We start from the raw sequence: 451,173 nt of genomic DNA on the forward strand, positions 1-451,173 counted from the left end.
CCCGAGTGGCAAAGGGGGGGGACTGTAAATCCCCTGGCGCAAGCCTTCGTAGGTTCGAGTCCTACTTCCCCCACCACGCACCGGTACCGAACCTTAGTCCCGGAGGCTCGCAGGAGCGCCGCCCAATGCGGGTATAGCACAATGGTAGTGCAGCAGCCTTCCAAGCTGAGGATGCGGGTTCGATTCCCGCTACCCGCTCCAACCCTCTAGCCCAGCCGGCAGGACCCCATGGCCAAAGAGAAATTCGAACGCACTAAGCCGCACTGCAACATTGGCACGATTGGTCACGTTGACCACGGCAAGACGACGCTGACGGCTGCGATCACGATGACGCTTGCGAAGACGGGCGGCGCGACGGCGAAGAAGTATGACGAGATTGACGCGGCTCCTGAGGAGAAGGCGCGCGGGATCACGATCAACACGGCGCACGTCGAGTATGAGACGCAGAACCGTCACTATGCGCACGTGGACTGCCCCGGGCATGCCGACTACGTGAAGAACATGATCACGGGTGCGGCGCAGATGGACGGCGCGATCCTGGTGGTGAGCGCTGCGGACGGCCCGATGCCGCAGACGCGGGAGCACATTCTTCTGGCTCGCCAGGTGGGTGTTCCGGCCCTGGTGGTCTACATGAACAAGGTGGACCTGGTGGATGACGCCGAGCTTCTCGACCTGGTCGAGATGGAGGTGCGCGAGCTCCTGTCGTCCTACAACTTCCCGGGCGACGACATTCCGATCGTGAAGGGCTCGGCGAAGGTGGCCATCGACGGTGGCGACCCGATCCTGGGCGAGAACTCGATCCTGGAGCTGATGACGCAGGTTGACGCCTACATCCCGCAGCCTGAGCGTCCTGTAGACCTTCCGTTCCTGATGCCTGTGGAAGACGTGTTCTCGATCTCGGGCCGCGGCACGGTTGTGACGGGCCGGATCGAGAAGGGCATCGTGAAGGTGGGCGAGGAAGTCGAGATCGTCGGCATCCGTCCTGTCCAGAAGACGGTGTGCACGGGCGTTGAGATGTTCCGCAAGCTGCTGGACCAGGGCCAGGCGGGCGACAACGTGGGCGTGCTGCTTCGCGGTACGAAGCGCGAGGACGTGGAGCGTGGCCAGGTTCTCTGCAAGCCGGGCTCGATCACGCCGCACACGAAGTTCGTGGCTGAGGCCTACATCCTGACGAAGGAAGAGGGCGGCCGTCACACGCCGTTCTTCACGAACTACCGTCCGCAGTTTTACTTCCGGACGACGGACGTGACGGGGATCATCCGCCTGAGGGAAGGCGTTGAGATGATCATGCCGGGCGACAACGCCGAGCTGGACGTTGAGCTGATCACGCCGATTGCGATGGACCAGGGCCTTCGGTTCGCCATCCGCGAGGGTGGCCGGACGGTGGGCGCCGGGGTGGTGTCGAAGATCATCGAGTAGGTCTTCGTCCACCCCCGGCCCAGCCGGGAAACAACAGGGGCCGCGGAGGAAACTCCGCGGCCCTTTTTGCTGGATGCGCCGCCCGGTCAGCGGACCTGGCGCACCGAGGTGATGGCCTCGGCCAGGCCGAAGCGGTGCAGGTCCGGGGCGTCGCGGTCGAAGACCTGGCAGCGACCCCGGAAGTTGGCGTCGACGCAGACTTCCCAGGCGCCACCCCCGACGATGCGCAGGCTGTGGGCCTTGTCGTTGAACTGCCGGGGCAGGTTCGAGTACTCGGACCGCGTCTCGAAGGCCGGGCCCTGGAAGTCGACGCTCGGATACATGAGCAGTGTCGACGGGCGGAACCCACCGCCGCCGCCGCCGCCGCCACCCCACGGTGGGGGCGGGGGAGGCGCCGGCGGATAGGGCGGATAGGTCGGGTAACCGCCGCCTTGGCCATCCATCGGCCGCAGGGAGCTGATGGCGAAGCCCAGTCCGAAACGGCGCAGGTCCGGCACGTCCCGGTCAATGACCTGGCAGTTGCCCCGGAAGTTCGCATCGGAACAGACCTCCCAGGCCATGCCCCGGGCGACACGCAGGCTCAGGGCCCGGTCGTTGAAGTACGATGGCAGGTTCGAGTACTCCCGGGTGGTCTCGAAGTTCTGGCCGGTGAAATTCAGCCCCGAGAACAGGGTGGCCTGGGGCTGGGCGTAGGGCGGACGCCCGCCGCCCTGGTTCCCGCCGTTCCAGGACCCGCCTCCGCCACCGCCTGAGCGGCACTGGAGCTGGCCATCGATGTTGCTGATGTAGGTGCAGTTGCCGACGCGAAGGCTGGTGTTGGTCCAGCGACCATAGCGGTCCTGGCACTGGGCGGTCATGACCGCGTTCGGGCCATAGCCCACGGTCGAGACGTTCCGGCAGGTGTTCCAGTAGTCTCCTTGGGGCGGCGGTGCGCCGCGTTCCTGGGCGACTGCGGGTCCGGCGGCGACGCCGAGCGCCAGGGCGGCGGCGGCGAAGAGGCCCGGAAGGCGCATCATGGTGTCTTCTCCCTCATTGGCGCGTCGGCGACCGACGCACTCGCCATATCCTTGAACGAGCGTGCGAAGGACGCAAGACCGCGCGCCCCTTGCTCCGCACGGGTGGCGCTGCTAAACGAGCCGGCTCCGGAGAACCGGGCCTGCGAGGGCCCGCCTCCGGCGCGTCCGCGCCCTTCGGGGTCGGGGCACAGGAGTGTAGCTCAGCTGGTAGAGCATCGGTCTCCAAAACCGAGGGCCGGGGGTTCGAGTCCCTCCACTCCTGCCACGGGCTGACTATGTAGGTGTTCGGGGATCCGGCGGTTCGGGTCCCGGAAGAGAGAGTTTCAGGAACGGCCATGGCCAGGAACAAGGGCTCAAAGCCTCAGGCGATGAAGGAACGGGCGGCGCGGACCGCGGCCGCCGTCTCGCCCTCGTCCGCCCTGGCCGCGGGGGCGGCGCCGAAAAAGCGTGTCGGTCTGCTCCAGTTCCTCCGCGAGGTCCGCGCCGAGGCCCGCAAGATCACCTGGACCACGCCGCGCGAGACCTGGATCACCTCTGTCTTCGTGGGGATCATGGTCGTGCTGGCCGCCGTCTTCCTCCAGCTCGTGGACCTGATCCTGGGCTGGAGCCTGTCCTTCATCCTGAACTTCGCCAACGGGGGTTGATTCTGCCATGAACGCCGAAGCACCCGTCGCGGCCAACCCGCGCCACAAGTGGTACATCGTCCACGCCTATTCCAACTTCGAGAAGAAGGTGGCCGAGGCCATCCGCGAGCAGGCCCGCGCCCAGGGCCTTGAGGAAAGGTTCTCGGACATTCTCGTGCCCACCGAGGACGTCGTCGAGGTTCGTCGCGGTCGCAAGGTGAACGCCGAGCGCAAGTTCTTCCCGGGCTACGTCCTGGTGAAGATGGAGCTCACCGACGAGGCGTACCACCTGATCAAGAACACCCCCAAGGTCACGGGTTTCCTGGGCAGCCAGAACAAGCCCCAGCCGGTTTCCGAGCGCGAGGTCGCCCGGATCATCGGCGCCATTGAGGAGGGCGTGGAGCGGCCGAAGCCGACCATCACCTTCGAGATCGGCGAGACTGTCCGGGTCACCGATGGCCCCTTCGCCAGCTTCAACGGCTCGGTGGAGCAGGTCGACGAGGATCGCGCCCGCCTGCGCGTGACCGTGTCCATCTTCGGACGCGCCACGCCGGTCGAGCTCGAATACGGCCAGGTCGAGAAAGTCGCCTGACCGACAACCGTCCCCGGGCTTCGGGCCGGGGACTTCAAATCCGTGGGAGGGGAGGCCAGTCTGACCCCGCACCACGGCTCAACAGACCGGGCGTCCGGTCAAAGAGGAGAAGATGGCCAAGAAGATTCTGGGCTACATCAAGCTGCAGGTGCCCGCCGGCTCCGCCACCCCTTCGCCGCCCATCGGGCCGGCCCTGGGCCAGCGCGGCGTCAACATCATGGGCTTCTGCAAGGAATTCAACGCCCGCACCGAGAAGGAAGTCAAAGGTACGCCCCTGCCGACGGTGATCACCGTCTACCAGGATAAGTCCTTCACCTTCATCACGAAGACCCCGCCCGCGACCCACTTCATCAAGGAAGCCCTGGGCCTGAAGTCCGGCTCCAAGGCGCCGGGCCGTGACGTGGCCGGCAGCATTTCCCGCGCCCAGCTGCGGGATATCGCCGAGAAGAAGATGAAGGACCTGAACGCCGTCGACATCGAGGCGGCCGCACGCATCATCGAGGGCTCCGCCCGCTCGATGGGCCTCACCATCGTGGAGGGCTGACGCATGACCCGGCAAACCAAGCGCACCAAGGCCTGGACCGGCGACCGCCTGGCCGCCCATCCCGTCGGCGACGCCATCCGCCTCGTCAAGGAAAACGCCAAGGCCAAGTTCGACGAGTCCATCGAGATCGCCGTGAACCTGGGCGTTGATCCCCGCCACGCCGACCAGCAGGTCCGCGGCGTGGTCAACCTGCCCTCGGGCACCGGCCGCGACGTCCGCGTCGCCGTCATCGCCCGCGACGCCAAGGCCGACGAGGCCAAGGCCGCCGGCGCCGAGATCGTGGGGGCCGAGGAACTGGTCGAGCGGATCCAGGGCGGCTTCATGGAGTTCGACCGGGTGATCGCCACTCCGGACATGATGGCCCTGGTCGGCCGTCTGGGTAAGGTGCTGGGCCCGCGCGGCCTGATGCCGAACCCCCGCGTCGGCACCGTGACGCCCAATGTCGGCCAGGCCGTCAAGGACGCCAAGGGCGGGGCCATCGAGTTCCGCACCGAGAAGACAGGCATCATCCACGCCGGCATCGGCAAGGCCAGCTTCACCGACGAGCAGATCGCCGCCAACGTGCGCGCCCTGGTCGACGCCCTGAACAGGGCCAAGCCCTCCGGCGCCAAGGGCACCTACATCAAGAAGATCAGCCTTTCCTCCACCATGGGGCCAGGCTTCCGGATCGACACCGGCTCGGTCAGCGCCTGAGGCGTCGGACCCGGTTTCATCGGGACTTCAGGGGGGGTGGCGCCGCAGGGCGCCGCCCCCTTTTCACGTCAGGGCGCTGTCCGAGGCTTGACCGCCGGGCCCGTCCGGGGTTCCTCGGCCCTCGCACCTTTCGCCCAGGGAGATCCCCATGAGACGCGCCGCCATCGTCAGCCCGATCCGCACTGCCGTGGGCAAGTTCCAGGGGAGCCTGGCCAGCCTGACCGCCGGTGAGCTGGGCGCCGTGATCCTGCGCGCCCTGATGGAGCGCACCGGAGTCGATCCGGGCCGGGTGGACGACGTGATCTTCGCCCAGGGCTATGGGAACGGGGAGGCGCCCTGCATCGCCCGCTGGTCGGCCCTGGCGGCCGACTTTCCGATCTCCGTGCCCGGCTACCAGCTGGACCGCCGCTGCGGTTCGGGCCTCCAGGCGGTGATCGATGCCGCCATGATGGTGCAGACAGGCGTCGCCGACGTCGTCATCGCCGGCGGCGTCGAGAGCATGAGCAATGTCGAGTACTACTCCCTCGACATGCGCAGCGGGGCCCGCGCCGGCTCGGTGACGATGCATGACCGCCTGGCCCGCGGCCGGGTGATGAGCCAGCCCATCGAGCGCTTCGGGGTCATCTCCGGCATGATCGAGACGGCCGACAACCTGGCGCGCGACTACCAGATCAGCCGCGAGGAATGCGACGAGTACGCCGCCATGAGCCACCAGCGCGCCGCCGCCGCCTGGGCCGCCGGCAAGTTCGACGACGAGCTGGTGCCCGTGCCGGTCAAGCAGAAGAAGGGCGACCCCATCCTGTTCGCCAAGGACGAGGGCGTCCGGCCGGACGCGACTCCGGAATCCCTTGGGCAGCTTCGGGCCATCGAGAAGGGCGGGGTGGTCACCGCGGGCAACGCCAGCCAGCAGAATGACGCCGCCGCCGCCTGCCTGGTGGTGGCCGAGGACAAGCTGGCCGAGCTGAACCTCGATCCCATGGGCTGGTTCGTCAGCTGGGCGGCGGCGGGATGCGATCCCTCGCGCATGGGCATCGGCCCCGTGCCGGCCGTCGAGCGCCTGTTCGCCCGCACCGGCATGTCCTGGGACGACATCGACCTGGTCGAGCTGAACGAGGCCTTCGCGCCCCAGGTCCTGGCCGTCCTTCGTGGGTGGGGCTGGGATGACCGCGACCGCTTGAACGTCAACGGCTCCGGCATCTCGCTTGGCCATCCCATCGGCGCCACCGGGGGCCGGATCCTGGCCAACCTCCTGCGCGAGCTGGACCGCCGGAAGGGGCGTTACGGCCTCGAGACCATGTGCATCGGCGGCGGCCAGGGCATTGCGGCCATCTTCGAGCGCCGCTGAGGCCCGGCCAAGTCTTGCCTTGCGGCGGCGCTTCGTGTAGCGACCGCGCCTTCAAGAGTTTCGCCCCTCCTTCTGGAGGCGGCGGGTTCGGGGGTTCGCCCCCGATCCTGTCCAAGAACTGCGGGGTCCCGGGGTCACCGGGGCCGTAATCGCCGGGGGAGCCCCTCCGGTATCGCGGGGAGACGGGAAGATGAGGTTGAACGGCCGGCGGCTTGCCGCGGACCGTCGCCGCGGCTTCTCACACGGACAGGTCGTCCCAGGCCCCCTCGGGGGCTGACGGGCGTGTGTACGGCTCCGGGAATGGTCCCGAAGCCGGTTCCGAGTATGGAGACCGCAATGGACCGCGCACAAAAGCAGGTGACCATCGAAGCGCTCAAGGGCGATTTCGCGGGCGCCGGCGCCGTGGTCGTGACCCACAACCTGGGTCTGACCGTTGCGGAAATGACGGAACTTCGCGGACGCCTCCGCAAGGAAGGCGCCCACTTCAAGGTGGTCAAGAACACCCTGGCCCAGAAGGCCCTGGCTGGATCCCTCGGCGAGGCGGGCGACGCCCTCTTCACCGGACCCGTCGCCATCGCCTTTGCGCCGGATCCCGTGACCGCCGCCAAGGTGGCCAGCCAGTTCGCGAAGGAAAACGACAAGCTCGCCATTCGTGGCGGCTTCATGGGCGAGACCGTTCTGGACGCCGCCGGCGTGGGGGCCCTGGCCACCCTGCCGTCGCTGGACCAGCTCCGGAGCAAGCTCATCGGCCTCCTGCAGGCGCCCGCGACCAAGGTCGCCGGCGTGCTCCAGGCTCCGGCCGGCCAGCTGGCCCGCGTCATGGGCGCCTATGCCGCCAAAGACGCCGCCTGACCGTCACTTTCCGAAAACCCCTCATCCCCTGATCCCAAGGAAACCAAACCATGTCCAAGCTCGAAAAGCTGGTTGAAGACCTCTCCGCCCTGACCGTCCTGGAAGCCGCTGAGCTGTCCAAGCTGCTCGAAGACAAGTGGGGCGTCTCCGCCGCCGCTCCGGTGGCCGTCGCCGCCGTGGCCGCTCCGGGCGCCGCTCCGGCCGAAGCCGCCGAGGAGCAGACCGAGTTCACCGTCGTCCTGACCGCCGGCGGCGACAAGAAGATCAACGTGATCAAGGAAGTCCGCGGCGTCCGTCCGGACCTGGGCCTGAAGGAAGCCAAGGACCTGGTGGAAGGCGCGCCCCAGAACGTGGTCGAGAACGTCTCCAAGCAGCAGGCCGAAGAGGTCAAGAAGAAGCTCGAGGAAGCCGGCGCCTCCGTCCAGATCAAGTAATCTGGCGGCGCGGTTTCGCGTCCCTTCAGGCGGGCCCGGGGATCACCCCGGGCCCGTTTTGCGTCCGAGGGCACTCAGTCCGGCGGCGATCAGGTCTTCCTCAGGGGCGGTGAGGGCGGTGCGCCGTCCCGATGGCCGGTCGGTCTCCCGCATGCCGTTCAGGGCCCAGCAGAGGCTCTCGCCGGTGCGCCGGTTCCAGAAGAGTCCGGTCATCCAGCCGTAGGCGTCGCCCAGGTGTCCCCGCCAGTCCGCGGAATCGGCCCCGAAGAAGGCGTCGCCGGCGACGCCGGGGCGACCGGTCAGCACCTGCACGCCGAGACCATAGGCCAGCATCACACCCCCCTCATTGTCCGCACCCTCCGGACCCATCCGCCAGACCGGGACCTCCATCTCCACCAGACGATCCTTGTCCGCGAGGAAGGTCCGGGCGAGGCGGTCCATGTCCGCAAGACTGAGTCTCAGACCTCCCTGCGGGGAGAAGGCGAAGCCGTTCTCGCCAGGACGTACATCTTCGGCCCTCAGGTTCGGGGTCTCCGGCGAGGCCAGGACAGCGGCCTCCGGCGCCGGCGGGGGATTGGAGTCGACCTGGGCCGCCCAGGTTCCGCCCTGAAGCCGCAGGCCCGGAGCCGCCCTCCGCCGGGCCGCCTCGGACACGCCGCTCCAGTTGTAGCCGGCGTCCGTTCCCGCGGGCGCCAGCAGCCGATCGTGCATCAGCCGGTCAAACCTCTGACCCGTCACGCGCTCGGCCCATTGGGCGAGGACGGCGAAGTTCGCGTCAGCGTAGGAAAACCTCGCCCCCGGGGGCCAGTCCGCCGGCCCGAACCATCCGGCGCGGACCGCAGGGGGCGCATCAGGACCGAGCACGGAGGCCAGGGTTCGCCCCGCCGGTACGGGATAATCCGGTCCGTTTCGCAGGCCGCTGGTGTGGGAAAGGAGGCTCCGAAGGGGAATCGGACGGTCCGGCCAGGCGGGGTGCCTGAGCCGGAAGCCAAGGCGGTCCGAGACATCGGCGTCGAGGCCGGCGGGAAGGGACTTGGCGATGGGCACGATCACCGTGGCCGCCACCATCTTGGAGACCGAGGCGACCCTGAAGGGACTGTCCTCACGGAACGGCCGGCCGACCGGCGCATCGCCCCGTATCCAGGCGCGCCGCCGACCGGGCGCCGAGGCGATGAAGCCGCTGCAGGGTCCAAAGTCAGGGGTGCGGTCCCGGGCGCTCATGGGTGCGGGGAGGGCGGTCGCCGCTCCCGCTGCCGCCAGGGACAGGAGGTCGCGCCGGCGCGGGGGCTTCATGTTGCGGTTTTTTGACATCAGGCCCTTCCCTTGAGGGGGATAATCGCATAGTTCCCGCCTTTCGCGATTCCACTGGCCCCGGCCAGCCGTTTCGTGCGCCTCTGTTCCGAGGCGCGGCCCTTAGCCCTGAGGCCGCGCGAGGGAACGCCCCCGGCGAGTAGGGGGCCTGCAGCGTCCAGCCTCCGGCTCCCCGGAGGTTCAAGGGTGGACGACAGCATGCACATTCCGCGCCCGGGGTCCGCCCCGCGCGCTGTTCAAGGGAAGACAATGGCTCAGTCCTTCACCGGCAAGAAGCGGATCCGCAAGTCCTTCGGCCGCATCCCCGAAGCCGTGCAGATGCCGAACCTGATCGAGGTCCAGCGCTCATCCTACGAGCAGTTCCTGCAGCGCGACGGGCGCTCGGGTCCGCGCCGGGACGAGGGCATAGAGGCGGTCTTCCGGTCGGTCTTCCCGATCAAGGACTTCAACGAGCGCGCCGTGCTTGAGTACGTCTCCTACGAGTTCGAGGAGCCGAAATACGACGTCGAGGAGTGCGTCCAGCGCGACATGACCTTCGCCGCGCCGCTGAAGGTCAAGCTTCGCCTCATCGTGTTCGAGACCGACGAGGAGACCGGCGCCCGCTCCGTCAAGGACATCAAGGAGCAGGACGTCTACATGGGCGATATCCCGCTCATGACCGAGAAGGGCACCTTCATCGTCAACGGCACCCAGCGGGTGATCGTCTCGCAGATGCACCGCTCGCCCGGCGTTTTCTTCGACCATGACAAGGGCAAGACCCACGCCTCTGGCAAGCTGCTGTTCGCCGCCCGTGTAATCCCTTACCGCGGTTCCTGGCTGGACTTCGAGTTCGACGCCAAGGACGTGGTCTACGTCCGCATCGACCGTCGCCGGAAGCTGCCCGCCACGACCTTCCTGATGGCCCTGGGCATGGATGGTGAGGAGATCCTTGGCACCTTCTACGACAGCGTCCGCTGCGAGAGGCGCGAGGGGGGCTGGACAACGCCCTACCGGCCCGAGCGCTGGCGCGGCGTGAAGCCGGCCTTCGCCCTGGTCAACGCCGACACCGGCGAGGAGATCGCCCCCGCCGGCCAGAAGATCTCGGCTCGGAACGCCAAGCGCTTCGCCGACGGCGGGCTGACCAGCCTGCTCCTGCCGCCCGAGGCCCTGACCGGCCGCTACATGGCCCGCGACCTGGTCAACATGGAGACCGGAGAGATCTACGCCGAGGCGGGCGACGAGCTGGATCCGGGCGTGATCGCCGAGCTTGAGGCCCAGGGCTTCACCGGCTTCGACCTCCTCGACGTCGACGAGGTCAACATGGGCGCCTACATCCGCAATACCCTGCGGATCGACAAGAACACCGCCCGCGAGGACGCCCTCTTCGACATCTACCGGGTAATGCGTCCCGGCGAGCCGCCGACGGTCGAGGCCGCCGAGGCCATGTTCAAGTCTCTGTTCTTCGACTCCGAGCGCTACGACCTGTCGTCGGTGGGCCGCGTGAAGATGAACATGCGCCTGGAGCTCGATTGCCCGGATGACGTGCGCGTCCTGCGCAAGGACGACATCCTGGCGGTGCTGAAGACCCTGGTGGGCCTGCGCGATGGCCGCGGCGAGATCGACGACATCGATAACCTGGGCAATCGCCGGGTCCGTTCGGTCGGGGAACTGCTCGAGAACCAGTACCGCGTCGGACTGCTGCGCATGGAGCGGGCGATCAAGGAGCGCATGAGCTCGGTCGACATCGACACGGTCATGCCGCACGACCTGATCAACGCCAAGCCGGCGGCCGCGGCGGTTCGCGAGTTCTTCGGTTCGTCCCAGCTCTCGCAGTTCATGGACCAGACCAACCCGCTGTCGGAGATCACCCACAAGCGCCGCCTGTCGGCCCTTGGCCCGGGCGGCCTGACGCGCGAGCGGGCCGGCTTCGAGGTGCGCGACGTGCACCCGACGCATTACGGCCGGATCTGCCCCATCGAGACGCCGGAAGGCCCGAACATCGGCCTGATCAACTCGCTGGCCACCCACGCGGTGGTCAACAAGTACGGCTTCATCGAAAGCCCCTACCGCCGCATCAAGGACGGCCGGATCACCGACGAGGTGGTCTACATGTCCGCGATGGAAGAGGCCAAGCACGTCATCGCCCAGGCCAACATCAAGCTGGAAAAGGGCGAGATCGCCGAGGACCTCGTCCCGGGCCGGATCAATGGCGAACCCTCGCTCCTGCCCAAGGCCGACGTCGACCTGATGGACGTTTCGCCCAAGCAGGTGGTCTCGGTCGCCGCCTCGCTGATCCCCTTCCTTGAGAACGACGACGCCAACCGGGCCCTGATGGGCTCGAACATGCAGAAGCAGGCCGTGCCGCTGATCCAGTCGGACGCCCCCCTGGTCGGCACCGGCATGGAAAGCGTCGTGGCCGTGGACTCCGGCGCCGTGGTCGTCGCCCGCCGCACCGGCGTGGTCGAGCAGATCGACGGCACCCGTATCGTCATCCGGGCCACCGAGGAGAGCGATCCCTCAAAGTCCGGCGTCGATATCTACCGCCTGCAGAAGTTCCAGCGCTCCAACACCTCGACCTGCATCAACCAGCGTCCGCTGGTCCAGGTGGGCGACAAGGTCGCGACGGGCGACGTCATCGCCGACGGCCCGTCCACGGAGCTCGGCGAACTGGCCCTGGGACGGAACGTCCTCGTCGCCTTCATGCCCTGGAACGGCTACAACTTCGAGGACTCGATCCTGATCTCCGAGCGCATCGTTCGCGATGACGTCTTCACCTCGATCCACATCGAGGAATTCGAGGTCATGGCCCGCGACACGAAGCTCGGGCCCGAGGAAATCACCCGCGACATCCCGAACGTCGGCGAGGAGGCCCTGCGCAACCTCGACGAGGCCGGGATCGTGGCTATCGGCGCCGAGGTCCTGCCTGGCGACATCCTGGTCGGCAAGGTCACGCCCAAGGGCGAGAGCCCGATGACCCCCGAGGAAAAGCTTCTCCGGGCGATCTTCGGGGAAAAGGCCTCTGACGTGCGGGATACCTCGCTTCGCCTGCCCCCCGGCGTCGCCGGCACGGTGGTCGAGGTCCGGGTGTTCAACCGCCATGGCGTCGACAAGGATGAGCGCGCCCAGGCCATCGAGCGCGACGAGATCGAGCGTCTCGGTAAGGACCGTGACGACGAGTTCGCCATCCTGAACCGCAACATGACCACCCGCCTTCGCACCCTGCTGACCGGCAAGGTCGCTATCTCCGGGCCCAAGGGCGTCGGGCGCGGGGAGATCACGGCGGCGAAGCTCGAGGAGGTCGCCCCCGGCCTGTGGTGGCAGATCGCCCTCGAGGACGAGAAGGCCATGGGCGAGCTGGAGGCCATGCGCCGCCAGTTCGACGAGGCCCGCAAGCGCCTCGACCGCCGCTTCGACGACAAGGTCGAGAAGCTGAAGCGCGGCGACGAACTGCCCCCCGGCGTCATGAAGATGGTCAAGGTCTTCGTGGCCGTGAAGCGCAAGCTGCAGCCGGGCGACAAGATGGCCGGCCGTCACGGCAACAAGGGCGTCATTTCCAAGATCCTGCCGATCGAGGACATGCCCTACCTGGAGGATGGCCGGAACGTCGACATCGTGCTCAACCCGCTGGGCGTGCCCAGCCGGATGAACGTGGGCCAGATCTTCGAGACCCATCTTGGCTGGGCCGCCGCCGGCCTTGGCCGCCAGATCGCCGAGGTCCTTGAGGCCTGGCGGAACGGCGGCCAGCGCAAGGCGCTGGTTGACCATCTGCGCGGCATCTATGGTCCCGACCAGGAGCTGCCGGACACGGACGAGGAACTGGTCGAACTGGCCCGGAACCTGTCCAAGGGCGTGCCCTTCGCCACGCCGGTCTTCGACGGCGCGCACATCGAGGACATCGAGAACCTGCTGGAGCAGGCGGGCCTTGCCCGTTCGGGCCAGTCGATCCTTTACGACGGCCAGACGGGAGAGCAGTTCAAGCGTCCCGTCACGGTGGGCTACATCTACATGCTGAAGCTGCACCACCTGGTCGACGACAAGATCCACGCCCGGTCGATCGGTCCTTACTCCCTGGTCACCCAGCAGCCGCTGGGCGGCAAGGCCCAGTTTGGCGGCCAGCGCTTCGGGGAGATGGAGGTCTGGGCCCTGGAGGCCTACGGCGCCGCCTACACCCTGCAGGAAATGCTGACGGTGAAGTCCGACGACGTGGCCGGCCGGACCAAGGTCTACGAGTCCATCGTCCGCGGCGACGACACCTTCGAGGCGGGCATCCCCGAGAGCTTCAACGTGCTGGTCAAGGAAATGCGTTCCCTTGGCCTCAACGTGGAGCTCGAGAACACCTGAGGCCCGCCCGCCTCCCGTCCCAGCGCGGGGGGAGGGGCCGTCAGCCCCTCCCGACCCGCTTCCGGAATCTCTGACGAACTGGAAGACCCATGAACCAGGAAGTCCTGAATATCTTCAACCCGGTCCAGGCCGCCCCGACCTTCGACCGTATCCGCATCGCCCTCGCCAGCCCGGAAAAGATCCGGTCCTGGTCCTTCGGCGAGATCAAGAAGCCCGAGACGATCAACTACCGGACCTTCAAGCCGGAGCGCGACGGCCTGTTCTGCGCCCGCATCTTTGGTCCGACCAAGGACTACGAGTGCCTCTGCGGCAAGTACAAGCGGATGAAGTACAAGGGCATCATCTGCGAGAAGTGCGGCGTCGAGGTCACCCTGGCGCGCGTCCGGCGCGAGCGCATGGGCCACATCGAGCTGGCCAGCCCGGTCGCCCACATCTGGTTCCTGAAGTCCCTGCCCAGCCGCATCGCCATGATGCTGGACATGCCGCTTAAGGACATCGAGCGCGTCCTGTACTTCGAGTACTACATCGTCACCGAGCCGGGCCTGACGGCCCTGAAGATGCACCAGCTGCTCTCCGAGGACGATTACCTCCGCTACCAGGAGGAGTTCGGCGACGACAGCTTCACCGCCGAGATCGGCGCCGAGGCGATCCAGGGCCTGCTCAAGGGCATCGACCTGCCCAAGGAGGCTGACAAGCTGCGTGAGGACCTCCTCACCACGACCTCCGAGATGAAGCTGAAGAAGACGTCCAAGCGTCTCAAGCTCATCGAGAGCTTCATCGAGAGCAAGAACCGGCCCGAGTGGATGATCCTTTCGGTCATCCCGGTGATCCCGCCGGAACTGCGCCCCCTGGTGCCCCTGGACGGCGGCCGCTTCGCCACCTCGGACCTGAACGACCTCTATCGCCGGGTGATCAACCGGAACAACCGCCTGAAGCGCCTGATGGAGCTGCGGGCCCCGGACATCATCATCCGCAACGAAAAGCGGATGCTGCAGGAGGCGGTCGACGCCCTGTTCGACAACGGCCGCCGCGGCCGGGTCATCACCGGCGCCAACAAGCGCCCGCTGAAGTCCCTCGCCGACATGCTGAAGGGCAAGCAGGGCCGGTTCCGCCAGAACCTGCTGGGCAAGCGGGTCGACTATTCGGGCCGTTCGGTCATCGTGGTCGGTCCCGAGCTCAAGCTGCATGAGTGCGGCCTTCCCAAGAAGATGGCGCTCGAGCTCTTCAAGCCCTTCATCTACGCCCGCCTTGACGCCAAGGGCCTGTCGGGCACCGTCAAGCAGTCCAAGCGCATGGTGGAGCGCGAGCAGCCGGCCGTCTGGGACATCCTGGATGAGGTGATCCGCGAGCATCCGGTCCTGCTGAACCGGGCGCCGACCCTGCACCGCCTGGGCATCCAGGCCTTCGAGCCCAAGCTGATCGAGGGCAAGGCCATCCAGCTGCACCCGCTGGTCTGCGCCGCCTTCAACGCCGACTTCGACGGCGACCAGATGGCCGTCCACGTCCCGCTGAGCCTCGAGGCCCAGCTGGAAGCGCGCGTCCTGATGATGTCGACGAACAACATCCTGTCGCCTGCCAATGGTCGCCCGATCATCGTGCCGTCGCAGGACATCGTCCTAGGTCTCTACTACCTGTCCCTGGCCAAGGACGGCGAGCCCGGCGAGGGCAAGCTGTTCGCGGACCTGGGTGAGATCGATGCGGCCCTGGACGCGGGCGTGGTGACCCTGCACTCCAAGATCAAGGCCCGCCATGAGGAGATGAACGCCGAGGGCGAACTGGTCCGCAGGGTGATCGACACCACGCCGGGCCGGATGAAGATCGTCGCCCTGTTCCCGAAGCATCCCGCCGTCGGTCACCGGCTGCTGGAGAAGAACCTCACCAAGAAGGAAATCGGGAACCTCATCGAGACCGTCTATCGGCACTGCGGCCAGAAGGCGACGGTGATCTTCGCCGACCAGATGATGGGCCTGGGCTTCCGTGAGGCGGCCAAGGCCGGCATCTCCTTCGGCAAGGATGACATCATCATCCCGCAGCGGAAGAAGCCGATCGTCGAGGAAACCCGCAAGCTCGTCGAAGAGTACGAGCAGCAGTACGCGGACGGCCTCATCACCAAGGGGGAGAAGTACAACAAGGTCGTCGACGCCTGGGCCAAGGCCACAGACCGCGTCGCCGACGAGATGATGGCGGAGATCTCCACCGCCGCGAAGGACGCCACAGGCCGGGAAGGGGAGATCAACTCCATCTTCATGATGGCCAACTCGGGCGCCCGGGGCTCGCAGGCCCAGATGAAGCAGCTTGGCGGCATGCGCGGCCTGATGGCCAAGCCCTCCGGCGAGATCATCGAGACGCCGATCATCTCGAACTTCAAGGAAGGCCTTACCGTCCAGGAGTACTTCAACTCCACCCACGGCGCCCGCAAGGGCCTGGCGGACACCGCCCTCAAGACGGCGAACTCGGGTTACCTGACCCGCCGTCTCGTGGACGTGGCCCAGGACTGCATCATTAACGAGGAAGACTGCGGCACCAGCCGGGGCATCACCCTCAGCGCCGTGGTCGAGGGCGGCGACGTGCTCGTCTCGCTCGGCGCCCGCATCCTGGGCCGCCATGCGGCCGAGGATGTCCGGCACCCCGACACGGGCGAGGTCATTGTCCCCGCCGACGCCTACTTCGACGAGGATGAGATCGAGAAGGTCGAGGCCGCCGGGGTCCAGTCCGTGCGCGTGCGCTCGGTCCTGACCTGCGAGGCCAAGCTTGGCGTCTGCGGCACCTGCTATGGCCGTGACCTGGCCCGCGGGACCCCGGTGAACATCGGCGAGGCGGTCGGCGTCATCGCCGCCCAGTCCATCGGCGAACCCGGCACCCAGCTGACCATGCGGACCTTCCACATCGGCGGCACGGCCCAGGTGGCCGAGCAGTCGTTCTTTGAGGCCGGCAACGCCGGCGTCGTGCGGATCGTCGGCGGCTCCACCGTGGTGGCTCCCGACGGCGCGCTGATCTGCATGAGCCGCAACCTCGTGCTCAGCGTCCAGGTCGATGGCAAGGACCGCGAGACCTACAAGCCGCCCTACGGCGCCCGCCTGAAGTTCAAGGATGGCGAGAAGGTCAAGCGGGGCGAGCGCCTGGCCGAGTGGGACCCCTACTCGACCCCGATCATCACCGAAGTGGGCGGTCGCGTCCGCTTCGAGGACCTAGTCGAGAATGTCTCCTTCCGCGAGGAAGCTGACGAGGCCACCGGCATCTCCAACCGGGTCGTGGTCGACTGGCGGGCCTCCGCCAAGGGCGGCGACCTGCGTCCGGCCATGGCCGTGCTCGACGAGACCGGCGCCTATCGCCGCCTCGCCAACGGGTCCGAGGCCCGCTACCTGCTGCCTGTGGGGGCCATTCTCTCCATGGGCGATGGCGACGAGATCCGCCCCGGCGAGGTCCTGGCCCGGATGTCCACCGAAAGCGCCAAGACCCGCGACATCACCGGCGGTCTGCCGCGGGTCGCCGAGCTGTTCGAGGCCCGCCGGCCGAAGGACTGCGCGGTCATCGCGGAGATGGACGGCCGCGTCGAGTTTGGCCGTGACTACAAGAACAAGCGCCGGATCAAGATCACCCCCGAGGATGGCGGCGAGGCCGTCGAGTTCCTGATCCCGAAGGGCAAGCACATTGCGGTCCATGACGGCGACGTCATCCGCAAGGGCGAGTACCTGATCGACGGGAACCCCGATCCGCACGATATCCTGCGCATCCAGGGGATCGAGGCCCTGGCCGAGTTCCTGGTGGACGAGATCCAGGAGGTCTATCGCCTCCAGGGCGTGCCGATCAACGACAAGCACATCGAGACCATCGTCCGGCAGATGCTGCAGAAGGGCGAGATCCTGGAGCCCGGCGACACCGGCCTGCTCAAGGGCGATCACCTCGACATGACGGAGATCATGGAGGAGAACGCCAAGGCCGAGGCCCGCGGCGGCCGTCCCGCCGTGACCCAGCCGGTCCTGCTGGGCATCACCAAGGCTTCGCTCCAGACCCGCAGCTTCATCAGCGCGGCCTCCTTCCAGGAGACCACCCGCGTGCTGACCGAGGCTTCCGTCCAGGGCAAGACCGATACCCTGGAAGGCCTGAAGGAAAACGTCATTGTCGGCCGGCTCATCCCGGCGGGCACAGGCTCGTTCCTGCGTGGCCTGCAGCGGGTCGCCGCCCGTCGCGACGCCGCCCTCAGCGCCAGCCGGGAAGAGGCCATGGAGCCGCTTCCCGAGGTCATCGCGGTCGAAGCGGAAGAGGAGGGCCTGGGCCTCTAGGCCCCAGGATCATCCCAGGCAGATCGAGGGGCGGTTCCGCGGGTCGGGGCCGCCCCTTCTTCATGCGTGGTTGTGATCCGGCGGGAGCTTCCCACATGGGGTGGGGGAATAACGGAGACACCCATGCCGCTGCTGCTTTGCCCAAACTGCAACACCTCCATGCAGACCGTGTCACGGTCGGGCGTCGAACTGGACATGTGCCCGTCCTGCCGGGGGATCTGGATGGATCGGGGCGAACTCGAGAAGGTCCTGGGCGCCGTCCGTGACGAATCCGATGACCAGGGCCGGGCCCGACAGTCCCTGGAGCGCGAGGCGGACGCCTTCCGGCGGGATCCGCAGGAATGGGTCCGGCGCCACCCGTACGATGAGGGCCGGCGCAGCTACAAGTGGGACGACGACGACCACTGGAAGAAGAAAAAGAAGCGTTTCGACATCTTCGACATCTTCGACTGACGGGGATGATCCCGCAGGCCCCCGCCAGCGTTGACGGCGGCGGGCCTTGCGAGTATGAACCGCGCTCTTTCGAGGCCGGGGGGAGTCGCCCCGGTTACCGATGAACGCCGCTGTTCCCGTGAACCTCGGCAAGCCCGTCGGAGCGATGATCATCGCGCCGGCGAGTTTTTGCGTTCAGAGGTCCCGGCGCCGGAAGAGAGAATGTAACTGGAACCCCCAAGAGGCGCCCCGGCCCAACGGCACACGCCTCCAGAGCAGAGAATAGATGCCCACAGTCAACCAGCTCATCCGCAAGCCCAGGCAAGACAAGCCTTCGCGGAACAAGGTCCCGGCCCTCAAGGGGTGCCCCCAGCGTCGCGGCGTTTGCACGCGCGTCTACACCACGACACCGAAGAAGCCGAACTCGGCCCTCCGGAAGGTGGCCAAGGTCCGTCTGACGACGGGCATCGAGGCGGTGTGCTACATCCCCGGCGAAGGCCACAACCTGCAGGAGCACTCGGTTGTGCTCATCCGCGGCGGCCGGGTGAAGGACCTTCCGGGTGTCCGCTACCACATCCTGCGCGGCGTTCTCGACACCCAGGGGGTGAAGGACCGCAAGCAGCGCCGTTCGCTCTATGGCGCCAAGCGTCCGAAGTAAGGAGACGAGTCCATGTCCCGCCGCCGTCGCGCCGAGAAACGTGAAGTCCTGCCGGATCCGAAGTTTGGCGACCTCACTGTCACGAAATTCATGAATTACGTCATGTACGAGGGGAAGAAGGCGGTCGCCGAGAACATCCTCTATGGCGCCTTCGACATCCTTGAGGCCAAGCGCAAGGACCAGGGTCCCCTGGAAACCTTCCACGCCGCCCTCGACAACGTCGCCCCCGGCATCGAGGTCCGCTCCCGCCGGGTTGGCGGCGCGACCTATCAGGTGCCGGTGGAGGTCCGTCCGGACCGCCGCAAGGCCCTGGCCATCCGTTGGCTTGTGACCGCCGCCCGCAAGCGCGGCGAGAACACCATGACGGAGAAGCTTGCCGGCGAACTTCTCGACGCCGCCTCCAACCGGGGCACCGCCGTGAAGAAGCGCGAAGACACCCACAAGATGGCGGAAGCCAACCGGGCCTTCTCGCACTACCGCTGGTAAGTTCCGCACAAGCCTGAGTTCACCGGCGCGGGTGGTTCCCCAAAGACCGCCCGCGCCGTTCTTGCAAGACACCGACGCCCCTCAAACCGAGCGCCCGCGATGCCCCGCACCCACAAGATCGAAGACTACCGCAACTTCGGAATCATGGCCCACATCGATGCGGGCAAGACGACGACGACCGAGCGGATCCTGTTCTACACCGGCAAGAGCCACAAGATCGGCGAGGTCCATGATGGCGCGGCCACCATGGACTGGATGGAGCAGGAGCAGGAGCGCGGCATCACCATCACGTCGGCCGCGACCACGGCTTTCTGGAAGGGAAGCCGGCTGAACATCATCGACACCCCTGGCCACGTGGACTTCACCATCGAGGTGGAGCGGTCGCTGCGCGTGCTCGACGGCGCCGTGGCGGTGCTGGACGGCAACCAGGGCGTCGAGCCCCAGACCGAGACCGTCTGGCGTCAGGCTGACAGGTACAACGTTCCGCGGATCGTCTTCGTCAACAAGATGGACAAGATCGGCGCCGACTTCGACATGTGCCTGCGGACCATCCGCGAGCGCCTGGGCGTCAAGGCTGTCCCGATCCAGCTGCCTATCGGTTCCGAATCCAGCCTCCGCGGAATCGTCGACCTGGTCCGCATGAAGGCGGTGGTCTGGGAGTCCGAGGGCCTGGGCGCCAAGTACAACGATGAGGACATCCCGGCCGACATGCTCGCCAAGGCCGAGGAAGCCCGGAACTACATGATCGAGAACGCCGTCGAAATGGACGACGAGGCCATGGAGGCCTATCTCGGCGGTGAGGAGCCCTCGGAAGAGGTCATCAAGAAGTGCCTCCGCAAGGCGGTGCTCTCGGGCGCCTTCTACCCGATCCTCGCGGGCTCGGCCTTCAAGAACAAGGGCGTCCAGCCCCTGCTCGACGCCGTGGTCGACTACCTGCCTTCGCCGGTGGACATCCCCCCGACCCAGGGCCTGGACTTCAAGACCGAGGAGCCTGTCGAGCGCAAGGCGTCCGACGATGAGCCGCTGTCCGTCCTGGCCTTCAAGATCATGGATGACCCCTTCGTCGGCTCCCTCACCTTCTGCCGGATCTACTCGGGCAAGCTCGAGGCCGGCTTGGGCCTGCTGAACTCCACCCGCGACAAGCGTGAGCGGGTCGGCCGCATGCTGCTGATGCACTCGAACAACCGCGAGGACATCAAGGAAGCCTACGCTGGCGACATCGTTGCCCTGGCCGGCCTGAAGGACACCCGCACCGGGGATACCCTGTGCGATCCGCTGAAGTCGCCGGTCATCCTTGAAAAGATGAACTTCCCCGAGCCGGTCATCGAGATCGCCATCGAGCCGAAGTCCAAGGCCGACCAGGAAAAGCTGGGCGTCGCCCTGGCCAAGATGGTCGCCGAGGACCCGTCCTTCACCGTCTTCACCGACCAGGAGTCGGGCCAGACCATCATGAAGGGCATGGGCGAGCTTCACCTCGACATCAAGGTCGACATCCTGAAGCGCACCTACAAGGTCGAGGCCAACATCGGCGCCCCGCAGGTGGCCTACCGCGAGAGCCTCGGCCGTGCGGCGGACATCGACTACACCCACAAGAAGCAGACCGGCGGTACGGGCCAGTTCGCCCGGGTGAAGATCAAGTTCGAGCCGGGCGAGCCGGGGTCGGGGTTTGTCTTCGAGAACACCGTGGTCGGCGGCTCCGTGCCGAAGGAGTACATCCCCGGCGTGCAGAAGGGGATCGAGTCCGCCAAGGAAAACGGCCTTCTGGCCGGGTTCCCGGTGATCGACTTCAAGGCGACCCTGTACGACGGCGGCTACCACGACGTGGACTCCTCGGTCCTGGCCTTCGAAATCGCCTCCCGCGCCGCCTTCCGTGAACTTCGCGAGAAGGGCGGAGCGCGCCTGCTCGAGCCGGTGATGAAGGTCGAGGTCCTGACGCCCGATGAGTACATGGGCGACGTGATCGGTGACCTGAACAGCCGTCGCGGCCAGATCCAGGGCACCGAGACCCGCGGTAACGCGCAGGTGGTCACCGCCTTCGTTCCGCTCGCCAACATGTTCGGCTACATCAATGCGCTGCGCTCGTTCTCGCAGGGCCGCGCAAACTTCACGATGCAGTACGACCATTACGAGACGGTGCCGCAAGCGGTCGCCGACGAAGTGATCAAGAAGTACGCCTAACCCCGAACCAACCCCAATCTAGAGGACAGGCCCGGAGAGGGCTGGAGCTTGAAATGGCCAAAGAGAAATTCGAACGCACTAAGCCGCACTGCAACATTGGCACGATTGGTCACGTTGACCACGGCAAGACGACGCTGACGGCTGCGATCACGATGACGCTTGCGAAGACGGGCGGCGCGACGGCGAAGAAGTATGACGAGATTGACGCGGCTCCTGAGGAGAAGGCGCGCGGGATCACGATCAACACGGCGCACGTCGAGTATGAGACGCAGAACCGTCACTATGCGCACGTGGACTGCCCCGGGCATGCCGACTACGTGAAGAACATGATCACGGGTGCGGCGCAGATGGACGGCGCGATCCTGGTGGTGAGCGCTGCGGACGGCCCGATGCCGCAGACGCGGGAGCACATTCTTCTGGCTCGCCAGGTGGGTGTTCCGGCCCTGGTGGTCTACATGAACAAGGTGGACCTGGTGGATGACGCCGAGCTTCTCGACCTGGTCGAGATGGAGGTGCGCGAGCTCCTGTCGTCCTACAACTTCCCGGGCGACGACATTCCGATCGTGAAGGGCTCGGCGAAGGTGGCCATCGACGGTGGCGACCCGATCCTGGGCGAGAACTCGATCCTGGAGCTGATGACGCAGGTTGACGCCTACATCCCGCAGCCTGAGCGTCCTGTGGACCTTCCGTTCCTGATGCCTGTGGAAGACGTGTTCTCGATCTCGGGCCGCGGCACGGTTGTGACGGGCCGGATCGAGAAGGGCATCGTGAAGGTGGGCGAGGAAGTCGAGATCGTCGGCATCCGTCCTGTCCAGAAGACGGTGTGCACGGGCGTTGAGATGTTCCGCAAGCTGCTGGACCAGGGCCAGGCGGGCGACAACGTGGGCGTGCTGCTTCGCGGTACGAAGCGCGAGGACGTGGAGCGTGGCCAGGTTCTCTGCAAGCCGGGCTCGATCACGCCGCACACGAAGTTCGTGGCTGAGGCCTACATCCTGACGAAGGAAGAGGGCGGCCGTCACACGCCGTTCTTCACGAACTACCGTCCGCAGTTTTACTTCCGGACGACGGACGTGACGGGGATCATCCGCCTGAGGGAAGGCGTTGAGATGATCATGCCGGGCGACAACGCCGAGCTGGACGTTGAGCTGATCACGCCGATTGCGATGGACCAGGGCCTTCGGTTCGCCATCCGCGAGGGTGGCCGGACGGTGGGCGCCGGGGTGGTGTCGAAGATCATCGAGTAGGTCTTCGTCCACCCCCGGCCCAGCCGGGAAACAACAGGGGCCGCGGAGGAAACTCCGCGGCCCTTTTTGCTGGATGCGCCGCCTCTTGGAAGAAGCTTCGGGAATGGGGGAGGGCGCGCTTGACGGAGGCGAGTCGGGCACGTATACCCGCGCCTCCTGTTGGACCGGCTGTGCCTGTCGACCTTGTGTCGGAAGGCAGACGCGGTTCGCGGAGCGGCCCTTTTCCGGGACTTAGGTCCAGGGGAGGGGCGGGAGCCGGCGCGGTCCTTCGCGCAGGCTTCGTTTCGTTTTGCGGACTTTCGTGTGCGGATGCCTCGCAAGAGGGGTCCGGAGTTGGTCTTTGAAATGGTCAATTGCACGCGGACGGACCGCCGTCTGTAGGGGAAACTGAAGAGCGATATGGATCGTCAGAACATCCGCATCCGGCTCAAGGCCTTCGATCACCGCGTGCTGGACCATTCCACACGCGAGATCGTCAACACGGCCAAGCGCACCGGCGCGACCGTCCGGGGGCCCATCCCCCTGCCGACTCAAATTGAAAAATTCACCGTCAACCGCTCGCCGCACATCGACAAGAAGTCGCGCGAGCAGTTCGAGATCCGCACGCACAAGCGCGTGCTCGATATCGTCGATCCCACGCCCCAGACCGTCGACGCGCTGATGAAGCTCGACCTGTCCGCCGGCGTGGACGTCGAGATCAAGCTCTAGGGGGATCGGTCGATGCGTACCGGCGTGATCGCCAAGAAACTCGGCATGGCCCGCTTCTTTGATGAGGATGGGGTCCACGTGCCCGTGACCGTCCTCAGCCTGGACGGCTGCGCCGTGACGGGCCACCGCACGGCTGAGCGCGACGGTTATGTCGCCCTCCAGCTGGGCGCGGGCCTCCGCAAGCCCAAGAACGTGACCAAGCCCCTCCGCGGACACTTCGCGAAGGCAGAGGTCGAGCCCCGCCAGAAGGTGGTGGAGTTCCGGGTGTCCCCCGAGAACCTCATCGAGGTCGGCGCTGAGCTGACGGCGGACCACTTCCTGGTCGGCCAGAAGGTGGACGTCACCGGAACCACCATCGGCAAGGGCTTCGCCGGCGCCATGAAGCGGTGGAACTTCGGGGGCATGCGCGCCACGCACGGCGTGTCCGTGTCGCACCGCGCCCACGGCTCCACCGGCCAGCGCCAGGATCCGGGCAAGACCTTCCGGGGCAAGAAGATGGCCGGCCATCTTGGCCAGGAAACCGTGACCACCCTGGGTCTCACCGTGTGGCGCATCGACGCCGAACGCGGCCTGATCATGGTCAAGGGTTCGGTTCCCGGTTCGGAAGGCTCGTGGGTTCGCATCCGCGACGCCGTGAAGGCCCCGCCGGCTGGCGTTCCCACGCCGGGCGCCTTCCGCAAGGCTGGACAGGCTGCGGCTCCCGCCGCTGAAGCCGCGCCCGCCGAAGAGGCTCCGCAAGCCGAGGGTCAGGAATAATGAAACTCGACGTCATCAAGCTCGACGGCGGGAAGGGCGGTTCGATCGAACTGTCCGACGCCATCTTCGGGATCGAAGAGATCCGCGGGGATATCCTTCAGCGGGTCGTGACCTGGCAGCTGGCCAAGCGCCGCGCCGGGACGCACAAGATCCAGGTCCGGAATGAAGTCTCCCGGACCAGCAAGAAGATGTACAAGCAGAAGGGCACCGGCGGCGCCCGTCACGGTTCGCGCCGTGCGGCCCAGTTCGTCGGCGGCGCCAAGGCCCACGGGCCCGTGGTCCGCAGCCACGCCTTTGACCTGCCCAAGAAGGTCCGGGCCCTGGCCCTGCGCCACGCCCTGTCTTCCAAGGCGCGCTCTGGCGACCTCATGGTGGTCGACAGCCTGGCCCTGTCGGAAGCCAAGACTGCGGCTCTCCGTACGACCCTGGGCAAGATCGGCCTGGTCAACGCCCTGGTGATCGCCGGCCCCGAGGTCGACGGCAACTTCCGCCTGGCGGCCCGGAATATCCCGAATGTGGACGTGCTGCCGAACGCCGGCCTCAATGTCTACGACGTGCTGCGTCGCCGGACCCTCGTCCTGACCAAGGATGCGGTCGAGGCGATCAACGCCCGCTTCGCCGAGAAGGAGGCCGCCTGATGGCCACGCCCTCCGCCCGCCACTACGACACCATCCTGTCCCCGGTGATCACCGAGAAGGCGACCCTGCTCTCGGAGCAGAACAAGGTGGTCTTCCGCGTCGCCGGCGACGCCACGAAGGACGAGATCGCGGCCGCCGTCGAGGCGCTGTTCAAGGTCTCGGTTACCAAGGTCAACACCCTCAACGTGAAGGGCAAGACCAAGCGTTTCCGCGGCCGCGAAGGCCGTCGTTCCGACGTCAAGAAGGCTGTCGTGACCCTGGCCGAAGGCCAGTCCATCGACATCACCACGGGGCTCTGAACCGATGGCTCTGAAGCAGTACAATCCGACTTCGCCCGGTCGCCGCAGCCTTGTGCTGATCGACCGGTCCGAGCTCCACAAGGGGCGTCCCGAGAAGTCCCTCGTCGAAGGTCTGACCAAGACCGGCGGTCGGGGCGGCGGCGGCCGCATTGCTGTGCGTTTCCGCGGCGGCGGCGCCAAGCGCCTCTACCGCAAGGTGGACTTCAAGCGTCGCAAGTTCGACGTGGCCGGTACGGTCGAGCGGATCGAGTACGATCCGAACCGGACCGCCTTCATCGCCCTGATCCGCTACGCGGACGGTGAGATGGCCTACATCCTGGCCCCGCAGCGCCTGAAGGCCGGCGACCAGGTGATCGCCTCGGACCGCGCCGACGTGAAGCCGGGCAACGCCATGCCGCTGCGCTCCATGCCGATCGGCTCGATCATCCATAACATCGAGCTGAAGCCCCTGAAGGGGGGCCAGATCGCCCGTTCGGCCGGCGCCTACGCCCAGCTGGTCGGCCGCGACGCCGGTTACGCCCAGATCCGCCTGAACTCGGGCGAGCTGCGGATGGTTCCGGACGGCTGTATGGCCACCGTCGGCGCCGTGTCCAACCCGGACCACATGAACGAGGTCCTGGGCAAGGCCGGCCGCTCGCGCCACAAGGGTCGTCGCCCGCACGTCCGCGGCGTCGCCATGAACCCGGTCGACCACCCGCACGGCGGCGGTGAAGGCCGCACCTCGGGCGGCCGTCACCCGGTCACGCCCTGGGGCAAGCCGACCAAGGGGTCGCGCACCCGCACCAACAAGGCGACGGACAAGTTCATTATCCGCTCGCGTCACGCCCGGAAGGCTCGCTGATCCATGACCCGTTCCGTCTGGAAAGGACCGTTTGTCGACGGTTACCTGCTCAAGAAGGCGGAGGCCGCGCAGGTCTCCGGCCGCAAGGACGTCATCAAGACCTGGTCGCGCCGCTCGACCATCATGCCGCAGTTCGTCGGCCTGACCTTCGGCGTGCACAACGGCCAGAAGCACGTGCCCGTCCTCGTTTCCGAGGACATGGTCGGCATGAAGCTCGGTGAGTTCGCCCCGACCCGGTATTTCCCGGGTCACGCCGCGGACAAGAAGGCAAAGAGGAAGTAGGCATGTCCAAGCCAGCCAATCCCCGCCGCCTGAAGCCCGCCGAGGCCATGGCCAAGGCCACGACCCTGCGGGTCAGCCCCCGCAAGCTCAACCTGGTCGCCCAGTCGATCCGGGGCCTCAAGGTCCAGCGCGCGCTCAACGAGCTCGAGTTCAGCCACAAGCGGATCGCCCGCGACGTGCGCAAGGCGCTCTACTCCGCGATCTCGAACGCCGAGAACAACCACAACCTCGACATCGACTCCCTGGTCGTGGCCGAGGCCTATGTGGGCAAGAACCTGGTGATGAAGCGTTTCGCGGCCCGCGCCCGCGGCCGTGCATCCCGCATCCAGAAGCCTTTCAGCGAGATCACCATCGTGGTCCGCGAACTCGGTGAGGCCGCCTGATGGGTCAGAAAGTCAATCCTGTCGGGCTCCGCCTCGGCGTCAACCGCACCTGGGACAGCCGCTGGTTCGCCGACGGCGCCGACTATGGGAAGCTTCTCCACGAAGACCTGCGGGTCCGCGCCGAGCTGAAGAAGCGCCTCTACCAGGCGGGTGTCAGCCGGATCATCATCGAGCGTCCGCACAAGAAGTGCCGCATCACCATCTATGCCGCGCGCCCTGGCGTGATCATCGGCAAGAAGGGCGCGGACATCGAGAAGCTGCGCAAGGACGTCGCGGCCATCACCGGTGGCGAAGTTCACCTCAACATCGTTGAGATCCGCAAGCCTGAGGCCGACGCCCAGCTGATCGCCGAGAACATCACGGCCCAGCTCGAGCGCCGGATCGCCTTCCGTCGCGCCATGAAGCGGGCCATGCAGTCCGCCATGCGCCTGGGCGCCAAGGGTATCCGGATCAACGTTTCGGGCCGCCTCGGCGGCGCGGAGATCGCCCGGATGGAGTGGTACAAGGAAGGCCGCGTGCCGCTCCACACCCTCCGTGCGGACATGGACTTCGGCTTCGCCGAGGCCAAGACGACCTACGGCATCATCGGCGTGAAGGTCTGGGTCTTCAAGGGCGAGGTCCTCGAGCACGATCCCATGGCCATGGACAAGCGCCTGGCCTCCGAGTCCGGCCCGGCCGGCGAGGGCGGTGGACGTGAACGCTCCGGCGACCGGCCGGACCGCGGTCCGCGTCGCGACCGCCGCGAGAGCGCGGGAGCCTAAGAGACAGCCATGCTTTCCCCGAAGAAGACCAAGTACCGCAAGCAGTTCAAGGGCAAGATCCATGGGACTGCCAAGGGCGGCTTCACGCTGAACTTCGGCTCCTATGGACTGAAGTCGGTTGAACCCGAGCGGATCACCGCCCGCCAGATCGAAGCCGCCCGTCGGGCCATCACCCGCCAGATGAAGCGTCAGGGCCGGGTCTGGATCCGGATCTTCCCGGACGTTCCGGTCACGGACAAGCCGGCCGAAGTGCGGATGGGCAAGGGCAAGGGTTCGGTCGAGTACTGGGCCGCCCGGGTGCATCCTGGCCGGATCATGTTCGAGATCGACGGCGTGCCGGACGACATCGCCCGTGAGGCCCTGCGTCTCGGCGCCGCCAAGCTGCCGGTGAAGACCCGTATCGTCACCCGCATCGACGCTGTCGCGGAGCACGCGTGATGAAGACCGAAGACCTTAGGGCCATGACCCCTGACCAGCTGGCCGAGAGCCTGCTCAGCCTGAAGAAGGAGCAGTTCAACCTGCGCTTCCAGGCGGCCACGGGCCAGGTCGACAAGACCCATCGCGCCGGGGAGATCCGCAAGGACATCGCCCGGATCAAGACCGTCCTGCGCAGCCGCCAGGCCACGGCCTAGGGAGTACGAACATGCCGAAACGCATCCTTGAAGGCGTTGTCGTCTCCGACAAGGGCGACAAGACCGTCGTTGTGAAGGTGGAGCGCACCTTCCTGCATCCGGTGCTGAAGAAGCCGGTCCGCCGGTCCAAGAAGTACCATGCCCATGACGAGGGCAACGTCTACCAGGCGGGCGATCTCGCCCGCATCATCGAGTGCGCTCCGCGCTCCAAGACCAAGACCTGGGAAGTCCTGCCTAAGGCAGGCGCTTCGCAGGCGTCCTGAGGGAGGCTGATCCATGATCCAGATGCAGACCAACCTCGAAGTCGCTGACAACTCCGGCGCCCGCCGTGTCATGTGCATCAAGGTCCTTGGCGGCGCGGGTCGCCGCTACGCCGGCGTTGGCGACAAGATTGTCGTCTCGGTTAAGGAAGCCATTCCGCGTGGCCGCGTGAAGAAGGGCGACGTGCTGCAGGCAATCGTCGTCAGGACCTCGCAGGCGATCAAGCGCAAGGACGGGTCGCTGATCCGGTTCGACCGCAACGCCGCCGTGATCGTCAACAAGCAGAGCGAGCCGATCGGCACCCGCATCTTCGGACCGGTTCCGCGTGAACTTCGCGCCAAGAACCACATGAAGATCATCTCGCTCGCCCCCGAGGTGCTGTAATGGCCGCGAAGATCAAGAAGGGGGACCGCGTCGTGGTCCTGACCGGCAAGGACAAGGGCCGCCAGGGCGCTGTCCTGAAGGTCCTGCCCAAGGAAGACCGGGTGGTCGTGCAGGGGATCAACATGATCCAGCGCCACACCCGGCCCACCCAGGCTGATCCCCAGGGAGGCATCCGCACCCGCGAGGCCGCCCTCCATGTCTCCAACGTCGCCATCGTCGACTCCAAGGGCAAGCCGACTCGCGTCGGTTTCCGGGTCGAGGACGGCAAGAAGGTCCGCGTGGCCAAGACCACCGGCGAGGTCATCAATGGCTGAGCAAGCTTATGAGCCGCGGCTGAAGACCGAGTATCGCCAGCGCATCCGCGGGGCGATGAAGGAAAAGTTCGGCTATTCCAACGAGATGCAGATCCCGCGCCTGGACAAGATTGTCCTGAACATGGGCATCGGCGAGGCCGTGGCTGACTCCAAGAAGGTCCAGGCCGCGATCGCCGACCTGACCCGGATCGCGGGCCAGAAGCCGGTCACGACCAAGGCCCGCAACTCCATCGCCGGCTTCAAGCTGCGCGAGGGAATGGTGATCGGCGCCAAGGTCACCCTGCGCAAGGATCGCATGTATGAGTTCCTGGACCGTCTCATCACCATCGCGCTGCCGCGGGTGAAGGACTTCCGGGGCCTCAAGCCCACCTCTTTCGATGGTCGCGGCAACTACGCCATGGGTCTGAAGGAGCACATCGTGTTCCCGGAGATCAACTACGACCAGATCGATCAACTGTGGGGCATGGACATCATCGTCGCCACGACTGCGAAGACCGATGAGGAGGCTCGCCAGCTTCTTCGGGAATTCCAGTTCCCGTTCAACGCTTAAGGGACGGGAAGGAAAGGTAACATGGCCAAGAAGAGCGCCGTCAACCGCAACGAGAAGGTCAAGCTGCTCGTCCAGCGCTACGCCGCGCGCCGTGAGGCGCTGAAGGCGATCGCCAATGACGAGAGCCTGCCTCTCGAGGATCGTTTTGAGGCTCGCCTCAAGCTCGCCGAGCTGCCCCGCAGTTCGTCGAAGGTCCGGATCCGTAACCGCTGCGAGGTCACGGGCCGTCCGCGCGCCTACTACCGCAAGCTGAAGATGAGCCGGATCGCCCTGCGCGAACTGGGTTCCCAGGGCCAGATTCCTGGCCTCGTGAAGTCGAGCTGGTGAGGAGGGTCCCATGGTGAACGACCCCGTCGGCGACATGATCGCCCGTATCAAGAACGCCGCCACCCGCGGACGTTCCAAGGTTGCCTGCCCGGCTTCGAAGATGCGCGCGCGCGTGCTCGACGTGCTGGCCGAGGAGGGCTACATCCGCGGCTACCAGCTGGTGGAAAAGCCCGGCGCCTTCCCCGAGTTCGAGATCGAGCTGAAGTATTTCGACGGCCGTCCGGTGATCGTCGAGATCCGGCGTGTCTCGAAGCCCGGCCGTCGCGTCTACTCGTCCATCAAGGACCTGAAGCCGATCAAGAACGGCCTGGGCATCTCTGTCCTGTCGACGCCCAAGGGCGTCATGTCCGACTCGGCGGCGCGTGACGCCAACGTGGGCGGCGAAGTCCTGCTGCGGGTGTACTGACATGTCCCGGATCGGAAAGAAGGCGGTTCCTACGCCCGCTGGCGTGACGGTTACCATCGATGGCCAGGCCCTCGCGGTGAAGGGGCCCAAGGGGCAACTGTCCTGGACCCTGCCGGAAGAGATCGAGCTTCGCCAGGAAGGCGCCGAGCTGGTCCTGGCAAAGCGTGTGGACACCACCCGCGCCCAGGCCATGTGGGGCCTGTCTCGCACCCTGGTGAGCAATATGGTGGTCGGCGTTTCCGCCGGCTACGAGGAAGTTCTGGAACTGGTCGGCGTCGGCTACCGTGCGCAGATGAAGGGCGACGCCCTGAACATGCAGCTCGGGTTCAGCCACGAGGTCGACCTGCCTCCGCCTGAAGGCATCGCCTTCGCGGTTCCCAAGCAGACCGAAATCAGGATCAGCGGGATCGACAAGCAGGCGGTCGGCGAGATCGCCGCCCGCATCCGCCGGATTCGTCCCCCCGAGCCCTACAAGGGCAAGGGCGTTCGCTATCTCGGCGAGAAGGTCCGTCGCAAGGAAGGCAAGAAGAAGTAAGCCATGGCTGTCTCCACCCGTGACTCCGCCAAGCGGCGCGCCGAGCGCACCCGCATCCGGCTCCGCAAGCTGGCCAACGGCCGGCCGCGCCTGTCCGTGTTCCGCTCGTCCAAGAACATCTACGCCCAGGTCATCGATGACGAGAACGGCGTGACGCTCGCCTCGGCCTCGACCCTCGAGGGTGATGCGCCCCAGAAGGGCTCCGACAAGGCCGCTGCGGCCCGGATCGGCGCCCTCGTGGCCCAGCGCGCCCTGGAAAAGGGCGTCAAGGAAGTCGTCTTCGACCGGGGCGGCTACATCTATCACGGCCGGGTCAAGGCCCTTGCCGACGCCGCGCGTGAAGCCGGCCTGAACTTCTAGGGGTAACTGATGGCTCGTGGAAACGAACAGCGTGGCGAAGGCGGTCAACGCCGCGGCCGGGACCGGGGCGCCCCCGTCGAGGAGCGCGCCGAATCCGACATCGTCGAGAAGCTGGTTCACATCAACCGCGTCGCGGCGACCGTGAAGGGTGGCCGTAGGTTCTCCTTCGCCGCCCTCATGGTGGTTGGAGACCAGAAGGGCCGGGTGGGCTTCGGTCACGGCAAGGCCCGCGAGGTCCCCGAGGCCATCCGCAAGGCCACGGAAGAGGCCAAGAAGACCATGATCCGCGTGCCGCTCCGCGAGAGCCGCACCCTGCACCACGACGGCGCTGGCCGTTGGGGCGCGGGCAAGGTGATGGTCCGTTCCGCCCCTCCCGGCACCGGCGTCATCGCTGGGGGCCCGATGCGCGCGGTCCTTGAAACCCTGGGCGTCCAGGACGTCGTGGGCAAGTCGGTGGGCTCTTCCAACCCCTACAACATGGTCCGTGCGACCTTCGAGGCGCTGAAGGCCCAGTCTTCTCCGCGCCAGATCGCCTCCAAGCGGGGCAAGAAGGTCGCCGATGTCATCGGTCGTCGCGCCGACGGCGCCTCGGCCGCTGCTGACGGAGAATGAAAATGGCTACGGTCACCGTTCGCCAGATCGCCAGCCCGATCCGCCGTAAGAAGGACCAGCGCGCGACCCTCGTCGGCCTGGGCCTGAACCGTATTGGTCGTGTCTCGACCCTTGAAGACACGCCCTCGGTGCGCGGCATGATCGCCAAGGTCCACCACCTGGTCGAGGTGGTGCCCGCCTGACTTCCGGCGGGCCTTCGGGCCTGCCGTCGACCCCGTCAAAGCCGAGTCGGGCCTGCGCCCGGCGACAGATCTCAGGAGAGAGGCGCCCCATGACCAAGCTCAACGAACTCGCCCCCCGTCCCGGTTCCGTAAAGGGCCGCATGCGTGTCGGCCGTGGCCCCGGATCGGGCAAGGGCAAGACCGCCGGTCGCGGCGTCAAGGGCCAGAAGTCCCGCACCGGCGTTTCCATCGCTGGCTTCGAGGGCGGCCAGATGCCGCTTCACATGCGGATGCCCAAGCGCGGCTTCAACAATCCCTTCGCCCTGGAGTTCGCGGAAGTGAACCTGTGGCGCCTGGAGCAGGCCGTGGCCGCGGGCAAGCTGGACGCCAAGGCTCCCGTCGACGCCGCCGCCCTCGTGGCCGCCGGCGTGATCCGCCGCGAGCTCGATGGCGTGAAGCTGCTGGGCAAGGGCGAACTGAAGGCCAAGCTCAACCTCACCGTGTACGCCGCCTCTGCGGCGGCCAAGGCCGCGGTCGAGAAGGCGGGCGGTTCGGTCATCACCACCGCCCCCGTCGACACGGGTGAGCCCAAGGGCAAGCTCCAGAAGAAGGTCCGCGCCTGATCCCGCGGTCGGCGACCGGCAAGGGCTGACAGTCCGCCGGCCGCACCCTATCTTGGACTGGTCACCAGTGAGGGCGTCCCATGGCTTCGGCCGCTGAGCAGCTTGCCGCGAACATGAACTTCGGCGCCTTCCAGAAGGCGACCGAACTTCACAAGCGGATCTACTTCACGCTGATCGTGCTGGTGGTCTACCGGCTCGGGACCTACCTGCCGATCCCCGGGATCGATGCTGCAGCCTTCGCGGCGGCCTTCAAGGGTCAGTCGCAGGGCATCCTCGGGATGTTCAACCTCTTCTCCGGCGGCGCCGTCGAGCGGATGGCCGTCTTCGCCCTGAACGTCGGTCCCTACATCTCCGCCTCCATCATCGTACAGCTTCTGGGGGCCATCTATCCGCCCTGGGAGAAGCTTCGGAAGGAAGGCGGGGAGGCGGGTCGCAAGACCCTGAACCAGTATACGCGCTACCTGACCGTGGTCCTGGCCGTCGTCCAGGCGGCGGCCATCGCGGCAAGCCTCCAGGCCAGCCCTGGCCTGGTCGTGAACCCGGGGCCGTTCTTCACCCTCTCGACCGTGGTCACCCTGACCGGCGGCACCATGCTCCTCATGTGGCTGGGCGAGCAGATCACCAGCCGCGGCGTCGGCAACGGCGTCTCCCTCATCATCTTCGCCGGCATCGTCGCCGGTCTCCCGACCGGCGTGATGCAGCTGCTGACCGTGATGCGGACGGGCCAGGTCTCCAGCTTCGGCGGGGTGATGATCTTCCTCCTCGCCATCGCGGTGATCTTCGCCATCGTCTTCATGGAGCGTTCGCAGCGCCGGATCCTGGTCCAGTATCCCAAGCGCCAGCAGGGCAACCGCATGTTCGGCGGCGAGAGCTCCTTCCTGCCCCTGAAGGTGAACACCGCCGGGGTGATCCCGCCGATCTTCGCTTCGTCGCTCCTGCTCCTGCCGGCCACGGCCATGGGCTTCCTCGCCACGGCGAACCTGCCCCAGTGGCTGCAGTGGCTGCCCGGTGCGGTCGCCCAGCTGCAGCACGGGCAGCCGGTCTTCATGATCTTCTACGGCGCCCTGATCGTCTTCTTCTGCTTCTTCTACACGTCGATCGTGTTCAATCCGGAGGAGACCGCGGAGAACCTGCGCAAGTACGGCGGCTTCCTGCCGGGCATTTCCCCGGGCAAGCGCACGGCCGCTTACCTTGACCATGTCCTGACCCGCCTCACCGTGATCGGCGCCGCCTACATCACAGCAGTCTGCCTGCTGCCCGAGGCCCTGATCGCTTTCTACAAGGCGCCCTTCTACCTGGGCGGCACGTCCATCCTCATCGTGGTCAGCGTGACGATGGACACGGTGACGCAGATCCAGTCACATCTCCTTTCGCACCAGTACGAGGGGCTGATCCGCAAGTCGCGCCTTCGTGGCGGTCGGGAACGCTAGGCCTTCAGGCGAAAACACGGGCCGGGGACAGGGCCTGAGGACGGGGAGCGGCGCATCATGAACCTAATCCTTTTCGGCCCGCCTGCGGCGGGGAAGGGCACCCAGGCCAAGCGGCTCGTCGAGACCCGCAACATGGTTCAGCTCTCCACCGGTGACATGCTCCGTGCGGCGATCGCGTCGGGCTCCGAACTCGGCAAGCGGGTCGAAGGCGTCATGCAGCGGGGTGAACTCGTCACAGACGAGATCGTGATCGCCCTGATCGAGGACCGTCTTCCTGAGGCCGAGGCCGCGGGCGGCGCCATCTTTGACGGTTTTCCCCGGACCCTGGCCCAGGCCGAGGCGCTGGACGCCATGCTGAAGGGCAGGGGGGCGGCCATCGACCTGGTGATCCGGCTGAAGGTGGATGATGCCGCGCTGACGCAGCGCATCGCCGGCCGTTTCGCGGAATCCGGACGCCCCGACGACAATCCCGACAGCTTCAAGGTCCGGCTGGACGCCTACAACGCCCAGACTGCACCCTTGATTCCCTACTACGCGGACGCCGGGAAGCTTTTGGAGATCGACGGCATGGGGTCGATCGACTCCGTGGCCGCCGGCATCGACGACGCCCTCGGGCGTCTCTGAGGAGAGGTAAGGGGACCGGGGCCAGGGTGGCCCCCGGCCCGTCGGAGGCGTTCCTCAAGGATAGAGCCTGCTGCTGAAAAATGGCGCCCATGCCATTGACGCGGAGGGAACTATTCCATACACGAGGCGCTTCCGCGAAACGCGCGAGGGACGTTCTGGCCTATTGACCCGGTCAGGGCGACGCTCGCGCATCTTTGCGTGACCAGGAGAGCATCAGACGTGGCCCGTATCGCCGGCGTAAACATCCCTACGAACAAGCGCGTCGTCATCGCGCTTCAGTACATCCACGGCATCGGCCAGGCCAAGGCCTCCGAGATCGTGCGCAAGGTCGGAATCGAGGATTCCCGCCGCGTCAACCAGCTGAGCGACGCGGAGGTCCTGCAAATCCGTGAGACCATCGACCGTGACTACACGGTCGAGGGCGACCTGCGCCGGGACACCGCGGTCAACATCAAGCGGCTGATGGATCTGGCCTGCTACCGCGGCCTGCGTCACCGCAAGGGCCTGCCGGTCCGCGGCCAGCGCACCCACACAAACGCCCGCACCCGCAAGGGTCCGGCCAAGCCGATCGCCGGCAAGAAGAAGTAAGAGAAACAAGCGATGGCCAAGGAACCGGCTCGCGTCAAAAGGCGCGAACGCAAGAACATCACCTCCGGCGTGGCGCACGTGAACGCCTCGTTCAACAACACCATGATCACCATCACGGACGCTCAGGGGAACGCCATCTCCTGGTCGTCCGCTGGCATGATGGGGTTCAAGGGCTCCCGTAAGTCCACGCCCTACGCCGCCCAGATGGCGGCCGAGGATGCGGGTCGCAAGGCGGCCGAGCATGGCGTGAAGACCCTGGAGGTCAACGTCTCCGGTCCGGGTTCGGGGCGCGAGTCCGCCCTGCGGGCCCTGCAGTCGGTGGGCATGACCATCACCACCATCCGCGACGTCACTCCGATTCCGCACAACGGCTGCCGTCCGCCGAAGCGGCGTCGGGTCTGAGTAGCATACCACCGCATTTCTCCTTCGCCGGACCGCGCCATTCGCGTCCGGCGATCCTGCGTTCGAGGGACATTCATCCGTGATCGAAAGAAACTGGAACGAACTCACCCGTCCCGAGAAGCCGGCTATCGAGCTTGGCGCCGACCCCGCCCGCAAGGCGCGGCTGGTGGCCGAACCCCTCGAGCGCGGCTTCGGCGTGACCCTGGGCAACAGCCTGCGTCGGGTCCTCCTGTCATCGCTCCAGGGCGCGGCCGTCACCGCCGTCCAGATCGACGGCGTGGTGCATGAGTTCTCCTCGCTCGAGGGCGTCCGCGAGGACGTCGTCGACATCGTCCTGAACATCAAGCAACTGGCTCTCCGCATGCACGCGGAAGGTGTCCGTCGCATGACGCTTCGCGCCCAGGGCCCTGGCCCCGTGACCGCCAGCCAGATCGAGACGGGCTCGGACATCGAGATCCTGAACCCGGACCACGTGCTCTGCACCCTCGACGAGGGCGCGAGCGTGCGGATGGAGTTCACGGTCCAGAACGGCAAGGGCTATGTCCCCGCCGAGATGAACCGTCCCGAGGACGCACCTATCGGCCTGATCGCCGTGGACAGCCTCTATTCCCCGGTCAAGCGCGTCGCCTACCGCGTCGAGCCGACCCGCCAGGGCCAGAGCCTGGACTACGACAAGCTCATCATCGAGGTGGAGACCAACGGCGCCGTTTCGCCGGTGGACGCCGTCGCCTACGCGGCGCGGATCCTGCAGGACCAACTGCAGATCTTCATCACCTTCGAGGAGCCCAAGAAGAAGTCCGATGCGGACTCCAAGCCGGAGCTGCCCTTCAATCCGGCCCTGCTCAAGAAGGTGGACGAGCTGGAGCTTTCCGTCCGCTCCGCCAACTGCCTGAAGAACGACAATATCGTCTACATCGGCGACCTGATCCAGAAGACCGAGGCGGAGATGCTCCGCACGCCGAACTTCGGTCGGAAGTCGCTGAACGAGATCAAGGAAGTGCTGGCCGGCATGAACCTGCATCTCGGCATGGACGTTCCCAACTGGCCCCCCGAGAACATCGAGGAACTGGCCAAGAAGTTCGAAGACCAGATGTAATCCGCGGCGCGTCGAGAGACGCCCCGCTCCCGAGGAGAGACCGCCATGCGCCACGGAAATGCGCACCGCAAGCTGGGACGGACCAGTGCCCACAGGACGGCCATGTTCGCCAACATGGCCGCGAGCCTGATCAAGCACGAGCAGATCGTCACCACCCTGCCCAAGGCCAAGGAGCTTCGGCCCGTGGTCGAAAAGCTGGTGACCCTGGCCAAGCGCGGCGACCTGCACGCCCGTCGCCAGGCCATCAGCCAGATCCGCGACGTGGAACAGGTGGGCAAGCTGTTCGCCACCCTGGGTCCGCGCTACGCCGAGCGCCGCGGCGGCTACACCCGGGTGCTGAAGGCGGGTTTCCGCTATGGCGACAATGCGGCCATGGCCGTCATCGAGTTCGTCGATCGCGATCCGGCTGAAAAGGGCAAGGACTCTGGTCCGGTCCAGGCTCCGGCCTTCGCCGACGCCTGACGGCGATCTCCTGCGAATTCGGGGACCCCGGCGCTTGCGCCGGGGTCTTCTTTTTTGGCGTTGACCCGGGCAGTGTCAGGCATGATTTCCATCCTGCCCCTCCGCGCCATCAGGGCCGTTTTCGCCCTGGCCCTGGCCTTCATGCTCCCCGCCGCCGCCCTGGCCCGGGAGCCGGTCATACTGGTGTCCATAGACGGCTTCAGGGCGGACTACCTGGGGAAGGGATCCACTCCGGTCCTGGACAGCCTCGCTGAACGGGGCGTCCGGGCGGAGGGACTGCGTCCCTCTTTTCCCAGCCTGACCTTTCCGAACCACTACACCCTGGTCACCGGTCTCCGCCCGGATCACCACGGCATGGTCGACAACGTGATGCGGGATGCCCGCCGGCCGGGCGTCACCTACACCATGTCCAACCGCAGCGAGACCAATGACCGCTTCTGGTGGGATGGGGCGGAACCCGTCTGGGTGACCGCGGAGAAGGCTGGCCTGCAGACCGCCACCCTTTTCTGGCCGGGCTCGGAATCCGACATCCGTGGTGTCCGGCCAGGGACCTGGCTGACCTATGACAAATCCATGCCGGCGGAGGCGAGGGTCGACCGGTTGCTGGAATGGATGGGCCGCCCCGCTGGCGAGCGGCCGGACTTCGCCACCCTCTACTTCGACGACGTCGACACGGTCGGGCACCAATACGGCCCGGAGTCCGAGGTCACCCGTGCCTCGATCGCCCGGATTGACCGGGCCATCGGGATCCTGGTCGCCGGGCTGGAGCGCCTGGGCCTGAAGGTCAATCTCGTCGTGACGGCGGATCATGGCATGAGGGCGACCTCCCCGGACCGCGTGATTGAACTCGAAGCCCTGGTCCCGGCGGGATCCTTCGAGCTCGTCACCCAGGGCTCGTCCGCCGGCTTCGCGGCCCTGCCCGGTCGGGAGGCCGAGATCCGCAGGGCCTTGCGCCACCCCCACCCCCAGGCCGACTGCTGGGCCAAGGCGGATATCCCGGAGCCCCTGCACTATGGAAGCCACCCTCGGGTTCCCCCCTTCGTCTGCCTGGCGAGGCCTGGCTGGCTGATCCTGACCCGGGCGGCCCTTGCCCGTCGTCCTGTCCAGGCCGGCGGCGCCCATGGCTACGATCCACGCGATCCCGAGATGGCGGGCCTCTTCATCGCCAATGGTCCCGGCTTCCGTTCAGGCGTCGTCGTGCCCGCCTTCGACAACATTCATGTCCACCCGCTTCTCATCCGCCTGCTCGACCTTCCGCCAATGCGTGTCGACGGGAATGACAGCGTCACGCGCCGCGCCCTCGCTCCGGGCGCCTTGCGGGACGCACCGTAAGGGGCCAAGGTCAGGGCAGGGGACCCCAAGGCATGAACACCTCCGACACCGCGCCCGCCGGCCGTAAGGCCGCGTTCGGCTTCATCTTCGCGTCCGCGCTCCTGAATGCAGTCTCGTTCGGCGTGACGATCCCCGTCCTGCCGGCGCTCATCAAGGAGTTCGCAGGCGGGGACACCGCTTCTGCGGCCGAGTGGCAAATGATGTTCGGGGCCGTCTGGGGCCTGATGCAGTTCGTCTTCGGTCCCATACTTGGAGTGCTGTCGGACCGGATCGGACGCCGTCCGGTGCTCCTGATCTCCTTCCTGGGCCTCGCCTTCGACTTCCTCTTCCTGGTCTTTGCGCCCAGCCTGATGTGGCTCTTCGTGGCGAGGATCGTGAATGGCATGACGGCGGCCAGCTTCTCGACCGCCAACGCCTATGTCGCAGATGTCACCCCGCCGGAGCAAAGGGCGCGGTACTTCGGGTTCATGGGCGCGTCCTTCGGCTTCGGCTTCCTGATCGGCCCGGTCCTGGGCGGGTTGCTGGCGGGACCCTTCATGGAGTCCCTCGTCGGGGACTTCGCCATCCGGCTGCCCTTCGCCGTAGCTGGCGCACTGGCCCTACTGAACTTCCTCTACGGCCTGTTCGTCCTCCCCGAGTCCCTTCCGCCGGAGAAGCGCAGCGCGCGGTTCGACTGGCGTCGCGCCAATCCGGTGGGATCGCTCCAATTCCTGCGGGAACAGGGCCGGCTGGTCGGCCTGGCCACGGTGGGCTTCCTGTTTCAGATCGCCCACAACGTCCTGCCGGCGATCTTCGTCCTCTACACAGGTCACCGCTACGGCTGGGACATCCAGACCATCAGCCTGACCATGTTCCTGACCGGCGGCCTGGGAATCCTCATGCAGACCCTCGCCGTGGGCCCCATCGTTCGCCGGTTGGGCGAGCGGGGCGCCCTGTTGATCGGTTGCGCGGGCGCAGCCCTGGGCTTCCTCGCCTACGGGCTGGCCCCGACCGGCATCGCCTACCTTGCAGCGGCGCCGGTCTTCGCCCTCAGCAACCTCCTGGCTCCCGGCCTCCAGGGCCTGATGTCGCGAAGGGTGGGTCCCGAGGTCCAGGGGCGCCTGCAGGGCGCCAACCAGAGCCTGTCGGGCATCGCCACCATCATCGGCCCCTTCCTGTTCGGCGGAAGCTTCGCCTACGCCCTGCGGCACCCGGCGCTGTCGGCCTGGCCAGGCCTTCCCATCCTTATCGCCTCGGCCCTCATGTTCATCGCCCTGGGCGTCGCCTGGCGCTATGGCCGCAACGATGCGCCGTCTCCCGCCGCCGGCCCGCCGCCATGATTGCGCCGGAAAGCTGGGGGATCAGGAAGGACGTCTCGTGAGGAGTCCCATGCGTCTTCACCGCCTTCTTGTCCCGGCCATCGTCCTCCTGGCCGCCTGTTCGGGACCCACCAGCCGCTCGGAAGCCCAGCCGCCGCCCCTGGCCCAGCCCACCCGGGCGGCCCCCTCCGACGCCCTGAACATGAAGGCGTCGTTCGCGCCGGTGGTTCGGCGCGCGGCGCCGGCCGTGGTCAATATCTCGGCCAAGCGGGTGGTCCGTCAGCAGGTCGACCCCTTCTGGCAGATGTTCGGCATGGGGGTGCCGCCCAGCCGGGTGGAAGGCTCCCTCGGGTCCGGGGTCATCGTCCGGGCGGACGGGATCATCATCACCAACAACCACGTCATCCAGGGCGGGCAGGAGATCACGGTCGCTCTTTCTGACCGCCGGGAGTTCCCGGCCAAGGTCCTTCTTGTCGATCCTCGGGGCGACCTGGCGGTCCTCAAGATCGATGTCGGATCCGAGCGCCTGCCGGTCATGCCCATCGACGACTCCGACGAGGCCCAGGTCGGGGACCTGGTGCTGGCCATCGGCGATCCCTTCGGCGTTGGGCAGACCGTCACCAACGGGATCATCTCGGCCCTGAACCGGGCGGCCGATCCCCAGGGCGGCCCCATGACCTACATCCAGACTGACGCCGCCATCAATCCGGGCAATTCGGGCGGGGCCCTGGTCGACATGGACGGGGACCTGATCGGCGTAAACAGCTTCATCGTCTCCCGGTCCGGTGGTTCCGCCGGGGTCGGCTTCGCCATCCCCGCGGCAATGGTGCGCCGTGTGGTCGAGGCCGCCGCCGGGGGCGGCCATGTCCTCGTCCGCTCCTGGCTGGGCGCCCGCACCCAGCCGGTGACGCCGGACATCGCCCGCAGCCTGGGTCTGGACACGCCCCAGGGCGCCCTGGTGGCCGACATCTGGCCGGGCGGTCCTGCCGAACGCGCCGGATTGAAGTCAGGCGACATCATCCTCTCCGTCAATGGCCGTCCCGCAGCGGACCCCGCCGCCGTGTCCTTCGCCGTGGGCGCCGCCCGTCCCGGCGAGGTGCTCAAGCTTGGTGTCCGCCGGGGCGCCGGGCTCATGACCGCCAGCCTCCGCGCCGAGACCCCGCCCAACCGCCCCGCGCGGGACGACTGGCAGGTCGAGGGTCGCAATCCCTTCCAGGGGGCTACCGTGGTCAACGTCTCGCCTGCCGTGGCGGACGAGATCGGCGTGGATCCCTTCTTGGCGCGCGGCGTCCTCGTCCTCAACATCTCCCGCGGGTTCGCCATGAACGCCGGCCTGCGTCCCGGGGATGTTGTCCGGCGGGTCAATGGCCGCGAGATCGGGACGGTCGCAGACCTGCGCGCGGCCCTGTCGGCGCCGGCGCCGGCCTGGCAGGTCACGATTCTGCGCGGCGACCGCGAGATCACAGCCAATTTCCGGACCTGACCCGGCCCTGCGAAGCCGCTAGTCTGCCGTCATGGCCGACCTGTTCGAAGCTGCGGGACTGACGCCGCCCAACCCTGCGCCGCTGGCAGAGCGCCTGCGGCCGCGGACCCTGGGCGAGGTGGCGGGCCAGGATCACCTCCTGTCGCCTGAAGGCCCCATTGGGCGCATGGCGGCCAGCCGCCGTCTGGCCTCCATGGTGCTCTGGGGCCCTCCGGGGGTCGGCAAGACCACCATCGCCCGCCTGCTGGCCCAGGCGGCGGGCTATGAGTTCCAGCAGATCTCCGCCGTCTTCTCCGGGGTGGCGGACCTCAAGAAGGCGTTCGAGCAGGCCCGCCTCCGGCGTCAGGCCGGGCAGGCCACCCTCCTGTTCGTGGACGAGATCCACCGGTTCAACCGGGCCCAGCAGGACGGCTTCCTGCCCTGGGTGGAGGAGGGTGTCATCACCCTGGTCGGGGCCACCACCGAGAATCCGTCCTTCGAGCTGAACGGCGCCCTCCTGTCCCGCTGCCAGGTCTTCGTCCTGAGGCGGCTGGACGAGCCCGCCCAGGAAGCCCTCCTGGCGCGCGCCGAGGCCGCCGAGGGGCGGGCGCTTCCCCTCACCGACGCCGCCCGTTCGGCCCTGGTCGCCCTGGCGGATGGCGATGGACGCTACCTGCTGACCCTGGCTGAGACGCTTTTCGGCATCGACTCGGCGACACCCCTGGATCCGGCCGCTCTAGGGCGCCTCCTCCAGAAACGCAGCCCGGCCTACGACAAGGACCGCGAAGGGCACTACAACCTCATCTCCGCCCTGCACAAGTCGATCCGGGGCTCTGACCCCGACGCCGCCCTCTACTGGCTCGCCCGCATGCTCGAGGGGGGTGAGGAGCCGCTCTTCATCGCCCGCCGGCTGGTCCGGGCGGCGCTGGAGGACATCGGCTCGGCGGACCCCATGTCCCTCGTCCTGGCCAACGCCGCACGGGAAGCCTACGAGCACCTGGGCTCGCCCGAGGGCGAACTCGCCCTCGCCCAGTTGACCCTTCATCTGGCCTGTGCGCCCAAGTCGAACGCCGTCTACTCGGCCTTCAGCCGCGCCCGTAAGGCTGCGCGGGAGACCGGGTCGCTGCCGCCGCCCGCCCACATCCTGAACGCCCCGACCCGCCTGATGAAGTCGCTCGGCTACGGCGAGGGCTATGTCTACGACCACGACGCCGAGGGGGGCTTCTCCGGGCAGGACTACTTCCCCGAAGGGATGAGCCGCCGGACCTTCTATGAGCCGCGGGGCGAGGGCTCTGAGGCCCGGGTGCGCGAGCGGCTGGAGCGCTGGTCCGGCATGCGCGCGAAGCGGCAGGGTGGGGAGCGATCGTGAGCGGGCCGGAACCGAAGCGCATACTTCTCCGCCCCATTGGGCAGTGCACCGCCTCTCAGACCGAGGCGCTGAGGGGCCTGCGCAACCATCCCGCGATCCGCGGGGCGATGTACACAGACCACATCATCTCCGAGGACGAGCACGCGCGATGGCTGTCCGGGCTCGTTGGGGACGAAAGCCGGCGCATCTTCGTCGTCCTTGCACCGGAGATGGAGGTTGCCGGCCTGGTCAGCGTTACGGCCATCGACCGCATCCACCTCAGGGCCGACTGGGCCTTCTACCTGGCCCCGGAGGCGCGAGGCGGGCTCGGCGCAGCCCTTGAATACCACCTGCTGGAATTCGTCTTCGGGGACCTGGGTCTGGAAAAGCTGAACTGCGAGGTCCTGGAGACCAATCCTGCCGTGGTGCGCATGCATGGAAAATTCCTCTTCCAGGAGGAAGGCTTCCGCCGATCCAACCTGGTGAAGGCGGGCGTGCGGGTGGGTGTGCATTTCCTGGGGCTCACCCGGGAGCACTGGCTGGCTGGCCGGGACTCCGTGCGCGCCAGGATCCAGGAGATCCTGGACCGGTTCGATATCGTTCTTGAGGCGACGGACTGAGATCCGACGTAGCCCACGGTTGGACCCGCGCGTGACGGAGGGCCATCAACTCCGCTAAATGGCGCGGTGAAACCCCTTCGACCCGTCCCCCTCAGCCCTGAACAGGTCGACCTTGTCCGGTCCCTGGTCTTCCACGAGGACGCCCACATCCTGGCTCTCAACAAGCCTGCGGGCCTGTCGAGCCAGGGCGGGCGAGGGCAGGTCGTGACACTGGACGAGATGCTGTGGGCCTTCGCCCGGCCCGGCAAGGCGCGCCCACGGCTGATCCACCGCCTGGATCGCGACACTTCAGGGGTGATCCTGGCGGCCCGCACCCAGCCGGCGGCGAGCTTCCTGGGCAAGGCCATGATGGCGCGGAAGATCCGCAAGGCCTACCTGGCCCTGGTCACGCCGGGGGCTCCTGTCCCTCCGTCGGGCCGGATCACGGCGGCCCTGCGGCGGGTGGAAACCGGGCGCGAGGCCCGGATGCAGGTCTGCGCACCCGACGCCCCCGACGCAGAGGCCTCAGAGACCCGTTACCGGACCCTCGGGGAGACTGAGGGCGCCGCCCTCCTGGAGGCCTCGCCGGTCACCGGGCGCATGCACCAGATCCGGGTCCATCTCGCCTCGATCCAGCGTCCCATCGCCGGCGATGCATGGTATGGAGGCGCCCTGATGGTCGGGGGCCTGCCGGCGCCGAGGCTCATGCTTCACGCCTGGGCCCTGACGTTCCCGCACCCGGAAGGGGGACAGATGACGCTCCGCGCACCGCCGCCGGAAGACCTCGCCGGGCTCCTGTCCGGACTTGGCCTTCAGGCGCCCCCGGAACCGACCGTCCCATGAGCGGCAACCTCATGCTCGTCGCGGCCGGCGGCGGCGCGGGCGCGGTCCTGCGCTACCTCCTGTCCCAGGCCCTGTCCCGGCCGGGCGTCGGCTGGCCCTGGGCCACCTTCACCGCCAACCTGGCGGGAGGTCTCCTCATGGGCCTGCTGGCCGGATGGCTGGCCCTTCGCGCCGGGGCTGAGGGCGAGCGGGTCCGTCTCCTCCTCGGGGTTGGCGTCCTGGGCGGCTTCACGACCTTCTCGGCCTTCTCCATTGAGACCCTCATGATGATCGAGCGGCGGGCCTGGGCCCAGGCTGGGCTCTACGCCCTCCTGTCCGTCCTCCTGTCCACGGCGGCGGTCTTCCTCGGGCTTCTGATCATGCGCCGGTGGGCGGCATGAGGGAGGTCCGCACCCTGACCGTGGACCCGGGGGAGGGCGGGGTCCGGCTGGACCGCTGGTTCCGCCGGCGTTGGCCGCACCTGACCCAGGTCCAGATCCAGAAGCTCACCCGTTCGGGCCAGATCCGCGTGGGCGGGGCCAGGGTGCGTCCGGACACCCGGCTCGAGGCCGGCGACGAGGTCCGGGTTCCGCCCCTGCCGGATGCGCCGGCCGCCGATGCGCCCCGGCCCGCTCTGCCGTCCCGCGACGCCGCCTATGCCCGGAGCCTGGTGCTGCACGAGGACGAGGTGGTGCTGGCCCTCAACAAGCCCGCCGGCCTCGCCGTGCAGGGGGGAACCAAGACCCGCAACCACGTGGACCGCCTCCTGTCCGCCTGGGGGGAGGGGCTCGATCGACCCCGCCTGGTGCATCGCCTGGACCGCGACACTTCCGGCGTGCTGGTGGCCGGAAAGACCCCCGCCGCCGCAGCGCGCCTTGCCGGCGCCTTTGCCCGTCGCAAGGCCGAGAAGACCTACTGGGCCCTGGTCCTCGGTCACCCCCGACCGCAGGACGGGATCCTCAGCCTGCCCCTCGTGAAGAAGGGCGTGGGCGACCGCGAACTGGTTGTGCCCGCCGAGCTCAAGGATCCCCGCGCCGAACCGGCTGAGACCGAGTTCACCCTGATTTCGCGCGCAGGAGACCGGGTCTCCTGGATGGCCCTGCGGCCCCACACGGGCCGGACCCACCAGCTGCGCGCCCACATGCTGGCTATGGGACATCCGATCCTGGGGGACCCCAAGTACAATACCCCGGAGTCGATGGCCCTTTCGGCGGGGCTGGGCCTGCAACTTCATGCCCGGCGCCTGAGCCTGCCCCATCCCACCGGCGGCCTCCTGGTCCTGGAGGCCCCCCTGAGCCCTGAGATGAAGGCGGGCTTCACCCGCTTTGGATTCGAGGCCTCGGAGGCCGATCCCGATCCGTTCCGGCGTTCGGGGCGCGGCGGGCGCCGAGGCGGCTGACGGCGGGCTTGCCTCGCCTCGGCTCCAGCGGCATTCAGCACGGACTCCGGGAGATCTGAGCATGGTCCAGAAGGGCTTCATCGAGCCGGGCGAGAAGCCCCGCCGCTTCTACGAGACGGTGGCCGTCGAGGCCGGGGAGGGGGGCTGGCGCGTCCTGCTCGACGGTCGCCCGCCTCGCTCGTCCCGAGGCGCCGCCCTCTTGGCCCCCACCCGGGCCCTTGCAGAACTGGTGGCGGCGGAGTGGGAGGCCCAGGCCCGGCATGTGGACCTGGCCGTCATGCACGCCACCCGCCTGGCCTTCACCGCCCTCGAGGCGGTGCCCACGGCCCGCGAGGCGGTCGCCGACCAGATCGTCCGCTACGCCGGCAATGACCTGCTCTGCTATCCCGCCGAGGCCCCCGAGGGGCTTCGCGCCCGCCAGGCGGCCGAGTGGGGCCCCGTCCTCGAGCGCGCCCGGGCCGAGCTTGGGGTGGCCCTTGAGCCCTCCCAGGGCATCCTGCACCGGGAGCAGCCGGCTCACGCCCTGGAGGCCGTCCGGCGGCACGCCCTGTCTGCAGACGACTTCACCCTTTCCGGTCTGGCCTTTGGCGTCCCCCTGTTCGGGTCAGCGGTCCTGGCCCTTGGGCTCTGGCGCGGCTGGTTCAGCGGCGAGGACGCCTTCGCCCTCTCCCGCGTCGATGAGGCCTGGCAGGAATCCCAGTGGGGGATCGATGAGGAGGCTGCAGAGCGGACGGCCCGCCTTCTGTCGGAGGCCCGGATGCTGGAGGCCTGGTTCCGGGGACTGGAGGCAGGTCCGGTTTCCCCGGCGTGACCTTGCGCCCCGGCTCTGCTCCGACTAGGGCTTTGCGCCTGTCGTCAATGCGTCACGGGGTTCTGCGGTGAAGGAAATCCTTGAAGAGCTCGAGCGGCGGCGTTCGGAAGCGCGAGCCGGCGGCGGCGGGCGCCGCATCGACGCCCAGCACGCCAAGGGCAAGCTGACCGCGCGGGAGCGTCTCGACCTGCTTCTGGACGAAGGCTCCTTCGAGGAGTTCGACATGTTCGTCGAACACCGCGCCGTGGACTTCGGCATGGCCGAGCAGAAGGTCGCCGGCGATGGCGTCGTCACCGGCTGGGGGACCATCAACGGCCGGGTGGTCTTTGTCTTCTCCAAGGACTTCACGGTCTTCGGCGGGTCGCTGTCGAACGCGCACGCCCGCAAGATCGTCAAGGTCCAGGAGCAGGCGCTGAAGGTCGGCGCCCCGATCATCGGCCTCTTTGACGCCGGCGGCGCCCGCATCCAGGAAGGCGTCGACGGCCTGGCCGGATATGCCGACATCTTCCTCCAGAACACCCTGGCCTCCGGCGTGATCCCGCAGATCAGCGTCATCATGGGCCCCTGCGCCGGCGGCGACGTCTATTCGCCGGCCATCACCGACTTCATCTTCATGGTGAAGGACACCAGCTACATGTACGTCACCGGTCCGGACGTCGTCCGCACCGTGACCCATGAAGAGGTCACCCACGAGGAACTGGGCGGCTACCGGGTCCACGCCCTGAAGTCCGGCGTCGCGGACGGCGCCTTCGAGAACGACCTCGAGGCCCTGACCCAGGTGCGCCGTCTCGTCGACTTCCTGCCGCTTTCCAACCGCGAAGCGGCGCCGATGCGGGAATGCTACGACGACGCCGAGCGCGCCGAGCCTTCGCTCGACACCCTGGTGCCGGCCAACCCGAACAAGCCCTACGACATGAAGGAGCTGATCCTCAAGATTGTCGACGAGGCGGATTTCTTCGAGATTTCTCCAGATTACGCCAAGAACATCATCTGCGGTTTCGCCCGGATGGAAGGGGCGACGGTCGGCATCGTCGCCAACCAGCCCCAGGTCCTGGCCGGGGTGCTCGATATCGACTCCTCGCGCAAGGCCGCCCGCTTCGTGCGGTTCTGCGACGCCTTTGACATTCCCCTGGTGACCCTGGTGGACGTGCCCGGCTTCATGCCCGGCACCAAGCAGGAGCAGGGGGGGCTGATCCGGCACGGGGCCAAGCTGCTCTTCGCCTACGCCGAGGCCACAGTGCCCAAGGTCACCCTGATCACCCGCAAGGCTTACGGCGGCGCCTACGACGTGATGAGTTCCAAGCACATCCGGGGCGACATCAACTACGCCTGGCCTTCGGCGGAGATCGCCGTCATGGGCTCAAAAGGCGCGGTGGAGATCATCTTCCGTTCCGAGATCGGCGATCCGGAGGCCATCGCCGCCCGGGAGGCCGAGTACAAGGCGCGCTTCGCCAATCCGTTCGTGGCGGCCTCCAGGGGCTACATCGACGATGTGATCTCGCCGCACTCCACGCGTCGCAGGATCGCCCGGGCCCTGCGCAACCTCCGGGGCAAGGAGCTTTCCAACCCCTGGAAGAAGCACGACAACATTCCGCTTTGACGGGGCTGCGGCCCGGGAGGTCCTGAGTGCACAACCTCGCCGCCCAGCTCGCCCTCTCGACCCTCTTGGTCTCGGTCACGGTGGTCATGCACCTGGTCGGGCTCGGGGTGCTGCGCCGGCTCGTGCGCCTGCATCTCGAGCGCTTCCTGCTCCTGGTGCACCTGGACCGCGTCATCGTGCCCCTGGGCGTGGTGCTCGGCCTGTTCGTCGTGCACGGGGCGGAGATCTGGATGTACGCCCTGACCTATGAGCTCATGGGCCTGACCGACACCCTCGAGGACGCCCTGTTCATTTCCACCAGTTCCTACTCGACCATCGGCGAGGCGGCCGGCCTCATGCCGGCGGACTGGAGGCTCGTCGGGGTCCTGGAGGGCGTGAACGGCATGCTGCTGATCGGCTGGTCCACGGCCTTCCTCTTCCAGTTGCTCGACCACCTCATGAACGACGAGGAGGAGGTCGAGGCCCAGAGGGGCGCCATTTCCCGCCGTCGCCGGGCGCGGAAACCCGACTGATCAGCTGGCCAGCGCGGAAAGGCTGTCGCCACGTCCCAGGGGATCGCGAAGGGCCCCGTCCGCCGGCGTGAACTCCAGCGACACCGAGTTGATGCAGTATCTCAGCCGGGTCGGCGGCGGCCCGTCAGGGAAGACGTGCCCCTGGTGGCTGTCGCACCGGGCGCAACGGGTCTCGATCCGGAGCATGCCGTAGCTGGTGTCGCGAACCCCGATCACGTGGGCCGGGTGGATCGGCGCCCAGAAGCTGGGCCAGCCCGTCCCGCTCTCGAACTTGGTCCCCGCCCGGAACAGGGGCAGGGCGCAGAGGCGGCAGCAATAGACCCCGTCGGCCTTGTTGTTTAGAAGGCCTCCGCAGAACGGCGCTTCGGTGCCGTGTCGGAGCAGGACCTCTGCCTCCTCGGTCGTGAGACCGGACTCAAGACGCTTGCGTTCCGCAGCGTCCGGTGGGGTGAGGTCGAAGGAAGTCTGAGAGGTTGCGGGCGTGTTCATGCCTGTAATCTAGGGGCCGGACGTCGCGGGTGGAAGCACCTGATGCGGCCGCCTGCTGGGAACTGATCAAGGGGCGCTTGATGTTCAGGAAAATCCTCATTGCCAACCGCGGCGAGATCGCCGTGCGGATCATCAAGACCTGCCGCCGCCTGGGGATCGCCACCGTGGTCGTCTATTCCGAGGCTGACGCCGACTCCATGGCCGTGGAGATGGCGGACGAGAGCGTCTTCATCGGACCGGCCCCGGCCTCGGCCAGCTACCTGGTGGCCGACAAGATCGTCGAGGCCTGCCGCGCCACGGGCGCCGAGGCCGTCCATCCCGGCTTCGGCTTCCTCTCCGAGAACGCCGGCTTCGCCAAGCGTCTTGCGGACGAAGGCATCGTCTTCATCGGTCCCAATCCCCACGCCATCGAGGCCATGGGTGACAAGATCGAGTCCAAGAAGTTCGCGGCGCGCGCCAACGTTTCGGTCGTTCCCGGCCATGTCGGCGAGATCGACGACACTGCCCACGCCATCCGCATCTCCGAGGACATCGGCTATCCGGTGATGATCAAGGCCTCCGCCGGCGGCGGCGGCAAGGGCATCCGGGTGGCCTGGAACCGCCAGGACGTCGAGGAGGGCTTCCCCGCCGTCCGCGCTGAGGCCAAGGCCAGCTTTGGCGACGACCGCATCTTCATTGAGAAGTTCATCGAGAGCCCCCGGCACATCGAGATCCAGGTGCTGGGCGACAAGCATGGCAATGTCATTCACCTCTTCGAGCGCGAGTGCTCCATCCAGCGCCGGAACCAGAAGGTGATCGAGGAGGCCCCTTCTCCCCTGCTTGACGAGGCGACCCGCGCCGCCATGGGCGCCCAGGCCGTCGCCCTGGCCAAGGCCGTCAACTACGACAGCGCCGGGACGGTGGAGTTCGTCGCGGGCCAGGACCGCAGCTTCTACTTCCTGGAGATGAACACCCGACTTCAGGTCGAGCATCCCGTCACCGAGCTGATCACAGGCGTAGACCTGGTCGAGCAGATGATCCGGTCGGCGGCCGGAGAACCCCTGGCCTTCAGCCAGGCCGACCTGGCCATCAATGGCTGGGCCATGGAGAGCCGCATCTACGCAGAGGATCCCTACAGGGGCTTCCTGCCCTCGATCGGGCGGCTGGTCCGCTACAGCCCTCCTGAGGAGGGCGAGTCCGCCGACGGGACCCTCGTCCGGAACGACGCCGGGGTTCGCGAGGGCGACGAAATCTCGATGTACTACGACCCGATGATCTCCAAGCTCTCCACCTGGGGGCCTGACCGGATCGCCGCCATCGACGCCATGGGCGAGGCCCTCGAGAATTTCCACATTGAGGGGCTGGGCCAGAACATCCCCTTCCTGGCCGCCGTCATGGACCAGGACCGTTTCCGCTCGGGCCGGATCTCCACAGCCTACATCAAGGACGAGTTCCCCGACGGCTTCCAGGGGACAGTCCCGGACGCCTTCCAGAAAGACCTGATGACCGCGGTGGCCTGCGCCATGCACCGGGTCGTCGCCGGACGCGCCGCCGGCGGCCGCCTGCGCGACGACTGGATTGTGATCGGCGCCGGTGAACACCGGCCGGTCCTGGTCGAGACCGCGGACGGAGGGCTCAAGATCGACCTCCTCGAAGAGGGGCGGGCCCTCAGCCTGTCGGGCATTGACTGGCGGCCCGGGCTGCCGGTCTTCCGGGCCGTTCTCGATGGCCGGGCCTTCGCCTGCGCCGTCCAGCCGGCGGCCGAGGGCTATGTTATCCGGCATCGCGCCGCGACCAGCCGGATCCTCGTCCTGTCGCCACGTTCGGCCCAGCTGCACGACATGCTGCCGCCCAAGAAGGCGGCGGACACGGCCAAGCTGGTCATCTCCCCCATGCCGGGCCTTGTGGTCACCCTCGATGTCGAGGCGGGCCAGTCGGTGCGGTCGGGCGAGCAGGTGGCCATCATCGAGGCGATGAAGATGCAGAACATCATCCGGGCGGAGCGCGACGGGGTGGTGAAGGCCGTCCTCGTGGCCGCCGGCGCCTCGGTGGCCGCCGACGAAGTGCTGATAGAGTTCGGGTGACAGGGCTCGGTCGTCCGGAAGCCGTCCAGGCGTGAGCCTCTCCGCTGCACTTGTCCTCCTGGCGGCGGCCTTCGGGACGGCCCTCCTGTCGAGCGTCTTCGGCATGGCCGGAGGCCTCGTCCTCATGGGGGTGCTGGCGGTCCTTCTCCCGGTCCAGGCGGCCTTTGTGACGCACGGCGTCCTGCAGCTGGCCGCCAATGGCTCCCGCGCTATTCTTCAGCGCCAACATGTCCGCTGGCGCATCCTTCTCGCCTACGCCCTGGGGAGTCTGGCGGCGTGCGGGCTGGTCCTGCTCCTGGCCTTCACGCCGTCGCGACCGTTCCTCTATCTCTGCCTTGGGCTGACGCCGCTCCTGACCTGGCTTCCGGGGGACCGCCTGCGCCTGGATGCAGAGCGGCCGGGCCACGCCATCCTGGCGGGAGTGTCGGTGACGGGGCTCAACCTGACCGCCGGGGTGGCGGGACCCCTGCTCGACATCTTCTTTGTCCGCACGTCGTTGAGCCGCCACGCCGTGGTCGCGACCAAGGCTGCGACCCAGGTCCTGGCCCACCTCGCCAAGATCGTCGTCTATGGAGCGGCCCTGCTGGCGCCGGGCGGGGAGGGCATGCCTGCGCCCTGGATCCTGCTCCTGGCCCTTCCCCTGTCCTTGGTGGGGACCTATGCGGGCGGGCGGCTACTGGACCGCATGAGTGATGCAGGCTTCCGGCGTTGGACGCGCTGGATCGTTACCGGGATCGGCGTCGTCTACCTGGCCCAGGCGGCGAGGCTCCTCCTCGCCGCCTGACGCCCCTGGGGTTCAGCCCAGGGCCGCCCGGATCGCCTGGTCGAGGTCGGCGATGATGTCGTCCACGTGTTCGATGCCGATGGAAAGGCGCACATAGCCCGCCGACACGCCGGTGGTCTCCTGCTCCTCCGGCGAGAGCTGGGAGTGGGTGGTGGAGGCCGGATGGATGGCCAAGCTTCGGGCATCCCCGATGTTGGCCACGTGGTACAGCAGCTTCAGGTTGTCGATGAACTTGCGGCCAGCCTCGACGCCGCCTTCGAGCTCAAACCCGACCAGGCCGCCATAGCCGCCCTTCATGATGCGATCCGCCCGGGCCCGGGCCTCGCCGGTCTGCTGCGAGGGGTGGATCACCCGCGAGACGCCTTTGCGGGCCTTCAGCCAGGCCGCCACGGCCGTGGCGTTGGCGCAGTGCCGCTCCATGCGCAGGGCCAGGGTCTCGACCCCCTGCAGGATCTGGAAGGCGTTGAAGGGCGACAGGGCCGCGCCCAGGTCGCGCAGCAGGATGACCCGCGCCCGCAGGATGTACGCAATGGGTCCCAGCGGCTTCACGGCCTGGGTCCAGACCGCGCCGTGGTAGGAGGCGTCGGGCGTGTTGAGCAGGGGCTGGCGCTCGGGCCGGCTCTCCCAGTCGAACTTTCCGGAATCGACGATCAGGCCGCCGATCGAAGTGCCGTGTCCGCCCAGGTACTTGGTGGCGGAATAGACGACGATGGCCGCCCCATGGTCGAAGGGGCGGACCAGCAGGGGCGCGGCGGTGTTGTCCATGATCAGCGGGATGCCGAATTCCCGCCCGATCGCCGCCACCTCTGCAATGGGGAAGGCCTCAAGCTTCGGGTTGGGCAGGGTCTCGGCATAGTAGGCGCGGGTCCGGTCGTCCGTCGCCCGGCGGAAGTTCTCAGGATCGGCCGGGTCCACGAAGCGGACTTCGATACCCTGGTCTTTCAGGGTGTTGGCGAACAGGTTCCAGGTGCCCCCGTAGAGGGCGGTTGAGGACACGACATTGTCCCCCGCCCGGGCCAGGTTCTGAAGGGCGAAGGCCGAGGCGGCCTGTCCCGACGCCACCGCCAGGGCGCCCACGCCGCCTTCAAGGGCCGCGATGCGCTGCTCCAGCACATCCGTCGTGGGGTTCATGATGCGCGTGTAGATGTTGCCCAGCTCCTGCAGGGCGAACAGGGACGATGCATGGCCGGTGTCGCGGAACTGGTAGGAGGTGGTCTGGTGGATGGGCACGGCCACCGACCCGGTGGTGGGATCAGCCCGCCAGCCGGCGTGCAGGACCAGGGTTTCGGGATGCTGGGGGGCGTCGGACATCGCGGGCTCCTTGCGCGCAGGACGGGGGCGTCCGTCCTAACAGTCGCCGGAAGGCGGTCAAGCAAGCGGGCCGCGCGGGCGTTTCAGAAAATCCGGCTGCGACCGGGGCGACCCTGGGGTGGAGGGATGGTCTCCGACCATTCTACCCGGGGTTGTCCACCCTTCCTCTGCCGGGCTTCCGGCGGGAAGATGGTGGGTGCACAAGGATTCGAACCTTGGACCCGCTGATTAAGAGTCAGCTGCTCTACCAACTGAGCTATGCACCCACGCCGAACGGCGCCTTGCGGCCCCGGGGCGAGGGCGCGGAAAATACTGGAAACCGCGTCGAACGCAAGGGCGTGGAAGGGGAGTGTTGAAGATGAGTTCGCCAGGCGATGCAGGCCGCGTGGATTTCGGGTTCCTGGACAGGCTGGCCGCAGGCGACAGGGGCCTGATGCGCGAGGTCCTGGAGATCTTCCTGGAAGAGGCCGAAGGCTGGAAGGCGCGCCTGGGTGATGGCCGCGGGCCGGAGGCGGCCGACGTCATCCATACCCTGAAGGGCTCCGGTCGCGCGGTCGGCGCCCATGCCCTGGGCGACCTGTGCGAGGACTGGGAGATGGGCGAGTTCGAGGAGGTCGACGGGATCCTCTTGGAACTGGCGCAAGCGGAGGCTGAAATCCGCGACTGGCTGGCCGGCTAGATTCCGGCGCCGTTATCCAGGGTGCGCAGGGCCGCCTCATGGGCCTCGGCCTCTGCGGTGATCCAGCTGATGAAGGCCTTCACCTGGGGCAGTCGACCCTTGGCCTTGGGGTGGACAAGGTAATAGGCGAAGTCCACCGCCGTGGCGATCTGGAGCGGAGCCACCAGGCGACCGGCGTCCAGGTCGTCCTGGGCCAGGGTGCGCTTGGCCAGGGCCACCCCGCGACCGTTGACCGCCGCCTCGATCACCAGGCTGGACTGGTTGAAGCGCGGACCGCGCGCACCCTCCACGTCGCGGACGCCCCGGGCCGCCAGCCACATGGTCCAGTCCGGGCAGGAATCGTCCGGGTCCGGCGAGCCGTCGTGCAGGAGCAGGTGGCGCGTCAGGTCCTCGGGCCGATCCAGGGGGTTGGCGGCGTGAAGCTCGGGACTGAGCACCGGGATCACGGTCTCGCCGATCAGCCGGCGCACCTCCATGCCCGGATAGCGACCGGCGCCGTAACGCAGGGCGATGTCGACCTCGCCCGCCGTCAGGTCCACCAGGTCCAGTCCCGCGGAAAGCCAGACATCGACCTGGGGGTGGGCGGCCTCGAAACGCCCCAGGCGCGGCACCAGCCACTTGGCGGCGAAGGAGGGCGCGGCGGTCAGGGTCAGGCGCCGGCCGTCGACGGCGGCGGTCAAGAGGGAGGCGGCCTCGGCGAGTCCATCGAAGGCCTCGCGCAGGGCGGGCAGGGCGGTCTGGGCGGCGTCGGTCAGCAGGAGGCCCTTGGGGGTCCGACGAAAAAGGGGCGCGCCGACATAGTCCTCGAGGTTCTGTATCTGCTGGGAGACAGCGCCGGGCGTCACGGAAAGCTCATCGGCCGCCCGGGAGAAGTTCAGGTGCCGCGCGGCGGCCTCAAAGGCGCGCAGGGCGTTGAGGGGCGGCAGACGGCGACGGTCCTGGGAACGCTTCACGAGATTTCCTGAAGGCTGGGGGAGAAGTCTTCGGGTTGCGAATTGAGCCCTGGGCGTTCAGTTTGCAAGCCTTCCGCCCTCCGTCCCGCGCTTTGTCTGGGGCGGCGGCCATAGTCTTTCGGGGCCCTGGGCCCGTTTCCAGGGGTGAGTTTCCAGCATGTCAGGCCGTTCAGCCGCCCCCAGGCGCCGGAACCTGGTTGTCGTCGAAGGCGGCGTCGCCGGTCGCCCGCGTGTGCTGGGCGGGACCGGCAAGGTCTGGCTCACGGGGGCCGGGCCCGGAGACCCGGACCTCATGACCGTCCGCGCCGTACGGGTGCTGTCCGAGGCCGAGGTCGTTGTGCACGACGGCCTGGTTCCCGCCGCCATACTGGACCTGGCCCCGCCCTCGGCGCGGCGCATCTCCGTGGCCAAGCGCAAGTCCCGCCACACCTACGCCCAGGACGAGATCAACCGGCTGCTGGTCGGCCTGGCCCTGGAGGGCCTGAGGGTTGTCCGTCTGAAGGGCGGCGATCCCTTTATCTTCGGTCGCGGGGGCGAGGAGCTTGAGGCCTGCCGCGCCGCCGGCGTGCCCTGCGAGGTGGTGCCGGGCGTGACCGCAGCCCTCGCGGCCTCCGCGTCGGCCGGTGCGCCCCTGACCCACCGGGACTCGGCCCAGGCGGTCACCTTCGTTACCGGACACGCCGCAGGGGAGGGAGAGCCCGACCTTGACTGGGACGCCCTGGCGCGCGCCAACCACACCGTGGCGGTCTACATGGGCGCCAGCACCGCAGGACGCATAGCCGGGCGCCTGATCGCCGCGGGTCGCTCGGCCTCGACGCCGGCCCTGGTCGTGTTTCGCGCCAGCCAGCCGGACGAGCGGCGCGTAAGCGTCCGCCTGGGCGACCTGGCGGACGCAGCCGCCTCCGACACCGGTCCGGCCCTGCTGCTTATCGGAGAGGCCATGGCCGGCGCCGTCGCCAGCCTGCCTGACCTTCCCGCGGTGCGGGAGGAGCGCGCATGAAGGCCCTGACTGCAAACCGGCTCAGCGATGGCGAGGTCGTCTTCTGGCGATCGGGCGCCTGGGTTGAGCGCCTGTCCGACGCCCAGATCTTCGCGGAGGACGATCCCGCCGCGGAGGCCGAGGGCGCCGCCCGATCCCAGCCGACGATCGTTATCGATCCCTACCTGATCGACCTGATCGACAGTGGTGGCTTCTGGGCGCCGGTCAGCTACCGCGAACGCATCCGCGCCCTGGGGCCGACCAATCATGAAAGCCACGGCAAGCAGGCAGAGGGGGGAGGCGCCGTCGAGGCCCTTCGCCAGGCCCACGGCGCCGCCCGGTCCTCGGGTCGCGTCAACCTGATCCGCCGCAAGTAGGAGGGCGAATGTACCGCTACGACGCCGTCGACCGCGCGGTCCTGGCCGACCGCACCGCCGAGTTCCGCGACCAGGTGCAGCGCCGCCTTTCCGGCGAACTCACCGAGGACCAGTTCAAGCCCCTGAGGCTGATGAACGGACTCTACCTGCAGTTACACGCCTACATGCTGCGGGTGGCTGTGCCCTACGGGTCGCTCAACCCGGTCCAGATGCGGGCCCTGGCCGACATCGCCCGGCGGTTTGACCGCGGCTACGGCCACTTCACGACCCGGACCAACATCCAGTTCAACTGGGTTAAGCTGGCGGATGCGCCCGATATCCTGGACGCCCTGGCGGCGGTGGACCTCCACGCCATCCAGACCAGCGGCAACTGCATCCGCAACGTCACCGCCGACCCCTATGCCGGTGCGGCGGCCGATGAACTGGAAGACCCCCGCGTCTGGTGCGAGGCCATCCGCCAGTGGTCGAGCCTGCACCCCGAGTTCTCCTTCCTGCCCCGGAAGTTCAAGATCGCCGTGACCGCCTCGCCCCATGACCGGACGGCGGCCAGGGTGCATGACATCGGCCTGCTGCTGAGGCGCGGCCGCGACGGCGGGACCGGGTTCGAGGTGATCGTGGGCGGCGGCATGGGCCGGACGCCGCATGTCGGCCCGACCATCCGTTCGTACCTGCCGGCGGAGCGGCTGTTCTCCTACTTGGAAGCCATTCTCCGCGTCTACAATCGCCACGGTCGACGGGACAACATCTACAAGGCCCGCATCAAGATTCTGGTCTCGGCCCTGGGGGCGGAGGCCTTCGCCCGCGAGGTGGAGGCCGAGTGGGAAAAGATCGGGACGGAGGGCGACGTGCCGGCCGGCGAGATCGACCGCATCCGCGCAGCTTTCACCCGGCCAGGCTTCGAGCCTCCGGCCTCAACTGGAGACTTCGAGGCCCGCCGCGCCGCCGAGCCGGCCTTCGCCCGCTTCGTTCGCAACAACCTCAAGGCCCATGTCCGCCCCGGCTACGGAATTGTCGACATCTCGCTGAAGGGGATCGGCGAGACCCCGGGCGACATCTCCGCCGAACAGATGGAAGTGGTCGCCGACCTTGCCGAGCGCTTTGGCCAGGGCGACATCCGCGCCACCCACGAGCAGAACCTGGTCCTGCCCCACATCCGGCTGGAGCACGTCCACGCGGTCTGGAAGGCGCTGGAGGCCGTGGGACTCGCCACCCCCAACATCAACCTGATCAGCGATATCATCGCCTGCCCGGGCCTGGACTACTGCGCCCTCGCCAACGCCCGGGCCATCTGCGTGGCCCAGGACATCGCCAGGCGCTTCGAGGCGCCGGACCGCGCCGAGACCATCGGCGAGCTGAAGATCAAGATCTCCGGCTGCATCAACGCCTGCGGTCACCACCATGTGGGCCACATCGGGATCCTGGGCGTCGACAAGAAGGGCGAGGAATTCTACCAACTCACCCTCGGCGGCTCGGGAGCGGAAGACGCCGCGGTCGGCAAGATCCTGGGTCCGGCCCTTCCCATCGACAAGGTGACGGACGCCGTGGAGGCCATCGTCGGGGCCTACCTGCGCGAGCGGCAGGAGGGTGAGCGCTTCCTCGACACCCTTCGCCGGACCGGGGACGCCCCCTTCAAGGAGGCCGTCTATGCCGATGCTCATTAAAGCAGCCGGGGCCGACTTCGTCGCCGCAGACGACTCCTTCGTCTTCCTTGAGGACGGCGCGCTGGACCCCGGCGGCGACATCCTCGTGAGCCTGGCCCGGTTCCTGGAGGCCGGGAACGCCCTGGCGTCCGGGCGGGCCGGCCGCCTTGGAGTTCGCCTGTCGCCTGACGACGCCGTGGAGTCGCTGGAGGGGCGCCTGGGCGGGGTTTCCGTTGTCGCCCTGGACTTTCCCAAGTTCCGCGATGGCCGGGCCTTCACCTCGGCGCACCTGCTCCGGACCCGCCTGGGCTTCCAGGGCGAGGTCCGGGCCGTAGGCGACGTGCTGCGGGACCAGGCGGGGTTCATGGTTCGCTGCGGCTTCGACGCCTTCGTTCCCTCGGACGGGTCGGACCCGGAAACCTGGGCTGCGGCCGTCGCGCGCCACCGGCACGTCTACCAGAGGGCCGCCGATGGCCGCCCGCCGGCCTTTGATGAAAGACGCGGAGCCTGAGAATGGCCTACGATCCCGCTCAACTTCCCGGCCTTGAGGCCAGGCTGGACGCCGAACTGCGCAGGGCCGATCCCGAGGCGATCCTGGCGCGGGCGGTCGAGGTGTTTCCCCAGGGCCTGGCCCTGGTCTCGTCCTTCGGCGCGGAGTCCGCCGTCCTCCTGCACATGGCGGCGCAGGTCCGGCCTGACCTGCCCATCCTGTTCCTCGACACTGGCATGCTGTTCGCCCAGACCCTGGACTATCGCCGCGCCCTGACAGCCCGGCTGGGCCTTACGGACGTGCGCGACCTGCGCCCGGCCTTTGCCGACCTGGCCACCGCCGACCCCCGGAGCGACCTGTGGCGGACGAGTACGGACGCCTGCTGCGAGGTCCGCAAGGTCCTGCCCCTCGAGCGCGGGCTGGAGGGCTTCGGGGCCTGGATCACCGGGCGCAAGCGGTTCCACGGCGGCGACCGCCTGTCCCTGCCGGTGGTCGAGAGCGCCGAAGGACGGATCAAGTTCAATCCCCTGGCGAACTGGGACAAGTCCGACCTCGACGCCTACATGGAGCGCCATGCCCTGCCGCCCCATCCCCTGGTCGAGCACGGCTATCCGTCGCTGGGCTGCTGGCCCTGCACCCAGCCCGTGGAAGCCGGCCAGGACGTCCGCGCCGGCCGCTGGGCGGGTTCCGAAAAGACCGAATGCGGGATACACGTCGCCCGCACGCCCGGGGCGGTGAACGACCTTGGCGGCGACATCTGACCTCGCTCTCCCCAGTCCTGGATCCTTCAAGTGACCGAAGCCGCCGCCGCGCCCGCCAAGAAGTCGGGCGCTTTCGCCGAAGAGACCGTGACCTGGGTCCGGCACTGGACTGACAAGCTCTTTTCCTTCCGTACGACGCGGGATCCGGGCTTCCGGTTCCAGAGCGGACAGTTCGTGATGGTGGGCCTGATGGTCGAGGGCAAGCCGCTGGTGCGGGCCTATTCCATCGCCAGCCCGTCCTGGCACGACGAGCTTGAGTTTTATTCCATCAAGGCGCCCAACGGGCCGCTGACCTCGCGCCTGTGCGACATCGAGGTCGGCCAGACCGTGCTGATCGGGCGCAAGCCAACCGGGACCCTGGTGCTCGACGGCCTGAAGCCGGGGCGCAGGCTCTACATGCTGGGTACGGGAACGGGCCTTGCGCCCTGGCTGTCCCTGGCCCGCGACCCCGAGGTCTACGACCGGTTCGAGACCATTGTGGTCACCCACACGGTGCGCGAGGTCGCCGATCTGAACTACCGCGACCTCTTCGAACAGGAGCTGCCGAACGACGAGATCCTCGGCGAGATCGTCGCGCCCAAGCTTCGGTACTATCCCACGGTGACACGCGAGCCCTTCCCGACCCAGGGCCGGATCACCGACCTGATCGCCTCGGGCCAGATGTGCCGCGACCTCGGCCTGCCGGACCTCGACCCTGCACAGGACAGGCTGATGCTGTGTGGCGGCCCATCGGTTCTCGGCGACCTGAAGCCGCTTCTCGAGGCGAAGGGCTTTGTCGAGGGCTCGCTCTCGCAGCCGGGCGACTATGTGCTTGAGCGGGCTTTCGTGGAGAGCTGAGGCCGGCCTCAGGCGGGCGGGCAGCCCTTGAAGTCGCCGATCTTGCTGACCGTCAGGTGGGACATGTTGAGCCCCATGATCGGCTTCATCGAGGCCGCGCCCGAACCCGTGAAGAGGTCGATCCGGTTGCCCTTGATCGCCCCGCCCGTGTCGGAGGCGTACCAGTAGCCATCGTGCAGCCGGCCGTCGGGCATCTTCAGTCCCACGGTTTCCTGGATGAACAGGACGGTGCGGCGGGGAATGACACGGGGGTCGATCGCCGCGGTGCGCATGGCGACGACCCGGCAGCCCAGGGAATCGAGTACGCCGACGCCGCGGGCGCCGACATGGTAGAGCGAGGCCTTCAACCGGAACTGGGGAGATCCGGGCACTGCGCCGGTCAGGGCGCCGACGAGCAGGTCGCCGATCGGGTCCGAAGGGGTGTTCTGGCTGGCGTAGGCGGGGGCTGCGGCGAGGCCGGCGAGGATGGCGGCCAGGGCGGCGAGGCGGCGTCGCATGACGTCTCCTCCTTCGTCGTTGATCTGTCGTCGCTCGCCTTTTAACGATTGCGCCCGCCCCGGGCAACCTTGGCCGGGCTGAGGAGTGGGCGCTATGAAGATCTTCGGGGACTCGATATCCGGCAATTGCCTGAAGGTTCTGTGGACGGCGAAGCTTCTCGGGCTGCCCCACGAGTGGATCGAGACCGGGGTCCTGACGGGCGAAACCCGCACGCCGGCATTCCTGGCCATGAACCCCGCCGGACAGGTTCCCCTTGTCCTCCTGGATGACGGTCGGCCGCTGGCCCAGTCCAACGCCATCATCCTGCACCTGTCCCGGGGGTCCGACCTGATCCCCAGGGATGCCTACCTCGAGGCCCGCATGCTCGAGTGGATGTTCTGGGAGCAGTACAGCCACGAGCCCTACGTGGCGGTCGCCCGGTTCCAGGTCCGATACCTGGGCAAGTCGCCGGACTCCCTGGGTCCGGATCTCTTCCGCCGGGCCGAGGCGGCCCTGGATCGCCTGGACTCGGCCCTCGACGGCGTCGACTGGCTGGTGGGCGACCGGTTCACCCTCGCCGACATGGCCCTGGCGCCCTACACACGGTTCGCGCCGGAGGCCGGGCTGGCGCTTGAGGCCTGGCCCCGCATCCGGGAATGGATCGACCGCTTCGAGACCTTCCTGGGTCTCCCTCGCCTTGGAGACGACAGATGACCCGCCGGTTTCCTTCCCTCGTCGTCGCCCTGGCTCTGGTCTGCGGCATGCCCGCCACCGCCCTGGCCTGGGGGTCTTCTGGCCACAGGATGGTGGGCGTCGCCGCAGTGGAGGCCCTGCCGTCCGACCTGCCCGCCTTCCTGCGGACCCGCTCGGCCGCCGCCGACGTCGGTGAGTTCTCGCGGGAGCTGGATCGCTCCAAGGGCTCGGGCCGTGCACACGGGGTGTCGCTGGATTCCGGCCACTTCATCGACCTGTACGACGATGGCACGGTGATGGGCGGGCCCCGGCTTGAGGCCATGCCGGCCGACCGCGAGGCCTTCGAGACCGCCCTCAGAGCCGCCGGGACCAACGCCTGGAAGGCGGGATGGCTCTACTATTCCATCCTGGAGACCCAGCAGCAGCTGACCCGTGACCTCGCCATGTGGCGGGTCCTCGACTACGCCGTGCGGACTGAGAAGAACCCCGAGCGCCGGGCCTGGTTCCGGGCGGACCTGCGTCGGCGCGAGGCGGTGGTCCTTCAGACCATGGGCCGGCTCTCGCACTACGTCTCTGACGGCTCCCAGCCCCTGCACGTGACCATCCACTACAATGGCTGGTCGGGAGAGGCCAATCCTGAGGGCTTCACCCGCAGCCGGATCCACGGCCCCTTCGAAGGCGAGCTCGTGGCGGCGGGCGTCCGGCTGGACGACATCCGCAAGGCCATGCCCCCGCGCGCGCCGAACGCAGTCGGCCTTGAGGTGCGGATCGCCGACTACCTCACCGTCGCCTGGAAGGAGGTCCCCACCCTCTACCGTCTGGAGAAGGCCGGCGCCCTGATCCCCGGCCACCCGCAGGGGACCGCCTTTGCCCGCGACCGCCTGGCCGCAGGGGCCGGCGCCCTGCGCGACCTTGTCGACCTCGCCTGGAAGACGTCGGCCGGGGCCAAGCTCGGCTGGCCCGAGATGACGGTCCAGGACGCCCTGGCCGGGCGCGCCGACATCTGGACCTCGCTCTACGGCAAGGACTGATGGCGCCGCCGCAGTTCGGCCTTCCGGAAGACGGGAGGGCGTGGCCCGAGCGGCCCTCCGCCTTCGGGCTCGCCCGGAGGGGACAGAGACTCGCCCTGGTCGAGATCGGCGATCCTGCCGAGCAGGTCTGGCTGGCGCTGCCGGGCGGCGGCCTGGAGCCCGGGGAATCGGCCGAAGTCGCCCTGGTCAGGGAATTCGCCGAGGAGACAGGGCTGGTGGTCAGGCCCACGGGCCTTGTCGGGGACTCCTCGGACCGGGTGATCATCAATGCGGGCCGGGCCTTCAATGTCCGCGGCCGCTTCTTCGCGGTCGACATCCTGGGCCCCGCGCCGGGAGGGGCGACCGAGCCGGATCACCGGCTGGTCTGGAAGACGCCCCTTGAGGCGATCCGGGGGCTGCACCGGCCTTCCCACGCCTGGGCGGTCGTCGAGTGGCTCCGCGGTTTGCAAGGCGCCGGCGGGCATAGTAGGCCGGCCCGGGGACAGGGACGGAGGACGTCATGAGCGAGGCCACACTGATCGATGGAAGGGCGGAGGCCGAGGCCCTTCGGGCGCGGGTCGCCGCGGACGTCGCTGAGCTCAAGGCCCGCCATGGGCTGGTCCCGGGACTGGCTGTGGTGCTGGTGGGCGAGGACCCGGCCTCCGAGGTCTATGTGCGCTCCAAGGGCGAGCAGTCGAGGGCCGCCGGCATGCACTCGGTGACCCACAAGCTTCCCGCGGACACGTCGCAGGCCGACCTCGTAAACCTGGTGCGCCAGCTCAACGCAGATCCTTCGATCCATGGCATCCTGGTGCAGATGCCCCTCCCGCCGGGCCTGGACGAGAAGGCGGTGATCGAGGCCATCGACCCGGACAAGGACGTGGATGGCCTGCATGTCGTCAACGCCGGCCGGCTGTCGCAGGGTCTTCCATCCCTCGCCCCCTGCACGCCGGTGGGCTGCATGATCCTCCTGCGACAGACCCTGGGCGACAACCTGTCTGGTCTTCGCGCCGTGGTGCTCGGGCGCTCCATCCTGGTTGGCCGGCCGGTGGCCCAACTTCTGCTTCAGGCGGACTGCACGGTGACCATCGCCCATTCCCGGACTCGCGACCTGGCGTCCGTCTGCCGCGAGGCCGACATCCTCGTCGCGGCGGTCGGTAGACCGCGGATGATCCCGGGGGACTGGATCCGTCCAGGAGCCACCGTGATCGACGTGGGCATCAACCGGGTGCCCTTCGACGACCCTGCCAAGGCGGCGGAGGGACGGACCAAGCTGGTCGGCGACGTCGACTTCAAGAGCGCGCGGCGCGTCGCGGGCGCGATCACGCCGGTGCCGAACGGCGTCGGCCCGATGACCGTGGCCTGCCTCCTCGCCAACACCGTGACGGCGGCGCGGCGGATCCGCGGGGTCTAGCCGCCGACCGGCGCGACGCTGGTCGCCACGCCTTCGTCCGCCGTCCTGATGATGGCGGCGAGGGCTTCACGGGTCGCCTCCTGGAAGGCCTCCGCGATGGCGCCGCCCCGGTTCTCGTCCGCCCGGCGCGTGAAGGACAGGGACTCCTCGCGAACAACCTTCTGGTCCCGGAGACGGGTGACCACGACATGCAGGTCGATCCGGACCTCCGGTGCGGCGCGTGGGCCCTGGTCATAGTCGGCCTCGAACCGGGAGACATCGACCCTGAGCCCGAAGGCCGGCCGGCCGAGTTCGCCGGGCGTGATGAGCCGCGCAGGACCCCGGCTGGAGGCGAAGGCGGCGACGAGGGCCTGGTCGAAGAGTACGGAGGCCGACTGCGTCCAGCGGGCGTTGGCCAGGTAGGCCGCCTCGGCTCCATCGGCCGTGAGGATCCGGTCCCCCGCCGCGGCGGGGTGGAAGCTTCCGCCGCCCCGGATCATCGGGATGCGGCCCTCGGTAGGCGTCGAGGCGGCCAGGGGCGCGGTTTCCGGGGTGAACCGGTAGAGCTGCGCCGGCTTGGCGTCGGGCAGGAGGGTGATGCACCCCGCCAGGGTCAGCGCCGCCCCAGCGGCGGACAGTCGGAGGAGGTTCCGGGTCAGGGTCACGGGCGGACTTCCTTTTCCTTGCCGGGGCTCTTTGTGATCAGGCCGCGGGGGTTGGCTTCCAGTTCGCGGGACAGTCGGGTCAGCGAGTCTGCGGCCCCCTGCAGGGCGCCGATGGCGGCGGTGAACTGGGACAGGCTGCTGGCGGTGTAGTCGCCGCCGGGCCCGTCGACCCGGGCGATGACCCCCCTCAGCTCCTTCACGGCGACCTGGGTCTCGGCGGCGGCCTCGCCCAGGCTCTTGAGCGTCCGCGCCCCATCGCCTTCCACCAGGGTCCGGCTCGAGGCCGAAAGGGCCGCGATCTCCGTGGCGGCGTTGTCGAGGCTCTTCAGGGCCGCCTCGGTCTCGCTGATCACCTGCTTGCGCTTGGCCAGCTCGCTGGAGAACTGCTCCACGTTCTTGAGTGACGACTGGAAGGCGGCGATGTTCTCGGGCGTCAGCATGGCGTTGACGCCCTGCAGGGCCTTCACCGTCTCGGTCAGGACCGACTCCCCCCCGGTCAGGAAGCCCGAGAGGGCAGAGGGCCGGGAGGCGATCATCGGCGTCTTGCCAAACGGGGTCTGCTGCCGGACGAGGGGATTGGCCCGGGTCCCGGAACTGACCTGGATGAAGTTCACCCCGGTGATGCCCAGGGGCTCGATGGTGGCGACAGAGTCGGTGCGGACCGGCACGCCAGCGCTCATGCGGACATGGGCGATGACCTTCTCGGTGTTCTGCGACCAGAGCTCAATCTGGGTGATTTCACCCACCTTGATGCCGTTGAACCGTACCTCGCCGCCCTTGCTGAGGCCGTTCACCGGTCCCTGGAAGACGATGTCGTAGTTCTGGAAATCGCGCTTGAGGTTGAACTGGGCGAGCCAGATCCCGAAGGCCAGCAGCCCCACGAGGAGGAGGAGGGAGAACAGGCCCACGAGGGCGTAGTTGGCGTCTTTTTCCATCAGGCCTGGGTCCGGGTTTGCTGGGCGGCGGCGCGTCCCCGGGGTCCGAGGAAGTACTCCCGGATCCAGGGATGGGTGGAGGTTTCGAGGGTCCGCACGGGTTCTGCGGCGACCACGTGCTTGTCGGCCAGCACCGCCACCCGGGTGGTGATCGCATAGAGGCTGTCGAGGTCGTGGGTGATCATGAAGACGGTCAGGCCCAGGCTGCGCGACAGTTCCAGGATGAGGTCATCGAAGGCGGCGGCGCCAATGGGGTCCAGGCCTGCGGTGGGCTCGTCCAGGAAGAGGAGTTCCGGGTCGAGGGCCAGGGCGCGCGCCAGACCCGCCCGCTTTCGCATTCCGCCGGACAGCTCCGAAGGCTTGAGGTCGCAGGCCTCGGGCGGCAGGCCGACCAGGCCGATGCGGATCTCCGCGAGTTCGCGGATCGTTTTGCGGGACAGCCGGGTATGCTCGGCCAGGGGCGCCTCGACATTCTCGGCTACCGTCAGGTTGGAGAACAAGGCGCCCTGCTGGAAGAGCACGCCCCACCGCCGCTCAATCGCGCCCCAGTTACGGCCCGGGTCGGCGTGGATGTCGTGGCCGAAGACCCGCACCGAGCCGCCTTCCGGGCGCTTGAGGCCAATGATGGTGTTGAGCATGACCGACTTGCCCGAGCCGGACCCGCCCACGACGCCCAGGATCTCGCCCCGTTCGACGGTCAGGTCGAGGTTCTCGTGGATCACCCTGGACCCGAACTGAGAGCGAAGGCCGCGGATCTCGATGGCCGGCGGCTCATCCCCGGCGTCCTGGAGCCCGGCGCCGGTCACAGGTCAAGCTCCATGTAGATCATGGCGAAGATGGCATCGATCAGGATGATGGCGAAGATCGCCTGCACGACCGCGGCGGTGACCCGCTGGCCCAGGGACAGGACATCACCCTCCACCAGCATGCCCTGCCGGCAGCCGATCCCGGCGATCGCGATGGCCATGACGGGCGCCTTGGACAGGGCGATCCAGAAATGCGTGGCGCCGACGCTCTCCACGAGGCGGGTCATGAAGAAGCTGGGGCCCAGTCCCAGCATCGACCAGGTCACCATGGCCCCGCCCATGAGGCCGGCGACCGTCGCCACGAAGGTGAGCAGCGGAATGGTGAGCAGAAGGGCGGCGACGCGGGGGAAGACGAGGGCCTCGAAGGGATCGACCCCCATTACCTTCATGGCGTCGACCTCCTGGGTCATCTTCATCGAACCGATCTCCGCCGCGAAGGCCGACGCCGAGCGTCCAGCGAGCAGGACGGCGGTGATCACGATGCCGAACTCCCGGGTGACGGCGATGCCAATCAGCTCGACGGCGAAGACCTCGGCCCCGAACTGACGCAGGGTGTTCACGCCGAGGAGGCCGACCACCGCGCCGATGAAGAAGGTGGTGACCGTTATGATGGGCAGGGCGTCCAGGCCGGCGCGCTCGGCCATCGAGATGCAGGGCGCCCAACGGATGCGCCGGGGGTTCATCAGCGTCCGGGCGGTCACCACCATGAGCTGGCCCGCAAAGGCGAGGGTGCCGTAGGTCTCCTGCGCGACCGAGGCGACGCCGCGGCCAAGCCGTTCCAGGAAGGCGCGGAAGGGCCCGGGACCGGTCTTCCTCTTGGGCCGTGAAGCGTCGGCCCTGGCGACCATGTCGAGCAGGCGCAGATGGTCATCACGCCCGCTCACCCGGGCCAGGTCAGGCTCTGCGCCGAGGGCGCGCAGGATCGCCAGCGCGCCCGCGATGTCCATGCGGCGAACCCCGTTCAGGTCGAGCCGGGCTGCCGGCTCCGGACGCACCGTGGCGATGAGGGTCTCCCCGATCGCCTGGACGGGGGCGCCGCACCAGTCGCCGGTGAGCCTGAATGCCTCGGGATCTTGGGGGTCAGGCGGTGTGAAGGCGGGGGTCAGGCTCATGGATCATTCCGCACGGCGGTCCGGGACGTGCGGCCCCGCGCGCACCGGCACACTAGTCCAGGCCCATGGCGCCAAGCAAACCCTTGTTCGGCCGCAGGTTTCACCCAAGTCCAATCTCCCTGAGTCGCTCGGCGAGGAAGTCCCCCGCCGTGACCGGGGGCAGTGGGGGCCGGGCGCTGCGGCAGGAGGGGAGGGCGTCCAGCGACAGGTCCGAGTGCGGGTGAAGGAAGAAGGGCATCGAGTAGCGACTGACATTGGGGCCGTCAGGGTTCACCACCCGATGGGTTGTCGCCGGGATCACCCCATTGGTCAGGCGGGCCAGCATGTCGCCGGAGTCCACGATCAGCTTGCCCGGCTCTGTCTCCACGGCCAGCCAGCCGCCATCGCGGTCGAGGAGTTGCAGGCCTGCGCCGCGCGCCGCCACCAGGATGGTCAGGAAGTTGATGTCCTCGTGGGCTGCAGACCTGACGGCGCCGGCCGGCGCGTCCGCGGGGACAGGCGGGTAATGGAGCAGCCGCAGGATCGAGGGGCCGTGGCGGACCCGGTCCTCGAACCAGTCCTCCGGCAGGTCCAGGGACGGCGCGAGGGCCGCGAGCAGGAGGCGGCCGGTCTGGTCCAGGCCCTGGTAGAGGGCCTCGAAGGTCACGCGGAATCCCTCGGGCGACTCCGGCCAGACATTCGGCGGCAGCGGCTCGACCGCCAGCGCCTCCGGCGAGGGTTCGCGGCCGATTTGCCAGAATTCCTTTAGGTCCGGTGCGCGGCTGTCCCGGGCGTGCTCGGCGCCGAAGGGCGTGTAGCCCCTCAGGCCCCCGGCGAGCGCGCCCTTGACGGCCAGGGGCTGCCTGAAGAGGGCTGCGGACTGGGCGTAGGCTTGGTCCAGGAGGTCGGTGGGAACATTGTGGTCGGCCAGGACGACGAAGCCCCAGCGGCGGAGGCTGGCGAACAGGTCCGACCGGAACCGTGCGCGGGCGCCGGGGTCTCCGCCGGTGAAATCCGAGAGGCGCAGTTCGGGCACCGTCCGGCTCATGATCCTTCTCCTGAAAGCAGCGCCTCGACGTCCTGGCGGCGCGGGCAGGCAGGCTGTGCGCCTGGCCGGGTCGTGGACAAGGCTGCAGCGACGCAGGCGAACCGCAGGGCCTCGGAGTCGCTGCGCCCTTCCAGGAGGGCGACCACCAGGGCCGCCGTGAACACATCACCCGCCCCCGTCGCGTCCACGGGTTCGACACGGGGCGGTTGGGCCTGTGCAGTCAGACTTCCCCTCCGGAAAAGCTGTGCGCCCGCGGCCCCGAGGGTGACGGCGAGAGCGCCGCCGATCCTGGCCGCCGCAGCGCCCAGGGCCTCGGCTTCGATCTGGTTCACCACCACCAGGTCCGCCCGCTCCAGGCAGTCCTGTGGAAGCGCGGCGAAGGGCGCCAGGTTCAGCGCCACGAATCCCTCCGCCCGGCGCACCGCCGCGGCTACGACGTCGAGCGGACATTCCAGCTGGCAGAGCAGGGCGCGGTCGATACCCGCGGGAAGGTCCCCCGGTGTCGGAAGGGCGTTGGCGCCGGAGGCGACGAGAATCTGGTTCTCCCCCGCTCCGTCGACGCCGATCAGGGCCACGCCGGTAGTCGCGCCGGGCAGGCGGGTCACCCCCGTCAAGTCCACGCCCTCGGCCTCCAGGAGCGCCAGGGCCTCGTCGGCGAAGGCGTCGTCCCCCACGCGCGCCCAGAGCCGGACCTCCGCGCCCAGGCGGGCGAGGGCCAGGGCCTGGTTGGCCCCCTTGCCGCCGGGATGGCGTTGCAGGGTGGCGCCGATCACGGTTTCTCCCGGGCGCGGCAGGGTGGGCGCCGTCGCCACGATGTCGAGATTCACCGACCCGACCACCAGGACGCTTGCGGCCTTCACGCGCCGCGTCCGAGAAGGTCGCAGATCAGGTCAAAGGCCCCGTCCGAATCCGCTCCCGTCGCCCAGCGGGCGTTGGCGGCTCGCTGTTCGCCCAGGCGGAACTCCACGGCGGTGTGGCCAAGGGTCAGGGGGGACTCCGTCTCTATGGCGAGGTGGCAGTCCCGAAGGGTGAAGAGATGGGGGGCCAGCAGCCACAGGATCACGCACGGGTCATGCAGGGGCGGAGGTCCGCCGGTTCCCAGCTCAACCTCGGTCCGGGCGCTGAAGGCCATCAGCTGGCTGGCGACCTTGGCCGGCGTGTTGGTGATGCCGGCGATGCGCGCCCTGCGGGCCTCTGTGGCCGTGACCTGGTGGGTGACGTCCAGCCCCATCAGGACCAGGTCCACGCCGGACCGGGCCACGATGTCTGCGGCATGGGGGTCGGCGTGGATGTTGTACTCGGCGGAGGCGGTGATGTTGCCGCCTTCGCGCCGCGCCCCGCCCATGGCGACCACGCGGCCGATCCGGGGACCGATGTCGGGAGCCGTTTGGAGGGCCCTGGCCAGGTTGGTCATGGGTCCCGTCACCGCCAGGGTGACCTCGCCCGCGGGGCGAGCCCGAAGGGTGCGGACCAGGAAATCGACGGCGCCTTCCTCTTCCGGCCCCCGCAAGGGCTGGCCCACCGGCAGGTCGCCGAGGCCCGTGGGGCCGTGGAAATGATCGGCCGCAACGGGCGCGCGGACCAGGGGGCGAGCCTCGCCGGCATGGACCGGAATGTCCGGCCGGCCGGCGATCTCCCGGACCAGGCAGGCGTTCCGCGCCGTCAGGTCGCCGCCGACATTGCCGGCGACCGTGGTGATGGCCAAGACGTCCAGACGCTCCGGCGCCGCGAGGGCCAGAAGCAGGGCGACCGTGTCGTCGACCCCGGGGTCGCAGTCGATGATGAGGGGGAGGCCGGGCATGGCCCAGCTTCCCCCGCTTCGCCCCTCAACGGCAAGTCACCGCCAGGCCCAGCCTCAGTTATCCCAGAGGATATACTCCTGACCCGCCTTCTGCGGCCGTCCGGAGGGCTGGTCGATGAAGACCGGCCCCTGCAGCAGCGAGGGCCAGAGCGGCTTCACGCTGCGGGCGTCCTGCTGGGCCAGGAGGGCGAGCATGGCCTTGACCCGCTCGGGTTCCTTGGTCGACAGGTCGGTCTGCTCGGTGGGGTCAACGGCGAGGTTATGCAGCCAGACCTTCGAGCGGGCCTCGTTGCTCTGCAGCTTCCAGTCCCCGTCGCGCACGGCCTTGTACTGGCCGGATCGCCAGAAGAGTGTCTGGTGCGGACGTTCCGTCTTCTCGCCCTTGACGTAGGGCAGCAGGTTCACGCCGTCGATCTCGCGGTCTGTGGGAAGGGCGGCTCCGGCCGCTCCGGCGACGGTCGAGAAGACGTCGATATGCCCCACAGGGTAGGGGTAGCGCTGGCCAGAGGGCATCCCCTTGGGCCACTTCATCAGGAAGGGCGTTTGGATCCCGCCCTCGAAGAAGGTCGACTTCCAGCCCCGGTAGGGCTTGTTGATGTCGTCAAGCCCGATGTAGCCGGCGCCGCCGTTATCGCTGGTGAAGATGATGAGGGTGTCCTTCTCGAGGCCCTCGTCACGCAGGGTTTGGAGGAGCTTGCCGACATTCCTGTCCAGGTTTCGGACCATGGCGGCGTAGACCCTCAAGCGATGGTCCTTGATCTGCGGCAGGGCGTCGTAGTCCTCCCGCGTCGCCTGCAGGGGCGTGTGGATAGCGTTCGGCGCGAAGTACATGAAGAACGGACGGTTGCGGTTGGCCTTCACCGCCCGGACCGCCTCATCGGTGAGGTAGTCGGTCATGTAGCCCTTCGGGGCGAACATCTCCGAGCCGTTGTACTGGACCATGTAGGGCAGGTTCGGCCACAGGAAGCGGTCGATGGGGTCCCAGTCCTGCTTGGAGTTGACGACGCCCTTGTCCTTCACGGGAAGGAAGAGCGAGCCGCCGGCCATGAAGCCGAGGCTTTCGTCGAACCCCCGGTCCTCGGGCCGGGAGCCCGGTTTCGCGCCCAGGTGCCACTTGCCAAAATGCAGGGTGTGGTAGCCCTGCTGTTTCAGCACGTTGGCGATGGTGATCTCGTTGGCGGGAACCGCCATCGAGTCCATCGGGGGCACATCCTTGACCCGATCCTTGAAGAACCGGGGACTGACGATGGAGCCGCCCTCGGCCTCGGTGCCGACCATCCGCTGGAAGGCGACCGGCGCCGGCGTGAACTCGAAGCCGAAGCGGGTCGCATACCGCCCCGTCATAAGTGAGGCGCGGGACGGCGCGCAGGTCGCGTTACCAGCGTACCCATTCTCGAAAATCACCCCATCCTTTCCGAGCGAGTCCATGTTCGGGGTCGGCACCGCACCGCCGGCGACGCCGCCGTTCAGGGTCAGGTCGTTGAAGCCCATGTCGTCGACCAGGATGAGGATGACGTTGGGCTGACGACGGACCGGAGGGGGATCTGCGGGTCCCTCCAGCCAGGTCACCGGCCGGTTGGGGGCCACGTCGGGCAGGCGCGCCTGGGCAATGAGGCCAAGGACGGTCGAGCGGTTGCTCCAGGCGAGGGCGCCTATGCCCACGAGGAGCAGCAGGACGAGAGCAAGGACTTTCAGGATCTTCATCGGTGCGGTTCCTCAGGTGGTCTTGCGGGGGGCGAGGCCCTGCTGTTCCAGGCGCCAGCGGAGCGTATCCACCCTGTCCTGGCCAAAGAAGGGCTCGTTATTGAAAACCATCATGGGGACCCCGTAGTGGCCCCCGGCGCGCTGGGCGTCCTGGTTGTCCTCGATGACGGCGTGGAGGCGATCAGCCTCTGTCTCGACGCGGGCGAAGAGATCGTCCGGATCCAGCCCCGCCCGGCGGGTCGCCTCGGCCAGGTGATCGCCCTCGTGCCAGTTGTCGACCTGGCCGCTCCAGATCATCGCGCTGACCTCCTTGAGGAAGGGCAGTCCCCGGCCGGCCTCGGCCGCAAGCACTCCCAGGCGAGTCAGGCGATGGATGTGGGGTTGCTCGGCGGGATAGGTCCCGGTCGCCATGTCCATGTAGACGGGATCGGGGCGGGGCCAGCGGTAGGGCATGCCGAGGATCTCGGCCTCCCTGCGGGTATCAAGCATGAGGTACGAGAACCAGAGCGGGTCCCGACCCTCAAAGAAGACCGGGGTGCGCACTGCGAGGGGATAGACCGGGCGCACCCGGCAACGGACGTCGAACCCGGCTTCCAACTCGAGGAGGCGGGGCGTGATGAGGTACGAGTAAGGGGACCTGAAGGACCAGTAGAGGTCGTATTCCAGCGTCATGCGCGAACTCCGGGGGTGGGCGGTGGCGAGTCGGTTCTGCCTGGCCTAGGCTGGCGCAAGGGAACCAGGGAAAGGGAGGACCCAATGCTGGCCTTGAGGATCGTTCTGGGAGCGCTTGGGCTCCTGTCACTGCTGCTGGCGGCGCGTATCTGGGCGGACCCCACCGCTGTCGCCGTCCAGCTTGGCCTGCTCGTGAATGGACCACTGGGCCAGGCGACGCTGCGGGCCGACGTCGCGGGGCTCTTTGCAGCGACAGGCGGGCTCTCGGTCTTCGCCGCGCTGAAAGGTGACGGGCGGTTGCTGTTGGGGCCCCTGTGCCTGATCGGTGCGGCCCTGGCCGGACGGCTCCTGAACCTCGGGGTGGCGGGCTTCACCGTCAACCAGGTGGCTCCAATCCTCATCGAGGTGGTGACCCTGGCCGTTCTCGCGGCGGGCTTCAGAGGGCTGCGGCGGCCCGTTCCGCCGGTCGAGCCGGTCTGACCCCGGACGCAAGCCTGGCTTCCCGGCGCCATCCGGCGTCGGGCGCAGGCGGCGGCGCGCAGGCGTTTCCTTTCCCTCATCCGGGGAGATTGAGATATCGGCACGCCAAGTGCAACTATTTTGGCGCCGGGCCTACTGCTGCTGTTGCTGCTGCTGTTGGCGCTCCAGCAGTGAGGCTCCCCCGCCGGGCCGTCTCCGCCCCCCGCCACGGGCGAAGCTCGGGCTGGCCAGGCGCATGAACTCTGGTTCCCCCGCCGTCGGGCGGGCCCGGCGGACGTTCACCCCCACAGCCAACTGGCTCTCGGCCTCGCCCTTGTAGACCCCCCTGGATGGCGGAACGTCGGCATAGTCCCGGCCGATCGCCGCGGAGATGTGCCGCTCGCCGGCCAGGGTGTTGTTGGTGGGGTCGAATCCGATCCAGCGGGTCGAGGGCAGGAAGACTTCCAGCCAGGCGTGGGAGGCGTCGGGGTCCGAGCGGTCTCCGCCCTCCCGGTCGGTAAACAGGTAGCCGGACACGTAGCGCGCCGGGATTCCCCAGCTTCGGCAGAGCGTGATCATGATGTGGGCGAAGTCCTGGCAGACGCCACGTCGGGCGGAGAGGGCCAGGTCGATGGGGCTCTCGGCGTCGGTGACCCCCGGCTCATAGTCAAAGGCGTCGTAGAGGGTCTCCGCCAGTCTCCGCACGGCCGTCAGTGGATCGCGATCGCGCAGCCGGTCCAGGCCGTGCTCGGCGGCGAAGGTGCGCAGGGCGTCTGTCTCCACGCAGAACCCCTGGTGGCGGAGAAAATCGAAGTTCTCGACGAGGACCCGGTCACTCTTCAGGCGGTCCCATTCGCCGAGGTCCAGGGCCTCGGGCAAGGGGTCAGGAGCCGACGTCTCGACCACGGACCGGGCGGTGATGGTCAGCTGGTCGTGGGGATGGGGCACGTCGAAGTGGTAGACCGCATTGCCGAAGGGGTCGGCGTAGGAAAAGACCTGGGCCGCCGGATCCAGCTCGAGGTCGAAGCTGGCCAGCCTCTGCCGGGGTGTCTTCTGGGGCTGCATCCAGACTTCCATCACGCTCTCCCGCACCGGGGCGGCGTAGTGGTAGCGGGTGACGTGTCTGACCTCGAGGAGCATGTCGTGACCTAGGCGGGCAGCCGCATTTCAAGGGAATAGGCGACGAAGGTGTCGTAGATGCCGGCGTGCAGGCGGGCGCACTCCTCCAGCACAGTCGCCACCAGTAGGTCGGAGTCCTCGGGGGTCAGGGTCTCGGCCTCGGCGTAGAGCAGCCGGGCCTTCAGGCGGCCGGCGAGGCGCTCGGGGCCCGCCGCACCGCCAAGGTCGACATTGCGGCCGACCCCGGAAAGGTGCTCCTCGATGCGCGCTGTCGCAAAACGGAGCGAACGGGGGAAGTCCTCGTCGAACATCAGGAACTGCCGGATGAGGCGCGGCTGGATGTCGGCGGTGTGCTTGCGCAGGTAGGGCTCCAGCGCGCAGCTCATGCGCAGCAGGGCGGTCATGGCCGCATGCTCGGTGACCGGCCTTCCGAGGCTTCGGCCAAAGCCGGCCTGCAGGAGGCGTCCGGTCAGCTGGGCCCGCTCGATGAAGACGCCCAGCTGCAGGAAGCCCCAACCCTCGCCATGGCTCATCGTGGCGTCCGCGGCGCCCTTGAAGAGGTGGAGGTCGGCGATGATGTCGTGCAGGAACTGGGAGGGGGCGTCGGTGAATTCGCGGCTCGCCTTGGGCCCGGTCACCCGCAGGTAGATCAGGTTCAGGCGCTCCCAGGTCTCGGTGGTCAGCTGGTCGCGGACCTGGCGGGCGTTCTCCCGGGCCCGGGCCAGGGCGGCGGTCACGGAGTCGCCGTCCTCGCTGTCCATCGTCATGGCCAGGGCCGCATCCCAGGGGGTCAGCTCTCCCTCCGGTTCGCCGTCCGTGACGGCCGAGATCACCATGCGGGCGACCTGCCCAGAGCTCTCGGTGCGGTCGAGGGTGGCGTTCAGCAGCACGTCCGCCAACCGGCACATGTGCTCGGCCCGTTCGACGTAGCGGCCGATCCAGTAGAGGCTGTCGGCGACGCGGGCGAGCATCATGGCGAACCCTCCTGTCCCTCAGCCTCGCCCAGGACCCAGGTGTCCTTGGACCCTCCGCCCTGGCTGGAATTGACCACCAGCGAGCCCTTGCGCAGGGCCACTCGGGTGAGCGCGCCCGGGGTCACGCGGATCTTGTCGCCCGACAGGATGAAGGGCCGCAGGTCCACGTGTCGGGGATCGATCGCCCCGTCTATCAGGCACGGAGCGGTCGACAGCTGGATGGTCGGCTGGGCGATGTAGTTGCCGGGGTCGGCCCGGAGCGCCTCGGCGAAGCTCTCGCGCTCGGCCCGGCTGGCGTGGGGCCCGACCAACATGCCGTAGCCGCCCGAGGCCCCCACCGCCTTGACGACCAGCTTGTCGAGGTTGGCCAGGACATGGGAAAGCTGGGCGGGTTCGCGGCAGAGATAGGTCTCGATGTTCGGCAGGATGGCGTCCTCGCCGAGGTAGTAGCTGATGATCTCGGGAACATAGGCGTAGACGGCCTTGTCGTCCGCCACGCCGGTGCCCGGGGCGTTGCAGATCACCACATTGCCGCCGCGATAGGCGTTGAACAGCCCCGCCACGCCGAGACTGGAGTCCCGCCGGAAGGTGAGAGGGTCGATAAAGTCGTCGTCGACCCGGCGATAGATCACGTCTACCCGGCGCAGGCCCGTCGTCGTGCGCATGTAGACCATGTTGTCGTGGGTCACGAGGTCGCGCCCCTCGACCAGGGGAACGCCCATCAGGCGGGCCAGGTAGGCGTGCTCGAAGTAGGCCGAGTTGTAGACGCCGGGCGTCAGGACGACGACCTGCGGGTTGGGGCGCCAGTCAGCGGCCATGCTTCTCAGGGTGGAGAGCAGGAGATCGGGATACTGCTCGATCCGCCGGACGCCGGCCATGCGGAACGACCCGGGGAAGGTCCGCTTGGCCGCCTCGCGGTTCGCCAGCATGTAGGAGACGCCTGACGGGACTCGCAGGTTGTCTTCCAGCACCGCAAATCCCCCGTCGGGCTTGCGGATCAGGTCGCTGCCGCAGACGTTCGCGTAGGCCCCGTGGGGCACATAGAGGTTCTGCATCTCCCGGCGGTAGGAGGGCGCGCCCAGCACCAGTTCCCGCGGGACCACGCCGTCCATCAGGATCTTCTGGTCGCTGTAGATGTCGGCCAGGAACATGTTCAGCGCCCTGAGCCGCTGGACCAGGCCGGCCTCTATGGTGGACCACTCCGCCGCCGGGATGATCCGGGGCAGGAGGTCGGTTGGGATGATCCGCTCGGTGGAGCTCTCGGCCCCATAGACCGTGAAGGTGATCCCCTGGAGCAGGAAGAAGCGCTCAAGCAGCCTCTGCCTTTCGGCGAGGTCCTCGTCGGACAGGCTCGCCACGCGCCGGGCAAGCGCCGCGTAGTGGGGCCGCACCTCTCCCGAGGGGCCCGTCATCTCGTCGTAGGGCGCAGCTGCAGGAGCAGCGGCGCCGGGACTCCGCATCGCATCGGCCAAAGCGTATCTCACCCGGTGCTCCCTCCGTTCGGATACCGAACCAGAGAGCCCTGAAACCCGATCTCATGAATAGAGAGGGAATCCCTGCTTGGCGACCGCAAGGCGGGCAGGCGCCGCTTTTCGAGGCGCCTGCCCGGAATTCGGGCGCCCGTGTCGCGCCTCCGCGGGTGACATGGCGCGCGCAGGCAGGGTAATTCAGGGACTCCTGCGGAGACAAAGCGTGAGCGGATCGCGACTGTTCCTGGCGACCTTGGCCGGCCTCGCCCTTCTGGCGTCGTCGCCCGCCCTTGCGGCTCCACAGCTCCGGGCCCAGGTGCGCGGCGAGCTGCCGGCCGAGCTGCGCACTCGCATCGAGACGGCGATCGGGGCGTCGGATCGGCCGGTGAAGAACCGCTTTGACGCCCGTCAGAGGGCCAATGCGGCGGCCGAAGAGGCCTCCGCGGTGTTGAGGTCGGAAGGCTATTACGGGTCCCGGGTGACCCCTGGCGTCTCTGACGAGGGCGACGGCGGGGCCTACATCACCATTGTGGCCGGCCCGCTGTTCCGGATCGCCGAGCCTCGCATCGAGTGGATCGAGCCCGAACCCGCTGCGGAACTCCAGGCCCTCGGCCGCGGCGAGCTTCGGCTGGAGCCGGGGCAGGCTGGCCGGGCCATTGACGTGGTCTCGGCCGAAGCGCGCATCCTGTCTGCGATCCAGAAGGAGGGGTACGCCGACGCCTTCATCGGTCCTCGCGAGGTCATCGTCGACCATGCCGACCAGACCTTGAGACCGACCTACCGGATCAGCGCCGGAAGCCTGGTCAAGCTCGCCGCCCTGAAGGTGGAGACGACGGGGGGGACCCGCCCGGACTGGCTGGCGGCCCTTGCCCCCTGGGGGAGTGGAGACCTCTACACCCCCGGGGCGGTCCTGGATCTCGAGAAACGGCTGGTGGAGACCGGGGTCTACGACCAGGTGTCGGTCTCGCTCGCGCCGCCGGAAGAAGGTGACTCAGACGGGCTTCGTCCGGTGGTGGTGACCCTAACGGACCGAAAGCCTCACAGGCTGGAGGCCGGCGCCAGCTACGCCTCAAGCGAGGGCCTCGGCGCCGACATGCGGTGGAGCCACTTCAACCGGTTCGGTTACGCAGACACCAGCGCGGTCTTTGGCCGGGCGTCGACCATCGACAGTCGTCTCGGAGTGGAGATCACCCTGCCGCACTGGCGTCGCCTGCGTCAGTCCCTGACGGGATACGCAGCGGTCTTCAACCGGGAGACGTCCGCCTACGATGAGACCGGCCTTGAACTTCGCGCCGACGTGGAGCGCAAGCGCTCGGACGTGGCCTTCCTGACTGCGGGCGCCGCACTCGAGTACACCCGGACCCGTGAGCGCGCGGCCCAGCCCCTGGTGTCCGTCATCGAGCGGGACCAGTTGATCGGATCCCTCCTTGGCGCCCTGGCGCTGGACTACACGGACGATGTCCTGAACCCCCGGACAGGCTGGCGCGTCGATGTCAGGGGCGAGCCGACCGTCCTGACCGGGGGTGTAACCCTGAGCTACTTCAAGGCGAGCGCCCAGGGGTCGGCCTACCTGCCCTTGGATGCGGACCGTCGCACCGTGATCGCCGGGCGGGTAAAGGCCGGTTCCATACTGGGCGGGACGATCTCCGGCGTTCCGGCCTCACGCCGGTTCTATGCTGGAGGCGGGGGGTCCGTGCGCGGCTACGTCTACCAGGGGATTGGGCCCCACCTGCAGGACAACACCCCGCGGGGCGGCCTCTCCCTGGTGGAGGTTTCGGGCGAGGTCCGGCGCAACCTGACTCCCCAGTGGGGGATCGTCGCCTTCGTGGACGCCGGAGCCGTGGGCCTCTCCGCCGAGCCGGACTTTGTCGACCTCGCCGTCGGCGTGGGCCTGGGGGTTCGATACGACCTCGGCTTTGGGCCAATCCGCTTCGACCTGGCCTTCCCGCTCGACCGTCGGTCGGATGACCCCAGCTACCAGATCTATGTCAGCATCGGGCAAAGCTTTTGACCGGTTCGGAAAAGCCTCCGGAGCCCCGGCGTCGTCAGCGCGGAGGATGGCTGCGCGGCCTTCTGCTGGCCGTCGGCGGCATCATTCTGGTGCTCGCGGGTCTTGTGGTGGTCTCACCCATGGCCCTGCGATCGCCGCGGGGACTGGCCCTCGTGGAGTCCATCGCCGACGGTCTGCCCGCCGGACGCCTCGGCCACCTCGAGGTGAAGGGCTTGTCCGGGGACCCGCTGGGCGAGCTGTCCGTCCGGCGCCTGGCCATCCGTGACGAGAAGGGGGTTTGGCTCGACGCTTCCAACCTGAAGGTCCGCTGGAGCCCCCTGGCCCTCACCGGCCGCGAAGTGAAGATTGATAACGCATCTGCCGAGCGGGTCCGGATTGTCCGGCGACCTGTCCTCGGCCCGCCCCAGCCGCCGAAGCCGCTTCCGGTGACCGTGACCCTCGCCCGACTTTCGGCGGTCATCGAGATGGAGCCAGAGTTCAGCGTCCGCCGGGGCCTGTTCCGGATCGGTGGGAACCTCCAGGCCCGGCGGGGCGAAGGCGGCTACTCCGCACGCCTGGACGCCGACAGCCTGCTTCGCCAGGGCGACCACCTCGATGTTGAACTCGACCTGGGCGATGACCGTCCGCTCAAGGTCCGGGCCGAGGCCTTGGAGGTCGGAGGCGGCGCCCTGGCGGGCGCTCTGGGCCTGGCGGCCGACAGGCCGTTCCGGCTTTCCCTCTCGGCCGACGGAAAGGTGGATGCCGGGCGGGTCCGCGCCGACCTCCGTTCCGGCGCCCTGCAACCCGTAAAGCTTGATGGCGGTTGGCGGCCTGACGGGGGGGAGGCGGCCGGTGTTGTCGACCTTTCCGCCTCCACCCTGACCCGCCCCGTCGCGGATCGTATTGGTCCGCTGGCGAAGATCTCCGGAACAGCCATCGGACAGGCGGGTCAGCGGGGTCGATATGTCATCGACCTGGGGGTCGTCACCGACGCCGCCCGGGTGTCCCTGCAGGGGCCCGTGGAGCTGGATGACCGTCGCACCGGGGAGGGGGGCGTCGTCCTCCGCGCAGAGGCGCCCTCGCTGGGCCGGATCCTCGGCGGCTTCGACGCCGGGCCTGCGCGGGTGAACGGTCGCCTTTCCGGAGACCTCGACGCCTGGACGCTGAAGGGGGACGCCCGGGTGGAGCGCGCGGGCCTGTCCGGCTACGTCCTGGGATCCGCGGCCGGGCCCTTCGAGGTGAAGAGCGCCCGCGGCCGGTTCGACCTCGACGCCGATATCAAGGGCGGCGGCGGGAAGGGGCAGGGGCTGGTCTACGCGCTCCTGGGCGCTGCGCCCAGCCTGGAACTCAAGGCCGCCCGGCTGGCGGAAGGCGAACTCCTGATCGAGGACCTCCAGGCCCGGGGCGCGGGCTTCAAGGCTTCCGGCTCCGGTTCCCGCGGCCTGCTGGGCGGCCTCGCCTTTTCCGGGCGCGCCGATGTCAGCCGGCTGGATGCGGGGCTGCCAGGCGCCTCGGGCAGCCTGACCGCGAAATGGAGCGCCCGGATGGCGAAGCCCCAGGCTCCCTGGGAAGTATCGCTCAGCGCCAGCGGCGACCGCTTCGCCAGCGGCGTCGCCGAGCTTGATCGCCTCCTGGGAGGACGGCCACAGCTGGACGCCCGCCTGACCCTCCGCGACCGGAACCTGCGCTTCGACCGGCTGGACCTGAAAGGGGCGGCCATTGAGGTCCGGGCGCCGGGCGCCCGCCTCACGGGAGAGGCCCTGGAGGCGCCCTTCACCTGGTCGGCGAACGGGCCGTTCGCCGCGGGCCCTGTCGAGGTCTCCGGAAAGGCCTCCGGGAAAGGGCGACTGGGTGGGACCCTGGCCGCCCCAGACCTTGGCATGTCGGCCGACTTCGACGCCATCAGCCTGCCCGGACTTCTGCTCAGGACCGCGCGCCTGGACCTGAACTGGACCCGCCAGGGGGGCTCGGCGCAGGTCAAGGCCGCCAGTCCCTATGGGCCAGCTTCGGCCAGCACCCGCTTCGCCTTCCCGGTGGGTGGAGTGCGCCTGACGGACATCCAGGTGGATGCCGGCGGGTTACGCGCCGGGGGCGAGGCGACCCTGGGCGCCCGCGGCGCCTCCCAGGCCGACCTGGCGGTTGATCTTGGCCCGGGCGCCTTTCTTGCCGAGGGGCGCGTGACAGGCTCCGTGCGCCTGCAGGACCGCAAGGGGCAGGAGCCCTGGGTGGAGGCCGATCTCACCGCGAAGAACGCCCTCCTGCCCGGCGAGAGCCTGTCCGTTACTGAGGGACGACTCTCGGCGGAGGGGCCCCTCTCGCGCCTGCCGTTCCGGCTCGACGCGCGAGGTCAGACCCCGGCCGGGGACTGGAGCCTCGATGGGCGCGGCTTCGCCGCCCAGCAGGCTGGAGGATTCCGGATCGACTTCGATGGCGGCGGCGAAGCGGCCGGCCGCCAGGTGAGGACGATCGAGACCGCCATCCTGGAACTGGACGGCGCTGAGCAAAGGGCGAGGCTGCGGCTGTCTGTCGGCAAGGGTGGGACGGCCGCCCTGGACCTTCTTCTGGCCCCCCGCCAAGCCCGGATTGCGGGGCGCCTGGATGACGTTCCGGCCAGCTTCCTCAATCCTGACCTCGCCGGCCGACTGGACGCGAACTTCCAGGTGCAGGGCGACGGCGCCCGGCTGGTGGGACAGGCGGACGGCCGCCTCCAGGACGTCCGGGCGAGCGACAGCGATGCCTCCCTCGGGATCAGCGGCGGGTTCCACGCCACCCTTGGCGGGGAGCGGCTCACGGTCAAGGCGGACCTATCCAACCCCCAGGGCATGCGGGCCGAAGGGGATGTGGGCATTCCGGTCACGACCCGGTTGGAGGGTTTCCGGATCGCGCCGGACCGGCAGGGACCGCTCAGCGGGCGTGTCGCCGCGACCGGAGAAATCCGTCCTCTCTGGGACCTTTTCGTCGGGGGCGAGCAGAGCCTCAGCGGGCGCGTCGACCTGCGCGGCGACCTCTCTGGCTCCCTTGCGGCGCCCCGGGCGGCCGGGACTGCGGACATCGAGAACGGCGCCTTTGCCGACGGGGCCACCGGCCTGGTCCTCAAGAACGTGATTGTCCGCTCGCGCCTGTCCGAGACAGCCATCCAGATCGACCGGGCGACAGGTGCGGACGGGCAGGGCGGGACCCTGTCGGGGGCAGGCGTAATCTCCCTCCGGGAAGGGGCCGCGAGTTCCTTCCGCCTCGATCTCCTGAACTTCCGGGTGATCGACAACGAACTGGCGACGGCGACGGCGTCGGGCCAGGCCTCGATGACCCGCGCCGTCGACGGTCGGATCACCCTGACCGGCGGCCTGACCATCAACCGGGCGGACGTGACGGCGGCGGCGCCGACCCCGACAGGGGTGACCCCCCTGGCGGTGACCGAGATCAACCGTCCGGTCGAGGTTGGCCGCAAGGCGGGCCGCAAGGGTTCGGGCCCGGCGGTGGCGCTGGACGTGACCCTCAAGGCGCCCCAGCAGGTCTACATCCGGGGCCAGGGACTGGACCTTGAGATGTCGGTGGACGCCCGGGTCTCCGGCACCTCGGCGCGTCCGCGTCTCACCGGCCTGGCCCGGGTGGTTCGGGGGTCCTACGCCTTTGCCGACAAGCGGTTCGAGATTGACCCCTCCGGCGTCGTCTACCTTTCCGAGGACCCGGCGCGGATCCGCCTGGACCTGGCGGCGGTCCGCAGCGATCCGGACCTCACCGCCACGGTGAGGATCCGCGGCACCGCGGCGCGCCCGGAGATCAGCCTCACCTCGTCTCCGCCCCTGCCGACCGATGAGATCTTCTCGCGAATCCTCTTCGGGCGTTCAGCCTCCCAGCTGTCGCCGCTGGAAACGGCCCAGCTGGCCTCAGCCGTGGCGTCCATGGCTGGCGGCGGCGGCCTGGATGTCATCGGCAACCTGCGCGGACTTGCCGGGCTGGACCGTCTGACCTTCGCTGGCGGCGGGGATGGCGACGGCGTTGAGGTTTCAGGCGGCAAGTACCTGACCGACAACGTTCTTCTGATCGTCACGGGCGGGGGCCGCGACGGTGGCTCGGCACAGGTGGAATGGAATGTCAGCCGTTCGCTCAGCCTGATCTCCAAGCTGTCGGGGCAGGGGGGAAACACCCTGTCGGTCCGCTGGCGGCGCGACTACTGAGCGCGGGCCGAAGCGGTGGAGGCGTCAGTTGCTGACGTTCGGCCGAAGCCGGTAGCGGCCGGGTTCGAAGGCCTCGAAGATCTCCGGCGCCTGGGGATGCCCGACCGGCTCTCCGGTCTCGTCGGCAAGGAGGTTCTGCTCGGAGACGTAGGCGACGTAGGCGCTTTCCTCGTTCTCGGCCAGCAGGTGGTAGAAGGGCTGGTCCTTCCTCGGACGGACGTGCTCGGGGATCGAAAGCCACCACTCCTCGGTATTGTTGAAGGTGGGATCGACGTCGAAGATCACGCCCCGGAAGGGGAAGATCCGGTGTTTGACCACGTCCCCGATCGCGAACTTCGCCTCGCGGACAATGGCGATCGGGTTCAGATCTTCGCTGGATCGGCCTTGCTGGACGTTCATTACGTTCGACTCCGGCCCCCCGGGGGCCACCCCCTATACCTAATTCAATCCCGCGGGGCCGCAAGACGCCTTCCGGCCTGCCGACCGGTCGGATAGGCTGTCGGTGAAATGGCGCGGCGGTCTGTCGCGCCTGTCTGGAAGCAGGGTCGATGTCAGACTCGCCGAGCGCCCCGGGCGCCGCGCAGAACGATCGCGAACGCGGCGCGGGGTCCGCCGGGAAGGTGCTTTACGGGGCGCTGGACCTGGGCACCAACAACTGCCGCCTGCTGATCGCCACCCCCAACGGGCGGGGTTTCCGCGTCGTGGACGCCTATTCGCGCATCGTCCGCCTGGGCGAAGGACTTTCGCAGACCGGCCGCCTGTCCGACGCCGCCATGGACCGGGCTCTCGCGGCCCTCAGGGTGAGCGCCGAGAAGGTGCGTCGCCGTGGCGTCTCCCGCTTCAAGGCCATCGCCACCCAGGCCTGCCGCTCAGCCCTGAACGGGGCGGAGTTCATCGAACGGGTCGCGGCCGAAACCGGTCTTCGGCTGGAGGTCATCTCTCCCAAGGAAGAGGCCCGCCTGTCCGTGGCCGGCTGCGCCAACCTCATCGACCGCCAGGCGGACGCCGCCCTGGTGGTGGATGTCGGCGGGGGTTCCACCGAACTGTCGTGGATCGATCTTCGCACTTCCCGGACCCGCCCGGGTCGGCCGCCCATCCAGGCCTGGCGTTCGATCCCGCTGGGCGTTGTCACCCTGGCTGAACAGTTTCCCGAGGGGTCCGTCCCGCCCCAGGCCTGGTTCCGGTCCATGGTCGACTGCTTCCGGGACCGGCTGGCGGAGTTCCACGGCGCCGATGATCTTCGGCCCCTGTTTGAGGCCGGACAGGCGCACATCATCGGCACTTCGGGGGCCATCACCAGCCTCGCCGGACTGCACCTGGACCTTCCCAGGTACGACCGAAGCCGCGTGGACGGGATCTGGATGACGCGCGCCGAGTGCGAGGCCTCGGCCGACCGGCTGATCGCCATGAGCATCGCCGAACGCGGCGCCCAGCCCTGCATCGGCCCCGAGCGCGCCGACCTTGTCCTGGCGGGCGCCGCCATCCTCCAGGCCGTCCAGGAGCTCTGGCCTTGCGACCGGGTGCGGGTGGCAGACCGCGGGCTTCGCGAGGGGCTCCTCCTGTCCATGATGTCCAGCCGCGGGCGGCGTCGCTCGAGGGGTGGGCGCAAGACCTCCGGGGCGCCGACATGACCGAGCCCCCCCGCCGCCGAATGGTCAAGCCGCCCACGGGCGGCACGGAGGAGGGCCGTGGCAAGCCGGCTCGCCTGAAGACCGCCAAGATGCGCACGCCGTCATCCCAGGCCTGGCTGTCCCGGCAGATCAATGATCCCTGGTCGGCCAAGGCCCGGGCACATGGCTATCGCAGCCGGGCCGCCTACAAGCTGACGGACATCGCCGACCGCTTTGGCCTCCTGAAGCCGGGCCAGAGGGTCATTGACCTGGGCGCCGCCCCGGGCGGTTGGACCCAGGTGGCCCTGGAGCGCGGTGTGACGCGGATCGCAGGGGTCGACCTCCTGCCCGTGGAGCCCCTGCCGCCGGCCATTCTGATCCAGGCGGACTTCACCGATCCCGATGTCGGAGACCAGCTGGTCGAGGCCCTGGGCGGTCCCCCGGACCTGGTGATGTCGGACATGGCGCCCAATACGGTCGGGCATCGCCGGACCGATCACCTGCGCATCGTCGGACTTATCGACGCGGCGGTCGATTTCGCCGAGGCCGTCCTGCCCCCGGGCGGAGCCTTCGTGGCCAAGGCCTTCCAGGGCGGGGAGATCAGCGAGGTCATCACCCGCCTGAAGCGCAGCTTCGCCCATGTCCGCAACGTCAAGCCCCCGGCCAGCCGTGCGGACTCCTCGGAGACCTACCTCGTCGCCACGGGATTCCGCGGCCATCCCGCCGCCGGCCTTGCGCCAGTGGGCCGCTAGCCCTTATACGCGGCTCGCAAAATGGAGAGTCTCATGGAGATTCGCGAAGGCCTTACCTTCGACGACGTTTTGCTCGAACCCGGCGCTTCTGAAGTGATGCCCGGACAGGTGGACACGACCACCCGGTTCACCCGCGCGATCCGCCTCAACATCCCCATCGTTTCGTCCGCCATGGACACGGTGACGGAAAGCCGCCTCGCCATCGCGATGGCCCAGGCGGGGGGCATGGGCATCCTGCACAGGAACCTGACTGTCGACGAGCAGGCCGACCAGGTCCGTGAGGTGAAGCGCTACGAGAGCGGCATGGTCATCAATCCGATGACCATCCATCCCGATACCTCCCTGCGCGAGATCCGGGAGATCAAGGCGCGGCGCCGGATCTCCGGTTTCCCGGTGGTGGAGCCCGGCACTGGACGGCTGGTGGGCATGCTCACCAACCGGGACATGCGTTTCGAGAACGGCGACGACGTCCCGGCCCGGGCCCTGATGACCTCCGAGAACCTGATCACCGTGCGCGAGGGCTGCACGCAGGAAGAGGCCCGCGACCTTCTCCGGCGGCACAAGATCGAGCGGCTGATCGTGGTCGACGACGCCTACCGCGCGGTCGGCCTGATCACGGTCAAGGACATGGAGAAGGCGCAGGCCCATCCCCTGGCGGCCAAGGACGCCCAGGGGCGGCTGCTGGTCGGTGCGGCCTCGACCGTCGGCGACGGCGGCTTCGAGCGGTCCATGGCCCTGGTGGAAGCCGGAGTCGACGTGGTGGTCATCGACACCGCCCATGGCCACAACGCCGATGTCCTGAAGGCCGTGGCCCGGCTGCGGCGTGAGGCCAACCGGGTCCAGATCGTGGCGGGCAATGTGGCCACCTACGACGGAACCCGCGCCCTGATCGACGCCGGTGCAGACGCGGTGAAGGTCGGGATTGGACCCGGCTCGATCTGCACCACCCGCATCGTGGCCGGCGTGGGCGTGCCCCAGCTGACGGCCATCGCCGACGCCGCCCGCGCCGCCCGCGACACCGACGTCCCGGTGATCGCCGACGGCGGGATCAAGTACTCCGGCGACTTCGCCAAGGCCCTGGCCATGGGCGCCCATGCGGCCATGATGGGCTCGGCCTTCGCCGGTACGGACGAGGCCCCGGGTGAGGTCTTCCTGTACCAGGGCCGGTCCTACAAGGCCTACCGCGGCATGGGCTCCCTGGGCGCCATGGCCAATGGTTCCGCCGACCGCTACTTCCAGAAGGAGGTCTCGGCCCTGAAGCTGGTGCCCGAGGGCATCGAGGGCCAGGTGGCCTACAAGGGCCCGATCGGCGCCGTGCTCCACCAGATGGTGGGCGGCCTGAGGGCGGCCATGGGCTATGTCGGGGCGGGCGACATTCCCGCCTTCCAGTCCAAGGCGCGGTTCGTGCGCATCACCGGGGCGGGCCTGCGCGAGAGCCATGTCCACGACGTGATGATGACCCGTGAAGCCCCCAACTATACGAGCCCGGTGTAACGTCCATGGTCGCTGAGCCTGAACTGCTTCTTCTCGGGGCCGCCATCGCGGTTGGTCTTGTCCAGCTGATGTGGGCCGCCGCCGCAGCGCGACGCCAGCAGGACCTGAAGTGGGCGGCCGGGGCGCGGGACGAGGCCATGCCGATCTCGGGCGTCGCCGCCCGCCTCGACAGGGCCTTCCGCAACTTCATGGAGACCTTTCCCCTGTTCGCCGCCGCCGTGCTGGCTGTGGTGATCGCGGGCAAGGCCGGGGACCTCAGCCTCTGGGGCTCGGCCCTCTACGTTGTCTGCCGGGCCCTCTACGCGCCGATCTACGCGGCGGGGACCTACATGATCCGGAGCCTGGTCTGGACCCTCTCCCTGGCGGGCATCGTCATGGTGGTCGCGGCGCTCTTCCTTGCGTGACGCAGGGCGGATTGAAGCGGCGATCCGGGTCCTCAACGAGATTGAGTCCGCCCGGCGACCCTCACGCCTTGCCCTGAAGGCCTGGAGCGACTCCGCGCGCTACGCCGGCTCCGGCGACCGGGCCTTCGTTGCCGGACTGGTCCTCGACGCCCTGCGCCGCCGCCGCTCCGCCGCCTGGTGCATGGGCTCCGACACGCCGCGGGGCGCTGTCCTGGGCGTCCTGGCCCTGCACTGGGGCTGGCCGGCCGACCGCATCGCCGCCGCCTTCGCCGAAGCTCCGCATGGCCCCGGCGCCCTGGACGCCGACGAGCAGGCCCATCTCGCCAGGCCCATCGATATCTCCGGCGCCACGGACGCCGTGGCCGCTGACCTTCCCGACTGGCTGGCGCCGGCCTTCGCCCGCGTCTTTGGCGACAGGGTCCGCACCGAGGGCGAGGCCCTGGCCCGCCGTGCGCCCGTGGACCTGCGCGTCAACACCCTGAAGAGCGATCCGGCGCGGGCCCTGAGGGCGGCCGGGCCCCTCGGCGCCCACCCGGTGCCGGACCTTCCCCTGACCCTTCGGATCGATCCGCCGCAGGCCGCCCAGCGGACCCCCTCGGTGGAAAGCCTGCCGGCCTTCCTGAAGGGCGGCATCGAGATCCAGGACGCCGGTTCCCAGATCGCCGCGGACTGTGCGGGCGATATCAAGGGCGCCCAGGTGCTGGACCTGTGCGCCGGCGGTGGCGGCAAGACCCTGGCCCTGGCCGCCGCCATGGCCTCGACCGGACAGGTCTACGCCTACGATTCCGACGCCCGGCGGCTGGCCGACACGGTGCGGCGCGGGGAGAGGGCGGGGGTGCGCAACCTCCAGGTCCGCACGCCCCTGCGGCCGGATCCCCTGAAGGACCTCGAGGGCAGGATGGACCTGGTCTTCATCGATGCGCCCTGCTCAGGCTCAGGCGCCTGGCGCCGGCACCCCGACACCAAGTGGCGCCTGACTCCCGAGGCCCTGACCCGGCGCCAGGCCGACCAGGACGCCGTCCTCGACGCCGGGGTGCTCTACGTCCGCCCCGGCGGGCGGATGATCTACGTCACCTGCTCGGTTTTGGCCGAGGAGAACGAGGACCGCGTTGCAGCCTTCCTGGCCAGGCGCCCGGATTTCCACATCCTTCCCGCCACGGACGCCCCGCACCTGCTTCCGCGCCTGACGGCGGAAGGCTATCTCCGGCTGACACCCGCGACCTCAGACACCGACGGATTCTTCGTCGCCGTCCTGGCCCGGGCCGATGGAAGGACCCCCGCATGACCGCCGCTCCCGTCCACGAACGTGTCCTGATCGTCGATTTCGGCAGCCAGGTGACCCAACTGATCGCCCGGCGGCTGCGTGAAAGTGGGGTGTATTGCGAGATCCACCCCTACGACCGCATCGAGGCCATGCTGGACGCCTTTGCGCCCAAGGCCGTGATCCTGTCGGGCGGGCCCGCCAGCGTGCACGAGGACGACAGTCCTTCCGTCACCGACCGGGTTTTCCGCCTCGGCGTGCCGGTCCTGGGCATCTGCTACGGCGAGATGACCCTCTGCGCCCAGTTGGGCGGCCGGGTCGAAGGCGGTCACGACCGGGAGTTCGGCCGCGCCGAGATCCGCATCGAGCGGGAGTCGCCCCTGCTGCATGGCCTGGGCGAGGTCGGGGACCGCGAGACCGTCTGGATGAGCCATGGCGACAAGGTCACGGCCATCCCGCCGGGCTTTGAGGTGGTCGCCTCGTCCGAGGGCAGCCCCTTCGCCGTGATCGCCGACGAGGGCCGGCGGTTCTATGGCGTCCAGTTCCACCCCGAGGTGGCCCACACGCCCCGCGGGGCCCTGATCCTGCGCAACTTCACCCACCGCATCGCCGGCCTGTCCGGCGACTGGACCATGGCCTCCTTCCGGCAGGAGTCCGTCGCGCGCATCCGCGAGCAGGTGGGGCAGGGCCGGGTGATCTGCGGCCTGTCCGGCGGCGTGGACTCGTCTGTCGCCGCCGTCCTGATCCACGAGGCCATTGGCGACCAGCTGACCTGCGTCTTCGTCGACACGGGCCTCCTGCGCCAGAACGAGGCCGAGCAGGTCGTGACCATGTTCCGCGATCACTACAACATCCCGCTCGTACACGTTGATGCAGGTGATCTTTTCCTGGGCGAGCTGAAAGGCGTGACCGACCCGGAAACCAAGCGCAAGACGATTGGCCGCCTCTTCGTGGAGGTCTTCGACCGCGAGGCCGCCAAGATCGAGGGCGCGGCCTTCCTGGCCCAGGGCACCCTCTACCCGGACGTGATCGAGAGCGTTTCGGCCCGGGGCGGCCCCTCGGCGGTGATCAAGAGCCACCACAATGTCGGCGGCCTGCCCGAGTATATGAAGCTCAAGCTGGTCGAACCCCTGCGCGAGCTCTTCAAGGACGAGGTCCGCGCCCTGGGAGTGGAGCTGGGCCTTCCGCCCCCGTTCGTGGGCCGCCACCCCTTCCCGGGTCCGGGCCTGGCCATCCGCATCCCGGGCGAGATCACGCCGGAGAAGGTGGCCGTCCTCCAGAAGGCCGACGCCATCTACCTCGAGGAGATCCGCAAGGCGGGGCTCTACGACAGCATCTGGCAGGCCTTCGCCGTCCTCCTGCCGGTCAAGACCGTCGGCGTGATGGGCGACGCCCGCACCTACGAAGACGTCCTGGCCCTGCGCGCTGTGACCTCCACCGACGGCATGACCGCCGACTTCTTCGAGTTCCCCTGGGAGGTCCTCGGCCGCTGCGCCACCCGGATCATCAACGAGGTGAGAGGCGTCAACCGCGTCGTCTACGACGTGACGTCGAAGCCGCCAGGGACGATCGAGTGGGAATAGGGCGCAGGCCATGCCTGCGCCTTCCGCCGTGCCTAGAGGCCTCCGCCTGAGGGCCGGGGATGCTGCTCTATGCAGCCTCCGGCTCCGCCGCAACCGTCACCGTAGTCGAGCTCGTTTCTCTTCGTACGCGACTTGGACTTCGCGGCCCATTCGCTCCGCTTGAGGCAGACCTTCTGGGTCCTCAGCCGCGTTCCGGTCTGCTTTGAGGCCTTGCAGATCACAGGATCGTCCGTGGCCGCGGTGGCATCGGCCGTGGCCGCCGCTGGAGCCGCCGCCGGGGCGGGTTGGCCAAGGGCGGAGGATCCACTGGCCAGGATCAGTCCCACCCCCAACACGATGATCGCGCTCTTCATCTCAATCCTTTCAATCGTGACCGGCGGACCACAAGTTTCGCCCTGTCCTTGCGCCCTTCGCCAGCGGCCTCGTCGCCGAGGACTGACGGAGCCGCCTTCAATGATTACCAGCGTTTGCGGGTTCCGATGTTGATCAGTCGGAGCACGTCCCGGGCGAGGCGTCAATCGGTGGCGCCTCACCACCGGGGTGGCGGAACCGCCGGGCTTCGTTTGTAAGCGATCCACGCCACTACGTTAGGGTTCAGCGACAAGCGGATACCTCTCCTGGCTTGCTCAGGAGGACCTACCCATTGGGACGGCTTGCGCGGTCTGGAGTGGGGTCGGTGGGGTCGGCGCCTTCATTGTCGGAGCCATCTTCTTCGCAGATTCGATGCCCCAAATGCTTAGGCTTGGGGTCCTGCCGATCGCTTGCGGGGTTGCAGCCCCAAGGGTTTCAAGCTGAACTCGACCTCAAGCTGGCGTCGACGCCCGCCATGCTCAGCGCCCGTAGCGCATGAGAATTCGCCTGCGGAGATGCCAATGATCCGACCTGCCGCCCGTGTGTTCTGCTCCGCCGGAGCCGCTGCAGGCATCGTGTTTGCGGGCACACTCGCCCTCGCCCAGTCGGGCCCCGGTTTCAGGCCCGGTCTTTGGGAGGAAAGCGTCGAACGGGTATTTGAAGGGGGCGGGGCGTCGGGGTTTGACTCCAAGTCGGCTTTGGCCGCCCTGGCGAACATGCCGCCCGAGCAGCGAAAGATGGTGGAAAAGATGTTGGCCGGGCAGGGCCTCACGATCCAGGCCGAGGCGGGCGGAGTGAAGGTCAAGCAGCAGTATTGCATAGCGCCGGGGAGGCCCCGGCTCAGCTGGACTTCCGCCCTTCCGGAGGGCTGCACCCAGACGCTTACGCCCAACGGAGCCAACTGGGTGGTGACTGGCCGGTGCGAAGACCGGGATGACCACCCTGGCGGGGAAATGCGCGGTGTCCTCACCCTTCAGGGCTCGACCGGCTATCGTGGCGACTTCGAGGGAAGCAGCGCTCAGCAGGGGGCGTATAGGATAAAGACCGAGGGCCGCTGGCTCTCGGCGGACTGCGGGTCGGTGAAGCCGGACTGACTCGCGCGCGGACCCTTTCATTGGGAGCTGGATTGAGTGGAGCGTTATCACGGGTCGCCAGGGTGGGTTCGGTATCGCCGCCTTTTGGCGTCTGAGTTCGGGATCGAGGTTCCCGAGGCGCCGGAAGAGATCCGTCTGCACCTCCGCGGCCACGACCTGCATATCGATCATTGGATGCCGGAAGGTCCTGAAAGGGGCGTGCTCATCCTGGTCCATGGCGCGGGCGGAAACGGACGGATCCTGGCGCCCCTCGCGCACGCGGCCTCCAGCCAGGGTTGGAAGGTGTTGGCGCCGGATCTTCCGGGCTATGGCCTGACCCGGCCGGCAGAAACATTCTCGTGGGATTATGCGGAATGGCCGCGGGTGGTCGCGGCGCTTGCAGACCTTCAAGTCGGCCCGGTGGTGCTGTTGGGCGCATCGGTCGGCGGCCTGACGGCGGTCCAGGCCGCAGCTCTTTCACCTGCCGTTAGGGGCGTGATCGCGACGACCCTGATCGACATGGGCGATCCCGGCGCCTTCATTCGGGCCGCCAGGTGGCCCTGGCTTGCGGCGATTTCGCTGGCGGGCTTTGCGCTTGCCCCCTGGCTTCTCGACCCGCTGGCCCTGCCGCTGAAGTGGTTGGCGCCGATGAAGGCCATGACTTCGAGCCCGCCCCTGCAGGCTTATTTCGAGGAAGACCCGGGCCTGGGGCGGGCAAGGATTCCCGCGCGTTTCTTCCGAACCCTCCACGCCCTGAAGTTCAGGCGCATGACCCTTGGGTGTCCACTTCTCCTGGTTCATCCTGGTGCGGACACCTGGACCCCGACCTCACTCAGCCTTGAGGTCTACGACCGGATCGAAGGCGAAAAGACCTTCTTGGAACTGACGAACGGATCCCACCTGCCCCTGGAGGCGCCCGCCGCGGACCAGCTCCAGTCGGCGGTGCAGGCCTTCCTCGGCCGGGTGGCGCAAGCGGGCGCAGGTGAGCGCCCATGCGCGTGATGGTGATTGTGAAGGCCACCGGGGAGAGCGAGGCGGGCGGAACGCCGGACCCCGCCATGATGGACGCCATGGGCCGGTTCAATGACCAGCTCCGGGCTGCTGGCTTACTGGTCCTGGCGGACGGGCTCCAGCCCTCCGCGGCTGGGGTCCGGGTGGGCTTTAATGGCGCAGACCGAACTGTCACCCCAGGGCCCTTCACCCCGGCGGAGGACCTCGTCGCCGGCTTCTGGATCTGGGAGGTCAGGGACCTGGAGGAGGCCATCGCCTGGGTGCGCCGGTGTCCCAACCCCATGCCCGGGCCCAGCGTGATCGAGATCCGGCCCTTCAATGACCGGGCTTGACGCCGTCCGCGAAGGGTAGGCGGGGGGCGAATGTCGTTGAACCCTTGCGTGACAGCTGGTCCATCCTGGCGTTTCGCGGAAAATCGAATGGGAGTAACGCCGGGAGACGTGGCCAGGAGAAGCCGGAGAGGACGACGCCTTTCTTCGCATGACGGGCATCCCCCACGCCTCAGTGACGGCGTCGACGCCGTTTGGCGGCCCAAAGCGGAAGGCGCCGTGGATCGAGCACGACGGCCGGATCCTCGGCGATTCCACCTTCATCATCGCCTATCTCGTCGATCGCTTCGGCGTTGATCCGGATGCCGGGCTCAGCGCCGACCAGCGGGGGCGCGCCGTGGCGATCCAGAGGCTGGTGGAGGAGAACCTCTATTGGGTGATGGTGTTCGACCGGCGGGTCCGGGACGAGAACGGGCCCGTCCTCAAGCAGTCTGTCCTGGGCCAGGTTCCGTCGGCGGTGCGGGGGGTTGTGGCCCCGATCGCCCGCCGGGACCTGGAGGCGCTTGCCGGCATGCTCGGCGACCGGGACTGGTTCCAGGGCGACTCCCCCACTCCTGTGGATGCGACGGTGTTCAGCCTCCTGGCGAACATCCGGTATGTGGCCTTCGCAAGTCCGATGAAGGCGATGATCGATAACCATCCCAACCTTGCAGGGCCTGTGGATCGGTTCCGGGCGAGGTTCTATCCCTGATGGGCCCGGAGGCTCGGAAGAGCCTTGATTTCGAGCGTGAAGCCCGCCCCAGACCGCCCTTGAGGCCAGGCCTCGGATGTGGTCCCTGAGCCGTCTCCAGGGAGACGTTCCTCATGCTCGCGCACTTCGTCCGCTTCTTTTTCCTGTCCTGCGCCCTCGTGGCCCCCGCCCTTGCGCAGGCCGCACCTGCCGCCGCGCCTTCGCCGCCCGCCCAGGGGAGGGTGATCGCGTCAGCTGACGGGCTGGACATCCTGTCCGGTCCCCGCCGCGTGGAGGTGGAGAACCGGATCCTGAAGGATCGGCTCGAGGGACTTCTGCCGAAGCTGATGGCCGAGACCGGCCTGGACATGTGGCTGGTGATCAACCGGGAGTATGCCGAGGATCCGGTCTATTTCACCCTGGTTCCGCAGCCGTCCTTCGCCGCGCGCCGGACGACCATGCTGGTTTTCTTCCGCAAGGCCGACGGGACGGTCGAGCGGCTGTCGGTCAACCGGTATCCGCTGGGCGGGCCCTATACCTCGGCCTGGGCCGGAGGCGACCTCGACGCCCAATGGAAGGCCCTGGGCGAGGTCATCGCAAGCCGTGACCCCAAGCGGATCGGTGTCAATGTCTCGCGCGACTGGCCGGTGGCCGACGGCCTGACCTCGGCCCTGCATGAGCGGCTGCGCTCGGTGCTGCCCGCCGGATATGCCCAGCGCCTGACCCCGGCCGAGCCCCTGGTCATCCGCTGGCTTGAGACCCGAACGCCCGCCGAGGCCGACGTCTGGCCGCAGGTGGTCGCCCTGGCGCGCGGGGTGATCGGCGAGGCCTTCAGCGAGCGGGTCATCACGCCGGGCGTCACCACGACGGAGGAGGTCGCCTGGTACATCCGGAGCCGGTACGAGGCCCTGGGCCTTCCGGTCTGGTTCTTCCCGGACGTGAACCTCCAGCGCCAGGGTGCGCCCTGTGCAGCGGATAGCCCGTTCTGCGGGGTGTCGGGCGTAATCCAGCGCGGCGACGTTCTGCATACCGACGTGGGGATCTGCTACCTCAAGCTCTGCACGGACACCCAGGAGATGGGCTATGTCCTGAGGCCCGGAGAGACATCCCCGCCGGCTGGGCTGCAGGCTGCGCTGGCCGACGGCAACCGCTGGCAGGACCTCTTGACCGCCGAGTTCGTCACAGGCCGCACGGGCAATGAGATCCTGGCGCGCACCCTGGAGGCCTCCCGCAAGGCTGGACTGCGCGCCAGCGTCTACAGCCATCCCCTGGGCTTCTTCGGCCATGCCCCCGGACCGACCATCGGCATGTGGGACAACCAGGGACCGACGCTGGTGCAGGGCGACTGGGCCCTGCGGCCGGACACGGGTTACGCCATCGAGGGCAATGTCCGGCGACAGGTCCCGGAATGGGGTGGGCAGTATGTCCTGATGAAGCTGGAGCAGAGCGCCCTCTTCGACGGACAGCGGGTGACCTATCTCGCCGGGCGGCAGACGCAATGGCATCTCGTGCGCTGATCCCGGCCTTCGCCTAACGGTTTGTTTGCCGCATCCTGTTTTCTTCCTTCTGGAGACATCGGGCTTGGAGGAAGGGCATGTCAGGTCGGGGCGTGTGGCGGTCTGGCCGCCATCTTGTGATTGCGGCGACCGGGCTGGTGGCGGCAAGTTGCGGGAAGGCGGAGAAGGCCGCGGCGCCAGCGGCGGGTCCGCTTGTGGCGGCCTCGGCGCCGGCCAAACCCGCTCTCGATCTCGGGCAGTGGTCCAACATCACCGAAGGCATAGGCTACAGCCTGAAGTTCCAGGGGGACCGCGCGGTCCTGGTGGAGTGCGAGACCGGCGGTTATTGCAGCGCGTACCGGGTCGAGAACGTGAAGTGGGACGGCCCGGCCGTGGAGATGGATATCCGCTTTCCCAACGGCGACCAGCGGTGGTCGGCCCGCGTCCAGGACGATGGCGGCCTCAAGATCTGGGGCGGGATCTGGCGGCCCCAGGACCTCCTCAGGTGTGACGCCCCTACCGGGCGGGATGATTTCCCACCCTACCAGTGCCCGGCCGACGTCCCTCCGCCCGCCGAGCGGGGGACCGAGCTGAAGGGCCGGTTTCCGGCGGGGCCCGGAGCGCCCGGTTGGACGGGGATCACGGAATGGCCCGTGGGCGTGGCCAAGGTCCTGTGGGGCAGCGAGAGCAACGGGGCTGATCCCTGCCGTCCGGTGCTGGAGCCGCCCGCCGATGCGCCGGACGGCTGGACCCGCTTCTGGACCTGGCGCGTCTACAACCCCGAAGAGCTGACAGAAACGGCGATCCTGTATCGCGTCGTCAAGCTGGGCGGCCGGACGAATACCGACCTCTCCGTCGTCCGGCGCCGGCAGCTCAGCGCCTGGGCCGCGGGCTCGCCTGGGCTGAAGGGAGTCTTCATGGCCTTCTATCCCACCGCGCCGGGCGGGATTCAGTCCTACTTCCGGATACATGGCCTGGAGCCGGGTGCAGCCGGGAAGCGCCCGGTCCTTCGCTCCTATTCCCAGGTCGGCCGCGGAGGCGAGGCGATAGACCCCGGCGAGTCGCTGAGGCGATACCAGAGCGGTTCTCCCATGGAGGTGGGAGAGCACCGGGACATCGGCGCGCGGCGCACCGATGACGTCGAGGTCGCATGTGAGCCCATCGACCTTGGGGTGTTCGTCAACCAGACCTACCGCTTGAGGGACGTGGCGGACGGCCGGGTGGAGCGTGGGTTGCTGACCTACCTGGTGGCTGACCTGACGGACTCCCACCCCAACTAGGTCCCGGGGCGGCTACCGTCGGAACCGGGTCGACAGGATGATGGCGGAGTTGGTCCGCTCGACCCCCGGCATCAGGCCGATCCGGTCGATGGCGGCGTCCAGTTCCGACACGTTGGCGGCCGAGGCGATGGCGATCATGTCGTACTCTCCGCTGACGGAATGAAGTTCGCGCACCTGGGGCAGGGCGCGGGCCGCGGCCTCAACCGCCCTGGACTCACGGGGGGCGACCTTGATCAGGACATGGGCGCGAACGGCGCCGTCCTCGAGGGCGTCGGCCAGACGCAGGGAGTAGCCCCGGATCACGCCCGTGCGTTCAAGGCGCTCCAGACGGCCCTGCACCGTGGTGCGCGAGCGCCCGACCCGCCGGGCGAGGTCCGCCGTGCTCGCCCGGGCGTTCTCGCGCAGGGCGGCCAGAAGGGCCTGGTCGACTTCATCCAATTCCATTTCGTCGGCCTTCTACGGCGGAACGCCGGAATGCGTCCTGCGAATGAACGGATCGTACCTGTACACCGTCAGGTCCATCCGGCCCACTGCCCAGGCTCACGGAATCCCAGGGAGTCGGATCATGAAGCGGGTGGCGATTGTCGGCGCGGGCAAGATCGGCGGCGTGATCGCCGACCTTCTGGCGGGGTCCGGAGACTATGAGGTCGAGGTCTTCGACGCCTCGGCCGACAACCTTGAGCGCCTTGTCACACGCCGCCCGGTGGCCCGGCGGCGGATGGACGTGCGCAGCGAAGCCTTTCCTGAGGCCCTGGCGGGCGCCTTCGCCGTCCTCAACGCTGCGCCCTACCACGCCACCACGGCCGTGGCCCGCGCCGCCCGGCGGGCGGGTGTGCATTACCTGGACCTCACCGAGGACGTGGCCAGCACCCGGGAGGTCAAGGCCCTGGCGGAGGGCGCCCCCTGCGCCTTCATTCCTCAGTCCGGCCTCGCGCCCGGCTTCATCAGCATCGTGGCCAACGACCTGGCCGCCCAGTTCGACACGCTGGAGGACGTTCGCCTTCGTGTTGGGGCCCTGCCTCAGTTTCCCAGCAACACCCTGAACTACAACATCACCTGGAGCACGGACGGGGTCATCAACGAGTACTGCGAGCCCTGCGAGGCCATCGTGGATGGGCGCCTCCGCGAGACCCAGGCGCTGGAGGAGCGCGAGGAGTTTTCGCTGGATGGCGTGACCTATGAGGCCTTCAACACCTCGGGTGGGCTGGGAACCCTTTGCGAGACCCTCGCCGGGCGGGTGCGGAACCTGAACTACAGGACCATCCGCTATCCGGGGCATGCGGCGATCATGAAGACCCTGCTGCACGACCTGGGCCTGCGGGACCGGCGCGAGCTCCTTAAGGAGATCCTTGAGAACGCCGTGCCCTCGACCCTCCAGGATGTGGTGGTGATCTTCGTCACGGTCAGTGGCCGGCGGCACGACGCCCTGGTGCAGGTCAGCTACGCAAACAAGGTCTACTCCGGCCCGGTCGAGGGGGTGATGCGCAGCGGCATCCAGATCACCACGGCCTCCGCCATCTGCGCCGTGCTGGACATGCTGGCGGCCGGCGACCTTCCCCAGTCGGGTTTTGTCCGGCAGGAACAGATTTCACTCGCGGCCTTTCTCGCCAACCGTTTTGGTCGCAATTACGCCGCCGCCGACACCGGCCTGCAGCCGGGTGCGCGGGTCGCCTGAGAGGCCAAATGACCGAAGTCTTCGAGAACCCCGTCCAGGACGCCCTCGCCCTCCTTGCCCGCCTGGGGGTTTCCCGCCTGGCCCTCGAGGGCGGCGACCTGCCTGCCCACACGCCGATTACGGGCGAGGAGATCTGCCGGGTCGCCTCGGTCTCGCCCGCGGAGGCGTCGGTCCGGATCGGCGGAGCGCACGCGGCCTTCCTGGCTTGGCGACGCCTGCCGGCCCCGCGTCGCGGGGAGCTTGTCCGGCTTTTTGGAGAGGAGCTCAGGACCGCCAAGGCCGACCTCGGGCGCCTGGTGACCCTGGAGGCGGGGAAGGTGCTCTCCGAAGGCCTGGGTGAGGTCCAGGAGATGATCGACATCTGCGATTTCGCCGTCGGCCTCTCGCGCCAGCTCTACGGCCTGACCCTGGCGACCGAGCGCCCGGACCACCGGATGATGGAGACCTGGCATCCCCTCGGCGTGGTCGGGGTGATCTCGGCCTTCAACTTCCCTGTGGCGGTCTGGTCCTGGAATGCGGCCTTGGCCCTAGTCTGCGGCAACGCCGTGGCCTGGAAGCCCTCGGAGAAGACCCCCCTGACCGCGCTGGCGGTCCAGGCCCTCTTCGAGCGCGCCGCCGCACGGTTCGGACCGGAAGCGCCGGAGGGGCTCTGCGTCCTGCTCCAGGGCGGCGCGGATATTGGCGCGCTCCTTGTGGACGATCCGCGCGTACCGCTGGTCTCCGCCACGGGCTCCACCGCCATGGGGCGTAAGGTCGCGCCGCGCCTCGCCGCCCGCTTCGCCCGGGCCCTGCTGGAACTCGGCGGCAACAACGCCGCCATTGTCGCGCCCAGCGCGGACCTGGAGCTGGCGGTGCGGGCGGTGGCCTTTTCCGCCATGGGCACGGCCGGCCAGAGGTGCACCACCCTGCGCCGCCTGTTCGTCCATGAGACCCGTTACGATGAGGTTCTCTCCCGATTGAAGGCGGTCTACGCCCGGGTCCGGGTTGGTGACCCGCGGGAGGAGGGGGTCCTGGTCGGGCCCCTGATCGACCCTGCGGCCGGGGAGGCCATGGCGGCGGCCCTGGCCGAGGCCGAGCGAGCCGGCGGGCGGATCCACGGAGGCGGGCCCCTGGACCGGCCAGGGGTGTTTGTCCGTCCCGCCCTTGTGGAGATGCCCGGGCAGGCCGAGGTGGTCCTGCGCGAGACCTTCGCCCCGATCCTCTACGTCATGCGCTACCGTGACCTCGCAGGGGCGATAGCCGCGCAGAACGCCGCACCGCAGGGCCTTTCGTCCTCGATCTTCACGCGGGACCTGCAGGAGGCCGAGCGCTTCCTGTCCGCGGAGGGATCGGACTGCGGCATCGCCAACGTAAACATCGGGCCGTCCGGCGCCGAGATCGGCGGGGCCTTTGGCGGCGAGAAGGAAACCGGCGGGGGCAGGGAGTCCGGCTCGGACAGCTGGAAGGCCTACATGCGTCGGGCGACCAACACGATCAACTATGGCTCGGCCCTTCCGCTCGCCCAGGGCGTGAGCTTCGAGGTCTGAGGCGCGGGGGCTCGCGCGCTGCTTTCGGCCCGTCTAGGGTCTGGAGGTTGTTGACAGGCGGATGCATGGCGATTGCCCAGGAAGCCCCAGTCTTGGACGCTCTGGTGTTCGGGACGCCCGCGCCGCCGGATCCGTCCGGGTGGCGAATCCGGTTTGAGCGCGCGGTCAGGGCCCGCCGGCGGGTTCGCCTTTGCTACGAGGACGCCGGAGCCAAGATCACGGAACGCCGGGTGCGCCCACTGGAAGTGAACCATGTGGGCCAGGAATGGCGCCTGATCGCCTGGTGTGAGTTGCGCAGAGATTTCCGGGTTTTCCGTCTCGACCGGATGACTTCGGTCACCGTCCTACGGGGCGTCTTCCCGGAAGAGCCGGGCCGGACCCTGGTCGATTACCGGGAGGTGGTCTGATCAGGCCGCGCCCTCCAGGGCCAGGACGGCCTTGGCGAGCAACTGGAAGACGGCCGACCGGCGGTCCACCTGGTTCACCGTACCGGCGAGGAAGAGCCCGCTCCCAGGACTATGGAAGATCACGGCGCCGGACAGGCCGGAATGGCCGATCAGGGGCGGCAGCTTGCGGAACCCGGTCATGGCGGCCGGCAGCTGGAAGCGCATCATCCCGGTCCCGTACTCCAGCGGGAAGAACATGGGCCGGAAGTCCTGCAGGGCGGAGAGCCGGCTGAGGTCAAAGAGCCGCCCCTCGAAGAAGGCTCGGACGAAGGCCAGGGCTTCACGCGGCGTGGTCACCACCCCGCCGTCGGCCTGGGTGAAGGCCATGTAGCGCGGGATGCGCATCTCGGCCTCGCGGTAGCGCAGGGGGCGGGGGTGAGTGTCCTCGGGGTCTGAGTAGATCCAGGTCGACCGCAGCGACAGGGGCTCGACGATCCGCCGCCGGAAGACCTCTGCAAAGGCCGCCCCCTCGACGGCTTCGATCACCTTGCCGAGCACCTGGTAGTTGGCGTCGGAATAGATCGCCTTGTCCTGGACGCCGGGAGGCGCGTGCGCGCCCAGGCGGCGGGTGATGTCCATGGCTTCAGGGAAGGTGAGCCCCCGGTCACGCCCCTGGGTCAGGTCGGTGAACAGGCCCTTCCGGCCACTGTCGGGCTCGAAGAAGTCGGGAAGACCGCTGGTATGCGCCATCAGGTGGCGAAGGGTGATCGCCTCTGTCCGGTCCTGTCCGCCGAAGGTGTTGAGGCCCTGGGTCTCCGGCCCGGAGATGTGGCGTCGGAAGGGTGAGTCGAGGTCGATCCGGCCCTCCTGGACCATCTGCAGGAGAAGGGCGGTGACATAGAGCTTGGTGGTCGATGCGGCGAAGTAGGGGGTGTCGAGGCCAATGTCGCCCTGCGCAGCCTCGAAGGTCCGCCGGTCCCGGGCGCGGTAGGCGATCAGCGCTGCGCCCGGGTGGTAGGGGCCGTCGGGAAGCAGGCCCTCAAGGCCCGGCGAAGGTCCGGCGCAGGCCGCAGGCGCCAGCAGGAGGGCCGGGGCCGCCAGGAGGTGGCGGCGCGTTATGACGATCGAGGTGGGGAGCATGGATCTGCAGCGGCGTCAGGGCGGTGAGTGTACGAAGTAAAATCAAATTGAGCTGGCATGCCCCTGTCAAGCGAACGCGCATGGCCCCTGGTCTCAAGTTTGGGCATGACGCCGGCCGTGGGCCTCGACGGCGTCAAGCCGCCCTGACTGGAAAGGTTGACCCCTGCGGATTCCCCCCTTTAACGTGCATATGCACTTAATGGAGCCCTGTCGTGGAAGACCCGGGTGACCTGCTCGACCCTGTCCACTGCGTGAGCCACGCCCTCCAGCGAACGGCGCGCAGGGTGGCTGCGGTCTATGCCGATGAACTGAGGGCCTGCGGCCTGAGCCCGGGCCAGTTTCCACTCCTGCAGACCCTCGCGGCGGCCGGGGGAGGGGCGGCGATGTCCGTACTGGCCGACCGTCTGGGCATGGACCGGACGACCCTGACCCGGAACCTCGGGCCGCTGGAGAAGGCCGGGCTGGTGACACGAGGTCGCGACGCCGGAGATGGCCGGGTTCGCCGGGTCCGGATTACCGACCAGGGGCGCAGCCGCCTTGCCGAAGGGCGTATCGCCTGGCGACGGGCCCAGGCCCTGACCCTCAGGCGCTTCGGCGATGACGCCTGGCGAAATCTTGAGACCGACCTGCGACGCCTGAGGAGGGCCCTGTCATGACCGCAGCCACAACGACGGCGTCACCGCTTCTGACGGAAGCGCCGTTGCGCCTCCTTGTGCGGATGGCCGGTCCGAGCGCGCTCGCCTTCCTTGTGCAGGCCTTCGTTTCCATGGCCGAGACGGGCTTCATCGCCCGACTGGGCCTGGCGCACCTCGCCGCCATGGCGATCATGCTGCCGGCGGTGATGTTGATGCAGATGCTGGCCAACGGCGCCATCGGGGGCGCTGTCTCCAGCGCCGTGGCGCGGGCCCTCGGTCGGGGCGACCGGGCCGCGGCGGGGGCCCTCATCTGGCACGCCCTGGCCATCGGGCTCCTGGCGGCGGCGGCCTTCGCCGCGATCTATGCCGTTTTCGGTCGCACCCTGCTTTCCGCCACCGGTGCGCCTTCCGCCGTGGTCGAGCTTGCGCATGGCTATGGCCATGTCCTCTTCCTGGGCCTGGCCCCGATCTGGGTCTCGGCCCTCCTCACCTCAGTGGTCCGGGGAACCGGCGACATGCAGTTCCCGGCCCGGCTCATGATCGTGGGCTCGGTGATCCAGATTCCGCTCTCTGGTCTTCTGATGCTGGGCGCCTTCGGGTTTCCGGGCCTGGGGCTGCAAGGGTCCGCCTTCGCCCTGATCGCAGTGTCCTCCGTCAGTTGCCTGCTGCTCTTCTGGAAGCTCCGTCAGCGGGACCGGCCCGTCCGACTCTCGATGGAGGGACGACGCCTCAAGCTCGCCTACTTTGCAGACATCCTCAGGGTCGGTGCGCTCGCCGCCCTGTCGCCCGTTGCGACTGTCCTGACCGTCGCCCTCCTCAACACCCTGATCGGCCGCTTTGGGGTGGAAACCCTGGCGGGCTATGGGATCGTGGCGCGCGTCGAGTTCCTGCTCGTACCCCTGGTCTTCGGAATCGGCGCCGCCCTGACGGCCCTGGTCGGGGTCAACATGGGCGCTGGACAGGTCGCCCGGGCCGAGCGGATCGGCTGGATCGGCGGCGCGAGCGCGGCGGCCCTGGCGGGCGTTGTCGGACTGGTCCTGGCCATTGCGCCGGGGCTCTGGACAGACCTGTTCACCCACGAGCCGACGAGCGCATCGGCGGGTGCGCTCTACCTTCACATCGTCGGCCCCTTCTTTGCCTTCCAGGGCCTGGGCCTCGCCCTCTACTTCGCTTCCCAGGGGGCCGGGGCGGTCCAGTGGCCAATCATCGCCACCCTGATGCGCTTTGGCATCTGTGTCGGCGGGGCCTGGCTGGTCATGCGCCAGCCGGAACCCTCCCTTGCTGGCGTCTATGCCTGTATCGCCCTGGGCATGCTGACCTATGGGGTCGTCACCGGACTGGCCCTCTGGCGTGGGGCCTGGCGCAGGCGTCCGGCCTGAGTACTGGGCTTCGTCGCTGGATCAGAAGGCCCAGGACAGGGCGGCGCTGAGCGATCGGCCCGGCGCCGGGGCGATGTCCTTCAGGAACGAGGCGTGCTCGCGGATTTCCGCGTCCGTGAGGTTGCGTCCCCGGAGGCTGAGCGTGACGGGTGCGTCGGGAACGGGGCGCCAGGCCAGGCTGGCGTTCAGGGCGGTGTAGCCGTCCGTCGCCAGCTCGAACGGGGCGGTGCGGGTCTGGTCGCCCACATGGCGCACTTCGATCGCCGCAACGAAGGCCTCGGAGGTCCAGGCGAGCTCGCCCGTCACGCCATAGGCCGGGATGCGGGGAGGGGCGCCGAAGCCCGTGTCGCCCCGGACGACGTCTCCGGAGAGGCGGGCGCTCAGACGACCCGTCTCGTTGTCGAAGAGGGTCTGCTCCGCCTCAAGCTCAAGCCCGACGAAGTCGGCCTCGGACTGGCGGAAGCGGAAGACCGGCAGGCCTTCCCAGGTCTCGCCGGTGGGGCGTTCCTCGATGAAGCCGTCGTATCGGGCGGCCCAGACGTGGGCCTCGATCCGGGTGTCGTCGGTGGTCCACCGCAGGGTGCCTTCGAGGGACACGGCCTTTTCCGAGTCCAGGTTCGGGTCGCCCAGTTCCCATGTGGAGGTGCCCCCGTGGGGCCCGTCGGCGAAGAGTTCGAATTCTGTGGGCGCACGCCCGCTGAGCGACAGGGTGAGGGCAAGGAAGAAGGGATCTGACGGCTTCCAGAACAGCCCGGCGGAGGCCGAGACATTGGTGAAGGTCCGTGTGTCGGCGGTGTCGGCCCAGTCCAGGCCCGCCTCCACGCCCGGGGGGGTCGTGTCGCGACCCTCGAGGTTGGCGCGCAATTGGCGGGTGTCGATCCTGAGGCCTGCATCCAGCCCAGCCTTGCCGAACTCGAGCCTCTGCAGGGTGAAGGCCCCGACCTCGTTGATCTCCACGCCCGGGATGAAGGCTTCGTCGCCGAGGGCCTCGAAGCTCCGGGTCAGCCCCTGCAGGCCAAAAGCCCCCTGGCGTCCGTCGGATCCGCGCATGACGAACTCCAGGCGTCCTTCGGTCCCCTTGGAGAGGAACCGCGTTCCGACTGCTCCGGCGTTCACCTCGATCTCCGCATGCTCGTAGTCAGCATGGCCGACGGAGAGGCGGATCTTCTCCAGCCAGCCCTCCTCGAAGGGGGCTTCCCCCCGCAGGTCCCAGCGGGTCTGCTTCATGTGCAGGCGCAGGATCTCCGGAGGGTCGTCTTCCTGGACCTGGGCATAAGGCACGCCATAGCCGGTATCGGTGCGCTTGACCGAAAGGCCAAGGAAGCCGCCGGATTCACCGACCAGGGAGCCGCCGACTCCCCAGGAATCGGCCTCGACGGACACATTCCGCTGCTTGGTGTCGGACGTTGGCTCGAGGCCCGTCGCCGCCGCGAGGCGATCGGAGACCGGGGTTCCCGGGGTGGAATAGTCCCCGGACCGGCGGGTCGCGCCGTCCACAGCCAGGACAAGGGCGCCGAATCCGATGTTGGCCGCAAGGGAGCCGGAACGGCCATTGTCGACGCTGGACCAGGCCAGGGCGCCTCGGCCCTCGATCCGGTCCCCGGGCCGCCTCGAAGGCACCCGCTCATCCATCACGTTGACCACGCCGCCGATACCTGACCCGCCGTAGGCGAGGGTGGACGGGCCTCTCAGCACCTCGATGCGGCTGGCCTGGCCGGCTTCGCTCGGCACCGCATGGTCGGGGGACAGGGAACTGGCGTCCACCATCCCGACGCCGTTCTGCAGCAGGAGCACGCGCGGACCCGCCAGGCCGCGGATCACAGGGCGACTCGCGCCTGGCCCGTAGGCGGTGGAGCGAAGCCCGGGCATCCCCGCCAGGAGGTCGCCGATACCCGCCGGGGGCGCAAGGCTCAGTTCCCGCGCCGTGAGGATGTCGACGCTTGTCGTGATGGTGTCGAGCGAGATCGTGTACGGCGCCGCGGTGACCACCAGTTCGGAGACAGTCCGCTCCGGTTCCCCCGCGGCGTGGGCCGGGCCGGCGAGGGCCAGGGCGATCAGGCTTGCAGACGACAGCCAGGGGAGGGAATTCGACATCATACGCTCCAAATGATGACCTTTCTTTATGTTATAATATAACCATCATCAAGTCGCCGTCGGTTTGGGATTGCACTCACTCTCCATCTGGGCATGAGATGCCGGCCTGTTCCCTGGTCGTCCGCCAGGAACCATTTCAGGAGAAACGCATGGGCATCTTCAGCGCCATCATGGGGAAGATCTTCCCCCCCAAGAACAAGCCGGCTCCCGCCGCGGCGGCTCCGTCCGCCGCCGCCCCCGCCGCCCCGCCGCCGCCGCCCGCGCCGGTGGACGTCGAGGCCGTCCTGACCGCACTGGCCGCCTCCAAGGGCGGCGGAGGAAACTGGCGAACCTCCATCGTCGACCTGCTCAAGATGCTGGACCTCGACTCCAGCCTGAACGCCCGCAAGGAGCTGGCGGGGGAACTCGGCGTGAACGCCGGTCCGCATGGCAGCGCCGAGCAGAACCTCGCCCTGATCAAGGCGGTCTGGAAGGCGCTGGCGGAAAATGGCGGGGTCGTCCCGGCCAGCCTGCGCGACTGATTGGCGCCTGCGTCCGGGGTGATCACGAAAGCGTGATCCCCCGGATTGCATCCGGATCGGCCTCTGGAAGCTCTTTCCTTTGCCGGGTCATTCGGGACCCATCACGGAAGGAGACCGGACATGGTCATCACAGAATTTCTCCAGCCTCTTATCTTCTTCGGCTTCATCGCCGCCCTCGTGCTCGGCAGCCAGTACTTCAAGGGCCGTCAGCGCGCACGGATCCACGAGTCCATCGACCTTGCCATCCGCCAGGGCCAGCCTGTCCCTTCTGAGCTTCTCGAGATGGTCGCCCGGCGTGAGGCGTCCAACCCTCCCACGCCGCTCCAGATGGGGCTGGTGCTTTTGGGTGCAGGAATTGGACTGGGTGTCTTCGGCCAGGTGATGGGTGCGATCGACCTTGAAGCCCGTACCGCCATCACTGGAACCGCAGCCATTCCTTTCTGCATCGGGGTCGCCTTCCTGATCCTTGACTTCATCGGGCGCAGGCGCACCTGAGCCGGGACTCCTGCCGTGCAACCCAGTCCGGACGGCGTTTCTGACCCGGTCCTCGCCAGCCGCGCCGCGGCTGGCGACACGGGGGCCTTTGCAATCCTCGTCCAGAGGAACCTTGCCGGGTTGAGAAGCTTCCTGCGCCGCATGGGCGCCGCTCCGGATGTCGCTGACGACCTGGCGCAGGACGCCCTGGTCACCGCTTTCGAGCGCATAGGCGACTACAGGGGAGAGGGCGCCTTCGGCGGTTGGGTGCGGAAGATCGCGGCCCGGCTCTACCTCCGCGCCCTCCGGGCGGCGGGGCGGCTTGAGCCCCTCGAGACGGCGCCGGAGGCTTACGCGTCAGGGCATGATGCTGGACAACGGCTGGACCTCGACGCCGCGCTGGAACGCCTTCCCGGAATGCAGAGGCTGTGCGTGAGCCTGCAGCATGGAGCCGGGTACACCTCTGCGGAGATCGCCTTGTCCCTGGGCTTGCCCGAAGGCACCGTAAAGTCACATATCTCCCGCGGACTGGCGCGGCTGCGGAAGGACCTTGGAACCCCGTGATGACCGACAAGCCTGAAACCGATGCGCCGCCAGGACTGGCGGACTTCTTCGCGGCGCCTGCGGCGGGCATGCAGTCCCCCGGGATGGAGGCGCAAATCCTTCGGCGCGTTGTCCGCCGCCAAAGGCTCCGGGCCATCGTACCCGGAGTGGGAGCCCTTGTCGGGGTTGCGATCGCTGTTCCGGGTCTGCTCGCCGCCCCCCTCCCCAGGCTGGGGACCGGCGACCTCTTGGCCAAGGCGCCTTGGAAATCGGTTCTGGACTTCATATTTGTTTCCCTAGGGGAAGGCGGGTTGGCGGCCATCGCCGTTGCGGGCGGCCTCACGGCCCTGGGCCTGGCGTTCGCGAGGTATCTCGAGGAGGTCTGAGATCATGTCGGCTCACGGTTCCGCGGCGGAGGGCCGCATCACCGTCAGGGATATCCGGCAGAGGAAGGGCGGCGCCCCGCTCGTCTGCCTCACGGCCTACACCGCGCCGATGGCCGAACTCCTCGATCCCTTCTGCGATATCCTGCTCGTGGGGGATTCCGTCGGCATGGTGGTCCACGGCCTCCCCAGTACGGTGGGTGTCACGCTCGACATGATGATCCTGCACGGGCGTGCCGTCATGCGCGGCTCCCGCCGGGCCATGGTCGTCGTGGACCTGCCCTTCGGGTCCTGCGAGGGCGCGCCCGAAGCCGCCTTCGCCAACGCCGTCCGTGTGCTCCAGGAAACCGGCGCCCATGCGGTGAAGATCGAGTGCGCGCCGGCCGTCCTCGGCAATGTCCGTTACCTCGTCGAACGGGGTGTCCCCGTCATGGGGCATGTGGGCCTGAGGCCCCAGGCTGTCCTGGCGGAGGGCGGGTTCCGGGCCCGCGGGCGCGAGGCTGAAGAGAGGCTGCAGGTCCTCTCCGAGATGCGCGGCGCGATCGAGGCGGGCGTCTTCGCCCTGGTCGTCGAGGGCGTGGCCGAGGCCCTGGCCTCCGAGATCACCACCCAGTGCCCTGTGCCGACCATCGGCATTGGCGCTTCCGCGGCCTGCGACGGGCAGATCCTGGTCACCGAGGACATGCTTGGCCTCTTCGAGCGCTCCCCCCGCTTTGTCCGGCGATATGGAGACCTGCGGGGCCTCGTCTCCAGCGCCGTCGAGCGCTATGCGGCGGACGTCGCGGCCCGCCGTTTCCCCGGCTCTGGAGAGACCTACTTCTCGGCCCGCCGCAAGCTTGGCGTCCCTCCGGTCGATATTCCGGCAGGCTGAATCCTCCGCCATGCTTCCGCCATGCGCCGGCGGCAGTCTCCGCCCGTTGCGGCGGACCGGCCGGCGCTATAGTTTCCGGCGCGCCGGGTTGCGGCGCCCAATGCGGAGTCTCCAGAGTGGTCGACGTTTTCGAGGAGGTCGAGGAGCAGATCCGCTCCGACCGATATCGCGCCCTGGCGCTGAAGGTCCTTCCCTGGTTCATCGGGGCGGTCGTGCTGATCCTCGCCGCCGTCGGCGGTTGGCAGGGCTATCGGGCCTGGATCAGCAACCAGTCGGCCAAGGCGTCCGAGACCTACGCCAAGGGTCTTGAGGCCCAGCAGGCCGGTCGCGCCGGCGAAGCCAAGGCGGCCTGGGAAGCCCTCTCCAAGTCCGGCAGCCCGGCCTACAAGTCCCTCGCGCTACAGCACCTCGGCGCCATCAAGCTCGGGGACCGGGACGTTCCCGGCGCCGTCGCGCTGTTTGACCAGGCCGCCAAGGCCGCGCCCGACCCGCTGGTCGGCGACGCCGCCCGCCTGAAATCGGTCTACGCCCTTCTCGATACGGCGCCCCGTGCGGACATCGAGGCCCGTCTTGAGCCCCTCCTGAAGGAAGGACGTCCCTTCCGGATGCAGGCCCGCGAGGCGGCCGCCTTCACCAAGCTCCTGGCCGGGGACTCCGCAGGCGCCCGCGGCGATTTTGTCGTCGTCTCCCTGGCGCCGGACGCCGCAGAGGGCGCCCGCAGCCGGGCGACTGCAGCCATCGCCCTGATCGACAGCGGTTCGGCCCAGCGCACCCGCGAGCTCGTCAAGGCCGCCATCGCCCTGCCGCCGCCGCGGCCGCTGCCGCCGGGCGCCCTGCCGGGCGCCGGTGCGCTTCCCATGCAGGCTCCCGCTCAATGACCCTGACGCGTCTCTCCATCGTAGGGGTGCTGGCTGGCGCCCTGGTCGCCTCGGGTTGCGCCCAGACGCGGGACTTCCTGCGGCTGAACAACAGTACGCCGCAGGAGACGGCGCAGGCCGAGAACCGGATCGCGCTGGTCGGGTTCGACCAGGAGGTGGTCCCGGAGGAAGGCCTGAAGGGCGCGACCTTCTTCCTTCCGGATCCGGTCACGATTGACCAATGGGCCCTGCCGGGCGGGAACCCCGAGCAGTCGCCGCCCCACGCCGACGCCGCCAAGGCCCTGAGCGTGGCCTGGAAGCGCGACTTCGGCGCGGCGCGGGGGCGAAACGCCCACGTGATGGCGCCGCCTGTAGCCGTGAATGGCAAGATCTACGTCATGGATGGGCACGCCACCGTCAGCGCCCTGGATGCCCGGACCGGCGCCCAGGTCTGGAAGGCGGACCTGAGGGGCAAGCTCAAGCGCGACACCGTCGCCTATGGCGGCGGCCTCGCCATCGCCGAGGGCAAGCTCGTCGTCACCTCCGGCTATCGGTTCGTCACCCAGCTAGACGCCGAGACCGGCGCGGTCCTGTGGAGGACCCAGACCGAGCAGCCGATCCATGCGGCGCCGACCGTCTCGGGCGGGCGAATCTTCGCGGTCGCCATCGACAACACCCTGCTGACCTATGACTTCGCCACCGGCAAGGAGGGCTGGACCTACCAAGCCCTGACCGAGCCAGCCCGGCTGCTCGCGGCTTCCAGCCCGGCCGTCTCCGGCGACACGGTGGTGGCGGCCTTTGGCTCTGGCGAGTTGATCGCCCTGCGGGCGGCGAATGGGAACGACCTCTGGAGCGAGGCCCTGTCCAGGGCGAGCCGCACCAACGCCCTTTCCGAGATCCGCGATATCGCCGGCCGCCCCGTGATCTACCAGGGCGACGTGGTGGCGGTCAGCCATTCCGGCATCCTGTCGTCCACCGACCTGCGCACCGGCGTGACCCGCTGGTCCCTGCCGGTCACCGGCATCACCACACCCTGGGTCGCGGGTGATGTCGTCTATGTGGTTGACCGCGCCGGCAAGCTCTACTGCCTCGCCCGTGAGACTGGTCTTGCCTACTGGGTCACTGACCTGGGCCTGGGCCGCGAGGAGAAGGGCTTCCTGCCAAGCTTTGGGGAAGGCTCCAAGTCCAAGAAGAAGGCCAAGGCGCGTCCGGTCTGGTCGTCGCCCATCCTCGCTTCAGGCCGCCTGCTCCTGGCGTCCAACAAGGGAGAGATGGTGGCCGTTAACGCCCGTACCGGCGAGGTCGAGCGCTCCGTCAATCTCGGCGCCCCCGTCACCGTCGGCCCGATCGCCCTGGGTGAAACCGTCTACTTCGTGACCGATGAGGCCCGGCTCATCGCGGTTCGTTAGCCGCAGTCCGTGACCCTTCGCCTCGCCATCGTCGGACGGCCCAATGTCGGCAAGTCGACCCTTTTCAACCGGCTCGCAGGCAAGCGGCTTGCGATTGTCGACGACCGCCCGGGCGTCACCCGGGATCGGCGCTTCGGCACGGGCCGGATCGGCGACCTGGACCTCGAACTGATCGACACCGCCGGCTTCGAGGACGTTACGGACGAAAGCCTTGAGGCCCGGATGCGGGCCCAGACCGAGGCCGCTATCCGCGAATGCGACGTGGCCCTGTTCGTGATCGACTCCCGCGTCGGGATCACCCAGCTCGACGAGATTTTCGCCGACGTCCTGCGTCGCCATGACCGGCCGGTCATCCTGGTGGCGAACAAGGCCGAGGGCCGCCGCGGCGATGACGGCGTCAACGAGGCCTTCCGGCTGGGCCTCGGGGAGCCGATCGCCATCTCGGCCGAGCATGGCGAGGGCCTTGCCGACCTCTACGCGGCCCTGCGTGAGTACGCCGCCGAGGAAGACGATGCCGCGGACGCCGACCCCGCCGAGTATGAGTCGGCGCTTGCAGCGGAGGCGGAGGCTGCCAGCGAGGACGGGGAAGGGGAGGCGGACGAAGGCCCCGTCGACGACCGACCCCTGCGCATCGCGATCGTCGGCCGTCCCAACGCCGGTAAGTCAACCCTGGTCAACCGCCTGATCGGCGAGGACCGCTTGCTGACGGGACCCGAGGCCGGGATCACCCGCGACGCCATCCCCGTCGACTGGTCCTGGGGAGGACGCACCGTCCGCCTGGTCGACACGGCGGGGCTTCGGCGCAAGGCCAGGGTCCAGGAGGGGCTGGAAAAGCTTTCCACCGCCGATACCATCCGGGCCATCACCTTTGCCGAAGTGGTCCTGGTGGTCATGGACGCCACACACCCGCTGGAGATCCAGGACCTCCAGATCGCCGACCTCGTGGAGCGTGAGGGACGGGCCATCGTCTTCGTCCTCGCCAAATGGGACCTGATCGAGGAGCCCCAGGCGCGCCTCGCAGAGATCCGCGAATCCCTCGACCGCCAGTTGCCCCAGGTGCGGGGCGCCCCTCTGGTGGCCCTCTCGGCGGAGACGGGCCGGAATGTCGACCGGCTGATGCCGGCTGTCTTCAAGGTCCACGAGAACTGGTCGACCAAGGTCAAGACCCGGGACCTGAACGACTGGCTGGCCATGGCCATCCAGCGCCATCCGCCGCCGGCCGTGAACGGGCGCCGGGTGCGGCCCAAGTACATGGCCCAGACCAAGGCCCGCCCGCCGACCTTCGTGATGTTCGCCACCCGTGCGGACCAGTTGCCTGACCACTATCGCCGCTACCTGGTCCACGCCCTGCGGGAGAGCTTCGACCTTCCCGGCGTGCCCATCCGGCTGAGCGTGCGGTCGAGCCGTAATCCCTTTGTCGACGGGCCGTCGCCGCAGTCGGGTTCCTCAGGCGGAAAGCCCCGCACTGCGGCCCGCAAGGCGGCTTCGTCTAGCCGCCCAGCCGCTTCGGGCAAGACGCCGTCCAAGCCTTCCGCCAAGACATCCGCGAAGTCACCCGCGAAGGGCGGTTCCAAAGGGGTTGTGGGCCGAAAGGTCGCCGGTCCCAGGTCGCCCGCCAAGGGCGCCGCCGGCCGGTCGGTCAGGCCGAAGTCGCCGGGGCCTCGCGGTCGGCCTTCCAGGCCCGGAAAGACCTGACTCCGGTGGGCTGTCCCGGATCGGACAGCGCCAGTTCCACGACCATCGGCCCGATCTCGGCGGGATCGGGAAGGGTGGAGGGATCCTCTCCGGGATAGGCCTCAGCCCGCATCCGCGTGCGCATGGCGCCGGGATCGAGGATCGCCGCGCGCACGGGTGTGTTCTCCAGTTCGTCGGCCCAGGCCCGGACGATGGCCTCCATGGCCGCCTTTGAGGCGCTGTAGGGCCCCCAGAAGGCCCTGGGCGCACCTGCCCGGCTGGAGGTGACAAAGACAGCCCTGCCGGCCTCCGAGGCCTTCAGCAGGGCTTCCATGGACCGGATGAGGCGCCAGGAGGCGGTGGCGTTGACCAGCATGACCCGGTCCCACAATCCCGGCTCCACATGGCTGACCGGGGTCATGGCCCCAAGGACGCCGCCGGCGTGCAGCAGGATGTCCAGGCGACCGAACCTCTGGTGCAGGGCGTAGCCGAGGGTATCCAGCCCGGCCGGCTCGGCCAGGTCGAGGGGGACAAGGGTCGCGCGCCGACCTGTCCGGGCGAAGATCTCGTCGTCGAGGGACTCCAGCGCGCCCTGGGTCCGGGCGGTGGCGACGACGTGGGCGCCGGCGTCAGCGAGGGCGAGGGCCGAGGCCCGGCCTATGCCCCGCGAGGCGCCGGTCACAAGGGCAATCTTGTCATTCAGGGGAAGTGCGGCGGTCATGCGCCCCCTTAGCCCGTTGCGGGCGAGGCGTCACCCTCCGCGCCGGGCCGCTCGCCGTATCTCTGGGCGATGACGGCGACCACCATCAGCTGGATCTGGTGGAAGACCATCACGGGCAGCAGGACAAGGCCGAGTGCGTCTCCGGGGAACAGCACCCCGGCCATGGGCACCCCGCTGGCGAGGCTCTTCTTGGACCCACAGAAGACGAGGGTGATCTCGTCCGGGGTCGACAGGCGCGCGGCCCGTGCGGCGGCGAGGGTGAGGCCCAGGACCAGGGCGAGGAGCACGCTGCAGACGAGGATGAGCCGTGCGATGTCCAGGGCGCCCAGGCGGCTCCAGAGCCCCCCAGTGACGGCATCGGAGAAGGCGGCGTAGACCACCAGGAGGATGGAGCCCCGGTCCAGCCGCGACAGGCTTTTGGCGTGGCGGGCGACGAACCTCCCGATCCAGGGCCGAAGGAGGTGCCCAGCGAGGAAGGGCGCCAGGAGTTGGAGCAGTATGGCCTGCAGGCCCTCGAGAGGGATCCCGCCGCTACCGCTCCTGTGCAGGAAGAGGCCCGCCAGCACCGGCGTCAGGAAGATGCCGATCAGGTTCGAGGCCGTGGCTGCGGCCACAGTCGCCGCCACATTGCCCCGGGCGATGGCCGTGAAGCCGATGGACGACTGGATGGTCGAGGGAAGGCACCCCAGGAAGATCACGCCAGGCGCGAGGCTGGCGGGCAGGATCCAGGCGGGTAGACCTGCGGCGGAGAGGGCCAGGACAGGAAAGAGAAGGAAGGTCGAGGCCAGGACAAGGGCGTGGAGCCGCCACTGGGTCGCTCCGGCGATCACCGCCTCACGCGACAGCCGCGCGCCATGCAGGAAGAAGACCAGCCCGATGCCGACCTTGACCGCGACGTCCAGGATGGGCCGGACCTCCCCCCGGGCGGGCACGAACGAGGCCAGGATCACCATGCCAAAGATCAGCATGAGGTAGCCGTCCGGCCGCAGCCGGGCGAGCCACCCCGCGCCGGCCGGCGAGGTCACGCGTCAACCAGGAAGGACAACTGGCGCTCGGCGACGGCGTTACGACCCTCGGCAATCTCACGGTCGAGAAGGCGGGTCGGATAGTCGCCGGTGAAATAGTGGTCGGTGAACTGGGGGTTCGCCGGGTCCCGGGCCCCCGCCTCCATGGCCCAGTAGAGCCCGTCGACGGACAGGAAGCCCATCGAGTCCACGTTCAGGATTCGGGCGATGTCCTCGACGCTGTGCTGGGCGGCGAGGAGGTTTTCCCGGTCAGGCATGTCGATGCCGTAGAAATCCGGCCACTGGATCGGCGGCGAGGCCGACCGGAGGTGGACCTCGGCGGCGCCCGCCTCGCGGACCATCCGGACCACACGGATGGAATTGGTGCCGCGGACGATGGAGTCGTCGATCAGCATCACCTTCTTGCCGGCCAGGACGGCGCGGTTCGGGGACAGCTTCATCCGCACCCCGGTCTCGCGCGCCCCCTGGGTGGGTTGGATGAAGGTCCGCCCCACATAGTGGTTGCGGATGATGCCCATCTCGAAGGGCAGGCCGGCCTCCTGGGCAAACCCCAGGGCGGCGGGGACGCCGGAATCCGGCACGGGCACCACCACGTCTACGTTCGCGGGCGTCTCCATGGCCAGTCGACGGCCCATCCGCTTGCGGACTTCATAGATCGACTTGCCGTTCACGACGCTGTCAGGACGGGCGAAATAGACGTACTCGAAGATGCAGGGTCGGGCCCGGGCGGCGGGGAAGGGGCGCAGGCTCTGGATGCCGTCGTGGTCGATGATCACCATTTCGCCGTGTTCGATATCCCGAACGAACCGGGCGCCGATCATGTCGAGGGCGCAGGTCTCGGAAGCCAGCACTGGGTGTCCGTCGAGGTCGCCCAGGACCAGCGGGCGGATACCCAGCGGATCGCGGACGCCGATCAGCTTCTTGTTGGTGATGGCCACCAGGGCGTATCCGCCCTCGATCTCGCGCAGGGCGTCGATGAAGCGGTCGACGAGGCGCGGTCGGCGCGAGCGGGCGATCAGGTGCAGGATGACTTCGGAGTCCGAGGTGGACTGGAAGATCCGACCCTCGGCCACCAGTTGCTGGCGAAGGGTCAGGAAGTTGGTCAGGTTGCCGTTGTGCGCCAGGGCGATGCCGCCGGTGTCCAGGTCGGCGAACATGGGCTGGACGTTGCGGATGACGCTGCCGCCCGCCGTGGAATAGCGGGTATGGCCAATGGCGAAGGCGCCGGGCAGGCGGGTCGTCAGGTCGCCGCCGGCGAAGGCGTCGCCGACATAGCCCATGTGCCTCTCGGTGTGGAAACCGTTCCCGTCAAAGCTTGCGATGCCGCAGGCTTCCTGACCGCGGTGCTGCAGGGCGTGCAGTCCCAGGGCGGTCACCGCCGAGGCGTCCTCGACATCAAAGACCCCGAAGACACCGCATTCAAGCCGCGGGGCGTCGTCGTCAGGATCCCGGGGTGACCATCGATCGGCGGGGGTCTTCACCAGGGCGTCTCCGCTGCCTTGTCGCGATCAGGGGGCGTGGCGTTCTCATATCCCCGGGCCGGGCCCGTGTCACCCTCGGCGCTTCCGCCAAGGGCGTCCCCGACGGCATCCCCCACCCGGGGGGCCCATCGGCCCGCAAGATCCAATCCCTTGGGGGCCAGGGTGCGGATCAGGCCGGCGGACCGTTCCGTCAGGGGGAAGAATACCGAGCCCTTAAGCCACTCCGGCCTCTGGCTATCGGGTGTCGCGGCGGTGAAGATCAGGTTGCACACCCCCAGGAACAGGACGGCGCGGACAAGCCCGAACCCGAATCCCAGCGCGCGGTCCAGGGCGTTGAGGAGCCGGGCCTGGCGGACGCCGCCTGAGAGCCCGTTCCCGAGCATCCGGAGGATGAGGTAGGCCCCGGCGAAGATGATGAGGAAGGCGAGGGGCGCCGCAGCCCAGTCCGGGTCCAGGCGGGCCTCGATGAGCGGCTCCAGGTGCCGGAGGCCGAGGATGGCGGCTACGACCGCGAGGATCAGGGAGACAAGGGACACCAGCTCCCGCACTGCGCCCTGCAGGTAACCCAGGCCGGCGGAAGCCAGCAGGATCGCCAGGACGATGAGGTCGAAGGGGATCATCCGAGGCTCGTCCAGCCGCCTTCGCCGATCCGCGCCACGGCGTCAGCGAGGCGCGCGGCCCCGGACAGCCTGAGGGCGCCGGCGTCGATGTCCCTGGGCCCCAGGGCCTGGCGGAAGCCCAGCTTGGCCGCTTCGCGCACCCGGGCCTCCGTCCGGCTGACCGCCCGGATCTCCCCGGACAGGCTGATCTCGCCAAAGACCACGCAGTCCTGGGGCAGGGCGACATCCAGGGCCGAGGAGGCCAGCGCCGCCGCCGCGGCGAGGTCAGCCGCAGGTTCGCTGATCCTCAGGCCCCCGGCGACGTTGAGGTAGACGTCCCGCGCGCCCAGCGAGAGACCGCAGCGGGCCTCCAGGACGGCGAGGACCATGGCCAGCCGCCCGGAGTCCCAGCCCACGACCGCCCGCCGGGGCGTGCCGTAGGCGGACGGGGCGACGAGGGCCTGGAACTCGACAAGAACCGGGCGCGAGCCCTCGATGCCGGCGAACACCGCCGCCCCCGCTGAGCGCTCGCCAGAGGTATCCAGGAAGAGGGCGGAGGGGTTGGCGACCTCACGCAGGCCGGCGTCTCCCATCTCGAAGACGCCGATCTCGTCCGTGGCCCCGAACCGGTTCTTGACGCCCCGGAGGACCCGGAAGGGATAGCCCCGTTCGCCCTCGAAGGTCAGGACGGCGTCGACAAGGTGTTCAATGACCCGTGGGCCTGCGATGGCGCCTTCCTTGGTCACATGGCCCACCAGGATGACGGCGACGCCCTCCTTCTTGGCCAGGCGGACCAGTTCGGCCGAAGCTGCCCGCACCTGGGTCACCGAGCCTGGGGCGGCGTCATGCGCGTCGCTCCAGAGGGTCTGGATGGAATCGATCACCACCAGGTCGAATTTCGAGCGCTTGAGTCCATCGAGGACGTTGCGCAGGCTGGTCTCGGCGGCCAGCTGGACCGGCGCAGCGCCCAGCCCCATCCGCTGGGCCCGGCTTCGGACCTGGTCGACCGACTCCTCGCCGGAAATGTAGGCGCAGTTCGCCCCCCGGGTGGCCGCGGCGGCCACTGCCTGCATCAACAGGGTCGACTTGCCGACGCCCGGGTCGCCGCCGACCAGGATGGCCGAGCCGCGCGCCACGCCGCCGCCGCAGACCCGGTCAAACTCCTCGATCCCGGTCTGGATGCGGGGCAGGGCCCGGATCTCGCCGGACAGGCCCTGGAAATCCAGTCCGCGCGTCCGGGACGGACGGCTGGCGGGCAGGGCGCCCGGGGGGCGAAGTCCGCTCTCCTCGACCATGGCGTTCCAGGTCCCGCAGGCGGGACACTGGCCGCTCCAACGGCCCTGGGAGGCGCCGCAGGACTGGCAGACATAGGTGGCGCCGTCTCTGGCCATGGGGGTCTCCTGATTCGCCCGCCGGTCTCAGTCTAGACCGGCTTGCGTCAGGAGCGGACATAGCGCCTCCGGGCGCGGCCGCTCAGGCGCACCAGGCACTCGTGCGCCACCGTGTCAGTCGCCGCCGCCAGGTCGTCGACCGGCAGGTTGGGGCCCATGAGCTCAATGCGGTCGCCTGGCCGGGCCGGGGTGTCCCCGATCTCTATGGCCAGCAGGTCCATGTTGATGATCCGGACCGGGCGCCGGGCGCCGGCGAACCAGGCGGACGCCCGTCCACCGCCCCGCCGGAGCAGCCCGTCGGCATAGCCAGCCGCGGCGACGGCGATCCGCAGGGGCTGGGTGACCTGTAGGCCGGATCCGTAGCCCAGCCACTCGCCGGGCTCGACCGTTCGGACGTAGAGGATGGGAGCATCCAGGGTGGCCACGGCCTCAATCCTGGGATCGGGGGTCTCGAAGGGTCCGCCGCCAAACAGGCTGACCCCCGGCCGGACCATGTCGAAGCGCCATTCCGTGCCCAGGAAGAGGCCGGCTGAGGCGGCCAGGCTGGCCGGGAGATCGGGGAACAGGCCGCGCGCCGCCCGGAAACGTTCCAGCTGGACCTGGTTGCGCTTGGCCCCCGCCTCCGCCGCCGAGCCCAGGTGGCTCATCAGCAGGACTGGCTGGAGGACAGGGTCACCGACCAGGGTGGACAGGTCGGCCGGCGAGAGGCCCTGGCGGTTCATGCCCGTGTCGACGTGCAGGCCCACCGGGAAGTCGCCCCCGGCGGCGCGCGCCGCGGCGACCTGTCCGGGGTCAGCCAGGAGGGGAATGAGTTGGGATCGACGGACCCGGTCGGCGGTTCCCGGCACAAGCCCATCGAGCACGAAGATTCGGGCCGGACGCGCCGGTCCGAGGGCCCGTCGGAGAGCCTCCCCCTCATCAAGGCGGGCGACAAAGAAGGACCTGGCGCCGGCCTCCCAAAGCGAGAGGGAGACCTGGCGGGCGCCGAGCCCGTAGCCATCGGCCTTGACCACCGGCGCGGTTTCCGCCGGGCCGGCGACCGCGGACAGGGTCCGGTAATTCCGGTCCAGGGCGGAGAGGTCAACCGTCAGTCGTGCGCGGTGCGGCATGGCGCCGACATAGCCAAACCGGCGCCCCGGGGCTAGCGGATGTCGTAGCGGCCGGGATCGCGGGCCAGGTTCCCGAACTTGGTGATCTCTTCGGTGTAGGAGAGCTTCACCGTCCCGATCGGGCCATGGCGTTGCTTGCCGATGATGATCTCTGCCATGCCGGCGACCCGGTCCATGTTTTCCTGCCAGGTCAGGTGCTCGGCCGTGCCCTCGCGGGGTTCCAGGCGCGAGAGGTAGTAGCTCTCGCGATAGATGAACATGACCATGTCGGCGTCCTGCTCGATGGAGCCGGATTCCCGCAGGTCGGAGAGCTGGGGCTTCTTGTCCTCGCGGTTCTCGACCTGACGGGACAGCTGGGCGAGGGCGATCACCGGGACGTTCAGTTCCTTGGCCAGGGCCTTCAGGCTCTGGGTGATCATCGAGACTTCCTGCACCCGGTTGTCGTTGCGGTTGTCCCCCGAGGTGATCAGCTGGAGGTAGTCTACGAAGATGGCGTCCAGGCCGTGCTGGCGCTTCAGCCGCCGTGCCCGGGCCGCCAGCTTGGCGATGGACAGGCCGCCTGTGGCGTCGATGTGCAGGGGGGCATCCTGGATCTCGAGGGCGGCCTCCCGGATCCGGGCGAATTCAGACGCGTCGATCTCGCCCTTTCGCAGCCGATCGCCCGAGACGCCCGAGACTTCGGCCAGGAGACGCATGGCCAGCTGTTCGGCGGACATTTCGAGGGAGAAGAAGGCGACCACGCCTCCGGACACCGTCTTCCTGGACCCGTCAGGCTGGGGCTCCCAGGCATAGTGGCGGGCGATGTTGAAGGCGATGTTGGCGGCGAGCGATGTCTTCCCCATGGAGGGGCGGGCCGCAAGGATGACGAGGTCGGAGGGGTGCAGGCCGCCGATCTTCTGGTCCAGGTCGATCAGACCGGTCGAAACTCCCGCCAGCCCGCCGTCGCGCCTGTGGGCCTCGGCGGCCATTTCCAGGGCGCCGCCCAGGGCGTCGACGAAGGAGATGAAGCCCTGGGACGCCCCGCCAGTCTCCGCCAGGGTGTAGAGACTGGCTTCGGCGGCCTCGATCTGCTCCATCGCGGTCTGGGCGTCCTCGGGGGCCTGCGCCCGGACGGTGATCTCCCCGCCGATCCGGATCAGGTCCCTGCGCAGGGCCAGGTCATAGATGGCGCGGGCATAGTCCGGGGCGTTGGCCGCCGGCGGGGCCCGGTCGACGAGATCGGCGAGGTAGCGCACTCCGCCCAGGGCCTCGAAGGCGGGATCCCGGCTGAACTGCTCGGCCAGCAGGATGGGCTCGGCCAGCTGGCCCTTTCGGATCTGGGTCTGGATGGTGGCGAAGAGCCGCTGGTGGAAGGGCTCGTAGAAGTGCCGCGGCTCCAGGTTGTCGCCCAGGCGCTCAAAGGCGGCGTTGTCGTAGAGCAGGGCCCCCAGCAGGGCCTGTTCCGCCTCCACATTCGCGGGGGGGTGCGGGATGTCCACGTCGTTGACGGGAGAGACGAGATCGAGAGCCGGAGCGAGCGCCATCCCTACAGGATAGCTCACCGGCCTCACCCGGGTCACGGACCGCCCGGATGGGATGCACAGGAATTGTCAGCCTGTGGAAAAGCTAGGCCGGGCCCGGGGTGTCCGGGCCCGGCCAGGGCCTTACCAGTTGTAGCTCAGGCGGGCGTAGACGTAGCGCCCGTTGAAGCCGAAGGGCGAGAAGTTCGGGAAGCCGATCGGGCCGTTGGTGTTGACCACGGTCGGGGTCCGGTTCGGGTACTCGTCCAGGGCGTTGCTCACGCCGAGGGCGACGCCGAAGCCGTTCTCGCTGTTCCAGCGGCCCTCCAGGTCGAGGAGGACGTGCTCGCCGACCTGATAGTCGAGGGCCGGGTTGTTGCTGGGCGACAGGACGTCGCCGTAGCGGGTCAGCTTGCCGTTGAGGCCGAAGTCACCCCGGGCCCAGTCCACCGTCAGGACGTACTTCGAGGAGGGGGTGCCTTCCTCGAAGGTCAGGCGGTTGGCGCGGTCAAAGAGGGGCGGAGGCACCGGCAGGGAGTCCAGAACGCTGGTCTTCGGCACCGCCGTGACGTCGGTGTCGTTGTAGTTGGCCGCACCGGTCACATCGAGGTCGCCGAAACCGCCGAGATCCCAACGATACCGGGCCACGATGTCGAGGCCGTTGGTCTCGGTGTCCACGCCGTTGATGAAGAAGCGGGCGGCGCCGAGCTGGGCGTTGGTGCCGGGCGGGTTGATCAGGCCGCAGATGGCCTGGGCCGTCGGCGTGCCCGTCGGGTTGCACTGGATGTTCTCGGAGAGGACGATCCGGTTGTCGATCTCGATCCGGTAGGCGTCGATGGTCGCCTCGAAGGCGCCGGTGCGGAACACCAGGCCCAGTGAGTAGTTCACCGACTCTTCCGGCTGCAGGGCCTTGCCGCCAAGGGACTTGGCGACCGCGCTGGTGGCGGGGAAGGTGCCCACCTCAACCGGGGTGCTGACGCCGTTCACCGACAGGAAGTTCGTGGACGTGGCGGTGAAGTACTGCTGCTGCAGGGCCGGGGCCCGGAAGCCCGTGGCCACGGTGCCGCGGATCGCGAGGGCGTCGTTCAGGTCGTAGCGGCCGGAGATCTTGCCGGTCGTCTTCGAGCCGAAGTCCGAATAGTTTTCGTAGCGGACCGCTGCCGCGAAGCCGAGGGCGTCGGTGACGGGCAGGTCGAGTTCGGCGTAGACCGACTGCGAGTTCCGGTCCTTGTCGACCTCGTTGCCGGGCTGGAAGCCAGGGAAGCCCTGGGCCCCCGCCGCCTTGCCGGCGACGCCGCCAAAGACCCACGAGGCGCGGTCGCCCTGCGAGATCTTGTAGTGCTCGCGACGGTACTCGACGCCGAGGGCCAGGTTGGCCGGCTTGGCCAGCCCGAAGTCCAGCTCGCGGGTGCCGCCGACCTGGGCGACCAGCTGGTCATACTGCATCTTGCCGGCGTCGAAGTCGGTCGGCGAGCCGATGCCCATGGAGGCGTTGACCGAGTCCCGGACGCCGTAGTGGACCTGATTGTAGCCATAGACGAGGCCGGCATCGATCTCGAAGCCCGCCAGCGTCCCGCGCACCCCGCCAGCGGCGCTGTAGTCGGTGATGTCGGTGGTGATCAGCGGCAGGAAGCCGATCGGCCAGATGGCGGGCACGTTGTTGGCGTTGTTGGCCAGGCGCGGGTTGGCGGCGCTGTCCGTCTTGCGCTTCTGGTAGCCGCCGAAGCCGTACAGGTCCCATTCCTCGTTCAGGGGCTTGCCGGCGTTGGCGAAGACCGTGATCTGGTCGACCTGGGGGTCGCCGAAGCGCGAGGTCACCTTGCTGGGCGTGATGCGGGGATCAAGGTCGCCGCGGCTGGTCGGGTTACGGAAGAGGTACTCGCCGCTGACCGTAAGGAAGCCGTCGGAGCCGAGCTTGAAGCCCTGCCAGCCGGTGGCGGTGAAGGTCGGGCCGTCGTTCTTGCTCCGGCCCTTCAGGTCGCGGGCGGTGCGCACGCGGGTGTCGTAGATGCCGTAGGTGACCGAGGCGGAGCCGCCTTCGTCAGCCTCGCGCAGGCGCATGTTGACCACGCCGGCGATTGCGTCCGAGCCGTACTGGGCCGAGGCGCCGTCGCGCAGGACCTCGATGCGGTCCACGGCAACGGTCGGGATGGAGTTCAGGTCGACGGCGGCCGAGCCGCGGCCGATCGAGCCGTTGACGTTCACCAGGGCCGAGGAGTGCCGGCGCATGCTGTTGATCAGAACCAGGGTCTGGTCGGGGGCGAGGCCGCGCAGGGTCGCCGGGCGCACGCTGTCGGTGCCGTCGGTGATGGCCGGGCGGGGGAAGGTCATGGAAGGCGCAACGGCGGCCAGGGCCGTGGCCATCTCGGTGTTGCCCTGGCGGGTCAGCGCCTCGGTCGAGATGACGTCGACGGGGGCCAGGGTCTCAAGGCGGGTGCGGCCCTCGGTGCGGGAGCCGGTGACGACCAGTTCCTCGACCTGGCTGGCGGGTTCGGCAGCCTGGGCGGCGCCGGCCAGGAGGGAGGCGGCCGAGACAGCGGCGAAGAGTGCAGAGCGGTGAAGCATGGGGTTTTCCATTGAAACTTCGGGATGAAGAAATCCGGGCGGCAATCTAGGGTGCGTTGCAGCAAACCTATGTCACAAAAAGGCAACATCTAGCGAGCCAAAGACCCTCCTGCGCGTACGGAAAAGGGCGCGGAACTTTCGATCCGCGCCCTTCAGGTCTTGGGGATGGCTCGGAGGGATCAGTCCCCGTAGTCGCCGTCCTGCTGCCCGGCGCCGCCTTCCAGCAGGTCTTGGGCGGTTTCCTCGGCCGCGGCGCGCTCTTCGGCGAACTGCGACTCGATGACGTTCTCGCCGCGCGCCTGGCGCTCGGCCTCGTCCTCGGACCGGGCGATGTTGAGCGTCACGGTGACCGTGACCTCGGCGTGCAGCTTCACCTTCACCTCGTGCAGGCCGAGGGTCTTGATCGGCTTGTCGAGCACCACCATCGACCGTTCGACCTTGCCGCCGGCGTCATTGATGATGTCAGCGACATCTCGGCCGCTGACGGAGCCGTAGAGCTGGCCGCTCTCGCCCGCCTGCCGGATGAGGATGTAGGTGGTCCCATCGAGGGACTCACCCGACTTCGCGGCATGCTCGCGGGCACGCTGGTTGCGCGCCTCGAGTTCAGCACGCTGGGCCTCGAACACCTTCATGCTCGCGGCGTTTGCGCGCAGCGCCTTGCCCCGAGGAAGCAGGTAGTTACGGGCGAAACCGTCCTTGACGGTGACCACGTCGCCCAGGGCGCCGCGGCCTTCGACCCGCTCCAGAAGAATGACCTTCATGTCTCGGACTCCTTACTTCACGACGTAGGGAAGGAGGGCGAGGAAGCGGGCGCGCTTGATGGCGCGGGCCAGTTCACGCTGCTTCTTCGCAGACACGGCGGTGATGCGGGACGGGACGATCTTGCCGCGCTCGGAAATGTAGCGCTGCAGGAGCTTGACGTCCTTGTAGTCGATCTTCGGCGCGGCCGAGCCCGAGAACGGGCAGACCTTGCGGCGGCGGAAGAACGGGCGGCGGGCGGTCGCGGCGGGCGCGGCGGCGGTTTCGTCAGTCATGGTTTCTGCCTCCGGTCTCAATAAGCGTCTTCGCGACGCGGCTCGCGCTCGCGTTCACGATCGCGGCGGGCCAGGATGGGCGACAGCTCCAGATCGATCTCCTCGACCCGGATGGTCATGTAGCGCAGGACGTCCTCGTTGATGGACAGCTGACGCTCAAGCTCCTTCACGGCCGCGGGCGGCGCGTCGAGGGCCAGGAGGGAGTAGTGACCCTTCCGGTTCTTCTTGATCCGGTAGGTCAGGTTGCGCAGGCCCCAGTACTCGATCTTCGCCACGGCGCCGCCGTGTTCCTCGATGATCGCCTTGATTTGATCGTTCAGGGCTTCAGCCTGCTGCGGCGAGATATCCTGCCGCGAAATGACGACGTGCTCGTAGAGCGCCATGTTTTCCTTCATCCCTTTGGGGAGGCGGCGCCTCCGCCGGCGGGTGACCGGAGGAAACGATGGATCCCGGGCTGGCGAACGGGGCTTTCCCGTCCCTTTGGCGCTCCAACCCGCGACCGCCTTCCATTGAAGCGGCGGTCCTTAGAGGAAAGCCGCGGCGTGCGCAAGGAACACGGGACCCGGAAGGCCCCGCGAACCCGCTCCGTCCGTCGCCTACTTCCGCTTGCCGGACTTCCAGACCTTCACGGCGCCCAGGGTCTGGTTGACGTGGTCGTTGGGATCCAGGTTGTCGTAGGAATGGATGACCTTGCCGTCAGGGGCGATCACGTAGGACACCCGGCCCGACATGCCGGGCATGGCCATGCCCTTCATGTTCAGCGGCGCATCATAGCGCTTGGCGATGGCCGCGCCGGGATCGGCGGCGACGGGGAACTTGCCGCCGCAGTGCTCGGTGTCCTTGGAAAACTGGGCGAGCTTGTCGGTCTTGCCGGAGGTCACGCCGATGACGGTGGCGCCATTGGCCTTGAACTCGTCGACCGCTTCGGAGAACAGCCGGGCCTCGAGGTTGCATCCCGCCGTGTAGGCGGACGGGAAGAAGTAGAGCACGACGGGTCCCTTCTTGAGGCCGTCAGCCAGCTTGTAGGTGAAGGCGTCGCCCGCCAGGTAGGCCGGGGCGGTGAAGTCAGGGGCCTTGGCGCCCGGCGCCAGCTTGGCGGCGGCGGGGGTGGCGGCGACGGCGAGGGCCGCGGCGATCAGGGCGGGGCGAAGCATTGAAAAACCTCCGGGCTGTCGAAACGACTGCCAAATGGGGTGGGTTTGGGCTACTGCACGCCGGTCGACCGGGGGGTCCGGCCGGCGCAGAAAATACGCAGGACCGGATATAGGATGAACAGCCCGCCATTGCGACCGGTTCTCGATCAGATCGACCTCCCCGAACTGCCCGGCCGCTACAGTGGCAAGGTGCGCGAAAACTACGACCTGCCGGACGGCCGCCGGGTGATCATCGCCACGGACCGGCTGTCGGCCTTTGACCGGATCCTCGCCGCCATTCCCTACAAGGGCCAGGTCCTGACCCAGACCGCCCGGTTCTGGTTCGAGGAGACGGCGGACATCTGCCCCAATCACGTGCTGGAGTATCCCGACCCCAACGTGGTGGTGGGGCGGCGGTTGGACATCCTGCCCGTGGAAATGGTCGTCCGCGCCTATCTCGCCGGGACGACCGGGACCTCCATCCTGACCCTCTACAGCCAGGGCCTGCGCGACATGTACGGCGTGCGGCTTCCGGACGGGCTGCGCCCCAACCAGCGTCTGCCGGAAGTGATCCTGACCCCGACCTCCAAGGCCTTTGACGGCGGGCATGACGAACCCCTCACGCCGGCCCAGATCCTGGAGCAGGGGCTCCTGACTCGCCGTCAGTGGGATGAGGTCTCAGCCCACGCCCTGGCGCTCTTCGCCCGAGGCCAGGCCCTGGCGGCGGAGCGGGGTCTGATCCTTGCCGACACCAAGTATGAGTTCGGCCTGGACCCGGAGGGACGGATCGTCCTGGCCGACGAAATCCATACGCCGGACTCCAGTCGGTACTGGATGGCCGATACCTACGAGGCCCGCCTTGCGGCCGGGACGCGGCCGGACAGCTTCGACAAGGATTTCGTGCGCAGCTGGGTCTCCGAGCGATGCGATCCTTATGTGGACCCCATCCCGGCCATTCCCCCGGAGATGGTCGAGCGCACCTCCGACGTCTATGTCGACGCCTTCCAGCGGATAACGGGGCGCGCCTTCGAAGCGCCGTCGCCCGGGCTGGACATCGCCGCGCGTGTCCGCGGCAACCTCGCCCGCTACGTTTCCTGAGACCGCCTTTCAAACCCAAGTCATTCCCACAGAGCCGACAATGAACGAGCAGCCCTTCTTTCTCCGCGACGGCGACGCCTTCCTGCCCCAGGCCTCCGGGCGCGGGCCCTGGAACCCCCAGTCGCTTCACGGGCGGGTGGTCATCGGCCTGATGGGGCACGCGCTGGAGACGGCCTTCGGCTCCGACGACTTCATTCCCGCCCGCCTTACGGTGGACATGTACCGCCTGCCCAACTTCGATCCGATCGAGGTGAAGACCACCCTGATCCGCGAGGGCGGGCGTATCCGCATGGCTGAGGCGGAGCTGTTCTCGGGCGGCAAGAGCTCGGCCAAGGCGTCCTGCCAGTTCCTCCGGCGGACGGAGAATGCTCCCGGCGCCACATGGTCCCCGAAGCCCTGGGACGCCCCGCATCCCGACTCCATTCCCGATCCCGACCCCTCGACGGCCCCCATGGGCCGGATGTGGGCGGTCAAGCCGATCAAGGGCGGCTTCGGCGCAGAGGGGGAGCGGCAGATCTGGATGAAGGAGGTGCGCGAATTGGTCGGCGGCGTTCCCCTGACCCCCTTCCAGAGGGTGGCGGTGGCGGCGGACTTCGCCAGCCCCTTCGCCCACGCCTCCTCGGACCAGGGCCTCGGCTACATCAATACCGACGTGACCGTGTACCTCCATCGCCTTCCCGAGAGCGAGTGGATCGGGTTCCGGTCGGTGAATCACCAGGCGACAGACGGCGTCGCCGTCGGGGAATGCTGGCTCTACGACGCGGCGGGATCGATCGGTTTCGCCAGCTGCGCCGCCCTGGCGCAGAAGCGCCCGCCGCGCTGAGGCTCCTCAGTAGCCCTTGAGGTCGGGGTCCAGCACCTGGCCCGGATCCAGGGGCACGCCGAAGGTGTTCAGGATCATCGAAACCTGGGTGTACTGGCCGACGGTGAAGACCAGGTCCATGCACTGCTTCTCGGTAAAGGACCCGCGCAGGCCCGCCCAGGTGGCGTCGCTGATGAACTTGTCATGATGCAGCTCGTCCGCGGCCTGCAGCAGGAGCCGGTCGTCCTGCGACCAGTCCGGGGCGGACGCCCCGCTCTTGATCCGGGCGATTTCCGGAGGCGTCAGGCCATCGCGGAGGCCGATCTCCACGTGCTGGGTCCACTCATAGCCCGACTTGCAGAGGAAGCCGACGCGCAGGATGACCAGCTCCCGCTGTCGCGGCGGGAGATCATTGCGGCGGGACAGGACATAGTTGCCCCAGGCCAGGAAGGCGCGGGCCGCCTTGGGCGCGCGGGCCAGGGTCCGGAAGATGTTGAGCACCCGGCCCGTGGCCGCCATCGGCGCCACGAGCTCCTTCTGGTCGGCGTCCATCTCGGCGTCGGCCAGGGGAGGGATGCGGGGAGCGGCAAGTCTCATCGGCGGGTCTCCAGGCGCCCTAGGCGCGCATGAGGAAGGGGATCATCTGGGCCAGCAGGAGCAGGCCCAGGGCGATCAGCAGCAGTCGACCCAGGAACCTGTTCCGTCGGACCCGTGCGGCCTCGCGATCCTCGGGGGGTGTAGGGGAAGTTTCGCTCATGGTATTGATTACCTTGTAGGTTCGACCAGGATCTTCACGTGGGATTCCGGATCTCCCAGGGTCACGAAGGCCTCGGCGACGCCGGCCAGGCCCACCTTGCCGGTCACCACGCTTGAGACGTCGATGATCCCCTCGGAGATCTGCCGCAGGGTGTGGGCGAACTCGTCAGGCGTGTAGCCAAAGACAAAGGTCAGCTCCATTTCCTTGGTGATGGCGATGGCTGGCTCGATTTTGTCGGTCTCCATGCAGACGCCGGCCACGACGATCTGGGCGCCGGCGGGCGAAGCCTCGATCAGGGTCTGGAGGATGCCTGGGGCGCCGACACATTCAAAGACGACGGCGCGGCCAAAGGACTTGCCCATCATCCGGGCCATGGACTGGGCGGCCCTCTGCACGGGAACGCCATAGCTGTCCCAGCGGGCGTGCGGGCTTTCCTTCGAGGGATCGATGACCAGGTCGGCCCCAAGTTTTTCGGCTGCGGCCCGACGGCGCGGCGAATAGTCCGTCGCGACCACCGGACCGTGACCCCGGGCCTTGAGGGCCGCAATGACCGCCAGGCCCACAGGCCCGCAGCCCACCACCATGCAGACAGAGTTGGGGTCGAGCCGAGCCATGGCCACGGCGTGCTCCCCCACGGCGAAGGGCTCGGTGAGGGCCGCCTGGTCGGTCGGAAGGCCGTTTGGCACCTCCAGGACCATGGCCTCGGTCAGGAGCATGCGTTCGGCGAATCCACCGGGAAGACGGTTGGAGTAGCCGAGGGATTCCATGCCGGTCTCCGTCAGGGTCACGGGGACCGAGACCACGCGGGACCCCGCCCGGATCGTCTTTTGCGAGCCCGGGCCATGGTCCAGCACCTCGGCGCAGAACTCATGTCCGAAGACGGTGTCGGCCGTGGGGTCAAAACCTGAAGCAAAGCCTCCGCTCGCGCGGGTGGCCGTCTCCATCATGTGTTCCATGTGATGGAGGGCGTGCAGGTCTGAGCCGCAGATCCCGCAGGCGAGGGTCCGCACCAGGATCTGCCCGGGGCCCGGCGTCAGGTCCGGAACCTCGTCACAGACGAGCTGCTTGTTGCGACGGATGACGGCGCGCATGGTCCCTCCCGCAGGCGCTTCTGGTTGGCGGCATCATGGCCCCGGCAGGCCGGGAAGGCCAGAGGCGCCTCGGCTTGCCCGGGGCGGCCTGATCGCCTAACCCTCGCCCTTCATCCGCATCTGGGAGGAGCGCCGGTCATGAGTCTCGCCTTTCTGTTTCCCGGCCAGGGCAGCCAGGCCGTCGGCATGGGCGCCGACCTCGCCGCCGCCTTCGCCCCGGCCCGTGAGGTGTTCGAGGAGGTCGACGAGGCCCTGGGCCAGAAGCTCTCCGTCCTGATGCGCGAAGGTCCCGAGGACCAACTGACCCTGACCGAGAACGCCCAGCCGGCCCTCATGGCGGTCAGCCTGGCGGTGGTCCGGACCCTTGAGCGCGAATTCGGGATTGGCATCGACCGCGCCGCCTTTGTCGCGGGCCACTCCCTGGGCGAGTACTCCGCACTTTGCGCCGCCGGCGCCCTGTCCCTTCCGGATACGGCCCGTCTCCTGAAGCTGCGCGGCCAGGCCATGCAGCGCGCCGTCCCAGTGGGCGAGGGGGCCATGGCCTCGCTGATCGGACCCAAGACCGACCTGGCCCTGGCCGAGGCCGCCGCCGCCGCCGGCTCGGCCGTCGGGGTCTGCGTCGTGGCCAACGACAACAACGCCGGCAATGTCGTGATCTCCGGCTCCAAGGCCGCCGTCGACCTGGCCATCGAGAAGGCCAAGGAGCTGGGCGCCCGGGCGATACCCCTGAACGTCTCCGCCCCGTTCCACTGCCCCCTGATGCAGCCGGCCGCCGACGAGATGGCCGCCGCCCTGGCCGCCGCCGCCATCCAGGCGCCCCGGGCGCCAGTGGTCGCAAACGTCACCGCCCGGCCGACCCTGGATCCAGAGGCGATCCGTCGTCTCCTGGTGGAGCAGGTTACGGGCCGGGTCCGCTGGCGCGAGAGCCTGGTCTGGCTGGCCGGGGAGGGCGGGGTCACCCGCTTCGCAGAAGCCGGCGCCGGCAAGGTCCTGACCGGCATGGCCAAGCGCATCGCCCCTGACGCCGAGGCCGTGGCGCTAAACGCGCCCGCTGACCTTGAAGCCTTCGCCTCCAGCCTCTGAGGAAACCTCCATGTTCGACCTGACCGGCAAGACCGCCCTTGTCACCGGGGCCACCGGCGGAATCGGCGCCGAGATCGCCCGGGCCCTTCACGCCGCCGGCGCCCATGTGGTGCTGTCGGGCACCCGCGAGGGGGTGTTGGCCGACCTGGCCGCCGAACTGGGCGGGCGCACCAGCGTGGTCGTCGCCAACCTCTCGGATTCCGCCGCCGTGGATGGCCTGATCGGCCAGGCCGAGGCCGCCGCCGGGCAGGTGGACATCCTGGTTGCCAACGCCGGCATCACCCGAGACGGGCTTCTTCTGCGGATGAAGGACGAGGACTGGGAACAGGTCCTGAAGGTCAATCTCGAAAGCTACTTCCGGCTCTCCCGGGCGGCCCTGCGTGGGATGATGAAGCGTCGCTTCGGCCGGATCATCGGAATCACTTCGGTGGTCGGCGTCATGGGCAATCCGGGTCAGGCCAACTACGCCGCCTCCAAGGCCGGCATGATCGGCTTTTCCAAGTCCCTGGCCCAGGAGGTCGCCACCCGCGGCGTGACCGTGAACTGCGTCGCCCCGGGCTTCATTGAGAGCCCGATGACCGACGCCCTGAACGAGGCGCAGAAGACCCAGATCCTTGGAACCATCCCCGCCGGCCGGCTCGGATCCGGGGCTGATGTGGCCGCCGCCTGCGTCTATCTCTCCAGCGACGAGGCCGGCTACATGACCGGCCAGACCCTTCATGTGAATGGCGGCATGGCCATGATCTGACCCGCTGGCCTCATCCGGGGGAGCGTGCTACCACCCTCTCGAACGGTGAGGCCCCGGGTCTCAACTCCGCGTCCGGGATCGGTTGACATCACGTCGCCGGTCGCGGAAGGAACAACTGAACAACAGGGACCCTAACGTATGTCCGATATCCTTGAGCGCGTCCGCAAGATCGTCATCGAGCACCTCGACGCTGATCCGGAGAAGGTGACCGAAAAGGCCAGCTTCATCGACGACCTGGGCGCCGATAGCCTCGACAACGTCGAGCTGGTCATGGCTTTCGAAGAAGAATTCGATATCGAGATTCCGGACGACGCCGCCGAGCACATCCAGACCGTGGGTGATGCGGTGAAGTTCATCGGAGAGCGCCTGGGCGGCTAACGCCTCCAGGACGTCGAGGATCTGACCGCCGCGTCCCTTCCCAGAGGCGCGGCGGTTTGCATTTGCGGAGGGCTCCATGCGTCGCGTCGTCGTTACGGGAATCGGCCTCCTGACCCCGCTGGGCCAGGGCCGGGAGATCACCTGGAAGGCCATCCTTGCCGGGAAGTCTGGAGCCGGCCGGATCACCACCTTCGATCCCGAGGGCTATGCCTGCCAGGTCGCCTGCGAGGTGCCCAGGGTGGATGGCCGCGGCGGGGGTGGACCCGACGTCGAGGGGTCCTTTGACCCGGACGCCACCGTGCCCCCCAAGGACCAGCGCCGTATTGACGACTTCATCCTCTACGCCATCGCAGCGGCGGATGAGGCGGTCGCCGATTCTGGCTGGAAGCCCCAGACGACCGACGACTTCGAGCGCACGGGCGTCATCATCGGGTCCGGTATCGGGGGTTTGGCGACCATTGCCGAAACCGCCATCGAGATGCACGAAAAGGGCCCGCGCCGGGTCAGCCCCTTCTTCATTCCTTCGGCCCTGATCAACCTGGCCTCGGGCCAGGTCTCGATCCGGCACGGCTTCAAGGGCCCGAATCATTCCGTGGTCACCGCCTGCGCCACCGGCGCCCACGCCATCGGCGACGCGGCCCGGATGATCCGTTACGGGGACGCCGACGTCATGGTCGCCGGCGGGGCCGAGGCCTCGGTCTGTCCGATCGGCGTGGCGGGCTTCATCGCCTGCCGGGCCATGTCCACCAGCTTCAACGACACCCCGGAGAAGGCCAGCCGCCCCTACGACAAGGATCGCGACGGCTTCGTCATGGGCGAAGGCGCCGGCATCCTGATCCTCGAGGAATACGAGCACGCCAAGGCGCGCGGCGCGAAAATCTACGCCGAGGTCGCCGGCTACGGGATGGCGGGCGACGCCTACCACATCACCGCCCCGGCCGAGGATGGCGACGGGGGCTTCCGGGCCATGCGGGCCGCGGTCCGCGACGCCGGGATTGATCCGGGCCAGGTCGACTACATCAACGCCCACGGCACCTCGACCCCCCTGGGCGACGAGATCGAGCTCGGGGCGGTCACCCGCCTGCTGGGCGACGCCGCCGCCCGGGCGACCATGAGCTCCACCAAATCCGCCACCGGGCACCTCCTGGGTGCGGCGGGGGCCATCGAGGCGGCCTTCACCTGCCTGGCCATCCGGGACCAGGTGGCGCCTCCGACCCTCAATCTCGACAATCCCTCCGTGGAGACCGTGGTGGATCTCGTTCCCCACAAGGCCAAGCCGATGAAGATCGACGTGGCCGTCTCCAACAGCTTCGGCTTCGGCGGGACCAACGCGTCCCTGGTCCTCAAGAAGGTCCCGTGAGGCGAAGGTCCCGGGCGGCCCGGCGCAGGCGGACCCTCTTCGCGATCGCTGCAGTCGCCGCTGTCATTCTGGCGTGTGCAGGCGGGTTTGCGGCCTTCGGGCCAGGCCCGTCAGCCCGGACTGGCGACGTGACCGAGGTCCTACTTCCGCGGGGATCAGGCGTTGCCGGCGTGTCGGCGGCCCTGAAGTCCGCGGGCGTGATCCGCTCGGAGTGGGTCTTCCAGGTCCTGGCCCGCGCGACAGGGGCCGGGCGATCCCTCAAGGCGGGGGAGTACGCCATTCCCAGCCGCGCCTCGCCATTGACCATCCTTTCCGACCTCACGGCTGGGCGAACCATCATCCGAAAGGTGACCCTGCCCGAGGGGCTGACCTCGGCCATGATCGTGCGCCAGCTGCAGTCGGTGTCTTGGCTGACCGGAGAGGTCACCGTTCCGGAGGAGGGGACCCTGCTTCCCGAGACCTACCGCGCGGAGCGGGGCGACACCCGCCAGTCTCTCCTGGACCGGATGCGGGCTGACCAACAGACGCTGCTGGAGCGGCTGTGGGCCTCGCGCAAGCCCGGCCTGCCCCTGGCTACCCCGCAGGAAGCCGTGATCCTCGCCTCGATCGTCGAGAAGGAGACCGGCCTGCGGGACGAGCGGCGGCGTGTGGCGGGGGTCTTCATCAATCGCCTGCGGATCGGCATGCGCCTCCAGAGCGATCCCACGGTCATCTATGCCGTGAGCCGGGGCGAGCCGCTCGGCCGCGGGATCCGTGCCTCGGAGCTGGCCAGCCGCAGCCCCTGGAACACCTACGCCTATTCAGGCCTGCCGCCGACCCCGATCGCCAATCCGGGGCGGGCGTCTCTGGAGGCGGTCCTTGATCCCCTGGAGACCCGCGAGCTCTACTTCGTCGCGGACGGGTCCGGCGGCCACGTCTTCGCCGAGACGCTGGAGGCGCACAACGCCAATGTGGCGCGCTGGCGGCAGGTTGAGCGTGCAAAGGCCGCGGGAGGCTGAAGATGGCGAACCTGAGCGGCATGACGGGGTTTGGTCGCGCCGAAGGCGCAGGCGGGGGCTGGTCGTGGGTCGTGGAGGCGCGCTCCGTGAACGGCAGGGGCCTGGAGGTCCGCTTCCGGGGACCCGCCGGCTTTGACGCCCTTGAGCGTTCAACCCGCGAGGCCGCCCAGGCGCGGTTCCAGCGGGGGCAGGTATCGGTATCCGTCTCCGCCCGGCGGCTGGAGTCCGAGGCGCCGGTGAGGGTCAACCAGGACCTCGCCCGCCGTCTCCTGGACGCAGGTGAGCCCTGGATCGCCGAGGGTCGGGTGCTACGCCCCACCCTGGATGGCCTCCTGTCCCTCAGGGGCGTGATCGAGGCGGAGTCCGCCGAGGCTGATCCGGAGGCCCTGGCCGAAGCCGGCGCCCTGCTGGCGGGTTCCGTGAGTGAGGCGCTCGACGCCCTTCAGGCGGCCCGGCGCGAGGAGGGCCGGCAGTTGGAAGGGGTCCTCGGGCGCCTTCTGGACGAGGTCGAGGCGCTGGTCGCACAGGCGGGGCGCCTCGCGTCCGAACAGGTCGAGACCATCCGGAGCCGGTTCCTGCGGCGCCTCGCCGAGTTGGCGGGCGAGGGGCCTGACGTCGCCGAGCGCGCCTTCCTCGAGGCCGCCGCTCTCGCGGTGAAGGCCGATGTCCGGGAAGAGCTGGACCGCCTGGAAGGCCATCTCTCCAGCGCCCGGGGGCTGTTGTCAGAGGGGGGTGCGGCGGGCCGTCGCCTGGACTTCCTGACGCAGGAATTCATGCGCGAGGCGAATACGCTCTGCTCGAAGGCCGCGGTGGCGGGCCTGACCCGTACAGGGCTCGACCTCAAGGCCGCCATCGACCAGTTCCGCGAGCAGGTCCAGAATGTGGAGTAGACCATGAGCCAGACGGATGCGGCCCGGCCCTGGGAAGTCCAGAGGCGGGGCCTCCTGTTGTTGATCTCCAGTCCGTCCGGGGCGGGCAAGACCTCGCTGTCCCGCCGCCTGGTCGCCGACCATGACGACCTCGTCCTGTCGATCTCCGCGACGACCCGGGCCCCGCGGCCGGGCGAGGAAGAGGGTCGCGAGTACTACTTTGTCACGCCCGAGCGCTTTGACGAGATGGTCGCGGGCGGCCAGCTCCTGGAATGGGCGCATGTCCATGACAACCGTTACGGAACCCCTCGGGCGCCGGTGGAGGCGGCCCTTGCCGCAGGCCAGGACGTGCTCTTCGATATCGACTGGCAGGGCGCCGCCCAGGTGCGGGCGGCCCTCCCGGAGGATAGCGCCAGCGTCTTCGTCCTGCCCCCGTCCTGGGCGGACCTGGCCCGCCGCCTGAACGCCCGGGCCCAGGACTCCGCCGCCGTGATCCAGCGCCGCCTCGAGCGGGGCCGGGAGGAGATCACCCACTGGGGCGACTACGACTACGTGATCGTGAACAAGAACTTCGACCGCGCTTATGCCGACCTCGGCCACATCTACCGGGCCGAGCGGATGAAGCCGACGCGGAATCCCTGGCTGCCGGACTTTGTCCGCCGGCTTGGCTCCGAATCCCTGTCCTGAGCCCGGAGGCCCCCATGAAGACCCGTAAACTTGGCCCCTTCGATGTCTCCGAGATCGGTCTGGGATGCATGAGCCTGTCCCACGCCTATGGTCCCCCGCCGCCGCGGGCCCAGGCTGAGGCTGTCCTTCTGGGCGCCCTCGACGCCGGCTGCACCTTTTTCGACACCGCCGCCGTCTATGGCCTGGGGCACAATGAGCGCCTCGTCGGCGAGGTCCTTGGGCCGCACCGCGACAGGTTCATCCTCGCTTCCAAGTGCGGGCTTTCCCGGGGGGAACAGCGCGAGCTGAACGGCCGGCCGGAGGTCCTGAAGGCGACCTGCGACGAGAGCCTGCAGCGCCTTGGGGTCGACGTCATCGACCTCTACTACCTGCACAGGTGGGACCGGCGCGTGCCAGTTGAGGACAGCGTAGGGGCCCTGGCGGACCTGGTCGCCGCCGGCAAGATCCGTTCTATCGGCCTGTCTGAGGTCTCGGCCGCGACCCTCCGTCGGGCCCATGCGGTTCATCCCATCGCCGCCCTCCAGACCGAATACTCGCCCTGGACGCGGAACCCCGAGGTCGCGGTCCTGGAAGCCTGCCGGGAACTGGGCGTGACCTTCGTCGCCTTCAGCCCTGTCGGGCGCGGCTTCCTGGCCGGCGGGGTTCGGGACGTCGCCGCCCTGGATCCGGCCGACTTCCGGGTGGGCATGCCTCGTTTCCAGGGTGAAGCCTTCCAGCAGAACCTCGCCCTGTTCTCGGCCTTCGAGGCCATTGCCCAGGAGGCGGGCTGCACGCCCGCCCAGCTCTGCCTGGCCTGGCTCCTGCACAAGGACGACACCCTGGTGCCCATCCCCGGGACCACGAGCCCGGAGCACATGCGCGAGGACATGGCCGCATCCGGTCTCGTCCTTTCCCCGGAAATCCTCCAGGCCGTAGAGGCGACCGTGAACGCCGGGACTGTCGCGGGCCTTCGCTATGCCGAGGCGATGCAGGCCAGCGTCGACACCGAACGCCTGCCATCAGAGGCCTGATCCCGGCCTGAAAAAAGGGCCGCTCCCTGGAGAGCGGCCCTTCCGATTTCAGGCTGGAACGGCGGAATAACCGCCGGACCGGATTGCCTTACTTCTTTTCAGCCATGGCGGCGCCAGCGGCTTCCTTGGCGGCGCCAGCGACTTCCTTGGCAGCGCCAGCGGCTGCGGCGGGAGCCGCAGCGGCGGCGGCGGCGGCGCCAGCGGCGGCGGCTTCGGCAGTGGCCGGAGCAGCGGCGGCGGCGTCAGCGGCCGTGGCGGCGGCGTCAGCAGCCGTGGCGGAGGCGTCAGCGGCCGTGGCGGCGGCGTCAGCGGCAACCGCGTCAGCGGCGGCGGCCGGAGCTTCGGCGGGCTTGCTGCAGGCGGCCAGGGCGGCGACGGCGGCCAGGGCGGCCACGGACAGGGCGACTTTCTTCATTACGACTCTCCCGAGATGACCGAGCGGACGCCCAACACCACGACGGCGCCGGAATCGCCCCTTGGACGGCGGAAGCCTAGGCCCGCGCCGGGTTTCGATCAAGCTTTCGTGAGCAGGGCGTCTGCGATGGCCAGGAACCCATCCAGGTCGACCGTCTCGGGCCGGGCCGCGGGGTCCACGCCGGCGGCCTGGCAAAGGGCTTCGCCGCCCAAGGCCTTCAGGCCGGCCCTCAGCATCTTGCGCCTCTGCCCGAACGCGGCGGCGGTGACCTTCTGGAGGGCGTCCAACCTCGAGCCCGCCACGGCGTCAGGCCTGGGGGTCAGGTGCACAACGGCGGAATCGACCCGGGGCGGCGGCGTGAAGGCCCGGGCGGGCGCCTCCAGAACCAGCTTCCGGTGGGTCAGGGCCGCGGCGAGCACTGCAAGGCGGCCATAGTCTGGGGCGCCGGGCTCCGCGACGATGCGGCTGGCGACTTCCTTCTGGAACATCAGGGTCAGGGACCGGGGCCTGAAGGGTCCTGTCAGCCATTTCACCAGCAGGGGTGTTCCGACATTGTAGGGAAGGTTGGAGACGATCCTGGCCCCGTCGGACCCCTCGATCTCCGTCTCCTGCACCTTCAGGGCGTCGGCGTGCAGGACGGTGAGGCGTCCCGGAAAAGCGTCCCCCAGCTCGACCAGAAGGGGAAGGAACCGGGCGTCACGCTCGATGGCGTAGACCCGCGCCTCGGTTTCCAGAAGGGCCTGGGTCAGGCCGCCGGGCCCCGGTCCGACCTCGATCACCAGTTCGCCCGCCTGGGCGCCCGATAGGCGGGCGATCTTGCGGGTGACGTTGAGGTCGAGGAGGAAATGCTGTCCCAGCCCCTTGTTGGCCTGCAGGCCGTGGGCGGCCAGCCGGTCCGAGAGGCGCGTCGACAGGGTCATGGTGTCCGTCGCCCGGCGATCCCGGCTGCAGCGGCCAGCGCGGCGATGAAGCTGTCGGGCCGGGCCAGACCCTTACCCGCAATGTCAAAGGCCACGCCGTGGTCGGGCGAAGTCCGGACGACGGGCAGGCCGAGGGTCAGGTTCACCCCGCCCCAGAAGTCCAGCATCTTCACGGGGATCAGGGCCTGGTCGTGGTACATGCAGACCACGGCGTCATAGCTCTGGCGGATTTCCGGCGCGAAGAGACTGTCGGCGGGCAGGGGGCCGGCAATGTCGATCCCCTCGGCCTGCAGGGCCTCGGCCGCCGGCCGCAGGATGGTGATCTCTTCCCGGCCCATCTCGCCCGACTCCCCCGCGTGGGGGTTGAGGGCGGCCATGGCCAGGCGCGGCCGGGGGATACCGAAGTCCCGGACGAGGGCCTGTGCCGTCACGCGGGCGGTCCTGGTGATTCCCTCCACGGTCAGCGCCCCGGGCGCCTGGGAGAGTGGCAGGTGGACTGTCGCCAGGGTCACCCTCAGGTCCCCGGCGGCCAGCATCATCACGGGGCCGCGTTCACCCTCCCATTCGGCGTGGGCGGTGAGGTCCCCGATGAACTCGGTATGTCCGGGGTGCCGGAAACCGGAGGCCTTCAACACGGCCTTGGAGATGGGCGCCGTGACCAGGGCGCTGGCCTTGCCTGAAAGGCACGCCTCCGTCGCCGTCGCGATCCAGCTGGCGATGGCCGGCCCAGCCTGGGTGTCGGGCGCTCCCGGCTGGACAGGCGCGGGAAGAGGCATGTCGACCAGGGGAATGGCCTGGGCGAAAACGCCCGCCGCCCCGGCCGGAGAGCCCACGCGCACGACGGGCGCACCGGCCCCGGCAAGGGCGTCATGGTCCCCGAAGACGACAAAGGGAGGGTCCCCGGGCCGCGAGGCGCGCCAGGCGGCGGCGATGATCTCCGGTCCTATCCCCGCCGGATCGCCAAGCGTGACCGCAAGGGGCGCACCGCGCATCCGTCCGACCTAGCGGGTCTCGATGGTGGCGGCGGTCCGGAGGTCGCGCATGTAGCGGCGGGCGATCATGGACAGCTGCTGGCCATAGAGCCGCCCCTCGATCTGCTCCTTGCTGACCTGGCCGGCTCCGCCAGCGCCGCGGCTGCAGACCGTCAGGATGTGGAGCCCGACATTGGTTCGGATCGGCTCGGAGGTCTGGCCAGGCTGGAGGCCCTCGACCGCAGCGCGGAAGGCGGGAGAGAGATCCTTGAGTTCGGCCTCGCCGAGGTCTCCCGCCACGACGCCGGTAACCCGCCCGGCCTCGGTCTCGACGCCGTCGCAACCCCGGATCCTTGAGCGCACGTCCGTCAGGCGGGCGGTCGCGTTCCGGACGTCGGACTCCGGCGCGCTCTGCGGCAGGGCTACAGCCACCTGCTTCAGCGCGACGGTCACGGCGGAGGCGCCGGCGCGGCGGTCTCGCAGAAAGACGATGTAGACCCCGTCACGGACGGGAATCGGCCGGGAAAGCTGGCCCGGGCGCATCTGGTCGAGGGCCGCGTCCACCTCGGCTGGCATTTCGCCCGCCGTGATCCAGCCCACGTCGCCGCCGGCCGCCGCCGAGGGGGAGGCCGAGAACTGACGCGCTACGGCCGGGAAGGGGGCGCCCTGCTGCATCTGGGTGACGAGCTGGGCGGCGCCGTTCACAGCCACCTCCATGCCGCCAACCCGGGCGGCGTCGATGAAGACCTCGGCGATCTGGTACTGGGGACGGGAAGCCGCGGCGGCGATGCGCTCCATCTCCGCCTTGACCTGATCGTCGCCCACCCGGAGCCTCGAGCCATACCGGCCGCGCACCCACCGCTGCCAGCCGGACTGCGCCCGGATCTGGTCTTTCAGGGTGTCGATCCCAATCCCCTGGGCCGCCAGGGAGTTGGTAAATTGTTGCAGTGTCGCGTTGTTTTCACGCGCCATTTCGGTGAGCTGTTCATCCACGTCCGCATCGCTTGGGACGATCTCGATCTTCTGTTCCTTCTCGACCCTGCGGAGCTCCTGGATCTGAAGTCGCTCATCGACCAGGCCGCTCAGGGCCTCACGCTGGAACTGGGGAAGGTTCTCCCGGGTCGGCTGGATTCCGGAGGTGGCGATCAGAAGCCGCATCCGCTGGGCCAGGTCAAAGGTGGAGATGATCTCGTCGTTCACCACCGCAGCTACGGACTCGGACAGGCCTAAGGGCGCGACCTGGGCGGCGGCCGGCGCCGCCGGAGCCTGGGCGGAGGCGGGACCCGCCAGTGACGCCAGGACGAGGCCGGCGACGGCGAGGGATCGACGGCCCAGGGTCGTGGCGCGGGTCATGACCGGGATGTTGTCCTTCAAGCGCATGATCGTGTTCGGCTGCCTTCTGACACGGGTGGAGCCTTCACTCCAGAGGTGAGGTTCTACCGGGCGCCAAGGGGACCGCCCAATGTGGCGAGGGTGAGGCGAATGTTGATCGAGGTGGAGGATCCCAGGCGCCCGACCTGCAGGTCCTCCTGCCGGTAGAAGATGTCGAGCCGGGTGCAGTCGTCGCGGTAGACCACGCCCAGGTCCCGGATCACCCAGGCGCTGGCGGCGATGTCGCGGTTCCCGTAGGCCGTCACACCCCAGTTCTCGCTCACGAAGATCTCGCCGCCGAGGTCTGCGTTCTCGCGTCGACCCGACCCCGGACCCGTCTCTTCCTTCAGGTAGCGGAAATAGCCGGAGCCCCGCTTCAGCGAGACGTTGGCGCCGGCCTCGGCGCGACGCACCGTGAGGTCCTCGCCGTCGAGTCGGGTCCGTGCGAACAGGCTGACCCCCTGCAGGGGCTCGGCCTCGACGGCGACAACCCAGTCCGAGGCCTTCCGGGAAAGCCCTGAGGTGGTCGTGAACACCCCGGAGTCGCTCGACCGGAAGCTCCGGCCCAGCACGAAGTTGGCGCGCCGGCCGTCATCCCAAAGCACGCTCGCCCGGCCGGCGAGGCTCATCCGCAGGCCGTCCTCGGTGAGGTCATAACCGGGGAACCGGTTCAGGCGGAACAGGCTGGTCTCGTCGAAGACCACGGTGGCCGAATCCTCGTTGAGGTAGATCGGGGCGCCGGACGGGTCGCGCCCGACGCGGATCAGGGCGGCTCCGGCCGAGGCCACCAGCTGGGCCGTGGGCTCGACCACGACGAGAGCGTTGTCAAAACGGCGGACCAGGGGGAGCGATACGTCCGCGCCCGCCGAGGCGATGCCACGGCCCTGCGTCGCGCTGCGCCCCGCGACGCCGTCGAGGTCACTCAGGCTGTAGCCGTCTCCCCGCAGGTGGCCGAACAGGGCGACGCGCAGGCCTCCGGCGGTCGTCGAGGTGCGCCGCCAGTCCGCCTCGAAGGTCGCCCGCCGACTGTCCAGGCCCGGAGCGCCGGCCGGCACGCCTGGCGCGTTGTCCCGGGTCAGCGCCACCCCGGTCGTTCGGATGCGAAGGCGACCGCCGACCAGGTCCGCGATGGGCTCGAAACGCCCCTCCACGAAGGGACCGACCGTCGGGAAGGTCCGGTCATCATCCTCTGGGCGCAGGCCCTGGATGCTGAAGGCGCCGGCGGAGAACCAGGACTTTGCGGTCTGGCGGGTGGCGTAGACTTGGGAGATCAGTCGCCGGTCATCCGGGACGAAGGGACCTCGGGCGACATAGACGTCGCCAATGTCATACTTCTCGAACAACAGGGTGTCCGAGGTCCGCTCGGCGCTGAAGCCCCACTTCCACTCCGGGGTCAGGGCGAAGGCGCCGGAGGCCAGTATGTAGCTCCGCGCCGTGGGATCGCCGAAGGCGTCGCCTTCGCCGTCGAAGTCGCGGTCGTAGGTGAAGCCGCCCCGGACATCGATCGCCCCAGTGCGGAACCGCTGGCGGTAATGGGCGTTCAGGAAGGGTGCGACCTGGCTGTTGATCTGCGGGGAGACCGTCAGGTCGGCCGAGGGATTGAAGACGTGCACATAGGGCTGTTCGTAGGACAGACCCCGCCGCCCGGAGGTCTGCAGCGCCGGCGTCAGGAAGCCCGATCGGCGCTCGGCCTGCGGATCAGGGTGCCAAAAGATCGGGATATAGAGCACCGGCGCGCCGCGCACCCGGATCACGGCGTTGCGGTAGGACACCACCTGCCGGCTCCGGTCCTGAACGATCTGCTCGGCCTGGATGGACCAGGTCGGGTTCTTGGGATCCCCGTTCTTCGCGCAGACCTCGCAGGGCGTGTAGATGGCCTGGTTGAGCTCGTTGACGGTCTCGCTGCGCCGCACGGCGCTGGCCGCCGCCATCTTGATCGGGCCCTCGCTGCGGACGGCGAAGCCGGCGGCCGCGCCCACGGACAGGGACTGGTCGAGGACGATCTCCTGGGCGAACTGGGCGGTGCGGTCCGGATTGATGATCCGCACATTGCCGCGGGCGCGGATCAGGCGTGTGGACGCTTCGAAGGTCACCTCGTCGGCGGTCAGGGTGCGTCCCTGGAAACGGGCCCGGACGTCGCCTCGGGCGACGGTCAGCCCCTTTTCCTCATCGCGCGAGACCGTGTCGGCCTCCAGGTAGAGCTGGTCTTCGGTGAGGCCGTCGGCGGGGGGTCGATCCGGCGGCGCGTCCACCCGCGCCTGGGCGCTGGCGGCCACAGGACCGGCCAGGACCACGAAGGCCAGGCTTCCCGCCAATACCCGTGCCATGATCCCGAACAGCCTCATCGACGCCTTGTCTTGGGGGCTCGCGGGCGACTCGACGTCCGCTCGGCCCAATTCAACCATCTTCGGTGTAACAGAGGAGGGCGAGCCCGGACAGGAGGGCGACGAGGGGCGGCGCCCAGGCCCCCACCAGGGGCGGGATGATGTCGGCGGCGGCGAGCGCCCCGGTCATCTGGTTGAAGAAAAAGACCAGGAATCCCGTTGCCGCGCCCGCGCCGGCGGCCAGGGCCAGGCCACCCTGCCTGGAAAGCCGGAGCGAAGACGCCGCAGCCAGTATGGCCATCGCGGCGAAGAGGATGGGCGTGGCGAAAAGCTGGTGAAGGCGAAGACGGAACGACCGGGCGCTGAAGCCCGCCATCTCGGTCTGGCGGATTGCGGCGGGAAGTCCCCAGAAGGTGACCGCTTCGGGGGAGGAAAACCGGTCCACGGCGCCTTCGGCCGTCAGGGTCGAGCGGATGGACAGGGTGTCGGAACGCACCGCCGTCTGGCCGGCTGACGCCTCCCGGACGTCCTTCAGGTTCCAGAATCCCGCGCGGAGGACAGCCTGGGCTGCTTCTATGCGTCGTCGGAACTGGAGCCGTCCGTCCGCGTCCTTCTGGTAGACGAACAGCGAGACGGCCCGGAGCCGGATCGCATCGCCCTCCAGGTCCCGCGATTTGGCGTGGATCACCACCAGCCCCCGGTCATCGCCCTGACGGAGCCAGACTTCCTTGGGCGCGTCGGAGAGATAGGACTGCATCAGCCGGGCCCGCTCGACTTCGAAGCGGGCCGAGAGGCCGGCGGCCAGGGGATTCAGGAGCATGACGACCGCCAGCCCGGCCACGAAGGCGAAGGCGGCGGAGGGCGCGATGAAGCGCCAGGCCGACACGCCCGCCGCCCTCATGGCTGTCAGCTCACTGGACCGGTTCAGGGCGACAAAGGCGGCGATCCCCCCGAACAGGAAGACGAAGGGCGAGAGGAGAAGGATGAGGCTGGGCGCCCTCAGGAGGGTGAGCCACAGGACTTCGCTGGGCCCGGCATCCGTCCGGACTCCTACGGAGCGTGAGAGTTCTTCGAACTGAATCAGGATGATAACGGCGGAAATTACCGCCAGGGCCCCGGCGACAGACCGTGCGGTTCGCCGCAGCAGGTACAGGTCCATGACGCTGAGCCCCGGCATCATGCCGCCGCTCCTGCAACCGGCGATTTCCGGCCCCTCAGGCTGCGCCCCACGAAGCGGCTCGGCTTCTGCCGGAAGACCGCCCTGAGGGCCCAGGCCAGGGTCCCAATGGGAATGGCGTACTGGAGTATGTTTAACCAAACCTCGGATTCTGCAGCAGAAACAGAGATGAAACCAAGAATCCTGGACACGGCGGCGACACCCCCGGCGATCGCGATCCGGCGTCCATAGCCCATGCGCGAAAAGGTTCCCCCAAGGATCGCCCAGACCGCCAGGCCCATGAAGGTGAGGTTGTAGAGGGGCGTCGCAAGCCGGGCATGGCCCTCTGCCAGGAGCTTGAGATGGTTACGCTTTTCCCAGTCCTGCGTCAGGTCGGCGAACAGGAGTTCATGGAGATAGCGGTCCGACGGCTTGTAGTGGATGCGCTCCTCCGACCGGATGAATTGTTTTAGCTCAAAGGGATAGTCGTCAAAGGTGAGGTAGTTCAGGACGCCGTCGGACGACAGTTCCTGGGTCGAGCCCCGGAAGAGCCTCAGGATGGGCTCGCCATCCTTCATGACCAGCCGCCCGGTGTCGGCGGTGTAGGTCGTCGCGCCGCCATCGTCCTTGGCCCGGTGGATGAAGAGGTTCCGGATCTGGCCGTTTCGGTCAACGGACTGTGCGTAGACGGTCAGGCCCGGCGCGGGCTGGGTGAACTCTCCCTCGCGGATCAGGGCGGAGACCAGGTTGGTCCGGACCTCGAAGAGCACTTCGCGCATGGCCCGGTGCGAGGCCGGCTGGATCCAGAGGTTGATCACCAGCGAGGCCAGGGCCAGGACGGCGGCGAGGCGGAGGGCGGGAGCGATGACCCGCCACCGGCTCATGCCCCCCGCGAAGCAGACCACAAGCTCCTGGTCCGTCTGCAGGCGGTTCAGGGTGATGAGGGCGGCCACGAAGACGCTGACCGGCAGGACCATGTTGATCAGCTGCGGCATGGCCAGGGCGGTGGCCTTCAGGAAGACGAGCGCGTTCTGTCCACCCGCCACGATCAGGTCCAGCTGGGTCAGGGAGGTGGAAAGCAGGGCCAGTCCCGTCGCCGCCACGATGGCCCAAAGGGTGGGTGCGACAAGCTGGCGCAGGAGGTAGCGGTCGATCAGGCGCATGACGAAATATCGATCCCAGCGGGCGATTTGCCGCGCCTGAAGCTCACGGCTGTTCTAATCATGAGCCGCACACCGGACGCAACCGCCGTGCAGGTCGTCCCCCGCTGGGGCGACCCGAACTGACAGCGCCAGAGGAATTGAAGGACCATGCAGATCGAATTCGTTTCGCCCGAAGCCGGACTGGCCCAGAGGACAGTCCTCGCCATCGCCGTTCCCGAGGGTGAGGCGGCCAGCATCCGCGGCGGGGCCTTTTCCGCCGCAGTTGCGGCAAGCCGCTTCACGGGTGCGCGCGGGCAGGTGCTTGAGGTGACCGGCGGCGCGGATCGCGTCGTCCTGGTCGGCGCGGGCAAGGCCTCGGACTTCGACGACCTCGCCGCTGAACAGACCGCGGCGTCGGCCTACGCCGCCGTCAAGCTTTCCGGGCTCGAGACCCTGCGCCTGGCGCCGGCGGTGGATACCGGGGAATTCGCCGCGCGCGCCGCCCTTGGCCTGCGCCTCGCCGCCTATCGGTTCGACAAGTACCGCACCAAGGAGCCGGCGGACCGCAAGCCCTCCATCACCTCGGCGCAGATCGTCACGGGCCATGCCGAGGCGGCCGCCGCGGCCATGCCGCCCCTCGCGGCCCTTGCGGACGCCGTGGTCTTTTCCCGCGACCTGGTGTCCGAGCCCGCCAACATCCTCTATCCGGCCGAGTTCGCCCGCCGGGCCAAGGCCCTGGAGGCCCTGGGCCTGGTCGTGGAGATCCTGGGCGAGGATGAGATGCGGGCCCTTGGCATGGGCTCCCTGCTCGGCGTCGGCCAGGGCAGCGTCCGCGAAAGCCAGCTGGTGGTGCTGAAGTGGAACGGCGCGTCCGATCCCGCCGCCCAGCCCGTCGCCTTCATCGGCAAGGGCGTGTGCTTCGACACAGGCGGCATCAGCCTCAAGCCCGCCGACGGCATGGAGGACATGAAGTGGGACATGGGCGGCGCCGCCGCCGTGGTCGGTCTCATGCACGTGCTCGCGGGCCGCAAGGCCAAGGTCAACGCCGTCGGCATCCTCGGTCTTGTGGAGAACATGCCCGACGGCAACGCCCAGCGGCCTGGCGACGTGGTGACCTCCATGTCCGGCCAGACGATCGAGATCATCAACACCGACGCCGAAGGCCGCCTCGTGCTGGCCGACGCCGTCTGGTATTGCCAGGACCGCTTCAAGCCGCGGTTCATGATCGACCTCGCCACCCTGACGGGCGCGATCATCATCTCGCTGGGCAATGACTACGCCGGCCTCTTCTCGAACAACGACGAGCTTGCGGACAACCTTCTGTCGGCCTCGAAGGGCGAGGAAGAGCCCCTGTGGCGGATGCCCCTGCCGAAGGCCTACGACAAGCAGATCGACAGCGTCATCGCCGACATGAAGAACACCGGCGGGCGACCGGGGGGCTCGATCACCGCCGCCCTGTTCATCCAGCGCTTCGTCAACGGCCTGCCCTGGGCCCACCTCGACATCGCGAGCACGGCCTGGAAGAAGCCGTCCTCCGTTCCGACCATTCCCGAGGGCGCCACCGGCTACGGCGTTCGCCTGCTCAACCGTCTGGTCAGGGATCACTACGAAGAGCGCGCATGACCGGCTGCGAGGTCTGGTTCTATCACCTGGAGCGGCAGGGCCTGGACCAGGTCCTGCCGGCCCTTCTCGAGCGCACCCTCCAGAAGGGTTGGCGGGCCCGTGTGCGGGCGGCGTCCACCGAGCGGATGGAGCACCTCGACGGCTGGCTCTGGAGCTATCGGGACGACAGCTTCCTTCCGCATGCCGCCGATCCGGGGGCCGGGGCGTCCGATCCCGTTGTCCTGACCACCGAGGCCGGCAATCCGGACTCGGCCGAGGCGCTCTTTCTCGTGGACGGCGCCGAGCCCGGTGACCTCGCCGGCTTCCAGCGCTGTTCGGTGATCTTCGATGGGCGGGAAGAGACGGCCCTGGCGGCCGCCCGGGCCCAGTGGCGCCAGTTCCGGGAGGCGGGCTTCACAGCCGCCTACTGGCGCCAGGGCGAACGCGGCTGGGAGAAGGTGTCGTGAGAGCGCGGATTCTCATCGGGCTCCTGGGTCTCTCCCTGGTGGCGGGATGCGCAGCGCCCTCCAAGCCGGGCAAGCCGGTCGCCCCCGCGCCGGCGGCGCCCAAGCCCCGGGCGGAACCGCCAGACACCTGCGGCCTGCGCGCCGTGAAGTCGCTGGTGGGCCAGCCCCGCTCGGCGATTCCGGTCCCGGTGAACCCCGCCCTTCGGCGGGTGACCTGCACCCGCTGCGTCCAGACCCAGGACTACAATCCCCGGCGGCTGAACATCTATTACGACGCCGACACCGGCGTCATCGAACGGGTCGCCTGCGGCTAGAGGATGCCGTCGCGCCTCGCCTGCACGACGCTGCTCGTCGATGAGTACGGCCCGGCGCTGGAGTTCTTCCAGTCCGTGCTCGGCTTCGCCGTTCTCCAGGATGAGGCGCTGGGCGGCGGCAAGCGCTGGGTTGTCATCGCCCCATAACAGGAGGGCGGCGCCTTGCTGTTGGCCCGGGCGGCGGTCAGGCCTTCAGGGCCTCGAAAGCCTCCACGGCCTCCAGCCAGGCCTGCTCCGCGTCGTCCAGCATGGCCTGAGCCTCGGTCCGCGCCTGGCCCAGCTCCGCCGCGCGGCGCGGATCGCCCGTGAAGGTCGCCGGATCGGCGAGGGCGGCGTCGATCTCCGCCAGGCGCGAGGCGGCCTTCTCCATGGCCGCCTCTGTCGCCTCCACCCGCCGGCGGGCGTTGCCCGTGGGCGCACGGGCCCGGGGGGGCGCAGGGGGAGGGGCTTCGGGCGGGGCTTCGGGGGCCTCTGTGGTGGCTCGTGCGTCTGAGTCCCGGGCCGCCTGCCGGGCCCGCTCGACGACCCGTCGGGCATAGGCCTCCACGTCGCCGTCGAAGGGCCTGACGGAGCCGTCCTCGGCCAACCAGAGGCGGTCGGCCACCAGCTCCATCAGCGACCGGTCGTGGGTGATCAGGATCACCGCCCCCTCATAATCATTCAGGGCGTCCAGCAGGGCCCGGCGGCTGTCGATGTCGAGGTGGTTGGTGGGTTCGTCCAGGATCAGGAGGTGAGGGGCCTCCATCGCCACCAGGTTCAGCAGCAGGCGGGCCCGCTCGCCGCCGGACAGGTTGGCGGCGGTCGTCTCGACCTTGTTCACGCCAAGGCCCCATTGGGCCAGGCGGCTGCGGCGCGAGGCCTCGCTGGCCTCGGGCAGGCGGCGGCGCAGGATGTCGAGGGGGGTTTCTTCCGGGTCCAGGGCCTCGATCTGGTGCTGGTGGAACCAGCCGACCTTGAGCCGCCGGTCACGCCAGACCTCTCCGCCCTGCGAGGCCAGGTCGCCGGCCACCAGGCGGGCGAAGGTCGACTTGCCGGCGCCATTGACGCCGAGCAGGCCGATCCGGTCGTCGAGGTCGAGGCGCAGGTTCAGGCCCTTGAGTACGGGCTGGCCCGGCGTGTAGCCGACCGAGGCGTCCTCCAGGCGCAGGAGGGGCGGTGCGAGGGGCTTCTCCGGCGAGGGCAGGATGAAGGGGGCGGTGTGCTCCCTCGCGGCCGCCGACACAGGGGGCAGGCGGGAGATCATCTTCAGGCGGGACTGGGCCTGCACCGCCTTGCTGGCCTTGGCCCGGAACCGGTCGACGAAGGACTGCAGGTGCGCCCGCTGGGCCTCGACCTTCTGGCGCATGGCGTCCTCCACGCGCGCCCGTTCCTCCCTCTGGCGTTCGAAGTCGTCGTAGCCGCCGGGGTAGAGCTCCAGGCGGGCGTCGTGCATGTGCAGGATGTGGTCCACCGACCGGTTCAGGATATCCCGGTCGTGGCTGATGATCAGGGCCGTGTGCGGGTATTTTCGGAGCCGGGCCTCCAGCCAGAGGGCGCCCTCCAGGTCGAGGTAGTTGGTCGGCTCGTCCAGCAGGAGAATGTCCGGCTCTGCAAAGAGGGCCGCCGCCAGGGCCACCCGCATCCGCCAGCCGCCCGAGAACTCCGCCATCGGCCTTGAGAGGTCACCCGGCGTGAAGCCGAGGCCGGACAGGATCTCCGCCGCGCGGGAGGGCGCCCGGTCGGCGCCGATCTCGGCCAGGCGGCCGTAGATGTCGCCGATCTCTTCAGGCGGAGCCGTCTCCAGCCGGGCCATGAGGCTCGCCCGCTCCTCGTCCGCCGCCAGGATGGTGTCGATCAGCGAGACGGAGGTGGCCGGATGCTCCTGGTCGACCGCGGCCAGACGCGCGCCCCGGGGCAGGCTGATCTCGCCGTCGCCGGCCCGGGCCTGGTCGCGGATCAGGCCGAAGAGGGTCGACTTGCCCACGCCGTTGCGACCCACCAGCCCGACCTTGGCCCCGGGCGGAAGGCTGACGCTGGCCCGGTCGAGGAAACGTCGTCCCCAGGCGTCGTGGGTAAGGTCGCGGATCTGCAGCATGACGGCGCGGTCTCTAGCAGAGCGCGGGCCCGGCGTCCCAGTGCTGGCGAGCCACGGTCGCCATCCTGCCGTTACCCCGGCCGGTGTTCGCGGGCCGGTGTTGGCGAGCGGCGAGGCTGCGGCTATAAGCCCGCACCCTTCCGGCCCGGCGGGCCGACAGTTCCACACCTGAAGACAGGCTCACATGACCCAACGCACCTTCTCGATCATCAAGCCGGACGCCACCAAGCGGAACCTGACCGGCAAGATCAACGCCGTGATCGAGGACGCGGGCCTGCGCATCATCGCCCAGCGCCGCATCCACATGACCGAGGCCCAGGCCAAGCGCTTCTACGAAGTCCACAAGGAGCGCCCCTTCTACGGCGAGCTGGTCGAGACCATGACCTCCGCCCCGGTCGTCGTGCAGGTCCTGGAAGGCGACAACGCCGTGGCCCGCTATCGGGAAGTCATGGGCGCCACCAATCCCGAGCAGGCCGCCGAGGGCACGATCCGCAAGCTCTTCGCCCTGAACGTGGGCGAGAACTCGGTCCACGGCTCCGACAGCCTCGAGAACGCGGCGATCGAGATCGCCCAGTTCTTCAGCGAGGCCGATATCGCCGGCTGATACGGCCTGCGGTCCGGGCGGGGGCGGTGCGCCGCCCCCTTTGCCTGACCGTCCGGGTAAGGTAGCACGGCGGCGTTCATCCGCAGGGGACGCGCCGTGTCTGACGCCGAGACCTTTCCTGAGATCCGTGAGGCGGTGCGCCGCCTGTGCGCTGGTTTTCCCGGCGAGTACTGGCGTGAAAAGGACCGGGAGCGCGCCTATCCGGCGGAGTTCGTCCGGGCGCTGACCGAATCCGGCTTTCTCTCCGTCCTGATCCCGGAGGCCTATGGCGGCTCCGGCCTTGGCCTCGGTGCGGCCATCGCCGTCCTCGAGGAGGTCCATCGCTCGGGCTGTAATGGCGGCGCCAGCCACGCCCAGATGTACACCATGGGCACCCTGCTGAAGCACGGCAGCGAGGCCCAGAAGCAGGCCTACCTGCCCAAGATCGCCTCGGGTGAGCTGCGCCTCCAGGCCTTCGGCGTCACCGAGCCGGGGGCGGGTACGGACACAACCCGCATCACCACCTTCGCCCGCCGCGACGGCGACCACTATGTCGTCCGCGGCCAGAAGATCTGGATCAGCCGCGCCGAGCACTCGGACCTGATGGTCCTCCTCTGTCGCACGACGGCGCGGGAAGATGCCGCCCGGCCCAGCGATGGCATGAGCGTCCTTCTGGTCGACATGCGTCAGGCGGTCGGCAACGGCCTGACCATCCGGCCGATCCGGACCATGCTGAACCACGCCACAACCGAGCTCTTCTTCGATGACCTGCGCGTGCCGGTGGAGAACCTGATCGGCAAGGAAGGGCAGGGCTTCCGCTACATCCTGGATGGCATGAACGCCGAGCGGATCCTGATCGCCGCCGAATGTATCGGCGACGCCCGCTTCTTCATCGACCGGGCCAGCGCCTACGCCCGTGAGCGCGAGGTGTTCGGCCGGCCCATCGGCCAGAACCAGGGCGTCCAGTTTCCCATCGCCCGGGCCCATGTCCAGACCAGCGCCGCGGACCTGATGGTGCGCCACGCCGCTGACCTCTTCGATGACGGCCAGCCCTGCGGGACCGAGGCCAACATGGCCAAGATGCTGGCCTCCGAGGCCTCCTGGTTCGCGGCGGACACCTGCGTCCAGGTCCACGGCGGTTTCGGTTTCGCCGAGGAGTACGACATCGAGCGCAAGTTCCGGGAGACCCGCCTCTACCAGGTGGCCCCGATCTCGACCAACCTCATCCTCAGCCACGTGGGCAACCACGTGCTGGGCCTGCCCAAGAGCTTCTGATGTACGACCTTCTCAAGGGACTGCGCGTCGTCGAGGGCTCGGCCTTCGTCGCCGGCCCGACCTGCGGCCTTTACCTGGCCCAACTGGGCGCCGAGGTCATCCGCTTCGACAACATCGGCGGCGGGCCTGACTTCAACCGCTGGCCCCTGAGCCGCGGCGGCGACAGCTTCTACTGGGAGGGGCTGAACAAATCGAAGAAGTCCATCGCCATCGACCTGTCCCGCCAAGAGGGTCGCCGCCTGGCCCAGGAGCTGGCGACGGCGCCGGGCGACAACGCTGGCGCCTTCGTGACCAACTTCCCGGTCGAGGGCTTCCTGTCCTACGAGGCCCTGTCGGCCCTGCGGCCGGATCTGGTCTGCGTGCGGGTAATGGGCTGGGCCGATGGTCGGCCCGGCGTCGACTACACGATCAACAGCGCCGTCGGCGTGCCGCTCTTCACCGGCCACGCAGACGATCCGCGCCCTGTGAACCACATCCTGCCGGCCTGGGACCTCCTGACGGGAGGTTACGCCGCCTTCTCCCTCGTTTCGGCCCTGATGGCCCGCGGCCGGGACGGGAAGGGACGGGAGGTGCGCCTGCCCCTGTCGGACATCGCCGCCGCCAGCCTGGCCAACCTGGGCATGCTGGCCGAGGCGACCCTGGGGGAGGGTGACCGTCCCCGGGTCGGCAATGACATCTTCGGCGCCTTCGGGCGCGACTTCACCACCGCCGACGGCGTGCGGATCATGCTGGTGGCGATTACGCCCCGCCAGTGGTCGGGCATCCAGCCCCTGCTGGGCATTGTCGACGAGGTGAAGGCCCTGGAGGCCGAGCTGGGCGTCGACTTCGCCCGGGACGAGGGCCTGCGCTTCACCCACCGCGACCGGCTGGTTCCGATCTTCGACGCCGCCATGGCCCGGCGGAAGCTGGCGGACCTGGTCCCGGCGTTCGAGCAGCTCGGTGTCTGCTGGGGCCCCTACCAGACCCTTTCACAGGCGGCGAATGACCCGCGACTGTTCGCCGGCAATCCGGTCTTCTCCACCCTGACCCATCCGTCGGGCGAGACCTATCCCGCCGCCGGCTTCGCCGGGACCGTCCCTCAGGACGAGCGGAAACCCGCCCGGCCCGCCGCCCGGCTGGGGCAGCACACCGACGAGGTCCTGGCCACGGTGCTGGGCCTCTCGTCGGCGCAGATCGGCAAGCTTCACGATGACGGCGTCGTCGCCGGACCGGAGGGCAGATGAGCGACTATTCGACAATCCGCGTCCAGGAAGCCGCGCCGGGCGTGGTCCTGGTCACCCTGAACCGCCCCGAGGCCGCCAACGCCCTGTCGACGGCCATGGGCCGGGACCTCCTGGACCTCTGGACCCGCCTCGCCGCCGACGCCTCGGTCCGCGCCGCCGTCCTGACGGGGGAGGGGCGCTTCTTCTGCGCCGGCGCCGACCTTAAGGAGCGGGACGGCATGACCGACGAGGCCTGGGCTGACCAGCACCGGCTCTTCGAGGACATGATCCGCGCCCAGCTCGCCTGTCCCTTCCCGGTCCTCGCTGCTGTCAATGGCGCGGCCATGGGCGGCGGCGCCGAGATGGCCCTGGCCTGCGACTTCGCCTGGGCGGGAGAGTCCGCCCGCATGGGCCTGCCTGAGGCTGGACTGGGGATCATCCCGGGCCTGGGCGGAACCCAGCTCCTGACCCGCGCCGTCGGTGAGCGCCGGGCCTCCGAGATGCTGATGAGCGGCCTGCCCGTCGACGCCGCCGAGGCCCTGTCCATCGGCCTCGTCAACGCCGTCCGGCCGAACGAGAGCCTGGTCGCCGACCTGGTGGCGCGGGCCGTCCTGATCGCCTCGAAGGCGCCCCTGTCGATCCGGGCGGTCAAGGCCGTGGTCCGCACCGGCGCGGTCCTGCCCCTGGCCGAGGCGATGGACCTGGAACTGTCGGAGTACAACCGGCTCTTCACCACGGAGGACCGTCGCGAGGGCGTCGCGGCCTTCAACCAGAAGCGCCCCGCCGTCTTCCGGGGCGTCTGAAGTCAGGCGGCGGCCAGTTCGCCGCAGACGAAGGCGTCTTCGCCCGCCTCGATCAGGCCCGCCAGCACCTCGCCGGCGTCCTCTGGACGGGCCGTGAGGATCAGGCCCACCCCGCAGTTGAAGGTGCGGCGCATCTCGGCGTCGGCCACGCCGCCCGCCTGCTGCAGCCAGCCGAAGACCGGCGGCGGTGTCCAGGCGTTCCAGTCGAACCGGGCGACCAGGCCCTCGGCGATCACCCGGGGCGGGTTCTCGATGAGGCCGCCGCCGGTGATGTGCGCGCAGGCGCTGACCCGGCCGGCCCGGATCTGCGGCAGGACCTGGCGGACATAGATCCGGGTCGGCCGCATCAGGGCTGAGGCCAGGGTCTCGTCATCCGAGAAGGGCGAGGCGGCGCTCCAGTCGAGGCCCGAGCGCTCGACGATGCGCCGGATCAGGGAATAGCCGTTGGAATGGGGACCGGAGGAGGCGAGGCCGATGATCACGTCGCCCGCCTTCTGGTCGCCCAGCCGGGGAAGGACCGCGCCGCGCTCCACCGCCCCAAGGGAAAATCCGGCAAGGTCATAGTCGCCCGCCGCGTACATGCCTGGCATCTCGGCCGTCTCGCCGCCCGCCAGGGCGCATCCCGCCTGGCGGCAGCCCTCGGCGATGCCGGCGACGACCCGGGCCGCGGCCTCCACGTCGAGCTTTCCGGTCGCAAAATAGTCGAGGAAAATCAGGGGCTCGGCGCCCTGGGCCAGCAGGTCGTTGACGCACATGGCCACCAGGTCGACGCCCACCGTGTCGTGCTGTCCGGTGTCGATGGCGATCTTCAGCTTGGTGCCGACGCCATCGGTGGTCGAGACCAGCAGGGGGTCCGTGAATCCGGCGGCCTTCAGGTCGAAGAGGGCCCCGAACCCGCCCAGGGAGCCATCCGCACCCGGGCGGCGGGTCGCCTTCGCCAGGGGCTTGATCCGGTCCACCAGGGCGGCGCCGGCGTCGATGTCCACGCCCGCCTGGGCGTAGGTGAGACCGTTCGGACGCTCGCTCATGACCGGACCTTTCAATAAAATGCCCGCCGGGCTTGCAGACTCGGCCCCGCGACGGCGTATAGCTAGCCCATGACCCCCATCACGACCACCGCCGAGCTTGAGACTTTCTGCGCGAAAGTCCGGGGTCAGCCCTTTGTCGCCGTGGACACCGAGTTCATGCGCGAAACCACCTACTGGCCCAAGCTCTGCCTGATCCAGGCGGCCACGCCGGACGCCGAGGCGGTGATCGACCCCCTGGCGGAGGGGATCGACCTGGAGCCCTTCCTCGAGGTCCTGCGAGACGCTTCCATCGTGAAGGTCTTCCACGCCGCACGGCAGGATGTTGAAATCTTCAACAATCTCAAGGCGCTGCCAGCATCACTTTTCGACACGCAGGTAGCCGCCATGGCGGCGGGTTACGGCGAGCAGATCGCCTACGACGCCCTGGTCCGCAACATGCTGAAGATCGAGCTGGACAAGTCGAGCCGCTTCACCGACTGGGCGCGCCGCCCCCTGACCGACAACCAGCTCACCTACGCCCTGGCCGACGTCACCCACCTGGCGGCCCTCTATCCGCGACTTCGCGCCCGTCTCGAGACGGAGGGGCGGCTGGCCTGGGTCTCGGACGAGATGACCTCTCTCTGCGATCCTGCCCTCTACGACGTTGCCCCCGCCAACGCCTGGCGGCGCCTCAAGCCCCGCAAGCAGACCGCCCGCTATCTCAGCGTCTACCGCGCCGTGGCCGAGTGGCGCGAGCGCACCGCCCAGCTCCGCGACCAGCCTCGGGGCCGCATCCTCAAGGATGACGCCATCGACGAACTGGCCAGCCAGGCGCCGACCGATCCCGGCCAGATGGAGCGGCTGCGGTCCGTGCCCAAGGGTTTTGCGGGGTCGCGCTTCGGTCCGGAACTTCTGGAGACCATCCGCGAGGCCCTGCGCGATCCTGAGGCCACCGCCCCGGTGATCGAAAAGTCCCGCGCGCCGCACAATCCCGCGGCAGGCGCCGTGGTGGAACTGCTCAAGGTCCTGCTCAAGGCCCGGGCCGAGGACCGGGGCGTGGCCTCCAAGCTCATCGCCACGGTGTCCGACCTCGAGCAGATCGCCCAGGACGACAATGCCGAGACGCCCGCCCTCAGCGGATGGCGGCTGGAGGCCTTCGGCGCCGACGCCCTCAGGCTCAAGCGGGGCGAACTGGCCCTGGTGCTCGATGGAACCCGGGTCCGGGTGGTCGAGGTGCGCCGGGCGCCGCGTCCGGCCGCTGCAGACTGATCCCGCGGTCCGGCCTCAGGCCAAACCGACTTCAGAGCGCTCCGCCTCGTTCATGAGGGGCTCGCCGGCCAGGTACCTCTCCAGGTTCCCGATGAACTGGATATCCGCGCGCGGCTGCACCCCGTCGCCGGAATTGGACGTGTGGGCGCTGACCCGCACCTGGGGGTGGCCCCAGATCCAATGGTCGTCGGGCAGGGGCTCGGTCTGGAAGACATCGAGCACCGCGTAGGCCGGCCGACTGGCGTCCAGGCCCCGGCGCAGGGCGTCCTCGTCCACCAGCCCGCCCCGACCGATGTTGATCAGGATGGCGCCGGGCTTGAGGGCCGCAAAGAAGGCGCCATTGCACATGTCCCGGGTTTCGTCCGTCAGGGCGCAGGCAAGCACCACGACGTCGGTGTCCGGAAGGGCCTCGGAGATCCGGGACAGGGGCAGGGTGCGGTGCGCCAGCCCGGCGTCCGAACCGCGGCGCACGACGGTCAGGTCCACCCCGAAGGCCCGGGCCCGCTGGGCGATCTGCTCGCCGATCGCGCCGTAGCCCACCAGCAGCCAGCGCGTCTGGCTGACCTCACGGTATTGGGTGCGGCCCCATTCCCGCCGGGCCTGAAGCTGCCGCTGGGCGTCGATGGGCACGATCAGGGACAGGGCGTGGGCCAGGACGTACTCGGCGATGACCACGCCCTGGGCCGAGGACTTGGTGATCCGGACCCCCTTTTCCATGATCCTGCGGAAGACCGGCAGGTCGAGCCCGGCGTTGAAGGTCTGCAGCCAACGCACCGAGGGGCAGTCGAGGAGGGGACGCATCAGGCTCGGCAGGAGCCCTGACATGTAGGCCTCCTGGGTGTTCCAGACGATCTCGGGCGCCAGGTCGGCGGCCGCCACCTCGGCGCCGTCCGCCTGGTAGCGTCCGGCCTCGGGAACGGTGACGATCCGAAGCCCCGGCGCGAGGTGGGCGATCCGGTCGCGGATGCGCAGGTGGGCGGCTTCGGACATCAGGATCTGGGTCACGCGGGGCTCATCCCATCTGGAGGCGGATCTTGAGAACCTGGGCGAGGGTCATGGCCCGCTTGGCCGTCTGTTCTCCCAGGAGCATGTCCTCCCAGCCCTCTTCCGCGGAGAGCCGGAGGCGGTCGTTCTCGAGGCTGAGGGCGGCGTGGCGCAGCACCTCCACGTTCCGGCCGGCCAGGTCACAGCCCAGGCGGATGGCCGATCCCAGGGCGCGGGCCCTGACGCGCCGTTCCGGCGACAGGAGGCGGTTGATCACATCCGGCTCCGGCGGGGTGGGGGCCGAGGCGTGCCGGGAAAAGACCACGCTGGCCAGGAAGGCTCTCTCGGGATGCGTCATGCCGGCGATGGGGGCCCTCAGAGCCTTCTCGAAGGCGAGGTCCGCCCGGTGGTCCGGGTGCAGCCGGGCGCCGAGGTCCGCCAGCCGGCAGGCCGCCGCCAGGAGGATGGGGTCGCGGGTCCCGAAGGCGGGGGGAAGCTGCTCGAAGACCGGCCTGATGAAGGCCTCAAGGGCGGGGCCGAGGTCTGAAGTCAGGCCGCTCTGCGCGACGAGGGCCTCGCACCCGCCCACAAGGGGATCAAGGTTGCGGACCCTCTCAGGCATGGATTCCAGCAGAAGGCCCTCGCGCAGGCCGAAGGCGGAGACCACCACCCTCTGCACCTCCAGGGCCTGCACCACCTCCGACAGGACGACGGCGGCGTAGGGCAGGGTGTCGAACCGCTTGCGCGACAGGCCCTGAATACCCTCCAGGGAGGTCCGCGACTGCCGCGCCACGAAACGGCACATGTCGAGCAGGTCGGTCCTCTGGATCTCGTACTGGTGGGCGATGTGAAGCGGATAGCCCTCTAGCTCCATGTGGAGGAGGGCGAGGTTACGCCAGGCGCCGCCCACGGCGTGGAACTCGCGGGTGGATAGGCGCGCGGCATGGGGCCGCAGGGCCCGGGCGGTAACCCGCCGCACCCGGTCCGCATCCATCGCCCGGGGTGCGCCCAGGGCCAAGGGGCCAAGGGGCAGGCTCACCCCCTGCTCGGGGTCATCCAGCCGCACGAGCTCCAGGCTCGATCCGCCCAGGTCGCCCGCCACGCCTCCGGCGTCGGCCTGTCCGGCCAGCACGCCGAGGGCGCCGTAGCGGGCCTCTTCCTCCCCTGAGAGGACGCGGACGGTGATCCCCGTTTCTTCCTCGACGGCGCGAAGGAAGGCGCGGCTGTCGCGGGCCTCGCGCACCGCCGCCGTAGCGACCACGTAGGTTTCCCGGCTGCTCCACCCCTGCAGAAGCACGCGAAAGCGTCGCAGGGCCGACATGGCGACCTCGACGCCCTCTGGCGAGAGGCGTCCGGTGGTCTGCAGGTCGCGGCCGAGACCGGCGAGGGCCTTCTCGTTGTAGACCGTCCAGATCGCGCGGCCTTCGAGGCGATAGACGACAAGGCGGATCGAGTTCGACCCGATGTCGATCACGGCCGCATGCCGCGACTCTGCGGGCGGCGGCCCCAGGGGCGCAGGGGCCCGGTTAGGTGCGAGACGCCACATGGTCAATCGCGCCGGGCAGGTCCTTCACCTTGTGCCCGCGACCCGAGAGGCTGGGATTGGTCATGAAGTACTCGTGCGCCGAAAAGGCTCCCGGGTGATCCCAGGCGGGGTCCCGGCTATACCCGCCGGAAGCGTCCAGCGTCCAGCTTTGGGCCTCGTCCCGGATGTTCGCCACCAGGATCTGGTGCAGGACCTGCTGGTGGACGGTGGGAGTCTCCACAGGCGCGAGGGACTCCACCCGCCGGTCAAGGTTCCGGGGCATCCAGTCCGCCGAGGAGATGAAGACCCGGGCCTGGGCCGAGGGCATCTCGGCGCCGTTGGCGAAGGCGACGATCCGCGAGTGTTCCAGGAACCGGCCAACGATCGACTTGACCTTGATACGCTCCGAAAGCCCCGGAACGCCGGGCCTGAGGCAGCAAATGCCGCGCACAACCAGCTGGACGTCCACGCCGGCCTGGCTGGCCTCGTAGAGGGCGTCGATGATCTCGGGATCCACCAGGGAGTTCAGCTTGGCCCAGATGGCCGCCGGCTTTCCGGCGCGCGCGTTGTCGGCCTCGTCGGCGATCATCCGGACCAGGTCGGTCTTCATGGTCAGGGGCGAGAAGGACAGCTTCTCCATCCGCTGGGGCCGGGCGTAGCCGGTGATGTAGTTGAACAGGCGGGCCGAATCCCGCCCGAGGGCCGGGTCGGAGGTGAACAGGGACAGGTCCGTGTAAACCCGCGCGGTCTGCGGGTGATAGTTGCCGGTCCCGAAGTGGCAGTAGGTCCGCAGCTGGTCCCCCTCGCGGCGCACCACCATCGAGAGCTTGGCGTGGGTCTTGTACTCCACGAAGCCGAAGACGACGTGGACGCCGGCGCGCTCAAGGTCGCGGGCCCACTTCAGGTTGGCCTCCTCGTCGAAGCGCGCCTTGATCTCCACCAGGGCGGTCACGTTCTTGCCGTTCTCCGCCGCCTCGATCAGGGCCGCGACGATCGGGCTGTCCTGGGAGGTCCGGTAGAGGGTCTGCTTGATGGCCAGGACATGCGGGTCCCGCGCCGCCTGGCGCAGGAACTGGACCACCACGTCGAAGCTTTCGAAGGGGTGGTGGACCAGGATGTCCTTCTCGCGGATCGCGGCGAAGCAGTCCCCGGCGTGGTCGCGGATGCGTTCGGGGAAGCGGGGTTCGAAGGCGCGGAACTTCAGCTCCGGGCGGTTCGGCGGGATCAGCTGGGACAGCTCGTCCAGGCCCAGCATGCCCCCGATCCGGATGATGTCCTCGCGCCGGGCGTGCAGGTTGTCGCAGATGAAGGCCTGCAGGTCGCGCGGCATGGCCGCCTCGATCTCGACCCGGACCACCGAGCCCAGCCGCCTCTGCTTCAGCCGCTCCTCGAATTCCCGGACCAGGTCCTCGGCCTCTTCCTCGATCTCGACGTCGGAGTCCCGGATCAGCCGGAACACGCCCTGGCCGTCGACCCTGGAGCCCGGAAAGAGCCGGTCCACGAACAGGGCGACCAGGGCCTCGAGGGTGACGAACCGGCGCTCGGTCCGCCGACGCGGGGCGGGCTGGGAGGGCAGCTCCCAGAAGCGGGCCACCTGGGCCGGGATCGGCACGAGGGCGTAGAGCGACCGCCGCTCGGCCTTCAGGCGCAGCTTGAAGACCAGGGAGAAGGCCAGGTTCGGGATGAAGGGGAAGGGGTGGGCCGGATCGATGGCCAGAGGCGTCAGGATCGGGAAGAGCCGGGTCAGGAAGGCGTCTTCCAGCGCCTCGCGGTCAGCCTCTGTCAGGGCCTCGGGCGCAACGAGGGACAGTCCCTGGGTCGACAGCTCGGTGGCGAGGTCCTTCCACTGGGCCTGCTGGTCCACCATCAGGTCCTCGGCCTCGGCGTTGATCCGCTCCAGCTGCTCGGCGGGGGACAGGCCGTCCTGGCTGACCGTGCGGATCCCTTCCCGGACCTGGGCCTTCAGGCCGGCCACGCGGACCATGTAGAACTCATCCAGGTTGTGGGCCGAGATGGACAGGAAGCGCAGGCGCTCCAGCAGGGGATGCCGGGGATTGCGGCTCTCCGCCAGGACCCGCCGGTTGAAGGCCAGCCAGGAAAGCTCCCGGTTGAAGAAGCGCTCGGGCGAACGCATCAGCTCGCGGTCCAGCGGAGCGCCGTTCGGGGTCACATGGGATTTCGGCTTTGCGGCGAGGGGCATCTGGCTGGGCTCGTTCCCGGGATCGGTAGCACTGGCGCCGTCATGGGCCAAGCCCATGACACCTCCAAGTCAGATGTCGAAAAGGTCAAGATTTTCCGTCTCGTCGCCCAGGATTTCCCGGGCCAGGGCCCGGCTCACGGGCCGGTGGTCGGGTCCGGACGCCTCGTGGAGGCGCTCCACCACGTCCCGGGCGGCCGAGACGGACCGGTCGATCCGGCGCACGAGATAGGGCGCGAGGTCGGCGGAGGGGCGAATGCCCCGGGCGCGCAGGAAGTCCTCGATCACCCCGGTCAGCACGGCGTCGTCCATGCCCTCGATCAGGGCCGCCTCGGCCGCCTTCAGGCGCGAGCGCAGGTCGGGAAGGCGGACGGGCCAGGACGCCGGCGGGGTCCGGGCGGTCATCAGGAGCCCGCCGCTCACCGGCGCCAGGTTGATGAGGTGGAACAGCCCTTCCTCGCAGAAGCCCCGGTCCACGTCTTCCAGGAGGATCGGCCGGGCCCGCGCAGACGCCGTGTCGGGCTGTCGCGGATCCAGCGCCAGGGCCCCGGTCCGCGCCGCCCAGTCCTCGGCCATCCGGCTCTTGCCGGAACCTTCGGGGCCCACCAGGACGAGGCAGCCGGCCGACCAGGCCGGCCAGGCCTCCAGGCGCGCACAGGCGCCGGCGTTCCCGGGCGAGACGACGAACTCGCCCCGCGCCCGGAAGAGCGGGTCCCAGAAATCGAACAGCGCCTGTCTCATGTCCTTCCGGTGCTAGCCCGGTTCACCCCTAGGGGTCGACGGCTCCGGCGACCTCCGGCGGGGATGGCCCGGACCCGCCTGTGGACAGGCTGTGGAGGAGCGGGCGGGCGGGCGCGTCCCGGTCGCGGGCGGAGAGCAGGGTCCATCCCGTGGGGCCCAGGGCCTCCAGGGGCTGGAACCCGGCCTTGTAGTCCATCTTGCCCGACCCCCGGACCCAGTAGCCCAGGTAGACGTAGGGGAGGGTCGTCAGCCGGGCCTGGGCCAGGTGATCGAGGATCATGAACCGCCCCAGGCTGCGGCGCGCGAGGTCCGGATCATAGAACGAGTAGACCATCGACAGGCCGTCGCCGAGCAGGTCCACCAGGGCGCAGCCCACCAGCTCGCCCGGCGCGCCGTCCGGCGAGGGCAGGCGGTATTCCATCAGGTGGGTGCGGACCGGCGTGTCCTCGACCATGGCCACGAAGTCGGGCCAGCCCATGTCCGTCATCCCGCCCTCGGCGTGGCGGGCCCGCAGGTAGCGCCCCAGGAGCTCGAACTGCTCCACCGTCGCCTCGGCCTCCACCAGGCCGCGCTGCAGGTCGGCGTTGCGGTTGAGGGTCTTCCGGTCAGACCGCGACAGCACGTAGTCCGCCGCCGGAACCCGCACAGAGACGCAGGCCGCGCAGGCCTCGCAGGCGGGCCGGTAGGCGATGTTCTGCGAGCGCCGGAACCCGCTCTGGCTCAGGCCGTCATTGACCACCGCGCCGTCGCCCATGGGCAGGTGGGCGAACACCTTCCGCTCCAGCCGGTCGGGCAGGTAGGGGCAGGGGGCCGGGGCGGTCAGGTAGAACCGGAGCTGGCGGGTGGGGAAGTGCTGCGTCACGCCGCCGACTAGACCCCGAACCGAGCGGCCGGCGCAAGGGCGGTCGGGGCCAAACGCGCCTAGAAGGCGGGTTCCGGCGGCAGGACGGGCGCCTCGCGCAACAGGACGATGGCGATCCGCCGGTTGCCGGGCAGGCTGGGGTCATCCGGATAGAGGGGCTCGGAATTCGCCTTGCCCGAGACCTGGTAGACCCGGTCCTTGTCGATCCCCGCCGCCTGGAGAATCCGCCGCGAGGCGTCCGCCCGGGCCGACGACAGGCCCCAGTCGCTGTCCACCTCGCCGCCGCGCCAGTCGGCCGAGGTGTGGCCCGAGATCGAGATCCGGTTGGGCAGTTCGTTCAGGGTCTTGGTGATCGCCCGCAGGAGCACCCGCGCCCGGTCGTTCGGCACGGACGAGCCCTCGGCGAAGAGCGAGCGCCCCTCCTGGTCGACCAGCTGGATGCGCAGGCCCTCGGGCGTCTTGTCGACGATGATGTTCTTCGACAGCTCGGCCAGCTCGGGCATGGACTGCAGGGCCTGCTTCAGCGACTGGGCGGCGGAGTCGAACTCGGCCTCCTCGCGCTTCTGCCGGGCCGTCTCCAGGGTGTCGGAGACCGAGGCGGCGGCGTTCGGCCCGTCCTGGGCGTTGCGCGTGTCGGGCGCCATCTGGGCCATGATGGAGGTGGAGCCCGCCGACTTGGCGCCGTTGTCGTCCAGGGCCGTCCCGCCGAGGATCCCGCCCGCGCCGGAGGTGGAGTCCGACACCGTGGCCGGGGCGAAGTATTCGGCGATGCCGCGCTTTTGCTCGGGGCTGGTGGTGTTGATCAGCCACATCAGCAGGAAGAAGGCCATCATGGCGGTCACGAAGTCCGCATAGGCCACCTTCCAGGCGCCGCCATGGTGGCCGCCCCCGGAAACCTTCTTGACCTTCTTGATCAGAACGGGCCGTTCGTCGTTCGCCATGACGGATACCGGGGTGGATGTCCCCGCCGCCTTGCCATGGCGAGGGTTAAGATGCGGTTTAGGATGGAGGGGCGGATGCGGGTCGCATTCATCGGACTGGGCGTCATGGGTTTCCCCATGGCCGGCCACCTGGCCGCGGCCGGGCATGAGGTGCGGGTCTTCAACCGCAGCCCGGACAAGGCCCGCCGCTGGGCGGAGCAGCATGCCGGAACCGCCTGCGACAGCCCCGGGGCGGCGGCGCAGGGCGCGCACCTGGTCGCCCTGTGCGTCGGCGCCGATCCCGATGTGCGCGGCCTGGTCCCCCGCCTCCTGCCCGTCCTGGCCCCCGGCGCCCTCATCGTCGACCACACCACCACCTCCGCCGAGCTGGCCCGGGACATGGCCGCCCAGGCCGCCGCCTCTGGCTGCAGCTTCCTCGACGCCCCGGTCTCGGGCGGGCAGGCGGGGGCGGAGGCCGGGCGGCTGACCGTCATGTGCGGCGGCGATCCGGAGGCCTTCGCCAGGGCCGAGCCGGTGATCGCGTCTTACGCCCGCGCCATCCGCCTCATGGGCGGGCCCGGCGCCGGCCAGCTGACCAAGATGGTCAACCAGATCGCCATCGCCGGCGTCGTCCAGGGCCTGGCCGAGGCCCTGCACTTCACCCGCCGGGCGGGGCTGGACCCGGCCGAAGTGCTGGCCGCCATCTCCCAGGGCGCGGCCCAGTCCTGGCAGATGGACAACCGCTGGCCCACCATGGCGGAAGGCAGGTTCGACTTCGGCTTCGCCGTCGACTGGATGCGCAAGGACCTCGGCCTGGTGCTGGACGAGGCCGCCCGCAACGGCGCCCGGCTGGACCTGACCCGCCAGGTCGACGCCTGGTATGAAGAGGTCCAGGCCCTCGGCGGCGGCCGCTGGGACACCTCCAGCCTCCTCACCCGCCTGGAGCCGCCCCGGTGAGCGTGATCCTCCACACGCCCCGGTTGACCCTCGACGAGCTGGAGACCGACCGCGACGCCGGCTTCATCCTGGCCCTCCTGAACGAGCCCGGCTTCCTGGAGAACATCGGCGACCGGGGCGTGCGCGACCTGGAGGGCGCCCGCCGCTATATCGAGGAGGGCCCCCGGGCCTCCTACGCCGGCTATGGCTATGGCCTGTGGCGCGCGACCGAGCGCGACGGCGGCCGCCCCGTGGGCCTGTGCGGCGTGCTGAAGCGCGACGGCCTGAAGGACCCCGACCTCGGCTACGCCTTCCTGGCCAGCGTGTGGGGCCGGGGCTTCGCCTCCGAAGCCGCCCGCGCCTGCCTCGACCACGCCCGCCGCGCCCTGCGCCTGGGCCGCATCGTCGCCATCACCACCCCGGGCAATGTGGCGTCACAGGCGGTGTTGAAGAAGATCGGCCTGAAGGCGGCGGGCGTGGTGCGGCTGCCGGGGAAGGACGAGGACAGCGCGTATTTTGTGTCGGAGGGGTAGGGGTTAGGCGTTCTCCGTCGTCGGATCCGAAGGCTGCGCAGCGCTCTGCGCCGCTTCCCAATCCGCGAAGGTTTGGCCGTTGGGAAGCTTCCAGGCTGTACGCCCATTGACGCTCATGCCGCTGAGGGTGGCGGCGGCGGCGGAGGGCGAAGTGAACGTAATGTCTGCGGCGACGCGCAGACCTTCGCCCTCAGGGACCAGGGCGCCGCTCTTCAGGTTGTCTTCCCTAAGCTTCAGCACGCCCTTGGACAACGAAGGAACGATTGTGCCTCTCGCGACCGACCCCGCCTTCAAGGCCATCTCGCCATTGCTCGCGACGAAGAATTGGCCCGAGAAGCCCTTGCCACTGTAGTTGAAGGCTGCAGGCGTTCCTTCGCTGCCTGTACTGGGTGATCCTGTGGCGGCGGCCCCGGCGATCGGGCCGGTCACGGCCTTGAACAGATCGCTCCCCAGCACGCCGACCAGGGTTTTCAACTGGTCGATGAACTCGTCCATGATGATCTGGTCGGCCAAAGGCAGTTTGCCGACTTCAGTGGCCTTCTGGGTGTTTTCGAGTTGCCAGGCGGGGTTCGCCTTCGCCGCTGCGATCAGGCGCGCCTCTATGTAACGGGCGTGGGATTTCGTCAGGTTCTCGTCCTTGGAGACGATGACGAAGGTGTTGTACCAGAACCCCTTCTTCAGTCCGAACTCGTCTTTACCGGTCGCGTGGTACTGCAACCGCCCTGCGACGCCCTCGGACTCCCCGATGTAGGCGACCCGCTGGTCAGGGTTATTCACGTCCTCACCGGTCAGGATGTAGACCCCCGGACGATCCAGCTCCTGAAACGCCGCCCGCGCCGCCTTGAGCTGGAGCTTCCGGAACCCGATGGCCAGGATGGTTGAGAGGGAAATCTGCGCGCTGCGCAGGCCCTCCGGGTCGCCGTCGTTCAGGAAGATGTTGATGGCGCGGGGTTTGGACATGGCGGGTTCTGCTCTTGCGGTCTCGGTTAGGCGACTTGCATCCTAAAGACGACAGCTCCGGTCGCCTCAATCCCTCCACCTTCATTTCACTATTCTGAAGTGGCAGTTTGAGATGTGATCGGCCACGCAGGGCCAGTTGATCAGCGCCCCTTATTCGTAGAGCGTGTTCGCATGGTGAAACAACAGTTTGAGCCCGATTCCAGTCCGCATCCCGACCGGCGTCGAAATCTCCCCATCCGAGCCTTGATGACCGCATCACTCCGCTACACGCCCTATCAGGCGGCCTATTTCGCCCACTTCCTGACCCGTGAGGGACTGGAAGGCGATGGCCTTACGCAATCGCTGTCTGCCGCCCGCGTCGATCTCAACCCCCATCAGGTCGAAGCGGCGATGTTCGCTATGCGCTCGCCCCTATCCAAGGGCGTGCTGCTGGCCGACGAGGTGGGGCTGGGTAAGACAATCGAAGCCGCGCTCGTCATCAGCCAGCGCTGGTGGGAGCGGAAGCGTCGCCTCCTGCTGATAGCCCCGGCCTCGCTGCGCAAGCAGTGGGCTCAAGAGCTTCACGAGAAGTTCTCCCTCCCGTCCGTGATCCTCGATGCCAAGCGGGTGAAGGACTTGGCCAAGGCCGGGAAGGACAACCCGCTCGGCAAGGCCGAAGGCGTGGTGATCCTGTCCTACGAATATGCCGCCCGCATCGCCGAGGACATCCGCAAGGTGTTGTGGGACTTGGTGGTGTTTGACGAAGCCCACAAGCTGCGGAACGTCTACCGGGCGGCCGAAACCTCCCGTGCCGCCATTCTCCGATCCGCGCTCGCCGACCGGCAGAAGCTCCTGCTGACGGCCACGCCGCTTCAGAACAACCTCATGGAACTCTATGGGCTGGTCACCGTCATCGACGACCAGTTCTTCGGTTCGGCCGACGCGTTCAGGGCCGAGTTCGGCGGCCGGGAGGACCGCAAGGCCCTGTCGATCTTGGGCCGCCGGTTGGAGCCGATCTGCAAGCGCACGCTGCGGCGGCAGGTCCAGAAGGCGGGCCTGATCAACTACACCAACCGCCTGCCCAAGACCTTCGACTTCACGCCCGACCGGCTTGAGGAAGACCTCTACAAGCACATGTCGGACTACCTTCAGCGCGAGGACACGGTTGCGGTCGGGAAGAATGGCCGCCACCTCGTCACCCTCGTTCTGCGGAAGATTCTCGGCTCGTCGTCATTCGCGGTCGCCGCGACCTTGGACAAGATGCTCACCCGCTTGGAGCGGAAGCAGGCTGTCTCGGAGGAAACCCTCGACGACATCGATGGCGTGGCGGAGACGGCCGACGAATGGCGCGAAGGCGAGCAGACGGCCGAAGCCGACGCGCTCGAAGAGGAAGCCGAGGGCGCGGCAAAGGACATCGATCCCGCCGTGCTGAAGGCCGAGATCGACGAACTGGCCCGCTACCGTGATCTGGCCCGGTCGATCAGCACCAACGCCAAAGGCAAGGCCCTGCTCGACAGCCTGCCGGGTGTGCTGGACGAGATCGTTGGCAAGGGCGGCCAGCGGAAGGCGGTGATCTTCACCGAGTCCGTCCGCACCCAATCCTACCTGCGCGATCTTCTGGAAGAGCATGGCTTCGCCGGTCAGACCGTGATCCTCAACGGGGCCAACGCCGACAAGGACAGCCGCGAAATCTACAAGGCGTGGCTTGAGAAGCACCGGGGCACCGAGGCCGTGTCCGGCTCGAAGACCGCCGACATGAAGGCCGCGCTCGTCGATGCCTTCCGCAGCGACCGGACGATCCTGATCGCCACGGAGTCCGGCGCCGAGGGCATCAATCTTCAGTTCTGCTCCCTGCTCATCAACTACGACCTGCCGTGGAACCCCCAGCGGGTCGAGCAGCGCATCGGCCGCTGCCACCGCTACGGCCAGAAGATCGACGTGACCGTCGTCAACTTCATGAACCGGAAGAACCAAGCCGAGGCCCGAATCGTCGAACTGCTACAGACCAAGTTCCAGCTTTTCGACGGCGTGTTCGGCTCGTCCGACGAGGTGCTGGGCGCCATCGAGTCCGGCGTGGACATCGAGCGTCGCATCCTCGAAATCGTCCAGTCCTGCCGCACCAACGACGACATCAACGCCGCCTTCGACGCGCTTCAGACCGAGCTTGTCGTCGAGATCGACGAGGCCAAGAAGTCCGCTCGGGACCAAATCCTCGCCGCCATGGACGACAAGGTGGTCGAGCGGCTGAAGATGCAGGAGACCTCGCTTCATCGCTCGCTCGACGAGTTCAAGCGCGCGCTGCTCCTGCTGGCGCGCGCCGAGCTTCCCGACGCTCGCTTTCACGACGACCATGCCGAACGGTTCGACTGGCGGGGCGACACCTACACGACCGAATGGCCGCTCGCGGACGACCGTGGCTGGAACTTCTTTAGGCTCGCCGACGGCCGCCTTGCTGACCAGTTGGTCGCACAGGCCAAGGCGCGTGACCTGAATGCTGCGTCGGTCACCTTCGACTACGGCGCCTACGACGGGAACCTTGGCGATGTCGCGGAACGCATCGGTGCGAGCGGCTGGATGCAAGCGGCGCGGCTGACGCTGAAGACACCGGCGCGCACCTTTGACGAGATCATCGTGGGGGCCGTGACCGATGACGGCGAGGTGCTCGATGGTGAGACCGCCGCGCGAATGATGCTGGTGCCCGCGCAGATCGGTGACGTGGCGCCGACTTCATCGGCTCCTGAAGCGTTGGCCACGCTCGTGGGCGAACGGCAGACGGCCATCGTGCAGCAGGCTCAGACCCGGCTGGGCGACTTCCTCGAAGAGGAAGAAGAGCGGCTGGACAACTGGCGCGACGATGCGCGGGTGTCATTCGACGCGCAGATCAAGGCTTTGGCCAAGGAGGCGAAGGAGAAGACCAAGCTCTCCCGCGCCGTTCAGGGCCTTCAGGAGAAGGTCGAGCATCAGCGTGAGGCTAATGCGCTGAAGCGGCAGGCTGACGACCTAAACCACCAACTCTACACCCGGCTGCGGGAGATCGACGCGGAACGCGAGCGGATGCTCGACGAGATCGCCGAGAAGCTGAACCTCACGCCGACCCTAACCCCCCTGTTTACGATCCGATGGGACATCGCCGGATGAGTGCCAAGACGAAACTGGAACTAACGTGGATCGGTAAGGAGCACCGGCCTCGGCTTGAGCCACGCATCCTAATCGAAGATGAGAAGTGGTCTTATCACTCGACCTCTCGACGGCCGGAAGATCGCTTCGACAATGTTCTCATTAGAGGCGACAACCTACTCGCACTCAAGGCACTTGAGGCTCAATATAGAGACAAGGTGAAATGCATATTCATTGATCCACCTTACAATACCGGTTCGGCATTCACTCATTATGACGATGGCGTTGAGCATAGCGTCTGGCTGAGCCTCCTGAGAGATAGGTTGGAAGTTCTTCGGAGTCTTTTGTCATCAGATGGATCGATTTGGATCGCGCTTGATGACAACGAAGCTCACTATTTCAAGGTCATGGCAGATGAGGTGTTCGGTCGGTCAAACTTCATAGACACTATAGTGTGGCAAAAAGTATATACCGTTAAAAACTCCGCCAGACATTTTTCGTCTATGCACGATTATATACTTGTATACGCAAAAGATGCGGCGGCTTGGACACGAAAGTTGCTTCCTAGGTCGGGAGAGCTTGATGCTTCATACACGAACCCCGATGGCGACCTCAGAGGCGCGTGGACTACAAATGCCATGCAGGCGCGGAACTACTACAGCCTTGGGTCTTATCCAATCACATCGCCCAATGGCCGAGTGTTCACGCCGCCTCAAGGAACTTTCTGGCGTGTCTCGGAAGCGAAGTTTCGAGAACTCGACGCGGATGGCCGCGTCTGGTGGGGGGCGGACGGCAACAATGTGCCTCGTATCAAGAAGTTTCTGTCGGAAGCGAAGCAGGGAGTGGTCCCTTCTACTTTTTGGCCCTACTCCGAAGCGGGTCACAACGCTGAGGCCAAAGATGAAGTGAGAAAGCTCGTCGCAGGCGAAGGCGACGATGTATTCATGACCCCAAAGCCCGAGCGACTAATCAAAAGGGTTTTGGAGATAGCGACCGAGCCCGGTGACTTGGTCATGGACTCGTTCGCTGGTTCAGGAACGACAGGTGCCGTTGCCCACAAAATGGGACGGCCTTGGATCATGGTCGAACTCGGCGACCACTGCGAAACGATCATCGTCCCCCGCCTCAAGAAAGTCATCGACGGCAATGACCCCGGCGGGATCACCAAAGCGGTTGGCTGGCAGGGCGGGGGCGGCTTCCGCTACTACCGCATGGCCCCATCGCTGTTGGAAAAGGACCAGTTTGGGCAATGGGTGATCTCCAAATCCTACAACGCCGAGATGCTTGCCGAGGCAATGTGCCAGCACTTCGGGTTCACATACGCGCCCTCGGCCGAGCACTACTGGCTGCACGGGTATTCGTCAGAGACGGATTTCATATACGTCACGACTAACAGCCTTACCCACGAGCAGCTTCAGGCGATTTCCGATGAAGTCGGCGACGAGCGCACCCTCCTGATCTGCTGCAAGGCGTTCCAAGGGACGAATGCCGACAACTTCACGAATCTGACGATCCGCAAAATCCCCGGCGCGATCCTCGATCGCAGCGAGTGGGGCAAGGACGACTATTCGCTAAAGATCGAGTCCCTGCCGCTGATCGATGATGAGGCTGAAGTCGAGGGGGAGCCGGAGGCCGCCGCCAAGTCGAGGGGCCGCCACCGCAAAGCCGACGACGCGCCAAGCCTGTTCGACGCGGAGAGCGACGCGTGATCGACAACCGCGCCCTCCACCAGATCGGCCAACGGCTGTCCCTACGCAAGCCGCAGGCCGAGTCGCTTAAACGGCTGGCCGATGTCATCGACCTCGTTGATCCGACCAAGGGCACCGATGTCGCGGGCGCCCTTGAGGCTGTGCGGGCGGCCTATCCCGACGTTGAGGACTTCGAGCGGGACTTCCCGAGCCTTTGCTTCGCGCTGGCGACCGGCGTCGGCAAGACGCGGCTGATGGGGGCGTTCGTCAGCTACCTGTTCATGACGGGGAAGAGCCGCAACTTCTTCGTGCTGGCGCCCAACCTGACCATCTACGAAAAGCTGCTCGCCGACTTCCAGCCGTCCAGTCCGAAGTATGTGTTCAAGGGCGTCGAAGCGTTCGCCCACCAGCCGCCTCTGATCGTCAACGCTGAGAACTATGAGGAAGGGCGCGGCGTTCGCGGCGCCGACCTGCTCGGCCGCGACGCGGCGATCATCAACATTTTCAACATCTCGAAGATCAACTCCGAGGTGCGCGGCGGCAAGTCGCCCCGGATCAAGCGGCTTCAGGAATACATTGGCGAGAGCTACTTCTCTTACCTCGCCGGGCTACCCGACCTCGTGCTGATGATGGACGAGGCCCACCGCTACCGGGCCTCGGCAGGCGCCAAGGCGATCAGCGAACTGAAGCCAATCCTCGGCCTCGAAGTCACCGCCACGCCGAAGGCGGTTGGCGGTAGCGCGGCGCCGTTCAAGAACGTCCTCTATCGCTACGATCTGCCAGAGGCGATGGAGGACGGCTACGTCAAAGAACCGGCCGTCGGCACCCGCGCCAACTTCGATCCCAAGAGTGTCTCCGAGGACGTGCTCGAACGGATCAAGTTGGAGGACGGGGTCCACTACCATGAGCATGTGAAGGTCGCCCTTCAGACCTATGCGAAGCAGAACAACGCCCCGCTCGTCCACCCGTTCATGCTGGTGGTCACACAGGACACCCACCATGCCCGGCAGGTGCATGAGTTCGTCGAGTCCGAGCAGTTCTTCGACGGTCGCTACAAGGGTCGCGTCATCGAGATTCACTCCAAGCTCACCGGTGAGGAAACCGAGGACAACGCTCGGAAGCTACTCAACATCGAGCGGGACGGAACCACGGATATCGTGATCCACGTCAACAAGCTCAAAGAGGGGTGGGATGTCTCCAACCTCTTCACCATCGTCCCCCTGCGCGCCTCGGCATCCGACATCCTGACCGAGCAGACCCTCGGTCGCGGCCTGCGGCTTCCCTACGGCAAACGCACCGGCGTCGAGGCCGTGGACACGCTCACCGTCATCGCCCACGACCGCTTCAATGCCCTGATCGAGATGGCGAAATCGGCGGACGGTCTGGTCCACAAGTTCAAGGAAGTGCGAATCGGCGACAGCGGCGACGTGCCATCGTCCAAACCGGTGATGATCGAGGCGCTGTCGATCATCCAGACGATGATCCGGCAGGCCGCCGCGCCGCCCATGCCGCCGCTCCCCGGCGGTGGCGTCGCCGAACCGGATGCGCCTGCCTTTACGTTCGACAAACCGGAGGAGATCGCGCTCGCCGAGACCGCGCTGAACGTCGTCATGCCCAGCATCCGCGACCTGAAGCGCGCGTCCGATCTCAACTCCGACAAGGTGATCAAGACCATCGCGGCCGATGCGCTGGCCGCGCATCGCGCGACCGAGGGCCTGTTCACCACGCTGACGCCCGAGCGGGCCGAACAGGTGGTGAAGGAGCTTTGCGCCGCCTTCGTCGAGCGCACCATCGCCATCCCGCAGATGGTGGTCACGCCGGTCGATCAGGTGTCGTTCGGATTCAAGCCCTTCCAACTTGAGGGCCTCGGTAGCTGGAACTACCAGCCCATCAGCCGCGAACTTCTGGTGCAGGTGCTTCGCACCGAGAAGCAGAGCCTGATCTCCGGCGAAGACGGCGGCGACCAACCAGACCGCTTGGAGGATTATCTCGTCGCCAGGCTGATCGACTTCGATGAGGTCGATTACGACGCCCACGCGGAGATGCTCTACGAGCTGTCAGGTCAGGTCGTGACCCACCTGCGGAGCTATCTCCCGAATGACGAGGATGTCCGCAACGTCCTGCAAAGCCGGGGCAAGGATATGGCCAAGGCTATCTTCACGCAGATGACCCAGCATCGCTGGCGGACGGACAGCAAATACCGCGTCACGCTGCACGCACCGTTCACGGTGTTGCGGCCGCAGGCGTTCGACGGCTCCGGCGCCAATCCGATCCGTGACTTCCGCCAGCAGCCGGAGCGGCTCAGCGACATCAAGCGGTTCATCTTCACGGGCTTCAAGAAGGGCTGTTACCCGCAGGCTAAGTTCGACTCGGATACTGAGCGGCAGATGGCGATCCTGCTGGAACGCGATGCAACGGTCGAACTCTGGATGAAGCCCGGCCCCAACCAGTTCAAAATCTACGACTCGGAAGGCCACGCCTACCAGCCGGATTTTGTGGTCGAGACGAAGACCGAAAAGCTTATCCTCGAAACCAAGCGCGCCTCTGATGTCAGCGATGGGGAAGTCCAAGTTAAGGCTGACGCCGCCTCATTATGGTGCTTCATCGCAACGACTTACCATGCTGAAAAATTTGGTGAAAAACCCTGGAGGTATGCGCTTATTCCCGATGTGGCGGTTCAGCCAAATTCGACATTAAGCGGCTTATTGGCCAAATACACCCGGCCGGCGTCCCTCGAGCTCAAGAGTCGGTTTGAACTCCAGGCGGAGGAGGGCACGGGGTAGGAGCCCCCCCTACGCCCCCAACATCCGCGCCGCCTGCGGCGCAAAGTATGTGATCACCCCCGCCGCGCCGGCGCGCTTGAAGGCGGAGAGGCTTTCCAGGATGGCGCGGTCCTCGTCCAGCCAGCCGTTGGCGCCGGCGGCCTTGATCATGGCGTACTCGCCCGAGACCTGGAAGGCGAAGGTGGGGACGCGATAGGCCTCTACCACCCGGCGCACAATGTCGAGATAGGGCAGGCCGGGCTTGACCATCACCATGTCGGCGCCCTCGGCGATGTCCAGGCCCACCTCGCGCAGGGCCTCCTCGGTGTTGGCCGGGTCCATCTGGTAGGTCTTCTTGTCGGCCGGGTTGTCCTCGGGGCCGGAGCCCAGCTTTCCCGAGCCGATGGCGTCGCGATAGGGGCCGTAGAAGGCCGAGGCGTACTTGGCGGCGTAGGACATGATCATCACGTCCGGGTGGCCGGCGCTCTCCAGGGCCCCGCGCAGGGCGCCGATGCGGCCGTCCATCATGTCGGAGGGGGCGAGGATGTCGGCCCCGGCCTGCGCCTGCATCAGGCCCTGGGCGACCAGGCGCTCGATGGTGGCGTCGTTGGCGATCCGGCCCGAGCGGATCAGGCCGTCGTGGCCGTGGGTGGTGAAGGGGTCGAGGGCCACGTCGCACATGATCCCCACCTCGGGGGCGGCGTCCTTCATGGCCTTCACCGCCCGGGGGATGACCCCGCCCGGGTCGGCGGCCAGGCTGCCCTCGGCGTCCTTCCGGGCGCCGTCGATGTGGGGGAAGATGGCGATGGCGGGAATGCCCAGCCGGCGCGCCTCCACGGCGGCGCGGGCGCAGTCCTTCACCGACAGGCGGCTGACGCCGGGCATGGAGGCGACGGGCACCTCGCCCTCGCCCTCGTGCACCACCATGGACCAGATGAGGTCGGCGGGGGTCAGCACGGTCTCGCGGACCAGGCGGCGGATCCAGTCGGCCTGGCGCAGGCGGCGCAGGCGCAGGGCGGGGTAGGGGGCGAGGGGCGGCGGGCTCATGCCCTGCGGTCTCGCGCAAATGGGGGTGGGGTGCAAGGGGCGCGGCGTTGCCAGGCCGGCGTTGACAGAGGGGGGCGGGAGGCTCCAGACGGCGGGGGCGCCTCAAACGGGGAGACCGGATGGACTTTGCGCTCAACGACGACCAGGCGGCCATCCAGGCGGCGGCCCGCGCCTTCGCCGAGGCCGAGCTGGCGCCGCACTCGGCCCGCTGGGACGAGGAAAAGGTGTTCCCGGTGGCGACCCTGCGCGCCGCCGCGGCCCTGGGCTTCGCCGGGCTCTACGTGCGCGAGGAGGTCGGCGGCTCGGGCCTGTCGCGGCTGGACGCGGCCCTGGTCTTTGAGGAGCTGAGCCGGGGCGACGTGTCCGTGGCCGCCTACATCTCCATCCACAACATGGTCTCGTGGATGATCGACCGGTTCGGAAACGACGGCCAGCGCCAGCGCTGGCTGCCCCGGCTGGCGACCATGGAGCTGCTCTCCAGCTATTGCCTGACCGAGCCGGGGGCGGGGTCGGACGCGGCCTCCCTGGCCACCCGGGCCGAGCGGGACGGCGACGACTATGTCCTGACCGGCGCCAAGGCCTTCATCTCCGGGGCGGGGACCTCCGACCTCTACCTGGTCATGGCCCGCACGGGGGAGGGCGGCGCCCGGGGCGTCTCGGCCTTCGTGGTGGAGGCGGGAACGCTGGGCCTGTCCTTCGGCGCCCAGGAGCGCAAGATGGGCTGGAACGCCCAGCCGACGGCCATGGTCCACTTCGACGGGGTGCGCGTGCCGGCGGCCCACCGGATCGGAGCCGAGGGCGAGGGCTTCCGCTTCGCCATGGCCGGCCTGGACGGCGGGCGCATCAACATCGCCGCCTGCTCCCTGGGGGGTGCGGGCCTGGCGCTCGAGACCGCCCGCGAGCACCTCTCCGCCCGCCGCCAGTTTGGCCGGCCGCTGGCGGACTTCCAGGCCCTCCAGTTCCGCCTCGCCGACATGGCCACCGAGCTGGAGGCCGCCCGCCTGATGGTGCGCCGCGCCGCCTTCGCCCTGGACGCCGGGGACCCGGACGCCACCCTCTACTGCGCCATGGCCAAGCGCTTCGCCACGGACGGCGGCTTCGAGGTCGCCAACCAGGCCCTGCAGCTGCACGGCGGCTATGGCTATCTGCGGGACTATCCCCTGGAGCGGATCGTGCGCGACCTGAGGGTCCACCAGATCCTGGAAGGGACCAACGAGATCATGCGGGTCATCATCAGCCGGGAGATTCTGGGACGATGAGCGAGGAGGTGCTTGTTGCGCGGGACGGGGGCCTCGGCCGCCTGACCCTGAACCGGCCACAGGCCCTGCACGCCCTGACTACGGGCATGTGCCAGGCCCTGACCGCCGCCCTCCTGGACTGGCGCGGCGACCCGGCCGTGCAGGCGGTGCTGGTCGACCATTCCGGCGAGCGGGGATTCTGCGCCGGCGGCGACATCCGCATGCTGGCCGACAGCGGCGCGGCTGACGGGCGGCTGGCGCGGGAATTCTTCTTCATCGAGTACCGGCTGAACCACCTGCTGTTCGGCTATCCCAAGCCGGTCATCGCGGTGATGGACGGGATCACCATGGGCGGCGGGGTCGGCCTGTCGGCGCCGGCCCGCTTCCGCATCGCCACCGAGCGGACCACCTTCGCCATGCCGGAGACCGGGATCGGCCTCTTCCCGGACGTCGGCGGCGGCTGGTTCCTGCCCCGCCTGCCCGGCCGGATCGGCCTCTGGCTGGCCCTGACCGGCGCCCGGATCAAGGCCGCCGACTGCCTCCACGCGGGCCTGGCGACCCACTACGTCCCTTCGGAGACACTACCGGAACTGAAGGCGGCCCTGACCGCAAAACCTCAGGATATCGAGGACTTGCTGACGCAGTTTCATGTGGACCCAGGCCCGGCGCCGGTCGATGCGCACCGCGCCGAGCTGGACGCGGCCTTTGGGCAGGACTCGGTGGAGGCCATCCTCGCGGCCCTGGAGGGTGGCTCCGACTGGGCCCGCGCCCAGGCCGAGGCCCTGAAGACCAAGTCGCCCCAGACCCTGAAGGTCGCCTTCCGCCAGCTGGCCCTGGGCCTCGCCGCCCCGGACTTCGCCGCCAACATGGCCATGGAGTACCGGATCGGCGCCCGGGTCGTGCAGCGCCACGACTTCCTCGAGGGCGTGCGCGCCGTCATCGTCGACAAGGACAACGCCCCCAGGTGGGACCCGGCGACCCTGGAAGGCGTGGGCGAGGACCTGCTGGACGCCATCTTCGCCCCCCTGCCGGCGGACCAGGAATGGTCGCCCCTGGAAAGGACATCGCAATGACCCGCATCGCCTTCATCGGCCTGGGAAACATGGGTGGCGGCATGGCCGCGCGGCTGGTCGGCGCCGGCCATGAGGTCATCGCCTACGATCTCTCCGCGGAGGCGCTGGCGCGGGCCGCGGGCCGCGGCTGCACGCCGGCCGCCAGCGTCCGCGAGGCGGTGGCTGGCGCTGAAGCCGTGATCACCATGCTGCCCGCCGGCCCACAGGTGAGGGCGGTCTACGAGGGCGAGATCCTGGGCCAGGCCCCCGCCGGCGCCCTGCTCATCGACGCCTCGACCATCGACGTGGAGACCGCCCGCGCCGTGGCGGAAAAGGCCGCCGCGGCGGGCTATGTCTTCGCCGACGCCCCGGTCTCCGGCGGCACGGCGGGCGCCGAGGCCGGGACCCTGGCCTTCATGGTCGGCTGCGACGAGGACTGCTTCGCCGCCATCGAGGCCCTGCTGGCGCCCATGGCCCGGGCGGTCCTGCGGGCCGGCGACCATGGGGCGGGGCAGGCGGCCAAGATCTGCAACAACATGCTGCTGGGCATCTCGATGATCGGGACCTGCGAAGCCTTCGCCCTGGCCGAGCGCCTGGGGCTGGAGCCGGACAAGTTCTTCGAGATCGCCTCGAAATCCTCCGGCCAGTGCTGGTCCCTGACCAGCTATTCGCCCTGGCCCGGACTGGTGGAGACCGCCCCCTCGAACCGCGACTATTCCGGCGGCTTCGCCGTGGCCATGATGCTGAAGGACCTCAAGCTCGCCCAGGCGGCGGCGGCCTCGAACGGCGCGTCGACCCCCCTCGGGGCCCAGGCCGAGGCCCTTTACGCCCTGTGGGACCGGCTCGGGAACGGGGGCCGTGACTTCTCGTCCATGCTGCAGTTCCTGCGGGGCGGGGCTTGATCTTCGGGAACCTCGTCGCGATTTGACGTGGATCATGACGCCGGCGTCAGGTTGGCTGGACATTGGCGCCGCCGGGGTGCAAATGTCCGGCGGTTTTCGTTGGGTTTTCGGCCCGGGCGCGCCGCCCGGCCCGCTGGGATCAGAGCCATGGATTACAAGGCCGCCTTCGCCGACGCGCTGGACAAGGTCCGCTCCGAGGGTCGCTACCGGGTCTTCGCCGACCTGAAGCGTCACCGCGGCCGGTTCCCGAACGCCACCTGGACCCGCCCGGACGGCTCGACCTCCGAGGTCGTGGTCTGGTGCTCCAACGACTACCTGGCCCAGGGCGAGAACCCCGTCGTCCTCGACGCCATGAAGGCGGCCATCGACGAGGCCGGCGCCGGCTCCGGCGGCACCCGCAACATCTCGGGCACCACCCGCTATCACGTCGAGCTCGAGCGCGAGCTGGCCGACCTGCACGGCAAGGAATCGGCCCTCCTCTTCACCTCGGGCTACGTTTCCAACGAGGCCTCGCTCTCGACCCTCTACAAGATCCTGCCCGGCCTGATCGTCTTCTCCGACGCCCTGAACCACAATTCGATGATTTCGGGCATCCGCGGCGGTCGCGGCCCCCGGCACGTCTTCCGCCACAACGACCTGGCCCACCTCGAGGAACTGCTCGCCGCCGCTGATCCCGCCGCGCCCAAGCTGATCGCCTTCGAGAGCGTCTATTCCATGGACGGCGACATCGCCGACATCCGCGGCACCGTGGCCCTGGCGAAGAAGTACGGCGCCATGACCTACATCGACGAGGTCCATGCCGTGGGCATGTACGGCCCCCGCGGCGCCGGCGTATGCGAGCGTGACGGCGTCATGGCCGAGATCGACATCATCGAGGGCACCCTGGGCAAGGCCTACGGGGTCATGGGCGGCTACATCGCCGCCGACGCGGTGATCGTCGACGCGATCCGCTCCTATGCCGACGGCTTCATCTTCACCACCTCCGTCCCGCCGGCCGTGGCCGCGGGCGCCGTGGCCTCGATCCGCTGGCTCAAGGAGCACAACGAGGTGCGGGTGAAGCACCAGGAGCGCGCCGCCGCCCTGAAGGCGCGCATGGAGGCCGCCGGCCTGCCGGTCATGCCCTCGGTCAGCCACATCGTGCCCGTGCTGGTCGGCGACCCGGTCCACTGCAAGCTGATCTCGGACATCCTGCTCGAGGAGCATGGCGTCTACGTCCAGCCCATCAACTATCCCACCGTGCCCCGCGGGACCGAGCGCCTGCGCTTCACCCCCAGCCCGGCGCACACTGACGGGATGATGGACGACCTGGTCCGGGCCCTCGAGAAGCTCTGGGTCCGCTGCAACATCCAGAGGGTGGGCGGCCAGGCCGCCTGATCCCGAGGACTTTTCCGCGTTTCGTCCTCAGAGGACGGTTCCGCCGGGACCCGCGAGGCTGTAAACAGCCCGCGTTCGGCCGCGCCGAATCCTCAGGACAGGCCCCATGACCACACAGACCCTCGCCGCCGGCGTCCCGGCGGGCTTCTTCTCGGCTTCGGTCGCGCAGTCCGACCCGGCGCTCGCCGCCGTGCTGGACGGAGAACTGCGCCGCCAGCAGGACCAGATCGAGCTGATCGCCTCCGAGAACATCGTCTCGCAGGCGGTGCTGGAGGCGCAGGGCTCGGTCCTGACCAACAAGTACGCCGAGGGCTATCCGGGCAAGCGCTATTACGGCGGCTGCGAGGTGGTGGACGAGGCCGAGGCCCTTGCCATCGAGCGGGCCAAGACCCTGTTCGGCTGCGACTTCGCCAACGTCCAGCCGCACTCGGGCAGCCAGGCCAACCAGGCGGTCTTCATGGCCACCCTGGTCCCCGGCGACACCTTCATGGGCATGGACCTGGCCGCCGGCGGCCACCTGACCCACGGCAAGAGCGTCAACCAGTCGGGCAAGTGGTTCCGGCCGGTCTCCTATGCCGTGCGCAGCCAGGACCACCTCATCGACTACGACCAGGCCGCCGAACTGGCCCTGGCCGAGAAGCCCAAGGTGATCATCGCCGGCGGCTCGGCCTATTCCCGGCACATCGACTTCGCCCGTTTCCGGCAGATCGCCGATTCCGTCGGCGCCATCCTGATGGCCGACATCGCCCACTACGCCGGGCTCGTGGCCGGGGGCGTCTACCCCAATCCCTTCCCGCACGCCCACGTGGTGACGACCACCACCCACAAGACCCTGCGGGGTCCGCGCGGCGGCCTGATCCTGACCAACGACAAGAAGCTGGCGAAGAAGCTGGACTCGGCGGTCTTCCCGGGCCTGCAGGGCGGTCCGCTCATGCACGTCATCGCCGCCAAGGCCGTGGCCTTCGGCGAGGCCCTCCGGCCGGAGTTCAAGGCCTATGCCCGGCAGGTGGTCGACAACGCCCGGGCCCTGGCCGACAGCCTGCAGCAGGCCGGCTTCCGGATCGTGTCGAACGGCACCGACAGCCACCTGATGCTGGTGGACCTGACGCCCAAGGGCGTGAACGGGGCCGACGCCGAGATCGCCCTCGAGCGCGCCGGCATCACCACGAACAAGAACGGCATTCCCTTCGACCCGCTTCCGCCGGTCCAGACCTCGGGGATCCGCGTCGGCACGCCGGCCGGCACGACCCGGGGCTTCGGCGAGGACGAGTTCCGCCAGGTCGGCCGCTGGATCGGCGAGGTCCTCGACGGGGTGGCGGCCGGCGGCGACAACTCGGCCGTCGAGGCGCGGGTTCGGGGCGAGGTCCTGGCCCTCACGAAACGCTTTCCCATCTACGGCTGAGCCCTCTAATAGGTGTCGGCCAGGCCGGGAGGGGCCAGATCATGCGTTGCCCGTTCTGCGGACACCCCGAGAGCCAGGTGAAGGACAGCCGCCCGTCGGACGACGGCGCGGCCATCCGTCGCCGCCGGTCCTGTCCGGAGTGCGGCGGTCGGTTCACCACCTTCGAGCGGGTGCAGCTGCGCGAGATCACCATCCTGAAGCGCTCCGGCCGCCGCACGCCCTTTGACCGGGACAAGCTGGCGCGGTCCATCGCCATCGCCACCCGCAAGCGGCCCATCGAGCCCGACCGTATCGAGCGGATGATCTCGCAGATCGTGCGCCAGCTGGAGAGCCTGGGCGAGACCGAGCTCCCGTCCTCCGTCGTCGGCGAGATGGTCATGAAGCAGCTCAAGGCCCTCGATGACGTGGCCTATGTCCGCTACGCCTCCGTCTATCGCGACTTCCGGGAGGCGGCCGAGTTCGCGACCTTCCTCGGCCGCGAGGGCCTGAGCGAGAGCGGAGAGGATGACCGCTAGCCGGATCACCCTGAAGCTCGCGACCAGCCTGGATGGACGGATCGCCACCGCCACGGGCGAGAGCCGCTGGATCACCGGCGAGGAATCCCGGCTAGAAGTCCACCAGCTGCGGGCCGAGGCCCAGGCGGTCATCGTCGGGATCGAGACGGCCCTGGCGGATGACCCTGAACTGACTGTCCGGCTGGATGGCTTTCCCGGCCCCCAGCCGGCCCGGGTTGTGCTGGATACCCACCAGCGGCTTCCGCCCCGGTCAAGGCTGGCGGTGACGGCGCGGGAGATCCCGACCTACGTCATCGCAAGCGGGCCGGCGGACCCGGCCCTTCAGGCGCTCGGCGTCCGCATCCTTTCGACGGGAACGCCCGGCGTCCGTCCCGACCCGGCCCGGGTGGTCGAGGTGCTTGCGGCTGAAGGCTTGTCGCGGCTCTTCCTGGAGGGGGGCGGGCAGGTGGCTGCGGCCTTCATGGCGGCGGGGCTCGTCGACCGGCTGGTCTGGTTCCGGGCGCCCCTGATCCTCGGCGCCCGGGGTCGACCTGCCGTGGGCGATCTGCCATGGGATCGACTCGCGGACGCGCCGCGCTTCCGGCGCGCCGCCCTTGCGGAGTTTGGACCCGACCTCTGCGAAACCTACGAGAGGACCTGATGTTCACTGGGATCGTCACCGACGTCGGCGCGGTTCGCGCCATCCGGGACACCGACCGGGACCGGCGCTTCGAGATCACGACCGCCTATGACCTCGCCACCGTGGAGATCGGCGCCTCTATCAGCCACTCGGGCTGCTGCCTCACCGTCGTGGAGAAGGGGGCGGACTGGTTCGCCGTCGAGGTCTCCGGAGAGACCCTCGGCCTGACCCACCTCGGAGACTGGGGTGTCGGGCGTCGGGTCAACCTGGAGCGAGCGGCGAAGGTCGGTGACGAGCTGGGCGGGCACATCGTGTCGGGCCATGTGGACGGCGTGGGAGAAGTGCTTTCCGTGACGCCCGAGGGCGGATCCCGGCGGGTCCGGTTCCGTGCGCCGCGTCCGCTGCACCGGTTCATCGCCCCCAAGGGCTCGATCACCGTCGACGGCGTCTCGCTGACCGTGAACGAGGTCGAGGACGACGTCTTCGGCGTGAACCTGATCCCCCACACCTGGGAGGTGACCACCCTCGGGGACCTCGCGCCGGGGACCCGGGTCAACCTCGAGATCGACATGCTGGCCCGCTATCTCGCCCGTTGGCGGGAAACGGCCTAAACCCGAGCCATCAAGGAAACCGGTATGATCCAGGACAAGCTGCGACTGCTCATCGTCGAGGCCCGCTTCTACGACGACCTCGCCGACGAGCTCCTGAAGGGGGCCTCGGACGTGCTGTCGGCGCACGGCGCTGAGTTCGATGTTGTAAGCGTGCCCGGCGCCCTCGAAATTCCCGGCGCCGTGGCCATGGCACATGACGCCCGGCAGTCGCCCGCCGGCGTGAGCTACGATGGCTTTGTGGCCCTCGGTACGGTCATCCGGGGCGAGACCTACCACTTCGAGATCGTCTCGAACGAGAGCACCCGGGGCCTCATGGACCTGACGGTCCGCGAGGGCGTCTGCCTGGGGAACGGCATCCTCACCGTCGAGGACGAGGAGCAGGCCTGGGCGCGGGCCCGGGTCAACGAAGGCGACAAGGGCGGCGGCGCCGCACGTGCGGCCCTCGACATGATCGCCCTGCGCCGCCGGTTCCTCGGCCAGGAGCGCTGATGTCCGTTTCCCACCAGGCCCGGTCGGTCGCCCGGCTCGCCGCCGTCCAGGCCCTCTACCAGATGGAGGTGTCGGGGGCCGGGGTCGAGGCCGTCGTCCGGGAGTTCTCCGAACACCGGTTCGATCGCTCCCCCGCCGGCGAGGAAGGGGAGGGCGCGCCTCTGGCGGCGGCCGACGAAATCTTCTTCGCGGAGCTGGTTCGCGGGGTCGTCGAGCACCAGCGCGGGATCGACCCCGCCATCGCCCGCCGCCTGGCCCAGGGCTGGCGGCTGGATCGCCTGGACGCAACGGTCCGCGCCATCCTGCGCGCGGGGGCCTTCGAGCTGGCCCACCGGCCCGACGTGCCGGTCGAGGTCGTGATCAACGAGTATGTCGACCTGGCCCGCTCCTTCTTCGAGGGACCGGAGCCCGGCTTCGTCAACGCCGCCCTCGATGGACTGGCGCGGGATGTCCGGGCCTGAAACCCCCGAAGGACCGGATGAGTTCGGCCAGATCGCCGAGTTCTTCCGGCCGCTGACCCGGGGAGAGCCCGGCGCCTTCGACCTGCTCGACGACGCCGCCGTGCTCCCGGATTCCGGGGCTGACCAGGTCGTGGTGACCCAGGACGCTCTGGTCGAGGGTGTTCATTTCCCCCCTGGCGAGGCTCCCGAGGACATCGCGGCCCGGTTCCTGAGGGTGAATCTCTCCGACCTGGCGGCCAAGGGCGCCGAGCCCTTCGCCTGGCTCCAGACCCTGGCCTGGGGGCCAGGTTGGAGTGTTGACCGCCGGCGGGCCTTCGCCCGTGAACTGGCCCGCGAGGCGGAAGCCTTTGGCCTGGTGCTGCTGGGCGGCGACACGGTCTCGACGCCCGGACCCCTCATGGTCTCGGGGACCTTTTTCGGCCGATGCCCTCCGGGCGGCATGATCCCCCGATCCGGCGCCGCGCCCGGCGACCTCCTGCTGGTCTCGGGGCCAGTGGGCGACGGCTTGCTCGGCCTCCAGGCGGTGACGGGCGCGATCGCCGACCCGAAAGGACGCCTGGCCCGGAAGTTCCGACGCCCCGAACCCCGGCTCGACCTCCGAGAGGTGCTCCGGCGCTGCGCCTCCGCCGCCGCCGACATTTCCGACGGCCTCGTCGCCGACGCCGGCCAGCTCGCCCGCGCCTCGGGCTGCTCCATCCGGCTGGAGCTGGAGCGCCTGCCCCTGTCGCCGGAGGCGCAGGACTGGGCGGCCCGTCAGGCGTCGCCTGAAGCCGCCCTGCTGGCCCTGGCGACCGGAGGCGACGATTACGAGGTGGTCCTTGCCGCGCGGCCAGATCACCGCGCCGAGTTGGAAGAGGCGGGCTGCACGGTTGTCGGCGTCTTCCATGTCGGCGCCGCCGAGGTCCTTCACGAGGGACGGCCGCTTGATGCGGGCGCAGGGGGGTGGCGGCATGGGTAGGGCGGCCCCAACTTCAGGGCGCGCTGCGGCGGCCCGTTACCGGAGGACTTCCATGAGGCGTTTACTGCTGCTTACCGTCGCCTTCCTCATGCTCTCGCACCCGCCGCTGGCCTTCGCGGCCGGGGAGAAGAAGGAGGGTGGCGCACCCAGCGAAGCGGACCTCAGGATCGACCTGTCCGGGATCGGGCTGCCGGTCATGAAGGACGGCAGGGTCGTGAACTTCGTCTTCATCCGGGCCCGAATCCAGTTGAATCCCGGCCTGACCAAGGCCGAAATCGAGACCCGGGAGCCCTTCATCCGGGAAGGGCTCGTCCGTTCCGCCTATCGCACGCCGCTGAATTCCGGCACGGACTACATGGCCCTGGACCCCAAGAAGTTCGAGGCGGCCCTCATGCGTGAGGCCAAGACCGCCCTGGGGGCCAACAAAGTCCGCTCCGTGGAATTGCGGGACCAGAAACCCCAGAAGCGGATCTATCCGCCGCAATCCCAGACCGGGGCCCGGCGCGAGGTCATCAACCCCTGAGCGTCGTTCCCACCCATTGGGAACCGGGGTCCTCCGGACAGTTCCTGGCGGCGATCTCGAACAATCATTGCATGCGGGGCCGAGGTTTGGCAGTTTCCCCCGTCTTTCGGCGGGCGCAGACTCGGTCGCGCCGTCGGTTCGGAAAAACTCGGGGGACGGGTGTCGGGGGTGTGATCCTTTTCACTCCCGTCGGTCTCCGCACAGTCTTTGAAGGGGCGCTTCGACTATGAGCTACATCATGCTGGCGATCTTGGCCGGCCTCCTTGCGGTGCTTTATGGCGTCGTCCAGACGGTCTCCCTCATGCGGGCTTCACCGGGCAACGCCCGGATGCAGGAGATCGCTGCGGCGATCCAGGAAGGCGCTCAGGCCTATCTCAACCGTCAATACACGGCGATCGGCATCGTCGGCGCCGTGATCTTCGTGGCGCTGTTCCCCCTGCTGGGCGGCCTTGCGGCCTTCGGGTTCCTGATCGGCGCCGTGCTCTCCGGCCTCGCTGGCTTCGTCGGCATGCTGATCTCGGTCCGCGCCAACGTCCGGACGGCCCAGGCGGCCTCCGAGGGCCTGGCACAGGGCCTGTCCATGGCCTTCCGGTCGGGCGCCATCACCGGCATGCTGGTGGCCGGCTTCGCCCTGCTGGGCGTCGCGGGCTACTTCCACTTCCTGACCGGCGTGATGGGCCTGGCGTACAACGATCGTCACGTCATCGACGCCCTGGTGGCCCTTGGCTTCGGCGCTTCGCTGATCTCCATCTTCGCCCGTCTGGGCGGCGGCATCTTCACCAAGGGCGCCGACGTGGGCGGCGACATGGTGGGCAAGGTCGAGGCCGGTATCCCCGAGGATGACCCGCGCAACGCCGCCACCATCGCCGACAACGTGGGTGACAATGTCGGCGACTGCGCCGGCATGGCCGCCGATCTGTTCGAGACCTACGCCGTGACCATCGTCGCGACCATGGTCCTGGCCGCCATCTTCTTCGGGGCCGGCGCCCTGAACCTGATGCTGCTGCCGCTGGTTATCTGCGCGGTCTGCATCGTCACCTCGATCCTGGGCACCTTCGCGGTGCGCCTGGGCCGTTCGCAGAACATCATGGGCGCCCTCTACCAGGGCCTCATCGTCACCGGCGTCCTGTCCATCGGCGCGATCTGGTGGGCGGTGCACGCCCTGGTCCCGGGCCCGGTCACCACCAACAGCGGCCTGGTCATCGACGCCCAGTCCCTGTTCCTGTGCGGCCTCGTCGGCCTGGCCGTCACGGCCCTCATCGTGGTGATCACCGAGTACTACACCGGCACGGGCTTCCGTCCGGTGAAGTCGGTCGCCAAGGCCTCGGTCTCCGGTCACGGCACAAACGTGATCCAGGGCCTGGCCATGAGCCTTGAGTCGACGGCCGCTCCGGCCATCGTCATCATCGCCGGCATCATGATCACCTTCGGCCTTGCGGGCCTCTATGGCATCGCCATCGCGACCACCGCCATGCTGGGCGTCGCTGGCTTCATCGTCGCCCTCGACGCCTTCGGCCCGGTCACCGACAACGCCGGCGGCATCGCGGAAATGGCGGGCCTGCCCGCAGAAGTCCGCGTCACCACCGACGCCCTGGACGCCGTGGGCAACACCACCAAGGCCGTGACCAAGGGCTATGCCATCGGTTCGGCCGGCCTGGGCGCCCTGGTGCTCTTCGCCGCCTACACCGAGGACCTGAAGTACTTCTCGGCCGAGGCCAAGCCGGGCTCCTTCTTCGAAGGCCTGGGCACGGTCGCCTTCGACCTGTCGAACCCCTACGTGGTGGTCGGCCTGCTGTTCGGCGGCCTGCTGCCCTTCCTGTTCGGCGGCCTGTCGATGACGGCCGTGGGCCGGGCTGCAGAGTCGGTGGTGGAGGAAGTCCGCCGCCAGTTCCGCGAGAACCCCGGCATCATGACCGGTGAGGTCAAGCCGGAGTACGGCCGGGCGGTCAGCATCCTGACCAACGCCGCCATCCGCGAGATGATCGTGCCGTCCCTGCTGCCGGTCGTCTCTCCCGTGGTCCTGTTCTTCGTCATCACCGCCGTGGCGGGCAAGGCCAATGGCTTCGCCTCGCTGGGCGCCATGCTGATGGGCGTGATCGTGACCGGCCTCTTCGTGGCCATCTCGATGACCTCCGGCGGCGGCGCCTGGGACAACGCCAAGAAGCTGATCGAAGAGGGTCACTACGGCGGCAAGGGCTCCGAGGCCCACAAGGCCGCGGTGACCGGCGACACCGTCGGCGACCCCTACAAGGACACGTCGGGTCCCGCCGTGAACCCGATGATCAAGATCACCAACATTGTCGCCCTGCTGCTGCTGGCCATCCTGCACGCGGCGGGCTGAGGCCCCGGGGGCCGGTCCCCGGACCCGCCGCCCAATTTCGGTACGGATGACGCCCCGGGATCACTCCCGGGGCGTTTTCTCATGTCCTTCCGTGCATCACTGGCTGTAGGCGGCCGCCGGAAGGGGCCGCGCCGCGCCTGCCCTCACGCCGGGCCTTGGTGCGCAGCGCGCCGCATCCCCGCCACAGGCGACGACCCGGGTCACGCCGGTCTCGTCACGGACACTGGGCGGCGGAGTGGGCAGGAAAGCGGGCAGGGGGCGGATGACGAGGTCGTCCACGGCTCCAGGGGTGATCCGCAGGAAACCCGGCGTGAAGTCCAGCCTGTAGTTCGGCCCTGCAGTCAGCCCGCCCAGCAGGATCGCGTAGAGGCCGGGGCTCTCCCCGGGTTCCCGGGCCAGCAGGCCCGAAAGGGCATCCCTGGCCAGGACCTGGCCAGAGGTCAGGCGCCAGGTGAAGACCGGATCGGGAAGGCCCGCGAGACGGCTGGCGTCGTCTGCCGCGATGGAGAGGGGGAGGGGCGTGATGGTCCCGGCGGCCGGTGTCATGCGGACCTGGTAGTTCGCACCTCCTGCGCCATCGACCAGGGTGTAGGCGGTCACGGACAGGGTCCTGGCGCCGGCGTCGGGGGTATCGAAGGCCTGGGCCAGTCCGCCTACGGAGTCTCCGGCGACAAGGCCAGACACGGTCGGCGTTCCTGCGGAGCCGGTCCCGCCGTCATACACCCGGGTCTCCGATGTCGCGGTGACGGTCAGGACCGCCCTGGCGATGGCGCCCGAGGCGGAGTTCAGGACCACCGTGTAGTTGCCGCCGCCATTCCCGTCGTTCACGGCGTAGCCGGTGACCGAGAGCGTCCGAGCCCCGGCGTTACGGCTGTCAAAGGCCTGGCTGAGACCGGAGACGCTGTCGCCGGCGATCAGACCGGACGCCACGGGGGTTCCCGCCGCCGCCGCGCTTCCATCGTAGGTCTTGTTCTGAGCCGAGGCGGACAGGGTCAGGAGGGCCCGGGAAATCGCGCCTGCGGCGGTGTCGAGCCGGACCGTGTAGTTCCCGCCGCCATTGCCATCGTTCAGAGTGTATCCGGTCACCGAGACGGTGCGCGCGCCGGCGTTGCGACTGTCAAAGCCCTGTGAGAGGCCGGAGACAGTATCGCCGCTGACAAGCCCGGAAACGGTCGGGGTTCCTGAAGCGGCGGTGCTTCCGTCGTAGGTCTTGCTGGCGGGGGTCGCCGACAGGGTCAGGAGGGCCTTGCCAATGGAACCCTGTGCGGAGTTCAGGCTGACGGTGTAGTTCCCGCCGGCGTTCCCGTCGTTCACGGTGTAGCCGGTGACCGTGACGGTCCGGGTCCCCGCGTTGCGGCTGTCGAAGGCCTGGCTCAGGTTGGAGACGGAGTCCCCGGGCGCAAGGCCGGTGGCGATCGGGGTCCCCGGGGCGACGATGCTTCCGTCGTAGGTCCGGGAGGCCGCCGAAGCCGTGAGGCTGAGCAGGGCGCGGGAGATTGACCCCGCGGCGGAGTTGAGGGTCACCGTATAGTTCCCGCCGGCATTCCCGTCGTTCAGCACATAGCCGGTGATCATCACCGAGCGGGGTCCGGCATTGCGGCTGTCAAAGGCCTGGGTGACGCCCGAGACGGTGTCTCCCGCAAAGAGGCCCGCCGCGACCGGGGCGCCTGAGGCGGTCGTGGTCCCGTCATAGGCCCTGGAGGCTGAAGCCGCGGTCAGGCTGAGCGGCGCCGGGGCGATGCTTCCCGCCGCGGACAGGGTGGTGACGGTGTAGTTCGCCCCGCCATTCCCGTCGCTGACCGTGAAGGGGGCGACCGAGAGGGTCCGGGCGCCGGCGTTCCGGCTGTCAAACACCTGCGAGAGGGAAGGGATGGCGTCGGTTCCCTGCAGTCCCGTCACCAGGGGCGTCAGACTGGAGGTGGCGGTCCCGTTGTAGGCGCGGGAGTCCGTCACGGCCTGGACCTGGAGGGCGGCCGGGGTGATGGTCAGGTTGCCTGGGGTGAAGCTGAAGCCGTAGTTGAGCCCCGAGACCAGGGTCCCGAGCGTGGGCGTGACCGCGTAGGTCCCGACGTTCCAGGCGGCCAGTCCGCCGAGGGCGGGGGCTCCTGACCAGGCGTCCGCCGCACTGTCGCCCGCCCTCAGGCCCGTGACATTGAAGGAACCCGCCGCCGGCGCTGAGCCCGTGTAGGTCACGCTGACTGCGTCAACGGACACATTGAGAACGGGCTGGAAGCCGTAGACGAACCGGTTGCCGGGCCCCGGGGCGCTGGCGAAGCTCCCGAACCCGGAGGCGGAGAATGTGTAAGGCGCGCCATACCAGGCCTTACCGGTCAGGCCGCCGGTCACGTTCCCGGTCGGAGCGAGGCCGGCCGACCCCGTGAGTTGGCTGTAGACCAGCCAGCGGCCTGCAGCGGCGGAGAGCGAGGCCGCGCCGGCGTTGTTGATGAAGTTCCCGTTCGCGGCGAGTCGGATCGCATCACCGGCCCCGGTGGCTGAAAGCGTCGCGCCCGGGCGGAGAATGATGTCGGATCCGCTTGAGGTCCCGACGTTGTCGACCCGGATGCTGGCGCCGGAGAGCGATCCCAGGGTGATGGCCCCGCTGGTCAGGTGGGTCTTGCCCGTCCCGGGGCCGAGGTGGATGCGGATGTCGCCGGTCCCGGCGTCAAGGGAGGTCCCGCCCGCCATTGTGATGACGGCGGCGCCCGGGTCCCTGTCGGCGTCCACAACGCCGGAGGACAGGAGGGTGTTGGCGTAGAGGTTGATGTCGCCGCCCGCCGTAGTGATGCCGGCGTTGATCAGAAGGCTGCGCCCCGCCTGCAGGGTCAGGTCGCCGCCGCTGGCACCGGGAACAATCACGGGACTGTTGATGGTGATGTCGTTGCTGGCCTGCAGGGTCAGGGACGATCCGGTCGCCAGCTGGGCCGTCAGGTGCGCCGGAAGCAGGGTGACGGTCTGGCCCGTGGCGCGGTTGTAGGTCAGCTGGTTCAGGTCGGTGAGACCGACGAAGACCCGGCCCTTGTTCCCGTTGACGAAAAAGACGGATCCGTCTCCGAGGTAGGGGCTCCATCTCATCCTGATCCGGTCGCCTGGGGCGACTCCGAGAATGCTGTTGATCGAGGAGACAACACCGCTGACGCCGGTTGTTCCCTTGCCGAAGGTCACGGCTCCGACCCCGTTCCAATCCTGGCTGGAGACCGTATAGTTACCTCCGGGGAGCGACAGGACGTTGTCGAGGGAGAACTGGTCCCCGACATAGTCGAAGGCATGGGAGCCAACGAGGCTATTTGCAGCCGAGACCGCCCCCACGGTCCCTCCGGTTGGAGAGAGCCATGTTACGGCCCCAGCGTCCTCGAGCACTCCGGAGTCCCAGCTTGGGGTCAGGGTAATGGCGTATCCGCCGTCCATCAGCAGGGTGTATCCGCCCACGTAATCGCCGGTGCTCAGGCCCACCAGGCTGTTGGACGCCGAGACCACCCCAACCGTTGCTCCGAGGCCATTGCCCCAGGTCACAGCTCCGGCCTCGAGGGCCGCTCCGTTGTTCCAGACAAGACTACTGACGTAGTAATTGCCGTTGGGTAGGGCCACCATACCGCCGATCCCCACCCGGTCCTGGGCGGTGGATCCGATTAGGCTCTTGGATGCTGAGATCGCCCCGGTCGTCCCGCCGAGGCCATTTCCCCAGGTCACGGCTCCGACGGAGGAAATTGCGCCCAAGCTCCAAAATGGTGTCGTCACCACATAGTTGCCATTGGCCAATGGAATGACATCAATCGCGGCGCCATCGCCCGCTGACGAGCCATGAAGACCCATGGCCAGATCCACTACGCCCGACGTAGGGCCTGAGCCAGAAGCCCAGACGGCTATCCCCACATTCGACGCGGCGCCGTCGTTGATCGCTCCAAACGCGACATAGTTGCCATTCGTCAGGGAGGCGATGCTCCCAAAGCGATCGTTTGCTCCAGCGCCCACGAGGCTATTGGAGGCTGAAACTGAACCCACCGTTCCGCCAAGTCCGCTACCCCAGCTGACCGCCCCGACATTTGTGGTGGCGCCATTGTCCCAGTCGGGACTGACGCCGACATAGTTCCCGTTTGTCAGGGGGAATACGGCGTAGCCCACACGATCGCCGATCTGCGATCCGACAAGGCTGTTCGAAACCGAGATGAGGCCGACCGTAGATCCAGTACCCGAGGCCCATGTCAGCGCCCCGGCGTCCGTGATGGCGCCATTGTCCCAGTAGGCGCTTCCGATGACGTAGGATCCGTTCGAAAGCGGCAGCGTGTAAGACCCGACGAGATCCCCGGCGCTTCCGCCAACCAGGCTGTTTGACGCAGAGACCAGCCCGGTGATCCCTGTGACACCACTGCCCCAAGCTACCATCCCTGCATCGGCGGCTGCGCCGTTGTCCCAGTGAGTCGAGGACGTGATGAAGTTGCCGTTGGCCAGTTCCCAGGTCCGACCCGAACCGATCTGGTCGCCGGCGGTGCTGCCAATAAGGCTGTTCGAGGCGTTGATCGTCCCGGTAAGGCCCGTGGTCCCGTTCATCCAGGTTACGGCCCCGGCGGCGGCGGCGGCCCCGTTGCTCCAGTTCGGCGTGCTTACGACAAGATTTCCGTTCGAAAGTGTGAAGATCCCCGGGTAAGCACAACACCCCGAACCGATGAGGCCGACCCGATCCCCGGCGGTTGACCCGACAAGGCTGTTCGCGGCGCTGACTGCACCAGTCACGCCCGTTGCGCCGTTGCCGAAAGTCACGGCCCCTGCGTCGGCGATCGCGCCATTGTCCCAATAACCCGATGTGACAACGTAGTGGCCGTTGGTCAGTGGGGTGATGCGTCCAACCTGGTCGGCTGTGCGAACTCCGGTGAGACTGTTGGCGGCCGAGACAACCCCGCTGACGCCGGTCACCCCGCTGCCCCAGGTCGCGGCCCCAGCCCCCGCAGCGGCCCCATTGCTCCAGTTCGGTGAGCTGATGACGAAGTTGCCGTTGCCAATAAGTTGTTCGACCCAGTAACCAACCCGGTCATCGGCGCGCGATCCCACGACGGTCGAAAGGAGCGCGCCGGTCGTCCCGTTGAAAAGGTAAACCGCTCCCGCGCGCAGGGCGACGGAGGAGTCAAAGCTGGCGGTGACGACGACATTACCCGTACTCAGCGGAACGACCTGTGCGCCAAAGTTGTTGTCGCTCCCGAAATGCGGGTCGATGAGCTCATACTGTGGATAGAGTCCGCTGGAGGCGTCGATCACGATGGATTTCGGATCGAGGAGGACCTGGCCCCCGACGCCGGCGTCCGCCAGGCCGCCCAGCCGGACGTCGCCCTTGGAGGAGACCTCGATCAACCCGGCGCCCGCGGCGAAGGTTCGGCCCCAGACCTCGGTGAGACCGGTTGACCAGTAGACGACCGAGCCGCCGTACCGGGCGTACTCCGAGGTCGCGGAGACCCGGGTCCCCGGCGTGGACAGGACCTCGAGCGCCGGCCTGAGATCTCCGAGACCCCGATAGTCGCCGCCGATCCGGATCCGGCCGCCCAACCCGCCGTCGGCGGAGAGTGCAGCCTCATTCAGGACGATCCGGGAGCCAAGGGCGACGATGGCGCCCCCGACGCCGCCGGGCGCCGATGCCGACCAGGATCCCGAGGTATAGAGGTTGGCCCCGCCGTCGATGGCGATGGCGCCGCCGCGGGCGGTCCCGGTCGCCGTCACCTCGCCCGAGGCGGTCTCGGTGTAGGTCCGGGCGGCGACCACGGCGATCCGCCCCCCGTCGCCCCGGTTCCCGGCGGCGGAGATCCTTCCGGTGTTGAAGACGGCTCCTCCGGCGATCGACACCTCGCCCCCGCGCCGCCCCGAGGCGTCGAGGATCCCCTGGTTGAAGACAAGGTTCCCGGAGATCGACACCTGACCGCCGTCAGGCCCGGAAGACGCGGCGATGCGGACGCCGGGATCCACCTGGACCGAGCCTTCTCCGGCAGAGATCGTCACCCGACCGCCAAGCCGTCCGGCGCCCGAGGCGAGGACCTCGCCGCCGAGGTTTCCTGCAAGGGCGTAGATGTTGCCGCCCTGTGTCGCCAGGTCGACCATGGCCGCGCGGATGCGCCCGGACTGGGTGACGCCGCCGCCGGGCGCGCCCAGCTCCACCTGGAGGCGGGCCCCTGCTGCGCCGGCTTCCGCCAGGGTGACGCGGCTGCCTGAGGCGAGGACCGCCGCGCCGCCGTGCGCCTCGATTTCGCCGCCATTCTCCACGGTGCGTGAGAGCAGGAGGATGTCGCCGCCCGACGCGCCGATGCGACCCAGGTTGATCACGGAGGCCTGGGAGTCGCCCGAGAAGGAGAGGGCGCCGCCGCCAAGGAAGTCCGCGTCGGAAAGGTCAAGTGTCGAGGCCAGGAAGCTTCCGCCTGTCGCGATCTCTCCCCCCGGTCCGATGAGGATCCCCGCCGGGTTGAGCAGGTAGACGGAACCGCTGGCGCTGAGGCCCCCGTCGATCCGCGAGAGGTCGCCTCCCGTCACCCGGTTCAGGGTGGCGCCGCGACCATTGGCGAAGTGCACCGATGCGCCCTGGCCGACGGAGAAGGACGACCAGTTAAGGATCGCCCGAGGAGTGGACTGGGTGATGGTGAGGCTTGTCTTGCCCGCAGAGACGCTGGCGTCACCCGCTGAGACCTGTCCGCCCTGCGGCAAGGCCTGCGAAAGGGCGGGGGAGGCGGCGAGAAGACCGAAAACGGACGCGCCGAGAAGCCATTGGTGTTTCAAGACGCATCTCCCCCCACGAACACGCCCTCCGGCGCCGCTGACCTAGCCAGCGCACGCGTTCAAGGTAAAGGAGAATTCAAGCTTAACGGGAAACCACAGGCCGACGGCGCGCCGACCGGCGGAGAATGGTTGTGGATCGGGAGCGGGCCCGCGTCAGCGGCGGTCGCCAGGCCTCGAGCCGGGAACGCCTTCTTCTTCGCGGGGCAGCAGGCCGCCGGCGCCGATGGAGCCGATCAGCTGCTCGATGACGGTCAGCTCACGTCCACGGGTGGGGGTCTCGCGACCGTTGAAGGCGATCACCTTGCCGTCGGCGAGGGTCAGGTTATCGACCGTCTTCACCGCCTCGGTCTCCTTGTCGAAGGTGATGACGGTGACGTCCCGGCGGGTCACGACCGGGCGCATGAAGGCCACGGTCTCCTTGGTCTGGTTCATGTAGATCCAGACATTGGGATCGAAGGCCGAGATGGAAGACGGCGAACCCAGTCGCCCGCGCACGCTCGCCTTGCTGTCCTCACCCGGCTTTACGTCGCGGGGATTGGACTCGATCGCCTGGAAGCCGGAATAGGAGGCCATGGGCGCGCAGGCCCCGGACAGGGCGGTCCCGGCGAGGACGGCGGCGAAGACGGCGCGTTTCAGCATAACAGTTCCGTTTCCTGGCTCCGGGCTTTGACCTAACGCTCACCGCCCCTTACTGCAATGCCGGCGTTAGCCGCCGCTCGCGGCGAAATCGAGGCCGAGATGCGACTCTTCAGGAAGCAGCGACCCGCGACAGAGGCCGGAAAGCGGCTCTACGCCGCCTGCGTGGCCCAGGCCCGCCAGCCCAGGCTCTACCGCGAGCTTGCGACCCCGGACACCGTCGAGGGGCGGTTCGAGCTGTACAGCCTGCATGTCATCCTGGTCCTGGACCGGCTGGTCCGCCAGGGCGATGAGGCCGCCGAGGTCTCGCAGGGCCTCTTTGACGCCTACATCCGTTCCCTGGACGACGCCCTCCGGGAAATGGGGGTCGGGGACCTTTCGGTGGGCAAGAAGATGCGCCGGATCGGCGAGGCGCTTTACGGTCGCCTGCGCAACTACGAGGGCGCCTTCATCGGGGAGGAGGGCGCCGATCCCCTCCCGGTCATTCTTGAGCGGACGGTCTACCAGGGCGTCGACAATCCGCCCCTGGAGGCCATGTCGGCCTATGTCCTGGGACAGAGGTCACACCTGGCGGGGCTACCCCTGCGGAGCCTTCTCGACGGCGCCCTCGAATGGTCTGCGGCATGACCAGCGAGGGCATTGTCCGGCTCGGGGACCTGGCTGCAGGGCCGGTGCGCCGCAAATGGATCCCGGACGAGGCCGTTCGCGCGGCCTTGGCCGCCCGCTTGGGCGTGAGAGCCCTGCCTGCGCTTGAGGCCGAGCTGGAAGTCCGGTCCTGGATGGACGGCTGCGAGGTGAGTGGACGTTTCCGGGCCCGGGTCACCCAGGTCTGCGGCGTGACCCTGGAGCCCTTTGACCAGCCTGCGAACGGCGACATCGAACTGAGGCTGGTTCCAGAGGGGAGCCCGAACCTGCCGGAAGATCCCGCCGCCGGAGAGGTGGAGATCTCCCTGGAGTCCCCGGACCCGCCCGAGCCCCTCGAAGGCGACGCGGTCGACCTGCACGCCCTGGTGGAAGAGCACCTGGCCCTGGAGATCGATCCGTTTCCCAGGCGGCCGGACGCTGTCTTCGACTGGGCGCCGGAGGCGCGGGAGGACTCGCCCTTCGCCGCCCTCAGGGCGCTGAAGCCACCCAATACGTGAGCCAGTGCCTCGGCTCGGTTTGCATGGCCCCCTTCGGGCTGTATCGTTGATCATTGGGCATGTGAGGTCAGGCTGAGTCTTTTGTCGGGTTCCAAAGTCATTTCGATCGACGCCATGGGCGGCGATCACGGGGTTTCCGCCACCGTGCCCGGCCTGGCCCTGGCCCTGAAGCACCTGCCGGGTGATCTGCGCTTCCTCCTGCATGGCGATCAGGCGCAGATCGGCCCGGAGCTGGCCCGGAACGCCGAGCTCGCAGGGCGCAGCGAGGTGCGCCACACGGACAAGGTCATTTCCTCGGACGAGAAGCCCGCCAATGCGGTGCGTCGCGGCAAGGGCGCCTCCATGTGGAACGCCGTGGAGTCCGTGAAGGCCGGAGAGGCCGCCGCGGCGGTGTCCAGCGGCAGCACGGGCAGCCTTATGGCGATCGCACGGCTGGTCCTGAGGATGGCCGTGCCCATGGAACGCCCGCCCCTGGTCGTGCCCTGGCCGGGCCTGAAGGGCGTGACGACCTTCCTGGACGCCGGGGCCAACATCGAGTGCGACGCAGAGCGGCTGGTCGAGTTCGCCATCCTGGGTGAGGCCTATCACCGGGTCGCCTACGGGGTCGCCCGGCCCCGGGTCGGCCTTCTGAATGTCGGCTCCGAGGACATGAAGGGCCATGAGGCGGTGCAGCAGGCCCACGCCATCCTGAAGAGCGGGCGGCTGGACCTGGACTATCACGGGTTTGTCGAGGGCGATGACCTGTCGGCCAACCTCGTCGACGTGGTCGCCACGGACGGTTTCACCGGCAATGTGGCCCTCAAGACCGGCGAGGGCTCGGCCCGCTACATCACCGAGGAGCTGCGCGCCGCCCTGACTTCCAGCCTGCCGGCCAAGATCGCCGCCCTGCTGGCGCGGCCGGCCCTTCGGCGCTTCAAGGCCCGCATCACGCCCACGCCCGCGGCGCCCCTGCTCGGTCTGAGCGGGCTGGTGGTGAAGTGCCATGGCGGCGCGGACGCCAAGGACTTCGGTCGCTCGGTCGGCCTGGCTGCGGAACTGGCGGCCAGCGACCTGATGAGCCAGATTGAGCGGAACATGTCGCGCCTTGGCGCCCCGCCTGAAGGAGCTCCCGCGTGATCCGGAGCGTGGTGACAGGTGTCGGCGGCTATCTCCCGGACGAGGTGCTGACCAACGCTGACCTCGCCAAGTTCGTCGACACCTCGGACGAATGGATTCAGGAGCGGACGGGCATCCGGCAGAGGCACAGGGCGGCTCCGGACCAGGCGGTCTCGGACCTGGCGGTCGAAGCGGCGCGCCGGGCCCTGGAGGCGGCGGGGCGGACTCCGGCCGACGTGGACCTGATCATCGTCGCCACGACGACCCCCGACCTGACATTTCCGGCCGTGGCGACCATCGTCCAGCGCAAGCTGGGGGCGCCGGTCGGCATCGCCTTCGACGTGCAGGCCGTGTGCTCGGGCTTTGTCTTCGCCCTGTCGACCGCCGACGGCTTCACGGCGCGGGGGCGCTCGAAGTGCGCCCTGGTGATCGGCGCCGAGACCATGACCCGGCTCATGGACTGGAGCGACCGGGGCACCTGCGTCCTGTTCGGCGACGGAGCGGGCGCCGTGGTGCTGGAACCGGGCGAGGGCAGGGGAGACGCCAGCGACCGTGGCCTGCTCGGCTTCGCCCTGAGGGCGGACGGGACCAAGCAGGACATGCTGTATGTGGATGGCGGGGTCTCGACCAATGGCCAGGTCGGCCACCTGCGCATGCAGGGCAACCAGGTCTTCAAGCACGCGGTCATCAACATCTCCGAGGCCGTGACCGCGGCGGCGGAGGACGCCGGGATCCAGATCGCCGATGTCGACTGGTTCATCCCGCACCAGGCCAACCAGCGCATCCTGAACGGGGTCGCCAGCCGGCTGGGCCTGGACGAGGCCAAGGTGATCTCGACGGTCGCAGAGCACGCCAACACCTCGGCGGCTTCCATTCCCCTGGCCATGGCCCAGGGGATCGCCGACGGCCGGATCCGCCGTGGAGACCTCCTCATCATGGAGGCCATGGGCGGCGGCCTGACCTGGGGCGCCTGCACCCTGCGGCTCTGACCCCCACGCGTCGTTAACATCGGGCTTGATGGGCCTGACTTGAAAGGCTTATCTGGCGGCTGACCGGCAGCGGCCGGCGTGGCGACTCAACCCCTCGCAGGAACCCAGGCCATGAACGGCTCTACAGTCACCCGTGCGGACCTCGCCGAGGCGGTCCATGAAGAGGTCGGCCTGACCCGCCAGGACTGCGCCGAGCTGGTCGAGCGCACGCTGGAACTGACCGCCCAGGCCCTCGAGCGCGGCGAGCAGGTGAAGCTGTCGGGCTTCGGCGTCTTCCAGGTCCGCGCCAAGCGGGCCCGCATGGGCCGCAATCCCAAGACCGGCGAGCCCGCGGCCATCGAGCCACGGCGGGTGATCGGTTTCCGCGCCAGCCAGGTGATGAAGGCGCGGATCGACCGCGCCCTCTCGAAGTAGGCCGTGGCCAAGGGCCCCGACGCCTTCCGGACCATTTCCGAGGCCGCCGACGAGGTGGGCGTCGCCCCGCATGTCCTGAGGTTCTGGGAGACGCGGTTCTCGGTCATCCGTCCCATGAAGCGCGCCGGCGGGCGCAGGTTCTATCGCCCCCAGGACGTCGCCCTCCTGAAGTCCCTCCGGGTGCTTCTCCATGACCGGGGGCTTTCGATCCGGGAGGTCCAGCAACTCGCCCGCGTCGAAGGGGTCCGGGCGCTGGTCAGCCGAGCGGAGAGCGGCCCAGAGTCCGTTCCCGAGCAGGTTCCCGCCGCCTCCGTCATCGTCCCGGAGCCAGCCCATCTGGTGGCTGCGCCATCTCCTGCTCCAGCGCCGTCAGGCCCGGATGACGAAGGCCTGCGGCGCCTGGCCGCGGCCCGGGATGATCTCATTGCGGTGAAGCGGCGGCTCGACGCCCTGCTGTCGACCTGACGTCGAAAAGGCTTGCCCGTCGGGCGCAAGCCGCTAGAAGGACCGCTCGCCGATGTCGGAGCGTAGCGCAGCCTGGTAGCGCACTTGACTGGGGGTCAAGGGGTCGTGGGTTCGAATCCCGCCGCTCCGACCATCGGCCTAACGGCCCCTGTTCATCCAGGTCATCAGGGGCAGGATCGGCAGACCCCAGCCCACCCCCGCCACGGCGAAGAAGACCAGCTTGATCCGCATGTCGTCCGGCAGGCGATCCGCGATGGCGGTCGCCGCCCAGATGTACCCGGCCAGGAAAACGAGGATCGCCACCGATCCAATAAAGCTTCGAAGCGTCGGCTGCATGGTCAGGATATAGCCTGAGGCGACGACTTCGTCATCGAAAGATGGACGAACGACGCAGCCGGGGCTAGCAGGGCGCCATGAACGCGCTCACTCCTCCTGATCGTTCCCGTCCCGTCGCCATCTGGCTCTTCTGCGTGGCCGCCCTGGTGCTGGCCATGGTCATCGTAGGCGGCGCCACCCGCCTGACCGGCTCAGGCCTGTCGATCACGGAGTGGCGCCCTGTGACAGGGGCGCTTCCGCCCCTGAGCGACGCCCACTGGGCCCAGGAGTTCCAGAAGTATCGGGAAATCCCGCAGTACCAGCAGGTCAACCGCGGCATGTCGCTGGAGGCCTTCAAGTTCATCTACTGGTGGGAATGGGGTCATCGGTTCCTCGGCCGCCTGGTCGGCCTGGTCTTTGCGCTTCCGTTCGCGGTTTTCCTTTTCCGTCGGCAGATCCCCCAGCGGCTTGTCGGGCGTTGCTGGGCCCTTTTCGCCCTCGGCGGCCTCCAGGGCGCCATCGGCTGGTGGATGGTGGCCAGCGGCCTGAGCGAGCGTGTGTCGGTGGCGCCGGAGCGCCTGATGACGCACCTCGGCATGGCCTTCTTCCTGTTGGCTGCACTTTTCTGGACCGGGCTGGAGGCCTGGAACGGCCCCTCGCGGCGTCATGCGCGGGGCGCCTGGCCTCGGCTGGCCCTGGGCCTCGCCGTCCTGGTCTACTTCCAGATCCTGCTGGGCGCCCTGGTGGCGGGGAACGATGCTGGCTATGTCCTGACGGACTGGCCCCTGATGGGGGGGCGCTGGTTCCCGGAGGACTACGCCGGACCGGGGGTGTGGGCGACGCTGGCCCACTCGATTCCGGCCGTCCAGTTCAACCACCGGATCGGCGCCTACGTGCTCTGCGCCTGTGCGGTCGCCCTGGTCTTCGCCTGCGTCCGTTCGATGCGCGCGCCCGTGGGCGTGCGCAGGGTGGGCTTGGCCCTTGGCCTGTCAATCTTCTGCCAGGCCGGTCTTGGGATCTGGACCCTGGTCTCCGCCACGCCGCTTTCGCTGGGCCTTGCGCACCAGGCAGCGGCGGCAGGCGTCCTGGGCCTCGCCACGGCGTTTCTTTGGACGGCGCGCCGCGCCTGATTTGGTATCATGTTACCTGAAGTTTTTTCATTCGATTTTTCAGGTGTTTAGCGGAAACTCACCGCATGTGAGTTGACAGGGAAAGGGGCCGCGTCGTATCCGCGCGCCTCACCCCGGGCTCCGGCCCGAGCGCAACCAATGGACCCGTTCCCATGCTGAAGACGACGGCTTCGCTGAAGCCCGCCGACGTCGAGAAGAAGTGGATCGTGATCGATGCAGAGAACGCCGTTGTCGGCCGCCTCGCATCCTTCATCGCCAATCGTCTCCGCGGCAAGCATCGCCCCGACTACACGCCGCACGTCGACTGCGGCGACTTCGTGGTCGTGATCAACGCCGACAAGGTGAAGCTGACGGGGCGCAAGCTCCAGCAGAAGACCTACTACTGGCACACCGGCCATCCCGGCGGGATCAAGGAGCGGACCGCGGACAAGATCCTCGGCGGCCGCTTCCCCGAGCGCGTCCTCGAAAAGGCCGTGGAGCGCATGCTGCCCAAGGAGAGCCCCCTGGCCCGGAAGCAGATGACGCACCTGCGCATCTACGCCAGCGCGGATCATCCCCACGCCGCCCAGAACCCGGAGACCGTGGTCTTCGGCGACATGAACGCCAAGAACGTGCGGACCAAGTAAGCCGATGACCGACGCTCCCGCTCCCACAGGCTTCGACGCCCTGCAAAGCCTCTCCACCCAGGCCGCCCCTCAGGCGGTCGTCCACGAACGCAAGATTGACGCCCAGGGCCGCGCCTACGCGACCGGCAAGCGCAAGAACGCCGTGGCCCGCGTCTGGATCAAGCCCGGTAAGGGCCAGATCACCATCAACGGTCGCGACCAGGAGGTCTACTTCGCCCGCCCGGTCCTGCGCATGATGATCGCCCAGCCGCTGGAGGTTTCTGACCGCTCCGGCCAATTCGACGTGGTCGTCTCGGTCGCCGGCTCGGGCCTCTCCGGCCAGGCCGGTGCGATCCGCCACGGCATCTCCAAGGCCCTGACCTATTTCGAGCCCGAGCTTCGTTCGGTGCTGAAGCCGCACGGCTTCCTCACCCGCGACAGCCGCGTGGTCGAGCGCAAGAAGTACGGCAAGGCCAAGGCCCGCCGCAGCTTCCAGTTCTCGAAGCGCTAAGGTCTTTCCGCCCACATGGGCGAGGCTTCCAGGGGCCGTCCGAAAGGGCGGCCCCTTTGCTTTTCAGGAAAGCAGCGCCAACTCGGCAGGGAGATGGAGGCCGGATCATGATCAGGACGGAACGCCTTGTCCTGCGATTGCCGCAACTGTCGGACCTGGAGGACATCCACGCCCTCTTCGCCGATGGCGACGCCCTGACATATTGGTCCTCGGGGCCGCACCCTTCCCTCGAAGCCACGCGGGAGTGGCTACAGCCCCTGCTGGAGGATCCCGCCTCGGCGGAGTTCGACTTCTTCATCGAGATGGGGGGCAGGATCGTCGGCAAGATGGGATGCTGGCGACCGCCTGAGGTCGGTTTCATTCTGATCAGGGACGTCTGGGGCCAGGGGATCGCTCGGGAGGCGCTGGAGGGACTGATTGACTTCATGCGACGGCGGCGCGTTTGCGACCACCTGTGGGCGGACGTGGATCCGCGGAATGTGCGATCGAAGCGGCTGCTCGAGGCCTGCGGGTTCCGGTTCGTAAGGTCGGAGCGAAACACCATCGAGACCCATATCGGCTGGTGCGACAGCGACTATTTCCGGCTCGACCTGACCTGACGCTCCCTCTCCGGGCGCTGGGGGCGTGCTCTCCTGTGGCGTTCCGCCCGGGAATGGCGTAGCGCGTCATTTCTCCCTTTCCCGTGTGCGGTCCCCTGGGTGACGGCTCCCGGTCCTGGGGTTCCTGTCCGGGGTTTGAGCACCATGGTCCCTACAGTCTTCATCGACGGCGAAGCCGGAACGACCGGCCTGCAGATCCGCGAGCGGCTGGAGCGCCGCAACGACCTGTCCCTGCTGTCCATTGACCCGGCGCGCCGCAAGGATCCGGAGGCGCGGCGAGAGCTCCTGAACGCCGCCGACCTGGTGGTGCTGTGCCTGCCGGACGACGCTTCCCGGGAGGCGGTGTCGATGATCGCGTCGGACCGGGTCAAGGTGATCGATGCCTCCACCGCCTTCCGCACCGCCCCGGGCTGGACCTACGGCTTTGCCGAGATGTCGCCTGAACAGAGGGCGGCGATCCGCGGCGCGCGGCGGGTGAGCAATCCGGGCTGTTACCCGACGGGCTTCATCGGGCTGGTCCGCCCCCTGGTGCGCGCGGGGCTCCTGCCTTCTGGTTTCCCGGTCACCGTCAACGCCATCTCCGGCTATTCGGGCGGCGGCAAGGGACTGATCGCCGAGTTCGAGGGCGCCTCGCCCGAGGGCACGGCCGACGCCTTCCGCAGCTATGGCCTGTCCCTGGTCCACAAGCACCTGCCGGAAATGCAGATCCATGGGGGGCTGGACCATTCGCCGGTCTTCGCCCCGTCCGTGGGGCGGTTCGCCCAGGGCATGCTGGTGGAGGTTCCCCTGGCGCTTCACGCCCTGCCGGGTCGGCCCTCGCCTGAGACCCTGCGCCAGGCCCTTGAGGTCGCCTATGCCTCCGAGCGCTTCGTCGAGGTGGCCGGGGCTGGGGCCTGCGCCGAGCTCCAGAAGACACGGGCGGGAGCCGCCGGCTACGTCCGGGACCTCGACCCGGAGTCCGTCAACGGGACCAACCTCCTGAAGCTGTTTGTCTTCGGCTCGCCGGACGGCGCCCAGGCGCGGCTTCTGGCGATCCTGGACAACCTGGGCAAGGGCGCTTCGGGGGCCTGCGTCCAGAACCTGAACCTCATGCTGGGGCTGGAAGAAGATGCCGGGCTCTGATCGGATCTCAAGTCGCCGCGCGCTCCTTCTGGGCGCCGGCGCGAGCCTGGGGGCCAGCCTCGTGGTCTCCTGCGCCCGCGCGGCGTCTGACGCCTACGCCGGATCGCCCTTCCGGAAGATCTCCGAAGCCGAGTGGCGCAAGCGCCTGCCGCCCAAGGCCTTCGCCATCCTCCGCAAGGAGGATACCGAGCCCCCCGGCTCGAGCCCCCTCCTGAACGAGAAACGCGCGGGGACCTATCACTGCCTGGGATGCGACCTGCCCCTGTTCCGCTCGGCCTGGAAGTATGACAGCGGAACAGGCTGGCCGAGTTTCCACACGGCCCTTCCCGGCGCCCTGGGCTTGAAGACCGACTGGCTTATCGGCGTACCGCGGACAGAGTACCACTGCGCCCGTTGCCTGGGTCACCATGGGCATCGCTTCGACGACGGTCCTCGTCCGACCGGCCTGCGCTATTGCAGCAACGGTTTCGCCCTGCGGTTCCAGCCGGCATGAGGCGACTGGCCCTTCTTCTCGTCGTCCTCCTGATGGCAGGGTGCGCGGCGCCCAGGGCCGAGCTGGACGCCGACAGGATGGGCCGGCTGTTCGTGGACGCCGTCCAGCGCGGGGACTGGCCGGCCATCGACAAGGGGCTCGCCCCGACGCTCATGGCCTCGCCGGACCATGCCGAGGCCATCGAGGCGGTCCGCAAGGCCTTTCCCGCTGATCCGCCCTGGTCGATCCGGCTCCTGGCGTCGAGGCAGGTGACGCCCGAAGAGGGCGAGGGGCAGGAGCGCGCGGAGCTCCAGTACCTGTACCAGTTCGCAGAGCGCCGGGCCGTCATTGACCTGACCGTGGTTCCGGTCGGATGGCGCAAGGTCGTCCCCGCCACGGCCCAGACGCCTCGGCGGGAGTCGGGCCTGTTGAAAGCAGAGCCCGAACCGCCAGCCGCGGGATCGCCGGGCTACGATGTCGTGCGGGTCTACCAGGCCCTGACCATGTCCTACACGGAGGTCACCCGGGAGGACGAGGCTGCGCAGGCCTTCTGGGCGCCGGGGCGGACGCCCGGTCAGTGGCTCTTTCTTGGGCTCTCCCTCGGAACCCTGGTCTTCATGCTCTGGACCGCCGTCCGGGTGCTGCGTGCGCCGGGTCTTGAAGCTCGGGTCTTCTGGGCGCTGATCTGCCTGGCCGGCGTCGGGACCGCCTGGATGGACTGGACCTCCGGGATCGCCGGGTTCCTGCCGACCAGCCTGAGGCTGATGGGCTTCGGCCTGGAGAAGGGACCATCACCGCTGGCGCCCTGGATGGTCAGCCTGACCCTTCCCGTCGGCGCCCTGCTGGCCAGCCTGAGACTGGCCATCCTGCGGCTCAGGACTTCACCTTGACGTAGCTGCCGGGGGCGTCCTCGAGGGGGGGCAGGGGACCGGCCGCCGGATCCCGCGCAGGAACCTGGCGACCCGAGCGCGCCCTCAGCCATTCGGCCCAGTGCGGCCACCAGGACCCCGGGGTCTCCACGGCGTCCGCCTGCCAGGCCTCGAGGGTCTCAGGCAGGGCCGGGTTGGTCCAATGCTGGTACTTCTTCGCCACGGGGGCGTTGATGACGCCTGCGATGTGGCCGGACCCGGCCAGGGTGAAGGTCGTGGGGCCGCCAAAGAGGCGGGCGCCCCTGTAGACCGAGCGGGCAGGGGCGATGTGGTCCTCCTTGGAGGACTGGACGTAGATCGGGGTCTTCACCTGGCCGAGGTCCAACTTCACCCCGTCCATCACCAGTTCTCCCCGCGCCAGGGCGTTGTCGCCGTAGAAACGGCGCAGGTAGTGGAGATGAAGGGTCCGGGGCATCCGGGTCTGGTCGGAATTCCAGAACAGCAGGTCGAAGGGCTTTGGCTCCTTGCCCAGCAGGTAGTTGCTGACGAAGAAGGACCAGATCAGGTCGTTCGAACGCAGCATGTTGAAGGTGTCGGCCATGGTCTGGCCGGCCAGGACGCCGCCGCCGCTCTCCATCTGCTTCTCAAGGTCGGACAGCCATTCCTCGCTGGTGAAAAGCAGGAGGTCGCCGGCTTCGGAGAAATCCTGCTGGGCTGCGAAGAAGGTGGCCGAGGCGATGCGGGCGTCGCCCTTGGCCGCCATGTGGGCGAGTGTGGCGGACAGGAGGGTGCCGCCGATGCAGTAGCCGACCGTGTTCACCCTATCGACGCCAGCCTGCTTCATGGCCGCCGCCGTGCCCTCGTAGATGCCGAGGCGCATGTAGTCCTCGAAGGTTTTGTCGGCGAGGCGACCATCCGGGTTGACCCAGGAGGCGACGAAGACGGTGAAACCCTGGCTGGTCAGCCAGCGGATCATCGAGTTCTCGGCCCGCAGGTCCAGGATGTAGAACTTGTTGATCCACGGCGGGAAGATGACCAGCGGGATCTCGTGGACCGTCTCGGTGGAGGGTGAGAACTGGATCAGCTGGATGATCTCGTTCTGGAAGACAACCTTGCCCGGCGCGGTGGCGACGTTCACGCCGATCTCGAACTGGTCGTAGTCCGTCTGGCTGATCGCCAGCTGTCCCCCTCCACGGGAGAGGTCGGCGGCGAAGTTCTCCATCCCGCGCACCAGGCTTTCGCCCCCGGTGGTCATGGCCTCCTTCAGGGCCTCGGGATTGGAGGCCAGGAAGTTGGTGGGCGAGAGGGCGTCGGTGAGCATCCGGGTGAAGAATTCCACCCGCCGGCGCGACAGAGGGTCGACATCCTCGGCCCTTGCCACCAGTCCGTTCAGCCAGTCGGACGTGATGAGATAGGACTGCTTCATGACGTCAAAGACGGGGTTCTCCGTCCAGTCTGGGGCGTTGAATCGCTTGTCGCCCCGGGAGGGCGAGGCCACGGGCGAACCCGTCTCGCCCATGGCCCGGCGGGCCGCGAAGTGCCAGAGCTCGGCATAGCGGCGCCAGAGATCGCCCTGGGCCTGCATCAGGGCGTCCGGCCGGCTGGCCAGGCTGGACATGACCTTCGCCATGGCAGGGCCGACGTGGAAGGGATCGGAGTCCAGCCCCGCCGGCCGGTCAGCCTGCCTCAGGGCAGCCTCGGCTATGGCGCCCTGGGCGGTCATGGCCGCGCGGGCGAGGTTGCGGGAGAGCCTTTCCAGGGTCTCCAGCGACTCAGGATTGGCGCCGAAAGCCGCGCCGGGTCCAAAGGCGCCGCCCGTCGTTGAGGCGGCTTCGGGCCGCGGCTCCGTTTCGGGAGGCGGCTTGGCTTCCGCCTTGGAGCCGGACTTGGCGGCGACGGGTTTCGCGGCCTTGGCGCCAGCCGGGGATCGCTTCCGGGCGGGCTTCGAAGCAGACGTGTCCTTGCCGGTCATGGTCGGGCCTCCAAAACCCCAGGGGGGACCTCAGGCTTTCTTAGAGCCCGATCATGACATAAGACCGGGGGGATCATGAAGCGATCTGCGGCGAACCCTCCGATTCCCGGTCTCCGGCTGGCGACAGCGCCCCTGGCGCTGGCCCTGCTGGCGGGCGGTTGCGCTTCGGTTCCGCCTGCGCCAACACCGGGGACCGAGGCCGCCGTCGCCGGGGTCGAGACCCTCACCGGGGCCTCGCGCAGCTTTCCCAAGTTCTCGGACATCCCCAACCTGCCCGTAGATGAACGTCCACTGGCCGCCTGGGGCGAAGCCGCGCGCGAGGTGATCGCTGATGGCGAGGCGCTGGCGAGCGGCGGCGCCGAGGAGACCTGGACCCTGCGCGGAACCGAAGCCTTCGCCGCCGGGGCGCTGACGGCGTCGGGTCCTGCCGCCCCCACCGTGTCAGCCACAGCCTCGGCGGACGCCTTCGCCCGGGAGGTTCGCAAGCGAGCTACCCCGCCTCCGCCGCCCGTTCGCTAGGGCCTGCGGAGGCGTTCCCCTCAAACCGCTTGGCGGCCCCGGGACCGGAGGCTATGCCAAGTCTGGACAGGCTCCCCATTTCGCCGCGACCTGCGCGGCCAGAGCAGACATGACACCCGAGTTTCACCGTATCCGCCGCCTCCCGCCCTACGTCTTCGAGGAGGTCAACCGCATCAAGGCCCGCCTGCGCGGCGAGGGCGTGGACATCATCGATTTCGGCATGGGCAATCCCGACATGCCGACGCCGAAGCACATCGTCGAGAAGATGATCGAGACGGCCCGCGATCCCAAGGCCGGCCGCTATTCCGCCTCCAAGGGGATCATCGGCCTGCGCCGCGCCATGGCCGGCTATTACGACCGCCGTTTCGGGGTGAAGCTGGACCCCGACACCGAGGTCATCGCGACCCTGGGCTCAAAGGAGGGCTTCGCCAACCTCGCCCAGGCCCTGACCGCGCCCGGCGACGTCATCATCTGCCCAAACCCGGCCTATCCGATCCATGCCTACGGCTTCATCATGGCCGGAGGCGTCATCCGGCATGTCCCGGCCCTGTCCCCCGAGGAATACCTTTCGGGGATCAGCCGGGCGGTAAAGCACTCAGCGCCGCCGCCGACCGTGCTGATCCTGTCCTACCCGTCGAACCCGACCGCCCAGTGGGTGGACCTGGAGTTCTACAAGGATGCCGTGGCCCTGGCCCGCAAGCACGACATGCTCGTGCTGTCGGACATCGCCTATTCCGAGATCTACTTCGACGACAATCCGCCGCCCTCCGTGCTCCAGGTTCCTGGCGCCAAGGATATCGCGGTCGAGGTGAACTCCCTCTCCAAGACCTACGCCATGGCCGGCTGGCGGGTGGGCATGGTGGTCGGCAACGCCAGGATCTGCGCCGCCCTGGCGCGGGTGAAATCCTATCTGGACTACGGCGCCTACACCCCCATCCAGGTCGCCGCCGCGGCCGCGCTGAACGGACCCCAGGACTGCGTCGAAGAGATCCGCGGCATCTACAAGGCGCGTCGTGACACCCTCGTGGAGTCGATGAAGCGGGCCGGGTGGGACATTCCCGCCCCGCCGGCCTCGATGTTCGCCTGGGCGCCCCTGCCGGAAGCCTTCCGGGAGGCGGGCTCCATGCTCTTCTCGAAACTCCTGATCGAGGAGGCCGGAGTGGCGGTCGCCCCGGGCGTGGCCTTCGGCGAGTACGGCGAGGGGTATGTCCGCATCGGCCTCGTCGAGAACGAGAACCGGATCCGGCAGGCAGCCCGCAATGTCCGCCGCTTCCTCTCCAACGCAGACGAGATTCTCGGTCGCGCTCACAACACGGGAGTGGGGCAATGAGCCAGAAGGACGCCCACAGGACCTGGCGGATTGGCGTCGCGGGCCTGGGCACCGTTGGCGGCGGCCTGCTGGGCTTCCTCGAGGTGCGACCGCAGTACGCCCCGGCGGGTGGGCGAGCGGTGGTGACCGGGGTCTCGGCCCGGTCCCGGTCGCGGCCCCGGACGGTCGACATCTCCAACCTTGCCTGGTTCGACGACCCGGTGGCCCTGGCCCAGTCGCCCGACATCGACATCTTCGTGGAACTCGTGGGCGGATCGGACGGCCCGGCCAAGGCCGCTGTCGAGGCGGCGCTCCAGGCCGGCAAGGCCGTGGTGACCGCCAATAAGGCCCTGATCGCCGAGCATGGGGCGGAGCTGGCCGCCCTGGCCGAGGCCAAGGGCGTCCCCCTGCTGTTCGAGGCCGCTGTCATGGGCGGCGTCCCCGCCGTCAAGACAGTGCGGGAAGCCCTGGTGGGTGAGGATATCCGCAGCCTTTCGGGGATCCTGAACGGCACCTGCAACTACATCCTGACCGAGATGGAGAGCGCCGGCTCGGCCTTCGCGGACGTCCTGGCCGAGGCCCAGCGCCTGGGATACGCCGAGGCCGATCCCACCATGGACGTCGGCGGTTTCGACGCCGCCCACAAGATCACCATTCTGGCCGCACTGGCCTTTGGCGGCGCGCCGAACTACGCCGCCGCAGAGGTCGAGGGCATCGCCGCGGTAGACCTCCTGGACATCCGCCTGGCCGGAGACCTGGGCTACCGGGTCAAGCTGATCGCCTCGGCCGAGCGGGCCGGGGAGGGCGCTCGGGTCCGGGTGCGGCCCTTCCTGGTCCGCAAGGACCATCCCATCGCCCAGGCGAACGGAGCGCTGAACGCCCTGTTCATCGAGGGCGAGCGGATCGGGCGCATCTTCCTCCAGGGACCGGGTGCAGGTGCGGGCCCAACGGCGGCGGCGGTGGCTGCGGACATCGCCGACGTCATGACCGGCGCCGTCCGACCCGTCTTCCAGGGGCCGGCGGCGGGGCTGTCGCCCTGCGCGCCCTCGGCGGGATCCGCCGCGGCCGGCCGGGCCTATATCCGGGTCATGGTGCGTGACGAGCCGGGCGTCCTGGCCGCCGTCTCGGAAGAGCTGGCCGAGGCCGGGGTCTCGATCGAGAGCTTCCTCCAGAAGCCCCCCGGAGAGGCGCCGGGCGTGCCCATCGTCATGACCACCCACGCCGTGGCGGAAGCCGTCCTGGAGGCCGCAGTGGCCCGGATCGGACGCCTTCCGTCAGTGCTGGAGCCGCCGCGGCTTCTTCACATCGCAGGCATCTGAGAATCGTCGATAATCACGGCCCTATGCGGCCCGGAGACCCCCGATGAGCACTGAGCAGCTGGACAGCGGCCTTGTCCTGGACGCGGTCCGCGTCACCGAGATCGCCGCGATCGCCGCCTCCACCCTCGTGGGCCGGGGTGACGAGAAGGCCGCCGACCAGGCCGCCGTCGACGCCATGCGTACGGCGCTCAACAACCTGGCCATCGACGGCGAAATCGTCATTGGCGAGGGGGAGCGGGACGAAGCCCCCATGCTCTACATCGGCGAGAAGGTGGGGCGCGGCGGCGCGGCCATCGACATCGCCCTGGACCCTCTTGAGGGGACAACCCTGACGGCCAAGGCGATGGCTAACGCCCTGGCGGTAATGGCCTGGGCGCCCAAGGGCACCCTGCTGAACGCCCCCGACACCTACATGGACAAGATCGCCTGCGGGCCAGGCTATCCCGCCGGGGTGATCGACCTCGACAAGTCGCCGGCCGACAACGTGCGGGCCCTGGCCGGCGCCAAGGGGGTGTCGCCCGAGGAGATTACGGTCTGTGTCCTCGACCGGCCCCGCCACGCCGAGATCATCGCCTCGATCCGCTCGGTCGGCGCGCGCGTGAACCTGATCACCGACGGCGACGTGGCGGGCGTGATGCACACCGCGGATCCGGCCACGGGCATTGACCTCTATGTCGGCCAGGGCGGCGCCCCCGAGGGCGTCCTGGCCTGCGCCGCGCTCAAGTGCGTCGGCGGTCAGTTCCAGGGGCGTCTGGTCTTCCGCAACGCCGACGAGAAGGAACGGGCGCGGCGCGTGGGGATCACCGACTTCGACAAGAAGTACGACCTCCACGAAATGGTCCGGGCCGACGCCATCTTCGCCGCCACGGGCGTGACCAAGGGCGCCCTGCTGGACGGCATCCGCCGCGAGGGCGGCCATGTGGTGACCCACAGCCTTGTGATGAGCTCTTCCACGGGCACCGTCCGCGAAGTGCGGATGCGGCGGCCGGTCTGACCGCCATGACCGCCGGGGAGGGCCCGTTTCTCGGAGTGGCCCGATCCCTGACCGGGCGCGCCTGGGCCGCCCGCCCGGCCGCAGAGGACCTGGTCCGCCGGCACCAGGCCTCGCTGGGCCTCAGCGAACCCCTGGCCCGGGCCCTCGCCTCGCGGGGCGTTGGCCCGGACGGCGGCGAGGTTTATCTGAACCCGACCCTCAAGGCCCTCTTCCCCGATCCCTCTTCCTTCCGTGACATGGACCGTGCGGCGGAGGTCCTGGTGGACGCCCTGGTGCGCGACCGCTCCATGGTGGTCTTCGCAGACTATGATGTGGACGGCGCCGCCAGCGCCGCGCAGGTGGTGCGCTGGATGCGCGCCATGGGCCGCGAGGTCCCGGTCTACATCCCTGATCGCGTTACCGAGGGCTACGGCCCCAGCCCCACCATCTTCCGGTCCCTGAAGGCGAAGGGCGCAGAGCTGGTCGTGACCCTGGACTGCGGCGCAGCGGCGGTGGACGCCCTCGTGGCGGCCCAGGAGATCGGCCTCGACGTGGTGGTCATCGATCACCACCTCATGCGGCCGGGAGAGGTCCCGCCCGCCCTGGCGCTCGTCAATCCCAACCGGCCCGACGACAATTCCGGCCAGGGGATGCTGGCCGCCGCCGGGGTCGCCTTTGTCCTGTTGGCGGCGCTCAACCGGGAGGCGCGCCGGCGCGGGCTCTTCGCCGATCGGCCCGAGCCCGACCTGCGCCAATGGCTCGACCTGGCCGCCCTGGGCGCGGTCTGCGACGTCACCGCCCTCACGGGTTTCAACCGGGCCCTGACGGCGCAGGGGCTAAAGGTGATGTCCCGCTGGGCCAACCCGGGCCTCAAGGCCCTGGCCGACATCGGCAAGGTCAGCGGCGCCGCCACGACCTTCCACGCCGGGTTCGTGCTGGGCCCCCGGATCAATGCCGGCGGCCGTATCGGCCGCTCGGACCTCGGCGCGCGCCTCCTGGCGACGGACGACCCCGCGGAGGCCGCGTCCCTGGCCGCCCAGCTGGACGAGCTCAACGGCCAGCGCCGGGCGGTGGAGCAGGGGGTCCTCGATGAGGCCGTCGCCATGGTCGAGGGCGATCCAGCATTAGCCGAGGCCCCCGTCCTGGTGGTGGCCGCCCCCGCCTGGCCGCCGGGTGTGATCGGCATCGTCGCCGGTCGGCTGCGCGAGCGCTATCGGCGGCCCGCCGTCGTGATTGGCGTCGATCCGGGCTCGGGCGTCGGCAAGGGCTCCGGCCGCTCCCAACCCGGCGTGAACCTGGGCGCCGCAGTCCAGGCCGCCTTCGACGCCGGGATCCTCCTGTCCGGAGGCGGCCACGCCATGGCGGCGGGCCTCTCCATCCGACCTGAGCGCATTGCGGACTTCACCGCCTTCCTGGGGGACCAACTCGGCGACGCCCAAGCCCGCGCCGCAGAAGCTGACGCCCTGGAGGTCGACGCCCTGATCACCCCGCGCGGGGCCGACCGGGGGCTGCTGGAGGCGTTTGGTCGCCTCGCGCCCTTCGGACCCGGCAATCCCGAGCCGGTCTTTGCAGCCGCCTCTGTGAGGATCGAGCGCCCCATCCCCATGCGCGGGGGGCACGTGCGCGTGACTCTGTCGGACTCCGCGGGCGGACGCCTCAAGGCCGTGGCCTGGAGGTCAGAGGAAACCCCGCTGGGCCAGGCCCTGCTGGCCGGCGGCGTCCTGCATGTAGCGGGTCGGCTGCGCCCCGACGACTGGCAGGGAAAGGCCTCTGTCGAACTCGAGATCGAGGACGCCGCCGACCCCCGCCGCGCCGACGCCCCGTGATGCTGCGGACCAGCGGGAAAACCGGGGCGGGTGTCTTGCACGCCTCCGGGAAGGCGGATATAGACGCCGCTCTCGCGTCCGCGGTCCCTTCGTCTATCGGTTAGGACGCCAGGTTTTCAACCTGGAGAGAGGGGTTCGACTCCCCTAGGGACTGCCACGCGAGGTTGAATTTCCCACCGTTTCCTGTGTTCTCGGCGGCAGGCCCCACCTCGGGCCTCAATGTCATGCGCGGGCCCGGCGCAATCTCGCCGCAGGCGCCGGATCGGAGCCTGGGCCCGGCTCGGCTCGAGCTGGCTCGTTCCTCCTTTGCGCGGCGTCAGCACAGCCTGCAGTCCCTTCTTGCTTGATCCCACGAATTGTGGACATCCTTCTGAAAATCGTGCGGGAAAAACCGCTTGACGGGAGGAAACAAGACCATGTCCAGGCGTGGATACTTTTGTGCGAGTTCTGCCTTAGCGATCACTCTCGGCCTTGGCCTTGCAACGCCAGCTGCATCCCAGAACAAAAATTCCGCCTCTGGCGTCCAGGTCGAGGAACTGGTGATCACCGGTTCGCTGATCCGGGGCACGCCGGAAGACGCCGCTCTGCCGGTCGACGTCATCACAAACGAGGCCCTGCAGGAGCAGGGAAGCCCCTCCCTCGTTGACCTTGTGCGCACCATCCCGTCGGTCTCAGGCGGCAACATCGGCGAGTCCAACCGCTTCCTCGGGGGCGCTGCGGCCGGTGTCGCGACGATCAACCTCCGGGGCCTTGGCCTGACCCGGACGCTCTCCCTCATGAACGGCGAGCGCCTGTCCACCATCACCGCCGCCGGCGGCCAGGAATTCGTCAACATCAACGTCGTGCCGACGATTGCGATCGGGCAGGTCGAGGTGCTCCGGGACGGCGCCGCTGCGACCTACGGCTCCGACGCCGTGGCGGGGGTCGTAAACTTCATCACCCGTAGGGATCTCGACGGCTTCGAGGCGAACGCCAAGTACGCCCTGATTGACGGATCTGACGGCGATTATGAAGGGGCGATTGCCTGGGGCGCCAAGCTCGACAACGGCAACGTCCTGCTGGCGGCCTCCTACCGGCACCGCAGCGAGCTCAATGGGGTCGATCTGCCCTGGACCCTTCCAAATGCGATCTTCCCCGACACGGTGAATGTCAGCGGTATCTCCGGCGCCAGCAATCCCGGCGGCTACAACGCGGTCCTCGGGACCCCGGTGATCGGACCCAACGGCGGCTTCGTCCAGGACCCAACCCGCCCGGGCGTCCCGCTGGGCGCGACCCTGTCCTCGACCTTCTCGGATGCCGGCTGCACGCAGCTGGGGGGCCTGTCCTTCGTCCCGAACGGGCAGTGCTTCTATCCCTTCACCTACCATGACACGCGGGTGGCGAGGGAAGACCACTATCACCTGTTCGGCGAAGCCAACTTCCAGCTGAATGACTCCCTGCGGTTCCACGGCGAGGTCCTCTGGTCCCGGACGGAGGTCCCGGACGACCGGGTCTCGGCCTCACAGTCGACCGTCCAGTTCCCGACCCCCATCGAGGCCAGCGGCGCCTCCCCGGGCGGCGGCACCTCTCTCATGCCCGCAGCGCCGGGAGCCATCCAGTCGCGCTACTACGTTCCGGCGAGCAATCCTGGCCTCCAGGCGCTGTTCAATCCCTGCCCGACGGCCACCCAGCCCCAGATCACGGCGGCGATCTGCGCCGGGGCCCTCGCCAACGGGGTCACCATGAACCAGACGCAATGGCGTCCGGCAGCCATGGGCGGCAACCCGATCCATGGCTTCGACGCCGACAGGCAAAGCAACAGGATCACGTCCTATCGCGTGGTCGGCGGGCTCGTGGGGGAGCTTGCGAACGGGTGGGAATGGCGCACGTCCCTCAACTACATGCGCGCCGAACAGGTCAACAAGACGCCGGACCGCTACGTCAATCGCATCCAGCTCGCCCTGCGCGGACTGGGCGGGCCAGGCTGCAACCCTGCAACCGGAACGCCGGGCGCAGGGGGCTGCCAGTACCTGAACCCCTTCGCAAACTCGATCCGGACGTCGAGCATCAACGGCGCCAACTACGCGCAAGCCACGGGCCTTCCGCAGGGGCCTGCGATCGATCCCGGCCTCTGGGCCTGGCTGCAGGACTACGCGGTGAGCACGACCACCCAGCAGCTCGCTACGGCGCAGGTGCAGCTGGCCGGCGACCTCGGCGAGTTCCGGCTGTGGTCCGGCGACGCGATCAGCTGGGCCGTGGGCGCCCAGTGGCGCTACAATGAGCGGACGATCGAGCTGTCGTCGAACTTCGACGGCGACGCCACGCCCTGCGTCGACAGCCAGCCCTACGGGGACGGGGTCCCCGGCTGCGCCTCGCCGGGAGGCGGTCCGTTCACCTTCATCGGATCGGGCCGGGAAAGCGACATTGACCGGCAGGTCTACTCCTTCTTCGGAGAAGTCCAGGTCCCGGTCTTCGAAACCGTCGTGGCGAGCTTCGCCATCCGGAACGAGCGCTACGGCGGAAATGTCGGCGACACGACCAACCCGCGGGCGTCCGTCCGCTGGCAGGTCACGCCCTGGATGGCGATCCGGGGTTCCGCAGGCACCACCTTCCGGGCCCCGCCCGTCGCGGCCCTGGATCCCGGCTTTGGGTTCATCCAGGCCCAGTTCTCCAATCCGGTGACCGGCGCACCCCTCTACCGGCCGGTTCAGACCTTCGGGAACCCCAACCTCGAGCCCGAGACCGCCGATACCTACAACATCGGCTTCCTCTTCGAGTCCGGGGGCTTCCAGGGTCAGATCGACTTCTTCAAGTTCGCCTTCAAGAACGAGATCACGACGGAAACCGCAGCCCGCATCTACGGCTCCATGTTCCCAAGCTCCAACGCGGCGACCTGGCAGTGCGGGACGGCCGCCCTGTTCGAGCGCTTCCGGTTCGGGACCGAGACCGTGAACTCCACGCTCTACGGCGGACAGGCTGTTCCGACCTGCCACCCGAACAACTTCCTGTCCGTCAGGAACAACGTGATCAACGGGCCGGACACGGAGATCACCGGGATTGACCTCAACGCCTCGTACTCCGGGCTCGATTTCCTGAACGGCAACCTTACGGTCGGCGGGGACGCCAGCATCCTCAACGACTACAACCGCGGGCCAGGCATCCTCCTGAACACGAACATCGTGTTCGACGCCGCCCTGAACCGGGCGGGCAAGTCAGAGCTCCTTTCGGCGTTCTACTCCTATCCGCGCCTTCGCGGGAACGTCTACGCCAACTGGGACATCGGCGATCACAATCTGCGCTGGACCACCCGCTACTGGGCGGGAACGGACGACGTGAACGCCGTAGTGGCGGGCCAGCGTCTCCATCGGGACGACCGCTGGGTGCATGATTTCACTTACCGGCTCACGCTTCAGGAGAAGTGGGCCGCCACCCTGTCGGTGAAGAACGTGTTCGATGACCAGCCGCCCTTCTACAAGAGCCAGTACAACTACGACTACATGACCCAGAATCCCCTGGGGCGTGTGTTCGAGTTTGGCGTCCAGGCGAAGTTCTGATCGCCCGGGCGCTTGTCGGCAGCCAACCGAGCAAGTTGCGCCCTGCGATCGACCCATTGAGGGGAGATCGCAGGGCGGTTCCTCCTCGCTTTGTCCTGGTCGGCATCTTCCGGAACCACGACTTTGTGACCACGGAATCTTTCCATTCCCGGGAAGCGGTAAGTCCAAGCGAAAATCCGGCATTGACGCAGCGTAACAGACAAGAAAAGACTTTTGCGTGCGGAGTTCCGGTCAGGAACTCGGGCCAGTCGGACGAGAGGGGGCCATGTCCGGTTACGGTTTCGATGACGATCACGAATCCTCAGTGAGGATCACTGGTCGAGTAAAATGGTTCGATGAGGGCAAGGGCTACGGGTTCATTGTCCCTGACCAGCCTGAACTTACAGACCGCAAGGATGTGCTGATCCATGTGACCTCGCTTCGCGGCGTGGGGCGGGAGGCGGCGGCTGAAGGCGCCACCCTATCCTGTTCTGTCGTGCGTCGGCCCAAGGGCTGGCAGGTCTCTGAGATCCACGAATTCGACGACAGCACCGCCCAGCCGTCGGCGGCTCGGGGTTTTGACCGGGACCCGGGCTTCAGGCGCGAACGCGAAACCGGCGGCTACGGATATTCCCGCGACAGCTACGACCGCGGTGGGCGGGGGGGCTTCCAGCCCCGCTCCGGCGGTGGCGGTGGCGGACGCGCGCCCACACCAGAGGGTCCTTTTGAGCGGGCCAAGGTGAAGTGGTTCAATCGCACCAAGGGCTATGGCTTCGTGGTTCGTGAGCAGGAAGCGGGCGATATCTTCGTCCATATCGAGACCCTGCGTCGGGCGGGCATCGAGGACATCCAGCCGGGAGAGGACCTCCTGGTCCGCTTCGGCAACGGCCCCAAGGGCCTGGTCGTGGCCGAGGTCCAGTTGATCTGACTGGCGCCCCGGGCGCTCCGGGGATAAGGGCAGGGGATGCGATCCCTGCCCCTGTGCCTTCTTCTTGCAGGTCTTTGCCTCGCGGCCACGGTCCAAACTGCCCGGGCCTCGCCCCAGGCGTCTGCGCCCGCCTGTATCGGCAATCCTGAGCTGAAGCCCCTCAAACCCCTGGTCGTCCGCACGGCGAAGGGCGAGTTCCGCTTCCTCGTTGAGGTCGCCGATACCGACCGCGAGCGCGAACTGGGGATGATGTGCCGGCGCAGTCTGGCTCCTGACCGGGGGATGCTGTTCGACTTTGTCCGGGAACGGGGCGACGCCGCCTTCTGGATGCGCAACACCCTGATCCCGCTCGACATCATCTACATCCGCAAGGACGGCGTGGTCCGGTCGATCATCCGCAACGCCAGGCCCCTCGACGAGACTCCCAGGCCAGCTGGCGGTCCAATCCTCGGCGTCCTCGAGCTGGCCGGAGGCCGCGCGGCGCAGATCGGGCTCCAGCCTGGGGACCGCGTCGACTTTCCGATCTTCCGGAGCCGCCCATGAGCCGTGGCGCTGAAGGTGACCTTTCCGGGGAGGAGAGTATCCTTCCGCCGCCGGGCTTTGTCCTGTCGGCGACCCGCGGGCCGTACTCCACTCACAATGGCCCCTATTTCCACCGGGATCCCCAGGGCGAGGCGACAGAGCACGCCTTCCTGGCCCTGCGCCGGCACGCCAACGGCCTCGGCCTGGTGCACGGCGGCATGCTGACCTCGTTTATGGACGGCCTCCTCGCCGCCGCCGTCTGGCGCGCCTCCCGGCGATCGAGCGTGACCATCCACCTGAGCGTCGATTTCCTGCACATGGCCCGGGTCGGCGAGTGGGTGTTTGGGGAAAGCCGCGTCACCCGACTGACCCGCGACGTGGCCTTCGTGGAGGGAAGGGCCCATGCGGCGGGGACCGACGTGGTGCGGGCCAGCGGGGTCTTCAAGCTGATGCGCAAGCCGGCGGACTGATTGCGGATTGGCGCGAAGAGGGCTATCGCGAACGTGAGCCGGCGCTCTTTCGGGGCGTAGCGCAGCCTGGTAGCGCATCTGCTTTGGGAGCAGAGGGTCGCGTGTTCGAATCACGCCGCCCCGACCAGAGCCGGCATGGAGAACGGGGACAGACATGATCGCGCGCATTTTCCGTCCGGCGAAGACCGCCATGCAGTCTGGCAAGGCCCGCGCGCGCGACTGGGTCCTGGAGTTCGCCCCGGCCTCCGCAAGAACGCCCGATCCCCTGATGGGGTGGACCCTGACCGATGATACCAGCGGCCAGGTGCGACTGACCTTCGAGAGCCGCGACGAAGCCGTAGCCTACGCCCAGAAGCTTGGGCTCGCCTTCCAGGTGACCGAGCCCAAGGCCCCGAAGCGGATTCTCAAGGCCTACGCCGACAACTTCTCCCCCGACCGCAAGCAGCCCTGGACCCACTAGGGCCGCGCCCGGAACCGGAGCGCCCGTAGCTCAACCGGATAGAGCATCCGCCTTCTAAGCGGACGGTTGCAGGTTCGAGTCCTGCCGGGCGCGCCAGGGCGGGGCGGCGGGGAAGATGCTGGCGTTCAACAACACTTCTGCTCAAGTTGCCCCTTCGTTTCTTGAGGAGGCTGCCTTGCGCAACCACGGTATGGCCATGGCGGCGGGGGCGGCCGCGCTCCATGTTCCGTTGGCGGAAAACGAATCCTATCGCTGGACGCCGGAGGCCTCCCCGCAGGGGCCGGTGACGGTGATCGGCTCGCGCAGTGACCAGCGCGTCCTCGTTCTCCGGAATGGAGTCGAGATCGGGCGCTCACGGGCAGAGGTGCCCACCAATGACTTTGAGACGCACGTGCTGACCTATGCGCCGCAGGCCGACGGGCGGCCGCGCTGGGTGCTGGTTGGGGTCCCTGGGCATGCTGGAGATGATGGACGTCCCCTGGACAGCGGCATCCTGAACCAGCTGCGCCTGCCGAGGGGCTTTCACGCGGTCGTCGCCGAGGTCATCGTTCCGGGATCCACAGTCCTTGTCACCCAGGCCCCGGTGCTGCCTGACAACCACGGCAAGGGGATGACCGTCATGGACAGCGCAGGGGCCCGTTAGGCAGCCAGCGGCTACTTGGGCGCGGGAACGTCCGCGGGGAAGTCGGGCAGGGGCTTGGCCGTCGCCGGCGGGCCGATCACATATTTCGCGTGACAGGCGACGCAGGTCTCGTAGAGCCGGCCGCCGGTGTCAAAGACCGCCTGCTTGTCGCGGGAGTCCGCCGCCTTGCGAGCGTCGAGGGCCCGGGCGGTCATTTCCTGGGCGAAGCGGTTCCATTCCGCCTCCGGAGCGAGGGCCCGGCCCTGGAGCTGGAGTGCGTTCCCCGCCTCGGCGACGGTGGAAGCGGCGGTGACAAGGGCCTCCCAGCCGGCCTCATCCACCGGGGACAGGTCCTTTTCGCCCCCCTCCGTCAGCTCGACGCCCGCGCCGCGCCAGAAGACCTGGGCGGCCGGATCGACCACGTGCGCCATGAATTCTGACATGGGCAGAGAGGTGTCGAATTTCACGCCCCCGGCCGGAGCGCCGGTCCCGCCGGGCCCCGAGCAGGCGGAGAGGGCGACCAGGCCGGCGAGGGCGAGCAGGCGCTTCATGTCCATTCCTCCCATCCTGTCCGCCTGTGCAGGCGGATCAGGCCTTGGCCATGTTGATGACGTGCTGCTGGGTGAACTCGGCGAGGCCTTCCTCACCCAGCTCGTTGCCCACGCCCGAGAACTTGGCGCCGCCGAAGGGGATGTTGGGGGCCAGTTCCGCGTGCTTGTTGATCCAGACCGTACCGGTGTCCATGCGCCCGGCCAGGTCGAGGGCGCGGTCGAGGTCCTTGGCCCAGATGGAACCGCCCAGGCCGTACTCCGAGGCGTTGGCCCGGCGCACGGCGTCCTCGCCGTCCTTGATCTTGATGACCGGCAGGACGGGACCGAACTGCTCCTCGTCCACCAGGCGGGCGCCGTCCTCGATGTCGCGGACGATGGTCGGGCGGATGAAGTACCCCTTGCCCTCGGCGCGGCCGCCGCCGGCAATGACCTTACCCTTGGTCTTGGCGTCCTCGATCAGTCCCAGGACCTTCTCGAACTGGCTCTTGTTCTGGAGCGGGCCAAGGGTCACGCCCTGCTGGAGACCGTCGCCCATCACGGCGGCGTCGGCCAGCCTGGCCAGTTCGTCGCACATGGCGTCGTAGATGCTCTCGTGGACATAGGCCCGCTTCACCGCGATGCAGACCTGGCCCGAGTTCTGGAAGGCGGCGCCGAAGATCTTGGGGGCGGCCTCCTTGGGGTCTACGCCGTCGAGGACGATGGCGGCGTCGTTGCCGCCCAGCTCCAGGGTGACGCGCTTCAGCGCCTCGGCGGCGCCGGCCATGACCTTCTTGCCAGTCTCGGTCGAACCCGTGAAGGACACCTTGCGGATGTCCGGGTGGGCGGTGATGGCGCCGCCCAGGTCATTGGCGTCGGAGATCACGTTCAGGACGCCGGGGGGCAGGATGTCCTTCACCAGTTCGCCGATGCGCAGGGTCGTCAGGGGTGTGGTGGCGGCGGGCTTCAGGATCACGGTGTTGCCGGCCAGCAGGGCGGCCGGGACCTTGAAGGCCATCAGGATGATCGGGAAGTTCCAGGGCACGATGGCGCCCACGACCCCGAGCGGCCGGCGGCGGGAGATGACCTTCCGGGCGTCGGAGTCCTCGATGACCTTCTCGGGCAGGTCGAGGCTGGCGAAGTAGCGGAAGAAGGCGGCCGCTCCGAAAACCTCGCCCATGGCGTCCTGCAGGGGCTTGCCCTGTTCCTGGACGAGGGTGCGGGACAGGGTCTCCAGGTCGCCCTGGATGGCGTCGGCCATGGCCAGGAGGGCCTTGCGCCGCTCGTCGATCGGGGTGGCGGCCCAGGCGGGGAAGGCGCGCTTGGCGGCGGCGACGGCCTGGTCCAGCTGGGCCTTGGAGGCGCGCGGACACTCGACCAGCACCTCTTCGGTCGCCGGGTTGATCACTGACATCGTGGCGTCGCCGTCCAACAGCTGGCCATCGATAAGAAGCTTGTAGGGACCCATTTCGTCCTCCCGCATAAGGTTGGCGGCACAATGGGGGGATGACGTCGCGCCAATCAAGCCCGGGCTTGCGCGGGTGGGCGGCGGCGGGCCAATCTCCCTTCCACATCAGGGGAGGCGTTCCATGTTCCTGCGTCTGGCCAGCGGCCTGTTCTGTGCGTTCCTGCTTGCGCTTCCCGCTGCAGCTGCCGGCCTCACGGGTGTCGAGCGCCGGATGGTCTCGACCGTTGACGCGGGACAGGACCGGCAACTCGCCCTTCTCGAGGAACTCGTCGCCATCAATTCAGGGACCATGAACCTTCCGGGCGTTGAAGCCGTCGGCAAGCGCGTGGCCCGCGAGTTCGAGGACCTCGGGTTCGAAGTGCGCTGGATTCCCATGGCCGAAGCGGGACGGGCAGGGCACCTGGTGGCTGTACACAAGGGCGGCGGCGGAGGCCGGCGCATGCTCCTGATCGGACACCTGGACACCGTCTTTGAGCCTGACAGCCCCTTCAAGGGCTATGTCCGCTCCGGTGACACGGTCACGGGCCCTGGAGTGAACGACATGAAGGGGGGCATCGTCATCATGATCGGCGCCCTGCGCGCCATGAAGGCGGCGGGAACCCTCAAGCGCGCCGATGTTACGGTGGTCCTGACGGGAGATGAGGAGCGGGTGGGTCGGCCTGTGGAGATCGCCCGGCGCGACCTGCTGGCCGCTGCGGAGACCTCGGACGTCGCACTCGACTTCGAAGGCCTCGCCACCGAGGACGGGGCCGACATGGGCTCGATCGCCCGCCGGTCGTCCAACACCTGGACGGTGCGGGTGAAGGCCAAGCCCGGGCATTCCTCGGGGATCTTCTCCGAGGCGGCGGGATATGGGGCCATCTACGACCTCGCCAGGATCCTCGACGCTTTCCGGGAACAGCTTCGCGAACCGAACGCCACCTTCAATGTCGGGCTGGTCCTGGGTGGCTCGGACGCCGCGCTGAATTCCGCCGGGACGGGGGGCAAGGCTTCTGGCAAGGGCAACATCATCGCTGGCGAGGCCCTCGCCGTGGGCGACCTTCGGACCCTGTCGAATGCGCAGACGCTTCGGATCAAGACGCGCATGGAGACGATCGTACGCGACAGCCTTCCCGGCGCCCGGGCCAGTCTGGAGTTCTCCGAGGGCTATCCGGCCATGCCGCCGACCGAGGGCTCACGTCGCCTCCTCGGGGAGCTCAACAAGGTGAATGCGGCCCTGGGATATCCCCAGATGGGTGAGCTGGACCCCCTCAAGCGGGGCGCTGGGGATATCGCCTTCGTGTCTCACCTCGTCGATGGCCTGGTGGGCATGGGAGCCAGTGGGGAGGGCGCCCATGCGCCCGGCGAGACGATGGACATTCCCGCCATGCGCCGCCAGACCCGCCGCGCCGCCCTCCTGATGAGCCGTCTGGCGGACACGCCGAGAACCCGCTGATCCCCTCAGTCAGCTTCGCTGGCCGCCCCCCCTTGGGGGAGCAATTGTATGTCGTGTTCCCCGCCCTATCCGCGGACGGCCCGATAGGCGGACAGGCCCGTCTCCAGGTCGGCGATGAGGTCGGCCGAATCTTCAAGTCCGACGTGAAGGCGGACGAGCGAGCCTCCATAATCCTTGCGGAAGCTGCGGACCTTGAGCTGAGGATCGCAGTCGATGGCCAGGCTTTCGTAGCCGCCCCAGGAGAACCCGAGGCCAAAGATCTCGAGGGCGTCGAGGAGGGCCCCTGTCGCCCCGGTGGGAGCCGGTTTCAACACGAAGGCGAAGAGGCCGCAGGCGCCGCCATAGTCCCGCTTCCACACCCCATGGCCTGGGGCGCCCGGTAGGGCGGGGTGCAGGACGGCGGCGACCTCGTCGCGACCGGAGAGCCATCCGGCGACTTCCAACCCGCTCTGGCCGTGGCGAACGAGGCGGACATCCAGGGTGCGCAGGCCCCGCAGCATGGCATAGGCGTCCTCTGCGGCCACCGACCAGCCGAGGTCCACCACGCCGGCGTGCAGCCGGGCGGCCACCTCGGGATCCCGGGCCGCCGCCGAACCCATGAAGGCGTCGGAGTGGCCGCCCACATACTTGGTCAGGGCCTGGATCGAGACGTCCACACCAAGTTCCAGGGGCTTGAGAAGGTGGCCGGCGCCCCAGGTGTTGTCGATCAGGCTGAGCACGCCCTTGCGCCTCGCCTGGTCCGCGAGGGCGGGGACATCCTGGATCTCGAAGCTCAGGGAACCGGGGCTCTCCAGGAAGATTGCCCGGGTCTGCGGGCCCATCAGTTCCGCCACGGCCTCCGGGGCGAGGGTCGGGTCGTAGTAGCGCGTGCGGACGCCAAAGCGGGCCAGGGTCCGGTCGCAGAACCTCCGGGTAGGCTTGTAGGCGGTGTCCGCCATGAGGAGTTCGTCACCCGCCTGGAGCACCGCCAGCAGGGCCCCTGCAATGGCCGCCACCCCGCTGGGGTAGAGCTCCACCGCCACGGCCTTCTCGAGATCACAGAGGGCGGCCTTCAGGGCCTCGTGGGCCTCTAGGCCCGTGCGGCCATAGGTGACGTAGGACTCGTCGTCGTAAAGCGCGGCGGCGTCGGGAAGGAGGACGGTGGATCCCTTCTGGATGACCGGATTCACGGTTCTCGCCGGAGCTTGGGCAGGCGGCGGAGGATGGATCAGGCGGGAGACGGGTTTCATGCGTCGCCGGTGACGACGTCGCCGCCTTCCGGACCTCCCCATTCCGCCCAGGAGCCATCGTAGACCGCGGCCGGATGGCCAAGGACTTCCAGCGCCAGGGCGAGGACGGAGGCCGTGACCCCCGACCCGCAGGTCGTGATCACCGGTCGGGCGGGATCGACCCCGGCCTCAACAAAGGCTTCGCCAAGCGCCGGGGCTGGTTTCATCCGCCCCTCTGGCGTCAGGAGCCTGTCGAAAGGCAGGTTCCGGGAGCCCGGCATGTGTCCTGACCGCAGGCCTGGTCGCGGCTCGGGAGCCTCACCCCGGAAGCGGGGCGCGCTGCGGGCGTCAACGACCTGGGCGGAACCGTCGGAGAGCGCCCTGCGGACTGCAGCCAGGTCGCGGACCCGTTCCGCCGAGACCCTGGCCTCGACAGCAGCCGGGCGAGGAGGCGCAGGCGCGGCGGTGTCGACGGGAAACCCGGCCGCCTTCCAGCCTGGCAGGCCGCCGTCGAGCACCTGCACGCGGGGATAGCCCATGACCTTCAGGGTCCACCAGGCGCGGGCCGAGGACCGGACGCCAAAGCTGTCGTAGACGACGATCCGGGCTTCCCGGGCCAGGCCCAGGGCTCCCGCCGCCTCCGCAAAGGCCTCGGGACTGGGAAGCATGTGGGGCAGCCCGCTGGCGGGGTCCGAAACCGCGTCAATGTCGAAGAAGACCGCGCCGGGGATCCGCATGTCCTCGAACTCGGCCCGGCCCGAACGGCCCTCGGCGGGCAGGAACCAGCTGGCGTCGACCACCCTCAGGTCATCCTGCCCAAGGCGCCCCTCAAGCTCGACGGCGGAAATCAGCGAGGGATCGCTCATGACAGCCACTCCGGGACCGGCAGTCCCCGCTCGCGCAGGAAGGCCGGGTTGTAGATCTTGCTCTGGTACCGGGCGCCCTGGTCACAGAGGATGGTGACGATCGTATGCCCGGGCCCCAGGTCCCGGGCCATCCGGATGGCGCCGGCGACATTGATCCCCGTCGAACCGCCCATGATCAGGCCCTCGTGGGTCGCCAGGTCGTAGATTACCTGGAGCATCTCTTCGTCCGGGACCTGGTAGGGACGATCGACCTTGAGGCCCTCGAGGTTGGCGGTGATGCGGCCCTGGCCGATGCCCTCGGAGATGGACGTCCCCTCGGCCCGGAGTTCGCCGTGGGCGTACCAGTGATAGAGAGAGGCCCCCATCGGGTCAGCCAGGCCGATCTGCACCGAGGCGCTGCGCGACCGGAGGGCTTCGGCCACTCCGGCGAGGGTCCCGCCCGATCCGACAGCGCAGATGAAGCCGTCGATCCGGCCCCCGGTCTCATCCCAGATCTCGGGGCCCGTCGTCTCCACGTGGGCCTGCCGGTTGGCGACATTGTCAAACTGGTTGGCCCAGACGGCGCCGTTCGGCTCGGTCCGGTTCAGTTCCTCGGCGAGGCGGCCGGAGTAGCGGACGTAATTGTCCGGGTTGGAGTAGGGGACGGCGTCCACCTCCACCAGCTCGGCGCCAAGCAGGCGGATGGCGTCCTTCTTCTCCTGGCTCTGGGTGCGCGGGATGACGATGGTCGTGCGGTAGCCCAGGGCCTGCCCGACCATGGCGAGGCCGATGCCGGTATTGCCCGCCGTGCCCTCGACGATCCGGCCGCCCGGTCGCAGGAGGCCTCGCCTCTCCGCGTCACGGATGATGTAGAGGGCCGCACGGTCCTTGACCGACTGGCCGGGGTTCATGAACTCGGCCTTGCCCAGGATCTCGCAGCCCGTCGCCTCGCTGGCGCGGTTTAGCCGGATCAGGGGGGTGCCGCCAATGGCTTCGAGGACGTTTCTGGCGATGGTCATGGCGTCAATCTAGGGCCTCGGCCGGACGCGCGCCACGGGCGAAGCCGCCCTAGGCCCGTGAAAGTCCGACCTGGATCACCTCGGTCCGGCCGGTGCGGAAACCCGCCTCGCAATAGCTGAGGTAGAAGTCCCAGATCCGGCGGAACCGCTCGTCAAAGCCCAGGCGCCGGATGTCGTCCCAGGCCGCCCCGAACCTTTGCTTCCAGGCGGCCAGGGTGACGGCGTAGTCCTGGCCGAAACGCTCCGGCTCGCTCCAGGAGAGGCCGGCCTGGGCCGTTTCCTGCTGCAGCCGGGCTTCCGAAATCAGCATGCCGCCCGGGAAGATATAGCGCTGGATGAAGTCCGCCCGCCGACGATAGCCTTCGAAGAGCTCATCCTGGATAGTGATGATCTGCAGGCCGGCCCGGCCGCCCGGCTTCAGCCGGTCGTGGAGGGACCGGAAATAGGTCGGCCAGTACTTCTCTCCCACCGCCTCGAACATCTCGATGGAGGCGATCCGGTCGAAATGTCCGGTCACGTCGCGATAATCGACCAGTCGGATGTCCGCCTTCTCCGCCAGGCCCGACTCAAAGATGCGGCGCTGGGCGAAGTCGTGCTGTTCCCGGGAGATGGTGATGCCGGTGATCCGGGCGCCAATCTCGCTCGCGGCGAACTCGGCAAAGCCGCCCCAGCCACAGCCCACCTCCAGGACATGATGGTCGGCGGACAGCTCCATGCGGCGGGCGAGGGCGCCGTACTTGGCCTTCTGGGCCGCTTCTAGGGTCTCGCTACCGGTCAGATAGCGGGCCGACGAATAGGTCATCGAGGGGTCGAGCCAGCGGGAATAGAAGGCGTTCCCGAGGTCGTAATGCGCATGGATGTTCCGCCGGGACCCCCGTCGCGAATTTCCGTTCAGGACATGTCCGATGAAGTTGAACACCCCGACCAGGGGGTTGCCCTCGGTCACCTGGGTCAGGTTCTGGAAGTTGAGGCTGAAGACCGAAAGGACCGCAGTGAGGTCGGGGGTCTCCCATTCGCCTGCGGCATAGCCCTCCGCAAAGCCGATGTCGCCGGCCATCAGGGCCCGACGGATGAACCGGAAGCTGCGGATCCGGATGATCGCCGAGGGCCCGCCGGCCTCCGAGCGTAGCCGCAGGGTCCGGCCGTCGGGCGTGACGAAGGTGACGTCCCCCGCCATCCAGCCGCGGGTAATGCTGTCGAGGGCTGAGCGGAAGATACCGGGCAGTCCCCGGAGGGCGGGAGCGCGCTTCACGGCGCCGGGACTCACCGCGAGGGTGTTGAGACAGATTTCATGGGCAGACGACACGTCCGGCAACTCCTGGGCGTTTCCGGCCGGGGGCCGGGTCGGGCAGGCACATTTCCGGCTTGTGCAGCCGTCCGCCGCACGCCACTTAACGCCCCTGAGCCCGCAGTCGTCTCGCAGGAGCGCCGAATTGTCCAGCCTGAACGCCGTCGTCGAACTCACGCCGCCCGCGGGGCGGACCGTGCGGATCGGCAATCGGGAGCGCCTGACGGTCATCGCTGGGCCCTGCCAGCTCGAAAGCCGCCAGCACGCCCTGGAGACCGCCGCCCTGCTCCGGGACATCGCCCAGAGGCTGGATATCGGCCTGATCTACAAGACCTCCTTCGACAAGGCGAACCGCACTTCGGCCCGCGCGGCCCGGGGCATTGGGCTGAAGGCCGCCCTGCCGATCTTCGCCGAGATCCGTGAGAGCCTGGGCCTGCCGGTTCTGACCGACGTGCATGAACGCGAGCAGTGCGCCCCCGTCGCCGAGGCGGTGGACGTCCTCCAGATCCCCGCCTTCCTTTGCCGCCAGACCGATCTCCTGATCGCCGCCGCCGAGACCGGCCGGGCGGTCAACGTCAAGAAGGGCCAGTTCCTGGCGCCTTGGGACATGAAAAACGTCATTGCCAAGATCAGCGGGGTGGGCAATCCGAACGCCCTGGCGACGGAACGCGGCGTGACCTTTGGCTACAACGCCCTCGTCAGCGACATGCGGGCCCTGCCGGTCCTCGCGGAGATCGGCTGCCCTGTGGTGTTCGACGCCACGCACTCGGTCATGCAGCCAGGCGGCAAGGGTGAGAGTTCAGGCGGCCAGCGGGAGTTTGTCCCCGTACTCGCAAGGGCGGCCGTGGCGGTCGGCGTCGCCACCGTCTTCATGGAGACCCATCCCGATCCCGACAACGCCCCCTCCGATGGGCCCAACATGGTGCCCCTGTCGGAGTTCGAGGGCCTGATGGCCGAGCTGCTGGCCTTCGACGCCCTCGCCAAGCGGCGCCAGGGCTGAGCCGGGTGGACTTCGCCGCCCTCCAGGACCTGATCGCCCGCGCCGCTGGCGTCCGGGTGGTCTGCGTCGGCGACGTGATGGTCGACCGCTTCGTCTATGGCGAGGTCAGCCGGATGTCGCCGGAGGCGCCGATTCCGGTGCTGGCCCGGAAGCGCGAACTGGTCATGCTGGGGGCTTCCGGAAACGTGGCCCGCAATGTCGCCGCCCTGGGGGGTCAGGCCGCACTCGTGGGCGTGATCGGTTCGGACGCGGAAGGTCATGAGGCCCTCCGGCTGGTGGGGGATGATGGGCGTATCGAGGGGGCCCTGGTCACGGACACCACCCGGCCGACCACCCTGAAGACCCGCTTTGTCTCAGGCGGCCAGCAGCTCCTGCGGGTAGACGTGGAGGAGACCGGGCCCGTCGGCGCGGACACCTCCGCGCGCCTCGCCCGGACAATCCGTGATGTCGCCGCCGGCGCCGGGGTCATCATCCTGTCCGACTACGGCAAGGGCGTCGTCACCGACGAGGTGATCGCCGCCTGCAGGACCTCGGGGCTTCCCGTGATCGTCGATTCCAAGGCCCGCTCCTTCAGCCGCTACGGCGCGGTGGATATCGTCAAGCCCAACGCCTCCGAGCTCGCCCATGCCTCGGGCCTGCCCACGGGTACGGACGCCGAGGTCGAGGCCGCGCTGTCCCGGGCGCTGGAGCTCTGCGAGGCCCGCGCCATCCTGGTGACCCGGGCGGCCCAGGGCATGTCGCTGGCGGTGCGTGGCCAGCCGGTCCGGCATTTCGCCGGTTCCCCCCGGGAGGTCTTTGACGTCTCCGGCGCCGGGGATACGGCGATCTCGGCCCTGGGCGTTGGCATGGCTGCGGGCGGTCCCCTCGAGGACGCCATCGCCTTCGCCCTCCTGGCGTCCGGTGTCGCGGTGGGCAAGGTCGGCACCGCCACGGTCTCGCCCGGCGAACTGGTGGAAGCGGCGCGCGCGGCCCACATGGCCTCGGCCGAGGCCAAGATCGCCACTCCCGAACGGATGGTCGAGGAGGTCGCCCGCTGGCGGGCCCGGGGCCTGCGGGTCGGCTTCACCAATGGCTGTTTCGATATCCTGCACCGGGGCCACGTGGCCTACCTCGCCCAGGCGCGGTCCTGGTGCGACCGGCTCATCGTGGGCGTCAACTCGGACCGGTCGGTCCGGGCGCTGAAGGGCGAGGGGCGGCCGGTCAACGACCTGGAAGGCCGGGCCCTTGTCCTCGCAGGCCTCGCCAGCGTCGACCTGGTGGCGCCCTTTGACGAGGAGACGCCCCTCGACCTGATCCGCGCCGCCCGTCCCGACGTCCTCGTCAAGGGCGCGGATTATTCGGAGGCCCAGGTCGTCGGCGGCGACCTCGTCCGAGGCTGGGGCGGCGAGGTGCGGCTCGCACAGCTCGTGGACGGATACTCGACAACCGCCGCCATCCTCCGGATGGTCGGGGAGGATAAGGCGTGACCCGCAGGATCGTTTTCGTGACCGGCGGCGCCGGCTTCATCGGCTCCAACATCGCCGCGCGCCTGGCCGAGGACCGCAGCCTCGACGTTGTGGTCTGCGACCGCTTCCGCGAGGCGGAGCTTGGCAAGTGGCGGAACCTCGCCAACCACGCCATCGGCGACTTCGTGGCGCCGGAGGAGATGTTCGACTGGCTGGAGAAGCGCTGGCGCGACGTCGAGGCGGTGATCCACATGGGCGCCATTTCCTCCACCATCGAGCCCGACGCCGACCGGATCATCCAGACCAATTTCGGCCTTAGCCGCGACCTCTTCCGCTGGTGCGCCGATCGCCAGCGGCGCTTCATCTACGCCTCGTCGGCGGCGACCTACGGCGACGGCGCCCTCGGCTTTGCCGACCAGGATGACTTCGAAAGCCTGGCGGCCCTGCGCCCCCTCAACGCCTATGGCTGGTCCAAGGCCCAGTTCGACATGTTCGCCGTGCGGCAGGCGGGTCGTGGATACGCGCCGCCCCAGTGGGCCGGCCTGAAGTTCTTCAACGTCTATGGTCCCAATGAAGGGCACAAGGGACCGATGAAGTCTGTGGCCGCCCAGATCTGGCCCTCAATCCGTGACGGGCAGGGCGTGCAACTGTTCCGATCCTACCGCGAGGGCGTTCCCGACGGGGGCCAGAAGCGTGACTTCGTCTATGTCCGCGACATCGCCGAGGTGGCGGCCTGGCTGCTCGCTTCTCCGCAGGTGAACGGGGTCTACAACCTGGGGTCCGGTCAGGCGCGTACCTTTGAGGACCTGGCGCGGGCCGTCTTCTCCGCCGCCGGCCAGGCGCCGAAGATTGACTACATCCCCATGCCGGCGGGTATCCGCGACCATTATCAGTACTTCACCGAGGCGCGGATGGAGCGGCTGGCCGAGGCGGGCTACACGGCCGGCTTCACGCCGCTGGAGGCCGGGATCGAGGACTATGTCCGCCGGTACCTGTCGACCGACGCGCCTTACCGTTAGGCTGTCGAGATGGCCGGCGTCCCCGAGGCCGAACCCGATGGCGCCCGTCGCATCCGGCGGCGGCCCTCCCTCGGACTGGCGGCGGGCCTGGTCCTCGTGATCCTGCTGGTCGCCTTCGCCTTTATCCGGCGCGACGACATCCGCCTGGCCGCCATGGATCCGGGCAAGCCCTTCCAGATCTACACCCCGCCGCCAGCCCCCGACTACGACCGACCCGAGGCCTGGGCCCTCCTGCCCGATGCGCCCCTCCCGCCGGGCGAGGCTGCAGTCTTCTTCCTGGCGCCCACAACCTACTCCGGGGCCGAGCACTGGAATGGGCCCATCGACGACCCGGACTCTGAGGAGGTGTTCCGGAGGGTCATGGCGCCGAACCATGCGGGGCCTTTCGCCGCCGCCGGGGCCGTCTTCGCCCCACGCTACCGGCAGGCGGGCCTCTACTCCCTGACCACCCTGAGGGAAGACGCCCGCGAGGCGCGCCGCTTCGCCTACGCTGACGCCGAGGCGGCCTTCCTGAACTTCCTGGCGCGGACCGGAGACCGGCCCATTCTGGTGGTGGGGGTGGAGCAGGGGGGTGATCTCGTCGCCCGGCTGCTGGCCGAGCCTGGCGCCGCGGCGGCCGTCCGGTCGCGCCTTGTCGGGGCCTGGGTGATCGACGCCGTGGTCCCTTCCGACGCCCCACCGCTGACGCCCTGCCAGTCCCAGAAAGAGGCTGGCTGCCTCGCGGCCTGGGTCTGGGCCTATTCGGGCGATGATCTGCGGGCCCGGGACCTCCAGGACCGGTCCCTGGTCTGGTCCGGCGGGGATCTCGTGAACCTCGGCGCCCGTCGGCCGCTCTGCTACAACCCGCTGCTTCAGGCCGTCACGGAGACCCAAGCCCCGGCCCGGCTGGCGCGAGGGGCCACCAATGCGACGGGCCTGGAGTGGGGCGCCCGCCCGCCCTTCGTCACCCGACAGGTGGAGGCCCGGTGCCGGAATGGAATCCTGCGGGTCTCGCGGCCAGAGGCGCGGATGCTGAGGCCTTCGGGGTCCTGGGAGGATCGCCTCCGGACCCCCGGGTTCAACCTCTTCTATGCCGACATCGAGGCGGATGCGCGGAGCCGGCTGGCGGCCTTCAAGGCCCTCAGGCGCCCTTCGTCCCCGTCTCCGGACGCCAGTCGAACAGGGACTGAAGCACCCTGAGGGCCTCGCCCCGGGGCGTGCTGAAGCCGGGATCCCGGGCGAGGATGAGCCGGGCGTCATCCCCGGCCGCGAGGATCAGGTCCCGGTGGAGGAAGGGATCCACGAAAACGTAGTCGGGGAAGCCGGACTGGCGCAGGCCAAGGGCGTCGCCGCCGCCCCGCAGTTCCAGGTCCGTCTCGGCGATGGCGAACCCGTCATCCGAACGGCGCAGGATGTCGAGGCGCTTCTGGGCGGTGTCGGACAGGGGGGGGTCATAGAGAAGGACGCAGGCGCTCTCCGCCCGTCCGCGCCCCACCCGGCCCCGGAGCTGGTGCAGCTGGGCCAGGCCGAACCGCTCGGCCTGCTCGATGACCATGATGGTCGCGTTGGGGACGTTGACCCCCACCTCCACGACGGTGGTCGCCACCAGGACCTTGACCCTGCCCGAGGCGAAGTCGGCCATCACGGCGTCCTTCTCGGCCGGGGCCAGCTTGCCGTGGACCAGGCCGACCCTGTCACCAAGCCGGAGGCGAAGTTCCTGGGCCCTCTGCTCGGCGGCCTTGAGGTCGATCAGTTCGGACTCGCTCACCAGGGGGCAGATCCAGAAGGCCTGCGCCCCGCCAAGGACTGCGGCCACCAGGCGATCCTCCACCTCCGTCACTCGGGTCATGGGCGCGGCGCGGGTGGCCACAGGGGTCCGGCCCGGAGGCTTCCCGATGATACGGCTGACATCGAGGTCGCCGTAGGCCGCCAGTTCGAGGGTCCGGGGGATGGGCGTCGCGGACATGGACAGGAGATGCACGCCCTCGCCCTTGTCCAGGAGCCTCTGGCGCTCCCCGACCCCGAACCTGTGCTGCTCGTCGATGACCGCCAGCGAGAGGCGGGCGAACCTGACCTCGTCCTGGAAGAGGGCGTGGGTGCCCACCGCCACAGCCGCCTGTCCCGAAGCGAGGCGCTCCAGTTTCTCCCGGCGCACCGGCCCGCGATCCCGACCGGTCAGCAGGACCACGCCGATCCCGGCGGCCTCAAGCGGTGCGGAAAGGGTCTCGAAGTGCTGTCGCGCCAGGATCTCAGTCGGCGCCATCAGGGCGGCCTGGGCGCCGGCCGCCGCCGCGTCCGCGAGCGCCAGCATGGCCACCACCGTCTTGCCGGAGCCCACATCGCCCTGCAGCAGGCGGCTCATCCGATGCCCGGACGAAAGGTCGGCGCGGATCTCGGCCAGGGCGGTGCGCTGGTCCGGGGTAAGGGTGAAGGGCAGGGAGGCCTCCACCCCCTGGGCCAGGCTGGAGGCGGGCAGCCGGGCGCCTGGGCCCGACCTGCGGTGCGCGCGCCGCTGGGCCATGGCCAGCTGGTGCGCAAGCAGTTCATCGTAGGCCAGCCGCGCCCGGGCGGAGGACGCCGGGGACAGGTCGGCCTCGCTCTCCGGCGAGTGAAGCCGCAGGATGGCCGCCCGCCAGGAGGGAAAGCCGCGTCCCGCCTTCCAGGCCGGATCCTGCCATTCGGGAAGCTCCGGCGTCCGCTCCAGTGCGCCCTGAACGATGCGACGGATCACCCGGGGCGCGATCCCGCCTCCTGCCGGATAAACCGTCTCGACCTCGGGGATCTCGCCCGCCCGGGAGTCCTCCACCACGTAGTCCGGGTGGATCATCTGTAGGCCCAGGCCGAAGCGCTCGAGCCGGCCGGAGACCCACCGCCGCGCGCCTACGGGAAGCCGCGCCTCAAGGCCCCGCGCCGCATTGCCGAACCAGACAAGGTCCAGCCGCTCATCCCCGTCAGAAGTCCGGATCCTAAGCGGTTGCTGCGGTGACCGCGGCTTCAGGTACTCCTCGATGGTCACCCGCAGGGTGGCGGTCTCCTCGGGCCGCGCCTCTGCAAGGGAGATCCGGGGCCGGCGGATAATCCCGTGCGGGGCCAGGAACAGGACGTCACGGACCAGCGGCCCCGCAATCCGCTCCAGGGCGGGCGCGATCCGGGGTCCGACGCCTCGGAGGCTCGCGACAGTCGCGAACAGGGGAAAGAGGATTTCGGGCCGCATGGATCCTTTTCCGGCCGCCGCTGGCCAAGGCGGCCTTCGCGCACTATACCCGCGCCGTCACATGTCTATCCACGATGAAACGCGCCTGAAGAGGCTCTCCTTCCGCGCCTGGCGGCGGGGCTTCCGCGAAGCGGACCTGATCCTGGGTCCCTTCGTCGACACCCATGCGCGCGACCTTAGCCCAGAGGCGCTCGACGCGCTCGAGGACCTGCTGGCCTACCCCGACCAGGACCTCTACGCCTGGATCGTGGAGCGCGAGACCCCGCCCCCAGAGGTGGACGCCGAGGCCCTGGCTGCGCTTCGGCGCTTCCGCGACCAGGTGCATCAGCTCCCTGGAGACGTGCGTGGCGGCTGAGGGCGCGGCTTTGCCCGGCCCCGCCGACCTCAGACGCCTTGCGGACGACCCTGGGCGCCTGAACGTCTGCGGCGCACCTGAGGGCTTTGACGCCCTGGTCCTGGCCGACATCCTCCGGCGCCGGAAGGGCCCCGCCCTGTTCATCGCGCGGGACGGTGCGCGGCTTTCCGCCTTCGTCGACTCGTTCCGCTTTTTTGGGCAGGGTTTTGAAGTCCTGGAGTTTCCCTCCTGGGACTGCCTTCCTTATGACCGTTCGGGCCCCTCGGCGGGGGTCTCGGCGCGCCGGATGGCCGCCCTGGCGAGGCTGGCCCAGGACGGCGCCGGCGACCGGCCCCTGCTCGTCGCCACCACCGTCGCCGCCGCCAGCCAGAGGCTGCCGCCCCGCGAGGTCCTGGCCGCCGCCGGCTACGCCACCCGGGTCGGCCGGGTGGTCAATGTCGCCGACCTTGAGCGCTATTTCGCCGTCAATGGCTATCACCGGGCCTCCACCGTCTCGGAGAAGGGCGAGTTCGCCATCCGGGGCGGCGTCATCGACGTCTTCCCGACGGCGTCGGACGAGCCGGTTCGCCTGGACCTCTTCGGCGACACACTGGAATCGATCCGGGCCTTCGACCCCGAGACCCAGAGGTCGACCCGGCAGCTGACCGAGGTCTCCCTGCCGCCCGCCAGCGAGGTCCTCCTGGACGAAACCTCGATCTCGCGGTTCCGCCGCGGGTACGCCGAGGCCTTCGGGGCGCCGGGGGGCGATCCCCTATACGAGACCGTCAGCGCCGGTGGCCGCCGGGCGGGCATGGAGCACTGGCTGCCCCTCTATTACGGCGGACTGGAAACCCTGTTCGACTACCTGCCCGAGGGCCTGCTGGTCGCCCTGGACGGCCTGGCCGACAGCGCCCTCGCGGACCGCTGGCTGCAGGTGACGGACGCTTTCGACGCCCGTGACCAGGCCGATCGTCGCAGCCAGTACCGACCCCTGCCGCCGGAGGGCCTCTACCTTTCGCCGGAAGGCTTCGAGACGCGGCTGTCGCCCTTCGCCGTCCGCCGCTTCTCCAGCCTGTCAGGAGAGCCGGGCGCCCTGGCCCTGGACATGGGGGCGCGGACGGGGCGGACCTTCAGCGCCGAGCGCCGGCAGGACTCGGTCAATCTGTTCGAGGCCGCCGTCGGCCACGCCCGGGCCCTGTCTTCGGCGGGCAAGCGGGTGCTCTTCGCCTCCTGGACCGAGGGGTCGTCAGAGCGCCTGGGGCTGATGCTGGCCGACCACGGTCTGGGGGCGCCGCCCCTGGCGCCCTACTGGGACGCCGCCCGGGCGGCCGACCCCAAGGTCCCCCAGAGGGTGGTCCTGCCGCTGGATGCGGGGTTCGAGACCCCGGACCTGGCGGTCATCGCCGAGACCGATATCCTGGGCGACCGGCTCGCCCGGCCCGGCCGCCGCCGGCGGGCGTCCAACTTCCTGGCCGAGGCCTCGGCCCTGACCCCAGGCGACCTGGTGGTCCATATCGACCACGGGATCGGACGGTACGAGGGTCTGCGGACCCTGGACGTCCAGGGCGCGCCCCACGACTGCCTGGAGCTGCAGTATGGCGGCGAGGCCAAGCTCTACCTGCCGGTCGAGAACATCGACCTCCTGACGCGCTACGGCTCGGAGGGGGAGGGGGTCCAGCTCGACCGACTGGGCGGCGCGGCCTGGCAGTCGCGCAAGGCCCGGGCCAAGGCGCGCCTGCGCGACATGGCCGAGGGCCTGATCCGCATCGCCGCCGAGCGCTCCATGCGAACGACGGACGCCGTAACCCCGCCGCAGGGGGTCTTCGAGGAATTCTGCGCCCGCTTCCCCTTCGAGGAAACCGAGGACCAGCTGGCGGCGATCGAGGACGTCCTGGGGGACTTCGCCTCGGGCCATCCCATGGACCGGCTGATCTGCGGCGACGTCGGCTTTGGCAAGACCGAGGTGGCCCTGCGCGCCGCCTTCGTCGCGGCCATGAGCGGCCTGCAGGTGGCGGTGGTCGCCCCCACCACCCTCCTGGCCCGACAGCACTTCAAGACCTTCAGCGAACGCTTCCAGGGGTGGCCCGTCCGGGTGTCGCGCCTGTCCCGCCTGACACCGACGCGCGAGGCGGCCGAGACCCGCGAGGGCCTGAAGAAGGGGGAGATCGAGGTCGTCATCGGCACCCACGCGGTGCTGTCCAAGCAAGTGGAGTTCTCCCACCTCGGACTGGTGATCGTCGACGAGGAGCAGCACTTCGGCGTCAAGCACAAGGAGAAGCTCAAGGAGCTCCGCGCCGACGTCCACATGCTGACCCTGACGGCGACCCCGATCCCCCGGACCCTTCAGATGGCCCTGTCCGGCCTCCGGGAGATGTCGATCATCGCCACACCGCCAGTCGACCGCCTGGCCGTGCGGACCTACGTCACGCCCTTTGACCCCGTGGCCCTGCGCGAGGCCCTGCTGCGCGAGAAGTTCCGCGGAGGCCAGGCCTATTACGTCGTGCCGAGGATCTCGGACCTGACGGACATCGAACGCTTCCTGCGCGAGCAGGTTCCGGAAGTGCGCTTCGTGGTGGGCCATGGCCAGATGGCGCCGACCCAGATCGAGACCGTCATGAGCGCCTTCTACGACGGCGAGTACGACGTGCTCCTCTCGACGACCATCGTGGAAAGCGGCCTCGACATCCCGACCGCGAACACCCTGGTCATCCATCGGGCGGACATGTTCGGACTGTCCCAGCTCTACCAGCTGCGGGGCCGGGTCGGTCGCGCCAAGGCCCGGGCCTATGCCTACCTGACGACGCCCTCCGAGAAGCAGATCACGCTTGCCGCCGAACGGCGCCTGAAGGTGCTGCAGTCCCTCGACAGCCTGGGCGCCGGGTTCCAGTTGGCCAGCCATGACCTCGACCAGAGGGGTGGGGGCAACCTGCTGGGCGAGGAGCAGTCGGGACATATCCGCGAGGTCGGGGTCGAGCTCTATCAGCAGATGCTGGAGGACGCCGTCGCCGAACTGAAGGCGAAGGGCGACGCCACACCTGCGCCCGACCGCGGCTGGAGCCCACAGATCAACACCGGCGCCGCCGTCCTCATTCCTGAGGCCTATGTGCCCGACCTGAATGTCCGACTGGCCCTCTATCGCCGGCTCTCGGACGCCGAACAGGCCTCGGACCGCGAGGCGCTGGCCGCCGAACTGATCGACCGCTTCGGGCCCCTCCCACCCGAGGCCGCCCAGCTGCTCAAGGTGGTCGGGATCAAGGGCATGTGCCGTCAGGCCAACGTCGCCAAGATCGACGTCGGGCCCAAGGGGGCGGTCGTCAGCTTCCGCAACGACGTCTTCGCCAACCCTGTCGGTCTGGTCCAGCACATCCAGAAGAACGCCGTGACCTGGCGGCTGCGGCCAGACAACAAGGTCGTGATCAAGGGGGAATGGGAAAACCCTGTCCAGCGCCTGGGCGCAGCGGACATGATCCTGAAGTCCCTGTCCGAACTGGCGGCCTGAGGACGCCTGGCGCTCAGGCCCCCGGGCGCGACATCTGGGCGGCGAGATCCAGGGTCCTGCCGACCTGGGAGGGATCCCCCACTTCCGCCGTTCCGATGTCGAACTCGAGCACGAAGGGCGGGCGGCCTTCTCCGCCATCGAAGGCGGTCCGGCTGATGACCGCGGCGATGCGGTCGGCGGCGGCCCGGGCGGCCTCCTCCGGGGTGGCGGGCAGGGCGATGGCGAAGTGCTCGGGGCCGAGGCGGGCAGCCGTGTCCTCCACCCGGATCAACCGGGAGACCATGGAGCCCAACTGGGGAAACGCCTTCTCCAGCCAGCCCGATCGACGCGCCTCCTCCACCTCTTCGGTGTCACGGACGCGGAGCACGCAGAGGGTCAGGGGACGGTTCCGCACCGGCGCGGAGTCGGCCAACCGCTCCAGGTGCCGGGCAAAGAGTTCGCGGGTGAACAGGCCGGTCTCGGGATCCATGAACTGCAGGGACCTGGCGGTCTCCAGGGCGGCCCGGACTCCCGCCTGCCGGCGGTAGCTGCGCGCCAGCTCCAGGGCTCTCCAGGCGGTCTCCGGTTCCGGAGTCTCCGGTGAGGCGACATCAGAGATACCCCGGGCATAGGCCTCGGCCGCGGTCATCCCGCCCAGGGTCTTCATGTAGAGCAGGGTGGGGATGTGATAGAGGCGGCTGTTCCGGCGCATGCCGCCGGCGATCGCCATGGCGCTGTCGGCCGCGTCTCCCCCCCACAGGACAACGGCGTCGAAGTCGGTCTCGTGCAGGAAGTCGAAGGCGGTGTAGCTGGTGAAGGCGCCGACGACCTTGGCGCCAGAGACCTCAAGGCAGTTGGACAGGCCCAGGAACTGGGGCGTCGGCTCACCCACGGCCAGGAGGCGCAGGGGTTCTGCGCTGACCTCGGGATCCCCGAGCACCACGCCCATTTCCGCGAAGGTTTCCTGACGAAGGCGATATTCCTCCTCGGCGACCGCCGTCCGGACAAGGCTGTCCAGCCGCATCGCGACCTGGGCCGGATAGACCGGGTCGGCGAGGCGCAGGTCGAGGGCGTCGGAGGGCGCCGCATCCCGCCCGCCGCCGATGCCGATGATCGGGACCCGCTTGGGCTCCGCCAGGACCCGAAGGCGCCGGGCGAGGGCCTCCGCCTCCTCGAGGCCATCCGCAAGGTCAATGACGACAGCCTGCACCCCGAGGTCGGCGAGGGCCGCCTCGGCCGCATAGGGACCCCGCGCCGTGATCGTGCGCCAGCCGAGCTGGTCCAGGCCCTCCGAAAGGGGACCGGCCATTTCGTCATTCCGGGCCGCAATCAGGAGGCGAGCCTGCAGAACCATCAAGACCGGCTCCGAAAATGGGAGGCGACATGTCGCCGCGCGTGGCGATAGATAGAGGTGAATCGGGGCGTGTGACACCCCGTTTTAGGGGGATTCCAAGTGGCTGGAGTGCTTACGGGACAGACCGCCATCATCACGGGGGCGTCGGGCGGGCTGGGCGCCCATTTTGCCCGCCTGCTGGCGTCTGAAGGCGCCGCCGTTGCTCTCACGGCCCGCCGGCTGGACATGGTGGAAACCCTGGCGGGCGAGATCGCCGGGGCTGGCGGCAGGGCCATGGCCCTGCGCCTCGACGTCGCCCAGGCTGAGACCATCGCGCCGGCCTTCGACGAGGTCGAGGCCGCCCTGGGACCCGTCTCCATCCTGATCAACAATGCGGGGGTAGGGGGCGAGGGCCTGGCCATCGACCTGTCCATCGAGGACTGGGACCGGACCTTTGCGGTGAACACCCGGGGAGTCTTCTTCTCGGCCCAGGCCGCCGCGCGCCTGATGATGGCCAATGGCGCCGCGGACCGCGCTGATGCGCGGATCGTGAACATAGCCTCCATAGCCAGCCACACCATCCTGCCGGGCCTGTCGGCCTACAACGCCTCCAAGGCCGCCACGGCCATGCTCACCCGGAGCCTCGCGCGCGAGTGGTCGCGCCGGGGGATCGCGGTCAACGCCCTGTGTCCGGGCTACATCGAGACCGACATCAACAGCTTCTGGTGGGGCACTGAGGGCGGACAGAAGCAGCTTAAGCTGTTCCCGCGCCGCCGGCTCATGGAGGCCTCAGACCTCGACGCCGCCTTCCTGATGCTGTGCGGACCCGCCGCGCGAGCCATTGCGGGCAGCGTGATCACCATTGACGACGGCCAGACGCTGCCCGGCGGCGGCTGACCTTGCCTGACCCGGCGTCATCACGCCAAGATCAAGCCAAAGACATCAGGGAGACAGTCATGCGCCAGGGACCTCTGACAGGCCTCAAGATCATCGAATTCGCCGGCATCGGGCCCGGCCCCTTCTGCGGCATGCTGCTGTCGGATCTGGGCGCGGATGTCGTCCGGATCGACCGGAAGGGGCAGGGGCGCGGCAGCCCTGCGGACATCACCGCACGGGGTCGTCGCTCGGTGGGCCTGGACCTCAAGAACCCTGCCTCCATCGAGACCTGCCTCAAGCTGTTCGAGACGGCGGACGTGGTCTTCGAAGGCTTCCGGCCCGGCGTCATGGAACGGCTGGGCCTTGGCCCCGACGTGGCCCTGCAGCGCAACCCTAAGCTGGTCTATGGCCGGATGACCGGGTGGGGCCAGTTCGGTCCCTACGCCCAGGCGGCGGGCCATGACATGAACTACATCGCCATCACCGGCGCCCTGCACGCCATCGGGACGGAGGACAAGCCGATCCCGCCGCTCAACCTCGTGGGCGATTTCGGGGGCGGCGCCCTTTACCTGGCCTTTGGCATCCTCGCCGGCGTGATCAAGGCCCGTGAGACCGGCGAGGGCCAGGTGATCGACTGCGCCATGAGCGATGGCGCGGCTTCGCTGATGGCCATGTTCTACGGCTTCAAGGCCTCGGGCGCCTGGACCGAAAGCCGCCGCTCGAACCTGCTGGATGGCGGCGCCCACTTCTACGATACCTACCAGTGTTCCGACGGGAAGTGGGTCTCGATCGGCTCAATCGAGCCTCAGTTCTACGCGCTTCTCCTTGAAAAGACAGGGATTTCGGACCCTGCTTTCAAGGCCCAGATGGACCGTGGGGCCTGGCCGGACCTTACGGCCAAGCTGGCGGCTGTCATCGCCACCAAGACGCGCGACGAGTGGTGCGCCCTGATGGAGGCGACGGACGTCTGCTTCGCCCCGATCCTGGACATGGACGAGGCCCCGAAACACGCCCACAACGTGGCGCGCCAGACCTTCGTCGAGGTCGCCGGGGTGACCCAGCCGGCGCCCGCGCCGCGCTTCTCCAAGACCCCTGGCGCCATCCAGGGCCCGCCGCCGGCCATCGGCGCCCATGACCAGGAAGCCCTGAGGGATTGGGGTTTCTCCGAAGCGGATGTCGTCGCCCTGAAGGCCAACGGGGCCCTCAACGGCTAGGATGGGCGCCCTGGCCGGCGTTCTCTGGCGCAGCCTCGGGCGGCTCTGGGGCCGCGACATGATGCTGTTCGTCGGCGGGGTGTCCTTCTTCGTAATGCTGGCGACCTTTCCCGGCCTCATGCTTCTGGTCGGCCTCTATGGCCTCGTCCTGACGCCAGAGGCTGCGGCGGATCAGGCCGAGAGACTGGCGGCTCTCATGCCAGGGGGCGCCCGTGAGCTGGTCGCCTCGGAGCTGCGGCGCCTCGCCCATGCGCCGGCCGGGGCCGTCTCCGCCCAGAGCGGTCTCGCCCTGCTGGTGGCGCTTTACGCCGCGCACAGGGGTTTCAAGGCCCTCATCGCCGGCCTGTCCTTCGTGCATGACGAGGAAGCCCCGCACGGGCTGATCCGGTTCAACCTTCTGGCCCTGGGCCTCCTTGCGGCGGCCTTCCTGGCCCTCCCGGCGCTGTCCGCGGCCTTCCTCGCCTTCCAGGTTGTCGGCGCGACCCTTGGGATCAAGCTTCTCGGGGCCCAGGGCCAATGGCTGGGGGCGGGAAGCGGCGTCATCCTGGCCCTGACCCTGATCTACCGCTTCGCCATGTCCAGCCGGCCAGTCCTCTGGCGGGCGTCCCTTGCCGGCGCGGTGTCCGCCACCGCCCTGACCTTGGCGGCCAGCTGGGGCGCCGCCCTCTACGTCAACGCCAGCAAGGGGCTGGGGGCCGCCTACGGCTCGGTCACCGCCGTGGTCATCCTGCTGATCTGGCTGTCCTGGTCCGTCCAGGCGATCTTCTTCGGCGGCGCCCTCGCCACCGAGATGGAGCGCTATCTCGAGGGCGAGCCCGCCTCGGGGTGAGGCTTCCGGACACGGAAGGAAAGGGGCCCCTCCGCCGCCGGGCCTTCGAGGAGCTCCAACCCCGCCTCCTGGACGAAGTGCGGCACGTCGATCCGGGCCATCGGGTCGTCCGCCAGCAGGCGCACAACCCCTCCTGCATCCGCCGTCTCCAGGGCGCGCCGCAGGCGTAGGGTGGGAACGGGACAGTGATGGCCCCGGGCGTCAACGATGATGTCGCCGGACTCGCCGGTCACGGGCGGGGCGAGAGGATATCGCCCAGTCGGTCCGGCGCGCCGGGGATGCGCTCCAGCCGCGGGTACCGAAGACCGCCGGCCCAGGGCACTGTCACCGTCCGGAACCGGTCGCCCGAGCGAACCAGTAGATCGACCTTTCCCGTGGCCTTGGCCTCGGTGACGGCGGTCTTCAGGAGATCCGCAGACCAGCCGCGGCCATTGACCGCCACAACCCGCTGCCCCGTGGCCAGACCGACCCGGAAGGCCGGTCCGTCCCACATCACGCTGGTGAGGTCGCCATCCCGGTTCAGCACAAGGCCCAGGGAGTAGGTCAGGTCCGTGATCTTCCTGTCGGCCTCATTCGCGGAGAAGTAGGGGCTGGGGGTCTCGGAGTAGCCCAGCCGCCAGCCGCCCCGCTCAAGGCCATCGAGGGGGGGGCGAACGGCGACATCGTCCACGCGCGCCCGAAGGTACCCGGCCCAGTCCATGGGCAGCAGGGTGTTGAGTGTCGCGACCACGTCGTCGAAGCGGTAGGTCAGGACGCCCCAGTCCCCGTCATTCATGCCGAAGAAGGCCCGGGCGAAGTCGTCGAGGGAGGTCTTCCCGCCGGTCTTCTCGCGCAGCAGGGTGTCCACCTCCAGCCAGATCAGCTGGCCTTCAGAGTAATAGTCTTCGCTGCGCTGCCAGCTGACCCAGGGCAGCGGCCGGCGCTGGGCGATGATCGGGTCCAGCGTCGTGTCGGCCAGGGGTCTCCAGGTCCGTCCGATCCGGTTCTGGTAGACCGCCGCGGTCATGGCCAGGGCGTCCAGGGCGTCCTGGCGGCTGACCAGTCCCGACCGCGCTGCAAGCACATTGCCCCAGTACTGGGTCTGCCCCTCGTAGACCCACAGGAGGCTATCCCGCATGGGCGTGTTGAAGGTTGGCGTCCAGAGCTCGGCGGGCCGCCGGTACTTGCCGTTCCAGGAGTGGGTGTACTCGTGGGGCAGGAGATCCCGCTCGGGCGCAGTCTTTTCCCACCCCGTAAAGTAGGCCGGCGAAACCGCATTCTCGCTTGAACGGTGATGCTCCAGGCCGATCCCACCCATCTCGTCGGTGAGGGCGAGGAGGAAGTCATAGCGGTCGAAGTGCCGGGCGCCGTAGAGCCTGTCCGCCTGGACCACGAGGTTCCGGTGCGCCTGGAGCTGTTCGGGCGTCATCACAAGACTGGCGGGCTCATCCGCAACCATGTTGAGGATGACCGGTGAGCGACCGCCGGGGTCCAGGTCGACGCGCTTGAACCAGCGCCCGGCGAACATGGGCGAGTCGACCAGGGTCTCAAAGCTCACGGGCCGGAAGGTCACCACCCCGTCCCGGGTCGAGGCCGCGTCGAGGGCGACGCCGTAACCCCAGCCCTCGGGCAGGCGGATGCTGGCCTCGATGGGGATGCGCCGGGTGAACCAGCCGGCTGGGTAGAGCGCCATGCTGTTCCACTGGACGTTCATCATGGCCGGGGTCATCACCACCCGGCCCTGGCCCGTCGTATTGGCCGAGACGAACTGGAACTCCAGCTCCAGGGACCGGGCGCCCGCCGGCGGGTCGACGTGGAAGGCCGCGACCTCCACCGGGTCCCGGCGCCAGGCGATCTTCTTGCCGTTCGCGGTGATGACAAGGCCGGTGAGGTGCTCCACCTGCGCCGCAGGCTGGTGCTTGCCCGGCAACCAGCGAGGGTAGAGCAGGGTCACGGGACCCGAACCCGCCAGGGGAATGGTCTGGCGCACCCGGAAGATCCGGCGCTCCAGGTCCGTGGCGTCCACCTGCAGCTTCAGCGTCCCAGGATAGGCCACGTCGCGCGGGGCGACGATGGGCGGGGGCAAGGGCTCTGGCTGCGGAAGCGAGCGCTGGCCAGGCTCCGCCTTGGCCATGCCCGAAAGGCAGGCCAGGACAAGGGCGGCCGCCAGACCGGGCGCGAGACGGAGCACCGGGTTCAGCCTGCGTCTGCGAGCTTCAGCGTGTCCCTCAGCTCGCGCTTGAGGAACTTGCCGCTGGCGTTGCGGGGCAGGGGGTCCTTCAGGATCCAGATGTAGCGGGGGACCTTGTGCTTCGCCGCGATGGACGCGCAGTGCTCGCGAAGTGCGTCCGGGGTCGCCGAATGACCGGGACGCAGGACAAGGGCCACGCCCACCTCCTCGCCCAGGCGCTCGTCCGGGACACCGAAGACCGAGCACTCGGCCACGGCCGGGTGCCGGTAGAGATTGGCCTCAACCTCGGCGCAGTAGATGTTTTCGCCGCCGCGCAGGACCATGTCCTTCTTCCGGTCGACGATGTAGATGAAGCCATCCTCGTCCATTCGGGCGATGTCGCCGGTGTGCAGCCAGCCGTCCGTGATGGTCTCGGCGGTAGCCTCCGGGCGGTTGATGTAGCCCTTGATCACAGGAGAACCGCGGACCCAGAGCTCGCCCACCTGTCCGAGCGGGACCGTGTTTCCATCGTCATCCACGCAGCGCGCCTCGAAAGCGGGCATGGCCGGGCCGGCGCTGTCCGGACGGTCGACGAAGAAGTCCGCGGCGATGGCGGTGATGATGCCGCAGGTCTCGGTCATGCCGTAGCCGGTGTTCGGCCGCGCGGTCTTCACCTGGGAGTCGATCTTGTGCACCAGGTCGGGCGGCAGCTGGGCGCCGCCGCCGCCGAGGCTCAGCAGGCTCGAGGTGTCACGGGTCGCGAAGTCCGGATGGGTGATGACCTCGCGCGCCATGGTCGGCACGCCGCTCATGGAGGTGACCTTCTCCGCTTCGATGACCCGCAGGGCCTCGCCGGCGTCCCACTTGTACATCAGCACGATCGTGCCGCCCGCCGCCGTGGTGGCGTAGGCGCCGCAGTTGTTCGCCGTGACGTGGAAGAGGGGGGTGGTGAGGAGGGCGACGGGGATCGGGACCGGCGCATTCGGGTCCGGAACCACGCCCGTGCCGCGCTGGGTCGCCAGGGCCTGGGCCTGGCCCGAGAACACCATGTTGAAGAGGTTGGCGACGCAGCCCCGATGGGTCAGCTGGGCGCCCTTCGGGAAGCCCGTCGTGCCCGAGGTGTAGAAAATGCAGGCGTCATCATCCGGGTCGATCTCGGCCTCGGGCATGGCGCCGCCGGTGGCGATCACATCGGACCAGGCGACATACCCGGCTGTCGCAGGCGCCCGCACGGCCACCAGGGTGACGCCCTCGACCATGTCCGGCTTTTCGGCGATCCGCGCGATCCGCTCGGGATCGACGAAGGCGACCTTGGGCTGGGCGTCCTTGAACCCGTAGGACATCTCCTCGGCCGTCCACCAGGCGTTCATGCCCACGACAGTGACGCCAACGGAAAGGCAGGCCCAGTAGATCAGCATCCATTCAGGGAAGTTGCGCATGGCGATGGCCACCCGGTCGCCCCGCTTCACGCCGTTGGCGAGGAGCCAGTTGGCGATGCTCGCCACGAGGACGTGGGCCTCGCCGTAGGTGATCCGTTCGTTCTCGTAGACGAGATAGGCCCGGTCGGCGAAGGCCGCGGTGGAGAGCCAGACCGCCCGCACGTTCGGCGGCGCGTTCTTGTAGACCTTCATGGGGGCGCCGCGGACTTCCTGGACCGCGAGCTCAAAGGGCGCACCCGGTGCAGTCAGCTCGTCCCAGGCCTTCTTCAGTTCGGAATAGTGCAACTCGTCTCTCCTCCCAGGGGGTGTGGCGCGATCCCGCCCTTCGACCCGTCGCAATCCATATGGCGCCCCGCCCGGGAAAAGAAAACCGCCCGTCGGACGCTTCCGTCATTCGCCGCTCAGGCGCCTCGCCAGGTGACGGTGGAAGCGCCAGAGCGATCGCTCCAGCGGGCTCAGCGGGCCGGGACGGTAATGCGGACTTGAGATCCCGGACTGCACGCCCTCGCACGCGACGATATCCTCGGCGTGGACCGCCGCCAGCTGGTCCCGGTAGCCCTGGGCGAAGCCGGGAACGCCCGCAAGCGCCGGCGACGCCAGAAGATGGATCCGCAGCCGGAAACGGTCCGGCTGAAGCCGGTCGATCTGGTACCAAGCCCCCACCGGGGCCTCGTCCTCCGTGAAGAACATGAGCCCGAGGGGAAAGACGCCCACGACCACGAAGCCGTGACCCTCCGGGTCGGCCGGAGGATTCTCAAGAAGGGTGAAGGCGTCGCTCCCGTCGCCTTCGAAGGTTCCCAGTCCCGGGTGTGTCGCCTGGAGCGAGTGGGCGTGCGGTCCGATGTGGTGGTAGGACTCGAGGAAGTTCTCGACCATCACCTTCCAGTTCCAGGGCGACTCCATCTCGATCACCCCGACCGTAGTCATCTTTTCGGGGGCCAGGGGCGCCAGGCGGTCGGACAGGGCGACGAGCGATTCCGCCAGCGGTTTCGCCCCTCCATTGGCGTTGACCCAAAGCCATCCGCCCCAGGCCTCCGATCGCAACTCGGGCAGACGGCAGTCCTCGGGGTTGAAGACCTCGGATCCCCGCATCGCCGGCGCGGAGAGAAGCGCCCCGTCAAGCCCGTAGCGCCAGAGATGATAGGGGCAGGTAAGGACATCGGTCCGTCCCTCGCCGGAGACGACGGGCATGCCCCGGTGCCGACAGACCGCGGACAGCACCCTGAGCATCCCGGTCTTGTCGCGGAGGGCGACCGCGGGCGCGCCGGCCACATCCGTGCAGGCATAGTCCCCCTCGTGGGCCAACTGATCCAACCGAGCGACGGGCAGCCAGCCCGCACCGAGGACCCATTCGCACTCAGCCTCGAGGACCGAGGGATCGGTGTAGGCGGCCCCCGGCAGGGCGATGGCCCTCGCCGGATCGTCGCTGACTGCGGCGTAGGCCGCTAAACGGGGCCGCGATGTCATGCCTGTCTCTCCATCCGGATATCCACCAATGGGTCGTGACCCTGTCGTGTATGTCGCTCCGGGAAGGAACTGGTTGATGATCCAGACCGTTCAAGGACCCTTGGCGCACATTTCCGCCACCCGAATGCTCCTGGGTGAAGAGGCTTGGTCTTGGCTAATCCGGGGGCTAAGTGGCGATCCAGGAGGACGCCCATGACCGACACCGAGCGCAAGGACGCCAGCGCCGCCACCCGCGCCGCCCTGGAGGCCGCCCGGGCCAGCCTTCCGCCAGACGACGGCGAGGATTTCCGCCTGGCCGACCGGGGCTTCATCGCGACCATTCCGGACGCCGACATTCCGGGGGCCTGGAGCCTCAAGCCCTACGCCTTCCTCCAGGGCGAAGCGGCGCCCAGCGTCCACCCTGGCCTCTGGCGACAGGCCCAGCTGAACTCCCGCCACGGGCTCTATGAGGTGACCCCCGGGGTCTACCAGGTGCGCGGCTTCGATATCTCGACGGTCACCTTCATCGAGGGCGAGCGGGGCTACATCGTCATCGACCCTCTGACCTCGGCCCAGCCGGCCCGGACCGCCCTCGAGTTGATCCGCGCCCACAAGGGCGACCGGCCGGTCACGGCGGTGATCTACACCCACAGCCACGTCGACCATTACGGCGGCATTCTCGGGGTGGTCTCGCCGGAGGAGATCGCCGCGGGACTGCCCATCATTGCGCCGGAGGGGTTCCTCAAGGAGGCGGTCAGCGAGAACGTCCTGGCCGGCAACGCCATGAGCCGGCGGGCGACCTACATGTACGGCGCCCTGTTGCCGAAGGATCCCCGCGGCCACGTGGACTCCGGCCTCGGCAAGGGCGTGTCCGGCGGCAAGGTCGCCCTTGTTCCGCCCACGGTCTCCATCTCCCGGACGGGCGAGCGCCTGGTGGTGGACGGGGTGGAGATCGTCTTCCAGGTCACGCCAGACGCCGAGGCCCCGGCGGAGATGAACTTCTTCTTCCCGAAGTTCCGGGCCCTCTGCATGGCGGAGAACTGCACCTGCCACCTGCACAACATCTACACCCCGAGGGGCGCGCAGGTGCGGGATTCCAAGTCCTGGAGCCGTTACATCGACGAGGCCCGCGACCTGTTCGGGACCGACTCCGACGTGATGTTCGCCAGCCACCACTGGCCGCGCTGGGGCGGGCCTCAGATCGACGTCTTCCTTCGCAAGCAGCGCGACCTCTACAAGTTCATCCATGACCAGACCCTGCGCCTGGCCAACCACGGACTGAACGCTCCGGAGATCGCCGAGGTCCTTCGCCTGCCACCGACCCTGGCCTCGGAATGGTACACCCGCGGCTTCTACGGAACCGTCAGCCACAACGCCAAGGCGGTCTACCAGCGCTATCTCGGCTGGTTCGACGGCAATCCGGCCAACCTCAACCCCCATCCGCCGGTGGAGGCGGGGCGCCGTTATGTCCAGGCGATGGGCGGGCCAGGCGCCGTACTGGCTGAGGCCCGCCGGGCGCAGGCGGAGGGTGACTACCGCTGGGCCGCCCAGGTGCTGAACCACCTGGTGTTCGCGGATCCCGCCAACGCCGAGGCCCGCAACCTGCAGGCCGACCTGTTGGAGCAGATGGGCTACCAGTCCGAGTCCGGGCCCTGGCGGGACTTCTACCTGACCGGGGCGCAGGAGCTTCGGACCCCGATCCCGGCGTCGGAGACGCCTCGCCAGGCGGCGGGCAGCCAGCTTCGCAACCTGCCCGCTGAAAGCCTGCTGGACAGCCTCTCGGTGCGGCTTAACGGCGAGGCGGCCGGCGATATGGAGCTGGACCTCACCCTCGTGTTTCCGGACGGGGAAGGGACCTTCACCCTGCGTATCGAGAACGCTGTCCTGCATCACCGCGAGGGGAAGGGTGCGCCGCATGTCGCCCTGAGCCGGGACCAGCTGATCGACCTGGTCATGGGCGCCGCCGACCTCAGAGACGTGGCGTCCGGCCAGCCCGGCGAGGCCGCACTCGGACGACTGCTCTCGGTGCTGGACCGGTTCGACCTCTGGTTCGGGATCGTGACGCCCTGAACCTCAGATCCGCCGCTCGCGTCCCTCCCACCAGGGCTCGCGCAGCTTGCGCTTGAAGATCTTGCCGGAGTCTTCGCGGGGCAGTGCGGCGCTGAACTGCACCTCCCGCGGGACCTTGAAGCCCGCCAGCTGGCTGCGGATCCAGATCCTGACGTCCTGGGCGGCGATGTCCTGGCCGTCCTGGGGCTGGACCACGGCGCACAAGGCCTCTCCGTATTCATCGTCCGGGATGCCGAAGACGGCGCAGTCGGCCACGCCCGGCATCTTGAGCAGCACGGCCTCGATCTCGGCCGGGTAGATGTTCACCCCGCCACTGATCACCATGTCGGAACTGCGGTCACAGAGGTGAAGGAATCCGTCGGCGTCGAAGTAGCCGATGTCCCCCGGCGAGATCAGGCCGAACTTCTCCGCCCGCCGCCGCTTGGCCTCGTCGCCGTGGTAGGTGAAGTCCACCGAGCCTATGTTACGGCCCAGCACTTCGCCGGGAACGCCGACTGCACAGTCATTTCCCTCCGCATCGACCACCCGGACGATGGCGTTTGGCATGGGCTTTCCCACAGTCCCTGGATGGGCCAGCCATTCCTCCGAGGTGCAGAAGGTGACGTTCCCCATCTCGGTCGAGCCGTAGTACTCGTTGATCACCGGCCCCCACCACTCGATCATCTCGCGCTTCACCGGGGGCGAGACCGGCGCTGCAGCGTGGGCCACGAACCGGAGGGACGACAGGTCGTAGCGGTCCCGTACGGCCTGAGGCAGCTTCACCAGCCGGTTGAACATGATGGGCGCCATGTTCAGGTGGGTGATCTGCTTCTCCTGGATCAGGGCAAGCAGGGCCTCGGGGTCAAACCTAGGCATGACGGCGACATTGGCGCCGATGTTCACCGAGACGTTCGAATGGGCGTTCGGGGCGGAATGGTAGATCGGGCCCACGACGGCGGTGACGATCGCCTGGGGCCGGTCCATCCTGTCGGCGTAGCCGTAGGAGCGCAGCAGCATGGCCGTAGAGGCCTGGGCCTGCTCGTCGCTGGCCGCCCCACGCTTGACGCCCTTGGGCCTTCCCGTCGTTCCGGAGGTGTAGATGATGGTGCTGGGCGCCCGCCGCGCCTGCCCCGACCAGGGGGCGAAGCTTTCCAGCCAGGGACCCCATTCCAGGTCGCCCGGCGCGACCTCGCAGGCCCCGGGCGCAAGTCCGTAGGCGCCCGCGACTTCCTGGGGCGTGCGGACGCTGAGGATCCGGACCCCCTCCGGAACCGCGGGGCGGAGGCTGGCCAGCAGGTCGGCGTGGATGACCAATACCCGGGCCCCGCAGTCCTTCAGGATATAGTCCGCCTCATCCAGGGTGCAGTGCCAGTTCACGGCGACGGGAAAGGCTCCGAGGATGCCGGCAGCCTGGCCGATCTCGAAGAAGGCGAATTCGTTCCTCAGGCAGAAGGCGACGGCGTCGCCCTCCTTCACCCCCAGGCTTTCCAGACCGGAGGCGGCCTTCAGGGCGCGTTCCCGGATCGCCTCGGCCGTCGTCTCGCGATCGCCGCACCACAGCTTGCCCATGGCGGTCTCCTCCCTTTTCCGGGGATGCAATCACGACAGGGGCGGGGTGAACAGCCTTCGAATTGAACCCCCGGGCGCGAGGCCTGGCCCCGAGGTGGACGCCGCCTCCCCGGGCGTGCGAGGTTCGGTGCCTGCAAACCCCGCCCGTCGCGGGGGAAGAGGAGTGGGGCCATGGCTCAACGCATCACGTCACCTTTCGGGACCTTCTCCACGGCCCGGGAGGTTGTTTCCGGCCAGGACCTGTCCGGGCGGACGGTGCTCATCACCGGGGCGGCGACGGGCATTGGCGTCGAGACGGCCCGGGCCCTGGCCGAGGCGGGCGCCGAGGTGGTGATCGCCGCCCGCAAGCCGGACCTGGCGGCACAGGCTGTCGCGGACATCAACCGGACGGCGACCGGCCCCGGCGCGCGGTTCGAGATGCTGGACCTCTCTCGCCTGGACTCGGTGCGGGAACTGGGCGCCCGGTGGGGCGATCGCCCTCTGCACCTCCTCATCAACAACGCCGGGGTGATGGCTTGTCCGCTGGACCGCACCGCCGACGGCCTGGAGATGCAGGTCGGCACCAACCACTTCGGCCACTTCCTGCTGGGCGTCCTCCTGGCGCCCGCGCTCGAGCGGGGCGCCCAGGCGCGCGGCGCGCCCTCGCGCCTGGTCAGCCTGTCCTCGATCGGTCACCGCCGCTCCGACATCGTCTGGGACGACATCCATTACCGGACCCGCCCCTACGAGAAGTGGGGAAGCTACGGCCAGGCGAAGACCGCTAACAGCCTCTTCGCGGTTGGTTTCAACCGCCGGTTCGCCGGTCGGGGGATCAACGCCAATGCGGTGATGCCCGGCGGGATCATGACCCCCCTCCAGCGGCACATGGCCCGCGAGGAGATGGTCGCCATGGGATGGATCGATCCCGAGACCGGCGCTGCGCGGGAGGGCTTCAAGACGCCGGAGCAGGGCGCCTCCACCAGCATCTGGGCGGCCGTTGGGCCGGAACTGGAAGGGATCGGCGGCCTCTACCTGGAGAACTGCGCCGAGGCTGCGCCCTGGTCGGCGGAGGCCCCCATGGCGGGGGTCATGCCCTACGCCCTTGATCCCGAGAGCGCCGAACGGCTCTGGACCGTCTCCGCCGAGACGACCGGCGCCGGGGCGCAGGCCTGATATTGATGCAGGCAATCGTACGAATGGAAAGAATCGATTTGCCCGATGGAGCTCGACTTCCTACCTAGGCTTCAAGACGCTCCGGGCTTCCCGGCGGCGAGAGCTAAAGGGAAGCAACATGTCCTCATCCGAAGGCAAGTGCCCGTTCGGCCATGGCGGCCGGACCAATGTGAGCATCCAGTCCAACGCGCACTGGTGGCCCAACCGTCTGAACCTCAAGATCCTGAGCCAGCGTTCGGCGAAGGTCGACCCGATGGACCCGGGCTTCGACTACGCGGAGGCGTTCAAGAAGCTCGACCTGGCGGCGGTCAAGAAGGACCTGACCGCCCTGATGACCGAATCCAAGGATTGGTGGCCGGCGGACTGGGGTCACTATGGCCCGCTGTTCATCCGCATGACCTGGCACAGCGCCGGCACCTACCGGATCTCCGACGGCCGCGGCGGCGGCGGCACGGGCAACCAGCGGTTCGCCCCGATCAACTCCTGGCCGGACAACGGCAACCTCGACAAGGCCCGTCGCCTCCTGTGGCCGATCAAGAAGAAGTACGGCAACAGCCTGTCCTGGGCTGACCTGATGATCCTGGCCGGCAACGTCGCCATGGAGTCCATGGGCTTCAAGACCTTCGGCTTCGCTGGCGGCCGCGCCGACATCTGGGAGCCTGAAGAGGACATCAACTGGGGACCCGAGGCCGAATGGCTCGGCGACAACCGCTATTCCGGCGACCGTGAGCTGGCCCAGCCCCTCGGGGCGGTCCAGATGGGCCTGATCTACGTCAACCCGCAGGGCCCGAACGGCAACCCCGATCCCGTCGCCTCCGGCCGGGACGTGCGCGAGACCTTCGCCCGCATGGCCATGAACGACGAGGAGACTGTCGCACTCGTCGCCGGGGGCCACACCTTCGGCAAGGCCCACGGCGCCGGCCCCGACTCCCATGTCGGCCCCGAGCCCGAGGGCGCCCCGATGGAGGCCGCGGGTTTCGGCTGGCTCAGCACCCACGGTTCCGGCAAGGCCGGCGACGCCATCACCAGCGGCATCGAAGGCGCCTGGAAGCCCAACCCGACCAAGTGGGACAACGGCTACTTCGACATGCTGTTCGGCTATGAGTGGGAACTCGTGAAGAGCCCGGCCGGCGCAAATCAGTGGCGGGCCAAGGACGTGCGCCCCGAGCACATGATCCCCGACGCCCACGATCCGTCGGTCAAGCACGCCCCGATGATGACGACTGCGGACCTCTCCTTGCGGTTCGATCCCATCTACGAGCCGATCTCCCGCCGGTTCCACAAGGACCCGCAGGCCTTCGCCGACGCCTTCGCCCGCGCCTGGTTCAAGCTGACCCACCGCGACATGGGCCCGCGCGCCCGCTATCTCGGCCCGGAAGTTCCGGCCGAGGTCCTGATCTGGCAGGACCCGGTTCCGGCCGTCGACCACCCCCTGGTTGACGCCTCCGACATCGCGGCCCTGAAGGCCGAGGTTCTGGCCTCAGGCCTGGCCATCCCCGAGCTGGTCAGCACCGCCTGGGCCTCCGCCTCGACCTTCCGCGGGTCCGACAAGCGGGGCGGCGCCAACGGCGCCCGCATCCGCCTCGCCCCGCAGAAGGACTGGGAAGCCAACCAGCCGGCCCAGCTCTCGCGGGTCCTCGAGGCCCTCGAAGGCGTCCGCGCGCGCTTCAACGCCGCCCAGAAGGGCGGCAAGAAGATCTCTCTGGCCGACCTGATCGTCCTCGCCGGCTCCGCGGCGGTCGAGTCTGCGGCCAAGGCCGCCGGCCAGTCCATCACCGTGCCCTTCACCCCGGGCCGGACGGATGCGACGGCCGAGCAGACCGACGCAGACTCCTTCGCCGTGCTCGAGCCCCGGGCCGACGGCTTCCGCAACTATCGCGGCGCCGGCGTCACGGCGCCCGGCGAGGAACTGCTGGTCGACAAGGCCCAGCTCCTGACCCTGACGGCTCCGGAGATGACCGCCCTGGTCGGCGGCCTGCGGGTGCTCGGCGCCAACCACGGCGGCGCGGCTCACGGGGTCTTCACGGACCGCGTCGGCGTCCTGTCCAACGACTTCTTCGTCCGCGTCCTGGACATGGATGTCGCCTGGACCCCCGCCGGTGATGACCTCTTCGAGGGTCGCGACCGGTCGACCGGCAAGGTCGTCCGCACCGCCACCCGCGCCGACCTGGTCTTCGCCTCCAACTCCGAGCTGCGCGCCCTGGCCGAGGTCTACGCCCAGGACGACGCCGCCGGGAAGTTCACGGCCGACTTCGTGAAGGCCTGGACCAAGGTGATGGAGCTGGACAGGTTCGACCTCGCCTGATCCCCGTCGGGAAGCTTCAGTCGATCCGGGCGCTCAACCTCAGGTCGGGGACGAGCACCCGGATCGGCATGAAGCCCTGGGTCAGCCAGCGGGGCTCGGCCACGAAGTCGGCATAGACGTCCTCGGGCGTGCAGGCGGCCTCGCCCAGCAGCCGGATGACACCGCGGCAGACGTACTCGAGGCGGGGGCGCGACGTCACGGTGATCGGTGCGGGAACGACCTGGAGCGTGCCCGCGAGATACCGGATCTCGTAGTTCTGGCTGGTCAGGCCCGAGGGCAGGATCTCGTAGGTGCCGATCTGCACGGCGCCCTGGCTGGGGCCCGTGAAGACCACCTCGCCGTTCAGCACGGTAGGGGTGTCCTGCCCGGCGAGGCCTGAGACCGTAACCGTGGTCCCGCCGGTAAAGGGTTTTCCGTCGAAGCTCTTGGTCACGGGATCGGCGGCGACCGTCGCCAGGGCCTTGGCGATGCTGAGCCGGCCCGCGACAAAGCGGATGTCGTAGTTCGGGCTGGAGAGCCCGGAGACCGTGATGTCATACGTCCCGGCGTTGACCGCGCCCTGCGAGGCGCCCCCGAAGACAAGGGACCCGCTGAGATCCGCCAGGGTGTCGCGGGCCGCCAGGCCGTCCGCGGTGGCGCTGCCTCCGCTGTAGGCCGTGGCGTCGTAGGTCCGGCTGACGTCCCGCGCCGTAATGTTCAGCGGAGCCGGGCGAATGACCAGGGCCCCACGCTCAAACCGGATCACGTAGTTCGGGCTGGAGAGCCCGGAGACCGTGATGTCATACGTCCCGGCGTTGACCGCGCCCTGCGAGGATCCCCCGAAGGCAAGGGTCCCGCTGAGATCCGCCAGGGTGTCGCGGGCCGCCAAGCCCTGGAGAACCACGCTGCCGCCGCTGAAGGCCGTGCCGTCGTAGGTCCGGCTGACATCCCGGGGCGTGATGGTCAGGGCTGCCGGGCGGATCGTCAGGCCAGCGTCTTCGAAGCGGATCGCGTAGTTCCGGCTGGTCAGGCCCGAGGCGGTCTGGACGTAGTCACCGGCGTTGACGGCGCCCTGCGCCGAGCCGCCAAGGACCAGGGCCCCGCCAAGGACCGATGGCGTCTCGCCGCTCGCGAAGCCGGCATAGGTCACGGCGCCGCCGCTGAACGCCGCGCCGTCATAGGTGCGGTTCACGGGAAGGACCCGGACCACCAGCGGGGCGGGCGTCACGGTCAAGGTTCCGGGCAGGAAGGTGATCCTGTAGTTCGGGCTGGACAGCCCCCCGGGCAGGATCTGGTAGGCGCCCACATCGACGGCGCCCACGAAGGAACCCGAATAGGTCAGGGCGCCTGTAAGGTTCGAGAGGCTGTCTCCATTCATCCATCCGGTGACGTCCACGCCGGCTCCGGTCGGGAGCACCCGGCCGTCATAGACCTTGGAGAGGTTGCGGGCCTGCACCGTCAGTACGGCCTTGTCGACGGTCAGCACACCGGACGAACGGAACTGCAGGACATAGCCGGCCGGCGCAGACAGACTGCCCCGCGCCGTCAGGATCGCATACTCCCCGTATCCGGCGCTGGCGGGGGAGCCGTCCGAGAAGACATGCGGGGTCCCTGTCACCGTCGATCCCAGGGCGTCGCCCAGGAAGGCGCCGCTCACCCCGGCCTCCAGGCCCTGCACGGTATAGCTCGTCGCGACCGCCGCCGAGACGTCCACGCCGAACGACTTGGCCATCGAGACCGAGTCGATGGTCAGGGTCGGGACATGGGTGAAGGCATAGCGGTTTCCGGCTTCGGGCACGGGAGCCAGGGCGACGCGGCCCCACAGCGCGGCCTTCTGGCTGTCGAGGCCGCCAAAACGGTTGTCTGCGGGCCTCTGGGAATAGATGAGCCAGCGTCCGGCCGGGGTTGTGACCGCGCCGGCCCCGGCGTCGTTCAGGAAATTCCGGTCCGCGGCGAGTACGACCGCGTCGCCGGTCGCCGCTGAGTTCAGGACGGCCATGGGCGCGAGGACCAGGTCGGATCCTGCGCCCGCCGCCCGCAGGCGGATCATGTCCGTGGCCTGGATGGATCCCGCCGAGAGGGAGCGGGCATTGACCAGCGAGACGCCGCCAATGGTCCCGGTCGCCGAGATGGCGTCCACCTGGTTGGGGCCATCGAGGTCCACATGGCCCGGCCCGGCCAGGGCCAGGGTCGCAGCGCTGACGACGCCGGAGCCCTCGAGCCGGGCGTCGGCGCCCACGCGGACGGAGGCGGCCCCGCCGACCGGGGACCAGGAGCCGTCGAGCTCGACCTTGCCGGCGTCGACCTTGAGTTGCCCGCCAAAGGTATTCGCACCGCTCAGGGTCAGGACGGAGGTCGCGCTGGTGTCCTTCACCACCGATCCCGTCCCGGAGATCACGCCCGACAGCACCTGGTCCGCGCTCGAGGCGAACTGGAGCACGCCGTTGTTCGCCAGGTCGCCGGCATAGGCCCCGCCGCCCAGCACGCTTCCCCCGCCGATCTTCAGCGTCCCCGCGTCGATCGTGATGGGACCGGTCAGCGTGTTCACGCCCGTGAGGGTCAGGACCGCGACGGCGTCCGTGTCCTTGACCAGGGCCCCGGCCCCGGAAAGGGCGCCGGAGAAGGTCTGGTCGACTGTGGAGCTGTAGCGCAGGGTCCCGGCGTTGCTGATCGCCCCGGCATAGGTCCCGCCGCCCAGGGCGCCCGCGCCGGAGAAGCGGAGCTCCCCCTCGGCGATGGTGAGCCCGCCGGTGAACCCGCTGTTCGCGGTCAGGGACAGGGTCCCCGCGCCCAGCTTCGTCAGGCTCGTCCCGGCGCCCGACAGGCCGCCCGCCCAGGTCACGGCCTGGCCGTTGGTGTCGATGCGCACGAGCTGGCCGCCCGTGGAGAGGATGCGGGCGGAGTAGTCGACCGTGTTCGCGGCGCCGTGCCTCAGCGTCCCGCCGGAGAAGGCGAGGGCGCCGGACGGGCCGAGGGCGCCGGCTGAGCCCAGCTGCACGAACCCGGCGCCGAAGGTCGTCGCGCCGGTGTAGGTGTTGGCGCCGCTGAGGGTGAGGACCGAGGCGGCGCTGGTATCCTTGGCGAGGCCGCCGGCGCCCGAGATCACGCCCGAGAGGACCTGATCCGCCGTGGAGCTGTAGCGCAGGATACCCGCATTGCTGATCGCCCCGCCGTAGGCCCCCGAGCCCAGGCTTCCTGCGCCGCCGATCTTCAGCTCGCCCGCCGTGATCGTGGTGCCGCCCGTGTAGGTCTGGACGCCCGTCAGGGTCAGGACGCCGGCCGCCGATTTCTGCAAGGCTCCGTCACCGGCGATCACCCCGGCATAGGTCTGGGCCGCCGTGTTGGCGTAGTCCAGCAGGGTCCCGGTCGCCAGGTTGAGGGTCGGGGTGCTGTTCGAGCCCACGAGGCGAAGGGTCCCGGCCGAGAGGGTGGTGGCGCCGGTATAGGTGTTGTTGCCCGACAGGATGAGGGTGCTTGCGCCGCCGGTGTCCTTCACCAGGGTCCCGGTCCCGGAAATCACGCCCGAAAGGGTCTGGCCGGCCGTCGAGCTGAACTGGAAGACGCCCGAATTGCTGATGGCCCCGGCATAGGTCCCGTTCCCTAGGACGCCGGCGGCGCCGATGCGCAGGGTCCCCGCGCCTATGGTCGTGGCGCCGGTGTAGGTGTTGGCGCCCGTCAGGGTCAGGGTCGAGGCGTTCGTGTCCTTGACAAGCGTCCCGCTGCCCGAGATCACGCCGGAGAGGGTCTGGTCCGCCGAGCTTGAGTAGCGCAGCGTCCCCGAGTTGGTGATGTTCCCGGCATAGGCGCCGCCCGCCAGGGTCGTCGCATCGGCGAACTGCAGGGTCCCGGTGTTGACCGTGATCGGTCCGGTGAAGGTGTTCGCGCCCCGGAGGATCAGGGTCCCGGCGGTGTTCTTGACGAGGCCGACCGTGCCGGCGCCGTTCTCGATCACCCCCGAGAAGTCGCCGCTTGCGATACTGATGCTTCTACTTCCCGCGAAACTGGAGGTCACGCGACCGGAGCCCGACAGGACGCCGATGTCCGGGTAGCTGCAGTTACAATAAAAATCGAAGATGCCCGCGGGGCCGAGCACAAGGTTATTGGCGACGAAGTTGCTTGAACCCACGAAGAGGGTCCCGGCGTTCACGATGAGGGGGCCTGTCAGGCCAATTGTATTGTTGAGGGTGAGGCTGGAGGTCGAAGTATCCTTGATGAATGTCCCGGCGCCGCTGACGTTGCCAGATAACTGGAGGTTGGCGCTTGTGCTGGAGCGGAAGGTTCCAGCGGCGCCGATAACAAGATTGCCTCCGGAGCGGGTGCCAGCCCCGCCCAGGATGAACTCTCCCGCGTTGACCGTCAGGGTGCCCGCTGTATAGGCGCCGGTGAGGGTGACCTTCGATCCGGCGATGTCCTTGGTGAAAGGCCCGCCCGAAATGGTCCCGGACAGGGTCTGATCAGCAGAGGAGCTGTAGCGGAAGGAAGAGGAGCCGCCGATGACGATATTCCCGGCATACGTCCCGCCGCCCAAAACCCCGGCTCCGCCGATCGTGAGCACCCCATAGCCGCCGAGGGTGGTGGGGCCGGTATAGGTGTTCACGCCGGTCAGGGTCAGGCTGCCGCCGACGCCGCCGGTGTAGTTGAGGCCGCCCGCCCCGGAGATCACGCCGGAGAGGGTCTGGGCCGCGCTGGTCTGGGGGTCGAAGACGGCGCCCGAGGCGATGGCGATGTTGCCGGCGTAGGCCCCGCCGCCGAGCGTGCCGGAGCCGGAAAGTGCAAGCAGCCCGGCATTGACGTTGATCCCGCCGGTGAAGGTGTTGGCGCCCGTCAGGAACTGGTTTCCGTTCCCCGCCTTGGCCAGGGACAGGGCCGAGGCGCCGTCCTGGAGCACGCCCGCAAAGGTCTGGTTGCCCGCACTAAGATTGATGGTGAGGGTGGCGGGGGCGGCGCCATTGTTCGTCACCACGCCGTTCCCGGTGAGGTGGCCGATTGGGCTGGCATAGCCATTCACGTCGAGGGCGCCGCCGCTATTGACGTTCATGGCTGAGCCGGTGCTGAAGGCATTGGCCGCCCCGGCCCTCAGGACGCCTGCGCTGACGGTCGTGGCGCCCATGAAGGTGGCCGTCCCGCTGCCCGCCAGCGTCAGGGTCGAGGCCCCCGTGTCCTTGGTCAGGGCCCCGGCCCCGGAGATCGCTCCTGAGAACACCTGGTCGGCCGAGGAGCTGTACCGAATGGCGCCGGCGGACCCCATTGAGATGGCGCCGGAATAGGTCCCTCCGCCCAGGACGCCGGCGCCGCCGAGCTGGATCGTCCCGGCGTTGCCCGCAATGCTGATCGTGCCGTTGAAGGTGTTGGCCCCGGTCAGGGTCAGCAGGGCCCCGATATTGGCGGTCTTGGCGAGGTCGCCCGTCCCGGAGATCACCCCGGACAGCACCTGGTTGGTGCTTGAGCCCGTGGAGAAGCCCGCCCCCGAGGCGATGGAGATCGCCCCGCTGTAGTTTCCACCCCCAAGGACGCCGGCGCCCGAGAGCCCGAGGTAGCCGCCTGTGATCGTGATGCCGCCGGTGAAGGTGCTGGCGCCGCTCAGCAGCTGGGTCCCGCCGCCGGTCTTGGCGAGGGACAGGGGGGAGGCGCCGTCCTGGAGCACGCCCGCAAAGGTCGAGGACCCAGAGCCATAGTTGATCGTCAGGGTACCGGGGGAGCCCCCATTGTTGGTCACCGTGCCGCCGCCGCCCAGGACGCCCGTCGTGACGGAGAAGCCGTTCACGTCCAGGATACCCGGTGCGTTGACGTTGGTGGTGGAGGCGCCGCTGATGCCGTTCGCCGCGCCGGCCCGGAGCGTCCCGGCGCTGACAGTCGTCGTTCCGGTCAGGCCGTTGGCGCCGGAGAGGGTGAGGATTGAGGCGCCGGTGTCCTTGGTGAAGGCTCCCGAACCCGTGATCACCCCGGACATGACCTGGTCTGCAGAGGAGCTGTACCGAAAGACCCCCGCATTTCCGATTGTAACCGCGCCGTTGTACACGCCGCCGCCGAGGACGCCGGCGCCGCCCACCTGGATCGTCCCGGCATTGGAGAGAATGGTGATGGCGCCGCCGAAGGTGTTGGCCCCCGTCAGAGAGAGCAGGGCCCCGCTGTTGGAGGTCTTGGTAATCTCGCCCGACCCGGAAATCACCCCAGACAGGACCTGGCTGACGCTGGAGCCGGTGGAGAAGACAGCGCCGGAGGCGATGGCGATCGCGCCTGCATAGTTTCCGCCGCCCAGGGTCCCCGCACCCGAGAGCCGGACCTCGCCCCCGGAGAGGCTCAGGTCCCCGGTGAAGGTGTTCGTGGCGGAAAGGGTCAGCACGCCGGCGCCCAGCTTCGTCAGGCTGGTGCCCGCCCCGGCGATGACCGAAGCGAAGGTCGGACTAAGCCCGTTTGTGTCGATCCGGATCGGCTGGTTACCGGTGGTCAGGAAGCGACCGGAGAAGTCCTGGCTGTTGCCGCTATACTGAAGAGTGCCGCCGGCGAACGAGATCGCACCGGTCGAGCCCAACGCATTGCCACTGGACACCCGCAGGGTTCCGGCGTTGAGGGCGGCGCCGCCTGTAAAGGTGTTGCCGGTTCCTGACAGGGTCAGCACGCTGGTCGCGCTGGTGTCCTTCACCACCGATCCCGCGCCTGAGATGAGGCCCGACAGCACCTGGTCCGCCGAGGAGCTGTAGCGCAGGGTTCCCGCATTGCTGATGGCGCCGGCGTAGGAACCGGAGTTCAGCTGCCCGGCGCCGCCGACCGCCAGGGTCCCGAGGGTGTTGGTGATGGCCCCGGTGAAGGTGTTCACCCCGGTCAGGGTCAGGGTCGAGGCGGCGTCGGTGTCCTTGATCAGTGCCCCGGCGCCAGAGATCACGCCCGAAAGGGTCTGGTTCACGCTGGAGCTGTAGCGCAGGGTCCCGGCGTTGCTGATGCCGGCGGCGTAGGTCCCCGCGCCCAGGGAGCCGGCGCCTCCGATCTTCAGCTCCCCCGCGGTGATGGTCGTGGCGCCAGTGTATCCGCTGGTCCCGCTCAGGGTCAGGGTTCCTGTCCCGAGCTTGTTGAGCGTCGTCCCCGCGCCGTCGAGCCCCGTGGCGTAGGTCACCGACTGGCCATTGGTGTCGATCCGCACCTGCTGGCCGCCCGTCGACAGGATCCGCGCCGAATGGTCCGCCAGGTTGTTGGCGCTGTGCTGCAGGGTCCCGCCGGAGAAGGCGAGGGCGCCGGACGAGCCGATCGCCCCTGCGGAGTTCAGGAGCAGGGTACCGGCCGCGAAGGTCACGCCGCCGGTGAAGGTGTTCGCGCCGCTGAGGGTCAGCACCCCCGCCGCCGACTTCTGCAGGGCGCCCGCCCCGGAGAGCACGCCGGCATAGGTCACGGCGCCGGCGTTGGCGTAGTCGAGCAGGGTTCCCGCCGCCATTGCGATCCCACTGGTGGCGTTCGTGGTCGTCAGGCGCAGGGTTCCCACGGAGAGGGTGGTGGCCCCGGTGTAGGTGTTGATCGCGGTCAGGGTGAGGGTAGAGGCGGCGGTCTCCTTCACCAGGGTTCCCGCGCCGGAGATCGCTCCCGACAGGGTCTGGTCGGCGCTGGAGGCGTACCTCAGCGTGCCGACGTTGCTGATCGCCCCGGCGTAGGTCCCGGAGCCCAGGCTCCCCGCGCCGCCGACTGTCAGGGTCCCCAGGGTGTTGGTGATGGCCCCGGTGAAGGTGTTGGTCCCCGTCAGGGTCAGGGTCGAGGCGGCGTCAGTGTCCTTGATGAGGGCCCCGGCCCCGGAGATCACCCCGGACAGGACCTGGTCAGCGCTGGAGCTATAGCGCAGCGTCCCCGCGTTGCTGATGTTTGCGGCGTAGGTCCCTCCGCCGAAGGTCCCGGCGCCCCCGATCTTGAGCTCGCCGGCGGTGATCGTGGTGGAGCCGGTGAAGGTGCTGGCGCCGCTGACGGTCAGGACCCCCGCCGCCGACTTCTGGAAGGCTCCGGCGCCGGCGATCACCCCGGCGTAGGTCTGGGCCGCTGTATTGGCGTAGTCCAGCAGGGTCCCGGTCGCCAGGTTGATGGTCGAGGTGGTGTTGGATCCGACCAGGCGCAGGGTTCCGGCCGAGACCGTTGTGGAGCCCACATAGTTGTTGTTCCCCGACAGGATGAGGGTGTTCGCCGAGGTGTCCTTGACCACCGACCCTGCGCCCGCAATGCCCCCGGACAGGGTCTGGGTCGCGCTTGAGCTGAACTGCAGTGTCGAGCCGGCGCCAATGCTGACCGCGCCGGCGTAAGACCCTGAACCAAGGCTGCCCGCGCCGCTGATCCGGAGGGTCCCGCCCCCGCCCAGCGTTGTGCCCCCCAGGTAGGTGTTCACGCCCGTCAGGTTGAGGGTGGAGGCGGCGGTGTCCTTCAACACGCTGCCGCCACCGGAGATCACCCCCGACAGGGTCTGGTCGGCGGAGCTTGAGTACCGAAACGTCCCCGAGACGGCGATTGCGCCGGCATAGTCCCCGTTGCCGAGGCTGCCCGAGCCGCCGATCTGCAGGGTCCCGGCGGAAACGGTCGTTCCGCCGGTGTAGGTGTTCGTCCCCGTGAGGGTCAGGGTCGAGCTGGCGCTCGTGTCCTTGGTGATGCTCCCGGCGCCGGAGATCACCCCCGAGAGGGTCTGGTTGGCGCTGGAGCCGTACTGGAAGGTCCCCACATTGCTGATGTCGCCGGCATAGCTTCCTCCGGCGAGGGAGCCTGAGCCGCTGATCCGCAGCGTCCCGGCGGTGATTGCGGTGTTTCCCGTGAAGGTGTTCAGGCCGGTCAGGGTCAGGACCCCGGCGGCCCCCTTGCGGAAGTCACCGGGACCGGAGATCACGCCGGCGTAGGTCACGGCCCCTGCGTTGGAAAAGCTCAGGAGCGTTCCGGCGGAAGTCGTGATGCCGGAGGAGGCGTTGGCCGCGTCGATCCTCAGGTTGCCGGCCGCGAGGGTGGTCGCGCCCGTGTAGGTGTTGGCCCCGGTCAGGTAGAGGGTCGAGGCGGCGGTGTCCTTCACCAGGGCCCCGGCGCCGGAGATGACGCCGGACAGGGTCTGGTCGACGCTCGAGCTGTAGCGCAGCGTGCCGGCGTTGCTGATGGCGCCGGCGTAGGTCCCGCCGCCCAGGCTCCCCGCGCCTCCGATCACCAGGGACCCGGCGCTGTTCGTGATGCCCCCGGTGAAGGTGTTGGCCGCCGTCAGGGTCAGGGTCGAGGCGGCGCTGGTGTTCTTGGTCAGGCCGCCGACGCCCGAGATCACGCCGGAGAGGGTCTGGTTGGCGGTGGAGCTGTAGGTGAAGGTCCCGGCGTTGTTGATCGCGCCGCTGAAGTTGTCGCCGCCAAGGGAGCCCGATCCTCCGATGATCAGGGACTGGTTGGTCGGGATGATGTTGATCGTGCCGTTGAAGGGGTTCGCGCCCGTCAGGGTGATCGGCGACCCGGCCTGGGTGAGCGTGCCCGTCCCCGAGATGACGCCGGAGTGGGTGTAGCCGCTAAACCTCGAGAACTTCAGGGTCCCTGCGGGTCCGATGGCGATGGCGTTGGCGCCCCCGAACACGGCGCCATTCGAGAGATCGATCGTGCCGGTGTCGATCGTGATGGGGCCGGTATAGCTCGGAGCAACGGACGACCAGGTCAGGGTTGAGGCCGCCGTGTCCTTGATCAGGGCGCCAGCGCCGGTGATATTCAGCGCCTGGCTGGCCGAGGTCGAATACCGCAGCGTCCCGCCCGCGTTGATGGTGACCACTGCGGTTGAGTGGGTCGAGGCGCCCCCGAAGACCAGGGTCCCGGCGCTGACGGTCGTCCCGCCGCTTTGAGTGGCGGCGCCGCTGAGGGTCAGTGTGGAGGCTGCGGTGTCCTTCACCACATTGCCCCCGCCGCTGATGGGCCCGGAGATGACCTGGTCGGCGGTCGAGGCATACCGGAAGGAGCCGCCTGCGCCCGCTCCGGTGGAATTGGTGACGAGGGATCCGGAGAAATTACCGCCCCCCAGGACGCCGCTGCCCCCGATGGTCACGGAATAGGACCCTGTCTGGATCGTGCCGTTGAAGGTGTTCTGCCCGGTCAGGGTCAGGACCGGGCCGCCGCTGCCGCTCGTCGTCAGGGTCCCGGCGCCGGAGATGACGCCGGACAGGGTCTGGCTGCCGTTCCAGAAGCTGAGGGTGGCGCCCGGCGCGATCTCGATGTTGCCCGGGTGGTTCCCCGAATTCCAGGTGGACCGGAAGTCTAGGGTCCCGGACGAGATGGTCGTGGCCCCCGTCCAGGTCAGGGTCGCGAATGAACCAGTCGTAAGGGCGCCTGCGCCGGTCTTCACGAAGCTTCCGGTCCCGGTGAGCGACCCCGTCAGCCCCCCTGTTCCGTTGAAGGTCACGACCCCGGAATTGGCGATGGCGGAGTTCAGGCTGATCGTCCCGGGCGAGATCAGTTCGAGCCCGCTGCCCGTCCCGGAATTGGTCACGGCGGCGTTCAGGGTGATCGCCCCCGCCGCGTTCAGGGTCAGGGTGGTGTTGGCGCTCCAGGACAGGGCGTTGGACAGGGTGATGTTGCCGGCCTGGGTCCCGGACGATCCCGTCGAGACGGTGACGCTGGCCCCGGCCAGGGCGTTCTGCAGGGAGGTGACGTTGATCACCGCGGAGTCGCCGGTGGCCGTGAACCCGCTCTGGTTGGCGTCGGCGCCGGTGGAGATGGTGACGTTGTAGGGATCGAGCAGGAGCTGGCCGGCCCTGCCGCCGGTCGACAGGAGGTTCACCTGGCCGTCAAAGAGGTAGACGCCGTGGCTGGAGACCTCCGCCACGCCGCCGTCGCCGCCTGTCCCGGTCGCCAGGATCCGCCCCCGGAACCGGGTGTCATCGTCCGACCAGAGGATGACCCGGCCGCCGGCCCCGGCCGAGCCCGAGGCCTCAAGCCGGCTGTCGGCGTCCACCTGGGTGGAACGGGCCGTGGTGACCCCGGGCACGGGCGCGCCCTGCCAGCCGCCGCCCACCGTGATCTCGCCGCCCTCCGCACCCGAGGCGTCGAGCCGGGCGCCCGCCAGGGCGATGGAATCGCCCCCCAGGGCGATGCGACCGCCCTTGGCCTCGCCCGAGGTCGCGTCGATCCGGCCGCTGGCCGCCAGGCCGCCGGCCCCGGCGTCCAGGATGACGGTCCCGCCTTCGGACCGGGCCGAGGCGACGCTGACTTCACCCGACAGGTTCACGAGGTCGCGCACCGTGCGCTGCACCGCGTCGGCCCGCACGACGACCCGCCCGCCCGCGGCCAGGACCCGGCCTCCGACGTCGACGCCCCCATCCGCCTCCAGGACCGGCGGGGCGAGGATCTGCAGGAAGCCGTCTCCGCCGGGGTCGAGGGTGATGGCCGAGCCCGAGCCCAGGGCCACCTGGCCCAGGGGCGCCGAGATCAGGCCGGTGTTCCGCACCCGCCCGCCGCCGATCAGCCCGACCTGGCCGCCCTCGGCCACGTAGATGGCGCCGGCGTTGGAGACCTCGGCCCGGGACGCGCCGGTGAAGACCAGGCGTCCGCCCATGAAGTCGGCGTTGCTGACATCCAGGCTCGAGGCCGTGAAGCCGCCGCCGACCCGCACCTCGCCCGAGGCGGTGATGGCCACCCCGTTCGGATTGACCAGGAAGACCCGTCCGTTGGAGGTCAGGGCCCCGGCGATGGAAGACGGCAGGTCCCCCGTCACGCGGTTCAGCACCGCCGATGTCGTCGAGGGCAGGTCGAAGGCCACCGTCCGGCCCTGGCCCACGGAGAAGCTGTTCCAGTTGATCACCGACCGGTTGGTGGACTGGGTGACGGTCACGGCTCCGTCCCCGCTGGTGATGCTCGCCACCCCCGCCGCCACCGAACCGCCGGAGGGCAGGGCGGGGCCCTCGGCCAGGGCGGGGCCCGCCACCAGCAGGGAGGCGCCGAAGACGCTCGCCAGCAGGCGGGGCCTCAGCTCTCCGGGACGGGGGAAGGGGCGCGGCGTCACGATCAGAAGCTCCAGCCCAGCAGGAATCCGACCCGGGTGTCCCGGCTGTTCTCCAGGCTGTTGATCCAGTTGCGCCCGACCTCGAGGTTCAGGGACACAGGGGTGTTGAAGGGCCCGATCCGGCCCAGCCGGGTCCGTACGCCCAAGCCAAGCTCCGCCCCTCGGAGCTCGCGGTTCGGGGCGGCGTCCGCCTCGTTCACCTCGCCGCCGCCGAGGGCGCCGAAGACGTAGGGTTCGGCCACGCCCGGAAGGCCCCAGGGGAGGGTTCGCCGCGTCCCGAACTCGCCCCTGGCGGTGAAGCCCTGGTCCACGGCGAAGGCCCCTGGCGACAGGCTGGACATCCCGTCCGGCCCGTCGAGGCTGAGCTGCTCGGAATTGAACAGGGGCTCGCCAAAGGCGGTCTGCCCCCGCACGGCGACGGAGCCGTGGAGGAGGTCCCCCTGGACCCGCGCGCCCAACAGGACGTTGGCGCGGGTAAAGGTTGCGGCGGCGCCCCGGTGGGTCGAGGGCGTGTCCGCGTCCACCTCGAAGGGCGAGGCGATGTCCCCCAGGCCCCTGGACAGGCTGGCCGAGCCCAGCAGCAGCAGGGACCCGGTCCAGACATGCTGGACGTCGATCCCTGCGCGCAGGGCAAGGTAGGAGTCGGCGGACAGGTCGGCGCCGAAGTCGATGGCGCTGACCCGCTGGGCGAGGGTTTCCAGCGAGGCCTGGGCGACCATCCGGGTCTCGCGCGTCCGGACCACCGGGGCGCTGATCCGGACGGTGGCGCGCAGCAACTCGTTCCGGCTGTCGGGCACGGATGGGAGAGGCAGGGGCCTGATCCGCGCCCAGACGACCTCGGGGCCCAGGGTGAGGCCGGACGCTCCCAGCGGGACCACGCCGCCCAGGGCCACGATCCGCATGCGCGCATCGGCCTCCAGGACGGTCTTCAGGTCCCCCTGGTAGGCCAGGTAGACCTGTTCCCCAAAACCAAGGGCGCTGTTCACCGCGACGGAGCCATTCACGCCCCAGTCGCCGACGCGCTCGCTGGCCAGGCGGTCAATGCCGGCGGCGCCGGTCACGCCGTGGAAGACCCCGTCCAGCACCAGTTTCACCCCGCCCGGCGTGTCGCCGGTGGCGACCGTGCTGCGCAGGGACAGCCCGCCGAGCTCGCCGGCGAGCAGAAGGGCCCGCTCGATCTCGGCCAGGGTGAGGGGCGCCCGCCCCACCAGGGGCTTCAGGCGGCGCTCGACGGGTCGCCGGATCCGCTCGGGCAGGGCGCCGACGTCAATGGAATCGATGGATCCGTTGACGACCCGGAGCACGAGGGCGCCGCCCGGCTCAATTTTCTGGGGCGGGGTCAGGACCCGGGTCAGGACATAGCCTCCGGCCGAGAGCTCCTGCTCGAGCTGCGTCACGCGCCCGAAGATCTCGGCCACCGAGACAGGGGCCTGGTCGGCGGTGCGGACCAGGTCGCGCTTCAGACGCTCTCCAGCCCCTGTGTCGGGCAGGGGATCGCCCTCGAAGCGCACGGCGCCAGGCCGGACGAGGACGGTCTCCGCGCTGGCCGGGGTGGGCTGGCCGGAGAAATTGCCGAGGTCAATGGCGGGAGGGGCGACATCGGTCCGGGGGCGGAAGGTCTCGGGAACGACCCGCCCGCCCAACGGGTCCTGCGCCCGCGCAAATCCAGGCGCGGCCAGCGCCGCGACGGACATCAGGGAGCACAGCGCACGTCTCATTCCGCTGGAACGAACTCCCCCAAATCAAGCCGGAAACCCTGGGCGGACGCCGGCGCCTGCACGCCCCGGCGCAGGGGAGCCCCGCACCGCATGAACGGAGCCCTGGTTCCATGTCATAAAGTCCGTAAACACAAGGTTTTCACCCTGCAACCTCTGTTTGCATCCAGGACGAGGTTGCAGGCCTGGACGCCGGGTCCGGGCGTTCAGGCTGTCCGGTCGCTGAAGCGCGTCCAGGGGCCCTCGATGGCGAAGGTCCTTCCCGGTGCGTAGGCGTTGACGAACAGGAACCGGCCGTCCGGCGAGAAGCAGGCGCCAGCCAGTTCGGTGCGCATCCGAAGGCGGGCGAGGGCGCAGACCTGACCCGCAGGCGTAACGACCTTGAGGTGGTTGGGGCTGATACCCACCCGGTCCTCGCACACGACGAGGTGGCCGCTGGGCGCGACCGTCAGGTTGTCGCCATAGTCCAGGACCCGGGTGTCGCGGGACTCCAGGAAGAGCTCCAGGCGGTCGTCGGACGGTCCGGCGCCAGGGGTCAGGCGGAAGATCTGGCCCAGCTTCCTCGCCCCGCCCGAGGTTGAGGTGAAGAACACCTCGCAGCCGCCGCCCAGCTTCGCAGACAGGTGAACGCCCTCGCCCCGGGCGAACAGCACAGCGCCCTTGGAGTGACCGCGCTTCCTGAGGTCGTCCTGCGGGCTCTCGACGTCATCCAGGTCGATCCAGCGGACCGCCCGGGTTTCGCCAACCGCCAGGTCTGCGCGCCGCCAGTTGCGGCTGTCGGCGGATCCGGCGCCATCCGCATAGGCGAGGGCCTGCAGCCGGCCGCCCTCGGCCAACCGACCCGGCGTCCGGGGCAGGAAGCGGTAAAGCAGGCCATCGTCCCGGTCCTCGGTCAGGTAGACGGTTCCCGTCGCAGGATCGACCGCTGCGGCCTCGTGCCGGAAGCGTCCCATGGCGGTCAGGGGCGCTGGCTTTACAGGCCCGTCGGCCGCGGCGGGAACCTCGAAGACCCAGCCATGACGGGTCCCCGTCTTCGGCGCCCCCACCAGGGTCTCCTCGCAGGTCAGCCAGGCGCCCCAGGGGGTCGCGCCGCCCGCGCAGTTCAGCACCGTCCCGGCCAGGGCCAGGTGCTGGCGCTCACGTCGGCCCGTCACGGGATCGACGACCAGGGCCGTCACCCCGCCGGGCAGGACCCGACCGTCTGCGCTGCGGTCAAAGGCAGGCAGGCCGTCCAGCCTCGCCGCCAGGTCAGGCCGGCCTCCGGCGGGGCCAAGCCGGTGCTCCGCCTCGTCAAGCTCATGGTTGCGCATGAGGGCCAGCCGCCCGTCGGGCAGGGCAAGGCACCCCATCCCGTCAAAGTGGTCCGGCGTCAGGAAACCGTCGTCCATGACCTCGCCGGCCCGCGAGATGACCTGGTAGGAAAACCCCTCGGGCAGGTCCAGCACGCCGGCGGGGTCGGGCCTCAGGGCGCCGTAACCCCGGACCTCATCGAGAATGTCCCCACCCTCCGCGGCCAGGGCGGCGCGGGCGCCCAGTCCGGAGAAGGCCAGGGCTGCAGCGGACAGCAGGACGCCCCGACGGTTGGGAGGAAAGGAGCCGGGGGGAGGAGAGGCGGTCATGACAAGCCCTTGCCAAGGATTCCGGACAACTTCATGACAGATGGGGTGCGGCCAGCCGGGAGGCCAGCCAGGAGGGTCCATGCAGATCCGGATACATCGCGGCGCGTCCTCCGACGTCCTTGAGGCCCGTCACGGCCGGAGCGAACCGATCCGCTTCGTCACCCCCCACAAGGGCCCGGTCCCGCACGACGCCGTGCACCTGTTCGTCGAGCGGGCCTTTGGCCTGCAGCGCGGTTTCTGGGGCCTGGTCGCGGAGGGCCTCGCGCCTGACGACCTTCAGGCCCTGGCCTCGGCCGGCGGCCACCCCAGCGCCTCCCGGGCCAGCACACCCGACCCCGGTATCGTCCAGCTCCTCCAGGCGGAGCGCCTGGTCGAGATCTTCGAGGCCGACCTCTGGGGCGGCGGCCAGGGCGACGAGGCCGACCTCCTCGCCATGGCCGGGACCGCCTGCGCGAGCTCCCACGTCCCCCTGCCATCCGCGCCCAATGGCGCCGTTGCCCGCGTTCGCGCCGACCTCGCCGCCTTCGCCCGCGCCTGGACCGGCCTCCCGCGGGGCGGGGAGGTGGAGTTGGAGTGGGTGGGGTAGGGGGACGCGAGTACGGTCACCCCGCGATGCGGAGTCCGCGCGCCAGGGCCGCCACCGGCGCGATCACCAGCCGCTCAGCGGTGAGCCGGTGATTGGCCAGGATGAAGAGCCAGGCCGGATAATCCCGCCGACGCCAGCGGGCGTCACCCACCGCGTCGCTGCGTTCCACAAGGCGATGGCCAATCAGGCCCGGCGCGCCGTGGATCACTGGAAAGAGCACGACCGCAAGCTTCCAGAAGCCGGGCGCCGCCAGCGTCGCGGCGATCCAGGCCAGGCCGGCCAGCGTGCCGAAGATGTGCAGCGCGACATTGAGGGGCTGCTGGTGCTCGGGAAGAAACGCGTCCCGATAGAAGGTCGAGAAGGCCTTGGGAGGGTCAGTCATGGGGTTGCTCCAATTCTCTGGGTCATGACGGCCGGAAGAAGGGGAGCAGGGTTCTCGGCGCACCCCGTCTTGGCTCCGGACGGCCTTCAAAGTATGTGAGTAATTACTCGCTTAAAGGACTCGCATTCCCCGCCATGGATGAAACCCAGCTGAAGGCGCGTAAGGCCCCGAAGCAGGCGCGATCCCTCGCCACCGTCGAGGTGATCCTGGCGGCGGCGGCTCGCGTTCTGGCCCGGGAGTCGCTGGCGGGCTTCAACACCAACCGCGTCGCCGAAATCGCGGGCGTGAGTGTCGGCTCGCTCTACCAGTACTTCCCCAACAAGGCCGCCCTGGTGGTGGCGCTGATCGAACGGGAACAGGCGCGACTCGCTGACGGCCTGGAGGCGGCGGTGGGCTCGGTCTCCCAAGTGCCCCTTGTCGAAGGCCTCAGCCGCCTGGCCCACCTTGCGATCGGGCAGCAGTTCCAGGACCCGGTCTACGCGGCGGCCCTGGACCACGAGGAGCGGCGCCTGCCCATCGGGTCCCGGCTGGCCTTGAGCGAGGGCCGGCTCGTCACGGCGATCCTGAGGTTTCTGGAGGACCACCGGGACGAGTTGCCCGACTGGCCGGACGGGAGCCGGGAGGACGTCGCACGCGACCTCCTGCTGATCACGCGGGTCATGGTCGAGGCGGACGCCGAGGAGGGACGAGACCCTCCGCCCTCACTGCATCCCCGGCTGGTGCGCGCCATCTCGGGCTACCTGCTCGGGCCAGGGCTCAGTGGGCCAGTTTCAGGGTCACGACCCCGGCGATGATGAGGAGCACGCCCAGGTAGCGCATCAGAGAGGACGGATCCCCGAAGAAGAGCACGCCCACCAGGAAGGTCCCCGAGGCCCCGATGCCGGTCCAGACGGCGTAGGCGGTGCCGATGGGGATCTGGCGCTGGGCCAGCCACAGGAACACGCCGCTTGCAGCCATGAGCAGCACAGCCATGGCGATCCCCTGCCAGCGGGTCGCCGGGGACTGGGCCAACTTCAGCCCGACCGGCCAGCCAATCTCCAGGATCCCCGCCACCACCAGGTAGATCCAGCTCATCGCCATCCTCACTCCAAGCCCGGACGCCGGAGGCGCCGCTCCGGCAGCATAGGATGGGCGAGGCCGTGACACCACCGGAGGGAGAGGGCGGAGGGCGGAGGGCGGATGGGGGTGGGGAGGGTGACCCTGACGCCGACGGAAAGGAACCTCGGATCAGAAGAGACCGGAGCGCCGGCCGGTCGACTCCGGAGACATAGGCGCGATCGTCTCCCGCTCTCCGGGCTCGAGTTGCAGCGCATCCCAGCATCCGAAGCGCCGCAGGGTTGGCTCCAGGTCCGCCGCACCTGCCGCAAGGGCTTCGGACAGGGCCAGCTTCAACCACCCCAGGCATTCCGACCGATAGGAGGCCGTTCGCGCAACGAACGGCATGCCGCGCAGCGTGACCGAGACCGTGGGCGCGCCGCTCCGATCGGCGGCGGCGTTGGCGGCCATGTAGGGCAGGAACACCTCGCCGATGAGGGTCAACAGGCCCTCCAGACCCGGACCCAGGGGGCTGGCGGGATCGCGCCACTCGCCCTCGATCCCGGAGGCGTCGTCCAGATCCTGCACCCACTGGAAGGTCCGCACGGCGTCCCGTCGCATGATCGTCGAGGCGCTGGGATCAATGGCGCATTGGGAGAGCTGGCCGAAGAGGCCGATGTCACCGATTGAGGGGCGTCCGCCAAACAGGAACCGACTGACCTCCACCTGCGCCTCTATCGCGGCCAGGACCTCGCCATAGGTCGAACGAAGCAGCGGCCGGTTCACCTCGCGATCGCCCAGCCGGGCAAGTACGCCGGTCTGCCGCGCCCTGAAACGCTCGATGATCTCATCGAACTGCGCCCTGGGCATCGCCCCCAGCCAACCGGCCATCTGGCGGCGGGCGCAGAAGTCCTGGTCCGCTTCCGCGTCCCAACGGAAGTCGAACAAGGGCTGCACCAGCCACTCGTCCGCGAAGTCCTCGACCAGCAGGGCCAGGAACCGGTCGCCAGGATCCTCGGGCAGCAGGCTACGCTCCCGCGGATGCATCTCTTCGAGGGCTAGGATCATGGGCGTGGTGTCGGCCCAGTATCGTCCGTCGGGCAGTTGCATCACCGGGATCATGCCCTTGCCGGCGGCCTTCAGTTCCCCGCCTTGCCCCAGGTATCCGGGCGGCACGATCCAGTCGTGCGGGATACGACGACAGCGAAGCGCGGCGCGCAGCTTCAGCGAGTAGGGTGAGCCGGGTCCGCCCAGGATACGGTAGCGTCCCATCGCGACGCCGGTCATGCCGGGGTCCGGGAAACAGAGGTGCATCCCTGACGCCGCCCTCCGAGACGCTCGGCGCCAATGGCGCAGCTCGACCGGTCTCTCCCAGCGCCAATCATGCCCAATGCCATCCCCCCTGAGCCGCCAAGCCTGCCGACGACGCCCGGACCCATCCGGACCGGACAGGCATGCCGATCCGACGCCAATACAATCCGCTCCCAGGCTGAAGACGCCAGCCTGGCGGCAGGATGTCTTCAGATGCGGCCCTTCGGCAAGTCGCCGGGCGGCTGAGCCACCCGCCGTTGCGACCCCGCCATCGAAATCCCCTTGCCGCGGTTGCCCGGCTCGCGCCTAACTCCCATTGTTAAGCGTCTGGCAAAAAGACGTAACCTTGAGGGGAGTTCAGTTCCGGTGTCGCAAACCCAGTCCGGCCCTGCGGGCGGTCCCATCTCCCTGACGCGCGCCCTGGTCTTCGCCAGTGCGGCCGTCCCCATCGGGGCCCTCGGCGTCGCCGCCACCGTTCACCTGCCGCGCTATTTCGCAGCCGAACTCGGCCTGTCCCTGGCCCTGGTCGGCACGGTTTTCGCGCTGGTCCGGTTCATCGACATTCCGATCGACACCGCCATGGGCCTCGCGATGGACCGGACAAAGACCCGCTTCGGTCGCTACCGGGTCTGGATGGCCCTCGGCGCTCCGGTGCTGATGCTGGGCTTCTACATGCTGCTGAGGACCGGCTCCGGGGATGGGCCCCTCTACCTGGGCTTCTGGCTGCTGGTGATGTACCTCGGCTATTCCGGCGTCCTGCTCTCCCACCTCGCCTGGGCCGGAAGGCTTGCCCCCACATACACGGAACGCTCCCGGATCTTCGGGGCCATCACGGGGCTGGGCGTCATTGGCGCCATGGCCGTGCTGCTGATCCCGATCGTCATGAGCCAGCAGGGCTTTACCGACGCTCAGGGTGTCCAGGCCATGATCTGGTTCATCATCGCCGCAACGGCGGTCACCTGCATGCTTGTGGTCTTCAGCTCGCAGGAGCGTATCGCCCAGGACCGACCCGCCCAGTTCACGCTCAAGGACTACGCCCAGCTGCTCACCCGGGGAAACGTGATCCGGCTGCTGGCCGCCGACCTCATGGTCACGCTCGGACCAGGCTGGATGGCCGCGCTCTACCTGTTCTACTTCAAGGACAGCCGGGGGTTTGACACCGCTTCCGCCAACCTGCTGCTGCTGATCTATGTCGCGGCGGGGTTCGCCGGCGCGCCCTTCGCCGCCTGGCTGGCGAACAAGGTCAGCAAGCACATCGCCTTCCTGGTCACGACCACCATCTATTCCGTCGGCCTGATGTGCCTGCCCTTCCTGCCCAAGGGCGACTTCCCGATCTTCTCCGTGCTGATGTTCCTGGTGGGCGCCATGGCGGCAGGCTTCACGGTGATGATGCGGGCCATCGCGGCCGACATCGCCGACGAACTCCGGCTCGACAGCGGCCGGGAGTGGATGGGCCTGATCTACGCCGGCCTCACCGCCACGTCGAAGCTGGCTACTGCCGGCGCGATCTTCCTGACCTTCAACGTCCTGGCGCTGGTGGGATACCAGGTCGGCGCCGGGGTCACGAACACGCCCGATGCGATCCGCGGCCTGGAGCTGGCCTACATCGTCGGCCCGATCATCTTCGTGATGGCCGCCGGCGCCTGCTTCCTCGGCTACAAGCTGACCGCAGAGCGCCACGCCGAGATCCGCCACAAGCTCGACCTCCTGGATGCCAGCGAGACCGACCCCGGCGCGGCGGCCGAAGCCCTCTCCGGCGTTGATCTTGGGCCGAAGGGGCGGCCGTGAGGTTCGGGTGATCAGAGGCGCTGCCGCGCTATTTCAACCCATCCTCGAACAGGGTGTAGGCAACCACGGCGTTCGCATGGCCGTGCCCCATTCCATGTTGATCCTTCAACATTGTGACCAGTTGCATGTGTTTGGCCGGGTAGCTGTCCCGCACGAGCTGCTGCCATTCCGAGATCGGTCGGCCATACTTCTTCTCGATCGACGGAAAGTAGGATGCGGGCCCCTTCACAGCATTCTCGGTCATCAACAAACGCCTCAGCTTCCGGTCCGACCTTTTTTCAGCCGACAGCCAGGTCCGCAAAGAGATTCCACGCTCGGAGTGTCCAACTGCAGGCTCGTGGAGCATCGCCGACGACGTCCAGGGCGATTCATCAGCCCAACGCACTGTAAAAACTGGCTATTTGAAGTTTGAACGACCGGCGTTGAGGTTCGGGTGACCAGAGACAAGTTGCGTGCAGACATCGCCCTAGCCACGTCCCACAGTCTCCGAGTTTAGGACGGCATCCGGAAAACTGGCGCGACGACTGGGGGCTTTGCGCCTCTGCGGTCCCCCGATTGCAGGTTCGCGACAGGGGAGTGGCGGAGCAGATCCTAATTGCGCGGACATCACCGGCTGTATCGCTGAACGATATGTCGGGCATCGCGGATATGCCGTGGGCGGCGCAACAACGCGCAGTTTTCGGTCCACATGTCTGATTAACCCGCTTCGTCGGCCAGAAGCGTTAAATAGGCCGATCACTTGCAAAACTCATGTCAATCTGATGAACATATTTACATGGACCAACCGATGGAAAACAACAGTGGGAAAACGTTTTAAGCGCTGGCTTGCGTCAGCGTCGCTGATCCTGGTGTTTTCGTCACCAGCTACTGCAGGTATTGATAGAATAGATTTCAAATACACCAGCATGACCCACCTCGGTTTTTCGGGATCGCTTGCGAGTATTGATTTAGACTCAAAGGAAACGATGGATCTCATTGCCAACCAGCTGAGGTCCTCCGGAGTGACGGTAACAGGCATCTCAGAAGGTCAAGTCCGATTTGTCCAGACGGAAGGTGATAAGGCCTGCGAAAATTGGTCGAATTCAATTTTTCGTGCCGAATTAGCGGCATTCGCTGAGAATAAGCCTAAAGATTACAAACGATTAAATAGGTCAGGACAGCCAGTTGGCTGCTCTGTTCCCAAGGCTTCCTGGATACAATACGCGTATTCGGCACAAAAAATGGAGCGGGGGCGGAGCTTCACAATAAATGGTGTCGTCGATCGCTCGGTGACCTTTAATCAGGGTGGGGTTAGGCCTTCATTCGGGACCATTTTCAACGGCTACAATATAGCTAACATCGTGACTATGGTTCCGACAAACTCCTCGTTTGTTGCAAATTTTCAAACCATGTTCATTGTCCATGTTTGGCGCGATGAGCATGACGAAAAGACTTCGGTTTTCGTGTTGGCTTTACCCAAGTCAGACGGTGTCGAGGCTTCTCCAGGACGATCGATTGGATCGATTTATCGGCCCTACATCGACGGACGCATTGAGCAAACGGCAGCTCAAAACATCCTAAGTTTTGTGACCCAGAAGGCTATCATGGGAAAATGATCACCATGAACCGCGATTGCCGATATTATCGATCACCAAGTAAAAGATAGTCATAGATACAACGAGGTTGTGCGACCCACATAAGGCAAGAAAGTGAGCAGGCCCATCAAAAGGCACGTAGTTTTCTGAATAATGGAAAGCCGATGACCGATTTCTTTATGTTAGAACAGGGTCAATGGGCTGGGCTCACGAACGTGCCCACGAATAGTGCAGGAATGGCTAGTTCCCCCATTCTGATAACGAGCGTGATGCCTATGAAAACTGGGCAAGGTCATCTGAGGGTTGATCTTGTTCAACCGCTTCATGTGGGGGGTAGCAGGAGCCTCTCATTAAGCGTCAAAGTGGTGCAGAAATCCAGAAGCCATATCACTTGCCTGATGGATGATGGGGGCGACAAAAGTACGGTTATATTTGCTCGACCTGATTTCGATTGGCTAAAGCTTAACTGTGCGCCCTTAATGCGTAGACGCCCGCCTAGCGGACCGGCGTTTATTGTAGAAGGCAAAGAAATCGGCACTCCAACCTGGCATGAATATCTCTCTCAGGTTTTTGGAGAAGATGAGACTTCCGCACTGAGTGGGACTACAAAAGATAGCTTCAAGGTCAAACTTCCAAAGATGCCCGCTCAACGAGCGAGCATCCTGGTGAACAAGGAGTTCGACCAGCTTGATGCCTGCCTGATTGCCCGTGGTTTTTGTCCGCGGCAGATGGAAGATAAATGGTTCGTATACTATGAGAACGGCAGAATTCTGTCTCGGCGCAGTTGGACAGGAATTCTAATTTACGACGTCGAGTCATATTGGCGCGGCGACCGCTTGTATCTGGGGCAGGCGTGGGTAAACCGCAAAGAAGGGCAATACAGCGAGACAAACGATCGCCACGACGAGCACCTCTTGCAGTACATTATCGATGTAGTTTTGCGTGGTGTGACTGCGATATTCCCGGCTCAAACAGATAGCGATCAGAGTGCACTTGAATCTTGATCGCTTGTTGGTCTGCTTCGATTGGCTGATGAAATGGCGCATGCGGTGGGAAAATCTCTCGCCGAGCTTCACGACCCGGTGGGGGATATACCTGCCGCGAAGATGGGGTAGCAGTGGCCCATGGCCTATGCCGATCCAGTCGTGCCTGGCGCTGCTGTTGAACACATCAGCCAGATGCTGACGCTGGCCAAGAGCAAGCATCAGGAGGCCATGGGCTTGCTCGGTACGCCTGATCCGAACGCCCTGCCACGCCTGCGCGAAGTGCTGCGGCTCTTCGAGGAAGGTTGAGCTGTTGGCCGATGACGCGGCAAGCTATGTCGAGGCTGGCGTGTTGAAGGTAGCTATCAAGGACCTGCATTTTCAGCAGGCGGCCGCTCAAGTGGCCATAGCCCAGCTGGAGAACGCGAAGGTCCAATCCCCATTGGCGACGCCTTGGCCGTGGTTTACCCTGATCGTTCTAGCGTTGCTGATCGCCCAGGTAATCGGTTGAGGTCTCAATTTGGGACCCGAAGCGTCGGTTCTCATGATCGTCTCCAACCGCAATACGACACAAACAGTTCGGTAGACGGAAAGCCAGAAAACCTGGAATTTACGTCGTTGCTGGAGACTGAACCTTTACAGCCGAGGTTCGGGTGAAGAGAGACGAGAGCCGGTCAGAGACCGATTTTGTGGTTTTCGGCACTCTCTGGGGTTCGGCCGCCACCGGCAAAACCGCGCGGAAGCTGGGGATCTTCTGGCCTCAGAAGGCCCACCTCATTGATTCGCATTGAGATGTTGGCGGAAGGGGTGGGATTCGAACCCACGGTAGGCTCTCACCTACGGCGGTTTTCAAGACCGCTGCCTTAAACCACTCGGCCACCCTTCCGGCGGCGCGGCTATAGCAGGGGGCGCCGGGGCCCGCCAGACATGGTGGACGGATATTGGGCGCTTCGGCGGGGAAGCTTCAATTCAGCGCGCCACAACGGGAAGTCCAGGGAAGCGAGGGAAACGGACCTTGCGCCAGGATCGGCAGCTCGCCTGGCATTGGCATGGAAACGGCGACACTAGGCGCCCAGCCGTTCCGGGCCTCAAACAGGGTCCTTGGTGTCCTGCCCCAGCCCCTGCGGCCCACATGGAGGCCTCAGATCAAGACGGTCCAGCGACGGCCGTCATTCCTGGTCGTTGGATCGCCTGAGGCGCCAAAGGGGCCAGGCCAGGGCGCCGCCGCCAGCCAGGATCCAGACATCCCCAAAGAGGTGGTTCAGATGCATGGGGTCCTGCAGGGCATGGAACAGCATGACAGCGCCGTGCGTGAAGCTCGAGATGGCGACAAACCAGAGGAAGCTGCTGTGCCGGACGGGGTCCTTGATGGCGCGCAGGGCGCAGATCCCCAGCGCAAAGTAGACGCTGACCATCATCTGGTCGTAGATCGCGTTGTAGGGTGGCCAGCGCCAACCTCCCAAGAGGTCGAAATAGACCGCGGCGGGAATCCCAATGAGGCCTGCAAAGGCCCAGACGGCCACTACAGGGCGCAGCGCACGGTTGGCTTGGTAGACTGTCATGGCGTTGAGACCTTCAGCTTTCTCGGTGGGTACCGGAAGGCCTGGCCGAACCCCTTCTTGAAAAAGGATTGGGGGCGCAGGGGAGCCCGGCGGGGATCCTGCGTCTGGACGAAGCCTCTTGCCAGATTCAGGTACTGGAAACAGCCCTTTCGCGCGCCTTCAGGTTTACTCCAAAGGGTCTCCGTTTTGGGGCTGCACTCCGCGCGAGCAGGAGGCGCCAGGAGCGGGCGGGCCCGGTGGAAGGATACTGGACACTCCGCGCCGGAAGCGTCCAATCTGCGAGTCACAAACACACTCCGGGGAGGAGACGGCATGGGACCTGGCGCAGAGACCGGCGGCGCAGCCGGTAATGGCGTGGAAACGGCGACCAAGGGGGCCTTTGGCTTCCTTGTGTTCATGATGGTCCTGAACATCCTGAACATCCTGGACCGCCAACTGCTGCCGACCTTCGGCCCCGAGATCAAGGCCGACCTGGGCCTGTCGAACGGCCAGTTCGGCCTGCTGACTGGCATCATGTTCACCCTTCTCTACGGCATCCTCAGCCCCTTCATGGGCCTGGTGGCCGACGCCGTGCACCGGCCGCGCTTCGCCGCCTTTGGCGTGGGGCTGTGGAGCCTGCTCACCGCCGCCTCGGGCCTGGCCAAGGGCTTCGTTTCCCTCGCCATTCCCCGGGTCATGATCGGGGTGGGGGAGTCGACCCTCACGCCCACCGCCCTGTCCATGATCTCCGATCGCTTCCCCTCGCGCCAGCTGGGCTTCGCCTCGGGCTTCTACTACGCCGGCGTGCCCCTGGGCTCGGGCCTGGCCTACCTGGTGGCGGCCTCCCTCGGCCCCGTGATCGGCTGGCGCAACTGCTTCCTGATGATCGGCGCCCTGGGCCTCATCCTGGCCGTGTGGATGGCCACCTTCCGGGAGACCCGCCCGCCGTCGCCGCATGCGGGGCAGGGCGCCCTAAAGGCCGTGAAGGGCATGCTGGGCCTGCTGCCGGAACTCCGCGCCGCCCTGAAGCGGTCGCCGGCTCTCCTGCTCACCATCCTCGGCGGCATCGGGGTGCACCTGTCCGTTGGCGCAGCCCAGTTCGACACCATCTGGTGGAAGGAGGAGCTCAAGCTCGAGACCGGGCCGCTCTTCCTCAAGGTCGCCCTTATGTACGCCACGGTCGGCGTGGCGGGGAACATCCTGGGCGGCGCCCTGGGCGACTGGTGGCTGAAGAAGACCGGCCAGGGCCGTTCCATGCTGATCGTCATCATCCTGATCGCGATGGCGCCCCTGCAGTTCCTCTATCGCCTGACCGACCATGACGGCCTGATCTTCTGGCTGGGCATCGGCTCGGGGATCTTCCAGCTGGCGGCCATGTATGGCGGAGCCTACTCCACCATCCAGGAGCTCGCGCCATCCAGGGTCCGGGCGACGGCGGTGGCCCTGTTCATCATGGGCGTGAACGTCGTCGGCCTGGGGGTATCGACCACGGTCGGGGGCTTCATGATCGACGCCTTCGCGGCGGCGGGACGCGACCGGCCGATCACCGACATGATGCTGGTCATGACCGCCGCCTCGCTGATCGCCGTTCCGGCCTTCTACGTGGCGGCGCGGCGGTTCTCGGGAGATCGCGACGCCCTCTGGCGGTACGAGAGGGGCGAGGGGTCCTGACCTCGGCCCTGGGGGCTGGACGCGGCGCGCCGCAGGGGCCATTCAGGCGCCATGAGCGGTGGTCTCTTCATCTCGTTTGAAGGCGGGGAAGGGGTGGGCAAGTCCACCCAGGTCCGACGCCTGGCCGCGCGCCTCCAGGCCGCTGGCCATGAGGTGGTGGTGACCCGCGAGCCCGGGGGCTCGCCGGGCGCAGAGGCCATCCGCAACCTGGTGCTGAACGGGTCCGCCGACCGCTGGAGCCCGGTCACCGAGACCCTCCTGATGTACGCCTCCCGGCGTGACCACATCGAGCGGACCCTCCGGCCGGCGCTGGCGCGGGGCGCCATGGTGCTGTGCGACCGCTATGCGGACTCCACACGGGCCTACCAGGGCGCGGCGGGCGGCGCGGACCCGGGCCTGATCTCGGCCCTGGAGGCCTTCATCCTGGAGGAGGTCCGGCCCGTCCGGACCCTCGTCTTCGACCTCGACCCGGAGCTCGGCCTGGCCCGCGCCCTGGGCCGGCCGGACGCCGAGGCCCGCTTCGAGTCCAAGGGGCTCGACTTCCACCGTCGCCTGCGTGAGGGCTTCCTGGCCATCGCCCGGGCCGAGCCCGGCCGCTGCCGGATCGTCGACGCCTCGGGCGATCCCGACGCCGTGGAGGCCCGGGTGCTCACGGGCCTGGACGGCCTGTTTCCCCGCCTGGGCGCAGCCGGGTGAGCGAGGCTCCGCCCCATCCCCGGGACGTCTTCGACCTGGTGGGCCAGCAGGCCGCGGAGGCCGCCTTCGAGGATGCCCGGGCCCGCGGGCGACTCCATCACGCCTGGCTGGTCACCGGCCCGCCCGGCCTGGGCAAGGCGACCCTGTCCTTCCGCATCGCCCGTCGCCTGCTGGGCGCCGCCCCGGACCCGGGCCATGGCCTCCTTGGCGCCGCGCCTCAGGACCCGGTCTCGCGCCTGGTCTCCCAGGACGCCCACCCGGACCTGATGGTCGTCGACCGCACCGACTCTGACGGCAAGGTGCGCCGCGAGATCCTGGTGGAGGAGGTCCGGCGGCTGAACGAATTCTTCTCCAAGTCGCCTGCCTCGGCGCCCTACCGGGTGGCCATTGTCGACGCCGCCGACGACCTCAACCGCAACGCCGCCAACGCCATTCTCAAGACCCTGGAGGAGCCGCCGCCGCGCGGGGTCCTGCTGCTGGTCTGCCACGCCCCCGGCCGGCTGATCCGCACCATTCGATCGCGCTGCCGCACCCTCAAGCTGGCGCCCCTGCCGGAGGACGTCGTCGCCGGCTTCGTCGCCCGGCGGACCGGCGCCGACCCGGAGCAGGCCCTGCGCCTGGCGCGCATGTCCGGCGGGGCGCCGGGACGGGCCTGGGCGCTGGCCTCCGAAGGGGCGCTGGAGATGGATGACGCCGCCCGCGCCCTCCTGCAGGGCCTGCCGGACCTCGACCGGACCCTCGCCCTGTCCCTGACTGACCGGTTCCGGGGCGGGGAGGGCGCCCGCAGCTTCGCCCTCCTGGCCGAGCGACTGGCCGCCCGGGTCCACGACCTCGTCCTTCGCCGGGCGGAGGAGGGGATTGGCGGCCTGGACGCCTGGGCCGAGGCCTGGTCGACCCTCGACCGCCTGCCCCGCGAGGTGGAGGCCCTGAACCTCGACCGGGCCGAGGCCCTCTTCACGGCCCTGGCCGACCTGCGCGCCGCCGCCCGCACCTGATTTCACCAGACCTGAGCCCATGCTGCCTGAACCATGCTGATCGACAGCCACGTCAACCTCCACGCCCCCCAGTTCGACGCCGACCGGCAGGAGGTGATCGACCGGGCCCGGGCCGCCGGCATCGGCCTGATGGTGAACATCTCGGACCGGCTCTCGACCTTCCCGGCCAACCGCGCCATCGCCGAGGCGCCCGACATCTGGTGCACGGTGGGCGTCCACCCGCACGAGGCCAAGGACATCCCCGACCTTTCGCCCCAGACACTCCTCGACCTCGCCTCCGACCCCAAGGTGGTCGGCATCGGCGAGACCGGCCTCGACTTCCACTACGACCTGTCGCCCCGGGACATCCAGGCCCGGGTCTTCGCCGCCCACATCGCCGCGGCCCAGGAGAGCGGCCTGCCCCTGGTGGTCCACACCCGCGAGGCGGACGACCTGATGACCCAGATGCTGGAGGAGGCCCACGCCCGGGCGCCCTTCCGCATGCTTCTGCACTGCTACACCTCGGGCGCCGAACTGGCCCGGCGGGCGGCGGCGCTCGGCGCCTGGTTCTCGGTGTCCGGCATCGCCACCTTCAAGGCCGCCGAAGATGTCCGCGCCGTCATCCGCGACATGCCGGCCGACCGGATCATCGTCGAGACCGACTGCCCCTATCTCGCCCCCGTCCCGCACCGGGGGCGGCGCAATGAACCGGCCTTCCTCCCGGCCGTGCTGGCGGGCCTCGCCGCCGTGCGTGGCTGGAGCCTGGAGGAGGCCGAGGCCCGCTGCGAGGACGCCTTCTTCGCCCTCTTCGACCGGATCCCCCGGCCATGAGCGGGACCCTGGAGTTCACCATTCTGGGCTGCGGCTCCTCCGGCGGGGTGCCGAGGGCCGACGGCGACTGGGGCGAGTGCGATCCCGCGGACCCGCGCAACTTCCGCACCCGCTGCTCCATGCTGGTGCGCAGGGTCGCGCCTGATCCGGCCCAGGCCACCACCGTCCTGGTGGACGCCTCGCCAGACCTGCGCTGGCAGACGGCCCAGGCCGGCGCCCGACGGCTCGACGCCCTGCTGCTGACCCACGACCACGCCGACCAGACCCACGGCATCGACGACATCCGGGCCTTCTTCATCCGCCAGAGGGCGCGCATTCCCTGCCACATGGACGGGGCCACCTACGCCTCCATGGGCCGGCGGTTCGGCTATGTCTTCGAGGGGGAGGGGGGCTATCCCGGCATCGCCGACCCCGTCCTGATCCCGCCCCACGGCCAGGCCTGGGCCGTGGACGGCCCCTCGGGCGCCATCCCGGTGGTGACCTTCGACCAGGACCACGGCGGCCTGCGCTCGGTCGGCTACCGGTTCGGCGACGTCGCCTATTCCAGCGACGTGGTCGGCCTGCCGGAGGACGCCTTCGAGGCCCTCGCCGGCCTCGACGTCTGGATCGTCGACGCCCTGCGCTGGCGACCGCACCCGACCCACGCCCATGTGGACCTGGCCCTGGAGTGGGCGGCGCGGCTCAAGCCCCGGCGCACCATCCTGACCAACATGCACATCGACCTCGACTTCGCCGCCCTCAGCGCCCGCCTGCCCCCCGGCGTGGAGCCGGCCTTCGACGGCCTGCGGTTCGAGCACGTCCTCGGCTGAGGCGCGGCCGCTGGGAAGCAATCGCTTGCAAGTCGCATGGGCCCGGCGGAACATCCGAACCGGGAAGTAGGCTCGGCTACGGGGGCAGGGGACATGACGACGCGTCGGGAGGCCCTCCTGGGCCTGGGAGCTGCTGCGAGCCTGTCGCTGGCGGCGGGGAGGACCTCGGCCGAGGCGCCGACGCCGGGAGCGGGCGGTCTACCCTATCGCCCCCACAGCCTGCGGACCCCCGACGGCCTGAACATCGCCGTCCAGGACTGGGGCGACCCGTCGAAGCCCGCGATCCTGTTTATCCACGGCTTCATGTCGAGCTCCATCTGCTGGATGCGACAGCTCAGCAGCTCCCTCGGCAAGGACTTCCGGCTGGTCGCCTACGACTGGCGCGGCCACGGCGTCTCGGACAAGCCGAACGATCCGCGCTTCTACGCTCACGGCGCCCGCTGGGCGCAGGAGATCGAAACGGTCATCTCGGGCCTGAAGCTCGGCAAGCCCGTCATCGCCGGTTGGTCCATGGCCGGCGAGATCATGTGCGACTACCTGCAGGCACGGGGTGACTCCCACATTTCCGGGATCAACTTCGTCGACACCGGCGTGCTGAGCTTTCCCACCGAGGGCAACGACGCCGAAAAGCGGGGAGGGGCCGCCGCCGCCCTCGTCAGCATGGATACCTTCTCCAGTCTCCAGGCGACGGAGGGCTTCATCCGGCTGTGCACGGCCACGCCGCTGGCGCCCGCCGACCTCGCCGCCTGGGTCGCCGTGGGGAACATGACGCCCTGGTATGTCCGCAAGTACATGACCAGCCGGCCCGAACCGGATCCGCGCACCCTCCTGCAGCGCCTGAAGGTCCCGGTTCTCATCACCCACGGGGGCAAGGACCTGGTCGCCAACATCGCCGGGGCCCGGCGGGCCGCGACCCAGATTCCCGACGTTCGCCTCAGGATCTACGAGGAGGCCGGACACGCCTCCTTCTGGGACGCCGCAGATGCTTACAACGCCGACCTCGGCGCCTTTGCGGCCCTGGCTCACCAAAGACCCGCCTGAGCAGGATGGCCGTCATGATCCGTCCGGTCCCGGCTCTGCTGGGCCTAGGCCTGGCCCTGGCCCCCGCAGCGGCGCACTGTGCGCCGAGCCAGTCCTATCGCGTCAATTACCAGCTGGTCCGGCCGCTGGACGCCGATTTCAGGTTCGCGGTGCTCGGCTCCCTGACCCAGACCCCGGGCTCGACCGGCACCGGCGACCGGACGACCCTGGTCGTCGTGCCCGCCGGGCTCGAGTACAAGATCGACAGGAACTGGTCCGCCCAGGGCTACCTGCAGCTCAACAAGGACTTCTTTTCCTTCGGGCCCGACAAGCTGGAAGTACGCCCGGTGCTGGGCGTGACCTACAAGCGCGCCCTCTCGCCGCAGGTCGAGGTCGGCGCCTGGCTCCGCTACGAAGCCCGGTTCCAGGACGTCACCGGCGCTGACACCTTCCAGAACCGCCTTCGCCTGCGCCCCTATGTCGACTTCAAGTTCGGTGCGAACCCCGGCAAGCCCGGTTCCTGGCACGCCCGCACGGAGTATGAGCCCCGCTATGTCTTCGGGGACGGCGAAGGGCTCTTCAACAGCCAGCAGATCCGGCAGGCGATCGGCTACAAGGTCAGCAACCAGCTGACCATCGACCTGCGCTATTCCCGCGACTGGAACCGCAAGTCCGCGGCTGCGGAGTTCGGCCGCTCGAATGACGCCGTGACCCTCCAGGTCAACCAGGTGTGGATGCCGAAGTAGCCTTGGCGCCCCTTGCAGCCTGCGGGGGGATGTCGCACACCCACCGCGGATTTCTCGTGGAGCAGAGCGCGTGGCGGGACGGAAAGACCCGATCGGCAGGGTGAAGCTCGCCTTCCTGGCCTCCCGCAACGGCTCGGCCTTCCGGGCGGCCGTCGAGGCCGTGGGACGGGGGCGACTTGCCGCCGATGTAGTCCTCCTGGCCAGCAATACGGCGAAGGCGCCGGCCCTGGACTTCGCCCGGGAGCGGGGCGTGCCCTGCAAGGTGATTCCCACCGCCGCCGATCCCGCCGCCGGCGACCGGGCCCTCGCCGACGCGCTGGCGGCCTCCGGCGCAGACTGGGTGGTGCTGTCGGGCTACCTGCGGCGCATCGGGCCGGCCGTCCTGGCGCGCTTCCCGGACCGCATCCTCAACATCCACCCCGGCCCCCTGCCGGCCTTCGGCGGGGAGGGGATGTACGGCCGGCGGGTGCACGAGGCGGTCATCGCCGCCGGTGTCCCCGCCAGCGAAGTCACCATCCACCTGGTCGATGGCGAATACGACCACGGACGGGTCCTCGGCCGCTGGCCCGTGCCCGTGGCGGCGGGGGATACGCCCGAGGCCCTGGAGCAGCGCGTCACAGCCCTGGAGCCCGAGGTCATGACCCGGACCCTGATCGCCCTGGCGGAAGGCCGCCTGGAGGGGTTTCAGGCGTCCTGAAGGCCGGCCCGGGCGGGCACGGGCAGACGGTTCCCGACCGCCGCGGCGCGCTTCGCCCCGCGATCGATTTCTTTCATGAGATCATGGCAGTAGACGCCGAAGTCCACCTGGATCGTGTGGCGCTTGGAGGCGTAGTACTGGCCCATGTGCAGGGCCTCGTCCTCGGCGGTGATCCGCTCCATGTCGGCGGGCGAGGGGGGCAGGTACTTCCCGGTCAGGTAGGCGGCGACGAACTTGGCCTGCTGCTCGGCGAAGTTGACCAGGGTCGGCAGGGGCTGGGCCAGGCCCATGTAGAAGAGGTTGGGCACGCCGGGCTTCATCATCCGCTTGAACAGGGGCAGGCGATGATCGGAATCCGGGACGAAGGCCGGATCCTCGAAGAACGGGAACTTCATGTCGTAGCCGGTGGCGTAGATGATGACATCCACGTCCTCGACGCTGTCGTCGGTGAAGCGCACCTGGCGGCCCTCCAGGGCCTTGATCCCGGGGCGGAAGGTGATGTCGCCGCAGCCCGCCCGGGTCAGGAACTCGCCGCTGACCGAGGGGTGGGCCTCCAGCGGCTCATGGTCGGGCTTGGGCAGGCCATAGTCCTCCATGGCGCCGAGGGCCTTCTTGATCCCCTTGCGGGCCAGGGACAGACCCAGCTTGCGGGGCATCCAGGGCGGCATGGCCGCCTTGTCCGCCGGCCGGCCATTCATGTACTTGGGCAGCACCCAGACCCCGCGCCGGGCCGAGACGATCAGCCGGCCCGCCAGGGGCCGCTGGGACAGCTCCGAGGCGATGTCCATGGCCGAATTGCCCATGCCGACCACCACCACGGTCTTGCCGCGCACATCCACCGGATCGAAGGGCGTCCTGTAGGCGTGGGAGTGGAATGAAACCCCGTCGAAATGGCCCGGATACTCCGGCGTGCGGGGGCTCCAGTGATGTCCGTTGCACACGAAGAGAACATCGTAAAGCCTTGTTTCACCATTCGAAAGCGTGACGTCCCAAAGACCCTCGGCGTTGCGCACCGCCTTGGTCACGGCGGTGTTGAAGGTGATGGTCTCGCGCAGGCCGAAATGGTCGACATAGTCGTGGAAGTACTGCAGCAGCTGGCTGTGGTGCGGAAAGTCCGGCCAGCCGGCGGGCACGGGATAGTCCTCGAACGCCAGGCGCCACTTGGACGTGTCGATGTGCAGGCTCTGGTAGCAGGCTGAGTGGCCATTCGGGTTGTTGTAGTACCAGTTGCCGCCGATGTTGTCGGACATCTCGAAGCAGTCGTAGGGAACCCCGAGGTCTTTCAGCTTCTTGGCCGTGGTGAAGCCGGAGCAGCCGGCGCCGATGATGCAGGCCTTGGGCAAGGGGGCCATCTGGGGTCTCCAATCCGTTTCCCGTTCGGATTCAGGACTTTGGAGCCGAACGCGCCAAGGTCAAGCCTGACCCCGGGTCAGCCTGGGTTTTCCGGCGCCTCCAGTTCAAACCGCCATTTGCGAAGGACCGCCGGCGCAAGGTCCACCTCCCAGTTGCGGGCCAGAAGGAGGACATGACCCAGCACGTCGGCCACCTCATCCGCCAGCTGGGCCTTCATCTCGGCCTCACTGCGTCCGCCAGACCGTCCGCGCCCCGAAAGCCGCGACCAGGCCTGGGTCAGCTCGCCGACCTCTTCCTGCAGCTTCAGAATGTACCAGTCTGGATCCCGACGAAGCCCGAACGCCGCCACATAGGCCTGTGAAGCCTGCTCAAACCGGTCCGCAAGGGGACCGAGGGGGCCGAGGCTGGGTTCGATGGGCATAGTGGACTCCATGATGGTCGGGGGTCGCAGAAGCAGCCTCCGCTGATTCTCGATACGGGAGCCACGAACCCTCAACCCATATTTCTGATAATATTCCTTATGCGATTTTTGGATCAGCCCCGGGGCCGGCCCCCTCAGCTCCGGAATCCCTCCCAGAGCGCCTCCACCAGGGACAGGACCGCAGCCACGTCCCCCGCGGCGCCGGAGGCCAGGACCTTCAACCGCCGCGACGCAGGATCATGCACGACGTCGAGGCTCAGCCGGCCCGAACCCGCCGGCCGCGCATGGAAGGCGCCGTTGACTGCGGCGGTCCAGCGCCGGGCGCCCTCGAGATCGACTTCGCCGAGGTCCACCGCCGCCATCACCGTCGGGCGCGACTCCGGCTCAGGCTCGACCCCGGCCAGGGCCGCAAGGTCGTCCGGCAGGATCCGGAACCCCTTGCCCACCCGGGCCGCCTTCAGCCGCCCGTCACGGATGAACCGCAGGATCGTGCGCGGATGCAGCCGCAGCCGCCGCGCGGCCTCGGTCACGGTCAGGTAGTCCGGCCCGGTCATGAAGCCCTCCCGAGAATGGCCTGCACCTGAGGCGACTCCATGTCGGCCAGGAAGCCCGCCAGGGTGATCTTGGCCAGTTCGGTCATCATGGCCGGCGAGCCCATGGGCAGCCGACCGTCAGCGACCCGGGCGCCGAAGTCAGCGGGATCCAGGGCGGCGAGGTCGCCGGAGGGCGTCTCCGGCGGCGGCGTGACCATCAGCATCAACAGGCCATAGAAGAGGCGCGTCATCGGCTTCATCAGGGCCAGCCGGTCCCGCTCGTCCTGTCCCGCCGGACGCCCCAGCCAGCCCTCCAGCATGGCCCCCTCGGCGTTCGGGTCCCTCACCGTCTCATGGGTCAGGATGGCCAGGTCGACCATGGGATCCGTGGCGCAGGCCGTCTCCCAGTCCACCAGCCAGAAGCGGTTCCCGTCGTACAGCAGGTTGCGCGGGTTGGGATCGCAGTGCGCGGCCACTGGGGCGGAGGCCGACCAGGGATAGGCGGCGCGTAGGCGCTGGAGGCCCGCGACAAACGGCGCCATCAGGCCCTCGGCGAAATGCTGCTTCCCCAGGACCAGTTCCATCAGGCCCGCCAGCCGCTCACCGAAGTTCACGGCATTGGAAAAGCTCGCCTCCGCCTGGAGGGTCCGGAACAGCCGGCCGAGCTCCCTGGCGACCGCCCTCGCCCCGCCCGGATGATCTGAGAGCGGTCGCTGGGCCACGAAGTCCATGACGAGGACTCCCGTCTCCGGCTCGCAGGCGTAAAGGGCGGGCGCGATCCCCGCCTTCGCCGCCGCGACGATGCAGGCGTGCTGGTCCGGGTTGCGCATCCGGTCCACGGCAGGATCGGAGAGACGCAGGAGACGCTCCCCGCCCGGCGTTGTGAACCTGAGCGCCAAGGCGCCGGTGGCGCCGCCGGGGACGGGCGCCAGGCTTCCGGGCGCGCCATCGAACCGGACCAGCGCCGCCTCGACCCTGGCGCGCTGGACCTCAGGAAGCTTCAGGGAAATGTCCACAATGTTCTCTAGTGTGCGGTGATTGAGTCTAATTGATGCACTTTTGTGACTCCTTGGCGCGGTTAACGTCAAGGCGCCGCGTCGCCGCAGCATTTTCCGGCAGTCTTTCCTTGCCACGGCCGCGGGGGCGGCGAACCCTTACGGATCTGCACAAGGAGGCCGCCCGTGACCCACCTTCCCCCGTCCTATCGCTGGCTCGCCCGGCTGGACCCCCTGCCCCGCATGATCTCCGCCGCCCTGGCGGATTTCGGCCTCCGGGAGACCGCCGGCCCGGGAAACACGCCCCAGATCCTGCAATGGGCGCAGGAAACGGGCCTCGCGGACGCCTATCGGGCCGACTCCATTCCCTGGTGCGGCCTCTTCATGGCCCATGTGGCCCAGGTCGCCGGGCGGAATGTCCCGCCGTCGCCCCTCTGGGCGCTGAGCTGGGCCCGGTTCGGGATCGAGGGAGGCCAGCCCGAACTTGGCGACGTCCTAGTCTTCGTGCGCCAGGGCGGCGGACACGTAGGGCTATACATCGGCGAGGATTCCCGCTGCTATCATGTCCTTGGAGGCAATCAGGGCGACCGGGTCTGCATCACCCGCATAGCCAAGGAGCGCCTCTACGCCGTCCGCCAGCCACCCTACGTGAACAAGCCCCGCTCCGCCGCGACCTACCTGCTCGCCGCCACCGGCGAGGTCTCCTCAAACGAAGCCTGATCCCATGACCGACGCCGCCGCCGACGCCATCCCCGGATACGACCGCCCCGCCGTCGAGGCCTGGCTGGCGAAGACCTGCCCGGAACTCGCCGGTCCCTTCGACTGGGTCCGCCTGCCGGGCGGCCACTCCAACCTGACCTGGCGGCTGACGGACTCCCGGGGACGCCAGGCCGTCATCCGCCGCCCGCCCCTGGGCGAGCTGCTTCCCAAGGCCCACGACATGGGCCGGGAGTTCCGGGTCCTGTCGGCCCTGAAGGACACCCCCGTCCCGACGCCGCGCCCCCTCGCCTACTGCGAGGACCCGTCCGTCACCGGGGCGCACTTCTACGTGATGGATTTCCTCGACGGCCATCCCCTCTACACCGTGGACGATGTCCGGGAGTGGGCGCCCGAGGCGAAGCGGCGCGACCTCGCCTTCGCCTTCATCGACGCCCTGGCCCAGCTCCACGCCCTGGAGCCCGCCGCCGTAGGCCTGGGCGACCTGGGCAAGCCCGAGGGCTATGTGGAGCGCCAGATCAACGCCTGGGGCCGGTCCTGGGCGGCCTCCGTCGCACCCGCCGGCTTTGACGACCCCCGGGCCCATAAGGTCGAGGCCTTCCTGCGCGCACGCCTGCCCGGCCAGGTCCCGGCGCGGATCGTCCATGGCGACTTTGGCATCCACAACATCCTGGTGGGCCGCAGCGGCGGCCTGCTGGCGGTCATCGACTGGGAGATCGCCACCCTGGGCGACCCCCTCGCGGACCTCGCCTACGCCCTCAATCCCTGGCCCGATCCGTCGGACCCGGAACCCCCGGCCGAGACCGCGCCCCACGCCCAGCCCGGCTTTCCGACCCGGTCCGAGCTGGCGGAACGCTACGCCAGGGCGACCGGCGCCGACCTCTCCGGCCTGAACTATTACGTGGCCTTCAACCGCTGGAAGAGCGCCTGCATCGTCCACGGCGTCTACGCCCGCTACATGGAAGGCAAGAAGAGCACCGAGGGCGTCGACACCGAGGGCTTGAAGATGAGCGTCCTGCGCAGCCTCGAGCTTGCCGCCCGCGCGGCGGCGGCGGACTAGTCGCAGCGGCGGGAGCCTCCCGCGCGCCTTCCCGCAGAACACCAATGGCTCCCCATCAGGGGGAGCTGTCGGCAAAGCCGACTGAGGGGGTCAACGGCGACTCAGGAGACCCCCTCCGTCGCGCTTCGCGCGCCACCTCCCCCTTGGGGGAGGAATCACAAAGCCATTGCTCCCCCAAGGGGGAGCTCCCGGCGAAGCCGGGTGAGGGGGTCAATCCCCCTCGCAGTTGACCCCCTCCGGCCCGCTGCGCGGTCCACCTCCCCCTTGGGGGAGGAATTACTGAGCCATTGCTCCCCCAAGGGGGAGCTCCGGACGAAGTCCGGTGAGGGGGTCAACGGCCTCGCCGGGCTGCCTTGAACGGGACGGCGCCTATTCCCCCGCCAGGCTGGCCTTGGCCGATTCCAGCCCCGAGACAGAATCCTGGATTATATAGGTCGCCCGGGGAACCGCGGCCTTGCCGGCCTCGTAGAGGGTGACCAGGGTCACGCTCCGGTCCTGGCGCCAGCCGATGCCCGGGAAGCCGATGACCGCGACATGCCAGCGGCCGTCGTACTGGGTCGCCACGACATCCAGTTCATCCTCCGAGAAGGCCGGCATCACCTGGGTCTTCGGCGTCCTGCCAAACACCGGCAGTTCCCGCTGGTTGCGCTGCAGCTGCGCCCAGACCTGGGCGACCAGGGGCTCGGTGGACTTCGGCGGCGGGTCGAGGTCGTAGCGCACGGGCGACGCCCGGCGCTGGTAGAGGGCGTCCTGCGCCTTGCTCCGGTTGAAGGCCGCGGCCAGGACCTGGGCCGTCGTCTCGAAGGCCCGGCAGTCACCCGGGCGCGCACACAGGCTCTCGGCAAGGTTCCGCTCTGCCTGAAACTGGAGACCTACCTGGCAGGTGGGGCCCCAGCCGAGCCCGGTCCAGGGCGTCACCCGGATCGTGACCAGAGGCTTGCGCGCGGCATAGGCTTCACCCGGCGACAGGTACGATTTCTGCAGGTGAACGAGGGCGGGAACGCCCCCTGCCCGCCCGACATGGGCCTGGGATGCGCCGCACAATTCCCCCTCCATCGCCGGTGAAGGGAGGATCGCGGCGGGGGCGCCCGGCGTCGCGCGCGCGAAGGCAAGGCTCTGGCAGGCGGCCGTGCCGGAAACGTGGCTGACCTCGAATATGTCCGTCCCCGGAAGGCGGCGCACCTCGACGGGCGCGCGGCCATCCGGAAGGTCCAGGGCGCGCCGGACCTGGGCCTGGACCGCCACCTGGGCCTCCGGCATGGAGGTCGGGGCGGCGGCGGGTGCGATCGCGACCAGGGAGTCCACTGCGGAGGTTCCCTCGGCTGACCAGCGGGCGTCGCCGAGACGTCGCGCCTGGGCGGCGATCGCCTCGCAGGGGGCGAGCCCCGGGACCGGGACCTTCGCAGCCGCGGGCGCACGCGCCTTCGACCTTGGCGGGGACGCCGCCGATGCAAGAAACCCGATCGCAAGGCCCGCGGCCGCAACCAGAAGAAGTCTTCCCGTCCTGCTTGTCCTGATCACTCGGCGTCTCCCGGACTTGACCTCAACCCCTCCCGCCACCTACCCCTGCCGACGCCTTGGGGGCAACCGGAGTTCGACATGCGCAGCCTGCTTCTCGCCACCGCCGTGGCCCTCACCGCCGCCGGCGCGGCCTTCGCCCACGACTATGCCGCTGGCGACCTGCGGATCGCCCACCCCTGGACCCGCCCGACCTCCGCGGGTGCGCCGGCTGCTGCGGGCTATCTGGACATCACCAATACCGGGCGCAGCGCCGATCGCCTGGTGTCGGCCTCGACGCCCCACGCCGCCCGGGTGGAAATCCACCAGTCCTCGATGGAGGGCGGGATGATGCGGATGAAGGCCCTGCCCGCGGGGGTGGAGATTCCGGCCGGCGGGGTCGTCAAGCTGGCGCCGGGCGGCCTGCACCTCATGCTGTTCGGCCCCACGGCCGCCGTGAAAGAGGGCGACCGCATCCCCCTCACCCTCACCTTTGCGAAGGCTGGCAAGGTCAAGGTCGAACTCGCGGCGGAATCCCGGCCTGCGGCCAAGCCCGCCGCCATGCCCGAAGGCCACCGGCACTAGGTCCATCAGTTGGGTCCTGTTCCGGCGAACCGGTTCCCAGGGATCGGAACAGGATCTAGCCGGCAGCCAGGGCCGACTGGATGTCCGCCTCTAGGGCTTCGGGCGCCACGGTCGGGGCATAGCGTTTCAGCACCGTCCCATCCCGCCCGATCAGGAACTTGGTGAAGTTCCACTTCACCCCCCGGGTGCCCAGCAGGCCCGGGCGGCTCTCGGTGAGCCAGCGGAACAGGGGCTCGGCGCGCGGGCCGTTCACGTCGACCCGGGCGAGCACCGGGAAGGTGACGTCGTAGGTCAGGCTGCAGAAGCTGGCGATCTCTTCCGCGTCCCCAGGCTCCTGGTTGGCGAACTGGTTGCAGGGAAACCCCAGCACCACCAGTCCCTGGTCACGATGACGCCGCCACAGGTCCTCAAGCCCGGCGTACTGGGGCGTAAAGCCGCACTTCGAGGCGGTGTTCACCACCAGCACGACCTGGCCGGCATAGGCCGAAAGGGCGTGATCGCTCCCGTCAGCCGCCTTGACGGTGAAGTCCTGGACCGCCGTCATGGGACCCGGCCTCAGGCGTTGTCCTCGACGGGCGCTTCGGGGCCGTTCTTCTTGATCGAGTCGATGGCGTTCTGGGCGCTGGCCTTGGAGGTGTAGCCCTCGGTCGAGAACATGACCTCGTTGTTGTAGCTGAAGCGCACGCGGAACTCGCCCGCCTTGTCCTTGTAGATTTCGAACTTGTGAGCCATCGGCTGTCTCCGGGATGAAGGGTTATCGTCTCTCCCTTTTTTCCCGCCGCCCCTGCAAGGTCAAGGTCAGCCCGCCAGATCGCCCCCGGAGTCGCACGCAATGTCCCAGTCCCCCGCCCCGATCGGACAGCTCCTCGCCATCATGGCCCGCCTGCGGGACCCGCAGGACGGCTGCGCCTGGGACCTGGAGCAGACCTTCGCCACCATCGCCCCCTACACCGTGGAGGAAGCCTACGAGGTGGCCGACGCGATCCAGCGCGGCGACCTCGCCGACCTTCGGGACGAGCTCGGCGACCTTCTCTTCCAGGTCGTCTTCCATTCCCGCATGGCTGAGGAGGCGGGGGCCTTCGCCTTCGACGATGTCGCCCAGGCCATCATCGACAAGATGATCCGCCGCCATCCGCACATCTTCGGCGATGCCGGGCAACGGACCAGCGGCGAACAGGTGCAGGCCTGGGAAGAGGTCAAGGCCGCCGAACGCGCCGCCAAGGCGCCCCGCGCCGGCCTGCTGGACGACATCCCCGCCGCCCTTCCCGGCCTGACCCGGGCGGTCAAGCTGTCGAAGCGCGCCGCCGGCGTGGGTTTTGTCTGGCCGGACACCGGGGCCGTCCTCGACAAGCTGGAGGAGGAACTGACCGAGTTTCGGGCCGAGGTGGCCACCGGCGACCGGACGGCCCTGCGCGAGGAGCTGGGCGACGTCCTCTTCGTCATGGCCAATCTGGCCCGGGACCTGGATATCGACCCCGAAGACGCCCTGCGCGAGGCCAACGCCAAGTTCCTCCGCCGCTTCCGCCACATCGAGGCCCGCCTCGCCGAGGACGGCCGGACGCCGCACGACTCCGACCTCTCGGAAATGGACGCGCTCTGGAACGAAGCCCGCGCCCAGGACAAGACCCGCCCCCGCTGACCCCCTCACCCGCCTCCGGCGGGAGCTCCCCCTTGGGGGAGCAGTTGGCTCTCAAATTCCTCCCCCCAGGGGGAGGTGGCGCGCGCAGCGCGGCGGAGGGGGTCAACGGCGGGGGGATTGACCCCCTCAGTCAGCTTCGCTGACAGCTCCCCCTTGGGGGAGCAATTGCTGAGTCATTCCTCCCCCCAGGGGGAGGTGGACCGCGCAGCGGGCCGGAGGGGGTCGACGGCGCTTCAGCCGCGCCCTCACCCACACCAGCCGGAAAGGCGCAGGTCAGGCCAGGACGCCAACGCCAGGGAAGAGGCGTTCCAGCTGGCCCTGGGCCTGGTCGGAGAGGCTCACGGCGAGGGAGACCGAGCCATCCTCGGCCTCGCGCCGCTCCAGCACCCGCCCGTGGCGGTAGAGCCAGGCGACCAGGTCGCCCTGCCCCGCTGCGGCGTGGATCACCACCGGCGGCGCCTCGTCGATGAGACCGGCGATACGCGCCAGCAGGGCCTCGCAGCCCTCCCCCGAAACCGCCGAGACCAGGACGGCGGCCGGACGGGCGAGGACGGCGTCAGTGCGCCGCTCCTGGCGGGCCTCGGGATCCAGACGGTCGGCCTTGTTCCAGACCTCGATGACACGCCGCTCCGCCATCTCGACGCCCAGGCGCTGCAGCACCTCGCGGACGTCCGCCGCCTCAGCGTCGCTGTCGGCACTGGCGATGTCCCGGACGTGCAGGATGACGTCGGCCTCCTTGACCTCCTCCAGGGTCGCCCGGAAGGCCTCCACCAGCTCGTGCGGCAGGTCCGAGATGAAGCCCACCGTGTCCGACAGGACGACGGGTCGGCCACCTGGCAGGCGCAGGGTGCGCAAGGTGGGATCCAGGGTGGCGAAGAGCATGTCCCTGGCCTCGACCCCCGCGGAGGTCAGCCGGTTGAAGAGGGTCGACTTGCCCGCATTGGTGTAGCCCACCAGGGCCACCGAGGGCGCCGGGGCCCTCTGACGGGCGGCGCGCTGCAGGGTCCGCGTGCGCCGGACCTCGTCCAGCTCGCGTTTGAGCCGGCCGATCCGGTCGGCGATGAGCCGGCGGTCGGTCTCGATCTGCGTCTCGCCGGGGCCGCCCATGACGCCGAAGCCGCCGCGCTGGCGCTCAAGGTGGGTCCAGGTTCGGACCAGGCGCGAGCGCTCGTAGGACAGTCGCGCCAGCTCGACCTGCAGTCGGCCCTCGCGGGTGCGGGCCCGCCGGGCGAAGATCTCGAGGATCAGGCCGGTCCGGTCGATCACCTTGACCTTCCAGGCCTTCTCCAGGTTGCGCTGCTGGACGGGCGTTAGGCTGTCATCGACCACGACGACATCGGCCTCCACCGCCTCGCAGAGGGCGGCGATCTCCTCGACCTTGCCCGAGCCGAACAGGGTGGCCGGCGTCAGGCGCCGCAGGTTGACGATCACCCCTTCGCGGATCTCAAGGTCGAGGGCGCGCGCAAGGCCCTCGGCCTCCTCGAGCCGGGCGGCGGGACTGCGTCCCTGGCCGCGTCCCTCACGTTCGGGATGGATGACCAGGGCGCCCTGGACGGGCGCCTCGCGACTGATGCGGCGACTGGTCAATCAGCGTCGTCTTCGTCCGGCTCATAGAGCTGGACTGGCTGGGCGGGCATGATGGTCGAGATGGCGTGCTTGTAGACCAGCTGCGACTGGCCGTCCCGGCGCAGCAGGACGCAGAAGTTGTCGAACCAGCTCACGACGCCCTGCAGCTTGACGCCGTTGACGAGGAAGATGGTCAGCGGCGTCTTGGTCTTGCGGACGCTGTTGAGGAAGGTGTCCTGCAGGTTCTGCTTCTTGTCGCCGGACATGGCTTTTCGCTCTCTTGTGTTGGGCGGGGCCTGTCCCCGCCGTCGGCCGCTAGATCGCCGCGGCCCTGGCTTCCTCAATATAGAGCCTACGGAGGCGGCTTGCCACAGGCCCCGGACGTCCCTCCCCGACCGGCTGCCCGTCGATCGCCACCACCGGCATGAGCAGGGCGCCGGCGCCGGTAAAGAAGGCCTCGCGGGCCCTGCGCGCCTCCTCCAGGCTGAAGGGCCGCTCCTCGATGCGGAGGTTCTCGGTCCGGGCCACCTCCAGCAGGGTGGCGCGGGTCACGCCGCGCAGGATGTTTGCGGTGGTGTCGCGGGTCACGAGCACCCCGTCCGCCGTGACGATCCAGGCGTTGGACGAGGCGCCCTCGGTCACCAGGCCGTCGGCGTCGATGAACCAGGCCTCGGCCGAGCCGGCTTCCCGGGCGGCCTGCTTGGCCAGGACATTGGGCAGGAGGCCCACCGTCTTGATGTCGCAGCGGCCCCAGCGGTTCTCGGGCGTGGTGATGACCCCGACGCCAGCGGTGGCGCGGGCCTCGGCGGCCTGGGGATCGACGCGCTTGACGGTCACCACAACGGCGGGCGGGACCGGTTCGGCCGGGAAGGCGTGGTCGCGGGGGGCGACGCCGCGGCTGACCTGCAAGTAGACGAGGCCGTCGCGAATGTGGTTCCGGCGGACGGTTTCCTTCAGCACGGTGGTAAGGGCCGCCCGGCTCATGGGCATGTCGATGGACAGCTCGCCCAGGCTCCGCTCCAGCCGGGCGAAGTGCCCCTCCGGATCGCACAGGCGCCCGTCCGACATGGCCCAGACCTCGTAGATGGCGTCTGCGAGCTGGTAGCCCCGGTCCTCGATGTGCACGGCGGCGTCCGCATGCCGGACATAGGCGCCGTTGACGTAGGCGACGCGTCCCATCAGCCCTCCTCCCCCTCAGTGACAGCCCGGCCGCCGGACAGGCCCAGGGACTTCAGCTTCCGGTGCAGGGCCGAGCGCTCCATGCCGATGAAGGCCGCGGTCCGCGAGATATTGCCCGAGAACCTCAGCATCTGGGCGTGGAGGTAATCGCGCTCGAAGACTTCCCGGGCCTCCCGGAGCGGCAGGGAGATGATCCGCTCCGCCCCGAAGCCGCCGCCGGTGCGCTCCTGCGCCTCGGGCTCGGGCGGGATCATCTCGGAGGTGATGGGCTCGGCCGGATCCCCGGAGGCCAGGATCAGGAGGCGCTCGATCTGGTTGCGGAGCTGGCTCAGGTTACCCGGCCAGTCGCGCACCTGCAGGGAGGCCAGTGCGTCGTCCGACAGCCGACGGCGCGGCAGTCCGGCGCCCTCCGAGATCCTCTGGATGAAGAAGTCGACCAGCTCGGGAATGTCCTCGCGCCGTTCGGCCAGGCCCGGCACGCCCAGGGGCACGACGTTCAGCCGGTGGAAGAGGTCCTCGCGGAACCGCCCTTCGGCGATCTCCGCCCTCAGGTCCCGGCAGGTCGAGGAGACCACGCGCACGTCCACCTGCACGTCCGAGGCGCCGCCGACCCGGCGGAACCTCTGGTCGACCAGGACACGCAGGATGCGGCTCTGGGTCTCGCGGGGCATGTCCGCCACCTCGTCGAGGTAGAGGGTCCCCCCGTGGGCGCGCTCGAAGACGCCGATCTTGGCGGGCCGGCCTGCCTCGCCCTCCTCGCCGAACAGCTCGATGTCGACCCGCTCGGGGGTCATTCCCGCGGCGCTGATGACCATGAACTCGTTCCGGCCCCGCGGGCTGGCGGCATGGATCATCCGGGCGACGGTCTCCTTGCCCGCGCCCGGAGGGCCTGAGATCAGCACCCGGCTGTTCGCCGTCGCCAGCTTGTTGATCAGGCCGCGAAGCTGCTGGACCACCTGCGAGCGTCCGATCAGGCCGTCTGGCGTCACCGTGCGGGCGCGCAGGCGACGGTTCTCCCGGCGCAGGTTGGCGGCCTCCAGGGCCCGCTCCACCACCAGCAGCAGCCGGTCCGACTTGAAGGGCTTCTCGAGGAACTCGTAGGCGCCGCGCTTGATGGCGCTGACCGCCGTCTCGATGTTTCCGTGGCCCGAGATCATGATCACCGGCAGGTCGGTGTCCAGGCCCTTGACCATGTCCAGGAGCTCCAGCCCGTCCATGCCCCCGCCCTGCATCCAGATGTCCAGGATCAGGAGGGACGGCTTGCGGGCCCGGATCTCGGCCAGGGCCGATTCCGAGTCGTTGGCGGTGCGGACCGCATAGCCCTCGTCGGTCAGGATCCCTGCGACCAGGTCCCGGATGTCGGCTTCGTCGTCGACCACAAGCACGTCCGCGGCCATCATGCGCTCTCCACTTTCGGGATCGTCCGGGTCGCCTGCGCGACGGACAGGGGCAGCCTGAGAAGGACGCGGGCCCCCGGCCCGGCCTCGGCGTCGGCAAGGACCAGGTCGCCGCCATGGTCCTCCATCACGCGCTTGACGATGGCCAGGCCGAGGCCCGTCCCTTTCTCGCGCGTTGTCACATAGGGTTCGGTCAGCCGGTCGCGGTCCTTCGCCGGTAGGCCCAGTCCGTTGTCCTCGATGACAAAGGCCAGGCCCTGATCGTCCAGGCGCAGGTCCGCCAGGATCCGGCCGGGCGGGTCAGGCTGGGCGGACAGCCGCGCGCGGACCGCCTCGGCGGCGTTCTTGAGCACGTTGGCCAGGGCCTGGGCCAGCATCCGGCCGTCCGCCCGCAGGATGACGTCAGGCAGGGGCTCGCCGATCACCCATTCAATGTCCGGATCGGCGACCCGGCGCCCGAAGACCGCCTCGCGAAGCAGCTCGGCCGCGTCCTGGTCCGAGGGCTGGGGCGCCGGCATGCGGGCGAAGGCCGAGAATTCGTCGACCATCCGGCCGATATCCCCGACCTGTCGCACGATGGTCTCGGTGCAGCGGTCGAAGGTGTCCAGGTCCGCCGCCTCGACATTGCGCCGGAACTTGCGGCGGATGCGCTCGGCCGACAGCTGGATGGGGGTCAGGGGATTCTTGATCTCGTGGGCGATGCGCCGGGCCACGTCCCGCCAGGCCGCATTCCTCTGGGCGGAGACCAGGCGCGTGATGTCGTCGAAGGTCAGCACCAGGCCCTCGCCGATCCGGCTGGCCCGGACCCGAAGACGCACGGTCTCGCGGCCACGGCTGATGTCCACCTCGCCCTCGGCATGGCCCACCGTCCGGGCGGCGGCCAGGATCTCGCCCATCTCCGGGGCGGCGGATTCCAGGGTGGTGGGCGAAGCGAAGACCGGGTCCTCAGGCAGGTCCAACAGTCTTGCGGCCTGCCGGTTCACAGCAGAGATCCGGCCGTCCGCACCCGTGGCGACCACGCCGGCGGACACCTCCGAGAGCACGGCCTCGATGAACTGCCGCCGCCGCCGGGCCTCGTCGCTGGCTCGGGTCAACGCTTCCTGCTGCTGCGACAGGTCCCGCGTCATGTCGTTGAAGGCCCGGGACAGGACGGCGATCTCCTCGGGGTCGGACTCGGCGTCCACCCGGGCGGTCAGGTCGCCCCGCGCCACGCGCTCGGCGGCCTGCACCAGGCGCCCGACCGGCGCCGAGATGGAATGGGCCGCGCCCATGCCCAGCCAGACCGCGCCGATCAGCACCAGGAGGGCGGTCTCCACATAGGCCAGGGCGAAGGCCCTCTGGATCCGGTCCCGGCTCTGGGCGGCGTCGCGGTAGGAGACCAGGGCCTGCTCGGCCTCGGACAGGTTGGCCACGACGCCCTCGCCCACCGGCCGCACCAGGTAGAGGTAGGCGTCCGGGTAGGACTTCAGCCGGAAGACGGTCCGGGTCAGGTTGGCCGAGACGAAGATGTCGCCCTCGTCCGCCGCCCGGAAGGCCTGCTCCGGAGGGGTCAGGAAGGCCGGCGCCGAGGCGCTCTCCGCCCGGGCCAAGACGCGCCCTTCCCGGTCGATCAGGTAGGCGGCGGGAAAGTCGTTGTCCGCCGCCTGTTGGGCCAGGAACAGGCCGAAGGTCACCGGGGAGTCGCCCAGGGCGCCGGCTGCGCCGTTCAGGTCGGTGGCGATCAGGGTGACGTGTTCACGCACATAGCGCTTCTGTTCCTCAAGATAGCTCCGGAACACCGTCGCGGAGTTCTCGACCACGGTCTGGACCCGTGTGGAGAACCAGTCCTCCACGCCACGGTTGACCAGCACCCCGTAGAACAGGGCCACCACCAGGGCCGGGGCGGTCGCCGCCGCGGCGAACAGGGTCACGAAACGCAGGCGCAGCCGGGCTGCGGGATCGGCTGTCCGGTCCCTGAGGAGGCCCAGCACGGTGCGCCCGGCCGCGGCGAGCAGCCAGAGGATCAGTACCAGGCTGGCGCCCAGGACCCAGAGGATGTTGAGGCTGGCGGGCGCCAGGGGCCCGGACTGCGGCGGAGAGGCGGCCAGGAAGATGCCAAGCCCGGTCAGGAGGGCTGCGGCCAGATAGACCCCGCCCGTCGTCATGCTGGACCCCGCCAGGACGCGGATCGGGCCCAGCCGGCGACCGGCGGCCTCCAGGAACGGACTCAAGCCCATCATGGGACGCATGCTAGGGCGGACTGTGCCCCACAATCAACAGCGCGTTGCCAAAAAGCGTCAGCTGACGCCCCTAGCGACGCGCGCGGGTCATCTCCACGCCCAGGTCCTGGATCTTCTTGCGCAGGGTGTTCCGGTTGAGCCCGAGGATCTCGGCGGCGCGCACCTGGTTGCCCCGGGTGCCCGCCAGGGTCAGGGCGATCAGCGGTCGCTCCACCTCCTCCAGGATCCGGTCATAGAGACCCGGCGGCGGCAGGCCCTCGGGGAAGGTCGCGAAATGCCCGGCGAGGTACCTGTCGACAAGGCCGGACAGGGTCACCGGCCCCTCCTGCCCCCTCAGGGGCGCCTGCTGGTCGGCCAGCTCCAGCTCGATGATCCGGGCGGTGATCAGCTCTTCGCCGTAGAGGGCGCAGATCCGCCGGATCAGGTTCTCCAGCTCGCGGACATTCCCCGGCCAGCTGTGCGCCTTCAGCCGGTCCAGGGCCCCGCCGTCGATCGTCTTGGCCGGCAGGCCCTCGCGGTTTGCGCGAAGCAGGAAGCTCCTCGCCAGGTCGGGGATGTCCTCGGCCCGGTCGCGCAGGGGCGGGATGCGCAGGGGCGCCACGTTCAGCCGGAAATACAGGTCCTCGCGGAACAGGCCCTGCTGGATCAGGCCCCTCAGGTCGCGGTTGGTGGCCGCGATGATCCGCACGTTGGGGCGACGCCCGGTCCGCGGGTTGATCGCCGTCTCCGAGCCGTCGATCACGCGCAGCAGTCGGGTCTGGGCGTCGAGGGGCATGTCGCCGATCTCGTCGAGGAACAGGGTCCCGCCGTCGGCCTCCACCAGCTTGCCGATGTCGCCGTCATTGCGCCCGAACAGCTCGGTCTCGACCCGCTCGCGGGGTACGGCGGCCAGGTTGATCACCACGAAGCGGCCGTCCCGCCGGCGGCCCATGTCGTGCAGGGCGCGGGCGACAAGCTCCTTGCCGGTGCCGCTCTCGCCAAGGATCAGCACCGTCAGGTCCGCGCCGACCAGCCGGGCGATGGTCCGGTAGACCTCCTGCATGGGCGCCGAGCGGCCGATGAGCGGCAGGCGCTCGTCCCGCGCCGCCCGCGCCTGGGCCCGTGAGGCCTCCACGTCCGCCGGCCGCGACAGGGCCCGCCGGGCCACCGCCGTGATGTCCTCCAGGTCGAAGGGCTTGGAGACGTACTCAAAGGCCCCGGCGTCGGCGGCGTTCACCGCCGTCAGCAGGGTGTTCTGGGCGCTCATCACGATGACCGGCAGGCGCGGGCGCTCCTTGCGGATCCGCGGCAGGACATCAAAGACGTTCTCGTCGGGCATGATCACGTCGGTGATGACGAGGTCGCCCTCCCCCTCCGAGACCCATTTCAGCAGGGTCGCCGCATTCCCGGTGGCCCGCACCTGATATCCCAGCCGGGTAAAGGTCTGGCTCAGCACCAGCCGGATGGAGCTGTCATCGTCGGCGATGATGATCTTCTTGGTCGCGGCGTTCATGCCGGATCCTCCGTGACGATGGGCAGGAGCACCCGGAACACCGTCCGTCCCGGCTCCGAGGTGAAGTCGATCAATCCGCAGTGCGCGGACACCAGCTTCGAGACCAGGGCCAGGCCGAGACCCACCCCGCCGTTCCGGCCGGTGACGAAGGGTTGGAAAAGGCTGTCGCGAAGGTGGGCCGGCACCCCAGGCCCATTGTCTATGACCCGCACCTCGAGGGGCGTGCTGCGCAGGCCCCGGGCCCCGCCCGTGCGAATCCGCACCCCGTGCCGGAAGGCGGTCCGGATGACGATCTCGCCCTGCCCATCGCCCCGGCGGTGCGCCGCCTCGGCGGCGTTCTTCACCAGGTTCAGGAAGATCTGGATCAGCTGGTCCTCGTCGCCTGGCGTCAGCGGCAGGGAGGGGTCGTAGTCCTCGACCACCGAGAGCCCCTCGCCCACCCCGTTCACCGCCAGGGTCCGGACCCGGTCGAGGACCAGGTGGATGTTGATCGGCCTGCAGACCGGCGCGGCGTCGTCCGAAAAGGCCTCCATCCGGTCGACCAGCCGCTTCACCCGGTCGACCTCGTCCACGATCAGCTGGGCCAGGGGCGTATCCTCGGTCCGGACGCCCGACTTCAGCAGCTGGGCCGCGCCGCGGATCCCCGCCAGGGGGTTCTTGATCTCGTGCGCCAGCATCCGACCCAGACCGATGATGGTTCTCAGGCCCGCGCTCTCGGCGCCGCCCCGCTCGCCGCTCAGGGCGCCCGAGCGGACGGTCAGGGTCAGCAGCACAGAGCCATCCTCCAGAGGAGCGGCCGAGGCGTCGGCGCGGAAGGCCGAGTGTCCGAACAGGCCGACCTCAAAGCCCCGCTCGCGGACCGGGCCGCCCTCGATGCGGGCCCGCGCCACCAGGGTCAGGAGGGGCGCGTCCGGCGCCATGGCGGCGGAAAGGCCGCTGCGGGTCATCACCCCCAGCGACTGGCCGAAGAGGCGCTCTGCGGCCTCGTTGGCCGCCACAACCTGTCCGCCGTCGGCCACCACGACGGCCGGTTCGGGCGCCATGTCAAAGGCCGCCGCCCTCAGGGACTCGCCTGCCGGAACCGGGGTCATGCCGCCGTCTCCCTTCTCCAGAGTTCGGAAAGGCCAGCCTCGACCTCCCGCGGGTCCTCCATGCGGCAAAGTCGCCGCCGGGCCTCCAGCCGCTCGGCCGGGTCCCCGGGCGCCGCCGCCTCGTCGACATAGGCCGCCAGGTGCTTGCGGAAGACCCTCAGGCCCGTGCGGTCCCCATAGAAGGCCAGGCTCTCGGCGAAGTGCTGCAGCACCACCTCCAGGCGCGCCTCGCGATCGGGCTCCTCCCAGGTCCCGCCCGCCAGCCCCGCCTCGATCCACGGCGCGATCCAGGGCCGGCCATAGACGCCCCGTCCGACCATGACGGCGTCCGCCCCGGACTCCGAAAGGGCCCGGGCCGCATCGCCGGCGTTGCGGATGTCGCCATTGACGATGACCGGGACCTTCACCTCGGCCTTGACCGCCGCCACGGCCGTCCAGTCGGCGCTCCCCTTGTAGAACTGGCAGCGGGTGCGGCCATGGACCGTGATCGCCTTTACCCCGCGCGCCTCCGCGCCGGCCGCGATTTCCGGGGCGTTCTTCGAGGCGTCGTCCCAGCCCAGCCGCATCTTGGCGGTTACCGGCACGTCCACGGCGTCGACCACCGCCTCCACCAGACGGAACAGGAGCTCGGGCTCGCGCATCAGGGCCGAGCCCGCCAGGGCCCCGCCGGTCACCTCGCGGGCCGGGCACCCGAAGTTAAGGTCGATCACGTCCGCGCCTGCCGCGGCGGCCAGGCGGGCGCCGGCGGCCATGTCCTCGGGCGTGCGCCCCACAAGCTGGACCACCATTCGCGGCAGGCCCTCGCCCACCGCGGCGCGCCGCACCACGTCCGGCCGGCCCGCAGCGAAGGCCGAACAGGCCACCATCTCCGTCGCCACATAGGGCGCGCCCAGGCGCGAGGCCGCCCGCCGGAACGGCAGGTCGGACACCCCGGTCATGGGGGCGATCCAGACCCTGCCGGCGATCTCGACATCCCCGATCTGGACCGGGCTGCTCATTTTGGCGTCACTTCCATCGCCCTCTTTTTAGGCAATTTGACAGGGACGTAAAGAGCCGGAGGGGCCAGTCCCTCTGGACAGGCCCGCAGGCGCGCCTAAACAGCCCCCATGACCTTTTCCGCCGTCATCGTGGCCGCCGGCGCCAGCCTCCGGGCCGGGCCGGGCGAGCCCAAGCCCTGGCGCGACCTCGGTGGCCGCCCGGTCCTGGCCTGGTCGGCACACGCCCTGTCCACCGCGGGGGCCCGGCGCCTTGTCGTGGTCACGACCGCTGACCGGACGGAGGCGACCCGAAGCCTCCTCGCCGGCCTCCCGGGCCTTGTGGTGGTCGAGGGCGGCCCATCCCGCTCGCTCTCGGTCCGGGCCGGCCTCGCCGCCCTGGACGGCCCGCCGGACGAGCCCGTCCTGGTGCATGACGCCGCCCGCCCCTTCCTCGGGCCCGCCGTGATCGGACGGGTCCTTGAAGCCCTGTCCGGCGCCGACGGCGCCATCGCCGCCCTTCCGGTGGCCGACAGCCTCAAGCGCGGCGGCCCCGCGGGCGTTCCCGAGATCGAGGCGGCGGTGGACCGCGAGGGTCTCTGGCGGGCCCAGACCCCCCAGGCCTTCCGCCGCGCCGCCCTCCTGTCCGCCTTCGCCGCCTGGACCGGGCCGGAGCCCACCGACGAGGCCGCCGTGATGGCGGCCAACGGCGCGCGCATCGCCCTGGTTCCCGGGGACCCGCGCCTCTTCAAGCTCACCTGGCCGGAGGATTTCGACATGGCCGAGGCCCTCGCCCGCGCCCCCGCCCCGTCCCCGCGCGAGGTCCGCATGGGACAGGGGATCGACGCCCATCGCTGGGGACCGGGCGACGGGGTCTGGCTCTGCGGCGTCCACATTCCCCACGACGCTTCTCTCATTGGCCATTCCGACGCCGACGCCGGCCTCCACGCCCTGACCGACGCCCTGCTGGGCGCCCTGGGCGAGGGCGACATCGGCCAGCACTTTCCGCCCTCGGACCCGCGCTGGAAGGGCGAGCCCTCCGCCACCTTCCTCGCCCACGCCGGCGGCCGGGTCGCCGCCCGCGGCGGTCGCATCCTGTCCCTCGACCTCACCCTGGTCTGCGAAAAGCCCCGGATTGGTCCACACCGCGAGGCCATGCGCCGTTCGGTAGCCGAGATCCTGGGCCTCGACATCGGGCGGGTCAGCGTCAAGGCCACCACGACCGAAGGCATGGGCTACACGGGTCGGCAGGAGGGCCTCCTGGCCCAGGCGATCGCCGCCGTCGAGCTTCCCTCGGCCTGATCCGCCGACTGGGGGCTTGCGCCTGCCCCCCGGCCGGTGGTCAGGTCGTCCCGCCAGCGCCAGACCGGAGACGCGACATGTTTTCCATCGAGATCGAGACCCTCGCCCGCCTCCTGATCGACGAGGCGCGCGAGCGCCAGCTGCGCCTGGTCACGGCCGAGAGCTGCACGGGCGGCCTCGTCGCCGGCGCCATCTGCGCCATACCGGGGGCGTCGGACGTCTTCGAGCGCGGGTTCGTCGTCTACAACAACCGCGCCAAGCAGGAGCTGCTCGGCGTCCCCGGCGAGATCATCGCCGACCTCGGCGCCGTTTCCGAGCCCGTCGCCCGCATGATGGCCGAGGGCGCACTGGAGAACTCCCACGCCCACATCGCCGTGGCCATCACCGGCGTGGCCGGCCCCGGCGGCGGCACCCGCATGAAGCCGGTGGGAACGGTGCACATCGCCACCGCCCGGGCGAACCACGGCCTCCACCACCGCCAGGAATTCTTCCAGTTCGAGACCCGAGAGGAAATCCAGCTGGCCGCCGTCCAGTCCGCCCTGGAAGCCATGCGCGAACGCATCAGCCGGTAGCCTGCAGCCGATCCCGCAGACCCCCTCCGGCCCGCTTAGCGGCCCACCTCCCCCTTGGCGGAGGAATAAAGAGGTAATTGCTCCCCATCAGGGGGAGCTCCGGACGAAGTCCGGTGAGGGGGTCAACGGCGTCCTAGGTCTTCCCCGGATCTCCGAAGAGCGCCCGGGCCCGGTCCTCGAAGCAGGTCAGGAGCCGGCCCGCCGCCCGGTCGAAGTTGCCCGCCAGCAGGCCCTCCAGCAGGCGGCTCCGGAACTCAAAGTCGATGTCGAAGTCGATCCGCGTCCCGCCGTCCTCGGGCACGAAGTCCCAGCGGTTGCGCAGCCGACGGAAGGGGCCTGAGATCAGTTCAACGTCAATCCGCCTCAGCGCCGGGTCCCGGCGCACCCGGGTGGAGAACCGCTCGCCTACCGGGCCAAAGGCGACCTGGACCTCGGCGTCCAGCCAGTCGGCGCCATTCGGCTCGGTCCGGGCGTTCCAGGTCCTTAGCGACCGGACCCAGGGCACGAACTCGGGATAGCGGAGGACGTCGCCCACAAGGCCGAACAGGGCGTCCGGGGCGTAGGGCGACTGGCGCGAGATGCGGTGGCGCAAGGCCCCTACCCGCCGCGGGCCAGCCGGGCGGCCTTGAGCCGGGCGAAGTCCTCGCCAGCGTGGTGAGAGGACCGGGTCAGGGGGCTGGCCGAGACCATCAGGAAGCCCTTGGCGCGCGCCGCCTCCTCGTAGCCACGGAACTCGTCGGGATGCACGAACCGCTCCACCGCCGCGTGCTTGCGGGTCGGCTGCAGGTACTGGCCGATGGTCAGGAAATCGACGCCCGCCGAGCGCATGTCGTCCATGACCTGCAGCACCTCCTCCCGGGCTTCGCCCAGGCCGACCATCAGGCCCGACTTGGTGAAGGCCGCCGGGTCCGCCTCCTTCACCCGCTCAAGCAGGCGCAGGGAGTGGTAGTAGCGGGCGCCGGGCCGGATGGAGGGATAGAGCCGGGGCACGGTCTCCAGGTTGTGGTTGAAGACGTCCGGGCGCGAGGCGATCACCTCCAGGGCCGCTTCCACCGGCTTGCGCAGGAAGTCCGGGGTCAGGATCTCCACCGTGGCGCCCGGGGCGCGGGCGCGGATCTCGCGGACCACGGCGGCGAAGTGGGCGGCGCCTCCGTCAGCCAGGTCATCCCGGTCCACGGAGGTGATGACCACGTGCTTCAGGCCCATCTTGGCCACGGCGTCGGCCACCCGGGCGGGCTCGGTGGGGTCCAGGGGCTCCGGACGTCCCGTAGCCACATTGCAGAAGGCGCAGGCCCGCGTGCAGGTGTCGCCCATGATCATCATGGTGGCGTGGGACTGGGTCCAGCACTCGCCGATGTTGGGGCAGGCCGCCTCCTCGCAGACCGTCACCAGGCCATGGGCCTTCACGATCGCCCGGGTCGCGGCGTAGCCCTCGGAGCCAGGCGCCCGGACGCGCAGCCATTCGGGCTTGCGCAGGACCGGCGTGTCAGGGCGGTTGCGCTTCTCAGGATGACGCGGCCGGGGGCCGGCGCGGGTGTCGATGACGGTGGCCATGCCCCTAGATCAGCCTTCCCGGCCGCGGGATCAAGCCGCCGCCGCACCTTCCGGCAGGATCACGGAATGTAACTGGTCTTTTCATTCGGCTGGGGGGCGTCTACTTTTCGGGGACCAAGAGAATCCGGAGGGACAGGCCCGTGGCGAAGCTGGGAGATTACATCAACGGCGGCGGCACGATCTTCAGCGCCCTCGTGGATGCAAGGGCGGCCTTTGGGGCCAAGAAGCTGATCCTCGAGGACCAGGACCGCAACCCGCTCAGCTACACCGACCTGATCCGCGCCGCCTTCGCACTTGGGCGCCGGATCGCCGCCCTCACCGAGAAGGGAGAGCGGGTCGGGGTCATGCTGCCGGCGAGTTCGGCAGGCGTAGTCACCTTCTTCGCCCTCCACGCCTTCGGCCGCGTGCCGACCATGCTCAACTTCACCTCGGGAATCCGCAACCTGAAGGCCGCCTGCGAGCTGGCCGGGGTGAAACGGGTCCTCACCGCCCACAAGTTCATCGAGCAGGGCCAGCTGCACGACCTGGTCGACGCCCTCGAGACGGTGGCGACGGTCAGTTACCTTGAGGATGTGCGCGAGAAGGTCGGCCTGGCGGACAAGCTCTTCGCCGCCGCCGCCGGCGCCCTGCCCCTCCGGTTCGCGCCCGCCTCCAGGCCGTCCGACATCGGCGTCATCCTCTTCACCTCGGGCAGCTTCGGGGCGCCCAAGGCGGTTGTCCTGACCCAGGAAAACCTCATCGCCAACGTCGCCCAGGCGGCGAAGTTCATCGACATCGACCCGGACTGGATCCTGTTCAATCCCCTGCCGATCTTCCACTCCTTCGGACTGACCGGCGGCATCCTCCTGCCCCTGCTGACCGGCATGAAGGTGTTCGAGTATCCCTCGCCCCTCCACGTCAAACAGATCCCGCCCCTGATCAAGGACACCAAGGCCGCCCTGCTGCTGGCCACCGACACCTTCATCAACCAGTACGCCAGGGCCAGCGACAGCGATGAGCTTTCAGGGCTCAAGTTCATCGTCGCAGGTGCTGAAAAGGTTCGGGAAGAGACCCACAACCTCATCCGTGACCGCTTTGGCGGCGTCCCGGTCATCGAGGGTTACGGGGCGACCGAGGCCGCGCCGATCATCGCCATCAACCTTCCGAACGACAATCGCCGCGGCACGGTCGGCGGTCTCATGCCGGGCATGGATGCGCGCCTGGAGCCGGTCGAGGGCATCACCGGCGGCGGGCGGCTGCTCGTGCGCGGCCCCAACGTCATGGCCGGCTACCTGCGTCCCGATGGAACCCTGGAGTCGCCCGTCGATGGCTGGCTCGACACCGGCGACATCGTCAGCATCACCGACGACAACTGGATCACCATACTCGGCCGTGCAAAGCGCTTCGCCAAGGTGGGCGGCGAAATGGTCTCCCTGACCGCCGCAGAGGACCTCGTCCTGTCTCTCTGGCCAGACAACCGCCATGCCGTCATCGCCATGCCCGACCCCAAGAAGGGCGAGCGCCTGATCCTCTTCACCGACCGCACCGACGCCGCCGCCTCGGCCATCGTCGAGCACGCCCAGTCCCTCGGCGCCCCCGAGATCGCCGTGCCCCGCAAGATCGTGAAGGTGCCGGAGATCCCCGTCCTGGGCACCGGCAAGACGGACTACGTCACCATCATGCGCCTGGCGGAGGTCGAGGGCAGAAGGGCGGCGTAGTGCCCGCCTCGATTTCTCGCCTGGGTGGATGTGGCGCGCACAGCGCGTCGGAGGGGGCCAGCTGAGCCGCCGCAGACCCCCTCACCGACCTTGGGGGGGCAATTGGCTCCCTAATTCCTCCCCATCAGGGGGAGGTGGACCGGGGCAAGGCCCCGGGACGGAGGGGGTCTGCGGAGGCGCCGCCCCTGCCCCTGTAGCGCCCGTCTCGACGGTGACGCCCGGCTCCAGACGCCCCCCTGGCGTGATGTGGCGATAGCCATTGCGCTCCCGCCTGACGACGCTGGCTTACTCACCCTCCGCCTCGCTCGGAGCCATGGCCGCAATCCCCAGGGTCACCGGACCATCCACAGGGCGCAAAGGCCGGCGGCGAAGACCCAGTCATAGACGGCGCACATGGGCGGGTACCAGGTCGGCGTCTTCGTGGAGATCTGGCGGTGGTGGAGAAGGTCCCACACCCCATGCAGGACATAGGCCGCCGGGATCAGCCAGGGGCTCCAGGCCAGGCCCGCCAGGGCAAGGACCACAAAGGCCAGGGCCGCCAAGCCTTCCACCGCGAGGATGCGCGGCCTGCCGTCCAGGAGCGCAAAGCCGGCGTAGATGCCCGCCACAAGCCCGAGGATGACCGCCGCGAACTGGACTGAAAGCGCTTCCGGAAGCCACAGGTGAACCGGCAGGCTGAGGAGCGAGAGCACAGCCCCCGCCATGGCCGGATGCCGGGTGAGGCCCGCCGCCAGTCTAGAGATCATCCGCGCCTCCTGCGCCGCAGCGCGGGCCGAACCCCGCCAATCAAGTGTGCAGGGCCCAGCCGAAGGCGTCCAGCGCCGCCTCGTGCATGCCCTCGCTGATCGTCGGGTGCGGGAAGACGGTCGCGAAGAGGTCGGCCTCGGTGGCCTCCAGGGTCATGGCGAGGGCATAGCCCTGGATCATCTCGGTCACGTCCGCGCCGATCATGTGGGCGCCGACCAGGGCGCCCGTCGCGGCGTCGAACACCGTCTTGATGAAGCCCTCCGTGTGACCCGCCGCGATGGCCTTGCCATTGGCGCGCAAGGGAAAACGGCCGACCTTGACCTCCAGGCCCCTGGCCTTCGCCTGGGCCTCTGTCAGCCCCACGGAGGCGATCTGCGGCGAGGCGTAGGTGCAGCCCGGGATGGGGGCGGTCAGGCCGGAGGGCTTCTGGCCGGCGATGTGCTCGACGCAGTGCACGCCCTCGTGGCTGGCCTTGTGCGCCAGCCAGGGCGGGCCGGCCAGGTCGCCGATGGCCCAGAGGCCCGGCACGCCGGTGGCGCCGTGGGAATCCGTGACGACGTGGGTCTTCTCGATCGTGACGCCGAGGGCCTCCAGCCCCAGGCCTTCCACATTGCCGACGATGCCCACGGCGACGATGGCGACCTCGGCCTTGAGGACCTCGGTGACGCCGCCGGCCTCGACGGTCAGTTCGACGCTCTTGCCGCTGGGCGCGAGCCGCCGGACGGAGGCGCCGGTGCGGAAGGCGATCCCGCGGGCCTCGAAGGCCTTCTGGGCCGCCGCCGAGACCTCCTCATCCTCTACCGGCAGGATGCGCGGCAGGGCCTCGATGACCGTCACTTCTGAGCCCAGGGCCTTGTAGAAGCTGGCGAATTCGATCCCGATGGCGCCAGACCCCACGACCAGGAGGGAGGTCGGGACCCGGTCCGGGACCATGGCCTCGCGATAGGACCAGACCCGCTCGCCGTCAGGGACCAGGCCGAGGTCCGGTAGGGTCCGCGCCCGGGCGCCCGTGGCCAGGATGACATTGGCGGCCTTCAGGATCCGCTCGCCCCCGGCCTTGAGGGCCACGCGGACGACCGGCGACGGGGCGCCGGCCTCCAGCCGCGCCTCCCCCTCGATGACCGTGATCTTGTTCTTCTTCATCAGGAAGGCGACGCCGGCGTTCAGCTGGCCCGCCACCTTGCGGGAGCGGGCGACCACGGCGTCGAGGTCAAAGCTCACCTTCTCGGCCCGCAGGCCGTAGTCCTCGAGATGTCCAAGGGTTTCAAAGGCTTCCGCTGACTTCAGAAGGGCCTTGGTCGGGATGCAGCCCCAGTTGAGGCAGATGCCGCCCAGCTTGTCGCGCTCGACGATCGCGACCTTCAGGCCGAGCTGCGCCGCACGGATGGCGGCCACGTACCCGCCGGGTCCGGCGCCGATGACGACAAGGTCGAAGTCCACGGCGGCCTCCCTAGACGATCATGGTGACGGGCTCTTCGATCAGGGCCCGGAAGGCGGCCAGCCAGCGGGCGCCGATTGCGCCGTCGATGACCCTGTGGTCGCAGGTCAGGGTCACGGTCATGAGGGTGCGCGAGACGACATGGCCGTCGCGGACCACCGCCCTCGCCTCGCCTGCGCCCACCGACAGGATGGCGCCCTGCGGCGGATTGATGATCGAGCCGAACTGGCGGACGCCGAACATGCCCAGGTTGGAGATCGAGAAGGTACCCCCCTGGAATTCCTCGGGTTTCAGCTTCCGGTTACGGGCCCGCTCGGCCAGGTCCTTGGCCTCCTGGGCGATGTCCGCCAGCCCCTTCTGCTCGGCCCTCCGGATGATGGGCGTGATCAGGCCCCCGTCCACCGCCACAGCCATGGAGATGTCGGCGTGCCGGTGCAGGGCGATGCCCTCGGCCGTGAAGGAGGCGTTGGCCTCCGGGACCTGCTTCAGGGCCAGGGCGGCGGCCTTGATGACGAGGTCGTTGACGCTGACCTTGATCCCCCGGGGCTCCAGAAGGCCGTTGATCCGGGTCCGGGCGGCCAGGAGGGCGTCGATTTCCACATCAATCGTGAGCGGGAAGTGCGGGATATCCCTCGCACTTTCGGTCAGTCGCCTGGCCACGGTGCGACGCATGCCATCCAGCGGGACCAGGGCGTAGCTGTCGTCGGCGTAGCCCAGCTGGGCCAGGCTGACGGCGGGGACGGACGCCGGCGCCGGGGCCTCGACCCGGGCGGGGCGCGCAGGAGCCGCAGCGGACGCCGCCTCGACATCGGCGCGGATGATCCGGCCATGCGGGCCCGAACCGGTCAGGGACGACAGGTCCAGCCCGCGCTCAGCCGCCAGCCGGCGGGCCAGGGGCGAGGCGAGGATCCGCCCGGAACCTTTTGCGGACACGGACTTTTCCAGCGGAAGTTCGATCTTTGGGGGCGCCGGGGCGACGACGGGTTGAGGCGGCGCCGGCGCGGCCACGGCAGGGGCGTCCCCGCCCGAGAGGCGGGCGATGGGGGTATTGACCTTCACCCCCTCGGTCCCCTCCGCCACGAGCAGGGCCTCAACGACGCCCTCGTCCACCGCCTCGACCTCCATGGTCGCCTTGTCGGTCTCGATCTCGGCGATGACGTCGCCGGACCGGACGGAATCTCCCACCTTTACAAGCCACTTGGCGAGGATCCCCTCCTCCATGGTCGGCGACAGGGCGGGCATGAGGATGTCGGTCATGGCGCGGCCTCCCGGGACAGATGGGCCAGGCTGGCGGCATTGGCTTCCCAGTTCCGGCCGTCGAAATCGGTGAGGTCCATCTCCACCGCCTCGTCCAGGCAGCGGGCGTTGACCGACCAGCCATCGGGGTTGGAACGGGGACGGTAGAAGCTCTTCACCCCGCAGGTCCCGCAGAACAGGTGCCGGGCGACGCCGGAGTTGAAGGTGTACGCCACCAGATCCCCTTCGCCCTGGACGAGGCGGAAGCGGCTCTCCGGCACGATCAGGTGGATGAAACCCACCTTCGAACACATTGAGCAATTGCAGGAATGGGCTTCCGGCCGGGCAGGAAGGGCGACCTCGAAGCGCACCCGACCGCAGTGGCATCCGCCGGTCTTCCAGGCCAGGGCGCTCACCGGTAGCAGACCTTGAGGGCCGCCTCGACGATCCGCTCGACCGACGGCAGGGCGAGGGCCTCGAGATTGGCGGCGTAAGGCAGGGGCGCGTCGGCCTGGGCGATGCGCAGCGGCGGGGCGTCCAGCCAGTCGAAGGCCTCGGCGGCGACGAGGGCGACGATCTCGGCCCCGACTCCCATGGGCGCCCAGCCCTCCTCGACACTGACGATCCGGTTTGTCCGCTTCACGCTCTCCAGGATGGTGGCGTGATCCAGGGGCCGGAGGGTTCGAAGGTCCACGACCTCAGCCTCAATCCCCTGTTTCGAAAGCACTTCCGCCGCTTCCAGGGCCAGGCCCACCATGCGCGAATGGGCCGTCAGGGTCACGTCCCGCCCAGGCCTGCGCACGAGGGCCTGACCGATCGGTACGGTCCAGTCGGGGTCGTCGGGGACGTCGAACTCCTGGCCGTAGAGCATCTCGTGCTCCAGGAAGACCACCGGGTTGGGGTCGCGGATGGCGGCCTTGAGCAGGCCCTTGGCGTCGGCGGCGTCATAGGGCGCCACCACCTTCAGACCGGGTACATGGGCGTACCAGGACGAGTAGTCCTGGCTGTGCTGGGCCGCGACCCGGGCGGCGGCGCCATTGGGGCCCCGGAAGACGATAGGACAGGTGATCTGCCCGCCCGACATGTAGAGGGTCTTCGCCGCCGAATTGATAATATGATCAATGGCCTGCATGGCGAAGTTGAACGTCATGAACTCGACGATGGGCCGCAGCCCCGCCATGGCGGCGCCCACGCCCAGGCCGGCGAAGCCGTGCTCGGTGATGGGGGTGTCGATCACCCGCCGGGCGCCGAACTCCTCCAGCAGGCCCCGGCTGACCTTGTAGGCGCCCTGGTACTGGCCGACCTCCTCGCCCATCAGGAAGACGGTCTCGTCCCGGCGCATCTCCTCGGCCATGGCGTCGCGCAAGGCGTCGCGGACGGTGGTCCGGCGTCCCGCGACCGTCCCCGCAGGGGGGGTGGGAGCGTCGTGTGTGGGTTCCGGCGCCATCGCGGCCGCAGGGGGGGTGACGCTGGGGGCGGCAGGCGGGGGTGCGGGGGGCGTGACGGGGAGCGTGACGGGGGGCGCCGGAGGGGGGGCTTCGGCCCCTGTCCCGGCCGAGGCGCCAAGGCGGGCGATCGGGGTGTTGACCTTGACCGCCTCGGTCCCCTCGGGAACCAGGATGGCCTCGATCACGCCCTCGTCGACCGCCTCGACCTCCATGGTCGCCTTGTCGGTCTCGATCTCGGCGATGACGTCGCCGGACCGGACGGTGTCGCCGGCCTTGACGAACCACTTGGCGAGGGTCCCCTCCTCCATGGTGGGAGAGAGGGCGGGCATCAGGATGTCGGTCACCGCCCCGCCTCCACGTAGATGTCCGTGAAGAGCTGTGAGGGGTCGGGCTCGGGCGAGATGCGGGCGAACTCGGCGGCGTCGGCGACGATGGCGCGGACGTCGGCGTCGAGGGCCTTCAGCGCGGCCTCGTCGGCCCAGCCCTTCTCAGTGAGGATTTCCTGCACGTGATCGATGGGATCGCGGTTGCGGCGGACCTCCTCCACCTCCTCGCGGGTCCGGTACTTGGCCGGATCGCTCATGGAGTGGCCGCGATAGCGGTAGGTCTTCATCTCCAGGATGTAGGGGCCCTGCCCCGACCGGGCATGCTCGGCGGCGCGGGCCGCGGCGTCGCGCACGGCGACCACGTCCATGCCGTCGACCTCCTCGCCCGGAATGCGGAAGGAGGCGCCGCGCCGGTACAGGTGGGTCTCGGAGGAGGACCGCTCGATGGAAGTCCCCATGGCGTACTGGTTGTTCTCGATGACGTAGACGACCGGCAGGCTCCAGAGCTCGGCCATGTTGAAGCTCTCGTAGACCTGGCCCTGGTTGGCCGCCCCGTCGCCGAAGAAGGCGAAGGCCACATTGCCGTCGCCGCGATAGCTGTTGGCCAGGGCCAGGCCCGTGCCCAGGCTGACCTGGGCGCCGACAATCCCGTGGCCGCCGTAAAAGTCGGCCTCGGTGGAGAACATATGCATGGAGCCGCCCTTGCCGCGGGAGGAGCCCCCCGCCCGGCCCGTCAGCTCGGCCATGACCTCGCGCGGGTCCATGCCGCAGACCAGCATGTGGCCGTGGTCGCGATAGCCGGTGATGACCTGGTCGCCCGGCCGGCGCACGGCCTGGATGCCGACAGCGATGGCCTCCTGGCCGATATAGAGATGGCAGAAACCGCCGATCAGGCCCATGCCATAGAGCTGGCCGGCCCGCTCCTCGAAGCGGCGGATCAGGAGCATTTCGCGGTACCAGGCGAGGAGCTCCTCGCGGGTCGCACCCAGCGCCTTCGACGCCTGGGCGGCCGGTTTCCGCGTCTTCCGTTCGGTGGCTGGACGCGCCATGCGAAACTCCCCTGAACCGTCCGGACGCGCCGGACGAAGGGCCCTCCTCAGGGCCCGACGCGGATCACATAGTCCCTCGGGTCGGCAAATCCCAGCAGGGCCCGGGCCCTCTCATCGAGAAGATCGGCCGAAATCGACTCATCCGTGAGCAGCTTCGCCCGGGTTTCGAGCTCCGTGCGCTTGCGGGTCAGGGCGGCCAGCTCGGCCTGCCGGGCGACCAGGGTCTTGTCCCGCTCGCCCGTCGACAGGATGCCCCGCTCGCCCGTCAGGGCGTGGATGCCGAAATAGAGGATGAGCAGGCACAGGAGCGCCGTCGTCCAGTAGGTGCGCAGGGTCTGTAACACCGGGTCGCGCGACTCAATGGTTGATCCACGAGACTTAAGTGCCCGCGCCGGGTTAACTTTGCGTTTCCGGGAGCGAAGGCGGGACCACCCTTGACCCCCTCAGTCGGCTTCGCCGACAGCTCCCCCTTGGGGGAGCAATTGGCGCCCTAATTCCTCCCCCCAGGGGGAGGTGGACCGCGAAGCGGGACGGAGGGGGTCTGCCGAGCCGCCGTTGACCCCCTCAGTCGGCTTCGCCCGACAGCTCCCCCTTGGGGGAGCAATTGGGGCGGTGACGGCCTAGCGCAGGGCCTTCAGGGCGGCGCGGCCGGGGTAGATGGCCTGGTCGCCCAGTTCCTGCTCGATGCGGAGCAGCTGGTTGTACTTGGCGGTCCGGTCGGAGCGGGCCAGGGAGCCGGTCTTGATCTGGCCCGAGTTCACCGCCACGGCCAGGTCGGCGATGGTGGCGTCCTCCGTCTCGCCCGAGCGGTGGCTCATCACCGAGGTGTAGCCGGCCCGGTGGGCCATATCGACGGCGTCGAGGGTCTCGGACAGGGTGCCGATCTGGTTGACCTTGACCAGGATGGAGTTGGCCAGGCCCCGGCGGATGCCGTCCGAGAGGCGGGCCGGGTTAGTGACGAAGAGGTCGTCGCCCACCAGCTGGACCTTCCCGCCCAGGCGGTCGGTCAGGAGCTTCCAGCCGTCGAAGTCGTCCTCGGCGCAGCCGTCCTCGATGGAGACGATGGGGAATTTCGCCACCAGGTCCTCGAGATAGCCGACCATGCCGGCCGGGTCGAAGCGCTTGCCCTCGCCGTGCAGGTGGTAGGCGCCGTCCTGGAAGAACTCGGTGGAGGCCACGTCGAGGCCGAGGTGGAAGTCCTTGCCCGCCGCATAGCCGGCCGCCTCGCCCGAGCGGACGATGAAGGCCAGGGCCTCCTCGGCCGAGGCGATGTTGGGGGCGAAGCCGCCCTCGTCGCCGACATTGGTGTTGTGGCCGGCGGCCTTCAGGCCCGACTTCAGGGCGGCGAAGATCTCGGCGCCCATGCGCAGGGCCTCGGCGAAGCTGTCGGCGCCGGTCGGCAGGATCATGAACTCCTGGATGTCGATCGGGTTGTCGGCGTGGGCGCCGCCGTTGATGATGTTCATCATCGGCACCGGCAGGACGCGGGCGCCGACCCCGCCCACATACTTGTAGAGGGGCTGGCCCGCGGACGTGGCCGAGGCCCGGGCCGCCGCGAGGCTGACGCCGAGGATGGCGTTGGCGCCCAGGCGCGACTTGTTGGCCGTGCCGTCCAGCTCGATCATCCGCGCATCCAGCCGGCGCTGGTCGGCGGCGTCGAAGCCCGCCAGGGCGTCGAAGATCTCGCCGTTGACGGCGTCCACGGCCGCCAGCACGCCCTTGCCGCCATAGCGGGACTTGTCGCCGTCGCGCTTCTCCACGGCCTCGTGGGCGCCGGTGGAGGCGCCCGAGGGCACGGCGGCACGGCCGAGGGACCCGTCCTCGAGGACCACGTCCACCTCCACCGTCGGGTTGCCCCGGCTGTCGAGAATCTGGCGGGCGAGGATGTCGACGATCTCGGTCATGGCGAAGGCCCCGGATGGCTGCTGAAATTGCGGCGGAGGCTTAGCCCATTCGCGGGGGGGAACCAAACGGTTTGGGGGGTGGGGGCCGAGCATAACTCCCGACGCCCGGGCATTACCGGGGCTGGGAGTCCTAGCCGAAAGTAAGCCGAGGGACTTGCCCAGCGGGAGGTCCAGAACAAGCTGGCGCACCTGCGGATTGTGAGTGTCGAGCCGGTTAAGGAGCTTGGGCTGGCGACGCTCAGTATTGGAGGTCTCGAAGGGTCAGCAACACTCAGGTCTATCCCTGGGAGAGATGCGACACGGCAGGCCATCGCTGTTCCGCAGTCACTTACTCTGTGACTGTGCAAGCACTCCCTCAACCGCATCCATCACAAAGTCGACTACCCTATCAAAAAACTCGGGATCAGGACGACGTGAGTATTCCAGGGCCAAACCGCGTGTCAACGCACGCATTGCGTACTTGTAAACTCGAAAATCCACAGAATTTTCACCGGAGCCATCTAGCATGCGTGAAAGCATTTCGTCGGCAATGCCCCTCTCTGTTCGAAGATAGGCCTCCACGCGCTCATGGAGCAACTGATCGCTCTTCGAGGCGATCCAGAGCTCCAGAAGGAACCAAGTGGCGGGGTCGCGATAGGCAGCCTTCAACCCTTTGCGGGCTCCATCAAGATCGGCATGCGCGAGGTCTTTGATCGACTCCTCGTACTGCTTCTGGCGCCGCTCAAGGACCTGCGCGCACGCCGCCGCCATGAGGTCTGCGCGAGTATCGCCGAAATGATGTTGGATGGCGCCGCGAGTTAAACCCGCCCGTTGGGCAATGCGTGTCATTGTGGCGCCGGAATATCCGCTCTCGAACACGACCGAGATCACTGCGTCGATCAGCTTTTGCTGTGTTTCTGACGCCATTGTGGTGCCCCTTCGCCTCCGTCGGCCCGACCTCGCCAAACGGACCCTGGGCCCGCTCGGTGACGAATCGCAGTCTGGGCCATTCCAGTGTCACGAAACTGAAGCCCAACATGGTTAGACGCAAGATACATACAGGGATGTATGTTCTTGGAGGGGTACAATGAAGTTCGTCGGGAAAAACCTTGTCTTCAGCCTGCTGGCTGCAACGTCCGCTGCGCCGCTATCGACCGCGATGGCCCAGGAAGCGAAGGTTCAGCCTGCTGCGGGCGCGGCTGTGGAGGAGATCGTGGTCACGGCCCGCAAGCGTGAGGAGCGACTGAGTGATGTTCCCATCGCGATCTCGACGTTCTCCGGAAAACAACTCCAGGACAGCGGAGTGGCCAACCTCACAGACCTTTCGACGGTCGCCGCAGGGGTCAGCTTTCGTCAGGACGTTGCGGGGCGCGCCTCGCCGAGCATCGTCATTCGCGGCATCGGCTTTGATGATTTCCGCTCGAATGGAAATCCTGCCGTCGCTGTGAGCTTCGACGACGTTTACCAGGGGTCGAATGCGCTCATCGGTGGCGGTTTGTTCGACATCGACAGGATCGAAATCCTGAAGGGGCCGCAAGGTACGCTCTATGGTCGTAACACCACCGCCGGCGCGGTAAACGTCATCACGCGCGAGCCGGGCGACGCTGCGAGCGCAAACTCTTACTTAGAATACGGCAGCTACGATCACATCCGAGCTGAGGCAGGCGTAGGCGGCGCGCTCGGAGATGCAGTGCGCTTGCGCGTCGCGGCGGTCTATGAGTCGGGTGGCGGCTTTCTCACGAACAAGGGCACCACAACCTTTGCCGGGTTAACCTCGGCGCCGGGCGTGATCCCGCCGCTACCGTTCGTCCCGGAAACCCAGAATGTCGGCGACGCGGATTTCCTCGCCACACGAGTCACCCTCGTCATCGAGCCCTCGACAGAAACCAAGATCACCGCACAGTTCAATTACGCCCGTGACCAAGGCGACAACAGCCAGTCAGACGTGCTCGGGCGGTCTGCCACCGGCTTCACCGAACCCGATACCGACCCGTTCACCTACTATGGCAATCTGGCGGCCATCATCGACTCCGATCAGGCCGGCTTCAACCTTCGCCTAGAACAGGACCTTGGCGCTGCGCGCCTCACCGCAATCGGGTCATACATCACGCTGAATCGTGCCTACACATTCGATCCAGGAGACCCGCGTCGCAGGTTTGATCTCGACTATGCCGACGATCTTGATCAATACACCGGTGAAATTCGTCTAGCGGGCTCGACGGGAACGGGCGTCGACTGGACGATTGGCGGCTTCTTGTTTCAGGACGAGATTCGCCTTCGCAGCGTACTCGACGCCAGTGATTTTGTCAGATCTATCGTTGCCACAGATTATCTGCAGACCCGAGACAGCTGGGCTTTGTTCGGTGAAGCGGATTGGCAGCTTTCGTCGCAGATAACTCTAACGGCTGGTATCCGATACACTGACGACGCAAGCGATTTCTCTGGCCTTACGAAAGACCTCAATCCTTATGGCGTAAGTGTCGCTGCAGCGGCACTGAGGTTACCGGTAGCTTTCGACAACACATTCCACGACGACAATCTCTCGGGAAGGCTAATCCTTTCTTACCGCCCGATGGAAGACGCCCTAGTCTACGCCTCCTACAGTCAAGGCTACAAGAGCGGCGGATTTGACGGGTCGACGATCTTTTCTGCTCCCGAAGCGCTGCCTTTCCAGTCAGAGAACGTGGATGCATACGAAATCGGTGCAAAGTTCCTTGATGCGGCATCTCCCTTCAATGTGACGATTGCAGGGTTCTTCTATAGCTTCGACGATCTGCAGGCGAACTCGGTTCGCCAAACGGCCGGTGTCGCCACGGCAGTACGCACAAACGTGGCGAAGGCAACTGTATGGGGCGGAGAGATCGAGGCCGTTCTCCGTCCTGTTCGGAACGCAAGAATCGGCTTGGCGGTTACGCACCTCGACACAACAGTCGATGATTTCGTGTCGTCCGATCCCGCTGAAGTGGCTCGGCGCAACGGTAACGACCTGCCGGATGCTCCGCAGTTCGCCTTCAATGCCGATGCAAGATATACTTTCGCTCTCTCGGGCGGTTGGCAGTTGGAGCCGCAAATGAACGCCAGCTTCATCGGCGATCATTTCAAGGAAATTGACAATTTCGTCGAAGTGAAAGGCTATGGCAGGCTAGATCTTCGCCTCGCGCTGAAATCACCTGACACACGTTGGTCCTTGGCCGCCTTTGGCCGCAACGTCACGGATTCCTTCTACTTCACCGGAGTCATTCCAGCTACGTCAGCTGGTGTGGTGGTGGGCCAACAGCGGATAGTGGGACGGCCTGCGACCTACGGCATATCTCTGGGGTATGCGTTCTGATGGCGTCTAAACTGATTGCGCACATCTCCGATCCGCACATCGTCGAGCATCCGAAGCTTTGTTACGACAAGGTCGATACACGCGCCAATCTGGCGTGTGTGCTCGCGCGGATAAACTCCATGCAGCCGAAACCCGATTTGGTCGTGCTGACGGGCGATCTGGTAGACGAACCCACAGCAGCGGCCTACGAGACCTTGCGGGAAACACTCGCATGTCTTTCAGTCCCGCTCATCCTCCTACCGGGAAACCACGACGATCGGGAATTGCTTGCGGAGTCTCTCCCGGATCAAGTTCACCTGCCCCGTGGTGGCGAGAAGGCGCATTTCATCATTGACCGGCCGGACACGCCCCTCATCGTGGGCTTCGATATCGTCGTCCCGGGATCTGAGCACGCACATGTCGGAGAGGAAGACCTAGCCTGGCTGGCGCGAGCGCTCAGGAGACTTCCGCCGCGCCCGACAATGCTCATGATACATCATCCGCCCGTCCACACGGGGCTGGCCTTCATGGACGCGATGCAACCCGCACTGGATCCGCGCTTTGAGTCACTGATCGCCCGGCATCGCGAAGTAAAGTTGATCGTTTGCGGGCACGTGCATCGTGCGGTCGACGCAATGTTCGGGGGCGCACGCGTCGCCGTGGCGGGCAGCACGGGCTTTCAGTTCGAATTCGCTCTTGATCCTGACAAGCCGCCCCGTTTCTCGCTTGAGACGCCAAGTATCCGGCTACACCACTGGAGTGGCGACGGCGTGACTTCGCTGGTGGCTCCGCTCGCCGACAACTGGCCAAGTTTCGGCTTTCCCGGGGTGGACGAGGCGACGTGGCCCGAAATGATGCGACGCATGCGCGGCGGGGCATCGCGTGGCGAAGTCTACACGCCGGAAGTTGCGGCAGATTGATGGTAAGGCCTGGGGAACGCCTCAGCTTAGCTCACACCCTGAGCTATGCCGCGCCAGGTGTGGCCATCAAGGCGCTGACGCTTCCGTTGATTGCGTATCTGCCGCCTCTCTATGCCAGTTTACCGGGATTATCACTGGCCACAGTCGGCGTCGTCTTCATGCTGGCCCGCATGTGGGACATTTTCACCGACCCGATAGCTGGCGCGATCATGGACCGATCGCGCCCGCCGCTTGGCCGTCGCAAGTTCTGGATTGCTCTTGCGACCCCCGCCTTGATGGCGACTGTATGGCCGCTGTTCAATCCGCCCCAGACAGCGAATGCCATTCACCTCGGCGGGCTACTTTTTCTCTTCTATGTCGCCTGGACACTGCTCACCATCGCTCACGCCGCGTGGCCGGCAGACTTGACGCCCGACAGCGGAGATCGGACGCGGCTCATCGCCTGGCGCGAATGGGCGGGCGTCTTGGGCATGGTGGCGGTGCTGGCGGCCCCTATTCTTGTACTGGGAGGTGGAGCGCCACTTGAACAGCAACTCAGGACAATGGGCGGTCTCCTGTTATTGGTCGCGCCGCTTACAATCGTGCCGTCACTCGTGATTCTACCCCGACTGGAGACTCAGGATCAAAAGTCGAAACCCGATTTATCCGGAGCCTGGAGGCTAATCCAGGAGTCGCCCCCAATGCGGCGGCTACTGACCTCCGACTTATTGTCCGGCTGTGCCTATGCAGCGAACAGCGCCACGTCATTCTTCATCATGTCCCAATACCTGTCTGTCGGTGAACATTACTCTGCCATCATGTTGTGCTTCATGTTGGCGATGATCTTGGGGATCCCAGCTTTTCTCAAGCTGAGCCTTTGGAAGGGTCCGCAATTCAGCTTTGCGCTAGCCATGATTGGTGCAGCTGCAGCGAGCATTGGATTTGCCTTCGCTCCCGCAGGAAACGTCCTCGCGGCAATGGCGCTGAACGCTGCACTGGGCTTTTGTACCGGTGGCTACCAGTTCAATCTGAATACCGAGATGGTTCGCCTCGCTGACAATGACCGCCAGACGTCGGGCCAGGATCGAGTCAGCCTTCACTTGGCGTTGCTCGCGATGACGAACAAACTCGGCTACGCGCTCGCGGTTGGCGTCGTCTATTTGCTGCTCCAGTCATTCAGTGGGGCTCAGGGTGCGAAGGTCGAGTTATCCCCGTTTGCGCTCGTCGGCCTTGGGCTTGCGACACCCGCAGCCTTATTCCTGGGCGCGGCCTGGACTCTCAGGGCGAACGGACTTCGATCGGAGAAACAGGAAGTCCCATTGAAATCTGGCTGAGGCCGAAAGCGGGATGCGGGTGACTGCTGAGTGGGTCGCCTCTCGCCACCCGCGACGACCAAGGCTCAGATCCACCTAGGCCTCTCGCAATGATGAGAAGGGAACCGTGGGTCGGCGCCCCCGCTTGACTTCCCCCGGGGCGGTCCCCTCCTCTGCGCTCCAACGCCAAGTCGCCGGGGAGGAACCGCATGCTGCTCGTGGACATCAAGGACCAGGTCGCCCTGGTCACCCTGAACCGGCCCGACGCGATGAACGCCCTGAGCCGCGCCCTGCGGGCCGAACTGCACAAGACGCTGAAGCGACTGGATGCGGACCCGGCGGTGAAGGTGATCGTCCTCACCGGGGCCGGCGAGCGGGCCTTCACGGCGGGCCTCGACCTGAAGGAGTTGGGCAGCGACCCGAATGGACTCAGGGCGGCGAACGCCACCGAGCCCTCGGAGAACCCGGCCTGGGCGGTGATCGCCTGCCGCAAGCCGGTGATCGGGGCGATCAACGGCGTGGCCATCACCGGCGGCTTCGAGGTGGCCCTGGCCTGCGACGTCCTGATCGCCTCCACGAACGCCCGGTTCGCGGACACCCACGCCCGGGTGGGCATCACGCCGGGCTGGGGCCTGTCGCAGAAGCTCTCGCGCCTGATCGGACCCTACCGGGCCAAGGAGCTGAGCCTGTCGGGCAACTTCCTCGACGCCCGCACGGCCGAGGCCTGGGGCCTGGTCAACCGGGTGGTGGCGCCGGAGGACCTGGTGCCCGCGGCGCTCAAGCTGGCGGCGGACATGGCGACCATCGATGTCGAGATGCTGGTCACCTACAAGGGCATGATCGACGACGGCTACGAGACGACGCTTCGCCAGGGCCTGGAGCTGGAGCAGGCGCGGTCGACGGCCCACAACCGGCAGGTGACGCCGGAGGCCGTCGAGGCCCGCCGGGCGGGCATCCAGGCGCGGGGCCGGACACAGTAAGACCGGCGCCTCAGCTGACCCCCTCCGGCCCGGGGCGTTGCCCCGGCCCACCTCCCCCTGATGGGGAGGAATTATGAGCGCCAATTGCTCCCCCAAGGGGGAGCTCCGACTGAAGGTTGGTGAGGGGGTCAAACCCCCTCGCCGTTGACCCCCTCCGGCCCGCTACGCGGTCCACCTCCCACTGGGGGGAGGAATTAGGCGGTAATTGCTCCCCCAAGGGGGAGCTGTCGGCGAAGCCGACTGAGGGGGTCAAACCCCCTCGCCGTTGACCCCCTCCGGCCCGCTACGCGGTCCACCTCCCCCTTGGGGGAGGAATTGGCGGGCGGGAATCAGAAAGGGCGCGGGGCCTATCGGCGCCGCGCCCTGGAATCCTGTCGCTTCGGAGAGACCTAGTCTTCCTTGGGCGTGATGACCTGGCGGCCCTTGTACATGCCGGTCTTCAGGTCGATGTGGTGCGGACGCTTCAGCTCGCCGGTTTCCTTGTCCTCGACGTAGCTGTTGGCCCCCAGGGCGTGGTGCGAGCGACGCATGTTGCGGCGCGAGGGGGAGGTTTTTCGCTTCGGAACGGCCACGGGAGACTCTCTCTGGCGGACAAGGGAAGGACGGCCACGGTGACGGGGCGCGTCGGGGTGCGCGCTTATGCCCCAATCGTAGAAGGGTTTCAAGCCGGGCAGAAGAGACCCAAGTAGAGAGGCGGTCTGATCCCTGAAGGACAGATGCCCACCCGAGAGTCGCGATGAACCCTGACCGCCGACGCCTGCTCCCCCTGCCCCTCGCCGGCCTGCTGGCCGCCTGCACGCCAGGCGGCGCCCGGGCGACGGCGCCGGAAGGCTCGCTTCTCCGGCTGGCCGAGGAGGGCGGCGTCCCGGCCCTGGGCGGCGTGGTAGTGGGACGCGAGGGGGTGATCCACCTGGAGGTCGCCGGCGTGCGGCGGGCCGGAAGCCGCGATCCGGTCCAGACCGGGGACGCCTGGCACCTGGGGTCCAACACCAAGGCCATGACCGCCATGCTCTATGGCCAGGCGGTCGAGGCAGGCAAGGCGCGCTGGGACTCGTCCCTCGGAGAGCTGTTCCCCAGCCTCGGGATGAACGCCGCCTGGTCGAAGACCCCGATCGATGCGGTCATGGAGCACCGCGCAGGCCTTTCGGACGCAGGCGTGATCGACACGCGGTGGTTATTCACCGCCCGGTCCGACGACAGGAGCCTGCCGGAGCAGCGGATGGCCATGGTGGCGAAGGCCCTTTCCGAGCCGCCCAGGGGAACCCCCGGCGTGTTCGCCTACGCAAACATGAACTACATCCTGGCTGGGGCGGCCCTGGAGCGCATTGAGGGGAAGCCCTGGGAAGACGTCATCCGGGAGGGGCTCTTCAAGCCCCTGGGCCTGGCTTCGGCGGGCTTCGGCGCGCCCGCCGGGGACCAGCCCCAGGGACACGTGCGCCTCGGCCCCCTGCCCGCGCGTCCCGCCGGGGAGGGAAAAAGGGCCGACAACCCGGCCGCCATGGCGCCCGCTGGCGGGGTCCACATGGCCCTGGCCGACTATGCCCGCTTCCTGAGCCTGTTCCTGAAGGCGGGCGATGGCCTGGTCTCCCCGGCGACCCTCGCTCGCCTCACCACGCCGCCGCCAGGCGGAGACTACGCCCTGGGCTGGACCGTGACCGAGGGGCGAGCCTGGGCGCAGGGACCTGTCCTGGGGCATGAGGGCTCGAACACCCTCTGGCACGCCGTCGCCCAAGTGGCCCCAGGTCGGGGACTGGCCTTCGCGACCGTCAGCAACCTGTGGTCACAGGACAAGGAGCCCGCTCCCATCCGGCTTCTGAAGCGCCTACGAAGGCAGTACGCCCCCTGAACCCCGGCCTCAGACCAGCCGGCTGCGATCCTTCGCGGCGCCGATGAAGCTGGTGAACAGGGGGTGGGGGTCGAAGGGCCGGCTCTTCAGTTCGGGGTGGAACTGGACGCCGATGAACCAGGGGTGGTCGGCGCGCTCGCAGATCTCGGGCAGGACGCCGTCGGGGGACAGGCCGCTGAAGGCCAGGCCGGTGGCCTCGATGGCCTCGCGGTAACGGAGATTGACCTCGTAGCGGTGGCGGTGGCGCTCGCTGATGTGCTCGGCGCCGTAGATGGCCGCGACGCGGGAGCCCGGCGCCAGGACCGCGTCGTAGGCGCCCAGGCGCATGGTTCCGCCCAGGTCGTCGCCCTCGCCCCGGGTCTCGCGTTCGTTGCCGCGGCTCCACTCGGTCATCAGGCCCACCACGGGCTGGGCGCTGGGGCCGAACTCGGTGGAGGAAGCCTCGGTCAGGCCGGCAAGGTTCCGGGCCGCCTCGATCATGGCCATCTGCATGCCGAAGCAGATGCCGAAGTAGGGGATCTGGTGCACGCGGGCGAACTGGATGGCGCGGATCATGCCGGTGGCGCCGCGCTCGCCGAAGGCGCCGGGGACCAGGACGCCATGCACGCCCGCCAGCCGCTCGCCGATCAGGGCCTCGTCGCGCTCGAACATCTCGCCCTCGATCCAGTCGAGGCGCACGCGCACATTACTGGCCAGGCCGCCATGGATCAGGGCCTCGACCAGAGACTTGTAGGCGTCGGTAAGGCCCGTGTACTTGCCGACGATGGCGATGGTCACCTCGCCGTCGGGGTGGGCCAGGCGGTCGGAGACCCTCCGCCAGCCGGACAGGTCGGGCTCAGGCGCCGTTCCCAGGAGACCGAAGACGTCGAGCACCTCCCGGTCCAGGCCCTGCTCGTGATAGTCCAGGGGCACGGCGTAGATGTTGGGCGAGTCCATCGCCTGGATGACCGCGCCTTCCCGGACATTGCAGAACTGGCCGATCTTGCGGCGTTCGGCCGGAGGGATCGGCTGCTCGCACCGGCAGAGCAGGATGTCGGGCTGGATGCCTATGGACCGCAGCTCCTTCACCGAGTGCTGGGTCGGCTTGGTCTTCATCTCGCCCGCCGTCTTCACGTAGGGCAGAAGGGTCAGGTGGATGTAGCAGGCCATGCCGCGGGGCAGCTCCTGGCCCAGCTGGCGGATGGCCTCGAAGAAGGGCAGGCCCTCGATGTCGCCCACCGTGCCGCCGATCTCGACCAGGACGAAGTCGACGCCCTCGCCCGGATCGGACAGGACGAACGACTTGATCTCGTCGGTGACGTGCGGGATCACCTGGACCGTCGCGCCAAGATAGTCGCCGCGGCGCTCCTTCTCGATGATGGTCTTGTAGATCTGGCCGGTGGTGATGTTGTCGCCCCGGGCGGCGTTGACCCCGGTGAAACGCTCGTAGTGGCCCAGGTCGAGGTCCGTCTCGGCCCCGTCCTCGGTCACGAAGACCTCGCCGTGCTGGTAGGGGCTCATCGTCCCCGGATCGACGTTGAGGTAGGGATCAAGCTTGCGCAGGCGCACCCGGTAGCCGCGCGCCTGGAGGAGCGCGCCGAGGGCGGCGGAGGCGAGACCTTTTCCCAATGAGGAGACCACGCCCCCGGTGATGAAGATGTACCGGGTCATGGGGCTCCAGTTAGCCGCGATTCGCCGGCGCTTGCAGACCGGCGATGCGCCTCACCTGTGGATGACCGCTACTTGCCGGCCGGCGGCGCGGGCTGGGCGGGCGCCGCCTGGCCTGCCGGCGCGGCCGGAACCGGGCCGCCGAAGGGGTCGGCCAGGCTGGGCCGGGGCGCCTCGAACGGGGCCGTAGCCGGGGCCGTGGGAGGCGCGGCCGGAGCCTGCTGCTGTTGCTGTTGACGCTTGAGGGCCTCGGGCGACAGGGACTCGACCTTCACCCGATCGACGACGGAGGTGTCGGCCTTCTCACGCCCGGTGACCAGGGTCAGGGCGAGGCTGAGGATGAAGAAGGCGGTTCCCAGCCCCCAGGTGAGCCGGGTCAGGAGATCGCCGGCGCCGCGGGCGGTCATGAAGCCCGTGGGCCCGCCGCCCATGCCCAGGGCGCCGCCCTCGGACCGCTGCAGCAGGACCACGCCTGCAAGGCAGACGCTGACGATGATGTGGAGGGTGAGCAGGAGCCCGAGCATGAAGGAACCGCTGGATCAGGCCGAAAGGTGGCCGGGAAGTCGGCTCATCTAGCATCGGCGCCGCCCGGTTTCCAGTCCGCCGCGGCGAAAGGCCCGCCGGCCCCTCCCCCGCCCCCGGTCCGGCTCAGGCGCCGGCGAGGATGCCGAGGAAGTCCTGGGCCTTGAGGGAGGCGCCGCCGACCAGCGCGCCGCCGACCTCCGCCGCCGACAGGATCTCGGCCGCGTTCGAGGGCTTGACCGACCCGCCGTAGAGGATGGGCGCACGGGCGCCGGACGCGCCCAGGCCCGAGGCGAGTTCGGCCCGGATGGCGACGTGGACCTCCTCGATCTGGGCCGTGGTGGGGGTCAGGCCGGTGCCGATGGCCCAGACGGGTTCGTAGGCGACTGCGAAGGCTGCACCCGCCAGGGCGGCGGGCAGCGAGCCCCGCACCTGGCCTGTGACGACCTCCAGTGCGCGGCCGGCCTCGCGCTCGGCCAGGGTCTCGCCGACGCAGATGATGGGCTCCAGGCCCGCCCGGAGGGCCGCCTCGACCTTGGCGGCCACCAGGGCGTCGGTCTCGCCGTAGCCGGCCCTGCGCTCGGAATGGCCCAGGATCACCAGGGTCGCTCCAGCGTCCGCCAGCATCTCCGCGGAGACATCGCCGGTGAAGGCCCCGGAGACCTCGGCGCGGCAGTCCTGCCCGCCCACGAGGACCGGCCCGACGGACAGGGCCCGGGCCATGCGCTCGACCAGGGTGGCGGGCGGACAGAGGCCGACGCGGGGGGAGACCGCGCCCAGGCCTGCGGCCACGGCCTGCGCCTCGGAAAGGGCGGCGCCCAGGCCGTTCATCTTCCAGTTGCCCACGATCAGCTTGGCCGTCATCGCGATCCTCCGACGCTTTCGTCCCGTTCCGGGGCGGATACGACAGGCGCGGGCGGCTGTCACCCATGCGGCGCCGGCCCGGGCCGGCTTGCTCCACCGCCTTCGGACCCTCTATACCCAGCCGTGCAATGCGCCCGGTTCGCGGGCCTGGAAGGAATTCATGCTCGCCGTCATCCGCGCCTTCGCAAAGTCCTGGGTCGCCGCCGTCCTGATCGGCCTGCTGATCATCAGTTTCGCGGTCTTCGGCGTCAGTGACGTCTTCAGCACCCGAGCGAGCCAGGACGTGGTCAAGGCGGGCGGGCGCGCCATCACCCCGGCGGAGTTCCGGACCGAGTGGGACCGCGCCAAGCAGAACATCGAGCAGCAGTCCGGCCAGCAGATCAGCAACGAGGTGGCGGTGGAGAACCGTCTGGACGTGCGGGTCCTGGAGATGCTGGCGGACCGGGAGTCCATGGCCGCGCTGATCGACAAGATCGGCCTGCGGCCGGCTGACGCCCTAGTGACGCGGGAGATCCAGCAGATCCCCAACTTCTTCGACCCGATCTCGGGCCGCTTCGACAAGCGGCTCTACGAGGAGACCCTGGGACGGGCCAACCTGACCCCGGCGCGCTTCGAGCGCAGCGTGCGCGACGACATCGCCCAGTCGCATCTGGCCTCGGGCCTGGTGGACGGCCTTCGCCCGCCGAGGGCCTTTGGGGCGCTGGCGGTGGTGTTCGCCCAGGAGTCCCGCGAGGTCTCGGTGTTCAGCGTCGGCCCGGGCTCCGTCGAGGTCCCCGCCCGGCCCACCGACGCCCAGCTGAACGACTTCATGAAGGCCAACTCCGAGCGGCTCATGCGTCCCGAGTTCCGAGTGCTCAGCGTCGTCCGCTTCAGCTCCGCCATGGTGGCCGGCCAGGTGAAGGTGTCCGAGGCCGACATCCGCAAGCAGTTCGACTTCCGCAAGGACGCCCTGAACCGGCCGGAGACGCGGTCCCTCGTGCAGATCGCGGCCAAGGACGCCGCGCTCGCCCGCGGCCTGGCGGAGCGCCTGGGCAAGGGCGAGGCCCCGCAGGCCGTCGCACGCTCGGCAGGGGTGGAGCCGGTGCTCTACGCCGACAAGCCCAGGACCGCCGTGGTGGACAGCAAGGTGGGCGAGGCCGCCTTCGCCATGGCCAATGGCGAGGTCCGCGTGGTCCAGGGCGACCTGGGCCTGGCGGTGGTCAAGGTGACCGGCGTCACGCCCGGCCGGGTGGTGACCCTGGACGAAGTGCGCCCCATGCTGGAGGCCGAGGCCAGGAAGACCGCGGCGGCCGAGAAGGTCTATGAAATCAGCCAAGCCTACGACGACGCCCACGCCGGCGGCGCCAACCTGGATGAAGCGGCCGCCAAGGCCGGCGTGCCTGTCACGACCCTGGGGCCCGTCGCCGAACAGGGTTTTGACCAGACGGGCCAGCCCATCGCGGGCCTGTCCGCCCGCCTGGTGCAGACGGCCTTCCGCCTGCCCGAGGGCGGGGAGAGCCAGATCGAGGAAGAGGGCCAGGGAGAGTCCTTCGTGGTCCGGGTCGACAAGATCATCCCGCGGTCGCTACCGCCGCTGGCCGAGGTGCGCCAGCCCCTCACCCAGGCCTGGATGAGCCAGGAGATGACCAAGCGCCTGCGCGCCAAGGCCGACGCCCTGGCCGGGCGCGTGCGCAAGGGCGAGGACATCACCGCCGTCGCCGCCTCCATCGGGACCCGTCCGGAAAAGATCCCGGGCCTCACCCGCCAGGGCGCCGGACAGGGAGGCCCGCTGTCGCAGGAGGGCTTCGCCCAGGCCTTCAGCGCCGGCAGCGGCGGCGTCTTCGTGGCCCCGGCCCCCGGCGCCTTCGCCCTGATGGTCGGCAAGGTCGACCGGATCTCGCCCCCGGCCGTCGCCGAGAACGCCCGCGCCGTCGAGCAGGTCCGTCCCCAGCTGGGCATGACCCTGTTCAACGAGATCGGCGCCCAGATGCCCCGCTACGCCCGTTCCGTCCTGAAGGTGCGCACCGACCCCGAGCTGGCCCGCCAGACCCTGGGCGTCGAGGCCCCCAAGCCGGGCGCGGCCAAGGACGGCGAGGCCAAGGGCGGAAAAGAGGCCGCGGGCAAGTGACCCTCGAACCCGGATTTGCGGCCTTTGCGGACACCTACGCCGCCGGTCGCGCCCAGGTCGTCTGGACCCGGCTGATCGACGATCTCGAGAATCCGGTCTCGGCCTACCTGAAGATCGGAAACGGCCACCCCTACGCCTTCCTGTTCGAGAGCGTGGAGGGCGGCGCCTGGCGCGGGCGCTATTCGGTGATCGCCCTCAGGCCCGACCTTGTCTGGCGCTGCCGCGGCGACCAGGCCGAGATCGCCGAGGGCGCGGACATCGCCGCCGGACGCTTCACCCCCCAGCCGGGCGGCGCGCTGGACTCCCTCCGCGACCTGGTGGCCGCCTCGCGCCTGGACCTGCCCCCCGGCCTGCCGCCCATGACCGCCGGGGTGTTCGGCGCCGTGGGCTACGACATGATCCGGCTGGTGGAGCGCCTGCCGGACGTCAATCCTGACACGCTGGACCTGCCGGACGCCGTCATGATCCGCCCCTCCGTGGTGGCGGTCTTCGACGGCATCGCCCAGGAGATCCTGCTGGCCACGACCGTCCGCCCTGGAACCCTGACCGCCGAGGCCGCCTGGGCCGCCGCCGGTGACCGGCTGGCGGCCATCCGTTCCGACCTGACTGCGCCGACGCCGCTGCCCACCGGCGCCGCCGCCCCCGAGCCGGACCGCTTCACCACCCCTGTCAGCCGCGAGGACTACCGGACGGTGGTCGACCGGGCGAAGACCTACATCGCCGCCGGCGACATCTTCCAGGTCGTGCCGAGCCACCGGTTCCGGGCGCCCTTCCCGCACGATCCCTTCGCCCTCTACCGCTCGCTGCGGCGGACCAATCCCTCGCCCTTCCTGTTCTACCTGAACTTCGGCGACTTCCAGCTGGCCGGCTCCTCGCCGGAGATCCTGGTGCGGCTGAGGGACGGCAAGATCACCATCCGGCCGATCGCCGGCACCCGTCCGCGCGGCGCGACGCCGGAGGAGGACCTGGCCCTCGAGGCCGAGCTCATCGCCGACCCCAAGGAGCGGGCCGAGCACCTGATGCTTCTGGACCTGGGCCGCAACGACGTGGGCCGGGTGGCCATGCTCAACGCCGCCGGCGCCAATGCGCCCGCGCCGCGGGCGGCAGGCCCGCATGTGCGGGTCACGGCGAGCTTCTTCGTCGAGCGCTACAGCCACGTCATGCACCTGGTCTCCAATGTCGAGGGCGACGCCCCCGAGGGCCTGGACCCGGTGGACGTTCTGATGGCCGCCCTGCCCGCCGGCACCCTTTCGGGAGCGCCCAAGGTGCGGGCCATGGAGATCATCGACGAGCTGGAGCTCGAGAAGCGCGGCATCGCCTACGCCGGGGCCGTGGGATACTTCGGGGCTGACGGCTCGGTGGACACCTGCATCGTCCTGCGCACCGCCTGCTTCAAGGACGGGACCATGTACATCCAGGCCGGCGGAGGGGTCGTGGCCGACAGCGACGCCGACGCCGAGTACGACGAGACCCTGCACAAGGCCCGGGCCCTGCGCCGGGCTGCAGAGGAGGCCTGGCGCTTCGTCTGAGCCCCCGACCGGGCTGGACTTCGCGCCGGGGGTGATAACCTCCGGTGACTGTCGTAAAACTTCAAAGCCTCTTCCTTGCGGGGTTGCTGCGGGTCATGCCCGGGCCTCATCCGCAGGTTTACCGCTGGAGACCCCCATGAAACGCCTCGCCGCCGTCGCTCTCCTGTCCCTCGCCGTCCCGGCCGTAGCCGCCGCCGAGCCGATTCCGCCCAGCATCGCCTCGATGATCGAAGCCGCCTCCAAGGACCCCGCCAAGCTCAAGGTGGTGGCCGACATCGCCAAGCAGACGAACCCGGCCTCCGCCGCCGAGATCGACGCCCGGCTGGCCGAGATCGCCGCCGCCGCCGAAGCCTCGCGGGTGGAGAAGCTGTCCCGCCAGACCTTCTTCGAAGGCTGGACCGGCCAGGGCGAGGCCGGGGGCTTCGTCTCGACCGGCAACGCCGAGGAATCCGGCCTGGCCCTCGGCCTCGGCCTCACCAAGGAGTCGCTCAGGTGGCGCCATCGCGTAGACGGCGTTGCCGACTACCGCGAAACCGACGGGGTGAAGACCAAGGAGCGCTACTTCGCCGGCTACGAGGGCAACTACAAGATCTCTGACCGGCTCTACGCCGTCGGCGCCCTGAGCTGGGAAAAGGACGTCTTCGCCGGCATCGACCGCCGGTTCAGCGAGTCCCTCGGTCTCGGCTACCGGGTGATCGACCAGAAGACCCTGCACCTCGACGTCGACGCCAGCGTCGCCGCCCGCCAGACCGAGTGGGTGCGCCCCGCGGTCGCGGTCCCGGGGAGGGACTACAGCGACTCCACCATCGGCGGCCGGGTCGGCGGACGCCTCGTCTGGGACATCAACGAGAACACCTCGCTCTCGGAGGTCGCGGTGGCCTATTTCGATGGCAATGGCCAGAGCCTGGAGTCCACCACGGCCCTGACCACCCGGCTGACCGGCTCCCTGGCGGCGCGCGCATCCTTCAACGTGCGCTACGAGTCCGATCCGCCCGTCGGCCGCGAGGAGACCGACACCACCACGCGGGCGTCGCTGGTCTATTCGTTCTGAGGCACGGACGTCCTGTCCCCTCCGGAGGCGCTCGCCAAACCGGGCGTCTTCAGGGGGATGGAGCGAGGATGACCGCGGCGGCCAGGGCCAGGGCCGTTGCGGCGGCGAAGGCCGCGGCGGCCAGGGCGGCCCAGGCGCCATCGCGGCGCTGCGGTGTCTCAAGGAGGGCCTTGGCGCGGGCCATTTCGTCGGAGCTGACCGCCCCGGGTCGGGAATCATCCTGAGCCATGGGTGCAGCCTGTCTCCGGCGGGTCCCGTTGACAATCGGGCTTTCCCTCCGGCCCCGCATTCACTAGGGACAGGGCCATGATCCTGGTGATCGATAACTACGACAGCTTCACCTACAACCTGGTTCACTACCTGAACGAACTGGGGGCGGAGACGCGCGTCCACCGCAATGACGACCTGAGCGCCGAGACGGCCCTCGGCCTGCGGCCCGACGCGGTCCTCCTGTCGCCCGGCCCTTGTTCGCCGGACGAGGCGGGGATCTGCCTGGACCTCCTGCGCAAGGCGCCGGATGACCTGCCCATCCTGGGCGTCTGCCTGGGACACCAGTCCATCGGCCAGGCGTTTGGCGGCCGGGTGGTCCGGGCCAAGGCCCTGATGCATGGCAAGACCAGCGCCATCCGCCACGCAGGCAAGGGCGTCTTCGCCGACCTTCCCAACCCCTTCACGGCCACCCGCTATCACAGCCTGGCGGTGGAACAGTCCAGCCTGCCGGACGCCCTGGAGGTGACCGCCTGGACCGACGACGGCGAGATCATGGGCCTGCAGCACCGCAGCCGGCCGATCCACGGCGTCCAGTTCCACCCGGAGTCCATCGCCACCGAGGGCGGCCACAAGCTGCTGGGCAACTTCCTGGAACTGGCGGCCCGGGCCCGTGTCTGAGGCCTTCCGCCCGCTGCTGGGCCGACTGGTCGCCGGGAAGGTGCTGGAGGCCGATGAAGCCGAAGCCTTCTTCGCCGCCTGCCTCAGGGGCGAGCCCTCTCCCGCCCAGGTCGGCGCGGCCCTGACGGCCCTGCGCCTTCGCGGCGAGACCCCCGGGGAGATCGCCGCCGGCGCCCGCGCAATGCGCGCCGCCGCCGTGCGCCTTGAGACCCCTTTTCCGACGCTGGACGTCTGCGGGACGGGCGGGGACGGCCTGCACACCCTGAATGTCTCCACCGCCGTGGCCTTCGTCGCGGCGGGCGGTGGGCTGAAGGTGGCCAAGCACGGCAACCGCGCCCTTTCGTCAAGGTCGGGGACCGCCGACGTCCTGGCCGCCCTGGGCGTAGACATCGAGGCCCGCCCCGACCGGCAGCTGAAAGCGTTGGAGGAGGCGGGGCTCTGCTTCCTCTTCGCCCAGGCCCACCACGGGGCCATGCGGCACGTCTCGCCCATCCGGGCCGAGCTGGGCTTCCGGACCCTGTTCAACCTGCTGGGCCCCCTGACCAACCCCGCCGGGGCCCGGCGGCAGGTGCTGGGGGTCTTTGACGCCGCCTGGCTGGAGCCGATCGCCGAGGTCCTGCGCGACCTGGGTTCCGAGCGCGCCTGGGTGGTCCACGGGCAGGGCATGGACGAACTGACCACCACCGGCGAGACCGAAGTGGTGGAGTTGAAGGACGGCGCCCTTCGGCGCTTCACGGTTCGCCCCGCCGAGGCCGGGGTCCCTGAAGGCCGCCTGGAGGACCTGGTGGGCGGCGATCCCGAGCACAACGCCAAGGCCCTGCGGGAGCTCCTGTCCGGGGCGCCGGGCGCCTACCGCCACATCGTCCTCCTGAACGCCGCCGCGGCCTTCGTCGTCGCCGACCGCGTGAAGACCCTGGCCGAGGGCGTCCGGCTGGCCGGGCAGGTGATTGACGACGGGCGCGCCCGCGGCGCCCTGGACGGACTCGTCAGGATTTCCAACGGCCGATGACCGACATCCTTGCCCGCATCGCAGAGTACAAGCGCACGGACGTCGCCGGCCGCAAGGCCGCGCGCACGCAGGCAGAGGTGGACGCCGCCGCCGCCACTGCCTCCCCGCCCCGGGGGTTCGCCGCCGCCCTGGACGCCAAGGCCCGCCCCGGCCGCCTTGCCCTGATCGCCGAGATCAAGAAGGCCTCGCCCTCCAAGGGCCTGATCCGCGAGGACTTTGATCCTCCGGCCCTCGCCCGGGCCTATGCCGACGGCGGCGCCGCCTGCCTGTCGGTTCTGACCGATGGCCCCAGCTTCCAGGGCGATGACGCCTATCTTGTCGCCGCGCGGGCGGCGGTCCCCCTGCCCTGCCTGCGCAAGGACTTCCTGGTCGATCCCTGGCAGGTCGCCGAATCCCGGGCCCTGGGCGCCGACGCCATCCTCGTGATTCTGGCCATGGTCGACGATGGCCTCGCCGGCGAACTGATGTCGGAGGCCCGACGCCTGGGCATGGACGCCCTGGTCGAGGTCCACGACGAGGATGAGATGCGCCGCGCCGGCGCCCTGGGCGCGACCCTGGTCGGCGTGAACAACCGCGACCTGCGCACCTTCGTCACGGACCTGGGCGTCACGGAAAGACTGTCCAGCCAGGTCCCTGAAAATACTCGACTTGTCACCGAAAGCGGTATCTTCACCCCCGCCGATGCGGCGCGCCTGTCCCGGTCGGGGGCCCTCGCCATGCTGGTGGGCGAGAGCCTGATGCGGCAGGCCGATGTCGCCGCAGCGACCCGGAGCCTCCTGGGCGACTGAGGCCCGACAGATCCAGGCCGCTTGACATTCCGAGAGAACACCAGAAGAACATCCGCACACGTTGTTGCTTTGTTCCCTGGAGGGGGCTCCGGACATGTTGACCCGCAAGCAGCACGAGCTGCTCATGTTCATCCACGAACGCATCAAGGAGACCGGCGTCTCCCCGTCCTTCGACGAGATGAAGGACGCTCTGGACCTGGCGTCCAAGTCCGGCATCCACCGCCTCATCACTGCGCTTGAGGAACGCGGCTTCCTGCGCCGCCTGCCCCACCGGGCCCGAGCCCTGGAGGTGGTCAAGCTGCCCCAGCAGGCGACGACCTCGGCGCCGCCCAAGGGCCGCGGACCTGCGCGCCTTTCGGTCGTGGAACCCGGCGACCCGCCGCCGCCCGCCGCTGCGCCCTACGCCGCCAATGACACGCGCGAACTGCCGGTCCTCGGCCGGATCGCCGCGGGTACGCCCATCGAGGCGATCCAGCAGGAACGCGACCGCATGCCTGTGCCCGAGGCCATCCTGGGGTCCGGGGAGCACTTTGTCCTGGAGGTCCAGGGCGACTCCATGATCAACGCCGGCATCCTCGATGGCGATCGAGTGATCATCCGGCGCACGGACGCCGCAAACTCGGGCGATATCGTGGTGGCCCTGGTCATGGGCGAGGAAGCCACCCTCAAGCGCCTCCGCCGCAAGGGCGCCTCGATCGCCCTGGAGGCCGCCAACCCGGCCTACGAGACCCGGATCTTCGGACCCGACCAGGTGGCGGTGCAGGGCAAGCTGGTCGGCCTGATCCGCGCCTATCACTGAGCTGGCGGGGCGACCCAGGGCCGGCTTCCCCTGAGGGGGCCGGACCACAGGGCGTCCCAGCCGCCGTCCGGTCGGCGCCAGAGCTCCAGGGCGCCGCCGCGCTGGAAATCCGCCTCATCAAGAACGAGCTGGGCCGCGCAGGGCCCTGATGGTCTGGGCGCGCGCAGGATCACCAGCTGGGCCCCGGCGCAGGCGGACCTGAACTCCCGCTCCAGGACGCCGCGCCTGCGGGTCCAGATGAAAGCCACGGGCAGCCCTTCTCCCGTCGGCTGGCAGGCATGGTTGCCGCAGGCGAGACCTCCAGGCCGCGCCCCTTGGTCAGCAACGAGCGCCAGCCCCCGGCGGCGGGACCAGACCTCCGCCCCGAAACGTCGCACGTCAGGCCGCAGGGCGACGGCGGATGTCTCGATGCGGACGGCGGCGGAGGCCGCGTCGTGGGCCACCCAGAGATCGGGGGACGGCAGGCGCGGGGCCAGGTTCACGGCCAGGGCCAGGGGAAGGCCGAGCCACCGGAGGGGACCTCTCCACAGGCAGATGAAAAGCAGGCCCAGGAAGGCGACCGGCAGGGTCCAGGGCGGGGCGCTGGCCACCACCCGCTCGGCGCCCGGCAGTCCGGAGATGGCCGAGGCCACGGCGTTGAGAGCGTCGACGCCCAGCCCCGCCGCCGCAAGGGGCAGGTCGCCCAGGCCCACCGCCGACAGGAGGACGCCCAGGGCGAGGGCCGGCATCAGCAACAGGGTCGAGATCGGCTCGGTGAGAAGGTTTGCAGGCAGCCCGTAGACCGCCACCCGGTTGAAGTGCTGCAGGGCGAAGGGGCCGGTGGCCAGGCCCGCCACGAGGGAGATCATCGTCCCCGCCGCCAGGGCCGCGCCCGCTCCCTGAACCAGACGAACCGACAGAGGTGCGGAGATCTCGCGGACCGGGCGGGGCCAGGCTTCGGCCAGAGCGACCAGGGCCGCCGTTGCGGCGAAGGACATCTGGAATCCGGGCTGGGTGACGGCCTCGGGTCTCAGGATGAGGAGAAGCGTGGCGGCCAGGGCCAGGGTGCGAAGGCTGATCGCCCGGCGATCGGCGAGAATGGCGGCGAAGGCGGCGCAGGCGGTGACCGCCGAGCGCACCGCCGGGTCTGGCGCCCCGGAGAGGACAAGGTAGGCCAGGACGGCGACCATGCCCGCCAAGGCGGCGATCTTGCGACCGGCGATCCGCAGGGCCAGGGAGGGAAGGCCGGCGACGGCCAGCCGGGCGAGACCGAAGACGAACCCGCCGACGATGGCCATGTGCAGGCCGGAGATCGAGATGATGTGGGCGAGGCCCGCCGCCCTGAGCGCCTCCACCTGGGCGGTCGGGACAAAGGCCTCGTGGCCGGTGGTCATGGCCGCGGCGAGCCCGCCCCGGTCGGGGCCCATCGTCTCGACCAGTCGACGGGTCAGGTCCCAACGAAAGGCGTTGACCCGCATCTGCAGGACCAGGGCGGAGGGAAGACCAGTGGCCTGCGCCGGGCGGACCTGCAGGTCCCCGAGGGCCAGGCCCACGCCGCCTACGCCGTCGAAGAAGGCGTCCCGGGCGAAGTCGTAGGCGCCTGGTGAGCTGGGCGGCGGCGGCGGATTGAGCAGGGCCGGCGTGGCGATCCGCGTTCCGGGGGCCGGCGGCAGGGCCCCAGCGCCGAGGGTCAGGCGGATACGGATCGGAGTCGCCTCCGGCGAGAGGCCCGAGATGGAGACGGGGGCCAGGAGGATGCGGGCGCCGCCCTGCCCCGGGCTGGCCACGTCCAGCACCCAGGCCTCCACCCGCCGGACCTCGCCGCCCGCCGGGACGACCGGCGCCCGGACCTGCTCGGTGCGGAGGCGGGCCAGGCCAAACCCGGCCAAGAGGCAGGCGACAAGGGCCAGGACCCTCACCGTGGAGGGCCGAAGGCGGGCGCCGCGAGACAGGCCCGCCAGGAGGGCCGCGACCGCCAGGACCGCAAGGCCCAGGGCCAACAGGGGCTCGGCCGGCAGGACGAAATAGAGGGCGGCGCCGCACCCCAGGGCCACTGGCGTCCAGAGGCCGAAGCGCCCCTCCTGGAGGGCGGCCTGGCGGGCCAGCCAGAGGCGGATGCGCGCCAGACTAGGACCGGCCGCAAGGCGCATGCTAAGAGGCGGCCCGCCGCCGGTAGCGGCCTCCTCAGTCATCTGCCACGGGACCCCCATGAGCGAACGTCAGGTCGTCACGCGCATCGCGCCCTCGCCGACCGGATCCATGCATATCGGAACGGCGCGCACCGCCCTGTTCAACTGGCTCTACGCCCGACGGATGGGCGGGAAGTACCTGCTCCGGATCGAGGACACGGACCGGGAGCGCTCGACCGAGGCCGCCGTGAAGGTGATCCTGGATGGCCTGAACTGGCTGGGCCTGGAGCCGGACGAGACACCTGTCTTCCAGTTTGCGCGCGCCGACCGGCACCGTGAGGTGGCCCTGGACCTGCTGGCCCGCGGCGACGCCTACCGCGACTACATGACCCCCGACGAGCTGGCCGAGGAGCGCGAACGCGCCCGTGCCGAGGGCCGGGTGGTGCGCTCTCCCTGGCGGGACCACGAGGGCCCCGTGGATGAGGGCCGCCCCCACGTCATCCGCCTGCGGGCGCCGCAGGAGGGCGAGACCCGGATCGACGACCAGGTGAAGGGCGAGGTGGTCTTCCGCAATGTCGACCTGGACGACCTGATCCTGCTGCGGACCGACGGCACGCCCACCTACAACCTGGCCGTGGTGGTCGACGACCACGACATGGGCGTCAACCACGTCATCCGCGGCGACGACCACCTGAACAACGCCGCCCGGCAGACGCACATCTACCAGGCCATGGGATGGGACACGCCGGTCTGGGCTCATCTGCCCATGATCCACGGCCCTGACGGCAAGAAATTGTCCAAGCGTCACGGCGCCCAGGCGGTCAGCGAGTTCGACGACATGGGCTACCTGCCCGAGGCCCTCAGGAACTACCTGGCCAAGCTGGGCTGGGGGCATGGGGACGACGAGATCTTTTCCGACGCCCAGGCCTGCGCCTGGTTCGACGTCCGCGACGTGGTAGGCGCCCCTGCCCGCCTGGACTGGGACAAGCTGAACCACCTGAACAACCACTATATCCGCAAGGCCGACACGGAGCGCCTCGCAGACCTGGTGGAGAGGGTGCTGCGGAGCCGGGACTGGCCGGTACACGACGGCGACCGCGAGATCCTGCTGCGCACCCTGCCCCTGGTGCGGGAAGGCGCGCGCACGACCCTGGAGTTGGCCGACGCCGTCGTCTTCGCCCTGAAGCGCCGGCCCCTGGAGCTGCCGGAAAAGGCCCGCGGCATGCTGACCGAGGAAACCCGGGCGCGCCTGCGCCGGCTGGCGGACCGGATCGCGGAGTCCGAATGGTCCCTGGCCGCCCTAGAGGGAACGATCCGGACCTTCGCGGAAGCCGAAGGCGTGGGCATCGGCAAGTTCGGACCCGCGCTGAGGGCGGTGCTTTCGGGCGGTTCGCCGGCGCCGGACCTGGCGGGCGCCCTGATTTCCATCGGCCGGGACGAAAGCCTCGCCCGGATTCACGATGCGCTTCCTAACTAAGCGTTAGGCGGTATAAGGCATTAAAACTGAGGTTTAATTTCTTCCGGAACGAGGGGATGTGATGGGGGACACGGCAAAGATCAGCGTCGAGGGCAAGACCGTCGAGCTTCCGGTACTGCGGGGCACGGACGGCCCGGCCGTCGTGGATATCCGCAAGCTGTACGCGGAATCGGACGTCTTCACCTACGACCCCGGCTTCACCTCGACCGCCTCCTGCGAGAGCAAGATCACCTTCATCGACGGCGACAAGGGCATCCTGCTTCACCGCGGCTACCCCATCGACCAACTGGCCGAGAAGTCGACCTTCCTTGAGGTCTGCTACCTCCTCCTGAACGGCGACCTGCCGAACGCCAAGGAGTTCGAGGCCTTCGACAACACGATCACGAACCACACCATGGTTCATGACCAGTTCGACCGCTTCTTCAATGGCTTCCGGCGTGATGCGCACCCGATGGCCATCATGGTCGGCGCCGTCGGCGCCCTGTCCGCCTTCTATTATGACAGCGCCAACATCGATGACCCGCAGCAGCGGATAATTTCGTCGCACCGCCTGATCGCCAAGATGCCGACCATCGCGGCGCGGGCCTTCAAGTACTTCCGCGGCCAGCCCTTCGTGTATCCGCGCAATGAGCTCTCCTACTCGGAGAACTTCCTGCGGATGTGCTTCTCGGTTCCCGCCGAGGACTGGAAGCCGAACCCGGTGCTGACCCGGGCCATGGACCGCATCTTCATCCTGCATGCGGACCACGAGCAGAACGCCTCGACCTCGACCGTGCGTCTCGCCGGTTCGTCGGGCGCCAATCCCTTCGCCTGCATCGCCGCCGGCATCGCCTGCCTCTGGGGCCCCAGCCATGGCGGGGCCAATGAAGAGGCCCTGAACATGCTGGCCGAGATCGGGACCGTCGACCGGATCCCGGAATACGTCCAGGGCGTGAAGGACCGGAAGTACCGGCTGATGGGCTTCGGCCACCGGGTCTACAAGAACTACGACCCGCGCGCGAAGGTCATGCAGCAGACCTGCCACGAGGTCCTGGCCGAGGTGGGTCACTCCGACGACCCCCTGCTGAAGGTGGCCATGGAGCTCGAGAAGATCGCGCTCAACGACCCCTACTTCGTGGAGCGCAAGCTCTACCCGAACGTCGACTTCTACTCGGGCATCACCCTGCGGGCCCTCGGGTTCCCGCCGGAGATGTTCACCGTTCTGTTCGCCCTGGCGCGCACGGTGGGCTGGATTTCCCAGTGGAAGGAAATGATCGAGGATCCGTCCCAGAAGATCGGCCGGCCGCGGCAGATCTACACGGGCGCCGCCGCCCGGGATTATGTCCCGCTCGATAAGCGCGGCTGATCCGCTTCCAGGACGTCTGAAACGACCCGCGCGGCGGTCTCCGAGGGATCGGGGCCGCCGCGTCCCATTTGGTCCAGGGCGGCGTCCTGAGCGGCGACCTGAGTATGGCGCAGCCCCGGATCGCGAAGCCGGCGGTCGAGTTCGGCGGCCAGGCGGGGGCCGGTGCAGTCGTGCTGGATCAGCTCCGGCGCCACGAACTCCCGGGCCGCGATGTTGAACAGCACAACCCAGGGCGTCCGTATCAGGAACTTGGCCACGAAGTGGGTCACTGCGCCCAGGCGGTAGGCCACGACCATGGGCACGCCGGCCTGGGCGACCTCCAGGGTGACCGTGCCCGAGCAGGCCAGGGCCAGGTCGCCGGCGCGCAGGGCCTCGCGTTTCTCGTCCTCGCCCTCCACCACGTGGACCCGGAAAGGCCAGCCGGCGACGGCGGCCTTGACGCGGTCCGCCACCGCATCGGCTACCGGCAGGACGACCTGGAGGCCCGGATGATCCGCCTTCAGCCTGCGAACGGCGTCCTCGAAGGGCGGCAGGAGGCGGTCGACCTCGCCCGGCCGGCTGCCAGGCAGGACAAGGAGGACCGGAGCCTCGGCGCCGATCCCGTGCCGCCGTCGGAAATCGGCCGGATCACAGGGCGAGAAGTCCATGTGCAGGGCCGGATTGCCCACGAAGGTGGTGGGCAGGCCCCAGGCCTCGAAATAGGGTGGCTCGAAGCTGTTGATGACCAGGATGTGATCCACCAGCCCGGCCAGGGCCCTGGCCCGCCCCGGTCGCGTCGCCCAGACCTGGGGCGCGACATACTTGACCAGCCGGACCCCGGGGGCGAGCCGGCGGATGGCGCGCGCCGCCAGCCAGCTGAAGCCCCAGGAGTCGATCAGCACCACCAGGTCGACGCCCTCACGGACCACGGCCCGGGCGGTCTCTTCCGCCCGCCGCCGCACGCGCGGGATGGCCATGAGACCCTCCAGCAGGCCGAAGACGGAGATCTCGGACATGTCAAACAGGCTGGAGACCCCGGCCTCGGCCATGCGCGGCCCACCGACGCCCACCAGCCTCAGGCCCTCACCCAGCCGGGCGCGCAGGGCCCGGGCGAGGCCGGCGCCGCGATCATCGCCCGAGGGCTCGCCGGCAACGAGCATGATCACGGGTGCGCTGGCGGTCATGGGGCTTCGACCCCGAGGACAAAGAGGCCGAGTTCGTCCGCCAGCGCGATCACGGCGTCCCGCTCAAGGACCAGGGTGCGCCCCGCCTCGCCGGCGATCCCGGCCAGTCCTGCACGGGCGGCCCCCCGGACAGTGGCGGGGCCCAGGGTCGGCAGGTCGACCCGGGTCTCCTGGATGGGCTTGGGCGCCTTGGCGAGCACGCCGCGCCGTCGTCCGGCCTCGCCGCGGAGGGCCGGCGCCACCTCTTCCGCCACGCGACGGAGCATGGCGTCGGTTCCTTCCTGGGCCTCCACGGCAAGGACAAGGCCGTCGCAGACCACCGCGCCCTGGCCGATGTCCAGCTCACCGATCCGGCGGGCGATGTCGAAGGCGCGTCGGACGTCGGCGAGGTCGCCCGGGGACGGGACGTGACGCCCCAGCGGCCCCGCCCCAAGCACAAGGTCGCTGCGCGCCTCATGGGCGCCCTCGATGGTGAAGCCTTCCTTGCGGAACTCATCCAGGACGGCGCGCAGCAAGGCGTCGTCCCCCTTGCGCGCCTCAAGAACAAGGCGGGGCAGCATGGCCATGCCGCGGAAATCCGGCTTGAGGGCGGCGAAGTCGGGTCGGGCCACGTTTCCGGCCAGGCAGACGGCCTCGCAGCCCGCCGCCTTCAGGACCCGGATGCACCGGCCCACCTCGGCGAGCCCGACGGTCTCGCCCGGAAAGGCCTCCATGTGGGAATCCGCGAAGCCGCGCAGGCGGACGACGAAGAGCGGGCGTCCGGACTCCTCGCAGTGCCGGGCGATCTGCAGGGGCAGGTCGCCGCCGCCGGCGATCAGGCCCAGGCGCCCCAACATGACGATCAGTCCTCCCGGGCGGGAAGGCAGATGGGACGGTTGGCCTCGTCGGCGCGGATGAAGTCGATCACCTCAAGCACCGGGGCGCTGTGGCCATAGAGGGCCAGGGTGTCGTCGATCCGCTCCTGGAAGCTGCCCTCGCGGGCGAAGAGGAGGCGATAGGCCGCGCGCAGGTGGCTGATGGTCTCGCGGCTGAAGTCCCGGCGCTTCAGGCCCACCAGGTTCAGCCCTTCGAGGTGGGCGTGGTTGCCCCAGACCAGGCCATAGGGGATCACGTCCTTGGTCACGGCCGCAAGGCCGCCGATGAAGGCGAAGCGACCGACCCGGCAGTGCTGGTGCACGGCGGCCAGGCCCGAGACCATCACATGGTCGCCAATCTCCACATGCCCGCCCAGAGTGGCCGAATGGGCGAGGATGACATTGTTCCCCACATGGCAGTCATGACCCACATGGCTGGTGGCCATGAACATGCCGTCCTGGCCGACCCGGGTGACCCCGCCGCCATTGGCGGTGCCGATGTGCATGGTCACGTGCTCCCACATCTGGTTGCGGTCGCCGATCACCAGCTCGGTGGGTTCGCCCTTGTACCCGGTATGGTGCGGGGGACCGCCCAGGTTGGAGAAGTTGCGGACGAGGCAGTCTGCGCCGATCGTCGTCCGGTTCTCGATGACCACATGGGCGAGGATCCGGGTCCGGGCGCCGATCCGGGCATGTTCGCCAATCAGGCTGAAGGGCCCGACGCTGACGCCCTCGTCCAGTTGGGCGCCCGGAGCGACAATGGCGGTGGGATGGATGTCGACAGTCATTGCGGGGTCTCCACCAGCATGGCGGCGAACTCCGCCTCGGCGGCGACCTTGTCGTCCACCATGGCGCGCCCCTCGAACTTGAAGAGCCCGCCCCGGGCCCTGGCGACCCGGACATTGAGTTTCAGGAGATCTCCGGGCCGGACTGGATGCCGGAACCGGCAGTTGTCCAGGGAGGCGAAGAGGATGGTCTTGCCACGCGGGTCGACGTCCAGGGTCTTGGACATCAGCACCGCGCCGGTCTGGGCCATGGCCTCGACGATGAGGACCCCGGGCATGACCGGATAGTCAGGGAAGTGCCCCTGGAAGAAGCCCTCGTTGATGGTGACCGCCTTGATGCCGACGATCGACTCGCCGGGGACATAGTCCTCGGCCCGGTCCACCAGGAGGAAGGGGTAGCGATGCGGGATGCGGGCGAGGATCTCGCCGATCTCGATGGACGTGGCGGCGACCTCTGCGGTCATGACTCCCCTCCCCTGCGACGACGGCCGGCGGCGCGGGACAGCCACGCCACCTCACGGAGCCACCTCTGGACCGGCTGGGCGGGAAAACCGCCCCAGGTCTCACCGGCCGGCACGTCCTTGAGCACGCCGCCCGAGGCGCCGATCCGGGCGCCGTCTCCGATCACGACGTGATCGGCGATGCCGGCGCGACCGCCGAACTGGCAGCCGTCACCGATGGTCACGCTGCCGGATACGCCCGCCTGGCCCGCCAGCACGCAGTTCCGGCCGATACGGACGTTGTGGGCGATCTGCACCAGGTTATCGATCTTGGTGTTCTCGCCGATCACCGTGTCCTCGAACGCGCCCCTGTCCACGGTGGTGCAGGCCCCGATCGTGACGCCGTCCTGAAGGATCACCCGCCCGAGCTGGGGAATGTCGATGAGACCGGTCGGCCCGGCGGTCGCGCCGAACCCGTGCTCGCCAATGACAGCCCCGGCCAGGATCTTCACCCGGTCGCCGATGAGGGCGAAGCTGATCGAGACATTGGCGCCGACCTGACAGTTGCGGCCGATGGCGACCCCGGGGCCGATCACGGTGTTGGGGCCGACCACCGAGCCCGCGCCGATGGCTGCGCCCTGGCCCACCACGACCCCCGGGCCGAGGGCGGCGCCAGGTTCGATGCGGGCCTCCGGGGAGATGGCTGCCGCGCCGAGATGCCGGCGCACAGGGTGCAGGACCGCGGCCACGAGGGCGTAGGCGCCCTGCGGATTGCGATGGACGAGGGCCAGACAACCTGGCGGCAGGTCTCCGGCCAGGGACTCCGGCGTGAAGCAGGCCGTCGGGGGCGCATCGTGAAGCGCCTCCAGGAAGGCTCGGGAGGTGACGAAGGCCACGGCGCCAGGACCGCCTCGGGACGCGATGGCGACCCGGTCGATCCCGACATCCGCGGCGCCCGCCGGAACGGGAATCCCGGCCAACTGGCAGACCGCCTCCAGACGGAGGGGGCCGGCCGACTCGAAGAAGCGCGGATCAGGCATGAGGTTCATCCTTCCTGACCCGCGCCGGGGACGCCAGCCCTCAGGGCTTCTTTGCGGGCTGGGCCGCGGCCGGAGCGGCGGCGGCCTGGTCGAGGCGCTCACGGTCGAAGGCGAACTGGGTGATCTTGGCGTTCAGGCCGGTGATCACAGATGGGGTGATGTCCATGGCCGGATTGGCCAGGATCACGGAGTCACGCTGCAGCAGCAAGCTGCACCTGGCCTGCTGGTAGGAGGCGCGGATCACCGGCTCCAGCTCCTGGCCGACGCGGGCCAGGGCCTTCTGCTGGGTGGCCTGCAGCTCGCGCTCACGCAGCTGGGCCTTGCGCTGCCAGGCGTTGGCGCGGACCTGGAGGCTGGCGCTCTTCTGCTCGAAGGCGCCGGGGTCCATCGTGGCCTTCTGGGCGTCGAGGGTCTTGGCCTCGTTCTGGATGGCGGTCTGCTCGGAGGTGAGCTCGGTCTGGACCTGCTGGGAGATCTGCTGGAGGCGCGTCTGGACGTACTTGCCGACGGTGGAGGAGCCGATGGCGCCGTCGAGGGACAGGATGCAGACGCCGGCCAGGGCCGGACCATGGTTGACCGGCGGCGGGGCCGGCGGGGTCTGCGCCTGCGCCGGCGCAGATGCCAGGAGGACGGCCGCGGTGGCGGCGAGGAGAGCGGTCTTTTTCATGTGCAGGTTCTCAGAACTTGGTGGTTTGCGAGAAACGGAAGGTCTCGACCCGGTCGTAGTCCTCGCGCTGGAGGATATGGCTGAAGTCGAAGCGGATAGGTCCCATGGGTGAGCGCCAGAACACCGACAGACCGGCCGAGGCGCGGAGCGACAGGTCGTCGTAGATGCCCGGGATCGGTTGGCCGTCGGACCCGATCTTCATCGAGTCGTCGAGCAGGCCGAGTGTACCCACATCGGTGAAGAGTGAGGCGCGGATCCCGTACTGCTGGGGAATGAAGGTCGGGATGGTGAGTTCGGCCGAACCGATGGCGAAGGCCTCGCCGCCCAGGGCGTCCGAGCGGCCGAAGCTGGTGTCCCGGGGGCCGATACCCGCCACCCGGAAGCCGCGGAAGCTGTTGCCGCCCTTGTAGAAGCGGTCGTTGATCCGGATGACGTCGTCGCCCCAGCCGGCGATGTAGCCGGCGCTGCCGGACAGGCTGAGGACAAAGTCCTTATTGAAGCCGTAGTACCAGCCGCCCTCAAGCTCGCTGCGCAGGTACTTCACGTCGCCCCCCAGGCCCGCAAAGTCCTGGGCCATGCTGACGAAATAGCCCCGGGTCGGACGGACCGGGTCGTTCCGGTGATCCAACGTGACCTGGTACCCCAGGAGCGATGTCGTGTAGCGGCCCCGCTGGTCACAGAGGGTCTGCGAGACCTGCTGTTGGGTGGGATCGCAGTAATAATCCGGAACCTGGACGTCATCCTCGCGCAGGACATAGCGCATGGTCATGAAGGCGTTGCCGGTCAGCGGGAAGCCGATACGGACGTTCGTGCCCAGGGAGCTGGTCTTGTAGGACGAGTAGTCCGACAGGTCGTAGACGAAGTAGTACAGGTCCACGCCTGCGCGGAGGTTCCGGTCAAGGAAGCGGGGCTCGGTGAACGAGAAATCCAGCTGCTTGCGGTAGGAGCCCCAAGACACCCGGGCCCGGGCGTCCTGGCCCCGGCCCCGGAAGTTCCTCTGGGTAATGCCCAGATCGATCATCAGCTTGTCCACCGACGAGTAGCCGGCGCTGAAGGTGAGCTCGCCCGTGGGCTGCTCCTCGACCTTGACCAGCAGGTCCGTCCGGTCGGGGCTGGCGGTGGGTGTCTCCTCGATGGTGACGTCCTTGAAGAAACCCAGGGCCCTTAGGTTGCCCTTGGACCGGTCGACCAGGGCCCGGTTGTAGGCATCGCCCTCCACGAGGTTCAGCTCGCGGCGGATGACGGGATCCAGGGTCTGTGTGTTTCCGACGATGTCGATCCGGTTGACGTAGACCCGCGGCCCCTCGTTGACCTGGAAGACCACGTCGACGGTCCGGGTTTTCGGGTCGGCCACATAGCGCGGCCGCACATCGACGGCGGCGAAACCGGCCGCGCCGGCGGCGAAGGTCAGGGCGTCGGTTGCCGACTCGATGCTCTCGTCCTCGTAGAGGTCGCCGCTGCGGATCGGCACAAGCTGGGTCAGGACGGCGGTGTCGAGCTTCTTCAGCTCGGTCTCCACCGAGATCTTCCCGAACTTGTACTCGGGGCCCTCCTCCAGGGTGTAGGTCACGGCGAAGCCGTTGCGGGCGGGCGACAGCTCGGCGATCGCGGAGATGACCCGGAAATCGTAGAAGCCGCGGTTCCTGTAATGCTTGCGCAGCTGTTCCTTGTCGTACTCCAGCCGGTCGGGGTCGTAGTTGGCGTTGCTGGAGAAGAACCGGTACCAGGCGGACTCCTCGGTCACGACCACGTCCCGCAGGTCGTTGTCCGAGAACTCGACATTGCCGAGGAAGTTGATCCCGAGGACGCCGCTCTTCTGGCCCTCGTCGATCTCGAAGATAAGGTCTACGCGCTTCTGGGGAAGCTCGACGATCTTGGGCGTCACCGTCGCGGCGATCCGGCCCGAGCGGCGATAGAGCTCGATGATTCGCTGGATGTCCGACTGGACCTTGGCGCGGGTGAAGATGCCGCGCGGCCGGACCGTGATCTCATCGCGCAGCTTATCTTCCTTGAGGCCTGAATTCCCCTCGAAGACCACCCGGTTGATGATCGGGTTCTCGACCACCTGGATGGTCAGGTCGCCGCCGGAAAGGCCGACCTTCACGTCAGAGAAGAGATCTGTCCGGAAAAGGGCCTTCAACGCCAGGTCGATACGCGCCGGGTCCACCGTGTCGCCCACGCCGATCGGCAGGTAGGACAAGATGGTCGACTGCTCGATACGCTCATTCCCGGACACGATGATCCGCTGCACCGTTCCCTGTTGGGGTCCCGCGGCCTGGGCCTGGGCCGGTCGGGGAGCCAGCACTGCGCCCCCGGCCAGGAGGATCGCCAGTCCGGAAACGAGGGCGGCGCTGCGGGCGCGTCGAATTTGCATGGTCTGGGCCATCACCGGAGAAAAGCGCGGGATCAGGAGAACAATCCGCCAAAGAACTGGAACACCTGCAGCCGCTGCAGGTCGTTCCAGGTGGCGAACAACATCAAAGCCAGCACCAGCGCAAGGCCCACCCGGTATCCGAAGGCCTGGACGCTGGCCGACAGCGGCCGGCGGGCGACCGCCTCGTAGGCGTAGAACACCAGATGCCCCCCGTCGAGGATGGGGATGGGCAGCAGGTTCATGAAGCCGACGCCCACGGAGAGGACGGCGGCGAGGGCGACCAGGTTGGCGCCGGCGTAGAGCACCTTTCGTCCCAGGTCCGGCGCCGCCTCGGCCCCGGCCTTGGCGATCTGGCCCGACATCTGGGCGATTCCCAGGGGACCATTGAGCTGCTCGGCGGACATCTGGCCGGTGATCATGCGCCCCATGGCGTAGACGCTGGTCGTCAGGACCCGCCAGGTCCGGTCGACGCCCTTGGCGACAGCCTCCAGGGGGCCATAGGCCTGGCGTACGACCTCGCCGGTCGGGCCCAGGCCCAGGCGGCCGACGCGGGGGGCGCCGGGCTCGCTTTCGATGCGCCGCCACTCCGGCGTCGCCGTCAGCCGCACGGTGTCGCCGTTCCGCTCGAGCACGAAGTCCGTGGGGGCGCCGCCCCGCACCTGGATCACCTCGATAAGGTCCTGGAAGGAGCCGATGCTGCGCCCTCCGGCCTCGACCACACGATCGCCCTTCTGGAAGCCGGCCGCCTCGGCGACGCTGCCCGGCTCGACCGCGCCGATCCGGGGGGCGAGCGTGCGCTCTCCGAAGGTCATGAAGAGGGCGGCGAAAAGGGCGATGGCCAGGAGGAAGTTGGCGGCTGGTCCCGCGGCAGTGACCAGGGCCCGCTGCCAGACCGGCTTGAAGTGATAATGCCGGGCCAGGGCCTCCGGCCCGCCCTTGGCCAGGATCTCGGACTTCATGGCCTTGAGGCCCTCGGCGTCGGGGACACTGGCGGCATTGGCGTCGCCCGCGAACATGACGTAGCCGCCCAGGGGGATCCAGCCGACACGCCACTCGACGCCCGCCCGGTCCCGGCGGGAAAAGACGGCGCGACCGAAGCCGATGGAGAAGCGCTCCACCGCCACGCCGCAGGCCCTTGCGACCAGGAAGTGCCCCAGCTCGTGCACCGTCACCACGAGGGACAGGACAAGGATGAAGGGGGCGAGGTGCCAGATAAAGTCCGTGATCACGCCCATGGTCAGGCAGCTCCCCGGGCAAGGCGCGCCTTCACGGCGCCTTCGGCCAGTCGGCGACCGATGCGGTCAACCTCGCGCGCCCGCTCAAGAATGTCGTCGGGCGCGTTGTCTGGGCTGTCGTCCGGCATGTCGTCTCCCAGGTGCTTCGAGCCTGCTTTATCGAGGGTTTCCGACACGATTGAGGCAATATCGAGATAGCCGATCCGCCGGTCAAGAAAGGCCTCGACTGCGACCTCATTGGCGGCGTTGAGAAGGCCCGGCGCCGCTCCCCCCGCGCGCAGGGCCTGCCGGGCCAGGTCCAGGGCCGGGAAGCGAACGGGGTCCGGCGCCTCGAAGGTCAGTCTTCCGAGCTGGCCGAGGTCCAGGCGGGGCGCAGGCCAGGCCAGGCGGTCCGGCCAGGCGAAGGCCACTGCGATCGGCGTGCGCATGTCCGGCGTCCCGAGCTGCGCCAGGCTGGAGCCATCGGCATACTCGACCAGGCTGTGCAGGATGGATTCCGGGTGCACCACCACGTCGATCCGGTCGGCCTCGACGCCAAAGAGGAAGGCCGCCTCGATCATCTCGAGGCCCTTGTTCATCATCGTCGCTGAGTCGACCGAGATCTTTCGGCCCATGTCCCAGTTGGGATGGGCGACGGCTTCCTCCGGCGTGGCGGTCGCCATGCGCTCGGCGCTCCAGGTGCGGAAGGGCCCGCCCGAGGCGGTCAGGACCAGTCGCGCCACGCTGGCCGCATGCCGAGGATCCAGGGCCTGGAAGATCGCGGAGTGCTCTGAATCGACGGGGATCAGGGCCCCGCCCGACATCCGCGCCCGGCGCAGGAGGGCTGGACCTGCACAGACCAGGCTCTCCTTGTTGGCCAGGGCCACGATGGCGCCGGCGTCCACCGCCGCCAGGGTGGGGGCAAGGCCGGCGAAGCCGACGATCGAGGACATCACCCAGTCCGCCGGCAGGGCGGCGGCGGAAACCACGGCGGCTTCCCCCGCCTCGACCGTGACGCCGGAGCCGGCGAGCCTCTGCTGCAGTTCGGAAACGCCCGCAGGGTCGGCGATCACGACCACCTCGGGCCGCCACTTCAGGGCCTGCTCAGCCAGGAGGGCGACATTCCGTCCCCCGGTCAGGGCCCTGATCCGGACAGGGCGGCCGACCGCTTCCAGCAGGTCCAGGGTGGAGACCCCGACCGACCCCGTCGACCCCAGGATGGAGACCGTCCGCGACGGACTCAATGCCCCCACCCCAGGTGGTTCACCAGCCGGAAGACGGAGAGGATGACGACGACGAACATCAGCCCGTCCACCCGGTCCAGAAGGCCCCCATGGCCCGGAATCAGGTCGCCGGAATCCTTCACCCCGAAACGGCGCTTGAGCATGGACTCCCAAAGATCCCCGGCCATGCCGGCCAGGCCGCCGCACAGCCCCGCCAGGGCCGCAGCCCAGGGATTCAGGCTGAAAACAGGCAGGGCGGTCAGGCAGACCGCGGCAAGGGCGGCGGCGACCAGCCCTCCGAGGAAGCCTGACCAGGTCTTGTTTGGCGAGAACCGCGGCCAGAGCTTGGGACCGCCCACCAGATTGCCCACGAGGTAGGCGGCGATATCAGCGGCCCAGGCGATGGCGAAGGTCATGAAGATCCACCACTGGCCCTGGGGCATGGACCGCAGCCAGATGAAGCAGACCGCTGCGGCGCCGATGTAGATCACGCCCAGGGCGGCGTTGCCGGGACGCTCCGAGACCCCGCGGGCGATGACGGCCGCCAGTGCGCCGCCGACCGCCAGCACGCCCCAGGCGATGAACATGTTGTCCCTCTGGGCGAAGAAGACGGCGGTCAGGACCGCCGCGCAGACCGCCGTAGACACTCGGGCCTTGGCGGACGGGGCGGTCATCCCGCCCCACTCCACGCAGAGCATGGAAACCGCCGCCACGACCATCAGGAGGAAGGGCCAGGCGGGCTGTCCGGGCCCCATCTCGAACCAGACAGCGGCGAGGGCGGCGGGCAGGAGCACCGCGGCGGAAGCCACCCGGACACCCAGGTTGCTCCAGTCGAACGCCCTAGCCGGCGACAAGGACGTCATCGGAGACGGCTCCCCCGAAGCGGCGGTCACGCGCCCGGAAGGCGGTGATGGCGGCGGCAAGGCTGGCCTCGTCATAATCGGGCCAGAGAATGTCCTGGAACACGAGTTCGGCGTAGGCCGCTTCCCAAAGGAGGAAGTTGGAAAGGCGCTGCTCGCCCGACGGCCGGACGATCAGGTCCAGAGGAGGAAGACCGGCGGTCGAGAGCGCGCCGGCGAAGGCTGTCTCGTCGATTGACGCCGGGTCCAACCTCCCCTCGGCGACGGCTTCCGCCAGTCGCCGCGCCGCGTCGGCGATGTCCGCCTGCCCGCCATAGTTGAAGGCGATCTGCAGGAAGAAGCGGTCATTGTCGGCGGTCCGGCGCTCAGCCTCCTCCAGGAGGGCGACGAGGTCCGGGGACAGGCCTTCCCGTCGACCGAGGGCGCGCACGCGCACCCCTTCCCGCTCGAGCCGCTTGAGGTCGGAATCGAAATAGCGCTTGGGCAGGGCCATCAGTTCCTGGACCTCGGCGGCGGGTCGGCTCCAGTTCTCGGTAGAGAAGCCGAAGACGGTGAGCCAGCGCACCCCCAGCTTCGGCGCAGCGGTGACCGTTCGCCTCAGGGCCTCGACCCCGGCCCGGTGACCGAGGGTCCGCGGAAGGCCCCGCTTCTGGGCCCAGCGGCCATTGCCGTCCATGACCAGGGCGACATGCAGAGACGCATCCCCGGCGGCGCTATCGGGCGCCGGTGCGGATCGATCGCGGGATGTCCTGGACCTCGCGGCCATGTCGCCTCCGACTGCCCCCGGGCCTAGACCTGCATGATCTCTTGTTCCTTGGTTTTCAAGGCTTCGTCGACCCTCTTCACGGCCTCGTCGGTGATCTTCTGGACCTCGGACTCCATGCGCTTCTGCTCGTCCTGGCTGATGACCGAGTCCTTCTCCGCCTTTTTCAGGTCGTCGTTGGCGTCGCGTCGGACGTTGCGGATGGCGACCTTCTGCTGCTCGGCGTACTTGGCGGCGATCTTGGCCAGGTCGCGGCGGCGCTCTTCGGTGAGCGGCGGGATCGGGATGCGCAGGGTCTGGCCCTCGACGACCGGGTTCAGGCCCAGGTCGGAGGACCGGATGGCCTTCTCGACGGAGACCACGACCCCACGGTCCCAGACGCTGACGCTGATCGAACGCGGCTCGGGAACGGTGACGGCCGCAACCTGGTTCAGAGGGGTGGTCGCGCCATAGGCCTCGACCATGATCTGGTCGAGCAGGCTGGCCGAAGCCCGGCCGGTACGCAGGCTGGCGAACTCTTCCTTCAGGGCGGAGACCGCCTTGTCCATGCGGTCACGGTAGCGGGACAGTTGAGGCTTTTCGGCAGGCATGGCGGGTTCCCGGATTGCGGTCAGTTAATGGTGGTGAAGACACCCTGGCCGGTGAGGACTTTCATGAAGTTGCCCGGCTCGCGGATCGAGAAGACCACGATCGGGATCTGGTTGTCGCGCATCAGGGCGATGGCCGAGGCGTCCATGACCTTGAGGTCCTGGGCCAGCACGTCGTGATAGCTGAGCGTCTCGTAACGGCGGGCCGAGGCGTCCTTCTTGGGGTCGGCGGTGTAGACGCCATCGACACTGGTGCCCTTGAACAGGGCGTCACAGCCCATTTCGGCCGAGCGCAAGGCGGCCGGCGTGTCGGTGGTGAAGAAGGGCGCCCCGAGGCCCGCGGCGAAGATCACCACCCGGCCCTTCTCAAGGTGACGCAGGGCGCGCCTGCGAATGTAGGGCTCGCAAACCGCATCCATCGGGATGGCCGACTGGACGCGGGTGTCGACTCCGGCCTTCTCCAGGGCGCCCTGGAGGGCAAGGGCGTTCATGACCGTGGCGAGCATGCCCATGTAGTCGGCGCTGGCCCGCTCCATCCCACGCCCCGCCAGGGAGACACCGCGAAAGATGTTGCCGCCGCCCACAACGAGGCAGAGCTCGACGCCCGCATCGACCACTTCCTTGATGTCGGCGGCGACCCGGTCGAGGGTCGCGGTGTCGATGCCGAAGAGGGAGTCCCCCATCAGCACCTCGCCGGACATCTTCAGCAGGATCTTCCGGTAGCGGGGCTTGGGCGCGGTCATGGGCCGATCCGTCAGGTAGGCGCCCCTTCAGGGGTGGGCGGGGAATCTCGGTCGAGTTTACATAAAACGAGGGCGTGGCGCGCGTTGAACGCACCACGCCCCCGAAAGATACGCCGGTTGGGGCGGGATCAGCCCTGGCCGGTCATGGAGGCGACTTCGGCGGCGAAATCGTCCACCTTCTTTTCGACGCCCTCGCCCAGGGCGAAGCGGACAAAGCCATTCACCGAAACGGGCGAACCGGTTTCCTTGGCCACTTCGGCCACCAGCTGCTCGATGGTCTGGTCCGGGTTCATGACGAAGGCCTGCTTCAGTAGGACCACTTCCTCGAAGAACTTGCGGATCCGGCCCTCGACCATCTTCTCGACGACGCCAGCCGGCTTGCCGGAGGCGAGGGCCTGCTCGGTGAAGATGGCCTTCTCGCGCTCGACGGCCGCGGGATCGAGGTCGTCGGTGGACAGGGACAGGGGGTTGGTGGCCGCCACGTGCATGGCGATCTTGCGACCCATCTCGGCCAGCTTGGCCTGGTCGCCCTTGCCCTCAACCGCGACGAGCACGCCGATCTTGCCCAGGTCCGGGACAATGGCCGAGTGCACGTAGGCCGCGACGGCGCCTTCCGGGACGGAGAAGCGGTGAGCCCGGCGCAGGTTCATGTTCTCGCCGATGGTGGCGATGAGGTTGGTCACCATGTCGGAGACGCTCTCACCCCCGGCGGTCTTGGCCGCGGAAATGGCCTCGACGCCATCCTGGTCCAGGGCGATGCCGGCGATCTCCTTGGCCGCCTTCTGGAACAGCTCGTTCCGGGCGACGAAGTCGGTCTCGGCGTTCAGCTCGACCACGACGCCGGTCATGCCCGCGCCATCCTTGCGGACGGCGGCGCCGACCAGGCCTTCGGCGGCCGCACGGTCAGACTTCTTGGCGGCCTTGGACAGGCCCTTGGTCCGCAGCCAATCGATGGCGAGATCGACGTCGCCTTCGTTCTCCTGCAGGGCCTTCTTGCAGTCCATCATGCCCGCGCCAGACTTCTCGCGCAGTTCCTTCACCAGGGCAGCAGTGATCTCCGCCATCGGGAGCTCCTTCGGTCAGGGGTGTCGCCCGCCCCCGGGGGGACGGGCGCAGTTCAGGTGGTTCAGGCTTCAGCGGTGGCTTCGGCCGGGGCCTCGGCGGCCACGACGGGCTCGACAGGCTCCACGGAGGCGCCGAGGTCCACGCCCGAGGCGGCGGCGCCGGCGGCCAGGCCGTCGAGGATCGAGTCGGCCATCAGGTCGCAGTAGAGCTGGATGGCGCGGGCGGCGTCGTCATTGCCCGGGATCGGGTAGGTGATGCCGTCCGGATCGCAGTTGGTGTCGAGGATGGCGACCACCGGGATGCCCAGCTTGCGGGCTTCCTGGATGGCGATGGCCTCCTTGTTGGTGTCGATCACGAACATCAGGTCGGGAATGCCGCCCATGTCCTTGATGCCGCCGAGGGACAGTTCCAGCTTGTCGCGCTCGCGGGTCAGCTGGAGCAGTTCCTTCTTGGTGCGGCTGCCTTCGCCGCCTTCCAGCACGCCTTCCAGTTCGCGGAGGCGGTTGATGGAGCCGGACACGGTGCGCCAGTTGGTCAGGGTGCCGCCGAGCCAGCGGTGGTTGACGTAGTACTGGGCGCAGCGACGGGCGGCCTGGGCGATCGGGTCGGAGGCCTGGCGCTTGGTGCCGACGAACAGCACGCGGCCGCCGCCGGCGGCGACTTCACGCACCTTGACCAGGGCCTGGTGCAGGAGCGGGATCGACTGCGACAGGTCGATGATGTGGATGTTCGAGCGGCTGCCAAAGATGTAGCGGTCCATCTTCGGGTTCCAGCGATGCGTCTGGTGACCGAAGTGGGCGCCAGCCTCAAGCAGCTGACGCATGGAGAAATCGGGAAGCGCCATGGCGTAGTATCCTCTTCTTCCGGTTGACCTCCGCAGGCAAACCCCCCGGACGGGGGACCGGAACGGCGCCGCCGGGATGTCTCCCCGGCTCCACCGAACACCTGCGTGTGGAATGGCGCGGCGTTTAGGCCGGGACGGGCGAAAAAGCAAGTCCCGTAGGGGTGCAGCGCCCGCTAGATGTCCTCGACGAAGACCACGCCGGGTGCGGTCTTGAGGGCTCCACGGACTGCAGGACCCAGGTCGAAGCGCCCGGGAAGCCGGACCTCGATTTCCCGGCCGCCCTCGACCGGCGCCACCAGGACGATCTCGCCACCCCGACCCTGGGGCGCCGAGGTCAGGCGCGCCTTCAGGGCGTCGATGGCCAGGCTGCGGGGCGAGACGTGCACCCTGAGGCCCGCCACGGCGTTCTCGATGGCCGTCTCTACGGGTTCGGCGTCGTCGCCAAAGAAGCGGACCTCACCGTCCCGAGCCTTGGCCCGGACCTTGAGGGACACCGCACGGCCGGGCTCCAGGAGATCCCGGCACCGTCGCAGGGACTCTGGCGGGAACAGCACTTCGTATTCACCGGAAGGGTCCGAAAGGGTGACGAAGGCGAACTTGTCGCCGCTGGCCTGGGAGGCGCGTTCCTGCCGCCGACGCACCACCCCGGCCATGCGGAAGGCCTCGGCCCCGGCTTCGGCCTTGGGGATGACCTCGGTCAGGAGATCGGTCCGGCGCCGGCGCAGGGCCGGCATCAGGTCCTCCAGCGGATGGCCCGACAGATAGAAACCCACGGCCGCCAGCTCCTCGTCCAGCCGGCGGGTCGGCGACCAGGACTCGGTCCGCGGCAGACGGGGGCGCTGGGCCTCCACCTGGTCGCCGCCGAACAGGGAGCCCTGGGAAGACGACCGCTCCTCGGCAACGCTGTGCCCGTAACCCGCCAGGGTCTCGGAGGCCTCGACCAGCTGAGCCCGGTCGCATCCCAGGCTGTCAAAGGCGCCCGCCCGGGCCAGGGTCTCGAGGGTGCGGCGATTGACCTGCCGGGGATCCACCCGCTCGACGAAATCGAAAATGTCGCGGAAGGGCCCGCCCGCCACCCGCACCTCGACCACGTGCTCCATGGCCTGCAGGCCGACATTGCGGATGCCGCCGAGGGCATAGAGCACCTCGCCATCGCCCACGTCGAAGTCGGCGCCAGACCGGTTCACGTCCGGCGGCCGGACCGTGACGCCGAACCGGCGGGCGTCCTGGTAGAAGACCGCCAGCTTGTCCGTGTTCGAGATGTCGAGGCTCATCGAGGCGGCGAAGAACTCCACCGGCGTGTTCGCCTTGAGCCAGGCGGTCTGGTAGCCGATCAGGGCGTAGGGCGCAGCATGGCCCTTGTTGAAGCCGTAGCCGGAGAACTTGGCCATCAGCTCGAAGAGGGTGTCGGCCAGGTCCGGGTCCACCCCGCGCTCGGCCGCGCCGGAGAGGAAACGGGCCCGCTGCTGGTCCATCTCCTCCTTTTTCTTCTTGCCCATGGCCCGGCGCAGGAGGTCCGCCTCGCCCAGGGAGTAGCCCGCCATGATGCGGGCGATGTTCATCACCTGCTCCTGGTAGACGATGACCCCGTAGGTCTCGGTCAGGACCGGCTCCAGCAGCGGATGGTAGACATTCAGCGGCTTGCGCCCGGCCTTGGTGTCCACATAGGCAGGGATCGAGTCCATCGGCCCGGGGCGGTAGAGGGAGATGAGGGCGGTGACCTCCTCGATGGACCCCGGCCTCAGCTGGCGCAGGGTGTCGCGCATCCCCTGCCCTTCCAGCTGGAACACCCCGACCGTCTGCCCGGAGGCCATCAGCTCGTAGGTGGCGGCATCGTCCAGGGGCAGGCCCTCAAGGGAGAAGTCCGCGCCGCGCCGGGCCAGGTGCTTCATGGCCCGGTCGATCACGGTCAGGGTCTTCAGGCCCAGGAAGTCGAACTTCACCAGGCCGGCGCTCTCGACCCACTTCATGTTGAACTGGGTGGCCGGCAGCTCGGACCGGGGGTCCCGGTAAAGGGGTGAAAGCTCGGTCAGGGGCCGGTCGGCGATCACCACGCCGGCGGCGTGGGTGGAAGCGTTGCGGTACAGGCCCTCCAGCCGCAGGGCGATCTCCAGTAGCCGGGCGACGGACTCGTCTTCTTCCCGCGCCTGCTGGAGGCGCGGCTCGAGCTCGATGGCCCGGGCGAGGGTGACGGGGTTGGCGGGATTGGCCGGCACCATCTTGGCCAGACGGTCCACCTGGCCGAGGGGCATCTGCAGCACCCGGCCGACGTCGCGCAGGACCGCCCGGGCCTGGAGGGTGCCAAAGGTGATGATCTGGGCCACACGGTCGCGCCCGTAGCGCTGCTGGACGTAGGCGATCACCTCTTCCCGCCGCTCCTGGCAGAAGTCGATGTCGAAGTCGGGCATGGAGACGCGTTCCGGGTTCAGGAAGCGTTCGAAGACGAGGCCGTAGCGCAGGGGGTCCAGGCCCGTGATCATCAGGGACCAGGCCACCAGCGAGCTGGCCCCGGACCCGCGCCCGGGCCCCACCGGTATCCCCTGGGACACGGCCCATTTCATGAAGTCGGACACGATCAGGAAGTATCCCGAGAACCCCATCTTCTGGATGACGGAGATCTCCTGCTCCAGGCGGGTCTCGTAGGCCTCCAGCGGGTGCGCAGGGCTGTGGGTCGCGAGACGGACCCGCAGCCCCTCGCGGGCCTGGCTGGCCAGCTCCTCGTCCTCGGTCCGTCCTTCGGAGGTCGGGAAGCGCGGCAGGATCGGATCGCGCTTCTTGACCATGAAGGCGCAGCGGCGCGCGATGTCGATGGTATTGTCGCAGGCCTCCGGAAGGTCGGCGAACAGGGCGCGCATGTCCGCCGCCGGCTTGAACCAGTGTTCGGGGGTCACCCGCCGCCGCTCATCCTGCCCGATGAATGCGCCGTCGGCGATGCACAGCAGGGCCTCGTGCGCGGTGTAGAGGTCGGCCGTCGGGAAATAGACGTCGTTGGTCGCCACCAAGGGCAGGTCATGGGCGTAGGCATAAGCCACAAGGCCAGGTTCCGCCGCCGCCTGGCTGGCGAGGCCATGTCGCTGGAGCTCGATGTAGAAGCGGTCGCCAAAGGCCTCCGCCATGGCGGCGAGCGCAGTCTCTCCCTCAGACGTCCGTCCCGCCGCGAAAAGTGGGTCGACCGGTCCATCCGTCCCTCCCGAAAGCAGGATCAGGCCCTCGGAGTGCGCGGCGACTTCGGACCAGGAAACGGAAGGCTCCTCCAGGCCGTCGGCCTCGAGAAAGGCCATGGAGGATAGTGCGGAGAGGTTGAGATAGCCCGTTTCGGACTGGGCCAGGAGGACCAAGGTCGGCGTGCGGGCCCAGCGCTCAGGAGCGCGACCGCCAATGCCCCGGACCGCAAGGGCGCAGCCAATGATGGGCTGCACGCCGATGTCCTTGGCCGTCACGGAGAACTCAAGGGCGCCGAAAAGATTGGCCCGGTCGGCGATGGCGACGGCCGGCATGCCCTGCCCGGCGGCGAGCTTCCCCAGGGCGTCGGCGCGGGTCGCTCCCTCCAGGAGGGAGTAGGCCGAACGCACCCTGAGGTGAATGAATCCGTCCCCGACCGTCATCCGTTCTTTCCGATCCCCAGCACCCTTGCACGCCCGGTACGGGCGCAAGACGGCGCCCGGGTCTAGGCCGCCAGGACGGCCACCTGGCACATCATCCAGACAAACCCGGCCACGGACAGAAAGGCCAGCGATTCCCTTGCAAGTCGAGCCATGTCTCGATCTCCCACCTTGTTCGTGAAATGTTCCTATTCCGCTTTTGTTCTCATTTCAAGGGGGTATTTCAATCAGGCCTCAGGCGGCGACGATGCGACCCTGGCGAAGGGTGAGCACCCGATCCATGCGGCCCGCGAGTTCCAGGTTGTGGGTCGCGATCAGCGCCGCGGTCCCCTGACCCCGGACCATGGCCCGAAGGCTGTCGAAGACCGAGGTCGACGTCTCGGGATCCAGGTTCCCGGTAGGTTCGTCCGCCAGGAGGATCCGGGGCCGGTTCGCCAGGGAGCGGGCGACGGCCACCCTCTGCTGCTCGCCGCCCGAAAGCTGGGCGGGCTGGTGATCGAGGCGCTCGGCGAGGCCCAGGTCGGACAGGAGGGCGCTGGCCCGCTCCCGGGCCTGGACAGGGGTGCGCCCCGCCATGAGCTGGGGCAGCATGACGTTCTCGACCGCCGTGAACTCCGGCGACAGATGGTGAGCCTGGTAGACGAAGCCGATGGCCGAGAGCCGCACCCGTGTGCGCTGGGCGTCAGACAGGTCCGTGCAGTCCCGCCCCTCCACGAGCACCCGGCCCGAGGTGGGCTTTTCCAGGAGGCCCGCGGCGTGGAGCAGGGAGGACTTGCCCGAGCCTGACGGTCCGACGAGGCCGACGATCTCGCCCGCGGACAGGTCCAGCTCGGCGCCATCGAGCACATGCAGCAGGCGATCGCCCGAACGATAGGTCCGGTGCAGGTCGCGCAGGGACAGGACAGGCCCTTCACTCATAGCGAAGGGCCTCCACCGGATCGAGGCGACTGGCGCGCCAGGCCGGCGGCAGCGTGGCCAGGAAGGCGGCGACGAGGGACCAGCCCAGGATCAGGGCGACCTCGCCCCAGTCGATCCGGGCGGGAATGCGCGAGAGGTAGTAGACATCCGAGGCGAAGACCCGGGCGCCCGTGACCCATTCCACGGCCTGCTGGATGGGCCCGATATAGGTGCAGAAGACGACGCCCAGGGCGAGGCCCGTCAGGGCGCCGGCCACGCCGACCGCCGCACCGGCCATGAAGAAGATGCGCAGGATGGCCCCCTGCCCCGCCCCCATGGTGCGAAGAATGGCGATGTCCCGCCCCTTGTTCTTCACCAGCATGATCAGGCCGGAGATGATGTTGGCGGCGGCGATCAGGACCAGCATCATCAGGATCAGGCGCATGACGTTGCGCTCGACCTTCAGGGCGCCCCAGAAGGCGGCGTTGCGCTCCGTCCAGTCGGACACCGAGGCGGCCGGACCCGCCAGGGCGGCGACTTCGGCCTTGAGGGCGGCGGCCCGGTCCGGATCGGACAGTCGCAGCTCGATGAAGTCCGGCGCGCCCTCCCGACCGAAGAACAGTCCCGCCTGCTCGATCGGCATGTAGAGGAAGGTCTGGTCGTACTCGCTCATCCCGACGCTGAAGACGCCGGATACGATGAAGGTCTTGCGCTGGGGCGCATCGCCGAAGGCGGTGGCGGCGCCGTTGGGCGAGATCAGGGTGATCGGATCGCCAGGCCTAAGGCCCAGGCTGGCGGCCAGGCGCTCGCCCACCAGGACACGGTCGCCGCCATACTCGCCCTCGCCCCAGCCCTCGAGGCCGCCTGGACTGATGTTGTCGGCAACGAGGCGGGTTGCCTTCAGGTCGGCGCGAGAGACGCCCCGGACAATGGCGCCGGAGACCTGTCCGTCGCCAACCGCCATGACCTGGCCTTCGATGATGGGGGAGGCCTGGACCACCCCGGGCAGCTTGGCGAGCCGACCGGCGAGGCTGGCGGGATCCAGGCCCGAGGCCGGCGCGGCGGTGACGAAGACATGGCCGTTAAAGCCCAGGATCCGCGAGAGGAGTTCGGCCCGGAACCCGTTCATCACGCTCATGACGATGATCAGGACGGCGACGGCCAGGGCGATGCCGACATAGGCGATCACCCCGATCAGGGCGACGCCCCCTTCCCTGCGCTTGGAGCGGAGGTAACGGCCCGCGACCATGCGCTCCCAGCGGCTGAAGGGACCAGCGGGGCGAAGCTCGAAGGGCCGGGGATCGGAGGACGCGGAGGCTGCGGGATCGGGCATGGGCTCGGGCTTGCGGCGAATGCGTCCGCTATGCCCCGGTTCGCGGGCGAAAAGAAGGCCGCCCGGGAGCGGGGCGGCCTTCTCCATCTCGGGGAACGCTCCGGCCTTGGCCGGCGGGGTCAGGAGAGCGCCGCGTCCTGGGCCTGTCATGCGGTATCGGTCTTGCCGGCCCGACCCATGGGAAGGCGCCCGCCTTGTGGGCGGAACCCCGGCCCGGGCGCCCGGTGAATGGGCGTCCTGCAGGCTCAGCCCAGGCGGCGCAGGGGCGTCAGGGGGATGACCTCGAAGTGCAGGAGCAGGAAGAAGACCACGAACACCACGGCCGAGATCACCGTGGTCAGCAGGAACTTCTCCTTGAGTCGCGGATTGACCGGCGAGGCGGGATCCCCGCCGCCGGGCGGCTTGATGCCCGCCTCCGCATGCGACTTGGCCCCCAGCGGAAGAACGGCGAACAGGACCGTCCACCAGAGGGTCAGGTAGATGGCGATGGCCGTGAAGGGGCTCATGGGTGAGCGCCCTTGGGGGTTTCCATCAGCTCGACCAGGACGCCGCCCATGTTCTTGGGATGGACGAAGATCACCGGCGTGCCGTGGGCCCCGATGCGCGGGACGCCATTGTTCAGGACCGTGGCGCCCTTGGCGGCCATGTCGTCCCGGGCGGCGAGGATGTCGTCGACCTCGAAGCAGACATGATGCTGTCCGCCCGAAGGGTTCTTCGCCAGGAACCCATGCAGGGGAGAGGCCTCGCCCAGGGGCTCGATCAGTTCGATCTGGCTGTTGGGCAGGTCGACGAAGCAGACATTGACGCCCTGCTCCGGCATCGCCTTGACCGCCGAGATCTGCGTGGCGCCGAGGACGTCGCGATAGAGCTTCACGGACTCGGCGATGGAGGGGGTGGCGACCCCGACGTGGTTCAGTCTTCCGATCATGCGGGATGCATACAACGGCGGCGGGCCGGCGTCATCCATGACCCGGGGTCACTGGGTGAAGAGGGCCGCCCCGCCGTCCCTCAGGTGGCTGCGCGCCGCCGCAGGCTCGAACACCGCCCCCGCGGCGAGCAGGGCCTCGATCCGGTTGGCGTCGAGGCCGAATTCGGCGAGGACCTGCCGGGTGTGCTCCCCGGCGTCCGGGACCGGGAAACGGAACCCTCCGGGGGTGCGTGAGAAGTCGGCATAGCTGCGCACGCCCACCGCCTCGCCGAGGCGGCCATGCCGCCAGGCCTCGAAGACCCGGTTCTCCGCCAGCCATCCGTCCTCGTACGCCTCATAGCCACGGACGCACGGGGCGCAGGGAACCCCGGCCTGTCCCAGGCGCGCCAGGGCGTCATCCCGCGACAGCTGCGCCAGCGTCTCGGCGAGACGTCTGGCGAGGAAACCTTCCGGCTCGGCGCAGAGGGCTTCCCGGGGATCGGCGTCGAGGCCAAGGGCGCCAAGAAGGGCGCCGGCCTCCTCGACCGTCTCGGCCGCGAGCGCGATCCATCCGTCGCGGCATTCGTAGTATCGCTGCGCCGCGCTCAGACCCAGGCAATCGACGCCGCCCGACGGCGCCGCCGGCCGGCCCGGATAGTCGACCACCTCGCCCAGCTGGAAGGTCAGGCTCTGGGCCAGAAGGCTGGTGATGACCTCCTGCCCCTCCCCTGTCCGCCGGCGGGCGTTGAGGGCCGAGATGATGCCGAAGGCGACGACGCCGGCCGTGGCTACGTCGTTGACGGCGATGGTGTGCAGGACCGGCTCGGCCGCCCCTCCCTGGGCCGCCATCATGCCGCCCTCGGCCTGGAGGAGGGGATCGAAGCCCGGCAGGGGCGCGCGGGGCCCGGCGTCGCCGTAGGCGTTGACCGAGCAGCTGATGATCCGCGGATTGACCTGCCGCAGGGCCTCGTAGTCGACGCCGAGGCGCTTGCGCACGCCGAAGCGGTAGTTGTCGAGGACCACGTCGGACTGGCGGACGAGGTCGAGGAACATGTCCTTCGCACCCGGTTGCTTGAGGTCGAGCCCCAGTCCGCGCTTGCCCCGGTTGCAGGCCAGGAAGGGGCCGCCGTCAGAGCGGAAGGGATCCCCCTCTGGCGACTCGATCTTGATGACCTCCGCGCCCAGGTTGGCCAGGACCGCCCCGGCCAGGGCGCCGGCGATGACCGAGCCCATGTCGAGGACCTTCACGCCCTCCAGGGGCCTGCGGGAGCCCTCCCCCTGCGCCGCAAGGGCAGGCGCCGTCCAGGCGGGCAAGACGCCGGCCGCTGGCAGGGCGCGGATCGAGGCCGGAGTGGCGGAAAGCCGGGCCGGCGGGCCGGGCATGGCCACCCTGCCCCGGACGGGATCGTCAAACTCGAGCCTGAGCCCGGCGTGACGGACGGCCTCGCCGGCGAACCAGGCCTTGCGGTCCCCTACCGGGGCGCAGGGCACCCCGGCCTCCCCGAGGAGGCCCAGCCAGTGGCGTCTCGGCTGGCTGAGGAAGACCTCTTCCAGCACCTCGAGGGCGAGGCCCGGATTGAGCAACAGGGTCTCCCAGTGCGCGCCGAGGCCCAGGGCGTCGATGGCCTTACGGAAGAAGGGCATGAAGAGGGTGGCCATGAAGAACCACTCGCCATCCCCGCACCGGTAGAGGCGATAGCTGGGCGAGGCGCCCTGGGGCGCGCCGCGCGGCAGGCGGGGCTGGTCGAGAACCATGACCACGCCGCCCACCTCCGACACCCCATGCAGGCCGCTGACCGTCACCGCCTGGCCCTGCCCCGAGGCGCCGCGCTCATAGAGGGCGGCCCCCATGGCGCCTGCCGCCATCACCGCCTGGCCATACCAGCCGAGGGGAAGGATGAGGTGAACGGGGCTGTCGCCGTAGGCGCCCTGGCGGAAGGCGATACCCGACACCGCCGCCAGAAGGCTGTGGCGGGGCGGCAGCCGGCTCCAGCGCCCCTGGGTCCCGTAGGGCGGCATCCAGACGTGGATCAGGTGCGGCGCGCCCTCGCGCAGGCTGGCGGCGTCCAAGCCGAGCGCCTCGAGGTCGCCGGGCGGATGGTCGAAAACCGCGATGTCGGCGGCCCGCGCAAGGTCCCGCGCCCGCGCCAGGTCCGCGGGGTCCGAAAGGTCCAGGGTCACGACGGTCTTGTTCCGGTTCCAGGCGGGATAGCCGGGATGGTCCTTCAACCGGTCGCCTCCAGGCGGCTCGATCTTGACCACCTCGGCCTCGAAGTCGCCCAACAGCATGCAGGCCATCGGCCCGGCCACGCCCTGCGTGAAATCGGCGATCCGAACGCCCATGTAGGCCGACATGCCCCGCCCCCCGTCTTGTTCTTGCGACGAGCGTCGGCGAAACCGGGTCGGCTGGCAAGGCCAGCGTCGGGTCAGAGCCTCAGGAGGGTGGCCTGGACGACGGGACGGCGGCCCCAGATGCGCTGGGCGGCCTTCTTCAGGGCGCGGGACATGGCGGCCTCGACCTCGCCGTCGATCTCGCGCTGGTCGCCGTCGAGGCGGCGCACGGCGGCCTCCGCAGCATCGGCCAGGTCATCCAGCAGGTCCTCAAGGGGACGCTCCGGATCCCCGGGCAGGCCGACGGCGCGGACCTGGGGACCCGAGGCGATGCGGCCCCGGCCATCCAGGGCCAGGGCGACATGGAGCACGCCGCTGGAGGCCGCATGACGGCGCTCGCGCAGGGGCTCTCCGTCCTCGGGCGTCATGAAGCCGGCATCGAGATGGATCCGGCCGGCGGGAACCTCGTCGATCACCGCGGCTCGGCCCGGCGCCAGGCGGACCATGTCGCCGTTCCGGGGCGCGACGGTCTGGGGCACCTGGAGGTCGCGCGCGAAGGCGGCGTGCTCCAGCAGGTGCCGGCGCTCGCCATGGGTGGGCACGGCGATCTTCGGCCGGGCCCAGGCGTACATGTCGGCCAGCTCGTCACGGCAGGGATGACCCGAGACATGGATGCCGGGATGCTCGTGATCGGTGATCAGGCGCACCCCCCGCTCGGCGAGGCGGTCCTGCATGTTGCGGATGGCGATATCGTTGCCGGGGATGACCCGGCTGGAGAAGATCACGCTGTCCCCGGCGCCAAGGCGAATGTGCGGATGTGAGCCGTCGGCGATCCGCGAGAGGGCGGCGCGGGGCTCGCCCTGGCTGCCGGTGCACAGCAGGAGCACCTGGTCCGGCGGCATATGGGAAGCCTGGGCCTCGGAGATGAAGCCCTGGGAGTCCACGTCCATGCCCACGTGCCGGGCGGCGGCGGCCATACGGATCATGGACCGGCCCACCAGGCAGATCTTCCGTCCGGCGGCGCGGCCGGCGTGGATCGCGGTCTCCATCCGGGCGACGTTGGAGGCGAAGCAGGCGACGGCCACCCGCCCGGTCTGGGCGGCGATGACCTTGACGAGTTCCTCGCGGACATCGGCCTCGGATCCCGCCCGCCCGTCGACGAAGACGTTAGTGGAGTCGCAGACCATGGCGAGGACGCCCTCGTCACCGAGCGTCCTCAGGGTCGCGGCGTCGGTGACCTCCCCCAGCAGGGGCGCCGGGTCGATCTTCCAGTCCCCGGTGTGAAGGACAACCCCCAGGGGGGTGCGGATCACCAAGCCGTTGGGCTCGGGAATGGAGTGGGTCAGGGTGACCATCTCCACGTCGAAGGGACCCAGGACGATCCGCCCGCCAAGGGGCACGACGTTGAGCTCGACCTCATCCTCCAGGTTCCGCTCGCGCAGCTTCTCCCGCAGCAGGAAGGCCGTGAAGGGAGTGGCGTAGAGGGGCGCACGAAGGCGGGGCCAGAGCCAGGCCACGGCCCCGATGTGGTCCTCGTGGGCATGGGTCAGGACGATGCCGAGGATGTCGTCGGCATGCTCCTCGATGAAGGCCGGATCCGGGAGGATCACGTCCACCCCGGGGGTGTCCTGTCCGCCGAAGGTGACGCCGAGGTCGGCGACGATCCAGCGCCTCCGGTCCGGCGGGCCGTAGCCGTAGAGGTTGAAGTTCATGCCGATCTCGCCCGACCCGCCCAGGGGCAGGAAGACAAGCTCGTCGTCAGGACGCGGACCGGCCAACTAGAGGCTCCCCGAATTGCGGCGATGGATCTCCAGCATGCCACGGATGGTCAGGTCGGAGTCGAAATGGTCGATGGCGGCCGTCGCGCCATGGAAGAGCGAGGCCACGCCGCCCGTCGCGACAACCGTCATGGGACGGCCCCACTCGGCCTTGATGCGGGCGATGAGCCCTTCGATCAGGGCGATGTAGCCCCAGAAGACACCGGCCTGCATGGCGCCCACCGTATCCCGCCCGATGGCCCGCTCGGGCCGGCGGATAGCCACCCGGGGCAGCTTGGCGGCGGCGGCGTGCAGAGCCTCCATGGACAGGTTGATGCCCGGCGCGATCACCCCGCCCTCGAACCCGCCGTCGGCGGCGATCACGTCAAAGGTGGTGGCGGTTCCGGAGTCGATGACGATCAGATCGCCGGGATAGACGGCATGGGCGCCGATCGCGTTGACCAGCCGGTCAGCGCCGGCCTCGGACGGCTTTTCCAGCCGGACAGGGATGCCAAGATCGACATTCTCGCCGATCACCAGGGGCTCCACCTTGAGGTAGCGGCGGGCCAGGTTGCGGAGGTTGAAGATCGACTGGGGCACCACGCTGGAAATGATGCAGGCGTCCAGCATCTCGAACTTCAGGTCGGCCATGGCCAGCAGCTGGTAGAGCCAGACGGCGTATTCATCCCCCGTCCGCGTGGACTGGGTGGCGGTGCGCCACTGGGCGATCCAGTCCTTCCCGTCATGGACGGCGAAGAGGGTGTTGGTGTTGCCCTGCTCGATCGCCAGCAGCATCAGCTTTCTCCGAAAAAGACGTCGCCGGCCGTGATCCGGACGGCATCGCCTGTCTCGAGGCGCAGCCGCAGGGCGCCGTCGGCCTCCAGAGCCTCGGCGGCGCCAGAAAGGGTCCGGTCCGGGAGACGCGCCGTGCAGGGCCCGCCAAGACCCTCGGCAAGCCGGGTCCAGGCCTCGCCGACAGGAGGAAAGCCCTCGCGGGTCCAGATCTGCCGCCAGGCCTCGAAGCGCATGGCCAGGGACGCCAGGAAGTCGCCCGGTGGGAGCGTTCCAAAGCCGGGAAAGTCCGCCAGGGCCGCAGCGGGGCGCTCGACCTGGTCGCGGGGCGGGGCGACGGCGAGGTTTACCCCGACGCCCACCGCCAGCCAGAGCCCTCCGCCGGGACGGGCGCCGGACTCCACGAGGATCCCCGCGACCTTGCCGCCGGCGGCGTAGAGGTCATTGGGCCAGCGCAGGCGGGCGACCTCAGCCCCAACCCGGGCGTTCACGGTCTCGCAGAGGGCCACGGCGGCGACGAAGGAGACCTGGGCCGCCTCGGCCGGCGGCAGGTCGAGGGGGGTCAGGAGGGTGGCCGCAAGATTGCCGCCGCCGCCCCTCCAGGGACGCCCGCGTCGACCGCGCCCCGCCGTCTGCTCCAGGGCGTGGATCCAGACCGGACCGAAGTCGCCCGCCTCTGCCCGACGCCGGGCCTCGGCGTTGGTCGAGTCGAGGACGGCGTGGCTCTCGATGGGCGGAACGCTCACCTAGCCCAGGCCAAGGGCGGCGGCGGCCGCCTTTGCGTAACGGTCGATGAAGGGCATCAGGGCCAGCACCAGCGGGAAGGTGAAGGCCGCGGCGCCGACCGCAATGGCGCCGGCCTCGACCGGCGGACGGTCGGTCTGGCCGGGGGCCGGGTCGAACCACATCACCTTGACGAGGCGCAGGTAGTAGAAGGCAGCGATCACGCTGCCGACCAGGGCGGCCACGGCCGACCAGAGCAGGATGGGATCGCCGGCGTTCACCGCCGCCATGAAGACGTAGTACTTCCCCCAGAACCCGGCGAAGGGCGGCAGGCCCAGGCCGGACAGGGCGAAGACCGTCAGGGCGAGGCTGAGCCAGGGCCGCTGCTGGAAGAGCCCCGCCATGTCGTCGAGGGTCTCGAGGGGGCGGCCGTTGCGCGACAGGGCCGACAGGCAGGCGAACAAGCCGATCACCGCCACGGTGTAGAGGGCCATGAAGACCAGCATGGCCTGCACGCCCTGGGCGGTTCCCGCCGCAAGGCCGAGCACGGCGTAGCCGACATTGGCGATGGAGGAATAGGCCCAGAGGCGCTTGAGGTTGGTCTGGGCCAGGCCCGCCAGGGCGCCGACGGCCACCGAGGCCAGGGCGATGAGGATCAGGACCTGGCGCCACTGCGGGATGGCCTCGGGGAAGGCCTCGGCCAGGACCCGGGCGAAGAGCAGCATTGCCGCCAGCTTGGGCGCGCCAGCGAAGAAGGCCACCACCGGGGTCGGGGCGCCCTCGTAGACGTCCGGCGTCCACATGTGGAAGGGGGCGGCGGAGACCTTGAAGGCCAGGCCGCAGATCATGAAGACCAGCCCGAACAGGACGCCCGTCCCGGCCTCGCCCTTCACCGCCGCGGCGATATCGGCGAAGCCGATGGCGCCGGCGAAGCCGTAGACCAGGGAAGCGCCGTAGAGCAGGAGGCCCGAGGACAGGGCGCCGAGCACGAAGTACTTGAGGCCCGCCTCTGAGGCCTTGGCGTCGTCGCGCTGCAGGGCGGCCAGGACGTAGAGGGCCAGGGACTGGAGCTCCACGCCGATGTAGAGGCTGAGGAGGTCCCCTGCCCCGGCCATCATGCCCATGCCGAGCGCGGCGAGCAGGATCAGGACCGGGAACTCGAAATGGCGGATGCCGCGCCGCTCGAACCAGCCCTGTCCAAGGGGGATGGCGACCAGGCTGCCGAGGCAGATCACCACCTGGGCGAAGACCGAAGCGGCGTCAGCCGTGAGGGCGCCGGAGAAGGCCTGGCCCTGGGGGCCGGTCACCGCGGCGACCGCCGAGGCGGCCAGCGCCGCCATTGCTCCGTAACCGACGAGGCGTTCGGGTCGAGCCATGAAAGCGCCGGCGACCAGGAGGAAGAGCGCGGCGCCGGCGAGGATCAGCAGCGGCGTGGCGATGGCGAGGTCAGTGGCGAACATGGCGGTTTCCTTCGGCCTCCGTCAGTTTCCAACCGCAGTGCGGAAGGCGTCGAGAAGGCCGTCGACTGAACTGGCGGTGACGTTGAAGACGAGGCCCGGCTGGAAGCCCAGCCAGAGGGTGGCGATCACCAGGGGAACGAAGATCAGGATCTCGCGGAGGTCGACATCGGTGATGTCGGCGAGGGCCGGGTTGGTCATCTCGCCGAACACCACGCGCCGGTAAAGGGTCAGTGCGTAGACCGCCGACAGGATGACCCCGGTGGTCGCCGCGACCGCCGTCCAGGTGGAGCTGAAATAGACCCCGGTGAGGGTCATGATCTCGCCGACGAAGCCCGAGGTGCCCGGCAGGCCCACATTGCCCATGGTGAAGAGCAGGAAGATGGCGGCGTAGATGGGCATGCGCTTCACGAGGCCGCCGTAGAAGGCGATCTCGCGGGTGTGCATCCGGTCATAGACCACGCCGACGCAGAGGAAGAGCGCACCGGAGATGATCCCGTGGCTGAGCATCTGGAAGATCGCGCCCTGCACGCCGACGACGTCGAAGGAGAAGATGCCCATGGTCACGAAGCCCATGTGGGCCACCGAGGAATAGGCGATGAGCTTCTTGATGTCGGTCTGCCGGAAGGCCACCAGCGAGGTGTAGATGATGGCGATGGCCGACAGCGCGAAGACCAGGGGCGCGAAGGCCTCGGAGGCGTCCGGGAACATGGGCAGGCTGAAGCGCAGGAAGCCGTAGCCGCCCATCTTCAGGAGAATGCCGGCCAGGATGACCGAGCCGGCGGTCGGTGCCTCGACGTGGGCGTCGGGAAGCCATGTGTGGACCGGCCACATGGGCATCTTCACCGCGAAGGAGGCGAAGAAGGCCAGCCAGAGCCAGGTCTGCATCCAGGGCTCGAAGCGGAAGGTCATCAGGTCCGGGATGGAGCTGGTGCCCGAGGCCCCGATCATGGCCAGCACCGCCGCCAGCATCAGGACCGAGCCCAGCAGGGTGTAGAGGAAGAACTTGAAGGCCGCGTAGACCCGCCGCTTGCCGCCCCAGATGCCAATGATCAGGAACATGGGCGCGAGGCCGAACTCGAAGAAGACGTAGAAAAGCACCAGGTCGAGGGCGCAGAAGACGCCGATGACCAGGGCCTCGAGCAGCAGGAAGGCGACCATGTAGGAGGTCACCCGGTTCTCCACCGACTTCCAGGAGGCGGCGATGCACAGCGGGGTCAGGAAGGCGGTCAGGAGGACGAACAGGACCGAGATCCCGTCGACGCCCATCCGGTAGTGGAGCCCGGCGAACCAGGGGATGTCCTCCACGAACTGGAAGCCGCCGTTCGCATTGTCGAACCGCAGGGTCAGGAGGACGGACAGGCCCAGGGTGACCAGGCTGGTCCCGAAAGCGATCCAGCGCGCCAGCCCATCGCCCCGCGCAGAGGCCGGGCGGCCAGCCGTGAGGGCCAGGATCAGGGCGGCGCCCAGGACGGGCGAGAAGGTGATGAGGGAGAGGATGCCGGTCATTGTCTCGCCCTCCTCAAGCCCGCCAGGCCCAGAGGGCGAAGGTCAGGAGACCCGCTACCCCGAGCAGCATGACGAAGGCGTAGTGATACAGAAAGCCGGTCTGGAGCCGTCCCGTGCGGCGGCCCAGGGCGTAGGAGACCGCCGAGACGCCGTCCGGGCCGAGGCCGTCGATGATCTTCTGGTCCCCGACCTTCCAGAACAGGTCGCCCAGGAGCTTGGCCGCACGGACGAAGGTGGCCTGGTAGAGCTCGTCGAAGAACCACTTGTTGTAGAGGAAGGACCAGACAGGCCCGCGCCGAGCGGCGATCCGCGCGCCCATGCCCTCGCGGGCGATATAGACGTACCAGGCGACGGCGAAGCCGATGGCCGAGACCACCAGGGGCGCCCAGAGGACCCAGGCGGGGGCGTGGTGGGCGTGCTCGAGCACCTTGTTGGCCGGGGCGTTGTAGATGGCGCCGCGCCAGAAGGCGTCCCGGCCCTCGCCGACGAACTTCTCGACGAAGACGTAGCCCGCGCCGATGGCGCCAAGCGACAAGAGCAGGATGGGCGCCAACATGGAGGCCGGGCTCTCGTGCGGGGTATGCGCCCCGTGGCCATGTCCGTGGTCGTCGTGGGCGTGAGCGTGGCCATGGTCGTCCTGCGCGTGGGCATGGGCGTCGGCATGATCGTCGTGGCCATGCGCGCCCTCCCCGGCCCACTTCGGGGTCCCGTGGAAGGTCATGAAGGCCAGGCGCCAGGAATAGAACGCCGTCAGGCCGGCGGCGATCAGGCTGACCATGAAGGCGAAGGCCGCCACACCGCCGTGCGAGGACGCCGCCGCCCAGGCCGACTCGATGATGGTGTCCTTCGAGTAGAAGCCGGCGAGGCCCAGGTGCAGGCTGGGAATGCCGAAGCCGGTGATGGCCAGGGTGCCGATGGTCATGACCGCGTAGGTCACCGGGAGGTAACGCCAGAGGCCGCCCATACGCCGCATGTCCTGCTCGTGGTGCATGCCGTGGATCACCGAGCCGGCGCCCAGGAACAGCAGCGCCTTGAAGAAGGCGTGCGTGAAGAGGTGGAACATCGCCGCCTGGTAGGCGCCCACGCCGGCGGCGAAGAACATGTAGCCGAGCTGGGAACAGGTCGAATAGGCGATGACCCGCTTGATGTCGTTCTGGGCGAGACCCACCGTGGCGGCGAACAGGGCCGTGACGGCGCCGATCAGGGTGACGATGTCCCGGGCCACCGGGGCGGCCTCGAACATGGGCGACAAGAGGCAGACCATGTAGACGCCGGCCGTCACCATGGTGGCGGCGTGGATCAGGGCCGAGACGGGGGTCGGGCCCTCCATGGCGTCGGGCAGCCAGGTGTGCAGGAAGAACTGCGCCGACTTGCCCATGGCCCCGATGAAGAGGAGGCCCGCGGCGAGGTCCACCGCTGACCAGTCGTAGCCGATGAAGCGCCACTTGGACCCGGCGATCTCGTCAATGTGCGAGAAGACCTCGGCGAACTGGATCGAGCCAAACATCCAGAAGACGGTCATGATGCCGAGGGCGAAGCCGAAGTCGCCGACCCGGTTCACCACGAAGGCCTTGATGGAGGCGGCGTTTGCGCTGTCCTTGTGGTGCCAGAAACCGATCAGGAGGTAGGAGGCGAGGCCCACGCCCTCCCAACCGAAGAACAGCTGCATGAAGTCGGCGGCGGTCACCAGGGCCAGCATGGCGAAGGTGAACAGGGACAGGTAGGCGAAGAAGCGCGGCCGGGAGGGATCCTCAGCCATGTAGCCCCAGCTGTAGATGTGCACGAGGGCCGAGACGCTGGTCACCACCACCAGCATGACGGCGGACAGGCCGTCGAGGCGGATGGCCCAGTTGGAGATGAACTCGCCCACATGGATGAAGGGGGCGATCGTCAGGGTGAAGGGCTGGAGCCCGCCCCAGGTCCACTGGGCGAAGACCACCCAGGACAGGACGGCGGACAGGACCAGGAGGCCCGTGGTCACCGCCTGGGAGGCCAGGGCCCCAAGGCGGGAGCCGAAGAGGCCGGCGATGAGGGCTCCGGCCAGCGGGCCGAAGACGATCAGGGGAAGAAGGGCTTGCGCAGTCATCTCGGGAAATCAGCCCTTCATCACGGAGGCGTCGTCCACGGCGATGTCCCCGCGGTTTCGGAAGAAGGTCACCAGGATGGCCAGGCCCACGGCGGCCTCGGCCGCCGCCACGGTCAGGATGAACATGGCGTAGATCTGGCCGACGGCGTTGTGCAGGAAGGCCGAGAAGGCGACGAAATTGATGTTCACCGCCAGCAGGATGAGCTCGATCGACATCAGGATGACGATGATGTTCTTCCGGTTCACGAAGATCCCGAACACCCCGATGGTGAACAGGATGGCGGCGACCGCCAGGTAGTGGGACAGACCGATGATCATTCCTGGACCCCTTCACCCGGCTTGACCGAGACGACGCGCATGCCGGTGGCCGGCGTGCGGGCCACCTGGTCGGCGATGACCTGGCGCTTGACCCCGGGCTTGTGCCGGAGGGTCAGGACGATGGCCCCGATCATGGCCACCAGCAGGACCAGGCCCGCCGCCTGGAAGAAATAGACGTAGTCGGTGTAGAGCACCCGGCCGATGGCCTCGGCGTTCGGGGCGTCAGGCGTCGCGGCCAGGGGCCCCTGCGAGTCTCCGGCGGCGCCGCGGTTGGCGACCACGGCGGAGACCGCCACCATCTCGAAGGCCAGTATGCCGGCGACGGCCGCCCCGAGGGGCATGGACCGCGCGAAGCCCTGGCGCAGGGCGGCGAAGTCCACGTCCAGCATCATGACGACGAACAGAAAGAGGACGGCGACCGCGCCGACGTAGACGACCACCAGCAGCATGGCCAGGAACTCCGCCCCCATGAGGACGAACAGGCCCGCCGCCGAGAAGAAGGCGAGGATTAGGAAGAGGACGGAGTGCACGGGGTTGCGGGCCGAGACCACGCCGAACCCCGCCGCGATCGTCACCGCCGCCAGCAGATAGAATGCGATTGCCTGCAAGGCCACCGGGTTCAGCCCCTCTTCTTGGACCACCGGGCTCCCGGAAGGGAGGCGGCGGGGTTTCAGTGCGTTCGGAATCGCCGCCCGGGTCTACCGGTAGGGCGCGTCCAGTTCCAGATTCTTGGCGATCTCCCGCTCCCAACGGTCCCCGTTATCGAGCAGGCGTTCCTTGTCGTAGTAGAGCTCCTCGCGGGTCTCGACCGCGAATTCGATGTTCGGACCCTCGACGATGGCGTCCACCGGGCAGGCCTCCTGGCACAGGCCGCAGTAGATGCACTTGACCATGTCGATGTCGTAGCGGGTCGTCCGGCGGCTGCCGTCCTCGCGCGGTTCGGCCTCGATGGTGATGGCCTGGGCGGGGCAGATGGCCTCGCACAGCTTGCAGGCGATGCAGCGCTCCTCGCCGCTGGGATAGCGCCGCAGGGCGTGCTCGCCGCGGAAGCGCGGCGACTGTGGGCCGCGCTCGTAAGGATAGATCACGGTGGCCTTGGGGCGGACCATGTAGACCATGGCCATGCCGAAGGCGCCGATGAAGTCCGAAAGGGCCGCGCCCCGGATGGCCTGGGAAATGCGATTCAGCATGACGTCCTACTTTCCCCTGCACTCGTAGCCGGACAGACGCCGGTCGTTCCCGCCCGGCTTCAGGGCCAGGTCCTTGCCTTCGGCCGTGCACCGTTCGCGCATCTGGCGAAGGGAGTCATAGTTCGCCACGTCCCCGTCGGGAGCGGCGCCGGGCGTCGCGCAGCCCGCCAGGAGCAGAACCGCCGCCAAACCGAGGAAGGAAGGCCGGAAGGGTTTCATGCGCCGGGATGCCCCAGGACGCGCCAGCCGGCGACCAGCACCACGGCGACTAGGGAGATGGGCAGGAAGACCTTCCAGCCCAGCCGCATCAGCTGGTCGTAGCGGTAACGGGGCACGATGGCCTTCACCATGGCGAACAGGAAGAAGAAGAAAATGATCTTCAGGAACAGCCACATGAAGCCATAGAAGCTCTGGGCCGTGGGCGACCACTCGCGCACGAATGCCAGGTCCACCGGCGCCTGCCATCCCCCGAAGAAGAGGATGGAGATCATGGCGCACATGAGGACGATGTTGGCCAGTTCGCCGATCATGAAGAGCAGGAAGGGCGAGGACGAGTACTCGACCTGGTAGCCGGCCACGAGCTCGGACTCCGCCTCGGGCAGGTCGAAGGGCGGCCGGTTGGTCTCGGCCAGGGCCGAGATGAAGAAGATCACCGACATCGGGATCATGATGATGGCGATGGGGAGGTTCTGCAGGCCGCCGCCGAACACGTTCCAGTTCCAGAAGCCGCCCGCCTGCTTCTCGACGATCTGGGTCAGGTTCATCGTGCCGGCCAGCAGGATGACCGTGATGATCACGAAACCGATGGAAACCTCGTAGGACACCATCTGCGCCGCGGACCGCAGGCTGCCCAGGAAGGGGTACTTCGAGTTCGAAGCCCAGCCCCCCATGATGATGCCGTAGACGCCCAGGGAGGAGATGGCGAAGAGGTAGAGGACCCCGACATTGATGTCCGACACCACCCAGCCCGGCGCCAGGGGGATGACCGCCCAGCCCACCAGGGCCAGGGCGAAGGTCAGGACCGGCGCCAGGAGGAAGACGAACTTGTCCGCCCCGTCGGGGATGACGATTTCCTTCAGGATGAACTTGATCAGGTCGGCGAAGGACTGGAGCAGGCCGAATGGCCCGACGACGTTCGGGCCCTTTCGCATCTGGACACCGGCCCAGATCTTGCGGTCGCCGTACATGAAGAAGGCCAGCGACATCAGAAGCCACCCGAGGACGGCCAGGATCTGGAGGAAGGTGATCAGGGTCCAGCCGCCCGGCGTGGCCCAGAAGGATTGCGCCGCGTCCATGCCCTACTCCGCCGCCAGTTTCGCCGGGCCCGCCGCCAGGGCGGCGCACTCGGCCATGGTCACGCTGGCGCGCGCGACCGGATTGGTGAGATGGAAGGCCTTCACGGCGCTGGCGAGCGGCGCATTGCCGAGGTCACCCTGCGCGCCGATGGCCGACAGGTAAGCCTGGCCGCGGGGCGCCCAGTCGATCTGGCCGAAGGTGGGGTGCTCGGCGAAGAGCCGTGCCCGAAGCTGGTCGAGGCTGTCGTAAGGCAGGGTCTTGCCAAGGCGCTCGGACAGGGCGCGCAGGATGGTCCAGTCCTCGCGGGCCTCGCCCTTGGGGAAGACCGCCCGCTGGCCCATCTGCACCCGGCCCTCGAGGTTGACGTAGAGCCCGTCCTTCTCGGTGTAGGCCGCGCCGGGCAGGATCAGGTCCGCCGCATGGGCGCCGGCGTCGCCGTGCGAGCCAAGATAGATGCGGAAGGCGTCGGAGGCCGACAGGTCGATCTCGTCCGCGCCAAGAAGGAAGAGCACGTCGAGCGCGCCCTTGGCCGTCATGGCGCGGGCGTCGAGGCCACCCTCCCCCGGCACGAAGCCCATGTCCAAGCCGCCGACCCGCGAGGCGGCGGTGTGAAGGACATTCCAGCTCATGCCAAAGGCCTTGGCGAGCTGGGCGGCGGCGTGGGCGACGGCGGCGCCGTTGGGCCCCGACAGGGCGCCGGCGCCGATGACCAGGGCGGGCGACTTCGCGCCCTTCAAGACCTTGGCGAAGCCCGATCGGGACTTGGCCAGGGCGGTCAGAGCCGCCGCCGTATCGCCGAGGTGCTCGTAGTCGTAGGTCAGGTCCGCAGCCTCGCCCACCAAGCCGACGGCGAGGTCGCCGGCAAGCCAGCGACGACGCAGGCGGGCGTTCAGAACCGGGGCTTCGAACCGGGGGTTGGTTCCGACGAGCAGGATCGCATCGGTCTCGTCGAGACCGGCGATCCCGGCGTTGAAGAGCCAGGATTCCCGGGGACCGGCGCCCAGGGCCATGCCGTCCTGACGGCAGTCGGTGTTGGCCGAGCCGAGGGCGCGGAAGAGATCGACGGTCGCCTTCATGGACTCTGCGTCCTGCAGGTCGCCGGCGATGGCGCCGATGCGATCCGGCTTTGCCTTGGAAAGGCGCTCAGCAGCCAGGGCCAGGGCCTCGGCCCAGGTCGCGGGACGCAGGCGGCCGTTCTCGCGGATGTAGGGAGAGTCCAGGCGCTGGCGGGACAGGCCGTCGACGGCGAAGCGGGTCTTGTCGGAGATCCACTCCTCGTTGACGTCCTCGTTGATGCGCGGAAGCACCCGCAGGACCGCTGGGCCGCGGCTGTCGACGCGGATGGCCGCGCCCATGGCGTCCATCACGTCGACGGTCTCGGTCTTCTTCAGCTCCCAGGGACGGGCGTTGAAGGCGTAGGGCTTGGAGGTCAGGGCGCCGACCGGGCAGAGGTCGATGACATTCCCCGAGAGCTCGGAGGTGACGGCGCTACCCAGATAGGTCGTGATTTCAACGTCTTCGCCGCGCGAGATGAGGCCGATCTCGGGCACGCCGGCGACTTCGGTGATGAAGCGCACGCAGCGGGTGCACTGGATGCACCGGGTCATGACCGTGTTGATGAGGGGGCCCATGGCCTTTTCCTCTACGGCCCGCTTGTTCAGCGCAAAGCGGCTGTCGTCGCGGCCATAGCCCATGGCCTGGTCCTGGAGGTCGCACTCGCCCCCCTGGTCGCAGATCGGACAGTCCAGGGGGTGGTTGATGAGGAGGAACTCCATCACCCCCTCGCGGGCCTTCTTCACCATCGGCGTGTTGGTGAAGATCTCCTGGTTGTCCGCGGCCGGAAGGGCGCATGAGGCCTGGGGCTTGGGGGGCCCAGGCTTCACCTCGACCAGGCACATCCGGCAGTTGCCAGCGATGGACAGGCGCTCGTGGTAGCAGAACCGCGGGATTTCCTCCCCGGCCAGTTCCGCCACCTGCAGGACCGTCATGCCGGGCTCGAACTCGACCTCGACGCCGTTGACCTTGGCTTTCGGCATCTCAGCTCACTCCGCGGCCTGCAGGGACGCGCCCTGCACGTGCGGGCGGCCCGCACGATAGTTGGTGATCCGCTCCTCCACCTCGTGGCGGAAATGGCGGAAGAGCCCCTGGATCGGCCAGGCGGCGGCGTCGCCGAGGCCGCATATGGTGTGGCCCTCGATCTGGCTGGCGACGTCGAGGAGCATGTCGATCTCCTTCATGTCCGCCTCGCCTGTGGCCATGCGCTCCATGACCCGCCACATCCAGCCCGTGCCCTCGCGGCAGGGCGTACACTGCCCGCAGCTCTCGTGCTTGTAGAAGTAGGACAGGCGGGCGATGGCGCGGACGATGTCGGTGGACTGGTCCATGACGATGACCGCCGCCGTGCCGAGGCCCGACTTCAGGGACGACAGGGAGTCGAAATCCATCAGGGCCGTCTCAGCCTCGTGCGCCGGGATCATCCGGACCGAGGACCCGCCGGGGATCACCGCCTTGAGGTTGCCCCAGCCCCCGCGGACGCCGCCGCAGTGATCCTCGAGCAGCTGCTTGAGGGGGATGGACATGGTCTCCTCGACCACGCAGGGCTGGTTCACGTGGCCGGAGATGGCCATGAGCTTGGTGCCGGTGTTGTTTGGACGGCCGAAGCCGGCGAACCACGAAGCGCCGCGGCGCAGGATGGTCCCCACAACCGAGATCGACTCGACGTTGTTGATCGTGGTCGGGCACCCGTAGATGCCGGCGCCCGCCGGGAAGGGCGGCTTCAGGCGCGGCTGGCCCTTCTTGCCCTCGAGGCTTTCCATGAGGGCGGTCTCGTCGCCGCAGATGTAGGCGCCGCCGCCGTGGGTGACGAAGAGGTCGAAGTCCCAGCCATGGACATTGCCCTTGCCGATCAGCTTGGCCTCGTAGGCCTGCTTGATCGCGGCTTCCAGGCGCTCGCGCTCGTGCACGTATTCGCCACGGATGTAGATGTAACAGGCGTGGGCGCGGATGGCGTAGCTGGCGATCAGGGCGCCCTCGATCAGCAGGTGCGGATCATTGCGCAGGATCTCGCGGTCCTTGCAGGTGCCCGGCTCGGACTCGTCGGCGTTGATGACCAGGTAGTGCGGACGCTCACCCTCGGACTTGGGCATGAAGGTCCACTTCAGGCCGGTGGAGAAGCCCGCCCCGCCACGGCCGCGCAGGCCCGAGGCCTTGACCTGGTCGCAGACCCACTCAGGGCTCTGTTCCAGGATCAGCCGGGTGCCGTTCCAGGCGCCGCGCCGCTTCGCTCCCTCAAGGCCCCAGTCGTGGAGGCCGTAGAGGTTGGTGAAGATCCGGTCCTTGTCTTCGAGAATGCCGACCACGATGCGCCCCTAAGCCTCCAGACCGATCCGGCTCACGCCGGCCGTCGAACCCCGCCCGATCACTGCGCCGCCTCCTTCGCCTTGCCGCGTTTCTTCGGCTCGGCGTTGGGGATGGACTTCAGCGCCTTGGCCGCCGAGCCGTCATAGAGGGACGGATCGGACAGGACCTTGGCCCCGCCCTCCGGAGCAGAACCCTGGCGGCCGATGACCGAACCCGGCGCCCGCGGCTTGCCGGCGATGAACTCGTCGAGGACCTGCTCGAAGGTCTCAGGCGTCAGGTCCTCGTAGTAATAGTCATTGATGGCGGCCATGGGCGCGTTCGAGCAGGCCCCAAGGCATTCCACCTCCTGCCAGGTCACCTTGCCGTCGGCGGACAGGTGGTCGCGGTCGCCGAACCGGCGCTGGCAGACGGCCTTCAGGTCATTGGCGCCCCGCAGCATGCAGGGGGTGGTGCCGCAGACCTGCACGAGGGCGTGGGAGCCCACGGGCTCCAGCATGAACATCGTATAGAAGGTGGCGATCTCGTAGACGCGGATCACCGGCATGCCGAGGGTTTCGGCCACCAGGCGGATCGAGGGCTCGGAAACCCAGCCCTGCTGCTTCTGGACCAGCCAGAGAAGCGGGATCACGGCGGACTGCTGGCGGCCTTCGGGGAACTTGGCGATCCACCACTTCACCTGCTTCAGGCTCTCGGCGCTGAAGGCGAAGCTGTCGGGCTGGTTGGCGGCTAGCCTGCGGACGCTCACGTAACCGGCCTCACTTGATGAAGTCGACGCGCACGATCCGCGCGTCCGAAACGGTGTAGATGGCGGCCACCTCGAAGGGATCGGCCCCCGGCGCGCGGAACACCCGCTCGTGGTCGATCACGTGATGGCCCACCACCATGCGGTTGAGCAGCTCGGCCCGGTTCTGCGGGAAGTCGGCGAAAACCTGGCGATACTTCTCGCGATAGGCGTCGATGCCCGAGATCGTGACGGCGCCGTTGAAGTCGGCGACCACCACGTCATCGGCGAAGGCCGCGCAGTGGGCGTCGAGGTCCTGGGCGTTGTAGGCCGTGAACTGGGCCTCGACGACGTCAAAGGGCGTGATGCAGACGGGTGCGCTCATCGGTCCACCTCGCCGAAAACGATGTCGAGGGAGCCGAGGATGGCCGAGACGTCGGCCAGCATGTGGCCCTGGCACATCCAGTCCATGGCGGACAGGTGGGAGAAGCCCGGCGCCCGGATCTTGCAGCGATAGGGCTTGTTGCCGCCATCGCTGACCAGGAAGACCCCGAACTCGCCCTTGGGCGCTTCGACGGCGACGTAGACCTCGCCGGCCGGAGTGTGCAGGCCCTCGGTGTAGAGCTTGAAGTGATGGATAAGCGCTTCCATCGAGCGCTTCATCTCGCCACGCCGGGGCGGGGCGTACTTGTTGTCCTCGGTCAGGACCGGGCCCGGCGTCTTGCGAAGGCGCTCCACGCACTGGAGCATGATCTTCACGCTCTCGCGCATCTCCTGCATGCGGCAGAGATAGCGATCGTAGCAGTCGCCATTGACGCCCAGCGGGATGTCGAAGTCGAGCTCGCTGTAGCACTCGTAGGGCTGGCTGCGGCGCAGGTCCCAGGCGATGCCCGAGCCCCGGACCATGACGCCCGAGAAGCCCCAGGCCATGGCCTCCTCACGGCTGACCACGCCGATGTCGACATTCCGCTGCTTGAAGATCCGGTTGCCCGTGATCAACTTGTCGATGTCGTTCAGCGGCCTGTGGAAGGCCTTAGCCCAGGCCTCGATGTCGTCGACCAGGGCGTCGGGCAGGTCCTGGTGGACACCGCCGGGACGGAAGAAGTTGGCGTGCAGGCGCGCGCCCGAGGCGCGCTCATAGAACACCATCAGCTTCTCGCGCTCCTCGAAGCCCCAGAGCGGGGGCGTCAGGGCGCCGACGTCCAAGGCCTGGGTCGTCACGTTCAGCAGGTGGTTGAGGACGCGGCCAATCTCGCAGAAGAGCACCCGGATCAGCTGGGCCCGGACCGGGACCTCGATGCCCGCGAGGCGCTCGATGGCGAGGCAGAAGGCGTGCTCCTGGTTCATCGGCGCGACGTAATCGAGCCGGTCGAAATAGGGCACGTTCTGGAGGTAGGTGCGGGCCTCCATCAGCTTCTCGGTGCCGCGGTGCAGGAGGCCGATGTGCGGGTCCACCCGCTCGACGACCTCGCCGTCCAGCTCGAGGACCAGGCGCAGCACGCCATGGGCCGCCGGATGCTGGGGCCCGAAGTTGATGTTGAACCTGCGGACGGGTGTTTCAGGAAGAACGGAGGCTTCCGGCAGGACCGAGCCCGCGGCGAGATCATCGGCCATCAGCGCGCCTCCCCCTTCTCGTCGCCGGGCAGGACGTACTGCGCGCCTTCCCAGGGCGAAAGGAAATCCCAGTTCCGGTACTCGACCGACTTCACGGGCTCGTAGACCACCCGCTTCAGCTCGTCGTCATATCGCAGCTCGACATAGCCGCTCATCGGGAAGTCCTTGCGCAGGGGATGCCCGTGGAAGCCGTAGTCGGTGAGGATGCGGCGCAGGTCCGGATGCCCGGAAAAGAAGACGCCGTACATGTCGAAGCACTCGCGCTCGAACCAGTTGGCGCAGGGATAGACGCCGGTCACGGAGGCCACGGCGGTGTCCTCGTCGGTCTGGACCCGGACCCGCATCCGGAGGTTCCGGGTGAAGGACAGGAGCTGGTAGACCACATCAAAGCGAAGGGCGCGGTCGGGGTGGTCGACGCCAGTCAGCTCGGTCAGCTGCTGGAAGCCGAAGCGGTCGCGAAGGAGAATCAGGACCTCTACGATCCGGCCGGCCGGAATCGCGAGGGTCAGCTCACCATAAGCCGTGGAGGCCTCAGCCCCCGCGCCCACAGCGGCGGCGATCTCGGCGCCCAGGGCCTGGAGGGTGTCTTCGGCGACGGGCCAGCTCATCTTTCGATCGTCCCCGTGCGGCGGATCTTCTTCTGCAGCTGCAGGACACCATAGACCAGGGCCTCGGCGGTGGGCGGGCAGCCGGGGACGTAGATGTCGACCGGGACGATCCGGTCGCAGCCGCGCACCACAGAATAGCTGAAATAGTAGTAGCCGCCGCCATTGGCGCAGGAGCCCATGGAGATCACGTAACGGGGCTCGGGCATCTGGTCGTAGACCTTGCGCAGGGCCGGGGCCATCTTGTTGCACAGGGTGCCGGCGACGATCATCACGTCGGACTGGCGCGGGCTGGCCCGGGGGGCGAAGCCGTAGCGCTCCAGGTCGTAGCGCGGCATGGAGGCGTGCATCATCTCCACGGCGCAGCAGGCCAGGCCGAAGGTCATCCACATCAGCGAGCCGGTGCGGGCCCAGGTGATCAGGTCATCGGCGGCCGCCGTGACAAAGCCCTTGTCGGCCAGCTGTTGGGAGACGCCGTCGAAATAGGGGTCGTGGACCTTGGGGTCGTAGCCCTCCACCGAGGACCGGGCGCCGGATCCGGCGGGAACGATCAGTCCCATTCCAGGGCCCCCTTCTTCCATTCGTAGATGAAGCCGACAGTCAGGACCCCGAGGAAGGTCATCATCGACCAGAAGGCGAAGACCGCCTGGTCGTACGGCAGCTTCATCAGCGAAACCGCCCAGGGGAAGAGGAAGGCCACTTCCAGGTCAAAGATGATGAACAGGATCGAGACCAGGTAGAACCGGACATCGAACTTCATCCGGGCGTCGTCGAAGGCGTTGAAGCCGCACTCGTAGGTCGAGAGCTTCTCCGGGTCCGGCGCTTTGGGCGCCAGGACGGCCGAGGCCAGAATGAACACGATCCCGATCGCCGAGGAAATCCCCAGGAAAATCACGATCGGAAGGTACTCGAGAAGAAAGGCGTCCATGGATTCCCCGCCAGAGTCGCGCGTCCTTCTAGACCAGCCTTGCGCCGGGTTCAAACCTCGGTTTGCCCCATTGCAAGGTCCAGCGCGGAAGCCGGGCGCAGGGCAGAAGACCCCAGAGTCCCTACCGTCCCGCTAACGTTCTCATGGACAGTTGACACGATTCCGGCCCGGACCTATCAGACGCCCCTCGCGCTGATGCGCGAACGAGTGCGGATGTAGCTCAGTTGGTTAGAGCGCCGGCCTGTCACGCCGGAGGTCGCGGGTTCGAGCCCCGTCATTCGCGCCACTCCCCCTCCCCCTCCCAAGGAAAAAGAGCGGCCCCGCCCTCAGCCCTGCCGCATGCCCTTCAGGGCCCGGGTCCAGCGCGCCAGTTCGTCGAGGGTGACCTTGGCCGCCAGGCTGTGCCCATCGTTGGGGACGAAGCCCTTCTCGGCGTCCAGGTGCTCGCCGACCATGGGAATGGCGACGCCCTCCACCAGGGGCATGATCTTGACCGTGGTCAGCATCTGCTTGGCCATCTGGACGGCGCGCACGCCGCCGGACTGGCCTCCATAGCTGACGAAGGCGGCGGGCTTCCCGTTCCACTCGGAGTACAGGTAATCCACCGCGTTCACGAAGGCCGGCGGCGGCATGAAGTTGTACTCGGGCATGACGAAGACGTAGGCGTCGGCGGACTCGACGCTGGCCGCCCAGGCCTTGGTGTAGTCGAACTGGTAGTTCCGCAGGCGCGGGTGCCAGGGTTCATTGAAGATCGGCAGGTTGAAGTCCGCCAGGTCGACCAGGGTCGCCTCGAAGTCGCCATGGGCCTCGGCCAGCCCCTGGAACCAGCGCGCGATGTGGGGTCCGACCCGGTTGGGGCGGGTCGAGCAGATGATCGTCTGAAGTTTCACGGAAACTCTCCTGGAGGACGGGGGCGGGCTCAGGCGACCGGTTCAGCCGCCTTCTCGATACGGAAGTCTCCCGGGTCGGGGGCCAGGGTCGCCCGCCAGTAGTCGACCAGGGCGAAGGGCCAGTTCTGGGTCACCCTGCCCTTCTCGTTCTTGTACCAGCTGGAGACCTGCGGCGCGCCCCAGGCCATCAGGCCGTTGGCGGCGTCGACCCGGGCGTTGAAGGCGTCGTGGACTTCGCGCTTGGGCTCCATGGCCCGGGCGCCGGTCTCAGCCAGCATCTTCAGGCAGCCGACGATGTAGCGGACGCTGCACTCCGAGAAGAAGATGATGGATCCGTTGACCACGATGTTGGTGTTCGGCCCGTAGATCATGAACAGGTTGGGGAAGCCCGGCGTGGTCATGCCCAGATAGGCCCGCGGGTCGCCGTCCCAGGTCGCATGAAGGTCGGCGGCGCCTCGGCCGCGGATCTTCATCGGCTCCAGGAACTTCGAGGCGTGGAAGCCCGTACCATAGATGATGACGTCGAAGTCACGGGCGGTTCCGTCGGCCGTGACGATGCCCGCCTCTGTGATCTCGGTAATCCCGTCGGTGACCAGTGAGACATTGTCTCGCTGCAGGGCCGCCATCCAGACGCCGTTGTCGAGGAGCGAGCGCTTGCCGCCCACCGGGTAGGTCGGGACCACCTTCTCAACCAGGTCCGGGCGGGTGGGCGCCTGGGCGGCGATGGCCGCGGCGATCATCTCGCGGAATTCGAGGTTGGCGGCGGAGACGGCCGTCTGCGGGCCGTTCCAGCCCGGATCAGCCTGGACCATGGGCAGGAGACCGTCGGTCACCATCCAGAACATCCAGAAGCGGTACCACTTGTCGTAGTAGGGCACGTGCTCCATCAGCCAGTTCATGCCGTCGGGCACGTCCTCGTGATAATGCGGCACGGGGAAGCCCCAGGGCGGGGTCCGCTGGATGATGGTGAGGCTGCCGACCTTGCCGGCGATCTCCGGCACGAACTGGTAGGCGCTGGCGCCGGTGCCGATCACCGCCACCCGCTTGCCGGTCAGGTCGACGTCATGGCGCCAGCGGGCCGAGTGGAAGGCGGGTCCGGCGAAGCGGTCGCGGCCCTTGATGTCGGGCATCCGGGGCCGGTTCAGCTGCCCCACGGCGGTAATGACGGCGTTGGCCTCGATGACCCGGCGCGCGCCGGCCCTGTCCTTGACGGTGACCTTCCACAGGGCCCGGGACTCGTCCCAGTCGAGGGTCTCGACCTCGGTCTCGAAGGCGATCTTGCCCCGCAGGTCGTAGCGGTCGGCGACGCCCCGGAAGTAGTCCAGCAGGATGGGCTGGGTGGAGAAGTGCTGGGGCCAGTGATGGTTGGGCTCGAAGCTGTAGGAATAGATGTGGTTGGAGGAGTCCACCCGGCAGCCGGGATAGGTGTTCTCGAACCAGGTGCCGCCCACGTCGGGGTTCTTGTCGACGATCTCGTAGCTGACACCGGCCTGGCTCAGGCGGATGCCGGTCAGCAGGCCCGACATGCCCGCGCCGATCACCAGGACGTGCATCCTGGCGGCGCTGTCCTTAAGGCGCGGGGAGTCCCAGACCGGCGTCTTGGTGTTGGTCTCACCCAGGCTCAGCTCGTCAACCAGGAAGTCGGCGTAACCCTCGGGGATCTCGGCCCCGGCCACAAAGCTCATCATGCGGCGAAGGGCGGCGGCGGAGGGCTGGTGGGTCCGGCCCCGCCCGTTGGTGAACCATTCGACCAGGGCGACCTTGGCCTCGGCCAGGAACTTCTGTTGTTCGGCCTCGGGCACGCCGGTGTCGCCCCGGGACAGGGGCACATAGGCCGGGGTCCACTCGGGCCGGAGCCAATGGTCCTGACCGGTCAGGTGCACCAGGGCCGCCTGCAGGGCCGGCTGGTGGGCGGCGGCGAGCGCCCTGTCTAGCTGGGTCAGGTCGATGTCGGACACGTTGTTTCCCCCGGGATCGCAATCCTGTTTGCGGCATGAAACCGCAGGCCGGCCCGGAAAGGAAGGGCGCCCCGACGTCAGCCGGCGGGGTGCAGCTTCACCCTCAGGGTCTCGTAGCCCTTTACGAAGCTGGAACGCACCCGATGCGGCTCCTCGAGCACCTCGACGAAGCTGAAGCGCTTGAGGATTTCCTCCCAGACGATCTTCAGCTGGAGCTCGGCCAGACGATTGCCCACGCAGCGGTGGATGCCGAAGCCGAAGGACAGGTGCTGGCGCGGGCGCTCGCGGTCAATGATGAAGGCGTCGGGGTTCTCAATCGCCCGCTCATCCCGGTTGCCCGAGACATACCACATGACGACCTTGTCGCCCTTGCGGATGGTCTTGCCGCCCAGTTCGATGTCCTGGAGCGCCGTGCGACGCATGTGGGCCAGGGGCGTCTGCCAGCGGATGATCTCCGGAACCATCGACTCGATCAGGCCGGGGTTGGCGCGCAGCTTGGCGTATTCCGCCGGATTCTGGTTCAGGGCCAGGACGCCGCCGGAAATCGAGTTCCGGGTGGTGTCGTTACCGCCGACGATCAGCAGGATGATGTTCCCCAGATACTCCTCGGGGGTCATGTTCTTGGTAGCGTCGCTGTGGGCCATCATCGAGACGAGGTCGCCGGCCGGCGGCTTGTTGATCCTCTCGTTCCAGAGGCCGGTGAAGACCTCCAGGCACTCCATCAGCTCGGCCTGCCGTTCCTCTTCGGTTTCCACCAGGCCGCCCGCATAGGGGATGGTGGTGGCCACGTCGGACCAGCGGGTCAGGCGGCGTCGCTCCTCGAAGGGGAAGTCGAACAGGGTCGCCAGCATCTGGGTGGTGAGCTCGACGGAGACCCGGTCCACCCAGTCGAAGGCCTCGCCGACCGGAAGGTTGTCGAGGATGCGGCAGGCCCGCTCCCGGATGATGGGCTCCATGGTCTTGAGGTTGCCGGGCGAGACGATGGGGCTGACGGCCTTGCGCTGCTCGTCGTGCCGGGGCGGGTCCATGGCGATGAAGCTGGGCCGGCGCAGGTCCGGCCGGGCGTCGCGGATGGTGATGCCGCCCAGGGCCGCCTCGGAGGAGAAGACGCCGTGGTTGGTGTCCACCGCCATGATGTCGTTGTAGCGGGTCACTGACCAGTAGGGCCCGAACTCGGAGTCCTTGCACCAGTGGACGGGGTCTTCGTTCCGAAGGCGCTCGAAGACCGGCCAGAAGGCATTGGACTTGAAGAGCTCCGGATCGCCGGGGTTGAGGTCCTCAAGCTTCAGGGCGTAGGCGCGGGCGCGCGCCTCATCCAGACTGATCGCACCATCGGCCATGGGGTTTCCTCCGCGTTCGGGGCTCCTTGAGCGCCCCTTGAGAGAAGCAGGAAAACCCAATCCGTCCAGCCCGGCAAGGGCGAGCTTCAGGCGCCGACCTGCGCCTCGGCTATGGCCTCGGCCAGATCTGCTGGCAGGGAGATGCCAGATGCGGCGGCGCAATCTTCCAGGTGACCCATGCGGGTCGTGCCGACCAGGGCGGCGGAAACGCCGTCGATCCCCAGAACCCAGGCCAGGGCGGCCTGGGCGCCGGTGATGTCGGTTCGCCCGTGAAGGAAGCGAAACCGCCGGCCGGCGGCCCTGTCGGCGCGGTGGTTCTTGAGGGCGCGGGCCAGGTACCAGGCGTCCCGCAGACGCAGATTGCGCCAGGTCTTCGGCGCCGTGTGACCCATGGCCAGGGGCATGCCGGCGAGGACGCCCTTGCCCGCCGCCGCCGCGCGCGCCGCGAGGGCGATCCGCTGGGGCCTCAGGACGTTGATGTCGACCATCACCGTATCGATCTCCGGCAGGGCCAGGGCCGCCTCGATCACGGCGGGATCGAAGCTGTTGACGCCCAGCCGCAGGAACAGCCCGCGATCCCGGAGGCGCTGCAGCCCCCCAAGGAAGTCCGGGGTCAGTTCCTGCGCGGAGGGGCCGTGCAGGTGAACAAGCGGCAGACTCTCCAGGCCGAGGCGGCGCCGGCTGCGCTCCAGGCTGGCCTCGATGGCGGTGAGCGACATGTCGCGGCGGACCCGCCCGCCTTCGAAGCGGGTGCCCGCCTTGGTGGCCACCACCAGGCCCGAGAAGTCTCGTCCCGCGAGCGCCCGGCCTAGGCGGCCCTCCGCCTGGCCCCGGGAGTAGGCAGGTCCGGTGTCGAACAGGGTGACGCCAAGGTCCAGGGCCCGGTGGACGATGTGCAGTGCCTCCGCCTCTGAAAAGGCCGGATGGCCCCAGAAGGACGCCGCCCCGAAGCCGATTTCCGAGACCTTCAGTCCCGTGCGGCCCAGCGGACGGGACTGCATGGCGTCTCTCCGGAAGTTGGTGGGCGGCGAGGGGTTCGAACCCCCGACCCCCTGGGTGTAAACCAGGTGCTCTGACCAGCTGAGCTAGCCGCCCGTCCGGCCGCAAGGGCCGTCGCCTCTTTAGCGCGCTTCACCGCGGCGGGAAATGCAGCCCGTCAGGATGGGGAACCCCGCTCAGTTGAGGGCGCGTCTTAGCCCCTCCCCGGCCCGGAACCGGACGGTGCGGGAAGCGGGCCTTCGGACCGCCTCACCGGTGCGGGGGTTGCGCGCCGGTCCGGCCGGACGGAAGGCCGCCGCGAAACTGCCAAAGCCGACCAGACGGACTTCCTGGCCCTCGGCAAGGGCGGACGTGACGGTGTCGAGGATGGAGTCCAGGGCGACCCGCACCTGGCTTGTAGAGAGCCCCGAGCCCTCAGAGACCGCTGCGACCAGCTCGGCCTTGTTCATGGCGTAACCCCCCCGGGCGTTGTTTCAAGCCTCGCCTCAAACAACGCTACGCCCGGGCGAAGCCACTGGACCGCATCATGCTCCGCCCCGGCGGCGTGTCAACGCAACCGGGGCGAAGTCGATGGGAAAGGTCGCCGGGAGACGAAGCCCTAGTGTGTCAGGACCTGATCGTCGCCGGCGTCGTCTGTGGGGCGAAGCAGCGGAGCCGGTTCGGTCCATTCGATGGGGGTCAGGGGGCTGACCAGGGCGTGACCCAGGACTTCGTCCACCGAACCGACCGGGATGATCTCCAGGCCCGCCTTCACGTTCTCGGGGATGTCCTGGAGATCCTTGACGTTCTCCTGGGGGATCAGGACCGTCTTCACGCCCGACCTGAGGGCCGCAAGGAGCTTTTCCTTGAGACCGCCGATGGGCAGGACCCGGCCGCGCAGGGTGACTTCGCCGGTCATGGCGATATCCCTGCGGATCGGGACCCCGGTCAGGACGGACACGATCGCCGTCGCCATGGCGACGCCGGCCGAGGGACCATCCTTGGGGGTCGCCCCCTCGGGAACGTGGATGGCCACGTCTGTCCGTTCGAACAGGGGCGGCTCGATCCCGAAGTGGGTCGCCCGGCTGCGCACGTAGGCGTGGGCCGCCTGGACCGACTCCTTCATCACGTCCTTGAGGTTGCCGGTGACCTGCATCCGGCCCTTGCCGGGCATGCGAACCGCCTCGATGGTCAGGATGTCGCCGCCGAAGTCGGTATAGGCTAGGCCCGTGATGATGCCGACCTGGTCCTCGCCGTCCATCTCGCCGTACTTGAAGCGACGGACGCCGGCGTACTCGGCCAGGCGCTCGCCGTCGACGAGGATCGGTCCGGTCTCCTCCCCCACCTTCCGGCGCATGAGGTCACGCACCGCCTTGCGGGCGAGGTTGCCGATCTCACGCTCCAGCGAGCGCACGCCCGCCTCGCGGGTGTAGTAGCGGATCAGGTCACGAATGGCGGTGTCCGGGAGTTCGAACTCCGCGGCGGTCAGGCCGTGATCCTTCATCTGCTTGGGCAGCAGGTGACGGCGGGCGATTTCGACCTTCTCGTCCTCGGTGTAGCCGGGGATCCGGATGATCTCCATGCGGTCCAGCAGGGGCTGGGGCATGTTGAGGCTGTTGGCCGTAGTGACGAACATGACCGGGCTGAGGTCGTAATCCACCTCGAGGTAGTGGTCGGCGAAGGTCGCGTTCTGGGCCGGGTCCAGCACCTCGAGCAGGGCCGAGGATGGATCGCCCCGCCAGTCGGCGCCCATCTTGTCGATCTCGTCGAGCAGGAAGAAGGCGTTAGTCGACTTGGCCTTCTTCATGGACTGGATGATCTTGCCCGGCATGGAGCCGATGTAGGTGCGCCGGTGTCCGCGGATCTCCGCCTCGTCGCGCACGCCGCCCAGGGAGACGCGGACGAACTCCCGCCCCGTGGCCTCGGCGATCGACTTGCCCAGCGAGGTCTTGCCCACGCCCGGAGGGCCGACCAGGCAGAGGATCGGGCCCTTGAGTGAGCCGGTGCGCGACTGGACGGCCAGGTATTCAAGGATGCGCTCCTTGACCTTCTCCAGCCCGAAGTGGTCGTGCTCGAGGACGGCCTCGGCCTTGTCCAGGTCGATGGGCTTGGACTTCGCCTTGCCCCACGGGATGGACAGCAGCCAGTCGAGATAGTTCCGCACGACCGTGGACTCGGCCGACATCGGGCTCATCGAGCGCAGCTTCTTCAGCTCGGCGTTGGCCTTGACCCGGGCTTCCTTGGACAGGCGGGTACGCTTGATGCGCTTTTCCAGTTCCGCCAGTTCGTCGCGCTCGGCGTCCTGCTCGCCCAGCTCGCGCTGGATCGCCTTCATCTGCTCGTTCAGGTAGTACTCGCGCTGGGTCTTCTCCATCTGCCGCTTCACGCGGTTGCGGATCTTCTTCTCGGTCTGCATGACCGAAATCTCGCCCTCCATCAGGGCGTAGACCTTCTCCAGGCGCTTGGAGACGCTGAAGATTTCCAGCAGCTCCTGCTTGTCGGCGATCCGGACATTCAGGTGCGAGGCGATGCGGTCGGCCAGCTCGCCGGGGTTCTCGATCCCCGGCAGGGCGGCCAGGGCCTCGGGCGGCACCTTCTTGTTCAGCTTCACATAGGTTTCGAACTGCTCGATCACAGCTCGGCTGAGGGCCTCGATCTCGGCCGAGGGCGCCGAGTCCTCAGTGACGAGGGCGACCTCGCCAGCGAACCACTCCGCCTCGTCGGTGAAGCGGACGATCCCGGCGCGGCCGCGTCCTTCGACCAGCACCTTCACGGTGCCATCAGGCAGGCGCAGGAGTTGCAGGATAGCGGCGACGACGCCGACTTCGAAGATGTCCGACTGACCGGGGTCGTCGTCGTCCTTGTTCTTCTGGGTAACGAGCAGGATTTCCCTCTGCTCGGATTTCATCGCTTCCTCGAGGGCCCGGACGGACTTCTCGCGGCCGACGAACAGCGGCACCGGCTGGTGCGGGAAGACGACGATGTCCCTCAGGGGGAGGATGGGAAGCGTGCGGGCTTCGGTCATGGTCACTTACTCCTTTCCGCCCCCCTCCTTTGAGCTGGGACGGCCTGGGTCCCCCTGCGACAATCGCCAGGGCGGACGCTCACTCCAAGATGTGGCGCGTTGCGGGGCGGGTTCAAGCCGCCGGCGGCAGACAGTCGTGGACAACCCCGAAAAACGAGGACCGCCGGGGGATCAGTTGAGCCGGGTGATCGCCGCGGCGCCGTTGTCGTAGCGGCAGGTGAAGGCGTAGGAGACCGCCTTGGGCCCGGCGTCCACCGAGGCGTACCCCTGCACGGTCCAGCCGCCGGAAGAGGCGGTGGTGGTGGTGATCCGGTCGATTCGGGGACGCTGGCCATAGGCCGCGACCCGACTGACGGCCTCGGACCGGCAGGCCTCGACGGCCACGCCCGAGCCGCCGGAGCCGGCCGAAGGGGTCGGAGGCGACGGCGCCTTTTCCTTGTCGGCGTTAGCCGCGGCGATCGCGCCCACGACCAGGCCGCCAAGGATGAGGCCGCCGATCAGGGCGCCGGTGTCGTCCTTCTTGTTGTTGTAGTTGTAGTCCGGATAGCCGTTGTTCGGGTACGACCCATAGCGGTCCTCGATCCGGAACCGGGCCCGGCATCCGCCGTCGACCCAGATGCCCCGGCGATCCCGGCCCCAGGTGGAGCCCTCGATGCACGAGCCCCGTCCGCCGGAATACTGCCGGTCGAGCCAGACCCGCCCGGACGAATAGACGGGGCACCAGTTGCGCCGGTAGTCATTGGACGAGCAGTTGACGTAGGAGTCCGCGCGCGCGGGCGCGGGAGGCGCCACGCCCGAGACAAGGGCGGTCGTGGCGGCGGCGAACATCAGGATCGGGCGCATGGAAGTCTCCTTGCACGGCGTGGACGGATTTACGCAGGTGGTTGTGCAGGCGGCAAGCTGAATGCAAGCTGACACAATGCTTTCGCGGAGGACGAGATGAAGAAGAATCTGGCCAGAATGGCCCTGGGATCCGCCCTCCTGGCGTCGTTTTCCGCCCCCGCAGCCGTCGCAGGCGGGCTGGAGGACGCCCTCGCCCGGGGCGCCCTGAGGGTCTGCACCGTCGAGGCGGCGCCCTTCGTCCTGCGGACGCCAGGCGACAAGCTGATCGGCCACGAGGTCGATGTCGCCGAACGGCTCGCCAGCGACCTGGGCCTCAGCCTCGACCTGCGGGTGGTCCCGGGAATCGCGGTGCTTGATCGCCTGAACGCAGGCGACTGCGACCTCGCCGTCTCGGCCCTGGCGATCGATCCGCCCCGGCTTCTCAAGGTCTGGATGACCAACCCCTACGCCGAATCGGACATCCGGATCGTCGCCAGCGCCAAGTCGCCCTTCCGCACCGACCAGCTCAACGCCGAGGATAATGTCGTCGGCGTCGTGACAGGCACCCTCGCGGCGGATGCCGCGCGGAGCCGGCTGCCGTCCGCCACCTTCCGCGAGTTCCCGGACCTGCTGGCCGCACAGCGCGCGCTGGACGACGGGGCGATCAACGCCCTGGCCTTCAAGGAGCCCGTGCCGACCCTGACGGTCGCCGCCGCCAAGCCCCAGCGCTACGCCGTCGGGGAGGGGCCGTCCCTGGCGCGGACGGCCGATGGCATGGCCGTGCGCAAGGGCGACATGAACCTGCTGAACTTCCTGAACGGCTGGATCTCGGCCCGGCGCAGGGACGGGTTCCTGGAGTCCACCAGCGCCTACTGGTTCACCCGGATCGACTGGATGGAGCGGCTCAAGCCGCCGGCCGCCCTGAAGTAATCAGGCCGCGCCGCCCTTGTCGCGGCGCTCGGCGTAGATCACCAGGGGCTGGGAGCGACCCTCGACCACCTCGGCGTTGACCACGACCTCCTCGACGCCTTCCCAGGTGGGGAGTTCGTACATGGTGTCGAGCAGGATCCCCTCGAGGATGGAGCGAAGGCCGCGGGCGCCGGTCTTGCGGGCGATGGCCTTGCGGGCCACCGACATCAGGGCGTCCTCGGTGAAGGTCAGGCCCACGTTCTCCATGTCGAACAGCCGCTGGTACTGCTTCACGAAGGCGTTCTTGGGCTCGGTGAGGATCTTCACCAGGGCCTTCTCGTCGAGGTCATCGAGGGTCGCCAGCACGGGCAGGCGGCCGATGAACTCGGGGATCAGGCCGAACTTGAGCAGGTCGTCGGGTTCGACCTGGCGGAAGATCTCGCCGGTGCGGCGGTCATCGGGGTCAGACACCCGGGCGCCGAAGCCGATGGAGGTCCCCTGCCCCCGGGCGGCGATGATCTTGTCGAGGCCTGCGAAGGCGCCGCCGCAGATGAACAGGATGTTGGTGGTGTCGACCTGCAGGAACTCCTGCTGGGGATGCTTGCGCCCGCCCTGCGGCGGAACAGAGGCGACCGTGCCTTCCATGATCTTCAGCAGGGCCTGCTGGACGCCCTCGCCCGACACGTCGCGGGTGATCGAGGGGTTGTCAGACTTGCGGCTGATCTTGTCGACCTCGTCAATGTAGACGATGCCCCGCTGGGCCCGTTCGACGTTGTAGTCCGCGGACTGCAGCAGCTTGAGGATGATGTTCTCGACGTCCTCGCCGACATAGCCCGCCTCGGTCAGCGTCGTCGCATCGGCGACGGTGAAGGGCACGTCGATGATTCTGGCCAGGGTCTGGGCCAGCAGGGTCTTGCCCGTGCCGGTGGGACCAATGAGCAGGATGTTGGCCTTGCCCAGCTCGACGTCATTGTTCTTCGAGGCGTGGTTCAGGCGCTTGTAGTGGTTGTGGACGGCGACCGAGAGCACCTTCTTGGCGTGGTCCTGGCCGATCACGTAGTCGTCGAGGACCTCGCGGATCTCCTTCGGAGTCGGCACGCCATCCTTTGATTTCACGAAGGAAATCTTGTGCTCTTCACGGATGATGTCCATGCAGAGCTCGACGCACTCGTCGCAGATGAAAACCGTCGGACCCGCAATCAGCTTGCGGACCTCATGCTGGCTCTTGCCGCAGAAAGAGCAATAGAGGGTGCTCTTGGAATCCCCGCCGGCGGCCTTGGTCATGCGTCTCTCACTCCTTCGGCGGGCGGCTTCGCGTCGCGCCGTCGAACCCCGGTTCGCCCATTAAGGCCTGATTCAGCCTACCGAAGCCGGGTTGTCGAAGTGTTGACAGTCCCCGATCCCGACGCCGACCACAAGCCTGCGGTCCCGTACACAGGGGCTATACCCCAAACCTGTGGCATTGTCGTCATGGGGCGAATCCGGGGATTCCGCTCCCTCGTTCATCCTGCAGAGGTCGAAATCCCGGACGTGCCGAAGCCCAAAGCCAGAGAGAAAGTCCAGGTCGACCTCGCGCCCGAGGACTTCCCCCAGGATCCCGCCCGCCCCGTGGGGGTGGTCGCCTTTGACTTCGACGGGACCCTGACGGTCCGGGACAGCTTCACCACCTTCCTCGCCTGGCGGGCTGGGGCGGCGGGGTGGGCCCGGGGCCTGGCCGCCCTGGCGCCCTCCGCTGGACGCTACCTCGTCAACCGCGATCGCGGGCTGCTCAAGGCGGCGACCGTTCGGCGTTTCCTGGCCGGGACGCCCCGCCAGGAGCTTGAAGCCCAGGCCCGGGCCTTTGCCGAAGCCCACGCCACGCGCCTCCTGAGACCGGACGCCCTGCGCTCCTGGCGCTACTGGCGCGCCCGGGGCGCAACCCTGGCGATTGTCACGGCCTCGCCCGAGATCCTGGTCGCTCCCTTCGCACGGGGGCTAGGCGCCGATCACCTTCTGGGAACACGGCTTGTCGAGGACGAAATGGGCCGGATCACGGGTGAACTGGACGGCGCCAACTGCCGTGGGCCCGAGAAGATGCGCAGGCTGACAGAGGTTTTTGGCCCCGACCTACGCCTGGCGGCGGCCTATGGAGACACCTCGGGCGACACCGACATGCTGTCACGAGCCGCCCATGCCGGCTTTCGGGAGTTCCGGGAGAGACCCTGAACGGGGTCAGTCCTCCCCGCGGTTCTCCTGGACATGGTCGACGAGGCCCCAGTCGCGGGCTTCCTCGGGCGTCATGAAGGTGTCGGCGTCGAGCTTGTCCTCGACTTCCTGGTAGGTGCGCCCGGTGTGCTTGGCGTAGATTTCGTTCAGGCGACGCTTGATCTTGAGGATGTCCTCGGCGTGGCGCTCGATGTCCGAGGCCTTGCCGGAATAGCCCCCCGAGGGCTGGTGCACCATGATCCGCGCATTGGGCAGGCTGATGCGCTGCCCCGGTGCGCCGGCGGCCAGCAGGAAGGACCCCATGGAGGCGGCATAACCCATGCAGAGGGTGGCCACGGGGCTGCGGATGTACTGCATGGTGTCGTAGATCGCGAGGCCGGACGACACCACTCCGCCGGGGGAGTTGATGTACATCTGGATCTCCTTCTTGGGGTTCTCGGCCTCAAGATAGAGCAGCTGGGCGCATACCAGGGCGGCCATCCCGTCCTCGACGGGACCGGAGACGAAGATCACGCGCTCCTTCAGGAGGCGCGAGAAGATGTCGAAGGCGCGCTCGCCCCGGCTGGTCTGCTCGACGACCATGGGGACAAGGTTCAGGGCGGTCGTCACCATATCCGGCATTGGCGTGCACCTTCAGGCTGAAGCGGCGACTCCTCCGCGGAGACGCCCGCTCCCGATATCGCGTTTCGCCCGGGCCATGGCAAGGCCGCGCCCGGGATTGTCCCCGGCCTAGGACCTGTAGGCCGAAGGCATGTCTTCTTCCTTCAGGAGCTCCTCGCGGGAGACCTTCTCGTCCTCGACCTGGGCCTTCGAGACGATCAGGTCGACGACCTTCTCCTCGAAGATGGGCGCGCGGATCTGCGCCTGGGCCGAGGGATTCTGGCGAAGGAAGTCAAAGATCTGCTGGGCCTGGGGTCCATAGCGCATGGCCTCCTGGCGCATGGCCTCGGCCAGTTCCTGCTCGGTCACCTGGACATTGTTGATCCGGCCGACCTCGGCGAGGACGAGGCCGAGACGGACCCGGCGCTCGGCGATCTTGCGATATTCCTCGCTGAGCTGGTCGTCGGACTTGTCGGTGTCCTCGGGCGGCAGGTTGCCAGCGGTCTTGTCCTGCTGGACCTGGTCCCAGATCTGCGAGAACTCGGCCTCGACCATCCGCGGCGGAAGCGGGAAATCGTGCTTCTCGTCCAGGATGTCGAGCAGGGCGCGCTTCAGCTTGAAGCGCGTCGCGCCGGCGAACTGGGACTGGAGGTTGGAGCGCAGCAGCTCCTTCAGCTTCTCCAGGTCCTCGATGCCGAGGCGCTGGGCCAGCTCGTCGTCGATCTTGCTGGCCTTGGGCGCGCGGACTTCCTTCACCTTGACCGTGAATTCGGCGTCCTTGCCGGCCAGCTGGGCCGCCTGGTACTCGGCGGGGAAGGTCACCTTTACCAGGACCTCGTCCTCGGCCTTGGCGCCCACGAGCTGCTCCTCGAAGCCCGGGATGAACTGGCCCGAACCCAGGGTCAGGGTGGCGTCCCCGGCCGACCCGCCCTCGAAGACCTCGCCGTCGACGCGGCCTACAAAGTCGATCAGCAGCTGGTCGCCATCCTTGGCCTTCACGGTCTTGCCCTTGCGGGGCTCGTAGGTCTTGGAGGACTCCGCCAGTTCGGCGACGGCCTCGTCGACTTCCTTGTCGGTGGGCTCATAGACCGGACGCTTCAGGGTAATGCCCGAGAAATCAGCCGGCTCGAACTCGGGGATGACCTCAAGGGCGATCTCGTAGGCGAGGTCCGCCTTGCCCTCGACCACCTGCTGGATGTCGCCCTCGGGGCGCAGGTCCGGCTCTCCGGCCGGGCGCAGGTTGTTGTCGGCCAGGACCTTCTGGGTGGTCTCGGTGATGGTCTGCTCGACCACCTCGCTCATCAGCGAACGGCCAAACATCTTGCGGACATGAGCCGTCGGCACCTTGCCGGGCCGGAAGCCCTTGAGGTTGAGGGTGGGCGTGATCTCGGCGATCCGGGCCTCGACCTTTTCCGCCAACAGGGCGGAGGGCACGGTCACGCCGTAGACCCGGCTCAGACCTTCAATGGACTTCTCAACGATCTGCATCGACATTCAACCCACCGGACCTTCCGCGTCCTGCGCAGGACGGGTCCGCCTTCTTCCGGAAAAATGAGCGCCGCCGGAAGCCGGCGGCGGAGGGGCGACCTTATGTCACGCGACCGGCCGCGGGCCAAGTCCAAAGCAGGCGTTGACCGGCGCATACAAGGTTATCAGGCGACAACCCCGTCAGGCCTATCAGATGCGGGGACTGTCGGATATCCGGCAGTGTCCCCCGGGCTGTACGGACAGGGTGTCGCCCGGTGGACCCGGCGCCGCAGCCCAACGCCCAGCGGGTCCGGAAGACAGACCGAGGCGACAGGCGGAACACATGCGACACTTGAACTTTGACACCCCCCGTGGCCGTGGACGGGGACGACTGGCGACCGTAGCGGCCATCTGCGCCCTCCTGGCCGGAGCCCCGGCGCTGGCGCAGGAAACTGAGAGCTCCTCCGAACCCATCATGACGGCGACGGCGGTGGCCGCTCCTCCTGCGGCGGCTGCGCCGATCAAGTACATCGTGCCGGACCTGTCCGCCGCCCGCGGCGCCCCCAGGCCCTGGCCGTCAGCCGGCTTCGTGCTCCGTCCCAGCGCCGCGCTCATCGCAGACTGGACCTCCTTCGACCAGGATGACGACAGCATCGCGCAGGTGGGCAAGCAGAAGGATACCTCAGAGTGGCGGGGATTCCGGCTGCAGGTCCTCGGTTCGTTCGGTGGCTCCTACCGGATCAATTACCAGCTCGGCGGCGAGTATAAGGGCTTCGACTCAGACCCGACTGACAACTGGCAACTGACCGACATGTCGGTCACCTTCCCGGTCGGCGACAGCACCCGGATCGCGGTCGGAAAGATCAAGGAGGCCTTCGCCTACGAGATGGTCGGCGACGCCGCCAACCTCCCCCAGAGCGAGCGGGTCCTGAGCCCCTTCTTCGTCTCCCGGAACACCGGGGTTCGGGTCACCCATGTCCTGGGGCCGGACAAGCGCGCGAACGTCTCCTATGGCTTCGCCAATGATGCCTGGGACGTGGGCACGAACACCCACCGCGGCACGGACTATTTCGCCCGGGTGTCCGGCCTGGCCTGGGACGACGCCGCCAACGGTCGCTATCTCCATATTGGCGGCTCCTACCGCTACGCGGCGGCGGACGGCGCCATACGCTACCGCGGACGCCCCGCCTCGAACGTCGCCTCCAACTTCGTGGACACCGGCGAATTCCCCTCGAACGGCGCCCGACACTATGGCCTGGAGGGCCTGCTGAGCTGGGGCGGGCTCTCCCTGCTGGGCGAGTACGCCACCGCCTCGGTGGAGTCGCAGGCCAAGGGCGATCCGAAGTTCAGCGGCTGGTACCTGACCGGCTCCTGGGTGCTGACCGGCGAGTCCCGCCCCTACGACCGAAAGGTGGGCTACGCCCGCCGTGTGATCCCGAAATCGGCCTGGGGCGCCCCGGAGCTGGTGGTGCGCTATTCCGACGTGGACCTTGACGACGGGCCGGTCCTGGGCGGACGGTTCACCCGCGTTGACCTGGGCGTGAACTGGTGGGCCACCACCCGCTGGAAGTTCGGGATCGACCTGGGCCGGACCGAGCTTGACCGCATGGGCAAGACCGGGAAGACCGATACCGTGCTGACCCGGATCCAGTGGATTTACTGATGCAGGCCTCCGTCGAAGTCCCTCCCCCGCCCGCAGTCCGCGAAGACATGGTGTGGGTGCCTGGAGGCGACTTCACGATGGGTTCTGACCACCATTACCCCGAGGAAAAGCCGGCCCGGAAGGTGCGCGTCGGCGGCTTCTGGATGGACCGGGCGCCTGTGACCAACCGGCGGTTCGAGACCTTCGTCCGGGAGACCGGGCATGTGACCACTGCAGAGCTCGTTCCGCGGGCCGAGGACTATCCCGGCGCCGACCCCCGGATGCTCAAGGCGGCGTCACTGGTCTTCACCCCGCCGCGGGGCCCTGTTCCGCTGGGCGATGTCTCGAATTGGTGGAGCTGGACCTTTGGCGCGTCATGGCGCCGGCCGCGTGGCCCGGGAAGCTCCCTCAAGGGGCTGGAGGACCATCCGGTGGTCCATGTGTCCTGGGACGACGTGGCCGCCTACGCCGCCTGGGCGGGCAAAACCCTGCCGACCGAGGCCGAATGGGAGTTCGCAGCCTGGGGCGGCCGGCCGGCGGACACGGAGTTCGCCTGGGGGACCGAGCTGGTCCCCGGGGGGTGCACATGGCCAACACCTTCCAGGGCGCTTTTCCCCACAATAACACCTGCGAGGACGGCTATGCCTTCACCTCGCCCGCCGGAAGCTTCCCGGCCAACGATTACGGGCTTGTCGACATGATCGGCAATGTCTGGGAATGGACCTCCGACTGGTTCTCCGCCCAGCCCGGGGCCGGCGCCAAGAGCCCCTGCTGCGTCTCGGAGAACCCGCTCGGCGGGCGTGAGGCCGACAGCTTCGACCCCGCGCTTCCGCAGATCCGCATCCCTCGCAAGGTCCTCAAGGGCGGTTCGCACATGTGCGCCCCGGCCTACTGCCGCCGCTACCGTCCGGCGGCGCGCCACGCCCAGGCCATCGACAGCTCCATGAGCCATCTCGGCTTCCGGTGCATCCTGCGGCCCCAGGCCTGAAGGCGGGGGCCTGAAGGCGGGGGCCTGAAGGCGGGGCCCTGACCAGCCCCGGGGGCTCAGGCGCCGAAGGGCCCGACCCTCGCCATGACGGTCAGGATCACGAAGAGCCCGAAGATCAGCAGGGTGAAGGCCGCAATCAGGGCCAGGGAGACCGGAAGTCCGGGCTCAGGCGGCAGGAGCTCGGTGACCATCATCTCATCGCGCTGCCGCCGCAGCTGCTTCATGTAGTTGAAGTGGGACGCGATCCCGAGGGCCAGCAGGATCACGCCCAGGCCCACCAGCGTCAGGCCGAACCGAGCCGGCGCCGCCGTAGGAATGGCGTCGTCCAGCAGCTTCTTGTCCGCCAGGGACCTGAAGAACGAGAAGATGGTGAAGCCAAAGCCGATCAGCGAAAGCGAGGTGCGCTGGACGCTCATCAGGGTGCGGTCTGCGGCCATCCGCGTGCGCTGGAAACTGAGGGCCGTCCGCATGGCCGCCATCCGGTCGCCTGCGCTCATTTCCTTCTGGCTCATGCCGTCCCCCAAGGTTGCGAGGCCTGAGGATAGAGATGCGGGGCGCGCCCCGGAATGTTCCGTCGCCACATATCCCTAGAACCTATCCTTATGCCCAAACCCCGGGGACGCTGCGATAGGATGCCCAGAAATTTCGGGAGAAGACCATGCTTGAACATCTGTTGCATGAAGCCGCCCAGACCCTCGGCCTCCTGGCCGAAATCGCGGTCGTTCTCGTCGTCGCCTGGGGGGCGGCCGAAGCCCTGTTCAAAACCCTGAGGCACGTGCTCTCCAGCCGCAATGACCTGGCGGTCCGGCGGGAAATCTGGCTGGGTTTCGCCGCCTGGATCCTGCTCGCCCTGGAGTTCGCCCTGGCCGCAGACATCATCCGGACCGCCGTCGCGCCCACCTGGCAGGACATCGGCATGCTGGGCGCCATCGCGGCGATCCGGACGGTGCTGAACTGGTTCCTGGCCAAGGACATCACCCATTTCGCTGAGCCCAAGGCACACAAGGGCTGACATGGCTGATCCGGACTCCCCTTCGCGAAATCGCCGTCTGGAGACCGTCGCCTCGATCATGCTGGCGGCCGCGGGCGTCGCTTCAGCCTGGGCGACCTACCAGTCCTCGCTGTGGGGCGGCATCCAGGCGAGCAGCTACGCCACCGGGTCCGCCCGGGTGACCGAGGCAGCGCGCCTGGAACTCCAGGCGGGCCAGAAGGCCGGAATGGATACGGCGCTCTACATGGCCTGGCTCTCGGCCGCCGCCGTGGATGACCGCGAGCTCATGACCTTCTACGAGCGAAGGTTCGCCCCCGGATTCAGGAAGGTCTTCGCCGAATGGCGGGCGCAGTACCCGGAAGACCTTCGCGGACAGGTCCGCCAGGGCCCCGCGGTTCCCCTGCCCCGCGCCGAGCACCCGGAGTCCCGCGAGGCGTCAAGGCTGCGCGAGGACGCGTCCAACCTGTTCAGCAAGGCGGACAAGGCGAACGCGACCGGGGACCGCTACGTGGCCTCTACCGTGATCCTGGCCTTGATCCTGTTCCTGCTGGGCATCTCGACGGTGGCGAGGTCCGAACGGCAGCGGCGACTGCTGGTCATCCTGGCGGGAGGCCTGGGAGTGGCGGTCCTGGTCTTCCTCCTCAGACTGCCCGTGGCCAGCCTCTAGATCGAACCGGAAGCCCCGGTCACTCCTCCTGGAAACCCGACCCCACCTGGTAGACCGCCAGAACGAGGGTCCCGACGAGGAGGAAGAGCAGCACCGAGCCCAGCAGGGCGGGCGGGGCGCCGCCCAGCGCGGCGCTGGCGAGGACAATGGCTACGCCCGGATGGCGGGAAACGGCGGCCATCGCCGCCGATGTCTTGTCCGGCGCCGGACCGGGGGTCAGGACATGGCCCAGGAGGACGCCGCCAACTGCCAGGAGGACCGCGGCGGGAAGCGCCGGGGTCGTCGCCGCTGCTGCAAGCGCTGGCCAGACGCCCACCAGGATCAGCAGGACCACCACCGCAAGGACCGCAGTTCCGACGAGGCCGACCGGCCGGACCAGCCGCGAGGCGAGGTCGGGGGCGAGACTGCGGACGAGCAGGCCCAGTCCCAGGGGGGCCAGGACGGTCAGGGTCAGGACTTTCATCATGTCGGCGACGGGCGCCTCGACAGACATGTCGAATGCCCGGGAGAAGATAGCGAGATAGACCGGCGCCAGGGCGACCGACAGGAGGGTCGCGGTGACCTGGAGGGCGGTCACCCACTCGGCGTCGCCGCCGACCTTCCACTGCTTGCGCGGAAGGAAGGGCGACATGGGGGAAATGGCGAGGGCCAGCAGGGCGGCGGCGGCAGGGGCGCCCGGCCCCCCAATCCGCACAAGCAACCAGGCCAGGACAGGCATGGCGATGAACATGGCGCTAAGGGCGCCAACGGCCTTTCGACGGTTGGAAGGATCCGTGAAGACCCGGAGGGTCGAACCGAAACGGGTCTGTAGCCCGATCGACGCCACCAGCAGGAAGATGCTGGAGATCGCCGCCAGCTTGAGGGTCTCTGGCGTCAGCATGGCGGGCTCCAGTCTCAAGTAAGGCCCCCGGATCCGGGACAACCGGATCCGGGGAAGTCAGCCGTCAGGCGCCGCCCGACGCACCCTGATGCATCTTATCCATCACCGCGTCGAGGTTGAAGCTCGCCGCCTTCTGGCGCGGCGGGAACTCCTTGAACGACGACAGGAACTGGGCGACCAGGGACTGCGCCGGCACCAGCAGGTAGACGTGGTCGAACATCCAGTCCCAGTAGCTGTTGCAGGTGATGTCCGCGTGCTCGTAGGGGTCGGTGCGGAGGTTGAAGATCTTCGGCGTCCGCAGGGTGACCAAGGGCTCGGACCAGATCATGCAGGTGCCGGGGCACCGCTGCTCCATGAACACGACCTTCCAGTTGTCATAGCGGAGACCGGACAGCTCGCCGTCATCGGTGAAGTAGAGGAACCCGATGCGGGGGCACTTCTCTTCCTTGCCGGTGAGGTAGTCGAGGATGTTGTATCCATCGAGGTGGACCTTGAAGTCGTGCCCGTCGATCTTGGTCCCCTTGAGGAGGCGTTCCTTGACGTCCGGCGCACCGGCGACAGCGGCCAGGGTGGGCAGCCAGTCGAGGTGGGAGACGATGTCGTTGGACACCGAACCCGCCTTGATCTTGCCCGGCCAGCGAACCATGGCGGGAACGCGGTAGGCGCCTTCCCAGTTGGTGTTCTTCTCGCTGCGGAAGGGCGTGGTGCCGGCGTCAGGCCAGCTGTTGCAGTGCGGACCGTTGTCGGTGGAGTACATGACGAAGGTGTCGTCGGCGATGCCGAGCTCGTCGAGAAGGTCGAGCAGGACGCCGATCGCCTTGTCGTGGTCGATCATGACGTCATGGTACTCGGACTGCCAACGGCCCGACTGGCCCAGGCTCTCCGGCTTGGCGTGGGTGCGGAAGTGCATGTGGGTGGTGTTGAACCACACGAAGAACGGCACGCCGGCGTCATTGTGACGCTTGATGAAGTCGACGGTCTTTTCCAGGACCTCGTCGTCGATGGTCTCCATCCGCTTCTTGGTCAGCGGGCCGGTGTTGACGATGGTCTGGCCGCCCTTGCCGTCGACCTTGCAGTGCAGGACGCCGCGCGGGCCGAAGTTCGACTTGAAGTTCGGGAAGTCGACCGGGTTCGGATAGTCCCGCAGCTCGGGCTCTTCCTCGGCGTTCAGGTGGTAGAGGTTGCCGAAGAATTCGTCGAAGCCATGCATGGTCGGCAGGTGGGTGTCGCGGTCACCGAGGTGGTTCTTGCCGAACTGGCCGGTGGCGTAGCCCTGGCCCTTCATGACGCGGGCGATGGTCGGATCCTCAGGGCGCATGCCGATCTCGGCGCCCGGCAGGCCAACCTTGGTCAGGCCGGTCCGCAGGCCGCACTGGCCGGTGATGAACGAGGCGCGACCGGCCGTGCAGCTCTGCTCGGCGTAGTAGTCGGTGAAGAGCATGCCTTCTTCGGCGACGCGGTCGATGTTGGGGGTGCGGTATCCCATCATCCCCTTGGTGAAGATCGAAAGGTTCGACTGACCGATGTCGTCGCCCCACATGATGAGAATATTCGGCTTGCCGTTGGGCATGGTGGTGCTTCTCCCTCGCTTGCGGACCCCGAAGGGCCGCAATGGACCAATTCCATTGGGAGAAAGCGTAGGAAGCCGGCCCGGCGGCCGATAGCCGGCGGTTGCTTAGACCGGCATAACCCTAGGCTTGAGGGCCTTGCCAGCTCTGGTCGAGCAATCGGGTCGTCAGCTTGAGGATGCGCTGGCCCGCGGTGGAGAGCGGCCGGCTCGAGGCCTGGACGCAATGGGCGAGGTGCTCGAAGTCGAGCCCGTCCATCCTTAGGTGCACCAGAGGGAAAAAGCGCTGGAGTCGCTTGAGGATACCCGTCGAGGCGACTGTGTAGGCATCCGTCTGCTGCAGAAGCTCGGCGATCTGGTAGTAATCCGAACCGACCAGGGCCGGCTTGAGCGGCCCCCCTGTCCTCTGCTCCAGCCACCTCTGGAGGCTGGGATAGATCCGCGTCGCGGTGATGCGGTAGCGGCTAAGGTCTCGGGGATCGACATGATCCCGGCCCGCCAACGGATGCTGCGATCCGACGAGCACGATTGGCCGCGTCCTGAGCACCTCCCGGGACGTGAGCTCCGGGCCCAGGCTCCCGGGCTCGACATGGAAAACACCAAAATCGAGCCGCCCGGCCTTCAGCATCTCCAGGAGGGTGCCCGGGTCGTTGACCTCCACCTCCACGGATATTCCCGGATGAAGGCGGTGCGCCTCGGCGAGCAGGCCGGTGGCGAGTTCCAGGGCCGTGACCGGGCCGAGCCCGACCTTCACAGAGCCACTCTCCCCCCGAGAGGCTTCCTCGATATCACGCTCAATGGCCGAAAGGTCGAGGAGGACCTGCCTCCCCCGCTCGACGAGCATGGCCCCCGCCGGAGTCAGTCGCACGCCGGAAGTGGAGCGCTGGAACAAGTCCACGCCCAGCCGGTCTTCGATCAGGCGGAGATTCTTGCTGAGACCGGGCTGGGTCATGCCAAGCACTTCCGCCGCGCGCCGGATGCTGCCCTTTTCCGCGACGGCCTTCACCTGGCGGATGTCCCGGGAGCCGAGAACGGGGCCCCGGTCAATCAAGCCGGACATCTGACACCTCCCGTTGGCCATGCCTTCATGGCAAACCCTGCCTTCACCTTATTGCAGGGTTCAGCCCCGGGTTGAACCGGAAACCCCCCCTGAGACCGGATTCCCGCCTTGTCTCCAACCACCGCCGGTCCTAGACGGACGCCGGTTGGCCGCCCTCCTGGCGAAACTGGTAGACGCGCGGGATTTAGGTTCCCGTGCCGCAAGGCGTGCCGGTTCGAGTCCGGCGGAGGGCACCAGATCAGTGCCGTGCCCAAAGGTCCGAAAGGACCGCGGGGACCAGGCCCGGAAGATCCTCAGCGATCAGGCCAGGCCCGAAGCGCTCGGCGGCCTCTGCATGGATCCACGCGCCTGCACAGGCGGCGTCAAATCCGTTGGCTCCCTGGGCGTGCAGCCCGCCGATCAGGCCGGCCAGGACATCGCCTGATCCCGCGGTCGCCAGCCAGGGCGGGGCGTTCAGGCTGACCGCCGCCCGTCCGTCCGGGTGGGCCACGACCGTGTCGGCGCCCTTCAGCAGGACCACCGCCCCGGCCCGGCGGGCGGCCTCACGCGCCGCAGCGATGCGTGTCCCTGAGGTGGCGAGGAGACCCGGGAAGATCCGCTCGAACTCACCTTCGTGGGGAGTCAGGACGTCATCGATGTCGAGCAGGGCGAAGAGGTCGGCCGGCGCATGTCGAAAGACTGTGATGGCGTCGGCGTCGATGACCAGGGCCGCGCCCGTGCGCCCCAGGGCCTGGACCTTTTCGCGCGCCGGCTCATCGAGCCCGGCGGCCGGCCCGACAACGATGGCGTCCATCTCGGCGCAGGCCGCCTCGACTTCGTCGGCTGTGTCGGCGGGGGCGAGCATGATCGCCTCGAGATGGGCGGCGTTTACGGCCAGTGCATCGCGCGGCGAGACCAGCGTCACGACCCCGGCGCCCGCGCGCAGTCCCGCGCGGGCGGCGAGCCGCGCTGCGCCCGTCCGCCAGTGCCCGCCGCTGATCACCCCCAGGCGCCCGCGGCTGTGCTTGTGGCCACTGGCCCGGGGCCAGGGGAAGCGGTCGATCCAGAGATCCGGATCATTCTCGAAGAGCCGCGAGGCGACGTCGCCAAGGCCGATCTCGGCGACGACGATCTCGCCACAGAGTTCCCGGCCAGGGTACAGGACATGGGCGGGCTTGCGGGCCTGGAAGGTCACGGTCAGGACTGCTGAGAGGGCCCAGGCCCCCAGGGGGCGCCCCGTATCGCCCGACAGGCCGCTTGGGACATCGACGGCCACCACCTGGCGGGATCCGGCCTCCAGGGCCTCGAGCCGGCGGACCACCCCCGGCTCGAGGGGGCGGTTCAACCCGGCGCCGAAGACGGCGTCGACCACGAGCCCCTCTGGTCCATCCGCCCCCCAGTCAGCGACCTGTCCCTTCCAGGCGGAGCGCGCCCGGCGGGCGGCGTCGGTGGCGGGGGATGCGAGGGCCTCGACCGCCACCGGCCACCCCCGCGCCGCCAGTTCAGCCGCGACCACATAGCCGTCGCCGCCATTGTCCCCCGGACCGCAGAGGACGCGCACGGGCTGGGGATCGAACCTCGCCTCGATGGCGCGCGCCACGGCCTGCCCGGCCCTCTGCATCAGCCGGGCGACGGGCGTTCCCGCCGCAACGGCCGCCCGGTCCGCCTGCGCCATCTCTGTGACGGTGAGTATGGACCGGGGCGACATCGGCTAGAGGACGCCGGTGGAGGCTTCGCGCCCGGGTGCGACCAGGGCCAGGCGGAGGCCGTCGGTGGCCAGGGTGGTGACGGAGGCGTGGTCGGGACGGAAGACGAGGACCTTGTCCTCTTCCGCCAGGATCGACATGACCGCATTGATCGCCACGTAATGACTGAAGACGGCCGTCCCGCCCCGCGCGAGGAGGGAGTCTGCGGCCCGGCGTCGCCAGTCCTCGTAGTCGAGGTCGCCGCGGATGTCGGCCCAGCGGCCCTGGAAGGCCTCGCGGAGCCAGGCGGGCCGGTCCTCGGCCGTGAGGGCGGCCGGCGTAGGAATCTCGCCGACGCCGGGGTCAATCTCGATCTCGACTCCCAGGGCCTCCGCCGTCGGCGCCGCGGTCTCGCGGCAGCGGCGCAGGGGCGAACTGACAACCCGGCTGGGCCTCTGGTCCTCGGGGAGGGACAGGAGGAAGTCCCGGGCGGCCTCGGCCTGGGCGCGGCCCGCGTCATCGAGGCCTGGGTCCTCATCGGCCTCGCCCCAGACTGCGGCGGGCTTGCCGTGGCGGATCAGGAAAAGTCTTTGCATGGGTCAGTCCAGGGTGAAGAGGTTACGGCGGTCGTCCTGCGAACGGGCGACGGTTCCGGTGCGTCCGACGCCCTCCCGGCTCTCGAGGGAAGCCAGCGCCTCCGTCTCGGTTCCGGGGATGATGGCGGCGAAGCGGCGGCCCGCCTCGTCCCGCCCGACGATGACGCCCATGCGGTAGCCGTCCCGGTCATGAATCACGGTGTAGGTCTCCACCCTGCCCCGCCCCGATGGCCGTTCGATGACGGTCGGGCGCGGAAGGGCGTCGATCTGCGACTGGATGACGGCGGGGTCCTGCCGCATGAAGGGCGCCTGTGGACGTCGGGTCGAGTAGACGCCGGTCGACTGCTTGGTGAGGTACCAGCCGTTGGCCGTGCACAGGCCAAAGGCGCCGGGCCTCTCCCGCAGCCTCTGCATCATCATCACCACGCCGTGCATGGCGTAGTTGTTGCCGGGGCCTCCGGCGTAGGGCAGCCCCCCGGTGACCGTGAAGCCCCGGGGATCGTCCGGGGGCAGGCCCAGGGACTCCGCGCCCACCTGCACGGCGGAAGGGAAGCAGGAGTAAAGATCAAAGGCGGCGACATCGGCGACGGTGATCCCGGCCATGTCCAGGGCCCGCTCCCCCGTCAGCCGCATGGCCGGGCTGGAGTGGAAGTCCTGCCGCTCGATGGGGTTCCAGATATCGTTGGCGTCGGCGCAGCCATGCAGGAAGACCATACGGTCCTCAGCCACGCCCAGCTCGCGGGCCCTCGCAAGGCTGGTCATCAGGACGCCCGAGGACTGGTCCACGTCCATGATGGCGTTCAGGAACTTGGGATAGGGAAACCCGATCATCCGATTGGCGGGCGTAACGGTGACCAGTTCCTCGGGGCTCCGCTCGATGGGGAACCAGGCCTCGGGATTGGCCGCCGCCGCCCGGGTAAAGGGGGCGAAGAGCTCGCCCAGGCGGCGCTGGTGGTCCGGGATGGAGCGGCCATCCCGGGCGCGCAGGGCGTTCTCGAACAGGGGATAGATGTTGATCGGCCGGTCCATGCCGTGGACAGCCTCATAGGGGCTGACGCCCGGACGACCGTCTCCGATCCATTCCGGCGGCTGCAGGTCCTCGGCGTCGTCCCAGTCGTCGAAGCCGAGCCCACGGGTCAGCCGCTTGACGCCGGACCCCATGAACTCCGCCCCGACCACCAGGATCTGCTGGTTCCGCCCCTCGGCGATCCGCTGGGCCGCCACATTGATGGCGTACTGGGAGCTGTTGCCGCCGGTGCGGGTGTAGACACTCCATCCGGGGGCGGCGCCCAGCCGGCGCGCAAGGGTCAGGGGCGGGTTGGTGGAGTGGGGCATGACGCGCCGCTCGCCGGGAGCGTCCACCGCAAAGCTGATGACGGCGAGCCCGTCGAGGCCGGCCAGGGCGCCCGGTCCCAGTCCGGCATCCTGGGCCGCCCTTTCCGCCGCGATCTTGAGCAGGCTGGTCGGAGACGGCGAGGCGCCCGGATCACCACGCCATGTGAACTGGCCGCCGCCAACCAGAACCGGTGTCGTTTCGTCGCTCACCTGTGCTCTCCCCGCCTTGTGGAGGGCGATCCTAGGCGCTGAAGGCCCGCCCTCAAGGGGAATTCAAGCCTCGCCCGCATTTGCACAATTAAGTGGCGATGGGCGCCATTTTCTTGGGCGCCTGCTCTGTTTGCGCCCAAGACGGGCGCTCCGGATCGTCCCGGAACTTGAACCTTCTCTCCGGGTGGGTCACCTGCCCTCAGGTCGCCGGGCGCGGAGCCCAGCCGGAGCCGTCGGATGAAAAAGATCGAAGCGGTCATCAAGCCCTTCAAGCTCGACGAGGTGAAGGAAGCCCTCCAGGAGCTTGGACTCCAGGGGATGACGGTCATTGAGGCCAAGGGCTACGGACGCCAGAAGGGGCACACCGAGCTCTACCGCGGGGCGGAGTACGTCGTGGACTTCCTGCCCAAGATCAAGGTCGAGGTCGTCCTGCCCGACGACCAACTGGAAGCCGCACTCGAAGCCATTGTCGGGGCCGCCCGGACGGGCCGCATCGGCGATGGGAAGATTTTTGTCTCTGAGGTCCTGGATGTCCTGCGCATCCGCACCGGCGAGACGGGAGACGCCGCTGTCTAGGCGGCGGGAATTTTGACCGAGAAGGGGAACATCATGGCCACGGCCAAGGACATTCTGGACCAGATCAAGGAAAAGGACGTCAAGTACGTTGACGTCCGCTTCACCGACATCCGCGGCAAGATGCAGCATGTCACCTTCGACATCGATCTCGTGGACGATGAGTTCCTGAACGACGGAACCATGTTCGACGGTTCGTCGATCGCCGGCTGGAAGGCGATCAACGAAAGCGACATGAAGCTGCGCCCCGACCTGGACACGGCCATCATCGACCCCTTCTACCAGCAGACCACGCTGGCCCTGATGTGCGACGTCGTGAACCCCGATACCGGCCTGCCCTACAACCGCGACCCGCGGTCGATCTCCAAGTCGGCCCTGAACTACCTGAAGTCGGCCGGCATCGGCGACACCGCCTTCTTCGGCCCCGAGGCCGAGTTCTTCATCTTTGATGACGTGCGCTGGTCCACGGCCCCGCACAACACCGGGTACTCCTTCGACTCCACCGAACTGCCGGTGAACTCGGCGCGAGAGTATCCCGAGGGCAACATGGGCCACCGGCCCGGCCCCAAGGGCGGCTACTTCCCGGTGAACCCGGTGGACTCCGCCCAGGACCTGCGCGGCGAGATGCTGGCGGTCATGGGCGAGCTCGGCATGAAGCCGGAAAAGCACCATCACGAGGTGGCGCCCGCCCAGCATGAGCTTGGCCTGAAGTTCGACACCCTCGTGGTGATGGCCGACCGGATGCAGCTGTACAAGTACGTCATCCACAACGTGGCGGCGGCCTACGGCAAGACGGCGACCTTCATGGCCAAGCCGATGTTCGCCGACAACGGGTCGGGCATGCACGTGCACCAGTCGATCTGGGGCGCCGGCAAGCCGCTGTTCGCCGGCGACAAGTATGCCGGCCTGTCCCAGATGTGCCTCTGGTACATCGGCGGCATCATCAAGCACGCCAAGGCGATCAACGCCTTCTCGAACTCGACGACCAATTCCTACAAGCGCCTGGTGCCCGGCTACGAAGCCCCGGTGAAGCTGGCCTACTCGGCCCGCAACCGCTCGGCCTCGATCCGCATCCCGCACGTGGACAGCCCGAAGGCCAAGCGTATCGAGGCCCGCTTCCCGGACCCGATGGGCAACCCCTACCTGACCTTCACCGCCCTGCTGATGGCCGGCCTGGACGGGATCATCAACCAGATCGATCCGGGCGGCCCCCAGGACAAGAACCTCTACGACCTGCCCCCGCGCGAGCAGAAGAAGGTCCCCGAGGTCTGCGGCTCCCTGCGCGAGGCCCTCGATGCCCTCGACAAGGACCGGGCCTTCCTCAAGGCCGGCGGCGTCATGGACGACGACTTCATCGACTCCTACATCGAGCTGAAGATGGAAGAGGTGATGCGTCTCCAGCTGCATCCGCACCCCGTCGAGTTCGACATGTACTACAAGTGCTGATCTCCCCTCCTCCCCGGTGAGATCAAGGGAAGGCCGCCGGGGTTCCGGCGGCCTTTCTGATTCCGGGCCCGAATCGCGGCAATGAACCTCCATGGCTGAAACGCCCCCCCAGGCCTCTTTGTTCGACGACCCACAGCCCGCACCCCGACCTGCAGGGGCCGCGGAGCCTCCGCCGCCGGCTGCGCCCTCCCCGCCCCCGGCGTCGGGCAAGGGCGGCTATTCCGCCAAGGACATCGAGGTCCTCGAGGGGCTCGAGCCGGTGCGCATGCGGCCGGGCATGTACATCGGCGGTACGGACGAGCGGGCGCTGCACCACCTCTTCGCCGAGGTGCTGGACAACGCCATGGACGAGGCCGTCGCTGGCCATGCGCGGCTCATCGAGGTGCGCCTCGATGCGGATGGGGCCCTGACCGTGCGGGACGACGGTCGCGGCATCCCGGTGGACCCCCATCCCAAGCACCCCGGCAAGTCGGCGCTGGAGGTCATCATGACCGTCCTGCACTCCGGCGGGAAGTTCTCGGGCAAGGCCTACGAGACCTCCGGCGGCCTGCATGGCGTGGGCGTCTCGGTGGTGAACGCCCTGTCCGAGCACCTGGAGGTCACGGCCTTCAAGGACGGCTTCGAGTGGCGCCAGACCTTCAGCCGCGGCAAGCCTGTCGGCGGACTGGAAAAACTCGGGGCGACCCGGAAGCACGGGACGGTCATCACCTTCCGCCCGGACCCGGTCATCTTTGGCGATTCCGCCGCCTTCCGGCCCGCCCGCCTCTACCGGATGGCCCGCTCCAAGGCCTACCTCTTCGGCGGAGTCGAGATCCGCTGGGCCTGCGATCCGGCCCTGATCCATGACCAGACCCCCGCCGAGGCGGTCCTGCGCTTTCCCAACGGCCTCGCGGACTTCCTGGCCGAGCGCGTCCGCGACGTCGAGACCGTCACCCCCGAACCCTTCACGGGTCGCTTCGAGCGCAAGGGAGATCCCGGCAAGGTCGAATGGGCGGTGGCCTGGACAGGCGCGGGCTTCGGCGAGGCCGACGGCTTCCTCCAGTCCTACTGCAACACGGTTCCCACGCCTGAGGGCGGAACCCATGAGGCCGGCTTCCGCGCCGCCCTGACCCGCGGGCTCAAGGCCTACGCCGAGCTGGTCGGCGAGAAGCGTGCGGGCCTCCTGACCGCTGAGGACGTGGTCGCACAGGCCGGCGGCCTGGTCAGCGTCTTCATCGCCAACCCCGAGTTCCAGGGCCAGACCAAGGAGCGGCTGTCCTCTGCCGAGGCCCAGAAGCTGGTCGAGACCGCCCTGCGCGATCCCTTCGACCATTGGCTCGCCGCCCAGCCCAAGTCAGCGCGCGCCCTGCTGGACTTCGTCATCCAGCGCGCCGAGGAGCGCCTGAAGCGGCGGCGCGAGAAGGAGGTCTCCCGCGCCTCCGCCACCCGGAAGCTGCGCCTGCCCGGAAAGCTGGCGGACTGCTCGAGCCAGGCTTCGGACGGGTCCGAGATCTTCATCGTCGAGGGCGACAGCGCCGGCGGCTCGGCCAAGCAGGCCCGTGACCGCCGCACCCAGGCCATCCTGCCCCTCCGCGGCAAGATCCTGAACGTCGCCTCGGCCACCACGGACAAGCTGGGCCAGAACCGGGAGCTGTCGGACCTCATGCTGGCCCTGGGCGTCCAGGGCGGATCGCGGTTCCGCGAGGAGGACCTGCGCTACGAGCGCGTGGTCATCATGACGGACGCCGACGTCGACGGGGCCCACATCGCCAGCCTGCTGATCACCTTCTTCTACCGGACCATGCCCCAGTTGATCCGGGCCGGCCGGCTCTACCTCGCCCTGCCGCCCCTCTACCGCATGAGCCACGGGGCCAAGGTGATCTACGCCCGGGACGACGCCCATCGGGAAACCCTGCTGGCCACAGAGTTCAAGGGCAAGAAACCAGAGGTCGGGCGCTTCAAGGGCCTGGGCGAAATGATGCCGGCCCAGCTGCGCGAGACCACCATGGATCCCGCCCGCCGCATCCTGGCCCGCGTGACCCTTCCGGCCTCCGAGGACGAGGTCGCGGAGCTTGTCGAGGCCCTGATGGGCCGCAAGCCGGAGCTGCGGTTCCGGTTCATCCAGGAGAACGCAGAGTTCGCCGCAGCCGACCTTGACCTCTGAGGCCCGGCCCGCCGCGTGCTTGCGCGTTGACTTGGAGCCCCCAGCCCGTATGTTCCCCGGCGCGCGACGACCGACGTCCGCGCCGCCGCGCCGTGCGCGCCCCCGCCCTGCGGGTCGGGCCCGTCGCCCTTTAGGCCAATAATGACCGAATTTGCTGAACTGGGCCTCTCGCCCGAAATCCTGCAGGCCGTCTCCGCGACGGGCTACACCACCGCCACCCCGATCCAGGCCCAGGCCATTCCCGTCGCGCTGACGGGCAAGGACGTCCTTGGCATCGCCCAGACCGGGACGGGGAAGACCGCCGCCTTCACCCTGCCGATGATCGAGCGCCTCTCCCAGGGGCGCAGCCGGGCGCGCATGCCCCGGGCCCTGGTGATCGCCCCCACCCGCGAGCTCGCCGACCAGGTCTCCGCGTCCTTCGAGCGCTACTCGGCGAACCAGACGCGCAAGCTGTCCTGGGCCCTCCTGATCGGAGGGGTGTCCTTCTCCGACCAGGAGCTCAAGCTGGACCGGGGGGTGGACGTCCTGATCGCCACGCCGGGCCGCCTGCTCGATCACTTCGAGCGCGGGAAGCTGCTCCTGACCGGCGTCCAGATCCTGGTGGTCGACGAAGCCGACCGCATGCTGGACATGGGCTTCATCCCGGACATCGAGCGGATCTTCCGCCTGACGCCTCCGAAGAAGCAGACCCTGTTCTTCTCGGCGACCATGCCGCCCGAGATCACGCGGCTGACCAAACAGTTCCTGAACGATCCGGTGCGCATCGAGGCGGCCCGTCCGGCCACCACGGCCGAGACCATCGCCCAGCACATGGTGCGCCTGCCGACCTCTGATCCCAAGGCCAAGCGCACCGCCCTGCGCATGCTGATCGAGGCCGAGGGCATCAAGAACGGCATCGTCTTCTGCAACCGCAAGTCGGAAGTGGACATCGTCGCCAAGAGCCTGCGGACCCACGGCTTCGACGCCGCCGCCATCCATGGCGACCTCGACCAGCAGACCCGGATGCGCACCCTCGACGCCTTCCGGAGCGGCGACCTGAAGCTTCTCTGCGCCTCGGACGTGGCCGCCCGAGGGCTCGACATTCCGGACGTCAGTCACGTCTTCAACTACGACGTGCCGCACCACGCCGACGACTATGTCCACCGGATCGGACGCACCGGGCGCGCCGGCAAGTCCGGCCGCGCCTTCATGATCGTCACGCCGGCCGACGCCAAGAATATCGACAAGGTCCTCAAGCTGATCGGCAAGGACCCCGAGGAAGTCGTGCTGGAAGGCGTTGATTTCGCCGCCATCAAGGATACGCCCCGGGATGACCGTCGGTCCGGCCGCGGTCGCCCCACAGGGCGAGAGCGTTCGCGTGGCGGCGAGGATCGGCCGCCGCGGCCCCGGCGCGAGCGCGAGCCCAGGACCGAGACGGAAGACACCCATGTCGTAGCCGCGCCGGCCGCTGAGGCTGCTGAGCCGGAGCCCGCACCCAGGGCGCCCCGGCGCGAACGCACCCGTCACCCCGATAGGTCCGAGCGTCCTGAGGCCCCCGAGCGCCCCGAGCGCCCCGAGCGGACGCCCCGCAGGAGCGAGCCGCGCAGCGAAGCCTCCGAGGACGATCGCAGGGGGGGGAAACCGGTCGTGGGTTTCGGTTCCGAACTCCCTGCGTTCCTTTCGCGCCCTACAACCCCAGGGCGAAAGTAAGCCGGCAGCGCCTCTCTGCTTGACTCAGGGGCGCGGGAACGGAAGTGAAGCAGGAACCGGTGGCTTTGCCGGCTTTGCGACTATTCTGGGCGGGGGCCACGCAAGAAGGGGATGGCGGAGGATATCGACTCCAGGTTCAGGTCGCCCGAGGCCTATGAACTCGCCCGCCTTGCGCTGGAGCAGCTGGAGTCGCAGCGCGTCTGGCCGACCCCTGTCAACTACGAGCTCTGGTCTCATGTGATCGCCGAGCCCAACGGGCCGCTCGCCCGTGAGCTCGAGCGCATCATGGTCAGCGGCGAGCCGATCACAGACGACCTGGCCGAGCACCTGGCCTCCACCTACCTGCCCAAGGGGCGCCTGAGCGAACAGATCCGCGACACCGGCCAGGCCCTGTCCCGCGAATTGGCCACCGCCGAGCAGGCGATCCGCTCGGCGCATGAGACCAGTGAAACCTTCTCCACCCGGCTCGAGGAAACCTCGCGGACCCTCAAGAAGGATCCCAGCAGCTCAGCCCTCCAGGGGGTGGTCGCCAACCTCACGGACGCGACCCGGGAAATGCAGGCGCAGAACGCTTCGGTCGAACGCGCCCTGGCCGCCTCGACCTCCGAGGTGGCCATGCTGCGCGAACAGCTGGAGGAGATCCGCAAGGAGGCGGCGACGGACCCCCTGACCCGGCTGGCAAATCGCCGGGCCTTCGACGAACGCATCGAGCAGGCGCGTGCCGAGGCGGACACCAAGGGCGACTTCTTCTGCCTGGTGCTCCTGGACATCGATCACTTCAAGAAGTTCAACGACACCTGGGGTCACCAGACCGGCGACCAGGTCCTTCGCTACGTCGCCAGCGTGATCCGCAAGCGGGTCCTCCCGCCCCGGTTCGCCGCCCGGTTCGGGGGCGAGGAGTTCGCCATCATCCTGCCTGGCGACAGTCTCTTCGATGCCTCTCCCCTGGTGAACTCGATCCTCAAGGATGTCTCCGCGTCCAGCATCCGCCGGCGCTCCACCAACGACAACCTCGGCATCATCACCCTTTCGGCAGGCATTGCAGGCTTCCGCGCCGGCGACACTGTCCACGACCTGATCGAACGGGCGGACTCCAGCCTCTACAAGGCCAAGAGACGCGGCCGGAACCGGCTTGTGGTCGAGGGCGACGCCTGATCGGGGATCCATGCCCCAAGGGGCTGGCCTGACGCAGGGTCAGCCGCGCTTTCCTGAGTCCAGAACCATCATCCGGAGGAACGCATGGCCTATGAGAAGATCAAGATTTCGCTGAATGACGGCATCGCCGTCATTTCCCTCGCCGATCCGGCCACCATGAACGCCGCCGGCCTCGACACCATGGCCGAACTGCGCGCCGCCTTCGCCGCCTACGCGCGGCCGGACTCTGGCGCCCGTTGCGTGATTCTCACCGGCGAGGGTCGCGGCTTCTGCTCCGGGGCCAATCTCTCCGGCGGTGGCGGTGCAGGGCAGTCCGCCAATCCGGACCCCGAGGGCCCGGACTCCGGCGCCGCCCTGGAGACGGTCTACAACCCCTTCATGACCTCGCTGCGGGACTATCCGATCCCCATCGTGACGGCGATCAACGGGGCGGCGGCTGGCGTGGGCTGCTCCCTGGCCCTGATGGGCGACATCATCGTCGCTGGCGAGAGCGCCTATTTCCTTCAGGCCTTCCGGCGCATCGGCCTCGTGCCGGACGGCGGCTCGACCTACCTCCTGCCGCGCCTGATCGGCAAGGCGCGGGCCCTGGAGATGGCCCTTCTCGGCGAGAAGATTCCCGCCAAGACAGCCCTGGAGTGGGGTCTGGTCAACCGGGTCGTCCCCGACGACCAGCTGATGTCCACCGCCCAGGAGATCGCGCGTTCCCTGGCCGATGGCCCCTGGGCCCTCGGCTCGATCCGCAAGCTGATCTGGGACAGCCTCGACAACGACTGGCTCCAGCAACTGCACGCCGAGCGGGTCGCCCAGAAGACGGCGGGCCGGACTTCCGACTTCCGGGAGGGCGTCATGGCCTTCCTCCAGAAGCGCGTGGCGGTCTTCAACCGCAAGTAGGCCGGGACTCAGGCGTCTGGGGCTGCGGCGGGCTGGATGGTCACGCTTTCGCCGCAGCCACAGGCGTCGGTCTGGTTCGGATTTCGGAAGACGAACTTGGACGACAGGCGCGTGACCTCGAAGTCGATGACCGTGCCCAGCAGGAAGAGGACGGCCGAGGGCTCCACCAGGATGGTGACGCCCTGGTCCGTGACGACTTCATCAAGGGGATTCATGGCCTCGGCATAGTCGAGGACATATTCCTGCCCCGCACAGCCGCCGTTCTTCACGCCCACCCTCAGGCCCGCCAGGGGCGTCTCGGAGCGGGACATGATCTCGCGCACCCGGTCGGCGGCGGCGGGGGTCAGGGAGACCACCTGTGGGCGGGGCCGACGGGGTCGGGGGGTCGAAGCGAGGGTCTCAGGCGTCATGGGCTCAATATGGGCTCAGAACATGTTCAATTGAAGCTTGGCCTCGTCGGACATGCGCGACGGATCCCACGGTGGATCGAAGACCAGGTCGACCTTGATGTTCCGCACATCCGGGATGGACCGGATGGCGTCCTCGACCCAGCCTGGCATCTCCCCCGCCACCGGGCACCCCGGCGCGGTCAGGGTCATGTCCACCGCCACGTCCCGCTCATCCGAGACGTCGACCTTGTAGATCAGGCCCAGTTCGTAGATGTCCACCGGGATTTCCGGGTCGAAGACGGTCTTGAACGCCTCGATCAACCGGTCGGTCAGCCGGTCGAGTTCTGCCTGGCTCAGGGCGCTGGCGGCGCCCTCGCCGCTCGGTTCGGTAGATGTGGCGGTCATGAGAAGAAGGTCCGGGTTCGATCAAGGGCTTCGAGGAAGGCGTCGACTTCCTGGGTGGTGTTGTAGAGGCCGAAGGAGGCGCGGACGCTGGAGCTGACCCCCAGCCGGCGCATCAGGGGCTCGGCGCAGTGGGTCCCGGCCCGGACGGCGACGCCGTACCGATCCAGGAGCTGGGCGATGTCGTGGGCGTGCGCCCCTTCCACGGTAAAGCTGAGCACCGCGCCCTTGCCCTCGGCCTGGCCGAGGATCCGGATGCCATTGACGCCGGACAGGCCTTCGGCGGCGCGGCTGTAGAGCGCGGCCTCATGCTCGGCGACGGCCAGCCGGTCGAGGCCCGACAGCCAGTCCACTGCTGCGCCCAGGCCCACGGCCTCGACGATGGGCGGCGTGCCGGCCTCGAACCTCAGGGGCGGCTCTGCGTAGGTGATCTGGTCGAAATCCACCCGGTCGATCATCTCGCCCCCGCCCTGCCAGGGCGGCAGGGCGTCCAGGCGCTCCGCCCGCCCCCAAAGCACGCCGATCCCTGTGGGGCCGTAAAGCTTGTGTCCGGAAAAGGCGACGAAGTCCGCCCCGATTTCGTGGACATCGAGAGGGGCGTGGACCACCGACTGGCAGGCGTCGACCACCATGACGGCGCCGGCCGCGTGGGCGAGATCTGCGATCCGACGCACCGGGTTCACTGTGCCCAGGACGTTGGACATGTGCACCACGGACACCACCCGGGTCCGGGGGGTGATCAGGCGCTCCAGGGCCTCCATGTCGAGGGCCCCGTCCGGCAGGAGGGGGACGAAGCGCAGCACCACGCCCAGGCGTTCCCGCAGGAAATGCCAGGGAACGATGTTGGCGTGATGCTCCATCTCGGTCAGGAGCACCTCGTCCCCCGCCGAAAGGCTGCGCCCAAGTCCGGCGGCCACCAGGTTCAGGGCCTCGGTGGCGCCCCGGGTGAAGACGATCTCGGACTCGGCCGCCCCAATGAACCCCGCGACCTTTTTCCGTGCGTTTTCATAGAGCTCGGTCGTCTCGTTCGCCAGTGTGTGGAGACCCCGGTGGACGTTGGCGTAGCTGTTCCGCATCAGGTCGGACATGGCCCCGATCACGGCCTCGGGCTTCTGGGCCGAGGCGGCGCTGTCCAGGTAGACCAGCGGCCGGTCGCCGATCCTCCGCGAGAGGATCGGGAATTCCGGCCGGACATGATCCGGGTCAAAGGCCATTAGAGCCGGGTCTCCAGCTGCGCGGCCAGCCAGGCCCTCAGGCGGTCCGCCGCCTCTGGCGCCTCGACCCGGTCAAGGACCTCACCCAGGAAGGAGGCCGCCAGGAGTGTCCGGGCCTGCGCCTCGGGAAGCCCCCTCTGGCGCATGTAGAAGAGGACCTGGTCGTCGAGGGCGCCCACCGTGGCGCCATGGGCGCAGGCGACGTCGTCGGCATAGATCTCAAGCTCAGGACGGGCGTCGACCTCGGCCCTGTCCGAGAGGATCAGGGCGTTGTGCGCCATTCGTGCGTCGGCGCCGTCCGCACCCTCCTGGACGGTGATCCGGCCCTGGAAGACCGCCCGGGCCTGGTCGTCGACGACGCCGCGGGTCAGCTGGTCGGTCCGGCCATCCGGCCCTTCATGGCGGACGCTGGTGGTCAGGTCGGCGTGGCGACGGTCACGCAGGACATAGGCGCCGTCGAGGCGAACCTCGGCGTCCTGGCCCGGGTGCTGCACCCGGGTCTCAAGACGCTGGCGCCGGGCGCCGGTGGTCAGGAGGGTCTGGGCGAAACGGGCCCGGGGTGAAAGGCGCACGTCCAGTTCGACCACCGCCACAGCGTCGGGGTCCAGGTCGGACAGGACCAGGCGCTCGCAGGCGGCGCCCTCGCCCAGGGAAAGGTCGATCCCGAGCAGGGACAGGCCTGCGCCTCCGCCCTCATGGGACTCCAGGAGGGTCAGCCGGCCCGCCTCGGCCACCTCGATCCTCAGGCGCGAGGCGTGCGCCCCGTCGCCCCGGGAAACGTGACGAAGGACCAGGGTCCGAGACTCGCCCGCCGCGATGCGGACCTCCTCGGGGCCCGCCCCGTTGGCCACCAGGATGGCCTCGCCCGGCAATCCCTCGAAGGGACCGACGCCAAGGTCGCCCGGAACCAGGCGTTTCGATGGCTCCGGCACGGTCCGCAGGAGACCGCGCAGGTCCGTCCAGCGCCAGTCCTCGTCCCGCCGGGACGGCAGGCGCGAAGGGTCCCGCAGCCGGATGGCTTCGTCGAGGTTCACGCCGCCCTCGCGTACTTGTCGTAGCCTTCGCGCTCGAGCTCGAGGGCCAGTTCGGGCCCGCCGCTGGCCGCGATACGCCCGTCGGCCAGCACGTGCACCCGGTCCGGCCGGATATAGTCCAGGAGCCTCTGGTAGTGCGTGATGACCAGCATGGAGCGATCGGGGCCGCGCAGGGCGTTCACGCCATCCGATACGATCCGCAGGGCGTCGATATCGAGGCCCGAGTCCGTCTCGTCGAGGATCATGAACCTCGGCGAAAGCAGCGCCATCTGGAGGATTTCCATCCGCTTCTTCTCACCGCCCGAGAAGCCGACGTTCAGCGGCCGCTTGAGCATGTCGAAGTCCATCTTCAGGTCCGTTGCGCAGGCGCGGGCGCGCTTCAGGAAGTCCGGCGCCGACATCTCCGGCTCGCCCCGGGCCTTGCGCTGGGCGTTGAGTGCGGTCCGGATGAAAGTCAGGGCGGGAACCCCCGGGATTTCAAGGGGATACTGGAATGACAGGAACAGGCCCTTGGCCGCTCTTTCGTCCGCCTCGAGGGACAACAGGTCGACGCCGTCCAGCTCCGCCGAACCGTCGGTGATCTCATAGCCCGGCCGGCCGGTAAGGACATAGGACAGGGTCGACTTGCCCGCCCCGTTCGGTCCCATGATGGCGTGCACTTCGCCGGCGGGCACCTCAAGGGTGAGGCCTTTCAGGATCTCGCGGTCACCCACCCGGGCGTGAAGATTGCGAAGGCTCAGCATGAGGGGGACTCGTCGGCAAGGAACTGGGCGAGGATGTCGAGGGCGCCGGCCACGGACGAGGCGACCGCCTGCTTGCGGGGCGCCGCGGTGGGGGTGGTGGCGGTCCGCTTGTCCGCGGAGGTGATGCTGGCCTCGCCGGCCTCGAAGTAGGCGCGGAGCCGGAAGGCCTCGTGGTCGAGGATGACGGCGTAGCGGGTGCGATCCAGCTTCAGGCCACGCTCGCCCAGGAAGTCAGGGTCCTCGGCGAGGGCGGCGTAGAGGGCGCTGGCGGCGGCGTGGTCCGCCTCCTGCTGCGCCCGTTCCGTTTCCTCGCGGGCCAGGCGCTCGGCCTCGCGCCGGTGCAGCTCCAGGTCGAAGGCCTGGCGAAGGGACAGTCTCTCGGTCACGGTCATCCGGGTCACCCCACGCTGCCTTCCAGGGAGATCGCGACCAGCTTCTGGGCTTCTACGGCGAACTCCATCGGCAGTTCCTGGAGGACCTCGCGGACGAAGCCGTTGACCAGAAGCTGGACGGCCTCCTCTTCGGAGAGCCCCCTCTGCCGGGCGTAGAACAGCTGGTCCTCGGACAACCGGGTCGTCGTCGCCTCGTGCTCGAAGGTGCAGGCGCCGTTGCGCGCCTCAATGTAGGGCACGGTGTGGGCGGCGCACGACTTGCCGATCAGCAGGCTGTCGCACTGGGTGAAGTTGCGCGCGCCCCTCGCCTTCGGGTGGGCTGACACGAGGCCGCGGTAGGTATTGGAGGACCGGCCGGCGCTGATGCCCTTGGAGATGATACGCGAGCGCGTACCCTCGCCCAGGTGGATCATCTTCGTGCCGGTATCAGCCTGCTGGCGGCCGTTGGTGATGGCGATGGAATAGAACTCACCCACACTCTCGCGACCGCGCAGGATGCAGGATGGGTACTTCCAGGTAATGGCCGAGCCGGTCTCGACCTGGGTCCAGGAGACCCGCGAGCGATCGCCGCGGCAGTCGGCCCGCTTGGTGACGAAGTTGTAGATCCCGCCCTTCCCGGTCTCCGGATCGCCGGGATACCAGTTCTGGACGGTGGAGTATTTGATCTCGGCGTCTTCCAGGGCGACCAGTTCCACCACGGCGGCGTGCAGCTGGTTCTCGTCCCGCATGGGGGCCGTGCAACCCTCGAGGTAGGAGACGTAGGCCCCCTTGTCGGCGATGATCAGGGTGCGCTCGAACTGCCCGCTGCCGGCGGCGTTGATCCGGAAATAGGTGGACAGCTCCATCGGGCAGCGCACCCCCGGGGGCACGTAGACGAAGCTGCCGTCCGAGAATACCGCCGAATTCAGGCAGGCGAAGAAGTTGTCGGTGACCGGCACCACAGAGCCCAGGTACTTGCGCACCAGGTCGGGGTGCTCGCGCACCGCCTCACTCATGGAGCAGAAGATGACGCCGGCCTCGGCCAGCTCCTTCTTGAAGGTGGTCACCACGCTGACGGAGTCGAACACGGCGTCGACCGCATAGCGCGGTGCGCCCGTCACCCCGGCCAGGACTTCCTGCTCGCGCAGGGGGATTCCCAGCTTCTCGTAGGTCTTCAGGAGTTCGGGATCGACCTCGTCCAGGCTGGCCGGGCCCGCCTTGGCCCGGGGAGCGGCGTAGTAGGTGGCGTCCTGGTAGTCGATGGGGGGAAAGCTGACCCGGGCCCATTCCGGAGACTCCATGGCGCTCCAGCGCTCGAAGGCCTCCAGCCGCCAGGCGAGCATCCACTCGGGCTCTTCCTTCTTGGCGGAGATGAAGGCCACCGTGTCGCGGTCGAGACCCTTGGGCGCGAACTCCTGCTCGATCTCGGTCACGAAGCCGTGCTCGTACTTCTCGAGCCCGGCGACCTGTTCCACGGTGTCCTTGACGGCGGCCATGCTCTTCTACTCCTCAGGCCGCAGCCGACGAACGGGACCCGGCGCGCCGGGACTTCAGGTCGATCCAGGCGCCGGCGGCGACCCGCCAGTCCTCCGGGCGAGTCGACCACCCGCCGCTCAGGCGGATGGCGCATCCGGCGAGCGTACCCAGGCCCATGGCTTCCAGCACCCGGCTGGGCTTGACCTTGCCGCTGGAACAGGCCGCACCGGCGCTTACCCTGACCCCGGCCAGATCGAGGCCCATGACCTGGATCTCCGAGGGGAGGTCCGGCGCGGAGATGCAGAGCACGTCCGCCAGCCTCGGCGCATCGACGCCGATCACACTGGCGCCGGCTTCCAACAGACGCTCGGCGGCCTCGTCCCGGGCCCGGGAACTTGCAGGTTCCGCTGCGAGGGCGGCGACCGCCGCGGCGCCAAAGCCGGCGGCGCCGATCAGGTTCTGGGTCCCGGCACGGCGGCCCTGCTCCTGTCCGCCACCGGGAAGGTCACGGACAATCCTGCTGCGCGGCCCTGCGACCAGGGCGCCTATGCCCTGGGGGCCGCCCAGCTTGTGGGCCGAGAGGGCCAGGGTGTCGGCGCAATAAAGGTCCAGCCCGACCGCGATGCGCCCCGCGGCCTGGACGGCGTCGACGTGAAGCCAGCCGCCCGCCGCCCTCACCCGCTCGCCCGCCTCACGCACGGGCTGGATCACGCCCGTCTCGTTGTTGGCGGCCATCAGGGCCAGGAATACAGGCCCAGAGGCCGGCGACCAGGCGTCGAGGGCCGCCTGCAGGGCATCAAGGTCGACCACGCCGCTTGGCAGGACGGGAAGCTCGACGACTTCCGCTTCGCTGGCGAGGGCCGCCTCACGGACGCAGTCATGCTCTATCGCCGAGACCAGCAGGCGCCGGGAGCCTGCCGCCAGGGCGCTTCGGATCGCCAGGACATTGGCCTCGGTGCCGCCGCTGGTGAAGGTGACGGAGGCCGGCTTGGCCCCCGCAAGGGCGGCCACCTGGCTCCGGGCATGTTCAAGCAGGGCGCGGGCCGCGCGACCGTCGGCATGGACGGAGCTCGGATTGCCGGCGACGTCGAAGGCCGCCGTCATGGCGGCGCGGGCCTCAGGACGGAGGGGCGAGGTGGCGCAGTGATCCAGGTAGACACCCGGGGCGGTCATGCCGCCCTCCGATCGGAGCCAACACGGCCCGTCACCACGTCCTCCAGCGAAACCGACGCGAGCCAGGCCTCGATCTGCCGGCCCGTCTCCTCCCAAAGGTCGTGGGTCAGGCAACGTTCGCCATTCATCATGCAGCCGGGCGACTTGGCCCCGCAGCGGGTGGCGCGCAGGGGCTCGTCCACCGCCAGGACGATCTCGGCGATGCTGGTGGCCGAGGCGGCGCGGGCCAGGCGATAGCCGCCCCCGGGGCCGCGATGGCTCTGCACCAGGCCCTGGCGGCGCAGGCGCGCGAAGAGTTGCTCGAGGTAGGAGAGCGAGATCTCCTGCCGGGTGGCGATATCCGAAAGGGCGACGGCGCGCTCCGCCTGCTCCGCCTGCCGGCGGGCCAGGTCGGCCATGGCCATGACCGCGTATCGTCCCTTGGTGCTCAGTCGCATGTGGCGGACCCCAGAAGGTTCGTCTTTTTTCGAGCTTTGCCGCAGGCCCCTGTGCTAAAGCCGCCGCTTCTCGCGGGGCCGGTCAGGTGCTGGCGACTGCGATCTAGGAAGACCAAGCACGATAGTCAACTATTCGGGCTCCACTTGAGGAGGCGACATGCCAGAGGTGGTTCTGACCGGCGCGGCCGGTCGCATCGAGGGGCGTTACACGGCGGGCAAGATCGAGAATGCGCCGATCGCCCTGATCCTTCACCCGCACCCCCGGGCTGGCGGCCAGATGAACCATCCGGTTGCGGTCCAGCTCTTCCACCTGTTCATGAAGCGCGGCTTCTCCGTGCTACGGTTCAATTTCCGCGGCGTCGGTCGTAGCCAGGGAGAATTCGACTCCGGCATCGGCGAGCTTGCGGACGCCGCCACCGCCCTCGACTGGCTCCAGGCCACCAACCCCGCGGCCGCCCAGTGCTGGGTCGCGGGCTTCGACTTCGGCGCCTGGATCGGCATGCAACTCCTGATGCGCCGGCCCGAGACCGACGGCTTCATCTCGGTCTCGCCGCCGACCAACATGTACGACTTCAGCTTCCTGGCCCCCTGCCCGGCCTCGGGCCTCATGCTTCATGGGGGAGCCGACACCGTGACACCGCCGCAGGAAGTCGAGAAGGTGGTCTCCAAGCTGCGCACCCAGAAGGGCATTGTCATCGACTATGACGTCGTCGACGGCGCCAGCCACTTCTGGACCGAGCACCTGCCCGAGGTGGAATCCCGGGTCGGCGCCTATCTCGACCGGCGTCTCGCCGAGGGGAACTGACCCCTGCGGGCCTAGGGCCGGGCGATCCGGCCGCCGGTCATCGGCGCCGGGATCCCGGTGGTCCCCGGGAAGGAAATCGGCAGGCCCCTGGCGCACCGGGCGGCGAGGAAGGCAAAGGCCTCGGCCTCCAGAGCGTCGCCACGCCAGCCAACGCTCTCGGCGTCCGCCACCCCGCAGGACAGGCGCTCGGCAAGAGCGGCCATCAGGGCCGGGTTCCGGCGCCCGCCGCCGGTGACGATCAGGCTGGCCGGGCGAAGTTCCACCATACCAAAGCCCCGGGCCACGGCCTCGGCCGTGAAGGCCGTAAGGGTGGCGACGGCGTCCTCCAGCGGCAGGTCCTCCACGGCGGCGGGGGAAAAGTCGTACCGGTCCAGGGACTTGGGCGGCGGCTCGGAGAACCAGGGGTGATCCAGCAGGCGCTCCAGGGCCGGGGCCGAGACCCGGCCGGCGGCCGCCAGTCGGCCGTCCCGGTCGAACCGCTCGCCCGTACGGGCCAGGACGACCTGGTCGATCAGGCCATTGCCCGGCCCGGTGTCGAAGGCCGCCACGCGATCCCCGCCCGCCCAACAGGTCAGGTTGGCCACGCCGCCGATGTTCAGCACCGCCAGGGGCGCGGGCAGGCCTGAGGCGGCGGCCCGAGCCAGGTGGTAGACGGGCGCCAGAGGCGCGCCCTCCCCGCCCGCCGCGACGTCTGCGGAGCGGAAGTCGAAGGCCACCGGAACGCCGGTCGCCCTGGCCAGCCACTCGCCGTCGCCCAACTGGAGGGTCCGCCCGGGGCGGCCCGAGGCGGGCCGTTCATGCAGCACGGTCTGGCCGTGCATGCCGACCAGGTCAAGGTCCGCCCAGGCGAGGCCGTGCGCCCTCAGGAAGGCCTCGCCCGCGGCCATGTGCGCCTCGGCCACCGCCCGGGCGGCCTCGGAGAAGATGGGGGGGGCTGCGCGCCCCCGGGGGTGCTCCAGGGCGACCGCGATGGTGCGCCTCAGGAGGTCGCGCAGGGTGTCCGGCAGGGGCGCCTCTGCAGCCGGGCCAAAGGCGTGGAGGGTCTCTCCGTCCGTCTCGAGGATCGCCATGTCGATGCCGTCGAGGGAGGTGCCGGTCATGAAGCCGAGGATGCGCATGGCGCTTGACTGCCACGGCCCCGGAGCCTAGGCCAGCGCCATGTCAGGCCCCTGCGCCCCGCGTCCGTTCTATTACCGCCGCCCCTGACGACGGCGTGAGACCTTTCGCGCCGCCTTCCCCGGCCGGCGCGCTCTGGAAACGGCGCCGGCCCGACCGAGCCCTCCGGAGCCCCCCATGACCGCCGAAGCCGAGTTCAAGTCCGACCTGCTGCGAACCCTGCAGGCGCGCGGCTACATCCACCAGATCACCCATCCCGAGGAGCTGGACGCTGCGGCGGCTTCCGGCCGGGTGACCGGCTACATCGGCTTCGACGCCACCGCCCCGTCCCTGCACGTGGGCAGCCTCTTGCAGATCATGATGCTGCGCAGGATGCAGCAGGCGGGCCACAAGCCGATCGTCCTCATGGGCGGCGGCACGACCAAGGTGGGCGACCCCACCGACAAGGACCAGTCGCGCCCCCTCCTCACCGAAGAAAAGATCCAGGCCAACATCGACAGCATCAAGTCGGTCTTCGCCCGCTTCCTGACCTTCGGCGAGGGGCCGACCGACGCCCTCCTGGTGAACAACGCCGATTGGCTGGACAAGCTGGGCTACGTCGAGTTCCTGCGGAACTACGGCGTGCACTTCACCATCAACCGCATGCTGACCTTCGACTCGGTCCGGCTCCGCCTCGAGCGCGAGCAGCCCATGACCTTCCTCGAATTCAACTACATGCTGATGCAGGCCACCGACTTCCTGGAGCTGGAGCGCAAACATGGCTGCCAGCTGCAGATGGGCGGGTCGGACCAGTGGGGCAACATCCTCAACGGCGTTGAGCTGATCCGGAGGGTCGACCACAAGCAGGCCTTTGGCCTGACCAGCCCGCTGCTCGCGACGGCCTCGGGGCAGAAGATGGGCAAGACGGTGTCCGGCGCGGTCTGGCTGAACGCCGACATGCTGTCGCCCTACGACTACTGGCAGTTCTGGCGAAACACCGAGGACGGAGATGTCGGGCGATTCCTCCGCCTGTTCACCGACCTGCCCCTGGACGAAATTCTCCGTCTGGAGGCCCTGAGCGGCGCCGGCGTCAACGAGGCCAAGAAGGTCCTGGCGACCGAGGCGACCCGGATGCTGCATGGCGCGGAGGCGGCGGCGGCGGCCGAAGAGGCCGCGCGGGTGGCCTTCGAGGCTGGCGGCCTGTCGGCGGACATGCCCACCCTGACCTTGAAAGCGGCTGACCTCGCCGCCACATCCCACAGCGCGCTGATGGTGGCTGCGGGCTTCGCCGCCTCCAACTCCGAGGCGCGCAAGCAGATCGCCAACGGCGGCTTCCGGATCAACGGCGAAAAGGTCGCCGACCCGGCGGCCCTGGTCGACGTCGGCGGCGGCGAGGCGGAGCTGAGGTCCGGGAAACGCCGGGTCCGGCTCGTGATCGAACCCTGAGGAGTTGAAGATGGCGGAACTGGATGCCGGCGCAAAGGCGCCCGACTTCGAGATGGCCGGCGAAGGTGGCCCGGTCCGGCTGTCGGACTTCGCGGGCAAGACCCTTGTCCTCTACTTCTATCCCAAGGACGACACCTCGGGCTGCACCAAGGAGGCCCAGGAGTTCTCGGCCCTCGCCGCGGATTTCACCGCCGCCGGCGCCGTCGTGCTGGGCGTCTCGAAGGACTCCGTCGCGAGCCACGGCAAGTTCACCGCAAAGTACGGCCTCGCCATTCCCCTCGGCTCGGACCCGGAAGGCGCGACCATCGAGGCCTTCGGTGCCTGGGTCGAGAAGAGCATGTACGGGCGGAAATACATGGGCATCGACCGCTCCACCTTCCTGATCGACGGCTCCGGCGTGATCCGTAAGGCCTGGAGAAAGGTGAAGGTTCCCGGCCACGCCGCCGAGGTGCTCAAGGCCGCCCAAGCCCTCTGATCCCGCCCTGGCCTGCCGCCGGTCGACCGCGAATCAGCGGGTTGCCAGCCAAGGCCTTAACGGACAATAACTGCGTCCCCATCGGTTGACCGCACGGTGAGCATGTCGCGTCTTGCGCAACTCCGGGGCCTGATCCAGGCCCTCTTCCCCGAACGGCACCTCTACCTCCGGTCCGGAGGAGAGATGAAGGGCGTGGTCCTGAGCCCCGCCCGGCAGATGATCTTCGCCGCCATCGCCCTGGGCCTCCTGGTCTGGTTCGCGACGTCTTCCATCGCCATCCTGGTGGGCGCCTTCACCCAGTCGCGCAGCGATGAGGAACTGGCGCAGATGCAGGCCCGCTCCGAGCGCTGGGTGGCTGACCGTGAGGCCCGCCTGAACAGCGCCGTGGCCCAACTGAATGCTTCGGGCGCCTCCCTGGGCGGCCTGGCGGAGTCCATCGAGAAGCGTCACGCGGCCCTCGCCCTCCTGCTGACAGACCTTCGCGGAGAGCCAGGCGCCATGGCCGCTCTGGCGCCCGCCCTGAAGGGAGCCCCGAACCCCGAGGCCGATCCCATCGAGCGCATCGCAGCAGTGCAGGCCAACCAGGAACGCCTGGTGGGCGCCGCCGAGGACTACGCCCGGACCCGGGCGGACCGCCTTCGCCTCGCCTTCCGGCTCGCCGGCCTGGCGCCCTCGGGCTACGCCTCCGCCGCAGCTTCCGGTGGACCTCTCCTGGAGGCGCGCGATCCTCGCGCCCTGGCCGCCGTCCTGGACGTGGATGAGCGCTTCGCCGGGCGGATCCAGAAGGCCGCGGAAAACCTCTCGGCCGCCAATGCGCTGTCAGAGACGGCCCAGGGCCTGCCCTTCGCCCAACCGGCAACCGGCGCCCGCAAGACGAGCAGCTTCGGTGTGCGCTTCGATCCCTTTACGGGCCGCCCCGCCTTCCATTCCGGGCTCGACTTCGTCTCGGGCTTCGGCTCCCCGATCCTCTCCACGGCCCCGGGCGTCGTTTCCTATGCCGGCCTCCGGTCAGGCTATGGCAAGACCGTCGAGGTCGATCACGGCCGGGGCTTCAAGACCCGCTACGCCCATCTCTCGGCCATCTCCGTGACGCCGGGACAGCGCATCGCGGTCGGACAACGGGTTGGCGCCCTGGGAAACACCGGACGCTCGACGGGTCCCCATCTGCATTACGAGATCTGGCTCAACGGCCGGGCCGTCAATCCCCACCGCTTCATCCGCGCAGGTGAACATGTTCAGCAAGCCAGCCCCCAAGCCGGATAGCCGCCCCAACGCACCCGTTTCCGAGCCCACCTTGGCGCCGGCGACCGAGCCTGCCGCGCGGAACCGCGCCCGCCCGGCCTCCCTCCTTGCCCAGAACCTGGTCGTCGAGGGCTCGATCCAGAGCGACAGCGAAGTCCAGATCGACGGCCTGGTGCGCGGCGATGTCCGGGTCGAGCGGCTCACTATCGGCGAGACGGGCCGGATCGAAGGCCAGGTCGCAGCCGAGACCGCCGAGGTCCGTGGGCGGGTGGTCGGCGCCATCATCGCCAAGCAGGTGCGACTGTTCAGCTCTGCCTGCGTGGAGGGTGACATCACCGCCGAACAACTGGCGATCGAGCCCGGCGCCTCGTTCGAAGGCCGCAGCATCAAGCTCCAGCGTCCCAAGGCGGCGGTCGCACCGTCGCCTGCCCCCGCCACGACCCCGGCGACCTAGATCCTGTTCCGATCCGTCGGAACTGGTGATCGGATCGAAACACGATCGCGTCAGGGAGGGTGGCCCGGCGGTGAACCGCGAGCCCAAGGGCGCGGCGATCGCTCCCCGCAGAAGACATGTCGCCCGACACTCAAATCTGAAGGGAACAGCCTCCAGAACCTCAGCCCTCGCGGGTGACCCCCACCCTCTGGGCCAGGCTGGCGCCCATGAAGGCGTCGAGATCGCCGTCCAGGACGCCCTGGGTATCGGACGTCTCCACCTGGGTGCGCAGGTCCTTGACCATCTGGTAGGGCTGCAGGACGTAGGATCGGATCTGGTGGCCCCAGCCGATGTCGGTCTTTTGCTCCTGCAGGGCCTGGGCCTCGGCCTCCCGCTTCTGCAGCTCCAGCTCATAGAGCCTCGCCCGCAGCATGCGCCAGGCCTCATCGCGGTTCTGGTGCTGCGAGCGGCCCATCTGGCAGGCCACGACCACGCCGGTCGGGATGTGGGTCAGCCGAACGGCTGAGTCTGTCTTGTTGATGTGCTGGCCGCCGGCGCCCGAGGCCCGGTAGGTGTCCGTCCGGACGTCCGAAGGATTGATCTCGATGACGATGGTGTCGTCGACCACCGGATAGACCCAGACCGAAGCGAAGCTGGTGTGGCGCTTGGCCGCCGCGTCGAAGGGCGAGATACGCACCAGGCGATGGACGCCGGCCTCGGTCTTCAGCCATCCGTAGGCGTTGGGACCCTTGATCTGGAGGGTCACCGACTTGATCCCCGCCTGTTCGCCGGGGGTCTCTTCCAGGAACTCCACGCTCATGCCGTGGGCGTTGGCCCAGCGGGTGTACATACGCAGCAGCATGCCGGCCCAGTCGCAGGACTCCGTTCCGCCGGCCCCGGAATTGACTTCCAGGAAGGCGTCATTTCCATCCGCCTCGCCCGACAGCAGGGCCTCGAGCTCGGCGCGCGCGGCCCGTTCGCGGATGGCCTTCAGCTGTCCGCGAGCCTCCTCGAGGGTGGCCTCATCGCCTTCCTCGTCGGCCAGCTCGGCATAGCCGATGGCGTCGGCCAGGTCCCGCTCAAGGCCGGTGACGGCGTCCACGGAGGCCGCAAGGCGCGAGCGCTCGCGACTGACCGCCTGGGCCTCATCCGGTCGGTCCCACAGGGTGGGATCCTCGACCCGGGCATTCAGTTCATGCAGTTTCCGGAGGGCGACATCCCAGTCAAAGTCGCCTCCTGAGCAGTGCGATCGACTGCTCGATGTCGGCCTTGGCAGCCTCGACATCCGCTCTCATGGGGTTACTCCTGAACTCGGCGGGCGGGAGTAGCGCGGTCCCGCCCCTAATACAATCCGCTCATGTCGTCCGGACGCTGGGCAGGCGTAGCGCCATCTCCCGGCTGCCGGTTCAGCTGTTCGTAGGGCACGGGGCCGGAAGGCAGGCCGGAAGGGTTCAGGTTCGGCGGCGGCGCGACGACTTTGGGCTCTGTCCCCGGCCGGAACGCCTCCCGAACGCCGTTGATGGTGGCGAACTTGGCGTTCTTCGGCGCCTTGAAGTCGGTCTTCGGAAGGGACTTCGAAGCGCCCTGCATGAAGTCGATGAAGATGGGCACGGCCGCCTGGGTGCCGCTCTCGCCCTCGCCCAGGCTACGGTTGTCGTCAAAGCCGACGAACACGCCCACCACCATCTGCGGCGTGTAGCCGATGAACCAGGCCGACCGGTAATCGTTGGTGGTGCCGGTCTTGCCCGCAATCGGGAAGCCGAGCGAAGAGACCGAGGCGGCGGTCCCGCGCTGCACCACGCCCTGGAGCATGGAGGTGATCTGGTAGGCGGTGATCGGATCCAGGACCTGCTCGCCCTTGGGGGAGATCCGGGGGCTCTCCGCGCCCGTGAAGGCGGCGCTGCATCGGGGGCAATCGCGCCGGTCCGCCTTCAGCACCGTCTCGCCCTTGGGATCCTGCACCAGTTCGATCAGGTGGGGTTCCACGCGACGCCCGCCATTCGCAAATGCGGCGTAGGCGGTGGTGATCTTCAGCGGGGTGGTCTCGCCAGCGCCCAGGGCCATGGCCAGGACGGGCTCCATGCGGGATGTCACCCCCATGCGGATGGCGGTGTCGCGGACCTTCTTCATGCCGACGCCCTGCGCCAGGCGGACAGTCATGGTGTTGCGCGACAGCTCCAGGCCTCGGCGCAGCTGCATGGCGCCGAAATAGGAGCGGGAATAGTTCTCGGGCGACCAGGCCTCGCCGTCCCTGCCGGCCAGGGTGATGGCCGAGTCCAGGACCGTACTGGCCGGGGTGTATCCGTTCTCAAGCGCCGTGGCGTAGACGAAGGGCTTGAAGGTCGAGCCTGGCTGGCGCTTGGCCTGGGTGGCGCGGTTGAAGCTCGAGAGGGAGAAGGAATAGCCCCCGACGAGGGCCAGCACCCGGCCGGTGTTGGGTTCCACCACCACCAGGGCCCCATTGACCGCCGGGACCTGGCGGAGACGGAATCCGGCCCCCTGGCGCTCGACAAAGACAAGGTCGCCGGCGTTCAGGCCCCGGCCTGCGCGCGCCCAGGCGACGTCGGCTGGCGCAATCCAGCCCTTCTCGGCGTCGGTCCGGGTCTCGACCCGCACCCCGCGTCCCGTCGCCTCGGTGACGATGGCGACCCGCCAGTCCCGTCGCTCGGAGGGCGCGCGGAAACCGGCGGCGGCGGTTTCCCAGCCCGGCCCGTAGGTGGTCCGGGCGAAGGCGCCTCGCCATCCGTGACGCCGGTCATAGGTCTCCAGGCCGCTCATGAGAGCTCGGAGGGCATGGGACTGCAGGGCGGGATCCAGCGTAGTGCGGACATAGAGGCCGCCAGCGTCCAGCTTGTCGCCCAGGGCGGCCCGGCCCTGCCGGCGGACCTCCTCGACGAAGTAGTCAGCGTCGCGGTAGCGCGTGCGCGCCGGCGCCGCCTGGACGACCAGGTCCTCGGCCTTGGCCCGGGCCGCGTCGGCCGCAGTGATCCAGTGCATCTCGGCCATCTGGTCCAGCACCCAGTTTCGGCGGGCGATGGCCTGGGCCTTACGACGGGTCGGGTGGTAGTTGTCCGGCCCCTTCGGGAGGGCGGCGAGGTAGGCCGCCTCCGAGAGGGTCAGCTCGTTCAGTGACTTGCCGAAATAATTGTAGGCGGCGGCGCCGACGCCGAACGACCGGTATCCCAGCCAGATCTCGTTCAGGTAGAGCTCGAGGATCTGCTGCTTGGTGAGCGTCTCCTCAAGCCGCCGCGCGATCAGGGCTTCCTTGAACTTCCGGCCCAGCGTCATGTCATTGGTCAGGAGGACGTTCTTGGCCACCTGCTGGGTGATGGTGGAGCCGCCCTGCAGCCGACGCCCCTGGATGAGGCTGGGAATGGCCCGGCCGAGGGCCCGCGCCAGGCCGGCAGGGTCGACGCCCTTGTGCTTGAAGAAGGACTTGTCCTCGGAAGCCAGGAAAGCCAGGGCGAGGTGCGAGGGAATGCTGTCATACGGGACGAAGATCCGACGTTCCCGGCTGAACTCACCGATCAATGTGCCGTCCCAGGCATAGGCGCGGGTTGATGTCGGCGGCCGGTAATCCGTCAGGTCACGGGCGTCAGGAAGGTCGTGGAACAACCAGGCCGTATAGATGGCGATGGCGAGTCCCCCGACCGCCACCAGGCTGAGCAGGGTCACCCCAGCAATGGCCAGCCATCTTCTTGGGGACTGCACGTCAGACACGCCTCCGCGAGCCGCCCACGCGCCCGCCAGCCTCCTCGTCTAGGGCGCGTTTCCGAAAAGGGGAAGCCGGATTCTGGCGGCGCCGGGACTATCGGGTCGCAACCCTCAGGTCGTTCCGGAAGTAGGTCTCGATGGCCGAGGCGACGGCCGCCACCAGCCGGCCTCGTGAGGCGGGGTCGGCCAGGAAGGCCTGGTCGTCGGGATTGGTGATGAAGCCCATCTCGAGGAGCACGGCGGGTACGTCCGGCGCCAGCAGGACGGCAAGACCGGCCTCCCGGTGACTGCGGCGCAGCAGGGCCAGTTCGTCACCCACCTCGTCAAGGAGAAGCTGGGCGAAGGTCGCCGACCGGTTCTTGGTGGCCCTCTGGGTGAGGTCGAAGAGGATGCCCGAAACGCTCTGGTCGGAATGATAGCCGGCCTTCATGAACCAGTCGTCGCGGGTGACCAGGCGGGCCGAGCGCCCCACGGCGCGGTCGGCCAGGGTGTAGACGCTGGCGCCGCGAACCGACTCGTCAGGTCCGGAGTCGGCGTGCAGGGAGATGAAGAGATCGGCGTTCGCCTTGCGGGCGATCTGGACCCGGGCGTCCAGGGGCACGTAGATGTCGCGATCGCGGGTCAGGACGACGCGATAGCGTCCTGTCCGCTCAAGGCGGTCGCGGAGGCTGAGGGCCGCCGCGAGGGTCAGGTCCTTTTCCTGGCGATCGCCGCCGATGGCGCCGGGATCCTTGCCCCCATGCCCGGCGTCGATCACCACGATCCGGCGGGCATCCGCCTTGGACCGGGCGCCCTTGCGGACCGCCGCGGCGGGGGGCGGCGTCTTGAGCGAGGTCAGCTGGGCTCCAGCCGGCGCAGAGGCCGATCGCGCGGCGGCGGGCGCCAGGTCGATGACATAGCGATAGCCCGGCGCGCCATCACCGGGGGGAAGGAGGAAGCGGCGACGGACCTGCACGCCTTCGGCGACCTCGATGGTCAGGCGGGCTCCGCCGGCCTGGGGCGCGACGCTCCAGCCCCGGACCAGGCCCTGCCCCGCCCCGCGCATGGGCGCGGCGATCTCGGCGCCGGAAAGGGCGACCACCACCTTGCCGCCGGCTTCGGAAACCAGCCGGCCTGCGGCTTCGTCGGAGAGATCGATCACGAGCCGGGTTGCGGTTTTGTCGCCGCCGAGCCGGACCGCGTTCAGGTCTCCGGCCAGGGCTGTCGCCGGCGCAAGGACAAGCACGCTACCGGCCACCGCCAGGAGGAAAGCGCCGATCCACCGCCTGAAAGACATCCGCACCACGAAGACTTCGTCCGTTTCTCCCGCCTGCTGCGGGTTCTGGTAAGGATAACGCAAGGGCGTAGTGAAATCGTTAAGGCCAATCCCTGAGACGCCTGCGCCTATCTTTTGCTGGCGCCCGAGAGGATTTTGCTGCAATTGAGCGGTTCCGGACGCACTGCGGTGCGGTCGGACATCGTGGCCTTTGACGGCCTGCCCGTGGCCCTGCGCCCGGCAGACGGAAGGCTCCCGCTGCGGACGGTGAGCGTCCGCAACTTGGAAAAACGCCATGGGCTGCGCAGCTCGAGCCATTACCCGGCCGGTCGGAACCCGCGTTCTCTACGCGCGGTGCGACCTCCTGCGCGGTCCTCGCCACAATCGGCGCAGCCCGGGTCAAGGCCCTGAGGCGCGCCTCGGAGACCTACATGTCAAGGAAGATGCTTATCGACGCCGCCCACGCCGAAGAGACGCGCGTGGCGGTGATCGACGGAAATCGTGTTGAAGAGTTCGACTTCGAGAGCCAGAGCCACAAACAGCTCCGGGGAAACATCTATCTCGCCAAGGTGACGCGGGTCGAACCCTCGCTCCAGGCCGCCTTCATCGAGTACGGCGGCAACCGGCACGGCTTCCTCGCCTTCAACGAGATCCATCCCGACTACTACCAGATCCCCGTCGCGGACCGAGAGGCCCTGATGGCCGAAGCGGCGGCCGACGACGAGGACGATGAGGTCGAGGCCCCCCGGGAACGGGATGCCGACGAGGACGGCGAGGACGCCGCCGAGACCCTGTCCGGTGACGACGACGATGTCGTCGAACAGGAACTGGCCCGGCGTCGCCGGCGCCTGATGCGCCGCTACAAGATCCAGGAAGTCATCCGCCGCCGGCAGATCATGCTGGTGCAGGTCGTCAAGGAAGAGCGGGGCAACAAGGGCGCGGCCCTGACCACCTATCTCTCCCTGGCCGGCCGCTACGGCGTCCTGATGCCCAACACCGCCCGGGGCGGCGGCATCTCGCGCAAGATCACCTCGGCCACGGACCGCAAGCGCCTGAAGTCGGTGGTCCAGGGCCTGGACGTGCCGGAAGGCATGGGCCTGATCGTCCGCACCGCCGGCGCCAAGCGCACCAAGGCCGAGATCAAGCGCGACTACGACTATCTCCTGCGGCTGTGGGAGAACATCCGCGAGACCACCCTGCATTCGGTCGCCCCCTCCCTGATCTATGAGGAGGAGGACCTGGTGAAGCGGACCATCCGCGACCTGTACGACAAGGACATCGACGAGGTCCTGGTCGAGGGCGAGGCCGGCTTCCGCGAGGCCCGCGAGTTCATGCGGATGCTGATGCCCTCCCAGGCCCGCAAGGTGCAGGCCTACCGGGAGCCCACGCCCCTGTTCGTCAAGCACCGGGTCGAGGATCACCTGGCGCAGATCTACTCGCCGGTGGTGCCGCTGAAGTCCGGCGGCTACCTGGTGATCAACCAGACCGAGGCCCTCGTGGCCGTCGACGTCAACTCCGGGCGGGCGACACGCGAGCGGAACGTCGAGGCCACGGCCCTGCGAACCAACCTGGAGGCCGCCGAGGAAACCGCCCGGCAGCTCCGGCTCCGCGACCTCGCCGGCCTGGTGGTGATCGACTTCATCGACATGGATGAGTCGAAGAACAATCGCGCCGTCGAGAAAAAGCTGAAGGACGCCCTCAAGGACGATCGCGCGCGCATCCAGGTCGGCCGCATCTCCAGCTTCGGCCTGATGGAACTGTCGCGCCAGCGCCGGCGCTCCAGCCTGCTGGAAGGCACCACCCACGTCTGCGAGCATTGCGCGGGAACCGGCAGGGTGCGGTCCATCGAGTCCGCCGCCCTGGGCGCCCTGCGCGCGGTCGAGATGGAGGCGCTGAAGGGCGCCGGCGAGGTCACCCTGCGGGCGCCGCGCCCCGTGGCCCTCTACATCCTGAACGAAAAGCGCGGCCATCTCGCACGGCTACATGCCGACCAGGGAGTCTTCGTCGCCGTGGTGGTGGATGAGGCCCTGCCCCATGCCGAGTTCGTTCTGGAGCGCACCTCCGACGAGGCTCGGCCCTCCGACATTCCCTCGTCGCGCAAGCCGCTGGAGCCCTACGTTCCGGACGACGACGACCTGGACCTGGTCGACGAGGATGAGGCCGAGGACGACGAAGAGATCGATCCCAGCGACGCCGACGACGAAGACGAAGACGAGGACGACCGGGGCGACGCCCGGGCGGATCGTGATGACGAGGGCCGTGAGGACCGGGGCGATCGCCGCGGCCGCCGCCGTCGCCGCCGCGGTCGCCGGGATGGCGAGCCCCGCGCCGCTGCGCCCGAGGGCGCGGAGGAAGCGCGCGAAGCCCGGACTGATGACGAGGACGATGGTCAGGGCGGTCGTCGCCGTCGGCGCGGACGCCGGGGGGGACGACGGTCACGGGACGAGGGCCGTCCGGCCGACGCCTATGCCTGGACCCGGCCCTGGGTGCCCTACGAGGACGACCCCTTCATCTGGTTCGATCCCTCGCAGGACGGTCGTCGCGCGCCCGAGCCGCGCCCTGCCGACGCCGCCGTCGCCGAGCCGCCCCTGGCGGCGCCCGAGACGCCCGAGGTCGACATCTGGGTGGAGCTGCCCGAGGCTGAACCCGAGAAGCCGCGCCGCGCGCGCCGCACACGGGGTCGCGGTCGCCGCGGGGAGGACGAGGGTGCAGAGGCCGTCGCCGTTGAGGCGGAGGGTGCAGAGGCCGCTCCGGAGCCAGAGGTTGGAGTTGAGGCCGTAGCCGAGGTCGAGGCGCCCGCCGCTGAGGCCGAGACGCCGGAACCGCCGGCCAAGGCCCCCCGGGCCCGGCGCTCGCGGGCCCGCGTCGCCGAGCCGGCGGCTGAGGCTGCGCCGGAAGCGGCTGCCGAGGTCGCCCCCGCTCCGGCGGAGCCGGCGCAAGAACCGGTCACGGCGGCTGAACCCGAGCCCCAGCCGGAGCCGCCCGCACCACGCGAACCGGATCCGGCCGAGATCAGCACGCCGCCGTCCCAGCCGCGCAAGGGCTGGTGGCGTCGGGGCTGACGGGCTAGGTTCACCCCGGGGCGGGGCGCACCATCAGGAGATACGCCATGGGCGGCCGTCGCCTTGCGCACCTCAGGAAGGGAGCCGCCACGGCACTTTGCCTGGTCGCCGCCCTGGCCCCCCTCCTTGGCCCCGCACCGGCCCGGGCCCAGTCCTCCGAGCCTATGTCCCTGATCCGGGACACCGAGATCGAGGAGACCCTGCGGCTCGACTCCGAGCCCCTGTTCCGCGCAGCGGGCCTGGAATCGAAGTCGATCCGCATCCTCCTGATCGGGTCGCGGGACCTGAACGCCTTCGCCGGACCCGGGGTGATGGCCGTCTTCACCGGCCTAATCCTGGAATCCAAGTCGCCCAACGAGCTCCAGGGCGTCATCGCCCACGAGGTCGCCCACCTGGCCGGCGGCCACTCGGCGCGGTCCGGCGAGATGTCCCAGGCGGGCCTCAGGCCCTTCCTGCTGACCATGGGCCTCGGCGTCCTGGCGGCCCTCGCCGGCAATGTCGAGGCCGGTGCGGTCCTGGCGTCGAACGCCAGCTTCTTCGGGGCCCTCGGCGCCATGGGCTACAGCCGCGAGCAGGAAAGCCGCGCCGACCAGGCGGGTGCCTCCTACCTTGAGGCGGCGGGCCTCTCGGGCCGCGGCCTGGTGACCTTCTTCGACAACTTTCGCTACCAGGAGGTGTTCGCCGAGGCGCGCCGCTTCGGCTATTTCCGCAGCCACCCCCTGAGCTCGAGCCGGATCGAGGCCCTGCGCGCCCGGGTCGAGCAGATGTCGCATGTCGATGCGCCGGATGATCCGGAGAGCGTCCGGCGGCACACGATCATGAAGGCCAAGCTGCAGGGCTTCATCAATCCCGGCGTGGCGATCGTGAAATGCGCGGAGCCCAAGGCGGACTATCCGACCCGCTACGCCTGCGCCATCGCCCAGTACCAGCTGAAGGAGCCCGACCGGGCCCTCAAGCTGATCGACGCCCTGCTCGCCGAGCAGCCGGAAAACCCTTACCTCTGGGAACTCAAGGGCCAGATCCTCTTCGAGTTCGGACGCACCGCCGAAGCCGAGGCGCCCCAGAGGCGCTCGGTCACCCTCAAGCCCAACGCCCCGCTCCTGCGCGTGAACCTGGGCCAGACCCTGATCGCCCTGCCGGAGGAGACCAAGGTCGACGAGGGGATCCGCGAGCTGAAGACCGCCCTGAACCAGGACGACGAGAACTCGGTGGCCTGGCGCCTGCTGGCCCAGGCCTACGACGCCCGCAAGCGGGACGGCCTCGCCCGCTACGCCACGGCCGAGTACAACTACATCGAGGGCGACAAGCGCCAGGCCCTGATCTTCGCCCTTCGGGCCCGGGATCTCCTGGAGCGGAATACGCCGGAATGGCGCCGGGCCAATGACATCGTCCTGGCGACCGAGAATGACCCCCAGGTGATCCGGGCCCGACGAGGCGGCTAGGACTTCACACCGCCGCCATCCCCCCTATGTTGCGCCCATGAAAGCCGCTCCCCTCGCCGCCCTCCTGTCCTGCGCCCTGTTCCTCGGCGGGTGCAAGAAGGCCTTTGACGCCGTCCTCGGCGATCCTCTCCGCAGCTACCTCCTCGCGAATCCCGAGCTTCTCGAGGAGATGGCGACGAAGCTGCAGGAAAAGAAGCTCGTCCAGCAGTCCGAGGAGGCCCGCAAGGCCATCGCCTCTAACCGGGCGGCCCTGGAGCGCGACCCCCGCGATGTGGTCTTCAACCCAAACGGGAAGATCACCGTGGTTGAGTTCTTCGATTACCGGTGCGGCTACTGCAAGAACATCGCCCCCGAGCTCGCCGCCATGGTGCGCGGGAACCCCGATATCCGGCTGGTCCTCAAGGAATTCCCGATCTTTGGCGGCGCCTCAGACCTCGCCGCACGGGCGGCCCTGACCCCTGCGGGGCGGGCGGGCGGCCTGGCCTTCCATGAAGCCCTCATGGAGGAGAAGACCCTCAACGAGACCGCCATCATGCGCCTGTCCGCGGCGGCGGGCATACGGGCCGACGCGATTTCCGCGGCCCTGCGCGATGAAGCCATCACCCGCCAGCTGGCCGACACCCGCCAGCTGGCCCAGAACCTGCGCATCGAGGGTACGCCGGCCTTCATCGTCGGCGACCGGATGATCCCCGGCGCCGACCTGGAGGCCCTCAAGGCCGCCATCGAGGACGCCCGGCGCGGACCCCTCAAGAGGCCTGGATAGAATGACCGAGACCGTCGCCGTCATCGGAGCCGGCATGGCCGGCCTCTGGACCGCCCTGGCCCTCGCCCCGACCGGGCGCAGGGTCATCCTGCTCGACCGCGATCCGCCGCCCCCCGAGGGCGACGCGGACGCCGCGTTCAACGACTGGGCCCACAGGGGCGTCACCCACCTGCGGCACAGCCATGCCTTCCTCGCCCGCCTAAGGGGCATCATCCGCGACGAGCACCCCGCCCTTCTCGCAGCCCTTGGCGCCGCCGGCTGCCGCGAACTGGGCCTCGACGGCATGCTGACCGATCGCCATCGCAAGCGCTGGACGCCCCGCCCGGAGGACGCGGACCTGGTCGTCCTGACCAGCCGCCGCACGACGCTCGAGCTGGTCATCCGGCGCTATGTCGAGGCCATGCCCAATGTCGAGATCCGCAGCGAGTGCTTCGTGGAGGGGCTGGCGGCGTCTGGCGAGACGCCGGTCCGGGTCACGGGGGTCCGCCTGCGTAGCGGCGAGACCGTGACGGCGGACCTGGTGGTCGATGCCGGCGGCCGGACCTCTTCCTGCTTCGAGCAGCTGGCCGACATGGGCGCCCCCGTCGGGGAGACCGCCGAGGACGCCGGCATCCTCTACTTCACCCGCCACTACCGGCTGAAGCCTGGCCAGGTCGAGCCGCCCCGGGGCGGCGCGCCGTCGACCGGGGACCTGGGCTTCATCAAGTTCGGGGTCTTCCCGGCGGACAACGGCTGCTTTTCGATCACCCTCTGCGTGCCGGAGATCGAGCTCGAGATCCGCAAGACCATCGTCAATCCCGAGATCTTCGACGGCATCTGCCGGGAGATTCCCGGCATGCGTCCCTGGCTGGAGCCGGACCGCACCGATGCGGTCAGCAAGGTCTTCGGCATGGGCGACCTCAAGAGCCGCTGGCGCACTCTGGCGCCTGGCGGCCAGGCGGCGGTGACCGGCTTCTTCCCGGTCGGGGACAGCCTGATCCGCACCAATCCCCTCTATGGCCGGGGCTGCGCCTTTGCGGCGGTCAGCGCGACCCTGCTGCGCAGCGCCCTGGACTCGACCGCGGATCCCGCCGGCCGCATCGTCGCCTACGAGGCGGGCCTGAAGCGCGAGATCCATCCCTTCTTCGACGCCATGCAGAAGGACGACCGGGCCGCCGTCCGCCGGGCCCGGCAGGCCCTGGACCCCAACCACCGTCCCTCCCTGCGCAGCCGCATCCTGAAGAGCTTCGCCGAGGACGGCGTGGCCATTGCGGTTCGCTCCGACCCCGACCTGCTGCGCGCCGCCCTGCGGGGTTTCCACATGCTGGAGCCGCCGGCCGACTGGCTCAAGCGCCCGGGCAACCTCGCCAAGGTCCTCCTGCACTGGATGACGCCCCGCGTCGCCAAGGCCGGGGTCTACCCGCCCAAGGCCGGACCCGGGCGGGCGGAGCTCATGCGCGCCGTGGGCCTCGACCCCCAGCTTGACGTCGCCCGGGTGATGGCCGGCTAGCGCTTCAGTCCTCGCCCCAGCGCCAGCGCAGGGGCTTGGTCCTGTCCATCTTGAGCCAGGTCACGACCAGCAGGAGGACGGTGCACCCCAGGAGCACCCCCAGGGTCCCCAGAGCCTCGCCCCCCCTCAGGTCGCGCCCCATGAGGGTCGGGGTGACAGCCATGGCCAGGACATAGAGGCCGACGCAGGCCCAGCCCTGCCCCGTGACGGGCGTGACACCGAAGCCGAACCTGCGTGGGCCGAACCAGGGTCTGCCGATAGGAAGTTTCATGGCGGGCGTCCTGAAAAACACCGGGGCCGCAGATATAGGCGCGCCCGACTTCCCCCGCGAGTACTCCAGGCCTGACCGTGGCCGATCAGATCCGCCCGGCAAGGGGTGAGGAGGGATCCCCGTAGCGGCGCTCGGCCATCCGTCCGGCCAGGAAGGCCTGCCGGCCGGCGATGACCGCGTGCTTCATGGCGTCGGCCATTCGGATCGGATCTTTGGCTTCGGCGATGGCGGTGTTCATCAGGACGGCGTCGCAGCCCATCTCCATGGCGATCACAGCGTCCGAAGCCGTCCCCACCCCGGCGTCCACCAGAACCGGCACCCGGGATTGTTCGAGGATCAGGCCGAGGTTGAGGGCGTTCTGGATGCCGCGACCCGACCCGATCGGGGCCGCCGCCGGCATGATGGCAGCGGCGCCGGCGTCCTCCAGCTTGCGGGCGTAGACCGGATCGTCACTGCAGTAGACCATCACCTGGAAACCGTCGGCGACCAGCATCTTCAGGGCCCGAAGGGTCTCCTCCATGTCCGGCAGGAGGTGAGGCGTCTCGGACAGGACCTCCAGCTTGACCAGGTCCCAGCCGCCAGCCTCCCGGGCCAGCCGCAGGGTGCGCACGGCATCCTCACCGGTGTAGCAGCCTGCGGTGTTGGGCAGGTAGGTGAAGCGCTCCGGCTTCACGAAATCAGCCAGCATGGGCTTCGATGTGTCGGACAGGTTGACCCGGCGCAGGGCCACGGTGACGATCTCGGCCCCGGCCGCCTCGGCAGCGGCGGCGTTCTGGGCGTAGTCGGCGTACTTGCCGGTGCCGACGATCAGCCGCGAGCGAAAGGTGCGGCCAGCGACCGTCCAGGTGTCCGGGGCCGTTCCGGAAGATGCGGTCTCACCGGACATTTCAGCCTCCGCCAATGAAGTGGACGATTTCGACCTGGTCGCCCTCGGCCAGTTCGGTCCGCCCGTAGGCCGAGCGGGGCACGATCTCCAGGTTGCGCTCGACCGCGACCTTCCGCGCGTCGAGGCCCAGGGCGGCGACCAGTTCGGCGACCGTGCGGACCGCCTCCATGATGCGGCGCTCGCCGTTCAGGACCAGGGTCAGGTTCATGGCCCTGCTTGTGACCCCAGCCGCCCCCCGTTACAAGATGCCGAATCCGGTTTCGGTGAGTCTGCACCGGTCGGAGGGCAGTCGGCGGGGACCGGCCTTCGGCATCACGCCGATGTGTCCGGGGCGGGGGTGCTCCCCGTGTTCGCGCCGGCTCCGGTTCGATAAAAGGTCAGGACGTCCGCCCTGAGCGGTCGCCGAGACGACGAAGCACAGGATCCCCAAATGCCGTCCAGTCCGAAGGCTCCCGCCGAACAGATCGATGCACGTCTTGTCCGCCGTCTGGCCGGCATCCTGAATGATACGGGGCTCTCCGAGATCGAGGTCGAGCATGACGGGCTCCGCATCCGGGTGGCGCGCACCCTGACCGCCGCAGCGTCCGTCGCCGTCGCCGCCCCCCTGCCCGCGCCGGTCGTCGCCGCGCCTGTCGCAGAGGCCCCGGCGGCCGCGGCCGCCCCGGCCGTGGCGGCGGGAGACGCGGTGAAGTCGCCGATGGTCGGCACCGTCTACCTGCAGCCCCAGCCCGACGCCCCGTCCTTCATCAAGGTCGGAGACACGGTCAGCGAGGGCCAGACCCTGATGATCGTCGAGGCCATGAAGACCATGAACCCCATTCCCGCCCCCCGGGCCGGGAAGGTGCTGGAGATCCTGGCCGTCAACGGCCAGCCGGTCGAGTTCGGCGAACCCCTCGCGATCATCGGTTAGGCCATGTTCGACAAGATCCTGATCGCCAACCGGGGCGAGATCGCCCTGCGGGTGCACCGCGCCTGCAAGGAGATGGGCATCGCGACGGTCGCCGTTCATTCCGAGGCGGACGCCGGCGCCATGTGGGTGCGCCTGGCGGATGAGAGCGTCTGCATCGGCCCGGCCTCGGCCGCGAAGAGCTATCTCAACATCCCCTCCATCATCGCCGCGGCCGAGATCACAGGCGCCCAGGCCATTCATCCCGGCTATGGCTTCCTCTCGGAGAACGCCCGCTTCGCCGAGATCGTGAACGCCCACGGCTTCACCTTCATCGGTCCCCTGCCCGAACACATCACCATGATGGGCGACAAGATCACCGCCAAGCAGGCGGTGAGGGACGCTGGCATCCCGGTGGTCCCGGGCTCGGACGGCGCCGTGACCACCGAGGAGGAGGCCTTCGCCGCCGCCCGGGAGATCGGGTTCCCGGTGCTGATCAAGGCTGCAGCCGGCGGCGGCGGACGGGGCATGAAGGTGGCCCGCACCGAGGAGGACCTCGCCGAGGCCGTCTCAACCGCCCGGGCCGAGGCCAAGGCCGCCTTCGGCGATGACGCCATCTACATGGAGCGTTACCTCCAGGGGCCGCGCCACATCGAACTGCAGGTGATCGCCGACCGCTTCGGCAATGTGTGCCACCTGGGCGAGCGCGACTGCTCCCTCCAGCGCCGCCACCAGAAGGTTCTGGAAGAGGCCCCGTCGCCGGTCATCGACGCCGCCGCGCGGGCGAAGATCGGGAACGTCGTCGTCGAGGCCATCCGCAGGATCGGCTATCTCGGCGTGGGCACGATCGAGTTTCTTTATGAGAACGGCGAGTTCTTTTTCATTGAGATGAACACCCGCCTGCAGGTGGAGCACCCGGTCACCGAAGCCATCACCGGCATCGACCTGGTCCGCGAGCAGATCCGCATCGCCGCCGGCCTGCCCCTGTCCTTCTCGCAGAAGGACATCGTGTTCGAGGGCCACGCCATCGAGTGCCGGATCAATGCCGAGAACCCGCGGACCTTCACCCCTTCGCCTGGCCTCATCTCGGATTTCCACGCCCCGGGCGGACTGGGCGTGCGCCTCGACAGCGCTATCTACGCCGGCTACGTCATCCCGCCCTACTACGACAGCCTGATCGGCAAGTTGATCGTCCATGGCCGGGACCGCGAGGAGTGCATCGCCCGTCTCAGCCGTTGCCTGGGTGAGATGGTCGTGAGCGGGGTTGAGACCACCATCCCGCTCTTCCAGGACCTCCTACTGCAGCCAGACTTCCTGATGGGCGACTACACCATCCACTGGCTTGAACGCTGGCTGAAGGATCAGTCGGAGGCCCGGTGAGCCGCCCTTCGCGCCGCCACCCTGCACTGGACTTCTACGCCCGCGGCGTCTTTCCCATGGCGCAGGCCGCTGATGATCCAGCGGTCTTCCTGGTCGAGCCCGACTTCCGGGGCGTCTTTCCCCTTCAGGGCCTGAGACTTCCCAGGCGGCTCCTGCGCACCGTGCGGCAGGACCGCTTCGTGGTGCGGGTCAATTCCGCCTTCCCCGAGGTCCTTGACGCCTGCGCAAGGCCCGAGCGGCCGGGCGCATGGATCAATCCCGCCCTGAGGCGCATGTACCTGGAGATGCACGCCTCGGGCTCGGCCCATTCGGTGGAGGCCTGGCGCGAGGGCCGGCTGGCCGGCGGCCTGTTTGGGGTCAGCCTGCGGGGGGCCTTCTTCGGCGAAAGCATGTTCTCGGTAGAGACCGACGCCTCCAAGGTCGCCCTGGCCCACCTGGCGGCGCACCTGGTCCGGGGTGGGTTCCGGCTGCTGGACGCTCAGTTCCTCACCGACCACCTGGCCAGCCTGGGGGCCGAGGAGATCCCCCGTCCGGCCTACCTGGAGCGGCTGGCCGGGGCGCTGGAGGTCGAGGGCGTGATCGGGGCTCCTGCGGTCCTGAGCGGAGCGGAAGTCCTGCAGGTGATCAGCCAGGTGTCGTAGACCGGATGCTCGGGGCCATTGAGGCCCGGTGACGAGGCGTAGATCCAACCCCGGAACACCTGTCGCCCGCCCGGCGCCGGGCGCCCGGCCTGAGGCCTCGGCTGGGAGTCGACGGTCAGGTAGGCGATGGAGTCCTCGGCCGGCTCATCCGCCGCCGTCCGCTCGCAGGCCCGGACCGTCAGGATCAGGGACTTGTAGCGCACGGGCTGGCCGACCGGGGCCTCGAAGCGGATCGTTTCCGCCGTCACCTTGTCGACCGCCTGGAGGACGGCGACGTCGAAGCGCTCTCGCTTCTTCACGCTCTCGACAGGACGCTCGGCGACCTGGCGCTCGGGCGGTTCGGCCGGCGCGACCTGGGAGGCGGGAACGGGCGGGGTCACGGCCGGAGGCGGCGCCTCGACCACCGCCGGGGGCGCCTCCTCCTCGATCACGGGGGCGATGGGCGCAGGGGCTTCAGGCGCGGGAGCAGGCGGGGCGCCGGCGTCCTGTGAGGCCGGAGCCTGCTGCGCAGGGGCCAGGCCGGCGGGCCCCAGAAGGGCTGCCGACGCCAGGAGGACGGCGGCGAAGACCCGGGTCTGCGGTCGCCCGGTCATCCTATTCGGGCCGCCAGGCCTCGTAGTCGCCTGCGGCGCGGGCGCGCTCGCCGCCGCGGGCGATGGACCCCTTGGGCCGCCAGGCGTGGACCGTGCCGGTCAGGTTCGGCAGGTGGTCCTTCTCCCAGGACCGGCGGGTCAGCGGTGCGACGGTCGGAGGCTCGTCAAAGGTGTAGTGAAGCCAGCCGTGCCACTCGGCGGGAACCTTGGAGGCGTCGGGATACCCCTTGTAGATCACCCAGCGCCGACGGCGGCCGTCGTAGGAGTCCCGGGCGTCCCGCGCCTCGAAATAGCGGTTGCCATAGTCGTCCTGGCCGACAAGGGCGCCGCGGCGCTTGATATGGAAACCCGCGCCGATCGTGGCGCCGTTCCACCAGGTGAAGATCGCTTTCAGCACGCCTGTCCAGGTCCACTCAGCTTCAACGCGGGCGGACTATAGGTCGGGCGGCTCCCAGCGTCCAGCGACGAGACGCCCCCAACATGTTGTGGATGCCCGCCCGAGGAACCGCAACATCTGTTGCCGCCTCCCCCCGCCCGCCCTAACCTCACGCGACTGGAGGCCGTATTCATGCAGACCCCGCCCGTTCTTGAGCCCCGACAGGTCGAACTGCGGGACCGATGCGCAGAGGTGATCGCGCCGGTCGGCTGGACAGACGCCCAGACCGAGGCCTGGATCGAGGTCCTGGATGGGGCCGAAGACCTTGGAGCCGCGATCGAGGGCCTGGCCACACGCATCGCCACCCAGCTTTCCGGCCGGAGCCAGACGGGCGGACGGGGAGCCGATTCCGGATTCCGGGACCGCCTGTTGGCCCTGATGCTGAACGCCGCCGCGGCGATCGGCCGGCCGGGCGCCGCCGCGCCGGAGGTCCTCGACGCTGACGACCCCGGCCTTGCGGCCCGACTTGAAGCCCTGGCGGCAACCCAAAGAGGCGAACGTCTTGCCCATTCCGTCGCGCTCAAGGCCTCTGCTGCGATGCAGGGTGTCCTGGACGCCGTCTCCCGGTGCGAGGGGGATGCTGCAGCCTGCGCCTCCCCCTCGGACAATCCGGGCCTCGCCCGCGCCATTGAGCGCGCCCTTGCGTCTGGGGCGCCTGAGCCCCTGGTCAGCGAGGCCCTCGAGCTTGCACAGGCCGGACGGACGACCTGGACGGCGACCCTCCCCGAAGCCTCGGAGGACCGACTGCGGCGGGTCCTGACCACACAAAAGCCTGCCCCGGGGCTGAGCCGCCTTGTCACCTCTGGCGTCGGCCTGGCGGACAGCGCCGACACCGCCAAGGCGCTGGTCTCTGCTGTCCCCGGCGTGCGCGGCGCCGTCAGCCTCTGCGCCTTCGGACTTGGGGAAGATTTCGACGCGACCGCCTTCGGCAAGGCCGTCGCCGACCTGGCCCTGGCCCTCTCCGCCTCCGGAAAGCCGGGCCGGATCGCCCTTGCCGGACTGGGAGACTGGCTGTTGGCCCAGGGCCTCGCCTATGACTCCGACGCCGCACGCAAGGCCGCCAGGGCGATTTTCAAGCGCGCGCGCCGGGCCCTGCCGGAGGGACTTGATGTGGGCCTCGCCCTCTTCGAGGACCCCGAACTCGCCCTCCGCCTTGGCGGCGCCGACCCGTCAGGGGCGCCCTCGCCGGGCGTAGTCCTGGAGATCGAGACCTCGGACGGTGTCCTGATGCGGACCCTGTCAGGTCCCGCACTGCGGGCCCTCCATCTCCTGGGCCTGGACCCGTCGACGGCGCGGCTGCACGCCCTGGGCGCCCGGGACCTGACGGGCCTGCCCGGGATCGACCGCGCAGCCCTGGAGTCCCGGGGTTTCACAGACCACGAGATCGCGGCCGTCGAATCCGCCCTGCCCTTCGCCGGGCGGCTTTCCGACGCCCTGTCGCCGCAGGTGATCGACCCGGGCTTCCTGTCGGATGTCCTGGGACTCTCAGAGGCGGAGTTCGCCGACCCGGCGCTGGACCTGGCGGTCCGGATGGGTTTCAGCCCGGACCAGATCGCCCAGGCCGACGCCGCCCTCGCCGGTGCGGGCCGCCTCTCGGACCTGCCCGGCCTGAGCGAAGCCCAGGCGGCGGTCTTCACCGTCGGCGCAGAGGCAGGGCCGGCCGCGCGACTGGCCATGGCTTCTGCACTCGCCTCCCACCTGGCCCTGCCCCCTGTCATCGCCATCGACGCCGCCTCAGGCGCCGGGGTCGAGGACCTGCTTGCGGCCCTGCCTGAGGCGCCAGGAACCGTGCTGCAGGTCCGCCTGCGTCCCCTGCCCCTCCACCTGCCGCCCATTGCGGAGCGCGAGGCGCCCCGGGCCGCAGAGCCTCCGCCCTCCGCCGGCGAGCGCATCGTCGAGGAACGGATCATCGAGCGCCACATCGAGGTCGAACGCCCGCCAACGCGCCGCAAGCTTCCGGACCGCCGCAAAGGCTACATCCAGAAGGCCTCGGTGGGCGGCCACAAGGTCTATCTCCACACCGGCGAATACGACGATGGCGAACTCGGTGAGATCTTCATCGACATGCACAAGGAGGGCGCCGCCTTCCGGTCGCTGATGAACAACTTCGCGGTCTCGGTCTCGCTGGGCCTCCAGTACGGCGTGCCCCTCGATGAGTTCGTAGACGCCTTCGTCTTCACCCGCTTCGAGCCGGCTGGACAGGTGACCGGCAATGACGCCGTCCGCTCCGCGACCTCGATCCTGGACTACATTTTCCGCGAGCTCGGCATCTCCTATCTCGGCCGCAACGACCTGGCGAACGCCGATGGCGAGTTGAACGCGGACGGCCTGGGCCGCGGAGCCGCCGATGGCCAGCCCCTGGAGGATCCCGAACCCCAGCCCGCGTCACGGCTCATTTCCCGCGGGTTCTCCCGGGGGGCGGCGCCCGACAACCTCGTCTTCCTGCCGACGGCGCAGGAGCGCGGCGCGCTTGGGGGACTGCGCAGGGACGCCGACGTCTGCCCGGACTGCGGCGACACGGCCCTGGTGCGAAAGGGGGCAGACCTCATCTGCGACACCTGCGGCGTCCGCGCCGAGGGCGACCTCGCCGGCTGACGGCTCTGCATCAATTGAGCCAGATCACTTCGCGGCCGCTTGGGCGTTCCACCCGTGAGCAGACCTTCCCGCTTCCGCTCGGTAAAGCTCAAGGTCGGGCCAGTCCGCTGTGCGCCAGGCGTCACTCCTGGACAGCCCCTTGTGTCACTTCTTGGGCGTCAGCTTCACCAGCATCCCGTCGGAGCCGCGCAGGCCATCGGTGAGAAGATAGATTGAGCCGTCAGGCCCCTCCTCCGGCTCGCGAATGCGCGAACCCAGCGCGAACTGGTCGCCCTTCGTGACCTCGGGTCCGTTGACATCGACCCTGACCAGACTCCGACTGGACAGACCGCCGATGAAGATATCGCCGCGCCACTGCGGCCAGAGCTTGCCGGAGTAGACCATCATACCCGCGGGCGATATGGCGGGATTCCACCAGACCTTCGGCGCTTCAAAGCCGTCGCCAGGGCGATGATCCGGGATCGCCGCCCCATTGGTCGGCGGGCGCGGGTAGTTGTCGCCATTGGAGACGACCGGCCATCCGTAGTTGCGGCCGGGCAGGATCAGATTGACCTCGTCGCCGCCCAGAGGGCCCATCTCCTGCTCCCACAGGTTGCCGTTTGCGTCGAACGCCAGGCCGAGGAGGTTGCGGTGGCCATAGGTCCAGATGGCGGGATCACCGCCGCGCGCCGCCAGGGGATTGCCAGCTGCCGGCGTGCCGTCGTCGTTGAGGCGCAGAACCTTGCCTGAGAGGATTTTGATATCCTGCGGCTCCGTGCGCTGGAAACCGTCCCACTGCTGGCGATCACCGACGGCGAACAACAGCTTGCCCTCGGGCGAGAATGCGATGCGGCCAGAATAGTGGCCCGCCTTCGCGTCATACTTGGGGCCTCGGAAAAGCGCCTGCACGTTGCGTAGCGACGGGGCGTCTCCGTCTTTGAACACGCCGCGCGCCAGGACCACGCTTGAGTCCTTCCCGGCGGCTTCCGAATAGCTGAAGTAAACCATCCGGTTCTTGGCGAACCGGGGGTGAAGCACGACATCCATCAGTCCGCCCTGTCCCTGGGATGTCACGGCGGGGACGCCGGTCACGGCCTTCCGCTGTTTGCCGTCTGCTGAGAGCATTAACAGCTGGCCAGCCTTCTCGGTGATCAACATGCGGCCGTCGGGCAGGAAGGTCATGGCCCAGGGCTGGTCGAGGTCGGCGATTTCCTCGATCCGGAACGGCGCGTTGGGTGGGGCTGAGGGCTCCGCCAGGGCCGAGACGGCGGCGACGGCCCCGCCGGCCAGCACCAATGCGCCGGCGAGCGCAATCGCCCACGGACGAGGAGAACGGTCCGGCTTGCTCGCAACAGTCGAGGTCGGCTTGATCATGGGCGGTCACCTGTCGAGGGGTTAAGATCGTGGCCCGCCGCGAATACCGCCGTGCGCATCTCGCCAATCGACGACCCTGTCTTCGCTTCGATGTTTCTGAACGGGTTCGCTATTGCCTGTTCCGGATCGCTCACGACGCCTCCAGTTTTGCTCGCCACCCCGGACATTTAGTTAGCTGCACGCGGCTGACAATGACCGCTTCGGGTCGAATCTCACCTTTGGCTCGGCATCCGCAAGCGGACCCTCACCGAGCCGTCCCCAAGGGGTCTACCCAAAGGGGTCTACAACGTCAGGTTCTGTCCACTAGCGAGCACCCAGACGCACCAGCACGGCCCGGGGAATTCCCAGGTCGGTGATCACCTGCCTCTGGTCCCGCAGCCCGCAGGACTCACGCTGGATGAAGAGGCTCCAGACCGCCTCGGCCGCCGCCTTCAGAAGGGCGTCGCGTCCTTCGCGCTCCAGGGCTTCAGGGTCGGTCAGCCGGGAAAGGGCCGCCTCCGCGCGGCTCCCGGCGCGCCCCAGGGCGGCGGCGGCCTCGGACATCATCTCGGCCTCGAGAACGCTCAGACCGGTGTCACGACCCGGATCAGAACCCTGCCCGAGGCGGGGAGGACGCAGGCTCATCATTCAGCTCCCGCAGAGGCGATTTCCACTCACAGTTACAGCAATTTAAGTGGCGGGACAGGCCTTGCGGCGTCATGACCCGCCGATGTCCGCGTCTGTATCGAGCCGCTTCGCCCGGAGCGTGTCCATCCTGCTTTCCGCCGGCGTCCTGGCCCTTCCCCTCGGCGCTCAGGCCCTGGTCCTGCTGGGCGGCAAGGATATTCCCCGCGCCGTAAGCTTCGGCGGTCCCTGTGTCGGCTGCGACCTGTCCGGGCGGGCCCTTGTCGGCGCCCACTTCCTCGGTGCGGATTTCTCGGGCTCAGCCCTCATCGGAGCGGACCTGCGCCAGGTCCGCCTCCTGGGGGCTGACTTCAGCGGCTCGGATCTGTCCCGAAGCGACCTCAGCGACGCCGAGATCACCGGCGCCGACTTCGACGGTGCGCGCATGAAGGACATACGGCTGGACGGCGCCCGGATCCGGGGCGCCAGCTTCGCGGGAGCCGACTTCGAGGGCGCCAGCCTGCGGGGCGTCGTTTTCTACGGGGTCGACCTTGGGGGCGTCCGCAACCTCCGGCAGGAGCAGCTAGACGCCGCCTGCGCCGTCGGCTCCGTGCGCCTGCCCAGGGGCATGGTCCTGCGCGCCTGCCCCCGGGACTAGCCCCGGCCTCAGACCTTGATCGGCGGGGCCGTGCGGATGTGCAGCTCCTTGAGCTGCTTGTCCTCCACCGGCGACGGCGCGCTCATCAAGAGGTCCTGGCCCTGCTGGTTCATCGGGAAGGCGATGACCTCGCGGATGGCGGTCTGTCCAGCCAGCAGCATGACGATCCGGTCGATGCCGGGCGCCAGGCCGCCGTGCGGCGGGGCGCCATAGCGGAAGGCGTTGAGCATGCCGCCAAAGGCGCTTTCCACGTCCTCCGCCCCCATGCCGACGATCTCGAAGGCGCGCAGCATGACGTCCGCCCGGTGGTTCCGGATGGCGCCTGAGCACAACTCATAGCCGTTACAGACGATGTCGTACTGGTAGGCGAGGATGTCGAGCGGATCGCGGGTGTTCAGCGCCTCAAGCTCGCCCTGCGGCATGGAGAAGGGGTTGTGGGAAAAGTCCACCAGCCCCGTCTCTTCGTTCAGCTCGAACATCGGGAAGTCGACGATCCAGACGAACTCGAAGCGGTTCTCGTCCACCAGGCCGAGCTCGGTCCCGACCCGGGTGCGGGCCTGGCCGGCGAACTTGGTGAAGACCTTCGGATCGCCGCCGACGAAGAAGGCCGCATCGCCGACCTTCAGGCCCAGCTGTTCGCGGATCGCCTCGGTGCGCTCGGGGCCGAGGTTCTTGGCGATCGGACCTGCGCCGCCCTCCTCGCCCTCGCGCCAGAAGATGTAGCCCAGGCCCGGCTGGCCCTCGGACTGGGCCCAGCTGTTCATGCGGTCGCAGAAGGCCCGGCTGCCGCCGCCCGGCGCCGGGATGGCCCAGATGGCGTTCTTCGGGGTCTCCAGCATCCGGGCGAAGACGCCGAAGCCGCCGCCCCGGAAGGGCTCGGAGACATCCTGCATGACCAGGGGATTGCGCAGGTCCGGCTTGTCGGAGCCGTACTTCTGCATGGCCTCCCGGTAGGGGATGCGCGGGAAGGGATAGGGGGTGACCGGCTTGCCCTCGGCGAACTCCTCGAAGACCCCGTGCATGACGGGCTCGATGGCGGCGAAGACGTCCTCCTGGGTCACGAAGCTCATCTCGACGTCGAGCTGGTAGAACTCCAGGCTGCGGTCGGCGCGCAGGTCCTCGTCCCGGAAGCAGGGGGCGATCTGGAAGTAGCGGTCAAAGCCCGAGACCATCAGCAGCTGCTTGAACTGCTGGGGAGCCTGGGGAAGGGCGTAGAAGGTCCCGGGGTGCATCCGCGAAGGCACCAGGAAATCCCGCGCGCCTTCGGGCGACGAGGCCGTCAGGATCGGGGTCTGGTACTCCAGGAAGCCCTGTCCGATCATCCGGTTGCGGATCGAGTGGATGACCTTCGAGCGCAGGACGATGTTCCGGTGCAGGGTCTCGCGCCGCAGGTCCAGGTACCGGTGCTTGAGCCGGATTTCTTCCGGATAGTCGGGCTCGCCGAAGACCGGCAGGGGCAGCTCGGCGGCCTCGGACAGGACCTCGACGGCCCGCACGCGCACCTCGACCTCACCCGTGCCAAGGTTGGGGTTCACGGTCTCCGGAGTGCGGGCCACGACCTCTCCATCCACGCGGATGACGCTCTCGGCGCGCAGGCGCTCGATGGTCGCGAAGCCGGGGGTCTCCGGCGCAAAGACCAGCTGGGTCAGGCCGTAGTGGTCACGCAGGTCCACGAAGACCAGGCCGCCATGGTCACGCTTGCGATTGATCCACCCCGACAGGCGGACAGACTGGCCGGTGTCGCCGGCGCGCAGGGCGCCGCAGGTGTGGGTGCGATAGGCGTGCATGGGGTCGCAAGGGCTCCGGAATCCAAGGCGCGGAAGGGCGCATGCAAGGGGCGGAAAGTCAAGGTTTCCGCCCCTTGCGAACGCCGGCCGAAGCGCGTGCCGAAGCCTACTTCTTCGGGTCGACCAGGGCCTGGTAGGTCAGGGTCCGGGCCGCGGTGCCGAGGTCCTCGCCGCCGGTGCCGCCGAGGCGCTGGATCATGCCCACGAAGTAGAGGTCGTTGGTCGGATCGATCCAGAACCAGGTGCCGGCCGCGCCGCCCCAGCTCATGGTGTTGGCGCCCTCAAGGCTCCCGGAAGCCCGGGGATCGAGGTTGACCATGAAGTCCAGGCCGAAGCCCACCGCCTCATTGAAGCGCGAGCCCGAGGTGCCGTTCGAGGTCACCAGCACGCTCTTCGGGATGACGTTCGTCCGCATCAGCTCGACCGCGGCCGGGGAAAGGATGCGGGCCCCTTCAAGCTCGCCGCCATTCAGGATCATCTGTGAGAAACGGCCATAG

At 68.7% G+C, this 451,173-nt stretch carries 420 protein-coding genes, 12 tRNA genes and 2 pseudogenes (2 of these 434 running past the window's edge); 240 read left to right on the top strand and 194 right to left on the bottom strand.

From position 1 onward, the window contains the following. The 3 genes from HYN04_RS05325 to tuf (HYN04_RS05335) form a co-directional block, all read left to right on the top strand. Positions 1-76, top strand: a tRNA-Tyr gene (locus tag HYN04_RS05325) (it extends 10 nt beyond the left edge of the window). Between the two features lie 51 nt (positions 77-127). Beyond that, positions 128-201, top strand: a tRNA-Gly gene (locus HYN04_RS05330). 27 nt (positions 202-228) lie between these two features. Next, positions 229-1,419: an elongation factor Tu gene (gene tuf / locus HYN04_RS05335; RefSeq protein WP_110449801.1), complete on the top strand. Its 1,191-nt coding sequence runs from the start codon at positions 229-231 to the stop codon at positions 1,417-1,419. Between the two features lie 86 nt (positions 1,420-1,505). Here the strand turns inward: tuf (HYN04_RS05335) and HYN04_RS05340 are convergent, their stop codons facing one another. Next, entirely contained in the window at positions 1,506-2,435 is a 930-nt protein-coding gene (locus tag HYN04_RS05340) for a beta/gamma crystallin-related protein (protein WP_110449802.1), read from the bottom strand. 189 nt (positions 2,436-2,624) lie between these two features. Here HYN04_RS05340 and HYN04_RS05345 point away from each other — a divergent pair. The 8 genes from HYN04_RS05345 to rplL all read left to right on the top strand — a co-directional run bounded on the left by HYN04_RS05345 (position 2,625) and on the right by rplL (position 7,518). Further along, positions 2,625-2,700: transfer RNA gene (locus HYN04_RS05345), tRNA-Trp, on the top strand. Positions 2,701-2,770: 70 nt separating this feature from the next. Then, positions 2,771-3,079: a preprotein translocase subunit SecE gene (secE, locus tag HYN04_RS05350; RefSeq protein WP_110449803.1), complete on the top strand. Its 309-nt coding sequence runs from the start codon at positions 2,771-2,773 to the stop codon at positions 3,077-3,079. A 7-nt stretch (positions 3,080-3,086) separates the two neighbouring features. Beyond that, a complete protein-coding gene (gene nusG, locus HYN04_RS05355) occupies positions 3,087-3,650 on the top strand; it encodes a transcription termination/antitermination protein NusG (RefSeq protein ID WP_110449804.1) in 564 nt (187 codons plus the stop codon). Positions 3,651-3,762: 112 nt separating this feature from the next. After that, positions 3,763-4,194, top strand: a complete 432-nt coding sequence (gene rplK / locus HYN04_RS05360; protein ID WP_110449805.1) for a 50S ribosomal protein L11 — start codon at positions 3,763-3,765, stop codon at positions 4,192-4,194. A gap of 3 nt (positions 4,195-4,197) precedes the next feature. Beyond that, positions 4,198-4,887 carry a 50S ribosomal protein L1 gene (rplA, locus tag HYN04_RS05365; protein WP_110449806.1) on the top strand — a complete coding sequence of 230 codons (690 nt, stop codon included), beginning with the start codon at positions 4,198-4,200 and terminating at the stop codon, positions 4,885-4,887. 148 nt (positions 4,888-5,035) lie between these two features. Next, entirely contained in the window at positions 5,036-6,232 is a 1,197-nt protein-coding gene (locus HYN04_RS05370; protein WP_110449807.1) for an acetyl-CoA C-acetyltransferase, read from the top strand. A gap of 336 nt (positions 6,233-6,568) precedes the next feature. After that, positions 6,569-7,084, top strand: coding sequence for a 50S ribosomal protein L10 (gene rplJ / locus HYN04_RS05375; RefSeq protein ID WP_110449808.1), 516 nt, complete (start codon positions 6,569-6,571; stop codon positions 7,082-7,084). Positions 7,085-7,134: 50 nt separating this feature from the next. Next, a complete protein-coding gene (gene rplL / locus HYN04_RS05380) occupies positions 7,135-7,518 on the top strand; it encodes a 50S ribosomal protein L7/L12 (protein WP_110449809.1) in 384 nt (127 codons plus the stop codon). A 42-nt stretch (positions 7,519-7,560) separates the two neighbouring features. Here the strand turns inward: rplL and HYN04_RS05385 are convergent, their stop codons facing one another. Next, the gene (locus HYN04_RS05385) at positions 7,561-8,829 is read right to left on the bottom strand and encodes a serine hydrolase domain-containing protein (RefSeq protein WP_110449810.1); all 1,269 of its coding nucleotides are present in this window, start codon (positions 8,827-8,829) and stop codon (positions 7,561-7,563) included. Between the two features lie 249 nt (positions 8,830-9,078). On the opposite strand from HYN04_RS05385, the gene rpoB reads away from it, so the two are divergent. The 45 genes from rpoB to HYN04_RS05610 all read left to right on the top strand — a co-directional run bounded on the left by rpoB (position 9,079) and on the right by HYN04_RS05610 (position 48,048). Continuing rightward, the gene (rpoB, locus tag HYN04_RS05390) at positions 9,079-13,149 is read left to right on the top strand and encodes a DNA-directed RNA polymerase subunit beta (protein ID WP_110449811.1); all 4,071 of its coding nucleotides are present in this window, start codon (positions 9,079-9,081) and stop codon (positions 13,147-13,149) included. Between the two features lie 89 nt (positions 13,150-13,238). Next, a complete protein-coding gene (gene rpoC, locus HYN04_RS05395; RefSeq protein WP_110449812.1) occupies positions 13,239-17,432 on the top strand; it encodes a DNA-directed RNA polymerase subunit beta' in 4,194 nt (1,397 codons plus the stop codon). Positions 17,433-17,555: 123 nt separating this feature from the next. After that, positions 17,556-17,885: a TFIIB-type zinc ribbon-containing protein gene (locus HYN04_RS05400; RefSeq protein ID WP_110449813.1), complete on the top strand. Its 330-nt coding sequence runs from the start codon at positions 17,556-17,558 to the stop codon at positions 17,883-17,885. 265 nt (positions 17,886-18,150) lie between these two features. Beyond that, entirely contained in the window at positions 18,151-18,522 is a 372-nt protein-coding gene (rpsL, locus tag HYN04_RS05405; protein WP_056018026.1) for a 30S ribosomal protein S12, read from the top strand. Positions 18,523-18,534: 12 nt separating this feature from the next. Continuing rightward, positions 18,535-19,008, top strand: a complete 474-nt coding sequence (gene rpsG, locus HYN04_RS05410; RefSeq protein ID WP_110449814.1) for a 30S ribosomal protein S7 — start codon at positions 18,535-18,537, stop codon at positions 19,006-19,008. Positions 19,009-19,107: 99 nt separating this feature from the next. After that, positions 19,108-21,186 (top strand): elongation factor G, encoded by a 2,079-nt coding sequence (gene fusA, locus HYN04_RS05415; RefSeq protein ID WP_110449815.1) that lies wholly within the window; start codon positions 19,108-19,110, stop codon positions 21,184-21,186. 53 nt (positions 21,187-21,239) lie between these two features. Continuing rightward, the gene (tuf, locus tag HYN04_RS05420) at positions 21,240-22,430 is read left to right on the top strand and encodes an elongation factor Tu (protein WP_110449801.1); all 1,191 of its coding nucleotides are present in this window, start codon (positions 21,240-21,242) and stop codon (positions 22,428-22,430) included. Positions 22,431-22,829: 399 nt separating this feature from the next. After that, complete coding sequence (gene rpsJ, locus HYN04_RS05425; protein WP_110449816.1) at positions 22,830-23,138, top strand: 30S ribosomal protein S10; 309 nt, start codon at positions 22,830-22,832, stop codon at positions 23,136-23,138. Positions 23,139-23,150: 12 nt separating this feature from the next. Beyond that, positions 23,151-23,894, top strand: a complete 744-nt coding sequence (gene rplC, locus HYN04_RS05430) for a 50S ribosomal protein L3 (protein ID WP_110449817.1) — start codon at positions 23,151-23,153, stop codon at positions 23,892-23,894. Next, entirely contained in the window at positions 23,894-24,532 is a 639-nt protein-coding gene (gene rplD, locus HYN04_RS05435) for a 50S ribosomal protein L4 (RefSeq protein WP_110449818.1), read from the top strand. Before rplC ends, rplD begins: the two co-directional genes overlap by 1 nt. After that, positions 24,532-24,831, top strand: coding sequence for a 50S ribosomal protein L23 (locus HYN04_RS05440; RefSeq protein WP_110449819.1), 300 nt, complete (start codon positions 24,532-24,534; stop codon positions 24,829-24,831). The genes rplD and HYN04_RS05440 overlap by 1 nt, the downstream gene beginning before the upstream one ends. Before the next feature lie 4 nt (positions 24,832-24,835). Beyond that, positions 24,836-25,672, top strand: coding sequence for a 50S ribosomal protein L2 (gene rplB, locus HYN04_RS05445; RefSeq protein ID WP_110449820.1), 837 nt, complete (start codon positions 24,836-24,838; stop codon positions 25,670-25,672). Between the two features lie 3 nt (positions 25,673-25,675). Beyond that, positions 25,676-25,954 (top strand): 30S ribosomal protein S19, encoded by a 279-nt coding sequence (rpsS, locus tag HYN04_RS05450; RefSeq protein WP_110449821.1) that lies wholly within the window; start codon positions 25,676-25,678, stop codon positions 25,952-25,954. Positions 25,955-25,956: 2 nt separating this feature from the next. Next, positions 25,957-26,337, top strand: a complete 381-nt coding sequence (gene rplV, locus HYN04_RS05455; protein ID WP_110449822.1) for a 50S ribosomal protein L22 — start codon at positions 25,957-25,959, stop codon at positions 26,335-26,337. Next, positions 26,337-27,098, top strand: coding sequence for a 30S ribosomal protein S3 (gene rpsC / locus HYN04_RS05460; RefSeq protein WP_110449823.1), 762 nt, complete (start codon positions 26,337-26,339; stop codon positions 27,096-27,098). Before rplV ends, rpsC begins: the two co-directional genes overlap by 1 nt. A 9-nt stretch (positions 27,099-27,107) precedes the next feature. Further along, positions 27,108-27,536, top strand: coding sequence for a 50S ribosomal protein L16 (rplP, locus tag HYN04_RS05465; RefSeq protein ID WP_110449824.1), 429 nt, complete (start codon positions 27,108-27,110; stop codon positions 27,534-27,536). After that, a complete protein-coding gene (rpmC, locus tag HYN04_RS05470) occupies positions 27,536-27,730 on the top strand; it encodes a 50S ribosomal protein L29 (RefSeq protein WP_110449825.1) in 195 nt (64 codons plus the stop codon). Before rplP ends, rpmC begins: the two co-directional genes overlap by 1 nt. 11 nt (positions 27,731-27,741) lie before the next feature. Then, positions 27,742-27,993: a 30S ribosomal protein S17 gene (gene rpsQ / locus HYN04_RS05475; RefSeq protein WP_110449826.1), complete on the top strand. Its 252-nt coding sequence runs from the start codon at positions 27,742-27,744 to the stop codon at positions 27,991-27,993. 13 nt (positions 27,994-28,006) lie between these two features. After that, the gene (gene rplN / locus HYN04_RS05480) at positions 28,007-28,375 is read left to right on the top strand and encodes a 50S ribosomal protein L14 (protein ID WP_110449827.1); all 369 of its coding nucleotides are present in this window, start codon (positions 28,007-28,009) and stop codon (positions 28,373-28,375) included. Next, positions 28,375-28,689 carry a 50S ribosomal protein L24 gene (gene rplX, locus HYN04_RS05485; protein WP_110449828.1) on the top strand — a complete coding sequence of 105 codons (315 nt, stop codon included), beginning with the start codon at positions 28,375-28,377 and terminating at the stop codon, positions 28,687-28,689. The genes rplN and rplX overlap by 1 nt, the downstream gene beginning before the upstream one ends. Then, positions 28,682-29,239 carry a 50S ribosomal protein L5 gene (gene rplE / locus HYN04_RS05490; protein WP_110449829.1) on the top strand — a complete coding sequence of 186 codons (558 nt, stop codon included), beginning with the start codon at positions 28,682-28,684 and terminating at the stop codon, positions 29,237-29,239. The genes rplX and rplE overlap by 8 nt, the downstream gene beginning before the upstream one ends. 21 nt (positions 29,240-29,260) lie before the next feature. After that, complete coding sequence (gene rpsN, locus HYN04_RS05495; RefSeq protein ID WP_110449830.1) at positions 29,261-29,566, top strand: 30S ribosomal protein S14; 306 nt, start codon at positions 29,261-29,263, stop codon at positions 29,564-29,566. Positions 29,567-29,576: 10 nt separating this feature from the next. Further along, positions 29,577-29,972, top strand: coding sequence for a 30S ribosomal protein S8 (gene rpsH, locus HYN04_RS05500; protein ID WP_110449831.1), 396 nt, complete (start codon positions 29,577-29,579; stop codon positions 29,970-29,972). Between the two features lies 1 nt (position 29,973). Then, complete coding sequence (gene rplF, locus HYN04_RS05505) at positions 29,974-30,507, top strand: 50S ribosomal protein L6 (RefSeq protein ID WP_110449832.1); 534 nt, start codon at positions 29,974-29,976, stop codon at positions 30,505-30,507. A gap of 3 nt (positions 30,508-30,510) precedes the next feature. Continuing rightward, positions 30,511-30,867 carry a 50S ribosomal protein L18 gene (rplR, locus tag HYN04_RS05510; RefSeq protein WP_110449833.1) on the top strand — a complete coding sequence of 119 codons (357 nt, stop codon included), beginning with the start codon at positions 30,511-30,513 and terminating at the stop codon, positions 30,865-30,867. Between the two features lie 9 nt (positions 30,868-30,876). After that, positions 30,877-31,479 (top strand): 30S ribosomal protein S5, encoded by a 603-nt coding sequence (gene rpsE, locus HYN04_RS05515; protein WP_110449834.1) that lies wholly within the window; start codon positions 30,877-30,879, stop codon positions 31,477-31,479. 2 nt (positions 31,480-31,481) lie between these two features. Further along, complete coding sequence (gene rpmD / locus HYN04_RS05520; protein ID WP_199285997.1) at positions 31,482-31,661, top strand: 50S ribosomal protein L30; 180 nt, start codon at positions 31,482-31,484, stop codon at positions 31,659-31,661. A gap of 89 nt (positions 31,662-31,750) precedes the next feature. Beyond that, positions 31,751-32,263, top strand: coding sequence for a 50S ribosomal protein L15 (gene rplO, locus HYN04_RS05525; protein ID WP_110449836.1), 513 nt, complete (start codon positions 31,751-31,753; stop codon positions 32,261-32,263). Positions 32,264-32,343: 80 nt separating this feature from the next. Next, on the top strand, positions 32,344-33,693 hold the full coding sequence (gene secY / locus HYN04_RS05530; protein WP_110449837.1) for a preprotein translocase subunit SecY: 1,350 nt from the start codon (positions 32,344-32,346) through the stop codon (positions 33,691-33,693). 57 nt (positions 33,694-33,750) lie between these two features. Further along, a complete protein-coding gene (locus HYN04_RS05535; RefSeq protein ID WP_110449838.1) occupies positions 33,751-34,317 on the top strand; it encodes an adenylate kinase in 567 nt (188 codons plus the stop codon). Positions 34,318-34,536: 219 nt separating this feature from the next. Next, positions 34,537-34,905, top strand: coding sequence for a 30S ribosomal protein S13 (gene rpsM / locus HYN04_RS05540; protein WP_110449839.1), 369 nt, complete (start codon positions 34,537-34,539; stop codon positions 34,903-34,905). Between the two features lie 12 nt (positions 34,906-34,917). After that, positions 34,918-35,307 (top strand): 30S ribosomal protein S11, encoded by a 390-nt coding sequence (rpsK, locus tag HYN04_RS05545; protein ID WP_110449840.1) that lies wholly within the window; start codon positions 34,918-34,920, stop codon positions 35,305-35,307. 79 nt (positions 35,308-35,386) lie between these two features. Beyond that, entirely contained in the window at positions 35,387-36,403 is a 1,017-nt protein-coding gene (locus tag HYN04_RS05550) for a DNA-directed RNA polymerase subunit alpha (protein WP_110449841.1), read from the top strand. Positions 36,404-36,448: 45 nt separating this feature from the next. Next, positions 36,449-36,865 (top strand): 50S ribosomal protein L17, encoded by a 417-nt coding sequence (gene rplQ, locus HYN04_RS05555; RefSeq protein ID WP_110449842.1) that lies wholly within the window; start codon positions 36,449-36,451, stop codon positions 36,863-36,865. Between the two features lie 81 nt (positions 36,866-36,946). Beyond that, a complete protein-coding gene (locus HYN04_RS05560) occupies positions 36,947-38,197 on the top strand; it encodes an alkaline phosphatase family protein (protein ID WP_110449843.1) in 1,251 nt (416 codons plus the stop codon). Positions 38,198-38,229: 32 nt separating this feature from the next. After that, positions 38,230-39,516 carry a TCR/Tet family MFS transporter gene (locus HYN04_RS05565; protein ID WP_110449844.1) on the top strand — a complete coding sequence of 429 codons (1,287 nt, stop codon included), beginning with the start codon at positions 38,230-38,232 and terminating at the stop codon, positions 39,514-39,516. Between the two features lie 49 nt (positions 39,517-39,565). Beyond that, positions 39,566-40,978 (top strand): Do family serine endopeptidase, encoded by a 1,413-nt coding sequence (locus HYN04_RS05570; RefSeq protein ID WP_110449845.1) that lies wholly within the window; start codon positions 39,566-39,568, stop codon positions 40,976-40,978. A gap of 31 nt (positions 40,979-41,009) precedes the next feature. After that, complete coding sequence (locus HYN04_RS05575) at positions 41,010-42,326, top strand: replication-associated recombination protein A (protein ID WP_110449846.1); 1,317 nt, start codon at positions 41,010-41,012, stop codon at positions 42,324-42,326. Further along, positions 42,323-42,925 (top strand): UDP-4-amino-4,6-dideoxy-N-acetyl-beta-L-altrosamine N-acetyltransferase, encoded by a 603-nt coding sequence (pseH, locus tag HYN04_RS05580; protein ID WP_199285998.1) that lies wholly within the window; start codon positions 42,323-42,325, stop codon positions 42,923-42,925. Before HYN04_RS05575 ends, pseH begins: the two co-directional genes overlap by 4 nt. A gap of 66 nt (positions 42,926-42,991) precedes the next feature. Next, positions 42,992-43,747 carry an RluA family pseudouridine synthase gene (locus HYN04_RS05585; protein WP_110449847.1) on the top strand — a complete coding sequence of 252 codons (756 nt, stop codon included), beginning with the start codon at positions 42,992-42,994 and terminating at the stop codon, positions 43,745-43,747. After that, positions 43,744-44,127 (top strand): fluoride efflux transporter CrcB, encoded by a 384-nt coding sequence (gene crcB, locus HYN04_RS05590; RefSeq protein WP_110449848.1) that lies wholly within the window; start codon positions 43,744-43,746, stop codon positions 44,125-44,127. Before HYN04_RS05585 ends, crcB begins: the two co-directional genes overlap by 4 nt. Next, complete coding sequence (locus HYN04_RS05595) at positions 44,124-45,125, top strand: RluA family pseudouridine synthase (RefSeq protein ID WP_110451308.1); 1,002 nt, start codon at positions 44,124-44,126, stop codon at positions 45,123-45,125. Before crcB ends, HYN04_RS05595 begins: the two co-directional genes overlap by 4 nt. 61 nt (positions 45,126-45,186) lie before the next feature. Further along, on the top strand, positions 45,187-45,936 hold the full coding sequence (locus HYN04_RS05600) for an ATP12 family chaperone protein (RefSeq protein ID WP_110449849.1): 750 nt from the start codon (positions 45,187-45,189) through the stop codon (positions 45,934-45,936). Positions 45,937-46,003: 67 nt separating this feature from the next. Further along, positions 46,004-47,536: an acyl-CoA carboxylase subunit beta gene (locus HYN04_RS05605; RefSeq protein ID WP_110449850.1), complete on the top strand. Its 1,533-nt coding sequence runs from the start codon at positions 46,004-46,006 to the stop codon at positions 47,534-47,536. Between the two features lie 26 nt (positions 47,537-47,562). Then, complete coding sequence (locus HYN04_RS05610; RefSeq protein ID WP_110449851.1) at positions 47,563-48,048, top strand: two pore domain potassium channel family protein; 486 nt, start codon at positions 47,563-47,565, stop codon at positions 48,046-48,048. Here HYN04_RS05610 and msrB (HYN04_RS05615) read toward each other — a convergent pair whose 3' ends face one another. Continuing rightward, positions 48,049-48,537 (bottom strand): peptide-methionine (R)-S-oxide reductase MsrB, encoded by a 489-nt coding sequence (gene msrB / locus HYN04_RS05615; RefSeq protein WP_110449852.1) that lies wholly within the window; start codon positions 48,535-48,537, stop codon positions 48,049-48,051. It abuts the gene before it with no gap. Positions 48,538-48,617: 80 nt separating this feature from the next. Here msrB (HYN04_RS05615) and HYN04_RS05620 point away from each other — a divergent pair, with 80 nt between their 5' ends. Beyond that, positions 48,618-50,600: an acetyl-CoA carboxylase biotin carboxylase subunit gene (locus HYN04_RS05620; protein WP_110451309.1), complete on the top strand. Its 1,983-nt coding sequence runs from the start codon at positions 48,618-48,620 to the stop codon at positions 50,598-50,600. A gap of 31 nt (positions 50,601-50,631) precedes the next feature. Beyond that, positions 50,632-51,384, top strand: coding sequence for a sulfite exporter TauE/SafE family protein (locus tag HYN04_RS05625; protein ID WP_110449853.1), 753 nt, complete (start codon positions 50,632-50,634; stop codon positions 51,382-51,384). A gap of 12 nt (positions 51,385-51,396) precedes the next feature. Here the strand turns inward: HYN04_RS05625 and HYN04_RS05630 are convergent, their stop codons facing one another. Together HYN04_RS05630 and HYN04_RS05635 are read right to left on the bottom strand one after the other, a co-directional pair. Continuing rightward, on the bottom strand, positions 51,397-52,695 hold the full coding sequence (locus HYN04_RS05630; protein ID WP_110449854.1) for an O-acetylhomoserine aminocarboxypropyltransferase/cysteine synthase family protein: 1,299 nt from the start codon (positions 52,693-52,695) through the stop codon (positions 51,397-51,399). Between the two features lie 190 nt (positions 52,696-52,885). Beyond that, positions 52,886-52,961, bottom strand: a tRNA-Lys gene (locus HYN04_RS05635). A 92-nt stretch (positions 52,962-53,053) separates the two neighbouring features. On the opposite strand from HYN04_RS05635, the gene HYN04_RS05640 reads away from it, so the two are divergent. After that, positions 53,054-53,374 carry an Hpt domain-containing protein gene (locus tag HYN04_RS05640; protein WP_162599553.1) on the top strand — a complete coding sequence of 107 codons (321 nt, stop codon included), beginning with the start codon at positions 53,054-53,056 and terminating at the stop codon, positions 53,372-53,374. Here HYN04_RS05640 and gcvA read toward each other — a convergent pair. Beyond that, the gene (gene gcvA / locus HYN04_RS05645) at positions 53,371-54,327 is read right to left on the bottom strand and encodes a transcriptional regulator GcvA (RefSeq protein ID WP_110449856.1); all 957 of its coding nucleotides are present in this window, start codon (positions 54,325-54,327) and stop codon (positions 53,371-53,373) included. The two genes, HYN04_RS05640 and gcvA, sit on opposite strands and share 4 nt — an antisense overlap. Before the next feature lie 157 nt (positions 54,328-54,484). On the opposite strand from gcvA, the gene cobA reads away from it, so the two are divergent. The 6 genes from cobA to HYN04_RS05675 are packed head-to-tail and all read left to right on the top strand — an operon-like array spanning position 54,485 to position 59,411. Further along, on the top strand, positions 54,485-55,327 hold the full coding sequence (gene cobA / locus HYN04_RS05650) for a uroporphyrinogen-III C-methyltransferase (protein ID WP_110449857.1): 843 nt from the start codon (positions 54,485-54,487) through the stop codon (positions 55,325-55,327). Continuing rightward, a complete protein-coding gene (locus tag HYN04_RS05655) occupies positions 55,324-55,683 on the top strand; it encodes a DUF2849 domain-containing protein (RefSeq protein ID WP_110449858.1) in 360 nt (119 codons plus the stop codon). The genes cobA and HYN04_RS05655 overlap by 4 nt, the downstream gene beginning before the upstream one ends. An 8-nt stretch (positions 55,684-55,691) precedes the next feature. Next, positions 55,692-57,344 carry a nitrite/sulfite reductase gene (locus HYN04_RS05660; protein WP_110449859.1) on the top strand — a complete coding sequence of 551 codons (1,653 nt, stop codon included), beginning with the start codon at positions 55,692-55,694 and terminating at the stop codon, positions 57,342-57,344. Continuing rightward, positions 57,334-57,834: a DUF934 domain-containing protein gene (locus HYN04_RS05665; protein WP_338418734.1), complete on the top strand. Its 501-nt coding sequence runs from the start codon at positions 57,334-57,336 to the stop codon at positions 57,832-57,834. The genes HYN04_RS05660 and HYN04_RS05665 overlap by 11 nt, the downstream gene beginning before the upstream one ends. A 2-nt stretch (positions 57,835-57,836) precedes the next feature. Next, positions 57,837-58,574 carry a phosphoadenylyl-sulfate reductase gene (locus tag HYN04_RS05670; protein ID WP_110449861.1) on the top strand — a complete coding sequence of 246 codons (738 nt, stop codon included), beginning with the start codon at positions 57,837-57,839 and terminating at the stop codon, positions 58,572-58,574. Positions 58,575-58,604: 30 nt separating this feature from the next. Continuing rightward, on the top strand, positions 58,605-59,411 hold the full coding sequence (locus tag HYN04_RS05675; RefSeq protein ID WP_110449862.1) for a ferredoxin--NADP reductase: 807 nt from the start codon (positions 58,605-58,607) through the stop codon (positions 59,409-59,411). Positions 59,412-59,419: 8 nt separating this feature from the next. Here HYN04_RS05675 and HYN04_RS05680 read toward each other — a convergent pair whose 3' ends face one another. Then, entirely contained in the window at positions 59,420-59,908 is a 489-nt protein-coding gene (locus tag HYN04_RS05680; RefSeq protein WP_110449863.1) for a 3D domain-containing protein, read from the bottom strand. Between the two features lie 94 nt (positions 59,909-60,002). Here HYN04_RS05680 and HYN04_RS05685 point away from each other — a divergent pair, with 94 nt between their 5' ends. From HYN04_RS05685 to folD, 4 genes are read left to right on the top strand one after another with little or no spacing between them, the layout of a single operon-like run. Further along, positions 60,003-60,602 (top strand): glutathione S-transferase family protein, encoded by a 600-nt coding sequence (locus HYN04_RS05685; RefSeq protein WP_110449864.1) that lies wholly within the window; start codon positions 60,003-60,005, stop codon positions 60,600-60,602. Next, a complete protein-coding gene (locus HYN04_RS05690; protein WP_110449865.1) occupies positions 60,599-61,612 on the top strand; it encodes a phospholipase C/P1 nuclease family protein in 1,014 nt (337 codons plus the stop codon). The genes HYN04_RS05685 and HYN04_RS05690 overlap by 4 nt, the downstream gene beginning before the upstream one ends. Beyond that, complete coding sequence (locus tag HYN04_RS05695) at positions 61,612-62,115, top strand: NUDIX domain-containing protein (RefSeq protein WP_110449866.1); 504 nt, start codon at positions 61,612-61,614, stop codon at positions 62,113-62,115. The genes HYN04_RS05690 and HYN04_RS05695 overlap by 1 nt, the downstream gene beginning before the upstream one ends. After that, positions 62,112-63,005: a bifunctional methylenetetrahydrofolate dehydrogenase/methenyltetrahydrofolate cyclohydrolase FolD gene (gene folD / locus HYN04_RS05700; RefSeq protein ID WP_110449867.1), complete on the top strand. Its 894-nt coding sequence runs from the start codon at positions 62,112-62,114 to the stop codon at positions 63,003-63,005. Before HYN04_RS05695 ends, folD begins: the two co-directional genes overlap by 4 nt. Here the strand turns inward: folD and HYN04_RS05705 are convergent. The 9 genes from HYN04_RS05705 to HYN04_RS05745 form a co-directional block, all read right to left on the bottom strand. Beyond that, a complete protein-coding gene (locus HYN04_RS05705; protein WP_110449868.1) occupies positions 63,002-63,649 on the bottom strand; it encodes an ABC-type transport auxiliary lipoprotein family protein in 648 nt (215 codons plus the stop codon). The genes folD and HYN04_RS05705 overlap by 4 nt on opposite strands. Beyond that, positions 63,646-64,584, bottom strand: coding sequence for an MlaD family protein (locus tag HYN04_RS05710; RefSeq protein ID WP_110449869.1), 939 nt, complete (start codon positions 64,582-64,584; stop codon positions 63,646-63,648). Before HYN04_RS05710 ends, HYN04_RS05705 begins: the two co-directional genes overlap by 4 nt. Beyond that, positions 64,584-65,390: an ABC transporter ATP-binding protein gene (locus tag HYN04_RS05715; protein WP_110449870.1), complete on the bottom strand. Its 807-nt coding sequence runs from the start codon at positions 65,388-65,390 to the stop codon at positions 64,584-64,586. Before HYN04_RS05715 ends, HYN04_RS05710 begins: the two co-directional genes overlap by 1 nt. Continuing rightward, positions 65,387-66,502 (bottom strand): MlaE family ABC transporter permease, encoded by a 1,116-nt coding sequence (locus HYN04_RS05720; protein WP_110449871.1) that lies wholly within the window; start codon positions 66,500-66,502, stop codon positions 65,387-65,389. Before HYN04_RS05720 ends, HYN04_RS05715 begins: the two co-directional genes overlap by 4 nt. A gap of 100 nt (positions 66,503-66,602) precedes the next feature. Then, entirely contained in the window at positions 66,603-67,529 is a 927-nt protein-coding gene (locus tag HYN04_RS05725) for an isopenicillin N synthase family dioxygenase (RefSeq protein ID WP_110449872.1), read from the bottom strand. Further along, complete coding sequence (locus tag HYN04_RS05730; RefSeq protein WP_110449873.1) at positions 67,526-68,389, bottom strand: ribokinase; 864 nt, start codon at positions 68,387-68,389, stop codon at positions 67,526-67,528. Before HYN04_RS05730 ends, HYN04_RS05725 begins: the two co-directional genes overlap by 4 nt. Next, positions 68,386-69,330: a nucleoside hydrolase gene (locus HYN04_RS05735; protein WP_110449874.1), complete on the bottom strand. Its 945-nt coding sequence runs from the start codon at positions 69,328-69,330 to the stop codon at positions 68,386-68,388. The genes HYN04_RS05730 and HYN04_RS05735 overlap by 4 nt, the downstream gene beginning before the upstream one ends. A gap of 54 nt (positions 69,331-69,384) precedes the next feature. Further along, a complete protein-coding gene (locus HYN04_RS05740; protein WP_110449875.1) occupies positions 69,385-71,034 on the bottom strand; it encodes a sulfatase-like hydrolase/transferase in 1,650 nt (549 codons plus the stop codon). A 12-nt stretch (positions 71,035-71,046) separates the two neighbouring features. After that, positions 71,047-71,706, bottom strand: coding sequence for a 2-hydroxychromene-2-carboxylate isomerase (locus HYN04_RS05745; RefSeq protein WP_110449876.1), 660 nt, complete (start codon positions 71,704-71,706; stop codon positions 71,047-71,049). An 84-nt stretch (positions 71,707-71,790) separates the two neighbouring features. Here HYN04_RS05745 and HYN04_RS05750 point away from each other — a divergent pair, with 84 nt between their 5' ends. Continuing rightward, positions 71,791-72,186 (top strand): hypothetical protein, encoded by a 396-nt coding sequence (locus tag HYN04_RS05750; protein ID WP_110449877.1) that lies wholly within the window; start codon positions 71,791-71,793, stop codon positions 72,184-72,186. A 132-nt stretch (positions 72,187-72,318) separates the two neighbouring features. Here the strand turns inward: HYN04_RS05750 and HYN04_RS05755 are convergent, their stop codons facing one another. Genes HYN04_RS05755 through HYN04_RS05765 form a run of 3 tightly spaced genes read right to left on the bottom strand, consistent with a single transcriptional unit; the run spans position 72,319 to position 75,718 of the window. Next, complete coding sequence (locus HYN04_RS05755; protein WP_110449878.1) at positions 72,319-73,305, bottom strand: transglutaminase family protein; 987 nt, start codon at positions 73,303-73,305, stop codon at positions 72,319-72,321. Positions 73,306-73,313: 8 nt separating this feature from the next. Further along, on the bottom strand, positions 73,314-74,258 hold the full coding sequence (locus HYN04_RS05760) for an alpha-E domain-containing protein (RefSeq protein WP_110449879.1): 945 nt from the start codon (positions 74,256-74,258) through the stop codon (positions 73,314-73,316). Next, positions 74,255-75,718 (bottom strand): circularly permuted type 2 ATP-grasp protein, encoded by a 1,464-nt coding sequence (locus HYN04_RS05765; protein ID WP_110449880.1) that lies wholly within the window; start codon positions 75,716-75,718, stop codon positions 74,255-74,257. The genes HYN04_RS05760 and HYN04_RS05765 overlap by 4 nt, the downstream gene beginning before the upstream one ends. A 232-nt stretch (positions 75,719-75,950) precedes the next feature. On the opposite strand from HYN04_RS05765, the gene HYN04_RS05770 reads away from it, so the two are divergent. Together HYN04_RS05770 and HYN04_RS05775 are read left to right on the top strand one after the other, a co-directional pair. After that, a complete protein-coding gene (locus tag HYN04_RS05770) occupies positions 75,951-77,738 on the top strand; it encodes an autotransporter assembly complex protein TamA (RefSeq protein WP_162599554.1) in 1,788 nt (595 codons plus the stop codon). Between the two features lie 89 nt (positions 77,739-77,827). Then, positions 77,828-81,895 carry a translocation/assembly module TamB domain-containing protein gene (locus HYN04_RS05775; RefSeq protein ID WP_162599555.1) on the top strand — a complete coding sequence of 1,356 codons (4,068 nt, stop codon included), beginning with the start codon at positions 77,828-77,830 and terminating at the stop codon, positions 81,893-81,895. 24 nt (positions 81,896-81,919) lie between these two features. Here HYN04_RS05775 and hspQ read toward each other — a convergent pair whose 3' ends face one another. Next, positions 81,920-82,294: a heat shock protein HspQ gene (gene hspQ / locus HYN04_RS05780; RefSeq protein ID WP_110449883.1), complete on the bottom strand. Its 375-nt coding sequence runs from the start codon at positions 82,292-82,294 to the stop codon at positions 81,920-81,922. A gap of 149 nt (positions 82,295-82,443) precedes the next feature. On the opposite strand from hspQ, the gene HYN04_RS05785 reads away from it, so the two are divergent. The 13 genes and pseudogenes from HYN04_RS05785 to HYN04_RS05850 all read left to right on the top strand — a co-directional run bounded on the left by HYN04_RS05785 (position 82,444) and on the right by HYN04_RS05850 (position 95,209). Next, complete coding sequence (locus HYN04_RS05785; RefSeq protein ID WP_110449884.1) at positions 82,444-83,526, top strand: Ppx/GppA phosphatase family protein; 1,083 nt, start codon at positions 82,444-82,446, stop codon at positions 83,524-83,526. Beyond that, on the top strand, positions 83,523-84,257 hold the full coding sequence (locus HYN04_RS05790) for an RlmE family RNA methyltransferase (protein WP_162599556.1): 735 nt from the start codon (positions 83,523-83,525) through the stop codon (positions 84,255-84,257). The genes HYN04_RS05785 and HYN04_RS05790 overlap by 4 nt, the downstream gene beginning before the upstream one ends. 33 nt (positions 84,258-84,290) lie before the next feature. Then, positions 84,291-85,751, top strand: coding sequence for an IMP dehydrogenase (guaB, locus tag HYN04_RS05795; protein WP_110449885.1), 1,461 nt, complete (start codon positions 84,291-84,293; stop codon positions 85,749-85,751). Positions 85,752-85,756: 5 nt separating this feature from the next. After that, positions 85,757-86,155: an MAPEG family protein gene (locus HYN04_RS05800; protein WP_110449886.1), complete on the top strand. Its 399-nt coding sequence runs from the start codon at positions 85,757-85,759 to the stop codon at positions 86,153-86,155. Continuing rightward, positions 86,148-87,440: an RsmB/NOP family class I SAM-dependent RNA methyltransferase gene (locus tag HYN04_RS05805; protein WP_110449887.1), complete on the top strand. Its 1,293-nt coding sequence runs from the start codon at positions 86,148-86,150 to the stop codon at positions 87,438-87,440. The genes HYN04_RS05800 and HYN04_RS05805 overlap by 8 nt, the downstream gene beginning before the upstream one ends. Continuing rightward, positions 87,437-88,999: a glutamine-hydrolyzing GMP synthase gene (guaA, locus tag HYN04_RS05810; protein WP_110449888.1), complete on the top strand. Its 1,563-nt coding sequence runs from the start codon at positions 87,437-87,439 to the stop codon at positions 88,997-88,999. Before HYN04_RS05805 ends, guaA begins: the two co-directional genes overlap by 4 nt. Before the next feature lie 621 nt (positions 89,000-89,620). Next, positions 89,621-89,794: pseudogene (locus tag HYN04_RS13820) on the top strand (SMR family transporter); the annotation flags it as partial. Positions 89,795-89,871: 77 nt separating this feature from the next. Then, on the top strand, positions 89,872-90,444 hold the full coding sequence (locus tag HYN04_RS05825) for a DUF3617 domain-containing protein (protein WP_162599557.1): 573 nt from the start codon (positions 89,872-89,874) through the stop codon (positions 90,442-90,444). A gap of 36 nt (positions 90,445-90,480) precedes the next feature. Beyond that, positions 90,481-91,425 (top strand): alpha/beta hydrolase, encoded by a 945-nt coding sequence (locus HYN04_RS05830; protein WP_162599558.1) that lies wholly within the window; start codon positions 90,481-90,483, stop codon positions 91,423-91,425. Next, positions 91,416-91,766, top strand: a complete 351-nt coding sequence (locus HYN04_RS05835) for a YciI family protein (RefSeq protein ID WP_110449892.1) — start codon at positions 91,416-91,418, stop codon at positions 91,764-91,766. The genes HYN04_RS05830 and HYN04_RS05835 overlap by 10 nt, the downstream gene beginning before the upstream one ends. A gap of 148 nt (positions 91,767-91,914) precedes the next feature. After that, entirely contained in the window at positions 91,915-92,454 is a 540-nt protein-coding gene (locus HYN04_RS05840; RefSeq protein ID WP_110449893.1) for a glutathione S-transferase family protein, read from the top strand. A 113-nt stretch (positions 92,455-92,567) separates the two neighbouring features. Then, entirely contained in the window at positions 92,568-93,950 is a 1,383-nt protein-coding gene (locus HYN04_RS05845; protein WP_110449894.1) for a M24 family metallopeptidase, read from the top strand. 77 nt (positions 93,951-94,027) lie between these two features. Further along, positions 94,028-95,209, top strand: coding sequence for a hypothetical protein (locus HYN04_RS05850; protein WP_162599559.1), 1,182 nt, complete (start codon positions 94,028-94,030; stop codon positions 95,207-95,209). 12 nt (positions 95,210-95,221) lie between these two features. On the opposite strand, the gene HYN04_RS05855 is transcribed toward HYN04_RS05850, so the two are convergent. Continuing rightward, a complete protein-coding gene (locus HYN04_RS05855; protein ID WP_110449896.1) occupies positions 95,222-95,653 on the bottom strand; it encodes an Lrp/AsnC family transcriptional regulator in 432 nt (143 codons plus the stop codon). A gap of 121 nt (positions 95,654-95,774) precedes the next feature. Between HYN04_RS05855 and HYN04_RS05860 the strand changes: the two genes are divergently transcribed. The 3 genes from HYN04_RS05860 (at position 95,775) to HYN04_RS05870 (ending at position 98,817) form a co-directional block, all read left to right on the top strand. After that, positions 95,775-96,884 (top strand): saccharopine dehydrogenase family protein, encoded by a 1,110-nt coding sequence (locus HYN04_RS05860; RefSeq protein ID WP_110449897.1) that lies wholly within the window; start codon positions 95,775-95,777, stop codon positions 96,882-96,884. An 8-nt stretch (positions 96,885-96,892) separates the two neighbouring features. Beyond that, positions 96,893-98,410 carry an L-piperidine-6-carboxylate dehydrogenase gene (amaB, locus tag HYN04_RS05865; RefSeq protein WP_110449898.1) on the top strand — a complete coding sequence of 506 codons (1,518 nt, stop codon included), beginning with the start codon at positions 96,893-96,895 and terminating at the stop codon, positions 98,408-98,410. 65 nt (positions 98,411-98,475) lie between these two features. Then, positions 98,476-98,817, top strand: a complete 342-nt coding sequence (locus HYN04_RS05870) for a helix-turn-helix transcriptional regulator (protein WP_110449899.1) — start codon at positions 98,476-98,478, stop codon at positions 98,815-98,817. Here HYN04_RS05870 and HYN04_RS05875 read toward each other — a convergent pair whose 3' ends face one another. Next, positions 98,818-99,936 (bottom strand): serine hydrolase domain-containing protein, encoded by a 1,119-nt coding sequence (locus HYN04_RS05875; protein WP_110449900.1) that lies wholly within the window; start codon positions 99,934-99,936, stop codon positions 98,818-98,820. 212 nt (positions 99,937-100,148) lie between these two features. Between HYN04_RS05875 and HYN04_RS05880 the strand changes: the two genes are divergently transcribed. Beyond that, positions 100,149-100,592, top strand: a complete 444-nt coding sequence (locus HYN04_RS05880) for a MarR family winged helix-turn-helix transcriptional regulator (RefSeq protein ID WP_110449901.1) — start codon at positions 100,149-100,151, stop codon at positions 100,590-100,592. Beyond that, the gene (locus HYN04_RS05885; protein ID WP_110449902.1) at positions 100,589-101,950 is read left to right on the top strand and encodes an MATE family efflux transporter; all 1,362 of its coding nucleotides are present in this window, start codon (positions 100,589-100,591) and stop codon (positions 101,948-101,950) included. The genes HYN04_RS05880 and HYN04_RS05885 overlap by 4 nt, the downstream gene beginning before the upstream one ends. Positions 101,951-101,971: 21 nt before the next feature. On the opposite strand, the gene HYN04_RS05890 is transcribed toward HYN04_RS05885, so the two are convergent. Next, entirely contained in the window at positions 101,972-104,044 is a 2,073-nt protein-coding gene (locus HYN04_RS05890) for a TonB-dependent receptor (protein WP_241962700.1), read from the bottom strand. A gap of 149 nt (positions 104,045-104,193) precedes the next feature. Here HYN04_RS05890 and HYN04_RS05895 point away from each other — a divergent pair, with 149 nt between their 5' ends. From HYN04_RS05895 to der, 8 genes are all read left to right on the top strand, one after another. Continuing rightward, positions 104,194-104,565, top strand: coding sequence for a DUF3597 domain-containing protein (locus HYN04_RS05895; RefSeq protein ID WP_110449904.1), 372 nt, complete (start codon positions 104,194-104,196; stop codon positions 104,563-104,565). 120 nt (positions 104,566-104,685) lie between these two features. Then, positions 104,686-105,060 carry a DUF6249 domain-containing protein gene (locus HYN04_RS05900; RefSeq protein WP_110449905.1) on the top strand — a complete coding sequence of 125 codons (375 nt, stop codon included), beginning with the start codon at positions 104,686-104,688 and terminating at the stop codon, positions 105,058-105,060. A gap of 15 nt (positions 105,061-105,075) precedes the next feature. Further along, positions 105,076-105,603 (top strand): RNA polymerase sigma factor, encoded by a 528-nt coding sequence (locus tag HYN04_RS05905; RefSeq protein WP_110449906.1) that lies wholly within the window; start codon positions 105,076-105,078, stop codon positions 105,601-105,603. Further along, positions 105,603-105,968 carry a hypothetical protein gene (locus HYN04_RS05910; protein ID WP_110449907.1) on the top strand — a complete coding sequence of 122 codons (366 nt, stop codon included), beginning with the start codon at positions 105,603-105,605 and terminating at the stop codon, positions 105,966-105,968. Before HYN04_RS05905 ends, HYN04_RS05910 begins: the two co-directional genes overlap by 1 nt. A 4-nt stretch (positions 105,969-105,972) precedes the next feature. Continuing rightward, positions 105,973-106,836: a 3-methyl-2-oxobutanoate hydroxymethyltransferase gene (gene panB, locus HYN04_RS05915; protein WP_110449908.1), complete on the top strand. Its 864-nt coding sequence runs from the start codon at positions 105,973-105,975 to the stop codon at positions 106,834-106,836. Positions 106,837-106,952: 116 nt separating this feature from the next. Further along, on the top strand, positions 106,953-107,714 hold the full coding sequence (locus HYN04_RS05920; protein WP_110449909.1) for a tetratricopeptide repeat protein: 762 nt from the start codon (positions 106,953-106,955) through the stop codon (positions 107,712-107,714). Continuing rightward, entirely contained in the window at positions 107,711-109,102 is a 1,392-nt protein-coding gene (locus HYN04_RS05925; protein WP_110449910.1) for a PQQ-like beta-propeller repeat protein, read from the top strand. The genes HYN04_RS05920 and HYN04_RS05925 overlap by 4 nt, the downstream gene beginning before the upstream one ends. Before the next feature lie 9 nt (positions 109,103-109,111). Continuing rightward, entirely contained in the window at positions 109,112-110,797 is a 1,686-nt protein-coding gene (der, locus tag HYN04_RS05930; protein WP_110449911.1) for a ribosome biogenesis GTPase Der, read from the top strand. Here der and HYN04_RS05935 read toward each other — a convergent pair. The 12 genes from HYN04_RS05935 to HYN04_RS05990 all read right to left on the bottom strand — a co-directional run bounded on the left by HYN04_RS05935 (position 110,742) and on the right by HYN04_RS05990 (position 123,354). Then, a complete protein-coding gene (locus HYN04_RS05935; RefSeq protein WP_110449912.1) occupies positions 110,742-111,497 on the bottom strand; it encodes an SDR family NAD(P)-dependent oxidoreductase in 756 nt (251 codons plus the stop codon). The two genes, der and HYN04_RS05935, sit on opposite strands and share 56 nt — an antisense overlap. A gap of 8 nt (positions 111,498-111,505) precedes the next feature. Beyond that, positions 111,506-112,522 carry a bile acid:sodium symporter family protein gene (locus HYN04_RS05940; protein ID WP_241962701.1) on the bottom strand — a complete coding sequence of 339 codons (1,017 nt, stop codon included), beginning with the start codon at positions 112,520-112,522 and terminating at the stop codon, positions 111,506-111,508. Continuing rightward, positions 112,519-114,003: an amidophosphoribosyltransferase gene (gene purF / locus HYN04_RS05945; protein ID WP_422385663.1), complete on the bottom strand. Its 1,485-nt coding sequence runs from the start codon at positions 114,001-114,003 to the stop codon at positions 112,519-112,521. The genes HYN04_RS05940 and purF overlap by 4 nt, the downstream gene beginning before the upstream one ends. Beyond that, on the bottom strand, positions 114,000-114,623 hold the full coding sequence (locus HYN04_RS05950; protein ID WP_110449914.1) for a CvpA family protein: 624 nt from the start codon (positions 114,621-114,623) through the stop codon (positions 114,000-114,002). The genes purF and HYN04_RS05950 overlap by 4 nt, the downstream gene beginning before the upstream one ends. Next, positions 114,620-115,993: a DNA repair protein RadA gene (radA, locus tag HYN04_RS05955; RefSeq protein ID WP_110449915.1), complete on the bottom strand. Its 1,374-nt coding sequence runs from the start codon at positions 115,991-115,993 to the stop codon at positions 114,620-114,622. The genes HYN04_RS05950 and radA overlap by 4 nt, the downstream gene beginning before the upstream one ends. A 47-nt stretch (positions 115,994-116,040) precedes the next feature. Beyond that, positions 116,041-117,102, bottom strand: a complete 1,062-nt coding sequence (alr, locus tag HYN04_RS05960) for an alanine racemase (protein WP_110449916.1) — start codon at positions 117,100-117,102, stop codon at positions 116,041-116,043. A 32-nt stretch (positions 117,103-117,134) separates the two neighbouring features. Next, positions 117,135-118,625, bottom strand: coding sequence for a replicative DNA helicase (locus HYN04_RS05965; protein WP_110449917.1), 1,491 nt, complete (start codon positions 118,623-118,625; stop codon positions 117,135-117,137). 120 nt (positions 118,626-118,745) lie between these two features. Further along, positions 118,746-121,166, bottom strand: coding sequence for a TonB-dependent receptor plug domain-containing protein (locus HYN04_RS05970; protein ID WP_110449918.1), 2,421 nt, complete (start codon positions 121,164-121,166; stop codon positions 118,746-118,748). Positions 121,167-121,345: 179 nt separating this feature from the next. Beyond that, on the bottom strand, positions 121,346-121,927 hold the full coding sequence (gene rplI, locus HYN04_RS05975) for a 50S ribosomal protein L9 (RefSeq protein WP_110449919.1): 582 nt from the start codon (positions 121,925-121,927) through the stop codon (positions 121,346-121,348). A 12-nt stretch (positions 121,928-121,939) separates the two neighbouring features. Continuing rightward, positions 121,940-122,200, bottom strand: a complete 261-nt coding sequence (rpsR, locus tag HYN04_RS05980; RefSeq protein WP_110449920.1) for a 30S ribosomal protein S18 — start codon at positions 122,198-122,200, stop codon at positions 121,940-121,942. Positions 122,201-122,217: 17 nt separating this feature from the next. Continuing rightward, entirely contained in the window at positions 122,218-122,583 is a 366-nt protein-coding gene (gene rpsF, locus HYN04_RS05985; protein ID WP_110451313.1) for a 30S ribosomal protein S6, read from the bottom strand. 213 nt (positions 122,584-122,796) lie between these two features. Further along, positions 122,797-123,354 carry a peroxiredoxin gene (locus HYN04_RS05990; RefSeq protein WP_110449921.1) on the bottom strand — a complete coding sequence of 186 codons (558 nt, stop codon included), beginning with the start codon at positions 123,352-123,354 and terminating at the stop codon, positions 122,797-122,799. 114 nt (positions 123,355-123,468) lie between these two features. Between HYN04_RS05990 and HYN04_RS05995 the strand changes: the two genes are divergently transcribed. Next, positions 123,469-124,431, top strand: a complete 963-nt coding sequence (locus HYN04_RS05995; protein ID WP_110449922.1) for a phosphoribosylaminoimidazolesuccinocarboxamide synthase — start codon at positions 123,469-123,471, stop codon at positions 124,429-124,431. Between the two features lie 40 nt (positions 124,432-124,471). Continuing rightward, positions 124,472-125,254 (top strand): thioesterase family protein, encoded by a 783-nt coding sequence (locus tag HYN04_RS06000; RefSeq protein ID WP_110449923.1) that lies wholly within the window; start codon positions 124,472-124,474, stop codon positions 125,252-125,254. Between the two features lie 6 nt (positions 125,255-125,260). Here the strand turns inward: HYN04_RS06000 and HYN04_RS06005 are convergent, their stop codons facing one another. The 3 genes from HYN04_RS06005 to HYN04_RS06010 are packed head-to-tail and all read right to left on the bottom strand — an operon-like array spanning position 125,261 to position 127,081. Further along, on the bottom strand, positions 125,261-125,830 hold the full coding sequence (locus tag HYN04_RS06005; protein ID WP_110449924.1) for a carboxymuconolactone decarboxylase family protein: 570 nt from the start codon (positions 125,828-125,830) through the stop codon (positions 125,261-125,263). A gap of 19 nt (positions 125,831-125,849) precedes the next feature. Beyond that, positions 125,850-125,990 carry a hypothetical protein gene (locus HYN04_RS13425; RefSeq protein WP_162599561.1) on the bottom strand — a complete coding sequence of 47 codons (141 nt, stop codon included), beginning with the start codon at positions 125,988-125,990 and terminating at the stop codon, positions 125,850-125,852. A gap of 8 nt (positions 125,991-125,998) precedes the next feature. Then, on the bottom strand, positions 125,999-127,081 hold the full coding sequence (locus HYN04_RS06010; protein ID WP_110449925.1) for a zinc-binding dehydrogenase: 1,083 nt from the start codon (positions 127,079-127,081) through the stop codon (positions 125,999-126,001). Between the two features lie 138 nt (positions 127,082-127,219). Here HYN04_RS06010 and fabD point away from each other — a divergent pair, with 138 nt between their 5' ends. The 8 genes from fabD (at position 127,220) to HYN04_RS06050 (ending at position 134,214) form a co-directional block, all read left to right on the top strand. Further along, positions 127,220-128,164 carry an ACP S-malonyltransferase gene (fabD, locus tag HYN04_RS06015; RefSeq protein WP_110449926.1) on the top strand — a complete coding sequence of 315 codons (945 nt, stop codon included), beginning with the start codon at positions 127,220-127,222 and terminating at the stop codon, positions 128,162-128,164. Between the two features lie 10 nt (positions 128,165-128,174). Beyond that, positions 128,175-128,912: a 3-oxoacyl-[acyl-carrier-protein] reductase gene (gene fabG, locus HYN04_RS06020; protein ID WP_110449927.1), complete on the top strand. Its 738-nt coding sequence runs from the start codon at positions 128,175-128,177 to the stop codon at positions 128,910-128,912. Positions 128,913-129,050: 138 nt separating this feature from the next. Next, positions 129,051-129,290: an acyl carrier protein gene (locus HYN04_RS06025; RefSeq protein WP_110449928.1), complete on the top strand. Its 240-nt coding sequence runs from the start codon at positions 129,051-129,053 to the stop codon at positions 129,288-129,290. Positions 129,291-129,366: 76 nt separating this feature from the next. Beyond that, positions 129,367-130,650 carry a beta-ketoacyl-ACP synthase II gene (gene fabF, locus HYN04_RS06030; protein ID WP_110449929.1) on the top strand — a complete coding sequence of 428 codons (1,284 nt, stop codon included), beginning with the start codon at positions 129,367-129,369 and terminating at the stop codon, positions 130,648-130,650. Between the two features lie 170 nt (positions 130,651-130,820). After that, positions 130,821-131,648 carry an endolytic transglycosylase MltG gene (gene mltG, locus HYN04_RS06035; RefSeq protein WP_241962702.1) on the top strand — a complete coding sequence of 276 codons (828 nt, stop codon included), beginning with the start codon at positions 130,821-130,823 and terminating at the stop codon, positions 131,646-131,648. A gap of 2 nt (positions 131,649-131,650) precedes the next feature. Then, entirely contained in the window at positions 131,651-132,538 is an 888-nt protein-coding gene (locus HYN04_RS06040) for a YicC/YloC family endoribonuclease (RefSeq protein WP_110449931.1), read from the top strand. Between the two features lie 3 nt (positions 132,539-132,541). Beyond that, positions 132,542-133,204, top strand: coding sequence for a guanylate kinase (gene gmk, locus HYN04_RS06045; RefSeq protein WP_110449932.1), 663 nt, complete (start codon positions 132,542-132,544; stop codon positions 133,202-133,204). Between the two features lie 14 nt (positions 133,205-133,218). Continuing rightward, the gene (locus HYN04_RS06050) at positions 133,219-134,214 is read left to right on the top strand and encodes an aldo/keto reductase (RefSeq protein ID WP_110449933.1); all 996 of its coding nucleotides are present in this window, start codon (positions 133,219-133,221) and stop codon (positions 134,212-134,214) included. 88 nt (positions 134,215-134,302) lie between these two features. On the opposite strand, the gene HYN04_RS06055 is transcribed toward HYN04_RS06050, so the two are convergent. The 7 genes from HYN04_RS06055 to lptF all read right to left on the bottom strand — a co-directional run bounded on the left by HYN04_RS06055 (position 134,303) and on the right by lptF (position 142,534). Further along, positions 134,303-134,629, bottom strand: coding sequence for a hypothetical protein (locus HYN04_RS06055; RefSeq protein ID WP_110449934.1), 327 nt, complete (start codon positions 134,627-134,629; stop codon positions 134,303-134,305). A 98-nt stretch (positions 134,630-134,727) separates the two neighbouring features. Beyond that, on the bottom strand, positions 134,728-135,549 hold the full coding sequence (gene rsmA / locus HYN04_RS06060; protein WP_110449935.1) for a 16S rRNA (adenine(1518)-N(6)/adenine(1519)-N(6))-dimethyltransferase RsmA: 822 nt from the start codon (positions 135,547-135,549) through the stop codon (positions 134,728-134,730). Beyond that, entirely contained in the window at positions 135,546-136,541 is a 996-nt protein-coding gene (gene pdxA / locus HYN04_RS06065; RefSeq protein ID WP_110449936.1) for a 4-hydroxythreonine-4-phosphate dehydrogenase PdxA, read from the bottom strand. Before pdxA ends, rsmA begins: the two co-directional genes overlap by 4 nt. Before the next feature lie 9 nt (positions 136,542-136,550). Then, entirely contained in the window at positions 136,551-137,900 is a 1,350-nt protein-coding gene (locus HYN04_RS06070) for a peptidylprolyl isomerase (RefSeq protein ID WP_110449937.1), read from the bottom strand. Between the two features lie 56 nt (positions 137,901-137,956). Then, the gene (locus tag HYN04_RS06075) at positions 137,957-140,236 is read right to left on the bottom strand and encodes an LPS-assembly protein LptD (protein ID WP_241962703.1); all 2,280 of its coding nucleotides are present in this window, start codon (positions 140,234-140,236) and stop codon (positions 137,957-137,959) included. Between the two features lie 52 nt (positions 140,237-140,288). Further along, on the bottom strand, positions 140,289-141,395 hold the full coding sequence (locus tag HYN04_RS06080) for an LptF/LptG family permease (RefSeq protein ID WP_338418735.1): 1,107 nt from the start codon (positions 141,393-141,395) through the stop codon (positions 140,289-140,291). Then, positions 141,392-142,534: an LPS export ABC transporter permease LptF gene (lptF, locus tag HYN04_RS06085; RefSeq protein ID WP_110449938.1), complete on the bottom strand. Its 1,143-nt coding sequence runs from the start codon at positions 142,532-142,534 to the stop codon at positions 141,392-141,394. The genes HYN04_RS06080 and lptF overlap by 4 nt, the downstream gene beginning before the upstream one ends. Positions 142,535-142,681: 147 nt before the next feature. On the opposite strand from lptF, the gene HYN04_RS06090 reads away from it, so the two are divergent. Genes HYN04_RS06090 through HYN04_RS13430 form a run of 4 tightly spaced genes read left to right on the top strand, consistent with a single transcriptional unit; the run spans position 142,682 to position 145,043 of the window. Continuing rightward, on the top strand, positions 142,682-144,136 hold the full coding sequence (locus tag HYN04_RS06090) for a leucyl aminopeptidase (RefSeq protein WP_110449939.1): 1,455 nt from the start codon (positions 142,682-142,684) through the stop codon (positions 144,134-144,136). Continuing rightward, positions 144,133-144,582 (top strand): DNA polymerase III subunit chi, encoded by a 450-nt coding sequence (locus tag HYN04_RS06095; protein ID WP_110449940.1) that lies wholly within the window; start codon positions 144,133-144,135, stop codon positions 144,580-144,582. The genes HYN04_RS06090 and HYN04_RS06095 overlap by 4 nt, the downstream gene beginning before the upstream one ends. Then, positions 144,579-144,896 (top strand): I78 family peptidase inhibitor, encoded by a 318-nt coding sequence (locus HYN04_RS06100; protein WP_241962704.1) that lies wholly within the window; start codon positions 144,579-144,581, stop codon positions 144,894-144,896. Before HYN04_RS06095 ends, HYN04_RS06100 begins: the two co-directional genes overlap by 4 nt. A gap of 3 nt (positions 144,897-144,899) precedes the next feature. Beyond that, positions 144,900-145,043, top strand: coding sequence for a VOC family protein (locus HYN04_RS13430; RefSeq protein ID WP_162599562.1), 144 nt, complete (start codon positions 144,900-144,902; stop codon positions 145,041-145,043). 37 nt (positions 145,044-145,080) lie between these two features. On the opposite strand, the gene HYN04_RS06105 is transcribed toward HYN04_RS13430, so the two are convergent. Then, positions 145,081-146,970 carry an ABC-F family ATP-binding cassette domain-containing protein gene (locus tag HYN04_RS06105; protein ID WP_110449941.1) on the bottom strand — a complete coding sequence of 630 codons (1,890 nt, stop codon included), beginning with the start codon at positions 146,968-146,970 and terminating at the stop codon, positions 145,081-145,083. Positions 146,971-147,154: 184 nt separating this feature from the next. Here HYN04_RS06105 and ndk point away from each other — a divergent pair, with 184 nt between their 5' ends. From ndk to HYN04_RS06125, 4 genes are all read left to right on the top strand, one after another. Continuing rightward, positions 147,155-147,574 (top strand): nucleoside-diphosphate kinase, encoded by a 420-nt coding sequence (gene ndk, locus HYN04_RS06110; protein ID WP_110449942.1) that lies wholly within the window; start codon positions 147,155-147,157, stop codon positions 147,572-147,574. Positions 147,575-147,670: 96 nt separating this feature from the next. After that, entirely contained in the window at positions 147,671-148,828 is a 1,158-nt protein-coding gene (locus HYN04_RS06115) for an acyl-CoA dehydrogenase family protein (RefSeq protein WP_110449943.1), read from the top strand. After that, entirely contained in the window at positions 148,828-150,051 is a 1,224-nt protein-coding gene (locus HYN04_RS06120) for a CoA transferase (protein WP_110449944.1), read from the top strand. Before HYN04_RS06115 ends, HYN04_RS06120 begins: the two co-directional genes overlap by 1 nt. Next, positions 150,048-150,833, top strand: coding sequence for an enoyl-CoA hydratase/isomerase family protein (locus tag HYN04_RS06125; protein WP_110449945.1), 786 nt, complete (start codon positions 150,048-150,050; stop codon positions 150,831-150,833). The genes HYN04_RS06120 and HYN04_RS06125 overlap by 4 nt, the downstream gene beginning before the upstream one ends. Before the next feature lie 2 nt (positions 150,834-150,835). Here HYN04_RS06125 and purM read toward each other — a convergent pair whose 3' ends face one another. After that, positions 150,836-151,861, bottom strand: a complete 1,026-nt coding sequence (gene purM / locus HYN04_RS06130) for a phosphoribosylformylglycinamidine cyclo-ligase (RefSeq protein WP_110449946.1) — start codon at positions 151,859-151,861, stop codon at positions 150,836-150,838. Between the two features lie 69 nt (positions 151,862-151,930). On the opposite strand from purM, the gene rnd reads away from it, so the two are divergent. Continuing rightward, complete coding sequence (gene rnd, locus HYN04_RS06135) at positions 151,931-153,109, top strand: ribonuclease D (protein ID WP_110449947.1); 1,179 nt, start codon at positions 151,931-151,933, stop codon at positions 153,107-153,109. Positions 153,110-153,124: 15 nt separating this feature from the next. Here the strand turns inward: rnd and HYN04_RS06140 are convergent, their stop codons facing one another. The 6 genes from HYN04_RS06140 to HYN04_RS06165 form a co-directional block, all read right to left on the bottom strand. Beyond that, a complete protein-coding gene (locus HYN04_RS06140; RefSeq protein WP_110449948.1) occupies positions 153,125-154,114 on the bottom strand; it encodes an NAD(P)-dependent oxidoreductase in 990 nt (329 codons plus the stop codon). 7 nt (positions 154,115-154,121) lie between these two features. Beyond that, positions 154,122-155,639, bottom strand: coding sequence for a Ppx/GppA phosphatase family protein (locus HYN04_RS06145; RefSeq protein ID WP_110449949.1), 1,518 nt, complete (start codon positions 155,637-155,639; stop codon positions 154,122-154,124). After that, positions 155,620-157,818: an RNA degradosome polyphosphate kinase gene (locus tag HYN04_RS06150; RefSeq protein ID WP_241962714.1), complete on the bottom strand. Its 2,199-nt coding sequence runs from the start codon at positions 157,816-157,818 to the stop codon at positions 155,620-155,622. The genes HYN04_RS06145 and HYN04_RS06150 overlap by 20 nt, the downstream gene beginning before the upstream one ends. 69 nt (positions 157,819-157,887) lie before the next feature. After that, positions 157,888-158,556, bottom strand: a complete 669-nt coding sequence (locus HYN04_RS06155; protein ID WP_110449950.1) for a P-loop NTPase family protein — start codon at positions 158,554-158,556, stop codon at positions 157,888-157,890. 28 nt (positions 158,557-158,584) lie between these two features. Beyond that, the gene (locus HYN04_RS06160) at positions 158,585-159,418 is read right to left on the bottom strand and encodes an arginyltransferase (protein WP_110449951.1); all 834 of its coding nucleotides are present in this window, start codon (positions 159,416-159,418) and stop codon (positions 158,585-158,587) included. A 59-nt stretch (positions 159,419-159,477) separates the two neighbouring features. Continuing rightward, positions 159,478-160,359 (bottom strand): flagellar motor protein MotB, encoded by an 882-nt coding sequence (locus HYN04_RS06165; RefSeq protein ID WP_110449952.1) that lies wholly within the window; start codon positions 160,357-160,359, stop codon positions 159,478-159,480. 75 nt (positions 160,360-160,434) lie between these two features. Here HYN04_RS06165 and HYN04_RS06170 point away from each other — a divergent pair, with 75 nt between their 5' ends. Together HYN04_RS06170 and HYN04_RS06175 are read left to right on the top strand one after the other, a co-directional pair. Further along, on the top strand, positions 160,435-161,295 hold the full coding sequence (locus HYN04_RS06170) for an NAD(P)-dependent oxidoreductase (RefSeq protein WP_110449953.1): 861 nt from the start codon (positions 160,435-160,437) through the stop codon (positions 161,293-161,295). Further along, on the top strand, positions 161,292-161,807 hold the full coding sequence (locus HYN04_RS06175; RefSeq protein ID WP_199285999.1) for a GNAT family N-acetyltransferase: 516 nt from the start codon (positions 161,292-161,294) through the stop codon (positions 161,805-161,807). Before HYN04_RS06170 ends, HYN04_RS06175 begins: the two co-directional genes overlap by 4 nt. Before the next feature lie 3 nt (positions 161,808-161,810). Here HYN04_RS06175 and HYN04_RS06180 read toward each other — a convergent pair whose 3' ends face one another. Then, positions 161,811-162,767, bottom strand: a complete 957-nt coding sequence (locus HYN04_RS06180; RefSeq protein WP_110449955.1) for a GIY-YIG nuclease family protein — start codon at positions 162,765-162,767, stop codon at positions 161,811-161,813. Positions 162,768-162,938: 171 nt separating this feature from the next. Between HYN04_RS06180 and HYN04_RS06185 the strand changes: the two genes are divergently transcribed. The 3 genes from HYN04_RS06185 to HYN04_RS06195 are packed head-to-tail and all read left to right on the top strand — an operon-like array spanning position 162,939 to position 170,334. Continuing rightward, the gene (locus tag HYN04_RS06185) at positions 162,939-165,884 is read left to right on the top strand and encodes an SNF2-related protein (RefSeq protein WP_199286000.1); all 2,946 of its coding nucleotides are present in this window, start codon (positions 162,939-162,941) and stop codon (positions 165,882-165,884) included. Further along, positions 165,881-167,572, top strand: coding sequence for a site-specific DNA-methyltransferase (locus HYN04_RS06190; protein WP_110449957.1), 1,692 nt, complete (start codon positions 165,881-165,883; stop codon positions 167,570-167,572). Before HYN04_RS06185 ends, HYN04_RS06190 begins: the two co-directional genes overlap by 4 nt. Further along, positions 167,569-170,334: a DEAD/DEAH box helicase family protein gene (locus HYN04_RS06195; protein ID WP_199286001.1), complete on the top strand. Its 2,766-nt coding sequence runs from the start codon at positions 167,569-167,571 to the stop codon at positions 170,332-170,334. The genes HYN04_RS06190 and HYN04_RS06195 overlap by 4 nt, the downstream gene beginning before the upstream one ends. Before the next feature lie 9 nt (positions 170,335-170,343). Here the strand turns inward: HYN04_RS06195 and hemB are convergent, their stop codons facing one another. Next, positions 170,344-171,360 carry a porphobilinogen synthase gene (gene hemB, locus HYN04_RS06200; protein WP_110449958.1) on the bottom strand — a complete coding sequence of 339 codons (1,017 nt, stop codon included), beginning with the start codon at positions 171,358-171,360 and terminating at the stop codon, positions 170,344-170,346. Positions 171,361-171,479: 119 nt separating this feature from the next. On the opposite strand from hemB, the gene HYN04_RS06205 reads away from it, so the two are divergent. From HYN04_RS06205 to HYN04_RS06265, 13 genes are all read left to right on the top strand, one after another. Next, positions 171,480-172,619 carry an acyl-CoA dehydrogenase family protein gene (locus HYN04_RS06205; protein WP_110449959.1) on the top strand — a complete coding sequence of 380 codons (1,140 nt, stop codon included), beginning with the start codon at positions 171,480-171,482 and terminating at the stop codon, positions 172,617-172,619. After that, positions 172,616-173,671 carry an enoyl-CoA hydratase/isomerase family protein gene (locus HYN04_RS06210; RefSeq protein ID WP_110449960.1) on the top strand — a complete coding sequence of 352 codons (1,056 nt, stop codon included), beginning with the start codon at positions 172,616-172,618 and terminating at the stop codon, positions 173,669-173,671. The genes HYN04_RS06205 and HYN04_RS06210 overlap by 4 nt, the downstream gene beginning before the upstream one ends. After that, positions 173,668-174,552, top strand: a complete 885-nt coding sequence (gene mmsB / locus HYN04_RS06215) for a 3-hydroxyisobutyrate dehydrogenase (protein WP_241962705.1) — start codon at positions 173,668-173,670, stop codon at positions 174,550-174,552. The genes HYN04_RS06210 and mmsB overlap by 4 nt, the downstream gene beginning before the upstream one ends. A 147-nt stretch (positions 174,553-174,699) precedes the next feature. Next, positions 174,700-175,926 carry a 5-aminolevulinate synthase gene (gene hemA, locus HYN04_RS06220; protein ID WP_110449962.1) on the top strand — a complete coding sequence of 409 codons (1,227 nt, stop codon included), beginning with the start codon at positions 174,700-174,702 and terminating at the stop codon, positions 175,924-175,926. A 106-nt stretch (positions 175,927-176,032) separates the two neighbouring features. Next, positions 176,033-177,328, top strand: a complete 1,296-nt coding sequence (gene glyA, locus HYN04_RS06225) for a serine hydroxymethyltransferase (protein ID WP_110449963.1) — start codon at positions 176,033-176,035, stop codon at positions 177,326-177,328. A gap of 41 nt (positions 177,329-177,369) precedes the next feature. Then, positions 177,370-177,843, top strand: coding sequence for a transcriptional regulator NrdR (nrdR, locus tag HYN04_RS06230; protein ID WP_110449964.1), 474 nt, complete (start codon positions 177,370-177,372; stop codon positions 177,841-177,843). Further along, the gene (locus HYN04_RS06235) at positions 177,833-178,483 is read left to right on the top strand and encodes a RibD family protein (protein WP_110449965.1); all 651 of its coding nucleotides are present in this window, start codon (positions 177,833-177,835) and stop codon (positions 178,481-178,483) included. The genes nrdR and HYN04_RS06235 overlap by 11 nt, the downstream gene beginning before the upstream one ends. Beyond that, positions 178,483-179,073 (top strand): riboflavin synthase, encoded by a 591-nt coding sequence (locus HYN04_RS06240; protein WP_110449966.1) that lies wholly within the window; start codon positions 178,483-178,485, stop codon positions 179,071-179,073. The genes HYN04_RS06235 and HYN04_RS06240 overlap by 1 nt, the downstream gene beginning before the upstream one ends. 24 nt (positions 179,074-179,097) lie before the next feature. Continuing rightward, entirely contained in the window at positions 179,098-179,562 is a 465-nt protein-coding gene (gene ribH / locus HYN04_RS06245; RefSeq protein ID WP_110449967.1) for a 6,7-dimethyl-8-ribityllumazine synthase, read from the top strand. Beyond that, positions 179,562-180,023, top strand: a complete 462-nt coding sequence (gene nusB, locus HYN04_RS06250; RefSeq protein ID WP_110449968.1) for a transcription antitermination factor NusB — start codon at positions 179,562-179,564, stop codon at positions 180,021-180,023. The genes ribH and nusB overlap by 1 nt, the downstream gene beginning before the upstream one ends. Further along, on the top strand, positions 180,010-180,981 hold the full coding sequence (gene thiL, locus HYN04_RS06255) for a thiamine-phosphate kinase (protein WP_162599563.1): 972 nt from the start codon (positions 180,010-180,012) through the stop codon (positions 180,979-180,981). The genes nusB and thiL overlap by 14 nt, the downstream gene beginning before the upstream one ends. A gap of 52 nt (positions 180,982-181,033) precedes the next feature. Then, positions 181,034-181,504: a hypothetical protein gene (locus tag HYN04_RS06260; protein ID WP_110449970.1), complete on the top strand. Its 471-nt coding sequence runs from the start codon at positions 181,034-181,036 to the stop codon at positions 181,502-181,504. A gap of 226 nt (positions 181,505-181,730) precedes the next feature. Further along, on the top strand, positions 181,731-183,845 hold the full coding sequence (locus tag HYN04_RS06265; RefSeq protein WP_110449971.1) for a sodium-translocating pyrophosphatase: 2,115 nt from the start codon (positions 181,731-181,733) through the stop codon (positions 183,843-183,845). 96 nt (positions 183,846-183,941) lie between these two features. Here the strand turns inward: HYN04_RS06265 and HYN04_RS06270 are convergent, their stop codons facing one another. Together HYN04_RS06270 and HYN04_RS06275 are read right to left on the bottom strand one after the other, a co-directional pair. Next, positions 183,942-190,592, bottom strand: a complete 6,651-nt coding sequence (locus HYN04_RS06270; protein WP_110449972.1) for a YDG domain-containing protein — start codon at positions 190,590-190,592, stop codon at positions 183,942-183,944. 153 nt (positions 190,593-190,745) lie between these two features. Beyond that, positions 190,746-191,231 carry an outer membrane protein assembly factor BamE gene (locus HYN04_RS06275; protein WP_110449973.1) on the bottom strand — a complete coding sequence of 162 codons (486 nt, stop codon included), beginning with the start codon at positions 191,229-191,231 and terminating at the stop codon, positions 190,746-190,748. Between the two features lie 99 nt (positions 191,232-191,330). On the opposite strand from HYN04_RS06275, the gene HYN04_RS06280 reads away from it, so the two are divergent. From HYN04_RS06280 to HYN04_RS06310, 7 genes are all read left to right on the top strand, one after another. Then, the gene (locus HYN04_RS06280) at positions 191,331-191,855 is read left to right on the top strand and encodes a ubiquinol-cytochrome C chaperone family protein (protein WP_110449974.1); all 525 of its coding nucleotides are present in this window, start codon (positions 191,331-191,333) and stop codon (positions 191,853-191,855) included. Further along, the gene (locus tag HYN04_RS06285; protein WP_110451319.1) at positions 191,852-192,370 is read left to right on the top strand and encodes a YceD family protein; all 519 of its coding nucleotides are present in this window, start codon (positions 191,852-191,854) and stop codon (positions 192,368-192,370) included. The genes HYN04_RS06280 and HYN04_RS06285 overlap by 4 nt, the downstream gene beginning before the upstream one ends. Before the next feature lie 81 nt (positions 192,371-192,451). After that, on the top strand, positions 192,452-193,486 hold the full coding sequence (gene plsX / locus HYN04_RS06290; protein ID WP_110449975.1) for a phosphate acyltransferase PlsX: 1,035 nt from the start codon (positions 192,452-192,454) through the stop codon (positions 193,484-193,486). Continuing rightward, complete coding sequence (locus HYN04_RS06295) at positions 193,483-194,454, top strand: beta-ketoacyl-ACP synthase III (protein WP_162599564.1); 972 nt, start codon at positions 193,483-193,485, stop codon at positions 194,452-194,454. The genes plsX and HYN04_RS06295 overlap by 4 nt, the downstream gene beginning before the upstream one ends. A 111-nt stretch (positions 194,455-194,565) precedes the next feature. Beyond that, a complete protein-coding gene (locus tag HYN04_RS06300) occupies positions 194,566-194,868 on the top strand; it encodes an integration host factor subunit alpha (protein ID WP_110449976.1) in 303 nt (100 codons plus the stop codon). Between the two features lie 3 nt (positions 194,869-194,871). Beyond that, complete coding sequence (locus tag HYN04_RS06305) at positions 194,872-195,333, top strand: MerR family transcriptional regulator (RefSeq protein ID WP_110449977.1); 462 nt, start codon at positions 194,872-194,874, stop codon at positions 195,331-195,333. 56 nt (positions 195,334-195,389) lie between these two features. Next, positions 195,390-195,466, top strand: a tRNA-Pro gene (locus tag HYN04_RS06310). A gap of 5 nt (positions 195,467-195,471) precedes the next feature. On the opposite strand, the gene HYN04_RS06315 is transcribed toward HYN04_RS06310, so the two are convergent. Beyond that, a complete protein-coding gene (locus HYN04_RS06315) occupies positions 195,472-195,669 on the bottom strand; it encodes a DUF2842 domain-containing protein (protein ID WP_110449978.1) in 198 nt (65 codons plus the stop codon). Positions 195,670-195,746: 77 nt separating this feature from the next. Here HYN04_RS06315 and HYN04_RS06320 point away from each other — a divergent pair, with 77 nt between their 5' ends. The 7 genes from HYN04_RS06320 to HYN04_RS06350 all read left to right on the top strand — a co-directional run bounded on the left by HYN04_RS06320 (position 195,747) and on the right by HYN04_RS06350 (position 200,977). Then, positions 195,747-196,778 (top strand): COX15/CtaA family protein, encoded by a 1,032-nt coding sequence (locus tag HYN04_RS06320; RefSeq protein WP_110449979.1) that lies wholly within the window; start codon positions 195,747-195,749, stop codon positions 196,776-196,778. Positions 196,779-196,930: 152 nt separating this feature from the next. Further along, positions 196,931-197,404, top strand: coding sequence for a 50S ribosomal protein L13 (gene rplM / locus HYN04_RS06325; protein ID WP_110449980.1), 474 nt, complete (start codon positions 196,931-196,933; stop codon positions 197,402-197,404). Between the two features lie 4 nt (positions 197,405-197,408). Beyond that, positions 197,409-197,894, top strand: coding sequence for a 30S ribosomal protein S9 (gene rpsI, locus HYN04_RS06330; RefSeq protein ID WP_110449981.1), 486 nt, complete (start codon positions 197,409-197,411; stop codon positions 197,892-197,894). Positions 197,895-198,001: 107 nt separating this feature from the next. Continuing rightward, complete coding sequence (locus HYN04_RS06335) at positions 198,002-198,493, top strand: GNAT family N-acetyltransferase (RefSeq protein ID WP_110449982.1); 492 nt, start codon at positions 198,002-198,004, stop codon at positions 198,491-198,493. A gap of 144 nt (positions 198,494-198,637) precedes the next feature. Then, on the top strand, positions 198,638-199,615 hold the full coding sequence (gene argC / locus HYN04_RS06340; RefSeq protein WP_110449983.1) for an N-acetyl-gamma-glutamyl-phosphate reductase: 978 nt from the start codon (positions 198,638-198,640) through the stop codon (positions 199,613-199,615). Continuing rightward, positions 199,602-200,108, top strand: a complete 507-nt coding sequence (msrB, locus tag HYN04_RS06345) for a peptide-methionine (R)-S-oxide reductase MsrB (RefSeq protein ID WP_110449984.1) — start codon at positions 199,602-199,604, stop codon at positions 200,106-200,108. The genes argC and msrB (HYN04_RS06345) overlap by 14 nt, the downstream gene beginning before the upstream one ends. Continuing rightward, the gene (locus tag HYN04_RS06350) at positions 200,105-200,977 is read left to right on the top strand and encodes a hypothetical protein (RefSeq protein ID WP_110449985.1); all 873 of its coding nucleotides are present in this window, start codon (positions 200,105-200,107) and stop codon (positions 200,975-200,977) included. Before msrB (HYN04_RS06345) ends, HYN04_RS06350 begins: the two co-directional genes overlap by 4 nt. Here HYN04_RS06350 and phaC read toward each other — a convergent pair. Further along, positions 200,961-202,928, bottom strand: a complete 1,968-nt coding sequence (gene phaC / locus HYN04_RS06355; RefSeq protein ID WP_110449986.1) for a class I poly(R)-hydroxyalkanoic acid synthase — start codon at positions 202,926-202,928, stop codon at positions 200,961-200,963. The genes HYN04_RS06350 and phaC overlap by 17 nt on opposite strands. Before the next feature lie 75 nt (positions 202,929-203,003). Between phaC and HYN04_RS06360 the strand changes: the two genes are divergently transcribed. From HYN04_RS06360 to HYN04_RS06425, 14 genes are all read left to right on the top strand, one after another. Continuing rightward, positions 203,004-203,447: a hypothetical protein gene (locus HYN04_RS06360; protein ID WP_110449987.1), complete on the top strand. Its 444-nt coding sequence runs from the start codon at positions 203,004-203,006 to the stop codon at positions 203,445-203,447. 109 nt (positions 203,448-203,556) lie between these two features. Further along, entirely contained in the window at positions 203,557-204,777 is a 1,221-nt protein-coding gene (locus tag HYN04_RS06365; protein ID WP_110449988.1) for an LL-diaminopimelate aminotransferase, read from the top strand. Further along, the gene (locus tag HYN04_RS06370) at positions 204,774-206,075 is read left to right on the top strand and encodes a homoserine dehydrogenase (RefSeq protein ID WP_110449989.1); all 1,302 of its coding nucleotides are present in this window, start codon (positions 204,774-204,776) and stop codon (positions 206,073-206,075) included. Before HYN04_RS06365 ends, HYN04_RS06370 begins: the two co-directional genes overlap by 4 nt. Before the next feature lie 43 nt (positions 206,076-206,118). Beyond that, positions 206,119-207,069 (top strand): class II fructose-bisphosphatase, encoded by a 951-nt coding sequence (gene glpX, locus HYN04_RS06375; RefSeq protein WP_110449990.1) that lies wholly within the window; start codon positions 206,119-206,121, stop codon positions 207,067-207,069. Between the two features lie 5 nt (positions 207,070-207,074). Beyond that, positions 207,075-208,874 (top strand): single-stranded-DNA-specific exonuclease RecJ, encoded by a 1,800-nt coding sequence (gene recJ, locus HYN04_RS06380; RefSeq protein WP_110449991.1) that lies wholly within the window; start codon positions 207,075-207,077, stop codon positions 208,872-208,874. A gap of 82 nt (positions 208,875-208,956) precedes the next feature. Continuing rightward, positions 208,957-209,031, top strand: a tRNA-Glu gene (locus tag HYN04_RS06385). 382 nt (positions 209,032-209,413) lie between these two features. Beyond that, positions 209,414-212,407 carry a TonB-dependent receptor domain-containing protein gene (locus HYN04_RS06390; RefSeq protein WP_162599565.1) on the top strand — a complete coding sequence of 998 codons (2,994 nt, stop codon included), beginning with the start codon at positions 209,414-209,416 and terminating at the stop codon, positions 212,405-212,407. Positions 212,408-212,672: 265 nt separating this feature from the next. Further along, entirely contained in the window at positions 212,673-213,314 is a 642-nt protein-coding gene (locus HYN04_RS06395) for a cold-shock protein (RefSeq protein ID WP_110449993.1), read from the top strand. 36 nt (positions 213,315-213,350) lie between these two features. Further along, the gene (locus HYN04_RS06400; protein ID WP_110449994.1) at positions 213,351-213,857 is read left to right on the top strand and encodes a DUF192 domain-containing protein; all 507 of its coding nucleotides are present in this window, start codon (positions 213,351-213,353) and stop codon (positions 213,855-213,857) included. Next, positions 213,854-214,306 (top strand): PaaI family thioesterase, encoded by a 453-nt coding sequence (locus HYN04_RS06405; protein WP_110449995.1) that lies wholly within the window; start codon positions 213,854-213,856, stop codon positions 214,304-214,306. The genes HYN04_RS06400 and HYN04_RS06405 overlap by 4 nt, the downstream gene beginning before the upstream one ends. A 50-nt stretch (positions 214,307-214,356) precedes the next feature. Then, positions 214,357-214,433: transfer RNA gene (locus tag HYN04_RS06410), tRNA-Pro, on the top strand. A 27-nt stretch (positions 214,434-214,460) separates the two neighbouring features. Continuing rightward, positions 214,461-214,766 (top strand): ETC complex I subunit, encoded by a 306-nt coding sequence (locus tag HYN04_RS06415; RefSeq protein WP_110449996.1) that lies wholly within the window; start codon positions 214,461-214,463, stop codon positions 214,764-214,766. Between the two features lie 19 nt (positions 214,767-214,785). After that, positions 214,786-214,862, top strand: a tRNA-Arg gene (locus HYN04_RS06420). A gap of 19 nt (positions 214,863-214,881) precedes the next feature. Further along, positions 214,882-215,409: a hypothetical protein gene (locus HYN04_RS06425; protein ID WP_162599566.1), complete on the top strand. Its 528-nt coding sequence runs from the start codon at positions 214,882-214,884 to the stop codon at positions 215,407-215,409. An 11-nt stretch (positions 215,410-215,420) separates the two neighbouring features. Here the strand turns inward: HYN04_RS06425 and HYN04_RS06430 are convergent, their stop codons facing one another. Next, positions 215,421-215,939: a hypothetical protein gene (locus tag HYN04_RS06430; RefSeq protein WP_162599567.1), complete on the bottom strand. Its 519-nt coding sequence runs from the start codon at positions 215,937-215,939 to the stop codon at positions 215,421-215,423. 37 nt (positions 215,940-215,976) lie between these two features. After that, positions 215,977-217,383 (bottom strand): aldehyde dehydrogenase family protein, encoded by a 1,407-nt coding sequence (locus tag HYN04_RS06435; protein ID WP_110449999.1) that lies wholly within the window; start codon positions 217,381-217,383, stop codon positions 215,977-215,979. Positions 217,384-217,504: 121 nt separating this feature from the next. Between HYN04_RS06435 and HYN04_RS06440 the strand changes: the two genes are divergently transcribed. After that, on the top strand, positions 217,505-218,818 hold the full coding sequence (locus HYN04_RS06440; RefSeq protein ID WP_199286002.1) for a M20/M25/M40 family metallo-hydrolase: 1,314 nt from the start codon (positions 217,505-217,507) through the stop codon (positions 218,816-218,818). Between the two features lie 65 nt (positions 218,819-218,883). On the opposite strand, the gene metC is transcribed toward HYN04_RS06440, so the two are convergent. Genes metC through HYN04_RS06460 form a run of 4 tightly spaced genes read right to left on the bottom strand, consistent with a single transcriptional unit; the run spans position 218,884 to position 223,157 of the window. Then, positions 218,884-219,987, bottom strand: a complete 1,104-nt coding sequence (gene metC, locus HYN04_RS06445) for a cystathionine beta-lyase (protein ID WP_422385664.1) — start codon at positions 219,985-219,987, stop codon at positions 218,884-218,886. A 56-nt stretch (positions 219,988-220,043) separates the two neighbouring features. Continuing rightward, complete coding sequence (sseA, locus tag HYN04_RS06450) at positions 220,044-220,892, bottom strand: 3-mercaptopyruvate sulfurtransferase (protein WP_110450001.1); 849 nt, start codon at positions 220,890-220,892, stop codon at positions 220,044-220,046. Then, on the bottom strand, positions 220,889-221,890 hold the full coding sequence (locus HYN04_RS06455) for a cysteine synthase A (protein ID WP_110450002.1): 1,002 nt from the start codon (positions 221,888-221,890) through the stop codon (positions 220,889-220,891). The genes sseA and HYN04_RS06455 overlap by 4 nt, the downstream gene beginning before the upstream one ends. 49 nt (positions 221,891-221,939) lie before the next feature. Beyond that, positions 221,940-223,157, bottom strand: coding sequence for a class I SAM-dependent methyltransferase (locus HYN04_RS06460; protein ID WP_422385668.1), 1,218 nt, complete (start codon positions 223,155-223,157; stop codon positions 221,940-221,942). Between the two features lie 166 nt (positions 223,158-223,323). Here HYN04_RS06460 and kdsA point away from each other — a divergent pair, with 166 nt between their 5' ends. From kdsA to HYN04_RS06480, 4 genes are read left to right on the top strand one after another with little or no spacing between them, the layout of a single operon-like run. Next, a complete protein-coding gene (gene kdsA, locus HYN04_RS06465) occupies positions 223,324-224,178 on the top strand; it encodes a 3-deoxy-8-phosphooctulonate synthase (RefSeq protein WP_199286003.1) in 855 nt (284 codons plus the stop codon). A gap of 5 nt (positions 224,179-224,183) precedes the next feature. Next, on the top strand, positions 224,184-225,644 hold the full coding sequence (gene rfaE2 / locus HYN04_RS06470; protein WP_110450004.1) for a D-glycero-beta-D-manno-heptose 1-phosphate adenylyltransferase: 1,461 nt from the start codon (positions 224,184-224,186) through the stop codon (positions 225,642-225,644). Continuing rightward, complete coding sequence (rfaD, locus tag HYN04_RS06475; RefSeq protein WP_110450005.1) at positions 225,641-226,642, top strand: ADP-glyceromanno-heptose 6-epimerase; 1,002 nt, start codon at positions 225,641-225,643, stop codon at positions 226,640-226,642. The genes rfaE2 and rfaD overlap by 4 nt, the downstream gene beginning before the upstream one ends. Before the next feature lie 9 nt (positions 226,643-226,651). Next, positions 226,652-227,821: a DUF3089 domain-containing protein gene (locus HYN04_RS06480; protein ID WP_110450006.1), complete on the top strand. Its 1,170-nt coding sequence runs from the start codon at positions 226,652-226,654 to the stop codon at positions 227,819-227,821. Here the strand turns inward: HYN04_RS06480 and recG are convergent. Next, a complete protein-coding gene (gene recG / locus HYN04_RS06485) occupies positions 227,763-229,835 on the bottom strand; it encodes an ATP-dependent DNA helicase RecG (RefSeq protein ID WP_110450007.1) in 2,073 nt (690 codons plus the stop codon). The two genes, HYN04_RS06480 and recG, sit on opposite strands and share 59 nt — an antisense overlap. A 61-nt stretch (positions 229,836-229,896) precedes the next feature. Here recG and HYN04_RS06490 point away from each other — a divergent pair, with 61 nt between their 5' ends. Further along, entirely contained in the window at positions 229,897-230,190 is a 294-nt protein-coding gene (locus tag HYN04_RS06490; RefSeq protein ID WP_110450008.1) for an FAD assembly factor SdhE, read from the top strand. Beyond that, the gene (mfd, locus tag HYN04_RS06495; protein ID WP_110450009.1) at positions 230,180-233,668 is read left to right on the top strand and encodes a transcription-repair coupling factor; all 3,489 of its coding nucleotides are present in this window, start codon (positions 230,180-230,182) and stop codon (positions 233,666-233,668) included. The genes HYN04_RS06490 and mfd overlap by 11 nt, the downstream gene beginning before the upstream one ends. 13 nt (positions 233,669-233,681) lie before the next feature. Here mfd and HYN04_RS06500 read toward each other — a convergent pair whose 3' ends face one another. Next, positions 233,682-235,001, bottom strand: a complete 1,320-nt coding sequence (locus HYN04_RS06500) for a diguanylate cyclase domain-containing protein (RefSeq protein WP_110450010.1) — start codon at positions 234,999-235,001, stop codon at positions 233,682-233,684. Between the two features lie 99 nt (positions 235,002-235,100). Between HYN04_RS06500 and HYN04_RS06505 the strand changes: the two genes are divergently transcribed. The 3 genes from HYN04_RS06505 to HYN04_RS06515 are packed head-to-tail and all read left to right on the top strand — an operon-like array spanning position 235,101 to position 237,899. Further along, positions 235,101-235,877, top strand: coding sequence for an SDR family NAD(P)-dependent oxidoreductase (locus HYN04_RS06505; RefSeq protein WP_110450011.1), 777 nt, complete (start codon positions 235,101-235,103; stop codon positions 235,875-235,877). A gap of 59 nt (positions 235,878-235,936) precedes the next feature. Then, a complete protein-coding gene (locus tag HYN04_RS06510) occupies positions 235,937-237,070 on the top strand; it encodes a CaiB/BaiF CoA transferase family protein (protein WP_110450012.1) in 1,134 nt (377 codons plus the stop codon). Between the two features lies 1 nt (position 237,071). Then, positions 237,072-237,899 (top strand): YihY/virulence factor BrkB family protein, encoded by an 828-nt coding sequence (locus tag HYN04_RS06515; protein ID WP_110450013.1) that lies wholly within the window; start codon positions 237,072-237,074, stop codon positions 237,897-237,899. Here the strand turns inward: HYN04_RS06515 and HYN04_RS06520 are convergent. From HYN04_RS06520 to HYN04_RS06535, 4 genes are all read right to left on the bottom strand, one after another. After that, a complete protein-coding gene (locus HYN04_RS06520) occupies positions 237,869-238,132 on the bottom strand; it encodes a sulfurtransferase TusA family protein (RefSeq protein WP_110450014.1) in 264 nt (87 codons plus the stop codon). The genes HYN04_RS06515 and HYN04_RS06520 overlap by 31 nt on opposite strands. Further along, complete coding sequence (locus HYN04_RS06525; protein ID WP_110451323.1) at positions 238,129-240,012, bottom strand: M61 family metallopeptidase; 1,884 nt, start codon at positions 240,010-240,012, stop codon at positions 238,129-238,131. Before HYN04_RS06525 ends, HYN04_RS06520 begins: the two co-directional genes overlap by 4 nt. Before the next feature lie 62 nt (positions 240,013-240,074). Further along, positions 240,075-241,772, bottom strand: a complete 1,698-nt coding sequence (locus tag HYN04_RS06530) for a class I adenylate-forming enzyme family protein (RefSeq protein ID WP_110450015.1) — start codon at positions 241,770-241,772, stop codon at positions 240,075-240,077. A gap of 105 nt (positions 241,773-241,877) precedes the next feature. After that, entirely contained in the window at positions 241,878-242,954 is a 1,077-nt protein-coding gene (locus HYN04_RS06535; protein ID WP_110450016.1) for an aromatic ring-hydroxylating oxygenase subunit alpha, read from the bottom strand. Between the two features lie 192 nt (positions 242,955-243,146). Here HYN04_RS06535 and HYN04_RS06540 point away from each other — a divergent pair, with 192 nt between their 5' ends. Continuing rightward, positions 243,147-245,003: an alkyl/aryl-sulfatase gene (locus HYN04_RS06540; RefSeq protein ID WP_110450017.1), complete on the top strand. Its 1,857-nt coding sequence runs from the start codon at positions 243,147-243,149 to the stop codon at positions 245,001-245,003. A 3-nt stretch (positions 245,004-245,006) separates the two neighbouring features. Here the strand turns inward: HYN04_RS06540 and HYN04_RS06545 are convergent, their stop codons facing one another. Then, entirely contained in the window at positions 245,007-246,551 is a 1,545-nt protein-coding gene (locus HYN04_RS06545; protein ID WP_110450018.1) for an acyl-CoA synthetase, read from the bottom strand. 171 nt (positions 246,552-246,722) lie between these two features. Between HYN04_RS06545 and HYN04_RS06550 the strand changes: the two genes are divergently transcribed. Both HYN04_RS06550 and katG read left to right on the top strand, forming a co-directional pair. Next, on the top strand, positions 246,723-247,703 hold the full coding sequence (locus tag HYN04_RS06550) for an oxidoreductase (RefSeq protein ID WP_110450019.1): 981 nt from the start codon (positions 246,723-246,725) through the stop codon (positions 247,701-247,703). A 118-nt stretch (positions 247,704-247,821) separates the two neighbouring features. After that, complete coding sequence (gene katG / locus HYN04_RS06555; protein ID WP_110450020.1) at positions 247,822-250,008, top strand: catalase/peroxidase HPI; 2,187 nt, start codon at positions 247,822-247,824, stop codon at positions 250,006-250,008. Between the two features lie 16 nt (positions 250,009-250,024). Here the strand turns inward: katG and HYN04_RS13765 are convergent, their stop codons facing one another. The 3 genes from HYN04_RS13765 to HYN04_RS06570 form a co-directional block, all read right to left on the bottom strand. Continuing rightward, entirely contained in the window at positions 250,025-261,958 is an 11,934-nt protein-coding gene (locus HYN04_RS13765; RefSeq protein ID WP_110450021.1) for an autotransporter-associated beta strand repeat-containing protein, read from the bottom strand. Between the two features lie 2 nt (positions 261,959-261,960). Next, complete coding sequence (locus tag HYN04_RS06565; protein ID WP_110450022.1) at positions 261,961-263,676, bottom strand: POTRA domain-containing protein; 1,716 nt, start codon at positions 263,674-263,676, stop codon at positions 261,961-261,963. 203 nt (positions 263,677-263,879) lie between these two features. Next, a complete protein-coding gene (locus HYN04_RS06570; RefSeq protein WP_110450023.1) occupies positions 263,880-265,292 on the bottom strand; it encodes an alkaline phosphatase PhoX in 1,413 nt (470 codons plus the stop codon). A 79-nt stretch (positions 265,293-265,371) separates the two neighbouring features. Here HYN04_RS06570 and HYN04_RS06575 point away from each other — a divergent pair, with 79 nt between their 5' ends. Beyond that, a complete protein-coding gene (locus HYN04_RS06575; protein ID WP_110450024.1) occupies positions 265,372-265,878 on the top strand; it encodes a hypothetical protein in 507 nt (168 codons plus the stop codon). Positions 265,879-265,894: 16 nt separating this feature from the next. On the opposite strand, the gene HYN04_RS06580 is transcribed toward HYN04_RS06575, so the two are convergent. Beyond that, positions 265,895-266,260 carry an Mpo1-like protein gene (locus HYN04_RS06580; protein WP_110450025.1) on the bottom strand — a complete coding sequence of 122 codons (366 nt, stop codon included), beginning with the start codon at positions 266,258-266,260 and terminating at the stop codon, positions 265,895-265,897. Between the two features lie 134 nt (positions 266,261-266,394). Here HYN04_RS06580 and HYN04_RS06585 point away from each other — a divergent pair, with 134 nt between their 5' ends. Then, entirely contained in the window at positions 266,395-267,054 is a 660-nt protein-coding gene (locus HYN04_RS06585) for a TetR/AcrR family transcriptional regulator (RefSeq protein WP_110450026.1), read from the top strand. Here HYN04_RS06585 and HYN04_RS06590 read toward each other — a convergent pair. Together HYN04_RS06590 and HYN04_RS06595 are read right to left on the bottom strand one after the other, a co-directional pair. Then, complete coding sequence (locus HYN04_RS06590) at positions 267,017-267,340, bottom strand: DMT family transporter (RefSeq protein WP_241962706.1); 324 nt, start codon at positions 267,338-267,340, stop codon at positions 267,017-267,019. The genes HYN04_RS06585 and HYN04_RS06590 overlap by 38 nt on opposite strands. A 147-nt stretch (positions 267,341-267,487) precedes the next feature. Next, on the bottom strand, positions 267,488-268,582 hold the full coding sequence (locus HYN04_RS06595; protein ID WP_162599569.1) for a glutathione S-transferase family protein: 1,095 nt from the start codon (positions 268,580-268,582) through the stop codon (positions 267,488-267,490). A gap of 390 nt (positions 268,583-268,972) precedes the next feature. Between HYN04_RS06595 and HYN04_RS06600 the strand changes: the two genes are divergently transcribed. Continuing rightward, a complete protein-coding gene (locus tag HYN04_RS06600) occupies positions 268,973-270,394 on the top strand; it encodes an MFS transporter (RefSeq protein ID WP_162599570.1) in 1,422 nt (473 codons plus the stop codon). 28 nt (positions 270,395-270,422) lie between these two features. Here the strand turns inward: HYN04_RS06600 and HYN04_RS06605 are convergent, their stop codons facing one another. Then, the gene (locus tag HYN04_RS06605; RefSeq protein WP_110450030.1) at positions 270,423-270,638 is read right to left on the bottom strand and encodes a DUF4287 domain-containing protein; all 216 of its coding nucleotides are present in this window, start codon (positions 270,636-270,638) and stop codon (positions 270,423-270,425) included. A gap of 556 nt (positions 270,639-271,194) precedes the next feature. Here HYN04_RS06605 and HYN04_RS13435 point away from each other — a divergent pair. From HYN04_RS13435 to HYN04_RS06610, 4 genes are all read left to right on the top strand, one after another. Further along, entirely contained in the window at positions 271,195-271,989 is a 795-nt protein-coding gene (locus tag HYN04_RS13435) for a hypothetical protein (protein ID WP_162599571.1), read from the top strand. A gap of 143 nt (positions 271,990-272,132) precedes the next feature. Next, positions 272,133-272,972, top strand: coding sequence for a hypothetical protein (locus tag HYN04_RS13440; protein ID WP_162599572.1), 840 nt, complete (start codon positions 272,133-272,135; stop codon positions 272,970-272,972). 120 nt (positions 272,973-273,092) lie between these two features. Continuing rightward, a complete protein-coding gene (locus HYN04_RS13445; RefSeq protein ID WP_162599573.1) occupies positions 273,093-273,260 on the top strand; it encodes a hypothetical protein in 168 nt (55 codons plus the stop codon). A 4-nt stretch (positions 273,261-273,264) separates the two neighbouring features. After that, positions 273,265-273,462 carry a hypothetical protein gene (locus HYN04_RS06610; RefSeq protein WP_110450031.1) on the top strand — a complete coding sequence of 66 codons (198 nt, stop codon included), beginning with the start codon at positions 273,265-273,267 and terminating at the stop codon, positions 273,460-273,462. Positions 273,463-273,747: 285 nt separating this feature from the next. Here the strand turns inward: HYN04_RS06610 and HYN04_RS06615 are convergent. Then, a tRNA-Ser gene (locus HYN04_RS06615) sits at positions 273,748-273,837 on the bottom strand. Between the two features lie 283 nt (positions 273,838-274,120). Next, positions 274,121-274,513 carry a DUF6632 domain-containing protein gene (locus tag HYN04_RS13450; protein ID WP_162599574.1) on the bottom strand — a complete coding sequence of 131 codons (393 nt, stop codon included), beginning with the start codon at positions 274,511-274,513 and terminating at the stop codon, positions 274,121-274,123. 312 nt (positions 274,514-274,825) lie between these two features. On the opposite strand from HYN04_RS13450, the gene HYN04_RS13455 reads away from it, so the two are divergent. From HYN04_RS13455 to HYN04_RS06655, 8 genes are all read left to right on the top strand, one after another. Continuing rightward, positions 274,826-276,163, top strand: a complete 1,338-nt coding sequence (locus HYN04_RS13455; protein WP_162599575.1) for an MFS transporter — start codon at positions 274,826-274,828, stop codon at positions 276,161-276,163. Positions 276,164-276,214: 51 nt separating this feature from the next. Next, positions 276,215-276,859, top strand: a complete 645-nt coding sequence (gene tmk, locus HYN04_RS06625; RefSeq protein ID WP_110450033.1) for a dTMP kinase — start codon at positions 276,215-276,217, stop codon at positions 276,857-276,859. After that, complete coding sequence (locus HYN04_RS06630) at positions 276,856-277,854, top strand: DNA polymerase III subunit delta' (RefSeq protein ID WP_110450034.1); 999 nt, start codon at positions 276,856-276,858, stop codon at positions 277,852-277,854. The genes tmk and HYN04_RS06630 overlap by 4 nt, the downstream gene beginning before the upstream one ends. Before the next feature lie 33 nt (positions 277,855-277,887). Further along, on the top strand, positions 277,888-278,664 hold the full coding sequence (locus HYN04_RS06635; RefSeq protein ID WP_110450035.1) for a TatD family hydrolase: 777 nt from the start codon (positions 277,888-277,890) through the stop codon (positions 278,662-278,664). After that, positions 278,661-279,473 (top strand): MBL fold metallo-hydrolase, encoded by an 813-nt coding sequence (locus HYN04_RS06640; protein ID WP_110450036.1) that lies wholly within the window; start codon positions 278,661-278,663, stop codon positions 279,471-279,473. The genes HYN04_RS06635 and HYN04_RS06640 overlap by 4 nt, the downstream gene beginning before the upstream one ends. A gap of 93 nt (positions 279,474-279,566) precedes the next feature. Then, positions 279,567-280,514 (top strand): alpha/beta fold hydrolase, encoded by a 948-nt coding sequence (locus HYN04_RS06645; protein WP_162599576.1) that lies wholly within the window; start codon positions 279,567-279,569, stop codon positions 280,512-280,514. Between the two features lie 14 nt (positions 280,515-280,528). Continuing rightward, positions 280,529-281,239, top strand: a complete 711-nt coding sequence (locus HYN04_RS06650; protein WP_162599577.1) for a DUF2490 domain-containing protein — start codon at positions 280,529-280,531, stop codon at positions 281,237-281,239. Between the two features lie 70 nt (positions 281,240-281,309). Next, on the top strand, positions 281,310-281,936 hold the full coding sequence (locus tag HYN04_RS06655) for a formyltransferase family protein (protein WP_241962707.1): 627 nt from the start codon (positions 281,310-281,312) through the stop codon (positions 281,934-281,936). Here the strand turns inward: HYN04_RS06655 and HYN04_RS06660 are convergent. From HYN04_RS06660 to HYN04_RS06675, 4 genes are all read right to left on the bottom strand, one after another. Then, positions 281,924-283,288, bottom strand: a complete 1,365-nt coding sequence (locus tag HYN04_RS06660; RefSeq protein ID WP_110450039.1) for a flavin-containing monooxygenase — start codon at positions 283,286-283,288, stop codon at positions 281,924-281,926. The genes HYN04_RS06655 and HYN04_RS06660 overlap by 13 nt on opposite strands. Positions 283,289-283,365: 77 nt before the next feature. Next, on the bottom strand, positions 283,366-283,710 hold the full coding sequence (locus tag HYN04_RS06665; protein WP_110450040.1) for a nucleoside triphosphate pyrophosphohydrolase family protein: 345 nt from the start codon (positions 283,708-283,710) through the stop codon (positions 283,366-283,368). Positions 283,711-283,844: 134 nt separating this feature from the next. Then, complete coding sequence (locus HYN04_RS06670) at positions 283,845-284,264, bottom strand: helix-turn-helix domain-containing protein (RefSeq protein WP_110450041.1); 420 nt, start codon at positions 284,262-284,264, stop codon at positions 283,845-283,847. Then, on the bottom strand, positions 284,261-285,259 hold the full coding sequence (locus HYN04_RS06675) for a phosphotransferase (RefSeq protein ID WP_162599578.1): 999 nt from the start codon (positions 285,257-285,259) through the stop codon (positions 284,261-284,263). The genes HYN04_RS06670 and HYN04_RS06675 overlap by 4 nt, the downstream gene beginning before the upstream one ends. Positions 285,260-285,424: 165 nt before the next feature. On the opposite strand from HYN04_RS06675, the gene HYN04_RS06680 reads away from it, so the two are divergent. Both HYN04_RS06680 and HYN04_RS06685 read left to right on the top strand, forming a co-directional pair. Further along, positions 285,425-285,958, top strand: coding sequence for a TIGR02594 family protein (locus HYN04_RS06680; protein WP_241962708.1), 534 nt, complete (start codon positions 285,425-285,427; stop codon positions 285,956-285,958). Positions 285,959-285,962: 4 nt separating this feature from the next. Next, on the top strand, positions 285,963-287,015 hold the full coding sequence (locus HYN04_RS06685) for a phosphotransferase family protein (protein ID WP_110450043.1): 1,053 nt from the start codon (positions 285,963-285,965) through the stop codon (positions 287,013-287,015). Positions 287,016-287,384: 369 nt separating this feature from the next. On the opposite strand, the gene HYN04_RS06690 is transcribed toward HYN04_RS06685, so the two are convergent. Further along, positions 287,385-288,320, bottom strand: coding sequence for a hypothetical protein (locus HYN04_RS06690; RefSeq protein ID WP_110450044.1), 936 nt, complete (start codon positions 288,318-288,320; stop codon positions 287,385-287,387). A gap of 294 nt (positions 288,321-288,614) precedes the next feature. On the opposite strand from HYN04_RS06690, the gene HYN04_RS06695 reads away from it, so the two are divergent. Continuing rightward, positions 288,615-289,097, top strand: a complete 483-nt coding sequence (locus HYN04_RS06695; RefSeq protein WP_110450045.1) for a copper chaperone PCu(A)C — start codon at positions 288,615-288,617, stop codon at positions 289,095-289,097. Positions 289,098-289,152: 55 nt separating this feature from the next. Here HYN04_RS06695 and HYN04_RS06700 read toward each other — a convergent pair whose 3' ends face one another. Together HYN04_RS06700 and HYN04_RS06705 are read right to left on the bottom strand one after the other, a co-directional pair. Further along, on the bottom strand, positions 289,153-289,641 hold the full coding sequence (locus HYN04_RS06700; RefSeq protein ID WP_110450046.1) for a glutathione peroxidase: 489 nt from the start codon (positions 289,639-289,641) through the stop codon (positions 289,153-289,155). Between the two features lie 11 nt (positions 289,642-289,652). Next, positions 289,653-289,829, bottom strand: coding sequence for a YegP family protein (locus HYN04_RS06705; protein ID WP_110450047.1), 177 nt, complete (start codon positions 289,827-289,829; stop codon positions 289,653-289,655). A 100-nt stretch (positions 289,830-289,929) separates the two neighbouring features. Here HYN04_RS06705 and mazG point away from each other — a divergent pair, with 100 nt between their 5' ends. Then, on the top strand, positions 289,930-290,736 hold the full coding sequence (gene mazG / locus HYN04_RS06710; protein ID WP_110450048.1) for a nucleoside triphosphate pyrophosphohydrolase: 807 nt from the start codon (positions 289,930-289,932) through the stop codon (positions 290,734-290,736). Between the two features lie 273 nt (positions 290,737-291,009). On the opposite strand, the gene hflX is transcribed toward mazG, so the two are convergent. The 8 genes from hflX to dusB all read right to left on the bottom strand — a co-directional run bounded on the left by hflX (position 291,010) and on the right by dusB (position 300,678). Beyond that, on the bottom strand, positions 291,010-292,323 hold the full coding sequence (gene hflX / locus HYN04_RS06715) for a GTPase HflX (RefSeq protein WP_110450049.1): 1,314 nt from the start codon (positions 292,321-292,323) through the stop codon (positions 291,010-291,012). Next, a complete protein-coding gene (gene hfq / locus HYN04_RS06720; RefSeq protein WP_110450050.1) occupies positions 292,320-292,568 on the bottom strand; it encodes an RNA chaperone Hfq in 249 nt (82 codons plus the stop codon). Before hfq ends, hflX begins: the two co-directional genes overlap by 4 nt. A 49-nt stretch (positions 292,569-292,617) precedes the next feature. Beyond that, complete coding sequence (locus HYN04_RS06725) at positions 292,618-293,481, bottom strand: D-amino-acid transaminase (RefSeq protein WP_110450051.1); 864 nt, start codon at positions 293,479-293,481, stop codon at positions 292,618-292,620. Beyond that, positions 293,481-294,878, bottom strand: a complete 1,398-nt coding sequence (gene ntrX / locus HYN04_RS06730; RefSeq protein WP_110450052.1) for a nitrogen assimilation response regulator NtrX — start codon at positions 294,876-294,878, stop codon at positions 293,481-293,483. Before ntrX ends, HYN04_RS06725 begins: the two co-directional genes overlap by 1 nt. Further along, positions 294,878-297,022, bottom strand: coding sequence for a sensor histidine kinase (locus HYN04_RS06735; RefSeq protein WP_110451326.1), 2,145 nt, complete (start codon positions 297,020-297,022; stop codon positions 294,878-294,880). Before HYN04_RS06735 ends, ntrX begins: the two co-directional genes overlap by 1 nt. A gap of 145 nt (positions 297,023-297,167) precedes the next feature. Next, on the bottom strand, positions 297,168-298,589 hold the full coding sequence (locus HYN04_RS06740; RefSeq protein WP_110450053.1) for a sigma 54-interacting transcriptional regulator: 1,422 nt from the start codon (positions 298,587-298,589) through the stop codon (positions 297,168-297,170). Further along, entirely contained in the window at positions 298,586-299,680 is a 1,095-nt protein-coding gene (locus tag HYN04_RS06745; protein WP_110450054.1) for a two-component system sensor histidine kinase NtrB, read from the bottom strand. Before HYN04_RS06745 ends, HYN04_RS06740 begins: the two co-directional genes overlap by 4 nt. After that, complete coding sequence (dusB, locus tag HYN04_RS06750) at positions 299,677-300,678, bottom strand: tRNA dihydrouridine synthase DusB (protein WP_110450055.1); 1,002 nt, start codon at positions 300,676-300,678, stop codon at positions 299,677-299,679. The genes HYN04_RS06745 and dusB overlap by 4 nt, the downstream gene beginning before the upstream one ends. Before the next feature lie 108 nt (positions 300,679-300,786). Between dusB and HYN04_RS06755 the strand changes: the two genes are divergently transcribed. Both HYN04_RS06755 and HYN04_RS06760 read left to right on the top strand, forming a co-directional pair. Beyond that, positions 300,787-301,956: a bifunctional 2-C-methyl-D-erythritol 4-phosphate cytidylyltransferase/2-C-methyl-D-erythritol 2,4-cyclodiphosphate synthase gene (locus HYN04_RS06755; RefSeq protein ID WP_110450056.1), complete on the top strand. Its 1,170-nt coding sequence runs from the start codon at positions 300,787-300,789 to the stop codon at positions 301,954-301,956. A 77-nt stretch (positions 301,957-302,033) separates the two neighbouring features. Then, the gene (locus HYN04_RS06760; protein WP_110450057.1) at positions 302,034-302,528 is read left to right on the top strand and encodes a CinA family protein; all 495 of its coding nucleotides are present in this window, start codon (positions 302,034-302,036) and stop codon (positions 302,526-302,528) included. Positions 302,529-302,661: 133 nt separating this feature from the next. Here the strand turns inward: HYN04_RS06760 and HYN04_RS06765 are convergent, their stop codons facing one another. Next, a complete protein-coding gene (locus HYN04_RS06765) occupies positions 302,662-303,120 on the bottom strand; it encodes a type II toxin-antitoxin system RatA family toxin (RefSeq protein WP_110450058.1) in 459 nt (152 codons plus the stop codon). Positions 303,121-303,125: 5 nt separating this feature from the next. After that, entirely contained in the window at positions 303,126-304,082 is a 957-nt protein-coding gene (gene lipA, locus HYN04_RS06770; RefSeq protein ID WP_110450059.1) for a lipoyl synthase, read from the bottom strand. Positions 304,083-304,222: 140 nt separating this feature from the next. Here lipA and HYN04_RS06775 point away from each other — a divergent pair, with 140 nt between their 5' ends. Continuing rightward, positions 304,223-305,779: an AMP-binding protein gene (locus HYN04_RS06775; RefSeq protein ID WP_110450060.1), complete on the top strand. Its 1,557-nt coding sequence runs from the start codon at positions 304,223-304,225 to the stop codon at positions 305,777-305,779. A 332-nt stretch (positions 305,780-306,111) separates the two neighbouring features. On the opposite strand, the gene HYN04_RS06780 is transcribed toward HYN04_RS06775, so the two are convergent. From HYN04_RS06780 to HYN04_RS06820, 9 genes are all read right to left on the bottom strand, one after another. Continuing rightward, on the bottom strand, positions 306,112-306,525 hold the full coding sequence (locus tag HYN04_RS06780) for a DUF6010 family protein (RefSeq protein WP_110450061.1): 414 nt from the start codon (positions 306,523-306,525) through the stop codon (positions 306,112-306,114). A 40-nt stretch (positions 306,526-306,565) separates the two neighbouring features. Then, complete coding sequence (gene lpdA / locus HYN04_RS06785; RefSeq protein WP_110450062.1) at positions 306,566-307,966, bottom strand: dihydrolipoyl dehydrogenase; 1,401 nt, start codon at positions 307,964-307,966, stop codon at positions 306,566-306,568. 10 nt (positions 307,967-307,976) lie between these two features. Then, positions 307,977-309,221 (bottom strand): dihydrolipoamide acetyltransferase family protein, encoded by a 1,245-nt coding sequence (locus tag HYN04_RS06790; protein WP_110450063.1) that lies wholly within the window; start codon positions 309,219-309,221, stop codon positions 307,977-307,979. Then, positions 309,218-309,616: a GFA family protein gene (locus HYN04_RS06795; protein WP_338418720.1), complete on the bottom strand. Its 399-nt coding sequence runs from the start codon at positions 309,614-309,616 to the stop codon at positions 309,218-309,220. Before HYN04_RS06795 ends, HYN04_RS06790 begins: the two co-directional genes overlap by 4 nt. Further along, positions 309,613-310,992, bottom strand: coding sequence for a pyruvate dehydrogenase complex E1 component subunit beta (locus HYN04_RS06800; protein ID WP_110450065.1), 1,380 nt, complete (start codon positions 310,990-310,992; stop codon positions 309,613-309,615). Before HYN04_RS06800 ends, HYN04_RS06795 begins: the two co-directional genes overlap by 4 nt. Further along, a complete protein-coding gene (gene pdhA / locus HYN04_RS06805; RefSeq protein WP_110450066.1) occupies positions 310,989-312,023 on the bottom strand; it encodes a pyruvate dehydrogenase (acetyl-transferring) E1 component subunit alpha in 1,035 nt (344 codons plus the stop codon). The genes HYN04_RS06800 and pdhA overlap by 4 nt, the downstream gene beginning before the upstream one ends. 47 nt (positions 312,024-312,070) lie before the next feature. Next, the gene (locus HYN04_RS06810) at positions 312,071-312,367 is read right to left on the bottom strand and encodes an FtsB family cell division protein (protein ID WP_110450067.1); all 297 of its coding nucleotides are present in this window, start codon (positions 312,365-312,367) and stop codon (positions 312,071-312,073) included. 276 nt (positions 312,368-312,643) lie between these two features. Then, a complete protein-coding gene (gene eno / locus HYN04_RS06815) occupies positions 312,644-313,927 on the bottom strand; it encodes a phosphopyruvate hydratase (RefSeq protein ID WP_110450068.1) in 1,284 nt (427 codons plus the stop codon). A 324-nt stretch (positions 313,928-314,251) separates the two neighbouring features. Then, the gene (locus HYN04_RS06820) at positions 314,252-314,833 is read right to left on the bottom strand and encodes a TetR/AcrR family transcriptional regulator (protein ID WP_110450069.1); all 582 of its coding nucleotides are present in this window, start codon (positions 314,831-314,833) and stop codon (positions 314,252-314,254) included. A 160-nt stretch (positions 314,834-314,993) separates the two neighbouring features. Between HYN04_RS06820 and HYN04_RS06825 the strand changes: the two genes are divergently transcribed. From HYN04_RS06825 to HYN04_RS06840, 4 genes are all read left to right on the top strand, one after another. Further along, entirely contained in the window at positions 314,994-317,237 is a 2,244-nt protein-coding gene (locus tag HYN04_RS06825; RefSeq protein WP_110450070.1) for a TonB-dependent receptor, read from the top strand. Next, positions 317,237-318,136, top strand: a complete 900-nt coding sequence (locus HYN04_RS06830) for a phosphodiesterase (protein ID WP_110450071.1) — start codon at positions 317,237-317,239, stop codon at positions 318,134-318,136. The genes HYN04_RS06825 and HYN04_RS06830 overlap by 1 nt, the downstream gene beginning before the upstream one ends. 59 nt (positions 318,137-318,195) lie before the next feature. Further along, a complete protein-coding gene (locus HYN04_RS06835) occupies positions 318,196-319,449 on the top strand; it encodes an MFS transporter (RefSeq protein ID WP_162599580.1) in 1,254 nt (417 codons plus the stop codon). 188 nt (positions 319,450-319,637) lie between these two features. Beyond that, a complete protein-coding gene (locus HYN04_RS06840; protein ID WP_110450073.1) occupies positions 319,638-320,408 on the top strand; it encodes an enoyl-CoA hydratase in 771 nt (256 codons plus the stop codon). Positions 320,409-320,797: 389 nt separating this feature from the next. Here the strand turns inward: HYN04_RS06840 and rpmF are convergent, their stop codons facing one another. Continuing rightward, on the bottom strand, positions 320,798-320,980 hold the full coding sequence (gene rpmF, locus HYN04_RS06845; RefSeq protein ID WP_110450074.1) for a 50S ribosomal protein L32: 183 nt from the start codon (positions 320,978-320,980) through the stop codon (positions 320,798-320,800). Positions 320,981-321,144: 164 nt separating this feature from the next. Between rpmF and HYN04_RS06850 the strand changes: the two genes are divergently transcribed. Further along, on the top strand, positions 321,145-322,254 hold the full coding sequence (locus tag HYN04_RS06850) for a serine hydrolase domain-containing protein (RefSeq protein ID WP_110450075.1): 1,110 nt from the start codon (positions 321,145-321,147) through the stop codon (positions 322,252-322,254). A gap of 9 nt (positions 322,255-322,263) precedes the next feature. Here HYN04_RS06850 and HYN04_RS06855 read toward each other — a convergent pair whose 3' ends face one another. The 3 genes from HYN04_RS06855 to tpiA form a co-directional block, all read right to left on the bottom strand. Beyond that, a complete protein-coding gene (locus HYN04_RS06855) occupies positions 322,264-323,904 on the bottom strand; it encodes a CTP synthase (protein WP_110450076.1) in 1,641 nt (546 codons plus the stop codon). A 68-nt stretch (positions 323,905-323,972) separates the two neighbouring features. Further along, the gene (secG, locus tag HYN04_RS06860) at positions 323,973-324,425 is read right to left on the bottom strand and encodes a preprotein translocase subunit SecG (protein ID WP_110450077.1); all 453 of its coding nucleotides are present in this window, start codon (positions 324,423-324,425) and stop codon (positions 323,973-323,975) included. A 124-nt stretch (positions 324,426-324,549) separates the two neighbouring features. Beyond that, on the bottom strand, positions 324,550-325,287 hold the full coding sequence (gene tpiA / locus HYN04_RS06865; RefSeq protein WP_110450078.1) for a triose-phosphate isomerase: 738 nt from the start codon (positions 325,285-325,287) through the stop codon (positions 324,550-324,552). Between the two features lie 160 nt (positions 325,288-325,447). On the opposite strand from tpiA, the gene HYN04_RS06870 reads away from it, so the two are divergent. The 3 genes from HYN04_RS06870 to HYN04_RS06880 all read left to right on the top strand — a co-directional run bounded on the left by HYN04_RS06870 (position 325,448) and on the right by HYN04_RS06880 (position 329,974). Beyond that, positions 325,448-327,394, top strand: coding sequence for a peptidylprolyl isomerase (locus tag HYN04_RS06870; protein WP_110450079.1), 1,947 nt, complete (start codon positions 325,448-325,450; stop codon positions 327,392-327,394). Beyond that, positions 327,391-328,923, top strand: a complete 1,533-nt coding sequence (gene trpE, locus HYN04_RS06875) for an anthranilate synthase component I (RefSeq protein ID WP_110450080.1) — start codon at positions 327,391-327,393, stop codon at positions 328,921-328,923. Before HYN04_RS06870 ends, trpE begins: the two co-directional genes overlap by 4 nt. Positions 328,924-329,059: 136 nt before the next feature. Further along, entirely contained in the window at positions 329,060-329,974 is a 915-nt protein-coding gene (locus tag HYN04_RS06880) for a DUF481 domain-containing protein (protein ID WP_110450081.1), read from the top strand. Between the two features lie 49 nt (positions 329,975-330,023). On the opposite strand, the gene HYN04_RS06885 is transcribed toward HYN04_RS06880, so the two are convergent. Then, positions 330,024-330,203, bottom strand: a complete 180-nt coding sequence (locus HYN04_RS06885) for a hypothetical protein (RefSeq protein WP_110450082.1) — start codon at positions 330,201-330,203, stop codon at positions 330,024-330,026. Positions 330,204-330,280: 77 nt separating this feature from the next. On the opposite strand from HYN04_RS06885, the gene HYN04_RS06890 reads away from it, so the two are divergent. The 4 genes from HYN04_RS06890 (at position 330,281) to lexA (ending at position 333,458) form a co-directional block, all read left to right on the top strand. Continuing rightward, positions 330,281-330,862 carry an anthranilate synthase component II gene (locus tag HYN04_RS06890; RefSeq protein WP_110450083.1) on the top strand — a complete coding sequence of 194 codons (582 nt, stop codon included), beginning with the start codon at positions 330,281-330,283 and terminating at the stop codon, positions 330,860-330,862. Continuing rightward, on the top strand, positions 330,855-331,871 hold the full coding sequence (gene trpD / locus HYN04_RS06895) for an anthranilate phosphoribosyltransferase (protein WP_110450084.1): 1,017 nt from the start codon (positions 330,855-330,857) through the stop codon (positions 331,869-331,871). Before HYN04_RS06890 ends, trpD begins: the two co-directional genes overlap by 8 nt. Then, a complete protein-coding gene (trpC, locus tag HYN04_RS06900) occupies positions 331,868-332,659 on the top strand; it encodes an indole-3-glycerol phosphate synthase TrpC (RefSeq protein ID WP_110450085.1) in 792 nt (263 codons plus the stop codon). Before trpD ends, trpC begins: the two co-directional genes overlap by 4 nt. Positions 332,660-332,753: 94 nt before the next feature. Next, positions 332,754-333,458, top strand: a complete 705-nt coding sequence (gene lexA / locus HYN04_RS06905) for a transcriptional repressor LexA (protein ID WP_110450086.1) — start codon at positions 332,754-332,756, stop codon at positions 333,456-333,458. Here lexA and HYN04_RS06910 read toward each other — a convergent pair. Beyond that, positions 333,452-335,587 carry a ComEC/Rec2 family competence protein gene (locus HYN04_RS06910; RefSeq protein ID WP_241962582.1) on the bottom strand — a complete coding sequence of 712 codons (2,136 nt, stop codon included), beginning with the start codon at positions 335,585-335,587 and terminating at the stop codon, positions 333,452-333,454. The genes lexA and HYN04_RS06910 overlap by 7 nt on opposite strands. Before the next feature lie 58 nt (positions 335,588-335,645). On the opposite strand from HYN04_RS06910, the gene gltX reads away from it, so the two are divergent. Beyond that, positions 335,646-337,043, top strand: a complete 1,398-nt coding sequence (gltX, locus tag HYN04_RS06915; RefSeq protein ID WP_110450087.1) for a glutamate--tRNA ligase — start codon at positions 335,646-335,648, stop codon at positions 337,041-337,043. A 61-nt stretch (positions 337,044-337,104) separates the two neighbouring features. Continuing rightward, a complete protein-coding gene (gltA, locus tag HYN04_RS06920; protein WP_110450088.1) occupies positions 337,105-338,388 on the top strand; it encodes a citrate synthase in 1,284 nt (427 codons plus the stop codon). Here gltA and lpxB read toward each other — a convergent pair. The 41 genes from lpxB to HYN04_RS07125 all read right to left on the bottom strand — a co-directional run bounded on the left by lpxB (position 338,361) and on the right by HYN04_RS07125 (position 380,436). Further along, positions 338,361-339,551, bottom strand: a complete 1,191-nt coding sequence (gene lpxB / locus HYN04_RS06925) for a lipid-A-disaccharide synthase (protein WP_110450089.1) — start codon at positions 339,549-339,551, stop codon at positions 338,361-338,363. The two genes, gltA and lpxB, sit on opposite strands and share 28 nt — an antisense overlap. Continuing rightward, complete coding sequence (gene lpxI, locus HYN04_RS06930) at positions 339,548-340,384, bottom strand: UDP-2,3-diacylglucosamine diphosphatase (RefSeq protein ID WP_110451328.1); 837 nt, start codon at positions 340,382-340,384, stop codon at positions 339,548-339,550. The genes lpxB and lpxI overlap by 4 nt, the downstream gene beginning before the upstream one ends. A gap of 8 nt (positions 340,385-340,392) precedes the next feature. Further along, positions 340,393-341,193: an acyl-ACP--UDP-N-acetylglucosamine O-acyltransferase gene (gene lpxA / locus HYN04_RS06935; RefSeq protein ID WP_110450090.1), complete on the bottom strand. Its 801-nt coding sequence runs from the start codon at positions 341,191-341,193 to the stop codon at positions 340,393-340,395. Next, positions 341,190-341,654 (bottom strand): 3-hydroxyacyl-ACP dehydratase FabZ, encoded by a 465-nt coding sequence (gene fabZ, locus HYN04_RS06940; protein ID WP_110450091.1) that lies wholly within the window; start codon positions 341,652-341,654, stop codon positions 341,190-341,192. The genes lpxA and fabZ overlap by 4 nt, the downstream gene beginning before the upstream one ends. After that, positions 341,651-342,670, bottom strand: a complete 1,020-nt coding sequence (lpxD, locus tag HYN04_RS06945; RefSeq protein WP_110451329.1) for a UDP-3-O-(3-hydroxymyristoyl)glucosamine N-acyltransferase — start codon at positions 342,668-342,670, stop codon at positions 341,651-341,653. Before lpxD ends, fabZ begins: the two co-directional genes overlap by 4 nt. Positions 342,671-342,710: 40 nt before the next feature. Then, positions 342,711-343,337, bottom strand: coding sequence for an OmpH/Skp family outer membrane protein (locus tag HYN04_RS06950; protein ID WP_110450092.1), 627 nt, complete (start codon positions 343,335-343,337; stop codon positions 342,711-342,713). Positions 343,338-343,347: 10 nt separating this feature from the next. Continuing rightward, positions 343,348-345,723, bottom strand: coding sequence for an outer membrane protein assembly factor BamA (gene bamA, locus HYN04_RS06955; protein ID WP_422385646.1), 2,376 nt, complete (start codon positions 345,721-345,723; stop codon positions 343,348-343,350). A gap of 20 nt (positions 345,724-345,743) precedes the next feature. Beyond that, positions 345,744-346,946, bottom strand: coding sequence for an RIP metalloprotease RseP (gene rseP, locus HYN04_RS06960; protein WP_110450093.1), 1,203 nt, complete (start codon positions 346,944-346,946; stop codon positions 345,744-345,746). Between the two features lie 2 nt (positions 346,947-346,948). Next, positions 346,949-348,178 carry a 1-deoxy-D-xylulose-5-phosphate reductoisomerase gene (gene dxr, locus HYN04_RS06965; RefSeq protein ID WP_110450094.1) on the bottom strand — a complete coding sequence of 410 codons (1,230 nt, stop codon included), beginning with the start codon at positions 348,176-348,178 and terminating at the stop codon, positions 346,949-346,951. After that, positions 348,166-348,957, bottom strand: coding sequence for a phosphatidate cytidylyltransferase (locus tag HYN04_RS06970; protein ID WP_338418721.1), 792 nt, complete (start codon positions 348,955-348,957; stop codon positions 348,166-348,168). The genes dxr and HYN04_RS06970 overlap by 13 nt, the downstream gene beginning before the upstream one ends. Before the next feature lie 31 nt (positions 348,958-348,988). After that, positions 348,989-349,774: a polyprenyl diphosphate synthase gene (gene uppS, locus HYN04_RS06975; protein ID WP_110450096.1), complete on the bottom strand. Its 786-nt coding sequence runs from the start codon at positions 349,772-349,774 to the stop codon at positions 348,989-348,991. Between the two features lie 23 nt (positions 349,775-349,797). Then, positions 349,798-350,361, bottom strand: a complete 564-nt coding sequence (frr, locus tag HYN04_RS06980; RefSeq protein ID WP_110450097.1) for a ribosome recycling factor — start codon at positions 350,359-350,361, stop codon at positions 349,798-349,800. Between the two features lie 20 nt (positions 350,362-350,381). After that, on the bottom strand, positions 350,382-351,101 hold the full coding sequence (gene pyrH / locus HYN04_RS06985; RefSeq protein ID WP_110450098.1) for a UMP kinase: 720 nt from the start codon (positions 351,099-351,101) through the stop codon (positions 350,382-350,384). Positions 351,102-351,229: 128 nt separating this feature from the next. After that, entirely contained in the window at positions 351,230-352,165 is a 936-nt protein-coding gene (gene tsf, locus HYN04_RS06990; protein ID WP_110450099.1) for a translation elongation factor Ts, read from the bottom strand. A 62-nt stretch (positions 352,166-352,227) separates the two neighbouring features. Further along, a complete protein-coding gene (gene rpsB, locus HYN04_RS06995; protein WP_110450100.1) occupies positions 352,228-353,010 on the bottom strand; it encodes a 30S ribosomal protein S2 in 783 nt (260 codons plus the stop codon). A gap of 173 nt (positions 353,011-353,183) precedes the next feature. After that, a complete protein-coding gene (gene dnaE / locus HYN04_RS07000) occupies positions 353,184-356,615 on the bottom strand; it encodes a DNA polymerase III subunit alpha (RefSeq protein ID WP_110450101.1) in 3,432 nt (1,143 codons plus the stop codon). Positions 356,616-356,677: 62 nt separating this feature from the next. Further along, positions 356,678-356,767, bottom strand: a complete 90-nt coding sequence (sidA, locus tag HYN04_RS07005) for a cell division inhibitor SidA (RefSeq protein WP_110450102.1) — start codon at positions 356,765-356,767, stop codon at positions 356,678-356,680. A 79-nt stretch (positions 356,768-356,846) separates the two neighbouring features. Further along, the gene (locus HYN04_RS07010; protein ID WP_110450103.1) at positions 356,847-357,530 is read right to left on the bottom strand and encodes an ABC transporter ATP-binding protein; all 684 of its coding nucleotides are present in this window, start codon (positions 357,528-357,530) and stop codon (positions 356,847-356,849) included. After that, positions 357,523-358,842, bottom strand: a complete 1,320-nt coding sequence (locus HYN04_RS07015; protein WP_110451331.1) for a lipoprotein-releasing ABC transporter permease subunit — start codon at positions 358,840-358,842, stop codon at positions 357,523-357,525. Before HYN04_RS07015 ends, HYN04_RS07010 begins: the two co-directional genes overlap by 8 nt. Positions 358,843-359,087: 245 nt before the next feature. Continuing rightward, entirely contained in the window at positions 359,088-359,348 is a 261-nt protein-coding gene (locus HYN04_RS07020) for a DUF1467 family protein (protein ID WP_110450104.1), read from the bottom strand. Further along, complete coding sequence (mce, locus tag HYN04_RS07025; RefSeq protein WP_110450105.1) at positions 359,345-359,770, bottom strand: methylmalonyl-CoA epimerase; 426 nt, start codon at positions 359,768-359,770, stop codon at positions 359,345-359,347. The genes HYN04_RS07020 and mce overlap by 4 nt, the downstream gene beginning before the upstream one ends. A gap of 48 nt (positions 359,771-359,818) precedes the next feature. Continuing rightward, entirely contained in the window at positions 359,819-362,104 is a 2,286-nt protein-coding gene (locus tag HYN04_RS07030) for a CoA transferase (protein ID WP_110450106.1), read from the bottom strand. A 71-nt stretch (positions 362,105-362,175) separates the two neighbouring features. Then, the gene (locus HYN04_RS07035; protein ID WP_110451332.1) at positions 362,176-363,792 is read right to left on the bottom strand and encodes a ribonuclease J; all 1,617 of its coding nucleotides are present in this window, start codon (positions 363,790-363,792) and stop codon (positions 362,176-362,178) included. A gap of 66 nt (positions 363,793-363,858) precedes the next feature. Then, positions 363,859-364,635, bottom strand: coding sequence for a type III pantothenate kinase (locus tag HYN04_RS07040; protein ID WP_110450107.1), 777 nt, complete (start codon positions 364,633-364,635; stop codon positions 363,859-363,861). Further along, positions 364,632-365,375, bottom strand: coding sequence for a biotin--[acetyl-CoA-carboxylase] ligase (locus tag HYN04_RS07045; protein ID WP_110450108.1), 744 nt, complete (start codon positions 365,373-365,375; stop codon positions 364,632-364,634). Before HYN04_RS07045 ends, HYN04_RS07040 begins: the two co-directional genes overlap by 4 nt. Beyond that, the gene (gene nuoN / locus HYN04_RS07050) at positions 365,376-366,812 is read right to left on the bottom strand and encodes an NADH-quinone oxidoreductase subunit NuoN (protein WP_110450109.1); all 1,437 of its coding nucleotides are present in this window, start codon (positions 366,810-366,812) and stop codon (positions 365,376-365,378) included. It abuts the gene before it with no gap. 21 nt (positions 366,813-366,833) lie between these two features. Continuing rightward, complete coding sequence (locus HYN04_RS07055) at positions 366,834-368,318, bottom strand: NADH-quinone oxidoreductase subunit M (protein WP_110450110.1); 1,485 nt, start codon at positions 368,316-368,318, stop codon at positions 366,834-366,836. 13 nt (positions 368,319-368,331) lie between these two features. After that, positions 368,332-370,404, bottom strand: a complete 2,073-nt coding sequence (gene nuoL, locus HYN04_RS07060) for an NADH-quinone oxidoreductase subunit L (RefSeq protein ID WP_110450111.1) — start codon at positions 370,402-370,404, stop codon at positions 368,332-368,334. Between the two features lie 9 nt (positions 370,405-370,413). Beyond that, entirely contained in the window at positions 370,414-370,719 is a 306-nt protein-coding gene (gene nuoK, locus HYN04_RS07065) for an NADH-quinone oxidoreductase subunit NuoK (protein ID WP_110451333.1), read from the bottom strand. Continuing rightward, entirely contained in the window at positions 370,719-371,336 is a 618-nt protein-coding gene (locus tag HYN04_RS07070; RefSeq protein WP_110451334.1) for an NADH-quinone oxidoreductase subunit J, read from the bottom strand. The genes nuoK and HYN04_RS07070 overlap by 1 nt, the downstream gene beginning before the upstream one ends. Before the next feature lie 84 nt (positions 371,337-371,420). Further along, positions 371,421-371,912, bottom strand: coding sequence for an NADH-quinone oxidoreductase subunit NuoI (nuoI, locus tag HYN04_RS07075; protein ID WP_110450112.1), 492 nt, complete (start codon positions 371,910-371,912; stop codon positions 371,421-371,423). Positions 371,913-371,918: 6 nt separating this feature from the next. Then, positions 371,919-372,131, bottom strand: coding sequence for a hypothetical protein (locus HYN04_RS07080; protein WP_110450113.1), 213 nt, complete (start codon positions 372,129-372,131; stop codon positions 371,919-371,921). Further along, on the bottom strand, positions 372,128-373,207 hold the full coding sequence (gene nuoH, locus HYN04_RS07085) for an NADH-quinone oxidoreductase subunit NuoH (RefSeq protein WP_110450114.1): 1,080 nt from the start codon (positions 373,205-373,207) through the stop codon (positions 372,128-372,130). The genes HYN04_RS07080 and nuoH overlap by 4 nt, the downstream gene beginning before the upstream one ends. A gap of 3 nt (positions 373,208-373,210) precedes the next feature. Continuing rightward, entirely contained in the window at positions 373,211-375,244 is a 2,034-nt protein-coding gene (gene nuoG, locus HYN04_RS07090; protein ID WP_110450115.1) for an NADH-quinone oxidoreductase subunit NuoG, read from the bottom strand. Positions 375,245-375,250: 6 nt separating this feature from the next. Beyond that, positions 375,251-376,567, bottom strand: a complete 1,317-nt coding sequence (gene nuoF / locus HYN04_RS07095) for an NADH-quinone oxidoreductase subunit NuoF (protein ID WP_110450116.1) — start codon at positions 376,565-376,567, stop codon at positions 375,251-375,253. A gap of 59 nt (positions 376,568-376,626) precedes the next feature. Beyond that, the gene (nuoE, locus tag HYN04_RS07100) at positions 376,627-377,313 is read right to left on the bottom strand and encodes an NADH-quinone oxidoreductase subunit NuoE (RefSeq protein ID WP_110450117.1); all 687 of its coding nucleotides are present in this window, start codon (positions 377,311-377,313) and stop codon (positions 376,627-376,629) included. A gap of 10 nt (positions 377,314-377,323) precedes the next feature. Further along, a complete protein-coding gene (locus HYN04_RS07105) occupies positions 377,324-377,674 on the bottom strand; it encodes a nuclear transport factor 2 family protein (protein WP_162599582.1) in 351 nt (116 codons plus the stop codon). Then, the gene (locus tag HYN04_RS07110; protein WP_110450118.1) at positions 377,671-378,903 is read right to left on the bottom strand and encodes an NADH-quinone oxidoreductase subunit D; all 1,233 of its coding nucleotides are present in this window, start codon (positions 378,901-378,903) and stop codon (positions 377,671-377,673) included. The genes HYN04_RS07105 and HYN04_RS07110 overlap by 4 nt, the downstream gene beginning before the upstream one ends. Continuing rightward, positions 378,903-379,511: an NADH-quinone oxidoreductase subunit C gene (locus HYN04_RS07115; RefSeq protein WP_110450119.1), complete on the bottom strand. Its 609-nt coding sequence runs from the start codon at positions 379,509-379,511 to the stop codon at positions 378,903-378,905. The genes HYN04_RS07110 and HYN04_RS07115 overlap by 1 nt, the downstream gene beginning before the upstream one ends. Continuing rightward, the gene (locus tag HYN04_RS07120) at positions 379,508-380,089 is read right to left on the bottom strand and encodes a NuoB/complex I 20 kDa subunit family protein (RefSeq protein ID WP_110450120.1); all 582 of its coding nucleotides are present in this window, start codon (positions 380,087-380,089) and stop codon (positions 379,508-379,510) included. Before HYN04_RS07120 ends, HYN04_RS07115 begins: the two co-directional genes overlap by 4 nt. Next, positions 380,059-380,436 (bottom strand): NADH-quinone oxidoreductase subunit A, encoded by a 378-nt coding sequence (locus HYN04_RS07125; RefSeq protein WP_110450121.1) that lies wholly within the window; start codon positions 380,434-380,436, stop codon positions 380,059-380,061. Before HYN04_RS07125 ends, HYN04_RS07120 begins: the two co-directional genes overlap by 31 nt. A gap of 209 nt (positions 380,437-380,645) precedes the next feature. On the opposite strand from HYN04_RS07125, the gene HYN04_RS07130 reads away from it, so the two are divergent. Then, positions 380,646-380,722, top strand: a tRNA-Asp gene (locus HYN04_RS07130). A 40-nt stretch (positions 380,723-380,762) separates the two neighbouring features. On the opposite strand, the gene HYN04_RS07135 is transcribed toward HYN04_RS07130, so the two are convergent. From HYN04_RS07135 to HYN04_RS13580, 8 genes are all read right to left on the bottom strand, one after another. Continuing rightward, positions 380,763-381,326, bottom strand: coding sequence for an NADPH-dependent FMN reductase (locus tag HYN04_RS07135; protein WP_110450122.1), 564 nt, complete (start codon positions 381,324-381,326; stop codon positions 380,763-380,765). Between the two features lie 29 nt (positions 381,327-381,355). Continuing rightward, positions 381,356-383,284, bottom strand: coding sequence for a flavin-containing monooxygenase (locus tag HYN04_RS07140; protein ID WP_110450123.1), 1,929 nt, complete (start codon positions 383,282-383,284; stop codon positions 381,356-381,358). Positions 383,285-383,361: 77 nt separating this feature from the next. Next, positions 383,362-384,624, bottom strand: coding sequence for a cytochrome P450 (locus HYN04_RS07145; RefSeq protein WP_110450124.1), 1,263 nt, complete (start codon positions 384,622-384,624; stop codon positions 383,362-383,364). Positions 384,625-384,710: 86 nt separating this feature from the next. After that, a complete protein-coding gene (locus tag HYN04_RS07150) occupies positions 384,711-385,625 on the bottom strand; it encodes an aldo/keto reductase (protein WP_110450125.1) in 915 nt (304 codons plus the stop codon). A gap of 17 nt (positions 385,626-385,642) precedes the next feature. After that, positions 385,643-385,719 (bottom strand) — tRNA-Val (locus HYN04_RS07155). Positions 385,720-385,799: 80 nt separating this feature from the next. Next, complete coding sequence (locus HYN04_RS07160) at positions 385,800-386,072, bottom strand: HU family DNA-binding protein (RefSeq protein WP_110450126.1); 273 nt, start codon at positions 386,070-386,072, stop codon at positions 385,800-385,802. 149 nt (positions 386,073-386,221) lie between these two features. Further along, entirely contained in the window at positions 386,222-388,627 is a 2,406-nt protein-coding gene (gene lon / locus HYN04_RS07165; protein WP_110451336.1) for an endopeptidase La, read from the bottom strand. A gap of 171 nt (positions 388,628-388,798) precedes the next feature. Continuing rightward, entirely contained in the window at positions 388,799-389,470 is a 672-nt protein-coding gene (locus tag HYN04_RS13580; RefSeq protein ID WP_199285928.1) for a DUF3011 domain-containing protein, read from the bottom strand. A gap of 96 nt (positions 389,471-389,566) precedes the next feature. On the opposite strand from HYN04_RS13580, the gene HYN04_RS07175 reads away from it, so the two are divergent. Then, positions 389,567-390,379, top strand: coding sequence for an ABC transporter substrate-binding protein (locus HYN04_RS07175; protein ID WP_110450127.1), 813 nt, complete (start codon positions 389,567-389,569; stop codon positions 390,377-390,379). Here HYN04_RS07175 and clpX read toward each other — a convergent pair whose 3' ends face one another. Then, positions 390,380-391,642: an ATP-dependent Clp protease ATP-binding subunit ClpX gene (gene clpX, locus HYN04_RS07180; protein WP_110450128.1), complete on the bottom strand. Its 1,263-nt coding sequence runs from the start codon at positions 391,640-391,642 to the stop codon at positions 390,380-390,382. A gap of 324 nt (positions 391,643-391,966) precedes the next feature. On the opposite strand from clpX, the gene HYN04_RS07185 reads away from it, so the two are divergent. Next, positions 391,967-392,563: an HAD-IB family hydrolase gene (locus HYN04_RS07185; protein ID WP_241962718.1), complete on the top strand. Its 597-nt coding sequence runs from the start codon at positions 391,967-391,969 to the stop codon at positions 392,561-392,563. A 6-nt stretch (positions 392,564-392,569) separates the two neighbouring features. Here HYN04_RS07185 and HYN04_RS07190 read toward each other — a convergent pair whose 3' ends face one another. Together HYN04_RS07190 and tig are read right to left on the bottom strand one after the other, a co-directional pair. Continuing rightward, entirely contained in the window at positions 392,570-393,184 is a 615-nt protein-coding gene (locus HYN04_RS07190) for an ATP-dependent Clp protease proteolytic subunit (RefSeq protein ID WP_110450130.1), read from the bottom strand. Positions 393,185-393,292: 108 nt separating this feature from the next. Continuing rightward, a complete protein-coding gene (tig, locus tag HYN04_RS07195) occupies positions 393,293-394,651 on the bottom strand; it encodes a trigger factor (RefSeq protein ID WP_277870432.1) in 1,359 nt (452 codons plus the stop codon). Between the two features lie 331 nt (positions 394,652-394,982). Here tig and HYN04_RS07200 point away from each other — a divergent pair, with 331 nt between their 5' ends. Next, a complete protein-coding gene (locus HYN04_RS07200) occupies positions 394,983-396,293 on the top strand; it encodes an OprO/OprP family phosphate-selective porin (protein ID WP_206749503.1) in 1,311 nt (436 codons plus the stop codon). A 77-nt stretch (positions 396,294-396,370) separates the two neighbouring features. Next, positions 396,371-397,260, top strand: a pseudogene (locus HYN04_RS13665) (formylglycine-generating enzyme family protein). Positions 397,261-397,316: 56 nt separating this feature from the next. Here the strand turns inward: HYN04_RS13665 and HYN04_RS07210 are convergent. After that, a complete protein-coding gene (locus HYN04_RS07210) occupies positions 397,317-397,772 on the bottom strand; it encodes a YidH family protein (protein ID WP_199285931.1) in 456 nt (151 codons plus the stop codon). A gap of 146 nt (positions 397,773-397,918) precedes the next feature. Between HYN04_RS07210 and HYN04_RS07215 the strand changes: the two genes are divergently transcribed. Together HYN04_RS07215 and HYN04_RS07220 are read left to right on the top strand one after the other, a co-directional pair. Further along, the gene (locus HYN04_RS07215; protein ID WP_110450133.1) at positions 397,919-398,272 is read left to right on the top strand and encodes a DUF1622 domain-containing protein; all 354 of its coding nucleotides are present in this window, start codon (positions 397,919-397,921) and stop codon (positions 398,270-398,272) included. Position 398,273: 1 nt separating this feature from the next. Beyond that, positions 398,274-398,918 (top strand): hypothetical protein, encoded by a 645-nt coding sequence (locus HYN04_RS07220; RefSeq protein ID WP_110450134.1) that lies wholly within the window; start codon positions 398,274-398,276, stop codon positions 398,916-398,918. Positions 398,919-398,937: 19 nt separating this feature from the next. Here the strand turns inward: HYN04_RS07220 and HYN04_RS07225 are convergent, their stop codons facing one another. From HYN04_RS07225 to HYN04_RS07235, 3 genes are all read right to left on the bottom strand, one after another. Then, a complete protein-coding gene (locus HYN04_RS07225) occupies positions 398,938-399,798 on the bottom strand; it encodes a bile acid:sodium symporter family protein (RefSeq protein WP_110450135.1) in 861 nt (286 codons plus the stop codon). A gap of 64 nt (positions 399,799-399,862) precedes the next feature. Beyond that, a complete protein-coding gene (locus HYN04_RS07230) occupies positions 399,863-401,368 on the bottom strand; it encodes an arylsulfatase (protein WP_110450136.1) in 1,506 nt (501 codons plus the stop codon). 121 nt (positions 401,369-401,489) lie between these two features. Beyond that, positions 401,490-402,425, bottom strand: a complete 936-nt coding sequence (locus tag HYN04_RS07235) for a LysR family transcriptional regulator (protein WP_162599583.1) — start codon at positions 402,423-402,425, stop codon at positions 401,490-401,492. Between the two features lie 151 nt (positions 402,426-402,576). Here HYN04_RS07235 and HYN04_RS07240 point away from each other — a divergent pair. Further along, positions 402,577-402,661 (top strand) — tRNA-Leu (locus tag HYN04_RS07240). Between the two features lie 2 nt (positions 402,662-402,663). Here the strand turns inward: HYN04_RS07240 and HYN04_RS07245 are convergent. From HYN04_RS07245 to HYN04_RS07255, 3 genes are read right to left on the bottom strand one after another with little or no spacing between them, the layout of a single operon-like run. Continuing rightward, on the bottom strand, positions 402,664-404,112 hold the full coding sequence (locus tag HYN04_RS07245) for an NAD(P)H-hydrate dehydratase (protein WP_110450138.1): 1,449 nt from the start codon (positions 404,110-404,112) through the stop codon (positions 402,664-402,666). 3 nt (positions 404,113-404,115) lie between these two features. Then, the gene (locus HYN04_RS07250) at positions 404,116-404,685 is read right to left on the bottom strand and encodes a histidine phosphatase family protein (protein ID WP_110450139.1); all 570 of its coding nucleotides are present in this window, start codon (positions 404,683-404,685) and stop codon (positions 404,116-404,118) included. Positions 404,686-404,688: 3 nt separating this feature from the next. Then, positions 404,689-406,230 (bottom strand): acetyl-CoA acetyltransferase, encoded by a 1,542-nt coding sequence (locus HYN04_RS07255; protein ID WP_110450140.1) that lies wholly within the window; start codon positions 406,228-406,230, stop codon positions 404,689-404,691. 237 nt (positions 406,231-406,467) lie between these two features. Between HYN04_RS07255 and HYN04_RS07260 the strand changes: the two genes are divergently transcribed. From HYN04_RS07260 to HYN04_RS07285, 6 genes are all read left to right on the top strand, one after another. Continuing rightward, a complete protein-coding gene (locus HYN04_RS07260; protein ID WP_110450141.1) occupies positions 406,468-406,806 on the top strand; it encodes a P-II family nitrogen regulator in 339 nt (112 codons plus the stop codon). A 33-nt stretch (positions 406,807-406,839) separates the two neighbouring features. After that, positions 406,840-408,249: a type I glutamate--ammonia ligase gene (glnA, locus tag HYN04_RS07265; protein ID WP_110451338.1), complete on the top strand. Its 1,410-nt coding sequence runs from the start codon at positions 406,840-406,842 to the stop codon at positions 408,247-408,249. 91 nt (positions 408,250-408,340) lie between these two features. Then, positions 408,341-410,392 (top strand): DNA topoisomerase IV subunit B, encoded by a 2,052-nt coding sequence (gene parE, locus HYN04_RS07270; protein WP_110450142.1) that lies wholly within the window; start codon positions 408,341-408,343, stop codon positions 410,390-410,392. A 141-nt stretch (positions 410,393-410,533) separates the two neighbouring features. After that, positions 410,534-412,081, top strand: a complete 1,548-nt coding sequence (locus HYN04_RS07275; protein ID WP_110450143.1) for a DEAD/DEAH box helicase — start codon at positions 410,534-410,536, stop codon at positions 412,079-412,081. A 111-nt stretch (positions 412,082-412,192) separates the two neighbouring features. Beyond that, positions 412,193-413,236, top strand: coding sequence for a diguanylate cyclase (locus HYN04_RS07280; RefSeq protein ID WP_110450144.1), 1,044 nt, complete (start codon positions 412,193-412,195; stop codon positions 413,234-413,236). Positions 413,237-413,320: 84 nt separating this feature from the next. Then, positions 413,321-414,127 carry an enoyl-CoA hydratase/isomerase gene (locus tag HYN04_RS07285; protein ID WP_110450145.1) on the top strand — a complete coding sequence of 269 codons (807 nt, stop codon included), beginning with the start codon at positions 413,321-413,323 and terminating at the stop codon, positions 414,125-414,127. An 8-nt stretch (positions 414,128-414,135) separates the two neighbouring features. Here the strand turns inward: HYN04_RS07285 and HYN04_RS07290 are convergent, their stop codons facing one another. Genes HYN04_RS07290 through HYN04_RS07330 form a run of 9 tightly spaced genes read right to left on the bottom strand, consistent with a single transcriptional unit; the run spans position 414,136 to position 421,366 of the window. After that, on the bottom strand, positions 414,136-414,546 hold the full coding sequence (locus tag HYN04_RS07290; RefSeq protein ID WP_110450146.1) for a HesB/IscA family protein: 411 nt from the start codon (positions 414,544-414,546) through the stop codon (positions 414,136-414,138). A 6-nt stretch (positions 414,547-414,552) separates the two neighbouring features. Next, a complete protein-coding gene (locus tag HYN04_RS07295) occupies positions 414,553-414,921 on the bottom strand; it encodes an SUF system Fe-S cluster assembly protein (protein ID WP_110450147.1) in 369 nt (122 codons plus the stop codon). Next, positions 414,918-416,132, bottom strand: coding sequence for an aminotransferase class V-fold PLP-dependent enzyme (locus HYN04_RS07300; RefSeq protein ID WP_110450148.1), 1,215 nt, complete (start codon positions 416,130-416,132; stop codon positions 414,918-414,920). Before HYN04_RS07300 ends, HYN04_RS07295 begins: the two co-directional genes overlap by 4 nt. After that, positions 416,132-417,166, bottom strand: coding sequence for a Fe-S cluster assembly protein SufD (sufD, locus tag HYN04_RS07305; protein ID WP_110450149.1), 1,035 nt, complete (start codon positions 417,164-417,166; stop codon positions 416,132-416,134). The genes HYN04_RS07300 and sufD overlap by 1 nt, the downstream gene beginning before the upstream one ends. Beyond that, entirely contained in the window at positions 417,163-417,909 is a 747-nt protein-coding gene (gene sufC / locus HYN04_RS07310; protein WP_110450150.1) for a Fe-S cluster assembly ATPase SufC, read from the bottom strand. Before sufC ends, sufD begins: the two co-directional genes overlap by 4 nt. Further along, positions 417,903-418,295, bottom strand: coding sequence for a hypothetical protein (locus HYN04_RS07315; protein WP_162599584.1), 393 nt, complete (start codon positions 418,293-418,295; stop codon positions 417,903-417,905). Before HYN04_RS07315 ends, sufC begins: the two co-directional genes overlap by 7 nt. 11 nt (positions 418,296-418,306) lie before the next feature. Continuing rightward, positions 418,307-419,776, bottom strand: a complete 1,470-nt coding sequence (gene sufB / locus HYN04_RS07320) for a Fe-S cluster assembly protein SufB (protein WP_110450152.1) — start codon at positions 419,774-419,776, stop codon at positions 418,307-418,309. Positions 419,777-419,789: 13 nt separating this feature from the next. After that, positions 419,790-420,929: a cysteine desulfurase family protein gene (locus HYN04_RS07325; RefSeq protein ID WP_110450153.1), complete on the bottom strand. Its 1,140-nt coding sequence runs from the start codon at positions 420,927-420,929 to the stop codon at positions 419,790-419,792. Further along, positions 420,926-421,366 carry an Rrf2 family transcriptional regulator gene (locus tag HYN04_RS07330; RefSeq protein WP_110450154.1) on the bottom strand — a complete coding sequence of 147 codons (441 nt, stop codon included), beginning with the start codon at positions 421,364-421,366 and terminating at the stop codon, positions 420,926-420,928. Before HYN04_RS07330 ends, HYN04_RS07325 begins: the two co-directional genes overlap by 4 nt. Before the next feature lie 157 nt (positions 421,367-421,523). Here HYN04_RS07330 and HYN04_RS07335 point away from each other — a divergent pair, with 157 nt between their 5' ends. Next, positions 421,524-422,171 (top strand): alpha/beta hydrolase, encoded by a 648-nt coding sequence (locus HYN04_RS07335; RefSeq protein ID WP_110450155.1) that lies wholly within the window; start codon positions 421,524-421,526, stop codon positions 422,169-422,171. 11 nt (positions 422,172-422,182) lie between these two features. On the opposite strand, the gene HYN04_RS07340 is transcribed toward HYN04_RS07335, so the two are convergent. After that, positions 422,183-423,289: an anhydro-N-acetylmuramic acid kinase gene (locus tag HYN04_RS07340; protein ID WP_110450156.1), complete on the bottom strand. Its 1,107-nt coding sequence runs from the start codon at positions 423,287-423,289 to the stop codon at positions 422,183-422,185. A 175-nt stretch (positions 423,290-423,464) separates the two neighbouring features. Between HYN04_RS07340 and tyrS the strand changes: the two genes are divergently transcribed. From tyrS to HYN04_RS07360, 4 genes are all read left to right on the top strand, one after another. Next, positions 423,465-424,712, top strand: a complete 1,248-nt coding sequence (tyrS, locus tag HYN04_RS07345) for a tyrosine--tRNA ligase (RefSeq protein WP_110450157.1) — start codon at positions 423,465-423,467, stop codon at positions 424,710-424,712. A 10-nt stretch (positions 424,713-424,722) separates the two neighbouring features. After that, positions 424,723-425,187 (top strand): peroxiredoxin, encoded by a 465-nt coding sequence (locus HYN04_RS07350; RefSeq protein WP_110451339.1) that lies wholly within the window; start codon positions 424,723-424,725, stop codon positions 425,185-425,187. Positions 425,188-425,289: 102 nt separating this feature from the next. After that, positions 425,290-426,450 carry a M23 family metallopeptidase gene (locus HYN04_RS07355; protein WP_422385647.1) on the top strand — a complete coding sequence of 387 codons (1,161 nt, stop codon included), beginning with the start codon at positions 425,290-425,292 and terminating at the stop codon, positions 426,448-426,450. Between the two features lie 31 nt (positions 426,451-426,481). Further along, entirely contained in the window at positions 426,482-426,883 is a 402-nt protein-coding gene (locus HYN04_RS07360; protein ID WP_241962583.1) for a bactofilin family protein, read from the top strand. A 160-nt stretch (positions 426,884-427,043) separates the two neighbouring features. On the opposite strand, the gene prfB is transcribed toward HYN04_RS07360, so the two are convergent. The 3 genes from prfB to HYN04_RS07375 form a co-directional block, all read right to left on the bottom strand. Next, a protein-coding gene (prfB, locus tag HYN04_RS07365) for a peptide chain release factor 2 (protein WP_110450160.1) occupies positions 427,044-428,157 on the bottom strand; the annotation gives its coding sequence in 2 pieces (ribosomal slippage) (positions 427,044-428,087 and positions 428,089-428,157; 1,113 coding nt in all). Positions 428,158-428,203: 46 nt separating this feature from the next. Further along, positions 428,204-430,573 carry a penicillin-binding protein 1A gene (locus HYN04_RS07370; protein ID WP_199285932.1) on the bottom strand — a complete coding sequence of 790 codons (2,370 nt, stop codon included), beginning with the start codon at positions 430,571-430,573 and terminating at the stop codon, positions 428,204-428,206. Between the two features lie 97 nt (positions 430,574-430,670). Continuing rightward, the gene (locus tag HYN04_RS07375; RefSeq protein ID WP_110450161.1) at positions 430,671-431,852 is read right to left on the bottom strand and encodes an N-acetylmuramoyl-L-alanine amidase family protein; all 1,182 of its coding nucleotides are present in this window, start codon (positions 431,850-431,852) and stop codon (positions 430,671-430,673) included. 410 nt (positions 431,853-432,262) lie between these two features. On the opposite strand from HYN04_RS07375, the gene HYN04_RS07380 reads away from it, so the two are divergent. From HYN04_RS07380 to HYN04_RS07395, 4 genes are read left to right on the top strand one after another with little or no spacing between them, the layout of a single operon-like run. After that, positions 432,263-434,893 carry an Rne/Rng family ribonuclease gene (locus HYN04_RS07380; protein ID WP_110450162.1) on the top strand — a complete coding sequence of 877 codons (2,631 nt, stop codon included), beginning with the start codon at positions 432,263-432,265 and terminating at the stop codon, positions 434,891-434,893. Positions 434,894-434,940: 47 nt separating this feature from the next. Further along, on the top strand, positions 434,941-436,335 hold the full coding sequence (locus HYN04_RS07385; RefSeq protein ID WP_110450163.1) for a M48 family metalloprotease: 1,395 nt from the start codon (positions 434,941-434,943) through the stop codon (positions 436,333-436,335). A gap of 37 nt (positions 436,336-436,372) precedes the next feature. Continuing rightward, positions 436,373-437,098: a DsbA family protein gene (locus tag HYN04_RS07390; RefSeq protein WP_110450164.1), complete on the top strand. Its 726-nt coding sequence runs from the start codon at positions 436,373-436,375 to the stop codon at positions 437,096-437,098. 1 nt (position 437,099) lies between these two features. Continuing rightward, a complete protein-coding gene (locus HYN04_RS07395) occupies positions 437,100-438,587 on the top strand; it encodes an FAD-dependent oxidoreductase (RefSeq protein ID WP_110450165.1) in 1,488 nt (495 codons plus the stop codon). Between the two features lie 4 nt (positions 438,588-438,591). On the opposite strand, the gene HYN04_RS07400 is transcribed toward HYN04_RS07395, so the two are convergent. The 3 genes from HYN04_RS07400 to thiS all read right to left on the bottom strand — a co-directional run bounded on the left by HYN04_RS07400 (position 438,592) and on the right by thiS (position 439,946). Beyond that, positions 438,592-438,858 (bottom strand): hypothetical protein, encoded by a 267-nt coding sequence (locus tag HYN04_RS07400; RefSeq protein WP_110450166.1) that lies wholly within the window; start codon positions 438,856-438,858, stop codon positions 438,592-438,594. Between the two features lie 85 nt (positions 438,859-438,943). Next, positions 438,944-439,744, bottom strand: a complete 801-nt coding sequence (locus HYN04_RS07405; protein ID WP_110450167.1) for a thiazole synthase — start codon at positions 439,742-439,744, stop codon at positions 438,944-438,946. Position 439,745: 1 nt separating this feature from the next. Next, positions 439,746-439,946 (bottom strand): sulfur carrier protein ThiS, encoded by a 201-nt coding sequence (thiS, locus tag HYN04_RS07410; protein ID WP_110451341.1) that lies wholly within the window; start codon positions 439,944-439,946, stop codon positions 439,746-439,748. A 228-nt stretch (positions 439,947-440,174) separates the two neighbouring features. Here thiS and accB point away from each other — a divergent pair, with 228 nt between their 5' ends. From accB to aat, 3 genes are read left to right on the top strand one after another with little or no spacing between them, the layout of a single operon-like run. Continuing rightward, positions 440,175-440,654: an acetyl-CoA carboxylase biotin carboxyl carrier protein gene (gene accB, locus HYN04_RS07415; RefSeq protein WP_110450168.1), complete on the top strand. Its 480-nt coding sequence runs from the start codon at positions 440,175-440,177 to the stop codon at positions 440,652-440,654. 3 nt (positions 440,655-440,657) lie between these two features. Beyond that, entirely contained in the window at positions 440,658-442,010 is a 1,353-nt protein-coding gene (accC, locus tag HYN04_RS07420; protein WP_110450169.1) for an acetyl-CoA carboxylase biotin carboxylase subunit, read from the top strand. Continuing rightward, positions 442,007-442,651: a leucyl/phenylalanyl-tRNA--protein transferase gene (gene aat, locus HYN04_RS07425; protein ID WP_241962584.1), complete on the top strand. Its 645-nt coding sequence runs from the start codon at positions 442,007-442,009 to the stop codon at positions 442,649-442,651. Before accC ends, aat begins: the two co-directional genes overlap by 4 nt. Here the strand turns inward: aat and HYN04_RS07430 are convergent. Both HYN04_RS07430 and HYN04_RS07435 read right to left on the bottom strand, forming a co-directional pair. Further along, on the bottom strand, positions 442,546-443,244 hold the full coding sequence (locus HYN04_RS07430; RefSeq protein WP_110450170.1) for a DUF2155 domain-containing protein: 699 nt from the start codon (positions 443,242-443,244) through the stop codon (positions 442,546-442,548). The genes aat and HYN04_RS07430 overlap by 106 nt on opposite strands. 1 nt (position 443,245) lies before the next feature. After that, positions 443,246-443,641, bottom strand: a complete 396-nt coding sequence (locus HYN04_RS07435) for an NADH:ubiquinone oxidoreductase subunit NDUFA12 (RefSeq protein WP_110450171.1) — start codon at positions 443,639-443,641, stop codon at positions 443,246-443,248. 171 nt (positions 443,642-443,812) lie between these two features. Here HYN04_RS07435 and HYN04_RS07440 point away from each other — a divergent pair, with 171 nt between their 5' ends. Beyond that, complete coding sequence (locus HYN04_RS07440; protein WP_110450172.1) at positions 443,813-446,275, top strand: TSCPD domain-containing protein; 2,463 nt, start codon at positions 443,813-443,815, stop codon at positions 446,273-446,275. Between the two features lie 144 nt (positions 446,276-446,419). Here HYN04_RS07440 and HYN04_RS07445 read toward each other — a convergent pair whose 3' ends face one another. Both HYN04_RS07445 and HYN04_RS07450 read right to left on the bottom strand, forming a co-directional pair. Next, positions 446,420-447,628 (bottom strand): PQQ-dependent sugar dehydrogenase, encoded by a 1,209-nt coding sequence (locus HYN04_RS07445; RefSeq protein WP_110450173.1) that lies wholly within the window; start codon positions 447,626-447,628, stop codon positions 446,420-446,422. Positions 447,629-447,931: 303 nt separating this feature from the next. After that, the gene (locus tag HYN04_RS07450) at positions 447,932-448,252 is read right to left on the bottom strand and encodes a DUF6665 family protein (protein ID WP_110451343.1); all 321 of its coding nucleotides are present in this window, start codon (positions 448,250-448,252) and stop codon (positions 447,932-447,934) included. Between the two features lie 85 nt (positions 448,253-448,337). Between HYN04_RS07450 and HYN04_RS07455 the strand changes: the two genes are divergently transcribed. Continuing rightward, positions 448,338-448,889, top strand: a complete 552-nt coding sequence (locus tag HYN04_RS07455; protein WP_110450174.1) for a pentapeptide repeat-containing protein — start codon at positions 448,338-448,340, stop codon at positions 448,887-448,889. A gap of 8 nt (positions 448,890-448,897) precedes the next feature. Here HYN04_RS07455 and aspS read toward each other — a convergent pair whose 3' ends face one another. Both aspS and HYN04_RS07465 read right to left on the bottom strand, forming a co-directional pair. Next, entirely contained in the window at positions 448,898-450,676 is a 1,779-nt protein-coding gene (aspS, locus tag HYN04_RS07460) for an aspartate--tRNA ligase (RefSeq protein ID WP_110450175.1), read from the bottom strand. A gap of 106 nt (positions 450,677-450,782) precedes the next feature. Further along, on the bottom strand, positions 450,783-451,173 hold the final stretch of the coding sequence (locus HYN04_RS07465; protein WP_162599586.1) for a serine hydrolase domain-containing protein. Its footprint extends 929 nt past the window's final position; the window shows 391 of its 1,320 coding nt (coding positions 930-1,320); its start codon lies off the right edge, out of view; the stop codon is at positions 450,783-450,785.

The organism is Phenylobacterium parvum (genome assembly GCF_003150835.1).
Lineage (GTDB): Bacteria > Pseudomonadota > Alphaproteobacteria > Caulobacterales > Caulobacteraceae > Phenylobacterium > Phenylobacterium parvum.

Coding starts and splice junctions, on each gene's coding strand:
- HYN04_RS05860 (WP_110449897.1), top strand. CDS start 95,775: ATGAAGCGGGTGGCGATTGTCGGCGCGGGCAAGATCGGCGGCGTGATC.
- HYN04_RS06745 (WP_110450054.1), bottom strand. CDS start 299,680: ATGACCCCGGTTCCGGCAGGCGAGTCCCTGAGGGCGGCGGCCTTTGAC.
- HYN04_RS06415 (WP_110449996.1), top strand. CDS start 214,461: ATGATCGCGCGCATTTTCCGTCCGGCGAAGACCGCCATGCAGTCTGGC.
- secG (WP_110450077.1), bottom strand. CDS start 324,425: ATGCTCGGGCTCCTGCTCACCCTCCACATCATCGTCAGCGTCTGCCTT.
- nusB (WP_110449968.1), top strand. CDS start 179,562: ATGTCCGTTTCCCACCAGGCCCGGTCGGTCGCCCGGCTCGCCGCCGTC.
- glnA (WP_110451338.1), top strand. CDS start 406,840: ATGGCCACGGCCAAGGACATTCTGGACCAGATCAAGGAAAAGGACGTC.
- HYN04_RS06760 (WP_110450057.1), top strand. CDS start 302,034: ATGTTTTCCATCGAGATCGAGACCCTCGCCCGCCTCCTGATCGACGAG.
- HYN04_RS05855 (WP_110449896.1), bottom strand. CDS start 95,653: ATGGAATTGGATGAAGTCGACCAGGCCCTTCTGGCCGCCCTGCGCGAG.
- HYN04_RS06395 (WP_110449993.1), top strand. CDS start 212,673: ATGTCCGGTTACGGTTTCGATGACGATCACGAATCCTCAGTGAGGATC.
- rsmA (WP_110449935.1), bottom strand. CDS start 135,549: ATGACCCTGTCGACGCGCCTCTCGGACCGGCTGGCCGCCCACGGCCTG.
- HYN04_RS07120 (WP_110450120.1), bottom strand. CDS start 380,089: ATGGAAGAAGGGGGCCCTGGAATGGGACTGATCGTTCCCGCCGGATCC.
- secE (WP_110449803.1), top strand. CDS start 2,771: ATGGCCAGGAACAAGGGCTCAAAGCCTCAGGCGATGAAGGAACGGGCG.
- HYN04_RS07300 (WP_110450148.1), bottom strand. CDS start 416,132: ATGGCCTTTGACCCGGATCATGTCCGGCCGGAATTCCCGATCCTCTCG.
- pyrH (WP_110450098.1), bottom strand. CDS start 351,101: ATGACCGCGCCCAAGCCCCGCTACCGGAAGATCCTGCTGAAGATGTCC.
- HYN04_RS05765 (WP_110449880.1), bottom strand. CDS start 75,718: ATGCGGAGTCCCGGCGCCGCTGCTCCTGCAGCTGCGCCCTACGACGAG.
- rplI (WP_110449919.1), bottom strand. CDS start 121,927: ATGAAGGTCATTCTTCTGGAGCGGGTCGAAGGCCGCGGCGCCCTGGGC.
- HYN04_RS07280 (WP_110450144.1), top strand. CDS start 412,193: ATGGCGGAGGATATCGACTCCAGGTTCAGGTCGCCCGAGGCCTATGAA.
- HYN04_RS06525 (WP_110451323.1), bottom strand. CDS start 240,012: ATGGCCAAGGCGGAGCCTGGCCAGCGCTCGCTTCCGCAGCCAGAGCCC.
- HYN04_RS06695 (WP_110450045.1), top strand. CDS start 288,615: ATGCGCAGCCTGCTTCTCGCCACCGCCGTGGCCCTCACCGCCGCCGGC.
- HYN04_RS06850 (WP_110450075.1), top strand. CDS start 321,145: ATGAACCCTGACCGCCGACGCCTGCTCCCCCTGCCCCTCGCCGGCCTG.
- HYN04_RS07015 (WP_110451331.1), bottom strand. CDS start 358,842: ATGCCCGATCCCGCAGCCTCCGCGTCCTCCGATCCCCGGCCCTTCGAG.
- HYN04_RS06740 (WP_110450053.1), bottom strand. CDS start 298,589: ATGAACGCCGCGACCAAGAAGATCATCATCGCCGACGATGACAGCTCC.
- HYN04_RS07150 (WP_110450125.1), bottom strand. CDS start 385,625: ATGCAGTCCCGTCCGCTGGGCCGCACGGGACTGAAGGTCTCGGAAATC.
- HYN04_RS06010 (WP_110449925.1), bottom strand. CDS start 127,081: ATGCGCGCCGTCATCCGTCGCAACAAGCAGCTCGTCTGTGACGAGGTT.
- rpsS (WP_110449821.1), top strand. CDS start 25,676: ATGACCCGTTCCGTCTGGAAAGGACCGTTTGTCGACGGTTACCTGCTC.
- rpmC (WP_110449825.1), top strand. CDS start 27,536: ATGAAGACCGAAGACCTTAGGGCCATGACCCCTGACCAGCTGGCCGAG.
- HYN04_RS07020 (WP_110450104.1), bottom strand. CDS start 359,348: ATGAGCCCCTTCACGGCCATCGCCATCTACCTGACCCTCTGGTGGACG.
- HYN04_RS06435 (WP_110449999.1), bottom strand. CDS start 217,383: ATGGGTCCCTACAAGCTTCTTATCGATGGCCAGCTGTTGGACGGCGAC.
- HYN04_RS05655 (WP_110449858.1), top strand. CDS start 55,324: ATGAAGGCCCTGACTGCAAACCGGCTCAGCGATGGCGAGGTCGTCTTC.
- HYN04_RS06185 (WP_199286000.1), top strand. CDS start 162,939: ATGGTGAAACAACAGTTTGAGCCCGATTCCAGTCCGCATCCCGACCGG.
- HYN04_RS06665 (WP_110450040.1), bottom strand. CDS start 283,710: ATGCCCATCGAACCCAGCCTCGGCCCCCTCGGTCCCCTTGCGGACCGG.
- HYN04_RS13445 (WP_162599573.1), top strand. CDS start 273,093: ATGGCCTATGCCGATCCAGTCGTGCCTGGCGCTGCTGTTGAACACATC.
- lon (WP_110451336.1), bottom strand. CDS start 388,627: ATGACCGAAGCCCGCACGCTTCCCATCCTCCCCCTGAGGGACATCGTC.
- HYN04_RS07455 (WP_110450174.1), top strand. CDS start 448,338: ATGTCCGCGTCTGTATCGAGCCGCTTCGCCCGGAGCGTGTCCATCCTG.
- HYN04_RS06430 (WP_162599567.1), bottom strand. CDS start 215,939: ATGAAGCGCCTGCTCGCCCTCGCCGGCCTGGTCGCCCTCTCCGCCTGC.
- rpsK (WP_110449840.1), top strand. CDS start 34,918: ATGGCCAAGGAACCGGCTCGCGTCAAAAGGCGCGAACGCAAGAACATC.
- HYN04_RS07340 (WP_110450156.1), bottom strand. CDS start 423,289: ATGCGCATCCTCGGCTTCATGACCGGCACCTCCCTCGACGGCATCGAC.
- HYN04_RS06455 (WP_110450002.1), bottom strand. CDS start 221,890: ATGACCATCGCCAGAAACGTCCTCGAAGCCATTGGCGGCACCCCCCTG.
- HYN04_RS06095 (WP_110449940.1), top strand. CDS start 144,133: ATGACCGGCTGCGAGGTCTGGTTCTATCACCTGGAGCGGCAGGGCCTG.
- clpX (WP_110450128.1), bottom strand. CDS start 391,642: ATGACCAAGGCCGCCGGCGGGGATTCCAAGAGCACCCTCTATTGCTCT.
- rpsB (WP_110450100.1), bottom strand. CDS start 353,010: ATGGCGCTTCCCGATTTCTCCATGCGTCAGCTGCTTGAGGCTGGCGCC.
- tpiA (WP_110450078.1), bottom strand. CDS start 325,287: ATGACGGCCAAGCTGATCGTGGGCAACTGGAAGATGAACGGCCTGGGC.
- HYN04_RS06700 (WP_110450046.1), bottom strand. CDS start 289,641: ATGACGGCGGTCCAGGACTTCACCGTCAAGGCGGCTGACGGGAGCGAT.
- HYN04_RS06210 (WP_110449960.1), top strand. CDS start 172,616: ATGAGCGAGGAGGTGCTTGTTGCGCGGGACGGGGGCCTCGGCCGCCTG.
- rplL (WP_110449809.1), top strand. CDS start 7,135: ATGTCCAAGCTCGAAAAGCTGGTTGAAGACCTCTCCGCCCTGACCGTC.
- nuoI (WP_110450112.1), bottom strand. CDS start 371,912: ATGCTGAATCGCATTTCCCAGGCCATCCGGGGCGCGGCCCTTTCGGAC.
- HYN04_RS06890 (WP_110450083.1), top strand. CDS start 330,281: ATGATCCTGGTGATCGATAACTACGACAGCTTCACCTACAACCTGGTT.
- HYN04_RS06190 (WP_110449957.1), top strand. CDS start 165,881: ATGAGTGCCAAGACGAAACTGGAACTAACGTGGATCGGTAAGGAGCAC.
- HYN04_RS07430 (WP_110450170.1), bottom strand. CDS start 443,244: ATGACCGGGCGACCGCAGACCCGGGTCTTCGCCGCCGTCCTCCTGGCG.
- HYN04_RS05670 (WP_110449861.1), top strand. CDS start 57,837: ATGGCCTACGATCCCGCTCAACTTCCCGGCCTTGAGGCCAGGCTGGAC.
- HYN04_RS05595 (WP_110451308.1), top strand. CDS start 44,124: ATGAGGGAGGTCCGCACCCTGACCGTGGACCCGGGGGAGGGCGGGGTC.
- HYN04_RS06040 (WP_110449931.1), top strand. CDS start 131,651: ATGGCGAACCTGAGCGGCATGACGGGGTTTGGTCGCGCCGAAGGCGCA.
- cobA (WP_110449857.1), top strand. CDS start 54,485: ATGTCAGGCCGTTCAGCCGCCCCCAGGCGCCGGAACCTGGTTGTCGTC.
- HYN04_RS07390 (WP_110450164.1), top strand. CDS start 436,373: ATGAAAGCCGCTCCCCTCGCCGCCCTCCTGTCCTGCGCCCTGTTCCTC.
- fabD (WP_110449926.1), top strand. CDS start 127,220: ATGAGTCTCGCCTTTCTGTTTCCCGGCCAGGGCAGCCAGGCCGTCGGC.
- HYN04_RS06180 (WP_110449955.1), bottom strand. CDS start 162,767: ATGTCCAAACCCCGCGCCATCAACATCTTCCTGAACGACGGCGACCCG.
- HYN04_RS13430 (WP_162599562.1), top strand. CDS start 144,900: ATGCCGTCGCGCCTCGCCTGCACGACGCTGCTCGTCGATGAGTACGGC.
- rplC (WP_110449817.1), top strand. CDS start 23,151: ATGCGTACCGGCGTGATCGCCAAGAAACTCGGCATGGCCCGCTTCTTT.
- HYN04_RS05755 (WP_110449878.1), bottom strand. CDS start 73,305: ATGCTCCTCGAGGTCAGACACGTCACCCGCTACCACTACGCCGCCCCG.
- HYN04_RS05800 (WP_110449886.1), top strand. CDS start 85,757: ATGGTCGCTGAGCCTGAACTGCTTCTTCTCGGGGCCGCCATCGCGGTT.
- HYN04_RS07115 (WP_110450119.1), bottom strand. CDS start 379,511: ATGAGCTGGCCCGTCGCCGAAGACACCCTCCAGGCCCTGGGCGCCGAG.
- sseA (WP_110450001.1), bottom strand. CDS start 220,892: ATGAGCGATCCCTCGCTGATTTCCGCCGTCGAGCTTGAGGGGCGCCTT.
- HYN04_RS07145 (WP_110450124.1), bottom strand. CDS start 384,624: ATGGCCGATGGTGCGATCAGTCTGGATGAGGCGCGCGCCCGCGCCTAC.
- HYN04_RS05685 (WP_110449864.1), top strand. CDS start 60,003: ATGAAGATCTTCGGGGACTCGATATCCGGCAATTGCCTGAAGGTTCTG.
- secY (WP_110449837.1), top strand. CDS start 32,344: ATGGCTTCGGCCGCTGAGCAGCTTGCCGCGAACATGAACTTCGGCGCC.
- rpsH (WP_110449831.1), top strand. CDS start 29,577: ATGGTGAACGACCCCGTCGGCGACATGATCGCCCGTATCAAGAACGCC.
- recG (WP_110450007.1), bottom strand. CDS start 229,835: ATGCGGCCCGAAATCCTCTTTCCCCTGTTCGCGACTGTCGCGAGCCTC.
- fabZ (WP_110450091.1), bottom strand. CDS start 341,654: ATGACCGCAGAGGTCGCCGCCACGTCCATCGAGATCGGCGAGATCCTC.
- HYN04_RS05535 (WP_110449838.1), top strand. CDS start 33,751: ATGAACCTAATCCTTTTCGGCCCGCCTGCGGCGGGGAAGGGCACCCAG.
- HYN04_RS13425 (WP_162599561.1), bottom strand. CDS start 125,990: ATGAGCGAAACTTCCCCTACACCCCCCGAGGATCGCGAGGCCGCACGG.
- HYN04_RS05745 (WP_110449876.1), bottom strand. CDS start 71,706: ATGACGCTGGAATACGACCTCTACTGGTCCTTCAGGTCCCCTTACTCG.
- bamA (WP_422385646.1), bottom strand. CDS start 345,723: ATGGCCCAGACCATGCAAATTCGACGCGCCCGCAGCGCCGCCCTCGTT.
- accB (WP_110450168.1), top strand. CDS start 440,175: ATGCCGTCCAGTCCGAAGGCTCCCGCCGAACAGATCGATGCACGTCTT.
- HYN04_RS06670 (WP_110450041.1), bottom strand. CDS start 284,264: ATGACCGGGCCGGACTACCTGACCGTGACCGAGGCCGCGCGGCGGCTG.
- HYN04_RS06165 (WP_110449952.1), bottom strand. CDS start 160,359: ATGGCGAACGACGAACGGCCCGTTCTGATCAAGAAGGTCAAGAAGGTT.
- HYN04_RS06285 (WP_110451319.1), top strand. CDS start 191,852: ATGACCAGCGAGGGCATTGTCCGGCTCGGGGACCTGGCTGCAGGGCCG.
- rpsR (WP_110449920.1), bottom strand. CDS start 122,200: ATGACTGACGAAACCGCCGCCGCGCCCGCCGCGACCGCCCGCCGCCCG.
- crcB (WP_110449848.1), top strand. CDS start 43,744: ATGAGCGGCAACCTCATGCTCGTCGCGGCCGGCGGCGGCGCGGGCGCG.
- rplK (WP_110449805.1), top strand. CDS start 3,763: ATGGCCAAGAAGATTCTGGGCTACATCAAGCTGCAGGTGCCCGCCGGC.
- HYN04_RS05950 (WP_110449914.1), bottom strand. CDS start 114,623: ATGATCCCCTTCGACCTCATCGTCCTGGCGATCCTGCTGGCTTCCGCC.
- purM (WP_110449946.1), bottom strand. CDS start 151,861: ATGAGCGAGCGTCCGAACGGTCTCACCTACGCCCAGGCGGGCGTGGAC.
- HYN04_RS07350 (WP_110451339.1), top strand. CDS start 424,723: ATGGCGGAACTGGATGCCGGCGCAAAGGCGCCCGACTTCGAGATGGCC.
- HYN04_RS06885 (WP_110450082.1), bottom strand. CDS start 330,203: ATGGCTCAGGATGATTCCCGACCCGGGGCGGTCAGCTCCGACGAAATG.
- HYN04_RS07105 (WP_162599582.1), bottom strand. CDS start 377,674: ATGAGCGCACCCGTCTGCATCACGCCCTTTGACGTCGTCGAGGCCCAG.
- rplE (WP_110449829.1), top strand. CDS start 28,682: ATGGCTGAGCAAGCTTATGAGCCGCGGCTGAAGACCGAGTATCGCCAG.
- rpsQ (WP_110449826.1), top strand. CDS start 27,742: ATGCCGAAACGCATCCTTGAAGGCGTTGTCGTCTCCGACAAGGGCGAC.
- HYN04_RS13440 (WP_162599572.1), top strand. CDS start 272,133: ATGACCGATTTCTTTATGTTAGAACAGGGTCAATGGGCTGGGCTCACG.
- HYN04_RS07245 (WP_110450138.1), bottom strand. CDS start 404,112: ATGTCGCCCCGGTCCATACTCACCGTCACAGAGATGGCGCAGGCGGAC.
- tuf (WP_110449801.1), top strand. CDS start 229: ATGGCCAAAGAGAAATTCGAACGCACTAAGCCGCACTGCAACATTGGC.
- sufC (WP_110450150.1), bottom strand. CDS start 417,909: ATGCTGAGCCTTCGCAATCTTCACGCCCGGGTGGGTGACCGCGAGATC.
- HYN04_RS05690 (WP_110449865.1), top strand. CDS start 60,599: ATGACCCGCCGGTTTCCTTCCCTCGTCGTCGCCCTGGCTCTGGTCTGC.
- HYN04_RS07450 (WP_110451343.1), bottom strand. CDS start 448,252: ATGAGCCTGCGTCCTCCCCGCCTCGGGCAGGGTTCTGATCCGGGTCGT.
- rpsN (WP_110449830.1), top strand. CDS start 29,261: ATGGCCAAGAAGAGCGCCGTCAACCGCAACGAGAAGGTCAAGCTGCTC.
- rplN (WP_110449827.1), top strand. CDS start 28,007: ATGATCCAGATGCAGACCAACCTCGAAGTCGCTGACAACTCCGGCGCC.
- HYN04_RS07375 (WP_110450161.1), bottom strand. CDS start 431,852: ATGTCTTTCAGGCGGTGGATCGGCGCTTTCCTCCTGGCGGTGGCCGGT.
- HYN04_RS06360 (WP_110449987.1), top strand. CDS start 203,004: ATGAAGCGATCTGCGGCGAACCCTCCGATTCCCGGTCTCCGGCTGGCG.
- HYN04_RS05790 (WP_162599556.1), top strand. CDS start 83,523: ATGACCGAGCCCCCCCGCCGCCGAATGGTCAAGCCGCCCACGGGCGGC.
- nuoH (WP_110450114.1), bottom strand. CDS start 373,207: ATGGACGCGGCGCAATCCTTCTGGGCCACGCCGGGCGGCTGGACCCTG.
- HYN04_RS06535 (WP_110450016.1), bottom strand. CDS start 242,954: ATGACATCGCGGCCCCGTTTAGCGGCCTACGCCGCAGTCAGCGACGAT.
- HYN04_RS06335 (WP_110449982.1), top strand. CDS start 198,002: ATGATCAGGACGGAACGCCTTGTCCTGCGATTGCCGCAACTGTCGGAC.
- HYN04_RS05845 (WP_110449894.1), top strand. CDS start 92,568: ATGCTCGCGCACTTCGTCCGCTTCTTTTTCCTGTCCTGCGCCCTCGTG.
- recJ (WP_110449991.1), top strand. CDS start 207,075: ATGACCGCCGGGGAGGGCCCGTTTCTCGGAGTGGCCCGATCCCTGACC.
- HYN04_RS07445 (WP_110450173.1), bottom strand. CDS start 447,628: ATGATCAAGCCGACCTCGACTGTTGCGAGCAAGCCGGACCGTTCTCCT.
- uppS (WP_110450096.1), bottom strand. CDS start 349,774: ATGGCCGCGAGGTCCAGGACATCCCGCGATCGATCCGCACCGGCGCCC.
- argC (WP_110449983.1), top strand. CDS start 198,638: ATGGTCCCTACAGTCTTCATCGACGGCGAAGCCGGAACGACCGGCCTG.
- HYN04_RS05370 (WP_110449807.1), top strand. CDS start 5,036: ATGAGACGCGCCGCCATCGTCAGCCCGATCCGCACTGCCGTGGGCAAG.
- HYN04_RS05620 (WP_110451309.1), top strand. CDS start 48,618: ATGTTCAGGAAAATCCTCATTGCCAACCGCGGCGAGATCGCCGTGCGG.
- HYN04_RS06570 (WP_110450023.1), bottom strand. CDS start 265,292: ATGACCGCCTCTCCTCCCCCCGGCTCCTTTCCTCCCAACCGTCGGGGC.
- HYN04_RS06005 (WP_110449924.1), bottom strand. CDS start 125,830: ATGAGACTTGCCGCTCCCCGCATCCCTCCCCTGGCCGACGCCGAGATG.
- HYN04_RS06550 (WP_110450019.1), top strand. CDS start 246,723: ATGGCTCAACGCATCACGTCACCTTTCGGGACCTTCTCCACGGCCCGG.
- HYN04_RS06635 (WP_110450035.1), top strand. CDS start 277,888: ATGCTGATCGACAGCCACGTCAACCTCCACGCCCCCCAGTTCGACGCC.
- HYN04_RS06480 (WP_110450006.1), top strand. CDS start 226,652: ATGGCCGGCGTCCCCGAGGCCGAACCCGATGGCGCCCGTCGCATCCGG.
- msrB (WP_110449984.1), top strand. CDS start 199,602: ATGCCGGGCTCTGATCGGATCTCAAGTCGCCGCGCGCTCCTTCTGGGC.
- HYN04_RS13455 (WP_162599575.1), top strand. CDS start 274,826: ATGGGACCTGGCGCAGAGACCGGCGGCGCAGCCGGTAATGGCGTGGAA.
- fusA (WP_110449815.1), top strand. CDS start 19,108: ATGCCCCGCACCCACAAGATCGAAGACTACCGCAACTTCGGAATCATG.
- HYN04_RS05695 (WP_110449866.1), top strand. CDS start 61,612: ATGGCGCCGCCGCAGTTCGGCCTTCCGGAAGACGGGAGGGCGTGGCCC.
- HYN04_RS06370 (WP_110449989.1), top strand. CDS start 204,774: ATGAGCCAGAAGGACGCCCACAGGACCTGGCGGATTGGCGTCGCGGGC.
- mmsB (WP_241962705.1), top strand. CDS start 173,668: ATGACCCGCATCGCCTTCATCGGCCTGGGAAACATGGGTGGCGGCATG.
- HYN04_RS06825 (WP_110450070.1), top strand. CDS start 314,994: ATGAAGTTCGTCGGGAAAAACCTTGTCTTCAGCCTGCTGGCTGCAACG.
- hemA (WP_110449962.1), top strand. CDS start 174,700: ATGGATTACAAGGCCGCCTTCGCCGACGCGCTGGACAAGGTCCGCTCC.
- rplM (WP_110449980.1), top strand. CDS start 196,931: ATGCTGAAGACGACGGCTTCGCTGAAGCCCGCCGACGTCGAGAAGAAG.
- HYN04_RS07250 (WP_110450139.1), bottom strand. CDS start 404,685: ATGCAAAGACTTTTCCTGATCCGCCACGGCAAGCCCGCCGCAGTCTGG.
- HYN04_RS07235 (WP_162599583.1), bottom strand. CDS start 402,425: ATGTCCGGCTTGATTGACCGGGGCCCCGTTCTCGGCTCCCGGGACATC.
- HYN04_RS06595 (WP_162599569.1), bottom strand. CDS start 268,582: ATGACCGGCGTCGCGATGGGACGCTACCGTATCCTGGGCGGACCCGGC.
- HYN04_RS06280 (WP_110449974.1), top strand. CDS start 191,331: ATGCGACTCTTCAGGAAGCAGCGACCCGCGACAGAGGCCGGAAAGCGG.
- HYN04_RS06735 (WP_110451326.1), bottom strand. CDS start 297,022: ATGACGACGGGCGGGGTCTATCTGGCCGCAGCCCTCCTGACCGGGCTT.
- HYN04_RS05835 (WP_110449892.1), top strand. CDS start 91,416: ATGCGCGTGATGGTGATTGTGAAGGCCACCGGGGAGAGCGAGGCGGGC.
- HYN04_RS06790 (WP_110450063.1), bottom strand. CDS start 309,221: ATGACCGACATCCTCATGCCCGCCCTGTCGCCGACCATGGAGGAGGGG.
- HYN04_RS05665 (WP_338418734.1), top strand. CDS start 57,334: ATGCTCATTAAAGCAGCCGGGGCCGACTTCGTCGCCGCAGACGACTCC.
- HYN04_RS05680 (WP_110449863.1), bottom strand. CDS start 59,908: ATGCGACGCCGCCTCGCCGCCCTGGCCGCCATCCTCGCCGGCCTCGCC.
- folD (WP_110449867.1), top strand. CDS start 62,112: ATGAGCGAGGCCACACTGATCGATGGAAGGGCGGAGGCCGAGGCCCTT.
- HYN04_RS06565 (WP_110450022.1), bottom strand. CDS start 263,676: ATGAGACGTGCGCTGTGCTCCCTGATGTCCGTCGCGGCGCTGGCCGCG.
- HYN04_RS06640 (WP_110450036.1), top strand. CDS start 278,661: ATGAGCGGGACCCTGGAGTTCACCATTCTGGGCTGCGGCTCCTCCGGC.
- rplD (WP_110449818.1), top strand. CDS start 23,894: ATGAAACTCGACGTCATCAAGCTCGACGGCGGGAAGGGCGGTTCGATC.
- HYN04_RS06025 (WP_110449928.1), top strand. CDS start 129,051: ATGTCCGATATCCTTGAGCGCGTCCGCAAGATCGTCATCGAGCACCTC.
- HYN04_RS05840 (WP_110449893.1), top strand. CDS start 91,915: ATGACGGGCATCCCCCACGCCTCAGTGACGGCGTCGACGCCGTTTGGC.
- HYN04_RS05735 (WP_110449874.1), bottom strand. CDS start 69,330: ATGCCCGGCCTCCCCCTCATCATCGACTGCGACCCCGGGGTCGACGAC.
- phaC (WP_110449986.1), bottom strand. CDS start 202,928: ATGACCGGCAAGGACACGTCTGCTTCGAAGCCCGCCCGGAAGCGATCC.
- HYN04_RS06265 (WP_110449971.1), top strand. CDS start 181,731: ATGAGCTACATCATGCTGGCGATCTTGGCCGGCCTCCTTGCGGTGCTT.
- HYN04_RS05875 (WP_110449900.1), bottom strand. CDS start 99,936: ATGCTCCCCACCTCGATCGTCATAACGCGCCGCCACCTCCTGGCGGCC.
- rplP (WP_110449824.1), top strand. CDS start 27,108: ATGCTTTCCCCGAAGAAGACCAAGTACCGCAAGCAGTTCAAGGGCAAG.
- trpC (WP_110450085.1), top strand. CDS start 331,868: ATGACCGACATCCTTGCCCGCATCGCAGAGTACAAGCGCACGGACGTC.
- rpsI (WP_110449981.1), top strand. CDS start 197,409: ATGACCGACGCTCCCGCTCCCACAGGCTTCGACGCCCTGCAAAGCCTC.
- HYN04_RS07035 (WP_110451332.1), bottom strand. CDS start 363,792: ATGAACTTCAACCTCTACGGCTACGGCCCGCCGGACCGGAGGCGCTGG.
- HYN04_RS06755 (WP_110450056.1), top strand. CDS start 300,787: ATGACCTTTTCCGCCGTCATCGTGGCCGCCGGCGCCAGCCTCCGGGCC.
- HYN04_RS06350 (WP_110449985.1), top strand. CDS start 200,105: ATGAGGCGACTGGCCCTTCTTCTCGTCGTCCTCCTGATGGCAGGGTGC.
- HYN04_RS06075 (WP_241962703.1), bottom strand. CDS start 140,236: ATGAGGCTGTTCGGGATCATGGCACGGGTATTGGCGGGAAGCCTGGCC.
- HYN04_RS06575 (WP_110450024.1), top strand. CDS start 265,372: ATGCAGATCCGGATACATCGCGGCGCGTCCTCCGACGTCCTTGAGGCC.
- HYN04_RS06500 (WP_110450010.1), bottom strand. CDS start 235,001: ATGGTTCTGCAGGCTCGCCTCCTGATTGCGGCCCGGAATGACGAAATG.
- lpxA (WP_110450090.1), bottom strand. CDS start 341,193: ATGACTGTCGACATCCATCCCACCGCCATTGTCGCTCCGGGCGCCCAA.
- HYN04_RS07010 (WP_110450103.1), bottom strand. CDS start 357,530: ATGAGTGAAGGGCCTGTCCTGTCCCTGCGCGACCTGCACCGGACCTAT.
- HYN04_RS05725 (WP_110449872.1), bottom strand. CDS start 67,529: ATGAGCCGGACGGTGCCCGAACTGCGCCTCTCGGATTTCACCGGCGGA.
- HYN04_RS05890 (WP_241962700.1), bottom strand. CDS start 104,044: ATGTCGAATTCCCTCCCCTGGCTGTCGTCTGCAAGCCTGATCGCCCTG.
- HYN04_RS05660 (WP_110449859.1), top strand. CDS start 55,692: ATGTACCGCTACGACGCCGTCGACCGCGCGGTCCTGGCCGACCGCACC.
- HYN04_RS06725 (WP_110450051.1), bottom strand. CDS start 293,481: ATGGGACGCGTCGCCTACGTCAACGGCGCCTATGTCCGGCATGCGGAC.
- alr (WP_110449916.1), bottom strand. CDS start 117,102: ATGCCGCACCGCGCACGACTGACGGTTGACCTCTCCGCCCTGGACCGG.
- tmk (WP_110450033.1), top strand. CDS start 276,215: ATGAGCGGTGGTCTCTTCATCTCGTTTGAAGGCGGGGAAGGGGTGGGC.
- HYN04_RS06540 (WP_110450017.1), top strand. CDS start 243,147: ATGACCGACACCGAGCGCAAGGACGCCAGCGCCGCCACCCGCGCCGCC.
- HYN04_RS06830 (WP_110450071.1), top strand. CDS start 317,237: ATGGCGTCTAAACTGATTGCGCACATCTCCGATCCGCACATCGTCGAG.
- tsf (WP_110450099.1), bottom strand. CDS start 352,165: ATGGCGGAGATCACTGCTGCCCTGGTGAAGGAACTGCGCGAGAAGTCT.
- HYN04_RS06055 (WP_110449934.1), bottom strand. CDS start 134,629: ATGAAGAAAGTCGCCCTGTCCGTGGCCGCCCTGGCCGCCGTCGCCGCC.
- HYN04_RS05910 (WP_110449907.1), top strand. CDS start 105,603: ATGACCGACAAGCCTGAAACCGATGCGCCGCCAGGACTGGCGGACTTC.
- HYN04_RS06650 (WP_162599577.1), top strand. CDS start 280,529: ATGATCCGTCCGGTCCCGGCTCTGCTGGGCCTAGGCCTGGCCCTGGCC.
- HYN04_RS06840 (WP_110450073.1), top strand. CDS start 319,638: ATGCTGCTCGTGGACATCAAGGACCAGGTCGCCCTGGTCACCCTGAAC.
- frr (WP_110450097.1), bottom strand. CDS start 350,361: ATGCCTGCCGAAAAGCCTCAACTGTCCCGCTACCGTGACCGCATGGAC.
- amaB (WP_110449898.1), top strand. CDS start 96,893: ATGACCGAAGTCTTCGAGAACCCCGTCCAGGACGCCCTCGCCCTCCTT.
- HYN04_RS05935 (WP_110449912.1), bottom strand. CDS start 111,497: ATGACCGCCGCACTTCCCCTGAATGACAAGATTGCCCTTGTGACCGGC.
- HYN04_RS07355 (WP_422385647.1), top strand. CDS start 425,290: ATGTCGCGTCTTGCGCAACTCCGGGGCCTGATCCAGGCCCTCTTCCCC.
- hspQ (WP_110449883.1), bottom strand. CDS start 82,294: ATGAACGTCCAGCAAGGCCGATCCAGCGAAGATCTGAACCCGATCGCC.
- hfq (WP_110450050.1), bottom strand. CDS start 292,568: ATGTCCGGCGACAAGAAGCAGAACCTGCAGGACACCTTCCTCAACAGC.
- HYN04_RS07080 (WP_110450113.1), bottom strand. CDS start 372,131: ATGAAACCCTTCCGGCCTTCCTTCCTCGGTTTGGCGGCGGTTCTGCTC.
- rpsJ (WP_110449816.1), top strand. CDS start 22,830: ATGGATCGTCAGAACATCCGCATCCGGCTCAAGGCCTTCGATCACCGC.
- guaA (WP_110449888.1), top strand. CDS start 87,437: ATGACCGCCGCTCCCGTCCACGAACGTGTCCTGATCGTCGATTTCGGC.
- HYN04_RS06685 (WP_110450043.1), top strand. CDS start 285,963: ATGACCGACGCCGCCGCCGACGCCATCCCCGGATACGACCGCCCCGCC.
- rseP (WP_110450093.1), bottom strand. CDS start 346,946: ATGGGCGTGATCACGGACTTTATCTGGCACCTCGCCCCCTTCATCCTT.
- HYN04_RS07190 (WP_110450130.1), bottom strand. CDS start 393,184: ATGCCGGATATGGTGACGACCGCCCTGAACCTTGTCCCCATGGTCGTC.
- HYN04_RS06590 (WP_241962706.1), bottom strand. CDS start 267,340: ATGGCGATGAGCTGGATCTACCTGGTGGTGGCGGGGATCCTGGAGATT.
- HYN04_RS06070 (WP_110449937.1), bottom strand. CDS start 137,900: ATGCGCTTGAAGGACAACATCCCGGTCATGACCCGCGCCACGACCCTG.
- radA (WP_110449915.1), bottom strand. CDS start 115,993: ATGGCCAGAGACGGCGCCACCTATGTCTGCCAGTCCTGCGGCGCCTCC.
- HYN04_RS07330 (WP_110450154.1), bottom strand. CDS start 421,366: ATGCGACTGAGCACCAAGGGACGATACGCGGTCATGGCCATGGCCGAC.
- panB (WP_110449908.1), top strand. CDS start 105,973: ATGTCGGCTCACGGTTCCGCGGCGGAGGGCCGCATCACCGTCAGGGAT.
- HYN04_RS05600 (WP_110449849.1), top strand. CDS start 45,187: ATGGTCCAGAAGGGCTTCATCGAGCCGGGCGAGAAGCCCCGCCGCTTC.
- HYN04_RS07030 (WP_110450106.1), bottom strand. CDS start 362,104: ATGTCGGCCTACATGGGCGTTCGGATCGCCGATTTCACGCAGGGCGTG.
- fabG (WP_110449927.1), top strand. CDS start 128,175: ATGTTCGACCTGACCGGCAAGACCGCCCTTGTCACCGGGGCCACCGGC.
- mazG (WP_110450048.1), top strand. CDS start 289,930: ATGTCCCAGTCCCCCGCCCCGATCGGACAGCTCCTCGCCATCATGGCC.
- katG (WP_110450020.1), top strand. CDS start 247,822: ATGTCCTCATCCGAAGGCAAGTGCCCGTTCGGCCATGGCGGCCGGACC.
- HYN04_RS05400 (WP_110449813.1), top strand. CDS start 17,556: ATGCCGCTGCTGCTTTGCCCAAACTGCAACACCTCCATGCAGACCGTG.
- nuoN (WP_110450109.1), bottom strand. CDS start 366,812: ATGTTCGCCACTGACCTCGCCATCGCCACGCCGCTGCTGATCCTCGCC.
- aspS (WP_110450175.1), bottom strand. CDS start 450,676: ATGCACGCCTATCGCACCCACACCTGCGGCGCCCTGCGCGCCGGCGAC.
- HYN04_RS05340 (WP_110449802.1), bottom strand. CDS start 2,435: ATGATGCGCCTTCCGGGCCTCTTCGCCGCCGCCGCCCTGGCGCTCGGC.
- HYN04_RS05760 (WP_110449879.1), bottom strand. CDS start 74,258: ATGATGCTCGCCCGCGTCGCCGACAGCCTCTACTGGATCGGCCGCTAC.
- HYN04_RS05885 (WP_110449902.1), top strand. CDS start 100,589: ATGACCGCAGCCACAACGACGGCGTCACCGCTTCTGACGGAAGCGCCG.
- ndk (WP_110449942.1), top strand. CDS start 147,155: ATGACCCAACGCACCTTCTCGATCATCAAGCCGGACGCCACCAAGCGG.
- HYN04_RS07230 (WP_110450136.1), bottom strand. CDS start 401,368: ATGCCCAACGGCAAGCCGAATATTCTCATCATGTGGGGCGACGACATC.
- HYN04_RS05900 (WP_110449905.1), top strand. CDS start 104,686: ATGGTCATCACAGAATTTCTCCAGCCTCTTATCTTCTTCGGCTTCATC.
- lptF (WP_110449938.1), bottom strand. CDS start 142,534: ATGCGCCTGATCGACCGCTACCTCCTGCGCCAGCTTGTCGCACCCACC.
- HYN04_RS06580 (WP_110450025.1), bottom strand. CDS start 266,260: ATGACTGACCCTCCCAAGGCCTTCTCGACCTTCTATCGGGACGCGTTT.
- HYN04_RS06050 (WP_110449933.1), top strand. CDS start 133,219: ATGAAGACCCGTAAACTTGGCCCCTTCGATGTCTCCGAGATCGGTCTG.
- HYN04_RS06405 (WP_110449995.1), top strand. CDS start 213,854: ATGAGCCGTGGCGCTGAAGGTGACCTTTCCGGGGAGGAGAGTATCCTT.
- HYN04_RS05385 (WP_110449810.1), bottom strand. CDS start 8,829: ATGTCAAAAAACCGCAACATGAAGCCCCCGCGCCGGCGCGACCTCCTG.
- rnd (WP_110449947.1), top strand. CDS start 151,931: ATGACCCCCATCACGACCACCGCCGAGCTTGAGACTTTCTGCGCGAAA.
- HYN04_RS07125 (WP_110450121.1), bottom strand. CDS start 380,436: ATGGACGCCTTTCTTCTCGAGTACCTTCCGATCGTGATTTTCCTGGGG.
- gmk (WP_110449932.1), top strand. CDS start 132,542: ATGAGCCAGACGGATGCGGCCCGGCCCTGGGAAGTCCAGAGGCGGGGC.
- HYN04_RS06125 (WP_110449945.1), top strand. CDS start 150,048: ATGAGCGACTATTCGACAATCCGCGTCCAGGAAGCCGCGCCGGGCGTG.
- HYN04_RS06080 (WP_338418735.1), bottom strand. CDS start 141,395: ATGATGCCGGGGCTCAGCGTCATGGACCTGTACCTGCTGCGGCGAACC.
- tuf (WP_110449801.1), top strand. CDS start 21,240: ATGGCCAAAGAGAAATTCGAACGCACTAAGCCGCACTGCAACATTGGC.
- nuoL (WP_110450111.1), bottom strand. CDS start 370,404: ATGACTGCGCAAGCCCTTCTTCCCCTGATCGTCTTCGGCCCGCTGGCC.
- lpxD (WP_110451329.1), bottom strand. CDS start 342,670: ATGCCTGATCCGCGCTTCTTCGAGTCGGCCGGCCCCCTCCGTCTGGAG.
- rpsL (WP_056018026.1), top strand. CDS start 18,151: ATGCCCACAGTCAACCAGCTCATCCGCAAGCCCAGGCAAGACAAGCCT.
- HYN04_RS06910 (WP_241962582.1), bottom strand. CDS start 335,587: ATGCGCCTTGCGGCCGGTCCTAGTCTGGCGCGCATCCGCCTCTGGCTG.
- gltA (WP_110450088.1), top strand. CDS start 337,105: ATGGGGGACACGGCAAAGATCAGCGTCGAGGGCAAGACCGTCGAGCTT.
- rplR (WP_110449833.1), top strand. CDS start 30,511: ATGGCTGTCTCCACCCGTGACTCCGCCAAGCGGCGCGCCGAGCGCACC.
- HYN04_RS05750 (WP_110449877.1), top strand. CDS start 71,791: ATGCTGGCCTTGAGGATCGTTCTGGGAGCGCTTGGGCTCCTGTCACTG.
- HYN04_RS07210 (WP_199285931.1), bottom strand. CDS start 397,772: ATGAGCCAGAAGGAAATGAGCGCAGGCGACCGGATGGCGGCCATGCGG.
- HYN04_RS05575 (WP_110449846.1), top strand. CDS start 41,010: ATGGCCGACCTGTTCGAAGCTGCGGGACTGACGCCGCCCAACCCTGCG.
- rplB (WP_110449820.1), top strand. CDS start 24,836: ATGGCTCTGAAGCAGTACAATCCGACTTCGCCCGGTCGCCGCAGCCTT.
- HYN04_RS06855 (WP_110450076.1), bottom strand. CDS start 323,904: ATGACCCGGTACATCTTCATCACCGGGGGCGTGGTCTCCTCATTGGGA.
- sidA (WP_110450102.1), bottom strand. CDS start 356,767: ATGGCTCGACTTGCAAGGGAATCGCTGGCCTTTCTGTCCGTGGCCGGG.
- HYN04_RS07275 (WP_110450143.1), top strand. CDS start 410,534: ATGACCGAATTTGCTGAACTGGGCCTCTCGCCCGAAATCCTGCAGGCC.
- sufB (WP_110450152.1), bottom strand. CDS start 419,776: ATGGCCGCCGTCAAGGACACCGTGGAACAGGTCGCCGGGCTCGAGAAG.
- tig (WP_277870432.1), bottom strand. CDS start 394,651: ATGCAGATCGTTGAGAAGTCCATTGAAGGTCTGAGCCGGGTCTACGGC.
- rplX (WP_110449828.1), top strand. CDS start 28,375: ATGGCCGCGAAGATCAAGAAGGGGGACCGCGTCGTGGTCCTGACCGGC.
- HYN04_RS07400 (WP_110450166.1), bottom strand. CDS start 438,858: ATGAAACTTCCTATCGGCAGACCCTGGTTCGGCCCACGCAGGTTCGGC.
- pdhA (WP_110450066.1), bottom strand. CDS start 312,023: ATGGCGCGTCCAGCCACCGAACGGAAGACGCGGAAACCGGCCGCCCAG.
- tyrS (WP_110450157.1), top strand. CDS start 423,465: ATGACCGCCGAAGCCGAGTTCAAGTCCGACCTGCTGCGAACCCTGCAG.
- HYN04_RS07055 (WP_110450110.1), bottom strand. CDS start 368,318: ATGACCGGCATCCTCTCCCTCATCACCTTCTCGCCCGTCCTGGGCGCC.
- HYN04_RS05565 (WP_110449844.1), top strand. CDS start 38,230: ATGAACACCTCCGACACCGCGCCCGCCGGCCGTAAGGCCGCGTTCGGC.
- HYN04_RS05825 (WP_162599557.1), top strand. CDS start 89,872: ATGATCCGACCTGCCGCCCGTGTGTTCTGCTCCGCCGGAGCCGCTGCA.
- rpsF (WP_110451313.1), bottom strand. CDS start 122,583: ATGGCGCTCTACGAGCACGTCGTCATTTCGCGGCAGGATATCTCGCCG.
- HYN04_RS06235 (WP_110449965.1), top strand. CDS start 177,833: ATGACCGCTAGCCGGATCACCCTGAAGCTCGCGACCAGCCTGGATGGA.
- rpsE (WP_110449834.1), top strand. CDS start 30,877: ATGGCTCGTGGAAACGAACAGCGTGGCGAAGGCGGTCAACGCCGCGGC.
- HYN04_RS06605 (WP_110450030.1), bottom strand. CDS start 270,638: ATGACCGAGAATGCTGTGAAGGGGCCCGCATCCTACTTTCCGTCGATC.
- HYN04_RS06000 (WP_110449923.1), top strand. CDS start 124,472: ATGAACGAGCAGCCCTTCTTTCTCCGCGACGGCGACGCCTTCCTGCCC.
- rpmD (WP_199285997.1), top strand. CDS start 31,482: ATGGCTACGGTCACCGTTCGCCAGATCGCCAGCCCGATCCGCCGTAAG.
- HYN04_RS06150 (WP_241962714.1), bottom strand. CDS start 157,818: ATGCCCCTCGCCGCAAAGCCGAAATCCCATGTGACCCCGAACGGCGCT.
- HYN04_RS05990 (WP_110449921.1), bottom strand. CDS start 123,354: ATGCTTCGCCCCGCCCTGATCGCCGCGGCCCTCGCCGTCGCCGCCACC.
- HYN04_RS06170 (WP_110449953.1), top strand. CDS start 160,435: ATGCGGGTCGCATTCATCGGACTGGGCGTCATGGGTTTCCCCATGGCC.
- HYN04_RS05720 (WP_110449871.1), bottom strand. CDS start 66,502: ATGAGCCTGACCCCCGCCTTCACACCGCCTGACCCCCAAGATCCCGAG.
- HYN04_RS05785 (WP_110449884.1), top strand. CDS start 82,444: ATGTCAGACTCGCCGAGCGCCCCGGGCGCCGCGCAGAACGATCGCGAA.
- HYN04_RS07440 (WP_110450172.1), top strand. CDS start 443,813: ATGCAGACCCCGCCCGTTCTTGAGCCCCGACAGGTCGAACTGCGGGAC.
- HYN04_RS06950 (WP_110450092.1), bottom strand. CDS start 343,337: ATGAAAAAGACCGCTCTCCTCGCCGCCACCGCGGCCGTCCTCCTGGCA.
- HYN04_RS06260 (WP_110449970.1), top strand. CDS start 181,034: ATGAGGCGTTTACTGCTGCTTACCGTCGCCTTCCTCATGCTCTCGCAC.
- rpoC (WP_110449812.1), top strand. CDS start 13,239: ATGAACCAGGAAGTCCTGAATATCTTCAACCCGGTCCAGGCCGCCCCG.
- HYN04_RS06240 (WP_110449966.1), top strand. CDS start 178,483: ATGTTCACTGGGATCGTCACCGACGTCGGCGCGGTTCGCGCCATCCGG.
- HYN04_RS06300 (WP_110449976.1), top strand. CDS start 194,566: ATGAACGGCTCTACAGTCACCCGTGCGGACCTCGCCGAGGCGGTCCAT.
- glyA (WP_110449963.1), top strand. CDS start 176,033: ATGACCACACAGACCCTCGCCGCCGGCGTCCCGGCGGGCTTCTTCTCG.
- HYN04_RS05740 (WP_110449875.1), bottom strand. CDS start 71,034: ATGAAGATCCTGAAAGTCCTTGCTCTCGTCCTGCTGCTCCTCGTGGGC.
- HYN04_RS05640 (WP_162599553.1), top strand. CDS start 53,054: ATGAGTTCGCCAGGCGATGCAGGCCGCGTGGATTTCGGGTTCCTGGAC.
- lexA (WP_110450086.1), top strand. CDS start 332,754: ATGTTGACCCGCAAGCAGCACGAGCTGCTCATGTTCATCCACGAACGC.
- HYN04_RS07380 (WP_110450162.1), top strand. CDS start 432,263: ATGTCAAGGAAGATGCTTATCGACGCCGCCCACGCCGAAGAGACGCGC.
- nusG (WP_110449804.1), top strand. CDS start 3,087: ATGAACGCCGAAGCACCCGTCGCGGCCAACCCGCGCCACAAGTGGTAC.
- HYN04_RS06120 (WP_110449944.1), top strand. CDS start 148,828: ATGTACGACCTTCTCAAGGGACTGCGCGTCGTCGAGGGCTCGGCCTTC.
- ribH (WP_110449967.1), top strand. CDS start 179,098: ATGATCCAGGACAAGCTGCGACTGCTCATCGTCGAGGCCCGCTTCTAC.
- rpoB (WP_110449811.1), top strand. CDS start 9,079: ATGGCTCAGTCCTTCACCGGCAAGAAGCGGATCCGCAAGTCCTTCGGC.
- dnaE (WP_110450101.1), bottom strand. CDS start 356,615: ATGACGGTCGGGGACGGATTCATTCACCTCAGGGTGCGTTCGGCCTAC.
- glpX (WP_110449990.1), top strand. CDS start 206,119: ATGAGCACTGAGCAGCTGGACAGCGGCCTTGTCCTGGACGCGGTCCGC.
- HYN04_RS06780 (WP_110450061.1), bottom strand. CDS start 306,525: ATGATCTCTAGACTGGCGGCGGGCCTCACCCGGCATCCGGCCATGGCG.
- HYN04_RS06145 (WP_110449949.1), bottom strand. CDS start 155,639: ATGTGGCGTCTCGCACCTAACCGGGCCCCTGCGCCCCTGGGGCCGCCG.
- HYN04_RS07295 (WP_110450147.1), bottom strand. CDS start 414,921: ATGACCGCCACATCTACCGAACCGAGCGGCGAGGGCGCCGCCAGCGCC.
- rplQ (WP_110449842.1), top strand. CDS start 36,449: ATGCGCCACGGAAATGCGCACCGCAAGCTGGGACGGACCAGTGCCCAC.
- fabF (WP_110449929.1), top strand. CDS start 129,367: ATGCGTCGCGTCGTCGTTACGGGAATCGGCCTCCTGACCCCGCTGGGC.
- HYN04_RS06440 (WP_199286002.1), top strand. CDS start 217,505: ATGTTCCTGCGTCTGGCCAGCGGCCTGTTCTGTGCGTTCCTGCTTGCG.
- HYN04_RS05995 (WP_110449922.1), top strand. CDS start 123,469: ATGAACAGCCCGCCATTGCGACCGGTTCTCGATCAGATCGACCTCCCC.
- HYN04_RS05850 (WP_162599559.1), top strand. CDS start 94,028: ATGTCAGGTCGGGGCGTGTGGCGGTCTGGCCGCCATCTTGTGATTGCG.
- HYN04_RS05895 (WP_110449904.1), top strand. CDS start 104,194: ATGGGCATCTTCAGCGCCATCATGGGGAAGATCTTCCCCCCCAAGAAC.
- accC (WP_110450169.1), top strand. CDS start 440,658: ATGTTCGACAAGATCCTGATCGCCAACCGGGGCGAGATCGCCCTGCGG.
- HYN04_RS05440 (WP_110449819.1), top strand. CDS start 24,532: ATGGCCACGCCCTCCGCCCGCCACTACGACACCATCCTGTCCCCGGTG.
- rplJ (WP_110449808.1), top strand. CDS start 6,569: ATGGACCGCGCACAAAAGCAGGTGACCATCGAAGCGCTCAAGGGCGAT.
- HYN04_RS05870 (WP_110449899.1), top strand. CDS start 98,476: ATGGCGATTGCCCAGGAAGCCCCAGTCTTGGACGCTCTGGTGTTCGGG.
- lipA (WP_110450059.1), bottom strand. CDS start 304,082: ATGGCCACCGTCATCGACACCCGCGCCGGCCCCCGGCCGCGTCATCCT.
- HYN04_RS06545 (WP_110450018.1), bottom strand. CDS start 246,551: ATGGGCAAGCTGTGGTGCGGCGATCGCGAGACGACGGCCGAGGCGATC.
- ntrX (WP_110450052.1), bottom strand. CDS start 294,878: ATGGCCGCGGACGTGCTTGTGGTCGACGACGAAGCCGACATCCGGGAC.
- rplV (WP_110449822.1), top strand. CDS start 25,957: ATGTCCAAGCCAGCCAATCCCCGCCGCCTGAAGCCCGCCGAGGCCATG.
- HYN04_RS06205 (WP_110449959.1), top strand. CDS start 171,480: ATGGACTTTGCGCTCAACGACGACCAGGCGGCCATCCAGGCGGCGGCC.
- lpxB (WP_110450089.1), bottom strand. CDS start 339,551: ATGACCGCCAGCGCACCCGTGATCATGCTCGTTGCCGGCGAGCCCTCG.
- HYN04_RS05710 (WP_110449869.1), bottom strand. CDS start 64,584: ATGGAAAAAGACGCCAACTACGCCCTCGTGGGCCTGTTCTCCCTCCTC.
- HYN04_RS07215 (WP_110450133.1), top strand. CDS start 397,919: ATGCTTGAACATCTGTTGCATGAAGCCGCCCAGACCCTCGGCCTCCTG.
- dusB (WP_110450055.1), bottom strand. CDS start 300,678: ATGAGCAGCCCGGTCCAGATCGGGGATGTCGAGATCGCCGGCAGGGTC.
- HYN04_RS06365 (WP_110449988.1), top strand. CDS start 203,557: ATGACACCCGAGTTTCACCGTATCCGCCGCCTCCCGCCCTACGTCTTC.
- HYN04_RS06400 (WP_110449994.1), top strand. CDS start 213,351: ATGCGATCCCTGCCCCTGTGCCTTCTTCTTGCAGGTCTTTGCCTCGCG.
- HYN04_RS06510 (WP_110450012.1), top strand. CDS start 235,937: ATGCGCCAGGGACCTCTGACAGGCCTCAAGATCATCGAATTCGCCGGC.
- rpsG (WP_110449814.1), top strand. CDS start 18,535: ATGTCCCGCCGCCGTCGCGCCGAGAAACGTGAAGTCCTGCCGGATCCG.
- eno (WP_110450068.1), bottom strand. CDS start 313,927: ATGACCGAGATCGTCGACATCCTCGCCCGCCAGATTCTCGACAGCCGG.
- rpsC (WP_110449823.1), top strand. CDS start 26,337: ATGGGTCAGAAAGTCAATCCTGTCGGGCTCCGCCTCGGCGTCAACCGC.
- HYN04_RS07225 (WP_110450135.1), bottom strand. CDS start 399,798: ATGCTGACGCCAGAGACCCTCAAGCTGGCGGCGATCTCCAGCATCTTC.
- HYN04_RS07175 (WP_110450127.1), top strand. CDS start 389,567: ATGAAGAAGAATCTGGCCAGAATGGCCCTGGGATCCGCCCTCCTGGCG.
- HYN04_RS07285 (WP_110450145.1), top strand. CDS start 413,321: ATGGCCTATGAGAAGATCAAGATTTCGCTGAATGACGGCATCGCCGTC.
- pdxA (WP_110449936.1), bottom strand. CDS start 136,541: ATGCGCGGTGCGCCCCTTGCGGTCACGCTTGGCGATCCGGCGGGGATA.
- HYN04_RS06660 (WP_110450039.1), bottom strand. CDS start 283,288: ATGGCCCCCTTGCCCAAGGCCTGCATCATCGGCGCCGGCTGCTCCGGC.
- HYN04_RS05965 (WP_110449917.1), bottom strand. CDS start 118,625: ATGGCGCTCGCTCCGGCTCTCGATCTCGTCTCTCCCGTCAACGACGTG.
- thiL (WP_162599563.1), top strand. CDS start 180,010: ATGTCCGGGCCTGAAACCCCCGAAGGACCGGATGAGTTCGGCCAGATC.
- HYN04_RS06275 (WP_110449973.1), bottom strand. CDS start 191,231: ATGCTGAAACGCGCCGTCTTCGCCGCCGTCCTCGCCGGGACCGCCCTG.
- mce (WP_110450105.1), bottom strand. CDS start 359,770: ATGATCGGAAGACTGAACCACGTCGGGGTCGCCACCCCCTCCATCGCC.
- HYN04_RS07260 (WP_110450141.1), top strand. CDS start 406,468: ATGAAAAAGATCGAAGCGGTCATCAAGCCCTTCAAGCTCGACGAGGTG.
- HYN04_RS07325 (WP_110450153.1), bottom strand. CDS start 420,929: ATGACCGCCCCGGGTGTCTACCTGGATCACTGCGCCACCTCGCCCCTC.
- HYN04_RS05925 (WP_110449910.1), top strand. CDS start 107,711: ATGACCCTGACGCGTCTCTCCATCGTAGGGGTGCTGGCTGGCGCCCTG.
- HYN04_RS07405 (WP_110450167.1), bottom strand. CDS start 439,744: ATGTCCGGTGAGACCGCATCTTCCGGAACGGCCCCGGACACCTGGACG.
- HYN04_RS07160 (WP_110450126.1), bottom strand. CDS start 386,072: ATGAACAAGGCCGAGCTGGTCGCAGCGGTCTCTGAGGGCTCGGGGCTC.
- HYN04_RS05570 (WP_110449845.1), top strand. CDS start 39,566: ATGCGTCTTCACCGCCTTCTTGTCCCGGCCATCGTCCTCCTGGCCGCC.
- hemB (WP_110449958.1), bottom strand. CDS start 171,360: ATGAGCCCGCCGCCCCTCGCCCCCTACCCCGCCCTGCGCCTGCGCCGC.
- HYN04_RS06315 (WP_110449978.1), bottom strand. CDS start 195,669: ATGCAGCCGACGCTTCGAAGCTTTATTGGATCGGTGGCGATCCTCGTT.
- HYN04_RS07220 (WP_110450134.1), top strand. CDS start 398,274: ATGGCTGATCCGGACTCCCCTTCGCGAAATCGCCGTCTGGAGACCGTC.
- HYN04_RS13580 (WP_199285928.1), bottom strand. CDS start 389,470: ATGCGCCCGATCCTGATGTTCGCCGCCGCCACGACCGCCCTTGTCTCG.
- HYN04_RS06820 (WP_110450069.1), bottom strand. CDS start 314,833: ATGGCGTCAGAAACACAGCAAAAGCTGATCGACGCAGTGATCTCGGTC.
- HYN04_RS06585 (WP_110450026.1), top strand. CDS start 266,395: ATGGATGAAACCCAGCTGAAGGCGCGTAAGGCCCCGAAGCAGGCGCGA.
- HYN04_RS06090 (WP_110449939.1), top strand. CDS start 142,682: ATGCAGATCGAATTCGTTTCGCCCGAAGCCGGACTGGCCCAGAGGACA.
- HYN04_RS06320 (WP_110449979.1), top strand. CDS start 195,747: ATGAACGCGCTCACTCCTCCTGATCGTTCCCGTCCCGTCGCCATCTGG.
- HYN04_RS06490 (WP_110450008.1), top strand. CDS start 229,897: ATGTCTATCCACGATGAAACGCGCCTGAAGAGGCTCTCCTTCCGCGCC.
- gltX (WP_110450087.1), top strand. CDS start 335,646: ATGAGCGAACGTCAGGTCGTCACGCGCATCGCGCCCTCGCCGACCGGA.
- rplO (WP_110449836.1), top strand. CDS start 31,751: ATGACCAAGCTCAACGAACTCGCCCCCCGTCCCGGTTCCGTAAAGGGC.
- HYN04_RS05560 (WP_110449843.1), top strand. CDS start 36,947: ATGATTTCCATCCTGCCCCTCCGCGCCATCAGGGCCGTTTTCGCCCTG.
- HYN04_RS06880 (WP_110450081.1), top strand. CDS start 329,060: ATGAAACGCCTCGCCGCCGTCGCTCTCCTGTCCCTCGCCGTCCCGGCC.
- rplA (WP_110449806.1), top strand. CDS start 4,198: ATGACCCGGCAAACCAAGCGCACCAAGGCCTGGACCGGCGACCGCCTG.
- HYN04_RS06105 (WP_110449941.1), bottom strand. CDS start 146,970: ATGCTGCAGATCCGCGACCTTACCCACGACGCCTGGGGACGACGTTTC.
- HYN04_RS07385 (WP_110450163.1), top strand. CDS start 434,941: ATGGGCGGCCGTCGCCTTGCGCACCTCAGGAAGGGAGCCGCCACGGCA.
- HYN04_RS07395 (WP_110450165.1), top strand. CDS start 437,100: ATGACCGAGACCGTCGCCGTCATCGGAGCCGGCATGGCCGGCCTCTGG.
- parE (WP_110450142.1), top strand. CDS start 408,341: ATGGCTGAAACGCCCCCCCAGGCCTCTTTGTTCGACGACCCACAGCCC.
- HYN04_RS06155 (WP_110449950.1), bottom strand. CDS start 158,556: ATGAGACAGGCGCTGTTCGATTTCTGGGACCCGCTCTTCCGGGCGCGG.
- nrdR (WP_110449964.1), top strand. CDS start 177,370: ATGCGTTGCCCGTTCTGCGGACACCCCGAGAGCCAGGTGAAGGACAGC.
- HYN04_RS05630 (WP_110449854.1), bottom strand. CDS start 52,695: ATGTCCGACGCCCCCCAGCATCCCGAAACCCTGGTCCTGCACGCCGGC.
- HYN04_RS06870 (WP_110450079.1), top strand. CDS start 325,448: ATGCTCGCCGTCATCCGCGCCTTCGCAAAGTCCTGGGTCGCCGCCGTC.
- HYN04_RS13450 (WP_162599574.1), bottom strand. CDS start 274,513: ATGACAGTCTACCAAGCCAACCGTGCGCTGCGCCCTGTAGTGGCCGTC.
- rplF (WP_110449832.1), top strand. CDS start 29,974: ATGTCCCGGATCGGAAAGAAGGCGGTTCCTACGCCCGCTGGCGTGACG.
- nuoG (WP_110450115.1), bottom strand. CDS start 375,244: ATGCCGAAAGCCAAGGTCAACGGCGTCGAGGTCGAGTTCGAGCCCGGC.
- msrB (WP_110449852.1), bottom strand. CDS start 48,537: ATGAACACGCCCGCAACCTCTCAGACTTCCTTCGACCTCACCCCACCG.
- HYN04_RS06705 (WP_110450047.1), bottom strand. CDS start 289,829: ATGGCTCACAAGTTCGAAATCTACAAGGACAAGGCGGGCGAGTTCCGC.
- HYN04_RS06645 (WP_162599576.1), top strand. CDS start 279,567: ATGACGACGCGTCGGGAGGCCCTCCTGGGCCTGGGAGCTGCTGCGAGC.
- HYN04_RS06425 (WP_162599566.1), top strand. CDS start 214,882: ATGCTGGCGTTCAACAACACTTCTGCTCAAGTTGCCCCTTCGTTTCTT.
- HYN04_RS07335 (WP_110450155.1), top strand. CDS start 421,524: ATGCCAGAGGTGGTTCTGACCGGCGCGGCCGGTCGCATCGAGGGGCGT.
- guaB (WP_110449885.1), top strand. CDS start 84,291: ATGGAGATTCGCGAAGGCCTTACCTTCGACGACGTTTTGCTCGAACCC.
- HYN04_RS05970 (WP_110449918.1), bottom strand. CDS start 121,166: ATGCTTCACCGCTCTGCACTCTTCGCCGCTGTCTCGGCCGCCTCCCTC.
- HYN04_RS06515 (WP_110450013.1), top strand. CDS start 237,072: ATGGGCGCCCTGGCCGGCGTTCTCTGGCGCAGCCTCGGGCGGCTCTGG.
- HYN04_RS07110 (WP_110450118.1), bottom strand. CDS start 378,903: ATGGCCGATGATCTCGCCGCGGGCTCGGTCCTGCCGGAAGCCTCCGTT.